At 40.3% G+C, this 461,373-nt stretch carries 417 protein-coding genes, 6 tRNA genes, 2 other RNA genes, 77 pseudogenes and 1 CRISPR repeat array (2 of these 503 only partly in view); of the genes and pseudogenes, 207 read left to right on the plus strand and 295 right to left on the minus strand.

Translation table 11 applies throughout. The features are described 5' to 3' along the window. From PN838_RS05910 to PN838_RS05950, 9 genes are all read left to right on the plus strand, one after another. Positions 1 to 656: the 3' portion of an ATP-grasp domain-containing protein gene (locus PN838_RS05910; RefSeq protein ID WP_272180009.1), read on the plus strand. Its footprint begins 220 nt before the window's first position; only the last 656 of its 876 coding nucleotides appear in the window; its start codon lies off the left edge, out of view; the stop codon is at positions 654 to 656. Continuing rightward, a complete protein-coding gene (locus PN838_RS05915) occupies positions 601 to 954 on the plus strand; it encodes a hypothetical protein (RefSeq protein WP_272180010.1) in 354 nt (117 codons plus the stop codon). Before PN838_RS05910 ends, PN838_RS05915 begins: the two co-directional genes overlap by 56 nt. Positions 955 to 1,259: 305 nt before the next feature. Further along, positions 1,260 to 1,871: a carbonic anhydrase gene (locus tag PN838_RS05920; protein WP_272180011.1), complete on the plus strand. Its 612-nt coding sequence runs from the start codon at positions 1,260 to 1,262 to the stop codon at positions 1,869 to 1,871. 37 nt (positions 1,872 to 1,908) lie between these two features. After that, positions 1,909 to 2,856: a 23S rRNA (adenine(1618)-N(6))-methyltransferase RlmF gene (gene rlmF / locus PN838_RS05925; protein ID WP_272180012.1), complete on the plus strand. Its 948-nt coding sequence runs from the start codon at positions 1,909 to 1,911 to the stop codon at positions 2,854 to 2,856. A gap of 37 nt (positions 2,857 to 2,893) precedes the next feature. After that, complete coding sequence (pulA, locus tag PN838_RS05930; RefSeq protein ID WP_272180013.1) at positions 2,894 to 5,671, plus strand: pullulanase-type alpha-1,6-glucosidase; 2,778 nt, start codon at positions 2,894 to 2,896, stop codon at positions 5,669 to 5,671. Between the two features lie 150 nt (positions 5,672 to 5,821). Beyond that, positions 5,822 to 5,898 (plus strand) — tRNA-Pro (locus PN838_RS05935). A 340-nt stretch (positions 5,899 to 6,238) separates the two neighbouring features. Continuing rightward, on the plus strand, positions 6,239 to 6,553 hold the full coding sequence (locus PN838_RS05940; protein WP_272180014.1) for a hypothetical protein: 315 nt from the start codon (positions 6,239 to 6,241) through the stop codon (positions 6,551 to 6,553). After that, a complete protein-coding gene (locus tag PN838_RS05945; protein ID WP_272180015.1) occupies positions 6,502 to 7,356 on the plus strand; it encodes an HD-GYP domain-containing protein in 855 nt (284 codons plus the stop codon). The genes PN838_RS05940 and PN838_RS05945 overlap by 52 nt, the downstream gene beginning before the upstream one ends. Before the next feature lie 342 nt (positions 7,357 to 7,698). Next, complete coding sequence (locus tag PN838_RS05950) at positions 7,699 to 8,622, plus strand: AEC family transporter (RefSeq protein WP_272180016.1); 924 nt, start codon at positions 7,699 to 7,701, stop codon at positions 8,620 to 8,622. A 28-nt stretch (positions 8,623 to 8,650) separates the two neighbouring features. On the opposite strand, the gene PN838_RS05955 is transcribed toward PN838_RS05950, so the two are convergent. Together PN838_RS05955 and PN838_RS05960 are read right to left on the minus strand one after the other, a co-directional pair. Next, a complete protein-coding gene (locus PN838_RS05955; RefSeq protein WP_215962256.1) occupies positions 8,651 to 9,148 on the minus strand; it encodes a LabA-like NYN domain-containing protein in 498 nt (165 codons plus the stop codon). A gap of 79 nt (positions 9,149 to 9,227) precedes the next feature. Next, complete coding sequence (locus tag PN838_RS05960; RefSeq protein ID WP_272180017.1) at positions 9,228 to 9,512, minus strand: hypothetical protein; 285 nt, start codon at positions 9,510 to 9,512, stop codon at positions 9,228 to 9,230. A 272-nt stretch (positions 9,513 to 9,784) separates the two neighbouring features. On the opposite strand from PN838_RS05960, the gene PN838_RS05965 reads away from it, so the two are divergent. Genes PN838_RS05965 through PN838_RS05990 form a run of 6 tightly spaced genes read left to right on the plus strand, consistent with a single transcriptional unit; the run spans position 9,785 to position 14,988 of the window. Continuing rightward, positions 9,785 to 10,399 carry an MbnP family protein gene (locus PN838_RS05965; RefSeq protein WP_272180018.1) on the plus strand — a complete coding sequence of 205 codons (615 nt, stop codon included), beginning with the start codon at positions 9,785 to 9,787 and terminating at the stop codon, positions 10,397 to 10,399. Beyond that, positions 10,359 to 10,757 carry a hypothetical protein gene (locus PN838_RS05970; protein WP_272180019.1) on the plus strand — a complete coding sequence of 133 codons (399 nt, stop codon included), beginning with the start codon at positions 10,359 to 10,361 and terminating at the stop codon, positions 10,755 to 10,757. Before PN838_RS05965 ends, PN838_RS05970 begins: the two co-directional genes overlap by 41 nt. Before the next feature lie 39 nt (positions 10,758 to 10,796). Continuing rightward, positions 10,797 to 11,978, plus strand: a complete 1,182-nt coding sequence (locus tag PN838_RS05975; protein ID WP_272180020.1) for an MbnH family di-heme enzyme — start codon at positions 10,797 to 10,799, stop codon at positions 11,976 to 11,978. Further along, complete coding sequence (locus PN838_RS05980; RefSeq protein ID WP_272180021.1) at positions 11,975 to 13,159, plus strand: hypothetical protein; 1,185 nt, start codon at positions 11,975 to 11,977, stop codon at positions 13,157 to 13,159. Before PN838_RS05975 ends, PN838_RS05980 begins: the two co-directional genes overlap by 4 nt. Positions 13,160 to 13,211: 52 nt before the next feature. Next, positions 13,212 to 14,453: an ATP-binding protein gene (locus PN838_RS05985; RefSeq protein ID WP_272180022.1), complete on the plus strand. Its 1,242-nt coding sequence runs from the start codon at positions 13,212 to 13,214 to the stop codon at positions 14,451 to 14,453. Then, a complete protein-coding gene (locus PN838_RS05990; protein WP_272180023.1) occupies positions 14,443 to 14,988 on the plus strand; it encodes a response regulator transcription factor in 546 nt (181 codons plus the stop codon). Before PN838_RS05985 ends, PN838_RS05990 begins: the two co-directional genes overlap by 11 nt. A 72-nt stretch (positions 14,989 to 15,060) precedes the next feature. On the opposite strand, the gene PN838_RS05995 is transcribed toward PN838_RS05990, so the two are convergent. The 15 genes and pseudogenes from PN838_RS05995 to PN838_RS06065 all read right to left on the minus strand — a co-directional run bounded on the left by PN838_RS05995 (position 15,061) and on the right by PN838_RS06065 (position 29,801). Then, complete coding sequence (locus PN838_RS05995) at positions 15,061 to 17,403, minus strand: ATP-binding protein (RefSeq protein WP_272180024.1); 2,343 nt, start codon at positions 17,401 to 17,403, stop codon at positions 15,061 to 15,063. A 1-nt stretch (position 17,404) separates the two neighbouring features. Continuing rightward, positions 17,405 to 17,614 carry a hypothetical protein gene (locus tag PN838_RS06000; RefSeq protein WP_272180025.1) on the minus strand — a complete coding sequence of 70 codons (210 nt, stop codon included), beginning with the start codon at positions 17,612 to 17,614 and terminating at the stop codon, positions 17,405 to 17,407. A gap of 71 nt (positions 17,615 to 17,685) precedes the next feature. Next, positions 17,686 to 18,489, minus strand: coding sequence for an ABC transporter substrate-binding protein (locus PN838_RS06005; protein ID WP_272180026.1), 804 nt, complete (start codon positions 18,487 to 18,489; stop codon positions 17,686 to 17,688). A gap of 282 nt (positions 18,490 to 18,771) precedes the next feature. Continuing rightward, a pseudogene (gene gnd, locus PN838_RS06010) lies at positions 18,772 to 20,227 on the minus strand (decarboxylating NADP(+)-dependent phosphogluconate dehydrogenase). Between the two features lie 352 nt (positions 20,228 to 20,579). Next, complete coding sequence (locus PN838_RS06015) at positions 20,580 to 21,185, minus strand: trimeric intracellular cation channel family protein (RefSeq protein WP_215962265.1); 606 nt, start codon at positions 21,183 to 21,185, stop codon at positions 20,580 to 20,582. 132 nt (positions 21,186 to 21,317) lie between these two features. Further along, positions 21,318 to 21,659 carry an ABC transporter permease family protein gene (locus PN838_RS06020; RefSeq protein ID WP_272180027.1) on the minus strand — a complete coding sequence of 114 codons (342 nt, stop codon included), beginning with the start codon at positions 21,657 to 21,659 and terminating at the stop codon, positions 21,318 to 21,320. A 29-nt stretch (positions 21,660 to 21,688) separates the two neighbouring features. Continuing rightward, positions 21,689 to 22,042 (minus strand): annotated as a pseudogene (locus PN838_RS27065) (ABC transporter permease subunit); the annotation flags it as partial. Between the two features lie 5 nt (positions 22,043 to 22,047). Beyond that, positions 22,048 to 22,485 carry an ABC transporter permease family protein gene (locus PN838_RS06030; protein ID WP_272180029.1) on the minus strand — a complete coding sequence of 146 codons (438 nt, stop codon included), beginning with the start codon at positions 22,483 to 22,485 and terminating at the stop codon, positions 22,048 to 22,050. After that, positions 22,482 to 23,216, minus strand: coding sequence for an ABC transporter ATP-binding protein (locus tag PN838_RS06035; RefSeq protein WP_272180030.1), 735 nt, complete (start codon positions 23,214 to 23,216; stop codon positions 22,482 to 22,484). The genes PN838_RS06030 and PN838_RS06035 overlap by 4 nt, the downstream gene beginning before the upstream one ends. A gap of 9 nt (positions 23,217 to 23,225) precedes the next feature. Beyond that, positions 23,226 to 24,698 (minus strand): alpha/beta fold hydrolase, encoded by a 1,473-nt coding sequence (locus PN838_RS06040; protein ID WP_272180031.1) that lies wholly within the window; start codon positions 24,696 to 24,698, stop codon positions 23,226 to 23,228. 171 nt (positions 24,699 to 24,869) lie between these two features. After that, positions 24,870 to 26,093, minus strand: coding sequence for a response regulator (locus tag PN838_RS06045; RefSeq protein ID WP_272180032.1), 1,224 nt, complete (start codon positions 26,091 to 26,093; stop codon positions 24,870 to 24,872). Positions 26,094 to 26,178: 85 nt separating this feature from the next. Continuing rightward, positions 26,179 to 26,727 (minus strand): sensor histidine kinase, encoded by a 549-nt coding sequence (locus PN838_RS06050; protein WP_272180033.1) that lies wholly within the window; start codon positions 26,725 to 26,727, stop codon positions 26,179 to 26,181. Further along, complete coding sequence (locus tag PN838_RS06055) at positions 26,705 to 27,286, minus strand: nitrogen regulation protein NR(II) (protein ID WP_272180034.1); 582 nt, start codon at positions 27,284 to 27,286, stop codon at positions 26,705 to 26,707. The genes PN838_RS06050 and PN838_RS06055 overlap by 23 nt, the downstream gene beginning before the upstream one ends. Before the next feature lie 108 nt (positions 27,287 to 27,394). Beyond that, positions 27,395 to 28,183, minus strand: coding sequence for a hypothetical protein (locus tag PN838_RS06060; RefSeq protein ID WP_272180035.1), 789 nt, complete (start codon positions 28,181 to 28,183; stop codon positions 27,395 to 27,397). Between the two features lie 568 nt (positions 28,184 to 28,751). Continuing rightward, positions 28,752 to 29,801: a CNNM domain-containing protein gene (locus PN838_RS06065; protein ID WP_272180036.1), complete on the minus strand. Its 1,050-nt coding sequence runs from the start codon at positions 29,799 to 29,801 to the stop codon at positions 28,752 to 28,754. Positions 29,802 to 30,230: 429 nt separating this feature from the next. Between PN838_RS06065 and PN838_RS06070 the strand changes: the two genes are divergently transcribed. From PN838_RS06070 to PN838_RS06080, 3 genes and pseudogenes are all read left to right on the plus strand, one after another. After that, on the plus strand, positions 30,231 to 30,656 hold the full coding sequence (locus tag PN838_RS06070; protein WP_272180037.1) for an efflux RND transporter periplasmic adaptor subunit: 426 nt from the start codon (positions 30,231 to 30,233) through the stop codon (positions 30,654 to 30,656). Then, positions 30,653 to 31,204, plus strand: coding sequence for an efflux RND transporter periplasmic adaptor subunit (locus PN838_RS06075; RefSeq protein ID WP_272180038.1), 552 nt, complete (start codon positions 30,653 to 30,655; stop codon positions 31,202 to 31,204). The genes PN838_RS06070 and PN838_RS06075 overlap by 4 nt, the downstream gene beginning before the upstream one ends. Before the next feature lie 82 nt (positions 31,205 to 31,286). Continuing rightward, positions 31,287 to 34,378: pseudogene (locus PN838_RS06080) on the plus strand (efflux RND transporter permease subunit). Positions 34,379 to 34,501: 123 nt separating this feature from the next. Here PN838_RS06080 and PN838_RS06085 read toward each other — a convergent pair. Together PN838_RS06085 and PN838_RS06090 are read right to left on the minus strand one after the other, a co-directional pair. Continuing rightward, the gene (locus PN838_RS06085; RefSeq protein ID WP_272180039.1) at positions 34,502 to 34,894 is read right to left on the minus strand and encodes a Gfo/Idh/MocA family oxidoreductase; all 393 of its coding nucleotides are present in this window, start codon (positions 34,892 to 34,894) and stop codon (positions 34,502 to 34,504) included. Between the two features lie 59 nt (positions 34,895 to 34,953). Next, positions 34,954 to 35,526, minus strand: a pseudogene (locus PN838_RS06090) (Gfo/Idh/MocA family oxidoreductase); the annotation flags it as partial. A 226-nt stretch (positions 35,527 to 35,752) separates the two neighbouring features. On the opposite strand from PN838_RS06090, the gene PN838_RS06095 reads away from it, so the two are divergent. Further along, positions 35,753 to 36,415: a hypothetical protein gene (locus PN838_RS06095; RefSeq protein WP_272180040.1), complete on the plus strand. Its 663-nt coding sequence runs from the start codon at positions 35,753 to 35,755 to the stop codon at positions 36,413 to 36,415. Continuing rightward, positions 36,385 to 36,720, plus strand: coding sequence for a hypothetical protein (locus PN838_RS06100; RefSeq protein WP_272180041.1), 336 nt, complete (start codon positions 36,385 to 36,387; stop codon positions 36,718 to 36,720). The genes PN838_RS06095 and PN838_RS06100 overlap by 31 nt, the downstream gene beginning before the upstream one ends. Before the next feature lie 169 nt (positions 36,721 to 36,889). On the opposite strand, the gene ffs is transcribed toward PN838_RS06100, so the two are convergent. Next, an RNA gene (gene ffs, locus PN838_RS06105) (signal recognition particle sRNA small type) lies at positions 36,890 to 36,986 on the minus strand. A gap of 176 nt (positions 36,987 to 37,162) precedes the next feature. Between ffs and PN838_RS06110 the strand changes: the two are divergent. Next, positions 37,163 to 38,312 (plus strand): annotated as a pseudogene (locus PN838_RS06110) (patatin-like phospholipase family protein). Between the two features lie 96 nt (positions 38,313 to 38,408). Here PN838_RS06110 and PN838_RS06115 read toward each other — a convergent pair. After that, a pseudogene (locus PN838_RS06115) lies at positions 38,409 to 40,387 on the minus strand (monovalent cation:proton antiporter family protein). 174 nt (positions 40,388 to 40,561) lie between these two features. Here PN838_RS06115 and PN838_RS06120 point away from each other — a divergent pair. Beyond that, a complete protein-coding gene (locus PN838_RS06120; protein WP_272180042.1) occupies positions 40,562 to 40,885 on the plus strand; it encodes a hypothetical protein in 324 nt (107 codons plus the stop codon). Positions 40,886 to 40,896: 11 nt separating this feature from the next. Then, positions 40,897 to 41,442, plus strand: a complete 546-nt coding sequence (locus PN838_RS06125; RefSeq protein WP_272180043.1) for a GGDEF domain-containing protein — start codon at positions 40,897 to 40,899, stop codon at positions 41,440 to 41,442. Positions 41,443 to 41,531: 89 nt separating this feature from the next. Here PN838_RS06125 and PN838_RS26090 read toward each other — a convergent pair whose 3' ends face one another. The 18 genes and pseudogenes from PN838_RS26090 to pyrH all read right to left on the minus strand — a co-directional run bounded on the left by PN838_RS26090 (position 41,532) and on the right by pyrH (position 62,468). Beyond that, positions 41,532 to 42,356: a hypothetical protein gene (locus PN838_RS26090; RefSeq protein WP_334313292.1), complete on the minus strand. Its 825-nt coding sequence runs from the start codon at positions 42,354 to 42,356 to the stop codon at positions 41,532 to 41,534. Positions 42,357 to 42,450: 94 nt separating this feature from the next. Next, positions 42,451 to 43,433 (minus strand): annotated as a pseudogene (locus PN838_RS26100) (glycoside hydrolase family 3 N-terminal domain-containing protein). A 105-nt stretch (positions 43,434 to 43,538) separates the two neighbouring features. Next, on the minus strand, positions 43,539 to 44,861 hold the full coding sequence (tilS, locus tag PN838_RS06135) for a tRNA lysidine(34) synthetase TilS (RefSeq protein WP_272180044.1): 1,323 nt from the start codon (positions 44,859 to 44,861) through the stop codon (positions 43,539 to 43,541). 65 nt (positions 44,862 to 44,926) lie between these two features. Continuing rightward, positions 44,927 to 45,883, minus strand: a pseudogene (gene accA, locus PN838_RS06140) (acetyl-CoA carboxylase carboxyl transferase subunit alpha). Positions 45,884 to 45,932: 49 nt separating this feature from the next. Beyond that, positions 45,933 to 49,419: pseudogene (gene dnaE, locus PN838_RS06145) on the minus strand (DNA polymerase III subunit alpha). Between the two features lie 26 nt (positions 49,420 to 49,445). Continuing rightward, positions 49,446 to 50,035, minus strand: a pseudogene (rnhB, locus tag PN838_RS06150) (ribonuclease HII). Positions 50,036 to 50,063: 28 nt separating this feature from the next. Beyond that, positions 50,064 to 51,224 (minus strand): annotated as a pseudogene (lpxB, locus tag PN838_RS06155) (lipid-A-disaccharide synthase). 14 nt (positions 51,225 to 51,238) lie between these two features. Beyond that, positions 51,239 to 52,000: an acyl-ACP--UDP-N-acetylglucosamine O-acyltransferase gene (gene lpxA / locus PN838_RS06160; protein WP_215962724.1), complete on the minus strand. Its 762-nt coding sequence runs from the start codon at positions 51,998 to 52,000 to the stop codon at positions 51,239 to 51,241. A 219-nt stretch (positions 52,001 to 52,219) separates the two neighbouring features. Next, positions 52,220 to 52,684, minus strand: a complete 465-nt coding sequence (gene fabZ, locus PN838_RS06165; RefSeq protein ID WP_272180045.1) for a 3-hydroxyacyl-ACP dehydratase FabZ — start codon at positions 52,682 to 52,684, stop codon at positions 52,220 to 52,222. A gap of 33 nt (positions 52,685 to 52,717) precedes the next feature. Beyond that, a complete protein-coding gene (gene lpxD, locus PN838_RS06170; protein ID WP_272180046.1) occupies positions 52,718 to 53,761 on the minus strand; it encodes a UDP-3-O-(3-hydroxymyristoyl)glucosamine N-acyltransferase in 1,044 nt (347 codons plus the stop codon). Positions 53,762 to 53,827: 66 nt separating this feature from the next. After that, positions 53,828 to 54,331 (minus strand): OmpH/Skp family outer membrane protein, encoded by a 504-nt coding sequence (locus PN838_RS06175; protein ID WP_215962721.1) that lies wholly within the window; start codon positions 54,329 to 54,331, stop codon positions 53,828 to 53,830. A 33-nt stretch (positions 54,332 to 54,364) separates the two neighbouring features. Beyond that, positions 54,365 to 56,844: pseudogene (gene bamA, locus PN838_RS06180) on the minus strand (outer membrane protein assembly factor BamA). Between the two features lie 43 nt (positions 56,845 to 56,887). Continuing rightward, the gene (gene rseP, locus PN838_RS06185; RefSeq protein ID WP_272180047.1) at positions 56,888 to 58,231 is read right to left on the minus strand and encodes a sigma E protease regulator RseP; all 1,344 of its coding nucleotides are present in this window, start codon (positions 58,229 to 58,231) and stop codon (positions 56,888 to 56,890) included. Then, positions 58,228 to 59,405, minus strand: a pseudogene (gene ispC, locus PN838_RS06190) (1-deoxy-D-xylulose-5-phosphate reductoisomerase). Before ispC ends, rseP begins: the two are co-directional and overlap by 4 nt. 9 nt (positions 59,406 to 59,414) lie before the next feature. Continuing rightward, positions 59,415 to 60,284, minus strand: coding sequence for a phosphatidate cytidylyltransferase (locus tag PN838_RS06195; protein ID WP_215962717.1), 870 nt, complete (start codon positions 60,282 to 60,284; stop codon positions 59,415 to 59,417). Between the two features lie 35 nt (positions 60,285 to 60,319). Further along, positions 60,320 to 61,080 (minus strand): annotated as a pseudogene (uppS, locus tag PN838_RS06200) (polyprenyl diphosphate synthase). A gap of 77 nt (positions 61,081 to 61,157) precedes the next feature. After that, a complete protein-coding gene (gene frr, locus PN838_RS06205; protein WP_215962715.1) occupies positions 61,158 to 61,715 on the minus strand; it encodes a ribosome recycling factor in 558 nt (185 codons plus the stop codon). Between the two features lie 20 nt (positions 61,716 to 61,735). Beyond that, positions 61,736 to 62,468, minus strand: a pseudogene (gene pyrH / locus PN838_RS06210) (UMP kinase). 194 nt (positions 62,469 to 62,662) lie between these two features. On the opposite strand from pyrH, the gene PN838_RS06215 reads away from it, so the two are divergent. The 11 genes and pseudogenes from PN838_RS06215 to PN838_RS06255 all read left to right on the plus strand — a co-directional run bounded on the left by PN838_RS06215 (position 62,663) and on the right by PN838_RS06255 (position 67,809). After that, on the plus strand, positions 62,663 to 63,166 hold the full coding sequence (locus PN838_RS06215; protein ID WP_215962713.1) for a DUF3015 family protein: 504 nt from the start codon (positions 62,663 to 62,665) through the stop codon (positions 63,164 to 63,166). Between the two features lie 81 nt (positions 63,167 to 63,247). Next, on the plus strand, positions 63,248 to 63,727 hold the full coding sequence (locus PN838_RS06220) for a DUF7843 domain-containing protein (protein WP_441295799.1): 480 nt from the start codon (positions 63,248 to 63,250) through the stop codon (positions 63,725 to 63,727). A gap of 54 nt (positions 63,728 to 63,781) precedes the next feature. Next, positions 63,782 to 64,030, plus strand: a pseudogene (locus tag PN838_RS27855) (lipoprotein N-acyltransferase Lnb domain-containing protein); the annotation flags it as partial. 171 nt (positions 64,031 to 64,201) lie between these two features. Continuing rightward, positions 64,202 to 65,110 (plus strand): DUF7840 domain-containing protein, encoded by a 909-nt coding sequence (locus PN838_RS06225; RefSeq protein ID WP_441295811.1) that lies wholly within the window; start codon positions 64,202 to 64,204, stop codon positions 65,108 to 65,110. Positions 65,111 to 65,257: 147 nt separating this feature from the next. Continuing rightward, positions 65,258 to 65,458, plus strand: a complete 201-nt coding sequence (locus tag PN838_RS06230) for a hypothetical protein (protein WP_272180049.1) — start codon at positions 65,258 to 65,260, stop codon at positions 65,456 to 65,458. Positions 65,459 to 65,514: 56 nt separating this feature from the next. Further along, complete coding sequence (locus tag PN838_RS26105; RefSeq protein ID WP_334313484.1) at positions 65,515 to 65,727, plus strand: CsgG/HfaB family protein; 213 nt, start codon at positions 65,515 to 65,517, stop codon at positions 65,725 to 65,727. Continuing rightward, positions 65,727 to 66,032 carry a CsgG/HfaB family protein gene (locus PN838_RS26110; protein WP_334313294.1) on the plus strand — a complete coding sequence of 102 codons (306 nt, stop codon included), beginning with the start codon at positions 65,727 to 65,729 and terminating at the stop codon, positions 66,030 to 66,032. The genes PN838_RS26105 and PN838_RS26110 overlap by 1 nt, the downstream gene beginning before the upstream one ends. Next, positions 65,995 to 66,195, plus strand: coding sequence for a hypothetical protein (locus PN838_RS06240; RefSeq protein WP_272180050.1), 201 nt, complete (start codon positions 65,995 to 65,997; stop codon positions 66,193 to 66,195). Before PN838_RS26110 ends, PN838_RS06240 begins: the two co-directional genes overlap by 38 nt. Before the next feature lie 128 nt (positions 66,196 to 66,323). After that, positions 66,324 to 66,638: a hypothetical protein gene (locus PN838_RS06245; RefSeq protein ID WP_272180051.1), complete on the plus strand. Its 315-nt coding sequence runs from the start codon at positions 66,324 to 66,326 to the stop codon at positions 66,636 to 66,638. Further along, positions 66,635 to 66,982, plus strand: a complete 348-nt coding sequence (locus PN838_RS06250) for a DUF4810 domain-containing protein (protein ID WP_272180052.1) — start codon at positions 66,635 to 66,637, stop codon at positions 66,980 to 66,982. Before PN838_RS06245 ends, PN838_RS06250 begins: the two co-directional genes overlap by 4 nt. Then, positions 66,982 to 67,809, plus strand: coding sequence for a GNA1162 family protein (locus PN838_RS06255; RefSeq protein ID WP_272180053.1), 828 nt, complete (start codon positions 66,982 to 66,984; stop codon positions 67,807 to 67,809). The genes PN838_RS06250 and PN838_RS06255 overlap by 1 nt, the downstream gene beginning before the upstream one ends. 61 nt (positions 67,810 to 67,870) lie before the next feature. Here PN838_RS06255 and tsf read toward each other — a convergent pair. Continuing rightward, positions 67,871 to 68,720 (minus strand): annotated as a pseudogene (gene tsf / locus PN838_RS06260) (translation elongation factor Ts). 129 nt (positions 68,721 to 68,849) lie between these two features. Continuing rightward, positions 68,850 to 69,570, minus strand: a pseudogene (gene rpsB, locus PN838_RS06265) (30S ribosomal protein S2). 287 nt (positions 69,571 to 69,857) lie between these two features. On the opposite strand from rpsB, the gene map (PN838_RS06270) reads away from it, so the two are divergent. The 5 genes and pseudogenes from map (PN838_RS06270) (at position 69,858) to dapD (ending at position 74,206) form a co-directional block, all read left to right on the plus strand. Beyond that, positions 69,858 to 70,649, plus strand: coding sequence for a type I methionyl aminopeptidase (map, locus tag PN838_RS06270; RefSeq protein WP_215962705.1), 792 nt, complete (start codon positions 69,858 to 69,860; stop codon positions 70,647 to 70,649). A 68-nt stretch (positions 70,650 to 70,717) separates the two neighbouring features. Further along, on the plus strand, positions 70,718 to 71,905 hold the full coding sequence (locus PN838_RS06275) for a [protein-PII] uridylyltransferase family protein (protein ID WP_272180054.1): 1,188 nt from the start codon (positions 70,718 to 70,720) through the stop codon (positions 71,903 to 71,905). Further along, positions 71,893 to 72,735, plus strand: a complete 843-nt coding sequence (locus tag PN838_RS06280) for an HD domain-containing protein (RefSeq protein WP_272180055.1) — start codon at positions 71,893 to 71,895, stop codon at positions 72,733 to 72,735. The genes PN838_RS06275 and PN838_RS06280 overlap by 13 nt, the downstream gene beginning before the upstream one ends. 22 nt (positions 72,736 to 72,757) lie before the next feature. Further along, positions 72,758 to 73,330 carry an ACT domain-containing protein gene (locus PN838_RS06285; RefSeq protein WP_272180056.1) on the plus strand — a complete coding sequence of 191 codons (573 nt, stop codon included), beginning with the start codon at positions 72,758 to 72,760 and terminating at the stop codon, positions 73,328 to 73,330. A gap of 31 nt (positions 73,331 to 73,361) precedes the next feature. Next, positions 73,362 to 74,206 (plus strand): annotated as a pseudogene (gene dapD / locus PN838_RS06290) (2,3,4,5-tetrahydropyridine-2,6-dicarboxylate N-succinyltransferase). A 212-nt stretch (positions 74,207 to 74,418) separates the two neighbouring features. Here the strand turns inward: dapD and PN838_RS27070 are convergent. From PN838_RS27070 to PN838_RS06310, 3 genes and pseudogenes are all read right to left on the minus strand, one after another. After that, positions 74,419 to 75,802 (minus strand): annotated as a pseudogene (locus tag PN838_RS27070) (alkaline phosphatase). A 113-nt stretch (positions 75,803 to 75,915) separates the two neighbouring features. Further along, complete coding sequence (locus PN838_RS06305) at positions 75,916 to 79,089, minus strand: TonB-dependent receptor (RefSeq protein ID WP_272180059.1); 3,174 nt, start codon at positions 79,087 to 79,089, stop codon at positions 75,916 to 75,918. A gap of 71 nt (positions 79,090 to 79,160) precedes the next feature. Continuing rightward, positions 79,161 to 80,030, minus strand: a complete 870-nt coding sequence (locus PN838_RS06310) for a S1/P1 nuclease (protein ID WP_272180060.1) — start codon at positions 80,028 to 80,030, stop codon at positions 79,161 to 79,163. Between the two features lie 255 nt (positions 80,031 to 80,285). Here PN838_RS06310 and PN838_RS06315 point away from each other — a divergent pair, with 255 nt between their 5' ends. Genes PN838_RS06315 through PN838_RS06325 form a run of 3 tightly spaced genes read left to right on the plus strand, consistent with a single transcriptional unit; the run spans position 80,286 to position 82,147 of the window. After that, complete coding sequence (locus PN838_RS06315; RefSeq protein WP_272180061.1) at positions 80,286 to 80,645, plus strand: hypothetical protein; 360 nt, start codon at positions 80,286 to 80,288, stop codon at positions 80,643 to 80,645. Beyond that, entirely contained in the window at positions 80,642 to 81,169 is a 528-nt protein-coding gene (locus tag PN838_RS06320; RefSeq protein WP_272180062.1) for a PhnD/SsuA/transferrin family substrate-binding protein, read from the plus strand. The genes PN838_RS06315 and PN838_RS06320 overlap by 4 nt, the downstream gene beginning before the upstream one ends. Positions 81,170 to 81,178: 9 nt before the next feature. Next, positions 81,179 to 82,147, plus strand: coding sequence for a hypothetical protein (locus PN838_RS06325; RefSeq protein WP_215962701.1), 969 nt, complete (start codon positions 81,179 to 81,181; stop codon positions 82,145 to 82,147). A 1,215-nt stretch (positions 82,148 to 83,362) separates the two neighbouring features. Here PN838_RS06325 and map (PN838_RS06330) read toward each other — a convergent pair. Together map (PN838_RS06330) and PN838_RS06335 are read right to left on the minus strand one after the other, a co-directional pair. Continuing rightward, positions 83,363 to 84,138: pseudogene (map, locus tag PN838_RS06330) on the minus strand (type I methionyl aminopeptidase). Beyond that, positions 84,131 to 84,337, minus strand: coding sequence for a ParD-like family protein (locus tag PN838_RS06335; RefSeq protein WP_215962699.1), 207 nt, complete (start codon positions 84,335 to 84,337; stop codon positions 84,131 to 84,133). Before PN838_RS06335 ends, map (PN838_RS06330) begins: the two are co-directional and overlap by 8 nt. A 403-nt stretch (positions 84,338 to 84,740) precedes the next feature. Here PN838_RS06335 and PN838_RS06340 point away from each other — a divergent pair, with 403 nt between their 5' ends. From PN838_RS06340 to PN838_RS06370, 8 genes are all read left to right on the plus strand, one after another. Continuing rightward, the gene (locus tag PN838_RS06340; RefSeq protein WP_334313295.1) at positions 84,741 to 85,541 is read left to right on the plus strand and encodes an AraC family transcriptional regulator; all 801 of its coding nucleotides are present in this window, start codon (positions 84,741 to 84,743) and stop codon (positions 85,539 to 85,541) included. Next, on the plus strand, positions 85,523 to 85,603 hold the full coding sequence (locus PN838_RS26115; RefSeq protein WP_334313485.1) for a hypothetical protein: 81 nt from the start codon (positions 85,523 to 85,525) through the stop codon (positions 85,601 to 85,603). The genes PN838_RS06340 and PN838_RS26115 overlap by 19 nt, the downstream gene beginning before the upstream one ends. Before the next feature lie 53 nt (positions 85,604 to 85,656). Next, entirely contained in the window at positions 85,657 to 87,003 is a 1,347-nt protein-coding gene (locus PN838_RS06345) for an MATE family efflux transporter (RefSeq protein ID WP_272180063.1), read from the plus strand. A gap of 1,715 nt (positions 87,004 to 88,718) precedes the next feature. After that, complete coding sequence (locus PN838_RS06350) at positions 88,719 to 89,591, plus strand: LysR substrate-binding domain-containing protein (protein WP_215962732.1); 873 nt, start codon at positions 88,719 to 88,721, stop codon at positions 89,589 to 89,591. Positions 89,592 to 89,891: 300 nt separating this feature from the next. Then, a complete protein-coding gene (locus tag PN838_RS06355) occupies positions 89,892 to 90,260 on the plus strand; it encodes a hypothetical protein (RefSeq protein ID WP_272180064.1) in 369 nt (122 codons plus the stop codon). A gap of 53 nt (positions 90,261 to 90,313) precedes the next feature. Beyond that, a complete protein-coding gene (locus PN838_RS06360; protein ID WP_272180065.1) occupies positions 90,314 to 90,796 on the plus strand; it encodes a GGDEF domain-containing protein in 483 nt (160 codons plus the stop codon). 43 nt (positions 90,797 to 90,839) lie between these two features. Then, on the plus strand, positions 90,840 to 91,034 hold the full coding sequence (locus PN838_RS06365) for a DUF3820 family protein (protein WP_272182524.1): 195 nt from the start codon (positions 90,840 to 90,842) through the stop codon (positions 91,032 to 91,034). Positions 91,035 to 91,348: 314 nt separating this feature from the next. Further along, positions 91,349 to 91,951: a PEP-CTERM sorting domain-containing protein gene (locus tag PN838_RS06370; protein ID WP_272180066.1), complete on the plus strand. Its 603-nt coding sequence runs from the start codon at positions 91,349 to 91,351 to the stop codon at positions 91,949 to 91,951. Between the two features lie 230 nt (positions 91,952 to 92,181). Here the strand turns inward: PN838_RS06370 and PN838_RS06375 are convergent, their stop codons facing one another. The 4 genes and pseudogenes from PN838_RS06375 to pnp all read right to left on the minus strand — a co-directional run bounded on the left by PN838_RS06375 (position 92,182) and on the right by pnp (position 97,436). Then, a complete protein-coding gene (locus tag PN838_RS06375) occupies positions 92,182 to 92,412 on the minus strand; it encodes a hypothetical protein (protein WP_215962693.1) in 231 nt (76 codons plus the stop codon). Between the two features lie 151 nt (positions 92,413 to 92,563). Continuing rightward, positions 92,564 to 94,213, minus strand: a complete 1,650-nt coding sequence (locus PN838_RS06380; protein WP_272180067.1) for a tetratricopeptide repeat protein — start codon at positions 94,211 to 94,213, stop codon at positions 92,564 to 92,566. Positions 94,214 to 94,273: 60 nt separating this feature from the next. Next, positions 94,274 to 95,194: a lipoprotein NlpI gene (gene nlpI / locus PN838_RS06385; protein ID WP_272180068.1), complete on the minus strand. Its 921-nt coding sequence runs from the start codon at positions 95,192 to 95,194 to the stop codon at positions 94,274 to 94,276. Between the two features lie 135 nt (positions 95,195 to 95,329). Further along, a pseudogene (gene pnp / locus PN838_RS06390) lies at positions 95,330 to 97,436 on the minus strand (polyribonucleotide nucleotidyltransferase). A gap of 276 nt (positions 97,437 to 97,712) precedes the next feature. Here pnp and PN838_RS06395 point away from each other — a divergent pair. Then, a complete protein-coding gene (locus tag PN838_RS06395) occupies positions 97,713 to 98,300 on the plus strand; it encodes a Tll0287-like domain-containing protein (protein WP_272180069.1) in 588 nt (195 codons plus the stop codon). A 53-nt stretch (positions 98,301 to 98,353) separates the two neighbouring features. On the opposite strand, the gene PN838_RS06400 is transcribed toward PN838_RS06395, so the two are convergent. From PN838_RS06400 to PN838_RS06475, 16 genes and pseudogenes are all read right to left on the minus strand, one after another. Further along, entirely contained in the window at positions 98,354 to 99,154 is an 801-nt protein-coding gene (locus tag PN838_RS06400) for a phospholipase A (RefSeq protein WP_272180070.1), read from the minus strand. Then, on the minus strand, positions 99,141 to 99,359 hold the full coding sequence (locus PN838_RS06405; protein WP_272180071.1) for a hypothetical protein: 219 nt from the start codon (positions 99,357 to 99,359) through the stop codon (positions 99,141 to 99,143). The genes PN838_RS06400 and PN838_RS06405 overlap by 14 nt, the downstream gene beginning before the upstream one ends. Positions 99,360 to 99,548: 189 nt before the next feature. Continuing rightward, a pseudogene (rpsO, locus tag PN838_RS06410) lies at positions 99,549 to 99,817 on the minus strand (30S ribosomal protein S15). Between the two features lie 149 nt (positions 99,818 to 99,966). Beyond that, positions 99,967 to 100,089, minus strand: a complete 123-nt coding sequence (locus PN838_RS06415) for a hypothetical protein (RefSeq protein WP_272180072.1) — start codon at positions 100,087 to 100,089, stop codon at positions 99,967 to 99,969. Beyond that, positions 100,086 to 100,940, minus strand: a complete 855-nt coding sequence (locus PN838_RS06420; protein ID WP_272180073.1) for a DUF6635 family protein — start codon at positions 100,938 to 100,940, stop codon at positions 100,086 to 100,088. Before PN838_RS06420 ends, PN838_RS06415 begins: the two co-directional genes overlap by 4 nt. A 100-nt stretch (positions 100,941 to 101,040) precedes the next feature. Beyond that, a complete protein-coding gene (locus tag PN838_RS06425) occupies positions 101,041 to 101,208 on the minus strand; it encodes a hypothetical protein (protein WP_272180074.1) in 168 nt (55 codons plus the stop codon). A 38-nt stretch (positions 101,209 to 101,246) separates the two neighbouring features. Next, positions 101,247 to 101,963: an alpha/beta hydrolase gene (locus PN838_RS06430; protein ID WP_272180075.1), complete on the minus strand. Its 717-nt coding sequence runs from the start codon at positions 101,961 to 101,963 to the stop codon at positions 101,247 to 101,249. 283 nt (positions 101,964 to 102,246) lie between these two features. Next, positions 102,247 to 103,182: a tRNA pseudouridine(55) synthase TruB gene (gene truB, locus PN838_RS06435; RefSeq protein ID WP_215962684.1), complete on the minus strand. Its 936-nt coding sequence runs from the start codon at positions 103,180 to 103,182 to the stop codon at positions 102,247 to 102,249. Then, positions 103,183 to 103,599 (minus strand): 30S ribosome-binding factor RbfA, encoded by a 417-nt coding sequence (rbfA, locus tag PN838_RS06440; RefSeq protein ID WP_215962683.1) that lies wholly within the window; start codon positions 103,597 to 103,599, stop codon positions 103,183 to 103,185. Positions 103,600 to 103,683: 84 nt separating this feature from the next. Then, positions 103,684 to 106,306 (minus strand): annotated as a pseudogene (gene infB, locus PN838_RS06445) (translation initiation factor IF-2). A gap of 24 nt (positions 106,307 to 106,330) precedes the next feature. Beyond that, positions 106,331 to 107,825: pseudogene (gene nusA, locus PN838_RS06450) on the minus strand (transcription termination factor NusA). A gap of 22 nt (positions 107,826 to 107,847) precedes the next feature. Next, positions 107,848 to 108,308 (minus strand): annotated as a pseudogene (gene rimP / locus PN838_RS06455) (ribosome maturation factor RimP). Positions 108,309 to 108,572: 264 nt separating this feature from the next. Then, positions 108,573 to 108,649: transfer RNA gene (locus tag PN838_RS06460), tRNA-Met, on the minus strand. A gap of 75 nt (positions 108,650 to 108,724) precedes the next feature. Beyond that, positions 108,725 to 108,813: transfer RNA gene (locus PN838_RS06465), tRNA-Met, on the minus strand. Positions 108,814 to 108,889: 76 nt separating this feature from the next. Beyond that, a tRNA-Met gene (locus PN838_RS06470) sits at positions 108,890 to 108,980 on the minus strand. A 75-nt stretch (positions 108,981 to 109,055) separates the two neighbouring features. After that, positions 109,056 to 109,155, minus strand: a tRNA-OTHER gene (locus tag PN838_RS06475). Positions 109,156 to 109,657: 502 nt separating this feature from the next. Here PN838_RS06475 and PN838_RS06480 point away from each other — a divergent pair. Genes PN838_RS06480 through PN838_RS06490 form a run of 4 tightly spaced genes read left to right on the plus strand, consistent with a single transcriptional unit; the run spans position 109,658 to position 111,620 of the window. Further along, positions 109,658 to 110,251, plus strand: coding sequence for a hypothetical protein (locus PN838_RS06480; protein WP_272180076.1), 594 nt, complete (start codon positions 109,658 to 109,660; stop codon positions 110,249 to 110,251). A gap of 58 nt (positions 110,252 to 110,309) precedes the next feature. After that, positions 110,310 to 110,501, plus strand: a complete 192-nt coding sequence (locus tag PN838_RS06485; RefSeq protein ID WP_272180077.1) for a hypothetical protein — start codon at positions 110,310 to 110,312, stop codon at positions 110,499 to 110,501. A gap of 41 nt (positions 110,502 to 110,542) precedes the next feature. Next, on the plus strand, positions 110,543 to 110,845 hold the full coding sequence (locus tag PN838_RS26120) for a pyridoxal-phosphate dependent enzyme (protein ID WP_334313296.1): 303 nt from the start codon (positions 110,543 to 110,545) through the stop codon (positions 110,843 to 110,845). 46 nt (positions 110,846 to 110,891) lie between these two features. After that, entirely contained in the window at positions 110,892 to 111,620 is a 729-nt protein-coding gene (locus PN838_RS06490; RefSeq protein WP_334313297.1) for a pyridoxal-phosphate dependent enzyme, read from the plus strand. Here the strand turns inward: PN838_RS06490 and thiI (PN838_RS27075) are convergent. The 4 genes and pseudogenes from thiI (PN838_RS27075) to pomA all read right to left on the minus strand — a co-directional run bounded on the left by thiI (PN838_RS27075) (position 111,617) and on the right by pomA (position 115,038). Further along, complete coding sequence (gene thiI, locus PN838_RS27075) at positions 111,617 to 112,000, minus strand: thiazole biosynthesis protein (protein ID WP_370661093.1); 384 nt, start codon at positions 111,998 to 112,000, stop codon at positions 111,617 to 111,619. The genes PN838_RS06490 and thiI (PN838_RS27075) overlap by 4 nt on opposite strands. Positions 112,001 to 112,021: 21 nt before the next feature. After that, positions 112,022 to 113,073 (minus strand): annotated as a pseudogene (thiI, locus tag PN838_RS06495) (tRNA uracil 4-sulfurtransferase ThiI); the annotation flags it as partial. A gap of 275 nt (positions 113,074 to 113,348) precedes the next feature. Then, positions 113,349 to 114,277 (minus strand): annotated as a pseudogene (locus PN838_RS06500) (flagellar motor protein MotB). Then, positions 114,277 to 115,038, minus strand: coding sequence for a flagellar motor protein PomA (gene pomA, locus PN838_RS06505; RefSeq protein ID WP_215963606.1), 762 nt, complete (start codon positions 115,036 to 115,038; stop codon positions 114,277 to 114,279). The pseudogene PN838_RS06500 and the gene pomA overlap by 1 nt, the downstream one beginning before the upstream one ends. A gap of 190 nt (positions 115,039 to 115,228) precedes the next feature. Here pomA and PN838_RS06510 point away from each other — a divergent pair, with 190 nt between their 5' ends. From PN838_RS06510 to PN838_RS06530, 5 genes and pseudogenes are all read left to right on the plus strand, one after another. Next, a complete protein-coding gene (locus PN838_RS06510) occupies positions 115,229 to 115,477 on the plus strand; it encodes an exodeoxyribonuclease VII small subunit (RefSeq protein ID WP_272180079.1) in 249 nt (82 codons plus the stop codon). A gap of 74 nt (positions 115,478 to 115,551) precedes the next feature. Further along, positions 115,552 to 116,459, plus strand: a pseudogene (ispA, locus tag PN838_RS06515) ((2E,6E)-farnesyl diphosphate synthase). A gap of 8 nt (positions 116,460 to 116,467) precedes the next feature. Continuing rightward, positions 116,468 to 118,361: pseudogene (gene dxs, locus PN838_RS06520) on the plus strand (1-deoxy-D-xylulose-5-phosphate synthase). Positions 118,362 to 118,703: 342 nt separating this feature from the next. Continuing rightward, positions 118,704 to 119,009 (plus strand): hypothetical protein, encoded by a 306-nt coding sequence (locus PN838_RS06525; RefSeq protein ID WP_272180080.1) that lies wholly within the window; start codon positions 118,704 to 118,706, stop codon positions 119,007 to 119,009. Positions 119,010 to 119,342: 333 nt separating this feature from the next. Continuing rightward, positions 119,343 to 120,140 carry a hypothetical protein gene (locus PN838_RS06530; RefSeq protein ID WP_272180081.1) on the plus strand — a complete coding sequence of 266 codons (798 nt, stop codon included), beginning with the start codon at positions 119,343 to 119,345 and terminating at the stop codon, positions 120,138 to 120,140. 116 nt (positions 120,141 to 120,256) lie between these two features. Here the strand turns inward: PN838_RS06530 and PN838_RS06535 are convergent, their stop codons facing one another. From PN838_RS06535 to PN838_RS06645, 21 genes and pseudogenes are all read right to left on the minus strand, one after another. Beyond that, a complete protein-coding gene (locus tag PN838_RS06535; protein WP_272180082.1) occupies positions 120,257 to 120,568 on the minus strand; it encodes a LytR/AlgR family response regulator transcription factor in 312 nt (103 codons plus the stop codon). A 217-nt stretch (positions 120,569 to 120,785) separates the two neighbouring features. Further along, the gene (locus PN838_RS06540; RefSeq protein ID WP_272180083.1) at positions 120,786 to 120,983 is read right to left on the minus strand and encodes a LytR/AlgR family response regulator transcription factor; all 198 of its coding nucleotides are present in this window, start codon (positions 120,981 to 120,983) and stop codon (positions 120,786 to 120,788) included. After that, positions 120,976 to 121,362 (minus strand): sensor histidine kinase, encoded by a 387-nt coding sequence (locus tag PN838_RS06545; protein WP_272180084.1) that lies wholly within the window; start codon positions 121,360 to 121,362, stop codon positions 120,976 to 120,978. The genes PN838_RS06540 and PN838_RS06545 overlap by 8 nt, the downstream gene beginning before the upstream one ends. Before the next feature lie 23 nt (positions 121,363 to 121,385). After that, positions 121,386 to 122,096, minus strand: coding sequence for a histidine kinase (locus PN838_RS06550; protein ID WP_272180085.1), 711 nt, complete (start codon positions 122,094 to 122,096; stop codon positions 121,386 to 121,388). A 232-nt stretch (positions 122,097 to 122,328) separates the two neighbouring features. Then, the gene (locus tag PN838_RS06555) at positions 122,329 to 123,570 is read right to left on the minus strand and encodes an alpha/beta hydrolase family protein (protein ID WP_272180086.1); all 1,242 of its coding nucleotides are present in this window, start codon (positions 123,568 to 123,570) and stop codon (positions 122,329 to 122,331) included. A gap of 323 nt (positions 123,571 to 123,893) precedes the next feature. After that, positions 123,894 to 124,400, minus strand: a pseudogene (locus PN838_RS06560) (YcgN family cysteine cluster protein). Between the two features lie 51 nt (positions 124,401 to 124,451). Next, positions 124,452 to 125,482, minus strand: a pseudogene (locus tag PN838_RS06565) (lytic murein transglycosylase). A 12-nt stretch (positions 125,483 to 125,494) separates the two neighbouring features. Continuing rightward, positions 125,495 to 125,788 carry a YcgL domain-containing protein gene (locus PN838_RS06570; protein ID WP_272180087.1) on the minus strand — a complete coding sequence of 98 codons (294 nt, stop codon included), beginning with the start codon at positions 125,786 to 125,788 and terminating at the stop codon, positions 125,495 to 125,497. A gap of 38 nt (positions 125,789 to 125,826) precedes the next feature. Continuing rightward, entirely contained in the window at positions 125,827 to 126,984 is a 1,158-nt protein-coding gene (gene rnd / locus PN838_RS06575) for a ribonuclease D (protein ID WP_215963616.1), read from the minus strand. Positions 126,985 to 127,071: 87 nt separating this feature from the next. Further along, a pseudogene (gene fadD / locus PN838_RS06580) lies at positions 127,072 to 128,726 on the minus strand (long-chain-fatty-acid--CoA ligase FadD). Between the two features lie 205 nt (positions 128,727 to 128,931). Further along, positions 128,932 to 129,888, minus strand: a complete 957-nt coding sequence (locus PN838_RS06585) for an alpha/beta hydrolase (RefSeq protein ID WP_272180088.1) — start codon at positions 129,886 to 129,888, stop codon at positions 128,932 to 128,934. Continuing rightward, entirely contained in the window at positions 129,875 to 130,168 is a 294-nt protein-coding gene (locus PN838_RS06590; RefSeq protein ID WP_272180089.1) for a class I SAM-dependent methyltransferase, read from the minus strand. Before PN838_RS06590 ends, PN838_RS06585 begins: the two co-directional genes overlap by 14 nt. Beyond that, the gene (locus PN838_RS06595; protein WP_272180090.1) at positions 130,149 to 130,511 is read right to left on the minus strand and encodes a class I SAM-dependent methyltransferase; all 363 of its coding nucleotides are present in this window, start codon (positions 130,509 to 130,511) and stop codon (positions 130,149 to 130,151) included. Before PN838_RS06595 ends, PN838_RS06590 begins: the two co-directional genes overlap by 20 nt. A 25-nt stretch (positions 130,512 to 130,536) precedes the next feature. Beyond that, positions 130,537 to 130,707, minus strand: coding sequence for a class I SAM-dependent methyltransferase (locus tag PN838_RS06600; protein WP_272180091.1), 171 nt, complete (start codon positions 130,705 to 130,707; stop codon positions 130,537 to 130,539). Between the two features lie 55 nt (positions 130,708 to 130,762). After that, positions 130,763 to 131,337, minus strand: a pseudogene (locus tag PN838_RS06605) (Slp family lipoprotein). 24 nt (positions 131,338 to 131,361) lie between these two features. Next, a complete protein-coding gene (locus PN838_RS06610; protein ID WP_215963620.1) occupies positions 131,362 to 131,715 on the minus strand; it encodes a hypothetical protein in 354 nt (117 codons plus the stop codon). A 30-nt stretch (positions 131,716 to 131,745) separates the two neighbouring features. After that, positions 131,746 to 132,342, minus strand: a complete 597-nt coding sequence (locus PN838_RS06615) for a TetR/AcrR family transcriptional regulator (RefSeq protein WP_272180093.1) — start codon at positions 132,340 to 132,342, stop codon at positions 131,746 to 131,748. Between the two features lie 256 nt (positions 132,343 to 132,598). After that, positions 132,599 to 133,300 carry a tRNA (adenosine(37)-N6)-threonylcarbamoyltransferase complex dimerization subunit type 1 TsaB gene (gene tsaB, locus PN838_RS06620; protein WP_215963622.1) on the minus strand — a complete coding sequence of 234 codons (702 nt, stop codon included), beginning with the start codon at positions 133,298 to 133,300 and terminating at the stop codon, positions 132,599 to 132,601. Between the two features lie 143 nt (positions 133,301 to 133,443). After that, a pseudogene (gene yoaA, locus PN838_RS27080) lies at positions 133,444 to 135,367 on the minus strand (DNA repair helicase YoaA). Positions 135,368 to 135,388: 21 nt separating this feature from the next. Continuing rightward, positions 135,389 to 135,958, minus strand: a complete 570-nt coding sequence (locus tag PN838_RS06640) for a DNA-3-methyladenine glycosylase I (RefSeq protein WP_272180097.1) — start codon at positions 135,956 to 135,958, stop codon at positions 135,389 to 135,391. Between the two features lie 166 nt (positions 135,959 to 136,124). Beyond that, positions 136,125 to 136,729 (minus strand): annotated as a pseudogene (locus tag PN838_RS06645) (peroxiredoxin). A 289-nt stretch (positions 136,730 to 137,018) separates the two neighbouring features. On the opposite strand from PN838_RS06645, the gene PN838_RS06650 reads away from it, so the two are divergent. The 4 genes and pseudogenes from PN838_RS06650 (at position 137,019) to PN838_RS06665 (ending at position 140,879) form a co-directional block, all read left to right on the plus strand. Beyond that, the gene (locus PN838_RS06650; protein ID WP_215963624.1) at positions 137,019 to 137,213 is read left to right on the plus strand and encodes a (2Fe-2S)-binding protein; all 195 of its coding nucleotides are present in this window, start codon (positions 137,019 to 137,021) and stop codon (positions 137,211 to 137,213) included. Between the two features lie 136 nt (positions 137,214 to 137,349). Next, positions 137,350 to 137,813: pseudogene (bfr, locus tag PN838_RS06655) on the plus strand (bacterioferritin). A gap of 11 nt (positions 137,814 to 137,824) precedes the next feature. Continuing rightward, complete coding sequence (gene bfr / locus PN838_RS06660) at positions 137,825 to 138,292, plus strand: bacterioferritin (RefSeq protein ID WP_215963626.1); 468 nt, start codon at positions 137,825 to 137,827, stop codon at positions 138,290 to 138,292. 238 nt (positions 138,293 to 138,530) lie between these two features. Continuing rightward, on the plus strand, positions 138,531 to 140,879 hold the full coding sequence (locus tag PN838_RS06665) for a DUF748 domain-containing protein (RefSeq protein WP_272180098.1): 2,349 nt from the start codon (positions 138,531 to 138,533) through the stop codon (positions 140,877 to 140,879). A gap of 1,511 nt (positions 140,880 to 142,390) precedes the next feature. Here the strand turns inward: PN838_RS06665 and PN838_RS06670 are convergent. Next, positions 142,391 to 143,668, minus strand: a complete 1,278-nt coding sequence (locus PN838_RS06670; RefSeq protein WP_215963628.1) for a DEAD/DEAH box helicase — start codon at positions 143,666 to 143,668, stop codon at positions 142,391 to 142,393. Between the two features lie 478 nt (positions 143,669 to 144,146). Here PN838_RS06670 and PN838_RS27085 point away from each other — a divergent pair, with 478 nt between their 5' ends. Beyond that, entirely contained in the window at positions 144,147 to 144,257 is a 111-nt protein-coding gene (locus PN838_RS27085) for a DUF6435 family protein (protein WP_370661008.1), read from the plus strand. Between the two features lie 76 nt (positions 144,258 to 144,333). Here the strand turns inward: PN838_RS27085 and moaE are convergent, their stop codons facing one another. The 6 genes from moaE to modA are packed head-to-tail and all read right to left on the minus strand — an operon-like array spanning position 144,334 to position 147,565. Next, positions 144,334 to 144,792: a molybdopterin synthase catalytic subunit MoaE gene (gene moaE, locus PN838_RS06680; protein ID WP_215963630.1), complete on the minus strand. Its 459-nt coding sequence runs from the start codon at positions 144,790 to 144,792 to the stop codon at positions 144,334 to 144,336. Position 144,793: 1 nt separating this feature from the next. After that, positions 144,794 to 145,042, minus strand: a complete 249-nt coding sequence (gene moaD / locus PN838_RS06685; RefSeq protein WP_215963631.1) for a molybdopterin converting factor subunit 1 — start codon at positions 145,040 to 145,042, stop codon at positions 144,794 to 144,796. A 31-nt stretch (positions 145,043 to 145,073) separates the two neighbouring features. Further along, positions 145,074 to 146,135, minus strand: coding sequence for an ATP-binding cassette domain-containing protein (locus PN838_RS06690; protein WP_272180099.1), 1,062 nt, complete (start codon positions 146,133 to 146,135; stop codon positions 145,074 to 145,076). Beyond that, positions 146,132 to 146,821: a molybdate ABC transporter permease subunit gene (gene modB / locus PN838_RS06695; RefSeq protein WP_215963633.1), complete on the minus strand. Its 690-nt coding sequence runs from the start codon at positions 146,819 to 146,821 to the stop codon at positions 146,132 to 146,134. The genes PN838_RS06690 and modB overlap by 4 nt, the downstream gene beginning before the upstream one ends. After that, on the minus strand, positions 146,814 to 147,092 hold the full coding sequence (locus PN838_RS06700; RefSeq protein WP_272180100.1) for a substrate-binding domain-containing protein: 279 nt from the start codon (positions 147,090 to 147,092) through the stop codon (positions 146,814 to 146,816). The genes modB and PN838_RS06700 overlap by 8 nt, the downstream gene beginning before the upstream one ends. Before the next feature lie 11 nt (positions 147,093 to 147,103). Continuing rightward, positions 147,104 to 147,565: a molybdate ABC transporter substrate-binding protein gene (gene modA / locus PN838_RS06705; protein ID WP_272180101.1), complete on the minus strand. Its 462-nt coding sequence runs from the start codon at positions 147,563 to 147,565 to the stop codon at positions 147,104 to 147,106. 215 nt (positions 147,566 to 147,780) lie between these two features. Here modA and PN838_RS06710 point away from each other — a divergent pair, with 215 nt between their 5' ends. Next, a complete protein-coding gene (locus tag PN838_RS06710) occupies positions 147,781 to 148,197 on the plus strand; it encodes a GAF domain-containing protein (RefSeq protein WP_272180102.1) in 417 nt (138 codons plus the stop codon). A 216-nt stretch (positions 148,198 to 148,413) separates the two neighbouring features. Here PN838_RS06710 and PN838_RS06715 read toward each other — a convergent pair whose 3' ends face one another. From PN838_RS06715 to ylqF, 7 genes and pseudogenes are all read right to left on the minus strand, one after another. After that, positions 148,414 to 148,986: a hypothetical protein gene (locus tag PN838_RS06715; RefSeq protein WP_272180103.1), complete on the minus strand. Its 573-nt coding sequence runs from the start codon at positions 148,984 to 148,986 to the stop codon at positions 148,414 to 148,416. 320 nt (positions 148,987 to 149,306) lie between these two features. Further along, positions 149,307 to 149,903: an acyl carrier protein phosphodiesterase gene (locus PN838_RS06720; RefSeq protein WP_215963637.1), complete on the minus strand. Its 597-nt coding sequence runs from the start codon at positions 149,901 to 149,903 to the stop codon at positions 149,307 to 149,309. Positions 149,904 to 149,941: 38 nt separating this feature from the next. Beyond that, positions 149,942 to 150,247, minus strand: a complete 306-nt coding sequence (locus tag PN838_RS06725) for a 4a-hydroxytetrahydrobiopterin dehydratase (RefSeq protein WP_272180104.1) — start codon at positions 150,245 to 150,247, stop codon at positions 149,942 to 149,944. Positions 150,248 to 150,326: 79 nt separating this feature from the next. Next, entirely contained in the window at positions 150,327 to 150,848 is a 522-nt protein-coding gene (locus PN838_RS06730; RefSeq protein WP_272180105.1) for an aspartate/glutamate racemase family protein, read from the minus strand. Positions 150,849 to 150,888: 40 nt separating this feature from the next. Beyond that, entirely contained in the window at positions 150,889 to 151,194 is a 306-nt protein-coding gene (locus tag PN838_RS06735; protein ID WP_272180106.1) for a glutamate racemase, read from the minus strand. A 9-nt stretch (positions 151,195 to 151,203) separates the two neighbouring features. Next, positions 151,204 to 151,611 carry an acyl-CoA thioesterase gene (locus PN838_RS26125; RefSeq protein WP_334313486.1) on the minus strand — a complete coding sequence of 136 codons (408 nt, stop codon included), beginning with the start codon at positions 151,609 to 151,611 and terminating at the stop codon, positions 151,204 to 151,206. A 27-nt stretch (positions 151,612 to 151,638) separates the two neighbouring features. Then, positions 151,639 to 152,550 (minus strand): annotated as a pseudogene (gene ylqF / locus PN838_RS06740) (ribosome biogenesis GTPase YlqF); the annotation flags it as partial. Positions 152,551 to 152,692: 142 nt separating this feature from the next. Between ylqF and PN838_RS06745 the strand changes: the two are divergent. Continuing rightward, on the plus strand, positions 152,693 to 153,355 hold the full coding sequence (locus PN838_RS06745) for an SDR family oxidoreductase (RefSeq protein ID WP_272180108.1): 663 nt from the start codon (positions 152,693 to 152,695) through the stop codon (positions 153,353 to 153,355). Positions 153,356 to 153,472: 117 nt separating this feature from the next. Here the strand turns inward: PN838_RS06745 and PN838_RS06750 are convergent. The 5 genes and pseudogenes from PN838_RS06750 to ligA all read right to left on the minus strand — a co-directional run bounded on the left by PN838_RS06750 (position 153,473) and on the right by ligA (position 161,533). Continuing rightward, positions 153,473 to 154,823 (minus strand): annotated as a pseudogene (locus tag PN838_RS06750) (sigma-54-dependent transcriptional regulator). Next, positions 154,762 to 156,014: pseudogene (locus PN838_RS06755) on the minus strand (sensor histidine kinase). The pseudogenes PN838_RS06750 and PN838_RS06755 overlap by 62 nt, the downstream one beginning before the upstream one ends. Positions 156,015 to 156,227: 213 nt before the next feature. Further along, a pseudogene (locus tag PN838_RS06760) lies at positions 156,228 to 157,708 on the minus strand (sigma-54 dependent transcriptional regulator). Positions 157,709 to 159,173: 1,465 nt separating this feature from the next. Continuing rightward, positions 159,174 to 159,506, minus strand: coding sequence for a DUF3392 domain-containing protein (locus PN838_RS06765; protein WP_272180109.1), 333 nt, complete (start codon positions 159,504 to 159,506; stop codon positions 159,174 to 159,176). Next, entirely contained in the window at positions 159,506 to 161,533 is a 2,028-nt protein-coding gene (gene ligA, locus PN838_RS06770; RefSeq protein WP_272180110.1) for an NAD-dependent DNA ligase LigA, read from the minus strand. Before ligA ends, PN838_RS06765 begins: the two co-directional genes overlap by 1 nt. Before the next feature lie 113 nt (positions 161,534 to 161,646). Here ligA and PN838_RS06775 point away from each other — a divergent pair, with 113 nt between their 5' ends. The 15 genes from PN838_RS06775 (at position 161,647) to PN838_RS06845 (ending at position 170,468) form a co-directional block, all read left to right on the plus strand. Next, the gene (locus tag PN838_RS06775; protein ID WP_272180111.1) at positions 161,647 to 161,913 is read left to right on the plus strand and encodes a hypothetical protein; all 267 of its coding nucleotides are present in this window, start codon (positions 161,647 to 161,649) and stop codon (positions 161,911 to 161,913) included. Continuing rightward, positions 161,853 to 162,401: a substrate-binding periplasmic protein gene (locus PN838_RS06780; RefSeq protein WP_334313298.1), complete on the plus strand. Its 549-nt coding sequence runs from the start codon at positions 161,853 to 161,855 to the stop codon at positions 162,399 to 162,401. The genes PN838_RS06775 and PN838_RS06780 overlap by 61 nt, the downstream gene beginning before the upstream one ends. A 373-nt stretch (positions 162,402 to 162,774) precedes the next feature. Further along, positions 162,775 to 163,139, plus strand: a transfer-messenger RNA (tmRNA) gene (gene ssrA, locus PN838_RS06785). A 206-nt stretch (positions 163,140 to 163,345) separates the two neighbouring features. After that, positions 163,346 to 163,765, plus strand: coding sequence for an integrase arm-type DNA-binding domain-containing protein (locus tag PN838_RS06790; protein ID WP_272180113.1), 420 nt, complete (start codon positions 163,346 to 163,348; stop codon positions 163,763 to 163,765). Beyond that, positions 163,762 to 164,646 (plus strand): tyrosine-type recombinase/integrase, encoded by an 885-nt coding sequence (locus tag PN838_RS06795; protein WP_272180114.1) that lies wholly within the window; start codon positions 163,762 to 163,764, stop codon positions 164,644 to 164,646. The genes PN838_RS06790 and PN838_RS06795 overlap by 4 nt, the downstream gene beginning before the upstream one ends. A gap of 95 nt (positions 164,647 to 164,741) precedes the next feature. Then, positions 164,742 to 165,431, plus strand: coding sequence for a hypothetical protein (locus tag PN838_RS06800; protein ID WP_272180115.1), 690 nt, complete (start codon positions 164,742 to 164,744; stop codon positions 165,429 to 165,431). A gap of 327 nt (positions 165,432 to 165,758) precedes the next feature. Further along, positions 165,759 to 166,244, plus strand: a complete 486-nt coding sequence (locus tag PN838_RS06805) for a hypothetical protein (RefSeq protein WP_272180116.1) — start codon at positions 165,759 to 165,761, stop codon at positions 166,242 to 166,244. Positions 166,245 to 166,278: 34 nt separating this feature from the next. Further along, positions 166,279 to 166,503: a hypothetical protein gene (locus tag PN838_RS06810; RefSeq protein ID WP_272180117.1), complete on the plus strand. Its 225-nt coding sequence runs from the start codon at positions 166,279 to 166,281 to the stop codon at positions 166,501 to 166,503. A 22-nt stretch (positions 166,504 to 166,525) separates the two neighbouring features. Continuing rightward, positions 166,526 to 167,041, plus strand: coding sequence for a YagK/YfjJ domain-containing protein (locus PN838_RS06815; protein ID WP_502592198.1), 516 nt, complete (start codon positions 166,526 to 166,528; stop codon positions 167,039 to 167,041). 54 nt (positions 167,042 to 167,095) lie between these two features. Further along, a complete protein-coding gene (locus PN838_RS06820) occupies positions 167,096 to 167,377 on the plus strand; it encodes a hypothetical protein (RefSeq protein WP_272180119.1) in 282 nt (93 codons plus the stop codon). Between the two features lie 391 nt (positions 167,378 to 167,768). Beyond that, positions 167,769 to 168,164, plus strand: coding sequence for a hypothetical protein (locus PN838_RS06825; protein ID WP_272180120.1), 396 nt, complete (start codon positions 167,769 to 167,771; stop codon positions 168,162 to 168,164). After that, a complete protein-coding gene (locus tag PN838_RS06830) occupies positions 168,157 to 168,450 on the plus strand; it encodes a hypothetical protein (protein ID WP_272180121.1) in 294 nt (97 codons plus the stop codon). Before PN838_RS06825 ends, PN838_RS06830 begins: the two co-directional genes overlap by 8 nt. A gap of 1,069 nt (positions 168,451 to 169,519) precedes the next feature. Next, positions 169,520 to 169,693: a hypothetical protein gene (locus PN838_RS06835; protein WP_272180122.1), complete on the plus strand. Its 174-nt coding sequence runs from the start codon at positions 169,520 to 169,522 to the stop codon at positions 169,691 to 169,693. Between the two features lie 47 nt (positions 169,694 to 169,740). Beyond that, entirely contained in the window at positions 169,741 to 169,911 is a 171-nt protein-coding gene (locus PN838_RS06840) for a hypothetical protein (protein WP_272180123.1), read from the plus strand. 329 nt (positions 169,912 to 170,240) lie between these two features. Next, positions 170,241 to 170,468, plus strand: a complete 228-nt coding sequence (locus tag PN838_RS06845; protein WP_272180124.1) for a hypothetical protein — start codon at positions 170,241 to 170,243, stop codon at positions 170,466 to 170,468. A gap of 444 nt (positions 170,469 to 170,912) precedes the next feature. Here the strand turns inward: PN838_RS06845 and PN838_RS06850 are convergent, their stop codons facing one another. After that, on the minus strand, positions 170,913 to 171,275 hold the full coding sequence (locus PN838_RS06850; RefSeq protein ID WP_215963696.1) for a DoxX family protein: 363 nt from the start codon (positions 171,273 to 171,275) through the stop codon (positions 170,913 to 170,915). Positions 171,276 to 171,377: 102 nt separating this feature from the next. On the opposite strand from PN838_RS06850, the gene PN838_RS06855 reads away from it, so the two are divergent. Further along, positions 171,378 to 172,277: a LysR family transcriptional regulator gene (locus tag PN838_RS06855; RefSeq protein WP_272180125.1), complete on the plus strand. Its 900-nt coding sequence runs from the start codon at positions 171,378 to 171,380 to the stop codon at positions 172,275 to 172,277. A gap of 208 nt (positions 172,278 to 172,485) precedes the next feature. After that, positions 172,486 to 177,151: a CRISPR direct-repeat array (repeat unit 29 nt; unit sequence CGGTTCAGCCCCGTGAGTACGGGGAACAC). An 83-nt stretch (positions 177,152 to 177,234) separates the two neighbouring features. Here the strand turns inward: PN838_RS06855 and cas2e are convergent. From cas2e to PN838_RS06915, 11 genes and pseudogenes are all read right to left on the minus strand, one after another. Next, entirely contained in the window at positions 177,235 to 177,525 is a 291-nt protein-coding gene (gene cas2e, locus PN838_RS06860; RefSeq protein ID WP_272180126.1) for a type I-E CRISPR-associated endoribonuclease Cas2e, read from the minus strand. Between the two features lie 168 nt (positions 177,526 to 177,693). Next, a complete protein-coding gene (gene cas1e / locus PN838_RS06865; protein ID WP_272180127.1) occupies positions 177,694 to 178,440 on the minus strand; it encodes a type I-E CRISPR-associated endonuclease Cas1e in 747 nt (248 codons plus the stop codon). Between the two features lie 27 nt (positions 178,441 to 178,467). After that, on the minus strand, positions 178,468 to 179,142 hold the full coding sequence (gene cas6e, locus PN838_RS06870) for a type I-E CRISPR-associated protein Cas6/Cse3/CasE (protein ID WP_272180128.1): 675 nt from the start codon (positions 179,140 to 179,142) through the stop codon (positions 178,468 to 178,470). Continuing rightward, positions 179,132 to 179,917 carry a type I-E CRISPR-associated protein Cas5/CasD gene (gene cas5e, locus PN838_RS06875; protein ID WP_272180129.1) on the minus strand — a complete coding sequence of 262 codons (786 nt, stop codon included), beginning with the start codon at positions 179,915 to 179,917 and terminating at the stop codon, positions 179,132 to 179,134. Before cas5e ends, cas6e begins: the two co-directional genes overlap by 11 nt. Before the next feature lie 9 nt (positions 179,918 to 179,926). Continuing rightward, on the minus strand, positions 179,927 to 180,982 hold the full coding sequence (cas7e, locus tag PN838_RS06880) for a type I-E CRISPR-associated protein Cas7/Cse4/CasC (protein ID WP_272180130.1): 1,056 nt from the start codon (positions 180,980 to 180,982) through the stop codon (positions 179,927 to 179,929). Positions 180,983 to 181,007: 25 nt separating this feature from the next. Continuing rightward, positions 181,008 to 181,571 carry a type I-E CRISPR-associated protein Cse2/CasB gene (casB, locus tag PN838_RS06885; RefSeq protein WP_272180131.1) on the minus strand — a complete coding sequence of 188 codons (564 nt, stop codon included), beginning with the start codon at positions 181,569 to 181,571 and terminating at the stop codon, positions 181,008 to 181,010. Then, positions 181,571 to 183,111: pseudogene (gene casA, locus PN838_RS27090) on the minus strand (type I-E CRISPR-associated protein Cse1/CasA). The gene casB and the pseudogene casA overlap by 1 nt, the downstream one beginning before the upstream one ends. Positions 183,112 to 183,230: 119 nt before the next feature. Next, positions 183,231 to 183,512, minus strand: a complete 282-nt coding sequence (locus tag PN838_RS06900; RefSeq protein ID WP_272180134.1) for a CRISPR-associated protein Cas2 — start codon at positions 183,510 to 183,512, stop codon at positions 183,231 to 183,233. 351 nt (positions 183,513 to 183,863) lie between these two features. Further along, positions 183,864 to 185,318 (minus strand): CRISPR-associated helicase Cas3', encoded by a 1,455-nt coding sequence (cas3, locus tag PN838_RS06905; RefSeq protein WP_272182525.1) that lies wholly within the window; start codon positions 185,316 to 185,318, stop codon positions 183,864 to 183,866. Positions 185,319 to 185,338: 20 nt separating this feature from the next. After that, a complete protein-coding gene (locus tag PN838_RS06910; protein ID WP_272180135.1) occupies positions 185,339 to 186,529 on the minus strand; it encodes a CRISPR-associated endonuclease Cas3'' in 1,191 nt (396 codons plus the stop codon). 453 nt (positions 186,530 to 186,982) lie between these two features. Beyond that, complete coding sequence (locus PN838_RS06915) at positions 186,983 to 187,630, minus strand: HEPN domain-containing protein (RefSeq protein WP_272180136.1); 648 nt, start codon at positions 187,628 to 187,630, stop codon at positions 186,983 to 186,985. 803 nt (positions 187,631 to 188,433) lie between these two features. Between PN838_RS06915 and PN838_RS06920 the strand changes: the two genes are divergently transcribed. Genes PN838_RS06920 through PN838_RS06930 form a run of 3 tightly spaced genes read left to right on the plus strand, consistent with a single transcriptional unit; the run spans position 188,434 to position 189,826 of the window. Next, on the plus strand, positions 188,434 to 188,766 hold the full coding sequence (locus PN838_RS06920; protein ID WP_272180137.1) for a transporter substrate-binding domain-containing protein: 333 nt from the start codon (positions 188,434 to 188,436) through the stop codon (positions 188,764 to 188,766). Further along, positions 188,760 to 189,305 (plus strand): type 2 periplasmic-binding domain-containing protein, encoded by a 546-nt coding sequence (locus PN838_RS06925; RefSeq protein WP_272180138.1) that lies wholly within the window; start codon positions 188,760 to 188,762, stop codon positions 189,303 to 189,305. Before PN838_RS06920 ends, PN838_RS06925 begins: the two co-directional genes overlap by 7 nt. Further along, positions 189,302 to 189,826, plus strand: coding sequence for a GGDEF domain-containing protein (locus PN838_RS06930; protein WP_272180139.1), 525 nt, complete (start codon positions 189,302 to 189,304; stop codon positions 189,824 to 189,826). The genes PN838_RS06925 and PN838_RS06930 overlap by 4 nt, the downstream gene beginning before the upstream one ends. Positions 189,827 to 190,012: 186 nt before the next feature. On the opposite strand, the gene PN838_RS06935 is transcribed toward PN838_RS06930, so the two are convergent. Further along, positions 190,013 to 190,180 carry a hypothetical protein gene (locus PN838_RS06935; RefSeq protein ID WP_215963700.1) on the minus strand — a complete coding sequence of 56 codons (168 nt, stop codon included), beginning with the start codon at positions 190,178 to 190,180 and terminating at the stop codon, positions 190,013 to 190,015. A 178-nt stretch (positions 190,181 to 190,358) separates the two neighbouring features. Between PN838_RS06935 and PN838_RS06940 the strand changes: the two genes are divergently transcribed. The 4 genes and pseudogenes from PN838_RS06940 to PN838_RS06955 all read left to right on the plus strand — a co-directional run bounded on the left by PN838_RS06940 (position 190,359) and on the right by PN838_RS06955 (position 193,531). Next, positions 190,359 to 190,556: a hypothetical protein gene (locus tag PN838_RS06940; protein ID WP_272180140.1), complete on the plus strand. Its 198-nt coding sequence runs from the start codon at positions 190,359 to 190,361 to the stop codon at positions 190,554 to 190,556. A gap of 130 nt (positions 190,557 to 190,686) precedes the next feature. Then, a pseudogene (locus tag PN838_RS06945) lies at positions 190,687 to 192,309 on the plus strand (glycoside hydrolase family 2 TIM barrel-domain containing protein); the annotation flags it as partial. Beyond that, entirely contained in the window at positions 192,301 to 192,720 is a 420-nt protein-coding gene (locus PN838_RS06950) for a DUF4981 domain-containing protein (RefSeq protein WP_272182526.1), read from the plus strand. The pseudogene PN838_RS06945 and the gene PN838_RS06950, both read left to right, overlap by 9 nt. After that, positions 192,713 to 193,531 carry a beta-galactosidase small subunit gene (locus PN838_RS06955; protein ID WP_272180141.1) on the plus strand — a complete coding sequence of 273 codons (819 nt, stop codon included), beginning with the start codon at positions 192,713 to 192,715 and terminating at the stop codon, positions 193,529 to 193,531. Before PN838_RS06950 ends, PN838_RS06955 begins: the two co-directional genes overlap by 8 nt. Before the next feature lie 401 nt (positions 193,532 to 193,932). Here the strand turns inward: PN838_RS06955 and tatA are convergent. The 15 genes and pseudogenes from tatA to PN838_RS07025 form a co-directional block, all read right to left on the minus strand. Then, a pseudogene (gene tatA / locus PN838_RS06960) lies at positions 193,933 to 194,061 on the minus strand (twin-arginine translocase TatA/TatE family subunit); the annotation flags it as partial. A 511-nt stretch (positions 194,062 to 194,572) separates the two neighbouring features. Continuing rightward, positions 194,573 to 194,857 (minus strand): annotated as a pseudogene (locus tag PN838_RS06965) (sulfatase-like hydrolase/transferase); the annotation flags it as partial. Positions 194,858 to 194,883: 26 nt separating this feature from the next. Continuing rightward, positions 194,884 to 195,150, minus strand: a complete 267-nt coding sequence (locus PN838_RS06970; protein ID WP_272180142.1) for a sulfatase-like hydrolase/transferase — start codon at positions 195,148 to 195,150, stop codon at positions 194,884 to 194,886. After that, positions 195,122 to 195,724, minus strand: coding sequence for a sulfatase-like hydrolase/transferase (locus tag PN838_RS06975; RefSeq protein ID WP_272180143.1), 603 nt, complete (start codon positions 195,722 to 195,724; stop codon positions 195,122 to 195,124). The genes PN838_RS06970 and PN838_RS06975 overlap by 29 nt, the downstream gene beginning before the upstream one ends. Before the next feature lie 198 nt (positions 195,725 to 195,922). Continuing rightward, the gene (locus tag PN838_RS06980; protein WP_272180144.1) at positions 195,923 to 197,458 is read right to left on the minus strand and encodes a sulfatase; all 1,536 of its coding nucleotides are present in this window, start codon (positions 197,456 to 197,458) and stop codon (positions 195,923 to 195,925) included. Between the two features lie 153 nt (positions 197,459 to 197,611). Next, a complete protein-coding gene (locus PN838_RS27095) occupies positions 197,612 to 197,773 on the minus strand; it encodes a DUF6786 family protein (protein ID WP_370661094.1) in 162 nt (53 codons plus the stop codon). 14 nt (positions 197,774 to 197,787) lie between these two features. Beyond that, on the minus strand, positions 197,788 to 198,753 hold the full coding sequence (locus PN838_RS06985) for a DUF6786 family protein (RefSeq protein WP_272180145.1): 966 nt from the start codon (positions 198,751 to 198,753) through the stop codon (positions 197,788 to 197,790). A 376-nt stretch (positions 198,754 to 199,129) separates the two neighbouring features. Next, positions 199,130 to 199,339: a hypothetical protein gene (locus PN838_RS06990; protein WP_272180146.1), complete on the minus strand. Its 210-nt coding sequence runs from the start codon at positions 199,337 to 199,339 to the stop codon at positions 199,130 to 199,132. Then, a complete protein-coding gene (locus tag PN838_RS06995; RefSeq protein WP_272180147.1) occupies positions 199,293 to 199,631 on the minus strand; it encodes an alkaline phosphatase family protein in 339 nt (112 codons plus the stop codon). Before PN838_RS06995 ends, PN838_RS06990 begins: the two co-directional genes overlap by 47 nt. Next, positions 199,615 to 200,046, minus strand: coding sequence for a sulfatase-like hydrolase/transferase (locus tag PN838_RS07000; RefSeq protein WP_334313299.1), 432 nt, complete (start codon positions 200,044 to 200,046; stop codon positions 199,615 to 199,617). Before PN838_RS07000 ends, PN838_RS06995 begins: the two co-directional genes overlap by 17 nt. A gap of 92 nt (positions 200,047 to 200,138) precedes the next feature. Then, positions 200,139 to 200,750 carry a sulfatase-like hydrolase/transferase gene (locus PN838_RS26130; RefSeq protein WP_334313300.1) on the minus strand — a complete coding sequence of 204 codons (612 nt, stop codon included), beginning with the start codon at positions 200,748 to 200,750 and terminating at the stop codon, positions 200,139 to 200,141. Positions 200,751 to 201,000: 250 nt separating this feature from the next. Then, on the minus strand, positions 201,001 to 201,465 hold the full coding sequence (locus tag PN838_RS07010; RefSeq protein ID WP_215963705.1) for an arsenate reductase ArsC: 465 nt from the start codon (positions 201,463 to 201,465) through the stop codon (positions 201,001 to 201,003). 127 nt (positions 201,466 to 201,592) lie between these two features. Next, the gene (locus PN838_RS07015) at positions 201,593 to 202,060 is read right to left on the minus strand and encodes an alkaline phosphatase family protein (protein ID WP_272180148.1); all 468 of its coding nucleotides are present in this window, start codon (positions 202,058 to 202,060) and stop codon (positions 201,593 to 201,595) included. Positions 202,061 to 202,104: 44 nt separating this feature from the next. Then, positions 202,105 to 202,635, minus strand: coding sequence for a sulfatase-like hydrolase/transferase (locus PN838_RS07020; RefSeq protein ID WP_272180149.1), 531 nt, complete (start codon positions 202,633 to 202,635; stop codon positions 202,105 to 202,107). Beyond that, the gene (locus PN838_RS07025; RefSeq protein WP_272180150.1) at positions 202,596 to 203,069 is read right to left on the minus strand and encodes a sulfatase-like hydrolase/transferase; all 474 of its coding nucleotides are present in this window, start codon (positions 203,067 to 203,069) and stop codon (positions 202,596 to 202,598) included. Before PN838_RS07025 ends, PN838_RS07020 begins: the two co-directional genes overlap by 40 nt. A gap of 410 nt (positions 203,070 to 203,479) precedes the next feature. On the opposite strand from PN838_RS07025, the gene PN838_RS07030 reads away from it, so the two are divergent. The 8 genes from PN838_RS07030 to PN838_RS07065 all read left to right on the plus strand — a co-directional run bounded on the left by PN838_RS07030 (position 203,480) and on the right by PN838_RS07065 (position 207,834). Continuing rightward, positions 203,480 to 204,397: an alpha/beta hydrolase gene (locus PN838_RS07030; protein WP_272180151.1), complete on the plus strand. Its 918-nt coding sequence runs from the start codon at positions 203,480 to 203,482 to the stop codon at positions 204,395 to 204,397. Between the two features lie 51 nt (positions 204,398 to 204,448). Beyond that, entirely contained in the window at positions 204,449 to 204,838 is a 390-nt protein-coding gene (locus PN838_RS07035) for a hypothetical protein (protein WP_272180152.1), read from the plus strand. Next, positions 204,823 to 205,395: a LamG-like jellyroll fold domain-containing protein gene (locus PN838_RS07040; RefSeq protein WP_272180153.1), complete on the plus strand. Its 573-nt coding sequence runs from the start codon at positions 204,823 to 204,825 to the stop codon at positions 205,393 to 205,395. Before PN838_RS07035 ends, PN838_RS07040 begins: the two co-directional genes overlap by 16 nt. A 165-nt stretch (positions 205,396 to 205,560) precedes the next feature. Next, a complete protein-coding gene (locus PN838_RS07045; protein WP_272180154.1) occupies positions 205,561 to 205,830 on the plus strand; it encodes a GH116 family glycosyl-hydrolase in 270 nt (89 codons plus the stop codon). 71 nt (positions 205,831 to 205,901) lie between these two features. Next, on the plus strand, positions 205,902 to 206,297 hold the full coding sequence (locus tag PN838_RS07050) for a hypothetical protein (protein WP_272180155.1): 396 nt from the start codon (positions 205,902 to 205,904) through the stop codon (positions 206,295 to 206,297). A gap of 33 nt (positions 206,298 to 206,330) precedes the next feature. Further along, entirely contained in the window at positions 206,331 to 206,789 is a 459-nt protein-coding gene (locus PN838_RS07055; RefSeq protein ID WP_272180156.1) for a hypothetical protein, read from the plus strand. Further along, entirely contained in the window at positions 206,723 to 207,112 is a 390-nt protein-coding gene (locus PN838_RS07060; RefSeq protein WP_272180157.1) for a GH116 family glycosyl hydrolase, read from the plus strand. The genes PN838_RS07055 and PN838_RS07060 overlap by 67 nt, the downstream gene beginning before the upstream one ends. Then, positions 207,097 to 207,834 (plus strand): hypothetical protein, encoded by a 738-nt coding sequence (locus PN838_RS07065; RefSeq protein WP_272180158.1) that lies wholly within the window; start codon positions 207,097 to 207,099, stop codon positions 207,832 to 207,834. Before PN838_RS07060 ends, PN838_RS07065 begins: the two co-directional genes overlap by 16 nt. 165 nt (positions 207,835 to 207,999) lie before the next feature. Here PN838_RS07065 and PN838_RS07070 read toward each other — a convergent pair whose 3' ends face one another. The 3 genes from PN838_RS07070 to PN838_RS07080 all read right to left on the minus strand — a co-directional run bounded on the left by PN838_RS07070 (position 208,000) and on the right by PN838_RS07080 (position 210,320). Beyond that, a complete protein-coding gene (locus PN838_RS07070; RefSeq protein ID WP_272180159.1) occupies positions 208,000 to 208,251 on the minus strand; it encodes a S8 family serine peptidase in 252 nt (83 codons plus the stop codon). Further along, a complete protein-coding gene (locus PN838_RS07075) occupies positions 208,248 to 209,330 on the minus strand; it encodes a S8 family peptidase (protein WP_272180160.1) in 1,083 nt (360 codons plus the stop codon). Before PN838_RS07075 ends, PN838_RS07070 begins: the two co-directional genes overlap by 4 nt. Positions 209,331 to 209,834: 504 nt before the next feature. Then, on the minus strand, positions 209,835 to 210,320 hold the full coding sequence (locus PN838_RS07080) for a hypothetical protein (protein ID WP_272180161.1): 486 nt from the start codon (positions 210,318 to 210,320) through the stop codon (positions 209,835 to 209,837). Positions 210,321 to 210,509: 189 nt separating this feature from the next. Here PN838_RS07080 and PN838_RS07085 point away from each other — a divergent pair, with 189 nt between their 5' ends. Beyond that, the gene (locus PN838_RS07085) at positions 210,510 to 211,517 is read left to right on the plus strand and encodes a diguanylate cyclase (RefSeq protein WP_272180162.1); all 1,008 of its coding nucleotides are present in this window, start codon (positions 210,510 to 210,512) and stop codon (positions 211,515 to 211,517) included. A 16-nt stretch (positions 211,518 to 211,533) separates the two neighbouring features. Then, entirely contained in the window at positions 211,534 to 211,761 is a 228-nt protein-coding gene (locus PN838_RS07090) for a GGDEF domain-containing protein (protein ID WP_272180163.1), read from the plus strand. 74 nt (positions 211,762 to 211,835) lie between these two features. Here PN838_RS07090 and PN838_RS07095 read toward each other — a convergent pair whose 3' ends face one another. From PN838_RS07095 to sbcD, 6 genes are all read right to left on the minus strand, one after another. Next, positions 211,836 to 214,088 carry an SbcC/MukB-like Walker B domain-containing protein gene (locus PN838_RS07095; protein ID WP_272180164.1) on the minus strand — a complete coding sequence of 751 codons (2,253 nt, stop codon included), beginning with the start codon at positions 214,086 to 214,088 and terminating at the stop codon, positions 211,836 to 211,838. A 329-nt stretch (positions 214,089 to 214,417) separates the two neighbouring features. Beyond that, positions 214,418 to 214,687, minus strand: coding sequence for a hypothetical protein (locus PN838_RS07100; protein ID WP_272180165.1), 270 nt, complete (start codon positions 214,685 to 214,687; stop codon positions 214,418 to 214,420). Between the two features lie 80 nt (positions 214,688 to 214,767). Then, the gene (locus PN838_RS07105; protein WP_272180166.1) at positions 214,768 to 215,517 is read right to left on the minus strand and encodes an AAA family ATPase; all 750 of its coding nucleotides are present in this window, start codon (positions 215,515 to 215,517) and stop codon (positions 214,768 to 214,770) included. Further along, positions 215,514 to 215,816: an exonuclease SbcCD subunit D C-terminal domain-containing protein gene (locus tag PN838_RS07110; RefSeq protein WP_272180167.1), complete on the minus strand. Its 303-nt coding sequence runs from the start codon at positions 215,814 to 215,816 to the stop codon at positions 215,514 to 215,516. Before PN838_RS07110 ends, PN838_RS07105 begins: the two co-directional genes overlap by 4 nt. Positions 215,817 to 215,828: 12 nt before the next feature. Next, positions 215,829 to 216,074 carry a hypothetical protein gene (locus tag PN838_RS07115; RefSeq protein WP_272180168.1) on the minus strand — a complete coding sequence of 82 codons (246 nt, stop codon included), beginning with the start codon at positions 216,072 to 216,074 and terminating at the stop codon, positions 215,829 to 215,831. A 121-nt stretch (positions 216,075 to 216,195) separates the two neighbouring features. Further along, a complete protein-coding gene (gene sbcD / locus PN838_RS07120; protein ID WP_272180169.1) occupies positions 216,196 to 216,768 on the minus strand; it encodes an exonuclease subunit SbcD in 573 nt (190 codons plus the stop codon). An 835-nt stretch (positions 216,769 to 217,603) separates the two neighbouring features. Between sbcD and PN838_RS07125 the strand changes: the two genes are divergently transcribed. Together PN838_RS07125 and PN838_RS07130 are read left to right on the plus strand one after the other, a co-directional pair. Beyond that, positions 217,604 to 218,161, plus strand: coding sequence for a BrxR family helix-turn-helix transcriptional regulator (locus PN838_RS07125; protein WP_272180170.1), 558 nt, complete (start codon positions 217,604 to 217,606; stop codon positions 218,159 to 218,161). Between the two features lie 134 nt (positions 218,162 to 218,295). Continuing rightward, positions 218,296 to 218,472: a BrxR family transcriptional regulator gene (locus PN838_RS07130; RefSeq protein ID WP_502592199.1), complete on the plus strand. Its 177-nt coding sequence runs from the start codon at positions 218,296 to 218,298 to the stop codon at positions 218,470 to 218,472. A gap of 181 nt (positions 218,473 to 218,653) precedes the next feature. Here PN838_RS07130 and PN838_RS26135 read toward each other — a convergent pair whose 3' ends face one another. From PN838_RS26135 to PN838_RS07145, 4 genes and pseudogenes are all read right to left on the minus strand, one after another. Then, positions 218,654 to 218,800 carry a mechanosensitive ion channel family protein gene (locus tag PN838_RS26135; protein ID WP_334313301.1) on the minus strand — a complete coding sequence of 49 codons (147 nt, stop codon included), beginning with the start codon at positions 218,798 to 218,800 and terminating at the stop codon, positions 218,654 to 218,656. A gap of 106 nt (positions 218,801 to 218,906) precedes the next feature. Beyond that, positions 218,907 to 219,514 (minus strand): annotated as a pseudogene (locus PN838_RS26145) (mechanosensitive ion channel family protein). Between the two features lie 7 nt (positions 219,515 to 219,521). Then, complete coding sequence (locus PN838_RS07140; protein WP_272180172.1) at positions 219,522 to 220,310, minus strand: DUF432 domain-containing protein; 789 nt, start codon at positions 220,308 to 220,310, stop codon at positions 219,522 to 219,524. Positions 220,311 to 220,357: 47 nt separating this feature from the next. After that, the gene (locus PN838_RS07145; RefSeq protein WP_272180173.1) at positions 220,358 to 220,837 is read right to left on the minus strand and encodes a hypothetical protein; all 480 of its coding nucleotides are present in this window, start codon (positions 220,835 to 220,837) and stop codon (positions 220,358 to 220,360) included. A 372-nt stretch (positions 220,838 to 221,209) separates the two neighbouring features. Between PN838_RS07145 and PN838_RS07150 the strand changes: the two genes are divergently transcribed. The 8 genes and pseudogenes from PN838_RS07150 to PN838_RS07180 all read left to right on the plus strand — a co-directional run bounded on the left by PN838_RS07150 (position 221,210) and on the right by PN838_RS07180 (position 225,864). Continuing rightward, positions 221,210 to 221,491 (plus strand): hypothetical protein, encoded by a 282-nt coding sequence (locus tag PN838_RS07150; protein ID WP_272180174.1) that lies wholly within the window; start codon positions 221,210 to 221,212, stop codon positions 221,489 to 221,491. Between the two features lie 139 nt (positions 221,492 to 221,630). Beyond that, positions 221,631 to 221,858, plus strand: coding sequence for a helix-turn-helix transcriptional regulator (locus PN838_RS07155; RefSeq protein ID WP_272180175.1), 228 nt, complete (start codon positions 221,631 to 221,633; stop codon positions 221,856 to 221,858). 216 nt (positions 221,859 to 222,074) lie between these two features. Then, positions 222,075 to 222,777, plus strand: a pseudogene (locus PN838_RS07160) (spondin domain-containing protein). A gap of 10 nt (positions 222,778 to 222,787) precedes the next feature. Beyond that, complete coding sequence (locus PN838_RS07165; RefSeq protein WP_334313304.1) at positions 222,788 to 223,345, plus strand: spondin domain-containing protein; 558 nt, start codon at positions 222,788 to 222,790, stop codon at positions 223,343 to 223,345. After that, the gene (locus PN838_RS26150) at positions 223,317 to 223,505 is read left to right on the plus strand and encodes a hypothetical protein (RefSeq protein ID WP_334313305.1); all 189 of its coding nucleotides are present in this window, start codon (positions 223,317 to 223,319) and stop codon (positions 223,503 to 223,505) included. Before PN838_RS07165 ends, PN838_RS26150 begins: the two co-directional genes overlap by 29 nt. A gap of 3 nt (positions 223,506 to 223,508) precedes the next feature. After that, positions 223,509 to 224,306 (plus strand): response regulator transcription factor, encoded by a 798-nt coding sequence (locus PN838_RS07170; RefSeq protein ID WP_272180176.1) that lies wholly within the window; start codon positions 223,509 to 223,511, stop codon positions 224,304 to 224,306. Continuing rightward, the gene (locus PN838_RS07175) at positions 224,306 to 224,503 is read left to right on the plus strand and encodes a hypothetical protein (RefSeq protein WP_272180177.1); all 198 of its coding nucleotides are present in this window, start codon (positions 224,306 to 224,308) and stop codon (positions 224,501 to 224,503) included. Before PN838_RS07170 ends, PN838_RS07175 begins: the two co-directional genes overlap by 1 nt. Before the next feature lie 20 nt (positions 224,504 to 224,523). Further along, a complete protein-coding gene (locus PN838_RS07180; protein ID WP_272180178.1) occupies positions 224,524 to 225,864 on the plus strand; it encodes a sensor histidine kinase in 1,341 nt (446 codons plus the stop codon). 119 nt (positions 225,865 to 225,983) lie between these two features. Here PN838_RS07180 and PN838_RS07185 read toward each other — a convergent pair whose 3' ends face one another. Next, complete coding sequence (locus tag PN838_RS07185; protein ID WP_272180179.1) at positions 225,984 to 227,390, minus strand: ATP-binding cassette domain-containing protein; 1,407 nt, start codon at positions 227,388 to 227,390, stop codon at positions 225,984 to 225,986. 487 nt (positions 227,391 to 227,877) lie between these two features. On the opposite strand from PN838_RS07185, the gene PN838_RS07190 reads away from it, so the two are divergent. Together PN838_RS07190 and PN838_RS07195 are read left to right on the plus strand one after the other, a co-directional pair. Then, on the plus strand, positions 227,878 to 228,210 hold the full coding sequence (locus PN838_RS07190) for a hypothetical protein (RefSeq protein ID WP_272180180.1): 333 nt from the start codon (positions 227,878 to 227,880) through the stop codon (positions 228,208 to 228,210). Positions 228,211 to 228,223: 13 nt separating this feature from the next. Continuing rightward, positions 228,224 to 228,718, plus strand: a complete 495-nt coding sequence (locus PN838_RS07195) for a DHHA1 domain-containing protein (protein ID WP_272180181.1) — start codon at positions 228,224 to 228,226, stop codon at positions 228,716 to 228,718. Between the two features lie 91 nt (positions 228,719 to 228,809). Here the strand turns inward: PN838_RS07195 and PN838_RS07200 are convergent, their stop codons facing one another. From PN838_RS07200 to PN838_RS07230, 7 genes and pseudogenes are all read right to left on the minus strand, one after another. Continuing rightward, positions 228,810 to 230,216, minus strand: a complete 1,407-nt coding sequence (locus PN838_RS07200) for a polysaccharide lyase family 7 protein (protein ID WP_272180182.1) — start codon at positions 230,214 to 230,216, stop codon at positions 228,810 to 228,812. Positions 230,217 to 230,421: 205 nt separating this feature from the next. After that, positions 230,422 to 230,961: a response regulator gene (locus PN838_RS07205; protein WP_272180183.1), complete on the minus strand. Its 540-nt coding sequence runs from the start codon at positions 230,959 to 230,961 to the stop codon at positions 230,422 to 230,424. Continuing rightward, positions 230,895 to 231,770: a hypothetical protein gene (locus PN838_RS07210; protein WP_272180184.1), complete on the minus strand. Its 876-nt coding sequence runs from the start codon at positions 231,768 to 231,770 to the stop codon at positions 230,895 to 230,897. The genes PN838_RS07205 and PN838_RS07210 overlap by 67 nt, the downstream gene beginning before the upstream one ends. Next, positions 231,763 to 232,113 (minus strand): Hpt domain-containing protein, encoded by a 351-nt coding sequence (locus tag PN838_RS07215; protein WP_272180185.1) that lies wholly within the window; start codon positions 232,111 to 232,113, stop codon positions 231,763 to 231,765. The genes PN838_RS07210 and PN838_RS07215 overlap by 8 nt, the downstream gene beginning before the upstream one ends. Next, positions 232,106 to 233,821, minus strand: coding sequence for an ATP-binding protein (locus tag PN838_RS07220; protein WP_272182528.1), 1,716 nt, complete (start codon positions 233,819 to 233,821; stop codon positions 232,106 to 232,108). Before PN838_RS07220 ends, PN838_RS07215 begins: the two co-directional genes overlap by 8 nt. A 54-nt stretch (positions 233,822 to 233,875) precedes the next feature. Beyond that, positions 233,876 to 234,049: pseudogene (locus PN838_RS07225) on the minus strand (PAS domain-containing protein); the annotation flags it as partial. A gap of 327 nt (positions 234,050 to 234,376) precedes the next feature. Further along, complete coding sequence (locus PN838_RS07230) at positions 234,377 to 234,943, minus strand: hypothetical protein (RefSeq protein ID WP_272180186.1); 567 nt, start codon at positions 234,941 to 234,943, stop codon at positions 234,377 to 234,379. Between the two features lie 410 nt (positions 234,944 to 235,353). Between PN838_RS07230 and PN838_RS07235 the strand changes: the two genes are divergently transcribed. The 5 genes and pseudogenes from PN838_RS07235 (at position 235,354) to PN838_RS07255 (ending at position 238,271) form a co-directional block, all read left to right on the plus strand. Continuing rightward, positions 235,354 to 235,605 (plus strand): response regulator, encoded by a 252-nt coding sequence (locus PN838_RS07235; RefSeq protein ID WP_272180187.1) that lies wholly within the window; start codon positions 235,354 to 235,356, stop codon positions 235,603 to 235,605. Positions 235,606 to 235,808: 203 nt separating this feature from the next. Continuing rightward, positions 235,809 to 236,593 (plus strand): annotated as a pseudogene (locus tag PN838_RS07240) (EAL domain-containing protein). 26 nt (positions 236,594 to 236,619) lie between these two features. Next, entirely contained in the window at positions 236,620 to 236,970 is a 351-nt protein-coding gene (locus PN838_RS07245) for an Hpt domain-containing protein (protein WP_272180188.1), read from the plus strand. A 282-nt stretch (positions 236,971 to 237,252) separates the two neighbouring features. Beyond that, positions 237,253 to 237,585 carry a hypothetical protein gene (locus PN838_RS07250; RefSeq protein ID WP_272180189.1) on the plus strand — a complete coding sequence of 111 codons (333 nt, stop codon included), beginning with the start codon at positions 237,253 to 237,255 and terminating at the stop codon, positions 237,583 to 237,585. 23 nt (positions 237,586 to 237,608) lie between these two features. After that, positions 237,609 to 238,271 (plus strand): response regulator, encoded by a 663-nt coding sequence (locus PN838_RS07255; protein WP_272180190.1) that lies wholly within the window; start codon positions 237,609 to 237,611, stop codon positions 238,269 to 238,271. A gap of 83 nt (positions 238,272 to 238,354) precedes the next feature. Here the strand turns inward: PN838_RS07255 and PN838_RS07260 are convergent, their stop codons facing one another. The 8 genes and pseudogenes from PN838_RS07260 to PN838_RS07290 all read right to left on the minus strand — a co-directional run bounded on the left by PN838_RS07260 (position 238,355) and on the right by PN838_RS07290 (position 245,516). Then, on the minus strand, positions 238,355 to 239,248 hold the full coding sequence (locus PN838_RS07260) for a diguanylate cyclase (protein ID WP_272180191.1): 894 nt from the start codon (positions 239,246 to 239,248) through the stop codon (positions 238,355 to 238,357). 165 nt (positions 239,249 to 239,413) lie between these two features. After that, positions 239,414 to 241,047, minus strand: a pseudogene (locus tag PN838_RS07265) (electron transfer flavoprotein-ubiquinone oxidoreductase). A 234-nt stretch (positions 241,048 to 241,281) separates the two neighbouring features. Then, complete coding sequence (locus PN838_RS07270) at positions 241,282 to 241,518, minus strand: hypothetical protein (protein WP_272180192.1); 237 nt, start codon at positions 241,516 to 241,518, stop codon at positions 241,282 to 241,284. 179 nt (positions 241,519 to 241,697) lie between these two features. Beyond that, a complete protein-coding gene (locus PN838_RS27860) occupies positions 241,698 to 241,946 on the minus strand; it encodes a hypothetical protein (RefSeq protein WP_441295800.1) in 249 nt (82 codons plus the stop codon). Between the two features lie 32 nt (positions 241,947 to 241,978). After that, positions 241,979 to 243,085 (minus strand): hypothetical protein, encoded by a 1,107-nt coding sequence (locus PN838_RS07275; RefSeq protein WP_272180193.1) that lies wholly within the window; start codon positions 243,083 to 243,085, stop codon positions 241,979 to 241,981. Next, a complete protein-coding gene (locus PN838_RS07280; protein ID WP_272180194.1) occupies positions 243,073 to 244,029 on the minus strand; it encodes a hypothetical protein in 957 nt (318 codons plus the stop codon). The genes PN838_RS07275 and PN838_RS07280 overlap by 13 nt, the downstream gene beginning before the upstream one ends. Before the next feature lie 169 nt (positions 244,030 to 244,198). Beyond that, positions 244,199 to 244,375, minus strand: coding sequence for a hypothetical protein (locus tag PN838_RS07285; RefSeq protein WP_272180195.1), 177 nt, complete (start codon positions 244,373 to 244,375; stop codon positions 244,199 to 244,201). Between the two features lie 835 nt (positions 244,376 to 245,210). Continuing rightward, entirely contained in the window at positions 245,211 to 245,516 is a 306-nt protein-coding gene (locus PN838_RS07290) for a hypothetical protein (RefSeq protein ID WP_215963747.1), read from the minus strand. Between the two features lie 570 nt (positions 245,517 to 246,086). On the opposite strand from PN838_RS07290, the gene PN838_RS07295 reads away from it, so the two are divergent. After that, positions 246,087 to 246,464, plus strand: a complete 378-nt coding sequence (locus tag PN838_RS07295) for a DUF3718 domain-containing protein (RefSeq protein ID WP_272180196.1) — start codon at positions 246,087 to 246,089, stop codon at positions 246,462 to 246,464. A gap of 123 nt (positions 246,465 to 246,587) precedes the next feature. Here the strand turns inward: PN838_RS07295 and fdx are convergent. From fdx to PN838_RS07365, 14 genes and pseudogenes are all read right to left on the minus strand, one after another. After that, positions 246,588 to 246,925, minus strand: a pseudogene (gene fdx, locus PN838_RS07300) (ISC system 2Fe-2S type ferredoxin). A gap of 28 nt (positions 246,926 to 246,953) precedes the next feature. After that, a pseudogene (gene hscA, locus PN838_RS07305) lies at positions 246,954 to 248,818 on the minus strand (Fe-S protein assembly chaperone HscA). A gap of 29 nt (positions 248,819 to 248,847) precedes the next feature. Continuing rightward, positions 248,848 to 249,366 (minus strand): co-chaperone HscB, encoded by a 519-nt coding sequence (gene hscB / locus PN838_RS07310; protein WP_215963751.1) that lies wholly within the window; start codon positions 249,364 to 249,366, stop codon positions 248,848 to 248,850. Positions 249,367 to 249,484: 118 nt separating this feature from the next. After that, on the minus strand, positions 249,485 to 249,808 hold the full coding sequence (iscA, locus tag PN838_RS07315) for an iron-sulfur cluster assembly protein IscA (RefSeq protein WP_215963752.1): 324 nt from the start codon (positions 249,806 to 249,808) through the stop codon (positions 249,485 to 249,487). 72 nt (positions 249,809 to 249,880) lie between these two features. Then, the gene (gene iscU / locus PN838_RS07320) at positions 249,881 to 250,264 is read right to left on the minus strand and encodes a Fe-S cluster assembly scaffold IscU (RefSeq protein WP_215963753.1); all 384 of its coding nucleotides are present in this window, start codon (positions 250,262 to 250,264) and stop codon (positions 249,881 to 249,883) included. A gap of 68 nt (positions 250,265 to 250,332) precedes the next feature. After that, positions 250,333 to 251,546: pseudogene (locus tag PN838_RS07325) on the minus strand (IscS subfamily cysteine desulfurase). A gap of 50 nt (positions 251,547 to 251,596) precedes the next feature. Beyond that, a pseudogene (gene iscR / locus PN838_RS07330) lies at positions 251,597 to 252,067 on the minus strand (Fe-S cluster assembly transcriptional regulator IscR). A gap of 191 nt (positions 252,068 to 252,258) precedes the next feature. Next, a pseudogene (gene cysE, locus PN838_RS07335) lies at positions 252,259 to 253,008 on the minus strand (serine O-acetyltransferase); the annotation flags it as partial. A 24-nt stretch (positions 253,009 to 253,032) separates the two neighbouring features. After that, positions 253,033 to 253,754: pseudogene (gene trmJ, locus PN838_RS07340) on the minus strand (tRNA (cytosine(32)/uridine(32)-2'-O)-methyltransferase TrmJ). Positions 253,755 to 254,619: 865 nt separating this feature from the next. Beyond that, positions 254,620 to 255,249: a fumarylacetoacetate hydrolase family protein gene (locus PN838_RS07345; protein ID WP_272180198.1), complete on the minus strand. Its 630-nt coding sequence runs from the start codon at positions 255,247 to 255,249 to the stop codon at positions 254,620 to 254,622. Between the two features lie 152 nt (positions 255,250 to 255,401). Then, positions 255,402 to 256,600: pseudogene (tyrS, locus tag PN838_RS07350) on the minus strand (tyrosine--tRNA ligase). Between the two features lie 85 nt (positions 256,601 to 256,685). Then, positions 256,686 to 258,146 carry a dGTPase gene (gene dgt, locus PN838_RS07355; RefSeq protein ID WP_272180199.1) on the minus strand — a complete coding sequence of 487 codons (1,461 nt, stop codon included), beginning with the start codon at positions 258,144 to 258,146 and terminating at the stop codon, positions 256,686 to 256,688. A 148-nt stretch (positions 258,147 to 258,294) separates the two neighbouring features. Continuing rightward, positions 258,295 to 258,510, minus strand: coding sequence for a hypothetical protein (locus PN838_RS07360; protein ID WP_272180200.1), 216 nt, complete (start codon positions 258,508 to 258,510; stop codon positions 258,295 to 258,297). Beyond that, on the minus strand, positions 258,474 to 258,686 hold the full coding sequence (locus PN838_RS07365; RefSeq protein WP_272180201.1) for a hypothetical protein: 213 nt from the start codon (positions 258,684 to 258,686) through the stop codon (positions 258,474 to 258,476). Before PN838_RS07365 ends, PN838_RS07360 begins: the two co-directional genes overlap by 37 nt. A gap of 212 nt (positions 258,687 to 258,898) precedes the next feature. Between PN838_RS07365 and PN838_RS07370 the strand changes: the two genes are divergently transcribed. Continuing rightward, positions 258,899 to 259,459 carry a YigZ family protein gene (locus PN838_RS07370; protein WP_272182529.1) on the plus strand — a complete coding sequence of 187 codons (561 nt, stop codon included), beginning with the start codon at positions 258,899 to 258,901 and terminating at the stop codon, positions 259,457 to 259,459. Positions 259,460 to 259,548: 89 nt separating this feature from the next. On the opposite strand, the gene PN838_RS07375 is transcribed toward PN838_RS07370, so the two are convergent. From PN838_RS07375 to PN838_RS07430, 12 genes are all read right to left on the minus strand, one after another. Then, on the minus strand, positions 259,549 to 259,851 hold the full coding sequence (locus PN838_RS07375) for a hypothetical protein (RefSeq protein ID WP_272180202.1): 303 nt from the start codon (positions 259,849 to 259,851) through the stop codon (positions 259,549 to 259,551). 14 nt (positions 259,852 to 259,865) lie between these two features. Continuing rightward, positions 259,866 to 259,997, minus strand: a complete 132-nt coding sequence (locus PN838_RS07380) for a hypothetical protein (RefSeq protein ID WP_272180203.1) — start codon at positions 259,995 to 259,997, stop codon at positions 259,866 to 259,868. Between the two features lie 11 nt (positions 259,998 to 260,008). Next, positions 260,009 to 260,689 (minus strand): Ig-like domain-containing domain, encoded by a 681-nt coding sequence (locus tag PN838_RS07385; RefSeq protein WP_272180204.1) that lies wholly within the window; start codon positions 260,687 to 260,689, stop codon positions 260,009 to 260,011. A 17-nt stretch (positions 260,690 to 260,706) separates the two neighbouring features. Next, complete coding sequence (locus PN838_RS07390) at positions 260,707 to 263,961, minus strand: Ig-like domain-containing domain (protein WP_272180205.1); 3,255 nt, start codon at positions 263,959 to 263,961, stop codon at positions 260,707 to 260,709. 2 nt (positions 263,962 to 263,963) lie between these two features. Further along, positions 263,964 to 267,059 carry an Ig-like domain-containing domain gene (locus PN838_RS07395; RefSeq protein ID WP_272180206.1) on the minus strand — a complete coding sequence of 1,032 codons (3,096 nt, stop codon included), beginning with the start codon at positions 267,057 to 267,059 and terminating at the stop codon, positions 263,964 to 263,966. A 29-nt stretch (positions 267,060 to 267,088) separates the two neighbouring features. Beyond that, complete coding sequence (locus PN838_RS07400; protein WP_272182530.1) at positions 267,089 to 270,631, minus strand: Ig-like domain-containing protein; 3,543 nt, start codon at positions 270,629 to 270,631, stop codon at positions 267,089 to 267,091. Between the two features lie 49 nt (positions 270,632 to 270,680). Next, positions 270,681 to 271,019 carry a hypothetical protein gene (locus tag PN838_RS07405; RefSeq protein WP_272180207.1) on the minus strand — a complete coding sequence of 113 codons (339 nt, stop codon included), beginning with the start codon at positions 271,017 to 271,019 and terminating at the stop codon, positions 270,681 to 270,683. A 164-nt stretch (positions 271,020 to 271,183) separates the two neighbouring features. Continuing rightward, positions 271,184 to 272,074 carry a FecR family protein gene (locus tag PN838_RS07410; RefSeq protein ID WP_272180208.1) on the minus strand — a complete coding sequence of 297 codons (891 nt, stop codon included), beginning with the start codon at positions 272,072 to 272,074 and terminating at the stop codon, positions 271,184 to 271,186. An 8-nt stretch (positions 272,075 to 272,082) separates the two neighbouring features. Next, complete coding sequence (locus tag PN838_RS07415; RefSeq protein ID WP_272180209.1) at positions 272,083 to 272,460, minus strand: FecR domain-containing protein; 378 nt, start codon at positions 272,458 to 272,460, stop codon at positions 272,083 to 272,085. A gap of 8 nt (positions 272,461 to 272,468) precedes the next feature. Beyond that, positions 272,469 to 273,161, minus strand: coding sequence for a hypothetical protein (locus PN838_RS07420; RefSeq protein WP_272180210.1), 693 nt, complete (start codon positions 273,159 to 273,161; stop codon positions 272,469 to 272,471). Between the two features lie 32 nt (positions 273,162 to 273,193). Further along, positions 273,194 to 273,841 (minus strand): tetratricopeptide repeat protein, encoded by a 648-nt coding sequence (locus tag PN838_RS07425; protein WP_272180211.1) that lies wholly within the window; start codon positions 273,839 to 273,841, stop codon positions 273,194 to 273,196. A 473-nt stretch (positions 273,842 to 274,314) separates the two neighbouring features. Continuing rightward, positions 274,315 to 275,115 carry an ion transporter gene (locus tag PN838_RS07430; protein ID WP_272180212.1) on the minus strand — a complete coding sequence of 267 codons (801 nt, stop codon included), beginning with the start codon at positions 275,113 to 275,115 and terminating at the stop codon, positions 274,315 to 274,317. A 356-nt stretch (positions 275,116 to 275,471) separates the two neighbouring features. Here PN838_RS07430 and PN838_RS07435 point away from each other — a divergent pair, with 356 nt between their 5' ends. Next, positions 275,472 to 276,863 carry a sugar porter family MFS transporter gene (locus PN838_RS07435; protein WP_272180213.1) on the plus strand — a complete coding sequence of 464 codons (1,392 nt, stop codon included), beginning with the start codon at positions 275,472 to 275,474 and terminating at the stop codon, positions 276,861 to 276,863. A gap of 141 nt (positions 276,864 to 277,004) precedes the next feature. Here the strand turns inward: PN838_RS07435 and PN838_RS07440 are convergent. The 4 genes and pseudogenes from PN838_RS07440 to PN838_RS07460 form a co-directional block, all read right to left on the minus strand. Further along, a pseudogene (locus PN838_RS07440) lies at positions 277,005 to 277,519 on the minus strand (DUF2058 domain-containing protein). Positions 277,520 to 277,582: 63 nt separating this feature from the next. Next, on the minus strand, positions 277,583 to 278,725 hold the full coding sequence (locus PN838_RS07450; protein ID WP_272180215.1) for a hypothetical protein: 1,143 nt from the start codon (positions 278,723 to 278,725) through the stop codon (positions 277,583 to 277,585). 49 nt (positions 278,726 to 278,774) lie between these two features. Further along, positions 278,775 to 280,289 (minus strand): hypothetical protein, encoded by a 1,515-nt coding sequence (locus PN838_RS07455; protein ID WP_272180216.1) that lies wholly within the window; start codon positions 280,287 to 280,289, stop codon positions 278,775 to 278,777. After that, entirely contained in the window at positions 280,268 to 280,531 is a 264-nt protein-coding gene (locus PN838_RS07460; RefSeq protein ID WP_272180217.1) for a hypothetical protein, read from the minus strand. The genes PN838_RS07455 and PN838_RS07460 overlap by 22 nt, the downstream gene beginning before the upstream one ends. Before the next feature lie 148 nt (positions 280,532 to 280,679). Here PN838_RS07460 and PN838_RS07465 point away from each other — a divergent pair, with 148 nt between their 5' ends. Then, the gene (locus tag PN838_RS07465; protein WP_272180218.1) at positions 280,680 to 280,874 is read left to right on the plus strand and encodes a hypothetical protein; all 195 of its coding nucleotides are present in this window, start codon (positions 280,680 to 280,682) and stop codon (positions 280,872 to 280,874) included. 5 nt (positions 280,875 to 280,879) lie between these two features. Next, positions 280,880 to 281,695 (plus strand): hypothetical protein, encoded by an 816-nt coding sequence (locus PN838_RS07470; RefSeq protein WP_272180219.1) that lies wholly within the window; start codon positions 280,880 to 280,882, stop codon positions 281,693 to 281,695. A 312-nt stretch (positions 281,696 to 282,007) separates the two neighbouring features. On the opposite strand, the gene PN838_RS07475 is transcribed toward PN838_RS07470, so the two are convergent. The 3 genes and pseudogenes from PN838_RS07475 to PN838_RS07485 all read right to left on the minus strand — a co-directional run bounded on the left by PN838_RS07475 (position 282,008) and on the right by PN838_RS07485 (position 287,576). Further along, positions 282,008 to 283,081: an efflux RND transporter periplasmic adaptor subunit gene (locus PN838_RS07475; protein ID WP_272180220.1), complete on the minus strand. Its 1,074-nt coding sequence runs from the start codon at positions 283,079 to 283,081 to the stop codon at positions 282,008 to 282,010. Positions 283,082 to 283,196: 115 nt separating this feature from the next. Beyond that, a pseudogene (locus PN838_RS27100) lies at positions 283,197 to 286,305 on the minus strand (efflux RND transporter permease subunit). A 317-nt stretch (positions 286,306 to 286,622) separates the two neighbouring features. Further along, positions 286,623 to 287,576, minus strand: a complete 954-nt coding sequence (locus PN838_RS07485; protein WP_272180221.1) for a transposase — start codon at positions 287,574 to 287,576, stop codon at positions 286,623 to 286,625. A gap of 616 nt (positions 287,577 to 288,192) precedes the next feature. On the opposite strand from PN838_RS07485, the pseudogene PN838_RS07490 reads away from it, so the two are divergent. Beyond that, positions 288,193 to 288,891, plus strand: a pseudogene (locus tag PN838_RS07490) (aspartoacylase); the annotation flags it as partial. Positions 288,892 to 288,995: 104 nt separating this feature from the next. Further along, positions 288,996 to 289,085, plus strand: coding sequence for a succinylglutamate desuccinylase/aspartoacylase domain-containing protein (locus tag PN838_RS27865; protein WP_441295801.1), 90 nt, complete (start codon positions 288,996 to 288,998; stop codon positions 289,083 to 289,085). Between the two features lie 39 nt (positions 289,086 to 289,124). On the opposite strand, the gene PN838_RS07495 is transcribed toward PN838_RS27865, so the two are convergent. Then, positions 289,125 to 289,586: an LPP20 family lipoprotein gene (locus tag PN838_RS07495; protein WP_272180223.1), complete on the minus strand. Its 462-nt coding sequence runs from the start codon at positions 289,584 to 289,586 to the stop codon at positions 289,125 to 289,127. Positions 289,587 to 289,837: 251 nt separating this feature from the next. Here PN838_RS07495 and PN838_RS07500 point away from each other — a divergent pair, with 251 nt between their 5' ends. The 11 genes and pseudogenes from PN838_RS07500 (at position 289,838) to PN838_RS07550 (ending at position 302,365) form a co-directional block, all read left to right on the plus strand. Beyond that, positions 289,838 to 291,019, plus strand: coding sequence for a flagellar assembly protein T N-terminal domain-containing protein (locus PN838_RS07500; protein ID WP_272180224.1), 1,182 nt, complete (start codon positions 289,838 to 289,840; stop codon positions 291,017 to 291,019). A gap of 102 nt (positions 291,020 to 291,121) precedes the next feature. Next, entirely contained in the window at positions 291,122 to 291,475 is a 354-nt protein-coding gene (locus PN838_RS07505; protein ID WP_272180225.1) for an Hpt domain-containing protein, read from the plus strand. A 1,032-nt stretch (positions 291,476 to 292,507) separates the two neighbouring features. After that, positions 292,508 to 295,064, plus strand: a pseudogene (gene nirB / locus PN838_RS07510) (nitrite reductase large subunit NirB). A gap of 11 nt (positions 295,065 to 295,075) precedes the next feature. Then, positions 295,076 to 295,405, plus strand: a complete 330-nt coding sequence (nirD, locus tag PN838_RS07515) for a nitrite reductase small subunit NirD (RefSeq protein ID WP_215963780.1) — start codon at positions 295,076 to 295,078, stop codon at positions 295,403 to 295,405. Positions 295,406 to 295,850: 445 nt separating this feature from the next. Further along, complete coding sequence (locus PN838_RS07520) at positions 295,851 to 296,117, plus strand: hypothetical protein (protein WP_272180226.1); 267 nt, start codon at positions 295,851 to 295,853, stop codon at positions 296,115 to 296,117. Between the two features lie 133 nt (positions 296,118 to 296,250). After that, entirely contained in the window at positions 296,251 to 296,469 is a 219-nt protein-coding gene (locus tag PN838_RS07525; protein WP_272180227.1) for a helix-turn-helix domain-containing protein, read from the plus strand. Further along, entirely contained in the window at positions 296,466 to 296,783 is a 318-nt protein-coding gene (locus PN838_RS07530) for a helix-turn-helix domain-containing protein (RefSeq protein WP_272180228.1), read from the plus strand. Before PN838_RS07525 ends, PN838_RS07530 begins: the two co-directional genes overlap by 4 nt. A gap of 1,101 nt (positions 296,784 to 297,884) precedes the next feature. Further along, positions 297,885 to 299,203: pseudogene (locus PN838_RS07535) on the plus strand (CmpA/NrtA family ABC transporter substrate-binding protein). A 129-nt stretch (positions 299,204 to 299,332) separates the two neighbouring features. Beyond that, a pseudogene (locus PN838_RS07540) lies at positions 299,333 to 300,269 on the plus strand (ABC transporter permease). Positions 300,270 to 300,291: 22 nt separating this feature from the next. Beyond that, positions 300,292 to 301,110, plus strand: a pseudogene (locus tag PN838_RS07545) (ABC transporter ATP-binding protein). 94 nt (positions 301,111 to 301,204) lie between these two features. Further along, positions 301,205 to 302,365 carry an alginate export family protein gene (locus PN838_RS07550; RefSeq protein ID WP_272180229.1) on the plus strand — a complete coding sequence of 387 codons (1,161 nt, stop codon included), beginning with the start codon at positions 301,205 to 301,207 and terminating at the stop codon, positions 302,363 to 302,365. Between the two features lie 963 nt (positions 302,366 to 303,328). Here the strand turns inward: PN838_RS07550 and PN838_RS07555 are convergent. From PN838_RS07555 to PN838_RS07580, 10 genes and pseudogenes are all read right to left on the minus strand, one after another. After that, positions 303,329 to 304,312 carry a glycosyl transferase family protein gene (locus tag PN838_RS07555; protein WP_272180230.1) on the minus strand — a complete coding sequence of 328 codons (984 nt, stop codon included), beginning with the start codon at positions 304,310 to 304,312 and terminating at the stop codon, positions 303,329 to 303,331. 5 nt (positions 304,313 to 304,317) lie between these two features. Further along, positions 304,318 to 305,208 carry a uroporphyrinogen-III C-methyltransferase gene (cobA, locus tag PN838_RS07560; protein ID WP_272180231.1) on the minus strand — a complete coding sequence of 297 codons (891 nt, stop codon included), beginning with the start codon at positions 305,206 to 305,208 and terminating at the stop codon, positions 304,318 to 304,320. An 11-nt stretch (positions 305,209 to 305,219) separates the two neighbouring features. After that, positions 305,220 to 305,345 carry a (2Fe-2S)-binding protein gene (locus PN838_RS26180; protein ID WP_334313311.1) on the minus strand — a complete coding sequence of 42 codons (126 nt, stop codon included), beginning with the start codon at positions 305,343 to 305,345 and terminating at the stop codon, positions 305,220 to 305,222. Positions 305,346 to 305,348: 3 nt separating this feature from the next. After that, a pseudogene (locus PN838_RS26185) lies at positions 305,349 to 305,402 on the minus strand (hypothetical protein); the annotation flags it as partial. Continuing rightward, on the minus strand, positions 305,387 to 306,481 hold the full coding sequence (locus PN838_RS26190; RefSeq protein WP_334313312.1) for a molybdopterin oxidoreductase family protein: 1,095 nt from the start codon (positions 306,479 to 306,481) through the stop codon (positions 305,387 to 305,389). The pseudogene PN838_RS26185 and the gene PN838_RS26190, both read right to left, overlap by 16 nt. A gap of 47 nt (positions 306,482 to 306,528) precedes the next feature. After that, a complete protein-coding gene (locus tag PN838_RS26195) occupies positions 306,529 to 307,035 on the minus strand; it encodes a molybdopterin-dependent oxidoreductase (protein WP_334313313.1) in 507 nt (168 codons plus the stop codon). A 38-nt stretch (positions 307,036 to 307,073) separates the two neighbouring features. Then, complete coding sequence (locus PN838_RS26200; protein WP_334313314.1) at positions 307,074 to 307,946, minus strand: molybdopterin-dependent oxidoreductase; 873 nt, start codon at positions 307,944 to 307,946, stop codon at positions 307,074 to 307,076. A 318-nt stretch (positions 307,947 to 308,264) separates the two neighbouring features. Then, positions 308,265 to 308,396 (minus strand): hypothetical protein, encoded by a 132-nt coding sequence (locus PN838_RS07570; RefSeq protein ID WP_272180232.1) that lies wholly within the window; start codon positions 308,394 to 308,396, stop codon positions 308,265 to 308,267. 52 nt (positions 308,397 to 308,448) lie between these two features. Continuing rightward, a complete protein-coding gene (locus PN838_RS07575) occupies positions 308,449 to 309,336 on the minus strand; it encodes a CmpA/NrtA family ABC transporter substrate-binding protein (RefSeq protein WP_272180233.1) in 888 nt (295 codons plus the stop codon). A gap of 1 nt (position 309,337) precedes the next feature. Next, positions 309,338 to 309,949 carry an ANTAR domain-containing response regulator gene (locus tag PN838_RS07580; protein WP_272180234.1) on the minus strand — a complete coding sequence of 204 codons (612 nt, stop codon included), beginning with the start codon at positions 309,947 to 309,949 and terminating at the stop codon, positions 309,338 to 309,340. Positions 309,950 to 310,506: 557 nt separating this feature from the next. Here PN838_RS07580 and moaA point away from each other — a divergent pair. Next, positions 310,507 to 311,481, plus strand: coding sequence for a GTP 3',8-cyclase MoaA (gene moaA / locus PN838_RS07585; RefSeq protein ID WP_272180235.1), 975 nt, complete (start codon positions 310,507 to 310,509; stop codon positions 311,479 to 311,481). Between the two features lie 135 nt (positions 311,482 to 311,616). Further along, positions 311,617 to 312,201 (plus strand): molybdenum cofactor guanylyltransferase, encoded by a 585-nt coding sequence (gene mobA, locus PN838_RS07590; RefSeq protein ID WP_272180236.1) that lies wholly within the window; start codon positions 311,617 to 311,619, stop codon positions 312,199 to 312,201. A gap of 115 nt (positions 312,202 to 312,316) precedes the next feature. On the opposite strand, the pseudogene PN838_RS07595 reads toward mobA, so the two are convergent. The 7 genes and pseudogenes from PN838_RS07595 to PN838_RS07625 form a co-directional block, all read right to left on the minus strand. Next, positions 312,317 to 313,125 (minus strand): annotated as a pseudogene (locus PN838_RS07595) (LytR/AlgR family response regulator transcription factor). 14 nt (positions 313,126 to 313,139) lie between these two features. Next, positions 313,140 to 314,249 (minus strand): sensor histidine kinase, encoded by a 1,110-nt coding sequence (locus tag PN838_RS07600; protein WP_215963794.1) that lies wholly within the window; start codon positions 314,247 to 314,249, stop codon positions 313,140 to 313,142. 271 nt (positions 314,250 to 314,520) lie between these two features. Further along, positions 314,521 to 314,964, minus strand: coding sequence for a hypothetical protein (locus PN838_RS07605; RefSeq protein ID WP_272180237.1), 444 nt, complete (start codon positions 314,962 to 314,964; stop codon positions 314,521 to 314,523). A 158-nt stretch (positions 314,965 to 315,122) separates the two neighbouring features. Further along, positions 315,123 to 318,067 (minus strand): annotated as a pseudogene (locus PN838_RS07610) (TonB-dependent receptor). A gap of 127 nt (positions 318,068 to 318,194) precedes the next feature. Beyond that, positions 318,195 to 318,392: a hypothetical protein gene (locus tag PN838_RS07615; protein ID WP_272180238.1), complete on the minus strand. Its 198-nt coding sequence runs from the start codon at positions 318,390 to 318,392 to the stop codon at positions 318,195 to 318,197. Between the two features lie 28 nt (positions 318,393 to 318,420). Further along, entirely contained in the window at positions 318,421 to 320,100 is a 1,680-nt protein-coding gene (locus tag PN838_RS07620) for a carbohydrate binding domain-containing protein (RefSeq protein ID WP_272180239.1), read from the minus strand. A 50-nt stretch (positions 320,101 to 320,150) separates the two neighbouring features. Next, the gene (locus tag PN838_RS07625) at positions 320,151 to 322,292 is read right to left on the minus strand and encodes a glycoside hydrolase family 16 protein (protein ID WP_272180240.1); all 2,142 of its coding nucleotides are present in this window, start codon (positions 322,290 to 322,292) and stop codon (positions 320,151 to 320,153) included. A gap of 445 nt (positions 322,293 to 322,737) precedes the next feature. Here PN838_RS07625 and PN838_RS07630 point away from each other — a divergent pair, with 445 nt between their 5' ends. The 3 genes from PN838_RS07630 (at position 322,738) to PN838_RS07640 (ending at position 326,524) form a co-directional block, all read left to right on the plus strand. Next, a complete protein-coding gene (locus tag PN838_RS07630; protein ID WP_272180241.1) occupies positions 322,738 to 323,526 on the plus strand; it encodes a putative Ig domain-containing protein in 789 nt (262 codons plus the stop codon). A 116-nt stretch (positions 323,527 to 323,642) separates the two neighbouring features. After that, positions 323,643 to 325,424 (plus strand): CIA30 family protein, encoded by a 1,782-nt coding sequence (locus PN838_RS07635; RefSeq protein WP_272180242.1) that lies wholly within the window; start codon positions 323,643 to 323,645, stop codon positions 325,422 to 325,424. A 404-nt stretch (positions 325,425 to 325,828) separates the two neighbouring features. Beyond that, complete coding sequence (locus PN838_RS07640; protein WP_272180243.1) at positions 325,829 to 326,524, plus strand: dihydrofolate reductase family protein; 696 nt, start codon at positions 325,829 to 325,831, stop codon at positions 326,522 to 326,524. Between the two features lie 129 nt (positions 326,525 to 326,653). Here the strand turns inward: PN838_RS07640 and PN838_RS07645 are convergent, their stop codons facing one another. From PN838_RS07645 to PN838_RS07655, 3 genes are read right to left on the minus strand one after another with little or no spacing between them, the layout of a single operon-like run. Further along, positions 326,654 to 327,733, minus strand: coding sequence for a di-heme oxidoredictase family protein (locus PN838_RS07645; RefSeq protein WP_272180244.1), 1,080 nt, complete (start codon positions 327,731 to 327,733; stop codon positions 326,654 to 326,656). Continuing rightward, positions 327,702 to 327,950, minus strand: a complete 249-nt coding sequence (locus PN838_RS07650; RefSeq protein ID WP_272180245.1) for a di-heme oxidoredictase family protein — start codon at positions 327,948 to 327,950, stop codon at positions 327,702 to 327,704. The genes PN838_RS07645 and PN838_RS07650 overlap by 32 nt, the downstream gene beginning before the upstream one ends. Then, positions 327,928 to 329,826, minus strand: coding sequence for a carbohydrate-binding protein (locus tag PN838_RS07655; protein WP_272180246.1), 1,899 nt, complete (start codon positions 329,824 to 329,826; stop codon positions 327,928 to 327,930). Before PN838_RS07655 ends, PN838_RS07650 begins: the two co-directional genes overlap by 23 nt. Positions 329,827 to 329,867: 41 nt before the next feature. On the opposite strand from PN838_RS07655, the gene PN838_RS07660 reads away from it, so the two are divergent. Together PN838_RS07660 and PN838_RS07665 are read left to right on the plus strand one after the other, a co-directional pair. Further along, positions 329,868 to 330,017, plus strand: a complete 150-nt coding sequence (locus tag PN838_RS07660) for a hypothetical protein (protein WP_272180247.1) — start codon at positions 329,868 to 329,870, stop codon at positions 330,015 to 330,017. Between the two features lie 444 nt (positions 330,018 to 330,461). Beyond that, a complete protein-coding gene (locus PN838_RS07665; RefSeq protein WP_272180248.1) occupies positions 330,462 to 332,306 on the plus strand; it encodes a glycoside hydrolase family 3 protein in 1,845 nt (614 codons plus the stop codon). An 18-nt stretch (positions 332,307 to 332,324) separates the two neighbouring features. Here PN838_RS07665 and PN838_RS07670 read toward each other — a convergent pair whose 3' ends face one another. The 9 genes and pseudogenes from PN838_RS07670 to PN838_RS07710 form a co-directional block, all read right to left on the minus strand. After that, on the minus strand, positions 332,325 to 332,720 hold the full coding sequence (locus PN838_RS07670; protein WP_272180249.1) for a YgjV family protein: 396 nt from the start codon (positions 332,718 to 332,720) through the stop codon (positions 332,325 to 332,327). A gap of 238 nt (positions 332,721 to 332,958) precedes the next feature. Continuing rightward, on the minus strand, positions 332,959 to 333,915 hold the full coding sequence (locus PN838_RS07675; protein WP_272180250.1) for a hypothetical protein: 957 nt from the start codon (positions 333,913 to 333,915) through the stop codon (positions 332,959 to 332,961). Further along, the gene (locus PN838_RS07680) at positions 333,900 to 334,145 is read right to left on the minus strand and encodes a hypothetical protein (RefSeq protein WP_272180251.1); all 246 of its coding nucleotides are present in this window, start codon (positions 334,143 to 334,145) and stop codon (positions 333,900 to 333,902) included. Before PN838_RS07680 ends, PN838_RS07675 begins: the two co-directional genes overlap by 16 nt. Positions 334,146 to 334,398: 253 nt before the next feature. After that, positions 334,399 to 335,634 (minus strand): annotated as a pseudogene (locus PN838_RS26205) (YHYH protein). After that, entirely contained in the window at positions 335,610 to 335,936 is a 327-nt protein-coding gene (locus PN838_RS07690; protein WP_272180252.1) for a sulfatase-like hydrolase/transferase, read from the minus strand. Before PN838_RS07690 ends, PN838_RS26205 begins: the two are co-directional and overlap by 25 nt. Continuing rightward, a complete protein-coding gene (locus PN838_RS07695; RefSeq protein WP_272182532.1) occupies positions 335,893 to 336,351 on the minus strand; it encodes a sulfatase-like hydrolase/transferase in 459 nt (152 codons plus the stop codon). Before PN838_RS07695 ends, PN838_RS07690 begins: the two co-directional genes overlap by 44 nt. A gap of 20 nt (positions 336,352 to 336,371) precedes the next feature. Next, a complete protein-coding gene (locus tag PN838_RS07700; RefSeq protein WP_272180253.1) occupies positions 336,372 to 336,929 on the minus strand; it encodes a hypothetical protein in 558 nt (185 codons plus the stop codon). A gap of 178 nt (positions 336,930 to 337,107) precedes the next feature. Then, positions 337,108 to 337,602 (minus strand): peptidase dimerization domain-containing protein, encoded by a 495-nt coding sequence (locus PN838_RS07705; RefSeq protein WP_272180254.1) that lies wholly within the window; start codon positions 337,600 to 337,602, stop codon positions 337,108 to 337,110. Further along, complete coding sequence (locus PN838_RS07710) at positions 337,565 to 338,212, minus strand: M20/M25/M40 family metallo-hydrolase (protein WP_272180255.1); 648 nt, start codon at positions 338,210 to 338,212, stop codon at positions 337,565 to 337,567. The genes PN838_RS07705 and PN838_RS07710 overlap by 38 nt, the downstream gene beginning before the upstream one ends. A 246-nt stretch (positions 338,213 to 338,458) precedes the next feature. On the opposite strand from PN838_RS07710, the gene PN838_RS07715 reads away from it, so the two are divergent. The 7 genes and pseudogenes from PN838_RS07715 to PN838_RS07745 all read left to right on the plus strand — a co-directional run bounded on the left by PN838_RS07715 (position 338,459) and on the right by PN838_RS07745 (position 343,400). Continuing rightward, a complete protein-coding gene (locus tag PN838_RS07715) occupies positions 338,459 to 338,725 on the plus strand; it encodes a hypothetical protein (RefSeq protein WP_272180256.1) in 267 nt (88 codons plus the stop codon). Then, positions 338,704 to 339,342: an ATP-grasp domain-containing protein gene (locus PN838_RS07720; RefSeq protein ID WP_272180257.1), complete on the plus strand. Its 639-nt coding sequence runs from the start codon at positions 338,704 to 338,706 to the stop codon at positions 339,340 to 339,342. The genes PN838_RS07715 and PN838_RS07720 overlap by 22 nt, the downstream gene beginning before the upstream one ends. A 257-nt stretch (positions 339,343 to 339,599) precedes the next feature. After that, on the plus strand, positions 339,600 to 339,959 hold the full coding sequence (locus tag PN838_RS07725; protein ID WP_272180258.1) for a hypothetical protein: 360 nt from the start codon (positions 339,600 to 339,602) through the stop codon (positions 339,957 to 339,959). Further along, positions 339,956 to 340,666, plus strand: a complete 711-nt coding sequence (locus tag PN838_RS07730; RefSeq protein ID WP_272180259.1) for an ATP-grasp domain-containing protein — start codon at positions 339,956 to 339,958, stop codon at positions 340,664 to 340,666. Before PN838_RS07725 ends, PN838_RS07730 begins: the two co-directional genes overlap by 4 nt. A gap of 106 nt (positions 340,667 to 340,772) precedes the next feature. Next, a pseudogene (locus tag PN838_RS07735) lies at positions 340,773 to 342,040 on the plus strand (M14 family zinc carboxypeptidase). A gap of 41 nt (positions 342,041 to 342,081) precedes the next feature. Next, positions 342,082 to 343,092, plus strand: coding sequence for a hypothetical protein (locus tag PN838_RS07740; protein WP_272180260.1), 1,011 nt, complete (start codon positions 342,082 to 342,084; stop codon positions 343,090 to 343,092). A 41-nt stretch (positions 343,093 to 343,133) separates the two neighbouring features. Next, on the plus strand, positions 343,134 to 343,400 hold the full coding sequence (locus tag PN838_RS07745; RefSeq protein ID WP_272180261.1) for a hypothetical protein: 267 nt from the start codon (positions 343,134 to 343,136) through the stop codon (positions 343,398 to 343,400). A 156-nt stretch (positions 343,401 to 343,556) separates the two neighbouring features. On the opposite strand, the gene PN838_RS07750 is transcribed toward PN838_RS07745, so the two are convergent. Both PN838_RS07750 and PN838_RS07755 read right to left on the minus strand, forming a co-directional pair. Continuing rightward, a complete protein-coding gene (locus tag PN838_RS07750; RefSeq protein WP_272180262.1) occupies positions 343,557 to 343,976 on the minus strand; it encodes a VF530 family protein in 420 nt (139 codons plus the stop codon). Between the two features lie 140 nt (positions 343,977 to 344,116). Further along, positions 344,117 to 345,713 (minus strand): annotated as a pseudogene (locus PN838_RS07755) (ABC-F family ATPase). Positions 345,714 to 346,199: 486 nt separating this feature from the next. Between PN838_RS07755 and PN838_RS07760 the strand changes: the two are divergent. From PN838_RS07760 to PN838_RS07765, 3 genes are read left to right on the plus strand one after another with little or no spacing between them, the layout of a single operon-like run. Next, complete coding sequence (locus tag PN838_RS07760) at positions 346,200 to 346,487, plus strand: hypothetical protein (protein WP_272180263.1); 288 nt, start codon at positions 346,200 to 346,202, stop codon at positions 346,485 to 346,487. After that, positions 346,468 to 346,584 (plus strand): hypothetical protein, encoded by a 117-nt coding sequence (locus PN838_RS27105; protein ID WP_370661095.1) that lies wholly within the window; start codon positions 346,468 to 346,470, stop codon positions 346,582 to 346,584. Before PN838_RS07760 ends, PN838_RS27105 begins: the two co-directional genes overlap by 20 nt. Before the next feature lie 5 nt (positions 346,585 to 346,589). Beyond that, a complete protein-coding gene (locus PN838_RS07765) occupies positions 346,590 to 347,375 on the plus strand; it encodes an SGNH/GDSL hydrolase family protein (protein ID WP_272180264.1) in 786 nt (261 codons plus the stop codon). 144 nt (positions 347,376 to 347,519) lie between these two features. On the opposite strand, the gene PN838_RS07770 is transcribed toward PN838_RS07765, so the two are convergent. The 4 genes from PN838_RS07770 to PN838_RS07785 all read right to left on the minus strand — a co-directional run bounded on the left by PN838_RS07770 (position 347,520) and on the right by PN838_RS07785 (position 349,296). Continuing rightward, a complete protein-coding gene (locus PN838_RS07770) occupies positions 347,520 to 348,080 on the minus strand; it encodes a hypothetical protein (protein WP_272180265.1) in 561 nt (186 codons plus the stop codon). Between the two features lie 2 nt (positions 348,081 to 348,082). Further along, positions 348,083 to 348,571, minus strand: a complete 489-nt coding sequence (locus PN838_RS07775; RefSeq protein ID WP_272180266.1) for an RNA polymerase sigma factor — start codon at positions 348,569 to 348,571, stop codon at positions 348,083 to 348,085. Next, the gene (locus PN838_RS07780; RefSeq protein WP_272180267.1) at positions 348,571 to 348,768 is read right to left on the minus strand and encodes a hypothetical protein; all 198 of its coding nucleotides are present in this window, start codon (positions 348,766 to 348,768) and stop codon (positions 348,571 to 348,573) included. The genes PN838_RS07775 and PN838_RS07780 overlap by 1 nt, the downstream gene beginning before the upstream one ends. A 123-nt stretch (positions 348,769 to 348,891) precedes the next feature. Then, complete coding sequence (locus tag PN838_RS07785) at positions 348,892 to 349,296, minus strand: hypothetical protein (RefSeq protein WP_272180268.1); 405 nt, start codon at positions 349,294 to 349,296, stop codon at positions 348,892 to 348,894. A gap of 344 nt (positions 349,297 to 349,640) precedes the next feature. Between PN838_RS07785 and PN838_RS07790 the strand changes: the two genes are divergently transcribed. Continuing rightward, positions 349,641 to 349,811 (plus strand): hypothetical protein, encoded by a 171-nt coding sequence (locus tag PN838_RS07790; RefSeq protein ID WP_215963812.1) that lies wholly within the window; start codon positions 349,641 to 349,643, stop codon positions 349,809 to 349,811. A gap of 60 nt (positions 349,812 to 349,871) precedes the next feature. On the opposite strand, the gene PN838_RS07795 is transcribed toward PN838_RS07790, so the two are convergent. The 13 genes from PN838_RS07795 to PN838_RS07855 all read right to left on the minus strand — a co-directional run bounded on the left by PN838_RS07795 (position 349,872) and on the right by PN838_RS07855 (position 364,920). Next, on the minus strand, positions 349,872 to 351,935 hold the full coding sequence (locus PN838_RS07795; RefSeq protein ID WP_272180269.1) for a BspA family leucine-rich repeat surface protein: 2,064 nt from the start codon (positions 351,933 to 351,935) through the stop codon (positions 349,872 to 349,874). A 110-nt stretch (positions 351,936 to 352,045) separates the two neighbouring features. After that, complete coding sequence (locus PN838_RS07800; protein ID WP_272180270.1) at positions 352,046 to 355,261, minus strand: LamG domain-containing protein; 3,216 nt, start codon at positions 355,259 to 355,261, stop codon at positions 352,046 to 352,048. After that, the gene (locus tag PN838_RS07805; RefSeq protein WP_272180271.1) at positions 355,249 to 355,605 is read right to left on the minus strand and encodes a hypothetical protein; all 357 of its coding nucleotides are present in this window, start codon (positions 355,603 to 355,605) and stop codon (positions 355,249 to 355,251) included. The genes PN838_RS07800 and PN838_RS07805 overlap by 13 nt, the downstream gene beginning before the upstream one ends. Positions 355,606 to 355,643: 38 nt before the next feature. Continuing rightward, positions 355,644 to 356,579 carry a fibronectin type III domain-containing protein gene (locus PN838_RS07810; protein WP_272180272.1) on the minus strand — a complete coding sequence of 312 codons (936 nt, stop codon included), beginning with the start codon at positions 356,577 to 356,579 and terminating at the stop codon, positions 355,644 to 355,646. Between the two features lie 32 nt (positions 356,580 to 356,611). Beyond that, on the minus strand, positions 356,612 to 357,031 hold the full coding sequence (locus PN838_RS07815; RefSeq protein ID WP_272180273.1) for a PKD domain-containing protein: 420 nt from the start codon (positions 357,029 to 357,031) through the stop codon (positions 356,612 to 356,614). A 329-nt stretch (positions 357,032 to 357,360) separates the two neighbouring features. After that, entirely contained in the window at positions 357,361 to 357,762 is a 402-nt protein-coding gene (locus tag PN838_RS07820) for a hypothetical protein (RefSeq protein WP_272180274.1), read from the minus strand. 13 nt (positions 357,763 to 357,775) lie between these two features. Further along, positions 357,776 to 358,141, minus strand: a complete 366-nt coding sequence (locus PN838_RS07825) for a hypothetical protein (protein ID WP_272180275.1) — start codon at positions 358,139 to 358,141, stop codon at positions 357,776 to 357,778. Beyond that, positions 358,111 to 358,722, minus strand: a complete 612-nt coding sequence (locus PN838_RS07830) for a penicillin-binding transpeptidase domain-containing protein (protein WP_272180276.1) — start codon at positions 358,720 to 358,722, stop codon at positions 358,111 to 358,113. Before PN838_RS07830 ends, PN838_RS07825 begins: the two co-directional genes overlap by 31 nt. Beyond that, complete coding sequence (locus tag PN838_RS07835; protein ID WP_272180277.1) at positions 358,641 to 359,114, minus strand: penicillin-binding transpeptidase domain-containing protein; 474 nt, start codon at positions 359,112 to 359,114, stop codon at positions 358,641 to 358,643. Before PN838_RS07835 ends, PN838_RS07830 begins: the two co-directional genes overlap by 82 nt. Positions 359,115 to 359,231: 117 nt before the next feature. Next, positions 359,232 to 359,555 carry a transglycosylase domain-containing protein gene (locus PN838_RS07840; RefSeq protein WP_334313487.1) on the minus strand — a complete coding sequence of 108 codons (324 nt, stop codon included), beginning with the start codon at positions 359,553 to 359,555 and terminating at the stop codon, positions 359,232 to 359,234. Further along, positions 359,551 to 359,964, minus strand: a complete 414-nt coding sequence (locus PN838_RS07845) for a hypothetical protein (protein WP_272180278.1) — start codon at positions 359,962 to 359,964, stop codon at positions 359,551 to 359,553. The genes PN838_RS07840 and PN838_RS07845 overlap by 5 nt, the downstream gene beginning before the upstream one ends. Then, positions 359,951 to 362,191, minus strand: a complete 2,241-nt coding sequence (locus tag PN838_RS07850; protein ID WP_272180279.1) for an alpha-2-macroglobulin family protein — start codon at positions 362,189 to 362,191, stop codon at positions 359,951 to 359,953. The genes PN838_RS07845 and PN838_RS07850 overlap by 14 nt, the downstream gene beginning before the upstream one ends. A 5-nt stretch (positions 362,192 to 362,196) precedes the next feature. Next, complete coding sequence (locus PN838_RS07855) at positions 362,197 to 364,920, minus strand: MG2 domain-containing protein (RefSeq protein WP_272180280.1); 2,724 nt, start codon at positions 364,918 to 364,920, stop codon at positions 362,197 to 362,199. Positions 364,921 to 365,334: 414 nt separating this feature from the next. Between PN838_RS07855 and PN838_RS07860 the strand changes: the two genes are divergently transcribed. From PN838_RS07860 to PN838_RS07880, 5 genes and pseudogenes are all read left to right on the plus strand, one after another. Continuing rightward, the gene (locus PN838_RS07860; protein WP_334313316.1) at positions 365,335 to 365,832 is read left to right on the plus strand and encodes a class I SAM-dependent methyltransferase; all 498 of its coding nucleotides are present in this window, start codon (positions 365,335 to 365,337) and stop codon (positions 365,830 to 365,832) included. A gap of 59 nt (positions 365,833 to 365,891) precedes the next feature. Beyond that, positions 365,892 to 367,373, plus strand: a complete 1,482-nt coding sequence (locus tag PN838_RS07865; protein ID WP_272180281.1) for a DEAD/DEAH box helicase — start codon at positions 365,892 to 365,894, stop codon at positions 367,371 to 367,373. Positions 367,374 to 367,432: 59 nt separating this feature from the next. Continuing rightward, positions 367,433 to 368,152: a DEAD/DEAH box helicase gene (locus tag PN838_RS07870; protein WP_502592182.1), complete on the plus strand. Its 720-nt coding sequence runs from the start codon at positions 367,433 to 367,435 to the stop codon at positions 368,150 to 368,152. 38 nt (positions 368,153 to 368,190) lie between these two features. Next, the gene (locus tag PN838_RS07875) at positions 368,191 to 368,538 is read left to right on the plus strand and encodes a hypothetical protein (protein WP_272180282.1); all 348 of its coding nucleotides are present in this window, start codon (positions 368,191 to 368,193) and stop codon (positions 368,536 to 368,538) included. A 197-nt stretch (positions 368,539 to 368,735) separates the two neighbouring features. Continuing rightward, positions 368,736 to 369,532, plus strand: a pseudogene (locus tag PN838_RS07880) (hypothetical protein). Positions 369,533 to 369,558: 26 nt separating this feature from the next. On the opposite strand, the gene PN838_RS07885 reads toward PN838_RS07880, so the two are convergent. After that, positions 369,559 to 370,770: a DNA cytosine methyltransferase gene (locus tag PN838_RS07885; protein ID WP_272180283.1), complete on the minus strand. Its 1,212-nt coding sequence runs from the start codon at positions 370,768 to 370,770 to the stop codon at positions 369,559 to 369,561. Then, entirely contained in the window at positions 370,725 to 371,135 is a 411-nt protein-coding gene (locus tag PN838_RS07890; RefSeq protein WP_272180284.1) for a DNA cytosine methyltransferase, read from the minus strand. Before PN838_RS07890 ends, PN838_RS07885 begins: the two co-directional genes overlap by 46 nt. A gap of 364 nt (positions 371,136 to 371,499) precedes the next feature. Here PN838_RS07890 and PN838_RS07895 point away from each other — a divergent pair, with 364 nt between their 5' ends. The 20 genes and pseudogenes from PN838_RS07895 to PN838_RS07980 all read left to right on the plus strand — a co-directional run bounded on the left by PN838_RS07895 (position 371,500) and on the right by PN838_RS07980 (position 388,073). Then, positions 371,500 to 372,636, plus strand: coding sequence for an MvaI/BcnI family restriction endonuclease (locus PN838_RS07895; RefSeq protein WP_272180285.1), 1,137 nt, complete (start codon positions 371,500 to 371,502; stop codon positions 372,634 to 372,636). After that, positions 372,626 to 372,913: an MvaI/BcnI family restriction endonuclease gene (locus PN838_RS07900; RefSeq protein ID WP_272180286.1), complete on the plus strand. Its 288-nt coding sequence runs from the start codon at positions 372,626 to 372,628 to the stop codon at positions 372,911 to 372,913. Before PN838_RS07895 ends, PN838_RS07900 begins: the two co-directional genes overlap by 11 nt. A 161-nt stretch (positions 372,914 to 373,074) precedes the next feature. Further along, on the plus strand, positions 373,075 to 373,539 hold the full coding sequence (locus PN838_RS26210; protein WP_334313317.1) for a hypothetical protein: 465 nt from the start codon (positions 373,075 to 373,077) through the stop codon (positions 373,537 to 373,539). After that, positions 373,536 to 374,594 (plus strand): glutamate synthase-related protein, encoded by a 1,059-nt coding sequence (locus PN838_RS26215; protein ID WP_334313318.1) that lies wholly within the window; start codon positions 373,536 to 373,538, stop codon positions 374,592 to 374,594. Before PN838_RS26210 ends, PN838_RS26215 begins: the two co-directional genes overlap by 4 nt. Positions 374,595 to 375,202: 608 nt before the next feature. Further along, positions 375,203 to 376,399, plus strand: a pseudogene (locus tag PN838_RS07910) (IS3 family transposase). 331 nt (positions 376,400 to 376,730) lie between these two features. Next, on the plus strand, positions 376,731 to 376,937 hold the full coding sequence (locus PN838_RS27110; RefSeq protein WP_370661009.1) for a transposase: 207 nt from the start codon (positions 376,731 to 376,733) through the stop codon (positions 376,935 to 376,937). A gap of 546 nt (positions 376,938 to 377,483) precedes the next feature. Continuing rightward, positions 377,484 to 379,961, plus strand: a complete 2,478-nt coding sequence (locus tag PN838_RS07915) for a hypothetical protein (RefSeq protein ID WP_272180287.1) — start codon at positions 377,484 to 377,486, stop codon at positions 379,959 to 379,961. Then, the gene (locus PN838_RS07920; protein WP_272180288.1) at positions 379,925 to 380,236 is read left to right on the plus strand and encodes a hypothetical protein; all 312 of its coding nucleotides are present in this window, start codon (positions 379,925 to 379,927) and stop codon (positions 380,234 to 380,236) included. The genes PN838_RS07915 and PN838_RS07920 overlap by 37 nt, the downstream gene beginning before the upstream one ends. A 156-nt stretch (positions 380,237 to 380,392) precedes the next feature. Next, positions 380,393 to 381,094 (plus strand): DEAD/DEAH box helicase, encoded by a 702-nt coding sequence (locus PN838_RS07925; protein WP_272180289.1) that lies wholly within the window; start codon positions 380,393 to 380,395, stop codon positions 381,092 to 381,094. A gap of 56 nt (positions 381,095 to 381,150) precedes the next feature. After that, positions 381,151 to 381,807 carry a DEAD/DEAH box helicase family protein gene (locus PN838_RS07930; RefSeq protein WP_272180290.1) on the plus strand — a complete coding sequence of 219 codons (657 nt, stop codon included), beginning with the start codon at positions 381,151 to 381,153 and terminating at the stop codon, positions 381,805 to 381,807. Then, a complete protein-coding gene (locus tag PN838_RS07935; RefSeq protein WP_272180291.1) occupies positions 381,789 to 382,592 on the plus strand; it encodes a hypothetical protein in 804 nt (267 codons plus the stop codon). The genes PN838_RS07930 and PN838_RS07935 overlap by 19 nt, the downstream gene beginning before the upstream one ends. A 5-nt stretch (positions 382,593 to 382,597) precedes the next feature. Then, positions 382,598 to 383,209, plus strand: coding sequence for a hypothetical protein (locus tag PN838_RS07940; RefSeq protein WP_272180292.1), 612 nt, complete (start codon positions 382,598 to 382,600; stop codon positions 383,207 to 383,209). Next, a complete protein-coding gene (locus tag PN838_RS07945) occupies positions 383,206 to 383,919 on the plus strand; it encodes a hypothetical protein (protein WP_272180293.1) in 714 nt (237 codons plus the stop codon). Before PN838_RS07940 ends, PN838_RS07945 begins: the two co-directional genes overlap by 4 nt. 8 nt (positions 383,920 to 383,927) lie before the next feature. Continuing rightward, positions 383,928 to 384,848 (plus strand): helicase-related protein, encoded by a 921-nt coding sequence (locus PN838_RS07950; protein WP_272180294.1) that lies wholly within the window; start codon positions 383,928 to 383,930, stop codon positions 384,846 to 384,848. A gap of 89 nt (positions 384,849 to 384,937) precedes the next feature. After that, positions 384,938 to 385,390, plus strand: coding sequence for a hypothetical protein (locus PN838_RS07955; protein WP_272180295.1), 453 nt, complete (start codon positions 384,938 to 384,940; stop codon positions 385,388 to 385,390). After that, complete coding sequence (locus PN838_RS07960; RefSeq protein ID WP_272180296.1) at positions 385,309 to 386,157, plus strand: hypothetical protein; 849 nt, start codon at positions 385,309 to 385,311, stop codon at positions 386,155 to 386,157. The genes PN838_RS07955 and PN838_RS07960 overlap by 82 nt, the downstream gene beginning before the upstream one ends. A gap of 56 nt (positions 386,158 to 386,213) precedes the next feature. Beyond that, positions 386,214 to 386,396 carry a hypothetical protein gene (locus tag PN838_RS07965; protein WP_272180297.1) on the plus strand — a complete coding sequence of 61 codons (183 nt, stop codon included), beginning with the start codon at positions 386,214 to 386,216 and terminating at the stop codon, positions 386,394 to 386,396. Between the two features lie 21 nt (positions 386,397 to 386,417). After that, positions 386,418 to 386,810 (plus strand): nuclease-related domain-containing protein, encoded by a 393-nt coding sequence (locus PN838_RS07970; protein WP_272180298.1) that lies wholly within the window; start codon positions 386,418 to 386,420, stop codon positions 386,808 to 386,810. Further along, positions 386,810 to 387,220: a hypothetical protein gene (locus tag PN838_RS07975; RefSeq protein WP_272180299.1), complete on the plus strand. Its 411-nt coding sequence runs from the start codon at positions 386,810 to 386,812 to the stop codon at positions 387,218 to 387,220. Before PN838_RS07970 ends, PN838_RS07975 begins: the two co-directional genes overlap by 1 nt. A gap of 7 nt (positions 387,221 to 387,227) precedes the next feature. Beyond that, complete coding sequence (locus PN838_RS07980) at positions 387,228 to 388,073, plus strand: ATP-binding domain-containing protein (RefSeq protein ID WP_272180300.1); 846 nt, start codon at positions 387,228 to 387,230, stop codon at positions 388,071 to 388,073. A 372-nt stretch (positions 388,074 to 388,445) separates the two neighbouring features. On the opposite strand, the pseudogene PN838_RS27115 reads toward PN838_RS07980, so the two are convergent. From PN838_RS27115 to PN838_RS08020, 6 genes and pseudogenes are all read right to left on the minus strand, one after another. After that, positions 388,446 to 390,471 (minus strand): annotated as a pseudogene (locus PN838_RS27115) (DNA topoisomerase III). Positions 390,472 to 390,762: 291 nt separating this feature from the next. Then, positions 390,763 to 392,634, minus strand: a complete 1,872-nt coding sequence (locus PN838_RS08000; RefSeq protein WP_272180302.1) for a hypothetical protein — start codon at positions 392,632 to 392,634, stop codon at positions 390,763 to 390,765. Then, positions 392,588 to 394,978 (minus strand): choice-of-anchor X domain-containing protein, encoded by a 2,391-nt coding sequence (locus PN838_RS08005; RefSeq protein WP_272180303.1) that lies wholly within the window; start codon positions 394,976 to 394,978, stop codon positions 392,588 to 392,590. Before PN838_RS08005 ends, PN838_RS08000 begins: the two co-directional genes overlap by 47 nt. A gap of 222 nt (positions 394,979 to 395,200) precedes the next feature. Next, the gene (locus PN838_RS08010; protein ID WP_272180304.1) at positions 395,201 to 399,850 is read right to left on the minus strand and encodes a carboxypeptidase regulatory-like domain-containing protein; all 4,650 of its coding nucleotides are present in this window, start codon (positions 399,848 to 399,850) and stop codon (positions 395,201 to 395,203) included. A gap of 31 nt (positions 399,851 to 399,881) precedes the next feature. Then, positions 399,882 to 400,346: a hypothetical protein gene (locus tag PN838_RS08015; protein ID WP_272180305.1), complete on the minus strand. Its 465-nt coding sequence runs from the start codon at positions 400,344 to 400,346 to the stop codon at positions 399,882 to 399,884. After that, positions 400,343 to 400,987 carry a DUF7151 family protein gene (locus PN838_RS08020; protein WP_272180306.1) on the minus strand — a complete coding sequence of 215 codons (645 nt, stop codon included), beginning with the start codon at positions 400,985 to 400,987 and terminating at the stop codon, positions 400,343 to 400,345. Before PN838_RS08020 ends, PN838_RS08015 begins: the two co-directional genes overlap by 4 nt. Positions 400,988 to 401,480: 493 nt before the next feature. Here PN838_RS08020 and PN838_RS27120 point away from each other — a divergent pair, with 493 nt between their 5' ends. Further along, positions 401,481 to 401,819: a transposase family protein gene (locus tag PN838_RS27120; protein ID WP_370661010.1), complete on the plus strand. Its 339-nt coding sequence runs from the start codon at positions 401,481 to 401,483 to the stop codon at positions 401,817 to 401,819. On the opposite strand, the pseudogene PN838_RS08025 reads toward PN838_RS27120, so the two are convergent. Beyond that, positions 401,800 to 402,021, minus strand: a pseudogene (locus PN838_RS08025) (DNA topoisomerase III); the annotation flags it as partial. The gene PN838_RS27120 and the pseudogene PN838_RS08025 sit on opposite strands and share 20 nt — an antisense overlap. Positions 402,022 to 402,414: 393 nt before the next feature. Here PN838_RS08025 and PN838_RS08030 point away from each other — a divergent pair. The 4 genes from PN838_RS08030 to PN838_RS08040 are packed head-to-tail and all read left to right on the plus strand — an operon-like array spanning position 402,415 to position 404,408. Beyond that, positions 402,415 to 402,657, plus strand: a complete 243-nt coding sequence (locus tag PN838_RS08030; RefSeq protein ID WP_272180307.1) for a hypothetical protein — start codon at positions 402,415 to 402,417, stop codon at positions 402,655 to 402,657. Positions 402,658 to 402,715: 58 nt separating this feature from the next. Then, a complete protein-coding gene (locus PN838_RS27125) occupies positions 402,716 to 402,961 on the plus strand; it encodes a cache domain-containing protein (RefSeq protein ID WP_370661096.1) in 246 nt (81 codons plus the stop codon). Then, on the plus strand, positions 402,913 to 404,070 hold the full coding sequence (locus PN838_RS08035; protein WP_272180308.1) for a methyl-accepting chemotaxis protein: 1,158 nt from the start codon (positions 402,913 to 402,915) through the stop codon (positions 404,068 to 404,070). The genes PN838_RS27125 and PN838_RS08035 overlap by 49 nt, the downstream gene beginning before the upstream one ends. A 35-nt stretch (positions 404,071 to 404,105) precedes the next feature. Beyond that, positions 404,106 to 404,408 carry a hypothetical protein gene (locus PN838_RS08040; protein ID WP_272180309.1) on the plus strand — a complete coding sequence of 101 codons (303 nt, stop codon included), beginning with the start codon at positions 404,106 to 404,108 and terminating at the stop codon, positions 404,406 to 404,408. A gap of 558 nt (positions 404,409 to 404,966) precedes the next feature. On the opposite strand, the gene PN838_RS08045 is transcribed toward PN838_RS08040, so the two are convergent. From PN838_RS08045 to rlmE, 7 genes and pseudogenes are all read right to left on the minus strand, one after another. Continuing rightward, positions 404,967 to 405,053: transfer RNA gene (locus tag PN838_RS08045), tRNA-Leu, on the minus strand. Between the two features lie 10 nt (positions 405,054 to 405,063). Next, positions 405,064 to 405,432, minus strand: coding sequence for a preprotein translocase subunit SecG (gene secG, locus PN838_RS08050; RefSeq protein ID WP_215964065.1), 369 nt, complete (start codon positions 405,430 to 405,432; stop codon positions 405,064 to 405,066). Between the two features lie 9 nt (positions 405,433 to 405,441). Next, positions 405,442 to 406,178, minus strand: a pseudogene (gene tpiA, locus PN838_RS08055) (triose-phosphate isomerase). A 70-nt stretch (positions 406,179 to 406,248) separates the two neighbouring features. Then, a pseudogene (gene glmM / locus PN838_RS08060) lies at positions 406,249 to 407,582 on the minus strand (phosphoglucosamine mutase). After that, positions 407,575 to 408,405 (minus strand): dihydropteroate synthase, encoded by an 831-nt coding sequence (gene folP / locus PN838_RS08065; RefSeq protein ID WP_370661011.1) that lies wholly within the window; start codon positions 408,403 to 408,405, stop codon positions 407,575 to 407,577. The pseudogene glmM and the gene folP overlap by 8 nt, the downstream one beginning before the upstream one ends. Before the next feature lie 33 nt (positions 408,406 to 408,438). Continuing rightward, entirely contained in the window at positions 408,439 to 410,346 is a 1,908-nt protein-coding gene (ftsH, locus tag PN838_RS08070) for an ATP-dependent zinc metalloprotease FtsH (protein WP_272180310.1), read from the minus strand. A 39-nt stretch (positions 410,347 to 410,385) separates the two neighbouring features. Beyond that, positions 410,386 to 411,016: pseudogene (gene rlmE, locus PN838_RS08075) on the minus strand (23S rRNA (uridine(2552)-2'-O)-methyltransferase RlmE). A gap of 89 nt (positions 411,017 to 411,105) precedes the next feature. On the opposite strand from rlmE, the gene yhbY reads away from it, so the two are divergent. Further along, positions 411,106 to 411,393, plus strand: coding sequence for a ribosome assembly RNA-binding protein YhbY (yhbY, locus tag PN838_RS08080; protein WP_272182538.1), 288 nt, complete (start codon positions 411,106 to 411,108; stop codon positions 411,391 to 411,393). Between the two features lie 300 nt (positions 411,394 to 411,693). On the opposite strand, the gene PN838_RS08085 is transcribed toward yhbY, so the two are convergent. The 15 genes from PN838_RS08085 to PN838_RS08155 all read right to left on the minus strand — a co-directional run bounded on the left by PN838_RS08085 (position 411,694) and on the right by PN838_RS08155 (position 434,950). After that, positions 411,694 to 414,180 carry a thrombospondin type 3 repeat-containing protein gene (locus tag PN838_RS08085; protein WP_272180311.1) on the minus strand — a complete coding sequence of 829 codons (2,487 nt, stop codon included), beginning with the start codon at positions 414,178 to 414,180 and terminating at the stop codon, positions 411,694 to 411,696. A gap of 35 nt (positions 414,181 to 414,215) precedes the next feature. Then, a complete protein-coding gene (locus PN838_RS08090) occupies positions 414,216 to 419,765 on the minus strand; it encodes a hypothetical protein (RefSeq protein WP_272180312.1) in 5,550 nt (1,849 codons plus the stop codon). A 158-nt stretch (positions 419,766 to 419,923) separates the two neighbouring features. After that, positions 419,924 to 420,607 carry a hypothetical protein gene (locus PN838_RS26220; protein WP_334313319.1) on the minus strand — a complete coding sequence of 228 codons (684 nt, stop codon included), beginning with the start codon at positions 420,605 to 420,607 and terminating at the stop codon, positions 419,924 to 419,926. A 98-nt stretch (positions 420,608 to 420,705) separates the two neighbouring features. Further along, entirely contained in the window at positions 420,706 to 421,779 is a 1,074-nt protein-coding gene (locus tag PN838_RS08100) for a hypothetical protein (protein ID WP_272180313.1), read from the minus strand. A 331-nt stretch (positions 421,780 to 422,110) separates the two neighbouring features. Then, positions 422,111 to 422,476 (minus strand): DUF4915 domain-containing protein, encoded by a 366-nt coding sequence (locus PN838_RS08105; RefSeq protein ID WP_272180314.1) that lies wholly within the window; start codon positions 422,474 to 422,476, stop codon positions 422,111 to 422,113. Beyond that, on the minus strand, positions 422,397 to 423,275 hold the full coding sequence (locus tag PN838_RS08110; protein ID WP_272182539.1) for a TIGR03032 family protein: 879 nt from the start codon (positions 423,273 to 423,275) through the stop codon (positions 422,397 to 422,399). The genes PN838_RS08105 and PN838_RS08110 overlap by 80 nt, the downstream gene beginning before the upstream one ends. Then, entirely contained in the window at positions 423,250 to 423,372 is a 123-nt protein-coding gene (locus tag PN838_RS08115; RefSeq protein ID WP_272180315.1) for a hypothetical protein, read from the minus strand. Before PN838_RS08115 ends, PN838_RS08110 begins: the two co-directional genes overlap by 26 nt. 150 nt (positions 423,373 to 423,522) lie before the next feature. Continuing rightward, on the minus strand, positions 423,523 to 424,164 hold the full coding sequence (locus PN838_RS08120; protein ID WP_272180316.1) for an energy transducer TonB: 642 nt from the start codon (positions 424,162 to 424,164) through the stop codon (positions 423,523 to 423,525). Continuing rightward, complete coding sequence (locus PN838_RS08125; RefSeq protein ID WP_272180317.1) at positions 424,161 to 425,255, minus strand: alpha/beta hydrolase family protein; 1,095 nt, start codon at positions 425,253 to 425,255, stop codon at positions 424,161 to 424,163. Before PN838_RS08125 ends, PN838_RS08120 begins: the two co-directional genes overlap by 4 nt. 133 nt (positions 425,256 to 425,388) lie before the next feature. Further along, positions 425,389 to 426,198: a hypothetical protein gene (locus PN838_RS08130; RefSeq protein WP_272180318.1), complete on the minus strand. Its 810-nt coding sequence runs from the start codon at positions 426,196 to 426,198 to the stop codon at positions 425,389 to 425,391. 192 nt (positions 426,199 to 426,390) lie between these two features. Beyond that, entirely contained in the window at positions 426,391 to 427,011 is a 621-nt protein-coding gene (locus PN838_RS08135) for a hypothetical protein (RefSeq protein ID WP_272180319.1), read from the minus strand. 77 nt (positions 427,012 to 427,088) lie between these two features. Further along, on the minus strand, positions 427,089 to 427,607 hold the full coding sequence (locus tag PN838_RS08140) for a TonB-dependent receptor domain-containing protein (RefSeq protein WP_272182540.1): 519 nt from the start codon (positions 427,605 to 427,607) through the stop codon (positions 427,089 to 427,091). Next, a complete protein-coding gene (locus PN838_RS08145) occupies positions 427,571 to 428,800 on the minus strand; it encodes a TonB-dependent receptor (RefSeq protein WP_272180320.1) in 1,230 nt (409 codons plus the stop codon). Before PN838_RS08145 ends, PN838_RS08140 begins: the two co-directional genes overlap by 37 nt. Continuing rightward, positions 428,797 to 429,138 carry a hypothetical protein gene (locus PN838_RS08150; protein WP_272180321.1) on the minus strand — a complete coding sequence of 114 codons (342 nt, stop codon included), beginning with the start codon at positions 429,136 to 429,138 and terminating at the stop codon, positions 428,797 to 428,799. The genes PN838_RS08145 and PN838_RS08150 overlap by 4 nt, the downstream gene beginning before the upstream one ends. After that, positions 429,098 to 434,950, minus strand: a complete 5,853-nt coding sequence (locus PN838_RS08155) for an autotransporter outer membrane beta-barrel domain-containing protein (protein ID WP_272180322.1) — start codon at positions 434,948 to 434,950, stop codon at positions 429,098 to 429,100. The genes PN838_RS08150 and PN838_RS08155 overlap by 41 nt, the downstream gene beginning before the upstream one ends. 194 nt (positions 434,951 to 435,144) lie before the next feature. Here PN838_RS08155 and PN838_RS08160 point away from each other — a divergent pair, with 194 nt between their 5' ends. From PN838_RS08160 to PN838_RS26225, 7 genes are all read left to right on the plus strand, one after another. Then, positions 435,145 to 435,747 carry a hypothetical protein gene (locus PN838_RS08160; protein WP_272180323.1) on the plus strand — a complete coding sequence of 201 codons (603 nt, stop codon included), beginning with the start codon at positions 435,145 to 435,147 and terminating at the stop codon, positions 435,745 to 435,747. Positions 435,748 to 435,785: 38 nt separating this feature from the next. After that, complete coding sequence (locus tag PN838_RS08165) at positions 435,786 to 436,148, plus strand: MipA/OmpV family protein (protein WP_272182541.1); 363 nt, start codon at positions 435,786 to 435,788, stop codon at positions 436,146 to 436,148. 1 nt (position 436,149) lies between these two features. Then, positions 436,150 to 436,533 carry a DUF3019 domain-containing protein gene (locus PN838_RS08170; RefSeq protein WP_272180324.1) on the plus strand — a complete coding sequence of 128 codons (384 nt, stop codon included), beginning with the start codon at positions 436,150 to 436,152 and terminating at the stop codon, positions 436,531 to 436,533. Then, positions 436,530 to 437,192, plus strand: coding sequence for a response regulator transcription factor (locus tag PN838_RS08175; RefSeq protein WP_272180325.1), 663 nt, complete (start codon positions 436,530 to 436,532; stop codon positions 437,190 to 437,192). Before PN838_RS08170 ends, PN838_RS08175 begins: the two co-directional genes overlap by 4 nt. A gap of 176 nt (positions 437,193 to 437,368) precedes the next feature. Next, entirely contained in the window at positions 437,369 to 437,524 is a 156-nt protein-coding gene (locus PN838_RS08180; protein WP_272180326.1) for a hypothetical protein, read from the plus strand. Positions 437,525 to 437,538: 14 nt separating this feature from the next. Beyond that, a complete protein-coding gene (locus PN838_RS08185; protein ID WP_272180327.1) occupies positions 437,539 to 438,132 on the plus strand; it encodes a histidine kinase dimerization/phospho-acceptor domain-containing protein in 594 nt (197 codons plus the stop codon). Further along, positions 438,108 to 438,290: an ATP-binding protein gene (locus tag PN838_RS26225; protein ID WP_334313491.1), complete on the plus strand. Its 183-nt coding sequence runs from the start codon at positions 438,108 to 438,110 to the stop codon at positions 438,288 to 438,290. The genes PN838_RS08185 and PN838_RS26225 overlap by 25 nt, the downstream gene beginning before the upstream one ends. 167 nt (positions 438,291 to 438,457) lie before the next feature. Here PN838_RS26225 and PN838_RS08190 read toward each other — a convergent pair whose 3' ends face one another. From PN838_RS08190 to PN838_RS08210, 6 genes are all read right to left on the minus strand, one after another. Next, the gene (locus PN838_RS08190) at positions 438,458 to 440,593 is read right to left on the minus strand and encodes a GumC family protein (RefSeq protein ID WP_272180328.1); all 2,136 of its coding nucleotides are present in this window, start codon (positions 440,591 to 440,593) and stop codon (positions 438,458 to 438,460) included. Between the two features lie 198 nt (positions 440,594 to 440,791). Beyond that, entirely contained in the window at positions 440,792 to 441,118 is a 327-nt protein-coding gene (locus PN838_RS08195) for a polysaccharide biosynthesis/export family protein (RefSeq protein ID WP_272180329.1), read from the minus strand. Continuing rightward, a complete protein-coding gene (locus PN838_RS08200) occupies positions 441,115 to 442,248 on the minus strand; it encodes a hypothetical protein (RefSeq protein WP_272180330.1) in 1,134 nt (377 codons plus the stop codon). The genes PN838_RS08195 and PN838_RS08200 overlap by 4 nt, the downstream gene beginning before the upstream one ends. A 419-nt stretch (positions 442,249 to 442,667) precedes the next feature. Next, on the minus strand, positions 442,668 to 442,886 hold the full coding sequence (locus tag PN838_RS26230; protein WP_334313320.1) for a glycoside hydrolase family 95-like protein: 219 nt from the start codon (positions 442,884 to 442,886) through the stop codon (positions 442,668 to 442,670). 41 nt (positions 442,887 to 442,927) lie between these two features. Next, positions 442,928 to 443,521 carry a glycosyl hydrolase family 95 catalytic domain-containing protein gene (locus PN838_RS08205; protein WP_272180331.1) on the minus strand — a complete coding sequence of 198 codons (594 nt, stop codon included), beginning with the start codon at positions 443,519 to 443,521 and terminating at the stop codon, positions 442,928 to 442,930. 53 nt (positions 443,522 to 443,574) lie between these two features. Next, the gene (locus tag PN838_RS08210; RefSeq protein WP_272180332.1) at positions 443,575 to 445,215 is read right to left on the minus strand and encodes a glycoside hydrolase family 95 protein; all 1,641 of its coding nucleotides are present in this window, start codon (positions 445,213 to 445,215) and stop codon (positions 443,575 to 443,577) included. Positions 445,216 to 445,546: 331 nt separating this feature from the next. Here PN838_RS08210 and PN838_RS08215 point away from each other — a divergent pair, with 331 nt between their 5' ends. Genes PN838_RS08215 through PN838_RS08230 form a run of 4 tightly spaced genes read left to right on the plus strand, consistent with a single transcriptional unit; the run spans position 445,547 to position 447,605 of the window. Next, the gene (locus PN838_RS08215) at positions 445,547 to 446,137 is read left to right on the plus strand and encodes a hypothetical protein (protein ID WP_272180333.1); all 591 of its coding nucleotides are present in this window, start codon (positions 445,547 to 445,549) and stop codon (positions 446,135 to 446,137) included. A gap of 42 nt (positions 446,138 to 446,179) precedes the next feature. Further along, positions 446,180 to 446,587, plus strand: coding sequence for a hypothetical protein (locus PN838_RS08220; protein ID WP_272180334.1), 408 nt, complete (start codon positions 446,180 to 446,182; stop codon positions 446,585 to 446,587). Then, positions 446,548 to 447,135, plus strand: a complete 588-nt coding sequence (locus PN838_RS08225) for a Sip1-related alpha-galactosidase (protein ID WP_272180335.1) — start codon at positions 446,548 to 446,550, stop codon at positions 447,133 to 447,135. Before PN838_RS08220 ends, PN838_RS08225 begins: the two co-directional genes overlap by 40 nt. After that, positions 447,111 to 447,605: a hypothetical protein gene (locus tag PN838_RS08230; RefSeq protein WP_272180336.1), complete on the plus strand. Its 495-nt coding sequence runs from the start codon at positions 447,111 to 447,113 to the stop codon at positions 447,603 to 447,605. The genes PN838_RS08225 and PN838_RS08230 overlap by 25 nt, the downstream gene beginning before the upstream one ends. Before the next feature lie 115 nt (positions 447,606 to 447,720). On the opposite strand, the gene PN838_RS08235 is transcribed toward PN838_RS08230, so the two are convergent. From PN838_RS08235 to PN838_RS26235, 9 genes are all read right to left on the minus strand, one after another. Further along, entirely contained in the window at positions 447,721 to 448,032 is a 312-nt protein-coding gene (locus PN838_RS08235; RefSeq protein WP_272180337.1) for a hypothetical protein, read from the minus strand. 93 nt (positions 448,033 to 448,125) lie between these two features. Continuing rightward, the gene (locus PN838_RS08240; protein ID WP_272180338.1) at positions 448,126 to 448,374 is read right to left on the minus strand and encodes a sulfatase-like hydrolase/transferase; all 249 of its coding nucleotides are present in this window, start codon (positions 448,372 to 448,374) and stop codon (positions 448,126 to 448,128) included. Continuing rightward, positions 448,359 to 448,487: a hypothetical protein gene (locus PN838_RS08245; RefSeq protein ID WP_272180339.1), complete on the minus strand. Its 129-nt coding sequence runs from the start codon at positions 448,485 to 448,487 to the stop codon at positions 448,359 to 448,361. Before PN838_RS08245 ends, PN838_RS08240 begins: the two co-directional genes overlap by 16 nt. 127 nt (positions 448,488 to 448,614) lie before the next feature. Continuing rightward, entirely contained in the window at positions 448,615 to 449,019 is a 405-nt protein-coding gene (locus PN838_RS08250; RefSeq protein ID WP_272180340.1) for a sulfatase-like hydrolase/transferase, read from the minus strand. Then, positions 448,983 to 449,222 carry a hypothetical protein gene (locus PN838_RS08255; RefSeq protein WP_272180341.1) on the minus strand — a complete coding sequence of 80 codons (240 nt, stop codon included), beginning with the start codon at positions 449,220 to 449,222 and terminating at the stop codon, positions 448,983 to 448,985. Before PN838_RS08255 ends, PN838_RS08250 begins: the two co-directional genes overlap by 37 nt. 169 nt (positions 449,223 to 449,391) lie before the next feature. Then, a complete protein-coding gene (locus tag PN838_RS08260) occupies positions 449,392 to 449,925 on the minus strand; it encodes a hypothetical protein (RefSeq protein WP_272180342.1) in 534 nt (177 codons plus the stop codon). Positions 449,926 to 449,933: 8 nt separating this feature from the next. Further along, the gene (locus tag PN838_RS08265) at positions 449,934 to 452,114 is read right to left on the minus strand and encodes a GH116 family glycosyl-hydrolase (RefSeq protein WP_272180343.1); all 2,181 of its coding nucleotides are present in this window, start codon (positions 452,112 to 452,114) and stop codon (positions 449,934 to 449,936) included. A gap of 245 nt (positions 452,115 to 452,359) precedes the next feature. Continuing rightward, positions 452,360 to 453,703 (minus strand): arylsulfatase, encoded by a 1,344-nt coding sequence (locus PN838_RS08270; RefSeq protein WP_334313321.1) that lies wholly within the window; start codon positions 453,701 to 453,703, stop codon positions 452,360 to 452,362. Next, complete coding sequence (locus PN838_RS26235; protein ID WP_334313322.1) at positions 453,685 to 453,912, minus strand: hypothetical protein; 228 nt, start codon at positions 453,910 to 453,912, stop codon at positions 453,685 to 453,687. Before PN838_RS26235 ends, PN838_RS08270 begins: the two co-directional genes overlap by 19 nt. A gap of 386 nt (positions 453,913 to 454,298) precedes the next feature. Between PN838_RS26235 and PN838_RS08275 the strand changes: the two genes are divergently transcribed. The 12 genes from PN838_RS08275 to PN838_RS08320 form a co-directional block, all read left to right on the plus strand. Beyond that, positions 454,299 to 454,700 (plus strand): hypothetical protein, encoded by a 402-nt coding sequence (locus PN838_RS08275; RefSeq protein ID WP_272180344.1) that lies wholly within the window; start codon positions 454,299 to 454,301, stop codon positions 454,698 to 454,700. A 39-nt stretch (positions 454,701 to 454,739) separates the two neighbouring features. After that, on the plus strand, positions 454,740 to 455,912 hold the full coding sequence (locus PN838_RS08280) for an alpha-L-arabinofuranosidase family protein (protein ID WP_272180345.1): 1,173 nt from the start codon (positions 454,740 to 454,742) through the stop codon (positions 455,910 to 455,912). A 38-nt stretch (positions 455,913 to 455,950) separates the two neighbouring features. Further along, a complete protein-coding gene (locus PN838_RS08285; RefSeq protein ID WP_272180346.1) occupies positions 455,951 to 456,214 on the plus strand; it encodes a hypothetical protein in 264 nt (87 codons plus the stop codon). A 242-nt stretch (positions 456,215 to 456,456) separates the two neighbouring features. Further along, positions 456,457 to 456,777, plus strand: a complete 321-nt coding sequence (locus PN838_RS08290; RefSeq protein WP_272180347.1) for a sulfatase-like hydrolase/transferase — start codon at positions 456,457 to 456,459, stop codon at positions 456,775 to 456,777. A 23-nt stretch (positions 456,778 to 456,800) separates the two neighbouring features. Further along, a complete protein-coding gene (locus tag PN838_RS08295; RefSeq protein ID WP_272180348.1) occupies positions 456,801 to 457,124 on the plus strand; it encodes a sulfatase-like hydrolase/transferase in 324 nt (107 codons plus the stop codon). Then, entirely contained in the window at positions 457,037 to 457,702 is a 666-nt protein-coding gene (locus PN838_RS08300; RefSeq protein WP_272180349.1) for a sulfatase-like hydrolase/transferase, read from the plus strand. Before PN838_RS08295 ends, PN838_RS08300 begins: the two co-directional genes overlap by 88 nt. A 190-nt stretch (positions 457,703 to 457,892) precedes the next feature. Further along, the gene (locus tag PN838_RS26240; RefSeq protein ID WP_334313323.1) at positions 457,893 to 458,345 is read left to right on the plus strand and encodes a sulfatase-like hydrolase/transferase; all 453 of its coding nucleotides are present in this window, start codon (positions 457,893 to 457,895) and stop codon (positions 458,343 to 458,345) included. A gap of 184 nt (positions 458,346 to 458,529) precedes the next feature. Continuing rightward, positions 458,530 to 459,057 (plus strand): sulfatase-like hydrolase/transferase, encoded by a 528-nt coding sequence (locus PN838_RS26245; RefSeq protein ID WP_334313324.1) that lies wholly within the window; start codon positions 458,530 to 458,532, stop codon positions 459,055 to 459,057. 15 nt (positions 459,058 to 459,072) lie between these two features. Next, positions 459,073 to 459,459 (plus strand): alkaline phosphatase family protein, encoded by a 387-nt coding sequence (locus tag PN838_RS26250; RefSeq protein ID WP_334313325.1) that lies wholly within the window; start codon positions 459,073 to 459,075, stop codon positions 459,457 to 459,459. Between the two features lie 59 nt (positions 459,460 to 459,518). Then, complete coding sequence (locus PN838_RS08310) at positions 459,519 to 460,316, plus strand: sulfatase-like hydrolase/transferase (RefSeq protein ID WP_272180350.1); 798 nt, start codon at positions 459,519 to 459,521, stop codon at positions 460,314 to 460,316. After that, a complete protein-coding gene (locus tag PN838_RS08315; protein ID WP_272180351.1) occupies positions 460,289 to 460,936 on the plus strand; it encodes a sulfatase/phosphatase domain-containing protein in 648 nt (215 codons plus the stop codon). The genes PN838_RS08310 and PN838_RS08315 overlap by 28 nt, the downstream gene beginning before the upstream one ends. 62 nt (positions 460,937 to 460,998) lie before the next feature. Further along, positions 460,999 to 461,373, plus strand: the 5' portion of a protein-coding gene (locus PN838_RS08320) for a glycoside hydrolase family protein (RefSeq protein WP_272180352.1). Its footprint extends 324 nt past the window's final position; the window shows 375 of its 699 coding nt (coding positions 1-375); the start codon lies at positions 460,999 to 461,001; its stop codon lies off the right edge, out of view.

The following is a 461,373-nucleotide window of genomic DNA, read 5'->3' on the forward strand; positions in this document are numbered from 1 at the left end:
CAATCACGTCAGAATTTGAACACCTACCTAAAGAATTGTTGGCGACTGCGCAGGCAACCGGAAAATTACGTCCAGGGGCAAATTCTATTGCTGCCGGTGCTGATAGAATTGTCGAGAAGCAACTATTAAGCTCACTTTCGATACCAAACTGCACACACCGTATTATCCACTCGGTAGATGATTTAACTGAAGCCTATAAAACATTAGGTCCAAAAGTCATCTTAAAAACGAGCCGTGACGGTTATGATGGATATGGTCAATGGCGTATATTTTCAGAACGTGATTTTGCATCGATAAGCAACGAGCTGAGCACTTTTGATTTTGGCCACATGCCACTTATCGCAGAGCAATGCATTGAATTTGAAAGAGAAATCTCATTACTAGGTATTACCGACATCAAAGGTAAACATCACTATTATCCTTTGACCGAGAATCATCACGGTGATGGTCAACTTGTTTTGTCATTAGCGCCTGCGCCAAATAACAGTGACGAATTGCAAAACAAAGCTCAACAAATTCATCAAAGCATCGCCAATGAATTAAATTATGTTGGCGTGCTAGCCATCGAGTTATTCCAAGTTGGTGATACATTATTGGTAAATGAAATTGCCCCAAGAGTGCATAATTCAGGTCACTGGACACAACAAGGTTGCTAAGGTAAGCCAGTTTGAAAACCACATTCGAGCGGTTGCAGGTTTAACTGTGACAGGCACAACAACCGACAAACAGGTGGCTATGGTCAATTATGTTGGTGAAGCAAAACCAAGTAAAACGCTACAGGCCATCGAAAACACCCACTTACATTGGTACGACAAATCAGTTCGTGCAAAACGTAAAATGGGTCACATCAATGTTGTGGCTAATACAGTTACTGAGTTACAAACAACTTTGAAACAGGTAAAAAGCCAATTGCCTGAATCTCTCGCTAAAAATTTAGCAAAGGTTGTCGACTAAAAAGCAAATTGGGTGAACAGATCGCGGTTTGTTCGCCCGTTTTTAATGACTGTCATAATCCATCCATTTTTAATAATACATACTGATTAATATCAGTTTTTATACCCCTTATTTGCAGCACAGTTACCATTTACCTCTTCTTTAATTAAGTGAATAAAATCAAAGAATTCAAATCAACAGCTAAGACCACTTTAACAAATTTCCAAACTTTGTTTATTAGCCATCGATTTCCCTATATCCTTAGCGCTCGCAGAATCACAACAAAAATAACCTGTGAATAGAGACTGAAAATAGGAACTAAATAAATGCCGAAGTTTATTGATGGGCTCAAACGATTCCAACAAGAAGTATACCCAATGCATAAAGCGCGTTTTGAGAAACTTGCTGATTACCAAAACCCAGAAGTATTGTTTATTACCTGTTCGGACTCAAGGATTGATCCTAACTTAATTACTCAAAGTAACCCCGGAGAACTGTTTATCTGCCGAAACGCAGGTAACATAGTACCGCCACATTCAAATGAAACGGGTGGAATGACCGCTTCAATTGAATATGCAGTGTCAGTATTAGGTGTAAAACATATTGTGATCTGTGGTCACAGTAATTGTGGAGCAATGACAGCTGCGATGCAGCCCGAAACCGTTAAAAATTTACCCCATGTAAAAATTTGGTTAGATCATTGCCGAGCGGCTAAAGAAGCAGTTGAACATCAACATAATGATTGTTTAGGGGATCACCATTTAGACGAAGTCACTAAACAAAACGTTGTCTTGCAACTGCGTCACTTATCTACCCACCCTGCGGTCTTTACTAAGTTATACAGTAACGAATTACAACTACATGGTTGGGTATATGACATAAAGTCAGGTAAAATCGAAGTTTATAATAGAGACAGTAAAGAGTTTTCTGAACTTTAACTATCATTAGTTAACCCAACTAAAATTAAGTGATACCTTGCAAAAATCAAAGCTTCATCCTAGAAATCGACACACATCTGAAAATGGTGTCGGTTACGATTTCACTGAGCTGTGTAAGGTAAACCCAACCTTAACATCGTATTTAAAGACAAACCCTAAAGGGATTGCTACGATCAATTTTGCTGACGATATCGCAGTAAAAGAGCTTAATAAGTCCCTTTTATTATCGATGTACGGTTTAGTTGCTTGGGATTTACCAGAACAATTTTTATGCCCGCCTATCCTAGGGCGTGCAGATTACATTCATTATTTGGCGGACCTAATTCAAACGTCCACCAAAATTAAAAAAATCGTTAATCGCAAAATCAAAGGCTTAGACATAGGTACTGGGGCGAATCTCGTATATCCCATTATTGGTAACCACGAATACCAATGGCAGTTTGTCGGTACTGACATCGACCCTGATTCTATCAATTGGGCAAAACAATTATCACAATTTAACCCAAAGCTTAAATCAGCATTAAAATTACGTATGCAAACGAATTCATTGCATGTTTTAGACGGTATTATTAAACAAAATGATAGGTTTACGTTTAGCATGTGTAATCCGCCTTTTCATTCATCTCAAGAAGAAGCGGAACAAGGTTCAAAACGAAAAATACAAAATCTGAACAAAGGTAAAAACACTAGTTCAAAAGATTTGAAGCTCAACTTCGGCGGCCGCAGTAATGAACTATGGTGTGAAGGCGGTGAGATTAGTTTTGTCCAAAATATGGTAAGGGAAAGTCAACAATTTGGATCACAAGTACTGTGGTTTACATCGCTGATTTCAAAAAAACAAAACCTTCCTGCCATATACACAGCATTAAATCAGGTAAAAGCAGTCCAGGTAAAAACAGTCGACATGGCGCAAGGCAATAAAGTAAGCCGATTTGTCGCGTGGAGTTTTTTGACGTCGGAGCAACATAAACATTGGTTCGACTAATTAAGCCGCTGCCTCACCTTTAACAGGGAACAAACGCATGTTTAATTTATTAACCAAAGTAATTGTTGTTTTAACCGTTATAACAACAACCTATTCTATTTCTGGCTGTACACAAAAAGAGTCAAATTCAAGCTCTATTGATTCAGCCAAATTTGCCAATGACGCCCATTGGCTCGAAGCAAATATCATTGCTTTAGACTCTCCTACTAACGTAAAACAAGTCACATTACATTCTACGTTAATTGACGGCATGGAAGTAATGACAATTTTCAGAGCTGTCAAATTTCCTGCGCGACTTAGTGAAAAGTTTCCGCATCTAAGTCACCTCAATGCTTTTGAATCAAAGGAACTTCCTGACGTTAAACGCCTTCTAAAAAGTAAAAATCGAGTCATCTATACGCCACAAGGCAGCTCGCAGCAAACCACCAAGTTGCAGCAATACGGCGCGATTGACCACCTTTATACCGCGTCTTTTGATGATGCCGACGAGATAAACGATTTTGGCGCATCAGTACTCCCTAAAGAGGTTCAATTTAAGCTTTGGGCACCAACAGCTGTGTCTGTTAATGTATTGCTTTTTGATAAAAACAAACAGCCACTAACTCCTGCAAAACTGGCGATGGTCGAAGATAACAAAACAGGCACTTGGGCAATAAAAGGTCCCGCTTCTTTGATATCACAGTATTATCAATACCAGCTGACTTTATTTCATCCGGCCACCGACCAATTTGAAACCGTTACCGTAACTGACCCTTACAGCTTAAGTTTGTCACGAAATAGTAAGTACAGCCAAATTGTCGATTTAACTTCTGTTGCAACTAAGCCCCTTGGTTGGGATTCACACTCCATTCCAACAGTGGAAGCACCAGAAGATCTTATTTTGTATGAAACCCATATTAAAGATTTTAGCGCCTCAGATACGGCACTAAGCAACAACTTGTTTAAAGGTAAATATAAGGCATTTTCAGAAACCGATAGCTTTGGGATGATACATTTAGCCATGCTTAAAGAAGCCGGGTTAAATACCATTCACCTCTTACCCACGTATGACTTATCAACAATTAATGAAGACCCAAGCATTGCTATTAGCCTAGACGACTCTATGACTAAGGTGTGCCAACAATTTCCTGAGTTGAGTGCTTGTTTAAACTTGGAGACAAATGAGACTCTGCGCCAGAAGTTACAAAGTTACGATCCAAGAACCGGTGACGCACAAGCGCTCGTTGAGAAAATTCGTGGAAATGACGACTACAACTGGGGTTATGACCCATTCCACTATACTGTACCAGAGGGAAGTTACGCGGTGGATCCTGAGGGTATTAATCGAATTGTTGAATTTAGAGAAATGGTGCAAAGCCTTCACTCTAAAGGTTTTAGAGTCATCATGGACGTTGTATACAATCACACATTTGCATCTGGATTAGCTGAAAAATCGGTTCTAGATAAAGTTGTGCCGGGTTACTACCATCGCCTCAATATCAAAACAGGCGCAATTGAACAATCGACCTGTTGTGACAATAGTGCAACTGAACATGCCATGATGGCTAAACTAATGAAAGATTCATTGGTGGTTTGGGCAAGAGATTACAAAATTGACGGCTTCCGTTTTGATTTGATGGGACACCAACCAAAATCAGCGATGTTGGAAAGCCGCAAAGCCGTTCAACAAGTTGACTCTGATACTTACTTTTATGGTGAAGGCTGGAATTTTGGTGAAGTTGGCAACAACGCCCAATTTGTTCAAGCAAGTCAGCAAGAACTCAGTGGCACAGAAATTGGCACATTTACCGACCGTCTGCGAGATGCAATACGTGGCGGTAATTTTCAAACGAACGCAGAGAAACTCCGCTTTGATCAGGGAATTGGTAATGGCTTGTATGTTGTACCAAACGAAATGCAAAGAGGAAACAATCAACAAGCTCATTATAATAACTCGATGGACATCGTTCGTTTAGGGCTAGCTGCGAATTTAAAGACGTTTAGCTTCAATGACATTAACGGGCAACTTATTGCTGGCACTAACGTTCTATACGGCGGTAATCCTGCGGGTTATGCGTCAGACCCTGCTGATACGATTAATTATGTTTCAAAACATGATAATCAAACATTGTGGGACAATCATCAATATAGACTGCCGTTTAATATGACAAGTGATGATAGGGTAAGGATTCAATCTCAGTCGTTGTCATACGCTCTGTTAGCGCAAGGTATACCGTTTTTACATATGGGATCTGAATTGCTCCGCTCTAAAGCTTTTTTGCGCGACAGCTACGATTACGGCGATTGGTTTAATAAAGTTGATTTTAGTTACCAAACAAACAACTACGATGTGGGATTACCGCCTGCGGAAAAAGACCAAGATAACTGGCCAATTATTTCGAAAATCTTAGATAAAAACGGCAACAATGACGATGTAAGCCCCGCTCAAATTGAACGTAGTGCTAACATATTTGCGGACTTTATCAGGATCAGAACCAGTTCTGCGCTATTCCGATTGAGAACAGCGGAGCAAATAAATCAAAATGTGCAATTTATGAATACTGGCCCACAACATGTTGCTGGTTTAATTGTCATGAAAATAAACGACGTAAATTTGGGTGACACAACAAAAGGTCAACTAGACCCTAACTATGACTCCATTGTTGTGATTTTTAACAATAACGCGACGAGCCAAAAAATATCGATTCCTCAGGCAAATAAGTACAAGTTACATCCGGTACAACGCAATGGCTTTGACGATATTGTCAAACAAACACACATTGCCGATACAACAGTAACAATACCCGCCTATACAACTGCCGTACTTGTCAGATAATCGCCAAAAAGAATAACAGCTAAGTCCAGAGTTGGGCTTGGCTTTTATTGCTTCGCCAATCGACCATTAATTAGCCGAACAAAACATTAGTATAATTAACAGGTTGCAATTCAGCCGCAGTTTTATATTATCCCCTGCGTACACTAGTGTCGGACTGTAGCGCAGCTTGGTAGCGCACTGTCATGGGGTGTCAGGGGTCGCCAGTTCGAATCTGGCCAGTCCGACCAATTTTAAAGGCTTTCAGAGCATCTCTGAATTTGCCGCCCACTCATTCAGTTATTCTTTTATCCGTTATAAATTAAAATTGGTGAAGCGGATCCATTTTATCTTATAGAAAATATGGATCAATTGAGTTGATTTGTTTTAGTCTTAGCTTCAACTCTACCTTCACTCTAATTATTGCCTATTAATTAAACACTCCTTGACGTAAATCTAAAAAGTGTCGACTATTTTTCCTTTCTATTTGATGTATATCAACAAAAACAACGTCTTTTAAATCTACTGCCATTAATCAACTATACTTAGCTCTACTCACGGATTTATCATTGATTTACTGGCAAGGGAACTATGGAAAACCGACTCAATACGTTTTTATCTCAAACATTTTTAACCAAGAATGAAGCTGCCCATGAATTTTTGGAAATCTTTATTGGGGTTACAAACAGTATCTATGGTTACATTCACTTTATTGATGAAAATGTCGATAACTTTAGCTTAACGGTTTGGTCAAAATCAGTTATTTCAAAAATGGAAAATGGGTATAAAAAGTTCAGCTATTTACCCAATGTTGGCCCTTGGTCAGAGTCCATTAAAGTCAAAAAGTATTACGAATGCCGAATAAGGACCAAAAATATTATCAGTCATTTTTTCCACACCCCTTAGACGAAATTGCTGAATATATATGTTTCCCTCTCATTATTGAAAGCAAAGTCATTGCCGTAATTGGCGCCGCAAGCGACAATCATTATAACTCTGAAACAGTCGCCAACATTTCAAAGATATTTAGAAAAAACGTTCGCAAACTTCGTCGTAAATTTGAGACTGCAGAAGATCATTATCTCGACCTTAAAGCAAATTTCCAGTCACTTTCCAACGATACAATTTTAGTTGAAATGTTAATGGCCATTTCAAATGCCCTTGAACTCAGAGACGCTTATACAACCCACCATCAGAAAAATGTTGCCCATATAAGTGAGCAAATTGCGATAGAGCTTGGATTAAAGGCCGATCGAGTTTTTGGCCTTAGAATTGGCGCGTTAATTCATGACTTAGGTAAAATCGTAATTCCATCACAATTACTGAACAAAAGTGGCAGAATAGAACAAGCGGAATTTGAATATTTAAAATTGCATGCAGAAAAAGGTGCATTTATTTTGAAAGATGCCCATTTCCCATGGCCCATTCAAAAAATGGTAGGCCAGCATCATGAGCGATTAGATGGTTCAGGTTATCCGTTAGGACTAAAAGAAAACGAAATCATTTTAGAAGCAAAAATAATTGCAGTAGCAGATACATACGATGCAATGGCAAATGATCGACCTTATCGAGAACGCCCCGGCATTGCAAAAGCAATTGCAACACTCCAAGCCGGGCGAATGACAAAGTATGACCCTTATGTTTTGGATGCTTTTATTTCCTGCTTTGAACGAGACCCAACATTCGGTGGTCGTTATAAATTAGATTAACACGTGGCAATTGCGTACTTTATCGCATTTTGCCAAGCTCCTAGTTCATTTTATTCAAATGGAGCTTTTTAAACTAACACGGTTTAAACCTCATGACAGATCCCCACAATAACGAAAATCGAAAGTCGTATTTTGCGTGTCAACCAATCGGCGCCAATCATCCTTGATTTAAAAGATCAACTATCCAAAAAAGCTAAGTAAAAACTACTTTTAGAAGCTGTTGAAAAGCCTATAATGAATTGCTTTGCAAATCGTTATCGCCAAACGCCATTGTCTCAATTGGTATAATAGACGGTCAAAGCGTAAGAGACATTATTTGGATAACTCAACCTTAGGAATTTCATGAATTTAGAATTGGTCATTGGTGCTTTTGAAATCACACTTCCTATTTTGTTTATTTTACTGTTAGGTGGTTGGTTTAAACATAAAACATGGATCAGTGATGGCTTTGTCTCTTCTGGTAATACCCTCGTTTTCAACATCAGTTTGCCTTGTTTACTTTATTTAAATGTTTCTCAAAATTCGATTTCGACAAACCTCAATTTACCGCTCATCGGATTTGCCATCGTAGCGACAATTGTGACTGTGGTCGTCGTTTGGCTATTTTACCGTAAGCAACCCGACTCCGGCCAACGTGGCGTACTAGCGCAATGTGCATACCGAGGAAATATGGCTATCATAGGCTTGGCGTTGTGTGAGCGTGCTTTAGGACAAGATATTTTAGGGAAGGCTGCAATTTACCTCGCCTTTCTAACCATTTTATATAATCTGATCGCTGTTGTTTTATTGACGACATTTAATCGAAAAATTTTATTTACCATCGCTAAAAATCCATTAATTATTTCAATTGTTCTCGGCCTTATCAGCTCGTCTAGTGAAATACATCCACCGCAGGTGGTCATCACGTCAATGGCGTACTTAGGTAAACTTACATTGCCCCTCGCTTTATTGTGTTTAGGAGCGAGTTTACAGTGGCAAAGCTTTAAGCAAAATCATAGAGATGCGATTGCTATTACGTTTCTTAAACTGATATTAATTCCGCTCTTAACGATGTGGGCCGCGATTCCTTTTGGCTTTGATAAAACGGATACGACATTACTGTTTTTTATGGTCTCTGCACCCACTGCAGTTGCAGCTTACGTCATGGCCAATAAAATGACATCCCATGGGGCACTCTCTGCCGAGATCGTCGCGCTTTCAACGTTAGTGAGTCCATTTACAATAGCGATTGGTTACTACTTATTAAAAGTATTTGGCATGGCCTAAATCGAATCCTTGTATGCCAGCTTAATATTCAACATAAGTGTGTGGGTAATATAGGGGTGTACTTATCAACACTTCTTATTAGTAAATTTGCCGTTAAGGCTTCTACACCATAAACTTGCGTGTGAACCTTATAACGCCCCTTAATCGTGGTCATGAGGAGTTCAAAGTCTCCGTCACCAGATAATAAAATAACGGTATCAACTTGTGGTGCGGCATCCATGACATCTATTGTGATCCCTACATCCCAATCCCCTTTCGCGCTGCCGTCTTTTCGTTGGATATAAGGCTTTAGTTTCACGTCAAAGCCTATATGCCTCAGGGCATCTTGAAACTTCTTTTGGCCATCATTTTCACTCGCAATGGCATACGCATATGCATTTTTGATTTCGCCTTGGTACGACAGTGTCTGCCAAAACTTACGGTAATCAAACGATTTTCCAAAGGCTTGTTTGGTCGTGTAATAGATGTTTTGTACATCAACAAATATTGCAATTTTTCCTAAATTTTCCTGACCCGTTTTTGCCATGATGTTATAAATGCCCTATTTTAATGTTGTGATGTTTGCTGTTTAGAATAATGCTAAGAAAGATCTAATAATTTGATGTTTATCGGTCTTCGGTATCTTTATTTTTCTGACTACGACTTTTTCTTAAAATTGCAGGTTCGTCAAAATAGCTCACATTATTTTGAAGCACAGCGTTACGGCGCTTTTCTAATCTATTTTTTCGACACAAAATTGTCTCTCCAAAGACATCGATATGAGCTTGTTCTAAAAGAATTTTTCCTTCGTCATTTGAAATAAGGTTCATAAATTCCCCAGCCGCAATAAACCCTTCAACTCGATGTTTCTGTTTCTCAATTTCATTACCCGCTTTGGACGATTGATACAATTCGAATAGTCGTTGATAAACTTCCTTTTAAAAACATCAGAACTAACTATCACGTTCATATTTTTACCCCAAATCACAGTTCCGTATCTGTTAGAAATGCTATCAATATAACAAAACTACATAAACTAAACAGCTGCACAAAAGCAACATTAATAAAGGTGCGACAATTTGTCACATTGAGTGGCCTTATAAAAAAATTATAGTAACAACATAAGCTTGAGTTCGACATTTTAATGTACTCACCTAGTGTAATTTCAAAGGAAAAGATGAAAATGCGTCATAAATTTAAATCGACTTTATTCACCATAGCCACGATGGCGTTGTTATCAGGTTGCAGCAGCGACAGTGGTACCGAAGACGAATTAACCATGACCCCATTTACAATTAATTTCTCTGCAATGAGCGGCGACCAAAACGTAGATTGCGACTCTATGGTATCGGGTTTTGGCAATGAGGGACATTATTCAATTGGTGTTAGTGACCTCCGTTTTTATGTAAGTAATATTGAGCTATTTGACCAATATGGTGAAAAGATAGAAGCATCTTTTGATAGCAATGAATTTCAACTCAATCATGACTTAGGATTTGTAGGCCTTGTTGACCTCACTAGTAATAGTTCGGGTAAGTGCACATCTGACGCGATTCCTAATAGTGAAGGTACCGCACGGACCAATAATGTTATGACAGGTAAAATGATTGATACTGGCGTTAACAAAATCACCTTTGATATTGGTGTTCCTCAAGCCATCATGAAAGAAGTTATCGCAACACAAAGTGCAGAAGACGCCCCATCACCATTAAACGAGATGTACTGGTCCATGGGCTTCGGGCTATCGTCACTTTGTAATGAACTTTGCTATAGAGAGCATGATGGGAAATACCGGTGAAGGTTATATACACATTGGCAGTAGGGGTTGTGGCGACGACAGTTTACTTGCTTTAGAAAACAAAGAAAAATGCGACTTTGTTAACACTCCTAAAGTTGAGATCACAGATTTTGAACCTAATATGGACACTGTTGTCATTCGTATCGATAAATTACTAGACCAACTAAGCTTTGCCCCAGCAATGAGCAGTCATGGCGACCATACCGCCGACACTGAAATGATGGATAGCCCTTCAGTTACTTGCCACTCTGCAAGTCCCGAAATGCAACCAGACTGTGCGGCAATTTTTCAAAACCTTGGACTATCTACCGATGATGGTAGCAGTTCGAGCGACACTAACCAAGTTGTCCAACACTAGTTTTCCTCCGGGGCATACGCCCCTTTTTTTAAGGTTTTTATGATCCGTTTTTTCACATTAGTCTGTGGCTTAGCCTTACTTTCAGGGTGTGAATTTGATTCAAACTCAACATTTACCAATACAGATGATGCTCAATCTTTGCGCAGTTTATTAGATCTACCCGATCACATGCCCTTACCTGCTATTCCAGATTACAACCCACTGACCCAAGAAAAAATCACCTTAGGTCGGTTTCTATTTTACGATACTAAGTTATCTGCTAATCAAACCCAATCTTGTGCGTCGTGCCATGAACAAGGAAGCGCATTTGCTGATGGATTGACTGCCCCCTTAGGCTCTAGTGGCCACCAACTCGTTCGCAACAGTCAAGGTCTTGGTAACGTGGTTTATCATTCGACATTGACCATGGAGCAACAATGGTTTTTTGAACTTGAAGAGCAGCTCAATGTGCCTATTCGTGCTGATAACCCAATTGAACTAGGCGTTACCGACGCCGTATTGCCAGACGTGTTAACGCGTTTTCAACAAGACCCAGATTATCAAACGATGTTCAATCTCGCCTTTCCGGATACATCGCGTGACAAAAGTAACATTACAATGAACAAGATCATCTTTGCCCTTGCTAGCTTTGTTCGGACGATGATAAGCGCATCCAGTCCTTATGATAAGTACTTATTAGGTGATAAATCAGCACTGACACAGCAACAAATCAGAGGGTTTCAACTTTTTAATGGCGAGAAGTTTGAGTGTTTTCACTGTCATTCAGGTGTCAACTTTTCATCATCTTATCGTGATGCAAATACGGCTTTAGATGCCCTACAATTTCCTTTCTTTAATAACGGTCTATACAACGTCGGCGGCGATGGAAGTTACCCAGATGAAGATCAGGGATTATATGACCTAACATTAAACCCTACTCATAAAGGGCTATTTCGGCCACAAAGTCTGCGTAATATTGCATTAACCGGTCCTTATATGCACGATGGCAGCATTGCTAGTTTACGAGGCGTGATTGAACATTATGCCCGAGGCGGCAGTGTTACGTTAACAGGCAAAAATGCCGGAGATGGCAGAGTAAGCCCTTTAAAGTCTGGATTAATACAAGGTTTTGATGCAACAGAAGAAGAAATTGATGCCGTCATTGCTTTTTTAGAATCACTGACTGACGACAAATTTATTTCCAACCCACGATTTTCAAATCCATTTACCGAGCAAAGATGAAACAACTTAATCTTACCACGCTATTCACGCTACCATTGATGGCATTTTGTAGCTATGCACATGAATCAGGTGTCGACGAAACCCCAACTCACTTAACGCTAAAAACGGCAATGAGCTTTCAAAACAAGGCAACGACCGATGAAGTGTGGATGATCCTAGGCCTACTGATGGGAGGTGAATCAACCCCTAGACTAAAAGGTGCTGCAATTGATGATACCCAATTAACGGGTAAATTAGTTTTAGAAGATCAAGTCAGCGTCCATGGCAAAATTGGATTCCATCAGCATGCTGGCGAGGGAGAGCTATCGCTAGAGGAGCTTTGGTTTAATAAAATTTTTCAATTGAACCATAGTCGATTGGATGTCGAAATTGGCTTAATGGCAACCGACATCACATCAACGGCAAACCATCATGCTTCACAAAGTCAATTTAATACTAAACCACTTTTGGCTCAGACATTTTTTGGCGGACATCATAAAGACACCGGCGTAAAGTCAAAATATTACTGGCACAAATTTCAATTTGGATTAGAAGTTTGGAATGGCGACAGTTGGCCCTATACAAGCTCAGAAGGCAGCAAAGCACTTTACCTAACCTACCAAGACACAATTATATCTATCGACGCTCAATCCGGTTTGTGGTATTCACAGGGGTCGGCACTTTCACGACAAGACTTGAGATATAGCTCAGATCATAATCACTCAAATTCGACAACGTTAAATACACCTGAGAACTATTTTACCGGTGATATCGAAATGCTTGGTGGTTTTTTAAAATTCACAAAATCATATTCAAACGCCCTACTTTTAATGACTGAATTTGAAATAATCGAAAGTCGGCAAAGCGGCGTATTTTCAGACACCTCGCAAAGTGCAAAGGTAAAATTACAACAAACTGGATATCGTGGTTTATTTGGTCTTCAATGGCAAAATCACAGCTTAGTGGCACAACATGAAATGTTAGTGGTAAATAATCAGTTTAAAAATACAACGACCGCATTTATTGAACAACAGGGGTTGTATAATAAGAACTTTGAACCTAAACAGACAACAATAACGTACAACTGGCAGTGGCAAAACAAGGTTACGTTTAGGCTTGAGACGAGTTATGACCAGACAATGATAAACTCTACACAGCAAGTTTGGTCTGTCGGTTTCACTTGGCAACATAACCTGCTATAAAAGTGTTCACATTTATCTCCTTTAAAACCGAGTTAATTCAACCGTTGGCAATATGCAAATAATAAAAAACAATCAACAAGTTAAACCTCTAATACATGCCAAGTTTGTTTTTATTGCGCTCCAACTTTTGGCCATTATTGTATCTCAACAATGGCTCGATTATGATTTTCCATACTCCGTTCTTTACAGCATTATTCTGGCCGAGCTGATCGTAAATATTGGGTTTTACGTCAAATTTCAGCAAACACCTTCGATACGTACAACGGCTTATTTTTCGTTTGTCGCCGTAGACATTATTTTCCTCAGTGTCTTATTGTATTTTACCGGAGGCGCTGCAAATCCATTTGTATCCTTATTGCTGTTGCCAATCGCAATAGCCTCAGTGTCATTAACACAACGTTGGCTTTTGATAGTGACCTTTTTATCAATGTCTGCTTATTCAACTTTGCTATTTAGTATTGATCCGCATGCACTACATAATATGGATTTAGCGCAACATCTATTTGGTATGTGGCTTAACTTCTTATTATCTGCACTCGTTGTCGTTATCATTGTTGTGGCGTTAATCAAAGCGATAAGTCGCCAAGACAAGATAATTAGCCAGCACCGTGAAGAACAATTACGACAGGAGCAACTTGTCTCTCTTGGCGCTGCAGCCGCGCAATTTGCCCATCGATTAGCAACGCCATTAGGAACTGCTCATTTGTTAGCTGAAGAGCTTCAGGAACACTCAAAAATAGAAGATCCTACTATAATATTATTGGACGAACAGCTTGCCACTTGTCGACGTCATTTAGTTAATTTTAGAGATATTGCAGAGAAAGTAAGAAACAATATTAAATCGCCAGTCAGCGTATTTTCATTAATTGAAGAGCTAAAACAAGAAGTTCAAATTAGCTTTCCACTTGCCAAAGTAACTTGGAATTTTGAAAAACAAACCACATCTAGAATTGTCTCCGAACCAGTATTACTGCCCGCACTATTAAACTTAATTCAAAATGCAGTTAATGCCAGTGGTGAAAATCACAGTTATAAAGTCATCGTCAATATTACAACCATAGACAATTTCATTTGTTTATCTGTTCGAGATTTTGGCCCTAGCATTAAGCAAGAAACACTATTGCAGTTAGGCGTGGAATTAGTCGATAGTAAACATGGCTTAGGAATGGGGGTATTCTTATCCCATGTCACCCTGGAAAAACTTGGTGGTAAGTTAAAGTTATTTAATCATCCAGAAATAGGGGCTGTTGCCGAAGTATTTCTGCCGATAAGGGACGCACTTGATGAGCAGTGAACTAACAAAGTCGACATTAGGCCGTTTGTTAATTATCGAAGATGATGTGAATTTTGCTGCGGTTTTAGCACGCCGGCTTACCCGTTATCATTACGACGTTCTTGTCGAGAATAACTTAGATGACGCCTTAAACACAGCCCAACAACAATTGCCAAACTTTGTTCTGCTCGACATGAAAGTTGGCGACCAAAACGGAATTCATATTCTTCCTGCACTGCGGCAAGCGCTACCGAGTAGTAAAATCATCTTACTCACTGGCTATGCTAGTATTGCCACCGCCGTTGAAGCGATAAAATCAGGTGCGGATGACTATTTATCAAAACCGATTGATGCTGCTAGTTTGTTAGTTGCTCTGGACGGTACAGCAAATAATTCGGTCCACGCAGAAACAAAAATGACGACTGCTAGATTAGAATGGGAACATATTCAACAGGCACTAAAAACCAATAACGGCAATATCTCTGCGACGGCGCGCCAACTGGGTTTACATAGACGAACCTTACAACGGAAGCTTGCTAAAAAGCCACAAATTTAGATCTAAAAACGCTCACCATAACCGCAAATTATCAGATAAAATCCCGTATCGCCTTATATAATTCTTTTATATTTATCGGCTTAGCGAGATGAGAGTCAAAGCCATTATCCATATACTTTTTACATCGTCATTCATTACATTTGCGGTCAATGCGATAATTGGAATATGCGGAAACTGTGCTTTAATTTTTGCACAGGCTTCTACACCATCCATATTAGGCATTTGAATATCCATAAAAATCATTTCAGGAAGTCGTGTGTTTACAGCAATAACCGCTTCAACACCATCATTTGCAACGTCAATAATCGCGTTTGTAGGTTTTACTATCGAACAAAAAATTGTTTGATTAATTTTATTATCCTCCGCAAGTAATATTACTTTCCCAGTAATATCAGGCGCTTTATCAAGTTCTTTTTCCGCTCTTTTAACTTTTTCCAGAGTCGACTTTTTAGCTGGTATTCGAAGCGTAAAACAAGAGCCTCTATTTTCTTCACTTATTGCCTCAATATCACCGCCCATTATTTCGGCTAACTTTTTAGAGATTGCCAATCCAAGTCCCGTGCCACCATACTTGCGCGTTGTTGATGAGTCGGCCTGCTCAAATCGATTAAATAACTTGCCTAATTGTTCGTTCGACAAACCAATCCCGGTGTCTGTTACTGAGATAACAAGGCATTCATTCTGCTCGTTTAGACTAATTTTAACTGATCCGTTTCCGGTAAACTTGACCGCGTTTGAACAAAGATTTGTAATAATCTGTTTAATTCTAACGGGATCGACAATCCACATTTTGTGCATATTTGGGTCAGCCGAAAAATTCAAATCGAGTTTCTTTTGCGATGCAGCCAATGCAAATTCAGACTTAACAGTTTGCATTAATTCAACAACATCGGTTGGTAACATTTCCAAACTTACGTTATTCGATTCAATCTTAGACAAATCCAAAATGTCATTAATTATTGCCAACAATGACTGTGATGAAATAATTCCCGTATCGACCAATTGATGTGCCGCCTCAGGTAGTTCCATACGTTGCAATACTTGTAATGAGCCTAAAACACCATTCATTGGCGTTCGTATTTCATGACTCATATTCGCTAAAAATTCTGTTTTTGCTTTACTCGCAGATTTAGCCATTTTTAACGCGTTTTCTAACTCGAGTTGTTGGCGTCTCAATTCGTCAATATCCGACAATGATCCTGCCATACGAATAGCTCTACCCGCTTCATTACGTTGGACAATTCCTCGCACCCGAAAATAGCGATATGGTTTTACGCCATTGCCCATTCGAACGTCAAAATCATAAGGCACGTTGGTTTCCAAATGTCTTTTAAGTGCATTTCGGTTGTTTTCTTTATCATCAGCATGAACAAAATCATTAAAAATTTGAGCCATCGAATAGCGTATCGTTGGTGTATTTTCATCATATGCGATTTCCAACATATCTAAGAAACGCGGCGATAAATACAAGCTATCATCATTAAAATCCCAATCCCAAATACCGTCATTACTGCCTTGTATTGCTAATTGATAACGCTCTTCACTATGTTTGAGTCGCTTTTGAGAATGTGCCAATTTTTGTAACGGACTGATTAATATAGAACGAATGAGCATGACCAAAATAACGAAGCAGATTGACATACCAATAATCAAACTTGTCCCAATACGATTAATGTATTCAGATTTTTCTTGTAATTCACCTTCGCGGGATATGTAAAATTGGACAACTAAGCTTTTGTCTAAAAGCTCGGCATTTGATATTGAACGATATTTTTTAAGGTCATTGGTTGCAAATACATGTCCTTGAAGATCTTTAATCAACACTTCGTAGATATGATTCTCAATTGTATTTTTTATAAGTGATTCAATTGAATGACTTCGGATATCAAGCACTATCGCCCCTTCAGTTAAACCATTATATTTAATTGGTACGGCAATTTGAAAAAAGTGTTCCTGCCGCCGTTTGGCAATATTTAAAATAAAATCGGTTTCAACATGGTCAATTGTGCTAGTCCAATCTGCTAACTTTTGCCCTTTCTGAGGCAAGGGATAAATAATATCACCATTAAAATTAGCGACCGTAATGGCTTCTTTTTCTCCTAAAATTGTTAGGTTTGTTAAGTGATCAGCTAGGTTTGCGCCAGTAACATCCAGCCCCATAACACTTGACACAACAATCGGTGAAATCGCGATTTCATTTAAGATTTTTATCCGATTATCAACAAACTGTTCAACAACATTAAAAGTGGCTTCAGCTTGCAACTGAGTATGTTGGTCTAGTAACTTAGTTACTGAAATAGATGCGCGTTCTGATACAAAATTGGTGATGACTAATGTTGTTAATACAAAACCAAAAAACAAAACCAGATAAGAGCTTCCCGATTTAGTCTGGAACCAGTTTAAAAATGTTTTCATATTAGTTTGGCAACACCATTATTCGATTAAATTGATCAAACTCTGCCATGCAGAAGTTTTCTAACTTTAATGCTTCATGTGCATCGGTTTTGGTTTGACGCCACTGCGTAAACGGTTTGTTATACTCTTTAATGAGCCCACGAATTGGACGTTCAATACTTTCCAGTGCCGACTTAAACTTATCCCTATTACTAGGCATGTCATCCGTCATTGTAATTTGTTGCAAAGCCTGAGTTACGATTCTTCCTAGGTCATATGCATGAACAAATCCTGCTTGGGCTTTTACTTCGTCTTTTTTCCTATTGCGTCGGGAAACATTTTTTTAACCCGAGCATGTACATCTAAACTGAAAGGTGTTTGCCACGCTCCACTAAAACCAAAACAACTTTGAATAAATGAAAGCGTAACGTTTTCTTTAATTTGCTTTGTCATCAACTCCTCAGCATCACCTCCAGTTAATCCCCAATGGCTGACAATTGGCACTCTATCCGCTTTAGGCAATAAAGCCATAGCCTTCAGAAAATGTTTTGACTCGGTATAATTACTCACCAAAATGATACAATCACTGCCGCCTACAACGGCGTTTCTAATTTCAATATTTGCAGTGTTTTGTTTGGTATTCCAGCCAAACCAGCTAATGCCATATGTGACTTTGCCATCTAAATATTCCGATATTGTTTTGTAATTAGATTTTCCCCATTGGGTATCTTCTAAAAATAGGTGAGGCTTTTTGCACTGTAGTTGACCAATGGCATATTCGCCTATCCTTTGACCTGCTATTGAATCATCAATTGATAACCTAAAAACCCAATTATTATCACTGGGATAACGAGTGATAGGCCCACCAGCAGCCCAAGGGATCAATAAAGGTATCCGACTTTGATTGATATATTCACGGTGTTGAATATAAGGTGGGGAATGCACTCCTCCCAAAACAAACAGAGCATCATCGTCTTTTTCAAACTGCTTAAAATGGCTAAAGCTACGGTTTGCATTACCTCTATGGTTTTTTTCGACGATTTCTAAACGATAACCCAAAGGTTCTGAATCAAATTCCGACAAAGCCGTCAACAAGCCAATTTTCATCGCCAACGCAGCGTCACGATTTATCGAATAATCTGCATCATGATAAATTTTATAGGTCTTAATCGGTGACGCGACGCTAAGGCTTGAAAAAAACCAGCATAAATAGGTAAGTAGATAATTTCATTAGTCTAATTTATAAAAATGAAAACTACATTGATAGTAGTTCAAAGGGCAATAATTAGCGAATATCCAAGGGAATAAATATAGATTTTACATTTTTGTTGGATAACAAAATATAAGCTCGTAGAACCAAAAAGCGCGGTGTTAACCGCGCTTATTTAATTAAATTGAATACGTTGTAGAAGCCGTGTCACCGCCTCGACCTGTCCAATTTGTATGGAAAAACTCACCGCGAGGTTTATCATTTCGTTCATACGTATGAGCACCAAAATAATCTCTTTGGGCCTGCAGTAAATTAGCCGGTAAGTTTGCTGTTCTGTAACCGTCAAAATAGCTTAATGCAGATGACATGCATGGCAATGAAACGCCACTCATTGCCGCGGTTGCAACAACCTTTCTCCACCCTTTTTGAGCGTCTTTAACAACTTGATTAAAATAATCGTCAACTAATAAGTTTTCAATATTTTCATCCTTGTCGTAGGCCGCTTTAATATTGTCCAAGAAAACTGAGCGGATTATACAACCACCACGCCACATCAAAGCGATTGCGCCATAGTTCAATTGATAGTTGTATTCTGTTGATGCTTGTTTCATCAATGCAAAACCTTGAGCATAAGATACAATTTTAGACGCCAATAATGCATCTTTTAGTGCATCTATGATTTCTTGTTTATCGCCATCAAATTCTTCAGTGATCCCTTCAATTAGACCTGACGCGGCAACACGCTCTGGTTTAATTGCAGATAAGCAACGAGCAAATACCGCTTCACCGATTAGAGTTAACGGCGTACCTAAATGAAGTGCTGTAACGCCAGTCCATTTACCAGTCCCTTTTTGGCCTGCTGTATCTAAAATTTTGTCGATAAGCGGCGAACCATCAGCTTCTTTATAAGCCAATATATCCGCAGTAATTTCAATTAAGTAACTGCTAAGTTCTGTTTCATTCCACTGCACAAAAACACGTTGTATTTCATCAGCAGACATTTTAAGTAAGTCGCGCATAATTAAATAGGCTTCACAAATTAACTGCATGTCACCATATTCAATGCCATTGTGAACCATTTTAACAAAGTGCCCTGCACCGCCATTACCCACCCAATCACAGCAAGGTACATCGCCTTCAACTTTCGCACTAATACCTTGGAAGATAGGTTTTAATGTTGGCCACGCCTCTGGTGCACCACCTTAGCATAATAGATGGACCTAACAAGGCACCTTCTTCACCACCTGAAACACCTGAACCTACATAAAGAATGCCGCGGGCTTTAAGTTCAGATGTACGACGATCTGAATCTTCAAACTGGGTATTCCCACCATCAATAATAATATCACCCGCTTCTAACAATGGGGCAATTTGCTCAATCATAGCGTCAACAACTTGGCCTGCCTTAACCATTAACATTACTTTTCTTGGTGACTCTAACGAATCAACAAGTTCTTGCAACGAAAATGCGCCACGAATGGATTTACCTTCCGCACGACCGTTTATAAAGCTTTCGACTTTGTCTGTCGAACGGTTATACGCCGTTACTGTAAAGCCTTTACTTGCCATATTCAGGATCAGATTTTCGCCCATTACCGCTAAACCGACGACTCCGATATCAGATTTTGATTTCATGGTTTTATTTTTCCTGTTTGTAGAATATTGCCAATCGTGCGTTTGTAATTAGCTTCGATAAATTTATCCACTAAAAATAGCAATCCTTTGTATTAAAACGAGTTTAAGACCGGAAAACGATGACAATATGCAAAATTTTATATAACTAAAATATTAACTAATCCGAGCTTTATATAACGCTTTTAGAATTTCAGCAAATAAAGAAATGGAATAGAACAGTCACCGACAAGCATAACTTAGTCTAATTATTCATCTTTACCCTAATAAAACAGCAAAAATTCGCTCTTTGCCCCATAAACGAGCCAAATTAATTTACCAATATTCAAATATACAAATTAACTAAACCAAATCATTAATTCTTATAACGAAATACATGGATCTGCCAATGCCATTTTATGGCAGCTAGACGAAGAATAAAGACCGTAGAAAAACCTAATGCAACCGCAATCCCCGGAATAAAATGCAGCGCTAGGACATAAATTGACGCTCCAATAATGCAGCACATTGCATACAATTCCTTTTGTAAGATCATCGGAACTCGGTTCGCCAGCACATCGCGTAACATTCCACCAAAACATCCTGTCATCATCCCCATGATAATTGCAGTGATATCTGAGACGCCATACGACAACGCTTTTTCAGTGCCCATTACGACAAAAAGCGCTAAGCCAAGAGCATCGGCAAATTCAAGAGACTTTGCGGGAAGTTTCTGCGTTTGATTGATCCAAATAACGGCCCCAAAACTCGCGACAAAAATCACATAAAAATAGTTTGCATCTGTTAGCCAAAACACTGGAGCATCCAGTAATAAATCTCTAATTGTGCCACCGCCTATGGCGGTTACTGCTGCAAGCACAAGCACTCCTACTCCATCCATTTTGCGTTTAAATGCCAATATCGCCCCTGAAATGGCAAACACACCGCAACCGATTAAATCAAATGTATAGAGCCAATCCATTTAACCTTCCTCTTCCTACAAATTTAAAATTTACCAAACCATGATATCAAACATAAAAAACCAACATATCTAATGTTGGTTTTTGCAGACAAATCCGTACTTACGCTGACTTACTAATAAGTCATATCGTTTTTATAATCCAAGTACGACTTTTTCCGATTTTAATGATCGTGCGATAAACAATACAATCAATACCGTCGCAATAACAGTTACAATTGAGCCGCCAATAAACGGCAAATAGCTCTCAAGTTCACCACGGATCATTTGGCTAATTGCTTGTTGCTGCGCCACAATTGGCACATAGCTTAATGCCATGTGTTTATAGTTGCTAAACTCCAGGGCCATTGGAACAACAACCGGAATGATAATGGTATATTGAATATAAGACTGTGCTTCTTTAAACGACTTCGCATGAAATGCGGTAAGCAATTGAAAAGCTGCCGCAAAAACGCTAATGGTAATAATAACAACCAAATAGTAAACGCAAGTCCGGCATCAAAGTGAAATGCCATTCCCAGCTTATGGAGCGGTATAAATGGTATGACCAATGCCGTTAAGCCAACACTCAATGTGCCGCCGGCAACGCCAAATAAACCTGTATTAAGTGTTTTAGCCGCAACTACCTGCAATGTCGTCACCGGTTGCATCAATAATAATTCCAACGAATTACGCTCGCGCTCACCTGCGCTGCTGTCAATCGCCGTATTAGTTGATGAAACAAATACTGCAACTAAAATCATAATGCCTAACATGCCTAACAGAAGTGCAGATTTAGAACTTGGCGAACTTGTATCATTTTCTTCAACATGTATCGCATTTAATATATCTGGCGATATGCCTCGGGACATTAACTTCATCCCGACTAACTGACTTTGGTAGCCTTGGATAACTCTTTGAATACGTCTGACTCGGTCATTCGTTTCTTTTTAGAGTAATCTGCCGTTAATTTAATCTCCGCCGTTTTACCTAGCTCTAAACGTGTGGCAAAGTCTTCATCAAATTCGATGGTAATTTTTGAATGTTCGACAGACTCTCCATCCAATTCAAAAGTTTTACCTTGTTCTGGGGTAACGGCATGGAAAATTTGCCGCTGATTTAACAACTCAACGATATGTGGTGCCTGCGCTTCATTTACGATCTCTACATACAAATCGTCCACACTGCGAGCTTTATCAAGCATAAACGTCATCATGCCGGCAAAAAATATCGGGCTAAACAAGGCTCCGGCCATTGCGGCAAATACCGCACGTTTATCTCTGACTGAATCTTTAAACTCTTTTTTAAATAATGAAAAAATCATGCTGCAATTCCCTCATCGCTACCAATTAGACTCACAAACGCTTCCTCTAATGTTGACTCACCCGTCATCTCACAGAGCTCCTGTGGTGTACCAACGGCCGCAACCTGACCGTTCGCAACAACAATAACTTTGTCACATAGTGCTGCAACTTCTTGCATGACATGGGATGAAAACAAAATGCACTTACCTTGCTTTTTAAGGTCTAACAATACATCTCTTAAAATACGTGTACTCATAACATCCAAACCACGAGTCGGTTCATCTAAAATGAGATTTTTAGGCTGATGTACTAAGGCTTGCGCGAGCACGACTTTCATCCGTTGACCCTGCGAAAACCCAGCACATTTACGGTCGGCAATATCTTCAATACCTAGTTGGGTAATGATGCTACTCAATGCATCTTCCAATTTTTGACCTTTAAGGCCGTGTAACTCTGCAAAATAACTGATCTGTTCTCTTGCGGTTAAACGTTCGTATAATCCAAACTTGTCTGGAAAAATACCGATTTGACGACGTGCGCTGATTGGGTCCACTTGGCTGTCGATTGAATTAATCAACCCTTGGCCTTCTTCAGCTTTTAACAACCCATATAACACGCGAAGAGCGGTCGTTTTACCCGCGCCATTTGGTCCCAAAATACCGGTAATCTGACCATCTTCTGCTGAAAAACTCATGTTGTTTAAAGCGTTTATATCACCAAAATGTTTTACTAAATCTTTAACTTCTAACATCCCTATCTCCTAGTGCAGTTGATTCATGTCAGTAAAAAACATCATAGGTACTGATTTATCAGCACAGCTATAATCCAAGTCATCAAATTTTCCAACGCTAATAAACGCAGAGATAAGAGATGTACATTGCCTAATGGAAGCAACATGAGCGCCGTTTTTGATTTCGACATGTTTTGCATTTGGTAAATTTTTCAATGCCATTTCGCCATAGGCCGGCGGCGTTACGGGGTCATAACTACCAGAAAACAGTAAGACGGGTACATCGGCTGTTACAGGTTCAGCAAAATCGACCGGTGCTGGCCATTTCGGCCAATATTGACAAACATCGGTAAAATTAGAATGCCCTAATTTACCATTAAAGTAGTTGTCTGCATCTGCATCAAAGGCTTCTGTCTTCCCTCTTGGAATATCTTCATTACACAAAATATTCATTGTTAAACCTGGATACATCCCACCAGCGGAACGCTCTGAGTCGACAGTACGACCAATAAAGGCTGTAAGAAAACGTAGGTCGCCATTAGCCGCTCGATTTATCATGTAAGGCAACATCTGTCTTGAACCTAAGTCATACAAAGTGCTACGCATTGCTTCAGTAACTTTGTTTTTAGATAAAATGGCTTCAACAGGCTTCCCCGTTGCCGGATGAAACGTTTTATGCTTAATAGGTCCTTTGTCTAACTGTGCAACTAAGGATAGATAGTCTTGTTTTAAATTTGGGAACGCTGTTTGGCATTTTTCATTCGTTGAGCAATCAGCTAACAACATGTCAAATGCGCGTTCAGAGGTTTTACCAAACATCCCAATGACAAGTTCCATTGGCGCATTACTGTCCAATATTGCTGTCTCTATTGATTGTGGGAATAATTTTAGATAGGCAAACCCCGCTCGTGTGCCGTATGACCCGCCAAGTAAATGAACTTTGTCAAATCCTAGCGCCTCACGCACTGCTTCAAAATCTTTTATCGAATCATATGTGTTGTAACTTGGCAGATGTCGTGGTGGCATTTCTTTCAGACATTTTTCGACGTCTTTTTGAATACTAATGGCACTGTCATCTAAAGCCAATGCGTCTATTAAATCGTCGTCACAACTTAATGGATTCGACTTCCCTGTGCCACGTTGATCAATAAACAATATGTCATGTTGTTGACGGGTATCACTCAAGAAACGATCGATTGCCGGGGCTAACTCAGTAGCTGCTTGTCCAGGGCCACCAGCAAGAAACATAAGAGGATACTCTTTACTTTCCTCTTTGAACTTAGGCAATAAAACAATGTTAAGCACAACTTTATTTGTTTCAGACATCGGCTTACTGCGGTCTTCTGCCACATCTAAGGTGCCACATTTAGCTTTGCTTTTAATTTTAGGGACAAAACAATCAACTAACGTTAATGTTGCATCGGATGGCGCTGCATATGTTTTGGTGTTAACTCCAAGCGCAGTGCAAACTAAGATTAACCAACCAAAATTGGTGATTTTCATTTTTTGACTCCATGTTCTCTATATATTTGAACGATTTATAACTGGACACTTTAACTAGGTTAGTCGACTTTACAAAGAAAAAGTTAAGTTTGCTTGCCACTTAATTGGCAACAAGATGTTACGGCCAATTTAAATAACGACCTATATATTTATTTTTCACATTCAAAAAAATTATTTAAGTTCGTGTTCAATTGTTGACTTAAATGCAACATATTCATCGTTTAACTCTTGCATCAACTCTAGGCAATTTGAAATATCAGTTGACCCAGATGCCAGTTCCAGTTTAAAGCAAATTGCATTTAATTTATTAGCGCCAATATTACTCGCCGCACCTTTTAATGCGTGGCAAACATGGCTTATTTGAATAAAGTCTTTTTGCTCCAATAATTCAAACAAACCTTCAATATCGAGACGAGTTTGCTCAATAAACAAAGCCAATAACTCTTTAAGCAATGTTTCTTCACCCATCACCCGTGCCAACGCACTTTCTTTATCAAAACGTTTAGTGTCTTGGTTTTCAATGTCATTATCTTCAATAGTTTTTAGAGTCGGCTTACTTGGTACAGTTGAATTACGTAGCACCTCAGACAAGGTTGAAAATAATTTCTTGGCTACAATAGGTTTGGTCAAATATTCGTTCATGCCGACATCAATACATTTTGTTCGCTCACCCGACATTGCGTTCGCGGTTAAGGCAACAATTGGGACTTCAGCGAATTCGAGTCCTGCTTCACCAGAACGGATCCGACTTGTTGATTCATAACCATCCATTTCTGGCATCTGGCAATCCATAAGAATTAGATCAATCTTCAGTCCTTCACTACGCAACCTATTGAGGACATTAATCGCATCGAGTCCGTTGACTGCCGTTTGGACCTTCGCTTTCACTATTTTCAAAAGGTGACTCGCAATTTCGACATTGATATTATTATCGTCAACAACTAAAACGTGTTTCCCTGCTAAAACTGGAAAGTCTAAAGTGTTTTCGTGAGTCGCTTTCTCAGGGGAATGGAATATATCTCGAAATTTGTGGTCAGTATCAAATAGCTCAATAAACGAAATCAATTTAGTTGGTCGTCCGAGATAACCAAATACCCCATCTATTTGTGTATTTGGTTCTGAATGTTTGGATAAAACAATACACTTCGCAAGCTTGCTTGGTGCTTTAATCACCTCGGCATACTTAGAGTGTTGTTTATCCACAATATAGTAGTCAGGATCCTGACTTTCAGTTGAGCTCGGTTCTCCGTTTGCCCTGTTGTCAACATTAATACGACTATCTAGCTCATCAGTCATGTCGCTTAAAACGGAACCGCCTAACATAGTGACAATGTTACGCCATTTGTTAGTAAAAAATTGATGACTTAAATCAACTCTAAATGATTTGCCCGACAAAAGTGCAATATCCGGTAATTTATGACTACTAGCGACAGCCGATGAAATATAAAAACGGAATGTACTGCCTTTGTCTTTTGTCGATTCAAACGTTACTTCCCCCCAATAATTGGCAAAGTCGATGACTAATTGAAAGACCTAATCCCGTCCCACCTATATGGTTTGACTTCACATGCTCAGATTGCATAAATGCTTGGAACAATTGTGACTGTGCTTCTTCATCAATCCCAATTCCAGTGTCGGTGATATCTACAATCAATCTAATTTCATTATTAATTTCTTCCGTTTTCGCAGTTATATAGACGCCACCGTTAACAGTAAATTTCACCGCATTATCGAGTAGATTATTAAATATCTGCGTAAATCGACTTTCATCACAATACAATTCGTTATACTTAACGCCAGTAACGTCGACGCCTAATTCGAGTTCCTTTTTATGAGCCTGCGGTGAAAACGCATTTACAACTTCTTCAATAGTTTGAATCGGATTAAAGCTATCCATTTTTAGCTCAAGTTTTCGCGCTTCGATTTTTGATAAATCCAAAACGTCGCTGATCAAATTGGATAAGGATTTTGCACTGGTTTCCATCATCGTCAGTAAAATTTTAACTTTACTGGTGTGTTTTTCCCTCATCACCAAATTTAACGCGCCCAATATACCGTTTAGGGGTTCGCATTTCGTGACTGATGTTTGATACAAAGGCACTTTTTATTGACGATGCATCTACTGCTTTCTTTCGTTCATTTTCTAGTTCCTGTGTGCGCGCTTGTATTTGTTCTTCTAACGAGGCATTGATCTTTTTAACTTCAACTTCAAATGTTTTCTGAGCCGAAATATCTTGAATAAACAACGCTCGACCAAGCAAGTTTTTACCTTCAGTTAAGATAGGCGACGTAGCTATGCGCAGCGTTACTCCTTCAACCTCAATGACAGTATGGGAAACTCCGTTGTTAATTTTGGTCACCAATTGCAATTCATTGATCATGTCTGAATTAACATCTTTAAGATCGGTGAGCTTCAACTCACCGCTAACATGCCTTAAGTCTTTAAAAAAGTATGTTGCCGCGTAGTTGAAACTAATAATATTAAGTTTGGTATCTATCGCAATAATGCCATCTGACGCTCCTTGGAAAATAGCTTCAAATTCGGTACGCGTTTTTTCAAAGCGGCAACGTTGCGAAGATAAAACCAAAAATCAAACTTGTGATAACAAATACCAACAAAACAACAACTAAATACAACAATTGAGACTGTCTATTGGTCGTCAGGGTATGACTATATGATGTCTCACTCAGATAGTTTACAAAAGTAAATTGAGTTGCCCCACCGTAGACCTTAGGAGAAATATGCACCTCTGTCGCGGCACCGTAATATAAACGATTCGATGATAACTCTCTGTAAGAGTAAAAACGAGGATCTGCCATGGGCTTATTTCATAACGGTTTTGCCAGTTTAGAGTAGGATTTAAATCTTTAGAAAATGCATATTCTTGTTGGACATGTGTAACGATATTCCCGACTTCATCTAACAATGAAAATTGCGCACCTTTGTTTTGACTTATTGCGTGTAATTCAGAAAAAAGTTCAACGGGTGAAACGTTAATTACTAATATGGCAAATTTGCTATTTTTTTCATCATAGAGCGGCGTAGAAAATCGAATTGTTGGTCTAATTGGGAATTCAATAGCCCCATTTTCTCGATTCAAATTAATTTCTGAAATATAAATTCCACGTTCTGCCAGTTTATTTGTTTCAACAAAATAATCAGTCTCGCGCTTGTTTTGTAATTTAGCGCCTTTAACCTCAATAATTTTATTATTATATTTGTCAACTCTGACGAGTTCATCACCACTATGTGCGTCAATCATTCTGACTTGAAAAACATTTGAATAATTATTTATCAAAGATGTAAATATTTTACCGAGATGAGACTTGAAAATATTGACGTCGTTACCGCTATCAGGGTCGACTCCGTTGTTTTCTATGGCCCGATGAATACCTAAAACTGGCGGCATATCTGCTAAAAACTGTAAGTGTTTATTATTGGTATCAATAAATCGGGTCAAGGTATTTCGTTGTTCTTTAACCACTTCTTGTAATGACGAAGCAAGGTTGTCATTTGTTAATCGAATTTGCTTCTCGTCTTGAGCATCAATGACAAATAATACAACACCTAAAAAATGACAAATACGAAAGGCAATTGCATATTTTTTAAGAATGACATTTGACTAAAAATCATGATTTCCCTTTCAAGCGACTGCGCTTTGCTTGTGCATTAAATAAACATTGCCAAATATTGACGTTAAATTAGTGCTATTTGTCGCATTAAGCCATCAACAAGTACGTTATTACAAGTTATATGAAACGAATATATTTTCAATTATTTTTTAGATATAGCGGGCTATTCGACTTACCACAATCGGTAGATGTAAATTAAATTATGTTTACAGATCTAGTTGGTTATATTAACTGTAGAGTTTTACTATTCTGTGTCATTAATCCAATTTCTAGTCGTAATTTAGCGTTTAATGACAACAATTTTTACCGGTAAATGGTCAAACTAAAGAACAGATAAAACAGTTTGTTTTACCTGTTCAACGAAATTGGTATTAACATTGATTTACAAGGCGTAATGAGAACTCGTTTAGTGAATTGAGATCAACTCTCTTTAGGGGTTGTAGTAGGGATTTCTGGTTCTTTCTCAGTTACCGTGGTTTCAGCTTCTGCAGCGGTTGTTGATTCAACATCGCGCTCATCAAGTATGGATACCTGTAACAATGCTTCAATAACATCTTCCAATGTAACAATCCCTTGCACCTCACCGTATTCGTCCACAACCAAAGAAATATGCGCTCTTTGTGTCAGCAATTTGTTGAATAGCAAAGGCAAACTTAGAGTTTGTGAAACCGTTAAAATTGACGTTACCAGTTTTGATATTCGGTAGTCAGGTTTTACTCGGCTATTTGCTAACATAACATCGGTTTTTAAAACGTAACCAATAATGTCATCTGGGTCTTTATCAAACACAAGGATTCTGGAGTAAGGAACTGAGCCGTGTAATTTGCAATATTCTTCTACTGTTGTGTCTTTGTGTAATTTAAATAACAGAGATCTTGGTGTCATGACTTTTCTTATTGTTAAATCTCTAAAATTTAACAAACTTTGAATTATGTCGGACTCTCCTTTATGCAGTGCCCCAGCTTGCAAACCAAGCTTGGCCATCGCTTCAATTTCAGAACGCATATAAAGACTCTCGTCATTATCCTGTTTAAATAACTTGGTAACAAGTTCTGACATCCAAACAAAGGGTTTGAGTAACCAAACTAAATTAACTAAAACTAAACTCACCGTCGGTGCCAATTGTCGCCAATAATTTGCCCCAACAGTTTTAGGAATAATTTCAGAAAAGACCAAAACAAATAGGGTCATAATTGCGGATGCGATACCAATCGCAGAGTCGCCATATAAATGAGATGCTTGGGCCCCGACCCCTGCTGCGCCTGCGGTGTGGGCAATAGTGTTTAAGGTTAAAATTGCAGATAGAGGTTTATCTACATGCTGATTTAGATTATTCATTCGCTTTGCAATTTTAGGATTTTGGAAAGACGCAATATAAGCTGGTGTAATACTAAGTAAAACAGCTTCCATAATCGAACAAATAAACGAGACCACAATTGCAATCGTTGCAAACAACAATAACAAAAACATTAAACACTCCTTTGTACAGGTTAATAAGGGCGAATTTTATTCCCCAACGATATTCACAATTGATCTTCACTACTACATCTTCACTACTACATATATAGGTCAAGTTTTTCAAGTTTCAATTGCTGCGTCGTTGATTAATTGCGAAACCTAATAAAAGGGATTGGATTTGTCAGCAAGTCAAAATTGGCCAATGCAAATACCCAAGTAAAACTATGGTTTTTTATTCTAAATAAACTAATACTTACCCAATTATTTCTTAAATATGTACCAATCGGTATTTAAATACAAAAAGAAAGGTAAAATAAGCGTTAAATCGCAACTTTAACGTGCTTAACTACATATTTAGATCATCTAAGTATTGCTATTATAATTCCAAATAGCGGATTGTATTTCCACTTTAATGTTGAATATAAATTTATAGGTAAAAAAATGTTTAAAACTCCGGTTACTTGGATTGTACTGTTATTAGTTGGCATGCTGGCATATGTGTATTGGCCGGCAACAGCTTTATCCAACAGCAATAACGGAAGTGGTCAAGCGGCGGTCGTTGAAACGGCGCTCGTCTCCAAAACATTGCTAAAAGATGAAATCATCGCATTAGGCACAACACAGGCCAATGAATCCATTATTTTAACATCGCAAAGCACCGACCGAGTAAAAGCGGTGCATTTTGAAGACGGTGATACTGTTGTTAAAGGTCAACTTATAACGACCTTAGAACATGGTGAAGAACTTGCAAACTTAAAAGAGTTAGAAATTAAGCTAGCAGAACAAACTCGCCAATTGCAGCGTTTATTAGACATCGAAAAAAGCAGTGCACCGGCAGAAAGTGCAATAGACAGCCAAAAAGCATGATGGAAACAACCTCTGCGCAATTGTCTGTTGCTGAAATCAAGTTATCTGAGAAATTTATCTACGCGCCATTTGACGGCAAATTAGGCTTACGCGAAATTAGCCCAGGGCAATTATTAACAACCGATACTGAAATCACAACATTGGACGACCTAACGCAAATTAAGGTTGAGTTTCAGTTACCTGAACGTTTTTTAAATCGTGTCGCAGTTGGACAACCCGTATTTGCCACAAATATAGCTTATGGAAAGCCTTTCAACGGCAAAATTTCAAGTATTGCCTCACGTTTAGACAAAGCAACACGTTCGTTTAAAGTCCGAGCGTTATTTCCAAATAAAGAAGAAAAACTTCGTGCAGGTATGTTATTGCAACTATCAGTTGAAACAAAATCGATAGAATCGATAACCGTTCCTGAATCGTCAATTATTCCAATAAACGAAGCCCACTACGTATACAAAGTTATTGATAATGTTGTACATCGCACATTAGTTGAAACCGGCCGCAGAAAACTAAGGCGTTGTAGAAATTTTGTCTGGATTAGAAGTGGGTGAAACTGTTATTTCTAAAGGCGTGATAAAAGTTCGAGACGGTGCACAGGTAACCACTATAAAACCGGCAGTTAAGGGGTAAGTTATGTTGCTATCCGATATTTCAGTTAAGCGCCCCGTCTTTGCGACGGTTGTTAATATGCTGCTGGTGACCTTTGGTATTGTTGCTTTTTTATGCTGTCGTTACGTCAATATCCAGATATCGATCCGCCAATTGTTTCGGTGAGTACATCTTATCCTTAGCGCATCGTCTGAAATAATTGAAAGTAAAATAACACAAATACTGGAAAGCCGTATTTCTGGGATTGAAGGGATTAAAAATATCAATTCAACATCTCGTAATGGTCGCTCTCAGATCACTATAGAATTTAAAACAACACGTAATATTGACTCAGCGGCGAATGACGTTCGTGAACGTGTTTCCCGAGCACTTAACAACCTCCCTGACCAAGCGTTACCGCCGGAAGTATTTAAAGCTAACGACGACGAAGACGTAATTGCCTTAGTTTGTTATGAATTCAACCACTATGAACAACTTAGAATTAACTGACTACGCCAAACGATACGTGGTTGACCGTATCGCAATTGTTGATGGCGTTGCGCGGGTTCGCTTAGGTGGAGGCCGTGATTATTCGATGAAAGTTTGGTTAGACCGAGACGCAATGGCAGCGCGAAATGTCACCGTTGCAGATATTGAGAACACACTTCGAAAAGAAAACGTAGAACTGCCTGCCGGCGAAGTTAAATCCACAGACCGAACCTTTAATGTTCGAATCGAGCGCTCTTATAAAACACCAGAGCAGTATAAGACCTTAGTGGTTGGTCGCGGCGATGATGGTTATCTTATTCGATTAGGTGATGTCACTGAGGTTGAACTGACCGCAGAAGATGACGAAAATGCTTTCCGTGGTAATGGCAAAGACATGGTTGGTTTAGGCATAATCAAACAATCTAAAGCAAATACCTTAGATGTAGTGCGTGACGCCCGAGCAGCATTAAAACAGTTACAGGAAACATTACCGGAAGGCACACAAATTTCCGACTCCTACGACTCTTCCGTTTTTATCGCCAAATCTATCGAAGAAGTATACAGCACGCTCGCAATAGCCATTGCTCTAGTTGTTCTGGTTATCTATTTGTTTTTGGGGGATGTGCGAGCCACATTTATCCCAGCGATAACCGTTCCAGTCGCCTTAGTTGCCACATTTACCGTGTTGTTAATGCTAGACTTTTCAATCAATTTATTAACGCTGTTGGCATTGGTCTTGGCTATTGGACTGGTTGTTGATGACTCTATTGTTGTCCTAGAAAATATCTATCGCCGAATTGAATCCGGAGAGTCCCCTCTACTCGCAGCCTATAACGGCGCAAGAGAAGTCGGTTTTGCCGTAATAGCAACAACCTTAGTATTGGTTTCAGTATTTATTCCATTGGTCTTTTTGGAGGGGATATTGGCCGGCTTTTTGTCGAATTTGCCATTACCGTCGCCGCTGCGGTGATATTCTCCAGTATCGCAGCACTCACCCTATCGCCGATGTTATGTTCGAAAATACTGCGACGTAAAAAGCGTGCGTCTAAGTTTGGCCGTTGGCTCGACAATGGTTTTTCTAAATTAGAGAACCGCTACGAAAACCAACTCAACTCGACTGTGAGCAACAAGTTTGGGTTGTTAGTGATCATGTCGTTAGCAATTGCAATTATGGTTGGCTTATTCCAAACGATCCCTCAAGAGCTGGCACCAAAAGAAGACAGAGGCAACTTTTTTGTCATGGTTCGTGGAGCTGAAGGCGCAAGTTACGAAAACAACCTAAAAAATACGGAATTAGTTGAAGAACGCTTACTGGCCTATTACGACCGTGGCGACTTAAATCGAGTAATCGTCAGAACCCCGGGTTTTGGTGGCAGTGCAGGTATCGCAATTATCGGCATGCCTGATTGGGAAGAGCGCACTAAATCGACCAGCCAAGTCATGAACGAAATTTCTCAGGAATTACAAGGTTTAACCGATATTAGAGCCTTTGCTATGATGCGAAGCGGCTTAGGTGGGCGCGGTTTAGGCAGTCCTGTTCAGTTTGTTATTCAAGGCGATACCTACGATGAACTCGCTAAATGGCGCGACATCATCTTAGCGGAAGCACGTAAAACCCAAATTTACTGCGTCTTGACAGTGACTATAAAGAGACCTTGCCGCAGTTGTTGATCAACATAAACACTGAACGTGCATCAGACTTAGGGGTTTCAGTATCTGACATCGGTAGTACCTTAGAAGCAATGTTAGGTCAGCGCAGAGCAACAACCTACATTGAACGCGGCGAAGAGTATAATGTACTGCTTGAAGGACGTGACGAAGCCTTTAATAGCCCGTCAGACCTTGACGGCTTATATGTACGTTCTGCAACAACACAGCAACTGATCCCACTATCGAATTTAGTTGAAGTAAATGAAGAAGCAACCGCGAGTCAGTTAAACCGATATAACCGTATGCGCTCAATAACAATTGAGGCCAATTTGGCTGACGGTTATACCCTTGGCCAAGCGCTCGACTTCTTAAATAAAGTGGTTAAAGACAATATCACGGGTAGCGTAAATATCGATTACAAAGGGCAGTCGTCGTTGTTTAAAGAATCTGGCAGCTCTATCGCTTTTGTTATGTTAATGGCGATGGTAGTCACTTATTTAATATTAGCCGCGCAATTTGAAAGCTTTATTCACCCATTAGTTATTATGTTGGCGGTTCCATTGGCCGCACTGGGTGCAATGTTGGGGCTCAAATTCACCGGAATGACACTTAACATATACAGTCAAATAGGTCTCGTAATGTTGATAGGGTTAGCCGCCAAAAATGGAATTTTGATAGTTGAGTTTACCAACCAACTGCGAGACAAAGGTGGTGTATTTAAAGAGTCTCTTATCCAAGCATCAAAACAACGTCTTAGACCTATTATCATGACGTCTTTTTCAACAATTATGAGTGCGGTACCACTAATGGTCGCCTCAGGAGCGGGTGCTGAGAGCCGTTCTGTTATTGGTGTGGTGATATTCTTTGGCGTTGCATTTTCAACCATCTTGACATTATACGTAATCCCGATGGCCTATTATTGGATTGCGAAAAATACCGGTTCACCATTGGCAATTAGTAACGAAATAAAACGACAAGAAGAGTTAAAAAAGTCCTAATACTCTCTAATAAAAAATTAAAAAGGAGCTGAATTCAGCTCCTTTTTGTATCTACGTCTCGCCTATTATTTGGAGGTTAAAATTTAGCGGTTAAAATTTGTTAATTGTGTTGCGTCGTTTTATTTATTCTAACTTTAGCGTTTTGCCAATTAGACTGCTTTTCTCCGCTAACTCAAGTATTTTGAGCACATTGACCACGCCTTCTGGATGAACAGGGTTGTCGCCACCGACTCTAATCGCGTTTGCAATGCCTGTATAATATCGTTGGTAACAGCCCACTTTCGTTGAGATGACTTCGGTTGATTCTTCAGTATAAACACATCCAAACTGTTCTGGAGACTCAACCCCATAGTTGCTGTCTGTTGGTCTAAGACCATTTTTTAATTGCGCTTCTTGTGGATCAAAACCAGATTTAACAAAGCTCCCTTTGGTACCTTCAACACGAAAACGCTGATTTGGCGCAGCCGAAAACGAGCTACCATGTAATACGACTTCAAGGTTTTTATAGTGCAACAAAACGTGGAAGTAGTCCGTCGTTTTAGCCCCTCTCTAAGGCACAAACAACGAGCTGTCAGCGCGTTCGGTAATCCAAAAAGGCTGATTGCTTGATCAACTAAATGAGCGCCTAAATCAAACCATATGCCCGCTCCCGGCCCCGGCTGTTCTCGCCATCGTTGTCGCACCGTTGGTCGAAAACGGTCATAGCGAGATTCAAACAAACGAACATCTCCAACCTGCTCATTCGCAAGCAAGCTTTTAACGGTTAGAAAGTCGCCATCCCAACGTCTATTGTGAAAAACAGACAATAGTAAAGAACGAGATTTGGCGAGTTCAACAAGCGCTTCTGCTGCAATACTTGTGGTCACCATTGGTTTTTCAACAACAACATGAATTCCATTTTCCAAACAACACTTAGCCAATGCATAATGCACATCATTTGGTGCCGTTATTATGGCTAGTTCAATGTCACCATGAGTTATCAAGTCATAGGCCGACTCAAAAACGGTAACACCGGGAAAGGTCTGTTCAATCAAACTTTTCTGCGAGCTACTAATAACTGAAAATTCAAATAGATCGGAGGATTGGATCAGCGGAATGTGAAAGGTCTTAGCGGAATATCCATAACCAACAACACCAACTTTAATCATCTATAATTCACCTGTACATAATTATTCATAAATAAACCAACACAAATACAAGGTTAACATGCATGGCTTTTGAATTTTTATTAAAACATTACTCACTAGGAAAATAAGCTTAAAACTCTCCGCGTAAAAAACATGTGTTGTTATCGCAATTTATCGTCGCTTTTGTTATTTAATAAGATGAACAAAGGAATTAATATAATTGCTTAATCTACGTAAAAGGAAATTGATGGCACACTTTAAACCAAAACATATAGGCATAATCCTAGGTACATTTTATGGCATCCTTTTTAGAGTTGTTTTAGAATTTGACGCGCTTCAAAAATTCGGTGGTTTAGTCTCTTTATCCTTTTTATTTCTCGTGCCTTTTATTATTGGATTTATAAGAGTTCATTTTGAGTTAAATCAAAATAAGAATATTCGTTATCAGCAAATGGCCACTATTGCTTGGCAACCAATATTTATATGCCTTTTAGTCAGTGTCATCACATTATTGGAAGGCAGTATCTGTGTATTAATAGCGACACCTGCATTTATGTTTAGTGCGAGTTTAGGCGGTATGGCGGCGGGTTTTGTGCGACAAAAATTTCATCACCATAACAACACACTATCCTGCGTTGTTGTACTCCCGTTATTCATCGCCCCACTTGAAAATAATTACCTTAGTATGACCTCAACGTACGAAGTATCCAATTCGATAATTATAGATGCGTTCCCCAGTAAAATTTGGGCGAAATTAGGAAATGTAAACCACATTTTTCCAGACGAATTACCGTTTTCATTTACTGCTTTAATAGGAGTTCCATCGCCAATTTCTGCCGACATGTCCGGTCAAACCGTCGGCAGTGTAAGAACAAGCACTTGGGAAAAAACGTCGTTTTCAAAGAAGTGATCACTGAATGGACTGAAAATAAAAAAATGGCCTATCGGTTTGAAATAGATCCAGACTTGATCCCAAATGATGCGTTAGACAAACATGTCAAGATAGGTGGCGAATACTTTGCCCCGCTTACAGGTTTCTACCAGATTACGCCTTTACCCAATGGAAAAAGTCAATTAACACTATCGACAACCATAAGAGACAATACCAACTTCGGTATTTATTCAAGAATTTGGGGTGAATTTATATTTGGGGATTTTCACTCATCTTTATTAGAACTTATGAAAAGCCGCTCAGAAAAAGCACAGGTTAATTGATTTTAGAGTATTGATAACAGAAGTAATAAATTCGCTTTTGGCATTGCCAAAAAGGATATGTCGAATTCTATGGAGATACGATTGAATCTAAACGAATTAAACTTAATAGTCGAAGATGAAAAACAGAAAATAAGGAGGATGTCTTGAATAAAATAGGATTGGGTGGCAACTCCACCAGCCACATCCCGGCACACGAGTCACTAGCCTTGGCTGCTCCCTTCCGGGCCTGACCAAGTAAACCAGTTATCGTTGCGAGAGAACCAATGGAGTTACCATAACAACTTGCCTATCCAATTGTTAACATTGGTAAGCGGCGCGCATTATTACGTAATCCTGTGGAGGAATCAAGGGTAAGTTTATTAACTTATTCCTAAAACTTGGTTTGTCGTTTAACATATTAATTTCTATACTAAAAACAAATGGTTTGAAGGCTTAACTGTAAATGTTGTTTAAAGCGACGAAAAAACCCAAAACGTGTGCATTATTATTGACTGGCGGCGGTGCTCGTGCGGCCTATCAGGTCGGTGTGCTAAAAGCGATTTCATCGAAACTGCCCCGTAATCAAAAGTCGCCGTTTAAGGTAATATCCGGTACGTCTGCAGGTGCAATCAATGCAGTTTCAATGGCGTGTTATGCTTCGTGTTTTCACCTTGGGGTGAAAAAACTGAATGGGTATGGAAAAATTTTAGAACTGAACAAGTATATGCAAGCACATGGCGCGGGGTATTTGGGCATCTAGCATTAAATTACTTATCCAAATTTAGTAAAAAGGAAAACAACGAGCAACGAGTTTATTTGACAATCGCCCCTTACGAAACCTTTTACAAGAAGTCATTGACTATAAACGCATCGATCGAAATATTTTATCGGACCATTTAGATGCGGTATCTGTTGCTGCTTCGAGTTATAACAACGGCGACAGTATTGCGTTTTTTCAGTCAAGCTCGGCACAAGATTGGAGCCGCGCGAAACGTAAAGGTGTTAAAACTATGTTGTCGACTCGCCACTTAATGGCGTCGGCGGCCATTCCTTTGGTTTTTCCAAGTGTAAAAATAGACGAACATTATTATGGCGACGGTTCTATACATCAACTGTCGCCATTGAGTCCTTCAATTCATCTTGGCGCAGACAAAATTCTCATTATAGGTGTCGAGCATCCCGAAAAGGACGATGTTTTAGGCGACCCTGAGTTTTTTCCAAATTCGGCCACCATCACCGGGCACTTACTTGACACTGTTTTTACAGACTCTCTTAATTCAGATTTAGAGCGACTAAACAGAATTAACAGCACATTAGAACATGTTCCAGAAAGCAAAACAGACTTAAAGCCGGTCCATACGTTACTTATTAACCCATCTCGAAATTTTAGCCACATTGCGTCAAATTATTACGATCAAATCCCAAGTGCTATTCGCTTTTTACTTAAACTGATAGGCGTCAATCGAAATAGTGAATCGACATTAATGAGTTACATACTGTTCGAAAAGCCATTTACCAAAAAGTTGATTGAAATTGGCTATGAAGATGGTTTAGCAAGACTAGATGAAATCATGGCGTTTTTAGAACTTGAAGAAACGACACAAACAGATTAAGCGACCTGTGGGTCAGAGTCGCTGATTTGGATCGTAGATCCTACCGTTCATATGAATAATTCGAGTTAAATCCTTAACTAAATATTGCCGGAGTAATTACCCCGTCATCAAATAACGTTCTACTCGTTCTACTCTGCGAGGTTTACCTTTAATTACAATGATGTCCATTGCCTGAATAACGGTTTCAAGCGCTGGGCTTGATAATTCCTTGCCACCGCGTCTTAAACCAACAACTTCAACTCGTCGCTCTTCAATTTTTAACTCCGCCAATGATTTGTGCACGGCATACGCCTCGACAGGTATCGCAACGGCATGAATAAACTCCAATAAATCACGTCGATCTGCGCTTACTTCAGTGGTGTCACCTGGATAAAAACCATGTAATTCACCATATCGATTTTCGCGCTCTTTTCGTATACGGCGCAAGACTCTCGACATCGGTACACCGGATTCGAATAACACTTGCGACACCAACATCAAACTACCTTCGAGCGCTTCTGGTACGACTTGGTCCGCGCCATCATCAAGTATTGCTTTTAGATGTTCATCGGTTTTGGTCCTCACCATGATACGAGCGGTACTGCCCGACTCTTTTACATTTTGAATGACCATATGTGTTTTTGTAATATCACCAAACGTAACAACAACCAACTTAGCATTTTTGACACAGGCGGCTTCCAAAATGGCTTTATCCCTTGCGTGACCGAATTGTACGTTTTCTCCGGCCGCCTAGGCTTCTGCAACACGCACAGGGTCGACATCTAACGCAATGTATGGCACAGCTTCAGATCTTAAAAATCGGCTTACGGTCTGCCCCACACGGCCAAAACCACATATCACTACATGGTTTGCCATGTTTGTTTCAAATTGAACAAATGACTCTTCGACGTCATCTACTTCATGTTTACCAAGCACCCGGTCCACTTTATTAACAATGCTTTGGTGACGATTAATAATTGAAGGTGTTACCGCCATACTTAATACACCGATGGCAATCAAAGCCGATGATAAATCTGGTGTAAATAATTCAACTTGTTGCGCTAATGCGACAAGAACAAATCCAAACTCGCCCATTTGAAACAACATTAAGCCGGCCGACCAGCCATCTTTACGAGTTTCTCCGGCGAGTATAGCAAGTTGTTTGATGACCAGAGTTTTGACGATCAATAAGGTAAACAGTCCCGCTAAAATCCAAGGCCAGTGGCGTAAAATTACGGTAACGTCTAGCTCCATCCCAACGCTGATAAAAAACAGACCCATTAAGATATCTCGAAACGGGCGAATATCCGCTTCTAACTGATGTTTGTATTGGCTTTCACTTAACATCATGCCAGCTAAAAATGCACCCAAGGCCATCGATAGCCCAAAAAGCTGGTAAGTGTACCAGCCATTACAGTGACTAATATGGCAGTTAATACAAAGAGCTCGTCGGTTCTGACTTGAGCAACTTCGTTAAATACTTTTGGCAGAACCCATTTACCTACCGATAGCAAAATTGCGACAACAACAGCGCCTTTTGCTAACGCCAATAAAATGACCGTCGCCATATTTTCACTGCCGTCACCTGCCAATAACGGAATTGCGATTAAAAATGGTACTACGGCAATGTCTTGGAATAACAAAATACTAATGGCCACTTGGCCGCGTTTTGTCTGAGTAAGCCCTGTTTCATTTAGTGATTTAACGACAACTGCAGTTGATGACAAAGCAAAAATACTGCCGATGACAAAAGCGATACTCCATGAATGCGTATAAAAATACGAAGGCAACATGACTAACAAAAGAGTAATAATGACTTGCGCGCTGCCCACACCAAATACCAAATGGCGCATCGCGATGAGTTTAGGGACTGAGAATTCTAAGCCAAGTGAAAATAGCAAAAACATTATGCCTAGTTCTGCAACCAAGGCGACATCATGGGGATTTTCAAAAAGAGCAAAGATTTGAGGTCCGGCTACGACGCCCGCTACTAAATACGCCAATATTGGCGGCAATTTTATTCGTTTAAATAACCAAACCGTGAAAACGGAGATAAAAAGCAAAAAGACTAATTCGAGAAAAATCCCGTGGGCCATAACGTTTTAGTTCCTTAGTTGGCAAAAGCTTGCCGACAATATTTTGTCAGTTTAGCAGAGTAATATTACGTTTTTTTATTTTTCTTTACTTTTCATGTTATTACAAGCTTGGCATGAACTTCGCTTATTCCAATTAAGTTTATTTAATTCCGACATTAATCCAAAGGGGTCGCAGTGGACTATATAAGCCATCTGGATGTTTTAAACCCTGAAGCAAACGCTTCAATTATGGCTAGTTGGACAAATTTTTCCAAGGAGCGGGATAACAATACGTCGCTAATTGAGCAGTTGCAAACGACGTTGGATATTGAACAGTTATTAGCAATTTACTTAAACGCACTAGCCGGCGTCTATAAAGTAAATGCGATTCGATTAGAAACGTTCCAAAATACGTTCACAGCTGGAACGCCAAAAGTTGATTCACAAAAGTTAACATTGCCTATTCGTATCGACAATAAGCTAATGGGCAAAATAAGCTATTTCACCGACAAAAAGTGACCGACATCCTAATGTCGTCTCTTACAGGCTTTCAAAAGTCGTTAGTGTTTCCACTTAGAAACGCTTTGGCTTTCTGGCAGCTTCAACAAATGGCATTAAAAGATACATTAACAGGTGTTGGCAATCGCGCAATGTACAATGACGCAATTGCGCGCGCAATTCAATACGGAACTCGTTATAAAGAAGACTTCGTATTGATGATACTTGACTTGGACAACTTTAAAAATGTGAATGACAGTTATGGGCATCAAACCGGTGATGATATTTTGACGGGTTTCACCCAAGTTGTTTCCGAATGCCTTAGAGCTGAAGACCAAATGTTCCGCTTCGGTGGCGATGAGTTTGCCATTATTTTGGATAAACAGGGCCTTGATGCGGCAAAAATTGTTGCTTCACGTATCCACTTTGCCGTTTCGCAACAATCACAATTTATCAAGTATGGTGTAAGTACAAGTATAGGTTGTGCGTGTTTTAACGTTAACGATACGACTTTAACCCTTTTGCACGTGCAGATAAAGCATTGTACGCCGCAAAATATGCAGGTAAAAACTGCATGAAAACAGCTTAACAACGACTACCCCTAGGAGTTGCCCTTCGGGGCGCTCCGCCTAATACTTTTATTTAGCTAATAAAAATCCACTTAATGTTATTTAATCGTAACCGGTGACACGCCGGTTGCTTCAAGTTGACCCAATAATAACTTAGCTAAAGAAAGATAAGCTGGACCTGTTATTTCTCCCGTTACCGCGTCGGCATACTGATTATAGGAATAAGTGGTAATAACCGAGTCGGCATATTGACGATAATTTGAGGTTTCATACGGCATGCGTAAACTGACAAAAGAAATGTGCTTTTTATTCGATTGGGCGAAACTTAGCAGTCGTTGTAACTTTTCGTCCTGGATTCGCTTATTTTTAGTTAAATTGCCCAATAATTTTTTCAAACGAAGATAGTCATCCATCCCTCCCATTTCAGCTAAACTTTGTTGCGGCGTAACACTAGTAGCAACAATTGCATCGGCTAGCATAATTTTAGATTCGATTTGTTGTTGGTTTAACTCGTAATAAGGAGAACAGTCGACTTTAATCGTGTGACTTAATTTTCTAAACGCCGACAGCATGGCCGCACACTTATCATCGTCTGGCATAAATATCTGAAGCGTTTTAATTGACTTAGGCAATTCACCACTGCCCTGCAATAGCGTGATTGATGCGTCGGATAACACTTGTTCGTTATCTCTATGTTGCTGCCTACCAACGACCTTTTCAGCGGCATTAATTTTAGCACTTAAGGTTTTAGCACTCTCATTACGAGACGTCGTCAACATTTTTGACTTTAGTCTAGCAATTCGAGCATAGGAGTTTGAAATTTCTTGCTTATCCAAAACACCTGTTTCAACAGCGTTTGACAATTTATCCAACAAGTCATTTAGTTTTGATATTTCGTCTCGATTTCGTATTTTAATCGGCATTAACGCGATATCGGCCCCTGCCTTAAACGTTTCTATGACAGCCTCAGATTCCGTAAAAAGTCACTAATGCCTTTCATGTCCAAAGCATCCGTGATCACGACACCGTCAAAACCCATTTTTTTCTGAGTAAGTCAGTCAAGATAGCTTTCGACATTGTCGCAGGTTTCATCATCGTATTGCCGCTCTTACTGATAAAGGTGCTGCTGTCTAAAGCGGGGAATTGAATATGCGCCGTCATGATCATAGAGACCGCGTTTTTATCGATGGCATATTGAAACGGTGCCAAATCGATATTTTTAATCTGTTCTAACGAATGTCCAACAACAGGCAGTCCGGTGTGGCTATCGACATTGGTATCACCATGCCCAGGAAATGTTTTAGAGTTGCGATAACATTATGCTTTTGCATCGCCGTTAATTGCGCATAAGCCAACTTTGCCACTAATTCTGGTTGTTCGCCAAACGATCTAACATTAATTACAGGGTTGTCTGCATTAACATTTACATCAACGGTTGGTGCATGATTTACGTTAAAGCCAGTTGCAGCGAGTTCTTTACCGATAATATCACCAGTAATTTTTGCAAATTTATCATTAAATTTTGCGTAGGTGGCTCCAATGGCCATATTACCGTTGAACGCTGTCGATATCGAACGAGGCAATCGAGCTACCCGACCTCCTTCTTGGTCGATAGAAATAAACAAAGGTAACTGGCTCGGACTTGATTTTGTCGCTTGTTGAAGTTGATGATTTAGGCTGACAATTTGCGGCAGAGTTTGCAAGTTTTCACTAAAAAGTATGACACCGCCAAGATTGTAGTCACTAATCATCTTTGCAAGTTCTGGCGTGAGTGTCGTTAGCGGTTTCCGGCATTTTTCTGGTTGTCCTTCATCATCACAGTAATAACGAAGATCAAGCATGATCTTTTGCCCAATTAAGTTTTTAACATCCAATTCTGTTGTTGCCATTACTGCATTCTCACCATTGTAACTGCACCCTATTATCCCAATAAAACTGACTAAAATTGATAATGTTAACCATCGAACTTTAAACAAACTGAATCTTGAAAAACCAATCATTCTAGACCTTATTTTATTCACAATAACCTTACTAAATCGACTAAACAGTTATCGGTGAATTTATTCACACTTTGTCCCATGCACTGAGTTTTTAACTGCCATTTATCATAACCCTAATGTAACTTTGAGCTTGTTTTGAAATCGCTCGTGAACATAGCGTCCGCCTATGGCTACAAGTTCACCCTGATAATAGACCAAAGGAATTTTGCATCTCAACCAAGGTGGGCAAGCCATATCTTTAAATGCCTGCTTGACCGATTTAGAACCGAGTCCGTTTGCCATTGGTAACTTATCTGAGTTATTGCCATATTTGATCTCGAATAAATCGTCGAATTTTGACACTATCTTAATTGTCGAATAGCAGTTTTGGGCATCTAATTGACATTCTATATTTGATTTAACCTTAGTTGTCTCGGGCTCTATACCGGTTCCAGCTTGAGCAATAAGGTAAATATGATCCCTATGTCGTTTAAAGTAAAAATCGCCAAATAAAATTTCAGGTTGATGGTCTTGCTGCGCCGTAATGAGCGAAGTGATCACTTGCATTAAAATATTGGTAGACGGATAACTTCCAGTAATTTCAAAACAAAACATACGCAGAACAGCTTTCAATTTAGCCTGCTCAAATTCATTGAGCTTAGCAATATTGAGTGTGACTTCGTTTAAAAAACCTAACCCGATACTCGCCTTATAATCGGATTTGACATAGTCGAGTAATAAATCGGCTTCTTCTTGTAATAATGCAGTTGATTGCGCTATCGCTTGATGATATTGCGGCCAACGTTGCGCCAAAACCGGCAATAACGACGTTCGCACATAGTTACGGTCAAATGAGAGTACGTTGTTTGATTCGTCTTCAACCCACTTTGTATTATAGGCCGTGACATAACTCACCAAGTCTTCTTTAGTTAAATCGAGAAACGGTCGAGCAAGTTGCAGTGACTTTTGACGTCCCAATTTATCAGGAAATGGCGCCAATGACCGCATAGCACCTAACCCAGTTAAGCCTGAGCGGCGCATTAATCTTAATAAAAACGTTTCAGCTTGGTCAGCTAAATGATGGCCTGTTAATAATACAGTGTGCTCACTTAACTGTTCTGCGATGACACCATAACGAGCTACACGTGCCAGTTGCTCTAATGATTGCCGAGAGGACTTTTCAATTGTCACAACAGAGGCGCTAAAAGGTACCTGATGATATACGCACAATTGTTCGCAGAATGCCTGCCATTGCGTTGCGTTTTGACTCAGTCCATGATTGACATGCACCGCGCTGATTTCAAGTGTCGGAATTTTCTTTTTAGCTTCGACAGCCGCAAGCAATAAAGCTACCGAATCAACACCGCCGCTTAATGCAACGGCCAATGGTTTATCTGTTATATTTAATCGTCGTAAATAATCACAAAGATGTTGCGATAACATCAGCATATTTGTTTCCAGTCAGACATAAAAAAGCCATCAAAAGATGGCTTAATTCTAACGGTTATTGACGATTATAGATATCCAAAAGACATCAATCGTTTATAACGTGTATCTAATAATTCTTCTTTTGACATCGTATTTAAATCAGCTAAGTCTTGCTTAATACGTTGTTTTAATGTCGCAGCCATCTTATCCATATCACGGTGTGCGCCGCCTAATGGTTCATCAACGATATTGTCGATTAAACCGTTTTCTTTAATTTTAACGGCTGTGATCCCCATGGCTTCAGCTGCTTCTTCAGCTTTAGTTGCACTCTTCCATAAAATAGAGGCACATCCTTCAGGAGAAATTACAGAATATGTGCTGTACTGCAACATATTTACTCGGTCACCAACACCAATCGCTAATGCACCACCTGAACCGCCTTCACCAATTACGGTACAGATAACAGGCACTTTAAGTCCCGCCATCACTTTTAGGTTACGAGCTATGGCTTCACTTTGACCACGTTCTTCCGCACCAATACCTGGGTAAGCCACATAGGGTGTCGATAAACGTTATGATTGGCATGTTAAATCGCTCAGCCATTTCCATCAAACGTAATGCTTTACGGTAACCTTCTGGCTTAGGCATACCAAAGTTACGTTTTATTTTTTCAGCAGTGTCTCGACCCTTTTGCTGGCCGATGATCATTACTGGTTCATCGTCTAAACGTGCGATACCACCGACAATTGCCAAATCGTTTGCATAGGTTCTATCCCCTGCTAATTCGTCAAATTCAGTAAAGATACGTTTAATGTAATCGTGAGTATATGGGCGAAGAGGATGGCGAGCGATTTGCGCTACTTGCCATGCGCCTAAATTTGAAAAGATTTTTTCGTCAATTCACGATTTTTTTCTTTTAAGTTTGTGATCTCTTGCTCTAGACCCAAATCCAACTCACCACCACGATTTACTTTCTGTAGTTCGTTGATTTTTGCTTCTAATTCCGCAATCGGTTTTTCAAACTCAAGGTAATTGAAACTCATTAATACCACCAAAAATTATTATTATTGCCAACGCTAGTGCACTGACATTCTAGAATTCAATTTTAGGCTCCAACGCCAACTCGTCATTTATGTCGAACATTAATTGTTCATCTGGGCTGACGCGCCACGCGGTTCCTAGCTCAATAACTGCCGAAGCCATTGCATTTTCGTACTCAATTCGAACAGGCGTTTGCCCATCTTTATATGGCAACAAAAGTTTTTTCAACGATTGTTGCAACTTAGCTGCAGCTTCTTCGCTTTTAACGACTAATTTAATGCAGTTAGCGAATTTTTCTCTTGCTGTAGTCATCGACATTACATCTCGACCGGTCATTGTATTGCCGTCACTAAAATTATCAAAGCTGACCTGTCCACTAATTACAATAATTTTCCCGTTTTGAAGAAGATCTAGGTACATATCGTATTGTTCAGGGAAGAAACGCACAGCGAGTCTGCCCGATTTATCGTCAATTGTCACTAAAGCCCATTTACGGCCTTTTTTATTAATCAGAACACGTACATCTATAACGAGCCCAGCTACCGTGATCATTTGGTCTCGGCGAGTTGGTTCCACGTCACTTAATTTTATTTTAGCGTAATGTCGCAATTCACGCCTAAACGCATTAATTGGATGTCCTGTTAAAAATAATCCTAACGTATCTTTTTCACCTTGTAACCAAATAGAGTCAGGCCATGGGTTCGCTACGTTAAACTGTTGTTTAAGCTCAGCAGGCGCTGAATCCAACAATCCAAATAAGTCAGATTGTCCTACATCTGCCGCTTTCGCTTTTTGAGTCGCCGCTTTTAGTGCGTCCTGCAACGTCGCCATAATAATAGCGCGGTTTTCTTGCGTGTGCGGTTCTGGTCCAAGTTGATCGAGTGCACCGGCTAAAACCAGTTTCTCTAATACGCGTTTGTTAATACGTTTTACATCGACACGCGCACAAAAATCAAATAAATCACTAAACGGACCGCCTGCGTCTCGAGCTTCTAAAATCGCTTCGACCGGGCCTTCGCCCACGCCCTTAATCGCGCCGATGCCATAAATAATATGGCCTTCATCGTTGACGGTAAATTTATATGAGCCTGAATTAACACTAGGTGGCTCAATAACGAGTTTCATTCGATCACATTCATCAACTAAGGTAACAATTTTGTCTGTGTTATCCATATCAGCTGACATTACCGCAGCCATAAACTCTGATGGATAATGGCATTTCATCCAAAGTGTTTGGTATGAAACTAATGCATACGCTGCTGAATGAGATTTGTTAAAGCCATAGCCCGCGAATTTTTCAACGAGGTCAAATATTTTCATCGCCAAGTCAGGGTCTATATTGTTATTTTTAGCCCCTTCAGCGAAAGTACTTCGTTGCTTCGCCATTTCTTCGGGTTTCTTTTTACCCATAGCTCGACGTAATAAGTCAGCGCCGCCTAGCGAATAACCAGCCATTTCCTGAGCAATCTGCATGACCTGCTCTTGGTATAAAATAATACCGTAGGTAGGTTCAAGTATTTCTCTTAGGCATTCATGTTGATATTCATGATCTGGGTAGGCAACTTCTTCACGCCCGTGTTTACGTTCGATGAAGTTATCAACCATGCCCGAGTCCAAAGGACCTATGGTCTAAATAGTGCTACGAGTGCAATGATATCTTCGAAGGTATCTGGTTGCAGTTTTTTAATAAGGCTTTTCATGCCCGATGATTCGAGCTGGAATACCGCTGTGGTTTCAGAATTAAGCAACAATCTAAAGCTGGCTTTATCGTCTACCGGAATTTGCGTAATATCGACGTAGTCTTTCTCGTCTTCGATACGGCTATTTGCCATATCAACAGCCCACTGTAAAATCGTAAGCGTTCGTAGGCCTAAAAAGTCGAATTTAACTAAACCGGCCGTCTCAACGTCATTTTTATCAAATTGAGTAACAGGGTTAGAGCCATCATCATCACAGTAAAGTGGCGCAAAATCGGTGATCTTGGTCGGTGCGATTACAACCCCACCGGCGTGTTTACCGGCACCACGGGTAATACCTTCCAACTTACGCGCCATGTCAATAAGCTCTTTCACTTCGCCGTCGGCGTCGTAAGCTTCTTGAAGTTGTGGCTCAACGTTAAATGCTTTTTCTAACGTCATCCCCGGATCACTAGGGATCATTTTTGAAATTCGATCAACAAAACCAAACGGTAAACTCATCACTCGGCCAACAGACTGAATTACCGCTTTAGCTGCTAATGTACCAAATGTAATGATCTGTGATACTGCTTCACGGCCATATAATTCTGCAACGTGATCGATGACTTCATCACGGCGGTCCATACAAAAGTCGACGTCAAAGTCTGGCATCGATACCCGTTCTGGATTCAAAAATCGTTCGAATAACAGGGCAAATTCAAGTGGGTCTAAATCAGTAATTTTTAGAGCATATGCCACCAATGAACCAGCACCTGACCCCCGACTAAGGTCCAACAGGAATGTTATTGTCTTTGCTCCATTGAATAAATTCAGAAACGATCAAGAAATAACTATAAATCCCATTTGGTTGATAACGGTAAGTTCAATATCAAGGCGCTCATCATATTCTTTGCGCTTAATGGCCCTTTCATCTGGATCTGGGAATAAAATAAGTAAACGTTCTTCGAGGCCCTTTTCAGATTCTTTAACTAAAAAGTCCGCCTCTGTCATTCCGTCCGTGGGACATTCAGGTAAGAAATAAGTACCTAATTGAACGGTAACATTACATCGTTTTGCAATTTCAACAGTGTTTTGCAAGGCTTGCGGTATGTCAGAAAACAACTCGCACATCTCATCTTCTGTTCTGAGATATTGCTCTTTGCTGTATTCTTTTGGACGATTTTTATCATCCATTGTTCTTTTTTGATTAATGCAAACACGAACTTCGTGCGGCTCAAAGTCTTCGGTATCTAAGAACATTACTTGGTTTGTTGCAACAACAGGCAATCCCTGTTCTTCTGCAAACTCTAAAACTTGTTCGTTATACAAATCTTCTGGCTTTCGGCCTGTTCGAGTAATTTCGATAAAATAATGCCCATCAAAATAGGCTTTGTACGGTGCAACAATTTCTTCCAGCAGTTTGTCGTTATTTTTGCCAAGCCAAAGGCTAAGTCACCGTCGTAACCACCAGAGAGTAAAATAATGCCCTCTCGATGTTCAATTAACCACTCTTTATCCACCGCCATTTTGTCTTTCACTAACCCACGTGAATAAGCCATAGATATTAGATTGGTGATATTTTTATAACCGTCATTATTTTTCGCAATTAGGGTCATGCGGTAAAACGGTTCGTCGTCTGCACGTCGAAGCCAAATATCGGTGCCAATAATAGGTTTGATGCCAGCGCTATGTGCACCTTCGTAAAACTTAACGAGGCCGCACAAATTCATTTGATCAGTTAATGCAATTGCTGGCATATCAAGCTTGCTCGCTCGCGCTAACAATTTCTTAACCTTCGGCAAACCATCCATCATTGAATAGTCGCTATGCACTCTTAGGTGAACAAATTTTGGTTCTGACATAATTGGGGTATTTTATTTCCGATTTATTATTCTAAACCCAATGCTTTTCGCACGGGTTTGAAGCTTTGTCTATGGTGCGGTGTCGGACCATATTTAGCAAGCATTTCGAAGTGTAATTTTGTGGGGTAACCTTTGTGTTTAGCAAAGCCAAATTCAGGGTGAATTTTGTCTAATTCGACCATTTCAGTATCTCGAGTGACCTTAGCTATTATTGACGCAGCGCTGATCTCAGCGACTAGGCTATCGCCTTTAATAACTGCTTCGCAGGGGACAGGTAAATCAGGGCATCGATTGCCGTCGATAAACACAAAATTAGGCTGAATCTCAAGGCGCGCAACGGCCCTTTTCATCGCCAACATAGTGGCGTGTAAAATATTAAGTTCATCTATTTCACTCGGGTCCGCGCGGCCAATACTCCAGGCCAATGCTTTTTCTTTATTTCTTCAGCAAGCAACGCTCGTTTCTTTTCAGTCAACTTTTTTGAATCATTGAGCCCGTCAATTGGTTGATTAGGATCTAAAATAACCGCTGCGGTCACCACATCGCCAACTAGGGGTCCACGGCCTACTTCATCAACCCCGGCAATTAAATCTATGTTTGGACGGGTAAAAGTAATCGATTGAGTCATTCAATTTACCTTGTTTTTAAATTGCTTTAGCGCGTTTAATCAGAGGCCAAATGGCATTTGCCGCGCGAAGACTGGCATTACGTTGGATATTCTGATGAATGTCAAAAAACTGCTGCTTAAGTTCGTTTTGTGGTTTGGTTAACATTGGCAAAAGCGCTTCAACCATATTTTCTACCGTCATTTCGTGCTGAATAAGTTCAGGAACTAACTCTTCGTTTGCTAGCAAATTAGGTAAAGTAAAATACGGGGTTTTAATCATCCGACTGAATACTTGATAACTTAACCAGCCAACCTGGTAACCGGCGACCATTGGCGTTTTCATCAGCATTGTCTCTAGTGTTGCTGTTCCCGAAGCTAATAAAACCGCGTTAGAAGCCCCCATGACGTCGCGGGCATTGCCAATGCTAAGCTTGATGTTCAAATCAGAAAACGCTTCGTCAATGACACTCTGAATTGCTTTAGCTCGATAGTCATTGACCGCAGGGATCATTATTAGCAAATTGGGTATTTGCATCGTCAGTTGTCGAGCCGTAATCAAAAATGGTCGTAACAAAAATTTAATTTCTGAACCTCGACTGCCTTAGCAATACACCTAAAATTGTTTGATTTAAAGGCAACTGCAATCGTTCTCTGATGGTATTTTGCTGATCTTCTAACGGGATTTGATCCGCCATAGTATGACCAACAAACTCACAGGGCATATCATGTTGTTGATAAAATGCTTGTTCAAATGGCAATAACGCTAAGACAAGGTCGCAGGCCTTTTTAATGGTCTTAATCCGAGATTGACGCCAAGCCCAAACTGACGGACTAACATAATGAACTGTGGTGATCCCCCGCTCTTTTAACATAAGCTCAAGACCCAAATTAAATTCAGGTGCATCAATACCAATTAGCACATCTGGCTGCCACTCAATTAAATCGGCTGCAAGTTGCTTACGTTTTTGAGCAACCTTGGTAGGCGTTTTAATATTTCAACTAAGCCCATGACTGACAATTCGTCCATATCAAACATGGATTCTGCACCGAGTGCCTGCATTTTTGGTCCTGCTACACCTTTGAATGAAATCGAAAACGATTTTTCAGCGGCAAGATCACAAAGCGCTGACATTAAGTCAGCGCCTAAAATATCACCGGAGTGCTCTCCGGCAACGATTGCAATTTTTAGTTCGGTCATATCAATTCCGCAGTTTACCGAATGATCCCACGGCTTGAGTTCTCTATAAATGCCTTAAACGGTGCAATAGCAATATCTTCACCATCAAGTTGTTCAAGTGCTTCAGCAATAGAATTGCCTTTTCGGTAAACTTCCTTATAAGCACGTTTTATCGACGATATTTGTTCCGCGGTGAAACCACGACGTTTTAACCCTTCAGAATTAATGCCTTTCGGTTCAGCGGTATTGCCCGACGCCAACACATAAGGAGGCACGTCTTTTACTACGATTGAATCTAGTCCAATAAAACTATGGGCACCTATATGCACAAATTGATGAACACCAACCATGCCACCTAAAATGGCCCAATCTCCGACATGCACATGACCTGCAACACTTGCATTATTAGCGAAGATGACATTCGAGCCGATAACACAGTCATGAGCGACGTGTGTATAAGCCATAAACAAATTATTACTGCCAATTTTCGTTAAACTTTGATCTTGAATAGTGCCACGATGAATCGTCACATTTTCACGAATAATATTGTTGTCGCCGATTTCTAAATAGGTTTTTTCGCCCGCAAATTTTTTATCTTGGCAATCTTCTCCAACCGACGAAAATTGAAAGATCACATTGTTCTGACCAATCTTGCTCGGCCCTTTGATCACTACATGTGAGTGGATGACAGTTCCGTCACCAATTTCAACATTGTCCCCAATGTAAGTCCAAGGACCTACTGAAACATTGTTACCGAGCTTAGCTGTCGGCGAAATAATTGCAGTTTCATGTATCAAAATAAATTCTCTTTCTCAGCTTATACATAGTTTAATAGTGCAAACTAGACAAAATTCAAGCCCTTGTGGCCGTGCTAGTCGTATAAGTCCATTTCTTATATGTAAAATTTAACAGGTATTCGAGCAGGTGAAAACGTTCTGAGTGGTAAATGTTGTTTATTTAGGCATAAATACAAAAAAGCCGGATATACCGACTTTTTACGTAAGATTTTGGTCATTCTATAATACGCGACGAGCACACATTATTTCTGCGCATGCCACCATTTTACCGTCAACATGAGCTTCACCTGTGAATTTCCAAATACCACGACGTTCTTTAACAAACGTTACGTGGAAGTGAATTTGATCACCCGGTACAACTGGGTTTTTAAAACGAGCGTTATCTATTGCTGCAAACAAATACAATTCGTCAGGGTCAACAGCGCCTTTTTCAGCTTCGATAGTTTTAAAACCAAGTAGGCCAGTTGCTTGTGCCATAGCTTCTAAAATAAGAACTCCAGGAACACAGGACGACCATGGAAAATGGCCAGTGAAAATTGGCTCGTTGATCGTTACATTTTTTATCGCGTGTAGCGTTTCACCAACTTTGTAATCAATAACTCGATCTATCAGCAACATAGGATATCTATGTGGTAAATACGACATGATTTTTTCGATTTCAAATGAGTTTAATTGCTCAGACAAAGTGTGTCTCCTTTCAATACAAAATTATTTATCCTAGTCACTCGATTTCTCAAGCTTTTTAACCCGGTCAAATAGCTCCGTTAGTTTTCTATAACGTGCCGTATTATTACGCCACTCTTTATTTGTTGTTGCTGGCATTCCAGACGAATACACGCTAGGTTCATTTATGTCCTTCATTATGAAGGCCCTGCCAGTAATAAATGTTCTATCACATATTGTTAAGTGGCCACTAATAGCGCAAACCCCACCAATGGTGACATTTTTACCAATTTTAGTACTGCCCGCTATCATAGTGCCGGCAGCAATAGCCGTAAAATCACCAATCTCAACGTTATGTCCAATCTGTATTTGATTATCAATAATGACATGACAACCAATTATTGTATCTTCTATTGCACCGCGATCGATGGTTGTAGATGCGCCAATTTCGGTATGATCACCGATGACAACACGACCGACCTGAGGAATTTTCAACCAGTGTTGATTACCTTCAACATTTAGTGGTGCATAGCCAAACCCATCCGCACCGAGCACGGTTCCTGCGTGTACAGTGCAATCTGAGCCTATCTTCACCGTATGGTAAACCGTAACATTTGGCATCAGTTGAGTTCGACAGCCGAGCATTGTACCCTGCCCGACATAACAACCTGCTCCGATCACTACATCATCGCCTAAAACAACGTGTGCTGCGATCACGGCATTTGCACCGATCTTAACATTTAGGCCAAGCTTAGCGGTTGGGTCGACGGTTGCCGTTTGATGAATTCCGTCGCTTTGCAGTGGCGTAGAATCTAAAACTTGTGCGGTTATCGCAAAACCTGCATAGGGGTTATCCATCACAATGCGGTTACCAGCAAAATCATCTCGCTGTGCTTTAGATAATATCACTGCACCCGCTTGCGTTTCCGCTAAATATTTTTTGTATTTGGCATTGGCAAGAAATGAAATTTGCAGTTTTGTCGCATTCTGTAACGTTGCGATACTAGTAACTGCATAGTTTGAGTCACCGATCACTTCTGTTTCTAAGCCAGTTTGATTGGTTATCTCGGCCGCTAATTGCTTTAACGTAATTGCCATTTTAAATCCTCCCAATAAAAAACCCACTTAGAGTGGGCTTTTTCAATTATAACGCGTAAACCTAAATTAGTTTAATTTGCTGATCCGCGCTGTAACTTTGTCTGAAATGTCTTTTTCAGGAGTCACGAATACAATTGATTGTGCTTGCAACACGATATCGATTTTCTCTTCTGCTGCAACAGCATCAACGGCTTCTTTAACAAGCGCTAAGATCTTGTTGCGCTCTTCAGTTTGACGTTGTTTAAGTTGTTGGTCTAGCGGCTGTGCACGACTTTGAAACTCTTTTTGCATTCCTTCGATTTTAACTTTAAGTGCTTCTTGCTCTTCTTGACTCATTGTCATTGATTCGCGTTGAAACTTTTCAATACTAAATTTTATGTCACTTTGTAATTTAGTCAGTTCTTCTCTCGGGCCAGCAAATTCTTCATTTAGGGTTTGCATCATTGCTTGAGTCTGAGGCAATTGAGCGACAATTTTTTGTACGTCAATTACAGCAATTGATTCTGCAAAAACCGATACTGAAAATAAAATACCAGCTGTTGCACCTAAAATCTTTTTCACTAAAGTCATTGTTTTACTCCAAAATTATTATAAATCTTTCAATTAGAATGTTGTACCGACATTGAAGCTAAATACTTCATGCTCGTCTTCTTCGTATTCTTTTAACGGCTTAGACCAAGGTAAATACCATAGGTCCCATAGGTGAAAGCCACTGAATTGACACACCGGTAGACGCACGATAGCGACTAGGGTCTGAATAATCAACTAACTTTGCACGTTCATTTGCCGATAAATCGTCATAGTAACCAAGATCAAACTCGGTATCCCATACATTACCAACATCAACAAATATTGATGTACGAACCGAATTTACGTATTCATCAGATAAAAATGGTGTTGGTGTAATTAGCTCAATTCCACCAAATACAGATGCGTTACCACCAGTTGCACGGTACGTTGTCGACAAGACATCTTTTTCCGAACCCGCAATTACACTTGTTGTGCCACCAAGTTGATTTGGTATTCCACCAGAAATTGTTTGAGGGCTTCTAACAATTCCTTTTGGTCCAATCGTATTACTTTCAAAACCACGTAAGTCGTTTGAACGTTGTTGCATATTTTCCCAAAATGGCAATGTCTGTTGATTACCATCAAGCGTTCCGTAACCATTACCGTAGTTCATTTCTAATCGAGTTAAGAACGTCCACTTATGATCACGTGACAATGGGAAATAGAATTTCGAGTCAAAGTTAAACTTAAAGTACTCTACGTCAGAACCCGGAACCGTCACCTTAAAACCGTAATATTGACTTGAACCATTACTTGGGAATACGCCGCGGTTTAGTGTGCTACGACTCCAGCCAATTGACGCTTCGACCGATTCAAATTTGAACTTGGCATCTGGGTTGTCAGGGTCAATGAACGAGCTCGCAAATCGACGGATCTGATCGTATGGCTGCAACGCTGATATCTCAATATCTTTATACGCCATACCGACACTAACACGGTTATTTTCCATAACCGGCCAACTTAATGTTGGACCGACGGTGATTGTTTTACGCGAATACGTTACTAGATTAACTTTTGACGCATCATAATTACTGTAAGAGATTTGGCCACCAAGACTTACGCCATCATCCGTAAAGTAATTATCGGTATAGTTTAGAGCAATTGTTTGCTGCGCTTTCCAAGTGTTAAGTGAAATACCAACCGAGTTACCTGTACCTAAAAAGTTTTCTTGCTGTACCGACGCATTAAATGCAAGCCCAGTATAATCACCATAAGAAACACCTGCTTGGAATGAACCTGACGGTTGTTCTTTAATGGTAAATTGAACGTTTACCGCATCGTCACGGCTCTAGGATTTCTTTGACTTCGAACTCAACCGTTTCAATGTATTTTAAACGTTGAATAAGGTTTTTAGATAATTCCAATAACTCATTAGATAATGTTGCACCTTCAAACTGGCGTATCTCACGGCGCAAAACTTCATCTGACGTATTAAAGTTACCTATGAACGAAACACGCTGAACATAAACACGTTTACCTGGGTCAACCGAGATAGTTAAAGCAACTTCGTTTTTCTCTTCATCAAGCTGAGGAATCGTCTTAACCTGTGCATTTGCATAACCAAAGCGAGCGAGGTATTTAGTGATCATTTCTTCAGTGTAAGTAACAACTTCACCGTTATAATGCTCATTGATTCTAATTGGTACGAGTCTCTTAAGAAACTCTTCTTGTCCCAACAAGTCGCCGATAAATTCAAAACCAGTCACCGTAAACGGTTCACCTTCAGTCACGTTAAGTGTGATGTAAACCGATTCTTTATCTGGTGCGACTGAAACTTGAGTCGATTCAATATTAAACTTTAAATAACCAAATTCTAAATAGTAGTCACGTATTGTTTCAATATCGCCCTGCAGTGCTTGCTTTTGATAACGGTCATTATCTAAAAACTGCCACCAAGCCAGGTTTTGCTTTGATTCAATCTTAAGTAACAATTCCTCGTCTTCAAAAACCTCATTACCAACAATGTTAATTTGACGAATTTCAGCTGCGTCGCCTTCTTCGAACTCAAACTTTAGCTTTACGCGATTTCGAGGTAAGTAAGTGACACTCGCATTTACCGTAGCATTGTATTTACCAACACTATGATAGAAGTCGGTAAGTGCCGACTCAATGTTCGTTAAGATAGTTTTATCGAGGGATTCGCCAACTCGTATATTAGAGTCGTCTAAACTGCCTTGTAACTGCTCGTCTTTAATATCACTGTTACCATCAAATTCAATAACGCTGATGGTAGGTCTTTCCGTCACCTTATAAATTATTGTGTTGCCATCACGGTACACTTCAATATTTGCAAAATGGCCAGACGCGTATAAGCGTTTAATCGATTGCGCTACATAAAACTCAGTTATTTCGTCACCTGCGGAAAACGGCACATGCGTCAGTGCGGCACCAAGTGCGACACGTTGCAAACCATTAACTTGAATGTCTTCAATAACAAATCGTTGTTCGTCTGCAATAGAAAAGCAACTAAGAGAAATTAAGAGAATACTAACTACGATATGTTTCATTATTATTTTTGTTCCAATACAACTACTACAGGCAAGATATAATCAGCCACTACAATCTGCCGAAATCATTCATAATGGCGATACCCATTATCATTAATAATGCAAAAGCACCGATCCTAAAACCGATTTCTTGCACCCTTTCAGAGACAGGTTTACCTCTAATTAGTTCAATTAAAAAATACATTAAGTGCCCGCCATCCAATATTGGCAGTGGTAATAGATTGACTACACCAAGATTGACACTTATCAAAGCTAAAAAACTGACAAAGTAAACAATTCCGCTCTGAGCACTGATACCAGCGCCCTGTGCGATTGAAATAGGACCACTTAGGTTATCTAATCCAATAACGCCTGTTATTAACTTGCCGATTGTCTGGAAACTCATGGTGATTAATTCATAAGTTTTAACAACTGCTTTTTGTACGGCGGGCAAAATACCATATTGATGATTAAATACATAGTCTTTTGGCCAATTCTCAAACTTAGGTGCGATGCCAAGGTAGCCATTGCTGAAACCCTCTGCGGTCGGTTTGTTAGTTGGCCGGATAGTCAAGGTTATACGTTCTTCACCTCGTTGCACCAAAAGCACTAATTCCTTTTCTGCGGATTCACTTATGATCCCGGTGGCCTGTTTCCAAGTGGTTAATGGAACATTATCCAAAACCAACATAGTATCGCCAACTTTAAGCCCGCCTAAGTCGGCCGCAGATTCAGCAACAACATGACCTAACTCAAGCGTTGGTTCTGGCCGAAATGGCTCGATACCAAGCCCACTGAGCAACTGCCCGTCCGAAACGGTCCAGCCTATCGTATTTAGTGTTGCTGTTGTTTCAAAGTTGCCACGACTTACTGTGAGGTTCACCGTGTCGTTACCAATATGATTGATTAATGCATAGCTCGCCGCTTCCCAATCTCCAACTGACTGATCTTCAACTTTGATGATTAAATCATTGGCATATAAACCCGCATGTTGCGCGGGTGAGTCCGCGATAACGTTACCTATGACAGGTTTTACCGCCGGTACCCCCATTAAAAACATGACAAATAACGCAAATATCGCGAATATAAAATTCATCATTGGGCCTGCAGCAACGATTGCAATTCTTTGTTTGACGGATTTTTGATCAAAGCTAAATGGTTTGTCTGCCTCTGCAACGTCGTCAACACGACCGTCTAACATTCTTACATAGCCACCTAATGGGATTAGACCGATAACATATTCAGTACCGGTTTTCCCGTGCCAACTGTAAATTGGTTTACCAAAACCCACCGCAAAACGAATAACTTTTACCTTGTTTTTTCTGGCAACCCAAAAGTGGCCATATTCATGTACAAATACTAAAATACCTAGGGCGACTACAAAGCTCAGTAGGTTCCAAATAAAATCAATCATAACAATGGCTCCAACACTGCTGTGGCAGCATATTTTCGACTCATTGTATCTAGCGCTAATATATCGTCTAAACTCGCTACAGACTCACCAGCAAGCTTATTTAGTACACCTTCATTTATTGTTGCGATTTGATTAAATCCTATTTGACGAGATAAAAACGCGGCGACAGAAACTTCATTGGCAGCATTCAGTATCGTTGTTGCTGCTTGTCCACATTTAGATGCTTCTAATGCTAATGCTAAATTTGGAAAACGGTTTAAGTCAGGCGCTTGGAACGAAAAATCTGCAAGTTGGGTAAAGTCGAGTGGTGTTACCCCGGAGTCAATTCGATTTGGAAAAGCCAACGTATGAGCAATCGGTGTGCGCATATCAGGTTGTCCCATTTGCGCAATTACCGAGCCGTCATTGTAACTCACCATCGAATGAATAATAGATTGAGGATGGATAATGACATCAATTTGTTCAAAACTAGCATTAAACAGCAAACGTGCCTCGATAAACTCAAGACCTTTGTTCATCATTGTGGCGGAGTCCACAGAGATTTTAGCGCCCATATCCCAATTAGGATGGGCCACTGCCATTTCTGGGGTAATCGCTTCAAATTCATTTAGTGGTTTAGTTAAAAAGGTCCACCAGACCCCGTCAATAAAATTTTGTGAACACCGGAGTCTGTTAACTTCCCGCCTTTTTGAACTGCGGCAGGTAACGCTTGAAAAATGGCATTATGTTCACTGTCGACCGGCAATAAAGTTGCGCCACTTTTACGAACTTCATCTAAGAATAATTCGCCGCTCATGACTAAGGCTTCTTTATTTGCCAACAATATTCGTTTGCCCGACTTAGCGGCGGCCATTGTAGGCTCTAAACCTGCGCCACCAACAATAGCGGCCATAACAGTATCAACGTCAGTACAAGCTGCAATTTCTACTAAGGCTTCTTTACCACTGAGCACTTTTACCGAGCTTGGTACTAATGCTTTAAGCGCGCAAGCCGCAGCTTCTTCTACCATTACTGCAATTTGAGGTTTGTGTTCTAAACAAATCTTAGCCATTGCTTTAACATTGGTATTGCCGCTAACAGCATATAGGTTAAATTTATCTGGATGACGACATATAACATCGAGTGTCGAAAGCCCTATTGAGCCGGTTGCTCCAAGGATTGTTAGATTCTGCATTGTCGCCAATTAATTAAGATAAAAATGACTGAAAAATACCAAAAACACAGGCATTGCAGCGGTTAACGAATCGATACGGTCCAATAATCCACCGTGTCCGGGAAGAATATTGCCACTGTCTTTCATGCCAGCGTCACGCTTCAACATGCTTTCACTCAAGTCGCCAAATGCAGAAATGACACCAATGGCTACGCAGGATAAGATCAGTACAAACCAGCTATCCATCGAAGTTTCTGAATTCCACAATACGTAAACGGTTAGTAAAACAACAGCAGCCATTCCACCCAAAAAGCCTTCAATCGTTTTTCCAGGACTTACCCGTGGCATAAGTTTGTGACTGCCAAAACGACGTCCCGCAAAATAAGCGCCTATATCTGCGGCCCATACAATACCAAAAACAAATAAAGCGAGCCAAGCGCCTTTATCGACATCTAACTCATAATGCCATTGACGTATGGTTAATAATGCAAGCCAAGCCGGTATAACGGTTAAATAACCAAATACGGCCTTAACAATAGGTTGATGTTGCCAAACGCGATTCCCACGTGGGTAAATCAAAACTAATACTGAGCTGACAAACCACCAGCAACAGGCGCATAACATAAGTAAGTAGTTTTGTTCGGTCAGTTGACCTGTAATGGTCCACAGGTCTTGCTCTAGGTAACCTAAATAGAGTGCCAGTCCAAGAGCGACTGATCCGCCAGCATAAAGCAATTGATTAACAGCGGATTTTATCTCGGCTAATTTACTCCATTCGTAGGCTGCATAACCAAATACCCCTAAAGATAACCAAGTAAACCAGTCTGATGGCAGATTAAATAACGCTAACAGTAATAACGCACCCAGTATCAAGGCTGTAATAATTCGTTGTTTTAACAAACTTAAATCCTATTTTTATTATAATTTTAAGTGCACTAGCGTTTAACTTGCTCGCCGGTCAACCCAAATCGTCGTTCTGTTCCGGCAAAAGCTTCAACAGCTTGAGCAAATGCTAATGCGTTAAATGCTGGCCAATAAAGTGGCGTAAAATGCAATTCTGCGTAGGCTACTTGCCATAGTAAAAAGTTACTGATCCGAGTCTCTCCCCCGTTCTGATCAATAAATCTAAATCAGGTTGTTCAGCAAATTGCGTATGTGAGTCAAATAATGCTTCATCAATGTCAGCACTTTCCAACTCGCCACGTTTAACTTTATCCGCAAGTGACTTTGCTGCTTCAACAATGTCCCAACGGCCGCCGTAATTCGCAGCAACATTTAAGGTTAACCCTGTATTGTTACCCGTTAGTTCGTGAGCCGAGGCCACTTTCTTTTGAATTCCTGCACTAAATGCCGTGATATCGCCTACGATTTTTAACTTCACGTTATTTTTGTGTAAATTCTTTATTTCTTTTGTGAGTACCAACATAAATAGGTCCATTAACCCAGAAACTTCTTCCTCTGGTCGTTTCCAGTTCTCACTTGAAAACGCAAATAATGTAAGTGACTTGATCCCAACCTGACGCGCAAACTTCACCGCAGCACGAACCGAGTCAACACCTTTCTTATGGCCGTATACTCTTGGCATTCCTTTTTGTTGCGCCCATCGACCATTGCCGTCCATTATAATCCCAACATGCTGTGGAATAGAATCGGCGTAATGCTCTAATACGTCAGCGACAACGTCTACTTTTGCCATTATTTTCACCTAAAAATAATAAAACGCCGAGTGGTAAAACTACACGGCGTTTATAACTAATCACCACCAATGAGCGATTAAATTTCCATCAATTCTTTTTCTTTTTTGTCAAACATCGCATCGATAATTTTCATCTTAGCGTCTGTTAACTTTTGAATTTCGTCTTCAGCTTGGCGAGCTTCGTCTTCAGATATTTCTTTATCTTTTAACAACGATTTAAAATCACCATTTGCATCACGGCGAATATTTCGCACTGCAATTCGACCACTTTCAACTTCGCCTTTTACCACTTTAACTAAGTCACGACGACGCTCTTCGGTTAATGCTGGTAATGGAATACGGATAACCGTACCTGCTGACATTGGATTTAAACCAAGGTCTGACATCATAATTGCTTTTTCAACAGCTTGTGTCAGTGACTTATCAAATACAGTCAATGCTAACGTACGTGAATCTTCAATCGAAACGTTGGCTAATTGGTTAAGTGGGGTATCCGCACCGTAATAAGACACTTGAATGCCATCTAAAAGGCTCGGATGAGCACGTCCAGTACGAATTTTATTTAATTGAGTTTGAAGAGCATCGATGCTCTTGTCCATACGCACAGCTGCGTCTTTTTGAATTTCATTTAACACGTTAAAATTCCTTTAAAAATTTATAAACTTTCAATCTTGTTATTAGATACGATTGTACCTTCTTGCTCACCTGTCACAACACGTTTTAAAGCGCCAGTGCTTATTCATATTAAATACACAGATAGGCATATTATGGTCACGGGCCAACGTAAATGCAGCTAGATCCATAACTTTTAATTCTTTTTCAATAACTTCTTGATAATCCAATGCAGGGTACAATACCGCATCTGGGTTTTTCATTGGGTCGTCAGAGTATACACCATCAACTTTAGTTGCTTTTAACACAACGTCGGCTTCTATTTCAATTCCGCGTAAACATGCGGCTGAGTCGGTTGTAAAAAATGGATTGCCAGTACCTGCAGAGAATATAACAACGCGACCGCTTTTTAATAAGCTAATGCCCTCAGCCCAAGAATAATCGTCACAAACACCTTTAAGTGGAATCGCCGACATTAAACGTGCGTTTACATGTGCTCTATGCAAGGCATCACGCATTGCTAAACCATTCATCACAGTAGCAAGCATCCCCATGTGATCACCGACAACGCGATTCATTCCAGCTTCTGCAAGTGGTGCACCACGGAAAATATTACCTCCGCCTAAAACCACACCAACTTGGACATCCTTTTCTACTAACTCTTTTATTTCCTGCGCCATACGGTCCAAGACTTTAGGGTCAATTCCAAACCCTTCTTCGCCCATAAGGGCCTCACCGCTTAATTTTAAAAGAATGCGTCGATAAACTGGCTTCATGTTTTGAAGGCTCCCGTAGATTGAAATTATGAGGTGCAAATTGCCGCGTATTCTAGGGGATTTTTACGGTTATAGCAAAGCAAAAGTGATTGTTAGAAACAAAGTTTTAGTCACAAAAATGGCGAAAAATATATTTGCCGTCAAAAAAATAATGCTAATGTGAATTTGAATATTTATATAAAGGAAGACTATCAATGAAGTTAAAACAATACGTGCTTGCTATTTCTACAACCGTGGCTTTGTCTTTTTCTGCTTCTACACTAGCTGATGATACTGTTGATCAGGCTGCCAAAGCAGTAAAAAATGCATGGACAGACTGTGGGATCGGAGCCTTAATTTTTAAAGACATGCCTGTAGCGGCCGCTGTTTCTAACATTATTTGGGATTTAGGTACGACTGCCCTTATCTCTATGGCTGCGTCACCAGAGCAATGTAAAGGCATTAATGTTGCGTCTGCTGTATTCATTAATGAGTCGATTGAGCAAATCGAAACAGACATCAGTAAAGGTGAAGGCCGTCATGCAACAGCCATGTTGTCACTTATGGGTTGCGATGTTGCAAACCATGCTAAAGTAACCGCGGCTATTCGCAACGATATTGCGACTGATGAATCATTTGCTGAATTAGCGTCTACAGCTAAAGCTCAAGCAATGTATTTAAAAACAAGTCAACATGTAGCAGCGTGTACTGTTAGCTAATTTTTTCTTTTATGCGAGATAAAGCCTGCCTGTGCAGGCTTTTTAATTTATGAGATTTATTCTATTTTTATTCTTTTTTCTTTGTATTCAAGCTTTTGCTTCCCTATCCCCAAATCAAATACGGAAATAAGTGCTAGGCCAAGCGAGGAAATACAATCGCTTGCTAATGATCCGTTTTGGATCGGTTTACTACGATACAAAAATAACGATGGCCTATTTCAAAGTGAAGTGACTTCTGATTCCTATTTTTTGAGTGACAATGGAAAAACTGACAGCAGTGCTGAATTACTCGCTAACATTAAACTGCTATTTTCCACTCCTACAGACAACAATCATCCCAGTTGTCGCTTTCCGGCTCGCTTTAGTTGGCTCTCCAAGCAACTTAATTTAAACACTACTCAATATAACTTAAACCACTGTGAAGACTTTAATCAATGGGCTAAATTGCCTAGTCTTAAATCCGCTAGCCTAGTATATGCTTCTGGGTACTTGGGTAACCCGGCATCTTTTTGGGCACTTATTACTAAAATTCAACTATCAATCAAACTCAACTGGCAGTAACTTATTACTTGACCACAGTGTTAATTTTGGTGCTGCAATCCCCCTGAAGACGGTGCACTGACGTACGTATTTAAAGGTTTTTTCGGTGGTTATTTTGCCGCATTTAAAGAAGATAGCTTTTTCCGTCATCATAAAATGTATGCCGAACAAGAATCCAGAGACCTCTGGGACTATCAGTTGGCGCTTTCTAATACTCAACTTCAAATGTTGATCATGCACGTATGGGAACTTCGTAGACAAAAATTTGATTATTACTATTTGAACGACAATTGCGCGTCTCGTATTGCAGAATTAATTAGCATAATTACCGATAGAAAATTAATCGATGACGAGTTTTATTGGGCCCAACCAATAAATGTTTTTAAAGCGATTGCAACACCAAGTAACAACTTAATTGCTTCAATCGATAAACATCAATCCAAATTCTCTAGTTTTCTGTCGAACTATCAACACCTAACTGCCACTGAAAAGGAAGTGGTTGTTAAATTAAATAGCCAATGGCGTACCAACTCACTTTTAAATAACACAGACAATAGTCATAACGCTTACACAAGTTTGAGCCTTGCTGAAAAGGTTAATGTTATTAATACATTAATTGAGTTTTTAAATTATCAACATCAGCTCGGGAAAACCGATAATTCCTTTAGAAAGAAATTGTTAAAAGAGCGGCTCTTATTGCCTACCGGTGGCAACTTCAAGCCTACAAAAATTGAAACCGCTCCGCATTTAGGCCAACAACCTAGCATGACGCAAATCACCGTTCGTCATTCATCTAGCGGCCAATTAGCAACTAAAATTAGGATGCGAGCGACCTATTATGACTTACTCTCTAATGATATTGGACGTCTAGCCAACTCCTCATTGCAAATGGGTGACTTAGAATTTTTGGTGTCTGATGAAGGGGTTCGACTAGAGCGTTTTGACATAACCAATATACTCACGTTACAACCGGCACAAACAGATCTAAACGAGACATCTAATCTAGCGTGGAAAATTCGGCTTGGGTTTGAATCCAATCAACAAAAATGCTTTGAATGTATTAATGTGACGACAGAGCTTGGGCTAGGTAAAGCCTATGCTTTTGGAGGTGGGACGGTCTACGGGATGCCTGAGTTAAAACTGCAAACGTCAACTTCTTACCTTCGCCCTATTTCTGCAAGTTTAACGCTAGGTTACCTTTGGGACTTTAATTCGTATTGGAAAAGTCATATTGAATTAAATCAGCCCATAATTGGACTTGCTGATACCTCTTATGACAACGTCCCTACACTTAAGTGGCAAAACAGATTTGGTTTAGGGATTGATTATGACGTGCGACTCAGCATTGAACGCCGCCCCTTCGAAAATTCAATAGACTTAAGCTATTCATATTATTGGCAATAATATTAAGAAATTTATTTTATTCGGTAGAAAACAAATTAATGAACCTTTTAATTTTACGTCTGTCATAAAGTAAGAAATCACACGGACTGGTACTTCTTAACATTTTTTACTGACCATTTCGTGCCACAATGTCAAAGGATTACATTTATGCAAAGACACTTATTACCCTCATTATTTATGGTTTTGACAATTTCTGCCTGCACCAGTGCGACCAAGGAGCAAATTAACAAACCCATTTCGGTTCCCGACCAAATTGCTAAAACCAAGTTAAGTTCAGAGCAAGGCCTCAAACGAATTGTTGCTATAGGTCGTTTTTCTGACGAATCAAAACGCCAGTCTGGTTTTTAGTTGATGGTAATAACAACCGTTTAGGTAAACAAGCCAGTGATATTCTAAATGCTAGGCTGACTCAAAGCGGAAAGTTTATCTTGTTAGAACGAAGTGATTTACAGCTATTGAAGAATGAAACTAACAATAAATTTGATGCCAGTTTAATTGGAGCTGAATATTTATTGCTAGGTTCTGTTTCCGAATTTGGCAGGGAAACGGTCAGTGAAGTGGGTATTTTTCAAGAAATAAAATCCAAAAAGCCCGTGCAACTGTCAATGTTCGGCTAGTGAATGTCGCTACATCTGAAATTATCTATTCCGAAGAAGCAACAGGCGAAGCCACGTCGGAGGCAAATCAAGTATTTGGCGTTGGTGAAGTTGCTGCATTTAATACCTCACTAGACGACAAAGCCGTTTCCGCGGCGATATCTAAACTTGTTGCAAACATAATGAACAACCTACTAGACAAACCTTGGAAGAGTTACGTGCTGGGCGTTCAGGACCAACAACTGATCATTGCAGGTGGCTTAAATCAAGGTCTAACACTCTGGAACAATGTTATCAATCTACCAACCTGGAAAGTCGGTAACTAATCCTCAGACAGGTCAATCAATCGAATTACCTGGACGTTTTATCGCGACAGTTAAAGTCGCAACTAATGCGGGAGAAGGTGAAAGTCAGATCAGCTTTGTGGATTTGGTCGATGGCAAAATTGACGAGGCGCTTCTAAGTCAATACCAAGTTAGAGAACGTTAATTTAACAAAGACTAGTTTAGGTTAACGCAGGTGATTACAGGCTTAAACACCACTGGGTTAGTCACCAAAAAACGTTTTCAAAGCAAAGCCATTACATATCGACTCATTTGGTTATAAGGATAGTTTTTATGAAGAAATTAATACTCGTTACTTTTATGTTTATCATTTCAGCCTGCACCAGCGTGCAATACACAAATCAGCCTGTTGACCAAGCTTATGTTCAGCTTGAAGGTAACTTTATTGGTGCCACTATTATTTTAGGGCAAACCATTACCAACATTAATGCAAAAACTAAAACGTTTGAACTCAATGGAAAGACTGTCGCTAAGTTTCCAATAGCCATAGGCAGTCACGAGCTTAAAGTACTGCGTAATGGCAAACTCGTAATAAACAAGAATATTTTTGTCACACAAGGTCAAACAGTGGATGTGATTATACCGTGAAAATAGCCTATTTATGCTTGTTGGTCTGTGTAACAACCCTAACCGGTTGCACCGCCAAAACGATGTATTACTGGGGAAACTACCAAAATACCCTTTATGACTACCGCAAAAATGATGACAGTCATGCGTTTAATCGCCACAAAACAGAGCTAGAAGGTATAATCAATAAAGCACCTAGCAAAAATAAGCCGGTGCCGCCGGGTGTGCGATTTGAGTTGGCTATAATGGAGCAATCACTTGGTAATAAAAGTCGAGCCATCGAATTGTTGACTCTAGAAAAACAATATTTTCCAGAAGCTCAATATTATGTTGATAAGATTTTATTAACTATCGAGGTTGAATAATGGCGAACAAAATAACTATTAACAATGTGAAAGGTTCAATATGTCATCAGGCCATTAACCAAACCGTATATCTGCAAATGGCAAAAAAGTTTATATCAGCCGCTTCCATAATTGCATGTTTACTTGTATTGCAAGCTTGCCAAACTACTTCGGGTTATAGCAAATTGCAGGCGTACCCAAATATGTATCAGGAAAAAATAAAGTCCATATTGGTGTTGCCTGCTCGCAATACAACAACCGCCGCAGACGCAGCACAACTCTACTCAGCAACTTTAGCGTTGCCACTCGCCGAAGCGGGTTACTATGTGTTGTCAGTGCCGTACGTCGAATCTGTGTTCGCTAATGAAGGTATTATTGACGGCGCACAGCTTTCAGCAATTCCACTTTATAAATATCAGCAGCTGTTTGGCGCCGATGCGGTATTGTTTGTGGATATTAGTCATTGGAATACGTCTTATTATATTGCTGGAGGAAATGTCGCTGTTGGTGCCAAATTCCAACTTGTTTCAACTAACTCAGGTGAAACACTCTGGCAGCAAAATGATGTTGTTGTTGAAAATACCAGTGGGGATTCTGACAGCTTTTTATTCAATCTAATTATTACTGCGATAAATACAAGTACAACAGACTATCTGCCATTAGCCAATAAGGTCAATTCAAGGGTATTTAATACCATACCCAAAGGCAGTTACCACCCGCTATATGGACAAGATCAGGAACAGTCTGCCCTTATCCCTGCGCAAACCAATGAACACGAGCATAACTCGACTTCAAGTGGTAGTGAGAAACGAGCGAGTAAAGTAACCTCGCACATTGAAATTAATTAATCTCAAATTTCAGACATAAAAAACCGCGGACAACCGCGGTTTTTTCTAAGATAAAGTAGAATTAAGCTTTTTTAGCAGCTTCAATTTGCGCAGCAACTTCTGATGCGAAATCTTCTTCTTTCTTCTCAATGCCTTCACCAACTTCTAAACGAACGAATGAAGAAACAGTAGCGCCTTTCTCTTTAAGAATATCGCCAACAGTTTTCTTAGGTTCCATGATGAATGCTTGGCCAGTAAGAGAAACCTCACCAGTAAACTTCTTCATGCGGCCTAAAACCATCTTTTCAGCGATTTCAGCAGGCTTGCCTTCATTCATTGCGATTTCAATTTGGATCGCTTTTTCTTTCTCAACAACTTCAGCAGGTACGTCAGATGGATTAACAAACTCAGGCTTGCTTGCAGCGACGTGCATAGCAATGTGCTTAAGAGTTTCTGCGTCTGCTTCACCAGCGACAACAACACCAATCTTCTCACCGTGACGGTATTCTGCTAATGCAGCACCTTGGATGTATTGAAGACGACGTACATTGATGTTTTCACCAATTTTAGTCACTAGCGTTACACGAGCTTCTTCAAATTTAGCTTTTAACTCGTCGATAGTCATTGTAGAAGCGATTGCAGCTTCAGCAACTTCGTTAGCAAATGCTAAGAAGCCAGTGTCTTTTGCAACGAAATCTGTTTGACAGTTAACTTCAACAAGAACAGCTGTGCCGTTTGCTTGTTTAATGACAATTGTACCTTCAGCAGCAATGTTACCCGCTTTTTAGCCGCTTTCGCTTGGCCATTTTTGCGCATATTTTCAATTGCTAGTTCAATATCACCGTTAGTTTCAGTTAACGCTTTTTACAATCCATCATGCCCGCTGCTGTGCGGTCACGAAGTTCTTTAACTAATGCAGCAGTTACTGCCATGATTCTGTCCTCATGTATTAGTCATCGCTTTTGCGAGCAATGACATCATTTAATCTGGTATCGGGGCCATAGAAACTATGACCCCTTACTATTGTCGTAAATAAAATCGTTAAAAACGATTTATGACAATTATTCAGCTTCTACGAAATCTTCAGCTTGAACTTCTAAGTTGTTTGAGCGACCTTCTTTGATGGCGCCAGCAACTGCTGAAGTGTATAACTGAATTGCACGGATAGCGTCGTCGTTACCTGAACAACAAAATCGATGTTGTCTGGGTTAGAGTTAGTATCAACTACTGCAACAACAGGAATACCTAGGTTATTTGCTTCAGCGATAGCAATGTGCTCGTTGTCTGCGTCGATGATGAAGATCACATCTGGCAAACCGCCCATGTTTTTAATTCCGCCTAAGCTTTTTCTAGCTTTTCCATTTCGCGTGTACGCATCAAAGCTTCTTTTTTAGTAAGCTTTTCAAACGTTCCGTCTTCAGATTGCGCTTCCAAGTCTTTTAAACGCTTGATAGATTGACGAACTGTTTTCCAGTTAGTCAACATACCACCTAACCAACGGTGGTTAACGTAGTATTGGTCGCTAAGAGTAGCCGCTTCCTTGATAGCTTCGCTCGCTGCACGCTTTGTACCAACAAACAAGATCTTACCTTTACGAGCAGAAACAGACTTGATGAAGTCTAATGCATCGTTGAACATAGGAACTGTGTTTTCTAAGTTGATGATATGAACTTTGTTACGAGCGCCAAAAATGAAAGGTTTCATTTTCGGGTTCCAGTAACGAGTTTGGTGACCGAAGTGTACGCCAGCTTGTAGCATGTCACGCATTGATACGTTTGCCATTTTAATTTTCCTCTGTATGGGGTTAGGCCTCCATATATCCCATTCCAATCCGACCTCACCGTTTTTCAACGTTTTGGCACCCCGGAGAATGTGTCGATATATGTGTGTTATTTAAAATTAATGTTAGTTTTACTTACTTATCCAAAAATGATTTAAGTAAATACTCAAAAAACCTTTGTAAAAATAAGGCGCGCTTTATACCATACCCGAGTAATCAAACACAACAATTACCGTTAAATATTGTATATTTTTTAACATCTAGGTTGTGAAAATAATAAGAGGAATTTATGGCTGCAATAATTAAAACACCTGAACTAATAGAGAAAATGCGAGTTGCAGGCCGTTTAGCTGCCGAAGTATTGGAAATGATCGGTGAACATGTAAAAGTCGGCGTTACAACGGATGAGCTCAATACCATTTGCCACAATTATATTGTTGACGTGCAAGGTTGTATCCCTGCACCATTAAATTATGGTCACCCTCCGTTCCCTAAAAGTATCTGTACATCAATAAACCATGTTATTTGTCATGGCATACCGGATGACAAGCCACTAAAAGATGGCGACAGTGTCAATATTGACGTAACTGTAATTAAGGATGGTGTGCATGGCGATACGTCAAAAATGTTTTTTGTCGGAAAAGAAAACATCATGGCGAAACGATTAGCGATTGTTACCCAAGAATGCCTTTATAAAGCCATTGAGTTAGTTAAACCAGGTTGTCGTTTAGGCGATATCGGTGAGGTCATTCAAAACCATGCAGAGAAACATTCATATTCGGTAGTCCGCGATTTTTGTGGTCACGGCATTGGCGAAGGATTCCATGAAGAGCCTCAAGTAGTGCACTACGGCCGGGCTGGAACAGGCGAAGAACTTAAGGCTGGCATGTGTTTTACTATAGAGCCAATGATTAATGCCGGAACACACAAGTTAAAAGTGCTTAAAGATCAATGGACGGCAGTCACAAAAGATAGAAAATTATCGGCACAATGGGAACATACATTACTTGTGACTGAAAATGGCGTTGAAGTTCTCACATTGAGAAATGATGAAGACTTCCCTCGGATCATTACACACTAAGTAGTTTTACCATGACTAGACTATAACCCCGGCGGCGCAAGCCGCTTTCGATCCTAAAAGGCGAAAACGTGAATATACAGATCCCGAATGAATTACTGTCACCATTACCAGTGCCGTTTCAACTGCTTGAGTATAAAACTCGCCTGAAGGAGTTCGGTGATTGGAGTCGTGAGAATTTTGGGTTAATGACGGTTCGTAGATTAGTTAACGCACGTTCTGACTTTGTTGATTTTATCCTACTTAATGTGTGGCAACTTAGTGACCTTCATATCGAGGAAGACATCAGTTTACTTGCTGTTGGTGGTTATGGTCGTGGTGAGTTACACCCAGAGTCAGATATAGATTTATTATTATTAAGCAAAAAAGCAATCAAGCCCGCTGTACAAGAAAAAATAAGTTTATTTTTAACGACACTTTGGGACCTAAAATTTGATGTTGGTCATGCGGTAAGAACCATAAAAGAAGCAATAGATATTGGCAAAGACGATATAACAATTGCAACCAACTTAATGGAACGTCGTTTAATTTGCGGCAACAACCATAACTTCGAGGAACTTGAAGTTGAATTAAATAAATCAAAATTTCTATCTAGCCAAGACTTTTATATTAAAAAACGTGATGAACAAGAAGAGCGTCATGCACGCTATCACTCAACGTCGTACAACCTTGAACCGAATCTAAAAGCCAATCCTAGTTGTTTGCGAGACCTGCAAACTATCTCTTGGGTTGCAAAAAAGCACTACAATACTCAAAGTGTCGCCGAACTTGTCGGTCATGACTATTTGTTACAAGACGAATATCAAGAAATGCAGGAGTGCCAAGACTACTTGTGGCAAATGCGCTTTGCTCTGCATATCGTTGCTAAACGCAGTGAAAATCGACTCTTGTTTGATTATCAACCGCAAGTTGCTGAGTTAATGGGTTTTGGTGACGATGGCAAACCATCCGTCGAACGCATGATGAAACGCTTCTTTCGTGTTGCGCGCCGCGTAACTGAGTTAAATTCAATGTTGTTACAACGATTCAACTCTTCAATTTTAGGTGTTACTAGAGATGTCATTGTCCTTGATGATGACTTTGCGATTCATGGACGTTCCTTGTTAGTACGCCACGAAGACGTATTTTTCTATCGAGCTAACATTTTTAAGATGTTTATTCATATCGCAGAAAACCCACAGGTAGAAAAACTGCACTCAGCCACAATTCGCTTGTTCCGACGCGTTCGCCGGCGTTTGATGGGGATTTGCAAGACTTAGAAAAATGCCGAAATGCGTTTATGGAGTTTTTACGACACCCTAACTCTATGGGTCATGCATTTACGTTAATGCTCAAACACAGCGTATTAGCTTACTATATGCCTAATTGGCGACATATTGTTGGCCAAATGCAATTCGATTTATTCCACGCTTATACCGTTGATGAACATACACATAGATTAGTCAAAAACCTGTATCGTTTTTCACAGCCGCAATATAACAATGAGTTTCCGTTGTGTAGTGCAATCTTCAAACGATTAGATAAGCCAGAATTACTATATATCGCCGGTATTTTCCACGACATTGGTAAAGGCCGCGGCGGTGATCATAGTGAGCTAGGAGCTATCGACGCGACCCACTTTGGTGACCTACACAAATTGCCAAAATCAGACACAAGACTAGTTTCATGGTTAGTGGACAATCACTTACTGATGTCGGTAACCGCCCAAAAAAATGACATCTATGACCCAGACGTCATTTCCGATTTTGCAAAAAAAGTAAAAGACGAAACCCGTTTAAATCACCTATATTGTTTAACTGTAGCCGACGTACGCGCTACGAATACAAACTTGTGGAATGACTGGAAAAACTCACTGTTATCCGATCTTTATTTGTCAACTCAACGGGCGCTACGTCAAGGTTTAGAAAACGCTAAAGACATGCGTGAAACAGCCAAAGATCATAAAGAACAAGCGTTAACCCTATTGGCCGACAAAGGCATTATCGAAGAGCAAGTCCATCATATTTGGAAGCAATTTCGAACTTTGTATTTCTCTCGACATGCCCCTAGAAATATAGCCTTAGCATACCGAGCATCTTTTAAATCATAAAAATCGCAGTAAACAGCCTTTAGTGCTAGTAAGCGAAGGGCCCATAAGAGGCGGAACTCAGGTTTTTGTCTATGCTAAAGACCGTGCCGGTGTTTTCAGTAATATCGTAAGTGCGTTTGATACTAAAAACGTCAACATCGCCGATGCGCACGTTATGAATACAAAAGATGGGTATTTGCTAGATACGTTTATCGTTTTAGATCAAGACGATGCAGTTATTGATTCTGAATTTCGTCGCGATGAAATAAAACACTTATTGATTAAAATCATCAGTGGCGAAGTTTGTGCAACAACAATCAATAAGCGTGTCCCACGACAAATTAAGCAATTTCAGATTAAAGTCGGTGTTCGTTTTATGGATGCTAAAAGTAACTATCGCGATATGTTGGAAATTACGGCTTTGGATACGCCGGGATTACTTGCAAAAATTGCAACTGTATTTAAAGACAATCAAATTATGGTGTATTCAGCAAAGATCAGCACAATCGGTGAACGCGCTGAAGACATCTTTAAAATTTCAACTGCAGACAATAAGAAGTTGAATGAAGAACAACAATTAGCGCTATCAGAAGCGTTAAAAGACGCATTATCTTAATAAATTAACGTTCTAGAAAAGTAGGAATAACATGACTGAACAAACCAACATTGCCCAATTACAAACGTTGATCGAAGAGGCATTCGAAAATCGCGACAATATCACGCCAACTTCTGTTACAGCAGAAGTTAAGTCGGCAGTGGAAGAAGCGATTGAATTATTGGACAAAGGTGCAGCCCGAGTTGCAGAAAAAATCTCCGGTGAATGGGTTGTACATCAGTGGCTTAAAAAGCCGTTTTGTTGTCATTCCGCATTTGCGATAATGAAGTTATGGATGGTGGCGAGACGCTATTTTACGATAAAGTTGACAGTAAATTTGCCTCTTATACAGAAGAGCAATTTAAACAAGGTGGTATGCGTGTCGTTCCTCCTGCAGCAGCCCGTAAAGGTGCCTTTATTGGTAAAAATGTTGTATTGATGCCTTCATTCACAAATATTGGTGCGTTTGTCGATGATGGTACTATGGTCGATACATGGGCAACTGTGGGGTCTTGTGCTCAAATTGGTAAGAACGTTCATCTTTCAGGTGGCGTTGGCATTGGTGGCGTTTTAGAACCACTTCAAGCTAATCCTACAATTATCGAAGACAATTGTTTTATCGGTGCACGTTCAGAAGTCGTTGAAGGCGTTGTAATTGAAGAAGGCGCAGTGCTATCAATGGGTGTTTATATTAGCCAATCAACTCGTATATATGACCGCGAAACAGGCGAAATTACATACGGCAGAGTCCCTGCTGGTTCTGTTGTGGTCCCGGGCTCATTACCGTCAAAAGACGGCACACACTCTTTATACGCAGCTATCATAGTTAAAAAGGTAGATGCTCAAACACGTGCAAAAGTAGGCGTTAACGCCCTTTTACGCAGTATTGACGAATAATCCAAGGGCCTAGTTGCATTGCTAAAATGAGAATCGACTCAATAATCTCGATAGGTTCAATGCATTAGGAACATGGTGAGAATATAGAAACACATCGTTTCTTTATTGTCTTACAAATAAAAATCCAGCGCAGTGCGCTGGATTTTTTTATTGCCTATTAAGGCTCAATGAAAGCCAAGCAAACAAACTACGAATAAGCTAGATGCGAGCTATTATTTTTTCGGTAATAGACTAAAGAGCTTTTTGGCGATGTCGGTGTTGTCTTGAAATCCGACAAACATGTCTTTATGAGGTCCAAACGCAAAAACCTGAACATCTTCTCCAGTATGGCCGCCGGTTGTCCAACCTGTGCCAGTCTTTTTAGCTGTCAGTTTAGAAATAGCATTTGAAAGTGCGTATTGTTTTTCAGACTCAGACGCTTTAACAAGTTTCGCCAACTCGTCTTTTTCTAACGGTAAATCGATGTATTTTTCCCAAACATCTTTAACACTTTGCCCTTCTTTTACCAAACTAGCAAAGTGACCCGATGAAATTTTAATTTTGTGAACAAGCTCGGCTTGCCAAACATACTTTCCGTCTCGACCCAATGTAAGTCCACCTGTTGAGTGATCTGCAGTTACAACGACCGTGGTATTTCCGTTTTGTTTAGCAAAATCCACCGCAAGTTTTAACGTGGCTTCAAAGTCGGTCATCTCTGCCATCGCACAGGCAATGTCATTCCCATGAGAACACCAGTCGACCTGACTACCTTCTAACATTAAGAAAAAGCCCTTAGGCGCATTCTCTACTAATCTAAGTGCCGCTTTTGACATTGCAGTTAGGCGATTTGGCTGCTCTGAATCAATCGCGAATGGCATACCTTCTTCAGAAAAAGACCAAGTACCGGTAATTTTTTCAAAGAATCTAAATCCGACATTGAATCAATATACTGAAAGCCTTGTTGCTTAAACTCTTTTACAAGTTTACGACTTTCACGGTCAAAATATTTAGTACCGCCGCCTAACATGACGTCGGTAACTATCGTGTCATTTAGTACGCTGTTTGAAGTTGAACTAATGTATTGATCAGCGATTTCATCGTATTTTTTCTGTGATCGATATGAGCGATAAAGCTGGCTGGCGTCGCGTGGTTTATCTGTGCAGTGGCGACAACACCGGTTGCCATTCCTAATTGCTTGGCGCGCTCTAATAACGTTAATTGTGACTGCTGATCTGGAGTGACTCCTATCGCACCGTTATAAGATTTAAAACCCGTTGCAAGAGCTGTAGCACCTGCTGCCGAGTCTGTAACAAGTGTATCATCAGCTGGGTATGTGCTCGCCATACCAACTAAGTGCTTGTCAAATTCTGTGCTTGGTATTTTACTCTTATCACCGCGAACTTTGCCCTGCGCATTTGCTTTGTAATATCGATACGCCGTTGTATGCGGGCTACCCATACCGTCACCAATTAAATAAATAATATTGTGCGGTTTATCCGCCGACGTTACTGGCGTATTTGCTGCGTTAACGCTTGTTGAATTCGCTAATAATATACATAAAAAACCTCCAATCCGTGCGTAAACATTTTTATTATTACGTAAACCAAAATACAACATGGTAAAAATTCCTTTAAGATTAATACAGAAAAGCGGCTCTACTATGAGCCGCTTTAATTACTAAGTTTCTAATTTATGAATTGCTGATGCAAATCATATTGTCACTAAACTAATTAGAAACGATATTTAATACCGACTTTAACTAACCATGCAGAATCTTCAACAACGATTTGGTCAAAATTGTCAGTTTCTCTACCATAGAAAGGTTCATCGTAAACATAACGACCTTGGTCATCCAAATCATAATCAACGATGCCCTGATTTTGGTATTGTTTATTCAATACTAAACCACTGTCTTCGTCGAATAAGTTAAGTAAGTTCTTAACATCGAAGTAGATTGAACCTTTATGACCTTTCATGAAGTCAGGAACTTCCTGTTCAACATGTAAGTCCATTCGAGTTCTCCAAGGTGTACGGCCAACGTTCTTAGGAACGTAACCGCCGGCGTAACCTGAAAGTCCACTTTTTTCGACAAGTTCAGCAAAGTCTTCGTAGCTTATACCGTCAAAAATAACGTTAGGATCATCAGCACCTGTTGGAATATAAGGTAAGTAATAACCATCACTGTAGAATGAGCTTTGGTCACCTAAGTCACCATCTCTAAATGCACCCATTGTGTACGAGTATGGTGAGCCTGATTTACGTTCAAAGAACAAGTTGAACTTAGTATCGTAGCCTGCAAAAAACTCAGTTGTATAACCTAAGTTTAAGACAAAACGATGTTCAATTTCATAATCAGAAGTTGCAATATGCGGTACGTTTCTGCTTACAGCTGGAACATAACGGAAGTTAGATTTAGCAGTAGAGCTAGCGCCTGCATTACCTTCAGTGATGTCTTGATTAGTGTAAGACATGTTTAACGTTACACCGTTATCCCATGCTTTAAATAGGCTAGTAGTGAAAATGTCACTAGTACCATTTTTATCTGCATTAGTTAACATTAAGTCATAACGGTTAGTACGTTCGCCAGTCAAATAATCAATTGGTTCATAAATGATACGGCCGCCATCAGCAGTTGTGCCAATTTCTTTACGAGTTAAATCTACCCAATGAACGTCATTTTCTTTTTCAACATGGATAAACTCAGCACTTGCAACAAAACCTTCGCCAACAGCAGGTATATCAAACGTGTGTTCAATTGAGATGCTAGTACGCAAATCAGAAGGCATTTCAAAGTCTGGGTCAGTTACGTTCACGTTACCGTCACCAGCAACTAAACTGTTTTGGACATCTGTAGGTACTTGTTTAATATCTACATTAGATAAGAAAAGTGAATCATCGATGCTACCGTCGTTGAACGTAGTGTATGTTACACCGTCATTACTATAGGCATTTGAAATCCAAACATTTGGACGACCACCCGAGAAACGACCGATACCACCACGTACAACAGTATCGAAATCAACATCCCAAACAAATGAGATACGAGGTAATATGATACTTAAACCGTCTAGACTTACGTCATTACGGATACCCATTGAGCTATAACGGTTATCAAAGTTTTCATTATAAGCAGGCTTATCGTCGTTATGAATAGTTTCATAACGTAGACCAGCTGTAACTTCAAAGTCTGACGTAATCGCCCAAGCATCTTCTATAAATAAAGAGGTGCTACCGAAATTGAATTTTGCAGCAGCGTCTTCAGAGTCGTTACTGTACGCATTTGAATAGAAAAATTCAGCGGCTTCTTTGTTACGGAAATCCTCAATACTGTCGAATTCCCAACGACCTAATGAATCTGGAGCAAACAAGTTGCGAACGTCAATTGATTCATGTTCGATACCGAAACCAATAACGTGATCACCCATTAAATATTCACCAGCAAAACGCAAACTTAACGTTTGGTTATCTAGTTCATTACCGTGTCTATATTGGTCTGAACCAAAGGCAATATTCCCTGCTGGACGGCCGCGACTATCTAGTCCCGTAGCAACAGTGATATCACCAAATGCCTTACTTGATGAAGCTTGAATTGTTTCTACGTTCTTGAACGCAATTTTAAATTCAGTTGATAGGTCCATTGTCCAGTCTGAATATAAATGTACGCTTAAGTTATCCAGTGTTTCTTCTTTATTGTACCAATGTGAGCTTAAACGTAACTCACTGCCACTTGAAGATTGGTTACGAATACTGTTACCCGTAGTGTGTTGGTAAGTTGCAGAAACACGATGATCTTCGTTGATATTCCAATCTAATTTTAAAAGGAACTTTTCATCTTCTTCTGTAGGAGCAACTTCCCAGTTTCCGGCATCTACGCCATATACATCTTTTGCAATTTGCACAACTTCGTTATAACTCGCAACAGTTGCATCTGTTGAATTAGGCGCTGAAGAACCGTCTGGTCCGTATTCGATTGGTGCCGTTGCGTCGTACTTCTCATACGAGGTAAAGAAGAACAATTTGTCTTTGATGATTGGTCCACCAACAGTGAAACCCCAAACGTCTTCGCTAAATTCAGGCGTGATATCACGTTCTTCATCAGAAAACGGGTCTTTAACATCACCTGCTAACGCATCACTTTTCTTTTCAATAAAAATTGAACCGTGAAATTCATTTGTACCAGACTTAGTTACTGCATTGACCTGACCACCAGAGAAACCAGAGTTTGTCACTGAGAAAGGCGTAACATTTACAGAAACTTGCTCAACCGCATCGATAGAGATCGGAGAACGTTGAGTTGGGTAACCGTTACCATTAAGGCCAAAGTCATCATTTTGACGAACGCCATCAACACTAAAGCTATTATACTTAGGGTTTGAACCAGCAATTGACATTTGCGACTCAGAACCAGCACCAATATTAACTAATGGGTTCAAACGTAAAACTTCTTTTAAATCACGGTCAACAGAAGGTGTTGATTCAATTTCACGCAACCCAAAACTTGCACCACCACCGCGGTTATCACTCACAATACGAGCGCCTGTAACCGTAATAGTTTCCATTTCTTCTAGATTCAAAACAGGGCTTAAACGTAACGTTTTGCCAACTTGCAAATAAACATCGCTAATTTCAGAATCTTTGTATTCATCAGAATCAATAACGATTTTGTATGGACCACCAACGCGTAAACCTTTGGCATTAAAGTTACCTGCTTCGTTTACTTTTAACGTAGTAACACGACCGGTAGGTTCATGTAGGATCGTAATAACTGCGTCAGTTACGAGACTACCATTGTTACCTGTTACCACACCACGTATAGCAGACGACGTTTCGTCAGCCATAACTGGTGCAACATTTAGGGCCGCTGCGACGGCCAGTCCAAGAGCACTGCGTTTAATCAGCTTCATTTTTCAGTTCCTAGTAAGTGTTGTTTAACTTCAAAGTTGTGATTATTGGATTTTTGTTACTGCATTTTTGCTTAAGGCTCTGAGGCCGGGTCAAAGATTAGGTTCAGCATGCCAGCCAAACGAATACCCGCTTTTAACAATTGCGTTTTAACAATTGGCATATTTTGATATTGGTATTCATAACCAAAGTCGCCATCGCCAATGTTGTAAACAATTTGACTAAATTCATATGATTCCGTGATCCAGTCTTGTACGCCAGAGTTTAAATACTTGCTGATGACTGCTTGATCATTTGTTTCTATAAAGTCCGCAAACTCTCTATAAGAGAGATTTTGTGATTCAACTAATGCCGTATCCCACAAAGAGTGTAAATTAGTTTCCTTACCAAAATATTTCACTTTTATACGATTGCCACCGCGGTCTTCGCTACGACCAACATGCAAAGGCATATGCAGATCACCGATTAAGTGAGTCAAAAAGCGAAGGTTAAATTCTTTGTCGGCTTGAGAAGAGGATTTGTCTTTTAATACTGTGATATTTTTAAGGATTGCGGAGTAGATATCTTTTGGTGTTTCTTGGAATGGGAAGTTGTATTTTTCAGGTGTAAAGTCGGTAAGCTTGTTAATACTGATATAGTGCCATTTTGAAGATTGATACTTCCAAAAATCGTCTGGGTTCGATCGCATCTCATCTGCCCAAGTTGTGACTTCTGGTAATCGGTCACCTGACAATAAGGCGAGAACCTTCTCTAGTGCAACCGGCGTCAAATGATTCAAAGCAATTTGACCAACGATACGATGACCATTTTGCCCCCATGCATTCACCTTTGGTATATAAGTCGTCATAACTAATACCAATGCAATAAAGACTGCAGTGCCTAAACTTACTTTCGTTTTATTCAAAAGCTGTATTGGCAAAGTTGATTTTAAATTAGCAAACACAATAATTCCTTAATTGGCCTAAATTTTTAAACATTTTGGCAACATTAGTAAATACAACAACTTACCAACACCAAAAATTCATGCCGTCACTTTACCGTTACAGGATTAAGTAAAAAGGCGTTAACACAATTCATAATCCCCTTGTAATAAAACTTTAAAATCATAATGTTACAGTGCTAAAATAAACTTACTTATTACTAAAAGTAATTTTACCGGTCGATAAATAAACATGTATTTACCAATGAAAAAATTATTATGAACAAATCACAGCATAGAGCTCAAACCAGTTGGTATGTGACAGTTTTGTGTCTATTTTCGATGTTCACTTGGTGGATATCTGGCAAAACTAATGGCAATTTACCCACGTCAATACCTAATTTAATTGTTGAAACAAAAAAATGTCTGACGTCAAGCACACATAATAAAGAACAGTTTTTTATTTTTAGTGGCGGCAAAGAAGCTGCGAGCATGCTAAATGATGTTGCATGCAACAACAAAGTCATCAACAAACAGTTTGGCAGCGTTAAATCTTTTTGGCATATCAATGATAGCCATACGTTGCAAATCATTGGGAAAGGGATTGCCGATCTTGCCTTAGTAAAGAAAACATCATGAGTGCCCTCAAGTCTGAAGAAACTCATGGGTATACAAAAATTGCAAGTTATCCTAAATATCAAGCCTATCTAATCGCCCGAAAAGAACGTCCAGTTTTGACCAAAAACTACTTCTTAGACAAACGAATTGCCCTTCTGAATTACCCAACCAGCCGCAGTGGCCATATCATTCCAGTTCAAATATTTACCGAACTTGGTTTATCACTCGAAAAGTTAGACATCGTATATGCCCGCAGCCATAAAGAAATGCGAACTTTGTTATATTCTGGTGATGTAGATATTATTTCGTCGTATTGGCAAGCTGAAGATGAAGCTTTATTTTCAACAAATTACCGAGTACCAATATCCAGCCCAGTTAGTGGTTCTTCTTGGTACATCAAACTGACAAATCGAAATGATGACTTATTATGTGCTAGCCAATCTATGCTATTGCAATTATCCACTGGCCAGTCTCAAAACTATTATAAAAGTCTCAATCTAATCCCTTTTGCCCACTGTAATGTGGAAAAAACGATTCGGAGTTAAATCAATAACATGGCGAATATTTCCAGATTCACCTTAGATTTTGGTGCGATAAAACACATATTTTTAACTCGACGCTTTTATTTATGGTTCATACCAACGCTATTTGTGCTTCAAGGTGCTTACACAATAGGTTACGTTCAATCTGAGCAAGTCGATGTTATAAATGCTGAAAACCAAATAAAGCAACGTATCGCAATGGATTTAACTCATAACTTTGATGTATTGCCTATATATATAGAAGATGGCACTGAAGGGGGCCGATACTTAGCCAAATTAAATAAGATCCTAATCGACAAACACTATCCTATTAGAGTTGTTGGGGTTGAGGTTTCAGCCACGGCTGCGGATCCCGAACTAAGACAATACAATCTTGTTTTAACTGGCATTAATAACGACACCTATATAATAGTAGTGCATCCTCCGATAAGTTTATTTTCTTTTATCAGTTTATGGCCATTTTTTATTGCCATATTTATTGCCTCTATCTACATATTTTATAGTGAAAAAACACTTAAAAATGTTGCCGAAGAACGTTTCATAGACATCGATCCCTGCAGGTTAAAAATAGACTTACATCAAAAAGTGCTAGTAAATCCGGTAACAGGTGTACAAGTTGCCTTAGCTAATAAGCCACTCTGTTTTTACGCGTCGCTTGTCGAATACTGTTTAAAGTATCCGGAGAAATCACTAAACCCAAACAAAGATCTCCCGGATGAATTTAGCCAGCTGTGTCGTAAATATTTTTCTCGTCTTATCGAGCTGGGCCACACAATTCGAAAACGCCCAAATTTTGCCTCAAATCTTGAAAAAACACTGAGTGAAATACGCGCAGCACTCGACGAGTTATATGGCGATGACATTAAAACAAAGGACTATGTTTACCCTAAAAAAGCCGTCGGTGAGGGTTCACGTTCGAAAGCACATAACTTTGCATTAACTGAAATTAATCAAGAAGTCGTTAAAGTACTTGGTAGTTAGTCATACCAAAAGTAGAAACCGAATAACTGCACGTTATATAAAGACAACAATATAATGTGTAACCACTAATCTACATTTAACTACTATGACAATTTCTGTCCTAAATCTTATCTGCAACTTATAAACAGGGGTATGAGATTTTCTATTGTTCCCCTTTTAAATGAATCAATGAGACAAGAAGAAGATAACAATAATTAGATTGCTAGACACACCAAATTAAATAACCCATTAGATGAAATAAATACGCCGGCTATACCCTTTCCCCAATACGGTGTTTATTCTGACAAAAATAATTAAAATCGAGATTTTGCGCGCAAACTTGTTTTATGGTTAATTAACTGATTTGACAAACACGTGGGTCGTGTGGAAATGAACAAGAAGTCATTAAATGCAGATATCACTATGCCGCTAGAATGACTACACAATAATGTTATATTTGAGATTTAGCGCTGACTAACGTATTCACATTTCTTTTTATTAGAGCAAATACCTTGTATTTGTAACTGAATAGTTAGTAAACCGATGGATTGCTTTAATTGCTAATAATGTATTCAAATATGATTGTCTGGCTTAGATTGCGATAGGGACCTGTTATTTTTAGTCAACAAGTGAAATAAATTAACTTAATACGTTAGTTTATAACGCTAGTGAATAGAGCAAAGAGTCTATACTCTATTTATAAGTTCTTAACCCTCCTCAGGTTTAGTTCTTACCCTGTTGATTGTAGTTCGCCAAATTTGGTAACTAATTTTAAGGCCACTTTATTTGAAGTGGCCTCTTTTTACCCAAATAAATGAATATAATTCACCTATCGAATTAAATTAACGCGTTCGACAATAGAGTTTAGACTCTATATTCTAATCACAAGTTCTTAACCCTCCTCAGGTTTAGATCTTACCCTGTTGATTGTAGTTCGCCGAATTTGGTAACTAATTTTAAGGCCACTTTATTTGAAGTGGCCTCTTTTTTATCCCTTCATTCTAATAATTAACTAAACACTTCATAGCTAGCATCCAATTAGTAGTATCTAAGCACGAAACCAATTTGCTATTGATATAAGTCTACACATTAACAATGTTTATCAAATTGGACTGTGACAAGCATAGCTGTTTGTGATTTGTGATTTGAACAAAGATATTGAGTCAACCACCGAAGTTCATACCTTTAAGCAATAAGCAGCATTAGATTTGAGCAGCTAACGGCATAGGTTATCCATTATAATAGTATTTCATCTTCACGAAGGGTTAGCACTTCATAACCAGTTTGTGTAACTAAAATCGTATGCTCCCACTGAGCAGAAAGTTTTTTATCACGCGTGACTACTGTCCAACCGTCTTTTTTAGTTTTTATTTTCTTTGAACCTTGATTGATCATTGGCTCTATAGTGAAAGTCATTCCTGCTTCTAAAACAAAACCTGAATGAGGTTTGCCATAATGGAGAACTTGCGGCTCTTCGTGCATCTCTTTACCAATGCCATGGCCGCAATATTCTCTTACAATACTGTAACCCGCAGATTCTGCATGCTTTTGAATGGCATGACCAATATCACCCAGCGTAGCTTTAGGTTTTACGACCTTAATACCTTCCCACATTGCTTCGTAAGTGGTTTTAACTAATCGTTTCGCTTCAGCGCTTGTTGCACTGAAAGTATACATTTTGCTTGAATCGCTGATATAACCATTTTTTCTAAGGTGATATCAATATTTAAAATATCTTTGGCTTTTAAAATATGCCTATCATTAGGTACGCCATGGCATACCACATCATTTAACGAAGAGTTGAGTGAATACTGATAACCATATTGCCCTTTACTTGCAGGCCGGGCCTTTAATTCATTAACAATGTAACTTTCAACTTTGGAGTCAATATCTAACGTTGTTATACCTTCACAAATAAAGTCGTCGAGCATTGCAAATACTTTAGATAGAAGCCTACCAGACTCTCTCATAAAGTTAATTTCAGTTTCCGTTTTTATCACTGTTTTATTCATGCAATAACCCTTCAATAGCAAGGTTTTCTTTAAGCAATTGACTTTTAATGATTTCATGAAAGGTAAGTGTTGGATTTAGCTCTGCAAGCATACCCATTTTTATCCAAAATTCAGCTTGTGAGTTGATTGATCTAGACATGACGTTGCTAGACTTTCTAATTTCATCATGTAACTGATCAGATATTTTAACTATTCCCATTATACGTTCCGTATACAAATTGTATTCGAATCATATACTCCATGAAAATAAGTGTCAATTTACTTGTTTCATATTTGATTCGTTAAGACAACTATTGAAAATAATGTCAATTTGGCTGATAGGTTCGGCATCTATAACAATCAGTTACTTACGCCTTCATCTGACTAAAAGACATGGTCATTTGGCTCACCTAGGTCACTGGGAAAACTATTAATTAGGGGAAAAACCAAAAACGGATTAACGGCTTACCCACCTTAGTTAATTATTTTGTTTTACTGATTAGCAATCTCAGTCAATATTTTTTTACGGCAACATGTAAAATCTGCTTAAGATTAATAAAACTGTACAACGCATAAAATTCAATACTGAAAAATGAGTAAAACACTGGGATAAGTTTAGTCAAATGAATAACTATGAACAAAACCTCTTTAGAGTATGTGATTACATTAATCAGAATCTAGATGATGACTTAACATTAGACAGGTTAAGCACGGTTTCGGGGTTTTCTAAATTTCACTTTCATCGTGTTTTTTCGGCATATACCGGGCTTAGTGTAATTAAGTTTATTCAGATGTCACGATTAAAGCGAGCGTCTTTTAGGTTGGTATTTAAAGCTGACATTAAAATTATCGATATTGCTTTTGAGGCTGGATTTGAAAGTGCCGAAGCGTTTTCAAGAGCCTTTAAACGTGAGTTTGGACAAAGTCCGTCTGAGTTTAGAAAGTCCCCAAAGTGGCTCAACTGGCACGATAAAACGGATACATTGACCCTACAGTTAATTGATAAAACGGAACATAAAATGGATGTGAAAGTCGTTTATTTTGAAGAGCAAAAAATAGCTGCATTGGCGCATTATGGTGACCCTAAACTCCACTATCAAACATCAATGAAGTTTATTGCTTGGCGCAAAGCAAGCAAGTTATCACCAATTAAAACCAGTAATACTTACGGCATTCCTTACTCTGATCCTAATGTAGTAAAAGCAGAAGATTTTCATTTTGATCTCTGCGGCTCAGTAAAAGCAGACATTCCAGAAAACGAATACGGTGTAGTAAATAAAATTATTCCAGCAGGACGTTGCGCCGTTGTTCGTGATATTGGGCATCGCGATGACTTAAAAAAGGGGTTTATTATTTATATCAACAATGGTTACCAACGAGTGGTGAACAATGCAGAGATTTTCCCGTGTTTTTCCATTATGTAAATTTTGTCCACGACGTGCCCGAACATGAAGTGATCACTGATATTTATCTACCAATTAAATAGTTTTTACTTACGAGCCTTTTTCTTACGAGACTTATACTATTAGGACTTAAATAATGCCCCATTCTAAAAACATGTTTCTTGTCGGTTCGTTACCGTCTGTATTTATGAAAACCGCCGCACCTATAATTTTAATGATGTTGGTCAATGGTTCGTTCTCATTAGTTGATGCTTACTTTCTAGGTGAATATGTTGGAGCACATGCACTTGCAGCCGTTACCTCAGTATTTCCTGCTTTTATGTTACTGGTGGCTTTATCAAGCTGGGTGTCTGCGGGCTTTTCAAGTGTGATGGCAAGGCTGTTGGGCGCCAATAAAACGGACCAAGCTATATCGGCCTATAGCCAAGCAATGACACTATCAATGTTTGTTAGCATGGTGCTGATTTTACTGTTTTTAGGCGGCGGTGAACAATTGGTGTTGTTTGTTAATAATGGTTCAGCGAGCTTATCTAGCATGAGTTACAATTATTTATCTTTAATGATATTTTTCTCACCATTGCTATTTATTCTCACTATCAATAGCGACAGCTTACGTTGTGAAGGACAAATGTCTTTTATGGCAGTTGTGCCTTTGTTATCGGTATTCTTTAATATTATATTTAACTACATTTTTATTGCGATGCTTGGCTGGGGCGTAGTTGGTTCTGTTTACGGTACTTTGTTAGCGCAAACCTTATCACTGTTTGCTGTGTACTTATTTCGCCGTTACAGTAAAACCGCGTTAAAGGTGTCTATTGTGCGCTTTACTGCGAACCGTAAGTTATGGGCCGACTTTTTGGCGTTAGGCGCGCCAACGAGTTTGTCTTATGTTGGTGTCGCGCTTTCTTCTGCCTTTATTTTATATAACTTACAAATTTGGAGTAATGAAAACTACAGCATGGTTGTGGCAGCTTATGGCATTATCACCCGAATTATGACGTTTATTTTTCTGCCATTGTTAGGCTTGAGCATGGCGTTTCAAACCATTTTAGGCAATAACATAGGGGCAAAAGAATGGCTAAGATCAAACAGTGCAATTAAAATCGCCATCTTCATCGCTTTTATTTATTGTGCATTTTGCCAATTATTTGTATGGCTACTTAAAAACCAGTTAGGTGGCGTGTTTGTTAGCGATATAAGTGTAACTGCAGAAGTCGCACGTATTATACCTATTATGTCATCAGCCTTGTTTTTATTAGGTCCGTTGATGATGATTGGAGTTGTGTTCCAAGCGATGGGAGATGCAAAAAGAGCAGCTATTTTACGCCTTAGCAAAAGTATACGTTTTTACCCTGCCGTTGATTTTTATTCTGCCACTCTTGTTTGCCGAAAAAGGCATTTGGTTAGCTGGCCCAAGTGCGGAATTCTTGGCATTGTTGCTGACGGTAACCGTTTTATATCAACGTCGCCAAAAATCAGGTAATCCGTTTGGTTTGTTTTTTAAGGAATAATAAAAGTGCTACTCGATTGGCCCGTTGATTTTGAGTTAAAAATATAAACAGCTAATTTTCTGAGGTGCAATAGCGATGTAAAATGACTTATTTTAAAAGTTCAATTTGCAAACGCTACCTCTGCAAGCACTATTAGGATAGATTGCTAGGGCATCGTGAATACAATTATTAGTTGTTGCTAAGCATAAGAGTGGTTCTGCTTATCGTTATTTTAAACGCTTTGACAAACACTAACTGACTCCCAATGGTATTGCCTGATGGGCACTCAAACTAATGTTAAACATTTGGTAAATGTTGCGTAGTTCAATTTTAACCAAAAATTGATGACGTTTGCTTTGGTACAAAAACACCTTAATTTCAAGAGTTAGATTCTAAATCTCATAGATAATAATTATTTAAGTATCGAGTTAAATTAACGCGTTCGACACTAAAGTTAAGACTCTATAGTCTAACCACAAGTTCTTAACCCTCCTCAGGTTCTGATCTTACTCTGTTGATTGTAGTTCGCCATATTTGGTAACTAATTTTAAGGCCACTCTTTTGAAGTGGCCTCTTTTTTAATATCACACATGAAAAACATTAACCATCTGGTTAAATTAACGCGTTCGACACTAGAGTTAAGACTCTATATTCTAATCACAAGTTCTTAACCCTCCTCAGGTTTAGATCTTACCCTGTTGATTGTAGTTCGCCATATTTGGTAACTAATTTTAAGGCCGCTCTTTTGAAGTGGCCTCTTTTTAATATCACACATGAAAAAACATTAACCATCAGGTTAAATTAACGCGTTCGACACTAGAGTTAAGACTCTATACTCTAATCATAAGTTCTTAACCCTCCTCAGGTTTAGATCTTACCCTGTTGATTGTAGTTCGCCATATTTGGTAACTAATTTTAAGGCTACTCTTTTGAAGTGGCCTCTTTTTTAATTTTACACATGAAAAAATATAAACCATTAGATTAAATTAATGCGTTCGACACTAGAGTTAAGACTCTATACTCTAATCACAAGTTCTTAACCCTCCTCAGGTTTAGATCTTACCCTGTTGATTGTAGTTCGCCATATTTGGTAACTAATTTTAAGGCCACTCTTTTGAAGTGGCCTCTTTTTTGCCTTCCCTGCTTACTTATTCCCTTATTTCATGTTGCCCGCGGGCGCTATTCGTTAATTCCAAAGCATCTACCAATTAAAATAAAGATAAAATTGTCGAAAATATCGTTGTTTTGTTATTTATTTACACTTTTGTAGAAATATTTCAAAATACCGCTTTACAATTAGAGTAAAGAGTCTATACTCTAATACATAAGTTCATGCCTCCTCGGGTTTGTTCTTACCCTGTTGATTGTAGTTAACCTTATTTGGTAACTAATTTTAAGGCTCCTTTTTTAGGGAGCCTATTTTTTTGCCAAAAATTTACCAAATCAAAGATCCTATATCCTCACTCTCAGCAATTCCCTTTGCTACTAATCACAACTCTCTCATTAAGATTGTCTGGCAGTGCATCCCTCTTTTGGACATATACATAACTTAAATTAATTTAATACTCACCAAACTGGTGCAAATATCACGTCCGATGATTACCTATAATATATTTCCCTTTAAATTCAAACACCTAAAGTTTGGCCTAGGCCTTGCTATCTTATAACTAAAGTATACTTGAAAATTATTTAAGGACGTCCTATGTCTATTCAAACCCCAATTCGTGGTTTGCGCTCGTTCTGTATTGCAGCCCGATGTTTAAGTTTTAAACATGCAGCAAAGCAATTGCACATAACACCTTCAGCGGTCAGTCATCAAATCCGATTGTTAGAAGAGCAGTTGTCTAAACAGCTTTTTAAACGACAAACTCGAGCAATTGAATTGACTCGTGATGGTATAAATTTTTATCAAGCTATTGCACCTGTTATAGAGCAGCTTGAAAGTACAATTGAAAAATTTAGTGAAGAAACAGAAAACTCGGTAATTAGTATTTCATTACCCGAATTTTTTGCGAACGAACTATTTGTTCCAAAATTAAGTCATTGGTCAGATCAAAATCCAAATATTAATTTGCAACTTGAAACGGTAAAGTCTCGTTCTGAAAACAAAAAAGAAACGGACCTATCCATAGTACTTGCGGCATCAAAACCAACAGACGCACTTACATATGAGCTATTTCCCGTAAGTTATATGCCTGCATGTAGCCCAGCGCTTTACCAAAAATTAAAGCCATTAGGCAAACAAGCGTTATACGAAGCGCCACTAATATTACATCAATCTCGCCCTTGGTCGTGGCATCAATGGGCCAGTGAAAACGACGTTGATGATTTCGATCCTAAACGAATTGTCCAAGTTGACAGTATGTTTTCAGTAGCACGTGCAGCTCAACAGGGCCTAGGCATAGCATTAGTACCGTTACCGATTAGCCAAAGTTGGTTTGATGAAGGGGTCATTATGCCTCTTTTTGAAAAGCAACTTCATACTCGAGACCGCTATTACTTAATCCAACATGATTGGCATGCGTCAAGAGATGAGCTCGATGTATTTGTTCAATGGATGCTAACGTCTTTTGCAAAATAAGTAGAAAAGACAACAAACATAATCATTGCCAACCGAATATGCGGCCTTAGCAATGATTATATGTTATTCCTCCCACCTCCCACTTAAACTAGACTCAAAACTGATCCAAAGCTCATTTCAAAGACGCATATCAACACCTTCCTCAAACAGTAAATTTAAATAGACCAACCGCTTTATCGCTGGAAAAAGGCTCAAATGTCTTTATGTTTGATAAACACGACTTTGGAACTGTATTTTTAATATAGACATATCGCTATACGCCCACTAGACTAAAGTTTACGTCCACCAACCTGTTTTATAATGGATAAAAAGAACTCAACCGTTTCCGAATTAATGTCACAAGCGCTGCATAACAGTAAAGACATTGTTGCGCTATCGGATAGTAAAAATAGATACATCTATTGCAACGCAGCTTTTGCTGGCTTTGTTGATGCGCCAATTGAAGATATAATCGGACAAACTTTTTCTACTATAGTACGTAGTTGTTTTACTAGAGAAAGAGGGATACTAATCGAAACCGACAATATCGATGAATGGTTAGCGGCGGCAGAATCCAAGCAAAGGTCAGATAACTTTAGAACGTTTGAAGTTGATTTGTATGATGGCCGATGGATTAAGGTGTCTGAATTTATTGTTGAGGACTGTCTTTTTTACATGGGACCGACATAACTTCGAACAAATCGCTGCAATTTGAGTTAGAACATACCCAGGAACAGCTCCGTATGGCTGCTTCGACAGATTTTCTAACCGGTATTTACAATCGTCGGCAATTCAGCGAATTGGCTGAGACTGAAATAGACAGAAGTACAAGGTACGGTACACCACTGACACTGTTAATTTTTGACCTAGATTTGTTCAAAGAAATAAACGACAAGTACGGGCATGCAGCTGGTGATGAAGTACTAAAAGAATTTGTTGAAAGGATCAAAACGTGTTTACGCCCCTATGATGTATTTGCCAGAATAGGCGGGGAAGAGTTTGCCTTGTTGTTACCAAACACCGACGCTACCAACGCAAAAGGGGTTGCCAATCGTTGTTTGAAAGTAATCAACGGGCAAGTTCTGAGCTGTAACGGGCACAATATCAATTTAACGACCTCTATCGGGGTTTCTAAAACAATTCATGAAACGAGTACTTTAGATTCATTGTTGGTGAGTGCTGACCAAAACCTATATAAGGCAAAAAAATGGGCCGAAATCAAGTAGTGGCGCCTTAACAAGTGGACAATATGTTAGACAAAAAGCCCTCATAGAGGCGATTAATACAGAAATGCCTTTTGGTAAATATGCGGGTCGAAAGCTGATCCATCTACCTGAACCCTATTTAGTTTGGTTTCATAAACAAGGCTTCCCAAACTCTAATTTAGGGAAACAACTTGCCCTATTGTATGAAATTAAACTGAATGGACTAGAGGGCATGTTAAAACCCCTAATTAGAGGATAATTGTTGAAGTACATTAAAATATGACTGACTTTTCCGTTGCATCAGGGGCCCTTTAATCATATTAAAATGAATGATAAAAAGCGGAAACTGTATTGCCGAGTAAAATAAACTCAGTCAAATTTCCCGTAATCTTTAAAGTAATCACGCCATGTTCACCTGTCCATATCTTTTACAACATTGATATTATACCCATTTGAAAAAAACCTATAACATTGATACGTATACAGTTTCCATCTATGGAACATTCTTTGCTCTGTTAACTTAAATTGATAAAACTAGCCAAATGGTTCGTTATTATAAAGGTGGATCTAAAGATGAAAATTAATAAAATTGGTCACTTATTTAGAATTTTTGCACTTGTATCTGGACTGGGTTTTATGCACAACGCCTATGCTGGCTTAATAATACCGGATAGTGCAACTGTCGAATCTGGCACTGCTTGGAATACCGGTGGTGGTGTTGGACAGCTTGTTGATGGCTATACAACGGCAGGTTCACGCTGGTTTGGCTTTCGTCCCCTATCTGGAAATCAAGATGACAGAGTACGTTTGACGCTAGATGACAACTACGACCTTAGCTCAGTAAGTATCTGGAATAATGGTGGTGGTATTGATGGAGATAGTGAAGGTCTTAAAGATTTTCAACTCACCTTCTTGGATGAAAACCTATTTAGTCTCAATAGCTATTCTGGCAGTTTGTTAGACTTACAAAGCATTCAAACGCAGGCAATAAGTGCGACAAATGTTTCCTTTATAGACCTTACGTTTAAAACGAGTCATGGTGCAAACTACGCTATAATAGCAGAAATTCAATTTGAAGGCGTTACCACAGCCGACGTACCAGAACCTTCCACACTGGCGATTTTTGCATTAGGCTTGATAGGATTAGCGTCACGTAAACTAAGAAAGTCACAATAAAAACTTACTTGCACTGGAAAACATCAATATGAAAGATTGATGTTTTCCAGTTTAAATTTATAAATTAGTGAAGCAAAATTTAGGTATTTTGTTGCGTTAACCAAACCGACAAAATTTTATTGAACACAAAAACTGCGGTTAGTTTAGAACTCTTTCACTTCCATTCATGCAGCAAACGAAGCGCTCTGTTTCTACAAATTCTACAAACAAAAATTTAAACCCTATAATTTTCAGACTAAATTTAGCGATTCCAACTCTTTATTGAGTTTTTCCATTCGGCGCTTGATCCCACTTTGTTTAAGCGCTTTGGTACGTTTATCAATACGCTCCGCCGTTTTTAGCCAGTCGAATATCTGTTTTCTTGAGACACCAAATTCGTCTGATACATCGCCAATTAATCTGTTCTCATAACGAACTGCGCTCATTATCTTAATTCGGATCTCTTCATTAAATAGACTCATTTCATCCACCTATTCCTATTGGACACAGTGAAATAATGGAATAAACGTACCAAAAATTAACCCATTGAATTCAATACAAAAACAACTTCAACATTGTCAAATACTAAGTTACATTCACCAATATTGAACACGCCCTGCACTGAAACTGACTTTACTCCAACAGATGTCCTAGCCTTTTTAGTGCGAGTGCGCTGCCGAGCTTGGCAGCTCGTTCGTAATATTCAAATGCTTTATCAATGTCCTGTATACAACCCCAGCCATTTTCCAAACACTTGCCGTAAAAGTACAACCCGTACGTATCATCCTGAATCGCCGCCTGTTTATACCAATGTGCAGAGCTTGTAAGATCCTGAGGTAGCCAAGTGGATTCGATATAATAATGACCTAATAGAACCTGTGACGTTGGATCGCCCCCGTGAGCAGCATCGCTTAGCAAATCTAGGCCTGAAGGGAAGTCACCGTTTTTAAAATAATACTGGGCCAACATTCTTTTTGCCGGGAGAAAGTTTAAATTCGATGCCTGCGTTAGCCAATAGACTTGTTCATTAAGTCGCAACTGCTTTGTTTTCTTATCAAGTAGCGCCGTATCGTCGGTTCTGTAGGCTAAAGCAAAATTCATCGCGGCGGGCGTCAAAGCCAGATCAGAATTGGTCGTCATCAACTCCCAATATTGACTCGAAATAGGTAAATCTAAATATTCCATAAACGACGGCGCTGAATAAAACTTATACGCTTTATAACTGGTATTTTTACAGGTGTTCGCTGGGAACAACTCTCTGTGATAGATCGCTTCAAGCTCTGTGATGCTAAATTCTTCAGTCGCTACGACTAAGTTTTTCCCTAACGTTTTGTGATTATACGTTTGGCATAATAAAACTTGCTGAGACGGGTGGATTTGATATTCGTCATATAGTTGTAGCCAATGGGCAATTTCATGTCTTAATACTGCTACGTTATCTTGACTGTCGATAAACATGAGACCACCACGTGTATTAGCGTCCCCTTTATCAACAACGACTAATAAGTGGCTGGAGAAGAGCTTAGCGTTATCCTTAGTGGACAACGTCTTATACACTAATGACAATTTTGGTAAATCACAATCAATTCGCCCAACTTCATCTTCTTCACAAAAGCTCGATATTGAATGAGCGACATACACATTTGGAAAACAAACAGATTGGCGCGCCCTATTCTCTTGCTGATATTCCGCGAGCAATTCTTGGGTCGAAGCCAAAAGTGACTTATTTGCAACTAGCACGTCAGCGGAAATCTCACATTGAGAAACCGTATTGTATCTACGCCCATTATCAATATTGCTCAATATTGGTACTGATACATCAACTTTAGAATTAAGTAAGTCATTGTCGGTAGAAAGGGCAAATTCGGTTTGAACCTGCATTTGATTAACCTGTTTCAATTTAACTGCTGTTAGTTTTGGCCAGTCAGCGAGATGTTGTTTGTAATATTTGTCAGCTTGTTGCCAATTTTTTTCCAATATATGCAATTTCAGCAGTTCGAATCGAGCATCTATGCTGCCCAATACACTTGCATGATTTAGCCAAAGTAGTGACTCAGAGATATTATTTTGTTTGTGGGCGAGTTCGAACAACTGAAATGCAGCGCGAGCTACGCCAAAATTTGCAGCTCGTTTTAAATACTGAATGTCACGATTGTTTTGAAATACCGTGTAGTTTGCCTGAGGGTGTCCAAATTCAGCGGCAACATACGGATACGATTGAGATTCATCAAAATGGGACCAGACTATAACTGGAGTAAAAATGATCCCATCACTTTTTGACAAAAAGGTAAGTAACAAACACCAAACATTTTAATAACGGTTGCATGATTGTTACTTAATTCACTAATTTTTTACAGGTAACTGATTTGCTGGATTGTATCGTTGCTTAGCTTTTTCATACAGTTTAGCCAATTCAAGTTTTGCGTATTTGTGCTCAACAAATTCAAATACGTTGGTAGATAACGCAAGTCGAAAATAGTTTTTTGCGGTTTCTTCATCACCTTGCTGTAATTTGAGTTTCGCCAAATAGAAATAGCCTTCGCATAGGCGATCAACCAGTTCTCGAGGACTTTGCAGTGATCTGCTCATATTTTCAATAAATTGCTTTTCGTCGATGTCACCAAGGAAAAGGTCGATCAATTGATAAGACCACTTATTTTTATCAATCATTGAGGCGTTATAAATAAGTCTCAAACGTGCATCTTCAGGATTGATTTCATATTCTGCGAGATACAACCACATAGCTCGGTAAGGGTCATTTGGTTGACGCATTAAAAAGGTTTCTAGGTCATCAACTGCCAGTTCATTTTTACCAAAGTAATATAAAGCGATACCTCGGTTTAAATAGACATAACTATGTTCTGGTTCAATTTCGAGAACATTATCGAAAATCTCAAATGCTTGAGAGAACTGACCAATTAATGTCATGTGAATACCAATAAAATTATAGGCATCGGCAAACGCAGGTTTGTACTCAAGAGCACGACGGAAATCGAGTTGAGCTAATGTTCTAAGGCCCATACTGTCAAAAATAACCCCACGGTCATATAACATCTGGGCCATCTTGTCGTTGTCTAACTTAACGTGGTTAATTAGCTGTGACAATTTTGCTACAGCAAGTTCGCTTTGATAGTCAATTTCGAGAGGTTCGGTAATGACCGCATTATTGACAAAATGAGGTCGAGAATTTTGTTCAACCGACTTGGTGGCACAACCACTTAATAAACTCGCTGAAATAACAACTAGCGAAAACAATAGCTTCATACTGACTCCTAGATTAGTAGGCGTATTAATAACATAAATTTGAACCGATGATAAACAGCGTTTTACATTGCAGAGCGCTAAATACAAAAAGAGAGCCGAAGCTCTCTTTTTCTAAGATAAAAGCGTTGCTAAATATTATTCAGCTGCTGCTTCAGTCTTTTCGCCCGCTTCTTTCATGCTCAAACGAACACGACCTTGACGGTCAATTTCGAGAACTTTAACGGCAACTTCTTGGCCTTCTGATAATACGTCAGATACATTTTCAACACGATCTTGAGAGATTTGTGAAATGTGGACCAATCCATCTTTACTAGGTAGAACGTTAACAAACGCACCGAAGTCTACGATACGTGCAACTTTACCTTGATAAACACGGCCAACTTCTAGGTCAGTCGTTAGTTGCTTAACACGGTCGATAGCGGCTTGAGCGCTTACGCCGTCTGTTGCAGCAATTCTAACGGTTCCATCGTCGTCGATTTCAATTGTTGTACCCGTTTCTTCAGTAAGCGCACGGATAGTTGCACCACCTTTACCGATAACATCAGCGATTTTCTTAACTGGAACTTTAACAGTGTAGATACGAGGCGCAAACTCAGACATCTCTTCACGGTGTCCGCCGATTGCTTCGTCCATAACACCTAGAATATGGATACGTGCTGCTTTAGCTTGAACTAACGCTTTATCCATGATCTCACGAGTAATCCCTTCGATCTTGATGTCCATTTGTAGTGCTGTTATACCTTCAGTAGTACCAGCAACTTTAAAGTCCATGTCACCTAAGTGATCTTCATCACCAAGGATGTCAGACAATACAACAAAGTTGTTATCGTCTTTAACTAGACCCATCGCGATACCAGCAACAGACGCCTTAATTGGAACACCAGCATCCATAAGTGCTAAAGAAGAACCACATACAGAAGCCATTGAAGACGAGCCGTTAGATTCTGTAATTTCAGACACTAGACGAACTGTGTATGGGAATTCTGCTTGAGAAGGCATTACCGCTAAAACACCACGTTTCGCAAGACGGCCATGGCCAATTTCGCGACGCTTAGGAGAACCGATGAAACCAGTCTCACCAACACAATATGGAGGGAAGTTATAATGAAGCATGAACGGGTCACGTTTTTCGCCAAGTAACGAATCAATGATTTGTGAATCACGTTCAGTACCTAAAGTACACGTAACGATAGCTTGAGTTTCACCACGAGTGAACAAAGAAGAACCGTGTGTACGCGGTAAGATGCCAGTTTTAACATCTAGTGCACGGATCATATCTGGTTCACGACCGTCGATACGTTTTTCACCAGCTAAAATACGTGAACGAACAACGTCTTTCTCTAAGTCATGTACAAGTTCAGACACTTCTTTTTCGTTAACGCCTTCTTCACCAGCTTCTTCAACTAGTGTCGCAATTGTTGCTTTTTTCACTTCGCCAACGGCAGCGTAACGCTCCATTTTGTCAGCGATAGCGTATGCAGCTGTAATACCTTCAGATGCTAGTGCAGCAACTTTTTCTTTTAATTCTGTGTTTTCTGCTGGAGCAGACCAATCCCACGCAGGATTGCCAACTTCTGCAGCAAATTCGTTGATTGCAGAAACAACCACTTGCATTTGTTCATGACCATAAACAACTGCACCAAGCATGACTTCTTCAGATAAAACAGCTGCTTCAGATTCAACCATAAGTACTGCATTTTCAGTACCAGCAACAACTAAATCTAAGTCACTTACTTTTAGTTCAGTTTGAGAAGGGTTTAAAACATACTGGCCATCAATTACACCAACACGTGCAGCACCGATAGGGCCATTAAATGGGATACCAGAAATTGAGATTGCTGCAGACGCACCGATTAATGCAACGATGTCCGGGGCAATTTCAGGATTAACAGACATTACAGTACAAATGACTTGTACTTCATTTTTGAATGAAGCTGGGAACAATGGACGTAATGGACGGTCAATTAGGCGAGCAATTAACGTTTCTTCTTCTGCAGGACGACCTTCACGTTTGAAGAACCCACCAGGATTTTACCGCCAGCATAAGCTTTTTCTTGATAGTTAATTGTTAGTGGGAAAAAGTCTTGTCCAGGACTAGCTTCTTTTTACCAACAACTGAAATAAGTACAGCCGTATCACCGATGCTTGCCATAACAGCAGCACTTGCTTGACGTGCAATAACGCCCGTCTCAAGAGTGACCTCGTGTTGACCATACTGGAATTTCTTAATAATTGGAGTCACGTTTTTTTCCTTTCATTTTCATTTTTATTCAGCGTTTATCTTAGGGCGTCTTTATGACCACGATGTTGCACTATTACAAAAAGTGTATCCCCATACTGAATCATGTTTTCATTTAAATTCGCGCATATTATACGCCCGTATTTTAAGCTTGTCAGTAAATGAAATTAAATAATCTGTCTGAGCTTTTAACCCAAAATAACCGCAACAAAAATTGCTAATCAAACGAATTCATTATAGTTTTATAGTGCTGGGCGTTTTTCTAGATAGGGTATAAAAATGACTAAACGAATATTTATTTTGGGTGTTTCATCACTTGTTGCAATTTCGGCATATGCCGCGCAAGTTGAAACATCAAAATTAAAGCAATTGGCTGACATAAAAATCACCGCATACAACCATCAATTGCGCACTACACTGCAGTCAACTATCGACTTAGGAACATTAAAACGCAGCGTCAAAGGGTGTGAGTCAATTGCTCAAAATATGCTAGTTCAAAATGGCACCGGTGGTTGGGACTTGGAACGAACCAGTTTAAAGTTCCGTAATCCAGACAATAAACCGGACGCTTGGGAAGCTAATCAATTAAAGCAATTTCAAAAAGCATATGATAACGGCAAACCTATATCTCAGCTAAGTGTTGAACGCCTAACCAGCGTTGGACCAAAAAAAGTTGTTTATAAATATATGAAAGCTATTGAAGCAGAACCCGTTTGTCTAAATTGCCATGGCAGTAATATGTTAGATACGGTAAATGAAAATTTAGCACTCAATTATCCGAATGACAAAGCGATAGGCTATAAAGCGGGAGATTTAATGGGCGCCTTTGTACTTAAAAAGTCGTCAGCTCTAGATAATTTTATTTAGAAAAAACCAACCCGAAATTAAATTCGGGTTGAATACCTATCTATTTCCCTACATTAGAAGATTTCAGTTAGTGCGATACCAAAACCAATCTTTTGTTGCTTGTGATTGTAATCAATCAAGCTCTCACCATAGCCGCTAAAATATTGAACTAAACCGATCATCCGGCCAAATATTGGTTTCGTGAAGTTTATTTCAATAGCGCCATTCCCTGTTCGCCAATTTTTACGGATCATTACAGCAATTTTACGCGTGTCAGAAAACGCATAAGCCGCGTCAATCGTATAGTGCCCCATGTAATCTTCAATATCAGGGTTATCATCCCCAATGGGCGATAAAGGATCTTCTTTGTCCCCTTCCGGCAACCTGTACCAAGGTCTAAATGCAACAAAATGGTCGCCACGTTCATATAAAATACCAAATTTTATTCGATTCCAACTTCGCGACAACAACTGAGACTGACCGTTAGACTGATGTTCAATACCTAATTCAAATCCCATATTCCCACCAAATGGCTTAAATGGCAGTGGCGCTTGATAAAATATTTCTGGTTGATAGTTCGTTTCTCTAAACGGTCTTGATAGTTTTTCAGAATACAATTGCCACCAAGCTTGAATTGTCATACCAAAATAAAGCGAATCCCTAGGGACAAAAATATCAGAGGTAAATAATGGAACTTTTAAGCTGATTTGGTACTTAGCTTCATAGTTTTTCATATGATCTATATTAGTTCCGACTTCACTATAGGCTTCGGAATTAAAATTGTCTGAATAACTGACTGGCATTATGTAGCTATGTTTATGAGGTGTTATTACAAACGGGTTAAACTCTGTCGCTTTTTCATTAATGATCCGCATTGCGTATCGGCTCTAGGTTGTATACCTCTGCCCACGCTTTTGAACGGCAATAACGTTTCAATAATTTGGGCTCGATATAAGTCAAACCTGTATTTTCTATCGTGTCGATACACAATTTGGTTTTTGCTAAAACCTCTTTATCTCGTTCGGTGTATGTATCCGGTAATATATCAACCGCAACTTCAGCGACGATAGTCTGTGACATAAATATCAAAACTGAGTAAAAAAATATTCTAAACATTGAGACCTTTAATTTATGAGTAATGCCAGCAGTAAGATTAGTTTATTCCTACTGAAAAGTAGAAACTTATAGGCAATCAATAAACTTATACCTAAAAAACAGATACAAAAAAGGAGCATATATGCTCCTTTTCTAATCCAATGACTACTTCGCTTAGCGACGTAGGCCTAAACGTTGGATTAAGTCGTTGTAACGATCAAGCTTGCTACCTTTAAGGTAATCAAGAAGCTTACGACGTTGACTTACTTTACGTAAAAGTCCACGGCGTGAGTGATTGTCTTTTTGTGTGCTTTAAAGTGGTCTTGTAACTTGTTGATGTCAGCAGTTAACAATGCAACTTGAACTTCAACAGAACCAGAATCGTTTTCGCAAGTACCGAAATCCGCAAGGATTGCTGCTTTTTCTTCTACACTTAGTGACATAGTATTCTCCAAATTTTAATGATTGCCAGCCGATCACTAACTCAGCCAACAGGAACGCCCCTATAAAGAGGAGGCGCGAATTCTACTTGTTTTAGATATAAGGTCAAGAAAAAGACCAACAAATAAGCATATTTATCGCCAACAAAACACTATTTAACTGTGACAGCTAACATTAAGTCCGCTAAATCGAGGATCCGTGCAACAAAACCGTCTTTAAATTGCATAGCGCTTTTATCCCCAGCAACAAATTGTTGCTCCAATTTATCTATCACCTTGTGTAGTTTTTTTGGTGCATGCCAAAGTGTTTTTGCAAAGGATCTGTAACAAATCCTGTATATGAAGCGATAACCCCAAGTGCCACTGCAACTCCACCAGTACTCAACGCAATCATAGTTTTGGACGCACTTGCAGTGAATACCGAATAATAAAGTCCCCCTAGGGTATTACCTAAAACAAAACTAGAAACAGCCACATTATGAGCAATACCGGCTGCCAAAACACTGCCCAACCCCATCGCGCCAAAGTTAACCGATTTATTTGCTGCGTAACCAGCGGCTAGAGCAACAAAAGCCGATGACAACTCTGCCGCGGCTTTTCTACTGTCGACATAAACTAATAACTTTTCAGCTAAGGCTCTTTGCCCTGATTCGTTACCAACAAGATCAGCGAGTTGCATTAAACTTTGGTCAAAAAGAGCATTAAGCTTATCGTCCTCTAAGATCATTGCTAACATTCGGTTTTCAGTAAATTTACGAGGACCTTGTTCGTATGGTAATTCCAAAAGTTGAGTTTGAACGCGCCAAGCAACTTCTTGTTCTACATCCGTTTTAATTCCAGCCGGCAACTTAACTAAACGGTCACCGAGCCTATTGTTAGAAACTCTTTTGAGAATGCGACCGGTGCCTGAAAGTAAAAAATGGGGTGGTGTCCATAAAATATTCAGTGGCGTTTTTAACATATCCAAACCAAAAGCTTTTTTATTGAGTTCAAAAGCCGGTTTAATCGAAAAATTATTTTCAACAAATTGGTCGACAAGTTCGCGGCGCGATGAAAAATAACGTGACAGTCCTCTTTCAACAACGTCACTAACTAATTTGTTATTTTCGGCAGTTCTTACGTCCAATCTTTAAACCTATTGTATTTTGAATGACCCCATAATAAGAACTTCAAATACACCAATGCAATACAAAGTTTGTAACAAAATGGTACTTTTAGACATCCACTTAGTGTCCAAACATAAACGCCAGAGGCACATGTAGTCGAGATTGCCAAGAACGTTCTGTGTGGTCATGGCCGTCAAACAACAAGCTTTGCCATTGTTCTTTAGGGAATTGACGGGTTGTGAAAAGAGCGTCTATTTGTTGTTGATACTTGGGATATTTTACATCCAAGGTTTGATTTCCGTAATCAAAATACAATTTGTGGTCTTTTAGCTTAGATAGGTTTGAAGCAATATAGTTATAGAACTGTTTAAACGCGACGCCATTATCACTTTTAATCCAACCCAATGCGTCGACATACAAATAGCCCCTGCAAATTCGTCAGGGTATTGCATCAATCCGTACCAAGAGATCAAAGCTCCCATACTCGAACCAGCTAAATATCTATGTTTACCGCCGCGATTAACCGAAAATGTTGACTCAACATAAGGTATGACTTTGGTGACTAGAAATGCAAGGTACTCATCTGACGTAACGATAAAGGGCTTATTCTCAGGTAACGGTAGTCCCTTTATTAGCTCTGTTTTTTGCAGATTGTTCATCTGATTTAATGGTACTTTAGGAAAATATTCCGCTGCTCGTTGCAGTCCACCATTAGGTATTCCAACAACAATAAATGGCCTAACACGATGTTCAGCAATCAACTTACTAACCACTTCGTCTACTTGCCACTCTTGGTTATTCCAAGTCGCAGTCGCATCAAATAGCATATCGCCATCGTGCATATATAACACATCGTACGTTTTGTTAATGTCGTAGCCATCAGGGAGCCAAACATTGATAGTCCTTGGTGCGATTGCATCAAATGACATCACCTTATCTTGAATTAAAGTCCCACTACTGACGGTCATGGGTTTAGCGAATAAGCAACTGCTTAACAACAAAAGCATTAACGCTGAAAACCAAATAAATAAATTACGTTTCATAGTTTTTACTTATCCTTACTCAAACTTAAACGCGCCTGACAGCGGCATTAACAAACTTTACATTGTGAAGTTGCATAGTAATTTTTACGACACAACCACGTTTAAATCTACCGTAGATTAATATTTAAAACTATTGATTGGCCTACCGATATCATCAATAAAAGGCTGCTTTAACAGTGAATACGTATGTCTTGTATTAAATGCCGCGTATAAAAAAGCCACCTAAGTGACTTTTTAACATTACATTTGAGTAGACTCAGAGGTAAAAACGAAATATTTGAATTTACTGAGGTGCAACAACTAGTCGTTTCACTTTTACGACACCAGACTTGATGCTAACTACGCCATGGAATACGTTTGTGTCTTTTTCAAATATTTTTGTTTCTGCAACATCAGGCATATCAACCGCAACAGTTTGACCATATCGCAAAACTTCAATCTGGCGAGCAGTTAACATTGTTTCTGGTAATCCAATTAAAGCAGTTTCAAGGGGTAATAAATGACTATCAAGCGCAGTTGTATCAACAACACCTTCCTCGTCCATATTGTCATCCTTTAGCGCTTGAATTTGATCAACCGTTAACATTTTATCAGCTGGATAATTTGCCACTTTAATCCGACGCAGAGCTTTAACGTGGGCGCCACAACCTAACAGCTGCCCTAAGTCGTCAATCAAGGTTCGAATATAAGTGCCTTTTGAACAATGAACTTCAAAATCAGCTTCATCGCCGTCAAAACGCAATAATTCGAACTTAAATATAGTAATTGGGCGAGCTTCGCGTTCAACCGTTATTCCCTGTCGAGCGAGCTTGTACAGAGGCTGACCATTGTGCTTAAGCGCAGAAAACATGGTTGGGACTTGCTTGATGTCACCAGTTAAGGTTGCTTTGTGCTCAAGAATTTGTGATTCAGTAATGTTCACGTCAAACGTTTCAACCACCTCGCCTTCCGCATCACTGGTATCAGTACGCTCGCCAAATTTTGCAGTAACGATGTAGGCTTTGTCTGATTCCAGAAGATACTGAGAATACTTAGTTGCTTCACCAAGACAAACAGGCAACATACCCGTTGCTAACGGATCTAACGCGCCTGTATGACCTGCTTTTTCCGCACCATAAATTGCACGAACTCTTTGTAAAATATGGTTAGAAGACGACCCTTGGCTTTTATCAACTAAAACGATGCCATTGACCGGCCGTCCTTTTTTACGTCTTGCCATTTAGTCCTCGACTTGACTATCAGCAGGATTATCGCCACTTTTTGCGCGAAGAGTTTGGTCTTTAGATATTGCTTCAGATACCTTTTTAGACATCTCAATACCCGTAACTAAGCTATCGTCATAGATAAACTTGATTTCAGGTACGATACGTAAACGCATACGCTTACCGATTTCATTTCTGAAAAAGCCAGAAGCGTTATTTAAAACAACTTTGGTTTCTTCTATTTTTTCTTGGTTGTCGTCTTGACCTAACAAAGTAAAAAACACTTTTACATAAGCTAAGTCTCGAGTGACTTCAACAGATGAAACTGTTACCCAACCTACACGTGGATCTTTAAAATCACGTTGAAGGATCATTGCGATCTCTTGTTGCACTTGCTGTGCTACACGATCTGTTCTAGAAAAGTTTGTTTGCACTTTCCTCTCCAAATGGCTAAACCAAATAAATTAAAGACAAAAAAGGGGCATATAAGCCCCTTTATAAACAACATTTGACGGGGATTACAGCGTACGCTGAATCTCTACAACTTCGAATACTTCGATTTGGTCGCCAACTTTAACGTCGTTATAGTTCTTAACACCGATACCACATTCCATGCCGTTGCGAACTTCAGCCACGTCGTCTTTAAAGCGACGTAATGATTCTAGCTCACCTTCGTAAATTACGACATTTTCACGTAATACGCGGATTGGGTTGTTACGTTTAACGTTACCTTCAGTAACCATACAACCAGCAATAGCGCCAATTTTTGGTGACTTAAATACGTCACGAACTTCAGCAAGACCAATTATCTCTTGTCTGAATTCCGGCGCCAACATGCCAGACATCGCTTGTTTAACTTCGTCAATCAAATCATAGATTACGCTGTAATAACGTAAGTCAATGTTCTCTTGTTCCATTAAGCGACGTGCAGTTGCATCAGCACGAACGTTAAAACCAACAACAATTGCGTTTGAAGCTTGTGCTAAAGATGCATCAGTTTCAGTAAGACCACCAACACCAGACCCAACAATGTTCACTTTAACTTCATCGGTAGACAATTTAGCAAGAGACTCGCTAATTGCTTGCAATGAACCTTGAACGTCGGTTTTAAGTACGATGTTAAGTTCAGAAACGTCGCCTTCTTCCATGTTAGCAAACATGTTTTCAAGCTTAGCTTTCTGTTGTCTAGCTAATTTCACTTCACGATGTTTACCGTGACGAGAGTTAGCAACTTCACGAGCTTTACGCTCATCTTTAACAACAGTCGCTTCATCACCGGCTTCAGGAACACCTGAAAGACCTAAAATTTCAACTGGGATAGACGGACCGGCAACATTAATTTCTTTACCGTTTTCATCTTTCATCGCTTTTACGCGGCCATATTCAAAGCCACATAATACAATGTCACCGCGTTTCAATTCACCTTCTTGAACAAGTACGGTAGCAACAGGGCCACGACCTTTATCAAGACGAGATTCGATTACAACACCGTGAGCAGCACCATGATCAACCGCAGTTAATTCTAATACTTCAGCGATTAAGCTAATTGCTTCAAGAAGCTCATCAACGCCTTCACCTGTTTTAGCCGAAACGTGGATAAACTGAGTATCACCGCCCCATGCTTCAGGGATAACGTCTAGTGCAGCAAGTTCGTTTTTAACACGATCTGGGTCCGCAGCTTCTTTATCGATTTTGTTTACCGCAATAATCAGTGGTACACCTGCCGCTTTAGCATGTTGTACCGCTTCTTTAGTTTGTGGCATAACTCCATCATCTGCAGCTACTGCAATGATAACAATGTCCGTTGCCTTCGCACCACGAGCACGCATTGACGTAAATGCCGCGTGACCAGGAGTATCAAGGAACGTAATCATACCGTTTGGCGTATCAACGTGGTACGCACCAATGTGCTGAGTAATACCACCCGCTTCGCCGTCAGCAATATTTGCTTTACGGATATAATCTAGAAGAGACGTTTTACCGTGGTCAACGTGGCCCATTACAGTAACAACCGGAGCACGACTTGTTGCATCGCCTTCACCTGTATTACGGTCAGTTAATACGCTTTCTTCTAGTTCATTTTCTTTAACTAGAACGTATTTGTGGCCCATTTCTTCAACAACTAATGTTGCAGTTTCTTGGTCCAACACCTTAGTTAATGGTAACCATTTCGCCCATTTTCATCATAGTCTTAACGACTTCAGCGCCTTTAGCCGACATACGTGAAGCAAGTTCTGCTACCGTAATGGTTTCACTAAGTTTAACAACTTGTTCAACCGGTGCTGCAGGTTTTTGGAAAGCATGCTGATTTTCAGACGCTTTCTTACGACGACGGCCAGTTAATTGCTGCGCGTCATCTTTACCACTGCGTTTAGATTTACGACGTGCTTTTTCTCTTCGTTTTTATCTTGGTCATCTTCTGCAAGCTGAGCGTAAATAGATGAGTGAACGTGAAGATCTTCTTCAGATTCATGCTCTAACTTATATTTACGTTTCTCTTCTTCTTCTGCCCAAGTTTTTTCGTTCTTTTCAGCAAGTTTACGTGCTTCTTCAGTTAGCTTTTCAGCTTCTGCTTCTGCTTTTTTATTGCTTCTTGTTCTAATGCTTCACGTATACGTTTCGCTTCTGCTGATTCGTTAGGATCAACTGGCTTAGCCGCTTTTGCCGCTTGTGCTTCCGCTTTACGTTTTGCTTCTAATTCACGCTTTGCTTTTGCTTCAGCATCTTTAAGCGCTTTATGTTCTGCGTCTTTAAGTGCTTTTTGTTCAGCTTCTACGCGTGCTTTTTCTGCTGCTTCAGCACGTGACTTCTCTTCCGCTTCTGCAATTGCCGCAAGTTCTGTTTCGCTGCGTTTAACAAACGTACGTTTCTTGCGAACTTCAACTGTTACGTCTTTAGCTTTTCCAGAGCCACTGTTTACACTCAACGTACTTTTTGTCTTACGTTGCAATGTCATTTTTTAGGTTCAGCACCTTCGCCACCATGAGACTTGCTCAAGTGGTCAAGTAACCGTTTCTTTTCATCTTCGGTAATCATATCACCGGTATTTTTGCTGATGCCTGCATCTGCAAATTGCGTTACCAGCTTGTCAACCGGAGTTCCCACGTCTTGGGCTAGTTTTTCTAAACTAACATCTGTCATATTTAATTTAACCTCCGTTGAACCTTAAACTTCGTCACTGAACCATTGAATATTACGGGCAGCCATGATTAATTCACCGGCTTTTTCCTCGGTCAATTCTTCCACGTCTGCAAGGTCATCAACACCTTGTTCAGCAAGATCTTCAAGGTTACAAATACCTTTACTCGCTAATACATATGCTAAATGACGATCGACACCTTCAAGATTTAATAACTCTTCAGTGGGTTCTGCGTTTTCTAACGACTCTTCATTTGCTAAAGCCTGTGTCGTCAATGTTGCTTTAGCTCGACTTCGTAGTTCCTCTACAATGTCTTCATCTAATCCGTCAACTTCCAATAATTCAGAAACTGGCACATAAGCTACTTCTTCTAGTGAAGAAAATCCTTCTTCAACTAACATAGTGGCAAAATCTTCATCGATTTCTAACCCAGTCATAAATAACGTGACTGTTTTACTATTTTCAGCCTGATGTTTTTCAGCCATGTCGGCTTCTGACATCACGTTTAATTCCCAACCAGTTAATTGGCTAGCTAATCTAACGTTTTGACCGTTACGGCCAATTGCCATTGCTAAATTGTCAGCAGCAACTGCAATATCCATAGACTTGCTGTCTTCATCTACGATGATAGACGCTACTTCTGCTGGTGCCATCGCATTGATAACAAACTGCGCAGGATTGCCATCGTATAATACGATATCAACACGCTCACCATTTAATTCACCGGATACTGCTTGAACACGAGCACCACGCATACCAACACACGCACCAACTGGGTCAATACGACGGTCATTTGACTTAACAGCGATTTTGGCTCTTGAACTAGGATCACGTGCTGCAGCGATAATGTCTAACATTTCTTCGCCGATTTCCGGAACTTCAATGCGGAATAATTCAATCAGCATTTCAGATTTAGTACGACTCACAAACAATTGTGGCCCACGAACTTCAGGTCTTACAGCATATAAATATGCTCTAACACGGTCGCCCGGACGGAATGTTTCACGTTGGATCATGTCTTCGCGAAACAATACAGCTTCAGCATTGTTACCTAAATCAAGGATAACATTGTCACGATTCATTTTTTAACGATACCAGTGATTAATTCACCAACTTGGCCAATATACGCTTCTGCGATTTGGCCACGTTCCGCTTCACGAACTTTTTGGACGATGACTTGCTTCGCCATTTGAGTCGTAATACGGTCAAATTTAATTGAATCGATTTGATCTTCTACGAAATCACCTAATTGTAACTCAGGTTCGTCGTATTGCGCAGCAGAAAGACTCATTTCTGCACTTGGGTTTTCCATTACATGGTCGTCAGGTACTACTAACCAACGACGATATGTGTCGTACTCACCAGTTTCTTGGTCGATATGTACTCGAACTTCGATATCTAACTCATATTTCTTTTAGTTGCAGCCGCTAGAGCAAACTCCAGTGCCTCAAAGATTTTTTCACGAGGTACCGCTTTTTCGTTCGATACTGCTTCCGCTACTAGTAATAGTTCTTTTGCCATTATTACTTCGCTCCTTTAATTATCAGTCGAACTTCGCGACCAAGTTTGCTTTTGCGACATTATCAATAAATAGGGTAAATATTTGGTTATCGATTTCAATATTAAGCATATCTTCTTCAACGCTAACCAATTTGCCTTTAAAGTTACGACGCCCATCTTGTGGCACATTAAGTCGTACATTTACAGTTTCATCTACAACCAAAGCAAAATGCTCAATGGTAAATAAAGGTCTATCCATGCCTATGGTGATGACACTTCTAAGGCGTATTCAGTTGCAATAGGATCTTCAACATCCAAAATTGCGCCTACCTGATTTGATACATCTGCACAGTTATCAACTGTAATACCATTTTCATGGTCAATATAAATACGCAATGTTGAGTGATTACCCGCTCGAACGAATTCAACACCAAGTAAATCAAAACCCAGCGCAGTTACCGAAGATCTCATCATTTCAGTTAAACGTAATTCTAAACTAGTCAAATCTTTTTCCCATAACATAAGTACAAAAAAGGGCCTAAAGCCCTGTTGCATATGCCCCAGTTACATAATGTGGGCATACAAAACATACTGTAAAAACTAAAATGCCTCGACATTGCGAGGCATCAGCTTCTGAACTCAATCATCTCGTAATAGTTTACTTAATGACCAAGTTACGAAATCAACCTAAGTTAATTTCAAAAACTTGCACTATCAGTGTTGAAAATTTTATTCAAAAATCCAAAACCCAGCGCTATGCATTCGAATTGGTTGCGGGAGCCGGATTTGAACCGACGACCTTCGGGTTATGAGCCCGACGAGCTACCAGGCTGCTCCATCCCGCGTCCGAATGCTTCTCAAAGAGAAGGTGCCTACAATATTTTAATTCGACTGTAACGAATTTCCCAGAACCAATTAATTGGTTGCGGGAGCCACTCTCTATAAAAAGAATGAACCGACGACCTTCGGGTTATGAGCCCGACGAGCTACCAGGCTGCTCCATCCCGCGTCCGAATGCTTCTCAAAAGAGAAGGTGCCTACAATATTTTAATTCGACTGTAACGAATTTCCCAGAACCAATTAATTGGTTGCGGGAGCCACTCTCTATAAATAAAGAATGAACCGACGACCTTCGGGTTATGAGCCCGACGAGCTACCAGGCTGCTCCATCCCGCGTCCGAATGCTTCTCAAAGAGAAGGTGCCTACAATATTTTAATTCGACTGTAACGAATTTCCCAGAACCAATTAATTGGTTGCGGGAGCCACTCTCTATAAAAAGAATGAACCGACGACCTTCGCGCTCTTCATATTAGCTGAGCCCGACGAGCTACCAGGCTGCTCCATCCCGCGTCCGAATGCTTCTCAAAAGAGAAGGTGCCTACAATATTTTAATTCGACTGTAACGAATTTCCCAGAACCAATTAATTGGTTGCGGGAGCCACTCTCTATAAATAACTCTATAAATAAAGAATGCATTAGTTCTATTCAAATGGTGGGGAATTGTTTATTAAACTGAGTCGTTTAATCAATCACTTTACATAAGTGCTAATCTAACTAGCTGAAAGCGAATCGAAATTCTAATCCAACCACGTTGAACGTTTACTAACTAAAACCAAAGACAAGAATTGCCTCGATTTGTTGCGGGAATTATACTTGCTCTACAGCCACATTCAAGTGAAACCTGAGATTTCTTTTGTAGGCTAGCAGTAAACCTAATTTTACGTTATCTTTGAATGTAGCGTATTCATCTGTATCAACTGAATTATGGTAAACAAATCAATGTCTTTATTACGTTCTTTAACTGTGTTCTCGGTATCTTTTTTGTTACTTCTAGGGTGTGCAACCAAAAAGGTTGAGCACGTACCTTAGCTTTGAGATAGTTTATCATGACGCCAACAATTCCAACGCCCAAAACGTCCTTAAACTCGTCTACTTTAATCGATACTCTTCCGATGCTCGCTTCTCAACGAGCGATTGGCAAACAAGTATTAACGAAAATAACACCGGTGATTATTTTTCAGAACAGGCCGGGATCCGTTCATCTGCAATTTCCAAACAATTAAGAACAAACGTTAATTTGGACACTACCCGTCCGTTTGATCAACCAAATATTATAAGTTGGGTAGAAGTCCCCTCATTGGCAGAATATGGTTCTAACAGTTATAGAGAAACAGTTTATGAAAATACAACGGAATACATTCTGTCTTCACTTAATGCCGACATCGAATCAGATTTCGACAGTACAAATGCATCGGCTAGTGTTGAATTTGGTGGACAGCTCTGTGTAGATGTTCAATCGAGATTACACACGAATAAAATTAGAGATGGCGAGTGGATAGGTTCCGGACAAGATGTCACCTGTTTTATCAATTTTAAACATGAGCTTATTCGCCCTGTTTTAAAAGAAGATTGGGTTCCGGCTGGTGTTACAATAAAACTAAGGTAAAACTTACGTTATCGTTAGAACTCGATTAGCTAATTTCGAAGCCTACCTTTATAGTAAAATGCTAACTAACAGTTACACATTTTTTCCGTCTAAACGTACCACCCACAAACGTGGTCGAAGCATCACAACGGGAAAAAGTACACCATTTATGGTTAATAACGAAGACATCTATCTGTTCGTAAAACCTTACGAAAAGCTCGAAGCTAAGATTAAGGCAATCGATTGGGTAACTGGCAATAAACTCCCTTAAGTCGTTATCATAGCAATATTCAATGAATATAAGGCGACACAATGACTATTCTAACTGCTGCAGAATCTCTTGCCGACCTAGTCGGCAACACTGCTCTTTTAAAATTACAATCACTTAGCCAACTGACTCAGTGTGAAATTTTTGTTAAATGTGAATTTCAGAATCCCGGCGGTTCAGTAAAAGACCGCGCCGCATTACAAATGGTATTAGAAGCAGAACAAAGCGGTAAATTAAAGCCTGGAATGACAATAGTTGAAGGTACGGCGGGTAATACCGGTATTGGCCTCGCGGTTGTTGCAAAATCACGTGGCTATAATTTGAAAGTTGTGATGCCAAAAGGCTAAGGCGAAAGAAAAGGAACAATTAATCGAATTACACGGTGCAGAACTCGTGCTCGTCGATGCCGTACCTTTTGCCAACGAAAATCATTTCTACCACACCGCCCGTCGTATTGCTGAACAAAACCCAGATTACTGGTGGGCAGATCAATTCGAAAACACAGCAAATTCCAACGCCCACTTTTTAACGACCGGCCCTGAAATATTTCAACAAACAGATGGGCAACTAGATTGTTTTGTTTCTGTCGCTGGAACAGGCGGGACATTGGGTGGTATTTCTAAATATTTGAAGCAAAAAGATCCTAATACCAAAATAGTCAGTGTTGATCCTGACGGCTCTGGTATTTTAAATTTTCTAATGAATGGCAAGCATCAAGCGACAGCGGGTTCGTCATTCACAGAAGGCATTGGCATCATGCGTTTAGTTAACAACTTTAAGCAAGGTAAAATAGATTACGGTTTAAATTTACCTGACAGCGATATAGTTACTGTTGCGAATTACGTCAGAAAACAGGATGCATTAGTATTAGGCAGTAGCAGTGCATTAAACGTTACAGCAGCATTATATTGCGCAGTTCAAACTGGCCCCTTAAACGGTGGAAAACCACAGAAAATTGTGACAATTGCTTGTGATGCAGGTGAACGTTCAGTGTCTAAACTTTATAATGAAGCGTTTTTGGCAAGTAAAAACATTCAGTCCGATGCCCAATCCATTGAGCATCTAATTGAACGCTATAAAACCGAGATTAATCGATTACAACACGTTGAATTTAATCTTTAATTTTTTCGGTAAACCTTAACATTTGTGTAACCGTGTTCGTGTAATAACAAGGCTTGAAGTCGACTCATTACACCACGGTCACAATAAAGGTAATACGGCTTAGTTTGATCCAAATCCCCAAATTGCGTTGCCAGTTTAAAAAATGGCATCGTAATTGTTTCAATATCATCCAACGCTAACGGCATTTCATCGGTTTCATCTGGGCTGCGGATATCTAACACAATTGCGCCATCGGGTAATTCAGTAACTTGTTCAACTTCCTGAACTTCCTCGGCCGCTTGTTTTTCTATATCACGGATATCAATAACATTGGCTGCTGAAACAACCTTATCAATAAGTGATAAATCAAAATTAGATTCAGCTTCAATTATTTCTGACAAAACGGCACGCGTAGTTGGTTTTTTCGAAATGACACCACAATATTCAGGCATAGCAGCGGCAAAATCGTGGGTACCAATAATACGTGAAGTATCGATAATTTCCGCTTTATCCAAATGAATTAATGGACGCAAGATCAGTGTTTCTGTAACTCGGTCAATAACGCTTAGGTTTGTCAACGTTTGGCTCGACACTTGACCCAATGACTCACCTGTAACCAATGCTTTGATATTGAGTTTGGCGGCGACTTGAGACGCGGCACGCATCATCATTCGTTTTAAAACAACGCCCATTAAACCATTGTCTATTTTCGACAAAATTTCTTCGACTACCGGTTCAAAGTCAACCGCAACAAATTTGGTTTTATGTGAACTGCTATAACGTTTCCAAATTTCGTAAGACACTTGTTTAACGCCAATTTCATGCTCTTTACCGCCAAGATTAAAAAGCAGAAGTGCGTTCTCGCTCCACGACGCATCATATGATAGGTAGCAACACCAGAGTCAAATCCACCAGATATTAATGACAACACATCTTCCTGGGTTGGGAGTGGCATGCCGCCTAAACCTTTATGATTCGCTTTAATGATCTGCAACTTGTCCTGACGCAACTCTAATCGAATTGTAAGTTCTGGCTTTTTAAGCTTGACGCTTGCTGACTCAACAGCTTGGTTTAAACCGCCACCGATGTAACGTTCTAAATCACCAGACGTAAAATCATGTTTGCCTGACCGTTTAACTCGCACGCAAAACTTTTTGTCCTCTAGGAATGGGACCCAGTATTTAGCGACGTCATTGAAGGCGGTATCGAAGTCAACAAAGTCAACTTCAACAATTTGATTATATTGGTCTACACTATGAATTCGTGAAATAGCATCAATAATCTCCGCTTCCATCTCTTCTGAAATACCAATCGCTTCTACAAGAAGGTCACTCCAACGAGCAACAACATGTGCCGACGGATAAATACGTTTTACAATAATACGTAAGTTCGACTCTAATAACTTACTAAACCGTTTACGTACCGAACGACTCTTAATGTTTATTTCTGGGTGGTATTTTACGATTAATCTCATGACACTTAACACACTGGCATTGACGACAAGCGATACTGACACCAAAACAATTGGGTTAGCTCATACTGGTCTTTTAAAATAGCGCGGGATTATATAACGAAGGCCAAAACCATGCCATAGGTTTATTTTTTAGTCATTTATACAAAGCAATAATAAATACTGTACTAGGCTCACAAAAAACCAGACACCATTAATGAAATCTCATTAACCACATCTGGTCTTTTATATTGTTACCATTTTTAACTTAAAGGTAACTCGTAATTTTTAAATAAAGCCTAAAGCTCTGTGACGTTTATCCCTTCAGACTCTTTTGCCTTGCCCTGCGTAATTGCAATCTCAACTCGACGGTTTTTGCGACGATTCGACGTTGAATTATTCGGGACTAAAGGTCGAGTATCTGCATGCCCCATGACCGTAATTCGGTTTTTATCAAAGTATGGCGCATTTATCATTTCGGTCGCAACGGCGACCGCTCGGGTAGAAGATAAATCCCAATTGTTGTTAAACAGCTCGTTGGTCACATTAATATCATCAGTATGACCAGATACCGTTATATCGCCAGGTATGTCGTTAAGTAGTGTCGCAACTTTTTGAATGATAGGCTTAAACTGATCTTGTAAATACGCCGATCCAGATGGAAACGCCCCATTCTCTCTTATCCGAATAATGATCTGCTGACCTAAAGATTCAAGTTCTACTGCTCCATCGATGATTTCTTTTTGCATTTGTTCTGCAATTTTTTTCATCATTTCATTTACTTGTTCTTGCTCGGCCGTGGCGGTTGCTTCAGTTTCCGATTCTGCTTCTGCGGTTGCGGAACTCATGCCACCACGCATTTCTGCGGTTTGTTCCTGCCGGCCACCTGCTGATTCATCTTCGCCTTCTTCAAACTCTAGTACTTGCTGAGTCATCTCTATGGTTTGCTGCTGCAATATTTCAATAGGTGTTGGTTCTGGTCTTCCTAGGCGAAACTCTTGCGCTATCACCGAGGTACCTTTGGGTATATCTTTAACTTCAAGTTTATTTTGCACACCAAATGCAAACTTCATTGAGCCTGCAATTTGCTTAAATTTTAAAACATCCATTTCGGCAAATGACAAAAGCAATACAAAGAAACACATCAGCAACGACATTAAGTCTGCAAAAGTCCCCATCCAAGCGGGAGTCCCTCTGGGGGACATTTTGGACATTCATCCATCGGAATTATTCCTCAGTGTTTACTTCGCGCTTAGAAGCCGCTAGATAGTTACGAAGCACGCCTTCAATTACTTTCGGGTTTTGACCATCTTGAATGCCTAATACCCCATCCATAATCAAACTTTGATTGAGCTTTTCTTCACCCGTTCTTAAATTCAGTTTAAATGACATAGGTAACGCTATAACGTTGGCCAAAAATGCACCGTATAACGTTGTTAATAGGGCAACAGCCATCGCAGGACCGATTGACTTTGGGTCATCCATGTTTGACAACATAGCAACCAAACCAACAAGTGTACCTATCATCCCCATCGCTGGAGCAATATCTCCCAAGGTTTTAAACATACCGGCACCGAGTTCGTGACGTTCTGTGGTAAGTGAAATATCTTTTGATAACGTTGCTCGAACCACTTCACCATCGTGGCCGTCAACTAATAAGTCTACGCCTTTTTGCAAAAATGCGTTGTTTATTTCCGCTTCTTCTAACGCTAAAAAACCGCCTTTACGTGCTGAATCTGCAAGTTCGACAATTTTTTCAATTAATTCTTCTGGCGTTTCAATTTTAAACGAAAACGCCTTACCCGCGATTTTACCCGCCGTGAGGAACTGAGCTAACGTATAATTAGACAACAAGACGAATGTCGACCCACCAAATACAATCGCTATTGACGGTACGTCAATAAACATATGGAGTCCGCCGCCCAAAATCATGGCCAATACGATAAACCCAATCGCACCAATCATGCCTACAATACTAGCTAAATCCACAACTCACTCCCATCTCACAATTTGCTTCTACATTGATAACTATCGACAAATATCCCAACAACTTAAATAGTTTCTAACTAAGTGTCTATTGTTTGTTCGCCCTCGCCTAATAATAAATGATTATAATTGAATATGCAGTGCCAATACGGTAACTTATTTGGCTAATTTTCAATGTGACCCAAAGCTATTTATGACTAAGCCTACTGCCCCTCAATTTGAACAAGCTATCGCTGAACTCGAATCCATCGTTAATCAACTAGAATCTGGCGATTTGGAGCTTGAGCAGTCGTTGAAATTATTTGAACGCGGCATTGAATTGACGCGCATAAGCCAATCAAAATTGCAGGAAGCTGAACAAAAAGTACAGATCCTAATGGAAAAACAAGGCGATCTTCAATTGCAACCTTTCCAAACTGAACCGGCTGGTAACTCTAACTGATGAGCAATTCAGAACAATCAGTCGAAAAACCGAACGTGAAAAATGCTCAACAGGTTTCCGACAACAATGCGGCTATGAACAATGTTGGGTTTGCCGAACAAATAACGGTTTATAAATCTCAAATTGAAAATTATTTAGAGCAACATCTTGCCACTGCAAACATTGATGAGCCAACATTAAAAGCGGCAATGCATTATTCACTATTATTAGGTGGTAAACGTTTAAGACCATTTTTAGTTTATGCCACAGGTGAAATATTTAATGCAGACCCAAATTCATTAAACGTTGTCGCAGCCGCATTAGAGTCAATCCACAGTTACAGTTTAATACATGATGACTTGCCGGCCATGGACGATGATGATCTGCGTCGCGGCCAACTGACTTGCCACAAAAATACAATGACGCGGTCGCTATTTTAGCTGGCGATACCTTACAGACCTTTGCATTTCAAATGTTAAGCGGCCCCGAACTTAGTAGCGTAACGCCAGAACGCCAGCTGCAACTCATCCATCTAATTTCACAAGCCAGTATCGATATGTGTGCAGGCCAATCAATTGATTTGATTGAGACTGATGCAAACACAGATTTGTTACCAGAAATTAAACTGACAAATCTCCAACATATGCATAAGCTAAAAACCGGCGCATTAATAAAAGCATCTGTCTTAGCAGGCGCGTTATGTGGCAAGGTTTCTGAACAAGAACTCAATTATTTAGAACAATATGCCGATGCAATTGGCCTCGCTTTTCAAGTTTGGGATGACGTATTAGATATAGTTTCAGATACCGAAACCTTAGGTAAACCGCAGGGTTCAGACCTAGAAGCAAACAAAAGCACTTACCCTGCGTTGTTAGGTTTAGAGCAAGCAAAATTGAAGGCTAAAAATTTAGTTGACGAAGCAGTTCAAGCTTTACAACAATTGCCGTACAATACGTCGGTTTTACAACAATTAGCCCTTTATATCATTGAGCGAGATCACTAAGTTCTTTTATGACAGTAAATATTGCCGATTTTCCACATTTACAGAAAGCCTTGCTGCCAACTGACCTTCGCAAATTGCCTCAGGAAGCACTTAAATCTGTATCAAAAGAGCTAAGAGAGTACTTACTAAATTCAGTAAGTAAGAGTTCTGGCCACTTCGCATCAGGTCTAGGAACTGTAGAACTTACTGTTGCCTTGCATTATGTGTATAACACACCGTACGACCGTATCATTTGGGATGTTGGCCACCAGGCTTATCCCCATAAAATCATTACCGGTCGAGCGGATCAGATTCATACTATTCGTCAAAAAGATGGATTGCACCCGTTTCCTTGGCGTGAAGAAAGCGAATACGATACGTTAAGTGTTGGTCACTCATCTACATCCATTAGTGCGGCATTGGGAATGGCAATTTCAGCGCAGTCTGCGCACAAAGCCGAACCTGAAAACAAAATTCGTAAAGTATGTGCCGTTATTGGTGATGGCGCGATGACCGCTGGTATGGCGTTTGAAGCGATGAATCATGCCGGTGACATTAAGCCCGATATGTTAGTGGTATTAAACGATAACGACATGTCTATCTCTGAAAATGTCGGAGCCCTAAATACCCACATGGCAAAACTACTGTCGGGTAACTTATATACGACGTTTAGAGAAAGCGGTAAAAAGTTATTAAGTGGTATTCCACCAATTAAAGAACTCGCCAGCCGAGCAGAAGAGCATCTAAAAGGTATGGTCGTTCCAAGTACCATATTTGAAGAACTCGGATTTAACTATATTGGTCCAATTGATGGCCATGATATAGATGCGTTAGTCGATACCTTACGTAATATGCGTGACCTAACTGGCCCGCAGTTTTTACATATTGTCACTAAAAAGGTAAAGGGTATGAACCGGCTGAACAAGATCCAATCAAATACCACGCAGTACCTAAATTTGATCCTAATACCACTTCGCTACCAGCGTCAAAGTAACATCACCTACATACTCTCAAGTATTTGGTGACTGGTTGTGCGACATGGCTGCCGTTGATAACAAATTAATGGCAATCACTCCTGCAATGCGCGAAGGCTCTGGTATGGTGCGTTTTTCAAAAGCATTTCCAGAACAGTATTTTGATGTCGCAATCGCAGAACAACATGCAGTAACGTTGGCGGCGGGCATGGCCTGTGAAGGCTTTAACCCAGTTGTGGCAATTTATTCTAGCTTTTTACAACGTGGTTACGACCAGTTAATCCACGATGTTGCCATAATGGAACTGCCGGTTTTATTTGCCATCGACAGAGCCGGTATAGTTGGTGCCGACGGTCCAACGCACCAAGGCTCATTTGATCTGAGTTTTATGCGTTGTATTCCTAATCTCGTTATTATGTGTCCAAGTTCAGAAAACGAATGTCGACAGATGTTGTATACCGGCCATAAGCTAAATCAACCTGCAGCCGTGCGTTATCCAAGGGGCGGTGGTTCTGGTAACCCAATCGAGTCAATAATGACTGCCATTGAAATTGGTAAAGCGGTAACGGTTTCTGAACTCCACGACGCTAATATCGCAATTTTAAACTTTGGTGTTTTTATTGAAGAAACCAAAATAGCTGCAGAGAATACCAACGCCTCTGTATACGACATGCGTTTTGTGAAACCGCTTGATACCGGGCTGTTAGATAAACTCGCGGCGTCGGGTAAAACCATCATTACCGTTGAAGATAATGCAATTGCTGGCGGCGCAGGGTCTGCCGTTAACGAATATATTCTTAACAACGGATATGCGTGTCGTATTTTAAATATTGGTTTGCCTGATCAATTTATCAAACACGGAACTCAGCAAGAAATCTATCAAGAGTTGCAACTAGATGCTGATGGAATTACCAAACAAATCAACCAATTTATTGCGATCGCAAAATAAATTAGCTGGCCTCAAACACAATTAGATAGCTTAAAGCTGCCCATTTATTAAAATGGGCAGTACATTCCTAAAAACAGAACTGCTACTCAAATTATTTTTTTGTTTCCAGTGAACTAATTCAACTCTCTTCTAAGTATTTGATTATAAATAAATAGGTCTATTACTCTAAAAGTTCAAAAATTTATTTTTTATTTTTTTCGATTTTTGTGAACCAAAGTCACTAAACCCCTCAAACTCTGCGCTTAGTTAAAGCAGACAAAAATCAAATAAACTTAAAATTATCATGTGGTTAGCTTGAGGGTAGCGCGCACCCAAAAGACCCAGATCGAAATAGGACTTATAATGAAATACGAATTTATTTTATCTAAACTTAGACCGTTTAGCCTGATTGTCGCCGCGATGTCGACACTTGCCATTACCGCGTGCAGTAGTGAGGATGAAGACACAGGCAGTGGTTATTTGATGATTTACAACGCCTCAAAAAATGCCCCCGACATCGAACTCGAAATAGAACAAGATGGCACCACCAGCTATTACACAGGTATTGCCTATAGCGAAGTTGCAGGTGCATTTTCATTAGATAGTGGCACTTACAATATTGACCTAAACATCAATACGACAAACAGTTTAGAAGAGCTAATATACTAGGGCGATACATCGATTTCTGATGAAGACGTTAATTTAATCGTTGTTGTTGGTGACATTAGTGCCCCGGAAATCATAAATTATTCGTTTGAATATGAAGACCCAGAAACAGAAGATGAACAATTTACCATTCGATTTTTAAATTTAAATGAAAGCAATGAAGACCTAAATGTATACTTATCGCTAAGTAGCCAAGCGTTCAGTGACGCTGTTCCGGCAAGTGCGCTAAGTTTCACCGAATTAAGCGAAAGCCAATATTTCGATGTAGACAACTACAAACTCTACATTGCAGATATAGATGGAAACCTTGTATTTGAGTCTGATGAAATACCGTTTTTGTACACTAATCAGCAACTCATTGTCATAAAAGAAAACCCCGGTTCGACAAGTTCACCATTTACAATTGACCGAATCACCAGTTCTGGCGGCGTGACAACGTACAACAGCATCAATTCAAGCACTGAATTACGAGTCTTTAATGCAATGGATAACAACGAGTTATTAACCTCGTATAATGGCTCATTAGATTTCCATATTGGTGGCATCACTGATAGCCCATTAATCGCTGACCTAAATCGCAGTGCATACAGTGACGTTAAAACCTTAGATTATGGGGATTATCGTATGGACATCACAGATCCAAATTCAACGGTCAAATTATCAAATAGCCAGATCTTGTCATTACCAACAAACAGTGACAAAACCGTATTCTTTTATTTGACTGAGGTTGAAGAAGCTGACGATGGTGATGACGACACCGTAGAAGAAACAGAGTTATATGTAAACTCTCTAATCGCGAGCAATAACGCCGTCGAAGGGTACTACCATCACGAAATCCAAGTAGTTAACTTTATTGAAGATTTCAGCAGTGTTACTGTTTATTTTGTGCCTAAAAACTCAACTATTTCAACGACAGAACACAAAGCAATTAATACTCGAGCCATTGCAACTAAACAATCGCTTCCAAACGACGAATATGACGTATTTGTCATCGCCAAAGAAGGCGCTAGTGAAGTGTTATTAGCCAATACATCGTTTGAACTCACCTCAGATTCTAAAAATCAGTTTTTGGTAATCGAGCAGGAAGATAAAGACATTGATAACTATATCGTCACTATGTTTAACCAAAACTAATCGATAATTAATAACGTAAACTCATTATATTTGCTGAATAGGATCGCGTTCTATTCAGCAAATATCGCTAAAACTTACCTTTAATACATATGAAATTAAGCAAGGTACTAAACCAACTATAACGCGAGCAGTGATTTAAACACGCTGGTTTGACGGCGAGATACGTCCACTTTTGTTTCGCTATGCATTGTAAGCTCTAATCCCCCAGAACTGCAGAGCTCGACGTTCTTAATTTTAGTTAACTGCACAATATTCTGTCGACTCGCCCTAAAAAATTTATCGTTTGGCAAGCGCGGTTCAATTTGTGCCAATGTGCGATAAATCATAGGCTTTTTATCGTCAAAATACACTCGGGTGTAATTGCCCATCGCCTCAAAACGCTCCACTTGGTCCAATGTTATCAACCAACAACTATTACCATCTTTCACAAAAACTGACTATCTAACGTTAGGGGCGCTTCAAAAGTACGATCCTTAGGCTCCGGTATATTGGCATTAGCAGTTCTAAATTTCGCACAAGCTTGTTCTAACCTTTTTTGTGTATAAGGTTTAAGCAAATAGTCAATCGCATTTTGGTCAAACGCTTGTAGTGCAAACTCTTCAAAAGCCGTTGTAAAAATAACATAGGGAGCGGTGGGTAACTGCGTTAAAAATCAAACCCATTGCCATCAGGCAAATCTACATCAAGAAAAACTAAGTCAGGTTGATGTTTTTCAAACACCTTCAGCGCTTGCTCTATATTTTCAGCTTCGGCGACGCAGGTAATGTAATCAACCTTTTTTAATTGCGATTTAAGTTCCAACTTTACCAGTCTGGAATCTTCAACAATAATCACTTTAAACATTCGAACCTCCCACAGTGGAATTTAAACTTAATGACAGTGGTAGTGTAATAACAGCAATAACGCCTTTTGAAGAAGGTTTTAAACTAAAACTAGCTTTGTCTGCATAAACCAAAAACAAACGCTGTTTAATATTGTTAATACCAACGCCTGTACTTGTGTTACTCGCCGTCGGAAACGTGCCACTATTCTCAACAGTTATTATCCACTGGCAATCATTTAATTTACTCGTAATGACAACGTCTCCGCCCTGCTTTAACTTTCCAATGCCATGTTTTATCGCATTTTCTATCAGCAGTTGCAGGATCATTGGCGGTAACGACAAATTTAACGTGTCCGGTTCTAGGTCAAAATGAACTTGCAGCTTGTCTTCAAACTGCAATTTATTTAACGCGACATATTGTTTTACGACGTCAATTTCATCACAAAAGGGATCAGCCGCTCTTTGTCAATTTGCATGGTATAACGCATCACCTCCGACAAATCCGCCAGCATATCGCGCGCTTTGTCGGCATCTTCTAAGATCAGTGCCCTAATATTATTAATCGCATTAAAAATAAAATGTGGATTAATTTGGCTAAGCAAGACATCTAGCTTTGCGACCTTCAGTGATTGTTCTAAAGAATTTTGCACTATTTGAGCATTTTTTAACTGTTGCTGATTTTTGAATATCACATACAAGGTTGACCAAACTAATATCAAAAACATTACCATGGGAGAACCGAGTAACAATTGTTGCCACAAGTCTTTACTCTGCATTCCCCAAATTGCTTCTTGGTTAGGCAGAATAATTAGGGCAAATAACAACATCGTTAATGCCCCGCCAACAATCGAGCCGCCAACGATATGGATAAAACTACTTGAAAGCTTCTTACCTTCTAACTGACGTCGGTAATACAGCCTTAAAATGCTAGTTATAATAAATAGGCAGATCCCTAAAACGACAGAATTAACCAACTCAGAAAAATGATAGTGGACGAAGTATTGACGTCCAGCTAAATTTATTAGCGTAAACAGCCCCCAACCAACAATTTGAGTGAACCAAAACAATATATGGGCATTTTTATCTACTGATGGGTCAACGCCTTGCATTCTATCGTGTGAAGCTACTGTCATTATTTACCTTATTCTGCTCGATTTCATCTATCGTTTCTTATTTACCAAGTGTGGTAAAAGTCTATTTATATCGGCTTATTAGACTGATGCAAAAAGAAACACTGATAATCAATAGGTTATCTATTGGTTAACAACCATTGAACAATATCACGACTTACCTGCTCCGAAAACGTTATGTCGATATTGCCGTATTCTTCCGGCAACCCCGTTTTTGCTGGTTGAAATAAATGATTTAATCCAGGTAAATTTTAGTGGTTAACAAATCGGGTTTTACAGATTGTTGAATTCCTTCAATATTTTGTTTTGGTAACACTTGTGAATCCAATCCTCCATTTAACGCTAACATCGGGATATCGACTTGTGTAAGGTAAATTTTGGGGTCGGATTTAACAAAGTATTGGAACCAAGGTGATGTTAGTTGTGTTGCCTGAGCATTGGCCTGAGCCTCTGGAATGTCATGTTTTAATAGCAGTGCAATGAGTGCTTCTTTAGAAATACCTGCAACAACAGCATTGATTATTTCTTTTTGAATTTTATCGTCTTTGGTTAACTTATCGTCGTCCATACCCCGTAATTTTTGAATATAATAGGATTGGTCAATGATAATTTGAGCTCCAGTTGTCCCCGGCCCTGCAAGGCTAACAAAAAAGTCGACTTTGGCATTATTTGCAGTCGCTATTGCGCCAATTAACCCACCTTCACTGTGGCCTACAAATCCAATTTTACCGAAGTTACGTTTGCCATATTCTCTAAGAAACTGATATGCCGCATTTGCGTCACTAGCAAAGTCTTCGCTGGTTGCGTTTGCATAATCACCTTCAGACTCCCCTACACCTCTGTCGTCATACCTTAAAACAGCAATGCCTTGTCGTGTTAACTGATCTGCCAGTACCGCAAATATTTTGTGGCCAAAAACGTCGGCATCTCGTGTTGTAGGCCCCGAGCCTGACAATAAAATTGTCGTATATTTAATCGATCCTTTGGGATACGTTAATGTACCAGCAAGCTTGTGTCCGCCGCTGCCATTTACAAACTGAACTTGCTCAACTTGGTAAGGTACGTCGCCTACAACGTCTTGAACTTTACGTTGACGTTCTACAGTCTTAATTGCAGGTACTAGGTTTAATGGTGCCTTAAACGCACCTTGTTCATATGTCCCGATAATTTTTTTATCTTTTAAAGTCCCGTCATAGGTTATTTGAGCCATATCCATCGCTAAGGAAATTTGTCCATTTATATAGCTCATGTTATTAAACGGCAAGCCAAATTGCTGTTGCTCTGGTATATCAATTGTTGCTATATAACCGTCGGATGTTTGCTTAAAATGAAAAATCAAATCCATCGATTTTTCCGGGGTTATAGTCAACGTCCCCTGCCAGCTGCCAGCAACGTCATTACTTTTTGTTGAATTAGCTGAGCTGACATGGGTTAACAACACACATACCAAAATAAAAATTAGAGTTAACGGCTTCATTTCCTTTTCCTTCTGTCATTTACACTTTCAATAACCATCGGGTAGATGACTATTGCTGCTTTTAATCTAAGCATGACTATATCGAATTGAATGACGCTAAATTGAAAAACTATCGCAGTGGTTAATTTTCTATGTAAACGGTATTTTGGAAATAAATAAGCGAACACTGAATATACTTTGAACAATATATTTGAATGGTTAAACACTTTCTATAAGGAATTTGTCGAGTTCTGGTCATAGTTAAAAACAGGACCAATAACACTAGGCATGTTGACTGACGCAACTGTTAAAACTGCAGATATGAATAAAGATAAAGACTAATATTAGTCTTTATCGTTTAACGGCCACAATACAATGTAATCTTCGTATTGGTCTTCATCAACCATATCATCAAACATTACTTTTCCCCGCACCGACATACCGGCTTGGTGCATTTTTGCTTTACGTCCTTTATTTAGCAGCGGATGCCAACTAGGAACGCCTCAGCCTTCGGCGATTCTTCGGTAGGTGCAACTCGACGGCATGTAAAATATCTGATCCAAATTGTCCTGCGTTAGCTGCACACAACTCGGAACCAACACCGTACGTTTTTCATAGACCTTACATTCACATTTTTTGTCATTGAGATAACGACAAGCAACTGACGTAAAGTGCAATTGCTCTTCCTCCGACATGTGCTGAGTGTCAACCATATCATCAGCACTGTCGTCGTCTATCAACTTATGCAAACAACACTTAGCGCAACCATCACAAAGGGATTCCCATTCGCTGCGGCTCATTTGCTCTAGGGTTTTGGTTTCCCAAAAAGGCGTTCTATTTTCTTTTGTCATGTTATAGGTATAACCAATTTGCAACGTCGTGTTTCGAGATCATAACTGTCATTAACTCTTTGGAACTGGACTTGGGTAGCCGATACGATCTGCTAAATACCCTACAGAGGTCACAAAATAATACGACCGGTTCCAGTGCATTAACGACTTATAGTTATCATAGGCTAAATACATACGCCCTTTAGCGTCATCCGGCATGATTAGCGCTGCGGTAACATTAACATCCGGCAATTCGCGACCGTCCATACGAGTAATGCCAAGTTTACGCCATTGTGATAAAGGTTTTTCTGCAGACTTGAAATTCTTTAACCACTGGCCTAAACCTCTGCTGCCTTTAGGCATAATCAACTCTTTGTCAAACCCTTCAGGTAACAATACCTTACGGCCCCACGTTTTATTGTTATCCCAACCTTCTTGTTTTAGATAATTGGCAACCGATGCAAATACGTCTGCTTTGTTCGTCCAGATGTCTTTTTTACCGTCGTTGTCACCATCTGCGGCATACGCCAAAAATGAGGTTGGTATAAATTGGCATTGACCCATTGCGCCAGCCCAAGAGCCCACAAATTTGTCTTTAGGAATGTGACCTTGTTTTAGAATTTCTAATGAAGCAAATAACTGCTTTTTGAAAAAGATTCGCGTCGTCCGTCATAAGCTAAGGTAGTCACCGAATCAATTATTGGCATCTTTCCTTGGATGCGACCAAAATTGGTTTCAAGGGCCCACAGTGAAACGATAAATCGAGGTTGAACACCATACTGTTTAGACACTTTTTCTAGCAGAGGTAAGTTGTCAACATATGCTTCACGTGCTTTTTTAACTTTCCATTCTGGAACACGTTTTGGTAAATACGTATCTAAGGTTTCAATAAACTCCGGCTGATTTTTATCCGCTTTAACTGCACGTTGCAAATACTTAACATTTGCAAAGCTGTCATTAATAAATTCAGCTTCATAACCTTTTTCAACAGCTTCTTGCTTAAGCTTGTTAACGTACTGCTCAAAGGTCGGTTTGTCTGCTGCGTTGAGGGTAAAAACAGGAATCGAAAATAATAGTCCTGTGAAAATTGTTTTTAATCTCATGTTGTTTCCTTGTTAGTTTTTTTCAGGCTCCTGATAACCCATATTTGCCTTATGAGTTTCTAATAGGTTTTCCTGTGGTGGTGGGATCTGCAAGTAAAACCCGTTTTCTTGAATCTCGTTTTTTACTCTTGTTAAATCGGCTTGCCCCAATTTTTGACGTTTATCTAAATCCATCGTCATAACGAGTGTTGGTGGACCCATTATTGCCATTAACGGCTCAGGAACTCTAGAAAAATCGTCAGCTTTCTCAACATATAAAAATGTCTCTGCTTTTTTCGAGCTTTTATATACGGTACATAGTTGCAATGTATTACCTACTCCTGAATCTATTTGTTTAGCGTAAATCAGTCGTTTAAATCAACTTGTGCAAACGACTTATCCCACGTATTTAATGCTTCTGCCAATATTTCACTGCGCCAAGACGCAATAAAGTCTGGGGTTTCCGCGTGAGGCAGTTGCCATTTCCACTTAATCCACTGATTTAGTTGTTTTTTAGTTGCCAACATTTCAATTGGCAACTTATGTTTTTCACCCGCTTTGGTTAGCGCTTGCTTTAATTGTTTATATGCTTGTTTGTAAATAGGATAATCAGTCAAACGTGGCACTTTTTGAGGACACTCTTCCAATGGGATGGCTTTACCGCGCTCAACACATGTCATTATTGCATTACCGTGCAATCTAATTTCGTGCGGATTTATCCCCGGAATTGCTTTTAAGCTGGCTAAGTCACTTGGTCGCTTCTGTGCAATAGCAAATAAACTTGCATCTTTAACAACAAAACCTAGTGCCAAGTTACGTTTCTTCGCCATATCTAATCGCCATGAACATAGCTCTTGTAATATTGCCAATTCACGAGGTTTAAGCTGCCAACAATTTCCAAAATCGAGATACAACAAATCAAGATTTTTAGGTTGGCTTTTGAGCTCAACTTTATAGTTTGCTTCGGCCAAATTAAATTGGTCAATGCCTTGTTGTTGAAGTTTTTCACTAAGCTTATGATACAAAGGTAAGAGGTATTTAACATCATTTGCAGCATATTCAAGTTGTTGTGGCGACAATGGACGCTTAAGCCAGTTTGTGCGGGCTTCACCTTTATCCAATTCAATTCCAACTTCTTGTAAAACAGATGCACCAAAGCCCAGCACTTTACCTTGAAATAAGAACTGGCCAGCAATTTGTGTATCAAATAATGGCTTGGGCATCCGGTTGGAATAAATTTTAAACACTTCCAAATCTTCATGGCAAGAATGCAATACTTTGACAATTTTCTCATTAGTCAAAAGCTGCCAAAAAGGTTCTAAATCTAAATCGACAAGAGGGTCGATTAACACGAGGGACTTGCCGTCAAATGCTTGAATTAAACCAAGGTCCGCATTAAGTGTACGAGTTCGAACAAACTCCGTATCTAGCGCTAACACAGGTGCTTCACTTGCTTGCTCACAAAATTCATTTAACGAATTTTGGTCATCTATATATAAATATTCTTTTTCTTGAGTCGTCAATCTAATAACCGCTTAATAAACGCTTTAAATCACTCACCAATAAAACAAAAAAGCTGGCAATCGCCAGCTTTTTTAAGAGAATTATCGTTAACTCTCTTTTAGTTTTCGGCGAAGTATCTTACCGACATTAGTTTTCGGTAATTCGGTTCTGAATTCTATCAGTTTGGGTACTTTATATCCCGTTAATCTTTCACGGCAATGGGAAATTATCGTCTCTTCGTCTAAGTTAGGGTCTTTCTTAACAACAAAAATTTTAACCAGTTCACCACAAGACTCATTCGGAACGCCTACTGCAGCGCATTCTAATACGCCGTCAAGGGTTGCCACAACGTCTTCAATTTCGTTTGGAAATACATTAAAGCCAGACACTAAGATCATGTCTTTTTTACGGTCAACTATATATAACAACCCTTCTTTATCTATCTTTGCTATATCACCTGTTGCAAACCAGCCTTCATGCATAACTTCATCAGTCGCGTCTTGCCGACCTAAATAACCTTTCATTACTTGCGGGCCTTTGACCCATAGTTCGCCAGCTTCTCCCTGTGCGACATCTTCACCTTCATCGGAAACTAATCTAATATCCGTAGACGGAGCTGGGACACCGATACTGCCCGTATAGCGTCCAATGTTATAAGGCACAAAAGAAACTACCGGTGCACATTCAGTAAGGCCATAACCTTCAAGTAAGTCGCACTTAGTGACATCTAACCAACGCTCGGCCACTGCTCGTTGTACTGCCATACCACCACCAATACTAAGACGTAATGATGAAAAGTCGAGCTCTTTAAAACCGGGCGTGTTTAGCAACCCATTAAACAAAGTATTAACACCGCTTATGGCCGTAAACGGATATTTACCTAATTCTTTTACAAAACCTGACGATATCTCGTGGATTGGTAATAAGCAGGTTGGTGCCACCAAATTTAACAAATAAAAGGCAATTCGCTGTTAACGCAAAGATATGATAAAGCGGCAGTGCTGTAACTATAGTATCTTCGCCTTCAACCAAACACGCTTTCATCAATGCAGAAACTTGTTCTAAATTAGCCACCATATTGCGATGCGTTAACATTGCGCCTTTAGACACGCCTGTCGTACCACCGGTATACTGCAAAAATGCAATATCATCGCCAGTTAATTCGACGTGTTGTAACGTCGATTGAGCACCTTGTGAAAGAACGTCATTAAATTTAATCGCAGCGGGTAACTGAAAAGCCGGGACCATCTTTTTCACACGTTTAACAACAAAGTTAACAACATGCCCTTTAAGGCCTAACATATCGCCCATTTTTGTTAGGATCACATGTTTTACGGGGGTGTTAGCTATAACTTGCTCTAACGTGTTAGCAAAATTATCAACAATAACTATCGCCTTTGCGGCACTGTCGATGAGTTGATGCTCAAGTTCACGTGGGGTATACAATGGATTGACGTTGACGACAATACCACCCGCACGATGCACACCTAACAAAGCGACAGGATACTGTAATAAATTAGGCATCATTAATGCGACAGCATCACCTTTTGGATCCCAAGAGTATTTTGCAAATATGAAGCAAACGAATTGGCCGCGGTATCTAGTTCATCGTAAGTTAGCTCGCCGCCCATATTGATAAAAGCAGTTTTACTTCCAAACTTTTTAATACTTTGAGCAAAAATATCAACCAATGAATCATAATGATTAGGATCAATTTCAGATGGGACATTTTCAGGGTATTTTTAAGCCAAACTTTTTCCAAAAGAGTACTCCAAGTAATTGTTCGCATTTTGACGCCAATACCAAAGGTTATTTCACAAGCTTTGGACCAGCAAATTATTATTATTCGTTCAAAATACGTTTTAAATGAGTCATAACGACAAATTATATATGGCCGTACCTTACTGCAACTCATCCGATGAGACAAATAAATTCATCAATATTGCGACCAATTGTTAAAAAACAGGTTATTTGGACTCTATAAAAGCATGGATAGCACGACTTACCGACGTTACTTCATCCATATGACAGTGATGTGACCCAATGACTTCAATATGGGATGCATCTTGATAATCAGCTTTAAATCGTGCCAAATTTTGTTTTACCTGCTCTAGGCCGTTTTCAGCTAAACAAATTAGTGTAGGAACTGAAATAGCGCTAATGATTTTATGCGCTAGCGGTTCTGACAATCTAATGGGCGAAAATGTTTTAAGCCGCTGATCGATACGCCATTCAAAACCATTTTCAGTTTCTTTAATATTTCGTTCAACAAGCATTGCTGCCGACTCGTAACTAATATCTCCAGAATTTTTCCGGGCCTTTATCGCACTTTCCAAAGACTTATGAATTCGCGATTTATAGCCCAATTGAACCGAGGTGGTAGATGCATTATTTGAATTTGAATCGTCTAGTTTTTTATCAATATAAATCGCTTTTTTACTTAGTTTTTGACGACTATCCAGCGCATTTCTAATATCTTCAACACTATAATCTTCTGGTTCTGTAATAGGTCCTGCAGCGTCAATTAATACAAGTTTCGAAAATACATTTGGGTAAAGCCCAGCAAATACACTTGAAATCATGCCGCCCATCGAATGCCCGACAAGAATAAAATCAGAATTTTGAACATGAGAAAATACGTCACTTGCCAAAATAGCATCTACGATAGCGGTTAAATCTGATATCCAATCAATAAAGTGGTAATACGATCGTGCAGCGCGATGTTCTGAATGACCGTGGCCGGGCAAATCTATCGCTATCCAATTATACTCTTGCGTATGTGATATTAGAGGCAGAAAACTTGCGGCATTATCTAACCAACCGTGCAGTGCTAATACGGTTGGTCGATTATTTAGGTGGGTATTCGTGAGTCCTGTTATACGGCCTGATGACGTTTGTAATGCAAATTCTTCAGTTTTTAGCATGAGTCGGTTTGACGAACTTCAAAGTCATACGGTCACTCTCACCGATTTGTAAATATTTGTCACGCTCTACATTACCCATAGCCAGTGTTGGTGGTAATGTGTAAACACCACGTGGGTAATCTTTTGTGTCATTCGGATTCGCATTTATATTGCTCGACGCTTCTAACTCAAAACCCGCTTGCGTTACAGCATCTATAACATATCGCTCATCCATATAGCCTTCACTAGCACTTGAGGCAATAGACGATATTGAGTTAGATCTATGTTGAACTATGCCCAATATGCCGCCAAGGTTTTAGAACCTCAAATACAGACTTTAAACCTTCCGAAAGAGTCCCCTGTTCATCCCAAATATGGATCGAACGAATTAACAATACGATATCCACCTTTGGTAAATTATTAGGTTTCTCAAATTTTCCATTTTCGAAAACTTCAAGTTGCACATCGCCGTAAATATCTTTTTCCGCAACTTTTTCCATAAATTTTAGGGATATTTTCCCCCAATAAACTTCTCGTTTATCACCAGAATTAAAACGTTCCGGCGAAAAGTTAGCCGCAATATATTGACCACTTCCTTTGACATATGGCGCTACAATTTCTGTGTACCAACCAGATCCTACCAAATATCTAACACAGTGTGATTGGGTTTCAGCCCAAAAACGCTAAGGTTTCCTTCGGGTGACGGTAGATATCTCTTTGCTTATCCTGCTCAAGACGATGATCAGAATCCAAAATGGAGTCGATTGAACGTGGTTCAGAAACCACGCCAAAGGCAGCAATCAGGGGCAACAAAACAAAACTCAAAATATACTTATTCATCTACTTCCCAAAGCTATGCTGAAACGAAAAATTAATGGGTGACCCACCTATAGAGTTAAGTCCGATTTTTGCTTTTCTTTGTGCCATGGTTTGGTGCAGGCTTATCTTTACCAATTATATATATGTGTCTCGCACCACCGTTCCAATAATATCTAGGGTGGCCATAAAAACCATAGTCAAATTGGACCTTTGTTCTAGGCTGTTGCTTCTTCCAAAGATAAATTTTGCTTTGCACTAATGTTGGATACTCGTATTCAAAGTCGCCAATTTTAGCCATTTCTTTTTCGCTATGGTGCCGAGCGCGGTAATAGACTTTCCTTGCTTGTAAATCGCAGGGTCTAAGAACGTATCCGAATAAACTCGAAAACGACCAAGCGGCTCTTCATCCGTTTTTGGTCGACCGTCACCACTTGCAGGGTAATAGAGAATATCTAATTGTGTGGTTTCTTTGTGATTAGTCACTTCTGCAATCACACCACTCCAGCGAGCTAGTTGCTTTATATGAGCACTAGATTCAACAACATCAGTATAAGAAACAAGGTTTGTGCCTTCAGCAACCTGAACATTTTCAGGATAACTAACACAGGCCGATAAGGATAACGACAACAATCCCAATAACAACTTCTTCATAATGTTCCTTTATTGAATACAAACTTAAGCACGAAGATCAACTTTCACTTTATCTGAAAAATCAGCTACGACTTCGTTTGACGCATATTTGCCATATGAATTTATCGCAACTCGTCCTAATCCATTGGCATTTTCTGGATATCGGTTACTAGAAAATTGTTGCAACTGTTTAACGGTATCTGAGGAAGGTGCGATGACTTTTTCTGGTTTATCGTCGAAACGACTTTGTGTTTGAGCGACATCCTCACGTGCACGCGTATCCTGCAGCGTTTCTGCAAACACCTGTTTTTCTTGAGATACACGAGTTATCCCACTATTTGTTTTTGTATAATCAACATACTTAGGTACGTTGCTATACGAACTAGCGATGCTGTTCACTTAATCCTCCACAACTAAAATGTGAATTTTTTATTTACAAAAACTACGAATATAATCAGCCAAGGCGCCGTTTAGTTGTCTAAACATATTACGGTCTAGGCAACTTTTTACAATTTGTGGCATGCCGTTAAGGCTACTTAATATTAATAATGACACTCTTTCACTATCTACGCTAGCATCCACTTGATTTGCTTTTTTAGCCATTTCAATTGCTTCGTGAATAATGTTGAACAAATTTCTAAAAATAGTATCTACACGTTGTCTAAGACCATCATTAATTGCCGACAACTCTCCGGCTAAATTATAAATTGGACAACCGACACACATAGCTTCATTTGTGTCATTTTTACCATTATTTTCAACAACTTCTGCCATTGCATTCATTGGTGATTCAGTATTTAACACTTTACGCCAAGGCGATAAGAATTGCTCTTGATAAACTTCTTCAACAATCGCAAACAACAAATCTTCTTTGTTGCTAAAGTGGTGATACAAAGCACCTTTCGACATTTCAGAAGCATGTAAAATGTCCGACAGACTCGTACAATTATAGCCTTTTTGATGAAAAATATGCGCTGCTACCGTTAAAATTCGGTTTCGAGTTTTATCTGGATCTCTCAGTGCCATGTTTCATTTCTTCTATTATTCCGACTGCGCTAGTCGCAGTCCATCCAAGCTTTTTTACAGTATGCAATGACACTATCTTATTGCAAAACCGTCAATACGCTAAGTACAAAATCTAACTTAATTTAAGTTACGACACCAAACGGTACAAAAAGTTCCGATTTGTATATGATATTTGTAACCGTTAACATTTCAACTGTTATTTGTGCCTTTATTAAACGTTTAAATTTAACGCGCTAATAATCGCTTTCTGTAACACTTATCGGCCCGGTAACTTTTTCCATGAGACTTCATCTCGAACATAATTTGGCTGGGCACGTTCAGCAGATACAATATGACCCGCTTTATATTGAGCCACAGCAAGAGGCAACATAAATTCTGCACTCGGTAAATGTACTTCTGTCGAATTTACTAAGTATTTTTCCGTTAATATTTGTTGATAGGTTTGCCATCCTGTACCTGCACTGAACAAGTCAGGTAATGCATCCAACGCTAAATCCTGTGGCGCACACACCCCTTCCGTGTTTACCAGTTGGGCCAAACCTTCAACATTTTGGTATAAGCCAAAGTACACTTCTGACATGCGCGCATCAATTGCAACTAACACATGAGCCACTTGCTCGAAGTTATCGCCCGTTGCTTTGTGCTGAGCCATAACCTGCTGGGCCATAGCAGCCATACTTGAGATACCAATTACAGGCAAATCGGCCGCAAATGCCAAACCCTGAGTAATCGCAACACCAATTCTTACCCCAGTAAAACTACCCGGCCCTTGCCCATAGGCAATTGCGTCTAATTGGTTAAGCGCAATACCTGCATCAGCTAATATTTGATCAACCATTGGCAACAGCATTTGTGAGTGTTGCTGCGGAGCCAACTCAAATTTCGATGTCACTTCACCATCAAGGTAAAGTGCAACTGAACAAGCTTCAGTTGCGGCGTCTATTGCTAGTATTTTCATAATTTGTAATCTAAATTTGTTGTTAATTTCAAATTGCTTTGGCAATAGTCACCGTTATAAAGCAATTATCTGTTTACGTCATTCTCAATTAAGTTTTGAGTTAAACATGTATGTATATTTTTACCGCTTACCTTGAGAAAAATTTAAAGAGACTCTAAAAACTCAACTACATAGTCGGTGTCACTGAGTTCTTCGCATATCTGGCAAACTTCGTAAAAGACTTCACCATAACCGCGCGTAACCAACCTTGGATCGCAGATCACTAATACCCCTCGGTCTGTGACATCTCGTATAAGTCTTCCCACGCCTTGTTTAAGTGTTATTACGGCCTGCGGTATCTGAACTTCGGGAAACGGGTCTAACCCTTTTCGTTTACAATCCTCAATTCGGGCTTGTAATAATGGGTCATCCGGCGAAGCAAATGGTAATTTATCGATCATAACCAAACTTAATGTATCACCACGTACGTCTACCCCTTCCCAGAATGACCCAGTCCCCAATAAAACGGCGTGCTTTAACTTGGTAAACTTGTCTAATAAAAGCCGTTTACTCGTTGTCCCTTGGACTAAAATAGGCAACGGCGTTTTATCTTCGAGTCGTTGTGCAACTAAACTCATTACCCGATGACTCGTAAACAATAAAAATGCTCGACCACGACTTGCGGTGATTAACTCAAGTGCGAGTTCGGTAATCGCCCCTACAGCAGCTTTATCATTCGGTTCAGGAAAATAACGCGGCACACAAAACAAGGCTTGTTTCTGATAATCAAACGGGCTGTCCAATAAAAGCGTTCTAGCGTCTTGAATACCCAACTGATTAGTATAGTGCTCAAACTTATCATCCACCGACACTGTGGCCGAAGTGAATATCCAGCTCGCCGTCGACTCGTCGACATAACCACCAAATTTGTCCGCGATTGAAAGCGGTGTGATGTGTAATGAAAAATGCCTTTTGGTAGTTTCGTACCAATAACTAAACCCGGTATCTTCTATTTGATTAACTTTCTCAAATTTGCCTTTTAACTGCACTAGCCTATCAAAGCAGTTATCAATCGCATCACTTCTTGATATCGCCAGTTTTAGTACATCATAAAGGAATTCAAATGACTTACTTATGTGTTTAATTGCTTGTTGGATTGCATCATTGCGACTTCTATCACGCCAATTTCCTTTTTCAGGATCAATGCCAAACACTAATCGCATATCGAGAATATTTTTTCAAGATTGATTGCGGCTTTGTTAAGTTGTTGCAAATCTCGCAAATTAGCAGCGTATTCAGCTTGTATATCTTTGCACAACTCAAAAACCTGGCGTGATGAAAAGTGTTCACCAAAATATTCAGATGCGATATCAGGAATTTGATGTGCCTCGTCAAAAATGATCACATCAACGTCAGGAATTAATTCGCCAAAACCGGTGTCTTTTAAGGCCATGTCGGCAAAAAACAAATGGTGATTCACCACCACTAAATCCGCTTCTAATGCGTCTTTTCGGGCTGTCATAACATGACATTCACCAATCTTAGGGCAATCTTTGCTTAAACAGTTTTCAACATTACTTGTGACAAACGGAATTGCGCGGCTACCCTCTTCTATTGTTGTTAATTCACCTAAATCACCGCTGTCCGTTTGTGAAGACCATTTACGGACTTCAGACATATCGTGTAAAAATTCTTTGTCGTCAAACGGCGGATGCTGGCCATTTACTTCTAAGCGATATTGGCACAGGTAATTACTTCGACCTTTTAAAAGAGCCGTACGAAAACGAGGTTTTAATGCGTCTTTTACTAATGGTAGATCACGGTGAAACAACTGCTCTTGGAGTGCCTTAGTTCCGGTAGAAACAATGACTTTTTCCCGGCGAGTAAAGCCGGGGCAAGGTAAGCAAAAGTTTTACCGGTACCAGTCCCAGCTTCAACCACCAGTTGCTTTTTATCTTTGATCACACTCGCAACCGCATGGGCCATGTCGAGTTGAGATTGACGTGCCTTAAAGCCTAGGATGGCTTTAGCCAACGCACCTTCTTTGGCGAAACATTGGGAGACAGAATTAGTAGCAGATTGAGCCAACTTGCGGGTTACCTTAGAAAATTATGAACGGATACATTCTTTATGTGCGGGGCATGATACCAAATGATCATTCACTATGCCTACAGCTTGCATAAAAGCATAACATATAGTTGGGCCGACGAAACTGAACCCTAGAGATTTTAATGCTTTTGACATCGCTTCACTTTGTGGTGTTACCGCAGGAACATCAGATTTACTTTGCCATTCATTGACCAAAGGTTTGCCGTCGACAAATTGCCACAAAAATTCACTGAAACTCCCTTTTCCGTGCTCTGCTTCGAATGTGAGAAACGCTTTTGCGTTTTTAATAATCGAATTTATTTTTTGCCGATTGCGAACGATGTCAGGGTTTAACATCAGTTCTTCAACTTTATCTGCGTCAAATTTTGCTATTGCACTTGGCTCAAAGTTAGCGAAAGCTTTTTCATATCCTGCTTGTTTCTTTAGAATGGTAATCCAGCTCAAACCGGCTTGTTGCCCGTCTAAACAAAGTTTCTCAAAAAGATGACGACTATCAAATTGCGGACGCCCCCAAACTTTATCGTGATATTCAACGTAAATAGGGTCTGTGCCACACCAAGTGCATGTCATATTTAAAACCTTAAAATTGGCGAAATCAGAATTCATTCTATTTCTTTAACTAAAAGAAATATAGCAGATACAAAAAAGCCAGTTGCATTGCAACTGGCTTATAATTTGTATCGCCCAATTAAATTAGAGCGAGTCTGTCACTGACAATGTCAGCGACGCAGTCTAATTAAAGACCTTCAGCATTCTCAGCTAGGTAAGATGCAACGCCCGCAGGTGAAGCGTCCATTCCTTTTTTACCTTCTTCCCAACCAGCTGGGCATACTTCACCGTGTGACTGGTGGAAGTTTAATGCGTCAACCATACGTAACATTTCGTCGATGTTACGGCCTAAAGGTAGGTCGTTAACAACTTGATGACGAACAAGTCCGTCTTCGTCAATTAGGAAAGATGCACGGAACGCAACACCAGCTTCAGGATGTTCTACATCATATGCTTGACAGATAGAGTGTTTAACGTCTGCAACTAGTGCATAACCAACTTCACCGATACCGCCATTTTCAACAGCAGTGTTACGCCATGCATTGTGGCTAAATTGTGAATCGATAGAAACACCGATTACTTCAACGCCGCGCTTGTTGAATTCAGCTAAACGCTTGTCGAAAGCGATTAATTCAGAAGGACATACAAAAGTGAAGTCTAGAGGGTAGAAAAAACAACTGCTTTTTTACCTTTAGTTGCTTCTGCAAAGTTATATGAATCTACGATTTCACCGTTACCTAATACAGCTGCTGCCGTGAAATCAGGTGCCTGACGGCCTACTAATACGCCCATGGTATTCTCCATTTTGTTAAAATATTAAAGCAAACATAATGTCTGCGTCTTTGAATTGCACACAGTATATATAGACCAATTTGATTAAACCAAGATGTTATTTCGATTAACTCTATCGGAATATTCGATTTACTCTAAAAAATATAACCTTTTGACCAGTAATTAGATCATTGTTCTAACTTTATTTTTCGAATGACTTTACAACTTAGACGGATTTTCACACAAATAGTAGTTGCTTTTTAACTTAATGAGAATTATTATCACTTGCATTAAGATTTGAGGTGATTTCATGTACGTTTGTTTATGCAAAGGCATTACAGATAAAGATATAAAAGAAGCGGTTCGCGCCCAAGGCGTGGGGTCTCTTCGTGAGCTAAAACAACTCATGCCTTTGGGGTCACAATGTGGCACCTGTACTAAAGTTGCACAAAAAATTATAGACGACACTATCATCGACGACACAATGTTTAAGGATGTTGGTTAACCCCTCTTTTTGTGAATCTAAATGTGAATCTAATTAATAACAATTATCATTATTAACTTGTTGTTTTTATTATAATTTTTTTGACTCCCCGAATAATAGCTATAATACTGAGACTCATTTCATTTGGAGTCTGACTATGAAAGGCAACAGCGCAATTTTATCCGCACTTAACGAAGTGCTAACTACCGAATTAACCTCAATAAACCAGTTTTTTTACATGCTCGTATGTACAAAAATTGGGGCCTGTCAGCGTTAAACGACAAGTGTTATAAAAAATCGATTAAAGATATGAAACAAGCCGATGTTCTAATTGAACGCATTCTCTTTTTAGAAGGCTTGCCAAACTTGCAACGGCTTGGTGCCCTGTCTATCGGTGAAGAAACCCAAGAGATGTTAGGTTGTGACGCCAAGTTTCAAACCGCTCAAATTAGTCAAATGAAACCAATTATCGCTTTGTGCGAGCAAGAAAAAGATTTTGTTACCCGCCAAATATTAGTCGACATCTTAGAATATGAAGAAGAACATTTGGATTGGTTAGAAACTCAAGACTATCAAATCGCCAATATGGGTATTGAAAAATACCTGCAAGCTCAACTTTAGGAGACAACATTATGCAAGGTAATCAAAAAATTATTGACGCGCTAAATGGATTGTTAGCATATGAACTTGCGGCAATGGACCAATACTTTATTCACTCTCGTATGTATCACGACTGGGGATTCACCAAATTATTTGAGCGAATCGATCATGAATTCGACGATGAAAAAGGCCATGCGTCTTTGCTAATTGAACGTATTTTGTTTTTAGAAGGCACGCCTGATATGGTGACCCGCGATGGTCTGCAGATAGGCAATGACGTACCAAGTATGCTTGCCAGTGACTTACGAGTCGAACTTGCTGTAGCTCAAGCATTAAAAGATACAATGGCATTGTGTGAAACTGAAAAAGATTTTGTCACGCGTAACATGTTACAAGTTCTTATCGATGACACGGAAACCGACCATGCGTTCTGGCTTGAACAACAATTGCGTCTTATCAAAACAATCAGTCTACCTAACTATTTACAATCTCAAATGTAATGTACAAATGGGGTTCGCCCCACTTTTCTGCAAAATAAAAATTAATTGTAAATTATTGATTTATTATCCTTTCAAACTCCTGTCATTTACTTAAAATAGACTCCCATACAAAATAATTGGCGAATTAGTATTAACACTGATCCCCACTTTTAATTAATCCATTCATAGGTTGCTTTTAAATGTTGCAAAAGCTGTTATATGCCATTTTCTATTTTTTCTTTTCAGTATTTTTAATCTTTTGGATCACCGCGACTTTTTCTTAACGCCAATCACAAATTTTGCTCTTAAAGATTTTGAATTAGAGGTTAAAGATGGCGGCACAATTATATTTGATCCGGTACAAATTGCGCTCGATATAAGAGATTTCAGTCTTGTCCATAATAAAACCGAGCTGGTTCATTTTAAACACCTGATCGTCGACATTGCCGCGTTCCCATTATTAAAAGGTGATATTGCGTTTCACAAAGTTTATTTAGAAGGTCTTGATTCAAAAGTTAGACTCGAGCAGGAAAACGTCTTTTTAAATGAAGTTGATGTATTGGCACTCTTCGACTCTAAAAAAGCGACACCTGAGCTTGCCGCTGATGACGCCCCTATCGCGAATGTGAAAGACACTGAGCAGACTCAAGAACTGTCTAAAGACGCACAAGCTAAACCACTTAATATTGCAATTAAAAAGCTGCAACTTAAGTCAATCCATGTAGAGTTTTCTCAGCCTGAGTTAGCAACAACTATAGACGTTGAAAACTTTAATTTAAATAGGTTTAGTTTTGACGGTAGCGAGTTATCTGCACAAACAGACCTGCAATCTACTATCCAACTAACAGTAGATAATCCTGACAATCCAATTGACCTGAAAACGGATATTACATTAGATACCAAAGTTCTTTTAACACTAGGCACTGTGCTAGATGTAGATGTCGACGGATTTGACTTTGCACTCTCGAATACAGCTGTCGCCGCTGCGGGATACCAAATTGATAATCAGAACTTTCATATTGACTCAAAAACAATTCAAGTTCAGCTAGAAAATAATGCGCCTAAATCAATCGCTGCGGAATTATCTGTCTCACAACAAAGTTTGGTTATTCGTCCATTAGCGCAATTGGAAACTACACTTTCGTTAGCGTCGTTAGCTCTCAAAGATATTGTACTATCCAATGATAAAACCCAACTAGTATTTACCCCTGAAGTATCGGTTGAGCAACTCGTGATATCGACACTTGTTGCGATGCAAGGCGCAGAACCATCTGATCCCCTATTGTCACTTGATGCAGCAGAGATCAATCGAATCATTGCCAGCCAACAAAACGTGAATGTTGATGAAATACTTATCGGTAAAATTGGCATGAACGCCACAATGTCAAAAGACAAACAACTCACACCGTTATTCTTAGCGCCAGCCAAAGCAGACAGTTACACGACTCCAGTGCCAGAAAGCCCTACTGCTAAAACGTCAACTGCAGCGACATCAAGTGAAGCAGTCGCGAACCCGGAGAAAAATACTGGGACTCAAGAAAGCACAGACAAAACAGAAGTTGCCGCGGCGACCGAAAAACAAACTGAAAGCAAAGTACAACCAAACATACGTGTCGGTAAAGTAACGCTGTTGGAACCAACAGATGCAAAGTTTCGTGATTTCAGTGTTAAGCCTGCATTTAATACGCACCTAAAAGTAAACACATTAAATCTAACCGAAATAAACAGTCTAGCGCCACAGCAAATCACTAAGTTTGAGTTGTCAGCTCAGCTCGACGAATATACTAAAATTGCCGCCAATGCAGACTTGCAACCATTTTTGCCAAAGCCGCAATATAAAGGGAAGGTAACGGTAGATGAATTAAGCCTGCCTGAACTTTCGCCTTATGTCAGTTCAGCGCTTGGTTATAATATTGAAAGTGGTCAGTTAGACTCTAAAGTATCGGTAAAAGTTGATGGAACCGCTTTATCTGGCAAATCGTTAACTCACCTTAAATCTATGGAATTAAATGCCATTGAAGAATCTGGTGAGAAAAATAACTTAAGCGGTGGCGCTATATCGTTTAATGCTGCACTTGGGATGTTAAAAGATGGCGACGATGTAGTTGAGCTCGACATCCCTATCAAAGGTGATTTGAATAAACCATCTGTTGGCCTTTCCGGTATTATGAGTTTAGTAATCAAACAGGCAACAATGTCTGCTGCTAAAGATTATTTAATCACTAGCTTTTTACCATATGCAAAAGTCGTCAAAATTGCGATGTCCGCCAGTGACCATTTACTAAAAATTCGCTTTGAACCTTTGATTTATCGACCTGATGATATCCAAGTCCAAGACGAACAACTTGAATATATCTCCCAACTGGCTGCAGCTTTAAAGCAAAACCCAGATATTAATATCAAGTTATGTCCAGTAGCGACCCCTGCAGAATTAGGATCAGAGTTTAATAAAGATGATCGAATTCAACTCGCCCAAAAACGTGGCGTTGCCCTTAAAACACTGTTGATTAATAACTATGCCATTACGTCTAAACGTTTGTATTCTTGCTCGGCAAAAATAGATGCCGACGACGATGCAAAACCAAGAATTGACATCGACCAATTATAAACCTTCATAGAGTCAACTCTCCCACTGAGTTGACTCTTAATTTCAGAACAAAAAACGTCATCCTGAAAGAGCCTAAGCGATATTCAGGATCTCCAACCAAGTGCAGAGGAAGTGCATAGTTCGCACTATGGAATGCTTGAATGCTTGAATGTTGCTAGTAACGCCAATGTATAGCGCACCAAAATATTTTTACTTTCGGAGTCGTTTGTTGGAGATTCCAAATATCGCTGGGGCGATTTTGGAATGACGATCTTTTCTAAAAACCTGTGGGGTCAGAGTTGCTGATCGCAAAATGCCCGCTAATCCTAAGCTTTATAAGTCGAGCCACAGCGATATTCAGGATCTCCAACCAAGTGCAGTGGAATTTCATAATTCGCCTTGCAGGCTGAGTCTTTCTTTGCCCTGCGGGCAGCTATTTCGACTGCGTCGACCATACTTTTGCAACAGCCCCAAAAGTAGGCAAAAGGCCGCTTTCGGCTAAATCCCTACTCCTTATTTAAGATTTATATTATCGTCGAAGACGGAATGTACGCACATCCCTATGCACATTCCTTGCAACGGCGTCCCTGCCGTTCACTTCGAGATATAAATCTCAACTAAGGGGATTCAGACGAAGGAAATGTCGCCTGAACTTAAGGTGTAACAACACCTTGTTTTAAAGAAAAACCACCTTCAGAACAAAACAGAAAAAAACGTCATCCCAAAAGAGCCACAGCGATATTAGGGATCTCCAATCAAGTGCAGAGGAAGTGCATAGTTCGCACTATGGAATGCTTGAATGCTTGAATGTTGCTAGTAACGCCAATGTATAGCGCACCAAAATATTTTTACTTTCGGAGTCGTTTGTTGGAGATTCCAAATATCGCTGGGGCGATTTTGGAATGACGATCTGTTCTAAAAACCTGTGGGGTCAGAGTTGCTGATCGCAAAATGCCCGCTAATCCTAAGCTTTATAAGTCGAGCCTAAGCGATATTCAGGATCTCCAACCAAGTGCAGAGGAAGTTCATAATCCACTTTTAATTGGCATACAGTAATCAGAATAAAAAACGTCATCCCAAAAGAGCCACAGCGATATTAGGGATCTCCAACCAAATGCAGAGGAAGTTCATAATCCACTTTTAATTGGCATACAGTAATCAGAACAAAAAACGTCATCCTGCAAGAGCCACAGCGATATTCAGGATCTCCAACCAAGTGCAGAGGAATGTCATAATTCGCACTAAAGAATGCTTGAATGTTGCTAGTAACGCCAATGTATATCGCACCAAAATATTTTTACTTTCGGAGTCGTTTGTTGGAGATTCCAAATATCGCTGGGGCGATTTTGGAATGACGATCTGTTCTAAAAACCTGTGGGGTCAGAGTTGCTGATCGCAAAATGCCCGCTAATCCTAAGCTTTATAAGTCGAGCCCCAGCGATATTCAGAACCTCCAACCAAGTGCAGTGGAAGTTCATAGTTCGCCTAAATATTTTAGGCCCAGAAAATCAGCAAACTCAGCTTCCGCTGTATTATCGCTCAATTCTCCAAGGCGGACGTTCTAATTTAATATCTTTACCAACCGCCTTTGAAATTAATGGCACTAATCGCTCCTGTGATGAACTCACAAGGGAGAAGATGTGTCCTTGAATATCAGTTACCTTAACTGTTGTTTCCATATCGACAGCGGGATTGAAGACCGTCTGGTTTTTAGCAATCACTTCTCGAGACAATGCTTGTTTCTCAATTTTATCAGCGATCACCTTTTTGGTTTCAAGTTTATTGGTTTTTGTCCGTGCGGTTCTACCAGCTCGGTGTATATAATCATTATTGTTAACTGGTAAATCGTAGTTAATCACATAATACAAACCGCTAATATCAATACCACGGGAAACAATGTCAGTAGCAACTAGACATTTAAATTCGCCATCTTTAAAGCCAGCTAATCGTTGCTGTCTTTGTTTTTGCGAGATTTCATTATGGATACCTGTTGTAACAAATCCTTCGTCATTTAAAATCTTGGTTAAAAAATTAACGTCAAATTTAGTACGAGCAAAAATTAATACTCGGTCACAGTTGATCATATTTAACAAACCAAATAAATGTTTGTTTTTATCGTCACCATAACAACGGTACATTGTATGTAAAATTTTATCTAAAGCTGGTTGTATACTGCCGCCTTTAACAATTTTAACTCTGTTTAAATGTTCTTGATTAAACTTGTTTAAGGTTTTTGAATCCGTTGCAGAAAACAGAACCTTTTGTGCTTTTTTCGGCATCGCCGCTAAAATATTTTTCAGCTCGTGATAAATACCCATGCTGACCAATCTGTCAGCTTCGTCCATAACAAAAAATTGAATGTCATTTAATGAAATAGCTTTTATCTTCATTAAGTCAATCAGTCGCTTTGGAGTAGCAACAATAATGTCCGTTCCACGTTTAAAGCGATTGACTTGTGATTGAATACGCACCCCACCAAATATACTGATGGTACGCAATTTTAAACCTTTACCATATTGACCAATTGACTCTTCAACTTGTTGCGCCAGTTCTCGGGTAGGTACTAAGAACAACGCACGGATAGGTCTAACTTGGTCTTCACTGTGATCAGTCTGACTTAGCTCTTGCAATATAGGCAGTAAATAAGCCGCAGTTTTACCGGTTCCTGTCGGGGCAATAGCGTAAGTATCGGTGCCAGAAAGTACTGCACCAATTGATTTTTCTTGTATATAAGTTGGCTTTTTATAGCCCAAACGCTTGATATTAGATTGAAGCGTTGTGTTAATGCCCAGTTTTGCGAAAGTCGTCATTATGATAATTTATTTGCGAAGAATGGCCGCATTATACCTAAACTAATCAAAAAACCTCACTCGATATGTACACCTAGAATAAAACCACCAAATTTATTTAAACTGCAGCCACTAAATATCATGTATTCGGCAATTATAATGGACGATAATGCGAGCAACGAGACAAAGCCGACAATCACTTGAATGTAAAAAGTAGAGCGACTTATGAGACAATGCAGGGAGCAACTAAATTGCTAAATTTAGCTTATTAACACTCTTATGGTCAAAACAATGAACGACCTCGGTACTAATCTAAATAGGTTAAATATAAGCTAAATACATAAAACACAGCTAAATTTACTAAAAACTAAACCAAAACTTAACACTTCGCGTATATAGATAATGACCTAACAGAAAAAGTGACCTAAATGTTCTCAATATTTAAAAAGATCCAATTAAAAAGTTAAATAAAACTTATGAAGCAAAACTAGAGCAAGCGATGTTGGCGCAACGAAACGGGAATATCAGAGCTTACTCAATGATTACCGCTGAAGCTGAAAAAATTGCCGAAGAAATTAAAATATTAGAGGATGCCAAAAGTGCCCAATAATGAGTCTGTCACTTTAGACTAATTAAGCGAACTCAGCGATGCAGGTGCCACCATTTTGTGGCTTATAAAGCGAATTCTACCAGCGTGATAATGCATCTTTGTCTTTATCATTAAATTCAACCCAACGTTCGCCTTCTGTTGTTTGCTCTTTTTTCCAAAATGGCGCGTCGTTCTTGAGGTAATCCATTATAAATTGTGAAGCACTAAACGCGGCTTCACGGTGTTTACTTGTAACGCCCACAAATACAATCTGTTCGCTCAAACCTAATGACCCCACGCGATGAATAATTGTTATTCTCCCTAGTGGCCATTTTTGTTTCGCTTCCAACGCGATTGTCTCAAGCGCTTTTTCCGTCATTCCAGGATAATGTTCTAGGGTTAACCCCAATACTTGATGCCCTTGATTATAATCTCGAACCAAGCCAGTAAATGTAACAACCGCACCGTTTTCTGTGTCGTTTGCCAGTAACTTTTGGTATTCACTACCTAAGTCAAAGTCATCATTTTGAACTAATACCCTAATGCTATTTAACATATTAGCCCCCTGTGACCGGCGGAAATAACGCGACTTCATCATTCGGATGTATCGTATGGTTTTTATCGACCATGGTCTGGTTTACAGCCACTAACAATTTATTATTGGTGAGATAACGTTGCCATTGAGGATATTGCGTCACTAGTATGCCAATTAAGTCTGCGACCGCTGTCGCTTCTTTCAGCTCGACTTGAACTTGTTCACAACCAAGTTGCTCCCGTAATTGGGCAAAAAATAAAATATCGGTCATGGCCAATCCTACTTAAAAATATTTATAAAAATCAAACAACTTTAAATTGAGCATAAACCGTTTGTCCTGCATCTAACGCCATACGTTCCTGCGACATTGCCGAAATTTCGGCTAAGATTGTTTGCCCATTGACAGTTAGTGTTATTAAAACGTAATTTTGCTTTTGTTCGACACTTTGTATTGTTGCCGGAAGTTGATTCACCATACTTGAAGACTGGCTACTTTCTTTATTAATAACCACTTTTGAGCCATCGATAACGAGGTATTCAAGTTCTTCATCGCTATCACTAATATGACTAAACAAAAGTAACTTTTCGGTACCTTCAACTTGCCAGCGTGTTAATTGGTATTGCGCTAACCTTGCATCAAATTTTACACTAAGTTGGCTTAATGTAGGCTGATTATTTGTCGATGAAATTTGCGTGACTAGCTTTTTACTCGGACCTTGGCTGACCACTTCGCCCTGTTCAATCCAGACAATATGATCGCAGCACATGGCCAGTTCTTTTAACGAATGACTCACCATAACAAACTGCATTTTGTAGTCACGTTTCAATTTTCTAAGTAACGAGGCAAATTGATCCCGACTATGCCAATCTATCGCCGAAAATGCTTCATCGAGCAACATCACAGGTTTTCCCGACATTAACGCTCGGGCAAATATGATACGTTGTTTTTCTCCCGACGATAACGCGTTAATCGCTCGCTGCAATAGGTGTTTTATGCCGCACCAATGGATCACATCATCTAGTGTATATGGAATGTTTGACGTTTTTTTCCCGTGTTTAACCACAAAATCAAGGTTTTGTTGAACGTCTAAATGTGGAAACAAATGCGTTTTATCCGACACGATAACAAAGGGGCGATCAACCGCATTTACGTCTTGCCACTGCTGTTGGTTATAATCGATATTCAGTGTTTCAAAAGACGCGGAGTGTATTCCTGCAACAGCCTTTAATAACGTCGATTTGCCACTTCCTGAAGAACCAAATATGCCCACAATATCTGTTTCGACTGGTATCTGACCCTTTAATGAAAGTCCATTTTTATGGGCGCGAAATTTAAAGTGACTCGATGTTATTTCAAAATTCATTGGCCCGCACCTTTAAACGGGCCAAAGCCGCGATTAAATTTGTAAAGCAGCACTAAACTTGTAAACGAAAACGCCACCAAAATAAACGCCAACTGATTCGCGGCCGCATAATTTAAAGTCTCAACATGGTCATACAACGCGATAGACAATACTTGGGTTTCTCCAGGAATATTGCCACCTATCATTAAGACCAGTCCAAATTCACCCAATGTGTGGGCAAAACCTAAGGTCATTGCCGACAAAATAGCAGGCCTTATAAGCGGTAAAACAAGAAACAAAAACCGCTTTACACCGTTCACGCCTAAAGATTTCGCGGTATCGATAAGATCATGATTAATTTGTGAAAACCCAGTTAATAGCGGTTGCAATACAAAAGGCAATGAATAAATAACAGACCCAAATAAGATCCCGGTAAAGCTAAATGCAAGATAACTTCCAGTAAGATCAAACCACAATTGTCCCAGGAAGCTTTGCGGCGCAAACGCCAAAAGAAAATAGAAACCCAAAACGGTCGGCGGCAATACTAAAGGAAGTGCAATAACCGCTTCAAATATTGGCTTTAAACGTCCCTTATAACGTGACAACGCCCATGCTGCAGGTAACCCAAATATCAGCAATAATACTGTGGTTAATAGCGCCAATTTTATCGTTAACCAAAGTGCGGTTAGGTCAGCTAATTCATTCATTGATTTTTGTCTTGTATCCTAACTCTCGTAATCTTTTTTGGGTGTCGGTGGACAACATAAATGTGACAAAGGTTTGCGCGAGTTGCACTTCAGCGGTACGTTTTAAAATGACTAACTGTTGCTCAATCTCTGGATACCAGTCCGCGCGGAGCGTAATGTAATTTAAATACTTAGGGTCAGCAAACCGATTATACCCATTGAAGACTGATGATTTAGCCACCAAACCAGCCTGCACGTTACCACTATCGACATATTGAAAGGCCTGTCCCACGTTCATCCCCTTCACCAACTGCACCGGTTTTTGAGGTTTAGTTGCTTTAATACCGCAATGGCCGCTTGCCCGTAAGGCGCCAATCGTGGGTTAGCGATTGCGAGCTTAGTATTATAGTTTTTAAGAATATCATGCGTCATGTGTTTTGTGTTTGGTTGCCACCAAATTAATTCACCAACGGCATAGGTTTTTAAACTGTTTTTATAAGCGAGGTTATCAGCGATAAGTTTACGCGGGCGTTCTGAGTCTGCTGATAAAAACACGTCGTACGGCGCTCCATTGCTGATTTGACTAAATATAATGCCAGAAGAACCGCTGGATATTTGCAATTTATGGGGCTGATTCTTTTCAAATTCGGTTTTTAACTCAGACATAACATGATAAAAATTAGTCGCAACAGCCACGTTTAACGTAGCAGCATAAGTAGGCAAACTCAAAACAAACCATAATGTGGCAATTATTTTAACTATCATGAGATGTGAAACATTTTTTAATGTGCCCTGTAAGCTATCATAAATTTGAGTATTTGACGTCGCCGATACCTGCTCACATGTTTAAATTAAATAAACTTGAACATACATGTGCGCAAAACGCCTAATTTAGCCTAACCTTTTGTGTAAGCACTGACGGATCCTTTATCAGTGCACTTATTTTTACCCTAAAAATCATTACCAATTGGTCGAGTCATATGCATGAATTTTTAAATGATATTGTTGCTTTGCGGATGAAGTTAGGCTTTGAAACTGCGATTATTTCAAAAGTATTGGACAGAAATTATTATATTGAAGTCTGCCAATCTGATCATATATCCATCAACAAGGGTGATATTTTTAATTTAGAAGATACCTATTGCCAGAAAGTCATCTCCGCAAAACAAATCGTTACTTATAACAGTGTGGAAAAAAACCAGCATCGGACCTTACACCCCGCCTATAAATTGGTGCAATTGCTCAGCTATATTGGCTGTCCAATTTACAAAGACGGTGTAATTTGGGGCACATTAAACTTTAGCTCAACTGCGTACCGACACAAGCCACTTGTACTTGAAGAAATAGAATACGTGACTAATCTAGCCGAAAAAATTTCTCTTTACTTAGATACATAAAATAAGATCTTAAGCCCTTGATCTAAATTTCCAGATGTCGAATAAGTAGAAGAAAATTCCCACCACGTTTGACGACGCATCTCTTGAAACAAAATATTAAAATGCCCTAATTCCGGCTCCGGCTCTATAACTCTAAATTCACATTTATCAATTTTACAGGTGACGCCGACAAGCTGCACACTGCTTTGAAATTCGTGATTAGCAAAAAGTCACGTATTAATAACTCAGTGTCATAACCCCATTCATGATCTTCCGGCTGGTTAAAAAATCATACACTTCATCACGTTGTTTGCCTCTAAAGCCGAGCAAAAAATTAGAAAACGGCTCTTCGACCAAAGCCGTCATTTGCTCATTTGTGATGTCGCTTTCTGCAAATTGCCCAAGCTCTCGCTGTAATCGTCTGTTTTCACTTTCAAGTTCTGAAATTCTAACCGCAACGTCACCCAATTGCTTTCCGCCGTGATCAACTTCTTCGGCTAATATCATGGAGCTTTGTTTTAGGTCGTCGTTCTCAAGTCGTACTGATTCCAACTCTTGTTGCAGTAATTTAATTTGCTCTTCTAATTGCAACACTTGGTCAATATCTTCAGACGTTCGATTATCTTGCAAAGCCACTATGCCACGGTATCTGTCAGCCTCAGTGGTTTCTACTTGATTAAAATCAGATGTATCCGATTGTTGTTGGTCGTGCGCTGTCGTGGTCTCTGTCCTTTGTTCAACGTAAGAGAATGTCGCCAAACTCCCTACAATTAAGCCAACCACTAAAAAACTGATATGTTTGACGTCCATAATTTAATTCCTTTGTCAGACCTAGCATGTTTATTTAAGTACAACATTCTGCCGACATCAACCTCATTTAACAACGGTTAATTTCATGAGATTTTATATAGTGTTACGTAAATTTTAGGGTCAATAAGAAAAAAATGAAATGAGTGTTTTAAGGATAGGTGGCATTACACCTTACTTTTATCACAGTGGATCTGAACTTAAATGGAGGACATGAGTTTTAAAAATGATGGACGAGCAATCAATGGGGATTGAGTAACGAGCCATACCTTCACTATTCGCTTGGGTCGCCTATAGCGCCAAATTCTGTCGGGCCACAGGATTCAATATCGGTCAGCTAATCTATGTGCTTCACGCTGAGCATAAGCAACCAAGTCGCAATAAAAGTCATCAAAGTTATTAAACTCTATTGCTCCCTCAGACCGAAACCAATCAACCGCATTTTCTAGCGCGACAGGTCGAGTTAACCGAGTGCTGATCCGCATCAATACTCGTTTAATGGTATCAATATCTCCATAGCTAGTTAACCAATCCATTTGTTTCATGTTGCTAATGGTTTGAATAAACCGAGGAGACATAATCTCATTATCAACCGGTAAATTATCGTAGCAGTGGGCAGAAAACTGCTCCAATGCCATGGGATGATATTGGCCAAAATTTTTCGCTAATAAATAATCAAAAAGCACGTCCAATATAATGCCACCATACTTCCGATGTTCAGGTAGCTTTGACTTCAAATCTAAAACGATAGGATGTTGATCAGTAAATGAGTCCACCAGCCTATGTAGCTGAATACCAATTTTAAGGTCGGTGGGTACCGCCATCGTTGCCACATTTCCTTTGACAAAGTCGCCTAGCAAACTGCCCACATAAGAGGTGTCAGTCTGATCAGCAAGATGTAAGTGGGCAAGGTAATTCATTTTTAATTACGAAACAATCAAACTCAAAACAGTTTAAATTAGATCAATTTTTCCATGCGTTTAATCATTTTAAAATCTAACTCAGAAATTCCGCCGGCGTCATGTGTGACAAGATATACATCCACTTTATTCCAAACGTTAGACCACTCAGGATGATGAATTAACTTTTCGGCGTGCATGGCGACTTGAGTCATCCAGCCAAATGCCTGAATAAAGTTTTTAAAGACAAACTGCTTAAACAATTTTCCGTCGACTAATTGCCATTGTGCGTCTTCAGATAATGTTGCATTAATCTCTTTTAATGCGGTTGTTAGTTCTTGTTCGTTTAGTTTTACCGCTGCCATAATTCCCTCAATTTTCAATACTGTCGATGTGTCGTCAATAATGACGAGCTTAAAAATAAAATCAAATTATTGCGTAATATTACGCATGTTCAGATGGCAAATAACCCTGACACATTGACGGTTCTATTACAAAATCGGGCGTCGACCACCAATGACCAAGTTGCTGTTCAAACCTAGATAATTCACCACTGGTAATAAAAGTATCATCAATGCCCTTAGCCTTTTTAACAGCGCCAACAGATAACATTGAGTCACTTGAACCACTAGACTCGGCAGTAACCAAGCGCCCAACCTGTTTAGCCACAGCAACTGACGTATCAATTATTGTGACTGAAGCATGGTGCTTAGCTAACGCGGTGACAATTTCGTTTTTGATCAAACTGTAGTGTGTACAACCGAGTACCAAATAGGCCGTGTTTTGGGCAATAATTTTTGAGACATAGGGGGCCAAAATAGTTGAGTCAAATTTTGAAGCGCTATTAAGAGATTCGACATAGTCGGCCAATCCAATGCAAGGTATATCTTCAATAGTAGAGTACGATTGAAAGCCCGTTTTTACGTTTTGATAATGCTTACTGTTTATCGTTCTTGCTGTCGCCATAACGCTTATTATAGGCGTTGTGGCCGCTTCAACTGCTGGTTTAAGGCCTTAGCTCAACACCAACAAAAGATACTGAAAAGCGTTCTCTTAGTACTTTGATGCAATTGACTGTCGCGGTATTACACGCCACAACGATGAGCTCACAGCCCTTTTCAATTAAAGTGGTAACAACACGAATACAGCGTGTAATCAACTGCGATTCAGGCAACTCACCATATGGGTTGTAAGCGGAGTCTGCAAAATAAACAATAGGCGAATCAGGTAATAGGCGTTTAATTTCACTCGCAATTGAGAGCCCACCGATTCCTGAATCAAAGACGCCTATTGTTATAGTTTCTGAGGACATCGTTCGAATTTAGTCTATTAGATGTTGATTAAATCGTTCTCGCAAGTCATCTTCAATTGGGATCGCTTTACCCGTTTTTTGGTCCAAAACAACAAACGTTATATCTGCATCAGCTACAACAGTTTCAGTTCCTTTAACCGTAATCACCTGATTAAACACTGCGCTTTTGTTGCCTACTTTAGATAATTTGGTTTCAATCGCAAGTACTTGTCCCATATACGCACCTGTACGATATGAAATATTAATATTTACGATGACCCACGCTAAACCTAAACTTTGAAAATATTCAATATCGCCGGTTTCTTCTAGGTACTGCCAACGCGCATCTTCTAAAAATTCCAGGTATCGCGCATTATTTACGTGTTGGTAAACATCAAGGTGATAACCACGAACGGTCACAAAACTAATTTGACTCATAGGGATCCTTTTAACGTCTACGACGTTTTTTCTTTTAAGCTCTTCTTCTTTTTCTTTGTTAGCTTCGCGCTCAGCTTCTTTCTCTTCCATGATAACTTTTGCCGCTAAGCCAAGCTCTACAGTTTCAAGGGTTATTGGCCCAAAAACACCACCGCGATATTCATTAATAACTATCTCAGATACTTTATACAAATCAGCAATACCGCCTTTACGCATACATGCACGGTTTTTCGCAATAAGATCCATCACATCAATAGGTTGCTGTGGCATCTCATCAAACTGAAAACGGTCCATTAGCAACTGAGGGTAATATTCCATCAAATATTCGATGAGATAGTACGCAATATCTTCTTTTTCAGTCACTGTGTCTTTAATGCCGCCCGTAATCGCTAAGCGATAACCACAATCCTGAGGCTCTAATTTAGGCCACAAAAACCCTAGAGTATCATGCAATACAATATTGTTGTCTAAACGAATACGTTGCTGTGCTTTAGTAACCCCCGCCTCATTGCCTGTTTTAGCGATAATACGGTCAGCTAAAATATTAATTGTTGTCGATTTTCCAACATTTGGAATTCCGCATATCAAGGCTCTAAGTTGTTTATCTTGGCTTACGCGATGCGGCACCATATCAGAGATCACATTAAGTAGATCTTTAATGCCTTTTGGATCATGCTGCGTTATCGCTATTGCAGTTATGCCACGTTCTTGCTCTAAATGTTCAAGCCATCTAGCGGTTTGAATGGGATCGGCTAAATCACTTTTGTTTAATACTTTTAAAACCGGCGTATCGCCGCGGAGTTTTGGTACTAAAGGGTTTTCACTAGAAAAAGGGATCCGTGCGTCCAGAATTTCTATGATCACGTCCACCTGCGGCATAATCTCAGCGATTTCTTTTCGCGCCTTGTGCATGTGGCCGGGAAACCAGTTTATTGCCATTTTATTCTCCAGATAACGTTAATGGGCGAATTTTACCTGTTTTAGCGCCAGTCACAACGTTAAACTTTATAAACCACTAACATTGAAAAATTGATAATTACCCACCACTATAAAAACACGTCGATATTTTAGGATTTTTAAAATGAGTACAGCAGTCATCACTGGAGCAAATCGCGGCATTGGTTTAGCCCTAAGCCAACAATTAGCAGCGAAAGGTTGGGACATTATTGCCATTTGTCGCAGCGACTCAGAGGAAATTGAGCAAATAGCCGATATGGTCATCAGTGGCATCGACATTACCCAACCAGACCATATCCAGCAGGTAAAAAAGGTTTTAGGCGATACGCAAATCGACCTCTTAATCAACAATGCAGGGCTACTGCAAAACGAGACTTTAGGTGAAATTGATTACGATTCCATTCGTCAACAATTTGAAATCAATACGTTAGCGCCGCTGCAGGTAACAGAAGCCTTGATTGACAATATGATTGAAGGCAGCAAAATTGCCAATATTACAAGTCGTATGGGGTCGATTGCAGACAACGATTCAGGAGGCCGATACGGTTACCGCGCGTCTAAAGCTGCATTTAATGCCATTGGTAAGTCGTTAGCCGAAGATCTAAAAGTACGTGGCATTGCTGTTGCACAATTGCATCCAGGTTGGGTTCAAACACGTATGGTTGACTTTAGTGGTTTACTTACCGCCGAAGAATCTGCCGCTGGACTTATTGAACGTATTGAAGAATTAACCCTTGGTAATACGGGTGGCTTTTGGCACTCGAATGGCGACGTCTTGCCTTGGTAGCACTTCTTTAAGAAGTGAATTAAAAACATAAAAAACGCGGATAATATTATCCGCGTTTTGTTTTTAGCGCTCAGAATAACCAACAACATGTGCTAAACGCTAACGTAAGTCTATTTTTTAGGCTGGAACTTCAATGCCCTGCTCGCGCATTTTAGCCAACTTATAACGTAACGTACGCGGACTAATGCCAAGTTTTTCAGCAACATCTTTGCGTTTTCCTGACACATTTGCAAAGTATCTAAAATAATACGATTCTCTTGGTCACGAATTTCCATTTTAAAATCTGGTGTTTCTTCCGCGTATTCACTCGCTTGAATTTCCGCAGCGATATGATCAACCGCAAACTCTTCAACTAAAATGTGTTCGCTATCTACATTTGCATCGGTACAAAGGATCAAAGCACGTTGAATAACATTGTCGAGTTCTCGCACATTCCTATAGCCAACTGTGATTTAACAATTTCATTTTTGCTGTTGGGCTGATCTCTGGAATTTCTCTACCCATATCAACGCAATAACGTTTTAGTAAATGCATAGCAATTGGAATAATGTCGTCTTTACGTTTAGATAAACGTAACCAACGAATTGGGAAAACATTCAATCGATAGTACAAATCTTCTCTGAACTTGCCATTACGTACGGCTTCCATTAAATCGCGGTTAGATGTCGCCAAGACTCGAACATCGAGCTTTATTGTTTTGCGACTGCCAAGACGTTCAACTTCACGTTCTTGTAAAACGCGCAATAGTTTTGCCTGAAGGTTTAAATCCATTTCGGTGATTTCATCTAATAAAATCGTACCGTGTTGGGCTTGTTCAAATTTGCTAAGGACACGCCTGAATCGCGCCTGTAAATGCACCTTTTTCATAACCAAACAATGTAGCTTCTAACATATTGTCAGGAATGGCTGCACAGTTAATCGCAACAAAATCGTGCTCGGCGCGATTAGACTGGTCATGAATGTAACGCGCCATAACTTCTTTACCTGCACCACTTGGCCCTGTGATCATCACAGAGGCTTCAGATACGGCCACTTTTGCAGCAAGTTTTAATAATTCAATACTTTTGATATCTGCGACAACAGGACTGTGTTTTTCAACCTGTTTCACTGGCGCATAACGGCCGACCATATTGAGTAAGACTTCTGGCGCAAAAGGCTTGGCCATGTAGTCAATAGCCCCGTATTTCATCGCTTCTACAGCATGATCGATAGTTGCATAAGCAGTCATCAATAAAAATGGCGTTTGTGGATACAGTTTTTTAACTGACTTTAATAAGTCGAGTCCTGTTAAGCCACCCATTTGAACGTCTGAAACGATAAGGTCAATGACCCGCTGTTTCATTACAACAAGTGCGGCTTCTGCTGAATCAGCTTCAACAACGCTGTATCCAGCCATGGTAAGCGTATCAACTAGCGCTTCTCGTAATCCTGAATCGTCTTCTACGACTAATATTTGAGTCTGACTCATACGACTTCCTCCTGTTGTGTAGACACGTCAATTGGTGCAAGAGCATTAAGCTTAATTGGTAAATACATTTTAAAAATTGCACCGCCACTATAGGTTTATTCTCAACGACAACATGCCCTTGGTGTGCCTGAGCTACGGTTTTTACAACCGATAATCCAAGACCTGTTCCCTGAGAACGTGTGGTGTAAAACGGTTCAAATATTTTTTAATTAAATTTTTCTCAACACCTGGACCATTATCTTCTACTGAAATGATCACTCGATTTGGTTTTATTTTGTCACGTTGCGCTGCAACATGAACGTGTACACCTTGCCCGACGACCTGTACCGCATTGTGGATAAGGTTGGTGATTGCACTGGATAGACTGGTTTTATTGGCAAGCAAACAAATATCTGGTTCTGGCAACTCTACGGTTAGGTCACCTGCTTGGCTCACCAAAGCATCAGAACTTTGATGCACCGACGTTAAAAGCTGTTGCAATGAAACTTGCTCTAAAACTTGGTTTTCACCACTTTTGGCAAACATCAACATGTCGTTAACTTGCTTCTCCAAATCGGATAAACGCGACGATAACTTGTCGACAAAATTAAGTCGTTGATCCACTTTCATGCGGCTATTTTTTAAATTTGCGGCATATAACATCGCTGCAGACAAAGGCGTTCTAATCTGGTGCGCTAAGCTCGCGACCATACGCCCAAGTGCAGAAACCCGTTGAAGGTGACTGATCCGTTCTTGCAAAATTCTTGTTTCAGTTAAATCCGTCATCACAATTAACTGACCCGATTTTAATGGGGTAATTTCAAGTTTAACTCTACGTCCATTACGGAGTGAAACTTCATGGCCGTCATCTTCTCTAGGTTTAAAAGAGCGTCCAATAACGGTTCGCCATTTTTCACCCTCAAGTGGTTCGCCAAGCAAACTAATCGCCACTTTATTAGCTTGAGAAACCATGCCTTTTGCGTCTAATACCACAACGCCGTTTGGCATAATGTCGACTAAATGACTTAACTCAGTATTACGGTCACGTAATTTCTGAAGTTCAGCTTGTCTGATCTCGGATTGATCCTTAGAAGGTGATGTCGATTTATAATCTTCGGAAAAGCTTCTAAACGCAGGCGAAAATGAAGCCAATTTAACCTTGGCTGTTTTACTGCGTTCACTTTGCAATACTGACTGAATATTCACTGACATAATGTTATCTCTATGGATTTAATACACAGAAACTAAAACAACTATTGTGCCAACTTTATTTTATATAAATAACAATGAGTTAGACGTTGATTTTTGAGGATCCTTTAAAACAACAAAATTTTGACGCTGATTAAAAAGGAAAAAAATGGCGTGGGATATTAGCGCTAAAAAATGGTTATTTGAGCCAAGTTAAGACCCAAATAACCCTTTAACTTATTCGTCTTTATTCAAATCGTACTTACGCATTTTTTCAACTAGCGTTGTGCGACGTAAGTTTAGGATTTCAGCAGCACGAGCAACAACATAGTCAGTTGTTTGTAATGCTTGCTCAATTAAGTTTATTTCAAGTTCAGATAAAAACTCTTTAATGTCTAACCCTTCAGGTGGCAACATTACGGTTGTTGGATCTGCCAGCGACGTGGCTGACATAACAAAATCCTCGGAACCGTCGTCATCTTCATCATCGTTCAATGCAAAGATGTCGTTAAGTGCCTGACGCTCTAAAATTTCATCTGGGTATTCAGGAACAAACGGCGCTTCGTCGGTATAACAATATCGAGGTGGTAAGTCATGTACATCAACCACTTGATTTGGAAACATAATTAACAAACGTTCAACTAGGTTCCCTAATTCACGAACATTACCAGTACCACGGATGCTCTTTTAGTGACTCTAACGCGCGGTCCGTTAAATTAAACCGAGCTTTATGCTCACGTTCAAAACGGCTTGTAAACTCTTGGATAAGCAAATGTAAATCATCTGGTCGTTGCTTTAATGAAGGTGATTCAATAGGAAATACGTTTAGACGATAATAAAGATCTTCACGAAACGTCCCTTCTTCAATCATGTCTTCTAAATTACGATGGGTTGCCGCGATAACCCGAACGTCAGCCCGAATTGGCTTACTGCCCCCGACTCGCTCGTAAGTACGTTCTTGCAAGACTCGAAGTAACTTCACTTGCATTTGCAGTGGCATGTCACCTATTTCATCTAAAAATAGCGTGCCGCCCTGAGCTAATTCAAAGCGCCCTTTACGAGATGAAATCGCACCGGTAAACGCGCCTTTTTCGTGACCAAACAATTCGCTTTCTAACAATTCACCGGGTATTGCACCACAGTTAACAGGCACAAATGGGCCCTTAGCGCGTAAGGATAACTGGTGAACATTTCGTGCGATGACCTCTTTACCTGTACCGGATTCCCTAATATAAGTACGTTGGCTTCTTTTTCTGCGACTTGACCTATTAAAAATTTAATTTCATTTAATACTGAAGTTTGGCCAATTAAACCGTCAAACTTATTACCGCTGCTATTTGATCTGAGTTTCGGCAGTAATCGTTTGTATTCTTGGCAGTCTCGAATTTGCTGCGTTACTGCAGGGTAAATGAAAGGTTCCGACAAAACGCCGATAACATTTTTTAGTTCGAATAAAAACTTTAAGGTTTCACCGATGAGTAAAAACGGGATCCTGACTGTGAACGCACTAACGCTTCATGATCGCTGGAGGACAACGCGCCTAATATGCAGGCGTCTACATCATCTTCATTAGTACATCGGGTTTGAAAATCGTTATAGCTAACAACAACACTTGTTTCGCCTATAAAAGTTAAAATACCGTGGAGTAATGATGCTCTGCGTTCATTTTCATCAACAATGATGATCTTGCCCAAACCGAGCTTTTGTTCAGATGACATATACAACCTAATTTTTACTATCGTTATGAAGATAATTGTAACGAGGTCGATCAGAGTTGCAAGTATTAAACGACAAAACTTTGACGAATTTAACTATTTAGCCTAATAATTGACACTATTCACAAATTTTCGCAAGAAACCTGTGGGGTCAGAGTCGCTGATCGCAAAAAGCCCGCTATTCCCAAGCTTTATAAGGCAGCCGCGACGATATTCATAAGCTCCAACTGAGTGCAAAGGAATTTCATTGTTCGCTTTTAACCGGCTCAAACCATCTGAACAAACCATTATCCTAACTAAAAAGAAGAAACCGTCATTCTGAAAGAGCCGCGGCGATATTCAGGATCTCCAACCAAGTGCAGAGGAAGTACATAGTTCGCTTTTAATTGGCTCATAATTCCAGAACAAAAAACGTCATCCTGAAAGAGTCTAAACGATATTCAGGATCTCCAACCAAGTGCAGAGGAAGTGCATACTTCGCACTAAAGAATGCTTGAATATTGCTGGTAATATCAATGTATAGCGCACCAAACTATTTTTACTTTCGGAGTCGCGTGCTGGAGATCCCAAATATCGCTGGGGCGATTTTGGAATGACGATCCTTTCTAAAAACCAGTGGGATAAAAACCTGTGGGGTCAGAGTCGCTGATCGCAAAAAGCCCGCTATTCCCAAGCTTTATAAGTCAGCCGCGGCGATATTTGTAAGCTCCAACCAAGTGCAAAGGAATTTCATTGTTCGCTTTTAATTGGCTCAAACCATCTGAACAAACCATCATCCGAACCAAACAGAAAAAACCGCCATTCTGAAAGAGCCTAAGCGATATTCAGAATCTCCAACCAAGTGCAGAGGAAGTGCATACTTCGCACTAAAGAATGCTTGATTATTACTGGTAATAACAATGTATAGCGCACCAAACTATTTTTACTTTCGGAGTCGCGTGTTGGAGATTCCAAATATCGCTGGGGCGATTTTGGAATGACGATCCTTTCTAAAAACCAGTGGGATAAAAACCTGTGGGGTCAGAGTCGCTGATAAAACCTGTGGGGTCAGAGTCGCTGATCGCAAAAAGCCCGCTATTCCCAAGCTTTATAAGGCAGCCACGGCGATATTCATAAGCTCCAACTGAATGCAAAGGAATTTCATTGTTCGCTTTTAATTGGCTCAAACCATCTGAACAAACCATCATCCTAACTAAAAAGAAGAAACCGTCATTCTGAAAGAGTCTAAGCGATATGCAGAACCTCCAACCAAGTGCAGAGGAAGTTCATACTTCGCACTAAAGAATGCTTGAATATTGCTAGTTATACCAATGTATAGCGCACCAAACTATTTTTACTTTCGGAGTTGCGTGTTGGAGATTCCAAATATCGCTGGGGCGATTTTGGAATGACCATCCTTTCTAAAAACCAGTGGGATCACCCATTGGTTTTGAGCCTACTAGTTTTCAAAAGAGTGTTACACCGACATCTATATTTGTTTTCGTCGTTCGGCCCAAATGCCTAACATAATAAAAATGGCTAAAACAACAATCGCAAACGTAGAGTAAGATAACTGACTTAACTGCACTTTTAATACTTGAGTCAAAACTACAGTTAACGCCCCGTAACCAAATGTACAAACCAAAACAAATACGACAGTTCGAATAATAAAGTGAGCGTTACCAAGTTGGCGTCGCACCATTTTATTGATGTCTGCCCCACAAATCACCAATATTGACGCAACAATCCCAAGGGAAATATCTGCAGAGTAAGGGCGCATAAAACGCCCAAACTCAGACAAAATCGACAAGACCCAATCCATTACAGAGTGATCCCATGTTCGTTTAACAGTGCCACTAGCTGTTCTTCGGTTAATACGTCAACCCCTAAATCCTGGGCTTTAGTGAGTTTCGAACCGGCTTTTTCACCCGCTACCAAATAATGTGTTTTGGCCGATACGCTCCCTGATACTTTTGCCCCTAGTGATTGTAAATGGTTCTTAGCATCACTGCGGCCCAACTGACTTAACGTGCCGGTAATCACGTAAGTTAACCCGGTTAAAGGCTGAGCGCTTTCTTCACGTTTTTCGATCACTGGCCAATGAATGCCCTGTTCTAATAACTGAGATACAACCGTCAAATTGTGTTCTTCGCGGAAAAACGCATACGCATGAGCCGCAACAATTTTACCTACATCACTCACTTCAATCAGAGACTCGATGTCAGCTTCTTTTATTGCATCTAAAGTTTGGTAATAATTTGCTAAATTAAGTGCGGTAGCTTCACCCACTTCACGAATTCCTAATGAATAGATAAACTTAGGCAATGTAGTCAACTTAGCTGCTTCAAGTGCGTTTATTAAGTTCTCCGCCGACTTAGGCCCCATTCTATCTAGCGATGAAATTTGATCGGTTGTTAAAGTAAACAGGTCCGCAGGTGATTGAATTAATTTTTCGTCCACAAGTTGGTCAACAATTTTGTCACCTAGACCGTCGATATCAAACGCCTTACGCGAAGCAAAGTGTTTTATCGCCTGCTTACGTTGCGCTTCGCAGAATAAACCTGCGGTGCAACGAGTCACAGCCTCGCCTTCTGGCTTTTCTGTTTTCGATTGACACACTGGGCATTCAGTTGGAAAAATAATGTCTTTGGCATCTTCCGGTCGACGTTCCTCAACAACCGAAACAATTTGCGGAATAACGTCCCCGGCACGACGAATGATCACAGTATCGCCAATTTTTATGCCTAACCGTTCTATTTCTTCGATGTTATGTAAAGTCGCATTTGACACCGTCACCCCGCCCACAAACACAGGTTCTAATTTAGCAACCGGAGTTATGGCGCCCGTACGACCCACTTGAAACTCAACATCATTTAATACCGTTAGCTCTTCTTGCGCTGGAAATTTATAGGCGATAGCCCAACGTGGAGCGCGCGCCACAAACCCAAGAGCTTCTTGAGTAGCGATATCGTTAAGCTTTAATACTGTGCCGTCAATTTCGTAGCTCAATGTACTACGACGTTCACCTATGTCTTGATAAAACGCCAAGACCTGCTCAATGCCTTTTGCAATTCTGATTTCAGGGCAAACAGGCAATCCCCAATGTCGGATCTGTTGCAATCGGTCGAAATGCGTATCTGGCAGAATATAATCTTCGCTGACAACCCCCATCGAATAGGCATAAAAAGCCAAAGGCCGTGACGCTGATATCTTTGAATCGAGCTGGCGTAAACTGCCTGCAGCGGCATTACGCGGATTGGCAAATGTCTTAGTTCCATTTTCGATAGCAGTTTCGTTTAAACGTTTAAATCCAGCATGCGGCATAAAAACTTCACCACGGACTTCGATGCGTTCAGGGAAATCTGTACCAACTAATGCAAGAGGAATTGACTTAATCGTTTTGACATTTTCAGTAATGTTTTCGCCAACGGCGCCATCGCCTCGAGTTGCAGCCCGAACCAATTTGCCTTTTTCATATAAAATACTAACGGCTAAACCATCCAGTTTAGGCTCGCAACAAAATTCCAAATCCTCGTCAGTTTTGAGTCGGTCATTCACTCGTTTATGAAATGCGACAAACTCTTCTTCTTTCATCGCGTTATCCAATGACAACATAGGCACTTCGTGAACCACTTGGTCAAATTTTGCCAGCGCTTCACCACCCACTTTACGGGTTGGCGAGTCAGCATGAGCCAACTCTGGATGCGCTAGCTCTAAAGCCTGCAACTGTCGGAAAAGGCGGTCGTATTCAGCATCGGGAACAGACGGCTCATCTAATACATAATATTGATAATTTAACGATAGTAGTTGCGAGACAAGCTCATTAATTTCAAGTTCGATAGCTGACATTTGGCACATATAAAAAATTGGAATATAGCTAAAGTTTGAATTGAAATGCACCTAAAGGCAACTGTTGAAAGATCAATTCTGTACGACTGTTCAAAATTTATGTTACCTATCCTATGTTGCTAACACTTAGGCATCGTCTTATCATGCAGCCTGAAGACATTTTAATTTGTTTAGGGTCAATTGGTTTGAATTATTTGGGTAAATCACTTTTTATTTTGCTATTAATACTAATGGCCAGTTTTAAAAGCTATTCATGTACATTAACTCTAGGAATATCAACAGAATCTTCCCCTTACCTTTTTGAGAAAACCGACCAAGGTTGGTCTGGCGTAAGTATCGATTTAGCAAAAACGCTGGCGAAAAAGCGGATTGCGAACTAAACATAATATCCGCACCATGGGGTAGAGCCATAAAATTGCTCGAGTCTGGTAAAATTCACTTTCTTACGAATTTCACCCACAGCAAAACCCGAGCAAAATTTGCCGATTTTATAGGCCCACACTACATAGAAAGTGCCACCTTCGTCGCCAGAAAAACAATCAGTGCTAACGTCAACTCACCAAAAGAGTTACATCAATTCACAGGCACTGTGGGTATTCAACAGGGCGCAAATTTTGGGCATGAATTTGAAAACCTGATATTGAAGAACCCCAACACTATACAAAAACTCGTATACCTTCCAAATGTCGATGAACGATATTCGATGCTTAAATTGGGCAGACTCGACGGTGTCTTTGACGACCAATTGATTGCCCACCATATGTTAGAAACAGGAGAAATATCTAAAGATGAATTTTCTATTCGGTTTTTTCTACACGGCACGCCCACTTATTTTGGGATAAGTAAAAAGGCCGTTTCAAAAAACTAAAAACAAACTTCAAAAAGCCTTAGTTAACGATGCGCGAAGAACATCTTGTCGAAAAAATCTATGAAAAATACGGGTTAACTTTAAACACCAAACAACTGTTTAAAGAAGATAAACTTGGCCACGCCTATAAAATCAGCAAGATGTAGGCGCAACTCCTCCAATCATCAAGACGCAATTTCCGGCAAAACCTCAACAGTTATTCCCAATAAAGACAACCTCTGCACGTTATTTAAGCAATTAACACGCAGTTACAAAACTTTATTACCTTTCCTCCTTATTCTTCTTTGCAATTGCGCCACATTACATTAATATTGCCCTGTTACTTACTTTCGGTTTATTCCGTTGAGAAAGAATTACTTTAGAAAGATTTCTAGGGGCTGATTCAGGATTCGACAGGATTGATGATTCCGGAGGTGCACGTCGAGGGGCGGTTTGCCTCGTAAAAAGCCGCAAAAAATAGTCGCAAACGACGAAAACTACGCACTAGCAGCTTAATACCCTGCTCAGAGCTCTTTTGCCCTAGCTTCCGTCCGTAAGACGGGGAACAACAAAAGATCAAAAACCAAACGGAATAGTGGCGAGACTCCTGCCTGAGAGGCAACCCACGAAATTTAAATCAGGATAGTCGTTGAGTGGCGTGTCTGTTCGCAGCTCCTCGGTGAATTTAAAAACTGACTAAACGTGTAGTACCAAAGGGTGACCTTTTCTGGACGGGGTTCGACTCCCCCAGCTCCACCACTTCAATAAAACAAGACGTCATTTGGCGTCTTTTTTATACCAAAAATTTGACTTAACGCCTTGTAAACAAACCTTCCTGTTAGATTTACCCTATACAACCCCAAACAACTCTGTACAATAATAAACCAACTAAACAGCGGGTAAACATGTGGGTAAAAACGAAAACGTTCATCCCTCGTGTGGGTAAAAAGTTTTAGAGGTAATAAGTGACTGTTACATTAGAAGCGTTAAAGGAAGCAAAATCTACTGCAAAGCAGACAGGTAAACCTGTAAAGCTATCAGTGGGTGAAGGGGTCAGACTTAACATTACCGCCAACAGTGCAGTGTTTCAGTTACGCTACAGGATAAAAAGCCAATCCGGCAACACTAAAGAGCGAACACTTACCCTAAATAAACTCACAGCCAGAACAGCCCCAACACTAAGCAAAGCAATAAGCAAAGCGTTAGAACAAGCAGAAGAAGCTAAGAGTTTAGTTAAGCAAGGTGTTGATCCTACTAAAGAGAAACAAATCACCAAGGCTTTAGAAACAGCTAAACAAGAATTAATACTTAATGACTATTTTGAAAATTGGGTAAAAAGACTTCAACCGCTGCACAATGGAGTCCGAAACATAACCGTGATATGAAATCCAAATATAGAGATCATATTTTCCCTCATATTGGTGAGTTTCCAGTTAGTCGTATAGACCGTGAAAAAATCAATAACCTTTTAGAGCCACTGGAGGCAAAACCAGCAACCTATAAGAAAGTTCGATCATTATTGAATATGATGTTTGAAGATGCTGTAACTACGAGTAAAACAGAATTTAACCCTGTACCTCGCGGTAGAATTAGAGCTATTAGCAATTACAAAGCGAAAAAACTACCAGCTATAACTAATCTTCCAAAGCTACAAAATCTAATAGCTGGAATAAACCGAGTTAACCTCATGCCAGAAGTTAGAACTGCAGCATTATTACAAGCATATACGGCTACACGTTCACAAACGGTTGTAGCGGCACGTTGGCAAGAATTTGACCTTACCAATGGCTTATGGACAATTCCACGGGATAAAGGCCGTATGAAGCTCTCTGATAAAGAAAAATACGGGGAAGCTTTTACCATTCCTTTGTCAAAAGAAGTGGTTCAATTACTGTCTGATTGGAGGCAAACACTCCGCTGGAATAACAGTGATTTATTGTTCCCCAGCACCTCAAAACAAGGTTATATCACAATTGAAGCCTTGACCAAAGTTTATAAATTGAGACTAGGTACAGACGAACACTGTGCCCATGGTTGGCGTTCTAGTTTTTCTACTTTGGCACATGAAGCAATAAGCACAGACGGTAAAGCTATGTTTAGAACCGATGTAATAGAGAGATGTTTAGATCACGTTGTGGGTAATGAAGTAACACAAGCTTATAACAGAGGCGAATTGTTAGAGCTAAGGAAACAGTTGATGTGCTGGTGGTGTGGTGAACTTCGAAGTAGCAAAGTGTCGGAGATAAAAGAAAAACAAACGGTTTAAAAGGATTGTTAAGTCTAGGGTAGCTCCCGAACGGCGGTTAACCAAGCCGCCTGACTTAACATACTATTATTTGGTTCGTTTATTGGTAGCGAAAAATGTTTAAATTAAAAGAAACTTCATTAGTCAATGAAGAAGTAACTATTAATGAGTTCTCCCTTATAGTTTACGGTGTTGTAAGCCTTGAATTATTTCCCTCAATAAAAGGAGATTTTAAACTCATCCAAAAGATTCTAGACGAGGGCTGGGACAACGATTCGAGTAAAGGTAACTTGGTGGCAGCCAATACACTAGCTTATTACTTAGGGAGTTCATTTCGAAATTCAGACTTTCCTAAATCGACTTCTTTTACAGAGATGGACTACTACAAGGGAAATTTAAATAAAGCAAGATTTAGCTTTTCTGCTTTACTCGATTGGTGGAACACTTATAGTGAAATTGATGATAGTTACATTCCCGATTGGATTGCAAAATTACTTTTTGAAGATAATAAAGCTGAACATTTATCTTGTAGCAGGGAAATTGAAAAAGAGTATCCATTATTATTACGTTTATTAATCGAGATTCATAGGAATATGAACTGGGACTCTAAAGAATTTCAAGATGATTTAAAGCTTACTTATTTAACGCAAGCAAGGGAACTCGGATTAGATTTGCCAAAAAATAATAGGCAAGCAAAAAACATTTGGGATCTGGATTACCATGGGGTAAAGGATGGTTTTCTAAGTCAAAACATTCAAGAAGTAGTAATGAAGATAACAAAGCCTAAAAACTTCACCTCAGGCTAAATAATAAAAGTCTTTAAATTTCAATAATCTAGTTGGGTCAGCTAAATAAAACAAGCCTGACCCTATTTGCCTGACCTACGCATACCTAAGTATAAATTACCTCGACAAATCCAAACAAGAGATAATTTGTAATGAAAAATCAACACGTAAATACCGACTTTCTTTTACAAGCAATGGAAGTCGAACAAATCACAAACGCTCATAGAGTAACTTTACTCCGTTGGGCTAAAAGAAAATAGCCCCGCAACCTATAAAAATAGGTGGTCGTTGGTTCTGGCGTAACTCAGATATCCAAGCGTTTATCGCTGGTGAATGGGAGGCATAACCATGAACAAGCAACTACAGCACCACGTCATTTTAGTCACCAAATTAAAAACACTTCTTATTGAAAATAATGTTTTTAATGACTCTAAACTGTCAATTAGGTTTGAAGTCCCACCTAAACGAACAATTTACCATTTAATCATTCATGGTCTAAGTGATAGACCTATATGTATTAAAACCGCATACGCTGATTCTGTATCATCTAATCAAGCGTTGCGTTATCCGGCACAAATGGAGGATATGCCTAAGGATATGGAAGTCTGGTTCATTCGTGATGGACTTGGTTTTAGGCACGAAAGGTATAAACGCTGTATTGCCAAAATCAATAAGATAATTGGCGTTGAACAGGTGATGACAATTGCTGAGTTCAAGCAGCGAATTGTTCAGCTCATAAAAAAGCCCCTAAACGCTAATTTGAAGGACTTTCTTTATCTTGCTAGTGGTTCAGTTTTGCAGACCAGCAGCCACCAGCAGCCACCAGCAAGTTAAAGTTAGCACAGTTTATGAAAATAAAAAATTCAATTTGGAACATGGTTTTGACACCTCAGAACATGCTTTTAACACCGAGGTTTTAGCACCATATAAAGAGTTCAAAGCTATAGATACAAATGGCAGAGTTGATTCTGAAAATGAAGAAAATGAGCGGTTTTTAATAATATCTATAGAAGAAGATATAGATATTATTAAAGAGAAAAACAAGGTAAAAAAAGAAGGTCTTTCAAAACGATTACAAAAAAGACTACTTTGAATTTGAGCAGCGTGAAACACCTATAAACATTAAAAATTCAGGATGTTTTACCCAAATACTAAAAAGACTTTTTGAGCAAACTTACGCAATGATTTACAAATATAAACGAGCACTGTTTATGTCTACTAAATTTCATGTGAAAGCTTACACACCTGACAACTCTATTTTTAGCAATTTTATCAAGAGGCTTAAAAAGAGGTTGGAATTTCACTACGGCTCAACGGACTTTGGTTATGTTTGGGTTAGAGAGTGCTCTAATAACGGCAATATACATTATCATTTGGTTTGGATGATCGATGGTGATTTAGCCAGAACACCTCATTATATTCATACCCAAATGGAAGAAGCTTGGGCTTCAACCAATGGCTACTTTAGCTATTCAAAATATCACTTTATAGATTGCAGGGAGTCTTTAGAAAACGCTTTATACCATGGTTCATATATTACCAAGGCAAGAACAAAAGGAGTTAGGCCAGACCAAACAAAGGACTACGGTTCGAGCAGATTAGCGTTTAAAAGCAAATATGAAAAAGGGTAAAATTAGGCACTATAAAAAAGGGTGTTACTGGTAATCATATAGAGAAAATAGTATATGGATCACATAAGCGGCAGAGCACATAACAAAAATGTAATTGCTATCGTTAAAGAAGAAATCCACAAACCTAGAATCATCTATTTCGAAGGGAGCAGGCATAAATTACCTAGGTTCCATCCACCGAGTTACATGCACATGTGTTGGCTTCTTAAAAACTTGGGAATTAAAACCTCAAGAGGCAATGACTGGACGCCAAAACGTTTGTTTAGAATGTTACAGCGAAACGGCTATTCTGGCCTATGGGGTGTTTTTCATAGCCAACAAGACTATTCCCATTAAGGGTATTTTGATACCACTACGCGTTTAGAGGAAAAACAGAAAATTCAGCTGCTAGTTCAGTTTCCAAATAGGGAACTGAACCGAAGTAAAAATTCTGAAATGGGATTTTAACAAGTTACAGTTAAACTGATAACAAACCGCTAAATTTAGTAGATAAATGAATAATCAATCTCCCAACAAAGTCGAGCAACTAGAACAATTTAAACAAGAATTAGCTTTCTATCTTAGGAGTGTACATTGTTTGATAGAAGATTCAGGAGCTATAAACCCAGATATAACAATGGGTATGTTGCACGTTGAACGAAAGCTAAACAGCTCGTTAGAGTGTATAATTGAGCAATTAATATAAATCCAATAACCTCTAAACCGATATAAAAACGGGAAAATAACGATGAGTAAATTTTCTAGCCTGAACCAACCAGAAAACCGAGGCCGTCCCAAAGGGGCTAGAAATAAGCTCACTATGCTTCTAGAAGACGAAGCTGAGGAAGTCATCAAGGTAGCCATTAAAAAAGCTAAAGAAGGTGATTCACAAGCCATACAGGCCATATTAAGATATGTGTTACCAACTAAAAAGGCTATTACTGAACCGTTGTATATTAATATTGATGAACGGATGACTCTCAAACAAAAGGTAAACTGTGTTTTAGATGCAGTTTGCAATGGTCAAGTTGATCCAACTGTTGCTACTGGATTAGTTAATAGCATGGCTAATGCAATGAGGTTGGCAGAGTTGGAAGAAATTGATAATCGGATATCTAAACTAGAGGCCATAGCAAATGGCTAGCTTTGCCTCATACAAACAGCGGCTTGATAAGATTAACTCTTCACTAAACCAAATACCAACCAGATACGAAATAGTTATTGTTAATGACGTTTGGGTCAACGAAGGTGATAAAAGGCGAGGACGAGCGATTATTCGACCCTCCGAATCTAGGTATCGACAAGTTGATTATTTTCGCTGTGAAATAGATTTAGAACTGGCTGAAACCAAGATTAGAGAAGTATTTTCATTAACATCTGAAATTCCGCTAATTATTAGATTGGTCACACCAAATATAAAAATTTCCTGATTCATCGTAGTCGTGGCTATTGCTAACGTTACCAAAAAACAAATAGCTGGCAGACTCCTTATTTTTGTTTACTTTGCAATTGAAAGCAACTTGAGCCTTTATTAATCCTTTAGAAATACATTCAAAAGTACCGCTTTGTGAGCTAGATGAGAAATATTGCACACTGCAGTTGCTGCCATTTGGACTCTGCCACACTTTCTTTTTAAATATTTATTTTCATTTATTGGAATTGAAACAAAATATTCTGTTTCATCATGATTAGTTTTTAAGACCTGAATCTGATTCGCTGTTACGTTCGCAGAAAACATTATTAAGATAAATGCTCTTACCATTCTTCTTCTTTCCATAGTGTTGCGTAATATGGTGTGAGTGCTAGGGGAGCAAAAATAAATGAGGTGCAAATATTAAAATTAAAATTACGGCTATAACAGAGCCAAAAATAAACCCAAACCAGAGTATAAACCCGCCAATGATTAAGCCTGTAAGTAAAATGTTCCAAAGTAATCTGAACGGAAGGAATAACAGGTTTTCAAAAGTATTCATTTTAAGTCCTTTGCACCATAGTCGTAACGCTCTCAAAAGTAACTTATCTTAGAGCCTATGTTTTTCCATATTTCGTCCGTCTTTTTTCAAGACGCATATATATGCTCGATTATTCCAAGTTGAGTTAATGGAATTTGAATAATTTACAGCAAAATTTCTGCAAGAGCTCAAGCCAACGACAGAACCTATATATTTTTCGTCATTAGGATTTCCGTTCCTTACGTTATGCCAGAAGTAAACATCATAATGAGCTTTATTCTCAACATAATTGCATGAATACTGGGACGCGTACTTGTCACACCCTGATGAGTCTCCCAAAATGTATTGGTAAGCAAAATAGCCAACTACGACAAAAAGAATAAACTTAAACATTTATGTATTTCTTCCCTGATTAAGGTGTAATCCAACATTACAAACTTAAATCAACAAATACAAACAAATATTTGAGAAGTGCAACACATGTGCAACATATATTGAAAAGCAGGGTTTGGTGTTATTAATAAAAGAAGGTAAGTAATTGATTTGATTGGTCGGACTGACTGGATTTGAACCAGCGACCCCTGACACCCCATGTAATTGTCAAGTTGATCCAAGTGTAGCTACTGGATTAGTTGATAGCATGGCTAATGCAATGAAACTGGCAGAGCTAGAAGAAATCGACAACAGAATGTCTAAACTTGAGGCCATAACTAATGGCTAACCTAGCTTCTTTATCACAAAGGCTTGATAAGATAGATAGATAGATCAATGAGTCAAACGCCAGCTAGCTATGAAGTGGTTATTGTTAATGATGTTTGGGTTGAAAAAGATGATGTTAGACGAGGACAAGCCAAAATTGTTCACTCCGAATATCAATACAATAAAGTTGATTTTTCGGGTGTACCTTGTTTAGAACAACCAATTTTTATAGACTTCTAAATATTTTTAATTTAACTTCTATTAAGCTTTATTCAGAGTAGATGGAGAGACGATGAAATATTTTATTATGCTTTTGTTGGTATTCGGTTCTACAAGTTCATTAAGTGATGAAAACACTAAATATGGTGATTGGCAAGTTTCGCCTGTACAAGTTGAAGAAAAATAATTGTTATAGCATCAACGACGAATAGCGATAAACATTTAGCGGGAGCTTTTTGCTTTTCAGAATCTTGCGTACCATTCGTGACTAATGGGTTGACTTGTGAAGATGGTGTCAACTATCCATTTCTACTATCTTTTGACGATGGTCTGGCTGCAATAAATTCAACATGCACGATAATAGAGGGGTATCATTTTTTGAAATTCCCCAAATATACCTAGACTACATGCTAACAAACAACAAATTTGGAGCAGCATATGGCGTGGAGAATGGAAAGTTTAAGGCGTCTTACTTTTCATTGGCAGGTTCAACTAAGGCTATTCTGGCTGCTAAGAAGAAACTCAAAGAATTGATTGGTTCCCCAAAAGAGGACGTTGGCTATTCCGAAAAGCTATAGCGGGTAAATAAGCGGGTAAATCTTATTGATATTCAAACCTAACAGACTCAACGAGTTGAATTAAAATAAAAATACCAATCAATTCGACTCCCCCAGCTCCACCACTTACTAGCCCACAACCTCTTATAAAACAAGGGGTTGTGTACTAGCCTCAAAAATCAAAAAACACCAAAAACTACTACAAAGCCACTACAAAACCACCGTATATATGAAACATTGTCGAAACCGCCAAAGCCAAGGGTTTGACGCCTTCGATTAAATCCTGATTGGCCTAAACGAACTCTGCTACTCAGAGCTAGAGATCGAAAATTTAGTGGTCTGAAATGTAAACCTTAAGTGTTGATTACCAGACGTTTACTAAGGGCCTCTTCCGTGAGAAATATAGTAAATCGGTAATGGCTCAGTTATTCGTCGGTCATATTAAGATTTATAAGAGCTAATTATTTATATTGGATACCAGATAGCATTTCGCTTTCTAGCAATAACTGCGTAAATAGCTAAGGCAATAAATACAATAGAAGGCACTGCTGAAGGCACTTCATATGCGATATGGTAATAAGTCGCACCAATCATTATCGGAATGAGTCCTGTTGCCGCCAATGCAGTCCACTTGCGAATAAACATCGCAAGACCGGCAAGTAACTCTGCTAGGCCAATAAAGTAACCAAACCACTCTGGCAGCCCCATTTTTGCAAAGCTTACATGAAGCTCAGGTACTCCAGCAAGTTTGGCGGCGCCAGCCATTATCATCGATAGTCCTAGTAAGACAAATGGTAACCAAGACAAGGTTATTTTCAATTTATTCATAAATTCCTCAATTCATTGTTAATTTCAATAAGGAAAGTTTAATTAAATGAGTCGATAATATATATTGATAATATTTTATACTCTTGATTAGAGCTATTTATCATGATTACCATTGACCAATTAAAAGTTTTAGAGGCTATTGCAGAAGAAAAGTCGTTAAGGGCCGCTGCAAGTAGACTGCACAAAACCCAACCCGCTTTGAGCCACTCAGTTAAGCAACTTGAAGTGCAATTAGGCTTAGCGCTTTTTACTCGTGATAGTTATAGATTAAGCTTAACTAGCGCTGGAAAATCAATATATCAAATGGCTCAAAAAGCCCTACGAGATGTGTCCCAAATTGAGCAATACGCAAATCATCTAAATCAAGGAAATGAAGCAAACATTGTTATTGCGGTTGAAGCGGCTTTCCCTATTGAGCCGCTATTTTCTGCATTTGAACAAGTTCACAAGAATTTTCCTTCAACGCAACTTTCAATAACACAAGAATATGTGACTGGTGCATTGCAACTTGTCTCAGAAGGAAAAGCGCAAATAGCAATAACGGCTGCCCCTATAGACTACTTAGCCAAGTTTAGTGGGCTTATTGCAATAGAACTATCCAAAGGTGAAATGGTTAATGTCGCTACCCCACAATTGCTTGATAAATATAAACCATTTAATTCAATAGAATCTCTGATAAATGAAAATCAAATCATTGTTAAAGATACAGGCGAAATAACCAAAGACGTAGAATTAAACACACAGTCTGGCCAAAGCTGTTGGTACGTGAATAACTTTGAAGCGAAATTAAAACTAATTTGTCATAACTTAGGATGGGGAATGCTGCCGAGACATTTGGTATCCCAACACATTATTTCTGGAACCTTGCAAGAAATTAAAGTTGCAGATAAAGAAAGCTCAATGACTTTTCCATTTTGCCTAGTGAAAAACAAATCACATCTTCTAGGCCCTGTAGCGACTGAAATTTGGCGCACCCTATCAAAACTTGATTTAGAAGAATAACTATTATGTTGTGTCTGAGGTGAGTCAGTAAATGAGAAAAATAAAGAGGAAGACGCAGAAATGTTGCTCTTTGAGCTATTCACTATTTTTAAGTCTTTTGAAATAACTAAGGTTCAAATAAACACAATAGGGCCTAATGCTATTAATATAAAAAGGCTAGTTTGTATTAGACGTCAATTAATTTTCCAGTCGCCATCAATAGATTTGCTGATTCAGCCCCGTGAGTACGGGGAACACAGTTTTTCTCACTACTTCTGATTCAAATTGCTCGGTTCAGCCCCGTGAGTAGGGGAACACCGGAGAGAACGGGAACCGTAAATTTGATATAGCGGTTCAGCCCCGTGAGTACGGGGAACACGTTTAATTCAGGTATGATAGCCCAGTGTGTTACGGTTCAGCCCCGTGAGTACGGGGAACACATGCAGGTTATGAGGTCTGCTGACTCAATGATCGGTTCAGCCCCGTGAGTACGGGGAACACTTGCCAAATCCGTTGCGTCATTGACAAAGCCGCGGTTCAGCCCCGTGAGTACGGGGAACACCAAAATCACATGCTCACAACTGTTTCATTACCCGGTTCAGCCCCGTGAGTACGGGGAACACAGCCACTTCTGTTGCCTCTTCGCGTATAGCCTCGGTTCAGCCCCGTGAGTACGGGGAACACTTCGATAACAGCGGCAGGTAATGCCACATAAGCGGTTCAGCCCCGTGAGTACGGGGAACACATCTATTTCATAGTCGTACCCAATGCCAAACGCGGTTCAGCCCCGTGAGTACGGGGAACACGCGGTACAACTGCGGCTGACACTACGTTAGGACGGTTCAGCCCCGTGAGTACGGGGAACACACTGGGGCGCTATCGGTTGGGGTTATTAATAGCGGTTCAGCCCCGTGAGTACGGGGAACACGCGGTACAACTGCGGCTGACACTACGTTAGGACGGTTCAGCCCCGTGAGTACGGGGAACACCTGTTTTAATTCTCTTTCAATATCAATCATTTCGGTTCAGCCCCGTGAGTACGGGGAACACACTGGGGCGCTATCGGTTGGGGTTATTAATAGCGGTTCAGCCCCGTGAGTACGGGGAACACGGACTCTTCAACCGTTTCAATGTCGCCATCCGCGGTTCAGCCCCGTGAGTACGGGGAACACGTTGGTTTGATTATCTACTGTTAACGGATCGTCGGTTCAGCCCCGTGAGTACGGGGAACACCCAATCGAAGGCTACCGCAAATACGGCGGTGGCGGTTCAGCCCCGTGAGTACGGGGAACACGCAAAGATAAAGCACGTAAAAAACGATTACGCGGTTCAGCCCCGTGAGTACGGGGAACACCTAACCGTGTTAGTCATATTCTGTAATTCAGCCGGTTCAGCCCCGTGAGTACGGGGAACACTTAACGTCACTATCGTTATGAATTCTCATTTTCGGTTCAGCCCCGTGAGTACGGGGAACACGTTGGTTTGATTATCTACTGTTAACGGATCGTCGGTTCAGCCCCGTGAGTACGGGGAACACATACGCATAAAGCGAACCGGCCAAGGGCAATTCGGTTCAGCCCCGTGAGTACGGGGAACACACAATTCATCGTTAACCCCACCCATCGCGAGACGGTTCAGCCCCGTGAGTACGGGGAACACTAGAGTACCAAACGTAAACATCTCGCGGTCGTCGGTTCAGCCCCGTGAGTACGGGGAACACCTTAGCAATTCATCATCAACACTAACCCATTGACGGTTCAGCCCCGTGAGTACGGGGAACACATTATGGACAACATGTTCCTAGAAACATTCTTCGGTTCAGCCCCGTGAGTACGGGGAACACATACTTGGCATTTAGCACAAGATTTCGACTCACGGTTCAGCCCCGTGAGTACGGGGAACACGCACTTGATTAAGTGCACTTGGTGAAAGGCCCCGGTTCAGCCCCGTGAGTACGGGGAACACTTTGTTGCTAACATTTTTCAAAAAGTCGATAACGGTTCAGCCCCGTGAGTACGGGGAACACATATTCGCGTGTAGTTGGTTTTATCGAGCTTTCGGTTCAGCCCCGTGAGTACGGGGAACACAGTCACGATGAAATAACAAAGGAGCTTATGCGCGGTTCAGCCCCGTGAGTACGGGGAACACAGTTGATTGGTAAAAAGCCTGCAGAAACCATAGGCGGTTCAGCCCCGTGAGTACGGGGAACACGAAAAAGGGAATAACTGACGTAGGACACACAACGGTTCAGCCCCGTGAGTACGGGGAACACACCCCAATCCACCCAATTATGGACAACATGTTCGGTTCAGCCCCGTGAGTACGGGGAACACCAAACGCTCAAACACAAGGTACTAACAACCTGCGGTTCAGCCCCGTGAGTACGGGGAACACAAAGAAGAGCAGAACCAAGGTATTTGAAGATGGCGGTTCAGCCCCGTGAGTACGGGGAACACCGGAGGATTCACGCAAAACGTGAAAGATTCTACGGTTCAGCCCCGTGAGTACGGGGAACACTTCACGATCAGAAAGTGACGCAAACATAGGTACGGTTCAGCCCCGTGAGTACGGGGAACACTTTCTCAGATACCGTTTTCTTTTCAGCAATACCGGTTCAGCCCCGTGAGTACGGGGAACACTGGGAAATGGCATTTAATACAATGTTTAGTTCCGGTTCAGCCCCGTGAGTACGGGGAACACTAGCAACATTGGGATTAGTCGTTGTATACGTGCGGTTCAGCCCCGTGAGTACGGGGAACACAAATACGACAACACGATGCCATTCAGTTTTTTCGGTTCAGCCCCGTGAGTACGGGGAACACGTTTGTAGCCTTTCGCACTCTATAGGTGTTAGCGGTTCAGCCCCGTGAGTACGGGGAACACCTGATTTTATTTTGATGGTTTTACGTAGTGAGCGGTTCAGCCCCGTGAGTACGGGGAACACCGAGTTGGTCTATAACTGGATTTAAATTACTGCGGTTCAGCCCCGTGAGTACGGGGAACACTGAACATCTTTAAATTGGATGTTATTAATAAGCGGTTCAGCCCCGTGAGTACGGGGAACACTCCAATATCGATGTAAACAAAGAGCACCTCAGCGGTTCAGCCCCGTGAGTACGGGGAACACGCAATTATCAACGTTGCAAATATTGGTATTAGCGGTTCAGCCCCGTGAGTACGGGGAACACTGGGCGAGGCATAGACCACGACCCATAGGTTACGGTTCAGCCCCGTGAGTACGGGGAACACCGCTTTGTTGGTCGATTTGCTGGTCGGTTGATCGGTTCAGCCCCGTGAGTACGGGGAACACGTTGCACCATAAAACATAGTGAGCGCTAAATACGGTTCAGCCCCGTGAGTACGGGGAACACTACTTGTTTCCGTTGGTGTTTCTGCTGTTGGGCGGTTCAGCCCCGTGAGTACGGGGAACACGCTGTATGCGTTCATGATGACGGCTCAGGGTACGGTTCAGCCCCGTGAGTACGGGGAACACTTCATGGTATTCAAGTCGATGTGATCTTTGGCCGGTTCAGCCCCGTGAGTACGGGGAACACCCAATCTATTAATTAGCCCTGTTCACGCGGGGCGGTTCAGCCCCGTGAGTACGGGGAACACTTTTATATTTAGTGCTGATGGGTCTAATCTGGCGGTTCAGCCCCGTGAGTACGGGGAACACTCAAGCTCTGCTACTTTTTGTTCATGTCTACGCGGTTCAGCCCCGTGAGTACGGGGAACACCGATTTTCGATTGCCCTGTTTGTGTTTAAACTCGGTTCAGCCCCGTGAGTACGGGGAACACAAATTCAAATATGTTCATTTTGTTTACCTTTGCGGTTCAGCCCCGTGAGTACGGGGAACACCGCGTATTCGCGCATAATTTCACTAATTGCGGCGGTTCAGCCCCGTGAGTACGGGGAACACTTCTTCAAAGCAACCCATTATTTCAAATGGGGCGGTTCAGCCCCGTGAGTACGGGGAACACGACATTGATTCGAGTTTCAATAAGTCCATAAACGGTTCAGCCCCGTGAGTACGGGGAACACCCAAAATCTCCAGAAGGAGTCAAACCAATAGACGGTTCAGCCCCGTGAGTACGGGGAACACCGTTTATGAATATCCGCGAGCAACAACGACAACGGTTCAGCCCCGTGAGTACGGGGAACACTGAAAGGGCTATCATCAAAGATAGACGAAATACGGTTCAGCCCCGTGAGTACGGGGAACACAGTGTAGTTTGCAATACCGATTGCGGATGCGTCGGTTCAGCCCCGTGAGTACGGGGAACACTCAGCAGTAGTTCGCGAACGAAAGTGGCAAGGCGGTTCAGCCCCGTGAGTACGGGGAACACATTGTTATTGCTCATGACCCAAACGCTAAACCCGGTTCAGCCCCGTGAGTACGGGGAACACGATTATGATTCAAACCCTGTTGAATTCACACCCGGTTCAGCCCCGTGAGTACGGGGAACACACCTCCTGGACTATGTAAAGCAAGCTCAAGGGCGGTTCAGCCCCGTGAGTACGGGGAACACGTGTTTGAATTTGTAGAACGTGTATTAGCATCCGGTTCAGCCCCGTGAGTACGGGGAACACTGGTATTAGTTTAAACCCTGCATCAAAGTTGGCGGTTCAGCCCCGTGAGTACGGGGAACACCTTGAAACATTTTTTTCTTCGTTCCAAATCGCGGTTCAGCCCCGTGAGTACGGGGAACACTGCATCGCCTACCGTCCATGTCCCCGCGTCTACGGTTCAGCCCCGTGAGTACGGGGAACACAGATTGTTTGGAAGTTTTTCCTGACCTTGTGGCGGTTCAGCCCCGTGAGTACGGGGAACACACTAACTGTGCTTCTAGGTCACGATAAACCTGCGGTTCAGCCCCGTGAGTACGGGGAACACTCTAAAGCTACATACTTGATATATATGTAATTATTAAAGTCACAAAATTCTACCAAATTTTTAAAGAACAAACACCGATAAGGTTATAAACCTTCGGGAGAATATTTAACTAATCTAAATCCATCAAAATCTATTGGCATTCTCCTATTATCACCATATGTGACAAAATCAAACCCTGATTCAGTATTTGTTGCCCAAGCCATGACTACATTACCATTTTCAGCCAGTTCATTTACTTGATGCCAGACCATTTCTCTTATACGCCGTGAAACATCACCTACATAAACCCCAGCTCTTACTTCTAATAACCACACAGCTAATCGACCACGTAATCTAGGAGGTACAGCTTCGGTTACAACAACAAGCATTGCCATTATTTACTCCGGTGCCCACTATCACCTATTGATTCAGGTTCAGGGATCGCTGGCGGTTGTGCATCATCAGGAGCTTTAGGAGGCATTATTTCTCCCGCAGCGAGTACTTCTTCAATCATAGGAATGAGTTTTTTAAGACTTTATCTGTACGAAATAATTCTCTAAACGCTAGCCGTACATCTTTGTCAGGTGTGAATGTTTTTTAGCCGCTATTTTAAAAGCTAATGGCACCACTGAATCAAACTTTAAAATATCTGCAATATCATATACAAACGAAAGCGGCTTTCCTGAATGAATAAAACCGATTGCTGGTGCATACCCTGCCGCAAGAATAGCGGCTTCAGTCACTCCATATAAACACGATGTAGCCGCACTAATACATCGATTGACAATATCGCCCTTTTCCCAATCTTTAGGATCGTAACGACGGCCATGCCATTCCACATTGTATTGTTTGGCTAAAATCTGATAGGTTTTTCTTACTCGGGCACCTTCAATGCCACGTAATTGTTCTACACTTCTTCGTTCTGGCGCAGGTTCACCAAAACGCATTTCAAACATTTTTCTAACAACTTTAAGCCGCAAGTTTTCATCTAACGAGAGTTTGGCTTGATAAAGTAAACGATCGGATCTAGCGCCGCCAGGCTGCCCAACGGAATACAAACGTACACCAGCTTCACCCACCCAAATAAGTAATGTACCTGTCGTTGCTGCCAATTTAACCGCAGCATGACTTACCCTCGTACCGGGTTCGAGCATAATACAAACAACCGAACCAACGGGTACATGCATACGCTCACCGTTCTTGTCGATAACAACAAAAGCACCATCTTTTACATCTATTTGACCCATACCAATAAAAATCATGGAGTTACGATCTTTAATGGGTATGGGTTTTAGTGGAAGAAAAGCCATACTTAATCCACGAGTCCTTAGTTAATTTTAGATTTTACGGATCATCATCAAACCACAACCCATAGATTTTGAGCGACCAAACCCACGAGCATATTGATTTAAAAAGACAGTAGGATCAGTAATCGTTAGTATTCCTTGAAAATCAACACTTGAAAAACGAACATTATGCCCAGTTCGCTTTTTACTATCATGTTGGGTATATGACTCAATATTGGGTAAAGCATCAAATGACATTCCCCATTGCGCTAATCGTTTGCGATCTGATATCCATTGTATAGCCGCATGCTCCATTGCAATCTTTAAACCAGCACTATCATTTTTCAAATCATGGTTAGCATGCTTTTTTACATGCATAAGTACATCATGACGGCGACTTTTACCTTTATCATCAGTAATGCACACAGTAGGATTGACTGTTAACTTAAATGCGAGTCTGTCTCCCGTATTTAATTTCGGCATAAATGGCTTAGTTTGCACACTAAAAATAGTATCATTCGAGGCAGGCTTAACATGTGATAAAACAAAAAACTCAGGTCGCCCATTTACCCCTTCCTCTTGGCGATAAATAAAACTTCGCTCATTATCTTCAGGAAATAATTGCCAAAGCAACTGATGAGACGCATACACACCATTGCTTGCAAGTCTAGTTAGTTCAGCCGCAGATTGAGTTGTGCTTAACAGTGTCACTTTATTAAGAAACATCTACGCCTCCTTTTAGCTTATCTTCATAATTTTCTTTTAAGGTAACTTGATGCATGATCCTTTGTTTAAATTGCCAACGATCTCGACTTATAGGTTCATCCCAAGGCTGATTAGTTATAACCCCTTGTTCAATAAACTCGCTCTTTTCGCCTTCCCAAAAATAACTCACCCAGCCATTAGCATTTAACCGTATCTGTTCTTCGTTATTAAAAGACTCTTCTTTTTCAGTTGCTAATAATGATGGGAAATTGGTATCAAGAGCCTGCTTTAGCCCTGATGTTTTAACAATTTTTGGCATCATTGGCGCGGCTAATGGGCACGATTTACGCCCTAAGCTTAACAAATAAACTGGGGTTTCAAGTGCTTGTTTTAATTGCTCAAGGGTATAAATCGCATCGGGCGTTAAATAAACTGAAATGATCCACACACCATCACAACGGTAGTCTCTACTTGATAAAATTGTGTTTAACTTATCAGCAGATAATTCACTTTTTCGAGTTCTATACACCACTTTGTTACTATGACTTGGTACCTGAGTTGTATGGTAATCACGTATTAAGCTCGTGGGTACTGTCTGTTTTACTGCTATATTTACGCTCGCTTGTAGTGCTTGTAATTGCTCAGCCTGCTCTCGCTTTATTCCTAAAGCAGCTCCGAGTAAGCCTAAAATAGCTGAGCGTGTAGGTTGCAAGCCTGTAGGTCTATCGCCCCCTACAGCGGCTTGCCCCCAACTAGCTAAAGGCCCATACAAACGAAAGACTAAATATTCTTTCATGTTGCCTCCTTAGCTTGCGACAAATTCTAATAATTCAGCAAGCGAGCCTTCTCCAGCAATAGCATTAAATTGATAACGCGCATCTGCACAATCACCATACACTTTGTCGAAGTTTTCAACTTGCTTTTGCAAAGCATTAATTGCGGCCGTTGCTTGATCTTGCTCATCAATTGGTTTTAAAAAAGCAACTGACAAATTACGTGGCTGTTGTGTTCCCTTTTCTGCCAAAGCAAAGCTAGCATACGCCTGTGAAGCAAAGCTATTTTGTTTACCTTTTGGACTTACAGTAACAGCTGCTTTAACTAAAGCCTGAATTGCTCGATTAGCTAAATCTTTATCGCCATTTAAGTTATCAATCAGTTGGGTTTTATTAATACAAATGTTGCTATAGAACAAAGCAGCTGCAAACCCAGATTCACCAATATGAGCAGATCCCGAGTCTGTTTTACCATCATTTAGATCATCCACGGCAGTAAAATAGTCATCTTCAATAACAACACTATGTACACTTAAAGCGTGAGCAACTTGGCAAGCAGCATCTGTATTAAACTCAGGGCTAGACGCAAGCATTCTACCAAACAATGCAATATCAACCGCTGTACTCTCATTTTTAAGTAATTTTAATTCATCTTCCGTAGGGAGGCGATTTTCTTCCACTAATGTATCAACAAGCGCCAAAGCTGCCGCTTTTTCTGTTGGACTGATATGGGCAAGTTGTTCGATTTCAAACTCTTCAAGCGGATTGTTTTTATTAGCTTTTTTGTTTTTACCAAAAACTCCAGCAATTTTAACTGCTGATTCTTTGGCTTGCTTCTCAGGTACATTGTTAGCAAGTAATTCATTATAAATATCGATCCCAAAACGCTTAGTACGTATTCCAATATTCTCACCCATTGATGATCCAAAAACATCTGACACGCGCCAATTACGCTTTAAACTTTGCGAACTGATACGTAAGCGATCAAAACCACCCATTTTAGCTGTTTTGGGTCGCCCTAAATCATCACGGTTTACGTTAGATGGTGGGTATGATGTTAATAAATGAAGTTGAATAAATTGGCTCATAATTTAGTCCTTAAAATTGTTAATATTATTTACTATTAGTTGCAGCTGCGCGGTAGTAATCCATCGCCCACTGCACAGAAACACGTTTGCTCGGTTGGTTTGGCTGTGTGCCATAATGCTCTGCAAACCAACGTTCAATATCTTCAGCTAATGCAATGACCGACGCTTCACCTTTTACTTGTTGTAAAATTCGACGTAATCGACGGACAAAATCATCTGGCGTTTTAGCATTCTGTAATTGTGAAAAACGTAACTCACTGACGACTGATTTTTCACCTTCGGTCTTTTTGCCAGCGATTGCTGCCAACTTATCTTTATTATTGTTTTTAACTTGTACTAACGCAGCGGCAATAGCAGCAAAACATTCTATTTTTTCTGGTTTGGCTGTGGTAATAAGCGATTCAGGTAAACTTAGCCACAAAGCTCTAAAACCATCACTTAACATGACAGTATCAATGTTTTCACAACGTTTTAATTTTGCTTTATGGGCTGAGGGAGCTGGTATTATCCCTTTCTCTCTTAGTTGCTCGGTTGGCAAAAACATACTTTGCCACCAACGTAATATGGCTATTTCTATTGTGTTATCCATTAAGCGACCTCCTTATTAAATTCAATTTTATGGTTTGCAATAAAGGCTTTAATCTCTTTTCCACCGCGCTCGTAACTACCCAACCAACCGGCTAGTTGCTGTCTTGCTTTTATGCGTTTTGCCATCGATTTTTGATTACCTAACTCCGATAACGCATATTCATCAAACAAATCTAAGCAGGCAGTGCGAAGTGAACTTAACCAGACTTTAGCTTGTTCAGGGGTTAGGGTATAAGTTTGTTGTTCGGTGTTTTCTACTAGCTGTGCCACAGCAGTAAAAAATATTGATTCAGTGCGTTGCCAAAAGGCCAAGTCTATAAATGATGTATCTCCTTTAGCATCTGAAGGCAGCTCAAACCAAGCTGACTTTATTTGCGTGCGACTATGCCATAACGCATTATTACTCAATGTTTGTAATTGCTTAATTTGTCTTAACACATTGTCTTGCTGTTCGGAAGAAACTGGGAAAATAGGAAAATGATTTGAGTACCAACAGCGTGCTTTCATGTTATCCATATCATAAGCAAATACCCATAACTGGGGTATTTGCTTATGTTTTTGTTCAAACATATTGCTAACGGTGTAAAAATGATTTACGACTTTGGCACAACGCTGTCCTTGTTCATCACTCGTATAACTTAACAGTTCCCATGTTTTATACGTAATACCACCCGGTTGGCCTTTGGCAGATAAATGTTCTTCATCTGGCTTTTTAGGATCCCACTTATAAGGAGTAAAAGGATGTGTCCAATTGCCAGAATAATTACCGCCATAATTTTGTGTTCGGTAGGTAGATACTGTTTTTGACGTGAATAATCCAGATATTTTGCAAATCGCTTCTTCATTCTCTACATTTATGCGAATGCGCCTTGGCATAGCCCAAAACATGTGTAATGGATGGACATCCTCTTGATAAATTTCACTGCCTTTTTCTCACTAGTCTGGGTTTTAGCTAACCAAGGGAATACACTACCATCAGTAAAATCAGGTGCTGGGTAACGCCACTGTTCTAAATTAATGACATTTAACCAAAGTTTTTGCCATAAGTTTGTATCAACTGTTGCTGGCATAATTAATGTGGTTAAAGGGCCGCCACCACGCAAACCAACTCTATGGCCTGAACCACCAGATGGCGCATTAATTTGTAACGTAAACAGTGCTAAAGAAGCCATTTCTAACGACATTACCTCGCCAATGCCGCGTTTTATAAAATGATCTGTATTTAATTTAAGACCATTCGCTCCAGGCGCTTCGATTAATAACCCTGCTACTGTTGTTGGCTTTGCAGTTGCGAGCTCATCATAATCTTGCATAAATAATGGGCCATCACCTTCAACATTAAATGCGTGTTCAACTTTATTAAAAGCCGCTTGTAGCTCCTGCTCACTTGGTGGCTGCTCATAACGTTCAATCCATTCAATATCATCTTCTGGCGCAAATACTGTTTGTAACAAGCCAATAGCAAACTGATATGCCGCTCCCTGAAAATCAGCCCTTGGCAAAGCAAAGTCAATTACATCACTTCGGCAAATAGCACTCATTGGCAGGACTTGTTCAGTGCCATCTTTCAATTTAAAAGGCAACCATGATATTTTTAAAATATTCACTTTTATTCCTTATTTTGATTTCATAAAGAAGGCATCCATGCCTTAAATTTCTTTTAACGATTCCAATTCGTTTGAATACAGTTAGAAACTTCGTTTGTTAAATTGTACCAATGTGCTTCATTCTTTACTGAGTCAACAATAATGAGAGAATCATTTCCATCCATATTCGCCCAAACATGCTTAGCAGCTTGCTCTGCGTTGAGCTGGGAATTAACGTACCAAATAGAACTTTGTATATGCGCCCAGTCCCCTAAAGACTTAATAGACCTTATTACTGCATCATAATTCTGACCAGCAACATTTAAATCATACGAAATAATTAAATTACTTAACATTTGAAATACCTTATTGATGAGACATGTAAAAACTGCGACAAACATTGCCTACAGCATCGAAACCACTTATCATCAATTTTCCAGACTGGTGCTTGTGGGGGTGGTTCACTGCCTCTGCTTGCTCCACCCATTCGACAGTTCAAATATTAAACACCACCCATCATAAAGTCAAATAAAATAAAAGCTAACAGATTAAATCTCATATAATATATTCACTATAAAAACAAAAAGTATTATTCACTAAATTGATTAACCTAAATTAAAAATCAAGTATAATTACTAAGTTCTCAAAATTTTTGAGATGAACCGCTAACTGATTAGATCTCATACGAGAAAATCAGCTGTTCCCCGCTATAGCGGGGATGCTCTTTCACTAACCCCTGTGGCTGGGTGATAAGTAAAATCTGGATCAAGCTCAGGTAACCATACCTGCATATATTGTAAATATTTATACTGTTGTTGAAGCTGCTCTAATGCAGGCTGAAATTGCTCTGGAATTGGCATAAGTTTATCGGCATATTTATTTTTTGATAATTTCACTGTACTTAACTGCACTGCAAATTTGTCATCTTTAATCCAAGGTATTAAATTGCCTTTTTCAACTTGTTTGAGTAATAGCACCTCTACCGTTTCAATATCACTGTAGCGCGTACTAATATCCGTTGTATCTTCATGCCATGCGCTTGCACTTTGGTCGCAATAACCAAATTGTTGCCACTGCAATAAATTTGCTTTTGCTTTATGTGCTTTTGCGCGTTCCGCCGCAAATAATTCATTTTCTTGATTAATTAAACACTCTGGAATTTGTGATAGCGCTTCATCACTATAAACAGCTTCAATTAAATCTCGTGCTTGTTCAGGCATTCGAATAGCACCAAATTCAAGTAGTTTGCGCAACCCTAACCATAAACGCCCCGCAGAACGGTAAACATATTGAGTATTAATAAATGATTTGCTTAACCAATCAGCTTTAGGAGTATCGGTGTATTCAGGTGCATGGATAAACAATTTAGGTTGCTCACGGCTATCAATAATGCCTGTTTGATAATTACCTTTTGCATCACGAGTATGGCGATGTAAACGACCTGTACGCTGAATTAAATCATCAATAGGACAAATATCTGAGATCATGACATCGGCATCGGCATCTAAACTCTCTTGGAATACCTGCGTTGCAATAAGTACTTTGCCGCTTCGAATTTCACCTGTACTTGTTTTACCAAAAGTATCCAGCACTTGATTTTCAATATGTTTGCGATCAGCTAATACAAATCGACTATGAAACAAGATGCATTGCTGTGGCTCTGCTAAATAACCTTGTAATTTTTGATATGCTTGCAGGGCATCATCAACCGAGTTTCTCACCCAAACAACACATTGATTTTGTGCAACCGCAGTAAGAATTATCTTTATGCATTCATCAACACAGGTTAGCTGCTCTACTAACACTTCACGGCTAACATCAGAACGACTTTCTAAAGATTGTTCAAGCACAACTTTTTCACTATTTAAATTGACTCTAGTGGCCAAAGGAAAGGCTTGTTCTTGTAAGTCTGTTAAAGGCATACCGGCAGTATTAAGCCAAATGTTTGTAAGTCGTTGTCGTTGTTTGAAAGAAAGCGTAGCCGTTAACAAAATGGCCGAACCACCTTGATGTAAGTGTAAGGCTAATAAACTTTCCAATAACTCAAACATATACTCATCGGCAGCATGTACTTCATCAAAAATAAGCACCTTTCTATTTAGTCCTAAAAGACGTAATGATTGGTGGCGTCTTGGTAAGACAGCAAGTAAAGCTTGATCTATCGTGCCAACGCCAACTGGCGCTAATAGAGCTTTTTACGTGAATCAGCCAACCACTGATTACACTGTGCGGTCGCAGTACTATCAGTATTATCGTAATTTTGATCTTCATATGTTGATGTAAATTTAGCGTCTCTTACCGCATTACTAAACACATTATTCATTTCTCTCGCACCATGGGCGAGTACAATACTAGGTTGTTTATCACTCGTGCTATCAAGCATCTCTAAATAATGTTTGGCAACTCGAGAAAACATCGCATTTGATGTTGCCATGGTCGGTAGACCAAAATAAAACCCATCTGCACTGCCCGTAGCCATTAAACGATGAGTTAATGCAAGTGCAGCTTCTGTTTTACCTGCACCAGTCACGTCTTCTAAAATAAATAATTGCGGGCTATTATCGAGCTCGACTGTTTCAGCCCATTGTTGTAATGGTGTGGCTATGTAGCCAAAATGCTCTTTAATAGAGATAAAAGGTTTAACTAAAGGTGCTTTATCTAAGTCTGTTGAATTTACGGCTTTTATCGCTATTTGTTGGGTTAACTGCCAATATTCATTTAAAGATCCCGGGCTTGATTTGTAAGTGAAAAAATATCGATCAGAACCTATCCAATCAGCTAACACAGCTATGCCTGCGATTTGCCAACTGACTAATTCCAATTTTCTTCGCCATGCTTTTATAGCTAATTTTTCAATAGGAAACTCAAGCTTTAACACTTCAATCAGCTCTTGGTAAAACTCTCTTATAGCTATTAGGTTTTGATCTTCGGTGAAGGCTTTTATTGATTGAGGGTCTTGCTTATTTATTGGCTCACCATGATGCCCAAGCATACAATTCATTAGCACCATTAAATTTTTTGACGTATCAGCGTGAGTACGGCGGTTATATCCATCAATACCTAAAACGACTGTAAAAAAATCTTCTAACAATGAATTCCAAAAATAGAGGCCCATTCGATCGTGACGATAGTTTTTACCATCATAATCAAAACAAGATTCGATCTTTAATAACTCTCCATTAGGTGTGCTATAAAGTTTTTGAAACGCAGATGCAAACTTTCCTAAATCATGTAAGGCCAATAAAAATACTAACAAACTTTGTAATTGCTTTGGAGTTACTTCCAAAAACGCGGCAAGGTCTTTGGTTAATAGTTTATCTTCAGCTAATAGAACCTTACCAACAGCCGCCACATCCATACAATGATAAGGCAATAGGTGATAATCAGCGCCATCTTGTTCTGGCGCTTTTTTCGCTTTCCCCAGTATTTAAAATAACTTTTAGATTCCATAAATTATTCCGTTAATTTCGCTACTAATAAAACTATAAACTAAACTACTAAAGAAAAATCAGCTCTTAACTTTGGTAATTAAGGTCCTAGAAAAACCTACTTTATTTACCACATAGAAGTTTCTTATTCGTAACGTCTATACACTACACTTCCCTAAGACCAACAAACAATCACTGGATACACATACACGTACAAACAATAAACACATCTTTCTCTGATTTTTTCTCGCTACGTCTTTAATCCCTGTATTTCTTTATTGCCGCCAATTATCTGTACTAAATTTGTACACACCCACCAATTTAATTTTTCAAATTACTAGTGGATTTGTGATTAAAAAGCACACGTCATTGCAAAAACGGGCCAATGAAATGCGCCTTTAATCTAACATCGGGTAATGGGCTTCGCCCCACATGGCGCCGGGGTTATCCATCATAATATCGATGAGTATGGGGGACAGTTTTGATAGAAAATTGACTGCGTCTCGGAGTTGCTCGCGGTTTGCCGAGCTATTCCAAGTGGCACCGCCATGAATAATTTGATTTCGAAGGGTGTACAACCTCGCTAAAATCACAGTTAGCAGTGCAGGGCTGTCATTGCGTGATAGTGCTTTATTTGCTTTGGATTTTGCTGCAGAAAATTTGTCCCGCCATTCTTGCTCGGTGATCTTGCCATTATGGTGATCCCAAAACGGTTGGAACACATATTGATTGTCAATTAAGAGTCGAATACTAGAGGTAAACTCACTCCAAAGTAACTGATGGAGTTGTTGGTTTTTATCTAAACCGCAGAGTTTTTTTATAAAGAGTTGGAAGGTTTCTAATTCACTAAATTTTGAGGATTCTAGGCCCTGAGCGTAGGCGGCGTTAAACGATATCCAAAGAAAAACAAACTGTGCATCTTTGTCGTCGTCACATTGCTCGGCTTTATTGAGCCAAGACAAGGCTCGGTGAACGCGCAAACCATGGGCATCTGGAAACCCGTGTCGAAGTATACGCTGTTTATCCTTTAACAATTGATAATTCATAAATTCCCTTTGCTAACAACCAAACTGCTACTTTTGATTAAACGCCTTTTCTTTATTGTAAGCAACACCCCATTGGTATTTTTAATTGCTTTTAAACCTATTTAATATTTATAAAAGGCTTACTAATGAGTAGAGCTTCTTTATTATTTTACGTGTCACTTTAAGCTATTTAAGCGTCTTTTATTCAGAAAACACTGCGCTTAACCGACATATGAGTGTGCTCATCTATTACATCCGTCAAACCACTAATAGGGTTTGTTTACTTATAATGTAGCTTTTAAATCTTTGTTGCTGCACCACGTTAAGCGCGTAAAGCCATAACTGCCGTAAAAATCGTTTTAAATCTCCCAACGCCCTATGTGTTCAAAGAAGCTATCCAGCTCCTGACAGTCCAATCTGGATGTCGCCTATTTTGCTGTTTTAATCCAATGGCAGTCCTCTAATTTCTAACGGTTATCAACAATAGAAAGTTAAACCAATGGGAACGGTGGAGTGGAGTTGTTATTAACTTTGTTCGGTCGCATTTGCCTACTTGAGGTTAGTTCCGACTCTCTTACCCTGTGTATTTCAGGGACAAACGTTAGATCGAATAACAGCAGGTAACGTCAACAAACTGAGGCTTCATCACATTGCGGAAATAAATAAAAAGCAGCCTCAACCCAAAGATGATGTCTATATATATTATACAGAACAATAAATAGCCAAATTTACATTAGCGCGTTATATTTAGGTCTAAGGTGTTGATTTTATGTCCACCAATGTTTAGGGACAAATAAATGTTTTTGCAATCAAGGATTAATAACATGTGTTTTCTTAGAAAATACCAGTGGTTAATTATCTTTTTAGTGCCATTTTATGCACAGGCCATTGATGTTAATTATTGTGTCGACCCAGACTGGATGCCTTACGAAGCAATGGTAAATGGCCAGCATAAGGGTATTTCTAAAGAATATAAGCAGTTGTTTCAGGAAAATAGTACGATTAATTTCAACCGTATTCCTGCGAAGTCTTGGAATGAAGTCACTGAATTTCTAAAAGCAGGAAAATGTGAACTCACTTTGATGTTAAATCGTTCGTCTGAACGAGAGCAATACCTTGATTTTACTATGCCCTACTTTTTGGTCCTAATGTGTTAGTTACAACAAATAATCGCCCTTACGTTCAAAATATTTCAGCCGCTGCAGGAATGAAAATTGGTGTAGTCAAAGGTTACCGATTGGTCAGCTACATGGAGCGATTCCATCCCAACTTGCAGGTAACCCTGCTTGATAGCGAACTCAATGGCTTATTAGCTGTAGCAGATGGTGAAATAGATGTTTACGTTGGTTCCCTCTTATCAATAACCAGTAAATTAAAACAGCATAATATTGCTAACTTAAAAATAAACGGCTGGGTTGCAATTCAAGACGAACTCAGAGTTGGCGTAATCAAATCTCGCTCAGCTGAATTATTGCCAATACTTAATAAAGTCATTGACCAAATTCCAGTGCAGGTCCATAACGACATACTTAATCGGTGGAGTAATACCCTAGTCGTTACCGAAACCGATTATACTTTGGTTAGAATGATCACTCTTGGCGCTGTCTTATTGCTGCTAATTTTAGGATGGCGATTCCAAATATCGAGAAAAGTTACCGCTACCTTAACGAAAAAAACGCGCAGTTACAAAAAATGAGCGCCAAGTTAGAAGAGTCTAACCGACAGCTAGAGTATATTTCTTACCATGACAATTTAACTGGCCTTTATAACCGTCATTACTTCTTAACCACGTTTAATCACCTTTTTAATGACATGCAAAGGCAATCGCATGATGCTTCTTTGATGTTAATTGATATCGACTTTTTCAAACAAATCAATGACAAGTATGGTCATAATGCAGGTGATGAGGCATTAACGCATTTGGGTAAATTATTGAAAAAGGCCATTCGCTCAGGTGATGTCCCTGCCCGCTGGGGTGGTGAAGAATTTGTCGTGCTTATGCCTTCTACGACAGAAAACGACGTCAAACAGGTCGCAGAACGATTAATTCAAAACATTGAAAGTTATCAGTTTCCGATTATTGCAAAACTGACAGTAAGTATAGGTGTGTCGCAGTTCCGAGCCGACGACACCATTAAAACATGGTTAGAACGGACCGACAAAGCGCTTTATCAAGCTAAAGAGCAAGGGCGGAATCGAATTAGATATAGTGCTTAACCCCTTTTTAAACAACATATAATATTAACTAGAACCGTGTTTGTTGACCCAACGCTTACATCTTTTCTAACATTTGCTTTAAAAGCCTCCCAAGTTAGTGTGTACACACTTTTAACACGGAATAATAAAAATAGCCGCTTTAGTAGTCATCAATAACAAAGTGAGCAACTTGCCCTACCTTTCCATTTAACTACCAGTATCCACTAAGCCTAGCTGAGTTTGTAAATACTCCATTTGTAAATACTGCGGTATAAGTACTGCAGAGCGTATGTATTTACTACCGCTAGTTTCTAGCCAAACCATCCGGTTAGTTTCAATTAAGTCGTGCACTTTTACGGTGACGTTTGCGTTCATAACAAAAGTGTAGCGAGGTAACGCAAAAAAATTTAAGGGTTTAGCAAGCCTGTTTGGTTTAATAACTTCAAGCTAATAATAAATGACACTCACCTCGGTGCTTTTTGTCATTTAGCATCTTTCGATTTAGAACGATTATTACGCTACGCGTTTGGTCCATTTTATGAGAAAACTAACAATGAATAAAAATAAAGTTACCCTCGCGGTTGTCACCAGTTTACTGGCGTTAAGTGCGTGTAATAGTAATCAACAGGCTCAAAACACTCCAAACACATCAAAAAAAGCGCCTGTTTATTGGCAGGACTTGAGTGTTTTTAAAGTTAATACCGAAGCGCCACGCGCGACTTTTTGCCCTACGATGCTGAGTCAAAATTAGCAGCGGATGATTACCAAACCTCTCCTTATTACAAACTGTTAAACGGCAATTGGAAATTTAATTGGTCGGCAAACCCTAGTTCAGTTCCCGCTGGTTTTTTGACCCCAGTTTTGATGTCTCAAATTGGGATGAATTACCCGTGCCAAGTAATTGGCAAATGCATGGTTACGATTATCCGATATATACAAATAGACAATATCCGTTCCCTAAAAATCCGCCATTTGTCCCCGAGGATGACAACCCAACAGGTGCTTATCGTACCAATTTCACTGTGCCAACCGATTGGGACGGGCAGCAAGTATTTATCCACTTTGGCGGCGTTAACTCAGGATTTTATCTCTATATAAATGGCCAAGAAGTCGGTTATAGCGAAGGCTCTAAGACGGCCGCTGAGTTTAATATTACGCAATACCTCAAACCTGGTGAAAACGTACTTGCCGCTAAAGTTATACGTCATACCGACGGTAGCTATATGGAAGACCAGGACTTTTGGCGTGTCAGTGGTATCGAACGCGATGTGTATTTACATACCGCACCGAATACCCATGTAAGGGACTTCTTTGCCAAAACAACACTAGTGAACAACTACCGCGATGGTGTGCTTAATCTAACAATCGATGTCGCCAATAAAAATCAATCGGCCCAGTCTGTTGATTTGGTTGTGAAAGTCAAAGATGCGAGTGGCAAGGTGGTCGCCACCGACAAAAATACGGTTATTGTTCTGGCAAATAAACAGCAAACCGTTGAGCACAAAATAGTATTAAACAATATTAAAGCTTGGTCAGCTGAGTCTCCAAACTTATATCAATTATCGATTAGCACTGAATATAACGACGGCACACCAACTCAACACATAGGTGAGCAAATTGGCTTTAAAACGGTTGAGTTAAGCAAAGGTCAGTTTTTGGTTAATGGCCAACCTGTTTTATTTAAAGGCGTAAACCGTCACGAACATGACGAGCGCACAGCACATGTCGTTAGTAAAGAAGCCATGTTGGCTGATGTTAAAATGTTAAAAGAAAACAACATTAACGCGGTTCGAACCTCGCATTATCCTAACGACCCTTACTTTTATCACTTGGCCGATAAATACGGTTTATATATTATCGATGAAGCCAATATCGAAACACATGGATTTGGATATTCGCCAAAAGATACACCTGCTGCAAAACCTGAATTTGAAGGCATGCATTTAGACCGATTAGAACGTATGGTTGAACGAGATAAAAATCACCCTTCTATCACGTTTTGGTCAATGGGCAATGAAGCCGGCGATGGGATCAATTTTGTTAAAGGTTATGACTGGATCAAACAACGCGACAATTCGCGTTTAACCATATACGAACGTGCCGAGCAGCAATCTAAATACACCAAAGAAAAGCACGTACACCAAGACGCTGTTACTTGGATGTATCGGACAGTCAAAAGGCTTAAAAAAGAATATATCAACCAATACCCAGAACGCCCGTTTTTCTGGGTGGAATACTCACATGCGATGGGTAATTCAAATGGTAACTTTAAAGAGTACTGGGACTTTGTTCGCGCAGAACGTCAAATGCAAGGCGGGTTTATCTGGGATTGGATGGATCAAGGTCTGATTAAAAAAGATGAAAACGGTAATGAATTCTGGGGTTATGGCGGAGACTTCGAACCTGAAGGCGTTCACAATGCTGGCAACTTTGTATTAAATGGCCTAATTAACCCAGACAGAACACCACACCTAGGGTTGTTTGAAGTTAAAAAAGTGTATCAAGATCTGCATTTTTCAAAAGTAGGTAAAACAACTTACCAGCTCTATAACGAAAACTTTTTTGTCGACACGTCAAGCTACAACATGACTTGGCGTTTGATTGAAGATGGTGTTGTTATTAAAACTGGGCAAGTTGACACAGTTGCACAACCTCAAAGTAAAGTTCGTTTTGATTTGGCCAAACAACTGCCTAAATTAAAGTCGAATAAAGAATATTTTATAAATTTCTATGCGACAGCTAAAGGCACACACCCGTTACTTGAAAAAGGCCATTTGCTTGCCAGTGATCAGCTTATGTTGCAAAAAGGCAAAACGTCTACATTTGTAACTAAGGGAGCAGCAAACGTAAAAGTCGCTCAAGATCCTAACCAAACGGCTGTCATTGCCGGTGATGCAAAACTGAAATTTGACTAAGGCTGGTTATTTAACGTCTTACCAATACAAAGGTACAGAGATGTTAAAAGAAGCCCTTAAATTTAACTTATGGCGTGCACCTACAGATAACGACTTTGGTGGTACAAACGGTTTAGTTAAACGTGGCAAGCTTTGGAAAACAGCAACCGAGAACCAGAAAAGTCTTGGTTTGAAGGTCGTTTCGTCTGACGCTAACCTGGTTGTTTTAGAACAGGTTGTGGATCTCGCAGACGCCGATTCGTCGGTTACTTACCAGTATACGATTAACGGTCAAGGCGAAATCAAAGTTGATGTCAATTTTGACTTTGCTGGCGATGCCCGTGTGAAGATTGTAAAAACAAAACCAAATGGTAAAACATTCAAGGTTGATAAATACAGTGAGATCCCTCGCATTGGCACAAACTTCCAAATGCCAGTTAACTTCGACCAAGTTACCTACTACGGTAGAGGGCCACACGAAAACTATTGGGATCGTAAAACCTCAGCCTTTGTCGGTATTTACCAAGGTGAAGTTAAAGACATGGCGTTTGATTATATTCGTCCGCAGGAAAATGGAAATCGCAGTGACATTCGCTGGGCAACCTTAACCAATAAAGATGGCGTTGGTCTTAAAATTATTGGGAATTCCGTGTTTGACTTTAGTGCCCATCATCAACCACAAAGCGATTTTGACCCGGGCGATAATAAAGCCCAGCGTCATTACACTGAGATTAAAAAGCGTGACTTAGTTAACGTAAATGTTGACTACAAGCAAACCGGTGTTGGTGGTGATAATAGCTGGGGGCAAAAGCGTGGGAGCAGTATCGATTAAATGCTAAAGACTATAGCTATTCGTTTACATTATCTCCAATTGACTCTGTGGAGCCGTATAAGGCAGAGCAGACGATAAAAATAGGGACACATAACGAACTTTAATCGGACGTTATCAAAACACTTTAGGCCACACATAATGAAAGTTATGTTGTGGCCTTTTTTATTGCACTATTTAATGTAATAACATACCGAATGGCTGGGCGATCTGATGAATGCTCTAGTCGCACTGCATTCGCAATATCCTGCGTTTCCACAAAATTAGTTACAGGCTCAAAACTAAGCGCCCCCTTGCATAAAGCTAAAGGACGTTTGCTGAACATTGAGAAAATATAGTGACTTTTAGGCGCTAAGTTGACCCAAACGACTAATCGTTTTTAACCACTGTATTATCTGATACTTCTTTTTAAACCCTTTTAACGCCGCACCTAAGTCGCTACCAACTGATTTCAAACGTTTTGTACCAAACAATAAAACAACAATAATGGCAACTATCACGAGTTGCCACACACTTATACCTGAAAAACCCATAAAAACTTCCTCTAATTAAATTACGACTTATCGCTGACAAAAGCGATGTTAAACGCTCAAACAGGTATGCCGAGCAGATAACGTATTACCACCTGACTTATGCCGGTGACAATTTTCTTGTAAATTTTCTCTATCAATCACCTCGGAAAAAAACCTAGGTGCTCAGTGAAGATTATTTACCATTTAGTGGTGATGCCGGCGGTAAAGGAACTGAATTTTTGCGCGCCAATCCACTAATTTTGTTAATAACTTCTGTTTTATTTTTAAATGACTTTTGGAAATATCCACTCGCTCTGACGGATCGTTTTCGAGATCAAATAATTCCACTTTGCCACTTAACAAAAATTGAATAAGTTTATACTGGCCTTCTCGAACGGCGGAAACAGGTCCATGTTTATATGCGGTGTTTATATGCCAAAAATTGGTTTTTGTTGATACGGTTGACCAAACATTAATGGCTTAAAGCTACTCCCGTCGAGTTCACCCGCGTAATCTTGCACACCGGCAAGATCTAAAAAGCTAGGAAATAGTCTAAAACCGACACCAGATTTTCATGCCGTGTCGCGGAAATTTTGCTCGGCCAGTTGGCAACCATTGGGACTTTAACGCCTCCTTCATAAATCGAGCCTTTAGCGCCCCTTAAGCGTATGTCTGTTGATTGTATAGAATTAAAGCCATTATCCGACGTAAATATAATTAATGTATTTTCACGTAAACCACTCGATTCTAAAAAGTCGACGAGTCGGCCAACATTCTGATCTAAAGACTCCACTAACGTGCCATATGCCGCAAGTTCGCGTTTTGCCTTTGAGTCTCTTCCAGTTAACTGTTCTTTCTCTTTGTTTTGGTATTTTTTAGTAACTCTTCACTTCTAGGAATACTTGGCCTATGCGGGGCGTAAAAATGCAGATTTATAAAAAATGGGCTGTCAGCGTTTTTCCCCATAAATGCAATAGCTTCGTCTGTTAGACGGTCAGTTAGCCATTGGTCGTCGGGTTTTTCGTTGATAAAGGGATTTTTAAATGGTGCTATGTACCCGCCGCTTTTTGACTTATATCCCTCAGTATAACCACGCGCAGGATCCCCCACCACGACCCGCCAACATTGAGGTCAAACCCCTCGCCTGCGGATAATAAATAGAATATTTATTTTTATGGTCGTTCAACCAACTCAAATCGCCATTTTTGGGCTGACTTAAATTATCATCAAATGGGTAGTTAACTTCTACTGACGGATCAGGGCCCACGATATGCCACTTTCCTAAATGCGCTAATTTGTAACCGGCTTTTTTAAGGGGTTCAGAATATACAGTATGCTCAAGTTGCACCGTGCCACGGGAGAAAATACTGGTCTGGCTATTTCCTTTTTCTAAAACTGGGACACCATAAACTTGAGTTTTAAAAGACTGTTTTCCGGTTAACAATGCCGCCCTTGCTGGGGAGCAGGTAGGATAGGAATATGCATTGTCAAAAACTTGTCCTGAATTAGCTAATGCGTCGATGTTTGGCGTTTCAACCCATTTAGAACCGTTGTAACCTACGTCACCCCAACCGAGGTCGTCGGCCATGATAAATATAATGTTAGGTTTAGCTTCTGCGTGACTTAAGTTCATCGCAAAATAGCCCGCGATAAAAACAACTATCAGACTAGAAAATATTTTCATTACCACTTTCCCATATACGTAATATCGACTCTGAAACGTTTCAAAATATTTATCAGAGGTTGTGCCATATTAAGGTTCTAACCTACGTTTAAACCTCTGCTTTATCGTTTTAATTAGCACGATAAAAGAAAACTCACAGAGACATTGGCGTACCTCTGTGAGTTTAAACCCAGCTGTTTAAAGACTAAAGCTGTCTTGTTATTCGCCTAAAGCCGGTTTCCAAGGGGCACCATATTTTGGAGCCTTAGGGTTTTCTCTTAAAAATTTAGCGTCATTTTGCTGATACCATTGATGCAATGTCTTTTTCATTTCCGCAACTTTTGTTGGATATTCAGCCGCTAAATCAGTCGTCTCAGCCTTATCTTTAGTAATGTTAAACAGCTGAAGTTTGCCATCTTCAAACCGTTCTATGAGTTTCCAATCGCCCAATCGAACCACTGCCCTATGGAAACCGCCTTGATTTGAATAATGTGGATAATGGAAAAACAACGGACGTTCTGCTGAATTTGTTTCGCCATTTATGACAGGTAATAAGCTCTCACCGTCAATTGGGCCAACACGTTTGGCGTCAATACCTATTAAGTCGTAAAGCGTCGCTGAGATGTCCATGCTAATGGCTGGAACCGAGGTTGACTTACCATTTGATTCGGAACCTGGAACACTAATAATGAAAGGTACACGAATACCGCCTTCATATAACCAGCCTTTACCGCCTCTAAGCGGTAAACTTGATGTTGAATGCGCTTCACCTATAGATAAACCACCATTGTCTGATAACAAAATTACTATGGTGTCGTCTCTTAGGTTTTTGGCTTTTAGTGAATCCACAAGTCGGCCAATGTTTTCATCAACCTTTTCGACCATCGCTGCATATGTCGGGTTCGTTTGCACAACACGATTTAATTGTGGTTTATCGGTTGGCCAAATTTGTTCAACTTGAGCAAACTCTGGTGTTTTATCTAGTTGAGAAAAACGTTCACGATACTTATTAACAAGCTTCTTTGGCCCTTGCAATGGCGTATGAACAGAATAGTAAGACATCATTAGGAAAAATGGCGCGTCACTTTTTGCATACCCATCGACCAAATTGATGGCTTCGTTGGTTAAGCGATCCGTAAGGTATTCACCATCTGGGCCACTGGTTAAACGTGGATTTTTATAAGGCGCAAAATAACCCCCACTTGGCGACCCCGCGGCATGGCCGGCAATATTAACGTCAAAACCATAAAACTCTGGCCACATTTGCTCTGTTTGCCCTAAATGCCATTTACCAATAAACGCAGTTTGATAACCCTCACCTTTTAAAACGCTGGCGATAGTGGAACCTTGCTCCGGTAATTTTTCGACAAAGGAAGCGGGTTTAAATTTGCCTTCGCGATATTTATGTCGACGGCTTTTGTTACGGAAGAAGTCTGTCGTGCCAATTGCCGTTGGATGTTTGCCGGTGATCAATGCAGCTCTTGTGGGGCTACAAACCGGACTTGCGGCATAACCATCGGTAAATAACAGACCTTCACTGGCGAGCTTATCCATACTTGGTGTTGAATATAGTGTATCTGGATTATAAGCCGCGACGTCAGCCCAGCCTAAGTCATCAACCAAAATTAACAAAACATTGGGTTTCTTTTTTGTTTCTATTTCTGTTGTCGGTTGCGAAAGACAACCGGCTAATCCAGATACAAAAAGGCCACCTAAAACGAATTTAAATACAGTATTAATAACGCTATCCTCCAAGGCTTCAGACTAAACCCATTACACATTGGTTTTAGGTTTGCGTTAATTGAGGCTGAAACTCACATTGTAATTGATAAATAATTGCTAAATCATTTGAGGGTTTGGTAACAAAACGGTCACCAAACCTCGATAAATATCTAAAGAAAAAACCTTTTATTCTTTAAATGCCGTTTTTACGCTATTTAAGTTAACCCCAAATAATGATTTGGAAATAACATCCAATTGCGCTTCCGGCCCTTGAATATGGTAAGTCGTTTGGATGTGTCTAACCGATTGACCGGGTTTTAGCGCCGCGGCAGGCGATGAGGTTTCCAGCTCATAAAACGGCCCTAATGGCGCAACGCCAGTACTTCAGGCGAACCATCATTGTATGAATTAATGACATCGCCTGCATAAGGCTGATCTTGCAGTTCCCACATCGAATTTACATAGCCATTTGGTGCGGCTTGTTGATTATATGTAACAATATTAAGCACTTGCCCCGCTGCGTCATAACTACCTGCGATGCCTTTAGACCGTTTATCGCTAATACCAATTTTTCCGCGTTTTGTACCATCGCCTTTAAAGAACAATTCACTGTCGGTGACTTTAAGGTAATCCGCTGGCACTTTACCAAAGTAAGCGTCATTCACTTTTGCGCCATATTTTGATTCTGGGCCAGATTCAAACGGGATCACAACCGTTGTCTCAGGTGACGGGTTATACATGCCTAAGATCCAAATAGACACAAGACCGGTTTCTGCAGTCCAGGTATTTTGACCACGATTTGTCACGCGATTGTCCGTCTTATAGGCAACCACTTTTAAACTGTCATCTAGGTTAATGCCAAGTGATTCACTTACCTTACCTTTACTCAGCAATTCAACGGTACGTTCAATTCCAACATCAAATTCAGTGCCGCTGTAGTTAACCAAAGTCGCTTCGTGTGCAAACTTAACTGACTGTTCATTTTTAGTAACGATACTAAATGCTTCGGTATCGATTACCGCAGGTGTCTTCCAATCTGAAAATTCAAATTTGTCACCGGGTTTAAAGAACAGGCCAAACTGTCCGCCTTCAGGACCAAACCAAAAACGCTCTTCACCACCAAAAATGTATATATGATCTTCTAGTTTGCCCTTCTGCTCTTCGGCAGTTAAAAATCCATTGGCGATAACCGGACGGTTGATCCAACCAAAACTTGGACCAGAATGTTGATCGAAAGATGAGGTCATGACTCGACCTTGATACTCAGGCGCAATCGCAACGGCGGCGTCGCCATTAGACAACATAACAATGTTTGTGTGTTCTTTCATAAATGCTACATCGTCGGCAAACGGGCCTTTTGCTCTGTGCATCCGGTTGCAATCGCACAACTGATCAAACCGAGACTCACAGATTTTGTCAAAACAGATAAATTCATATTTTTTTCCATTGTTAAGGCGAATCGAGCGAGCAAAGTAACTCTTCATCGCGCTACCCTATTGGCCAGCGCTGTTGCAAGTTTCCGATCCAACTTTTCGTCAATATTCATTGCTGAAATATTTCAGCTTTCCAAAGGTGACCTTACTAAATTAACCGGCTCATCTATTAGATGCGTGTTAACGTGCCGCTGACTGCAATAGCACAAAGCAAGCAGCAAACACGAGGTTTAGGTCATAGAACCATTTTCAAAATGGCAAATTCATAATGTTATAAACGGTTTGATCTATAACGTTTTAACAATTGCTCCATCTCAGCCACAACTTCTGGGTATTGGTTGTATAGATTTGTCGTTTGATTCACGTCAGCATCGAGATCATACAATTGTGCAGGTGGTGCATCCGCTCTAATCTTGCCATTTACAATGTCACTATTAGGTGTATTTACTAACGTTGTGACAGCCGGTCCCCCTATAAGCATGCTGATGTGGCTTTGAGCCTTTAAAGCCACCGTCATTCTGTGCCCCGATGTACATCCATTTACCTTTGCGTAAACCAACATGAGTTGCTTTTCTAGGAGTTACTATCATTTCAGTGCGCAGAGGCGTTGTCGCTTCACCTAAAATTGCTGGTAGCATATTAATACTGTCATTACTGTTATCTGCGCTTAATGGTTGTCCCGTTAATGCAGCAAATGTCGCAAACATATCCACATTGTTGAGCATTTGGTTTGAAACACTTCCGGCTTTTATTTTGCTAGTACCACCATGCAATAAATGGCACTCGATGCCCACCTTCCCAAATACCAAACTTAGATCCTAAAAGATCACCATTGATTTGATGGCCTTTAGCAGCGGCATTACGTCCACCTAAATTAAACATCCCACCATTGTCGCTGGTGAAGATCACTAAGGTATTATCTGCAACACCAGCTTCTTCTAAACTCGCCATGACTTGGCCGACTATCCAATCTAACTCTTCGACAAAGTCGCCATACAGCCCACTTTCGCTTTTGCCTTGAAAACGTTTAGCTGGGGTAAAAGGGTGATGGACATGGGTTGTGGCTAAATACATAAAAAATGGATTACCATCTCGGGCTTTAATCCAGTCGGTTGCTTTTTCTGTAATTGTGGTGCCAACGCTATAATCGTTGTATAAAGAATGTGCTTCTACGCCACCTTTAAACATATTTGCCGTACGTTGGGCTGCTTCCGCTGGAATGGGTGTAATAGGAGTCGCGTCTTTATGAACTTTATGTTTGGGCGGTCGGCCGAGATAAACTAACGGATCTTCGGGATCCCATCCAATAATCTGATCATTTTCAACATAAACATAAGGCGGTGCGCTGTTGACAACGGGAACGCCAAAATAATAATCAAAACCGAGTTCGAGTGGACCAGGCGCAGCGGTTGTTGCCAGTCGTTTTTCCCCTCACCAAAACCTAAATGCCATTTACCTAATACTGCGGTATCGTAACCTTTGTTTTTAAATATATCCGCGATGGTCGTGGTATCAGGATCGATAAGCAACGGTGATTCTATCGGTGCGGGTCCCCATATTCCTTTGCCATTATTTGCCCTTAATGGGTACTCACCAGTCATTAACCCGTATCGAGAAGCGGTACAAACAGCAGAAGCGGAATGGGCGTCAGTGAACTTAACACCTTGTTTTGCAAGTTTATCAATATTTGGCGTTTCCAACTTTGTTGCACCGTAAGAACTTAAGTCCCCATATCCTAAATCATCAGCAAAAATAAAAACCACGTTTGGTTGTTTACCACCTTGATTTTGGGCTTGTTGAGAACTCAATAGTTCAGTCTTATTTACCGCTTCACAAGCCGTTAATGTCAAAGCGACAGTTGCAACTAAACCTGCTAACCTCATGTACGTCATGTTTTCTCCAAATAATTTGTTACACAGCACCTTGTTAAACAGCACTTTCTTACACAGCACTTACTTACACAAGATCTAGTGTATTTTTATTTATTAAAGCACAGTAGTTTTAGATTTCAAAGCCTTAAAAAGTTATATGTAGGGTTTTGTATATAAATAAAAACACAAAAACAAAATACTGACTTAGTCATAAAAATGTCATTACCGCCAACTGACTTTATAACTGTCATTAAATTTCCTGAGCGACGTCTTATACGACCGACTGCAGCGCTTTGAGTTGCTCAGGTTTAGAAAGTGTCGAGAAATCCAAGGACATTAATTTATGCACTCGCCGCTCAATGCTTTCCATAACTTGATAAAAAGCATGTTTAAATTCACTTTCTGTACCATCAAGTTTTGATGGGTCCGTTAATCCCCAATGCACTTTTAAAGTATCGTCAAACCAATGAGGACAAACTTCCGCCGCGGCACTGTCACATACAGTCACGACGATATCGGGTTTAATATCTTCGAAGTCATCCCAAGACTGACTTTTCAATTTGTCAGTTGCTATGCCCTTTTCTGCTAAGTACTTAATCGACAGTGGATGTACTTCACCAACGGGCTGACTTCCTGCACTAAATGCTCGGTACTTACCTTGAGCTAACTGATTGGTGATCGCTTCGCTCAAAATGCTCCGACACCTATTGTGGGTACAGATATATAAAATATTCATATGTGTTCTCAGTTTGGTACTTAGCCTATTTAATCATTGATATAGCGCTAATGATTAAATGGTTAAGCTATATATAAAGAGCACCTCTAAAGCGCCCTTTGTTCTCTGATCAAATATTGTAAAAATACTATTTCTTTTTCTTAACCCACCAGCGATCAATTTTTTGTGGATTTTCCATTGGTGGCACCCGCTGATCTCGACCTATTTGATGAACATCCCCAAGTTCCTCTCGTGCGTATTGAATATCTGCATCAAAAGACGCCACTATGTCTGGGTGCAAATTGGCCACATCGACTTTTTCACCCCGATCGGTTTTTAGATCAAACAACATGTTTTGAGCAACTTCTGTGTGAACACGGCCACCGGAGGAGTTTTCATGCCAAAATGGTTGGTCGGCAATTGTGCGCGGAAGATGCAGTTTCCAACGACCTTTACGGATAGCTTGAAGATTGGTGCCGTTGTAGTAATAAAGCACGTCATGAGGACTATTTAGGCTCTTACCACGCAGAATATTTAACGTATTGACGCCATCTAACTTTCTATCACTTGGCAACTCTGCCCCAGCAATTTCAGCTAAAATCGGGAATATATCCATGGATGTCATAGTAATGCTAGAATCCTACCTGCCGGAATGACACCTTACCACTTAAATAAGGCCGGAACAATATGCCCGCCTTCCATCGTGGTGTACTTTCGGCCATTTAGTTCACCATTACTCCCCGCAAAATTCGCGCCGTTGTCAGACGTAAATATCACTAGCGTATTGTCTTCTAACCCGTGATCTTTTAACGCTTTAAGAACGCGACCTGTGCTGTAATCCATTTCGTGAATAAAATCACCATATCGGCCTTTTTCGGAGGTGCCTTTAAACTGTTTGCTAGGGCGATGAGGCGAATGCACTATATTGTGAGCAAAATAAACAAAAAATGGACCGTCCTTTTCTCGTTCAATGAAAGAAACAACTTCGTTCGTATAAATTTCTGTGACTTTCTCTAAATCGATATCGACTTCTGAAATTGTTCGCCCACGGTACAAATCATCATTTTCTTTTAAGTAGGGGTATTTCACGCTATTTTTTGGGGCCTTATAAAAATTGCCTTCTAGTCCGACATATTCGTCAAACCCGGCATCTAAAGGGTGAGAACCTTTCTCTTTAAGCCTAAATGCCATTTACCAACCATTAAGCTTTTGTAACCTGCTGGCTTTAACATTTCAGGGATAGTGATTTCGTCAGGATGCAACCCAAAATGACTGTCTATGTGTTTATGACTCATCGGATTTTTAGCGACAGGTATGCCATTTCTCATCGGATAGCGGCCTGTTAATAACGATGCACGAGACGGACTACAAACATTTGCTGGAATGAAAAAATCGCGACTTATAAACCCTTCTTCACCAATTTTGTCAATATTTGGCGTTCTGATCCCTTCTGCACCAAACGACTCGATGTCGCCATAACCTAAGTCATCTGCAAAGATCACCACTATATTTGGCTTTTGTTGCTGCTCAATTACCGATTTAGCATTTGCCGAACGGTCAGGTTGATTTATTAACTCGCACCCTGCACTTAATAATACAAAGCTTACAATTAATGACCTGCTCAATTTATTCCTCACGCCCACTCCTCCGCAATAAAACTTTTCGGCCCGGCAAATATACTTTTAAATATAAGACCACAAAATAACAACAATACTAATATAAAATAAAAACAAGCCAAGACAGATAAAACCGCAAAAATAAGATTGAACCCAATCAAATCTTGCACTAAAGTAGCAATCACAATATATATAAAAACACACAAGGTATGTCATTTTTTAATTAAAAATGCGTATTTCTGCTCGTAAAACTGTTTTTAGTAACGTAGTTAAAACGTTCGTAAATTCTTGGTGTTTATCCAAAAACGAAAATTCAATTGAAGGCTCACTGGAGATAAATGTAATTATGGTACTTAAGTTTACAGCCAGCAAAAACAAGTTGTGGGCAACCGCCAATGAAGCCGCTTTTTTATACAAAAATGTTTTTTGCGACGCTTGTGCTGTTCTCGTTGGTTGCAAGTCCCATAGCTATAGCAACTGTCGCTAAAGACTCAATTAAGGTTGGGAATGTTTGGGTCAACACAAAAGCAAAACCAAGTGAAATTATTAATTACAAAATAATCGGCGCTCGCGAACTAAAATTACATATTTTTCACGGCGTTTCGAGCAATGATAATGAACACAAACCTGCATTAATTATGTTTCATGGTGGTGGCTGGAATTCTGGTAACCCTACGAGTTTATATGACCAGACGGACTATTTCTCTAAAATAGGGATAACCACAATATCGGTGGAATACCGCACTTGGAAAAAAGACCAAACACCGCCTAATGTGTCGTTAATGGACGCAAAATCGGCCTATCGTTGGGTGTTAACAAACGCCAAAACGCTAAATATAGACCCTGCCAAAATAGCTGCCGGAGGCGTTTCAGCCGGTGGCCATTTAGCGGCTTCATTGGCAACGATAAAAGGCTTTAATGCGATAGGAGAAAGGCCATTGCCCATTCAACCAGTCGCACTTGTTCTATTTAATCCAGTTGTCGATACGAGCTCACAAGGACACGGGTATAACAGAGTTAAAGAGTTTTGGCGGGCTATCTCGCCAATTCATAATGTCGCTCAAGGACATCCTCCAACGCTAACCCTTTTAGGCTCAAACGATCGCGTACTCAGCGTTGCAACCGCGAACAAATATAGAGACAACATAGTGTCTGTGGGTTCTTACGCCGTAAACCACATTTATCCAGATAAAGCGCACGGGTTTTTCACCCGCACTCGTTCAGAATTACTTTTTGTCGACACCTTACTTAAAGCTCATGACTTTTTGTTTAAAACAGGAATCGCAGCTGCACCGTCACCGGCAGTTAGACCGACGCGACCAAATATCAATAATTAACTTTACAAACTTTAGACCTAACAGGGTAACTACATTTAGAGAACTAATTTTATGCAAAAAACATCAGAACCACAGTCAAACAAATCGTGTCAATGCGACGCACCAAATCTATCACGTCGCAACTTCCTTTTTGTCGCAGGCGCAACCCCTTTTGCAATGGCGGGGTGTACGTCTTCGGTGTTTAGCAACCTTTCCTACGGAAAAGACTACCATGAAGCGATAAAAGCCCATGACTCCCTAAGAGCCTACTGGCGTTTCGACGACAACGTTATTGATGAACTTAGTGGTTTACCGGCAAAAACAAAACAAGTTAACTCATTTGAAAACGGCGCGGTTACCGGTTCTGGGATCCAACTCTCACCTATAGTAATAGCCTTGAAGTTGATGATACGAAACATTTATACGGTAGATTTGCGACAATCGAATTGTTTTTCAAAGTGAATTCACAACCTCGCGGGGACGATAACCCAGTTATTATTGCTCAGGCAAATGGCGAGAACGTGCGTTACATAATTGGAGTCGAAAACGATTTATCTGCCCTGCTGTACCGTAATGTAAATGGCAAGGTTGTCACCCGAATTGATTTACCTACGGGCAAAGGAATAGAAGTTGGACGTTGGTACCACCTTGCCGTGACAAGTTTTGACGTCGACCTTCGAGCTTACATTGACGGTTTTGAATGTAGCTTATTTGGTGGTGCCTATGAATTTACCCGCAGAGGGCCAAAGACATCGGTGATGACGTTTGGTTCAACAACGGCGAGTGGCTGGAGTTCAGCCGATATCAGCCTAGATGAAGTGGCAACTTACGAGGAAGGTCTGACACCAAGCGACTTCCAAAGACATTTACTTGCCGCCGGATGGGATACTAAACTTGCCGAAACCGGGGCTTTGGTTGCCGCAGTCAAAGCGAAACGTGACCAAGTTCGTCAACAAAAAACTGAAAAAATTAGGCACGACTCCGTCCTTACTGCACCTTGGCACCACCCAAGTTTATGAGAATGAATACTTAGAGGCCATTAACTTTACGGTAGGCGGCATTGGTTCTGGTGCGATTCAGTTTGACGGCAAGGCTAGACCAAAAATTTGGCAAATTGCGTGTAACTTCCCTGAAATCGAGGTGGAAGATACTTTTTAGCGATAAGAGCTCAATCTCCTAGCGCAGTGCCAATAACAAAGGCGTTACAAACAGAAGCGGCTGGTGCATTTAAACCCATGCAGGCATTAAAATTTGAAGGCGAATACCCGTTTGCCAAATACAATTTTGAAGACAAAGAATTACCTGTCGATGTATCACTAAACGTATTTAATCCATTTACACCAATGGATTTAAAAAACTCGTCAATCCCCTGTGCTATCTACCAAGTAACAGTGACAAATAACAATGCCCACTCAGTAACGGTTGATATACTTTCATCGCAAAAAATGCATTAGGTTACGCCAATGATAAAAACGGAAAATATGGCACTAACCAAAACAAATTGATAACTAAAAATGGTGCAACCATGTTGCATATGACACGTGCCAATAATAATAAAGCCGACATGGTATTGATGACACTTTCCGATAGTGCGACTGGCACGGCGCAATGGCAGTCTAATGAAGCTTTAAAACGAGAGTTTACAGAAAAAGGGGCAATTACGGGCCCAATCACTTCCGGTCCGTCATCAGAAGGTAATTCCGTTAATGGTGCGATAATTGCGCCGTTAAAACTTGCACCTATAGTGAAACTCAAACGGTTAGTTTTGTGCTCACGTGGAGCTTTAGCGAAACCTTACATGGCACGATTTTTACAGCCCCTAAGGGAAAACCTTGGAGCAGAACAGGCCAGATGTACAACAACTGGTGGTCAGATGCTTTGGACGTGGCGGCTTATGTACAAACCAACTTTGCCGATCTAACGCGTCGCACCCGTCAATTTCACGATAGTCTTTATGCCTCAACTCTGCCGGTATGGCTTATCGACCGATGTTCTTCACAACTTGCGGTGTTACGCAGCCAAACATGTTGGTGGTCAAAAGATGGGTATTTTGGTGCGTGGGAAGGCTGTAACCCAAATAGTGGTTGTTGCTAAGGCAAACTGTACCCATGTTTGGCATTATGCCCAATCACATGCGAGATTGTTGCCAGAGCTTGGTCGCATTATGCGTGAACAAGACTACGATATGCAGTTTGAAGATGGATTGCTGCCCTATCGCCACAATAATACCAAGCCAGCGGCAGATGGTCATTTTGGGACAATTCTAAATACCTATCGCGAGCACCTATGTAGCAAGGACAACAAATGGTTGGAGGAACAATGGCCACGCGTTAAAAAAGCCATTGAATGGGGATCAAAGAGTGGGATCCTGAGCGAATTGGCTACACGAAAAATGAACAACACAATACATTAGATGGTCAATTAGATGGATGTTCGTCGTGGATTGGTAGCCTATACCTTACGTCGCTTGAAGCCAGTGCCCGTATGGCAGAAATTGTCGGTGAAACTGCACTTGCTGTTGAATATCGTCGTATTCGAACAATGGGTAAACAACTTCAAAATGACCGACTATGGAACGGCGAATATTATATTCAAGAGTCAGAAAACAAACCCATTCAAAACTATCTAGACGGCTGCCACATTGACCAAATTTTAGGTGAGTGGTGGGCCGATCAAATTAACATCGACCGCAACTACCCTAAAAGTCGTTCGAAAAAGCAATGCAGTCGTTGTTAAAATACAACTTTAGAGCCGACTTTTATGGCCAGTCATTAAAACCTCGTCAATATTGCGAAATCGACGATGGTGGAATGAAAATGATCACTTGGCCAAATGGCCCTCAACCGATCCCAGGCATGAAATACGGAGATGAAGTTATGACCGGATTTGAGTACGGTGCGGCGGTCTCCATGATCCAAAATGACATGCTTATTGATGGCCTAATGTTACTCAAAGTCGTTGCCGACAGATATGACGGGCGTTTAAGGACCGAAGGGGTATCTGACGTTAAAAATGGCCCATGGGGTTATTCTGGTAATCCATATGGTGACGATGAGTGCGGAAAATACTATGGACGCTCATTGAGTGTTTGGTCCGCACTAACGGCTTTACAGGGTTTCAAATACGACGGTCCTGCCGCTGTCATTGGATTTAATCCTGTATTTACACCAGAAGCTCATGTCAGTTTCTTTACTGCTGCACTTGGATATGGCTTGTTTAAGCAAACAATCTCAAGCAATACCATCAATTGCGCCATTTCATTGCAAGAGGGAGAAATGAACGTTAAAGAAATTAACCTTGGGAGTAAAAACGCAATTAAGCGTGTTGAAGTTCAGCTAAATTCAAAACAAATAGCAGCGTCGTATGTTTATAAAAACGACGAACTGATTATTAACTTAGCTAAAGAAATAACACTTCAAGAAAAAGATGAAATAACAATTAACGCATCGATGGCGTAAGCCAACTCGCAGGAGAAAATAGTTAATTTATTGGGTTTATTAGCACGCTATACTCTTGATATTAAAACGCCACTTAATCGACATTAAGTGGCGTTTTTACTCACTCTAATAGCTTAAATTGGCTACTTAGGGCCTTGCACTTTACCATGACCAAAAATGTCATCTTTACCTGTGTTTACCCATATCTAGGGCCAAACTACGCATTTTGGCTTCAACTTGAGATGGCTTCATTTTACCGCCGTTAGCACTAATAATTAATGCCGCAACACCAGCTGCATGAGGTGAAGACATAGATGTACCCACTGACCAGTACCAGCCTCCGTTCCCAGTGCTAAAGACAAAGTCAAACGCATAACAAACGTTCGTTACACCAGCGACCGTACAAAGATCTGTACCACCGTCCATATAAGCACTCATGTAATCGCCGCTATAGGTGCACCAAAGTCAATTTCAGATTGACCATAGTTAGAGTAAATAGCCAAATGATCGGTATATGTATTTGGATCATTTGCCCACAGTCTAGGGCCTAATGCCGAAATTGACATAACCGCAGGTAAACCAGCTGGTAATTTCACTAGGCTGTCTGTTTTGTCCATATCTGTACTTTCGTTACCTGCAGAAGCAATTAACAACACGCCGTTTTGACGCGCGTACGTTGCCGCTTTTGCATAAGTATTGATAAATTGAGCAATACCGTCTTTACCACCTACGGTAAACTTAATGTCGTCTGATGTGTCATAAGGCGTACCTTCAACATCAAAGTAACCATTGTGACGGACATCCATACCTAAACTCATATTAACAACATCTGCACCAATATTCGCGGCATAAACTATAGCGGCCATTGTCGCGTATGAAGAGCCACTGCCGGTATAAGCAGAGAGCGATTTAAGAATGACAAGTTCCGCTTCTGGAGCTACACCTATCGTACCAAAACCGTTATCTGCTGCGGCAATTGTTCCTGCCGTGTGGCTACCATGATTGCTCACATCAGGTCCCGCATCATACCAAGCTTCACCGTCAACAAACGACATACTTAGGTCAAAATTAATGTTTGGTGCGAGATCTGGATGACCGCCGTCGGCACCAGAGTCAATTACTGCAACCCGCACGCCCGCGCCGCGGTGACCAGCATTCCACGAATCTACAGCGCCAACTGCGTTATGGCCCCATTGTAAATCAAAGAAGAAGTCATCGTCGCCACTGGCCGGCGGTTGACCATAATCACTCTCGGATACCGTTAAGTTTGCCACTTCCGGCATTCCCTGTACTTTAGGGATAAATACAGACGCATCTGGCACTATGGTCAAACCAGAATTTTGTGCACTATCTACAGAATCAAAAGCGACTTGGCATACGCCAATTTCAGGAATACAACTTTTAAGTGTACCGCCCGCTTTAGACACCTGTTTTTCCGCTTTAGATTGACTAAATTTACCACTAACGTCGTAAATAAAATTAACTGGTTTAGCATGAGTTAAAGTACTGACTGTCATCGCCAATACGCTCAGTAGGAATGTTTTTTCATTATTATATCCTTGGTTATTTCAGCTCAAATATTGAGCAAAAATAAACCTGTAACAGATAAATACAATTCTCTACCGTTTGATTATTTATACGTCGAATTTTTTCTATTTTCTTGTAAAAATATGTTTACTGACTTTAAGCAAAGTGGCGCTTTTTTACCTACAAAAAGTTCGAAAAGAAATCATTGAAACAGCCCTAAACCCATCTCATTTAATGTATTTCGGAACAAACTTAATAACTAAAACACTGAATTAAACTTATCAAATACAACTTTTAAATCTCATCGCTGCAATAGCTATATTACTAGCCGTTCATGTTGTCTATAGCAGTTTAACGTCTTCTAATATTTTTAAATTCACCATTTTCGTCAAATTCAAGGATTATGTATTCATATTGCAAATGTTGTTCATCAAACTTGTCTAACCAATTATTTTGTTCAAATATTTTTTTGAGCTCAGTGTATTGCCGCCCTTTTAGAAAAAACTCAATAGAGCATAATCTAAGTTACCCTCCCTAATAATTTTTTCACCGCTAAATATTGCATAGAATCTTTTATCAACTTTTACCGATGCCAGCTGCCGGTCCGTTGTTAGCTCTAATCTATATTCTATATCTTCAACAGCGTTTCTTTGGGCTATATAGTCTTTTATTTGCTGCAGGCTTAATGGTGTAATAAAGTGTTTTATTAACGGATATTTGATCTGACCAACTCCCATTGCGCTGCGATCAAAAAAATCAGAGAAGTAAACTGTCTTGTCTGAAAACTCATAAGAAATATAATATCTTGTTTGATTCTCCAACCTGAAGCCTTTGTTAACTTTACCGTTTACAACGACAGTTTTATTTAGCTTTGAATCGTCATTACCACTAAAAATTGTCTTTAAATTACCGGACAGTTGAAAATAAAAAGTGAGTAAAATCAAAAATACAAAAATGGCATAGGTTATGTAAATTTTCATGGTTTGAGGTCTTCAATAGGTGACGATAATAAGCGGAAGTAGACCGAACATAATCAATTCATGTCATGATTACAATACACCATTATTTAATTTAGAATTAGGGCTGCACAAAATATTACCCTATTGACTTACAAGTCTTTTTGTAGAAGAGTAAGTCTCATTTAACGTCGAAACTAACATGGATGTCGTTTGTCATATTTCACCAACCTTCTCAACACCAGTAAATTATCCGCAACATTACTTTTTCGAATTTTATTATTTAGCGGAATATTCACCTTATCTATAGCTTCTCTACAACTTTATACTGACTATCAAAAAAGAATAAAAGAAGTCGAATTAAATGCGGCTATTCTTATTCAACAATTTTCAGAACCACTAACAAGGGCTATATGGGAATTAAATACGCCACTAGTAATGGCGGCTTTGGACAATATTAATTTGGCTGATTATTTTTCAGAGATAAAAATCAGAGATGATACTCAGAGAATCATATACGTGGATATTTGGAACGACAATACTTCATCGCCAGTACGGACTGTCCCTTTAACATTTGATTTTCTCGGCAAAATAACGCATGTAGGCCAAGTCGACTATAGGGTAGACTCAAACAAAATTAAATTGCAAATTTTTGATAGTGCTATATTTATTATTCTTTCTCAATTCATTAAAACGTTTTTTGTTGCTGTATTTATTTTGTCTATGCTTAACCGTCTTGTGATTAGACATTTAGCAGATATTTCAAACTGGCTAAACGGATTTAACCCACAGACTTCTTTTTCACCATTGGCTTTAGAAACAGAAAAAAACATTGATAATGAAATGATAAAGCTCAAATCAGCAATAAGTGAGATGGGCAAAAACGTTCATAACCATACCATTGCGTTAGAAGACATCGTGAAAGAACGAACTGCTGAATTGTCAAAGCTTGCATACACAGACAGCTTAACTGGAATCGCGAACCGTACTGCCTTTTTCTTAAAATCAGAAGAAGAACTTAGACGCTCAAGACGCTTATCCTATGATGTTGGCGTCATGATGCTAGATTTAGATCATTTTAAATCTATCAATGACAACTATGGCCATGATGCGGGCGATAAAGTGTTGAAATTAATCGCTGAAACAATGAATGACATCATTCGTGAAGAAGACACTGTTGGCCGCATTGGCGGCGAAGAATTTGCGGTAATTGTACCTTAGCGCGGATAAACTTGGTATGTTTAAACTTGCAAAAAGGCTTCAGAAGTCAATCGCTTTATTAGATGTCTCTTTCCTTGAGGAAAATAAAAATATCACAGTGAGTATAGGCTATACAAAAGTATCTCAAAATGAACAGTTTAAATCCGCACTAAAAAGGGCCGATGAGCATTTATACTCAGCTAAAAATGGCGGCCGGAATTGCTATGTTACAGACAAAGAATTTATCCCATCAATTGTCGGTTAAATGAGCCAATTAGCAACAAAGCACAGTTCATGAATTACAAACAAAAAACTGTACACATGCACTGTGCCATTGCTTTATGCCCCCTCCACCGCATATTCGCTCTCGAGTTTGCTGTACCCGATGCCAGCCGCTTTGATGACTTTAATTTGGGTTGGTATACGCTCTTTAAGCGCAGCGACGTGGGATATAACACCTACCATGCGGCCACCAGCTTGTAGGTTATCAAGCGCATTTAGGGCAACATCTAATGTATCTGGGTCGAGTGTGCCAAAACCTTCGTCCAAGAACAGAGATTCAATGCTGGTTTTGTCACTGACTAAGTCTGATAAGCCAAGGGCCAAAGCGAGACTGACCAAGAAGCTCTCGCCACCTGACAGTGTTCTGATATCTCGCTCTTCGTCCGCTTGCCAAGAGTCTACAATTGTCAAACCTAAGTTGTCTTTTTCGTGACGCTTGAGCAAGTACCGTCCGTCGAGTGACGACAGATGGTGATTTGCCAAATGCACTAAATGCCCTAACGTTAAACCCTGCGCAAACTTTTTAAATTTAGCACCATCAGACGATCCAATTAAACTGTTGAGTTGATCCCAATGACTTAGTTCTTTGGCCTTTATTTCAATTTCTTCAATCACGAGTTGGTGACGTTCACGTTGTTTTTTATCAGTTTCTAACTTTTGTTCTATAGAGCCAGTTGCTCTTTGTTTTTCTTCAAGTTCGGCTGATAACGTGGTAATTAATACGTCTAATTCACTAACCGTCAATTGCGTTTTATCAAGAGCGGTTAACGTACTCAGTTTATTTTTGGCATTGCTAAGTGCTTCAGTGATTTGCGTTTGCTGAGTTGTTAAACGTTCCTTTAAGGCAAGTAACTGTTCAAATTCATCTATGGTCACTCGGCAAACGAGATAGTCATCAATGGTTGAATATGGGCTTTGTTCGATAGCTTGGTTTAATAACACATTTGCGTCATTAAGCTCACTTTCAGTATATTTAATCGTACTGGTTTTTGATTCAATTTCACCAGAAATTCCAGACACTTGCTCTTTTATTTTTGATAAAAACTGCTCAGTGTTTCGTTGAATTTCTAACAACTCAAACAGGGTCGTATTTGATTGTTGACGCTCAAGATTAACTTGTTTGTCGGCAAATAACTCAGCGCGTTTATCCAGTTCAGTTTGCAGTTCTTCAAGTCTTTGTTTAATCCGCTTTTCTAATTGCGATTTTGAACTGTGGTGTTTGGCAATTTGGTTTTTGTCGCTCAGTAGTTTTTCCGTTTTTAGTTCAACGTTTTGAGCCAATTGACCAAGCTCGCGGTCAAATGCCATAAACCGCTCATTTGCCTTTTCCAACTCAGCCATAAAGGTCGTATACGCCGTTGTTGCTGGCATATGTCGACCGATACTTGTTAACTGCGTCGTTAACGCTAGTTCTGCTTTTTGTCGGTTTGCAGAGATAGTCTCAAGAAGTTGGTGACCTTCATTGATCCGTAACTCAATATGAGCAATATCTTGATTAAGTTTGGCAAGCTGTTGATTGTTTAATTCTATTGCTTTATTGCTTGTTAAAAGCGCTTCTTTCTCGACCATCAATTGCCTTTTAATTTCGGCAATATTCTCTGACTTTAATTTAAGATTTTGCTTCTCTGCTTTAATAGAGGCTAACCATTGATCAACATGGCTTTTATCGGTAATCGATAAATCCTGAGCAATATGTTTATTGCTCTCAGCCCAACGGCTTTCAATCACCAAAAGCTCAGTATTAATCGCCGTAACGGTTTTATTATTTTGTTCAATAATGGTCGTATCGGCAACGATTTTGCTCGTTAAAACAGCTTCGTCTTTGCGATAATCCTCAAGTACAATTTCAGCGCCGTGGATTTCTATTTCAAGCTGACTGCTTTTGGTGTCGATGTTTTGTGTTGCAAACGGGTGTTCTTCAGCGCCGCAAAGTGGGCAAGGCTCGCCTTCAATTAATCGAGTCCGAACCTCATCTAAGCTTTCAATATCAGCCACCAGTAATTGCCGTTTATTGAGTTGCGACAATATGAGTTTTTGGTTTTCTTGTTTGGTTAAACACTGTGCTTTTAACTCGTTTAACCCAGCGATAGACTCCTGCAATTGCTTACTTTGTAATTCTAAAGTTTCACGTTTTTGGCTCAAGTTATCGTGCTGCTGCGCATCATTTTCTATGGAAACCGCCACAGTGGCCTGCTCATTTACTTTTTCATAAACAAGTGCCCATTGCTGCTCAGACTGCCCGTTTAAGGCGGTATCTAATTTAGCACTAGTATCACTAATTTGACGTTCTTGTTTGGCAATTTCATCCAACTCAATTTTTTGAGCCTGTTTGGCATGGCTTAATTGTTGTTGTAATTGCTCTTGCTGGAATTGTAAATCAGCAACTTTTGTATCGGTGGATTTTGCGCTTTCGAGTATTTGGCCGTAATTTAAAAACTGGGTTTTTAAATCTGGAATGACCGACGACAGCGCTCTATCCTGGGCATTTTCTTGTAAAAACGCGCTTAATTCTTTAACTTTTCTGTTAGCAAGTTCAATATCCTGTTCGGTGGCTTCAATGTCTTTTTCAATTATCGTAATTGACGCCTCTATATCCGCTAATTGATTTTGCTCATTGGTGATATTGGTTTGTTTCTCCGCTATCTTTTTATCGAGCGGAATGACCTTTTGGTCAATGAGTTCTTCGAGTTGTTTATGCTGGTTGAATTGAGTTTCATAATCTTTTTCGCCGTAACGTTATGATTTTCAGCCACCTCTAACTGTTCAACTAGTTGTTGTTTTTTAACACTCAAGTTGGCGAGTTGTGTATTTTGTTCATCAAGCTCTAACTGCGCTTTACGACAACTTTCATAAAGCGGGGTTATCTTTTGCGCAGGTGCTGCTTTTGCCAGTTGTTCTAACTCAGGCAACGCCTTGGTTTTTTCGACTTCAAACTCAGTCTGCCTTGCCTCTGCGGTTTTGATCTCAACCTGACAATCTGATATTTGGGTTAACCACTGTTGCTCTTCATTATGGTTTTTAGTTGCGTCTTTAAACGCTGAACCTGTTCGTTTTGCGTTTTTAACGCATCGACTAAACGCTGTTTTTCTTCTTCCTCGATAAAATCAATCACCTCAAGTTTGTCAGTTAACGACTTAACCACTGCCTTGTGCTCTTTTTGATGTTCATAAACAGTTTGCGAGATCTGTTGATAAACCTCCGTTCCCGTTAACTGCTCTAATAATGTTGCACGTTCATTTTCCTTCGCCGATAAAAAGGCGTCAAATCCGCCTTGAGCAAGCATCATGGAACGAGTAAAACGGGCAAAATCGAGGCGTGTGATATCTTCAATACTCTTTCTGACCTTAGATAAATGTGTCTCTACGACCTTTTCGCCCTTATCATCGATAAGAGCAAGTTCAGCCTTTGGCCCTTGTAATTTGCCACCTGGGCTATGTTTTGCGCGTCGTTGTGACCAATTAGCTCGATAACGATTGTTATTCACATAAAACTCAACTTCGGCAAAACATTCCGCTGTACCTCGAGTCATCAAGTCATTGTCACTTTGTGACGGTTTTATACGCGGGGTTTCATGATATAACGCCAGACATATTGCGTCGTAAATTGTTGATTTTCCGGCACCTGTCGACCCCGTAATGGCAAACAACCCATTGTTCACAAATTGTGGTGTGGTTAAATCGATAAACCATTGGCCTTTAAGGGAATTTATATTCTGTAGTCGGATCGATAGAATTTTCATTTCGCCACTCCATTTGAATTACCCACATCTGTTTTTTCACCGGCTAGAACTTCTGCCACAACGGAGTCAAATGTGCTGGTCAGTGACTCAATGTCCGCCGGTTCTAGTTGTTCTTGCTCTAAACGCTTTTGGAATACGTCTTTTGGTGTTAACTCACTTAACGATTGTTTGGGCTTTTCACTTTTAAGTTGCGGAGTCGTGGCCTTTTTACGTTTTACTTTGATGATTTCAATTGGTGCGTCGCTGCACATATCCAGTATTTTTTGTTGTAGATCAGAAAGGTAGTCGTCCGTGCTCACTTCAACTTCAACCTAGGCTGTGTTGTCGGTTAATGACAACTCTACAGCAATGTTCTGTAACTGATGTTCTATTGAGGTCAGCGAGCCTTCGATTCGATACATGGCTTGGCTTCTCGGGATATAAAGCGGTTCTATGTGTTTTACATTTGCGCCTTCAAACTCAACCATAATAACTTGTTTTTTATGGTTGAGTTCGTCGAAACTTAGCGGTATTGGTGAACCACAATAACGAATATGTTCCTTGCCACTTACCGACATTGGCTTATGAATATGGCCTAGCGCAATATAATCCGCAGGGGTAACTTATCGGATGGGAACGACTCTAATGTGCCTACGTAAATTTCTCTTACCGACTCAGTCCGAGAACTGGCTAAAGTTGTTAAATGACCCGTGCTAATAATGGGTAGCTCACCACCGAGTTGTTTTCGTTGTTGCTCGGCGATATCGAAAATCGCCATAAAATGACCCGCCATCGCTTGAATAAGCGCTTTTTGCTTTTCGCTGCCCGTTTGCCCAGCAACTGAATCCAAAACATCTTTTGGCCTGATAAAAGGGATCCCACATAAAATAGCCCCGGCTGTTTTGTATGATCGTTTAGTAGGATCACCTGATCATTAAGATCGGCTTTTACGCCACCAATGACATAAGTGCCGAGGCAACTTAATAACGATTCAGTTTCGTTTAACGTTGCAACTGAGTCATGGTTTCCGCCCAGCACAACCAACTGGCAACCTATTTTGTGCATGCTCACGATAAACTCGTTATAAAGTGTTCTGGCATAACTCGGCGGAGTGCCAGTATCAAAGATGTCCCCCGCGACAATCACTGCGTCTATTTGCTTTTCAGTGACTTGATTTAACAACCAATTTAAAAAGGCTTTATGCTCAGCTTCTCTACTTTTGCCGATAAACCCTTGGCCTAAATGCCAGTCAGAAGTATGAATGATTTTCATATTGGTTGCCCTTTTGTCGATTGTGGTTTTGTTGCTTTCGGTTTATTGATTGCTTTCGGCTTTATTGGAAACGTTGATTTAACTTTGTTTTAGCTGTCTTTAACGTGCATTCAGCTGTGTACCTTTGGTTTTCTTTGGTTTTCTCAGCGACGTTGTAGCCTTGATATCGTGCTATTTTAACCCACAAATTTACAAAACCCAGCTTGGTTTGCATGATGATAACGAGCTTCGCTTCCAATGGAAACCGTTATTACTAGGCACTGTTTTAGAAGGCACGGTTATTAGTAGACACAGTTTATATATTAAAAAAGTGAACATCCCTGTCCCTGTCATCCAAGACTTTCATCATTTCCATATTATCCTTTTAATTAGATTTCCATGTCCATTTTTAGTCCGTGTCATATCCATTTTGAATCCTTGCAATAATTCAACATCCTTTCCTATGTCCATGTCTTCTCCATATGCTTCTCCATGTACTTAACTAAAAGCCTTTTGATGCATTTTCCCTATGCCATCGTCCCTGTTGTCTTTTGACGATATAGACTGTACATGTCGCCGATGGCGACAAGCAATAACTGGGAATATATACACGTACAAAAATCAATCATATTGATTACGACCTAAAGCAACACATGCAGAACGCAGAACAAACGCCTTAGCTGAACTAATGCATTACAAAATCGCCGAATAAAAATAGCGTGTGACGACTTTGCACGGGAAACCTGTACTAATTTTGTACATGTACGCAACTAATTAGTTTCAGGGATGTACTTCCTCCTCCATTTATTATTAATATGGCGTTACGAAATAACGGATAACAAATTAACGGATTAATATGCAAGACTCTAATTGGCCATACCGCTACGACCTATTATTACGACTCAGACTTATCGAAGTTGTCGCTATGTGGGAGGGGCGAGTTAACACCAATCATCTGATAAAATATTTCGGCATTAAGCGCCAACAAGCGTCAAACGACATAAAAAAGTATCGTGAAGACATTGCGCCTAACAATTTAACCTACGACAAATCGGCAAAAGCGTACACCCCAAGCGCGTCATTTACAGCAGTATTAACAACAGGTAGCGCAGACGAGTACTTGCATTTATTAGAGCGAAACTCCGATCTTAACTTAAGATTTGAACGCCTCGAATTAGGCTTTGGACACATCCATCAACTGCCTATGCCAAATCGAGCAATTAGCCCGGAAATCCTAAGGCCAATTGTTAAAGCATGTCAGCAAAACTTAAGGATTGAAGTTGATTATCGCTCGATAAATGATCCGCAACCGGATGGCCGCGTTATCGCGCCCCATTCCATTATCTATGCCGCGAATCGCTGGCACGTTCGAGCGTTTTGTGAAAAAACCAAGGATATCGCGATTTTGTATTAACTCGATTTTTTAACACGCCAGAATTTGAAAGCGGAACAAGTGAACACACCGAAGCATTTGACACCGACTGGAACACAAAGTTAGACGTAAGCCTAGTTCCGGACCCAAGACTTACTCCAAATCAAAAACAGGTAATTGAGCACGATTACGGCATGGAGGAAGGTAAGTTAACTCTTACGGTACGTGCTAGTTTACTTGCATATTTGTTAAAAGCCCTACGAATTGAGGCACACACTGTTCATGCCGATCCAAAAGCACAGCAAATCGTCGTTGAAAACTTTGATAAAATTAAAAATAGGGTGTTTGTTTAATCACTGAACATAACGTTAATGGAAATTTGGCGCTATTTTTAACCTGCGCCAGGTTTTCCCTCCGTCAGGTTTTTAATCTCATTTTCGCCCAGAAACATTCAAACGTTAAAACGATTAGTTTATATCAATCCTTATAAATAACTCAGGCGATAAATAGTGAGATTGATTTAACGTATGCCCCTTATTTATTCTCTTGAGAAGAGCTTGGATGTGTTGATTTAACATCAACATCAAACGGCTTGGTTTCACTTCCGGCGTATAGACTTAAGTGAGGGAATGGAATTTCAATTCCTTGCTCGTCAAAGGTCTTCTTAATCTCTTGATACATTGTGTTTTTAAGGGCTAAAAAGTTTTCCTTTTTGCCCAAACTGAAAACTGAATATCAACTGAAGAACTGCCAAATCCAGTTAATATAAACAGAGGTGCTGGCTCTTCTAGGCAAATGACATTTTTTCAGCAAGCCCAAATAATACGTCACGAACCGTTTCAATGTCTTCTTTATAAGCGATACCAATCTTTAAATCCGCACGCCTAATAGGAAATTTAGTCAGGGTCGTAACTGGGCTTTTAATCATATTTTCATTTGGAATTCGGACAAATAGATTGTCAAAGGTTCGAATTTTCACTGACAGTAAATCAATTGAAATGACTTCCCGGTTACATCGCCTACCTTAATAATATCCGCTATTGAGAATGAACGCTCAATCATCAGGAATAATCCGCTGATAAGGTTGGATGCCGAGGTCTGTGACGCAAAACCAATCGCAACGGTCAAGATACCAGCTGCGCCAATCAATAAACTTAAATCTATGCCTATATGTTTTAATGCCGAAACAGCAAACAGCGCCAAAAGCGTATAAAAAACAACTCGCTTTAACAGAAAAAGTGCGTGTTTGGTGATCCTAGCTTCCACAAAAGTTGTAACCGCAGAACTGATCGCTCGGGAAATAAAATAGCCGACGATCAACAACAATAAAGCTTGAACCAACGTATAGAAATAAGAAGACTTTAGCTGTTCAACAAACTCAATAAAAACATCCATAAAATTGTTATCCAAAAAGGTTACTGATACGACGAATTAGCTTGCCTTGATCTGAGGCTTTTCGCGGGTCGCTAATTTGTATATGCTCGCTCGATTCGTTCAAATCACTACTCTCGATGTGCACTTCCACATGAGCAGAGTCATGATTTCTTTCAATCGAAATACCTGACGTCCATAGATTATGTTCCATGTCGCTGTATAAACTTAAGAAGTTCACTGGCACGTTAAGTCGATTAATTGTAAATGCTTTATTGTGGTTATTTTTCACCGTAATTGGTGTCGTCGCTCGATGAGAACGCATGACTAAATCCTCTAACCGAGTTCTTGCCGATGTGTATTTTGCGTAGCAAATGTCACCGTCTATTGTCGACGCACCAAACCAAGTATCTGATGGACGCCAAAATGGCACGTCAATTAAACATTCTTTCTGTAATAGCGCGGTAACGCTAAACCAAATAGGTGTCGTAACAAAAAGTTTAACCTTTTCACCAGCAAGGATGGTGACAGGTGATGCAGGCCTTGTCACAACAGACTTATCAGCAAGCCGAGGGGCTACCCTCAAAGTAGTTGCAGTTTGTTTTTCTAAATATCTGCCTGCGACTTTATCGCCATCCAAATCGATATGTTGGCCGTCAGACAGTACAATTTCAGTATCTAGCTCGGTTTGGGTTTCAATATTCCAAATTTTCCACTCGTCTACCAAGCGTTGGATCACAAACGACCGTTCGCCAATACTCCAGCTTCTTAGCTCAAGTTCATTAAATGAAAAATCACCCCACCATTGCTCTCGACTCATTGGCCACTCTTAATCTGTAAATAGTAAATTAAATTGCCGCTAGCTTTTTAAAATATATAAGGCAGCAACAAAAACCTGAAAAGTAAATCACCAAAACCCCAAATAAAAGTTCCGGCCATTAATAACGAGACCTCTAAAATACCGAGTTGAAAACGAACATGGTCTTTTAAATAATCCAGTTTATCTTCAAATTCATCTTCGATACTTAAGATCTCTTTGTCTATGTATTCTTTCGGCGCGTTGTATTTTCTCAATTTTAATTTTGCTTTAGACAACGCCAATCGATGTTGAATATTCAATCGGCTGACAAGTAATCGTTCTTGAATTACGCCACCGATGCTTGACCAAACGCCCAGCAGGGTTACCAAGCAACCACTGCGAGTTACCCATTCGATATCGACAAAATTTATCTTTGTTAGATAAATCCCGATACCGAGTAATATTACCGCTAATGCCCAGGTCATAATGGGTTGTCTATTTTTAATATTGGCAATGTCTTCGTTGTATAAAACTTTTGGATCATTCAAGGTAATAAGATTCTTTAATTTAATGTTTAAAACTATGCAAACGGTGTTTTAACCATAGCGTATGAGCGAACTTATGTCTTATACCCTACTTTTATTCACAACGGTAGAACAGACAAACATTCGGTAAATAAAAGTTATTATTCATTTAATTCAAGCCCACTTTTTTGCCTCAATCTTCGATAAGTCGCCGTATTTATTATATTAAAAACCTAGGTATACCAGTTCAGTTTAACCCTAACTCATTATTAAAATGACAAAACAGTTATGAGGTTGTGTTAAATATTATTAACATTTAATGTTAAAAATGTTTGACATCAAAAAGAGAATACCTTACCTTTCATGTCAAATATATTTAACATAAAGGAAACTCAAATGTCTTTTCACGAAAAATCCTCTTGGATAATGGCGTTATCTTTATTAGTAAGTTCAGCGCTTTATTTTTTTATCATGGTGTCAATGTCTGGAACAGAAGATTTAGCCGCACCAAACCTTCCTGTACTGATTGTTTTCACTATTGTTTTAACCGTTTTAGCGACAATTGGTCATATTATAATTGCCGCGCTAAAGCCCTCAGAAGCAATCGACACGGTTGATGAACGTGAGCAACAGTTTTTTGCAAAAGCAAAAGCATTGCCTCAAATGTGCTGGCAATAGGTATCTTTATTTCACTCTTTTTGTTTATCTTTTCAACGAGTGGCAACTTGCTATTTTATATGGTGCTTGGCAGTTTAATTGTGAGTCAGCTCACTGAAGAAATTATGAAAATTGTATTCTACCGAAAGGCACTTTATTAATGGCTGCAAAACAGTTGCCAGTGGCAAACCATGTAAAAGAGTTAAGAGAGTCTAAACGCTCAATGACGCAGTCAGAACTTGGCGAAGCCGTTGGAGTCACTCGACAAACCGTTGCCGCGATAGAACAGCGACGGTATGCCCCAAGTTTGGAAACGGCATTTAGGATCGCTCGTGTATTTAATGTTGGCATCGAACAAGTCTTTGAATGGGACGAAACCTTTGAATAACCCATGTACGATTGGTGATGAGTGAAAAACTTGTCACCAATCAACCGTATTGAACTTAATACCTTAAAAGACGTAACCAATACTTCACAACATAATAAATATTGAGTTGTGACCAAAAAACACCATCTTCTTTATCAAATTGTGATTTTGTCGTGATACTTTTGGGATAAATTCGATTCATGATTGTTAGGGTCAAAACTAACAAGAGAAAAGAACATGAAAAAACTACAACGAATTTTACTTCCTTCACTCGCCGTCTTATTTTCACAAAACGCACTGTCGGCCGAACTCGACATTAAAGTCACTAATCTAACTCACGGTTTACACTTTACCCCGTTGCTTGTTACAGCACATGGTGCCGATGCGTACTTATATAAAACAGGTATGGCGGCAAGTGAAGATCTGCAAAAAATGGCTGAAGGCGGCGACATTTCAGGTCTGTCTTCAATGTTAATGGGCATCAATGCCGATGTTGTTGAAAATCCAGCGGCGGGTCTATTAGCCCCAGAGCACCTCAACTATGACCATGTTATCTACAGCCGCCACTAACACCCATTTATCTTTGGTTACTATGTTATTGCCAACAAACGATGGTTTTGTTGGGCTCGATAGTTGGGAAATTCCAACGACGGCTGGCACATATACAGTTTATCTAAATGGCTATGACGCTGGCACCGAAGCCAATAATGAAATTATCAATGGCGGCGGCATGCCAGGTGTTTTAGGTATTCCCGCAGATCCTTCTGGAAACAATGGCACAGGTGGCACGGGCGTGACAGATATGGAAGAGACTCAAGTCGTCCATATACACCGAGGAAATTTAGGTGATGACGACGCTGCTGGTGGCATGTCAGATGTGAACAACAAAGTTCATCGTTGGTTAAACCCGGTAGCTAAAGTGACAATTACGGTTAAATAAGGAGTACCTCATGAAACCTAATTTATTAAAATCAATAAGCATGGCGGCAGTCGTATCAAGCGCCTTGCTGATATCTGCCTGTAGCAGTGACGATGACGACGATATGATGGTTGTCGAAATGCCAGTTCCTGTTGACGTTTCGTATTCAATTACAGTTACCAACCTAACTTATAGTCAGCCTTTTTCACCTATCTCGATTGTATTACATGACGATGGGCAACTATGGCAGATTGGTGAAAGTGCATCGGTTGCTTTAGAAAAACTTGCTGAGTCTGGTGATAACTCAGAGCTATTTACCCAAAGTGTCGTAACGGCTTCTATGGCGGGTGCAGGTATCTTAATGCCCGGTCAATCGGAAACAGTTTCGATCACCATTGAGGACAACACAACGTCTCTTTTGTCACTTGCAACAATGCTTGTGAATACAAATGACGCGTTTACCGGTCTTAATAGTATACCGCTGGCAGATCTCGGTGTTGGTGACAGTTGGTCCAAAATGGTTGGGGCCTATGATGCCGGGACAGAAGCCAATAGCGAAAGTGCAGGCACTATGCTCTGGACCTGCTGATGGCGGCGCAGGCTTCGATACGCAACGTGATGATACTGACATAGTCACTATGCATCCCGGTGTTGTGTCAATGCATGACGGGTTGTCTACCTCAGTATTGACTCAAGCCCATAAGTTTGACCAACCGACAGCAAAAATAACGATTACAAGAACGGAGTAAACTATGACAGATTCAGTGCTTATTGTGGAAGATGATTTTGACATCGCTGACCTAATTCGCGTCAACTTGTTAGAATTAGGTATTCATACAGAGCACGAGTCTGACGGTTCTAAAGCATTAGCAAAGGCTCTTAACGAGCCTTTTAGTCTTTTACTTTTGGATGTCATGTTGCCTTCATTGTCTGGCTTAGATATTTGCAAGCAGGTCAGACACGAAAAGCCCGAACAAGCTATCATCATGTTAACGGCCAAAAATTCCGAAATGGATCGTGTCCTTGGACTCGAACTAGGCGCCGATGACTACATGACCAAACCCTTTAGCGTGCGTGAGCTGCAAGCCCGCGTCAGATCACAATTACGTAAAGTTAATATCCTTAACCAGCGATATGGCATGTCGCCTTTAACATCTGACGTTGCTGATTCCTATCAAGTCGGAAGTTTACTAATTAATGGTCAATTGCACCGGGCCACTATAGACCAAACCGTGTTAGAACTAACCGCTACTGAATTTGATTTATTAAAACATTTTGCCAAACATCCAGATCAAGTATTTAGCCGTGCGCAATTGCTAGAAGCCGTTTGGGGATATGGTCACAGTGGCTACGAACATACGGTGAATTCACATATTAATCGCCTGCGGGCCAAACTTGAACAAAACCCAACAAACGCGGAAATCATCCAAACCGTTTGGGGCGTAGGTTATAAGCTCAACGCCCAAAATACCAAATCGTCTATGTTCGATAGCAATAACAATAACGACGCTACCCAATCCACGAATTCTAAACTGAAGGGAACTCACTAATGTCTTTGTATAAACGACTCGTTTTATCGCTCTCTTTGGTTTTTGCCGCAATCATTTATTTGGTTGTTTGGTGGAGTGGAGAGCTAAAAGAAAATACCCAACTAGAATCGGAGCAGCGACTCCATCTTGGATTAGCCGAACATTTAGTGACAGACAACCCGTTATTGGCGCAGGGGTTTATGATTACGATGCATTAAAAGGCCTATTTCATACCCTTATGATGCTAGGCCCAAGCTTTGAGTTTTATTATGTCGATACACAGGGCAAAATCATCACTTACTCTGCCGACCCTAGTAAAGTAAAACGCACTCATATTGATACGTCACCCATTAAATCGGTAATTAGCAATCGTATTAATGCTGCGACGTTATCTCCTCAAAATGCGGCCTCAGATACAAGTGTTGATACAAGCGTAGACAACAATTTAATCACCTCATTGCCAATTTTGGGCGACGACCCAAGGCAACTTAATCATCAAAAAATATTTTCAGCAGCTCCTGTATTGCGAGACGGTGAATTACAAGGCTACTTGTATATCATTATCCGTGGCGAGAACTACGACTCGATAATGCAAGCTGTCAAAGCCAACAATCAATTTGGCGAGTCTTCAATAATTGCCGCGATTTCACTGGCAGTTATGCTGCTATTGCTTTTAGGGTTATTTCGTTATTTCACCTTGCCTTTGTGCAAAATTTCTAACGCGATAAAAGGACTTAGCAATGAAAATTGGGAAACGCAAAAACTTAATCTCAATTTAACCATGTCACAGGACAACGAACTGCAACTTGTAGTTACCACGATCAATACCATGTTAGGCCAAATTCAGAAGCAATTTAGTCAATTGCAAAATATCGACGAACAACGCCGTGTATTACTTGCAGATCTATCGCATGACCTACGTACACCATTGGCGAGCCTACAAGGTTACATCGAAACGTTACATATACACGGTGAGAAGTTATCAGCAGTGGAGCGCAGTAAATTCATCGATATTTCAATGAAAAATTCCAAAAACTTAAAGCTATTAATAGACCAGATATTCGAATTAGCGTACCTCGAAGGTGGCCAAGTTACGCTGCAAAATGAGTCTGTCGCTCTTGGTGAACTCATCTACGACGTGGCAGCTAAGTTTGAACTAAAAGCCGCTGCAAAACGCATTAATATCACCGTCGACCCGGCTGAATGTAACTATCAAATATTTGCCGATATTGGCAAGCTAGAGCGGGTACTGTCCAATCTTATCGACAATGCAATAAGGCATACGCCAGAGGATGGGGAAATTACCCTTTCGGTTGCTGAACACAGTAAAGATGGCAAAAAACTGGAAATTGCAGTTAAAGACACAGGAATTGGCATCAATCAAAATGAGCTTACCCACATTTTTAATGCAAGATATCGCGCCAGCAACAGCCAAGAAGATAAACAATCCCACGCAGGTTTAGGATTAGCCATCAGCCAGAAGTTGGTACAGCTATTTAATTCTGAATTATCCGTTGAAAGCCAACTTGGCAAAGGCACCCGTTTTAGTTTTGAAGTCGTCAAAACACAGTTAGTGTAAACCCACGTTTATAACGACAATAACGAGTTTGTTTAAACCAAGCGCATCAAAGGAAAGTGGCGTCTTGGTTCGGTTTATAAGGCTTTGACTTAGTTAGAGATTTGTCCGCGTTAGGTTTTCTACATGGCCAAATGTTGTTTAAACATAGGAATAAACTCATCTTCTCGATGACTTACAAATAATACGGTACTGTGTTGTTGTTGGTCTAACGTTTGTAAAAACTTCAGAACTCGATGACGGTTCACTTCGTCTAATCCCTGCGTAGGCTCATCCATAACCAATAAATACGGAGATTTAACCAACGCTCGAACAATCAATACCAGACGTTGCTCACCAAAGCTTAAATCAGATAAGAGTTTAGCGCTGTACTGCAACATACCTATTTTAGCTAACCATTGTTTGGCAATGTCGGTGTGCTTTGACTCAACTTGCTGATAGACCCCAATCGAATCAAAAAATCCTGAGACTACTGTGGCCAAAACGGTACAAGATACCCGATACTGGCGATGAATTTCAGGGCTAACAATACCCATTTGTTTTTTAATCTGCCATATGCTTTCGCCTTGCCCACGAGCAAAGCCCAACACGCTCAACTTGTTGTTGTAACACTGCGGGTGGTCACCTGTGACGAGTTGTAACAAGGTCGATTTACCGCAACCATTTGCGCCAGTAACTAAGGTATGTTGCAATGGCTTAATTGCAAAATCGAGTTCACTAAAAATAATATCCGATTGATAACTGACCTTGCCATTTTGTAATTCAACAAGATAATCGTGGGGATATGGCGCGGGTTCTTCTAGATGTTCTGGCCAAGCGACATCCGCTAACTCGTCGGTCATTAACGACTCTAATTGGCGTTGAATTTGTTGTTCATCAATACCGGATAAATCGATTAATTTTCCTTCGTCGATAATGGCAATTTGCTCACACCAAGCAGGAATATCATCGCGGTTACTTAAACACAACAACACAGTGATGCCATAATCACTCAAAGTATTAAGCAAGTCTGATAACTCATTAACCGATTTTAAATCTAAACTGTCAAACGGGTTGTCGCATATTAACAGCTGCAAATGCGGAGACTCTATATGGTCTAATAGCGCTTTTAATATAAGTAGCTTTCGGCTTTCACCGGTGCTTAATAAGCGATACCCTTTATCCATAACATGCGACAGTGAAAACTGTGCGACAAGCGGATTTTGATGTTGATTAACGGGCAAAAAATCACGTGCCGGCGTGCCATCATCGATACAATCAGTGATATCTGTTTCATCAATTTTGAGTTCGTTTTCATACACCTCTTGAAGCGTCTCAAACGAAACCACCTTAACTTGTTCAGGGCTAGGGACGACAAAACGCTCGAATGACTCTAAGGTAACGTCATCAATCAACATTTTATCTAGGTATTGTTTTCCAGAACCATTACGCCCGACAACGCAAGCTTTTTGACCGGCGTTAATTTGCCAATGTGCTATGGATAACTTGTCGTGGATTAGATTTTTAATGTCGACTATCGGTGAATGCATTTATGGACTACTTTATGGCAATTGAATGAAAACAAACGAACTAATTATAATAATTTGAATTGTTTTTAACACAACAACTAACTCGTTATTAATAATCACCTTTTCGTATCAACAGCGCTCAGACAACTTGCACCAATATGCAAATGAAATCTTGTCACTTTACAATTTGAACAATAAAACGAAGCCAGTTAGGAAATGTATTGAGTTAACAACCTTTAAGTCTATTTTGTCTTAAGCCCTTACCCATGCTTATTCCACTATTTCAGAGCCATTAGATGCCATTTAATCTTGCCGTAAGGTAAGCCATCAATGGGCCAAATTTAAGTAATTTACTGGGAATAACAAACTGCGGAACCCGAAATGTTATACACTTACCTATATTCTAATTTTTCTTAGACTTGATGAAACGTTATTTTGCCTTTTTGGCCTTAATTATATGTTGATACTTTTCGGAAAAAACACGTTTACTGACTAGCATGGAGTCACAATGCACCACTTTGTTATTTACCATAAATCTTGCCCCGACGGATTTGGCGCAGCGCTCGCATTAAAGGTATTTTTAGATAGAGAGCACCCTAATGACGTTACCGAATTTCACGCAGCAAACCATGGTGAGCCAGTTCCAGACATTGACGGTAAAACCGTTTACATTGTTGATTTTGCCTATAATCGCGAAACAACCATAGATATTAACAACCGCGCAGAATCGCTGATCGTACTGGACCACCATAAATCGGCGGAAGGTGCATTGGCAAACCTAGATTATTGTACGTTTGACATGTCACGTAGTGGCGCCATGATCGCCTTAGCAGCATTTTAATCCAAAACTGCCAGTGCCATTGCTTATTAAATATATTCAAGACAAAGACTTATGGACTTGGGCGCTGCCACAAAGTAAAGAATTTTCAGCTGGTTTGTCGCTATTTGCATTACACTTTGATATTTGGATGCCGTTACTTGACGACACTAAAATTAGCGACGTCATTGAAGGCGGAAAAACGATTTTGGCTTATGAACAAAAGTTGGTAAAACGCGCTATAGGCCGTGGAATAAGAATGGTAACGGTTGCTGGCTATCAAGTGCCTATGTTAAATACCACCATCTTGGCCAGTGAAATTGGCAACGAACTTGCCATTGGACATCCTTTTGCTGTTACCTATTTTGATACCGCCGACAAACGTATATTTTCGTTGCGTTCGGCTAAAGACGGGGTCGATGTTTCTGAGATTGCGAAACGTTTTACTGGCGGCGGTGGCCATTTTCACGCATCTGGTTTTGCCATTGCGCTTGATCAGTTACCCACCGGTGATCTTCTTAACCCAAGCTAGTACTGGTTAAGTCAAAAAAAGCGTTGAACTTAGTAATAAGCTCAACGCTTTTTATTTGTAATATTTTTACGTTTACGCAGTCTACATTCGATTAGTTATGGGTATTTACCAAGTCATAAATGGTCACTTGCGCATAATCGTGACTATCACCCGAGTTATTTTGATTATAAACCCCAGCTTTGAAATACATATACTGATTACCAGATCCGTAACGACTGCCAGACATATCAAATCGTTCGAACGCTAACTGTGTTTCATTTTGAGAAATGGTCACGTCAAGTTGATCCCCAACAACCTTAATCTCATAAGTAAAGGTTTCACCAAGTTCAATTCCATCACTAGGATTGCTGGCATTATCCGAACGTGAACCAAGCATTTCACGGTACACATCATCGCCGCCCAACACTTCGTGTGCAAAGTAAATACTGCCCTTGGAATTATTAGGGAGCTTGCGATAATAAAGTCGAATAGGTTCGTCGTCATTTGCATGGATTTGGCCAATGATCACTCGTCCAATTTGATAATCTTCACCGGTTGATGTGACATGGTCAACTTTAAGTGTGGTACGTAATACACCATCAACCCCGCCCGCTTTTGCTTGTTCCGTAGCCGATGCACTTGAAAACACCCAGTTATTTTTATTGATCCCTTGAGTCGATATGCTCTTATTTCCCCGGCGTAACATTTCACGTAATTCGGTTCGAATATATTTAGTGTTTTCCGAAGTTTTAAAGCCTCGGACATTTGTTCTAAAAACTAATCCGGCATCAATCGATTGATAAAAGAATCGTGGGTCGAAGTACCCGCCAGCCAAATCGTTTTCATAAATGCTGTCGGATTTTCCGTTATTGTCAACATCAGTTGGCACACTTAGATACCAATCAATAAGTTCGATATTTTGGGTTACCGTTCTATCACAGCCAAAAACTTGAATTTCTATAATGTCGGAAATATCGTTTAGCTCGTTACCCAGAGAAGTAAATTTAACAAACCGGCCAGTTATCGCTCCGGTTCCATCTTCGTCAAAATTAATTCGAGTTGCAATCAAGCTATCGGGGTCTGACGAACCACTAACGACAACTTCTTGCCAGTCGACAAGATTGTCAGAAACATGTATTTCATAATAATGACTGATATTAGGATTTAGCCAACTTACTAGAACGTCTGAAATCAATGCCCCTTTGGTCAGTTTTATAATTGCGCTCGTCCCGTTTGATTGACTCTTCCAAACAAGGTTATCTTTGTATTTTTTATCAATGAGGTAATTAACGGAAAAACCAACTGCGTCGGTTTGTTCAGTAGATACAGATTCAATACCTAACTCAAAAATTGAGCTGCAACTAATAGGTTCTAAGTCGGGGTAAGTTTCCGGTTCGGTTGTTCCAGAGTTGTCATCAACGACAGTGTCATTTTGTGGTTTTGACTCTCCCATTGACGGATCAGCAGTACACCCAGCGAGCAATAGCATCAAAGCTATAGCAGATAATATTATTTTCATATTAACAACTTCATATTTTGGCATTACCAAGTACTATTACCAAAAATACAACCAAATGCAATTAGTATTGATTAAAAGATAACTAAATTGGTAATAACAAATTACTAACCTCAATTACTAACTTTAAGGTGGCACACCTTAACTTCACATTTGCTGATGACCAACGCCCCCTCCGTCGGGCAACTAGCTGGCCTTAGATGTCTCCCTATGTGGCATCGGGCGTAACGCATTTTTCAACTTGTTCCAATATTTCCGCTTTAGATGACGGCTTTATGATGTAACCTTTAATGCCCATAGAAGCCCACTTTTTAAATAAGTCTTTTCGCTTGTTGCCCGTAAGTGCGATGACAGGAACAGGGTTATCACCGCCGGTCTTATTAATATGTTTGGTCGTATTTAAACCATCCAGTTTTGGCATAAATAAATCCATAATGATGCAATCATAACGCTTGGTCTTTATCAGCTTTAATGCCGCTAAACCATCGTCGGCTTGAGATACTATATAATTGGCATCACCCAGTACTTTGACTAACATTTCGCGATAAAGATCATTGTCTTCTACAACCAAAATGGATTTTTGTTTCGTAATTGAATTGGGTTCAGACGCTTCTCCAGCGAACTCTTCTTGCTCTGGCTGAGGTTTATCTATTGCAGCTGGCTCATTACCATCACTTAAATTTATTGCGCTACTTTCCTCTTTGTTGGCTTCGATTTTGGCCTCTTCTTTAGATCCCTCGGTGAGCATATGTTGTTCGTCACGTTTTTTCTTTTTCGCCACGGTTTTTTGCAGTTGTTTATTGCGTTCATTTGCTTGGTATTGATTATGGACTCGGGTTTCCGTAGCCAATGTTTTTTCTCGACCATAGTCGCAACCATGTCGTCGAGGCTAATTTGCAGCTCTTTTTCCAGACTTTCTAACATTGGTGCTAAGTGATTTTTAGCGATATTTTCCAATACTTTTTGGGGATCTTCGTTCGTCAATTCTTCTGACGATTCACTAACGACTTGGCCTAGCTTATTTTTACAATCTTGAATACTGCCCGACAATGCGCTTTTACACTCAACCCCTTTATCAATGAGCTCAGCAAGCTCTTCATCGATTATGTCAAACTGTTCATCCGTAATGCCTTCATATTTTTTAACGGTATGTTTTATTAATGCGTTATGCACAATAATTTTTAATCTAAATTTTTCATATAACGGCTGGTAAACAAAATAATTGTCGAACAACCCCTTTATACACGCTCGAAATGCAATATTGGACTCTTTGTTTTTACACAACAAAATTGCATCGTGATTATGTGAAACCAGCTTTTCCTCAACTAGTTTAGAATACAATTCAATGCTTTCCATGACAGTATTAAGCGCAAATAGAATGACGGGTGGTTGAAATTTCTCGACTACCTTTCCAATGTTATTGGCATTTGGGATCGCACGAAACTCACTGACTTGCTCAGCGATAATTGCCGCTGCGCCCAATATATCTTCGTTATTGTCGTTTATTAAAATGACCTGAGGGTGTTTACTCGCCATTTTATTATTTGCTTCAGCCACGTTTAATTTCCTCATAAACCGATTTGATGGCCTTACCTATTTTGACAATTAATACTTTGCATTCGTTGCGTTTTGTCTCCGTGCTATTATGTTCAAGCGTCTGTAGATAATATGAAAGTTGCTCTGCACCAATTGCCTTTGACGACGTTTTTAAAAAGTGAGAACGGTCTTTAATTTTCGAAAAATCACCTTCTTTGTAGGATGAAACCAATTGATTATAAATAGTCTGGGCCTGTTGAATAAAGTCCAATTCACACTTTTTGATATATTCCATATCATCACCAACTAACTCTTTCATAATGTCGCGATTCAACACGGACAATGTACTTAATACCTCATCCATACCATTTCTCCATTATTGTTTTCAGGTCGGCTAATTTCACCGGTTTGCTAATAAAATCATTCATCCCAACAGATAAGCAATGCTCTTTGTCACCTGACATCGCCGCCCCCGTAATTGCTACGATGGGAATTGTTGTCATCATATCTTTAAGTTCCAATTTCCGGATATTTAGCGTCAATTCATAACCATCCATTTCCGGCATATGGCAATCAGTTAAAATTAACTTATAGTTTCTTTCTTGCCACATTTTAAAGGCTTCTACGCCATCGCCAGCAGTGTCGACAACGTAGCCTAATCTCACCATTTGCTTGTTGATTAAATCTTGATTAAATGGATTATCTTCAACAATAAGAATATCGGCGATTTTTGTTGCCTCCACATCGTCTTGTTTAGAAGTGAGTTCGGTCGCATTAGCGTCCGTAGAGAACAAATCAAGCTCAGCGAGCTCATCAAATAAATCGAAGTCGTCTGCTTCTGCTTCTGCCTCCGCTTGTGCTTTTGATCTTTTGTCTGAGTCGTAAAAATGAATAATGTTGGACAATAACTGATTTCGCGTAGTTGGTTTTATCGGGATAGGTCTAAATTTTGGATTGTTATTAACAAACGTATCAAGCTCCGAACGGTCTATTGCGACAGCAATGTCATGTGCGGGAATATAATGTGCGAGCTGTTCCAAATTATTCTTCACAAACTCGTTTTCGCCAATCAAGGCAAAAGTAATATCGATGTCGTCAGCATTGAGCGTTTTAATCGCTTCGGCCGTAAATTCGTGGGGGATAAAAGTAACGTTTGCACCTTCCGACTCTAAATACGCTTTATATCGTCGAGACACTTTAACTAAGTACTGGTTAAAATTAATTATTGTGATTCTTTTGTCGAGTAATTTAGATGCCTCCAAGTTATCTTCACTTGCTCGCCACACAGGCAGATGAAGTGAAAAAGTAGAGCCGACATGCAACTCACTTTCTAACGCGATATGACCGCCCATCATGTCAGCTAACTTACCGCAAATTGCAAGGCCTAAACCAGTGCCACCGTACTTCCGGGTCGTCGACTTTTCTGCCTGCACAAAAGGTGAAAATAGAGAGTTTTGGACATCTTTGGCGATACCAATACCGTTATCTCGAATCGAAAAGACCATACTCGTGAGCGCCCCTGTCGTTTTAGCCACATAAACATCAACGACAATTTTGCCTACTTTATCGCTATTGGAACTGGTAAATTTAATTGCATTACCAAGTAGGTTAAAGAGTATTTGCCTCAGTCGAACATCGTCCCCCATAACTAATTTGGGGATGTCGGGGGCTTCCCTTACGTCGAGGATCAGGTTCTTTTTGGAGGCAACAGGAAGAAATATTTTACAAATATTGTCTATAACCTCAGAAATGGAAAAAGGTTCATCTTCCAATTCCAGTTTACCCGCTTCGATTTTATTCAAATCCAAAATATCATTCAAAATAGAAACTAAGTTATCTGCCGCCGTTTTTGAAATTTCAATTAAAGATCGAGTTTCCTGCTTTAGGTCGTCGTCAAATGCCAGCTCTAAGTTGCCAATAATAGCGTTCATCGGTGTCCGTAGCTCATGACTCATCATCGCTAAGAAATCACTTTTTGCTTTATTAGCTAACTCTGCACGCTTAGACGCTTGTGCCAATGCTTCGGTTCGTTGTGCCACCCGTTGCTCTAATTCAACATTGAGCTTACGCATTTGTTCACGGTGCACAATGGTCTCAGTTTGGTCGATACAAACACCATACAATTGTCGTGAAAGCTCGTCAGTATTGCGTTTGATTACGCCCTTGGCATGAATGTGCTTAACAGCTTTATCGGGAATACACACCCTAAAGTCGACTTCAAATGATTGCTCGGTTAACACCACTTTATTTAATGTCGTCATTAACTCGTTTATATCGTCATGGTGCACTCGGTCCCGCCACTTTCCTTTTTTAAACCGACTTTATCTTCCAATTCAAAGATATCAGCAGTGACATGATCCCAATCCCAAAACCATCGACCATTGAGCCCTTCTACACCTGTCCAAGTGCCGATTAACCCCGCTTCTAATGCGAGTTTTTTGATTCATTTGCATTACTTAGTTCAACTAAAACTTCTTTTTCTGCTGTGCAATCTTGTAATGAACCGACAACACTCGTCACGCCATAATTATTTTTATATGCATCTCCCCGTAACGAAAACCATTTTAACTCGCCATAAACAACTACCCGAAATTCAAACTGCAGTGGAATTGATAACTCAATGTGATTTAAGAAAAAACATCGAATATGGGCTGATCTGCCTCTAAAACTAGCTTTTTGAAGTGTTGCCAATCCAAAAGTTCTGATTTTTTCACACCTAGTAATGCTTTCATATGTGCCGAAAAGTACGCTTTATTTACACTGGGAATATATTCCCAAGTGCCAATCCCTGCACTTTCAGTGGCAGTTAATATTTTGTCTAAACTAAGAGCATAACTTTGTTCGTCAGCAATCACTTCAGTTGATATTTTAAATGTGCAAATGACAAAAATATCAGTATTCGTGTGGATCCGTTTTGCTGAAACATTAATTTTTCGATGGACATTTCCCCTATCATTTACGACCAGTTCAAATTGCTTATCACCCGCAACAAGTTGCTTTAAAAATGCCGCAAATGTTGTTGCACCGCTGCGCCATTTAGGGTCAAAACTTTCGCCAACTTTTATTGGAAGGTAAGGAGAAATTTCATTTTCAAAACCAGATGACAAACGACTAGCATTGCCTTTTTCATCAAAAATAGCTGCGGCGATGTTTGCAAAATCAAAATAGTCGATTAACTCTTGATTACTTGTCATTTATGCTCCGGAGATTTTAATTTTGTAGGTCGATTTAGCCATCTATTAGATTTTGATTTGAATAAACAAGTAAAGTAAAACGACTTTTCAACTCTATATCGTGCGTTTGTGGCGGGAACGTAATGTTTATCTAGCGTATTTAAGAACAATATATTTTGACGTAAATTACAAATATCTTAAAAACAAAACAGTTTAGACCGCTTTTCAGAAGCTAAATACTTCAGCTTTGTTAACGAATAGCTTAGTTCACTTTGCACAGAAAGCCAGTTAGCCATTGCAGAGCTACAACGTATCCATTCGGACAAATTTATTAAACGAGTGTAAAAAATTAAAATCTAATCTAAATCAACACGGCAATTACTTTTAGTTGGTCTATATTTGATCCATTGGTATTTATTAAAAAGAATTACATGATTGATAAATTCATACTCGTTGTAGACGATGATCCATTGTTGAGGAAAATACTTGCTCGGATGCTAAAAGATCTGGGTCAACATAAGGTGCTTATTGCTATTGATGGCTTTGCCGCGATGGATTTAGTGACAAAACACGGCAATGATATTGGCTTTATTCTCAGTGATTTAAAAATGCTAGGAATGGATGGCGTTGAATTTTTTAGACATTTAGCGGAGTTAGAAACTCAAATTCCCTCGCGATTATGACAGGAACAGACTCTAGGCTTGTTGAATCTATCGTAGAATTAACCATTCGACGTGGGCTAAATTACAAAGGGACGTTAACTAAACCTGTCAGCCAGTATGCCCTCGCATCCTTACTTCAAACACAAATAATGGTGACGACAGTCAGCGAAAAAGCGACTGTCACTAATATCTCACGAACTGCTGTTTCAGAAATTACCGTTGCCATGCTTGGCAAGGCAATCATTAGAGATGAAATTGAATGTTATTTGCAACCTCAAATTGACGCAAAAACATTGGATGTTATTGGTTTTGAAGCACTCGCAAGATGGCACCATCCGGAACTGGGTCTTATCATGCCAGACAGGTTTATCACTGTTGCCGAAAATAACTTTTTAATTGACGAACTCACGTTTCAAATTTTTAGAAAAGGATTAGAAAGCTTTAGAAAAATAAAATCCAAATTGGATTATGCGACGATTAGTTTTAACCTTTCTTCAAACTCATTAAATAATACTGAATTGCCCGAAATTTTGAGTGACCTGTTGTATGAAAATAAAATACAGTTTTCTGAAGTCGTGATAGAAATAACAGAGTCCAAGCTTTCATTGGATTTTGTAAATTCCCTAGATGTGATGACCCGACTGAGCTTAAAAGGGTTTAATTTGTCGATTGATGATTTTGGTACCGGATTCAGCTCACTTGAACAATTGCAAAAATTCCCTTTACCGAACTAAAAATCGATCGCGTTTTTACTCAAAACCTTGATATCAGCCCAACGTCACAACTTTTGGTTGAGTCAAGTGTCAGACTCGCTCAAAAAATGGGTCTCAAAGTCGTAGCGGAGGGTGTTGAAACAAAACAACAAATCAGTCAATTGCGGTCTATGGGGTGTGATATTTTACAAGGATTTTATTTTAGTAAAGCATTAGATAGTAAGCAGATAGAAATCTGGCTTAATAACCGGAAAAACACGACTTCGTTAGACATTTCACAAACGTTGTCGACTTAATTTTTCAACAAATATGAGTTTTTCCAATGGCAGAAAGTAATTTTATTAATACCGATGAAATTGACAAGATATTTGGTCGTATAGACCGTGATGAAAAAATTCAGACAATTGTTGATCTAGCTAAAGATTTTGTAAAAAAGCGCAGTGAGTTGTTACGCTTAAAAAATGAAATGGACCTAGATAATTTTAAATTGATTTCCCATTCACTTAAGTCAAACTGTAGATACATTGGGGCTACCGCGCTAAGCCAATGCTCGCTTACTTTAGAAAAGACAGAGTCATTTAATGAAGATGGGTTCGACAATCATTGGCAACTATTTTTATCAACTTATAACAATACAATGAACGACATTAAGTTATCTTTACAGGAATTATAAACGGCGTGGCTAAGTCAATCAGTACCAGAGATAAGTTAAATCATATAATAATCTTTAGGGAGGATAATGAGCTTGATGCCTTAGCCGTGTCGAAGATCTTAGATTACTTTCAACATGTTTTAGTAATAACAGACATCAATAAATTAATTGAACAAATGAAAGACTTAACGCCTAAAGTCATATTTTTTCGTTTGAACACATCGAAACCACACTCCAACGCTACTATTCTTTAATAGATGACCTTAAAACAACCCCATGCTGTGAGCATAAGCTTGTGGTTCTTTGCAAAAAAATGAGGAAGGAACTGCGTTTGCTGCCTACAACACACAGGTAATTGACGAATACCTTATCAGTCGTCCGCTTTATGAAAAAACACGGCCTATTCTATTAGCCAAACAACTACTACGCGAGCTCGGCGTTCATTTTACGACAAATGGCAGAATCCAATATCAACTTACTAATCTAGAGCTTAAAAACGAACTTGTCGAAATAATTGAAGGGGCTTTGGATCGCAAACAGGCGTTTAAAACCGAATTAGAAAACAGCATAATAAAACTCGACTCAGCGATAACTGCTGCTCAGGAACGTTTTGAAAAAATCAAAAAGCAGAGCTAAATTTAGACGATATAAAAAACTTGTTGAGTCAAATAAAGTCCAATGAGATCCGCCCTGAATTAATAGAATTGCAAAACAAAGCCCTGTCTTTGCTCAATGGTTTTGTAAAATCTACAACTTCTCTTGTCACAAAAATGGATCCGAATAATGCATCAATAGATGAGGTTGAACGGGTCGAAAATACTGGCGAAACCAGTCTAGAGCAAAACGAATTAAAACAAAGTACAGCACACCATAAAGTTACAACCCCACCACTAAATGGCGAGCAAACAATCGATTTTGAGAAACGGCTTAGAGAGCTTCAAAGTCCGCAGAAAATAAGAGTCCTTTTAGTTGAAGATGACGAAATGTCACTAAATTTAAGTGCTAAATTATTTAAGAAATCGACCTTTAAATTTGATTATGCTGTAAGTGGCCGAGATGCCTTAAATAAACTAGATAACAATGAATACGATATTGTTTTTCTAGACATTAACCTTCCGGACTCTGATGGGTTATCTATCGCAGCGCAGCTAACAAATAGTAAATCAATAAACGCTGACACATCTATAGTTGTACTTACCGGTAGCCACAGTAAATTGACAATTAGACGCGCAGGTCAAGTTGGCGCAAAAGCCTACTTAATAAAACCCCTTCGTGAATCGACGCTACGCGTGGCACTAGATAAATGCGGCTATGAATATTGACCATAGGGAAATTGTCTAAACCACACAAAATAAAAACGCCTATTCTTCTATAACCCCGATTGCACGATTTTGTAATTGTGCCCCTAGCAGCTTAAAAATGCCTTTTCGATTATCTCGACTGATGTATCGCAGTTATTACTGTTTATTGCTAAACCCATGCTACAGTCCACTACCACATTAACTGTTTCACCATTTTGGTCTGTGATCATGTAATTATCGTCAATCGTTTTCAGCTGGCTTCTGGCCGCAGAAATAGCACCTTGAATTGTCTTCGAATTAGGAAACATAGTCACAAATTCATTGCCATCGTAGCGCGCAATAAAGTCCGACGCTCGGCTAAATAGTCGTAACCTGTTGGCGATGAGAGACAAAATGTCATCTCCAGCCTGATGTCCATATTTTTCATTTATTTGGGGAATATTATTAATTTTCAAATAACAAACACTAAATTTTGTGTTGTAACGTACACCGCAATTTATCATCACATCTAGTTTTTCAATTAATGCTTCACGGTTATATAACTTGGTCAGAAAATCATGTTTGGCAGAACGCTGTAAACTTTTACTGGTTTTAACTCTTAAAATAGAAAATCGAATAACACGTAACAGCAACGACGCGGTTAGCTCTGATTTAGGAATAAAGTCTTGAGCTCCGTAATTAATAAATTCTTCACCAGTGGAGTCGGCCTCAGCACCCGAAACAACAACTATGGGAATTGCGTCAATTAATGAGCTTATTTTAATGATAGTGTCGAGCCCTCTAGAATCGGGGACATTTAAGTCGACAAGTACAATCTCAGGGGTAAAGTTAACAAGCCCGGTCAACAACGCTTCCAAAGAATCAAACACAACTAAAGTATGACTTTGAAAAACATCCGTATTGAGTGCTTTTCTAATTACCGTTGCGGAAAACGCATCATCTTCTAAAAGGTAAATTAAAAAGCCTTGAGTCGTCTCTGCGGTTAACTTCTTTTCCATTACCAACCCTTCCTTTGTTGTAATGTTTTACCAGTTTGAATGACCAACCATAACACCTAACGGATCTTTTTAAGTAATACTTTGACGGAATGAAGGGGTTAATCTTCATTCCTAACAACCTTTATTTAATTTTCACCTGTTAAGCGTTAATGGAATTTGGTGTTACTACATATTTGGATAATTTGGACCACCGCCACCTTCTGGTGTCACCCAAATTATATTTTGTGAGGGATCTTTAATGTCACAAGTCTTACAATGGACACAGTTTTGGCTGTTGATTTGTAGACGTTTTTCGTTTGACTCTTCAACGATCTCATAGACACCTGCAGGGCAATAGCGCTGCGCTGGTTCATCGAACACGTTTAAATTGACTTTAATCGGTATATCTTTGTCAATAAGTTGTAAATGAACAGGTTGCCCTTCTTCATGATTCGTATTTGACAAAAATACCGAAGACAATTTGTCAAAACTCAACTTTCCGTCAGGTTTAGGATAGTGAATTGGATCACATTTGGCTGCCGGTTTCATTGTCGCATAATCAGGCGTTTCATCTTTAAAGGTAAACGGCATTTTGCCGCCGAATAGATTTTGATCTAACGTGTTATACGCTCCGCCAAAAATGGTACCTAATTTGTGCAGCGCGCCACCAAAGTTTTTAGCGCTTTCCAGTTCTTGATATAACCAACTCTGTTCAAATGATGTTTGATACTGAACTAAGTCAGATTGGCCTTCATCGCCTGCTAACAAAGCGTCTACAATAGTATCTGCTGCAATCATTGCAGACTTCATAGCGGCATGATTGCCTTTGATCTTCGCAAAATTTAATGTCCCTGCATTGCAGCCGACCAAGAAGCCGCCCGGCATCGTCATTTTAGGCAAGGAATAAAGTCCGCCTTTGGCGATAGCGCGCGCACCGTATGAGATCCGTTTACCATTTGCTAAATATTTAGCATATACCGGATGATGTTTCATTCTTTGGAATTCATCAAATGGACTCATATGCGGATTTGAATAGTTCAAATCAACAATTAATCCACAGACAACTTGGTTATTATCGGCATGGTAAAGATAGCCACCACCATTCGACTCACTCGATAATGGCCAACCAGCGGTATGTATCACTAAACCTTCTTGATGAACCTCTGGAGAGACTTCCCAGAGCTCTTTGAAGCCTAATCCGAAGTGTTGAGGCGATGAATCACGGTCGAGTTCAAATTTAGAAATTAATTCTTTGCCTAAATGACCTCTAGCACCTTCGGCAAAAATAGTATATTTTGCTTTCAGTTCCATACCATAAGCATAAATGAATCTTTTTGTTGCCCTTCTTCATTTAGCCCCATATCTCCGGTTTGAATACCAACGACTGCACCGTCTTTATATAAAACACGCGATGCGGCAAACCCTGAGAATATTTCAACACCTAATTGTTCCGCTTGTTCTGCCAACCAACGGCATACATTGCCCATAGAGACAATATAATTACCATCGTTGTGCATAGTTTTTGGGAAAGCAAAGCTAGGAACCGTGTTTGAGCCGGTTTCATTACGTAAAAAGTAGACTTCATCGTGGCTCACTTTAGTTGTAAGCGGTGCGTCTTTTTCAGACCAATCAGGGATAAGTTCGTTAAGTGCTTTAGGTTCAAAAACGGCACCAGATAACACATGAGCGCCAACTTCAGAGCCTTTTTCAACAACACAAACCAATAATTCTTGCTCATTTTCCTGAGCCTTTTGCATTATTCGAATAGCCGCAGATAAACCCGCTGGTCCAGCGCCAACAATGACTACATCAAAATCCATAGATTCGCGTTCGATTTCAGACAAAATACTCTCCCGTTATTTTTATAATTTTTTCGGTGCCATGTATCAGTTTATTTATAGTAGGGATTTGCTTAGTTTTAAAGCTGAACAGGCTATTTAAATCGATTCTACCTTACCTTTACGTAAACTGCATTTACTAGACTTATTTTTGAAATTGAGTAAAAAATAATTCGGAATGAATTTTTGACAAAATTGCCTATCGAATATGTTTGCTCACTTATCGCGCGCGAATATCGCTTTAGCCAAATATGCGTACCGCCGCAACATGATAAGTAGCACCAACCACAAGTAGTCATCAAGCGCGCCAGATGATTTTTCAGTGCTTTTATCTTTATTGCTATTAGAAGTTTCAACGTTACCAATCGGTTCATCCGTTGAAATGGAGTACGTTTTTTGCCAACCTTCCTTAAAATGAAAAGTACCCTCGAATCGAATTATTTTGCCAAGCATGCTTTCGTCGACATTTAAAACTGAAGCGCCGCTCGCAACTACTACATCATCTGCATACCAAGTGTAATCATCGAAATTATACGTTTCGTTATATTGTCGAAGCCGGTCAAATGTATTTATAACGCCGTTAATGCTGATAATTGAGCCCGCAATAACTTCAAAGTCATCGCTATGATAGTTTAAAACCTGTAGCCTAGTATTATGAAAAATCGGATCTTCCTGGGAACTATTTCAACAGATATTAGATACTGATAAACCAAACTCTCTGTTTTAACTTCTACAGAAAAATTATCTTCTCCGAAAAAATTTGGTTTTGGTCGATAAGTAATTTCCCAGTTGCCATTATTATTGTCATACATCGCAACACCTGACATAGGAGAATTAATGATAAGGAGTTCACTGGAATTGGCACTTACCTGAGGCAACAAAAAGGACGAATTTCCGCTATCTTCGGTAACAGTCAGGTTGAAATTTTCTTTTTAAATTCGATCGGTTGACTAAAGTCAACACTGTGCAATGTGACGCCATGCAACGAACTCGTCATTATTTCGACTTTGTTATTATCTATCTTATTAAATTGGTTTCCACTCGAATCACTAAAGTAATTATATGCCGATCTTTTATCTGGGATCATATCTTCTGACATGTTTAACATAAAACTATCTGCATCAACCAAATCACTAGTGGCATTACCGTTTATGTCAAATGATTTGAGCTGAAATGTCGGGCGCCCCAGTATTCCGCCATCAATAATGACATAAAATTGGTGCTGATCTATCATCCATATCGACTTGGGCAATACATCGTTTTCTAACAAACGTATACCTTCCTCAGCAAAATCAAATTGTACCTGACCTTTTTCATTCAGTTTAGCGATGAACCCTGTCGAATTGACTTCATATTTGCCATATTCGTCAAATACACCTGTTATATAAATATTATTAGCACTATCAGGAGTGAAAGAAAGCCCTGTAACACTTGTATCGTGCTTAAATTCAGCCACCCCATTGTTGCCAAACTCAGTAATGAAATTACCGTTGGCATCTAGCTTAAATAAAGTTAAAAAACTGGGAACAGCGGGCGATTCAACCGTCACCATTATTAGAGTTTCATTTTTTTCAGTTCGCAAAACCTTTAAATTGCTAGTGTCATATCCAATATTTCCGAAATTATCATCCCAAGTAAAAATGACTAGTCCATTCTGACCAAAATTGACGTCAAGCGAACCGTTTTCATCTAGCCGTAAAATAATAACGTCTTGCTGACCCCGATAAGCTGCAGTTTTGTCTATTAGGAATACATCAACTCCACCGTCAATATTTGGTTCTATCCAGCTAATTTTTAAAACAGAGTACCCTTCGACTTTAAGGTAATTATTTTTACCCTCAAGAAAATTTGTATCCAGCTTTCCAAATTGGTTATAGCGATAAATAGCAGAATTGCGATACGTCCAAATATTATTATTACCATCAATTACATAGGGTTTATTTAACGGTAAATCGGACTTTGTGCTTAAGTCACTTCCTTGGGAAAATGCGTTATCTAACTGACCATTTATATCGAGCATAAAAAAACGTTGATTATCGGTATAAACGAGTCTTCTTCCATCACTAAATGATTCAAAGGATACAGGATTACCTTGACCGTATAAATTATCAATATAGTATAAGTTTGTATTAAACGAAGCGGGTTGGGTAGGAGATGTTTGTACTCCAGCTGGCGACAAATAGCGGAAGTATGTGTTTCTTGGATTTTCCCCTTGTAAGTAAATAAAAGACCACCGTCTTTTGCATATTCAGCATTTCCACCAAAGAAATAATTTACGTCACCTTTTATCCAAAACACACCTTTTGTACCAAATGTTAAGTCGATGGCCTTATCTTTAAGTTTAAATATCATTAAGGATTTGTCATATTCTACATTTTTGCGTTTAACTTCGGCAATTACAAACTGCTCGCCGTTAACAATGTCTGTTGCAAATTCAGTTCTAAAATGAAACTTATCTTCTTCAAATTCACTAAATACATCTGCACTGTAATTTTTTAAATCAATGTCGCCTAACAGATCACCATCAATATTTATATACCACACACCTTGGACGCTGTTTATTGCATGATAAGTCTTACCTGCGTCTGTTTTTAACGCGCTCGTTCTTACCCCGATGTGGTTTTGTTTTGAACCTGATAATTTATCGCCGTCAGAAATATAAAAATTACTAGCAAACGACTTCATGCCGTCATCAGCAAAAGTCCTATCAATAGAGCCATCTTGGTTTATACGTATAAATGTTGTATCACCAAATCCCAAACTGACACCGAGCAAGACTTGATTATTAGTAGAACCAGTAATAAATGTTTTAACAAAGTAGCCCAAGCTGTATCTGTGAGTATAAAACAACCTCATAGACCAACCTGTTTTACCAAAATATTTGTCTGCTGTGCCGTCACTAGAAAATTTAAATAAGTGAACTTGCCGTTTTTCAACATCATAGCCTTCTAAACCAGTCAACAATGAAATATATATATCCCCTCCCTCATCAACAAAGATACTGCCTAATTGATTCCCCAACGGTTGGAAAAAGCACTGTCTACAAATTCAATCGAAGCTTCGCCATTAACCCCGAAGGACTTATTTTGCGCTCCTGAATGGCTAAACTTTCTTATTTCTAATTTATTATCATCTAAAAAGCCAACAGGAAACCATCAGAAATTTTTATTCTGAGGTCAGAATCAGTGTCGTTACGGACGATAGGCGATGAAAGCTGAGCATTAAACTCAACTTTTGTCGTTGGAACTGCTGCGTGGGATAAGTTAGTAAAATCTAAAATAAGCAGTAAAAATATCAACGTCCGTGTCATAAAAATAGAACCTAATTGTAAAAATAGAATACGCAAACTACTTAATTATATTAAGGTCGTCAATAGCATAGAGGGTTTTAACTAATATCGAAAAATCTCTAAAACAATTACAGTTAATCGCTACCTAAACACATAACCGAAGGCCCAAATTCGGTGGATGTCTGGTTTAATTTGGGTGAATGTCTGGTTAAATTTGGGTGGGTGTCTGGTTAAATTTGTGTGGGTGTCTGTTTAAACTCAGGCTTCAACTCACATGGGTGGCTACTTAAAAATGCATGGGTGCCTTAGTTAAATTTGTGTGGGTGTCTACTTAAACTTATCTGCTTTAACTTGTGTTTAATTTGGGTGGGTGTCTGGTTAATTTTGTGTGGGAGCCTGCTTATACTCGTGCTTAATTTTGTGTGGGTGTATGGTTAATTTTGAATGGCTGTCTGGTTAAATTGGTGTGGGTGTCTGCTTATACTCGTGCTTAATATTGTGTGGGTGTCTGGTTAAACTTAAACTTATGCTTAATTTGGTGGAGGGGCAGCTTATTTTAGGCCGTTTAAATTTTTGCAAAAAATTTATGACTGTCGTGCAAATGCGTCTCCAACTACGATACCTGACATATCGTTATACTAAGGTATTTCCAAAGTTGCAGACCGTTCATTTGTGCTAACAATAATTTGATTTAAGGAATTTACTTTAAAAAACGTGTCTTTTTGAACTCGTTATTAAATGACACAATGATGCGGTAGTTTGAGAAAGCACTATAACTATAGGAGGCGAAATTGCTTCACCCCTATTCAGTCAGACAACGGCTAAATAATCAGCCGATTAACTAATTGTGGTAATTCTAGTTACCACCACCAACTGGACCTTTAAGGGCGCCAACTTGGTTTTGCAATACTTCATCTAAAACGGTTTTAGTGCGTGAACGTGCTTGACGTTGTTTCTTCGTTGTACATTTCATTTTAGAGATACGTGAACCGGTAGGTGCTTCACTACGACACTTTATATCAGCTTTAGCTTGCTTTAATTTTTCTTCTTGTGTCATATTTTGAGCAACTTCTTTGCTCGTAGTCGCTTTATCAGCCGTCGATTTACAACCAACTGCAGTTACTACCATAAGCGAAATAAAAACTAATTTTAATGTTTTCATAATTGTTCCTTTTAAATTGTGTCCATAAACTTGGATTAACGTTGTATTAGTTAGCAATTCTAAAACATTAAGATGCAGTAGTACATTTGCCGAACTTGCCTTGTTATAACAAACTTAATGACCATGTTACAAGAATTTAGCGTCGATTCTAAAGTCATCGTTTTTTAGACACAAGCTCTTTTTTACCGTCTAATTCACGTTAATTCACCCGATACAAATTTAGAGTTTACCGGTATAAAAAACAATAAACAGCTAGAGTAGCTAACCCGCCTAGCGTTAACGTATTTTTATATGTTAATAAACACCAAGAAGTACTTTACAAAACATCTAAATATGTCAGCCGAAAACATTTTGTAAAACCGCTATATGGAAACTATTCATTACAGCATCAAAAAATAAGTTCAAATGAATTTTTTTAACTAATCGCGTAAATGTAGTGTGTTATTCCAATTACGTGCGTTAACTTAGCTATACACTTTAGCAAAAAATTACAAACACCTATATTGAGCAAAATTTGCACTTAATTTTAAAACATTTATGATGCGCAAAATTTTTTTAGAGGATACAAAATTGAAAAGTGTTTTAACAATTGTTTTACTTGCAACTATGCTTGCGCCGACCTATGTAAAAGCTAATGACGGTTTAGCTGAAACAATTTGTAGCTATATCGAAGTTGATAATAAATCACGTTTACGTAAAGTTTTGAAAGCAAACAACATACGGATCAGAAACATCTATGACTCTGTTTTGTGTGACGGTCAAACAATGTTGCGTTTTGCAATTACGAGCGAAGCGAATTCTGTTGGTGGGTTTATCGTTTCAAAATTACCTGTTGTTGCGTTAAACACTCCAGAATCAAATGGCAAAACACTTGTTCAATGGGCTGACGAATTTGGTCACAGTGCTTCTCCAGTCGTTGCAATTGCTCGAGACAGAATGGGCGAATAATTGCTTATATTTCAAAGAGCAGATTTTTCGTTAACTTTTAGGGTTAACCAAATCGCTCTTTTATAAAGCAAAAAATGGCGTTACACTTAAGTGTTAACGCCATTTTTTGTTTCTGACAAAAAACTAATTATTTTCTTTTGCGTGGTTTAGACTGTACTTAGGAATTTCAACAACCAAATCTTCATCTTGAATAATGGCTTGGCAGCCTAAACGTGATTCCATTTCCAAACCCCATGCTTTATCTAGCATATCGTCTTCCAGCTCATCGCTCTCAGACAGTGAATCAAAACCTTCACGAACAATAATATGACATGTTGTACAGGCACATACCTTTTCACAAGCATGTTCAACATCTATATCATTCGCTAATGCAACGTCCAGTACCGACTGTCCTTTTTTGCTTCCAATACTGCGCCATCGGGGCAAAGCTCTGGGTGAGGTAATACAATTATTTGAGGCATGTTTAATCTCTACATTCTGTAATTTGTTTTATACGTCTTCAACCGCTTGACCGGTTAAAGCTTGTTTAATACTGTCTTCCATTCGACGAGCTGCAAACGGCTGACTAATATCATCAAGCTGCTTGATCTTGTCTTTAATTATTGAGCCATCTTCGCCCTTAGCAACTCTCTTGTAACAACTGAATGGCCTTATCTATTGCTGCTCGTTCAGTATCGTCGGCAATTAGATGACCTGATTGAGAAATTGCCAATTCCAACGACTCAATCATACGCTTTGCATCAACTTGCTGTTCACGAAGCATTCTTGCTTGCATGTCTTCTTTTGCATTTCTCATAGACGATGTAAGCATATTCGCTATTTCGTCTTCTTCAAGTCCATATGAAGGTTTTACTTGAATTGATGCCTCAACCCCTGTCGATTTTTCCATTGCGGTTACACTTAATAAGCCGTCCGCATCAATATTAAACGTAACTCGAATAACCGCAATACCAGCGGTTAGCGGCGGTATACCTTTTAATACAAACCGAGCCAATGAACGACAATCGTCAACTAATTCACGTTCACCCTGTAATACATGAATAGCCATCATCGTTTGGCCATCTTTGTATGTGGTAAATTCTTGTGCTCTCGCGACTGGGATTGTGGTGTTTCTTGGAATGACTTTCTCTACCAAGCCCCCATTGTTTCTAACCCTAAAGATAATGGCGTCACATCCAGTAGCAACATATTAGAGTCGGGCTTGTTACCAACTAATAAGTCAGCTTGAATTGAAGCACCAATTGCAACAACTTGGTCCGGATCAATTGTGGTTAAAGGGGTACGTTTGAAAAAACCTTCCACTTTTTCTCGGACTAGAGGTACACGAGTAGAACCCCCACCATGACCACTTCTAAGATATCTTCGGCTTCTATTTCAGCATCTTTTAACGCTCGTCGGCAGCTTTTCAGGGTTTTCTTAACTAATTCGGCAATACCATCTTCAAACAATTGTTTGGTGAAAGTCCCGCTAACCTCACCTTCTTGAATAGAAAGTTGGTACTCGACAGAATCATCTAACGTTAATTGCTCTTTTACTTTACGTCCTAAGTCGTAAAGCTTTCTTAAGCTTTTCGCTGTTAGCCCACTTTTTGGTAGTGCATGCAATTCAATCAGTTTTGAAACGATTGTACGGTCGAAGTCATCACCTCCAAGCGCCGAATCGCCGCCCGTTGATAACACTTCAAAAACGCCCTTATTTAAACGTAAAATTGAAATATCAAAAGTACCACCACCAAGGTCATAAACCGCAATAATGCCTTCCTGTCCAGAGTCTAAACCATACGCAATCGCCGCAGCTGTTGGCTCATTAATCAGACGTAATACTTTTATTCCAGCAAGTTCGGCAGCGTCTTTTGTACCGTGGCGTTGAGCGTCATCAAAGTATGCAGGAACGGTAATTACGGCACCTTGCAAGTCGCCGCCAAGTGAACTTTCAGCACGTTGGCGGAGGTTATATAAAATCTCCGCTGATACTTCAATTGGGTTTTTCTCCCCTGTGCTGTTTGAATATTGACGGTATGCTCTTTTTCAACAAACTGGTACGGCAAATCGCCATATAACGCATTGATGTCGGATAATCCACGGCCTAAAAAGCGTTTAACCGATACTATGGTATTTTCAGGATCATCTGCTGCGCTGTTTTTTGCGTCGTCACCTATCATTACCGCCTTCGGCAAATAGCGAACAACAGATGGCAGTGAAAACCGCCCTTCTTCGTCGGGTAAAACACCTTAGTTTACCACTACGTACCGCTGCGACTAACGAGTTAGTTGTGCCTAAGTCAATCCCTACTGCAAGCTTATGTTCGTGAGGGTTGGTACTTTGTCCAGGCTCAGCAATTTGTAATAAAGCCATCTAAATACATTTCCAGTTGATATTCATTTTTAATCGTCTAATAACTTGTCTTCTAGCTGTTGCGCTTCGGACTTCAATTTGTAAACAAACCGAAGTTTACGTACAGCAACCGCAGCTGAGTCGTAATCTTGCGAATTAAACAGTGATTCAAATTGATTGGTGTATTGCACTACGAGTTGTTTCACGTCATCGTAAAAGTCATCAAACGCTGACTCTTTGTCCGATGCTGTTTCAATATCTTCAAGCTCTTCACGCAACTCCATTTGCTGCATCAAAAACATGCCATCTTTAATGGTAGTTTGCTCATGCTTTACATCAAAACCGTGTTCCATCACCATGTATTCAGCGCGTGACAATGGGTGTTTTAACGTTTCAAAGGCGTCATTGATTTCTGAGGATGTTTGTACCGCAAGGAGTCGCTCACGGTCTGAGCCGCTAGCAAAATTGTCAGGGTGGACTTTCTTTTGAATATCACGATATCGTTGAGTTAATAAGTTGGTATCAACTTGGAAATCAACGGGTAAATCAAACAACGAGAAATAACGCATAAAAACCTTTAATACAATTTAACTAAAATAATTACGAAACTTGTAATGCAAGATTTTAAAACAGTTAAGGCCATTACCTTTGGGGTAAATGGCCTTATTAATACAAATCTAAAACAGACTATATGGTGAAGCTTTCACCACAACCACATTCGTCTTTTTGATTCGGGTTCACAAATTCGAACCCTTCATTCAACCCATTTTTCACAAAATCTAATTTTGTTCCATCTAGATAAACTAAGCTTTTTGCATCGACAATGACTTTAACGTCTTTGTCTTCAAAAACTTCATCGCCGTCTTCGATATCGTCAACAAATTCCAACACGTAAGCCAATCCTGAGCATCCTGTTGTTTTCACGCCTAAGCGCAGGCCTAAGCCTTTACCACGGTTGTGTAAAAACGATTTTACTCTATCTGCTGCCGAATCGGTTAAACTGATGGCCATTTACTGCTGCCTCTATCTAAATAAGTTGAAAGTAAAACTAAGCTATTACGCTGTGAAAACACAGCTTAATACCTAATTGTTCTTTTTAGCTTTGTAATCTTCAATTGCTGCTTTGATCGCGTCTTCAGCAAGAATTGAACAGTGAATTTTCACTGGTGGTAGCGCAAGTTCTTCAGCAATTTCAGTGTTACTAAGTTGCTGAGCTTCATCGATTGACTTGCCCTTAACCCACTCTGTTACAAGTGAAGAAGAAGCGATCGCAGAACCACAACCATATGTCTTAAACTTTGCGTCTTCGATAATACCGTTTTCGCCAATCTTAAGTTGTAGCTTCATTACATCGCCACAAGCCGGTGCGCCAACCATACCCGTTGCAATAGTTGGATCATTTTTGTCAAAAGAACCAACGTTACGAGGGTTTTCGTAGTGGTCTATTACTTTTTCGCTATAAGCCATTTTAAGCTCCTTAATCGAAAACTCGATTAATAATTAATTTGAAAATTCGTTACCGCTACTAGATAAACCTAGTGTGCAGCCCATTGCACGCTATTTAAATCAACACCATCTTTGAACATTTCCCAAAGCGGCGACATTTCACGTAATTTGTCGATTGCGTTGTTAACTTGTCCGATAACATGGTCGATGTCAGCTTCTGTCGTAAAACGACCAATACTGAATCGAATCGAGCTATGTGCTAACTCGTCTGTCAAACCTAATGCTCTCAATACATATGAAGGCTCTAAAGAAGCAGACGTACAGGCTGAACCTGAAGATACCGCCATGTCTTTTAGTGCCATAATTAAACTTTCGCCTTCAACAAAGTTAAAGCTTACATTGAAGATACCTTAACGCGGCTCTCTAAGTCACCATTGATGTAGGTTTCTTCGATATGTTTAACACCGTTCCAAAGTTTTTCACGTAATTCGATAATGTGTTTTGTGTCTTTTTCCATATCTTGCTTAGCAATACGGAATGCTTCACCCATACCCACAATCTGATGTACAGGTAGTGTACCAGAACGGAAACCACGCTCATGGCCGCCACCGTGCATTTGCGCTTCTAAGCGAATACGAGGTTTACGACTAACATATAATGCGCCAATACCCTTAGGGCCGTATATTTTATGCGCTGAAAATGACATTAGATCCACTTTCAATTCTGACAAATCCACTGGGATTTTACCGGCACTTTGTGCGCCATCAACATGGAATACAATTTTACGTTCACGACACATTTCGCCAATTTTAGCGATATCTTGAATAACACCAATTTCATTGTTTACATGCATGATGCTTACAACAACAGTGTCGTCACGCATTGTTTTTGCAAGTACGTCTAAGTCAACAAGGCCGTTTGGTAATACGTCTAAATACGTTACTTCAAAACCTTGGCGTTCTAATTCACGACAGGTATCTAAAACGGCTTTATGTTCAGTTTTAGCCGTAATAATGTGCTTACCCTTTTTGCTATAAAAATGAGCTGCACCTTTAATCGCTAAGTTATTAGACTCTGTTGCACCCGATGTAAAAACAATTTCGCGTGGGTCAGCATTTACTAATTCAGCAATATTATTTCTGGCGATATCAACTAATTCTTCTGCTTGCCAGCCATATTTGTGTGACCGCGACGCTGGGTTACCAAATGTGCCATCCATTGTTAACGACTTCATCATTTCTTCTGCTACACGAGGGTCAACTGGTGTGGTAGCTGCGTAATCTAGATAGATTGGTAACTTCATTAAATTCTCCACGAACGAATTAAAAACCTGCGTTTATACAGGTAGAACAATTATAAATTTTGCGCTGCTAAACGAATAGTCGTATGTTCAGCATCTTGCCGCTCTGCTACGGCTTTTACGTCTTTTTGTTGAACCAATTCACCAATCGAAATATCACTTAAAAAGTTTTCTATTCGATCGCTCAGATTCGACCATAATTTATGAGTAAGACAGCGAGTGCCACTCAAACAATCGCCTTTTCCGCCACACTTAGTTGCATCTACACTTTCATCTACAGCAGCGATAACTTCGCTAATGGAGATTTCTAATGCATTGCGTCCAAGAAAATAACCACCACCTGGGCCTCTTACACTGTTTACCAACTCGCTTTTACGAAGTTTGGCGAACAACTGCTCTAAATAAGAAAGCGAAATTCCTTAGCGTTCTGATATATCGGTTAACGGTACGGGTCCATTTGACGTATGTAATGCAACATCTAGCATTGCTGTAACGGCATAACGACCTTTAGATGTAAGCTTCATTTCTCACCTTTCACGTTAAAAATGTGGACCCTTTCGATGGGGTCGCATTTTACAAACCTGAGTAAATTAGTCAAGTACTTATACCTGACTAATTTACTCGGGTTTAAATAAAACGCAAGGACTTTATATTGTCGGATCGAAGGCGTGCATACCTGCGACGCGCTGTTCAGCAGCTTTTGGCCTTCTTCCACAAACTCTTTTGAGTCGACGTCGATGACCGGTAATTCTTTATTGCAGACAGTACCACCCATTTTTGTGACTTCTGAGCACACTGAAGCTAGCTTCTCGTCCATAATAGTAATGTGGTCTAACATTGCGCCAATTGCTTTGGCGACAGGATCTGGGTTATCTGGTGACACCGCATAAGCGTCAAAACCATATTTTTGCGCCATCTGCGTACGCTTTTTATCATCTGTTGCAGCTGAAGTCGGCGCGTTTACTATTCGCCCTGGAATACCGACAACAGTGGCGTTCTCAGGAACTTCTTTAACAACAACAGAGTTAGAACCAACACGGGCATTTTTGCCAACTAAAATCGGACCTAAAATTTTCGCCCCGGCCCCTACGACAACACCATCTAACAATGTTGGATGCCTTTTCCCAGCATTCCAACTTGTCCCACCTAAGGTTACACCGTGATAAAGCGTTACATCGTCACCAATTTCTGCCGTTTCGCCGATTACGACGCCCATGCCGTGGTCGATGAAAAATCGACGGCCAATAGTAGCACCGGGGTGAATTTCAACCCCTGTCAACCAGCGTGCGATAGTTGAAATGTAACGTGCCAACCATTTCCAGTTTGCGCGCCACAGACTATGTGATATTCGTTGAAACCAGATCGCATGAAGTCCAGGATAGTTAAACAATATTTCCCAATTGCTGCGCGCAGCTGGGTCACGATTGTAAACACTTGCTATATCTTCTTTAATGCGATCAAACATTGGGAACGTTACTCTTTAATTAGTTTAGTTTTTAATTAACTTAGTTATAGAAGTGAGGACACCTCTTAATATATTCAACTCGTGGGACTCAGGTCGTGCCCGATTAAATACACGACGAAGCTTTGACATAACTTGCCCAGGATGTTGTTTAATAATAAATCCGGTATGAACCAAGGTTTCTTCCAAATGCTGATAAAAACCTTCTAGTTGACCGCTATTAGGATAGTCGGCTTCAAACGGCTCATATTGCTCACCTTCTTTTTCTAAAAAGTTCATGCGAACTTCGTAGGAAAGTGTTTGAACCGCCATTGCCAGATTTAAAGAACTGTATTCTGGATTTGCCGGAATATGAACATGGAACTGGCACTGCTGTAATTCTTCGTTGGTGAGGCCCGAGTTTTCTCGCCCAAATACCAAAGCAACTTTATGTTTTTCGCCTTCTTCAACTACTTTTTACCACACTCTCGAGGACCGACCATTGGCCAAGATAACGTGCGTGAACGAGCACTTGCTGCAATTGATAATCCACAGTCTGCGATGGCTTCTTGCAAAGTATCTACAATTTTGAGATTGCCCAAGATATCGGTCGCTCCAGCGGCTAAAGCAGAAGTATGACTATCTGGAGGCTGCACAGGATCGACAAGTACTAAGTCTTTAATTCCCATCGTTTTCATTGCGCGCGCAGCAGACCCGATATTTCCGGTATGTGAGGTATTTACCAATACAATTCTTACGTTATCTAACATTCACTCAGTCATTCTAGTAGTTAAGCCGGCCGCAGTTTAACACAATAGCGGTGTAGGAATTAAGCCAAAATACGCTGTCGTTAACTCATTTTTTATTAGATATTATCTGAATACCACTAATGCCCAGATTTTGTACGGACATTTAGCCCCATGAAGATCAGTGAAAGGAAATGCACGGAGTAATAATAACGCAGACACCCACCGTTGTATTAACCGCCTAACGCAAAAAATAAAAAACAACGTAGACACCCATCGTTGTTTTAACCGCCTAACGCAAAAAACAACGCAGACACCCACCTTTGTTTTAACCACATAACGCAAAAAACAACGCAGACACCCACCTTTGTTTTAACCACATAACGCAAAAAATAACGCAGACACCCACCGTTGTTTTAACCACATAACGCAAAAAACAACGCAGACACCCACCTTTGTTTTAACCACATAACGCAAAAAACAACGCAGACACCCACCGTTGTTTTAACCGCCTAACGCAAAAAACAACGCAGACACCCACCGTTGTTTTAACCGCCTAACGCAAAAAACAACGCAGACACCCACCGTTGTTTTAACCACATAACGCAAAAAACAACGCAGACACCCACCGTTGTTTTAACCCTCTAACGCAAAAAACAACGCAGACACCCACCGTTGTTTTAACCACATAACGCAAAAAAACAACGCAGACACCCACCGTTGTTTTAACCGCCTAACGTAAAAAATAACGCAGACACCCACCGTTGTTTTAACCGCCTACCGCTAAAAATAACGCAGACACCCACCGTTGTTTTAACCGCCTAACGCAAAAAACAACGCAGACACCCACCGTTGTATTAACCACATGACGTGAGGTAAATTCTATTATTTATGCTTGCCACTCTTGGCTCATAAGCTTTATTTCGTCTGCAAACAGCTCCGCAACAAAAACATCACCTTGATTTATTTTCCCAACACCTTTTGGTGTGCCGGTCATAATGACATCGCCATCATCTAACGAAAACACCGTTTCGACTTCCGATAATATCGCGGTTGGAGAGTGGATCATGTGTTCTACACCGCCAGCTTGTTGTAGCTTGCCATTTATCCAGAGTTTCAAATGAAGCTTTTCTAAATCGAAATCCAACTTAACAAAGGGAGATAACACAGCGGCACCTTTAAAACTTTTAGCTCGCTCCCACGGAAGCCCATTCTGCTTCAACTTAGTTTGAATTTCTCGTTTTGTTAAATCTAAGCCAACCCCGACCGCATCTAAAAACCCGTTTTTTACGACAAAACATATTTCTGTCTCAAAATGAATTTCATCGCCGCTTTGAGCGCTCCCAAGCTTAAAAACAAAACTGTCAGATATTGCAGAATTGGGTTTTATAAACAACACCATCTCGTCAGGAACCACATTATTCAACTCCTTAATATGATCTACAAAGTTACGCCCAACACAAACAACTTTATTAGGTATGATCTTAGTTCCAGCGACAGTGATTCTATTTAGTGACATACAAATATTCCTTTGCTCGGATTAAGTGGATACGCTTAAGAAGTGTAAGTTTAACTAAAACAGATGGTAATCAAACACGTTTCCAGTTGAAAATTAACAAAAAACCCCAGGCGACTGGGGTTAATTTTAATATAGGAAGAGCTATTAGAAGATTAGCTAACTGTTACTTTGGCAAACTTTCTTTTACCGACCTGATAAATTTCACTGCTGCCAACTTCAATAATCAACTTAGTATCACTGATTTTGTCTTTGCCGTTTAACTTAACAGCCCCCTGCTTGATCATGCGCATCGCTTCAGAGGTACTTGCCACTAAACCAGCTTCTTTAAGTAAATTACTGATAGCAATTGGTTCACCTGATGTCACCGTAACTTCTGGAATTTCGTCAGGCAACGCATTTTTTGGAATCGCTTAATGAAATCGGCATAAGCATCATCCGCAGCTTGTTCACTGTGGAAACGTGCAATTAGTTCTTTTGCTAATTCAATTTTGACATCACGAGGGTTGCTGCCCGCTTCAATATTTGCTTTAAATTGCTCAATTTCAGCAATTGGGCGGAAACTAAGTAAGTCATAGTAACGCCACATTAGCTCGTCAGAAATAGACATTACTTTACCAAACATATCCTGCGGCGCGTCTGTAATGCCGATGTAATTGTTCAAAGACTTAGACATCTTTTGAACACCATCTAATCCTTCTAACAAAGGCATCATCAAAACAGATTGTGGACGCTGACCTTCGTCTTTTTGCAACTCACGGCCCATTAATAGGTTAAATCGTTGGTCTGTACCACCTAATTCAACGTCAGCTTTAAGTGCAACTGAATCCCAACCTTGTACAAGTGGGTATAAAAATTCATGAATTGCGATTGACTGACCACCCGCGTAGCGTCTTTTTAAAGTCGTCTCGTTCCAACATACGTGCAACGGTTTGACGAGCAGCTAGCTTAATCATGTCTGACGCACCAAACTCGTTAAACCATGTCGAGTTAAAAGCGACGGTGGTTTTAGCTGGATCTAAAATTTTGAAAACCTGTTCTTTATAGGTTTCTGCATTTCTTAGCACGTCTTCTTTAGTTAACGGCTTACGCGTAACATTTTTCCCGTTGGGTCGCCAATGAGTCCAGTAAAGTCACCAATTAAAAAGATAACTTCATGGCCTAGGTCTTGAAATGTTTTTAGTTTATTAATTAGAACAGTATGACCTAAATGAAGATCAGGAGCTGTAGGATCAAAACCGGCCTTGATGCGAAGAGGTTTGCCCTCTTCTAGTTTTTTGATCAGATCGTCTTCTGGCAAAATTTCATCTGTGCCACGTTTGATCTCAGCTATAGCGTTTTGGATGTCGGTCATGTTATCGCCTGTAAATTACTACTCGAAGAGTCAGGTTAAAAATAGAATCGCCGGAGTTTACGACAATTTGTCCCTTTTTTGAATGTTAAGCTAGGTACAAATTGCGATATTCTTCAAATGCGTACTGATCTGTCATGCCGCTAACGTGATCTTGGATCAATCGACAACGGTAATAAAACTCCAGTAATACAAAGTCGGGCTGGTTAATCAAAGGTTCAATTGCCACTCGATAGGCTTTTAAATGTTTGTTTGCAAGGCGTTTATAAAGCCTAGCTTCTAAAAGCCTACCACGTTTTCGGTCCCATACCATGTCTTGAAACTTGTCTGTTTTGCATAATAACAAAGGTTCAAAAGCTTGCAGTAGCCCCGATATAATTTGATAACCCTGTAGTTCTTTTGTCTCAACTTCATGTGTTGAGAAAATGTATTTAATCGCGACATCTTTAAATGTCGAAATAACGTTATGAAAAATACTGTCGTCTTCGAGTAAGGCACGATTAAAATCGCCTTCGTAGACGCTTTCAATATTATCGATAAATTGCACAGCAGCATGATCGACCAGAGGATGAATGAGCTGCACCCGCAACCAAACAAAAAATTCATGAGTCTTGTTTATCGGCTCTTTTTCACTTCGGCCAAGTGCATATTCTACGGCCTCTTCAAATGTCTTGTTTTTCGTGATCCTTTGAGTACTTGTTTCACCAGCGTACCGATTAAACGTCTCGATTAAATGAGCAGACAACTGTTGGCAATCTAGTAGTCCTTTTTCAACACCATCTTCAATGTCTGCTAAACAGTAACTTATGTCATCTGCCGCTTCCATTAAATAGGCTAAAGGATACCTGTGACCGGGCTTTATTTCTAAATGGGTCGACATCGACTTGATGTCTTCCATTTCAGAATAATAAAACCCGACTTTCTTCTTCAAATAAGACAGTGGTTTGCTTTTGTCAGGTCTTTGTTCAAGCCCCGAACGCGTATATTTTAGTATGCTGGCCGCTTGCGAGTACGTTAGGTTTAAACGTAACAAATTAAAGATGATCCGAAATGCTTGAGCGTTTCCTTCGAAATTTTTAAGTTCGTGTTTAAGTTGCAACGCCAACATTTTGTTCGACGACTGCGCAAACAAAACATGTTTATCAAGGTGTTTTTCAAACCAATGGTTAATCGCCGCTTCACCAAAATGACCAAAAGGCGGATTACCTATGTCGTGCATCAAGCACGCCATTTCTACTAATGTTTCAACTTCTCTTTCGAATGGCAGTAAACCGATATCTAACGGATTTTGGTTTAATTTCTTGAAAATTGTTCGAACAATATGTCGACCCGTCTGCTGTACTTCTAACGAATGCGTTAAACGGCTGCGTACTGCAGAGTTATTTTCTAATGGAAAAACTTGTGTTTTTTGTTGAAGACGACGGATCGCAGCTGACTGAATAATTCGGCCTCTGTCACTTTCAAACTGCTCAGCTAAATAACTAATATCGGTAGGAGGGGTTGCTCGCCCATATGAACGCAACGCAGTGATTTTCTTCTTGAAATCCATAAAACTAGAAACTCTCGGCAAAGGATGAAAACACCCTAGTGGCGGATATTCCAGCCAACTAATAAGTGAGTACGATTGTTAAAGGTAAGGTCGGCTTCTTTAAATTTTTCGGTTTGGCAAATCGGAGCCATTTTATATTTATAAAAAGTTAATGAAGACTCACGACTAACTTCTTTTTTTCAGATTCTGGCAACACGTTCCACGACAAATACACTTGTTTTTTGGTCATGCCCCGTACAATTCGACATTCTAATATCGCTTTCTTGATCTTTTTTGACAACTTAGGATAACCAGCGATATAACTTTCAGCTCGAGCTTGCCGCTCATCTAGTTGTTTTTGTTGCTTCTTTTTTGTTTCGCCCAATAAGTTTCAATGGATTCAGCTCTGCTAACGTCATAAAACGTCATCTTCGACTCGTCTCCACAAGGCAATGCCGAAAACTTCGTTACACCATCTTCGATACACCGGTATACCTCTGCATTAATGTTTGCAGACATAAACAGACCAAAGACTAATAGTAGAAAACCAGCCGCTCGCATTAACCTACATTTTCCTTTCTGTTAAACTTAAATTCAGACCATGTTGAAATGTAAAATCACTGATATTCTCAGTTTTTTTCAAATTTCCACACAAATAAGTCGTAATAGTGCGGTAAAATCAACGATAAACCTAGCATTCCACATAAAACGATGTACATCAAGGCAAAAATACCAATGACACAATTTGCAATCATCAATGAAGTACATAAAACATTAGAAATAAAAAAAGCCAATTCATTTGCTGGCTCAAAACAGTGGATTCTCGTGAAGATGCCATGGCGTTTCTTGCTATCGCCAAGCAAACTTACCCTGACGCGCGACACCATTGTTGGGCGTATGTCATGGGCGCCAACGCACAATCTCAAACCGCCGCGATGTCCGATGATGAAGAACCTTCTGGTACCGCTGGAAAGCCCATTCTCAATGTTTTACAACATAAACCTGTCAATAATATTATGGCAATTGTCATTCGTTATTTTGGTGGTATTAAACTTGGGGCCGGAGGGCTTGTAAGAGCATATTCGCAATCTGTTGAACAAGCGTTTAGTGAGGCGGAATTGGCGCCTATTGTCCCTGTAGATAGTTTTACGGCGAAGTTTGATTTTGCTCAAGAACAATGGGTTCGCCACCAACTTGATTTATTGAATGGCACTATTTTAGATGTTGAATATGCTGAGTCTGTAACAATGACAGGGCTTATTCCAAGTGAAGGCTTGCAACAATTACAAAATGCCATTGCGTCAAAAAGCATTGATTTAGTCATTGAGGAATAAAAGGTTAATACAAATATATTAGAAACGTCTTACCCAATTCTATGTGAGTTAATTAATGTCTTTAGCAAACCGCGGCACAGCAACTGTCGTTAGCCCGAATTTGATGTCTGAGACATCTTTGATATTGCCAATGGTAATATCAATTGATTATATTCATTCATTAAGTTTTGGATCTGCAGTTTAATTAACTTCCGTTCATCTTCATCTAACGATTCATCATTGTAATCAAGCGTTGCTTGCTCAATTTCAATACGTTTATTCGTTGCCAGTTCCTCTAAATTTGCTTTATCTGAAACGGTCAAGGTCACATCTTGTGATTGCTCGGCTTGACGAACCTGAGCTACTTTCGCCATCGCTCTTGCTTGGCTCTGCGCTAATTTCACTTGTTGCAAGCTCGTCGGCTTCGTTAATTGAGTTGTTTTTTAAGTTCCGCTTCTGGTGAAACATTTTGCTCCAGATGATGACTAAAAATGACAAATATCGCGACACAGAATGCAACAATAAACGCGCCAATTAACACAATTTTATTCTTTTTCATTGTCAATGACCTTAGTTTGAACCCGTTGAGAAAGTATGTGTACCTAAATTCTTGGTATTGCCCGCCATATCCCTAACGCTTGATAAAATGCTAATTCGATACGTTGTTGATCCTAACAGTGCCGAATTTGGGGTAAATATTATTGTGTCACCTAGTACCTCATATTCACCTTCTATAACATCGGAACCTTGCTTGATTTCAGGTAGCGAGCGACCATCAATGACCTCGTCAAAAACGATGGTTATTGTTGTGTTAACATCAACATCTGTTGCATTACTTGCTGGGTCAAGACTGACCAGAGATGGACCCGTTGTATCGTTTGACTCAGAAAGCGATGTCGTAAATGTTAGTACATTGCTTGCTGCGTACTGGTTACCAGCATAGTCACAAAACGCATTAACCGAAACATAATAAGTTGTATCAGCAGATAAGTTTTCCTGACCTTCAATCGTCACGATTTTTCTGTCCGACGACAATGAGACATAGATATCGACTGAACTATCATCGGTACTTAAAGTCACACCTGTTTCAATAGGACAAGAATCGCTCAGGGCAACGTCAAATTCTAAAACGACCTTACCATTTAAGGGCATATCTGTATATCCATCAGGTAAATTTGTCGCCACTAAAATAGGAGCTGTCGCATCTAAAGCATCAGCTGTAGTGAACACACGTCGTTGCGACTGAGCCAAAATATTCCCTGCGTTATCTAATAGATAGGAGAGTAACCAACATAAAAGTCATAGCGAGAATTTGCTACCAATACCGAATCAGGCAATAACGTTAATGTCTGCCCGTTATTGCTTAACTCCCACGTAGAAGCAACTTTTTCCTGTGCGCTAAAGTCTAATAGATAAAACGTATCCGTATCTATTGTTGTAACATCAACAGGTTCGTCAAACGTCACTTGCAACAATGGATTTAGTGGTATGTCAACACTGTAATTAATAGGAATACTCCATGCGCTAACTTCCGATTTGGCAGTATCGACTTTATTACCTGTTGTAAAGGTTACTGTCATTGACTCCTGCATAGCATTACGACTTAAATCATAGAGCCCAGAGATCGTAAATGTATATGTTTCGTCCGGATCTAAAAGCCGTTTTGGTGTGAAGGTTATCAGTGTTCGCTCACGAGTTAGGTTCATAGCTAATGGAATATTCAGGCCCTCACTATCCATCAAATTTGCGATATTTGAGTCAAAACTTGAAATTGCTTCGTCGATTCGAACTCGCAGTTTAAGGTTCAATGGCAGACCTGTTTGCTCATTATCTACATTAATTGAGAGCAACGTTGGGGATGTCACATCGATATCGCTATTTGTCGTAAAGTATCGATATTCGTGCCCTGCTGGATTGCCACTCAAATCACGCAAGCCAGTTGCATAAGTATAATGCAACGTATCGGCGACTAACGCAGACGCAGGTGTAACTGTAAGTATGGTGCCATCTGACGACAACTCCCATGTAGAGGCAATCCTCAAGTCACTTGAATTCCAATAATAAATGCCTTCATTAGATAAACTTGTTGGATCAATCGGCTCAGAAAAATGCCATTGAGTTACCGCATTAATCGGTATATTAATTTGATTATTTGATATTGAGACATCTACAACCGTCGGTGCCGTAACATCTGCGCTATCGCCAGTATTAAATACTGTTTGGGCGGATACAGCCACATTACCTGCACCGTCAGTGACACCACTAACCACTTCCGTAATTTCGCTGCTTGTCGCAAGGCTTTGTTGGTGGCGATAAGTAATGACTTTGTCTTCTTCATCAAACATTACATTTGTTGCCGATGGGTTATTCGCAACAAATGATATTGGATTGATGCTTTCGTCATATCTAACCGAAAATAGCGCGTTCACCCCTATATTCTCAGCGCCATTTGGCGGATTCATTGCAACTACGGCAGGGCCAACATCATCCACAATCGACAAATCATCCGTTGTAAATGAAATGTAATGATTACCATATTTTATGTCTCCGTCGGTATCAATAATGTCCGATGTAAACTGCACATAGTAACTATTATTGACCTCGAGAGGCTCATCAGGATTGACAGAAATAATTGTGCCAGTAGGATCAAGTTGCACTGTCGCGGGATGAAGTACTGCTTCAAGGTTGTTTGTATACAATTTGACGTTTTCAGATGTCACTGTAGATTCATCCAATGGCTCTGAAAATTGCGCCATAATGGTCAAATTCAAAGGCAAATGAGTGCCACCCTGTGGATAAGTCGATGTAAATGCAGGAGCGATACCTATTTGCTCAGAAATTTCAGCCATTTCAAAATTACTGTCGTAGGAATAAATCCGATTACCAACTAGATCGGTTAGGCCATCCACATAGACCTCAATACGTGCACTAGGAGTAAGTCCACCAGCTTTCGTCAATGTCAGTGTAGAGCCAGATGAAGATAAACTGACGTCAACTTCCACTAACTCACCATCTTCCAATACAGTTACGCCATCCGCTAAATTTGCCGCAGATATTGGTTTCGACAAATAAAGAGTTATCGTGTCAATATCATACGAAGTATCATCGTTATAACTCGGTACTTGTTGCAAAACTCTGGGACGAACATTACCTGTTGGATCAAGTCCTGTTGTAAAAGAACTCACAAACGGCACTAATGCGTTACCTGATAAATCCACGATCTTGTCATTAGCGACAACAGAAATTAGGCTGTTTTCAGGTAGATTTGCACTAATCGTGACAAACTGCCCGTCCACTGAGCGACTTATTGACGTCGTGAGCGTTTCTGAACCACTAAATACCGCGATATTAGATGAAGTTAATTGCGAGGCATCCATAGGTTCGCTAAATGTTAGAACAATGTCTGTATCTGAATTTGTATCAATACTGAGATCCGCTGGCGAAATTGCCACTATGGTCGGTGACGTATTTTCAACCGATTCCGCAGTGACAAATTGTCGAGTACCAAGGCTCCGTGTATTCCCGGCTAAATCAGCAACCGTACTATACAAATAAATGGTATACGTTGTATTTCCGACTAAATTAACCGAAGGCGTAAAGACGACTGTATTACCAGTTACCTGATACGATCCTGGGACGGTAATTCCGGCACCACGCACTTCGGGTGCGGTGCGTTGGTCAATATCCTCATCAAATTCCATTGTTATAGTAGAGAGCGACGTTGTGATTTCCGTGGCCTGATGGTCAGGTGAAATTGATACTAGCCCCGGTGCGTCATTGTCTACTTCCGTGTTACTAAGCGTTGAAAATTCAAGTTGATAAGAGTCATTTGTATTACCTGCGTAGTCACAAATATCTGACATTGTCAGGACATAACTTGTCGCTGTAGAAAAGTTTTCGACAGGTGTGATACTAAGTGTTTTATCATCTGAACTTAACGCCAAATCGATATCAATCGCAATACCATTTGCTTCAACTTTAATGCCTTCGTCGAGTAGACAACCACGGTTTAGTCTTTCGTCAAACGTAAGCTCTACGGCACCGTTAATAGGCATATTTGTTGCGTTTGTGGTGATATTTGTCGATAACACATTTGGCGCAACATCATCCGTTTCATAGGCGGTAGTAAAGTAGCGATAATTGCTATTGCTTACCCTATTTCCGGCTAAATCTTTTATATAAGGCGAATACCCAAGGTAGAAGTAATGACGAACACCAGCCCTTAATGCCTCACTAGGAATAAAAGTAATGGTTTTTTTATCATTAGATATTTGCCAATCACCCTCGACATCAATACCCGTGGTATTGTCGTACAAATAGAAAGTTTCTTCATCGACAGTTGCAGGGTCGATAGGTTCATCAAACGTCACAGATAGTTTGGGATTTCTAGGTGCGTTTTCTGCTCCATGGGTCGGTGCACCCCATATTGCAATACTGCCGCCTTCGATGTCCGTTAACGCACTTGTAGTAAAATGTGTCGTCATCGGTGTGCTTAAAGTACCGCCACTGCTATTTTCAACCAAACCTATTGACCATAGGTGTACTGGCTATTCGATTTGAGTAACATTTTTGGGGTCAACGTAAGTAATCTACGTTCTCTGCTCAGTTCAAGTTCAAAATCGACAGGGTTACCTTGATCATCTTGCAAGCTAATATGCTGTTCATAATCTGTTGTGATTGATTGATTAAAACGAGCATTTAATTTTACATTTCTCGGTACCGAAGTCGCGTTATCTTCTACTGTCGTTGCGGTAATCGCCAGCGGTTGTTCTGTGACATTCCGGTCGGTATCGACTCGATAGTAAGTATAACTAAACACGTTATGACTTAGGTCGCGCACGCCATAAATATAGAAATATAATCGACGATAAACGGGCAATAAGGCCGTTGGAATTAATGTAATTTTTCGGCCATCAGCGGAGAGTTCAACGCTCGCTGCAATATTTTTGCCTGTGGAGCCATCATACAAATAGACCGAACCTGAATGCACACTTAACGGATCGATTGGTTCATTAAATGTAACCGACAATATTGCATCGCGTTGGACGACGTCATAATCAAAAAACGTAGAATCCACTATTGTTGGTGCCGCAATGTCAGGTCCACCGGCTGTGGTAAACGTCGTCGACGCACTAACGACTTTGTTACCGACTAGATCGTAAACTTCCGATATTGTCTCTGTATGTTCTGTCAAAGCAGGTAATGGCTGGTAGTAACTATATCGTAATTGCTTATTGTCTGCATCAAACTGAATATTCGCCTGACCCAAGCGATTAAACCTCAAACTATTAATGTATTCGTCAAATTCAACAGTAAACGTTGCATTTGTACCTATGCCAACCGTGCCTTCTGCTGGGCTAAATGCCGTAATCATTGGTTGTCTATCATCAACTATAGAGTCACTGTCGGTATAGATGTAATTAGAAAAACTGAAATTTAATGAGTCGCCATCCGTGTCTAAAACACTAGATTCGATAGATAAATAATATGATCTACCGACCTCAAGTAACGCTGACGGAATAATGGTTAAGAGCTTGCCTGTTTCGTCCCAATCAAGATGATAGCTTATTGATTCCCAATCTGAGCTAAATTCACCACCAACGGCTTGCAAGTTAACGGTTTGCTCATTAAAGGTGGATTGATCCATTGGCTCATTAAACTTGACCATAAAGGAGCTATTCAATGGCACGCCTTCGTAACTGCTCTGCGGTGTATAACCTATTACATAAGGGCTATAACCAACTCGACCGTCTAAATACGCTAACGTAAAATAAGCACTGGCTGAGTAAATTCGATTACCAGAAAGATCTCTTATCGAATCATCTAAGAAGCTGGTTATTTCAGCGCCATAGGCAAACCCGTCTGCATAATAAACATGAATTGTTTTACCATCATTTAAAAGAGACACCTCAACATCAATTGGTTGGCCATTCTCAACAACTTTAACACCTTCAGCTAGGGTACTAGGGTCAAGCGGCTGATTAAAATGGAAATAAATGTTATTTCGTTCCGTCACTTCAGAAACACCATTTTCTGGACTCTCTTGAATTAGTGAAGGTCGAGAGTAATTATTGCTTTCGGCACCTGTCGTGAACGAACTGACGAAGTGATTTAATGGATTGCCACTGAGATCAACCACGTTACTAGATACAATTATGCTGACAATGGAATCGGCTGGTAAGCTTGCTATTAATGTAACTTCTTTACCATTTACGCCACGATATACGCTTGGTGATACAATTTCGCCTGCTGCATACAAGACAATGTTGCTGCTATTTAAGGTATTTTGAGTGATCGGCTCGCTGAACGATAAAACAATCTCTGTACTATCTGGTGAGACCCCTATTGCACCATTTTCAGGAGAAACTAATGTCACCTCCGGAGGGGTCGTATCTATTTCAGACACTGTATTGAAATATTGCGTTCCACCATACGTTGTATTGCCAGCAAGGTCTGGAACATTATTATAGATTTCTATTCGGTATCTATTTGACCCCAACAGTGGCTCACTAGGTGTAAAAGTAATTACATTACCAACAATTTCATAGCTCCCCGCCACTTCTAGATCAGTTCCTGATATTTCGAGCTCTATTTTAGGCCTTGCCATCAAAGAAACGTCTTCATCAAACTCTAAAACAATTGAAGTATCTTTTGGAACATCTACCGCTTGATGTAAAGGTGAGATGCTAACCAAACTAGGACCCGTTGTATCCGGACTTGAGTTACTCGACGTGGTAAAGCTAATTGTTTGTTTCTCTAATACGTTACCGGCGTAGTCGCATATTTGGTTTAGTTCCAACTGGTAACTTGTACTTGGTAAGAGCTGTTCATCACTTTCTATGGTGATCTGGTCCCCATTACCGCCTAAAGTAACTGAAATCGCTACCGTTTCTTGCCCAGTTGTTAACGTCGCAGCTTGATCTAACGCACACGTTTCAGAGATTTTTCGGTCAAATTCAAATATAAATTGTGGATTGATTGGCATCGTTAAAGAGCCATTAACAACATTTGTTGTCATTAATTGAGGGGTTGTCGCAAGTTCATCTAAGCCTGTTGAAAAGTTCCGCGTTGCACTATTTACAACTGTATTTCCTGCAATATCAGTAATAGGAGTGACCCGGCCGACATTGATTGTATAAGAGTGTTCTGGCGTCAATAAACTGCTTGGCTCGAGACGAATTGTTGTTAAGTCATCGCTAATAGATTGGCTGGTACCAACAAGTTCACTTACATTGTTGTCATACAAATAAAATCCTGCAGAAACCACAGTTGTTGGGTCAACAGGCTTTGATAGTGTCACTTCAATGACAGGATTAAGTGGCAAATCCGTAGCATAGTTATTCGGGATACTCCAATTAACGATGCTACCAAATTCCGTATCGAGTAATTGCCCAGTTGTGAAATTTAACGAAAGTGCTTCGGTTAACGTATTTCCAGCTAAATCACTCACGCCAGCGATCATAAATTGATAATCTGAACCCGGGTCTAATTCGGCAGTTGGTTGCAAAATTATTCGAGAACGGTCCGCCTCAACACTAACTGTTGCATCTACTTTTTGACCGTCGACATCAAATAACTCTAAACCACTGAGCTGCAAGGCGTCGATAGGCGAATCAAACAATACGGCAAAATGGCTATTGATTGGTAAGTCTACATCCCCTCTGCTGAGCTTGTTCTTTGAACCACTGGCGGCACTAAGTCCTCTGAAAAGTTCGTTTTAAAATCAAATTGATAGCCATACAACTGATTGCCGTATATATCGGTAATTCCAGCAGATATATAAACGTTATACTCGCGGCTAGCTTTAAACAGCTGGTCCGCGACAAAACGGATAATCGTATTATCATCAGATAAACTTAATTGACCGGATATGTCTTCCCCAGTTAGCCGGTCTTGTACCACAAAGTTGTTAGAGGTCAGTGTTGTTGGGTCTATAGTTTCATTTATAGCGACAGCGATTTGGGTATTTCGAGGAATATTCACCGAGTTGTCCCATGGACTTACTTTTAAGACTTCCGGTTTGTCAGATTCAACACATGTCCCTGTTGAAAATGTCGAACTAAACGAACCTGACATTGTGTTCCCAGCGCTGTCTTTTACACCCGAAATCGTAATTGTAAAATTGCTGTCTGTTGCTAACGAATCGGTTGCTCGGAAAAATACCTCGGCGCTATTTAGCACGGCGGTTACCGTGCCGGTAATGGCTCCGACATTTTCCTGCAGTAGACTTAGACTCGAGTCATTTACACTTGATGCACGAATAGGCTCATTAAAACGAATCGTAATGCCCTGATTGGTACAAACATTTGTCTGTAGATCGGTGGGGGTTACGTTGATAACAATTGGTCTTGTTGTGTCTGAGTTTAAAGGGTCTGTATCAGCTGCAACTTCGTCGCCATCTAGTATTAAATCGTCGTCACTATCTTCATCTAATGGATCGGTCCCCATCTCAACTTCGAGTCCATCTATTAATCCATCATCGTCCGAATCTGGGTTATTTATATCTGTCCCCAATATCGCTTCCTGATCGTCTGTCAGGCCATCTTCGTCGGTATCAAGATCGTCAACAACATCCAATATATTTACCGTCACCGTTAGGTTTGTCGACAGATTCGTCGGCGAGCCATTGGTTTCTGTTGCCCGAATAACAATGTCGTACATTTCTGTCGTTTCAAAATCCAGTGCAGTATTATTCTCTACAAAAAGTACCCCTGTTGCATTGTCGATGGTAAATATTTGAAGTTCGTCTTCGCTAATTGTCCATTGGACTGCATTCCCTTCTGGGTCAGCTAAAATGGTTGCGGTGTAACCTGCCTCGCTTTGATTTGGGGTATTTTCGTTTAGACTAAATTGACTGGCGGAACTAAACACTGGCGGTTCATTTACGTTAAGAACCCGAACATCGATAACATATGTTTGCGACAAATTCCCGTCTGATAAAACAAGTTCAAGCTCAATATTCGGTGTAGTCTCAAAATCAAGTACTGCGTCCGTACCCACACGGACCTCACCATCGGCATTGATATACAATCCGTTGCTAGAACTATTTAACGAATACAAGACTGTTTGGGCTTCAGGGTCAATGCCTGTCGCTTGATAAACTAATGTCCCCTCTGTGGTGTTTTCCAATAGCTCAAAATCAGTTGCAGAGGTCAGCATGGGGGCTTCATCAACATTTGATAAATTTATTGTAAATGGTAGCGTCGCAACCGCATCAAAAACATCAAATACCGAAATCGTAAATTCAAATTTATCAACCGTCTCAAAATCTATTAAAGCGTTGTTTTTAACGGAAATGACACCTGTAAGTTCGTCAATTTCAAACGAATTGGTGACATCATCTATAACGAACGTTAATGGATCTTGCTCAGAATCAGTTGCCGTGACCGTGAATATTTCTGAACCTTCGTCTAGATTTTCCGCAATGACTACCGACGCGGCCGATGTGATTATTGGACCTGTATTGTTCGTCGTTATCAATACCACTAGCTGATAGTTATTCACTTCCGAGTCGACCAATATTTCCAATGTGATAATTGAAATACCGCCTTGCCCTATCGCAGGTGTAAACGTGATTTCGCCATCGCTAAGTACGACATTACCGACGGAAGCTGATGCAGATGATATTTCAACATTGGATGGTAAATCTCCGAGGATCTGCTCGAGATCAACTACAATTGGCGTTAAGTCGTCCGTTGTTGCGTGGGCCGCAACAACGTTTAACTGGACCGTTGCAATACTGCTAACCAAATTCCCATCTGTTACTCGGTAACTGAATGAATCAACACCAATAAATCCGGCCTGTGGTGTATAGACAAAACTACCGTTAGCATTGACTACCACCGTGCCCGAACCGGCCGTTGTCACGCTTGCAACATCGATAATAACTGTATCACCATCGATATCAGTGTCATTAGTCAAAATCCCTAGAGCGCTTGGAATTGTTGCTACTGCCGCATTTGACACCACATAAACATCGTTATTCGCCACTGGAGGATCGTTTTTAGGTTGCACGTTTATTTGTGCGACCGCCACCGTTTGATTGCCTTCCGGGTCGGTTAATTGATAACTAAAACTGTCTAACCCAGTGAAATTATCGATTGGTTGATAAGAAAATGAACCATCTGTGGCCAATACTAATTCGCCGTGCATTGTCGTTGTTACTACCGATAAAATAAGTTCAGACAGGTCATTATCATTATCCGAATCATTCGCTAATACCCCGTTTGCAGTTGTTATCGTTAGTAGCGCGTCCTCATCGACTTGATAGGAATCTGCAATCGCAAATGGGGGATAACCATTAAAGTCTGGTGATTGAATAGTAACAAGTGTTTCAGCACTTAAGTCGTTGCCATCAGACGCTTGGTAAGAAAAATTGATCAAACGTCGTAAAGCTGCCATTGGGGGTATATAAAAACCACCATCTGTATTTACAGAAATTGTCCCAAACAAAGGTGCAGTAACAAGCGGTAAATTAACGGCTAGGTCGTCACTTTCTACATCAAAATCATTTTCGAGCAGTCCGGGACTGGCAACCGTTAAAGTGTCTCCAGTAATAACGAAACCGTCAACATTTGAAACAGGAAGGTCATTAATACCAGTCACATTAATCTGCACTAATCCGATTGCAGTTAGGCTATTAGAACTTGTAATTTGATAACTAAATTGGTCTGTACCAAAAAAGTCAACATTAGGAATATAATCAAACGTGCCGTTAGCATGTATGTCAAGTTGACCATTGGCGGCTTCTGATATTGGAGTCGTTACTATAGAAATGGTATTGGTGCCAGTGGCCGTGTCATTAGCAATTAAGTTACCGCTTAGTGTCCCATCTTCTACAACTGTAAACTCATCGTTATTGGCCGTTGGCGGAGTGAAATCCAAACCGTCTACTAAAATAATTTCCGAACTAAAAGCACTCTCGCCGGTACCATCTACCCCTGATACAACCAAATAATAATCTTGCTCAATGGATTTTTGTGACAAGCTTACTGAATTTTCTCTGATCCCTAACTCTGATATTCCGCCATTTAATGAGGCTATATTACTGCCTGTAATACCGGGCTCATTTGCTACATAAACGTTATACCAAAGAAATTCGTCTGAAGTGGACCATGAAATATTTAGCTCCGAGCTCGACTCTGAAATTTCAGCAACCACATTAGTAATCGTTTTCGGTTGCCAAAATAACACCAAGGTTGCGACTCTTTGTTGTTCTTCATTGCCATCTACAACCCATAGTTCAAGCGTATTTTGTCCTAAGCAACCAGCCTAAAACGGTTGGATTAATACCACTGATAGTTGCTTTGAATTCTGCACCACAGTTAAGATCACAGACTGCCATGGCAAGTTCAGTATGGTTATTTCCAAGAAATATAGCGCTAATACCTTGGGCATCAGAAACATCAATTGCTAAGGTTAAATTGCCGTCAAATTGACTATTTGGTTGCGGATAAACAAAGCCACCAACAGCATTAAGTTGGCCAACTTCAATAATTTGCGAACTAGATAGCGATGCCCCTTGAACTTTAGGGCTATATGAAAACGGAACGAGCTTTATATCACGGGCTTGCAATTGCACTTCATCTTGCGACCCTATTGCAATTGTTCTTGCGCATCAAGTGGTGCTTTTTTGCCGCACTTTCGTCCGATCCACCACAACCGAACAGCACTAGGCTGACAGCTAAGCTACAAGCGATCTTTATTTTTGTCATTGCGCTAATCATTACTGCCACCACATATCCGTTACTTAATAATAAAACTACCCGTTGTATTGATGTTAGGGCGTAAAACTTCTTCTAACTCAAAATTACCAATTATTGAGTCTAAACCGTCATAAAATGCGGTATCTATTTCACCATCAGCCAAGTTGTTACCATGGGAAGCATGACTTATATCTAAAGCAATTTGACCAGACGTAGAAATGTTTCCAGAGAACGTTGCTCGCCATTCTCCTTCGTTATCATCTAAAGTTAAATTACCCGCGGTAACGCCTAGCGTGTCAAAATCAATGTCCATCGACATCTGGAAGTTTTTTAAGCCGCCCGCCGTTGAGTTGCCATCTAAAAGCTCAGCGTTGTTATAGGTTAATTTTCCACTTCGGTCAGGCAATAGCTGCTCTGCGGTTTTTGGTTGAGCAGTATTAAATTCATCGGTTGCGAGATATGAGCCATCTTCGGCTAAATCCACCGCAATTTCAGTAAATTGTCCATCACCTGCTGTCATTTCTGTATCTTGGCCAATGTCGTTAGCTTCGGGTACCGCTGCATCTGAGCTTTGACTATTGCTTGTTTGCGCAACTTCAGTGGTCTCTTCTTCACTATTATCTGACGGTTCATCGTTACTAGTGACTTCTTCCGAGTTTTCAGCCTCTTCAGAACTTTCTTCTGCTGTACCTGCCGTTGTTGACATACCTGAATTAAAATTCTTTGGGGGTTCAAGTAACATAGTCACTTTACCCGTACTGCTTATTGAGGCATAAGAGAATGCCTCTCCTGCGCCAAATGAAACTTGTCGACCAGGCTCATCACCAACACCGATTGAAACGTCTACAGCCCCATCCCATACAGCGATAAACATTTCTTTTGCGACAAGTTCTACTTCGTAATGAGTACCACGGATCCCAATACTGCCCACGGGAGTTTTTAATCGATAATCGCCATTTTGCGCCTTAATATTTCCCGTAACCGAGCGCAGGCCCCTTTAACCAATTCCATGACGACAGAACCTTTACCTGACTCGTCAGAATACTGGTAATCGGCTATTTTTAATTCACTATTCGCTTTTAACGCTATAAGTCCACCATCAGACATTCGTAATTGAGCTTTTGCTTTATCGCCCGTCGTGATGAGGTCCTGTCCGAAAACAGCTGTGCGACGTTTTAATTTACGCTTTACATTGGTTTTAATGTCGCTGGCGTTTACGGAACCAACCACCAACATAGTCTTACCCGCGATATCCGCTGCATGCGCCACACCGCATCCCATAAATAATGCAATTACTGTCAGTTTCCTAATTAACATATCGGCTCCTAAAACACATATTGCCAACCCATTACGGTCTCGACACGGTTAAAATTAAATAGCTCTACATTGCTGTCTTTTTGTTGAATATTTAACTGCAATTTAAATTGTTGATGCTCAGAATATTGGTAATTTAGCTGTGATGACGCAGCAATAATAGATTCGCTACGAACCGCTTTGAAGATTGGATGTTGTAAATCGTAACTATGAGACTCATACATGATATAGCTGCTGCTCATGACTTTATCCATAACGGGCAATGCAATTTGATAAATAAGACCAATTGTGGACTTGTCATTGTAGCCATAATCGCTGTCGGAGGCGCTGTCATTGGTATAATGCAGGTTTAATGTGTGCAACATTTTACTTTTATATTGAACACCGGCTGCCAGCTTAATTCGAGAAAAATCGAGTTCCGGGCTAATTTGATTAGCCACAAATGACACATTTGCGCCAAATCTGTAATTAACTTGTTTATTTACTTTTTGTTTGAATCCAATACCCGCCCCTGTTTCAACTCGATACAAACTCACTTCGCGTTTAGGTTCCGACGTTAAATCATCTATTGTGTCTGTTTTAACATCCTGTTCTAACCATAGTGGTCGTGTATACCCAGAGTAAGATACTTGGCCAAATGACCAGTCCTGAACTAATGCGATATTTAATGCTAATTGTTGACGCTGAAACTGATTGTTTTCCACAAAGCCATAATGGCTCGCAGCAACATCGATTTTTATAGCCTGATTTTGATCAATTGGATGCTGATACCCCCCATGTATGACAGGTTATAGCCTGTATCTGAGGTCGCTTTTGCAGATTCAAATAATACGATTTCACCTAAGTCTGGAATCAAAATACTATCTTGGTCAGTACCGCTATTGATATTACTGTCTAACGATAAATTCGCACCGACAATGTGGTACCACACGGTTTTTCGACTTAAAGCGTTGCGATTAATGGTTGAGGATAAACTTGAAATTTTGTTTTGTTGTTCTGCAGTTAATGTCAATTTTTTTAGCTTTTCTAGCTCCGCTAGAGCGGCGGCGTAATTTCCCAGTTTATTGTAACTTTGAGCTAAGAAAAAGCGTCCTATAAACACCTTGGGCCTTAAAACCGATACACGTTCAAAAGCAAATACCGCTTCTTGAAAACGCTGACTGCCATACGCTGCAAACCCAAGTAACAGATCAAAATCAGCTTCGCCACCATAATCAAATGCGAAGAGCTCGGCCGTTTGATAGGCTGATTCGTAATCTTTGTTGGTCAGTAGATAATTTAACTCATCCAAAACATCTGGGTAAGGCAAAATTTCGCTACGAGCTTGACTCGCGAGAGGCAACAAGAAAATAACAAAAACAACTACTAGGCGTCTAATCAGCATAAACCACCTTCGCTAGTTTCAATTTGAGAATTGTCCACGATACAGTTTTACCTTTAAAGTTAACCTTGATAGTTGCGTTTCGATTAAAACATTCTTACTAAACCGTTTAGATAATACACACACCGTAGCCTGTTTAACAATCCAACCACGTTGTATTAAAAGGGATAAATCAAGCGTGCTGTCTTGCTACAAAGTGTATATTGTCCACCAAATTACTGGCCAAGCCATCTATGGCGGCATTAGAACCTCGGTTAAAAAGCTAAAGCCCCATGACCTTAAAATAGTGTAATAAAGCACAGTGATGCAAATATGACAGCTAGACTATTTTCACAAAAAAGAAATCTAAATGGTGATTATTTTGAGTGTAGTATAAATAATCAAAATATTGCCGAAAAAATTAATATTTTCTAAACAAATCATGGGCAACTCATTCAAACCAATAAAATACGTTGGCCGACAGCCAACATATTCAATTACAACTTATTTTGATTAGTGACAAGTTGATTAACCAAAGCTTTGAGCTCTTTGATCTCGGTTTGCAATTCAGTCATAGAAGGCTCATTGCTAACATACAATAGCGCTTGCTCCTTTTCCATGACGCTCACCACGATGCCAATAACCATATTTAAAAATGCAAAGGCGGTAAAAAAGATAAAAGTTAGGTAAAAGATCCAGGACATTGGGTACACTTCCATCGTCTCATACTGGATGTCAGTCCAATCTTCAAAGGTCATGATCCGGAACAGAGTTAACATCGAAATAGCAATGTCTCCCCAAAGCTTTGGATTTATGGAATTAAAAACAAAACTACCAATTGCTGCGTAAATATAAAAAATGATAAACATCAGCAAGACAACATAGCCCAACTGCGGCAATGCTTTGATTAACGAGTTAATTAATACGCGAAGTTCGGGGACAACTGAAACCATTCTAAGTACCCGAAACACTCGGACCAGACGAGCTAAGAGTGCCATTTCAGAGTCATCAATTGGGATCAGACTTATTGCAACAACCAAAGAATCAAATATATTCCAGCCCTTCTTGAAGAACTGCTTTTTATCATCATCTGCGATAAATCGAATGGTTAATTCAACTAAGAAAAAGACGGTAATAAAAGTATCTAGAATGTAAGTAATTGAAATGGCACTTTCTGGCAATTGAAAGGTCTTTGCGCCTATTTCGAGTGCCGAAAGGATAATAACTGCGACAACAACAAGCTCAAAAATTTTATTATTTTTTAATGCGTTAAACTTAGATTTTATAACCTGATACATGTTTTTTAGCTAAAATATGGGTGGTAAAAAGTGATGTGAATTATATCGGACATTGCCCCAAATGTAGAACTGAATTTTTAGACTAATATCATTAGTTCAATTGGAGTCTATTATTAAGGTTCATGCATAAAACGCTTCAGCCTCACACATTATCAACATTAAAGACGTTAGGGTTGCCGCCAACTTATGTCTGCTCTCATCCAAAATACGAAGCGCGACAATAGGCCAACTTTCATACACCTATTTGTGCCTCGTTGATAACGCTAATAAATTTAGTAAAGCTAAAGCAAAAATACTGCATTGCATAAACATAAAATAACGCTTAGAAAAGAGGCAAAAATCAAACGGGAAAATAAATGAATAATAACAATAATATCTTTATCGCCTTTATCAGTGTCGTTGCCACGATAGGCGGTTTTTTATTTGGATTCGACAGTGGCGTAATTAATGGCACAGTTGACGGTCTTCAGCAGGCCTTTAATTCACAAAGTATTGGCACAGGTTTTAACGTATCGAGTATGCTGTTAGGTTGTGCTATCGGTGCATTTTTTGCTGGCAGATTAGCTGACAAATTTGGTCGTCGTGCTCTACTACTCGTCGCAGCTGTGTTTTTCATCATTAGCGCCTGGGGTTCTGGTATTGCAACTAGCTCTGTCGAGTTTATTGTCTATCGCATCCTCGGAGGTCTCGCTGTTGGCGCCGCATCGGTAATGGCTCCAGCGTATATTAGTGAAATTGCGCCAGCGGAATACCGCGGCAGACTCACCACCATTCAACAAGTTGCAATAATACTAGGCCTGTTCATGGCATTTGTAAGTAACTACTTACTTGCTCAACAAGCTGGTTTATCTACCGAGATTCTATGGCTAGGCTTTGAAGCATGGCGTTGGATGTTCTGGATTGAACTGATCCCTGCGGTCCTATTTTTCGTTATGTTGTTCTTTATCCCTGAAAGCCCTCGATTTTTAGTGGCTAATGGACAAACGGATCTGGCAAAACAGGTATTGTGTAAACTTTATGGCGTTGACGTCGGCACCAAAAAACTATCAGAAATTGAAGCCTCTTTAGATGCTGATCACAAACCTCAACTCTCTGATCTTCTTGATAAGAAAACCCAAAAAATTCGTAAAATTGTTTGGATTGGGATCGGCTTAGCTGTATTCCAACAAATGGTAGGCATTAACGTGGTATTTTATTATGGTGCGGTATTATGGCAGGCCGCAGGATTTGCGGAGTCCGAGGCGTTATTAATTAATATTATTAGCGGTGCAGTTAGTGTCACAGCTTTAGTAATTACTATTTCAGTTATCGACAGAATCGGCCGTAAACCGCTACTCAAGTGGGGTTCAATTGGAATGTCTGTCACCTTAGGTATGTTAGTTGTTGCATTTACAAATGCCGATACAGCTTCAAATGGTGACTTAATTCTGGGCGACTGGGGTACATTAGCGCTTGTTTCAGCAAATGCTTATGTTTTCTTCTTTAATATGTCTTGGGGACCGGTGATGTGGGTCATGTTAGGGGAAATGTTCCCGAATCAAATCCGCGGTTCTGGTTTAGCGGTAAGTGGCGTTGCACAATGGGGCTCTAACTTTATTATTACTATGACATTTACTATGTTACTAGGTTCTATCGGACTTGCGGGCGCTTATGGCTTCTATACGATTTGCGCAATCCTGTCAGTATTTTTTGTTATTTACTATGTGTATGAAACAAAAGGGCTTGAGCTCGAAGACATGGCTGGTTAATCGCTAAGACCGTCCATATTGTATGTAAGGTTGTATGGGCGGTTGTATGGACGGTTATTTAAAAATAAGCAAACACAAAAAAGCCTAGATTCATTCTAGGCTTTTTATTACGTATTTATCTGAGCAATATAACTCAAACGCTTACCACATTAAGTCATCTGGGATCACATAGTCTTTGTAAGGATCATCTTCATCAACTTCTTCAACGGTATTTTGTGATACAAGTATCGAGTCATCTCGTTGAGCAATCTTTTCAGCTACCACAGAAGGCACAACAGCATAGTCGTCTGCTAATCGAACAATTGACAGCAGACCGTTGGCTAATTGACGTTGAACTTTGTCATCAACATTAAGTTTGCGAACTGCGCTGCCGTCTGTAAAGTTATAAGCTAAACTGCCACCGTGCAAGTTTAATTGATTCATTTCAATTAGCTGTACAATTTGGGCCTGAATCGCTTTCTTTTTAGCTTCTTCTTGGATCTGCTTGTTTAGCTGTTTATCACGCTCTAACTGTTCAGTTCTCTTAGAATCAGTTGCTGCTTTAATGTCACGTTTAAGATCACGATTCTTTTTACTGGCTTTTTCGCCTTCTTCGCTTTCTTTTCGTTCGTTAAACCCGCTTTTAATAGCTGTTCTTGCAGTGACATCTGAGCCATAACTCTACTTACTTCTCCAATTTTTAATAATGCGCATTATCGTTTTTTCTCGCTAAATTTCAACTAGTACTGATACCTTAATCCAAACCACCCTTGTACCGAATATTCGTCTTCGGGTGAGATCAATGTTGCTAAACCATAGTCAAAAACCAAGTCACTCAGGCCTGTTCCATACATATTGATTTTTTCTTTGCTTCTTAATCCGACAATTTCCATTATGACATAGCTATCGACTACTAGTTCTGAGTAATAAAATTGAGTTCCGCCGGTACGGCTAGACAACGCAAATGTTATCCGCTCGAATTTGTCACCAGAGTCATAACCAAATGGCAACTCTGGTGCAAACTGCCAATGGCTAAACATGTCTTCTGCAATTAGCGTCGATGGCATACCACCGATGGACAACAAATCATAACTACTATCTTTTCGCTCTGCGCTTAAATAGTCAGTGGTAAACAAGATACCTTGATAGTGAGCACCAAGCGACAATTGTAAATCTGTGCCTGTCCAGTCATCTACGCCGGCCACTAAATCTCGTTCAGTTTCACCACTTAGCCAATTTATACTAGACGACTGCACAACGCCCCATGATTGTCGGTCAAACCAGAACTGCTGTTTATGACCAAACGACATTGACTTATCAGAGACCACAGCATAACCATCTGGCTCATACTCATTGTGATCGTAACTCGCATTAAATTCACCACTATAAGTTTCAAATAAACGATAAGGATAATCTGCGCTAAATCCGACACCTGCAAACGTCGTTTTGTCGCCTCTGACACTATGGCCTTGTTCGTTAAAGTCTAAATTAAAATAATGAAAATCTGCCGTCAGATTTATCGGATATTTTCGAAAATTAAGGTAACCACTTACTCCCGCAGCAGTATTACTTAAGGAATCTAAACTCGCATTAAGTTGCCAGTTCAAAATTTGTAACAAGTCACCGCCTTTAACGCCAATTTCCAACAAATTAGTGGAGGCACTATTAAATTGCCCGCCTACCGTAAGTGTTTTATCTTGACGCCATAGGCCTTCCGAAGAATTGTAATCTAAATGTTCTCCTATTGAATCGTCCTGATTAAAGGAGGCTGCAGGCATTTTAATTGGGTATGGGCTAATAGATTCTAGGTATTCCCAATTTTGTTGGTCTGAAATCCCAAATACGCGATGCCAATTTCCTTTAGACGTCTGAAACGAATACAAATTTGGACCTGTTGAACGATATGAAGAAAATAAAATTGTAGTGCCTAGCTTATTTGGTAACTCCATCGGCTAAGGCAACCGGGACATGGCCCTGTGTTAATGCAAATAATTTTTGATCTTCAAACTCGTAACGATACATTTTTAATGCTTCGCCCTTACCTGCAACATAATAAAGCGCCTTACCATCTCGAGACCAATTTAAAAACGATAAGAACTGGTATTCGTGTGGCAACGCTACATAACTTGTTTCTTGGGTCGTCAAATTTCTTATTTTAATTCGCCATGGTTGATTTACATTATGTTCAAGGTAGGCCAGCTGGCTATTGTTTGTCGGGTTCACTCGTGGGAAGTCATACCCGTATTGTAATGACGCGGTTTCAATTTCATTAGCCTGAACCGTGCCACTTAAATTGGTAATATTAAACTGCACCAACGAAGAATAGCCGAACTTATTTAATTCGGCATAAACACGACCACTAGCAATGTCGACATCAAATCGTCTGACATTTAGTCCATCAGTCAGTTGCGTTACATTGCCGGTGGATAATTTCCACTTAAATAAATCTTGGTGTTTAAAATTATTACTGTCCGTTGTACTGGAAACAAACAGCAACGCATCGTCTCCCATCCAACGTGGGTGGCGAATACCATTAAAATTACGCTGCGCAAGGTTAAATTTTTTCTTACGTTTAAAAATAACTGGCGGCGTATCAGCAATGTCTATTGGATCGGCTTCAATTAAATCTTTTTGTGCTTTTTCAAACTTTTCTTTCGCTTTGATATTTTCTTTGGTTTCATAAACCACTAGATTGACTTTAGCGTTTGGTCCCTTTGACTTCTCGACAACAGCTAAAAGTTCACTATTTGGGCTTAATGTTGGTTCTGCTAATTCAAAATCACCATCTAACCAAAGACTGTATTTATCCATGATGTCTTTGTTTTCAAGATTCATCACTTTTTGCGTAAATTCGGCAACAAAACGTTGATATAGAAGCTGAGCGGGTTGATTAAAAACGCCGACAAAGGCTTTTTCAAAGTTTCGTTTTTTGGCGCCTTTCATCCGTGTCCAAACAGCGTCTAATTTTTTCTCACTGTAGTTGGCTTCAATCCAAGCTAAAAATCTACCACCGACTAAGTAAGCCATATTACCGATCCGATATCGACCGCTTGTACTGCTAAGTTCATTATAAGTCGGCCAGCCACCTTCACGTGCAAATTGCTGTAACATCATTTCAACTTGCACATCGTACAATCGGCCACGGCCTGTAAGTTTTGACTCCAGCAGGGTCGCATAACCTTCCGCGACCCATCGTTCGGTAATTCCGTTTGTTACATCATAAATATCATAAATAGACGCCACAAAGTTGGTCCATGTGTTACGACTCGGTTGAGCGAGGTGCAACAAATGTGCATATTCATGAAGTGATAAAAGTTGTGGCCAACTTGAAGAATTAGAAATCTGAGAGTCAGATTGTGGTGCTGTTGCAAATAACGCCATAAAAGGCTTATTACTATATGGAATTGCAAAGCCATTCGAGTCATTTAAAGGGTCAAAAACAACCACATTGACGACTTCTGGTAGGGATCTTTTTGCTGCTGTAATAATACGGTTCGCGACGCTTCCATTTCATGTGCAGCTGCTATAGACCACTCCTCATATTCGGCAGTGTAATGAATCCGAAAATGTTCAGTTTTAAATATTTTCCAGTCCAATTTAGACATAGGGTCTGCAATACCCTGCCCACTCGCTACAATAAACATCAACAATAAAAAGTTAATTAACAATATAATTCGGTTTTTGAACATTTAAAATCCTTGTCGCCTTAACCTCAAATTTAATGATGACATTAAGCCTGCTTTTTTCTTTAATACTGACAATATACTAAATTATAACAAAATGTTTTAGGTGGCGACCAAAACATTGTTATGCTGTAAAAAAGTTAGGAATTTAAACATGATGGAAGTATTCGACTCCTTAAAAGCAAAGTTTTTTGACAATTTGAGTCAACCTCAAAAAATCTATCTATTTGCATTTCTCCTGCAACTTTTGTTTTTTGCAACTGATGATCTCATTGCATTTTCAACTATTGGCTTTATCGCAATTATCGGTATAGCAATGGAGGTATGGCCTAAATTTGTTGCCGTCTGAACAATTTGTTAGGCCGATTCATTATCATTATCAGTTATGCAATCGTTGCAAATTTTGCGGTGGCATTTGCTGCACAAAAAGTGAATGAAGTGATTGGTATTGATCCTTCCCCGTTGTTTTATTCTATTGGATTTGCAACCCTACTTATGGCGCCAATATGGATGTTGACGCTAAGTGCAACGATTATGGTCCTTTATGTGATTTTTTTGCAATCACTTATTTTATTAAGAATATTTCTCAAAATAATTAGGCTTGATAAGTTGTTTCAATCTAAGGCCCCAAAAAGTAGTTTGTCATTAGCTTTACTTAAATTATTTCTAATTCCAGCCATGCTTACGACTTTAACTTCAGCCATTGAATTTTACAGCGGTGAATTTAACTCCGCAAACATGCAACAAACTGTAAAAGATATCGGCAAAAGTTCGCCTTATAATAACAGAGCCGATGACAATAATGTTGCTGGTGATAGCAGTACAGAGGCTGTTTTATCCAAAAGTAAGGAACAGGAAATAGCGGAAGAAATCCTAGCGGCGACACTCGTCGAAGATAATATTACTGTTATTACAGATGGAAAAGCGACAAATGAGACAGATAAAGAGGTCGACGATGACGAAGAGCTTGATTATGATTTCACCTTTAATCACCTCATCGCCATATTTGTACACAATGTCGAACTATTTAAATTTTCACAGTGCATCAAAACAGATAAAGAACGCGTTTTATCAATAGGCGAATTTGATATTTTAGTCAGTACGCCTGATAAAAATGCGCAATACGGACACAAGTTTACTGTTAGAAATTGCCAATTAAAATCTTTTTAAACGGCTTAATGATAGGGTTTACCTTGTCCACTACACTGTCTTCATAATGACCTAGAGAGCGTATTTACCAATATAAATGCGCTTTTTATAACGCAGACACCCACCGTTGTTTTACGCTTCACACGCTCCTGCGCCAAATTATAACGTAGACACCCACCGTTGTTTTAAGCTTCAAACGCTCCTGCGCCAGATTATAACGCAGACACCCACCGTTGTTTTAAACCTCAAAAATTATAACGCAGACACCCACCGTTGTTTTAAGCTTCAAACGCTCCTGCGCCAGTTTATAACGTAGACACCCACCAGGAGGGATTAATGCTGAACATCTACCTCTTGCCCATCGGTGAGTCGCTCAGCGCCGCGAATTGCTATTTTGTCGCCTTCGTTTAGTTCATGATCTGAAAGTTTAGGGTAAATTTCAATATATTCATCGTGCCCACTTCCCGTATCGACAGGAATAGTAACGGCTTTATTATTTTCATCAATTTTTACAATATGTATTCCGTTTTTTCTAATAATGAGTGCATCACGATTTATCAACTTCACTAAAGTTGAATCTTGGAATTCAACTCTAACATCAACTAATTCTCCTGAAGCCCATTTAGCAGCATCTGCTCCAAGCAACAACGCTCTAATTTCAAATGTTTGAGAGCGAGTATCTGTTTGTGGAATAATCGATGTTACTTTACCAGTGGTGGCTTTATTAGCTCCGAGAGTTTCACCAATCAAAAATACGTTTTGGTCAATAGCGGCGTGGTTTAAGTATTTTATTGGCAAAAATAATCTCACTTCCTGCTTAGTCAGATCTAAAAGGTGAACAAGTTTATCTGCACGGTTTATTTCACTACCTGGTTTTTCAAATCGTATGCCGACGACGCCTGTAAACGGTGCATAAATTGTCGCACGTTCAATTTGGTTTTCTATTTGTTCTAATTTATTACGAGCAAGATCAATATTAGACTTTGCAAGATCGAGTTTATTTTTAGTTAGGTCAATTTGATATTGTGCTGTGGCATCGGTATTAGCCAATGATTGATAGCGTGCCAGTTCAATTTTTTGAAAATCAACATTTACCTGTGCGCGATCAATAATCAACAATTGCTCTGAACGACTTAACTTTAAAGGTTTCAAGTCAAATTTCGCAACTATATCGCCTTTATGCAATAACATTCCAGGTTCTGCGACATACTCTAATCTACCAGAAATACCAGACGTTAATGTTACATCGCGTTTACCTACTATAGTACCGTGAACATCCACGGTTGCTTGAAAGCTTTTTTCCTGGATATGGTCAACTTTCACTGGCACAGATGCACTCGTTGAAGTAAATGAAGTGGCCATAAAGGCGATGAATAACATGGCATTATAAAAACTTAACTTATTCATTAACTTACCTATTTCCCAATTTTTTGTCATATGTTTGTAAGGTTTGGTTAGCATGCAATTTCGCTTTATAAATTGCTCCAGAAAACACGACTGGATTAACATCAAGACTAACCATTTACGATTGAATAATCGCTATATCACCGCCTTGTTTTGTCGCTACCAGACTTCCGCGTGGCGTAAGCAACAATAAGCTTGGCATAAGTATTAATGTAAATGCTGCACTAATAGCCATCCCACCTACAATAACGGTAGCTAATCCTCTATATATTTCAGAGCCTACTCAAGGCATTAACATAAGTGGTAACATTCCGAACAAGCTTGTCAACGTGCTCAAATAGACTGGCCTGGAGCGAATTAACACCGCCTTTTTAACAGCATCTCTTATTGGTAACCCTTCCTTCTCTGCAACTCGGGTCTGATCAACCAGTAAAATGGCGTTATTAACCACTAGTCCTAGCAAAATAATAAAGCCAACCATAGTTAATAAATCCAATGACTGAACCGTAAAAATATTTAATATTGCCATTGCAATAATGCCACCAGCGATTGCCATCGGCATAACTAGCAACACTAGCAAACTATCCCCAGCAGACTTAAACAAAGCAGTCATCAGCAAGAACAAAATAAACAACGCCAACGCAAAGTTAATTGCCATGTCTTGAATTGCAGAATTCATTTTTTGCGCATTCCCTCCCAGAATGACACTAGCGTCTCCTTCCAATGTGCTACTAAGTTTTTCGATAACTTGATGAGTCAAGATAACTTGAGCTTCCTGTAAGGACATATCTTCTGGTGGCGTAACTTGAATCGAAACTGTTCGTTTCCCATTGATTCGTCTTAACTGAGAAGGACCAACGGTTCGAGTAATTGTTGCTAATTCACCTATTGTTTGGACACCTGCGTCAGGCGTGAAGATAGGCAAAGTAGCTAGCTCTTCCGGCGAGGACCACGTGTTTGATCTCAGAATAACATTTAGCCTCTCGTTACCATTGAAGTATTCATTAACAAACATCCCACTTGTAAATGCTTGAATCGCCTGCGCTACATCTCGTCTGCTCAACCCTGCCTGTGTGATCCTGCGATCATTAGGTTCAATCCGAAGTTCTGGCTCTGACATATCTAGCGCGGGAAATGGCTGAGCAGTTGCACCAGAGCATCGTATCAGAAATCAAAGAAATCCCTGTTTTAGCCACATCAAATAAGTGCTCCAAATCAGAACCGGTTAAGTCAATGCTAATCATCCTTCCGTTACCACCATTTGCAACTTGGATCATTGAGCCTCTAAATAGAAATACTTGTGTATCTGGTAAATCTGCAAATATTTCTTTTCTTGCCACATCCATCAACTCAACAACTTTTGTAGGGTCATCTGAATAAACAAAACCACCGGCATTTGCCCCAAACACATAAAAGTTAAAATCCTTAATCCTTGGCTGTTTTTCACCTAAATAGTAAGGCATTAATCTTTTTTGACCCTACTAGCAATCTCTTCTTCCATAAATTCAATATTGCCACCATAGGTGGGGTAATTAGACTATAAAAGAATCCATCTGTAGGTGCTCGAGGCATGAAGTCGGTTTTTGGCAATAACAAAAAACAACAACGACAGACCCTACTAATATGCTAGACACCCACCCTATTTGTTTTAATTTTGTATTAGTTAATTTATCTATTAAATTAGCCAATTTCGTCCAGTAAAGAACAAACCTATCCTTTTCAGAAAAACCGGAAAATAAATATTGATTAGCTATAGGTATTATTGTTAAAGCACTAATTAGTGATGCAACAACTGCGATTGAAAGCGTGAGAGCCAAATCAGAAAAAAGTTGCCCTTCTATTCCAGCCATAAATAGTATCGGTAAAAAGATTGCAACACTTGTTGATGTTGACGCAAATAACGCCCCAGAAACCTGTGTCGCCCCACGAATTACGGCTTTTTTATTAGAAAGCCCTTCAGACTTTAGCCTAGAAATATTTTCCTGAACGATTATGGCTGCATCTAAAACCAAACCAACTGAAAACGCTAAACCAGCTAGTGATATTACATTTATTGTTCTATCAAATGCGCCCAATGCTAAAAAGGCCATCATCAATGAAACAGGAATTGTCGAAGCAATTACCAAGGTCGGTTTTATCCCTCTAAAAAACAAATACAGGATGCCCAAAGCTAACAAGACACCCAAACCTAAATTGCTCTTGACTAAGTCCAATGCATTTCGAATGTGAACAGAAGCGTCGTAACTTAGCTCTATACTAAGTCCCTCCTTCCCCAAAGCCCCATTATTAAGCTCATCAATTGCTTGGTTTATTCCATCTAAAACCGCGACCGTGTTAGATTCATTAGTACGAGATATCGTAATATAGTAGGCTGGTTTGCCATTACGTAACGTTAATGACTGCCTATCTGTATAGGTTTCACGAACCGTGGCAACGTCTCGCAGGTAAATAGGTCGATTATCACTATATCCAATGCGCATATCGGTCAGATTATCTGGAGAGTATTTTCCAGTGAAACGAACTGTAAATTGTCGGCGCCCTACATTTGCCACTCCGCCTGATACGTCAGTGGCACTAGAAACAGTACTTGCCACCTGTTGGATTGGAATTCCATACGAAGCAAGTTTATGGGGATTAAACTCAATTCGGAGTTCTTTTGGCCGCTGACTTTGCATATTTACCGCAGATACGCCTGGTATTCGAGTTAACCTAGGTTCTACAATGTCATCCAGTACTTTCTGATATTCCGCCATATCATGGCTTACATCACCTGACTGCGGAACAACGAGTAATGACGCTGCCGCGGCCCTCCACCGCCAGCTCCATTTCCACCGCCGCCAGCAACAACTATAGGCTCCATAGCATCTATCGGCAGAGGTGGGGCTTGATTCAGGCTAGTCAATACATCCAACAATGCTTGTTGCATATCAGCGCCAACTTCAAATGTTAAATTAATTGATCCCCCACCTCTAGATATTTGAGTCGTAACTTCCAACGCTCCATAGGTGTGTTTTTACTGCATTTTCAATAGGCTCGATAATTACGGACTCTATTTCCTCAGGTGCAGCTTGCCTCCAACCTGCAAAAATAGATATTTGTGGTTGCTCTATGGTGGGTGTCAACTGTATTGGAAGCTTGAAAATGGTAATTGCACCAAAAAGCATTATTAAAACAATGATGACCATTACACTGGCCGGATTAGATAGAGAAGTCCGCGTTAAATTCATCTTTGCCCACAAAAGTTACTAAATAATTACTTAATCTTAATCTTAATCTTAAAATTTGAATTACTAAATAGTGAATTAATTTCAATTCACCGTATTGAGTTGAATGCGTGTTTATGCGCGTTGATATACAAAATATTAATATTTTGTAACAAATACCCTGAATATTGGCTCAAGATTTACACCAAATTCATAATATTCTTAGTAGCAGATGTAGATGTAGATGTAGATGTAGATGTAGATAATAAAACAGGCGTAGCGTTCAGGCTATATTAAGATGGGCGTCTAGAGGTTTTTGTTCATTCATAAAGTATTTTGCCTTAGGTTAAATTAGGTCTCCGTTTATGGTTTTGAAGTTTTGCATATTTTGTAATTGAACTTTCACAGCCAACAGGGCCTCTGAAAAATTCTTCAAATGAATTTGTCAGCTCCAACCATTTAGTATTTTCAAATCCCAATTGCCCTAAAAGTGAATTTTCATGAATAGCTCTTGCTGTTTTATCATTCAATTTATCAATAAAACAATCAGCTGTATTTTGCACTAAATCTATATAAGCTATGGTGTCCAAAGTAAAATCTGAGCTATCGTTTTTACTAAATTTTTTCAATTTACTAAAAGTTTTCCCGGTCGATGCCGCATTCAGTTTGTGAAAAATACTTGTATATTTTGAATCACCTAACGTTTTACATACACCAGCGCGCAGAGGGTTCAAATCTATATAAACCATGCAAGCCAAAATAGCAGAATTATCTAAAAGCGCTTGAGATTTAAACCTGCCTTCCCAAAAACGTCCTGTGCAATTATCTTCTCTATTCGCTTTTCTCGCGATCCCCTCATTTAACACACGCATAAACCAACTAATACAGGATAGGCGCCCGCGGTAAACTTCTGCTGTGGCTATTACAGCTTCCTGCTCGGTTTTCGTTAAACTTTGAGCTCCGTCCTTTGCATATTTTCGGGTCAACACAGTTCCTTTGAAAATTTGATGCCACCGCCATAATACCTCCAGTGTAGTCCAACTTTCAGCCTGATCAGTCTTAACATGCAGTAAGCTATGGGTATGGTTGTGCATAACTGCGTACGCACAAACTTCGATTGCAAATATTTTTGGAAGTTCTAATAACCGTTTTTCAACCCAAATACGCCTATGCTCATAATTAACCCCAGTAGTTTTATCGACACCACATAAATACGCTCGTCGAACACAGCGTGAAATACAGTGATAGTAAGGAGTAGCGATAATTGAAACCTGTTTATGTCGAGCAAGTGCCATTGAGTTCCTTACAGTTTAGATGTGGATGCTCATCCTTGAGCATATTGCTTCCTGCTGTAACAAAGTTGTTCGCCTTGTTATTGTTGCTTCCTGCAAAATTAAATAAGTAAATATTTAACCGATTTGCTTCCTGCGATAACAGAATGATGCATTTTATTACCTGTGTCACCTGTACCTAGGTACAGTTTTTTAAAAAATATTAGACTGCAACTCGATTTCGTTAACTTGGAGTTGGTTACCTAATGAAACATTAGTTGGGTGTCTGCTAAGTTTTTTACCTGTGTCACCTGTACCTAGGTACAGTTTTTTAAAAAATATTAGACTGCAACTCGATTTCGTTACCTTGGAGTTGGTTACCTAATGAAACATTAGTTGGGTGCCTGCTAAGTTTTGTTTTTGTTTGAGTGGGTGTCTGCTAAGTTTTATCTGCTAAGTTTTATCTGCTAAGTTTTGAGTGAAGTCGTCGAAAAATAGCAATAAAATCGGTCCAAGGGTAAGTTTATAAACTTGATGATTTAACCTATTCCTAAACTGCCTAAACAGATACAAATTCTTATTGTTATCCTTTTATTCAAACTGGTAATCTAAACCCATATAGATTTGAAGAAGTATAAAAATGGAAAATAACAAAATAGGCAAAGTTGCTATTGTTGGTGGCACACACGGCAATGAACTTGCTGGGGTATATCTAGTTAACGAATGGTTAAATAATAAGGACTGTGAGAGGAACTCGTTTGATACTAAATTATTACTGGCAAATACCAATGCAATTTCAGCAAACCGCCGATACCAAGACGCAGATTTAAACAGGCAGTTTTCAGCAGAATCACTATCCGATTTTAGTTTAACAAATTATGAACAATCCCGAGCTAAGGCGATAAACTTACAAATTGGACCAAAACGCGATCCAAAGTCAGATTTAGTCATTGATTTACACAACACAACGTCAAATATGGGTCCAACGTTATTGGTACCGCAAAAAGGTCGATTTTACGATCTTTTGTCGCTGTATTTAAAAAGTGTTATGCCCGAAGTTATTATTTTTCTCGACGAAGATCACAAAGAAAATGATGAACACCATTTGTTATGTACTGTTGGACGTTATGGTGTAATTGTCGAGGTAGGTCCTGTGCCACAGGGCGTTTTAAAACACGAAGTTAACGACCAAATGGCCAGAATGACTCAACATATTTTAGATTTTGTCGAGCATTATAATAATGACAGCTTACCAACGTTACCGGCAAGTATTGAAGCATTTCGCTATTTAAAAAGTATTAAGTTACCGCTAAATTCAAAAGGTGAAAGAATCGGAATGGTACATAAACATGTTGAGGGCGGGGATTTTAAGGAATTAAAGCCTGGAGATCCCTATTTGTCTTATTTGACGGTTCCGTCAAATATTTTGATGAATCCGTATCGATGTATCCGACGTTCATCAACGAAGCTGCTTATTATGACAATAATTTGGCGATGAGTTTATGTGAAAAAGTAGAGATTACAAATTCATAAAATTTAGTGATAAAGCTTCAATATAGCTATTGAAGCTTTCTAATAATATTCGACCTTCTTAATTTTTCGCGGTCGGGTTTCAATTCGATATAAGTCATAAACCAGTGACATATCTAACTCTAATTCAGTTGCATAAGTATCGCCAACTGCATAGGCTTTAATCACTTTAGCACCTCTAATAACACCTTCAACTCTTGAACGCGCTTTATCATCAGACGATATTAAATTTTTCATACTTGTTTGCCCTTGAACTTGATGACCATATACCTGTTCTGCTAGTTCACGATAGGCATCAAGCTTTGACGCTCTCATAGCCATAATGTTTTTGATCTGTTCATTATCACCCGGTTGAGCACTTATCGGAGCGTAGCCTATAGATCGTAAAACAGGAAAATGATCTGGTTTTTCGTACTCCCAAACAACATGTTTGTCTAAAAAGCTCGAACAGGACGCAATAAAACACACCGTTAAACTCATTAACATTGCTCGTATAAACTTCATTATTCGACTCCTACTGAAATATAAAGGCAGTTCCAATATAAACTGATGGCTCTCAATTTCTTAAACTTCTCATTTAGTGTCCTTACCATATACAATATTTAAGCCAAAAATGTAGCCATTATAGTGTGAAGGCAATTTATTTTGAGCAAGTGGTCTAGTTATTGCTAATTTAAACCCTAAACGCAGACATCTATTGAATAAAATCGATTAAGTGACATTTTTTTGTCACTTGAAATAACCTAGTACTTTTTATGAAGCTATTTACTCGTCTAGTATTACTGATGTTTACACTACCATTTTTTGCCCATGCTGAATGGTATGAGGCCACTGGACAGGCAAAAGTGCGCCATGGCGACGTACGAAGCGCAAAAAACCGAGCTGTTCAAGACGCTTTAAAGCAAGCTATGTTATTTTCAGGCGCTAATGTTTCAAGTATTCAAAAAATGTCTCACGGCCTATTAATAGATGATCAAGTTAGCATTAATTCTGTCGGCGCTGTCAATTCTGTTGAAATTGTAGAAGAACGGCAAAGAGGTTCATTTATAAGCGTCACTATTCGCGCCGACATATTTCCTTCCGACCGCGAATGTTATGCATCAGAATTTGGCAAAAAAATCGCTATTACGCAATTTCCAATTCAACACTGGCAAGATGCAAAAGTTGGCGAAATTTATGGATTAGAAAAAGAAGTTCCTAGGCAACTAATGAAAATGTTTCAAGCCGGTGCGAATACCATTTACCCAATTGCTTGGTTTGATAAAAAGCTAAATATAAATGCCGAATTTGAACAGCAAGGTAAGGTGAGATATCAGCTAATCGATGCTGTAGCACAAAACGCAAATGCACAATTTGTGATGTTCGGTCGCATTAGTGACATTTCCTTTGGCGATAAAACCAATTCGTTTAGTTTTTGGGAAGACGATCAGTTTGAACGATACTTTACGATGGAGTTGATCATTGCTAACGCACTTACGCACGAAATTTTATACCAAAACAGATTCCATACGGCTGCCGACTGGACATTCGATCATAAAATGTCTGTAAACATTAGTAGCACTCAATTTTGGAACTCAGAATACGGTCACGCCATTAAAAGACTCTTAACTGAAATAAGAGATGATATCCATAGCAATTTAAATTGCCAAAAACTGCAAAGCAAAATATCTGGAATCAAGGATGGTGAGCAAATACAGATCAACATCGGTGCAGGTCAAGGTGTTGCTATAGGTCAAGAATATCGAGTCTCTTATCGTTCTGACACGATAGATGATTTGGGTAATCTATTAACCAATATCGTCATTAGCCCTTATAAAGTAAGAATTGTAAAAGTATACGAAAATTCAGCAATTGCTGAGTCTACAGACACCGACTTTATGAGTAATGTACAAATAAACGACATTATTGAATTGCAATCTTGGGATACAGACTGGTAAACGCTTAAATTAATTACTTTTTCATTAAAATTGTTTGTTTTATCAGAAATTACGATTAAGGTTATAATGAGTTAGGATGATAAATTGAGTTTGGAGCGTTTAATGGCTATAGATGGTATTTCCCAAATTGATGGATTTGATACTGGACTGGGAATCAAAAATTGCATGGATGATGAGTCGCTATATTTGTCTATTGTGGGAATGTACGTGACTCAATTGAAACAAAATGTAATTGACCTTCAAGCACAATTCGATCTTTCAGACTGGGAAAGTTATGGAAAAACGTGCCATTCTATAAAAGGAGCCTCTGCCAGTGTAGGTGCTGTGAAAATTCAGCAAGAATCGTCGGTTTTAGAAGCAGCAGGAAAAAACTCAGACGAATTAACAATTTCAGATCTACATAACGAATTTTTACAAATATTATCAACCACATACGAAGCACTCGAATCTTTGTAAAACGTTTAGTTACTCTCAGGGGACTGACTAGAAATACATTCCCCTTTAACTGAGCAATTTCAGCCCCTTCAATTTTTTTGTTCAAAATAAATTCCCTATAAAATTTCACACCTGAGCAAATAACAAAATATGTTTTAGATTGGATATTAATCACTTAATTGCGGTGGGTGTCTTTGTAATTGGATGTCTGCCGTTTGAAGTTGCAAAATATCAGTGGGTGTCAACGTTAAAAGGTCAACTTCACAATCACTTAATATCGGTGGGGTCTTTGTTATTACTTCCATGTCGTTGGATGTCTGCCGTTTGAAATTGCAAAATATCAGTGGGTGTCAACGTTAAAAGGTCAACTTCACAATCACTTAATATCGGTGGGTGTCTTTGTTATTATCTTTGTTATTGGATGTCTGCCGTTTGAAATTGCAAGATATCAGTGGGTGTCAACGTTAAAAGGCCAACTTCACAATCGCTTATTATCGGTGGGTGTCTTTGTTATGTTTATCGGTGGGTGTCTTTGTTATGTTTCGCTTCACAATCGCTTATTATCGGTGGGTGTCTTTGTTATGGGATGTCAATTTAACATTTAATAAACACCCTTCGCTAGGCATGTAAACTTAACTATTTACCTGTCAACAACGCAAGTTCCATTACCCGATCCATACCTTTTAATCAAAATACACGAACAAACATGAGATGGCAGTATGCATGGTAATAGTGAGAAAAATTCAAAATTTGCACAAACTCAGTGCGTGCAAGCACAAGCTTATTTTACATTCAAAATCCCCACAAAAACAAATGACGATACAAAACAGTAACTTACAAACAAAAAGCCCATGAATTTCCCTTAATTTTGTGTTGGTATTCTACTTGCAGTACCCAAGTCATCAAAACATAAAGGCTCATGCCTGCTTCGCTAGAAGCCAGAAGAAATTCTGATACCAATGAAGGTGGTCAAATCTGACCGGTAGTTTCAACGACGAAATTACAACGCTCTGTCTAGCTTTACTAAATTCTAAAATTAATAAAGGTTTCATTATGGGACAGCAAAAACTGATCGTCGTCGGCAATGGTATGGTGGGTCACAAATTCATTGAATCACTCATCGAACATCCAGACTATAAAAACTTCCACATCACAACATTTTCAGAAGAACCGCGTTTAGCTTATGACCGTGTGCAATTATCTTCATATTTTGAAGGTAAAACCGCAGACGATTTGATGTTAACGTCAGAAGATTATTACGATGAACACGGCGTTCAATTTATCATAAAAGACAAAATTGTCAGTATCGATAAAGCAGCCAAAACCGTTGTTACTGAAAGTGGTCGCAGCGAGTCTTATGACAAACTGATCCTAGCAACCGGCTCTTTTCCGTTTGTCCCCCTATTCCTGGAGGCGACGGCGAACACTGTCTTGTATACCGAACAATTGAAGACTTAGAGGCAATTACAGCTTCAGCTGGCCAGAGTAAATCTGCTGTCGTTATTGGTGGCGGTCTATTGGGTCTTGAATGTGCTAAAGCACTTGTTAACTTAAACTTAGAATCTCATGTTGTTGAATTTGCGCCTCGCTTAATGGCAGTTCAATTAGATGAAGGTGGCGGTACTCTACTTCGTTCTAAAATTGAAGCTATGGGGGTTCATGTCCACACGGAAAAGAATACAAAAGAAATCGTTCCCGGTGAAACAAGTCGCTACCGTATGAACTTTGCTGATGGGACTCATGTTGAAACCGACATGATTGTTTTCTCTGCTGGTATTCGTCCTCAGGATGAACTTGCTCGAAGTTCAGACATTGAAGTTGGTGAACGCGGTGGTATTGTCATCAACGACCAATGTTTAACGTCTAACAAAGATATCTACGCAATAGGCGAATGTGCGTTATGGAGCGGACGTATTTTTGGTCTTGTGGCGTCTGACTATACAATGGCAAAAGCAGCTGTTTCTCATTTAACCGGTGGAGACGTTACTTTTACCGGCGCTGATATGAGTACAAAATTAAAATTAATGGGTGTTGATGTTGCCAGTATTGGTGACGCGCATGCTCGAACTGAAGGCGCTCAAACTTACACTTACATTAACGACGCTGAAGGCATTTATAAACGCCTTATTGTATCAAACGATAAATCCACACTATTAGGGGCTGTTTTAGTTGGCGACACTGAGGCGTACGGTACGTTGTTGCCAATGATGCTGGAAAAAATGCAACTCCCTGAAGCACCCGAGGTTTTCATATTACCTGCCATTGATGGTGAAGCAGGCAGTGCACTTGGCGTTAATGCCCTACCTGATTCCGCACAAATTTGCTCATGTCATGACGTTTCAAAAGGCGATTTAATTGAAGCAATACAAGCAGGAGCAACAGATTTACCAAGCTTAAAAAGCTGTACTAAAGCGGGGACTGGTTGTGGCGGTTGTACAGCAATGGTTGGTAAGGTTTTAAATGCCGAACTTGAAAAAATGGGCGTTGAGGTTAATAACAACCTTTGTGAACATTTTGAATATTCTCGACAAGAATTGTTCGACATTATTCGTGCTAAAAGCATCAAAACGTTTGACCAGCTAATTGAAGAAGTAGGTTCAGGCTCTGGCTGTATGACGTGTAAACCTGCGGTAGGCTCTATGTTAGCGACTCATTGGAATGAATATATCCTTTCCGATGACAATATCCAATTACAAGATACCAACGATATATTCTTAGCCAACATGCAAAAAGACGGCACATATTCCGTTGTTCCAAGAATTGCAGCGGGTGAAATTACCCCACAAGGCCTAATGAAGTTAGGTGAAATTGGCGTTAAATACGACCTTTATACTAAAATTACCGGCGGACAAAGAATTGACTTTTTGGCGCACAACTACACGAACTCCCATTAATTTGGGATGAATTGGTTGAAGCCGGATTTGAAACCGGTCATGCCTATGGCAAATCTTTACGTACTGTTAAATCTTGTGTCGGAAGTACTTGGTGTCGTTTCGGTATGATGGATTCTGTTTCCATGGCTGTTAACTTGGAAATGCGATACAAGGGTTTACGTTCTCCACATAAACTAAAAATGGGCGTTTCAGGCTGTACGAGAGAATGTGCTGAAGCGCAAAGCAAAGACATTGGGATCATCGCAACAGATAAAGGTTGGAACCTATATGTATGTGGTAACGGCGGTATGAAACCTAGACACGCCGATTTATTCGCATCCGATTTAGATGATGCAACGCTAATAAAATATGTTGACCGAATTCTAATGTTCTATTGTCAGACAGCTGACCGCTTACAACGTACATCAGTCTGGATGGATAATATGGAAGGTGGTTTAGCGTATCTGAAATCAGTAGTCGTAGACGACAAACTCAATATTTGTGCTGATCTAGAAGCAAGCATGGAGCGTATTGTCGACACCTACGAATGTGAGTGGAAGAAAACACTCAACAACCCCGAACGTCTAAAACGATTTGCTCATTTTATTAACTCTGAAGCGACCGATGACCGTTTAGTTTATGAAGCTGACCGTGGTCAAAATAAGGCTCGCATCGCCTCTCCTGAACGAATTGCTAAAGCAAAAGGCAATGAAATTTCAGCGTTAGAAGTAGAATAAGGAACACAATAATGACGGAAGTAATTTGGGAAACAATTTGCAATGTCTCAGACATAAACAAAAACACTGGTGTGTGTGCACTCCATAATGGTGAACAAATAGCAATTTTTAAAGTCGGTAAATACGACGATCTTTTTGCAATTCAAAATTACGACCCAATTGGCAAGGCTAATGTTTTGTCTAGAGGAATTGTTGGTGATATTGAAGGTAAAATTGTAATTGCATCACCTTTGTATAAGCAACAATATTGTCTAATGACAGGTCGATGTATAGAAGAAGAATTAGAACTAAAAACCTACCAAGTTCGCAGTCACGATGGACAAGTTCAACTCCGTGTTTAAACGATAACATCTAACGAAAGCATAAGGCCAACGCGACGTTGGCCTTTTTTATAGAAAAAATGCATCATTCTTCTTGATAAAACCACATTGAAAGTCCTTGTAAAAAAATAATGATACTGGGTAGACAAATAATTGGAACAACAACAAGATACCCAATTAGTGGAAGCTCAATAAAAAAGTTAATCCAAAATGATGCAAATAATCCAGCTACACCAATCAGTACATTAATCATTCTTGTTTTTTCATATCAAATCCCTCTTTATTTTCAGTCTACCCACTTTAACTTTTTGACTTTCGCAGATTAAGTGTCATTATTGACTTAAAACAGGCTAATAGTGACAATCCAATTATTGTTAAATTAGGCGGAGGATATTGTGAAAAATATTGTATTATTTGCGGCAGATGGCGCGATGGCTTCTCAACTAACTGGCATCATTGATTTTTTATGATCTGCAATCGATTTTGGCAAGTCACAAACAATCAAGATACCGATCTATTTACGGTCAACGTAATATCACCAAATGGAAATAATATTACTTGTGATGGCGGAATAGTCATTAACGCCACTTCGCTAAAAAATGTCGCTCTACCTTCAGCAGCTGTTATTGTTGGCGGTGTTTCTTATGACGATAAAACACTTACTAAATACTTAACAAAAATTTTCCCACTAAAACAAGATATTCTAAAGTGTGAAAAAATGCAGTTCCAATAGCAACGTTTTGCAGTTCCACCTTTATTGCAGCTGAATTTGGCTTACTCAATGGAAAAAGGCAACGACAGTTTGGTGGCTAGTCAAAATATTTACTCAAAAATATCCACAAGTTACTCTCCAGTTAGATGAATTAGTGGTTAGAGATAAAGCAATTTTTACTGCTGGGGCAACAACATCTTATTTAAGTTTGTGTTTAAAGCTAGTGGAGGAGTTATTTGATGGTCAACTTGCTGATCAAATATCTCGTCTTATGTTAATTGACCCAAACCGTTGTTCACAGCGCCCGTTTATGTTGCTAGATTTACCTGAGCGTCATCATGATGATCTAATCAAAAAATCCAACAATGGATGATCCAAAACCTTTCTCAACCAATTAGCCTTGATTTACTTGCAGACAAATTTGCCACAACGAAGCGAACTCTAATAAGACGATTCAAAAAGGTACTAAATGATACCCCTATGAATTATTTACAAAAAATTAGAGTCGAGAGTGCAAAACGTTTATTGGAATGCAGTGGATTATCATTGGAACAAATCGTTTTAAAAGTCGGATATGAAGATGTTAGTTCTTTTAGAAAACTTTTTGTGGAATTAGTTGAATTAACACCAAGGGAATACAGAGAACGTTTTCAACAAAGTATAAATGCAAATATTATTGAGGGTTAATCTAGATAATAAACTGGGCCAGATCCTCGATAAGCTTATTCGATATAACGCAGACACCCACAGAAAAAATAAAGCAGACACCCACTGCAATTGTGCCTGCCACCTCCAGAATAAAATAACGTAGACACCCACCGCAATTTTACCTGCCACCTTCAGAAAAAATAACGCTGACACCCACCGTAATTTTACTTGCCAACTCCAGAACAAAATAACGTAGACACCCACTGCAATTGTGCCTGTCAACTCCAGAATAAAATAACGTAGACACCCATCGCTATTTTCCCTGCCAACTCCAGAACAAAATAACGCAGACACCCACCGCTATTTTCCCTGCCAACTCCAGAACAAAATAACGTAGACACCCACTGCAATTGTTCCTGCCAACTCCAGAAAAAATAACGTAGACACCCACCGCTATTTTACCTTCCACCTCCAGAAAAAATAACGAAGACACCCACCGTAATTTTACCTGCCACCTCCAGAAAAAATAACGTAGACACCCACCGTAATTTTACCTGCCACCTCCAGAAATAACGCGGACACCCATCGCTATTTTACCTTCCACCCCCAGAATAAAATAACGAAAGTACACACCCACCGCTGTTTTATCTTCAGAGTTCTAAAAACTCTAAACCGCATCGCAGTAACGTGGTCAAACCGCGCTTCAGAATATACATCACAATCATTCACGCATTAAGTTAATTTAACTAACGCATTGATTTGAATGACTATTTCCGTGCGTTAATGATTCATATTTGTGCAACCCAGTCTATTTCTATAGGGATAACAACTAAAGCATTAAGATAACATGCTGTATTAAAAGGATTAATAATAATTGGCACTTATAATGCAATATTTAGAGAAATAAATCGCTTTCAGTGCTGGAAGTGAATACAGGCAAAGCAGCCACCGCTACGTTTAGATCTAACGAATCTAAATGTGCGGTGGTTTTTTTGCCTTTAAAAAAGTTTTCAAACAACTCAATAACTAAACAAATCGCTCTGAAAGACCAATAAAACCAGAACAACTGTGGGATAAAAAATGACAACTAAAATCAAAAAAATAATAACGGCTGTTTATGGCACTGCAACTTTAGTCGCAATGTCATTAAGCTTTTCTGCCAATGCAGAATTAGGCTATCCAGAAAAAGAAGAACTTAAATTTGGTTTCATCAAACTAACCGACATGGCGCCAATCGCTGTTGCCTATGAAAACGGGTATTTTGAAGACGAAGGGCTTTACGTAACTATTGAAGCCCAAGCAAACTGGAAAGTATTACTAGATGGTGTAATCGACGGTCGATTAGACGGCGCACATATGTTAGCTGGTCAACCAATTGCGGCAACTATTGGATATGGAACAAAAGCTGAAATTATCACGCCTTTTTCGATGGACCTAAATGGTAACGCCATTACAGTCTCAAACGAAATTTGGGAACAAATGAAGCCAAATATTCCCAAAATGGCCGATGGTCGCCCTGTCCACCCGATAAAAGCAGATGCATTAAAACCTGTCATTGAGAAATATGCTGATGAAGGCAAACCTTTCAATATGGGCATGGTTTTCCCTGTTTCTACTCATAACTATGAATTACGTTATTGGCTCGCAGCAGGCGGTATACATCCAGGTATTACGCCCCACATAAAGGAGATACTTCAGGAAAAATTGATGCACAAGCCTTGCTATCAGTAACTCCACCGCCTCAAATGCCAGCGACGTTAGAAGCAGGCACGATCTATGGTTACTGTGTTGGTGAACCTTGGAATCAACAAGCTGTATTTAAAGGCATTGGTGTACCTGTCGTAACAGATTATGAGATTTGGAAAGATAATCCTGAGAAGGTATTTGGTATTACAAAACAGTTCTCAGAAAAATATCCAAATACCACGATAAGACTAACTCGTGCACTAATTCGAGCTGCTATGTGGCTAGATGAAAACAATAATTCAAACCGACCTGCAGCGGTCAAAATTCTCTCTCAATCCAACTATGTTGGTGCTGACTACGACGTAATCGCAAATAGCATGACAGGAACGTTTGAATATGAAAAAGGAGACAAGCGTGCGGTTCCCGACTTCAATGTTTTCTTCCGCTATAACGCTACCTATCCGTATTTCTCAGATGCGATTTGGTATTTAACTCAAATGCGTCGCTGGGGTCAAATTAGCGATACAAAACCTGATAGCTGGTATTTCGATGTGGCGAAAAAAGTTTACCGCCCAGACATATATATGAAAGCCGTTAATTCCCTAATTGAAGAAAAGTTGGTTGACGCCAAAGAGTTTGAATCTTTAAAAGGTGAAGATGGATTTAGAGACCCTCAAACGCACTTTATCGATGGCATTGTTTATAACGGTAAACAACCAAATGACTACTTAACTAAGTTCGCTATTGGTTTAAAAGCAAACGATAAAATTTAGCCTATTAGGCAGCGGCTCCCAACGCTGCCTAACTAAAATTTTAATACTATTAATAAAAATGAGACCGCTATGTCCAGTTTAATTAGCCAATTTATAACAAAGAAAAACGAAACAGTGATCAAAGCACAAATGCCCGCATACTTGGTCCACTTTCTACATGCCGTCACACTACCTATCGTTGGAATTTTGGTATTTTTGCTAATTTGGTCAGCAGCGGCGAACAACATTAATACTTCGTTAGGTAAGTTTCTAGCCCGGTTGCAGTAAGTGAACAAATAGTAAATCTCTATAACGAACACAATGAATCAAGAAAAAAGAAATCGCATTTTATGAACGTCAAGATAAAAGAAATGCTGCACGAATAGCGAAAGACCCAACTTATAATCCAAAAACACGAGCCTTTACTGGTAAAGAAACTTTTGTTGATCAAATTGGAACCAGTCTAATCACAGTGTTAAGTGGCTTTGTTTTGGCAGCAATCATTGCCATACCACTTGGTATAGCCATTGGTTTAAGTAAATCTCTCAATACGGCAATAAACCCCGTGATCCAAATCTTTAAGCCGGTATCCCCATTAGCTTGGTTACCCCTGGTAACTATGGTGGTTAGCGCACTTTATGTTTCCCCAGATCCTATGGTTGCTAAATCCTTTTTAGTCTCGATGATCACCGTAACCCTTTGCTGTATTTGGCCGATGGTCATAAATACGTCCGTTGGCGTTGCATCTTTAGATAGTGACTGGATAAATGTCAGCCGAGTTCTAAGACTGCCTGCGTTAAAACATATTCAGAAAATCGTAATTCCAGCATCAATTCCCGCCATCTTTACCGGCATGCGCATGTCGCTAGGCATCGCTTGGATGGTATTAATTGCAGCGGAAATGCTGGCTCAGAACCCTGGTTTAGGAAAGTTTGTTTGGGACGAATTTCAAAACGGCAGTTCTGATTCACTGAGTCGAATTATGACTGCGGTTATAGTCATTGGACTTATCGGATTTATGCTCGACCGCACAATGATGCAGCTACAACGCATGTTGTCTTGGGATAAAACAAGCGAAGTTCGTTAGAACATAATTTGGAGAAAATATTATGAGTACATTGTTAGATATAAGTAAAATCGACATGGTTTTTCCAACACCAAAAGGCGACTTCACTGCTCTTAAAGACGTAGATTTAAAGATCAAAAAAGGTGAGTTTATTTCCCTTATTGGTCACTCTGGATGCGGTAAGTCTACGGTTCTAAATGTTGTTGCTGGTTTATATCAAGCTACATCTGGTGGCGTTATATTGAATGGTCGAGAAGTCAGTGAACCTAGCCCAGAACGGGCTGTTGTATTTCAAAACCATTCGTTGTTGCCTTGGCTTACTGCTTATCAAAATGTCGAGATTAGCTGTGGACCAAGTCTTTGCAAAAAGTAAATCAGCGGCAGAGAAAAAGACTGGATTGAGCATAACCTTCGATTAGTTCACATGGAACACGCAATGCATAAACGTCCCGATGAAATTTCAGGAGGAATGAAACAGCGGATAGGTATTGCTCGAGCCTTATCAATGCAACCAGAAGTTTTATTAATGGATGAACCATTTGGTGCACTAGACGCCTTAACCCGCGCTCATATGCAAGACTCTTTGATGGAAATACAGGATGAGCTCAACAACACCGTCATCATGATCACACACGATGTTGATGAAGCAGTTTTACTTTCAGATCGCATAGTGATGATGACAAACGGCCCTGCTGCAACTATTGGCGAAATACTTAATATTGACCTTGAACGCCCACGAGACCGTTTAGCACTTGCTAAAGACCCCAAATATAACGAATACCGCTCAGAAGTTTTAACGTTTCTATACGAGAAACAACGCAAAGTTGAAACTATTTCAACAAAACGTGACACAAAAAAATAGCCAAAATTGAGCAGTCGACTAAATCAGCTACAGCTTAGTTTCTAAAAAATAAAAATTAAAATATATAACACTTTGATAATTTTAGGGAAAACAAATGAACAAAAAGATAATAGCAATATCTGTTATTGCGGCGGTTAGTACTGGTACTGCAACTGCCGCAATTGAAACGGATTTAGGCACAGCATCTGTCGATTTTAGACTACGTTATGAAGGTGTTAGTCAAGACAATACACTTGAAGATGCATCGGCTTTAACGCTTCGTACTAAAGCAAACTTTAAAACTATCAGTAAACAAGGATTTTACGGATTTGTAGAGTTAGAAAATTCATTTGCGTTATTGGATGATTATAATGATACAAACGGAAATGGTGGCGAATTTTCAGTTGTTGCCGACCCAGAAACAACTGAAATAGATCAAGCATTTATTGGTTTCAAAACAGATAAATTGGACATAAAACTTGGCCGTCAAGTTATTACAATGGATAGCCACCGTTTTGTTGGCCATGTTGGTTGGAGACAAGATAAACAGACATTCGACGCAGTTTCAGCCTCGTTTAATGCCTCTGAAAAACTAAAACTGTCCTACGCTTATATCAGTAAACGTAACCGTATTTTCGCAGAAGAAAAAGACTTAGATTCTAGCGATCATTTGCTTAACGCGAGTTATAAAACAGAGTTTGGACAATTAACTGGATATGGGTATTTATTAGAGGTAGATAATGATACGAACAATGCGCTGAATACATTTGGTGCTCGATTCGAAGGAAAAGCTTCAGAAGTGTCTTATACCGTAGAGTTGGCTACCCAAACTGCGGAAGCTGGTGAATTAGAATACGACACGACATATATGTTAATTGAAGGCGGCACCAAATTAGGTTCGGTTAATGTAAAAGCTGGTTTTGAATCATTGGGTTCTGATGACGGCAATATGGGATTTTCGACGCCACTTGCAACCCTTCACAAATTTAACGGTTGGTCGGATCAATTTCTAGGCACTCCTTCAGTTGGCTTAAACGATATATATGCAACTGTTTCTGGAAGTGCCTCCTCGGGTAAGTGGGCAATTACTTTACATTCATATTCAGCAGCAGAAGCAAGTGATTCTATTGACGACCTTGGTTCTGAAATTAATGCCATTTATACGACAAAAATTGCCAATAAATTCCCAATAGGTATTAAGTATGCCAGCTATTCTGCTGGTGATATTAAAGTTGACACAAGTAAATTGTGGGTTTGGACTGGCTACACATTCTAAAACGAGTTTTACCGGAAGTGAGGGTGTTTCCTACTCACTTCCACTTTGATTATGGTGTTCATAATAACCCCATTCATTTTGATGTTTGGGGTTCTTTTTACGCTTCTCGCCAAACCTACCCGCTCATTCCTTCTTATTTATGTAAAAACACCGAATATTGCATGGAAAATTGCTTGGACACCCACTCCAGTTTTACTTCTCAGAGCCAAACAAAATAACGTAGACACCCACACCAGCTTTACCTCTCATAGCCAGATAAATAACTCAGACACAAACCGATAAGTTGCATGGACACCCACTGATAAGTTACATAGATAAATTGCGCAGACACCCACCGAAAAAATAACGTAGACACCCACTCCAGCTTTACCTCTCATAGCCAGATAAATAACTCGGACGCAAACCGATAAGTTGCATGGACACCCACTGATAAGTTACATGGATAAATTGCGCAGACACCCACCGAAAAAATAACGTAGACACCCACTCCAGCTTTACCTCTCATAGCCAGATAAATAACTCAGACGCAAACCGATAAATTGCATGGACACCCACTCCAGTTTTACTTCTCAGAGCCAAACAAAATAACGCAGACACCCACTCCAGCTTTACCTCTCATAGCCAAACAAAATAACGCAGACACCCACTCTAGCTTTGCCTCTCAGAGCCAAACAAAATAACGCAGACACCCACTCCAGCTTTACTTCTCAGAGCCAGATAAATAACTCAGACATAAACCGATAAGTTACAGGGACACCCACTGAATCCAAAGAAGTTCTTAGTTCTTAGTTCTTAGTTCTTAGTTCTTAGTTCTTAGTTCTTAGTTCTTAGTTCTTAGTTCTTAGTTCTTAGTTCTTAGTTCTTAGGAAGATTTTTCCGTCCAAAAACGACAAAACAGAGCCTAGGCTCTGTTTTTGGATAACTTTTCAAATGATTTTTAACTTAATATGTCTTTTTTGAGTTTCAACTAAAAAACCGCGATTTATCGCGACGCTCCCACAGTTGATTAGCCCTAAGATGTGCTTCTTCAACACTGACTTGCTCTATCAAAACCAAATAACTTGTTAGTGTGCCTAACACGGCTTGTTTACCGTATTCAGAATCGAGTTTGCCCTGCCACATTTGTTTGAGTTCAATTGGGTTTAGCTCTTTTGGCTTAATTTGCCAATTCTCTAGGTACGCCGGGTATTCAACTTGTTTTTGTTCGCCATCAACAAACATAAATTGTACAAAAGGACGCTCTGGGTTTACCTCAACTTCACCGCCCTCTCCTCGAATACATGACATTTGTTTATCACCTAGAATTTCCGCAACCTTTGCGTGTCGCTCATCAAAGTGGCGATGAAAAACCCCATGATAACTGCTTTTTCCTTGACTAGGATTGAGGATCCTTGCCAATGTATTGGCAGGCGATCGCAAGCTAAATAACTTACGCATTTGGATGAGTCTATCTAATGCCGGATTTACAACATCCAAATCCATGTAAGCAAAGCCATTTTCATCTAACATTTTGTTTGCTTGTATGGGATCTTTTGCAACAACTAAGCCTAAAGTTTCAAGTACTTCAGACAAATACAGCCTGTTTGACTCAGGTTCTTTAGTCCCATGCAGAAATACACGTTTGCCATTTTGAGCCAAACACATTACCGCCAATAAAAACCAAGGTAAATGGCGTCTTTTGCCGGCGTAACACCCTAAATCTAGGTCGACATCTAAATTGTTTAACCCCGCAAGGTTATACTCTCGACAGGCTTTAACAAATCCGGCTAACTCTTCGGCTGATTCTTCCCGCACCCGCAACAACATTAAAAACGCACCAGCTTGTTCTGGCTCTATCTCGTTCGCTAGAAATAGTTTGAATGCTTGATATGACTCATCAACAGACAAGTAACGTCCTGCGCGTTTGCCTCGACCAATAATTTTTATGTACTGACTAAATTCGTTCACTAAATTTAAGCTACTTGTTGTTGTTTCGACTGCGTTAGCAAATCGACATTGACGTTAGCCCTATAATTTATCGCGTCACCCACGACAATTAAAGCAGGACCGACAATATTTTCAGAATTTAATACATTACCGATACTTTTTAGATCAGAAACGTAGGTTTTATGTTCAGACGTTGTCCCTTGGTCGATAATGGCCATTGGCGTTTCGCTCGACTTACCGTGTGAAATAAGTTGCTGTGCGATGTGCTCAACCTTGTTTAACCCCATATAGAAGACGAGTGTATCGCTTGAGTCAGCGTAATTCTGCCAATCAGATTCTATATCTTCACTTTTAAAATGCGCGGTAATAAATCGTACCGAATGGGCGCATTCGCGATGCGTTAAAGGTATGCCAGACCATGCACCACATCCTGACGCAGCTGTAATACCTGGAACAATAGCAAAGTCGATATTTAGCTTTTGCAGATGCTCAACTTCTTCGGCCGCTCGACCAAATATGGACGGGTCGCCGCCTTTGAGTCGCACGACATTTTTGCCTTGTAGGGCAAATTCAGACATACGTTCACATATTTCCTGCTGCGTCATACTGTGGCGGCCACATTTTTTACCAACAAAAACGCGTTCCACATGTTTTGGGATCATATTGACAATTTCGGGACTAACCAACCAATCATATAAAACAACATCGGTTTCTTGAATTAAGCGGTATGCTTTAAGAGTCAATAATTCCGCATCACCTGGACCTGAGCCAACTAAATATACGTCGCCAATAGGCTTACGAGCAGAGTTGTGTGCCGCTTTCTGTTTTGTTGTCCATTTTCCAGCATTCATTCTATTAAATGGAAAATTAAGTAAACGAAGCATAAAAGGTAAGTTAAATAGTTTAGTTGTTGTCATAAATACTCCGTTTATATCTCTAATACAGGAATGGCTTCAGATTCAAATCGACTCTGAGTTAATTGTGGCTGTCCATGTTGTTTGATCAGGGTTTTGAGTTCACTTTTACATGAACCGCAATTGGTGCCGCACTTCAAACGTTCGCCTAATTTTTCAACTGAGTTATCACCTTCACTTACTATCGCGTCGACAATTTGATTTTCGCCGACTTTATAACAGCTACATATCGTTTTGCCGTTGATAAAATCAGCGCTACAGGCACTGCACGTAGCACTCGATTTATTTGTTCAGCTGACACTTCTTCTTGTTGAAAAAGACTATCAACCCAGTCGCTGTTTATTTCCGTTTTGTATTGCGCGAAAAACCCAACAAAAACCAAACGGTTATCTTTAATACATAAAGCAGTTGCAATACCGCTTTGGCTATTTTCAAAATAACTCCAATTGCCTTCAATAGCCGTTAAATCTCGACTCCAGAACATTGGGCCTTCTATTTTATTAGCTGTCGCGCAGGCATATTCAAAGCCAGACTGAATGGTGTTTTTTGCCCAATAATCAGACTCAATGAGCATCTCTTCCAAACAAAACAATTGCATGAATTGACCCACCGGTGCTTTTTCAATATTCGCTACGGTGAACTTACTTTCAGGTTGCCCTGAGATCGGATCTACAAACGAACCGTATAGTTTGGCGATATTTGCAGTTGGCGCACTCAGCTTATTCCAATGAATTGGCGTAAAGAGTTGCCCGACTTTGAGGCCATCATCAACTTTCACTGGCACTAAAACCTCACCAAACTCGCTCGTCACCTTCACTAAGTTGCCGTCGGTTAAACCTTCCTTTGTTAAGTCTGTGCTGTGCATTGCGATAAATGGCTCTTTTGTGTGTTTAGCCAAAGAAGCTGATTTCCCTGTACGTGTCATCGTATGCCAATGGTCTCGAACTCTTCCTGAATTCACGCCATAGGGGTATAACGCACTCGCTTTTTGTTGTGGCAATTTGGCTTCAACAGCGACAAAATTGGCTTTGCCACTTGGTGTATAAAATGTATTGTCGGCAAATATATGCTGACAACCATTTGGATATCTTGTGTTAACTGGCCATTGAACGGGCTGTAATGCGTCATACTCAGCTTCACTTAAAGACGCTAATCCGGAAATATCAAAGTCGCGGACAGCGTAACTTTCAGACCCATTTTTGTAGCCAGATAAGCCTGCATGTTCGACAAATATTTCAGCTGGGTGTTGATAAGTAAATGCGTCTTCAAAACCCATTTTTACCGCAATATCTGAAATGATCTGCCAATCGTGACGAGTTTCACCTATGGGGCTGCTAAAATGCCTCGTTGACGTGAAATACGTCGTTCTGAATTAGTGACAGTACCATCTTTCTCGCCCCACGTTGTCGCTGGTAATTTAACATCTGCAAATTCCATAGTATCTGTATCTGCCATGCAATCAGATACAACGACTAATTCGCAGGTTTTAAGTGCAGTTTCAATTTCGTTTCGATTTGGCAGACTCACCATGGGATTGGTGGCCATAATCCAGACGGCTTTAATTTCACCTTTAGCCATTTTATCAAACATTTCCACCGCTTTAGGGCCATATTCGTTACATATAGTAGGTGAGTCCCAATAACTTTGTACTAAATCACGATGACTTTCATCTTCGATATTCATATGAGCGGCTAACATATTTGCTAATCCACCAACTTCTCTGCCGCCCATTGCATTAGGTTGTCCAGTAATTGAAAATGGACCGGAGCCCAAATGTCCCAACTTACCAGTCGCCAAATGACAATTAATAATGGCATTACATTTATCCACCCCTTGGCTTGATTGATTAACACCTTGTGAATAAAACGTTACCGCTGTTGGCGTTTTGCAAAAGGCATTAAAAAAAGTAGGAGATCACTTTCTTGAAGCTCACAGAAGGTAGCTGTTTTTGCCACTGTCCACGACGAAACAGACTCAGATGTAAGGTCAAAACCTTCACAATAGCGCTCTACATAATCCCTATTCACCCCACCATTATTAATGATGTAATTAAGCATCCCCATAAACAATGCGACATCTGTACCCGGTTTAACCGGTAAAAACAGATCAGCTAATTCAGCCGTCGCACTGCGTCTTGGGTCAATAACCACTACTTTCATATTTGGGTTGTCTTTTTTGGCCTGTTCCATTCGCTGAAATAAAATGGGGTGAGTCCATGCAGCGTTTGATCCGACCAAAATAAGTAAGTCTGTTGCGGATAAGTCTTCATAGCTGCATGGCACCGTATCTGAACCAAATGCACGTTTATAGCCTGCAACGGCAGATGACATACATAATCGAGAGTTTGTATCGATATTTGCTGAGCCGATATAACCTTTCATTAGCTTATTTGCGACGTAATAGTCTTCCGTTAAAATTTGACCAGATACATAGAAAGCAACGGCTTGTGGACCGTGTTCAGCAATAATTTGCTTAAATTTGTTAGCAACAACGTCTGTGGCATGGTCCCAGGTGGTACGTTCTCCATTTACTTCTGGGTACAATAACCGACCTTCCAAATCCGTAGTTTCAGCTAAATTAGACCCTTTTACACAAAGCTTGCCGAAGTTCGCCTGATGCTGTTTGCTGCCACTTACTGCAGTTAACTGACCGTTAACAATAGTTGCATCCACACCACAACCAACCCCGCAGTATGGGCAAGTAGTTTGGCAAACTTTCTGTTCAAATTGTTGTACTGACATTTTTTACTCACAAAAAGGCGCGACGGTTTTCACCGTAGCGCCTTTGCTTAATTTTATTAGCTTCTCAACACTGAGAAGTCGAGGTCGAAGTGTTGTTTTCGACGTCTTGAAAATTATTTTATATTCTATGTACTCAAAATTTATACATTTATATAAACAAGTTACGTGCCAGCATCTGCTTTATTCTTTATTCTCTACAAGCCACTGTAAATACTGGAGTTTAGGGCACTATAGGTAAAGGTGACTTTGTTCAAGACAGAAAAAACGCACTACTTGGGTGCGTTTTTTATCATCACTTATTAGCTTCACCTAAATGGTTCAACTGTTCCGTAAGGCCAACATCGATTCATATAAGTCATTTCGATAAACATTATTAACAACTTCATTAAGTTGGGTATCTGTCCAATCGCCTAACTGCCCTGCACCTTTCATTTTCTCTATCAAGAACATGCCTTGCTCAACAATCGGTTGATTGGTATTACTCCGAAAAAACTGATTGTAGCTAAGGTATATCTCTTGGTGGTGCTCCTTTCGCGGTAATACAACTGCCAATCAAACTTGGCGCGATTACATCAACGGGCGCATCTAAATATTGTTGCAGGATAATGGCTGTTTCAAATCGATTTGCAACTGACTCTAACCATTCGCAAGCTTGTTGTACTGCAGCGAGTAATGCCAAATAGGTATTGGGGTTAGTCTCTTGCCATTCCTTAGTTACGGCCAACACTTTTTCCGGGGCTTCCTGCCATATATCACTCGAAGTCGTGACTGTTTCGCCAATACCACCTCGAACCGCTTGGGCGTTCCACGGAGTACCGACACAAAAACCATCGATGTCATTATTTTGCAATGCTGTGGTCATACTTGTCGGTGGAATAATGATCAATTCAACATCTTTGTTCGGTGTAATATCACCTGATATCAACCAATCTCTTAGTTGATAAAAATGACAAGAGTAAGGGTAAACAGACGCTATTTTTAATACCTCACCCGACTGGTCTATGATCCTTTTAAGCCACTTTGCTTCAAGCGGCAGTGGTGGTGTTATTCCGTTATTTAACTCCCTAACTTTATCCATCAAAGCTGTCGATAACGTTACACCGTTACCATTCATGCTCAAGTTAAAGGCATTAATGACGTCACATTTTGGTCCATTTAAACCTAACGAACTAGCAATTGGCATCGGTGCTAAGACCTGCGCCGCGTCTAATAAACCAGCGTTTAACCTATCTCTTACCGTCGCCCAAGAATACTGAACATGCAATGAAACATCTAATCCCCATTGTTCAAAATAACCTAGATGTTTCGCCATCACTAAGGGGGCACAATCGGTTAATGCCACGATTCCAATATCAAGTTGGGTTTGTTCTAAATGCGTTTGTGAACTCATGTTATTTACCTCCGCCTATCAACTGCATCATGGAGATTAGGTTCTTTGCTACGTCTTCCATCTTCTGTCCATTATCCATCGCCATTTTTCGAATCGCTGAATAAGCCTGTTGCTCGCTCATACCTTGCTTTTCAATTAATAGTGCTTTGGCTTGATCAACCCACTTTCTCGACTGCAATTTCCGTTTGGCATCTGTTAATTCGGCCTTTAGCCCCTGAAACTCATTAAAACGAGCGACCGCGACATCGAGAATAAATTTGGCTCTATCGGGATTTGTTTCACCTGAAACATAAGCACTAACACCAGCTTTAATGCTGTCTCGCATTAAGTCCGGTTGGTCTTGTTCAGAAAACATAACAATGGGCTTTGGGTTAAATTCAGATATCGTACTCAAACTTTCAATTGTGTCGCGATTAGGTGATTCAATATCAATTAGAATGATGTCAGGCTCGGTATTTTCAACTTCCCTTAAAAGTGAGGCACTCGTGTGAGCTAAGTGTTTCACGACATAAGGAGAACCTGCCAGCGCTGCCCGGAAACTTTCCGCGCGTTCCATGTCATCGTCAATGACTAACACGGTTAACGTGTTTGTTGTTTTATTTTTAGTAGCCATAGTGAGATGTGTTACTTTGTTAATTGTGATCGCGAGTAATGCTTCAATATTTGCACCAGATAGGCAGGTTTCTTTGAGATCTGCTGTAACCTGCTATTTTATTGATGTTGGCATGTTATGAGTCGTTTTTATCAAACGCATGCAAAACACTTGCACCACAACGGATGCACCACAATAGGAATACGTCCCCAATTTGACGCAACGTTTGCTTTTGTATTAGTTTGGTTATTTTTCTATCCCTTACACACCCTAGGTTTAGTCAATTACATCTTCTGGTATGGAAGTTGAAGGCACCAACTGATTAACGTTTACGCGCCATGGTTGTTATAAGTAATTGTAAAAAGACCGGAAATGAATTCCGTTAAAAATTCGTTTTCTGCGATAATAAAATCTAGGCTATCTCATTCGCGAAGAAATACAGTAGTACTGGTATTACAAAGGCAGTGCTATTAGAGTAGAAATACAGAAGCAGCGAATTAACAAAGCCCTGTGGTCCCAAAGTTACGACAAACAAAATTTGAAAAAGAAGTGAAAATGAAACGGTTAAATTCCCCAGTATGTTGATAGATAGTTACCAAAGACAGTTCCATTATTTGCGACTATCGATAACCGACGTCTGTAATTTCAAATGCGACTACTGTTTACCGGATGGATACGATTGCAGTAATCCGCGGGAATTTTTAACAATAGACGAAATAAAAAGGTTAGTAACGGCCTTTGCGGAGCTGGGTGTCAGTAAGGTAAGGATCACCGGTGGCGAGCCTTACTTGCGAAAAGATCTTGCTGAGATCATTCGCGTTGTAAAAAACGTCGACGGTGTTGATACCGTAGCGTTGACCACAAACGGCTACAATCTCGAAACCCAAATAGAAAAATGGGTCGATGCTGGATTAGATTCTCTAAACGTCAGTATTGATAGTTTAAAGTCAGACACCTTTAGACTCATAACAGGCAGTAATAAACACCAGTCCATTCTAAAAGGTATCGACAAAGCAATCTCGTTGGGCGTTAAAAATGTAAAAGTTAATGCCGTATTGCTTAAACAGTTTAATGAAAACGAATTAACCGACTTTTTGCAGTGGATAAAATTTAAACCCCTGAGCTTAAGATTAATTGAGCTGATGGAAACCGGTGACAATAAAACGTATTTTGCCAAGCAGCATGTCAATGGCGAGCAACTTAAGAACAAAATTGAAAATGATGGATGGTTACCAATTGTTAAATCTAAAGTTGCTGGCCCCGCGTTAGAATATTGTCATCCTGATTTTCAGGGTAAAATTGGTTTTATATTGCCATACAGCAAAGACTTTTGCGCAAGTTGCAATCGTCTTCGAGTTTCTTCGGTAGGTAATTTACATAAATGCTTATTTGCCGAAGAAGGCCTTAATTTTAGACATCTGTTGCAATCAAGCAGTCAATTGTCACAACTTAAAGTTTGGTTACAAACACAATTAGACGACAAAAAAGAAACGCATTTTTTACAAGACAATAAAACCGGTGCTACAAAACACCTCGCAATGTTAGGTGGCTAAGTCGCTCTTAAACCTCACTTTATTCGACTGAGCGTTGGCATTAATTTGCTGTTTTTATAGTGCTAACGTGCCGTTGAGTATGTATTGTCTTAATGCATATAAATCATTTGGTAAAATCAATATTGGAACCGTTTAATGTCTCATTCAGAATTTATTGGTGTTGTCATGTCAGGAGGCAAGTCTCAACGGATGGGGACCAATAAAGCCTTATTAGAGCGTCATGGTAAAACCATGGCGGACTTTACCGCAGAGTGTCTTACCACAGCTGGAGCTCGGCAGGTTTTGTATTCTGTCCCATTTGGCTTTGAAACAGTTGCCTCTAATCAAATCGCCGACATTACGTCATCGTTAGGCCCACTTGGTGGCATATTGTCGATCTTAGACTATGCAATCAATCAAGATATCAAAACCAACTTCCTATTTGTTCCTGTCGACTTACCTTTGCTCAAACCACAAACATTAACTCAATTGGCCCAGTACTCATTAATAAATGAAAATGCAGTGACATTTCATCGACAACCACTACCCGTTTTGATCCGGCCATCTTTAGACATACTTAAAACGTTAATTGAAATAACCGATACTCAGAAAAATTTATCTATGTTTCACTTTTTAGACAAAATAAATGCAGAAGCAATAAAATTAGAAGATGTTGACGTATTGTATAATTCCAACAGACCTGAAGAGTGGCAAGCGGCATTAGCAAAGTTAAAAAGCTAACCACGATTGTAACGTATATTTTAATACAAATTTTTAATACAAATTTTTAATACAAGGATTGCACAATTTACCTATTAGAGCGGTCTATCGTCACAAAGAAGAGCTTCTCGACAATCTACATATCAACCAAAAATTGCTTAATAACATCTTTGTAATTACGGCTTACTTTTACCTGATCATATTCTCCTAACTGCAGAAAAAACTCACCTTTAGTATGCGGTGTTACTTTTTAATATACGTTAAGTTTACTATAGTAGAGCGGTGTACTCGTTTAAATATTGTCGGATCTAATTCCTCTAGTAATTGTTTTAACGTACTGCGTTTTATGTGTGTAACACCACCAGCATGAAGACATACATAATCCCCGGCGGCGTCGACCCACTCTATCTCCGACTGTTTTAACAGGGTGATATCGCCTCGGTCTTTGATCAGGACTTTACGCTCTAGGTTAGGGTTATTTTTAGCGGCACGAGCTAAATCTTCTTCTGTCATCGAATCATCATCACGAAATGAATCAATAGCACTTATAATCCGATTTTTACCGTCTTTTTCTTCACTTAATATTCGTTCTTGCACTCGCATTACTGCCAGCTGTAAACGTTCTAAATCTAGCGGTTTTAATATGTAGTCAACGGCATGGACGTCGAAAGCATCAATAGCATATTGTTCGTAAGCGGTTGTGAATACAATAAGTGGCATAACGTCTGTTTGTAATTTTTTAATAACACCAAAACCATCTATTCCCGGCATCTGAATATCGAGAAAAACCAAATCTGGACTTTTTTCCATTATCACTTCGATGGCTTGGCGCCCATTTGAGCACTCGCCTATTATGTCGATATTGTCGATTTTGCTTAGCTTCGAACGCAGGATCTGCAGGGCTAACGGCTCGTCATCAACAATCAATGTAGTGATTTTTTTCATATGCTCTGTTCCATCTATGCCATTGGTTCATAGGGTATGGTTATTATTGTTGTAAGCCCACCAGACGATTTGGATTCGAGCTCAAATTTGTAGTTATTGTCGTAAATAACTTTTAATCGTTCGTCGATATTTCTTAATCCAACACCTCGGCTTTGCTTGAAGTCCACTTTACTCTTAGACGCCTGACGACCGACTTCTGGTCCAGCCCCAGTATCGCTCATTTCGAGGATCAGTTTATCGTTTTGAATGTAAGATTTTAAACTTATCGTACCGCCTTCTTCATTCTGAGCAATAACGTGTTTCATCGAATTTTCAATAATGGGCTGAATTAATAGGCTAGGTACCAAAGCCAATTTTGAGTTTTCACTCACATTGAAGTCGAGTTTTAAGCGCTCGCCAAAGCGTGTTTTTTCAATTTCCAAATACAATTTTAGCGCATTAAGCTCTTTGTCTAAAGGCAGTTTAGTGTCTGGGTTGTTATCTAATGAATAACGTAAGAACTTACTTAATTGCACCGTCATTTTTTGTGCTTGTTCTGATGCTTCAACTTCGATTAGGGAGTTTATTGCATTGAGCGTATTACATAAAAAGTGAGGGTTTAACTGATATCGCAACATCTTAATTTTGGCGTCTCGTGCAACACTTTGTGCGGTTAAACGCTTTAATTGCTCTTCACGAGCTTCGGCCTCTGCCCGTAACATAATTCGATGTTCTTCTTCGAGTAATTGATAATAACGCAATCCATGAAAAATACTTACCCAACATAAAAAGATAAAAATACTGCCAAAATACCAACCGCCAAAATCTCGCCAAACGCCACCTTCGTTCGTCATAAACATGTAGGTTTCAATTCGAATTGCGGTCCAAATGGCAGCCACGAGCATGATCCAAATAAAACCAACCGTTAACCTAATAGAGGCGGGTTTATTCCACACACTCATAAACACTTTGTACAAGGGAATCGAAACAATAAACCCAACAATACCTTGCAGCAAAGTATGGCCAACATAAATTAAATTGAGTTGTGCATACCAAAGCGTTAGCGTGAACAGACTGATAATACAAAGAAAAGCCCAAAAGCCTACCTGCATTACCCAAAATTGCGACATTCTTGTTTTTATCATAGCGCCATTACGTTTTAAAACAGTCGGTTAAACCTAGCACACCATGCATTACTTGCCTATGTTAACCCGTTTATTCACGGTCAATAGTTGTAAATTTTAGAACCACCAAAGAAACGACATTAACCTCAATAAATAGCATTACAATTAAAATCAGACAAAGTGGACATTTTTAACGGCCAGTGCGACCGCGATAACTTATTGAAGACAATGGTCATTTAACCCAAATTCAGCGGTCCAAAAACAACACAGACACCCACCTCAGTTTTCCCTGTCAAAGCCTGAAAAAAACAACGCAGAAAACAACGTAGACACCCACCTCAGTTTCACCTGCCCAAGCCTGAAAACAACGCAGACCCCCCGTTTTCCCTGTCAAAGCCTGATAAACAACGCAGACACCCACCCTAGTTTTCCCTGTCAAAGCCTGAAAAACAACGTAGACACCCACCTCAGTTTCACCTGCCCAAGCCTGAAAAACAACGCAGACACCCACCTCAGTTTCACCTGCCCAAGCCTGAAAAACAACGTAGACACCCACCTCAGTTTCACCTGCCCAAGCCTGGAAAACAACGAAGACACCCACCCCTGTTTTCCCTGTCAAAGCCTGAAAAACAACGCAGACACCCACCCTAGTTTCACCTGCCCAAGCCTGAAAAACAACGTAGACACCCACCTCAGTTTCACCTGCCCAAGCCTGAGAAACAACGCAGACACCCACCCTAGTTTTCCCTGTCAAAGCCTAAAGAAAAACAACGTAGACACCCCCCCAGTTTTCCCCTGTCAAAGCCAGAAAAGTAATGTCATTTACTTAGAACAAAACGTAAAAAGGCCGCTACAACAACTGCAGCGGCCTTTAGCGTTACAACTTAGACAACATTAAAAGCTGTATCTAGCACCAACTACGTAACGTGTACCGTATTGTCGAGCGTATAAAAATTGCTCTTCGTATCGGCCAAAACCTTGTTCGGTTTCATTGTTCAAGTTTACGCCATCAAAGAATACCGTAAACTGCTCAGTTACGTCATAATTCACGCTGATATCCCATTGGCCAAATTCTTTTGCAAATTGTGGTGGAACATCTGACGAACCTTGAGATTGGCCTTGACCAATCAAGTACTCATCGCGCCATGAATATGTAGTTTTAACCGACAAACCGTCTTTTTCATAAAACAGTTGGAAGTTAGCTGAGTTACTTAATCCTAGTAACACGGCTTGGATTTCAAGTAATTCAGGATCATATTCAACGTCACCGTCAACAAATGTCGAGTTGAACGCAAAACCATAGCCTGATTCACCAAATACGTGCTGTACCGCAAATTCCAAACCATATACAGAACGTTCGTCCACGTTTTCAGGTGAACTGATTGTCCACGTTACTAATGGATCGGTTGCTGGATCTGGTTCGATTACGCCATCTAGGTTGCCATTGTTATTGGCTAACATCTGCTGAAATATTGCACTGTCAGTCGCTTGTTCGCCACGTGCTTCTATTTGGCCTACCGCGGCATTCCAGCGGTCACCTAAATAGATGTCGTGAATACCATCAATCGTGATCTCGACTTGTGAGTTATCAATCCATTTATCCACTTCTTTAGCAAATAGGCCAAGAGACAAATAATTTGCTTCGTCGTAATAATATTCGAATGACACATCTACGTTGGTTGATTGGTATGGTTCTAAGTTAGGGTTACCTCTGCCACCGGTGCGCGCACCAATTTTAGGAGCTACCCGAGACCGAAAACGAACCTAATAAATTGCCTAAACCAGGGCGTGTAATGGTTTTACCCATCGACATACGACCGACCAACTCATCAGTTAAATCAACTTTGATGTCTAACATAGGTAAAATAAGGTCATATTCACCGGTGTAGGTAACTTCTTCTAATTCTGGTTTAAAGTCAGTTATCCACTCAGACGCCGCAACCCAATTTACCTGCAATGGAATTTGGCTTTCTGAAGGACTAACCACTTCGGTTTTTCATAACGAATACCAGCATTTAGTTGGACAGGGAAATCTCCAACTTCAAGATCCCATTCTGTCTGCAAATAAAAGCTTGTTGTTGTTTCTTCAACTAACGATTGTGGAACAGATCCACTGTAATAGGCATCTGGTACATAAGCATTCGCCCCTAACACATCTTCAGTCAACACCGCGGTTTGTCTCGCAACAGCTTCGTCGAAGTCATATGTGTAATAATATCCTGGATTTAAATCACTACCACCACCATCAAACTGATCTAGGAAATCGCCTGTGTCGTGTCTCACAAACATATCGTCTGGTAACATTTCAACAAAACTAGGATCAAACCCTGATCCACCGCGCAGTCCACTCCAAGCAGACGAACCGCTCATGGTTTGTGTGGTGCTTGAAACGCCTGCTTTAACATACGCTAGAGATGAGTTATATGGGTTAGCCTCAGGTTGAGTGCAATTGAAATTGCTGCACAGTAGACTCACTCTGGATTATGTAAAAATTGACTAAAGTTAGAGTCAATTTCACTCGGCAATATTTCATTTGTACCGTTTTTCCACAGTATATTTACGCTTGGGATTTCACCTTCACGATAATCATAAATTTTAGATGCTAATTGGTCCGAACCCAAAATAACCTGACCCGAGTTACCACTGCCTTTATCTGCACCATTATCTATTTCGGTGATTGAGTCGTGGTAATCAATCTCGATATGCAAATCGTCTGTTAGTTGCCAATCAAAGTTAATGCCTAATGAACTCGACTTTACTTCGGTGGTATCTTTGCTCGCGCTAAATGAACCGTCGTCACCGCTAATATCAGCGTAAATCGCCGTCCCGTTGCTATCAAGCTCATAACTGTTGATATTGGCACCAAAGTTGTTCCAAATACCCCAACCAATAGATTCGGTCGCGGTTACAGCATTGGTTGCTGTGTAGTCGGTTGTAATGACTAAGTCGTCATTGACTGCATATTGCAGCGTAAGTTGACCATTCGTGCGGGCGCGACGAACGTCGGCAATGCCGTAGTTCATGTCTTTGGCAAAATAGTGATTACCAATCCGATTACCTTCACTGTCCATAGGACGAGGGTCAATAACCTTGTCATCGTCTAGCGTTGGAAGTCCAACGTTGGCCTGCCAACCTTGAATGTTGGCTTCTTGTTTTTGAAAGTCACGTCGATGGTGCGAAACAGACAAGGAAACACCAAAGGTTTCGTCTAAAAACGTATTGCTGTAGATGCCACCAAATTCTGGCGTAATATCATCTCCAGCCACGTTTGAAGAGTCGTAAATACCTTTACCCATCAAGCTAAATTTCTCGCCTGGTGATTGTAAAGGTTTAACCGTAACAATATTAACGGTTGCCCCTAAACCACCGGTAGGCACTTCTGCCCGAGCCGTTTTTTGAACTTCTAGTGCACTAACACCTTCTGACGACAAGTTTTCAAAGCTAAACGAACGGGTAAAACCGGTACCCGGCATTTGTCTGCCATTAAGCGTGATTAAGTTAAACTCAGGGCCAAAACCACGAACCGTGATCTGACTTCCTTCGCCATTTGACCGACTAATAGATACGCCAGTAATACGGCCTAAGGATTCAGCTAGGTTCGTATCCGGAAATTTACCCATTTCTTCGGCAGAAATTGCATCAACAACCCCTGAACTGTCTCGCTTTAGATCCATTGATCGAATTAAGCTACCTCGGATCCCTTTGACCTGAATGACTTCAATTTCGTCGTCGGCTATTTTGTCATCTTCGGCTGCAAAACTTGGAAGCACAACAGCTGTACCAAGGATAATGGCCAATGACGACGCCAATTTGTTCTTTTTAAAGTTAAGTGATTTCATAACTTCTCTTCTAATAATTTGTTTACTGAACAACTAAAACTCATTTGGTTGAAAACATTGATAAATAGTTTTAGTTCACTTTTATTAAGGGCAAGCTCACTCACCCTTATTTCCATGTAAATCCCAGCTATTGCTGAACCATGACGCTGACATTATCCAACTGCACTTGGCCAACGGCCGCGCCCATGTCGAAAAATACGCGACTGGTATCATCACCAAAGCCGGTCGTAGTAATCGTATACGTGTAAGTTGTCCAGTCTGGCGTTAGCGTTAACGTTTCAACGACATTAGTCCAAGGTTCATGATCCAAACCAAGCCCTGCCATTATTTCTCTGGAGTCGTCTGATCGCGCGTCAAATTTCAATAAATACGTCGTACCTTAGCACCAAGGTCATGGACTGCTTTAAGCTAACGTCCCAAGGGTTACCAGCTGCGGCGATATCAGCACTGAAGATGCCACCACCAACACTTGCCGCCATACCATCTGTTCCGCCCCAACCCGTTGCTGAGTCAAAACCACCATTTATTAATAATTCGCCACCTGCAGTACCACCGGCGCCGCCACCGCTTCCTGTGCCACTACCGTCATCAACAATTTTCACGCTAATGTTGTCCAATTGAACCTCGCCCGTCGCGGCGCCTAAGTCAAAGAACACTCGGCTTGCATCATCGCCAAAACCGGTCGTGGTTATCGTCAACGTGTACGTTGTCCAATCTGGCGTTAGGGTCAACGTTTCAACAACATTGGTCCAAGGATCATGGTCTAAACCAAGTCCAGCCATTATTTCTCTAGAATCAGCAGAACGTGCATCAAAGGTCAATGTGTAAGTGGTATCCGGAACCAAGGTCATGTTTTGCTTTAAGCTCACATCCCATGGGTTTCCAGCCGCGGCGATATTGGCACTGAATATTCCATTACTAATGCTTGCTGCCATTCCGTCAGTCCCGCCCCAACTTGCTGCAGAGTCAAAACCACCATTGGCGACGATCTCTTCGCCTGGAGTTGTTACGACAGTACCGCCACCATTTCCTGAGCCCTCACCGACAAGTTGAACACTGACGTTATCAAGTTGAACTTCTCCTACGGCTGCCCCAAGGTCAAACAACACGCGACTATTGTCATCACCAAATCCAACGGTTGTGATAGTGACCATATAAGTTGTCCACTCATTAGTCAGCGTCACTGTTTCGACAACATTGGTCCAAGGATCATGGTCAAGACCAAGTCCGGCGATAATGTCGCGAGCATCGTCTGACCGTGCATCAAACTTCAAGACATAAGTGCGGTCGGCAATTAAAGTCATATTTTGCTTTAAACTCACGTCCCATGGATTTCCAGCGACTGCAACATCCGCAGTAAATATACCGTTAGATATGCTGTCCACCATTCCGTCGGTACCGCCCCAATTTGCAGAACTGTCGAACATGCCATTGAGGATAAGCTCCTCTCCATTGCCTTTTTGCTCTGAAATATCATTTGAAATGTCATCATCAGACGGGATACCAAAATAAATATTGTCTATTCGGTAAACTGCGCCGGTACCATTACCCCAACTTGGGAAGATCATAACAATATCAATCGCGGTCAAATCTAAACCGGCAGACGCTAATTCTATTAGTGGAAAAGTATATGCTTGCCATTCACCAAGTACTGGTGTTTCGCCTTGTTTGCTTGTTGTCAGCTCAACTTCTGCAGCAGTGTTCCCACCGGCACTTTCTAACTTTAATAACCAGCTTGTTTCGCCATTGTCTGGCATAGTGACCACTTTCATGTCGAAACGTAAAACACCTTCGTTGATATAATCATCAACATCTGCGACGCCTCCGGTATCTCGACCAAAAAATCCTACGACAGTGCCACCATCACTACCTTCACCTATGGTAAATTCAACAACACTGCCATGCTCAGCATCATCTTCGGCTTCAACTTGAGGTAAAAATGCACAGCAGTCCCATAATCTCCAAGCACTGTTTACTGCGTCTTGGTAAAGAGTATATGCACGGTCATAAACGGTATTATCTGGTCCTTTCACGTCACCTGTGCCGCCATCAACCGGGCCAGAACTATGTATCTTAAAGTTATCTAAACGAAATATTGCGCCATCGCCTTGTCCCCATAAGCAGGAAAAACCAACACAACGTCAATTGCAGAGACATCAAATCCATCTTCAACAAGTGGACCTAGAGGAAGTTTGTAGTGAACCCATTCATTTAGAATGGGACTATCTGTTAAACGAATTTCGTCGGCTGTACCGCCTAATGCCGTTCCGCCATTTGATTCAATTTTTAAGTACCAAGGCGCGTTAGGATTTGATGGTGGGGACATTAACTTTAAATCAAACTCGATTACGCCAGATTGTGAAAGTGAACTGCCGTCAAAAGGATAACCAGAACCACCTTGATCAGACCGTACATTAAATCCAACAACAGCTGCTCCCGTTATGTGAAACTCAGCGACATTGCCATGTTCATCATCATCTTGCACCACCATTGGTACAGCGTCACTCTCACCATCAGCAACCCTAGAATCCCACATTGGCCAGTTTTGATTTACGTCGTCTTCAAATAACGTTAATTTTGCGCCTTCAAACGCCGCACCTATGCTCACGTTATCGATTTGAAATTCACCAAGAGCGTTTAAAAATTTTATCGCAGTAATTGCTGACGTATCTAACCCTAAAGCTCGAAATGAACCAATATCGAACATAACATGTTGCCACTCACCCGAGACGAGCGATACACCATCAATATTAGACGATAAAAGCACTTCACCAGCAGTAACCGTTGTTTCCTGTGTAGTGCCGTCGGTTTTAGTCGATTCTATTTTAATTGTCCAATCGAGAGATGCGTCCTGCGGGACACTTACCACCTTGACATCAAATTCGATTTTTGCGTCATCTGGTAACAAAGTGCCGTCATATGCGATACCCGAAAAACCAAACTCGGTTGTTAATGATGCATTGCTAAATAACGCAACTTCGCCATAGTTTTCATCATTTGAATCGACTATCGACGCAGAATCACCCACTAAATTCCAACTTGAATCACTGTCTTCAAACAAGTCTACGCCAACCGGTACAGGCAAAATTGGCGGAATAGGTACAGGAGCGGCACCACGAATAAAGGTATTATTGTAATAATCTGAATTGATTGTCGCACAGCCTTTACCCGTAACCGGATCTTTGGAACATTGATAAACCCGCACATAATCCACCAGCAACGCATTGCCATTTGCAAACGCAGAATGAGACACACCATTAGCTAACGTGCCTTTGTCATCGCCAACCTGATAGTCGAACGCTTGATTGACATTGCCAGCCCAATCACCACCGACGGCATTGTTTAAAATGATGAAGAAGTTTTGGTCAAATGGTGCTGGACCATACATGATGTCTTTATCTACAGAGTTTTGATCTACGGTATACCAACCTTTAGTACTTAACCCGTTCGCCTCATTATCTATCGCACGGTAAGTCACCTCAGAATCACGTTGATAGCCAAATAAAACATCGTCCACATACCAGCGAATTTCGCCTTCTTCCCACTCAACGGCATAGGTATAAAATTGGCTTTCAGGACCTTGGTTAGTTGGCAAAGCATATTCATTACCCGAATAGTCATGGTTGCCAGAAAGAGGGCCGTAATGCAGTGTGCCATGCACATGAGAATCAATTTCTCCATCTGCGCGCAGTTCACCTATATTGACCCATTCAATAATGTCTATTTCGCCAGAATGTGGCCAACCGCCATAAACACTGTCGGTAGGCATCATCCAACCTGCAGCAAACGTCCCTTGCCCTTCAGGTGATTTAGCTCTTATCTCAATACGGCCATATTTAAAGTCGCCCTTTCCCTTGGTGACGATTCTTGAAGAAGTATACGGTTTCGTTAAACCCGACCCCGGTGTTGTAGGCTTGGCAACGATGTTTAGAATACCCTCTTGTAAAAATAAATTTTCAGGAGAGTCGGTATAACATTGCGCTTCATTGTTACCGCCGCCACTACAATTGATCTCAAACGACCACTTTGACATGTCTAAGCTAGCGCCATCAAACTCGTCGCTCCATACCAACTCCCAGTCAGAACTCGGCGTTCTTAAGTCCGGTGGGGTGAAATCAGATTCTGTTTTAATGGTATCTCCGCAGCCGACTATGGCTCCAGATAAGGCAAGTCCGACTGTAAGCAAACGCCATCTTGCATATTGTGTAACCCTGTTGAGTTTCATTACTTATCTCCAATGTGAATTTATTGGGTACTCGAATTATTATTATTGTTTTTACTCCCGAGCTGAGAGTTAAAACGTATCGTTACCAAATGTATATTTCGCTAGGGTAATTTTTAACACAGCAGTTTGATGCGCTATTAAAATAATCGCCAAGACGGGACGTTAGAAAGATAAAGCGGACAAATCACCGTTTTTGCCCTTTGGCCGTAAAGTCATTCCTGCTAAATCCTCTCCTATTTTAAGTCAGAGAACATAAAGAAGAGCAGGCGTTTATGCTCACCTATTTATAGTTTCAAATTTATCGGTATTCCACCTAGTCGCAAAATTTGCACCGCCCTGTCGCGTTTCGATTGTCGTAATGGATTAAATAACCAACAGTGGATTCAGCCGAATTGGCAAATAATAAAAAAGAACGACTATTTGGTCGTACGATAATGGGGTTAACATGAATTCAAATTACACTAAATTTAATAAATCGCTGGTTTTTGGCGCAATGGTTATGGCACTGAGTGCTTGTAGTTCTGATGATGACGAAGAAGTTGTCGTAACAGACCCAGTCAATGCTGCACCGGCGATTTCAAGTACAGCTCAAACGTCAGGTTCAGCCGGCGATGCATACACTTACACCGTTACTGCAACAGATGCCGACGGCGACACGTTAACGTATGCCGCAACAACATTACCAAGCTGGCTAAGTTTTGATACAGCAACCGCGACACTCAGCGGTACACCTACGGCAACCGACAATGGTGATCACGACGTTACTATTACGGTTAGCGACGGCACAGATACAACAACATCTTCATTTACGATTTCAGTTACAGTTCCAAATACTGCCCCTATGGTCACAAGTACCTCAATGACAGCAGCAACTGAAAATACCGCTTATAGCTACACATTAACCGGTTCTGACGCCGATGGTGATACATTAACCCTTAGTGCCACGACTATTCCTAGTTGGCTATCATTTGACGCAGATAGCGGCGTATTAAGTGGCACACCTGCTCAAGCAGACGTTGGTGATCATAGTGTAGTCTTAACTATATCTGACGGTACCGACGCTATTACTGACACCTTTACGATATCCGTAGCTGCGGCGAGCGTAGTCGACCTCACACCGACAACTGGCGCCTTAAGTATTTTTGATGAAAGTACGCAAACGGGTTGGTTCGCTTGGGACGACTCTGGTACATACCCACCAGTAGTAAGTGCCGATGACGCTGATCACGGCTAAGTGCCATTGAATTTAAAATTACAGGTAGCACGGTAGTAGGCTTCACAACGAGAGAAGCTCACGGTGCGACAAATGGCGTAATCCACAACGCAAGTAGCATTACAGATGACGGTACCTTGTCTTTTGACCTTAAAATGACGCAGGCACCTACCGCAGGAACCGTTTCTTGGTTTGTTAAACTAGAAACATCAGATCCAAGCACAGCTGTAGAAGTTAATATTTCCACTAGCCAAGAAGGTCACGTAACACCGGTATTAGATGTTTGGCAGACGTATACGTTTAATCTTAAAAGTTTAGCTGACAACGGACTCGACATGTCAAAAGTTGATATCGTATTGGTATTCCCACAATGGGGCCAAGGCGATGGCGCAATGTTCAAGTTAGATAACGTGGCATTTAATGCAGACGGCGCGATTTCAAACAGCAATGGCAATGGCGCAACCACAACGACTGCATTAGGTATCGACTTTGAAGGCTCACAACTGACTTGGGAATCGTTTGACACAGCCAATATCATGTTTGAAAGCAATCCAAACACAACGGGGATCAATGCCTCTGCCACTGCTGGTCTGTTTAACGTTGCTCAAGGCGATGGCGAGTGGATCGGAGCGCGAACTGAGGGCATCGATAATTTTGCGCTAAGTGATTCAAACTGTTTGGTAACTATGGATGTTTACAAAGATACCTTAAGTCCAGTTGACGTTAAATTTGAAAAATTCAATGGTGATGGTTGGGGTTCTCATGGCTCAGTTTCGGCTACCAATACCGTTGTTAATCAGTGGGAAAAACTCTCGTTTAATTTCTGCAGTATGATTGGTTTACCTGAAAATAATGATATCGGTGCGTTTGTCGTGTTCCCAGACAGAACCGGTAGTCGGGCTCAAGCGACCGTAAACTACGTCGATAATATTACATTCAGTTCAGGCTCAGGCACAGTAATAACAACGGGTCCTACTGCGGGCGCACCGGTGCCAATGGCATCAGCATCTGACGTAATTTCAATATTTAGTGATTCATACACCAACGTTGACGGTGTCAATGTAAATCCAGATTGGGGTCAAGCGACTGCCACAAGTATTGTTGATGTCGACGGTAATAATACCGTCAAAATGGAAAACCTAAACTACCAAGGTATTGAGTTCTCGAACCAAGATGTATCTTCTAAAATGAGTCTACATATTGACTACTGGACAGCTGATGCGGACGCATTTGAGTTATTCTTAATTAGCCTAGGCGCAGAAGTAAATTATACTGTAACGACAACTAAAGACGGTTGGCAAAGTCTAGACATTCCGCTGAGTACCTACTCTTCTGTTGTCGACTTAACAAATGCATTCCAATTTAAGTTTGACGCACAAAATACCGGTGGCGGTACAATTTATGTCGACAACTTGTACTTCTCATCTGCCGATGGTTCTGTTACCCCTCCGGTTGCAACCGGTCCAACTGAAGCGGCACCAACACCAACAGCACTTGATGCCGATGTAATCTCAATATTTAGCGATGCATTTACCAATATCGATGGCGTAAATGTAAACCCAGATTGGGGCCAATCAACGGCTACCTCAATTGTAAGTATTGAGGGTAACAATACGGTTAAAATGGATGGTTTAACGTACCAAGGAATTGAATTTCCTAATAAAGATGTTTCAGGTAAAACGACCTTACACATCGATTATTGGACTGCCGATGCAACAGCATTCGAATTGTTCCTAATCAGCCCTAGGGCAGAAACGAATCACACCATCACCACGACTCAAGGCGGTTGGCAGAGTGTTGAGATCCCACTTAGTGATTTCTCTTCAGTCGTTGACTTAACAAATGCATTTCAATTTAAGTTTGATGCGCAAAACACTGGCAATGGTACGATCTTCATTGACAACCTGTACTTTTATTAAGTACATAAATTGTCCTTAGTGTAACCCTTAAAAAACGCCTTTAAACTTCGGTTTAAGGGCGTTTTCATTTGTCCCGATCTGGCCTTCAACACGCGACTCTAAATCTAAAATCAATTTCCCTTATTATTTCTATTGCCATAACTTCATTCCGATAGTAGATAAGTCAGTTGGCTGACACTACTTCACTGGTCAGCCCAAAAGTACGGTACAATTCATCTGTTAATTTCCGCCTTTGATCATTCAATTTTGGTCGACTAACCTTATGGCTTACTGTAGCTTAGTTCAAACCGTTGAAGCTCACGCTTTAGTCTGCAATATCAACAAATAACGGGAACGATGAGCAACACTTCACTTTCAATGTTTTACATAATACGTTTATTTTAAAATCAAATTTCAGGGCAATCATGAGAAAACTAAAGCTACAAATGCAAATGACCTTAGATGGCTTTGTTGCCGGCACCAACGGTGAAATGGATTGGATGGTATGGGACTGGGATGACGAGCTAAAACAAGCGGTTGCAGACTTAACAGCGTCGGTAGATACTATTTTGCTCGGTAAAAATTTGGCTCAGGGATTTATCCCTCACTGGACTAAAGTGGCGGATGATAAAAACCACCCTGAACATTCCGCAGGTCAAAAGTTTGTTAATACCCATAAAATTGTTGTAAGTAAAACATTAACGAAGTCTGACTGGCCGAACACTACACTCGCCAATGGCGATTTGGTTCAAGAAATAAACAAATTAAAACAACAAGAAGGTCAGGATATTATTGTTTATGGCGGCGGAGCGTTTGTAGCGTCATTAATTACCAATGAACTTATCGACGAGTTTAATCTTTTTATTAACCCCGCAATCAATGGCAAAGGTATTGCCATTTTTAGTGAATGTCAGCAGCCGCAAAACTCAAACTCGAACACTCAAAAGCATACCCGTGCGGCATTGTCGCGGTTCGATATACCTTGGACAGATCAGTGCCTGACACAAGTTCAGAATAAAGTTAAAGTTAGACCTAGACCAAATTTAAAGCGCCGCACACATAATCGAGATGTCCGTACACGGGCTTATTTATTGTCTGTTTTAGAAGGCTTTAACAAGTAAGTGCTTCAGTGGTATTTCAAATAAAAAACCAACCTAACTAGGTTGGTTTTTGGAATCTAAGCACTACCCGTTACCCCCAACTTTCAATTAATGTGATGGAGATACCGCTTGCAAATGGTTAAACAAATATCAAAGGCTCTTTAAAAATGCCAGCACGGCAGACTTTTCGTCTTCGGATAGTTGCTCATACTGTTCTTTAGAGGCCTCACTTTCACCACCATGCCACAAAATGGCTTCTTCTAATGTACGAGCTCTGCCATCGTGCAAATAACTGTGTACCGGCGTACAGACTTCATTTCCTTGACCACCAATAAGATTAACAACTCCGCCGGTGACACAGGCAGATAATCCTATTCCCCAAAGTGGGGTTGTACGCCACTCCGCACCAGACGCGAGTCCTTCGCCCAAATTGTCCGCAAGTCCGGGTCCCATATCATGCAACAGCATGTCGCTATAAGGGTGGATTGTTTGGCCAGCCAACTCAACCAGTGGGTGATATTCTACAGTGGTGAAAGTCGGAGTATGGCAATCGGCACACCCGATTTGACTAAACAAAGCCTTACCATTAATCACATTTGTTTGGTCGATATCGCGCTGCGCTCGAACCCCTAATAACGAAATATATTTTACAAGGTTGTCTAGGTGTTCATCGTCTAAAGTCGCAGAACCTTTATCACATTGATGTTTAGCGTTTTGTTCTGAACCACAGTCGAGCACAGGTAATACCGTGGTTTTTACCCCTATGTCGGTATTTAGTGCGGCCGCAACTTGATGCTTAACACTCGATGTCGCAGCCTTCCAACCAAATCGACCTAATCGCGTGTCGCCAGTTATCGGATCTATTACTTTTTGCGCTCTACCTGATATCCCAAACGGTGCAACTTTGTCGTCAACATCTTCAAGTGCAATGATGGCTTGCTCTCCAATTGCTTCTAATAAACCGAGTCCAATCAAAGGTGGGGCAATACGAGCAGAAAATTTATCCGGGCGAACGCCAGTAAACTGGTATTGCGGTTGACGAAGACCGTCTTCTTCTAACCAATTGGCGATAACCACTTGTCCTTCTGAATCAAAGTCAGCCAAAGTATCTGGTTGTAAAACATTGCCTAATGTCGGGTGCGTTTCGCCATCGGCAGTCGCCACTTTAAAAACCCACTTCGTCAACGACTCGCCAATTTCAGCTGGTGCTGCACTGGCCATTTCGTTCATGACAGCTTGCGCAACTATGATTCACCATCCTTGTATTTGATAAGTCTTTAAGCGCATTGAACGTGCCATTGGCAGGGTCTTCATCATGGGAACCGTCAACAAATGAGGTGTGGTGCACTCGACGCCCTAAGACAAATGGTTGGCCATTAACCGATGACAAATTTGTTGCCATCTGCATATAGTGATCGTTCGGTTCATTGGTATATTGATACGGCAACGTGGTTTTGCCCCCAACCAAGCTGCCTATAGTCGATTGGATGGGAATTTTCGCGCTCAGAGCTTTTATCATCAAAGTCCCCGACCGTTTTCCACGGCACCATGCCGCCCGTTCCAACTTGATATAAATAGGTCGTGCCATAATAGTTTGTTCGTCCTTCAGGTACGCCATCTAAAAACTGACTCACCTCAATCTCCATATATTGGCCAACGGCTAATGACTCACGACTACCATGTAAATTACGATATTCATTAATTTCTAAAGAATATTTATATTGGTCGCCCTCATCACTTATTTTTTCCATTTCGTTGTCATAAGTGCCTTTACCGTGTTCAACAACATCTGGTTCATAATTGCCATGATATTGCGCAACGGTATTCATACCCGAGTACCAAGCGCGAAATTCGAGTGCCTGTAACTTCCACTCTGATACCCATTCCACTAAGATTTTATTACCGCCTGAGGCAACATTATCGGTAAATTTAAAACGCGCGGTACGGTGTGTCCAATAATGCGATAAATAGTGGTCGTATTGCTGGAACTGATCTTCTTTGGCGTGTCTGTCACGTCCACGGTCTGCTAATTTAGTAATAACTTTGTCTTCAAAAACGTAATGGATTGCGGGTTCTTGCACTGTTCCCACATTGTATAACGCTGTTAGGTCGCCCACTTGCCCGACGGAAACACTATGCCAGCCTAGGACATCGTCTCCTTTCTTATCTGATTCAGCTTGGTCGCCAATGTAAAAATACAAAGGTTTGCCTTCAAATGTCACTTGCTGTGTTGCGTCGTTACGTGTGATCAATCCTAGTCCAGCTACCCCATTTGCTGCATTATCTTCAGCCAATAATGGCGGCCAATTAACCGCACATTGGTCGTTACACTGACTTGTTGATTGACCAATGTCTGCATCAAACACATAAAGAGTGTAATTCGGTTTACTTGAGTCCTGACCACCCACTAACAATAAACTGGCTTCAGCGACTTCGAGTAATGGTGAAACTAGCTCGCACCCGTGGTAGTCCACTTGGGTATCGGCTTCTGTATCAGCACACTGGTCATAATTATCAAATATGCCATCGGCATCACTATCAGGACACCCATCTTTATTGACACTCATATTCGCTGGAGTTGTCGGACATAGGTCGCCACTGTCTTTAATGCCATCGGCATCGGTATCAATAATCGAGTCCACTTTTAGCCAATTAAGGTTGAAATTTGCCCCCGTCACCGTTAATACAAGACTAAATTCACCGCCTTCTGCAATTTGAAACCCACCAACAATATGATCTTCAAATGTTTGCCAACCGCCGGTTGGGCTAACTTGGTCAGTCCCTATGAGTTGATTATTGATGGTGACGGAAAAGGCACCACCACCGACTTCTGATGCCACTCGGCTTTGCAGTTCATAATCGCCCTTTGGTAATGAAATGGAATACGACAACGTTTCGCCAACTTGGGTCCAGCCAATGTTGTAACCCCCTCCGGAATCATTTGTGGCTTCAATATCGACACCGTCTGTATTTAAAGCACCGCCTTCATTTATCGAGTCAGAATCGGTAAACGCAACATAATCTTCTGCTTCGATGGTATAAGGTAGCTCAATCTCAATTTGTCCTTCCTCATCGCCAGAGTCGTCGTCCGTTTTATCGTCATCTTCATTCGTTTCACCGCCGTCGGTTTCGCCTTCATCCGTTTCACCGTCAGTAGAATTGCCATCATCCGTTGAATTGTCATCCTCGATAGGATTTTCAATATCGGTGGGCTTGTCTGACTCGGTTTCACTGCATCCTAGTAATATTGATAAAGTTGAAAGTAATACAAACCAAACGAGCGCGTTTGCTGATCGATTATTTATTTTTATTATTTTTGACATGAAAATATCCATTTAAAAAAGCGCATCTACCGGGAAAATAGATGCGCTTAGTTGTGGGAACTCTATTAATGCTCGCAACTGATGTTGAAACTAATGATGTTGAAATCAATGATGTTCAAACCAACATTGTGATGCGATTACATGTTTCCACAGTACTGCTTGAATTTTCATCGACAAGTGAAAAGCGATGAAAAGGGCATAGGGCTACGACCAAGTGGTCTGGCAAAAGAACAGCCACCATCTGCCACTTCACCATGGAAAAACAGCTGTTCCAGTATGAAGCACACACAAATTCCACATCAACTTGCCATGAGTCCGCTTTAACTTGTTTGGCTAGTACAATTATCGGTTCAACCTAATATTATTTATTCCGATGCATCCGGCCGTATAGAAATCAGTTAAAGCTCATCACTGACGGCATATCGGAATATTGAATTCTCAGTGGCTTACTGTTTGTTGTTATAACTATTTAATTTCGATTAATTTCAATAACCATGCAATTTTTGCAGTTATTCTTTTGTAATTAAATAGTAAGTACAGTGAGTCAAACCAATTGCCTCACTAATATTAATGCCTCGTTCAGGGCTTTATTAATGTTTTGGTTCATTATTTTCATTGTGGCGGAGTAAGTGTAAATGCCTTCAACATTTTTAAACGACAATATCCTTCAACGTGCAAATTCGTTGCTGGCTAGTATGTCTCTTGCCCAGAAAATAGGTCAAATGACCCAAGTTGAACGAAGTACCTGTGGTGTTGATGATGTCAAAAAATACCATATTGGATCAGTTTTAAGTGCTGCGGGTTCTTACCCCGGTGACAATTCCCAACAAGCTTGGCTCGATATGGTAGACGAATATTGGCGCGCCTCTATTTCGCAGCAGCCAAATAACTCGGGGATCCCGATTTTATACGGTGTTGACGCAATCCATGGCCACGGAAACTTTAAAGGCGCTACCATTTTTCCACATCAAATTGGCCTTGGTGCAACACAATCGCCAGAACTTATCGCTCAAATTTGCCGCGCAACCGCGTTAGAACTTAAAGCAACTGGTGTAAATTGGGTGTTTGGCCCTAATCTCGCTATAGCAAAAGATACGCGCTGGGGCCGAACTTACGAAAGTTTTTCAGACCAAACACAATACGTAACAAGTCTAACCGAGTCCTTGGTGATTGGTTATCAAACACAAAACATCGACCAACCTGAAGCTGTAATTGCCTGTGCAAAACACTTTGTCGGTGATGGTGGTACTATGTTTGGGGTTGACCAAGGTGACACTCGGTTAACCGAATATGAATTACATGAGCAACACATTGCGCCTTATTATGCCGCTGTGGACGCCAACGTTTTAACGATTATGGCGTCGTTTAGCAGTTGGAATGGCGTGAAGTGCCACGCAAATCACGAATTACTAACGCGTTTATTAAAGCTTAAAATGGGCTTTGATGGTTTTATTTTATCCGATATGGAGGGCATCGACTTTTTAAGTGAAGACTTTTATCAAGCCGTTGCACAGGGCGTGAACTCTGGCATAGATATGTTTATGATGCCTCAAAACTGGTCACTGTTTATTGAATATATGCACCACCACATTGAGTTTGGATCCATTTCAATGACTCGAATAGACGATGCTGTACGGCGCATTCTTTCGGTTAAAATTGCAGCGGGTCTATTTGACGCGCCAATGCCGTCAGATAATCGTTTGGTAAAACAAAATGTTATAGGTTGCAAACAGCACCGGGACTTAGCAAGACGTGCCGTACAACAATCTCTGATAAAAATAAAAGGGGAAGACGATGTTCTGCCCATCAACCCTGCATCACGTATTTTAGTAGCCGGCAAAAATGCGCATAACATTGGACATCAATGTGGCGGATTTACCATAAACTGGCAAGGGTTTAGCGGAAACAAAGAGTTAGACAATGCCACCAGTATTTGGCAAGGGATCCAAGCGATTTCACCAAATGCGCAGATCACGTTTGAGCCCCTTGCCGACGCTGCCGATCCGTTAGAACACGACTTAGCCATTGTGGTTATTGGCGAAAAACCCTACGCCGAAGGACTTGGCGACATTAGAGACGAGCAGCATGCTGTTGGTGATTATGTATCTAATATTGAGGGTAAATTTAACGTCATAAAACCTTATGGCGAAACGATCACATTGGCCGAACTGCACCCTGAAGATATTGCTGTTATCAAAGCGATAAAAGCCAAAGGGATCCCGGTTATTACCATTTTAATTTCGGGACGCCCTCTCAATGTGGATCAAGAACTCGCATTATCAGACGGCTTTATCGTTGGGTGGCTGCCGGGTTCAGAGGGCCAAGGGGTTGCAGATGTCATCTTTGGTAAAGTGCCATTTAGCGGTGTACTTAATTTTAGCTGGCCGACTCAACTCAATGATAGTTGGCCCTGTCCCGAGCTACATATCAGTGCCGCCCAGAACGCCAGTGGCACAAGCAAACAACAATTGCGAGTTTAGTCGTTCGTAAAATTAAAACTAAGGGGCCACGGGCAATTTGGTCGCAAATTTGAGTCTTATTATCGTAATTAAATTAGTGATCAGAACCATAGACTCCAACATAACCCCGCCAATACTGCCTACGATAACATTATTGACAATCCAGCATACAGCGCCTGTCATAAAGGCCAAACGCATTTTTATTCCCTGCAAAAAGAAGATAGCAAACGTACCACAACAAGCCGCAATTATTGGCAAAACATCCACTGCGCTTTCAACCATTGGCACACCCCACAGAATATTAAGCGCTAGAAAAATCCACCCCAAATATTTGCCATGAAACTTAATGGAAATAACCGTTCGAATAAAACTGATGCCATTAGCAATAGCGCCGTTTGTCGAGCCTAATAAATAAAAATGTAAGGTCTGACACAAAAACAAACAGCCCAAACTGAACTTTAATTTTTGGTCGTTTTTTGCGAGAAAGTATAGGTCCCAATGACAAAGCTCAATAAGCCGAAGAGCTGAGCGATATCAATAATATCTGCACCAAACATGTGGGATCCAACAAAGAATAGAAAGGCGTAATGGTAACGTAAGAGGAATATAAGGTCACCCGCTGTTCAGGCATATGCTATGGCATAACGAACAACGACGTGACCCTTAAAGGAGACTAGCCAAATATAGCGCGGAAAAGTTTAATAGCTTGGTCTACAGACTTTCCGTTTTTCACTTCATGAACTAACGAATCTCGTTTGCCGTGAAGGTACTCAGGAATGTCGTCTTCAGCCAAACGTCTGTCAACTAATGACTCAGCACTTTCTTTACTGCGACGACGAGGTGCGCCCCCGGCAGCCACTTTACTCATGCGAGCTTCAATTTTAAGTTTTAACTTAACGTAGTTTGATTGCTCTGCGATATTATCGTCAGCAAACAAATACATATCTGTTAATACAGCACGGGCGTTCCAAATTTGTTTTTCAAGTTCATCTTCTGGCTCTGCTTGACGCCACCATGAAGCATTGTGAACCGTCTCTACAAGATCTTGCCAGTAGCCATCAAAGTCAAAACCATTAAATTTAGAAACAGCCAAACCTTGGCAATATACGTCAATCTTAGGTGCGGTTAACACAACAAATTGATCTGGACGACGCATACCTAGCAAACGAGTTGCTGGAACCAATGGCGCTTTTTCGCCATTGGCTTTATCTTCAGTGTACGAATGAAAAATTGCACTGTAGCTTGCCACAAACTTGTCGAAATCAGCTTTTGTTACAGGTCCTTCAAGTGGAATAAATTCCAATGCTTGATCAAATTTTTCAGTTTGCTCACTTAACAACAACTGGAATGTTTTAGCGCCTTTAGTCGCGCCAAACCATTCAACGTCAAATTGATAAACACTAGGATCGTGATCCTGTGTATGTTTACCAAGAATGGTTAATAAGTCTAAGCTAGTTAATTCACCAAGGGGCTTTCCAGCCAATGGTTTTACAAAATCAAGTAAACGCAGTTTTTCGGCTAATACGTCTGCATTTTGCTTTTTAATAAATTCAGCAAATACAGGCCATGACGCGATTCGTAACATCTTGATGCGACCGATGCTAATGCCTTTAATTAACAAGTCCTGCATTTTTTAAGGGGAACAAGTTGTGCAGGCTCCATCAAATCGTAGTTGATGCCATCACGACATAAACGATACAATTCTTCGCACCACGCCAAAAAGTTTTCAGGTCGATCTTCAACTTTAACTGCCATTAGGTTGAGGCTAAGCTCAGCGGCATATTTTAATATGTTTTGATATAGAGTGTTTTCGGCTTCCGAAAGACCCATTTGGACTGGAGATGAGAGCAATTTTCGCATTAAATACTTCGCGCCTATGTAACGATAATTTGAACAAATGACCCAGTATCATACGCAAAAACCGACTAATTTGACAGTGATAAAAATGAACCTACCAACGGGCCCATGTTTCTATTACTGCGAAAACGATGAAATTGAATGGTAATTTTCAATATTTAGCTGCTAATTTACGTCAAATAACGTCACTTGTTATACGGCCCTTCACCTTTACGTGAACGTTAACGACAGCCAAAGACTGCCGATAACGTTAATTTTATTTATAAAATGAAGGATCAGGCGTGCCTTTAAAACAGCTCATGACATAGGGATAACCATCGGTAACAAAATAACCGTAAACTCCGTCGACTGTCATCCCATTACATTCGTCTAAATCCCCTGCCCCGCTGTATATTCATAATCATCACGATAAGTACCATCATAGGTGCCACTAAGAGCTACTGGCATCGCTTGGACGACTGCCCGCTTTGAGTTTAAAGCTCGACTGCGCTTTACGAATAACGCCGTTGTCGTCAAAGTAGCTCCCGAATATTGGATATCCATCGGCTGCAAACCCAATCACCGGCGATACCACAGTGTCGTCGCCATCCCAGAATAAGGCATTAGGGTTACCATGATAATGGTAGCTGCCGTCCGGCTGAGTATGCGCGTTATGACTGTCGACGCGGAATCCGTTGGGGATATATACCGGGTCAAAACGCCATGGGGTCGACATGTCATTACAACCAATTTTTTCGTTACCAACGTTGTAGCAAGCTGCGGCAATTAAGTCGACCTTAACGCCGTTTAACATTAACGCATTATCCATCATCAGCGTTAGGTCGGTTATCGTAGCCGCGTGGCTCGGCGATGTTGTTATCTCAAACGTTTCGTCCTGAGCACTGACCTGATTTGGAAAAGCATTGACGCCATCGTTAAAGTCGTGATTTGGGATCATGTTAGTGGCAAACAGGCACTTGTCCCCTACAACTGATATCTCTAAATCGCCATTAAAAACAGTTGAGTTATTTACGTCTAAAACAGTCGATTCGTAACTTTCAACATAGTCGACGCAGTTGCCACTGCGGGAGATGAGGATCATATCAGTAATGTCGATGGGACCTGCAGATTGTTCTCCCCGTATTACAGCCGCGTATTGTGCCAATTCAGTAACTATCGACGCATATTGGCTATCGTTTATTAGATCATTGTTCTCATCTAAGTCGTTAACAACATGAAATAAAGATTGCGTTCCATCGGCTAATTCAACCAGTTTGTATTCATCATTTCTAACCGCCCAACCAGTCACATTATCGCTTTCATACTCGGTATAATTGTAGCTGCGAAGACCTGCGTCCTCCGAGGTAAACAACTCTGATACGCTATAGCTATTTTGATACTGAATCACATCGCCTTTAACAACACTGCTTATGGTTGCAAACAGATCGGTTGAGTTGACTAAAGCTGCTTCGCGGACATTTTGTCTTGTCACGCCTTTACCAGAAGCCACCATAGGGACACGAACGCCCCTTCACCTAGCGACCCTTTATTGTTCGAGCGACTAAATACCGAATTGTCGAGTACTTTGGCACTTGTGCCATTATCACCAATGAAAATCACCAATGTATTGTCTAAATCAGCTTGCGACATTGAGTTGAGCAATCGGCCAATTTCACTGTCCATTGCTTCAATTGCGGCTAAAAAATATTCCCGTGGTTTTGCATTAATATCATTATCGGTGCCGGTTAATGTTGTACGTTGATGTAAATCGCTAGGCGGTAAATGCAGCGGCGTATGGGGTGCTGAATACGCCAACTAAGGTAAACCAAGGCGTATTATTGCCATTTTGCTGGGCAATCCAATCAATCGCTAGGTCGGTAATTTGCGTCGTATGGTATAGCGACGATTGCGTAGTTTCGCCATTTTCGGTTAAAGACCAATTATAATAATCGGTTAAATTACTAATATTGCCCGCAAAATGATCTACACCACTGTCATTCGGATGAGTTTCATCTGGGTTACCACCACCTAAATGCCACTTACCAAAAACCGCAGTTTGATACACTGAGCCGCCGGAAAGCGTCTTAATATACGACTGTAATGTTGTAGAACTGGAGTCCAATTTTGCCGGTACGTATGTTATGCCACTGTTAACACCATGTTGCCCGGTGATAATTGAGCCGCGAGTGGTCGTGCAAGCCGGTGTTGCCCAAACATTTTCAAAAACGATCCCAGATTGCGCAAGCGAGTTTAATGTTGGTGTAACGGGGCATCATTTGAATACGGGTATTGCGCAGAGGCGTCGATGCCCTGATCGTCAGAAATTATCAATAGAATATTGGGCTTGTCATTGGACGCTTGGGGATCATTAAATAGGCGACCTGCACTTGTCGCTGTTTCATTAAATCCATCCCCATCAACAAATGTGATGACCACAGATAAGGTAAACCCTACATCTTCTTGAACTAAGGTATAGGTCGAATTGGTTGCACCAATAATGTCATTGCCGTTGCGCATCCATTGATAGCTAAAATCCCCCAAACCATTGCCATCGGTCAAGGTCTGTGTGATTGATAACGCCTCACCAACGTCTAAGCTACCATGAATTGTGACAGTTCCAGTTACCGCGCTATTTGTAACTTCAATAGGCACTTCAATGTCAGGTTCTGAAGAGTCGCTACCACAGCCAAACAACAATAAACTAAGGCAAACCAAACCCAAAAACTTGGACAATGCCGCTGATTTAAGCCTTGGTAATGTACTAAATAATTCTGCGCAACATGGCGTTTTTAAATTTAATATCAACATCTTATGACCATAATTAATAACTATGATCAAAATTCTAACGTACAAATGTGCAAAAAGTGAGGATCAAAATAAAAAACACGATAAATTATCGAGAATTAAGGTAACCAAAATTTTCGTTTAATTTAGAATTCCTTTTCCTTTTTCTTTTTCTTTTTCTTGCCTTACTCGCTTTTCACTATCACGTTTTGCCAAAGCAGTTATAAGCGAGCAATATTTTAGAAACTTCGTCTATTCGTCTTTCAAAACTTAGTTTGCTTGCCCGTTCGTGTATCGTATGGTCACCATCGCCAAATGGCCCAAACCCGTCTAGAGTCGCAACTCCTGCTGCAGAAACAATATTTGCGTCACTAACACCACCACGTTTTTCTGTTTTTAATGGGTAACCCAAAAGCGCTTCAATATGCTGGAGTAAATCAGCCTGTTTTGCCGACGGTTGCATTACATCTCGCTGGATACCGCCCTCAAGTTCGGCACTTACCCCTTCAACAAAAGTTGTAGCAACAATGTCATTTAGGCCTTTTAATAATCGATCACGTTCAAGTGTTTGAGTATATCTCAGTTCAACTACAATTGAGGCTTTAGGTGAAATAGTATTGGCACCAATTCCACCTGATATTTTACCTGCATTAACTGTGCTACCAGCTTCGAGCCCTAGTAAGCGCGGTAAGTGCAATCACCATATGCGCCGCTGCAAGATTAGCATTACATCCCGTTGCATAGTGATTACCTGCGTGTGCCGCTTTACCCACCAATGAAATCGTAAATGTGCCAACACCTTTGCGGCCAACAACAACTTCGTGATCTTTCCCTGCCGCTTCAAACACCAAACAAATATCGTAATTTTTGGCTAATTCAGAACTCAAGTGTTTACTATCATCACTGCCACTTTCTTCGTCGCTAACTAACAACATGTCAATATTAGACAAGCCGCCTTGTGTGCGCTCCAATCGCTTGAGGGATTCTAATGCGACTATATTGCCGCCCTTCATATCACACACGCCTGACCCGTAAACCCAATCCGCATCTTCCTTAAATCCTTCGAACGTATTCGGCGGAAAAACCGTATCTAAATGACCTAACAACAGGACCCTAGGAAAACTAGAATTATGTAAACTGCAAAATAATAAATGATCCCCTATTTCTTCTCGTTGAAAAGTTTCAGTATGGAATCCCAATTGCTCCATCCAAGTGCGAAATATTGCACCATTTTGATCTACACCCTGCTTATTTTTGGTGTACGAATTTAAATTAATAATCGATTTTAATTCAGCAAAGTTAATCATATTTTTTCATCCCAAACTTAATCTAATTCCGTGAAAGTCTTCGTTGACGCTATGTAGAATGCCTTTGGGCAGTTTATTGACTCACCAACACAAAGAATTTATCTACACTGTTGAACAGGCCATTTACTGAACTCTGCAATTACTGAACCAGTGAAATCATATGGCATTAATATTGCTGTTTTATAACTGACGTAGGGTATGAATTTAACGTTCTATACATCATATTTGAGAGCTTTAGAGGTCTATATGGGTAACAAGTTAATTGCAAAAAATGGCCCTACTATAGGGATGTGGATGTACCAAAATAGTGGCGGGGATGAGATCCAAAACCGGCTTATTATGCAACTCGCTAAACGCGGGATAAATGTGATAACAGGCTTGGATTTAGCACGCGCTTCCGCTCAAAACGGAGAGATTATTTGTAACGGCGTAACGATGGAGGAGCTGGATTTATTTTTTCTTACAACGCTGGCGCACAAACTCCTTATCAATTGTATTTATACCAAGCGATAAATAAACTCGTCCCAACAATCAACAACTTCGAATCGTTTTCATTAAGTGAAGACAAGTTTCTTACCACCTACGCACTCAACCAAGCCAACATTCGTTGTCCAGAATATCGAGTATTTAACCGCGAAGATATTTCAGGACTACGAGATACCGTTAGAGAATGGAATGGCAGAGTGGTTTATAAACCTACCGACGGTTGGGGTGGAACAGGCATAGTTAAAATTGAAGATGAACGTTCCTTAGACGTACTCGTTCCTTTTCTAAACCGCTTAGATGTGCCTCACTTCTATCTTGAAAAATACATCAATTACGACAAATCTGACTATCGAGTAGATATTGTCGATGGCAAATACATCGGTTGTTACGGCAGAAAAGCCCCTACAGACAGCTGGAAAACAAATGTCACAAGTGGCGGCAGTGTCATCACTCGACAACCGTCCGACGAGGTTATTGAACTTGCAATACAAGCTGCAAAAGTCACTGGCCTAGAAATCGCCGGCGTTGACCTGCTCTACGATTTAGATGCAGAAGAATATGTTGTTCTAGAAGTTAATGGCATTCCAGCCTTCGCAACACCTGAACAAGAAAAACTAGGGATTGATTTTAATACGAAAAAATAGATACCATTGCAGAACTCATCGAGCGCACCGTATTTATTCAACCGCAACCCCTCCCATTACTCGAACGAATAGAAGACAGTATTTATGAGCAAAAACACACTGCCTAAACTCGGCCTACTTTATCTTGATCACGTTATGCGTTTTTTTGACAAATCCAACTTTAAAGGTTGGCCTGATAAAATCGAAACTGTGGTTTACCATTGGGGCAACGATAAAAGCCGATTGATTGATGAAATTAAACGAAAAAAATTGAAATCTTGGTTGGTAATATTCCTGCCACAGCTTATGAAACTTTCCGGGAGATCTCTCGGGCTCTACCAAATGTCCGGTTTTTGCCGTCACTCGACACTCAATTCAGCAATAAGTCGAAGGAAAATGTAACGCATTTTTGCGAAAAGTATCAAATCCCTATCCCACCAACCAATATATTTTACGAATTGGCTGATGCTGACACATTTTTAAAAACAACGACGTACCCAAAAATAATTAAAAAATCCTATGGTCCATCTAATTACGGCGGTTATTTTGTTCACAAAGCGGATAGCTATAAAGAAGCTAAAGATCTTTTAGCCCAGAAAAATACTACCCTGTTTATGTCCAAGACTTTGTGCCTATGAGTGCCGACATCCGCGTGATGTTAATTGGACACAAGCCAGTTTGTGCGTTTTGGCGTAGACCGCCTGAAGGCGACTGGCTTACAAATACCAGCCAAGGCGGTAGCATGGACTACCAAGATGTTCCAACCGAAGTATTAGATTTAGCTGTTAAGGTGTCTAAAGCCGCAAATGCGGAATATTGGGCATGCGATATTGCCGTCGGTATAGACGGAAAATTGAGAATATTAGAATGCGCAACGGCATTTGCAGCATTCCCATACATTCGCGATTGGATTGGCCAATACATCATGTGGAATATTTCAGAAGGTCAATTTAGACTTCCTCACATCCCGTTATATAACTGGGAAGAACTGGGTAAAATTAGCCCATCGTTACTGCGAACAATGCGATATATTACTTTTGGCAAACACGTTTTTCCAAGTTGTGATAGCGGTGAAACATTTTCTAAGATCAGTGAAGATAATTACCCTATCGTGGCACTTGATGAAGACATGTCTAACGAAGAGTGGCCAAGCGAAAAATGGAACCGACAGGACAATTATGTTCGTCGCCAAAATAGTGATAAATCTGCGGCTAATGTGCCTCACTCAGCACCTAAAGCAAAAGACATTACGGAAGCACCTGCAGATATAGCTATAGACAAAGCGGCAGCAAGTGACGGTGAGATACCAGCGTCCGATGAAACAAACGAGTCACCTTTAAATTAAATAGAAAAAGGTAAACACAACAAGCCTAAATTTGATAATTTAGGCTTTTTAAATACCGGACAATAGGCCACTGATGAAAAAACAATACACTTCTTATAAAGAAACTATGGCGTTTCTTGAGCAGGTTAAGAGTGAACATCCCAACCTTATCCGAATAGAAAGCATCGGCGAAACGTGGGAAGGAAGACCGATAGTATTGGCAACTATTTCTTTAGACTTAGAAAATGCCGATAGCAAACCGGCTCTATTGTACACAGGAACTATTCATGCTCGAGAATGGATTGGCATCGAACTCGCCAATAGCTTTGTGCAATATATCGTAGACAATCACCAATTTAATCCAAAACTGAAACAGGCGTTAAGCAACAATACCCTGTATATCGTGCCTTGTTTAAACCCAGACGGTTTTGAGTTTTCGCGTACACACTTTTCTTTCTGGCGTAAAAATAGAAGAAACAATGGCGACGGCACCTATGGTGTAGACTTAAACCGCAACTTTGGAAGCCGATTTAAAAACGAAACGATACCAATGCCACAACTTACGGCGGACCAGAAGCCTTTTCAGAGCCTGAAACACGTGCCATAAGGGATTTTGTAGATAACCATAAAAACATTACTATCTCTCTTGATTACCATTCTCAGGGCAATGTATTTTTCCCAGCACATAAGTTTAATCACGAAGCTGAAATAGATACCACCGACCTTAATACTTTATGTGCCAACATGGCCCACGAAATTCAAAAAGTATCAGGTACAAAATATGGTATTCATCGAGGTAAACCACCAACAAACTTAATTAATGGCAGTGGTCGCGAATATTATTACGACAAAGGCATTATTGCGACCGTAGTCGAAGTTGGCACCAGAAATATTCCTGACTACATGGAGAATATGTCGCAAAGTGTTAACGAAAATATTCCGGCATTAGTCCATGCGCTCAATTCAGCAATTTGTTATTCCTCAATAGCACCTGCTCGAGTCAGTAATTTTACGATTAAAGACGTTGCTGCAACAGAGGCAACGTTAGAATGGGAATACTCGGGCAATGAAGCGGTCTACTTTGAAATATACCGCAATGAACAACACAAAAGTCCCTGTACTGAAGATAACTTAGTTGGCTTAACCAAAGCCACGACCTTTACAGATGTGCAGCTTCAAAGTGGCAGCTATTATTACTACAAAATAAGAGCCGTTTTTGCTGATCAAAAAATTGCAGGGCCATATGCGCCAGAAGTAAAACTAAAAACAAGTCTAGCAACACACCATTTTAGTCGAACCTTATTCCCACTAAAAAATGACATCGGTTATGTTGGCGAATATACGCTAGAAAAAACCGTGAGCACTTTGGTCAAAACTCCTTATTTATTGGGGTAAATAAATCCCGCGGCGTATGTTATGGCGTCATCGAGTTTAAATTGGATAAAGTTCCAGACGACGCGCAAATAGAAGCCGCATCATTTTCGCTCTATCCACTTAATCGAGTGGGGGCAAAAATAGAAAATTACGGTGAGTGGGGAATTTCAATTCTTGACCCAACGAGCGTGCCAGATATCCGTAATTTTGACGCCATTCAAAATGCGACTGTACTGCATACCGGTCAGGCAATTGAGTCGGACAAGCTAACACAAGGTGTATGGAGTAATTGGTCGTTTAATGGCAGTGAACGAAAATTACTGGAACATTTTATCGCTCAAGGCAGTTTATTGATCCGCATAGAAGGCCCAACAACATTGCCACGCGGACATGAGTCACAAATGATGCAGTTTGACATTGGTTTTGGTCGTTTTGGGGCGGGTATTCATTACCGACCAAGTATTGAACTCACCTACTCACGAAAACCGAAAATTGCCGAACTTTACCCGACAGCTGTTAACAGTATTTATCAAACTCATACTGAAACCGGGATACTTTCAGCTGGCTTCGACGCTGATGGCGAAAAAGTTTATGGGCAACTTGCCTTTGCGATGCAGGGTATGCCCGATCCTAATTTTACTGTGATCACCGATGCCTATTTAGTCATACAAAACACCAACGCATTAGGCGCTAAAAAAGATATTCGTTTTTCGGTCGAACTAGCCGAGGTCGACAACTTGTCTTATAACTCAGTAAAAATGCGCGATAGTATTCAATATATTGGGTATGAAGTTAGCCACAGTGAACTGCGCGACAAAAAACCACATTATTTCAACTTTGACAGTTTTGCTCGAACAGAACTTGAGCGTTTATATAGTGAACAAACGCCTATTTGCTTTTTAATTCGTGCAACTTCGCCTAATAGAAAAGGTCAAAATGAATTAATTAACTGGCTAAACAAACCCAGTTATCAGCAACCGAAATTGGTAATTGAGTATATCGAACGTTCAAAAGTGCCTTTACCTGCACCAACCAACTTCACCGTGACTCTGGAAAAAACCTCGCAAAATTAACGTGGACAAATCCAAAAGACAAAAACTTTGTTGGGGCATTTGTGGTCCGTAATCGATTCCATCCGCCTAAATCGCCGCAGGACGGCGTTAAAATTTATGGTGGTCAAGATGAATATACAATCGATGATTTTGGCAACCCGAATATTCCAAAATACTACTCGGTATTTTCCTACGACGGAGTACCGCTTTATTCGTCACCAGCTTGTATTTACTTTAGTGCGAATCAAGCAGTACCTGTCATCGAGCTAGACCCTGACGATTGGGAGCCACAACACGATGAGTATTTTCAAAGTTTAGACAATACATAAAGACAAACGTTGTTGGACTTTAAAGCGTTTGTTTGGGCAACTTTATTGCTCGTTTATCAAACTCATTAACAGTAGTACTTTACACTTCCCCATAAAAAACGGTCAATGAATTTTTCATTGACCGTTTAATGGAAACTCGAAAATAAAATTTTTAAACTACACACCCCAAGGGTTTGACGGCGTTGAACGGCTTTGGCGACTTGCACGTTGTATATTGGCTTTTTGCTTTAACGCTTTTACTCGTTCTGCGTCTTTAATACTTAGTTCTTTAGGTTCACGAGGCTTATCAGTCAAAGGGACAATGCGGTCACGCGGTGGTAAGTCGTATTGTGTATTGTCCGGTTTAGGTAAGTTTTTAAGCTTATAAAGATAAAACGCTTCGACCTTCTCTCTAGCCCATTGCGTTTTTTTCAAAAATTTACAGCTCGACTCAATACTTGGATTTATCTTAAAGCAACTAACATTCATATAGGCATGTAATATTTCCCAGCCATAATGCGCCACAAGTTCTTCAACAACTTGCTCTAAGCTCGTTCCGTGTAATGGATTGTTTTTGTAAATTTCTTCTGTACTCATAATCTTCTCTGCTGACTTTCGTCAAATACTATTTAGATAACGTCTAATCAAATTAGGCGACTGAAACATCTACTGAAAAAATAAGTTAACCCTCGTTTTTCAAGTTGATGAACTCATCGCCTATTTTAGTGTAGCTTATGCTACTTTTTTGCCGTCAATTGGTTCGACAAGTATTCGTCTAACGTGCCGTCAAAGTTTACTATGCCTTTATCTTTGATATCAATAATGCGGTTTGCCAACGATGATACAAATTCACGGTCGTGGCTGACAAATATCAATGTTCCTTCGAACCCTTTAAGCGCATTGTTTAACGCGTCAATGGCTTCGATATCCATGTGGTTAGTCGGTTCGTCCATGATTAAGACATTAATGTCCTGCATCATCAACATGCCAAATAACAAGCGGTTTTTCTCTCCACCTGAACAGTTGCGGGCTTTTTTATTGGCGTCGTCTTCAGTAAATAACAAGCGACCTAACATGCCACGAACCATAAGGTCGTTGTGGCAGCTACGACGCCACTGTGACATCCAATCCATAAGGGTCAAATCGTTATCGAAATAGCTGCCACTGTCCTGTGGGCAATAGCCAACAGACGCATTTTCAGACCACTTAACCACGCCTTCAAGATGCGCAAGTTCGCCCATCAAACAACGAAGGAAGGTTGTTTTACCCACACCATTTTCGCCAATAATGGCAAGTTTAGCACCGGCTTCTAATAACAAGTCACCGTTTTGGAATAACATTTCGCCGTCAAAACCATGACCTAAATTATCAAGTTCTAACGCTTGGCGATGCATTTTTTACCCGGTGCAAAGTTAATATGCGGTGTAATACGGCTTGACGATTTCACATCATCAAGTTTAATTTTATCCATCTTTTTGGCACGAGAGCTGGCTTGTTTTGCCTTTGAGGCATTGGCACCAAAACGATTTACGAAGTCTTGCAATTCTTCTATTTCAGCGGCTTTTTCGCATTACCAGACAATAGCTGTTCACGAATTAACGCAGACTGCTCTAAGAAATATTCATAGTTACCTGGATAAATACGAAGCTCGCCGTAGTCAATGTCAGCCATGTGTGTACATACAGAATTTAGGAAATGTCTGTCATGGGAAATAATAATCATGGTGCATTTACGTTTGTTCAATTCGGCTTCTAACCAACTGATCGTATGAATGTCCAAGTTATTGGTTGGTTCGTCGAGCAATAAAATATCCGGATTAGCAAACAAGGCCTGAGCAAGTAAAACACGTAGTTTCCAACCCGGTGCCACTTGTTCCATCAAACCAAAATGAAACGACTCTTCAATACCCGCTTCGAGTAAAATTTCACCGGCGCGACTTTCTGCACTATAACCGTCCATTTCAGCAAACTGGCTTTCTAAGTCACCAACGCGCATGCCGTCAGCTTCCGTCATTTCAGGGTTGGCATAAATTGCATCACGCTCTTGTTTAACTTCCCAAAGCGCAACGTCACCCATGATCACAGTATCGATAACACTGTATTGTTCAAATGCGAACTGGTCTTGGCTTAATGTACCGACTTTTTGGCCCGGCGTAATTGAAACATTACCTGAACTTGGGACTAGTTCGCCCGTCAGTATTTTCATAAACGTAGACTTGCCACAACCATTCGCACCGATTAAACCATAACGGTTACCATTGCCAAATTTAGCTGAGATATTTTCAAACAAAGGCTCTGCGCCAAATTGCATTGTAATGTTAGACGTAGTGATCAAAAGAGATATTTCCTAGTACATATGTGTATTGAATGGCTTAGTTCTAAATTACAAAAAAGCGCAAAGTTTTAAGGCCGCGCATTGTACAGGAATTAGCGTCTACAACCTATTAAACATTGGCTTTTTTTGATTGTTTTTTCAACAACACAAAAGATAAGGCAATTATTGACGTCGCCTTTAGCTCTAACGGATTGATTTGTATGACTCTGAAAGTAGTGCAAAGGCTCAACTCTTTTGTTTAATAACAAAGAGATTGATACGTAAAGGCCCATCTCTAATCACTGACGAATTAATGACTACTTAATTTGCGGGCCAATCCTAAATTACAAAATATGATAAATAGATAACTTGTAGTCATAAACTGCTTTTTGGTTGGTTATTCGGTAATGTGGCTATTTATTGCGATAAGACGTCATTGGCATTTACCAACTGCAACATGTCGTAGACTCGTAAACCCAATCAATCTTACCTCTCACGGAGTCATTCATGCGTTTATTTTCGGTTTCTCTATCCGTTAATTCATTACCCCCTCTGACGACAGTAAAGTCGTCATGCTTAACGCTTGTTGCATTACTGCTGATAACATCTAGCCTTTTTTCTCATGCTGACCAAGCGACTGTTGAGTTCACAAAAAGCCAACTGCAAATCGCTGATAACTTTTCATATTCGGGACGCATTGACTTTAATCAAGTTCCGGGCCCTTATTTAACGTGGCTAAGGCACCAGCGTAAAGTTTCGATTTACCGGCAATCAACTGCGCCTAAAACTAAATGACGATAATGGCAAAAACCTATTTAACGTGATTTTTAATGGCCAGAACCAAACCCCATATGTGCTGGCGGCTAAAAAGGACTTCACGAATACAACCTAAGCCATATGATAAATACCGAAATAACCACAGTAGAGATATTTAAACGTACCGAGGGGGATGAAGGCGGCACACACTTAGTTGCGGTCAAGCTAGGGCAAAACGCAAAACTGCTCACCGCCCCTGTTAGCCCGACTCGAAAAATAGTATTTTACGGCGACTCGATAACCGCTGGCATGGGTAACGAAGCCCCGCACAATACGGGAGATAGCAACCCTGTCGATAAAAATCACTATCTGTCTTATGCCGCAATAACCGCTCGGAACTTAAATGCAGAATTTCAAAGTATCGCCAAAAGCGGTATTGGTTTTATGATCAGTTGGTTCGACTTCATCATGCCACAATACTACGACCAACTTACGGGCGAGAATGATAATCAGAGCCAATGGGACTTTAACCGTTGGCAACCTGATGTGGTAGTGGTTAATTTAGGGCAAAATGACAGTTGGTTGATAGACGATCAGAAACGCCTTACAGCAACGCCTGAACAAATCGTGAGGGCGTATACCAATTTCATTCAAACCCTTCAGGAAAAACACCCTAACGCCTATTTTATCTGCGCATTGGGCAGCATGGACGCCACCGATTTTAATAACCGCGATAACCATTGGCCAGAATACATAACTACAGCCGTTCACAATATAAAACAACTGGATAAAGCAAATGGCCAAGCCACAAATATAGATACCTTAATGTTTAGATTTACCGGCTACGGCGCTCACCCTAGAGTTAATCAACATGTGGACAACGCAGATAAGTTAACCGCGTTTATAAAACAAAAACTAAGTTGGTAATTGTCGTTATTCCCAATCAAAATTGGGTTGTCAATTAAAGCGGCGCATAAACAGCTATGCGCCGTGGGTTTATTCAAACAAGGCCGCTAGACAGTTACCGTCTGATAGCTAGCACCTAATATCTATCACCATTGTCAGATTCCTCTATGCCTTTCCCATGTCATCTATTTCTTTAAGCTTTTGTGGCAAATGTTGCTCTAAATAACGGTAGCGCAGTATGACAGCCGATAATATGGCGCCGTTGATGCCAAGCTGCACTAGCCAAACAAAAACCGTGTCATACAAAAGGTAATTAACACAGGCGATGATTGCTAAAGCCACGTACAGAATTATGCAAACCCGTGTGCTTATCCGCCAGTACTTTAATCGCATAACCAACTCGTCACGTTTAAAAGCCAATAAAGCGCTAATGTCTAACGTTTGCTGTTGCCAGAGGCGCGAATGTTGACCAAATGACCACGCACTGAAGGCGATAGGTATTGAGGCCAATACAGCAAAAAGTATGGTTTGTGCCATGCTACTCGCAATCCAAATTGCTACGTACAAACTATACGCACTTACAGCAACGCCAACTAACATATCGGTATACGCTTTTAATTGTTGTCTGAATTTACTGGCTTTAACCTGAGACAGTAATTTATCAACATCTATTTTTGGCGTCGCTTGTTTAAACGCGTTCTGCCAACTTTCAAATTGTGGATCCATATTCATCTCCGATTCAAAATCTGCTCTAGTTGTGCCCGCCCGCGCCGAGCACGTTGCGCCACATTTGCTTCCGTAAGTCCTAGGGCGATGCCAATTTCAGCTTGATTAAATCCCTCTAGTTGCAGCGCTATCACTTGTCGGTAACCTATAGCTAACTTACGCAATGCCGTCATCAAATCTATTTCAATATCTTGTTTATTAGAGGTCACTGAACTGCTTATGCTCTCTAATGGCTCATCGAGGTTATGCCGGTCGTGGCGTCGAGTTTCTTTTAATACGTGATCTACCGCTCGGTTGTGGGCAATACGGGCAATAAAGGTTTTAATATTGGCCTCGCCTCTAAAGCTTTCGAGTGCGCGCCAAACGGCAAGGGACATGTCTTGGATCAAATCTTCCCGCAAACTTTCATCCGCTTCGTAAGTTGTCGCAACACGCGCCATTAGCGGCGCGTGTTCCTTAAGTAAGGTTGCGATATCAAGCTTGTCGCTCACTACATTTCCTTGATAATTTGAGTGGTGTTTGAGTCGTTGTCAAACAACTCACAATAGGCTTGATAAGTAACACATGCTAACCATGGACCCGTTAATAATGCACTTAGTACAAAGGTAAACGGAACCAATAAAAGCAAAACTGCATTTACCATCATAATAACTAACATTGGACGCCACGCACGGATGACCGCTTGCACACTGGCCCGGATTGCGGCAGAGATACTATCATCAGCAAGTAATACCCTTGCCGATGCAAAGCTTAAAAGAGCATCACTGGTGTGGCTGACGCAAAAATAATTCCAAGCTGTAATTGTGTTACCTCAACCATAGTCCCGTATATTAATAGCGCTAAACCATCGGCGCCTAGTAATGCATTTGCCGTCCATAATTGCATAACTGAAGGCAATATCAAGACAATGGCGAGTCCGAGCATTTTTCCCCAACCACTGCAAAAAATGGCTTTGAGTGAAAAACGTTGATGCTTGGCTAAATGTTGTAACAATGGCTAAGGTTGACGCGGCCATTAATGCCATTGCCCACTTGGACACTACAACGCTATAAGGTGCTGGCAACATTTGGATCACGCCTTCGATGATCAAAAACGAAAATAAAAACAAGAATAATTTAAAAGGCGCTTGCTTCATTAATTGCCAGCCTTGTTTGAACCAAACAAGGCTGCGTGATGTTGGTATAGTGTCATTGTATGTTTGCGTAATTGTTGTCATGTTTTAGCTTCCTTTATAAGTGATTTACCTAACAGTCGATAAACAACGACAAAACCTGACAAATATTTTTCACTTTTTTACGACACCAGGTTTTAAAACTCCGAAAACTAACAGTAAACAATTGAAATTAAACAATTAAAATAACATTCGCAAACAATAAAAATAATTATTTAAAAAACAAACAAGCGGGTATCTAAAGTTAAAAGCTATTTAATTTAACTAATAAAACAAAACCCAAACACTAAAATGTAAAGACTAAAAACAAGTAAGACAGTTTCAAATCTATAGCAACTGCCAACAACTCCCTATATCATCAAAGCAGATCAGAAACCTTAGGATCCCCCATGACAGAAAAAACCGTTAAATTCGAATTTGAAAAACAAAACAAAAACAGCATTCGCTACAAAGAAGTGCCAGAAGACGGCATGCCACCGGTGATCGGCAGTATTTATGTGCAAAAGTGGTTTGCAGGTACAAGCAAAAATATTGAAGTTGTGATCAGTAAAAAAGATTAAAATAAAAGGCAACCAAACCTGATGGTTGCCTTTTAATTCAGTTATTTAATCTAACAAAGGTTAAGGCCAAACTGGGCTAACTATATTTGCTCTATACGAAAAGCTGGTATGTTCCGTAACATTGCTCACATCCCATTCACTTAAGTCAGCAGTCATAGAAGTGGCACTATGGAACATATAGGACATTTGAGTCACTGAACTCACGTCCCAACCAGACAAGTCACTGTTAAAACGACCTGCTCCATAAAACATTGTTCTCATATTAGTTACAGAACTTACGTCCCACGCTGAAAGGTCACTATTAAATAAAACAGCGTAACTAAACATGGTCGACATATTTTTAACTGAACTCACATCCCAACTTGAAATGTCGCCATTAAATCTGCGCGCACCAGAAAACATGCCTGTCATATTCTGTACAGAAGAGACATCCCAATTCGTTAAATCTTGATTAAAAACGCCAGCACTCATAAACATATAACTCATGTCAGTGACATTACTTACATCCCAAGTTGATATATCTCCTTGCATATTAGATGAAGCAAATAAACTACGCATATTAGTCACATTACCCACATTCCAATGTGTGAGATCGGAAGTAAAACTTCGCGCTTCGTCAAACATCGAGGCCATATTAGTAACAGCACTTACATTCCATTGAGACAAATCAGAATTAAACAGCGGTGTTCTTTGGAACATACTAACCATAGAAGTGACAGAACTCACATCCCAAGCAGACAAATCATTATTATAATTAGCGCCGTAAAACATACTATTCATTGAAGTTACATTGCTCACATCCCAATTATTGAGGTTGCCGTTAAATGTTAAATTTCTGAAAAACATGCCACTCATGTCTACTACGGAACTCACGTCCCAATTTGAGATATCAGAATTGAATGCATTCGCTTCCTTAAACATATAACTCATTCTGGTTACACGGCTAACGTCCCATTTTGAGATGTCATTGTTAAATGCAGTGGCGTTATCAAATAACTGTTGCATGGACGTAACCGCACTCACATTCCAAGAGGATATATCGCCATTAAATGCGCTTGCCTCATTAAACATGTTGTCCATATTCTCCAACGAACTGACATCCCAAGTTGCTAAATCTTGATTAAATTTGGTATTTTGACTAAACATGTTCGACATAGTCGTAACCTTACTGACATCCCAGCTTGATAGATCACGATTGTATGTGCTGCCGCTGGAAAACATGCTGTTCATATTAGTAACAGAGCTTACGTTCCAATCAGCTAAGTCCTGATCAAATACCGGATTAGCCATAAACAAGCTATCCATGTTTTCTACACGACTTACATCCCAATGGCTTAACGGGCTATTAAACTTCTCAGTAAATGCAAACATATACCCCATATCTTTAACTAAACTCAGATCTGGCGCTCCAGTCGCACTAAAATTAACCTCACGACATCCTTGGAACATCCTAACCATTGATTGCCACTGTTGAGTTCCCCATTGAGTCACATCTTTCAGGGTTGCTTCTGTTCCCCATGGGCACAACTCGATATGAGGAACCGAACCTGTAATTTGAACTGTATATTCACCATCAACGGCATAGGTATGTGTTGCATTACCGTTTTCTTGTGTTGGTTCAGAGCCATCTCCCCAATCCACCATATAGTCGTAAGTTTGGTTGTAACTGGTTTTAAGGGTTATTGACTTGCCAGCGTCAACTGACCATAACGTCGCAAAAGCAGCGGGGTCTGAAACCGCACCATCCTCAACTGGGATTGGCATGACATGACTTAAAAAGTTCGTAAATGAGATCCCGTAAACTTCACGGTAACTGACTAACGCTTGATAGTTACCTATCGTAAATATCTGTGTTGTCCCGTCATAAAACTCAATACTACTGTCGTTAAGTACATAGGAAACGGTTTCTTTAGTCGGACTACCGTCTTGGTAAAATTCAGCTATTCCATTGTGTTTTAAATCAATAATAGAGTTTAGTGGAGCTCGCATGAAGATAAGACGATGTCCTAGCAAGTCACTGAACTCAACCACATTAGCTTTATAAATTGCCGAGACATATGCACCGTCACCGATTACAGCACTTAAGCTTTCACCTAAGTTGATTTCACCATCTTCAAATGGCAATACAGACTCATTATTTCCAATTGAAATTGTTAAATTATTATCGGTTAATTGCCACGCTGAATCATAACCTTGCCACTCAAACTCTCCGTCACTCGCTTTTGATTTTTTCCCTAAATAAGTAAAAAGTAATTATCCATTGGCCAATCATGAGTGAACTTGAGCACCCATACCCAATCATCAGATTCGTCACTGCCACGAATTTCTACTATGGTCCCTTCAAGCTCAGATAATGAAACAGACTCTAATAATGTATTGGCGGCTGGGGTTTCAGAGGTTTCACTTTGTTGGGCAAACAAAGTTTCAATCTCGCTTGTGTTTATCGCTCGGTCATATAACCGCACCTCATCTATAGAGCCTTTAAAATGCGAATACCAACCAGACTCAGGCGCACCTAATTCAACCGGTATATACTTTGCTCCAATACCCATAGGCCAAGTGCCGCCCGGCATTTCTTCAGAGTAATCCACTCGATTAACTTCTACGCCATTTAAGTAAATGACAACCTGCACACCATTATAAACAACGACAATGTGCGACCATTCTCCCTGTGGCACAGGTACACCGGTATCAACTTTATTTGAGACCCGCGAGTTATCCGTCAAGGAATATAAAATTGTATTGTTAATGCTATTTAACGACAGCTCATAAATTGGTGAATTGATAACAACGCCACCGCCGGTGTATTCATCATTTGTTTGTTCTTTAGGGTTGACCCAAGCAGAAATTGTCAATTGATTTGTTGCTCTTGGTGCTTCTGAAATGGCTATCAAACTTGAACTGCCATCTAAATCAACCCCCTCTTCCACTGCACCAGTAACATAAACGACAGTGCCAACTTCATTTATCGAGGCTGATATCCCAGTTAACTCCGCAAGGTCACCGTCTAAAGGCAAATAAGCAATAAGACCGCTTTCTATATCAGTCGATTGAGGCGAGACCAAAACATTAACCGTAGCTGTAGAAGGTTCACCTTTATTATCCGTTACACTAAGCTCAAAACTTAATGTTGTATCTTCAGTGACCGTCGGTGCAACAAAGTTAACAATAACCTCATTTGGATTAGAAATATCTACGCTAAAGCCCGAGTTGTCGGTTTGTTGCCAAGTATAAAACAAGGCATCGTTATCAAAATCTTCAGATCCCGCCCCTGAAATAATGACCACCTGCCCAGATTCTGCAACTTGGTCGTCGCCCGCATCGGCAATCGGGCTACTATTTTCAGGACCATCAATTTGTATTTTTAAACTAGATGTCGAACTCGCTCCGTCAGAATCCGTAACCGTCAATACAAACTCCAATTCGGTGTCTTCCTCTACAATTGGGAAATCAAACCAAGTATTGACCGAGGTTGGATCATTAATAACGACATTTGGCCCAGCCAATTGCTCCCACAAGTAGCTTAATGGCAAGCCTGCTTCATCATCCTCTAAATCGGAGCTTTTTGCCCCGTCGATCAAAACTTCGAGATCAACAATTTTAGCTTCAATAACCGCGACTGGCGGTTGGTTTACCGGCTCGATATAAGGCACAACAACTTCAAAATACTCGGTGGTTGTTACATATAAGTTGTCTTCGACAGTGACACTAAAACGCAGAACCGTATCTTGTTGAACAATGGGCAAATAGATAGTGGTTTGTGAGCTGGTTGGCGACTCTATCGTGGCGACGCTCGTACCTTCTTCTCGCCATTTATAGCTGATGATTTGGCCATCAGGGTCGCTCGCTTCAACGCCTAAGACTAAGGTTGAAGCTTCTACATTATATTGCAAATTAATAATTTTGGCGGTCGGCGCTTCATTGGCGACATTTGGGTTGCCGCCCTCTTGTACCTCAACTAAATTAGGAATGCCGTCGTTGTCGGCGTCGTCTGACGCGTCGTTAACAAGTGGGTTAAGATTATATTTAATCTCGTCGCCGTCTAACATTTCATCGCCGTCAGAGTCACGATTGTTAGGCACAGTGCAGTTTTCAAATTCTTCGATATTGGTTAAACCATCGTTGTCGTCATCAGCAAGTGCTTGGCTTAAACCGTAACGATTTGCCCAATAGGTTGGTAATGAACTTGAATCGTCAGGGCTAAAATCGATAGATAAATCTTGGTATTGCCGCGCCCAACTTCCCAACCTGCTGTGTCCACCAAAACGTAAGTCGTAATCGGTTTTTGAGGTTAGTGTTGCCTGCGCGTAAAACTCGTTATCGCCATTGCTTGTGGTTGCCCAAATCGTATCGTTTGCAGCAAGTGGAAAACCTGCCCAGCCTATAGAGTCCGACTGCCACGCAATAGACGGTTCCGTACTAGAGAAGGGTTTATAAATTGGCGTAACCGTGGCTTTTAGCTCTATCAAACAGCTGTTTACGTTTAGTGGGTTAGTGATATCTTCTATGGCAATTGACGGAATTCCAATCACAGGGGTTTTGGCCATCAAGGTAATCGTTTTGTATTCGTCTTTATCTCGGCTCGGCCAGCCAATAATGGTTTTATCAAAAATCTCTAACGCGGCTCTAAGCTTTAACTCGGCACCAATGCCAGCAGCCATTTCAGTAAAACGATAATCTAATTGAGTATCTACACCGGTTTCTAAACTGGCTTCTGAACGATAATGCCCTTCAACTCCCGCCTCGGCATATAGATAGGGTTCAACAATGATCTTGCCGGTTGCCGCTTCATAAAAAAACAATTCAAGCGATGGGATCAGTCGTACGTCGCCATAAACTTTCGCCTTGGCTTCCCCTTCAATTCGATATTTTAAGGTGGGATCAAAATGCGTTCTCGGATCCCAATTGCCGTTATCGTAGGCAAAACCCGTTGTGATGTTTAACGTCGATTCGAGAATATGACTGAGCTTAACGCTGCCCTCGGCTTTACCATTAATTTCTGCGTCGAGTTTAAATTTTCCTCGCACAATAATTGGCACGCCTCCGGGCGCAATGACCTTTACAAAAGACCGGCTGATTAAATTTTTAGAGCCGTGTAAGTCTTTAGAACCATCACTTTCGATGGATAACGTGGCATCAAATTTAGTGAGACCTTTTACAAATGCATGGGCTTTAACAAGCTTGCCGCTTTCGATATCAACTTTAATGTCGATGGTTGGCTCAAAGCTAAAATTAGTATCAGCGGTGAGTTTAACTAACGCGTCATTGCCGTCGCCATTAATCGACTCATTTGATTTTGTTTCAAGTTCGTAGCCAACATAAACGTCCACTTCTATTTTTAAAACATCATTGCCGTCTAACAAACCAACTTTATCTATTTTGGCTTCAAAAATAGCGGTATACGGTTCGTAGTTTTCAGTATCTATATGGTCTTTGCTTAAGGCACCCAACTAAACAGTAAATCGACTTTATCGCTGCCGTCACCCGCTTGAACTTCTGTGACATTCGCTCCGTGATCATGGCTAGAACCAAATCTAGGATGGGTAAATTTAACAAGCTTAAAATACTCTAAATCAAATTTGTCTTCGGTATCAAGAATAACCTGAGCGCTGACCTCAAATTGCGTTAATTTACTTAGCACGAACAACTTTTGTTTTGGCCCTTGCAGTCGCAAATTGTCTTCATCTAATTCTTGATATTCATCAGTTGTACTAGAGGCAATTGCCGCTTTAGCGTTTGCACTTTTTTGACCCGCAGCAGCCACTGACTTTAATACTGGCACAACCGGGGTCACGACCGCCGCTTTTTCATCAACGATTGTCAGGCCTGATCTTACTCAGGTCGCTGACGAGACTTTTTACCGCCAGAGGTGACTTGCTTTGATCTTACGCCGCGCTGGGCCAAACGGTTTTGACCCGCTACAAGGTTGTCGTTTGACACATCGATCAGTTTTATATTGGTTGAAATATCGAGCTGTTCATAAACTTCATTTACTGCAGCGGCTTCCGTTTGCAATGTTACGGTATCGCCATCAACAACAACTTCAGTCACCTTACGTAACATGCCATCATTATCGGTACTTACCACAATGTCGCCGGTTGCAGGCGCGACTTCTTCGTTGGTTAATTGATAAGAAACTTCACTACTGGAAAAGCCTGCAGGGGCTACATTACTGACTTTTTGTGCCGTGTTTACAACGGTTTGTTTGGCCAATGTCGACACCGCAACTTGCTTAGAAAACGCGCTGTTACCTGAATTATCAACCACCTCAATGATCACGTAATATTGCGTATCACTTACTAAGTCATCAACCGTAGTCGTAAATTGCTCAGCAATGGAACTATGTAATGTCGTCGCCGATGGCACAAAACCATTTTGGTCGCTCAGATGCACGTTATACGATAATTGCGATGCGTTACTGACATTATCCACCGCTTCCAACCAATCTAAGGTGATGGCTGTAATTGACTCTGCCGAAGCCGATACGATTTGAATTCCCGTCGGCGCGTCAGCGTCGTTTAATACATTGATTGAAACCGCTTTGGTGGTTGTTGCCCCATCATCATCGGTAACACTTAACGCTAACTCAATTGCAACATTACCGGCAACATCGCCAATAGTGCCGTTTAAAACAGAGGAACTTGGATCATTAATGACAAAGCCCGTGCCGTTGTCATTAGTCACCTCCCACAAAAACGTTAATTCGTCATCATCCGCGTCTGTGGCCACTGACGCTAACGTAAACGCAGATAATTCACCGACCGACATGGTTTCATCTAAAGTGATAATCGGTGCATTATTTACTTTTTAATTGTAAAACTAGACGACGCTTGCGCTGATGCGCCCTTAACATCGGACACTGTTACGGTAACGTCAAAAACACTGTCTTCTTTTACATCTGGGGCAACAAACTCAAGTTTGTTGGTATTTACATTCCCCAAATCCAAACTCAAATCGGAAGTAACGTTCCATTCATAAGAAAGAGATTGCCCTTCGGGATCGTTTGCGGTGGCATGTATTACAATGAGGTTGGGATTGCCTTCAACAACTTCTAATATGTCAGAACCGACGGCACTGGAAGAGTCTAAAGCGATTGAAACTGTTGGACTGAGATTTTTAACATCTTGTTGTTGTTTATCGTCTGACTTCCCACATCCAAAAACCGAAACTAGCAAAACCGATACAACAAATACTCGGAACAACTTACTACTTAAACCCATGGAAAATCCTTTTACAGATGTTAACAATTATAGAGAATTTATAAATGTAATTAGAAAATGGCGTGTACAAAACATCGATGTTGTCTGGGTTACAGCGTTATTTCATTTAACCAGAAAACAGAATGCTCAAATAAACAGCGCATCACTTTAACAATAAATAAACTGCTTTAATACTAATAAGTTAAGGTAATTTTTGAAAAAATGGACTGCTCGTGAATTTTTATTTACATGTAAAAGGTGGATGATGATCAAACAAAAATAGTACAAAAACTCGCTGGTGCACTGCAAGGTAAAAGAAGGCTGGAGCTAGAGAACGAGAAGACGAAAAACTACTGAACAAAAAGCACCACAACGTCGGTATTACCTAGCTCATCCTGCACCACAATTTGCTGTTTGCCGGTGCCAGTGAATACATGTTCCACCGAGGTATTTGGTCCAGTTTTATATTTGTATTTGCCGTTGATGTACCACACTCTATTGCCTGAGCCGCCAAGGCTTTTGAGCCAAACACTGGGGTGTTTTCCGTTTTGACCTGCTTTGCGAAACACACTGTTGTTGTCAATACCGGTAATTTTTAAGCTGGCGCTGGCGGTTATTTCGCTATTAATACACTGTGGATCGAGCCTTGGTATAACAGCCGCACGACGATATTTAGCGTTTAACCAAGGTTCAACCACCTTTGGCCAAACAGCCACTTGCTCCACCTGCTTATTACTTACGTTACAGTCCATTGTCACGCGTTGCTCAGTTACGGGATTTACCCAATAAGTAAACAATCCACTTTGCTAAGGTATCTGCATCAGCAACATGCCAGGTTGGCGGTACAACGTTGTTTATCACCCACGCTTTATATTGTTGATGACAAAAATCTGCGTTCTTGTCGTCTTTTGCTACGCCTAACGGCCAACAAATGGTTTGTTGTGTCACCGTTTCAGGTTGGCTTAGTATATCGTCTGTAACACTGTTTGAATTAGGATCTGCACTGCCCTTAGCACTTATACTAGAACCGCCACTAGCACTTCCGCCACTTAAATACGGCTGCTGACTCTCGCTATCAAAGGCAATAGCAGTATTAACCCCTAAGCCACCAGCCAATTGATCTGCAGCCATAAACAACAAAGGCCCAGCGGTTTTACGGCCAAAGTGCCCATGAGCATTGGCGTACCATCGGGGCGGCCAATCCAAACCCCAATGGTATAGTCGTTATTTACGCCAATGGCCCAGGAGTCGCGAAACCCATAACTGGTTCCGGTCTTCCACGCTAATGGGGAGTTTTCAATAATACTGGCGGTCGACTGAATGCTGTCTGGGCGGTCAATATCCGACAACGTATTTTGAATGATCCACGCACTCGATGGCGATAACATCTGTTTTGTCACTTTAGGTTGCGTTAGCTCATCGGTGAGATAACGCAGCTCACTGACATTACCTTGATTCGCCAGCGCGGTATAACTTTCAACAAGTTGCTCAAGCGACGAACCAACGCCACCTAAAATCATCGACAAGTTTGGCTTATTATTGGGGATAACTAACGCTAAACCGGCGTTTTCGAGACGGGCGGCAAATCGATTGACACCAAGGCGTTCAAGCAAATCTACTGCGGGCATGTTTAACGAACGTTGCAATGCTTCTTCAGCGGTAACTGGGCCATTAAACGTACCGTTAAAATTGCCCGGGCGGTAATTCCCCAATTGCGCGGTACGTCCGCTAATAATGAATGGGAGTGAATAAGCCCTTCATCCATAGCCATGCCGTACAAAAATGGCTTTAACGTCGAGCCCGGAGAACGTGTTGCCTGCACCATGTCGACATAACCAAAGTTATCTTCATTCGCAAAATCTACGGTGCCAATATACGCCTTAACCGCAGACGTTTTATTGTCGACCACTAAAATGGCGGCCGAACTTTGTTTTGGCATGTCACTCATATACGAGCTAATTGCGTCCTGCAAACTCTGTTGTAGGTCACTGTTAATGGTGCTTTTTACTACCGACTGACCATCTGAAAAAGCCAACAACCGCCGCGCCAGTAAAGGCGCAAGTTGTTTGGGTTTAAAGTTAAAACTATAGACCTGCTCTAACATCGCATCGTCGACCTCGTCTTGGGACCAAACACCAAATTTAACAAGCCGCTTTAGTACTTTGTCTCTTGCCCGCTGGGCGGCGTCATTATGAATATCGGGACGAAACCGAGTTGGGGCTCAGGGCAGTACCGCTAACAATGCAGCTTCTGAGTGCGTAAGATCATTCGCGGATTTATTAAGATAGGTGTAACTCGCGGCTTCAACGCCTTCAATTGTGCCGCCAAATGGCGCGGTATTTAGGTAAATTTGCAAAATTTGGTTTTTACTTAAATGCCATTCGAGTTGCAAGGTTCTTAATACTTGCTGCAACTTGCCGGTGAAGCTTCGATTGTGAGGATGCAAAATTCTGGCAACTTGCATTGAAATTGTTGAACCACCTGAGACAATTCGGCCATTGGTCAGGTTTTGATATGTCGCCCGTAAAACTGCAAAGGGATTAATGCTTCAGGTGAAGCCAAAACCAACGATCTTCATAGGTGAGTAATGCCTCAATATACAGCGGAGATACGTCAGATAACTCTATTGGATATCGCCAGATCCCGTTTGGATCGGCAAAGGTGCGCAGGGGACGATTGTTTTCATCTACGACGACTCGCGCAAAAAGGTTGTTGTTTTTAGGCAGGTTTAATGGATAAAGTTGATCTAACATTCCGACAAACATTAGACCCAAAACAAATACCGTTAATAGACGGAACCGCCCAATATACCGAGCAAAACGGCGCACGATTAACAATAAAAACGGCAGACCCGATATGTAAAGGTTTTGACCGCTTTTACCGTCTTGACTGTTTTGACCGTTAACGGGGGCAGTTGTTAACCTGCCCTTTGAATGTAAGTTACTTTTGGACAATCGTAATGGCCGAACTGGATTTGCCAATACCACGGATTTCCGGGCGATACATGTCTTCTACCAAAGGCGAAGGCACGTTATATGTTCCCGGCGTAACCGCACGAACCAGATAGAACAAATTCACCGTTTGGCGCTTGCGCACTTGCGCTGCGGCAACAAATCGGTCATCTCGGTATTCTTGATATTTGGTTGGATTGCGGTTAAGCCACTGTGCTATGGATTTACCATCTACTTTTATTTCATCGAGTTTAATTGCGTGTTCAAGGTTTTGATTTTCAAGTTCAAATCCCGCAGGTAGTAAGTCGATAATTAACGCATCTGGTGTTCTTTGCTCAGCATTCACTTCTAATTGCACCAAAAACAATTCGCCTACTTCGGCTTGTTTAAGGTCGATTTCTTGGCCTTTAAGGTTCAACCAATGACGCTGAATAGAAAGGCCATTGGCGCTTTCCTCAGGCGGTGTTTTACCATAACCGCTAATATTAACATTGGCTAACAACGGATGGGCAAACGCCGACTCAATGGATACCGAGTTTTTAATGTCATCGGCCCCAAGTCGGGTTTGGAATCCGGAAGTCATGCTAAGTTTTGTGGTCGCCGAACCAATGATCAGATCAGCATTCCAGCTTTCACCGTCAAATTCTTTCAGGGCGATGCCCGCCAAAAACAGCGCATTGCGTTCCTGCGTACTGAGATACTGACGATTGATTAGCTGCTCGGCCAGCGTAAAGCTCAACGATATTGCCTTAGATTCGGCTATTTTATGGGTCAGCATTAGGTGGATCATCAAAGCCAAATCTCGAGTTTGGCTACCGTAATCGCCTAAGTATTGTTGTCGTTGTTTTGGCAAATTAGCTAGTGCATCTTCCATTAGTTGTTCGCCACGTCTTTTATCACCCATTTTTATCAGTGCAATTGCTAAATGCGTTTGTGATAAACCGGTTCGCGCGTAACGACTATTGTTGGTCGCCAAACTCCGTAATGTGCCCAACGGCACTTGATTTACTCGCGCCAATACGTAAGCTGCGTAAGCTTTGTAGGCAAAATGATAGTGGCTAGGATCGTTACTCCAACGTTCGTTATAAAAACGGCCACTACGCGCTAAATATTGCTGTAAACGCGTTAACGTATTTTTCAGCATGTCCTCTGGGACAGCAAACCCCATTGCCCGAGCACTTAACAAAAAGTCGGCAACATACGCAGTTAACCAATGTTCTTCATCTGAGGTATTACGCCATAAACCAAAGCCGCCGCTGCTAAGTTGCAGTGATGCGAGTCGCTCAAACCCTTTGTTGATCATATCAACCCGTTTGCTTTCATCTATGGCGTTGATGCCAAACGCTTGTTGCACATCTGGGGTGGCAAATAATAATGGATAGGCGCGACTACTGGTCTGCTCCAAACAGCCATATGGGTATTGTAAAAGCTGATCTAACTGGTTATTTAAGTCGATATTCGCAGACGGTGAAATGGCCACCGACGCGACAACGGTACTGTCGATAAGTGACTCAATTGCAGTTTCATCAATCGTGAAGCGTTCTCCATTGTTAAGAACTTTTTGCATATTGGTAAACGTTGCTGGGTAAGCCGGACGTGCGCCTAGTGTCCATTGGCGCTGAATTGCTTCGGCAAGTTGGTCGCCGCTAACATTAAGCTCAAACGTTGCAACTCCCGTGTGGTTTGTTACTTCTATGTCGTAATGCAATGTGCGTTTTGCGCCATTGTCCAACACAATAGTCTGTGTGGTATCAAAAGCCTTAACTGGCGAATGTCTTGTTGTGCTTAGCTCTGCTTTTAGTTCTGTCTTTGGCTCAACGCTTGGCTCGGCTTTTGCTCCAGCTTCTTCACCATCTTCCAAGGCTGTTGCAAATGTCACCTGCAATTCTTGACGTTCTCCACTTAGGTTAGTTACATCAAGTGCAATGCGTGTTTTGTCACCTTTGGCTAAAAATCGCGGCATTGCAATTTGGGTTACAACCGGCGCGGCCACTGTGACTTCTTGTTCGCCATGACCAAATGCATCTGCTGAAAACGCCAAGGCCATGAGTTTAATTCGACCATTAAAGTCAGGTAGATTTACCGGGATCTGCGCTTCTAAATTTTCATCGAGTTTGACCAAGCCACTAAACAGAGAAACGATTTGAACGTCTGACTGTGGCGCATCGCCTCCGCGGGTTAAGTCGTCGTCACCACCAAATTTCATTTTGGCTTTTGTCGACTGGCTCATTTCAATCACTTTGCTGTATACGTCTCTCGAATCAACACTGTAACGGCGTTGACCAAAAACGCGTCAAACGGGTCCGGTGACTCAAAATTACTGACACTCAATACGCCCACGTCAACCGCTGCTAATGTCATAAATACCGATTGTTCGCCAACTGCGGTTAAGTCGGTTAAGCCCGTTAAACGGGGATCGGTGACTTTGACATTGACCGGCATAACTTTATTTGGCAATACCTTCTCTGCGACGTCAAACTCTACCGCTAATTGTCGCGACGCTCTGGCCAATGGCAGATGCACTAAACCAAAGCTTCGTTTTGGGGTAAGGGCTTTTAGTTTGTCGCCAGACTGCAATACCACAGCACTAATATAGATATTATGCTCCTGCCAATCATTCGCCACAGGAATAGTCACCGTCGCACCTTCGGCAGGAATAAATAAGCGGGTCGACCACAATGGTGTATCGCCTTCAACAATAACAATCGCTTCACCGGCCTCAGGTGGAATAATATTCACTTCAACGTTGTCGCCTACCTCATAGGCTCCTTTATCCAATGCCATCGTGATCTTATCTGGACGCGCCGCACCACTGCCCGAACGACTGTTCTGCCAATCTTCATACCAATTCCAACCAGCGTAAAACTGTTTGCTGGTTAATAGGTTATCCGCAGGGTCTCGCACTTCAATACGGTAACGACCGTAAGACACAGGGAATTCCACAGTCCCTAAACCGTTTTTGGCAATATCAACCGACCTTGTCAGCTCGGTAAACTCGTTGTCGTTCCATTTGTAATGCCAACCTTGTTGGTCGGAATAAACCCAAAAATAACGGCGGTCTTCTTTAATTAATTTTACGTCGAGATTTTTTGCTGGGTATTTGTCGCCATTAATTGAGGCTTTGACTAAGTCAAATCGAACTTTAGAATTGGCCTCTGGATTGTTGTCGCCAAAGTCAGCTCGAATTCCGATCATTTTATCACTTGGCCACACCAAGGTTGAATACGAACGCGATACCGGACGCCCGCCGGTTTCAAATAAACTGCTGATAAACTTAACATTTAGCGGACTGTGTAACTGCGACCAGTCGCCTTTATAATAAAGCTCACCAATGCCTTGTTCATTAAGTTGAATGTCGTCAAGTGACTCACGACTCGCGAGACCAGATTGTTTGATATCGCCAAATTCAAAGTCTGGCAAACGCTCTACCGGCTTACGCCACAGTGACACACTGACATCGGTAGACAGGCGATTATTAGACGCCGGTGCGCCAAACAGATATTCGCCTAACACAGGCACTTTGATTTGTTGCCATTTGTCGACAACTTGCGTGGTATGTACGTCTTCTGGATTAAACGTCAGCTTTAAACGTTCGGGTAAAAATTCTTCTACTTTAAAGTCGTAAACAAACAACTGTTTGGTGATGCTTTCTACTTCAAAACGCCAATTGCCCACTTGTGCGCTGCTTGGAATTTGCCATTGGTAATGAAAATACCCCATATCATTGCCGTGCCATTTAAAGGATTTTATTTTAGCCCCCGTCGGGCTTTTAATCGACACGCTTAACATATCGGTTGCCACCAATTTTCCGTCGGCGTCCCGTAAAAGGCCATTGAAGTCAACAAACTCACCCGGACGATATAAGTCTCGTGGCGCATAGATAAAGAGTTCCTGAGCCCGATTGGCACGCATACCTAAGTCAAAGTCGGATAAATCCAATGCCGGTTTATTAATTTCAACCACAGAAAAATGTTGCTTGTTTTGCGCGACGATAAGCGACGCGGATTTAAGATCGGTGGTAAAGGACGCTTCACCTGATGGGGAAGTTAAAACTTGTTGCAGTATTTCGCCCTTGTCGTTTACTAGCTGGATTTGCGCTTGTTCAATCGGTTTTCCGGTAAGCAAAGAAGAGGCATAAACATCAAGTTGTTGTTCGTAAAATCGCGCATGCAAACCAATATCGGTAACTGAGAACCACATCATCTGTTGACCGCTGTACGTTCCGGCCTTTGCCATAATCGCGAGATAAATCCCCGGCGGTTTTAGCTGTTGAATGCCTTCGATATCGATACTGCTTTTGGTGCGCGTATTTGGCTCGCCGTCAAACTCAAACCGACCTGAATAAACTAAGTCGGCAAACTGAGTAACACGCTCTATCCCCCAGTAATATTGACGGTGAGACATTTCTTCTAAAAAGCGCTGTTGGTCTTTTTCTCGCACTTGGTAAAAATTAATGTCGACGTCATTTACATTAACTGTAACCACAGGCAAGCCATTGCCTAACCCTTGGGTTAAAAACGCGCCACTGGTATCAAAATTAAAACTTGGCGTTACGCGGCTTGTGACCACATCGGCATGTTGGGTTCGGAGCAAACTTCGGTTATTAATCGCTTTAAGCCCTTGGTAAATGGTGACCTTGTATTTAACCTCTGGATCTACGTACGGAAACCAAATGGTTTTACCCGACTTAGCAATCACCCACGCGCCGTCGACGGCCTTGCCATTTTGCTGGCTAATGCCAAAGTACTTTTGTAGATCTTTAGAAGGGTCGACCGGCACCGACAAGGTAATCGCAATTGAATTACGACCGTCTTTACTCCGTTCCGATACATCGAGAATTTTTAACGGCGCGTCTTTGTAATCAATTAACGCCTGAGCCATATCCAGCGCGGCTTCTTCCTCGCCAATACCCGAAGAAGCAATGCCTTTATCGCCCTCAGAAACCGACGTTTCATCCACGCCCCCGCCGACGCAGCATTGTCATCATTAGAACAGCCCACCAAAACCAACTGAGACACAAACAACGCAGAGACAAAACACAACAAAGACCAAACATTAACTTTCATAACATTCCTTCGACAATAGGGAAAAATCCATAAACAAGCGGTAGCATATTAGAACTTACTGGAAGTAGGAAGTTCAATTGTTATCGTGTCAATTATGCGTAAATTGACTTTTTAATGCACGTTAAATTCGCTAACAAAAATCTTGGTAATAAGAGCCAGCTAAACACAAAGTAGGCGAACAAAGTTTTGCGCCGATTCAACAAAAATGGCAAAGTACAGGTCGGTAAGCCGAACAAGGACGACAAGTGACTTTAGACTACTACAATCAACATGCTGAGGCTTTTTTGACGCAACAGTTAATGTTGATATGAATAATATCTACCAGAAATTTTTGCCCTTTCTAAAACCTAATGCCCAAATTGTTGATGCAGGCTGTGGAAGTGGTCGTGACGCCCTTTATTTCAAGAGCCAAGGCTTTAAGGTTACCGCATTTGATGCCTCCATTGAACTCGCTCATAAAGCCCAACGCTTGCTAGGACAACAGGTGGCAATTACAACCTTCGAGCGGTTTTCTATACAGGAAAAAGTTGACGGCATTTGGTGTTGTGCTTCATTGCTACATTTATCTAAATCTGAGTTATTACCTTCTCTGAAAAACTTGAACAACCACTTAAACAATGGCGGCGTTATGTACATTAGCTTTAAATACGGTGACGCTGAACGCATAGAGAACGGCAGACAATTCATCGATATGAACGAGTCCACTTTGACTACGTTAATTAACAATCTGCCAGAGTTAACAATTAGTGAAACATGGATAACAGGCGACAACCGACCTATGGTCGTGAAAACGAAAAGTGGTTAAATGCTATTTTGCTTAAAGACAATAATTAACTGCGTTTTAACATTGGGACTAAAGGATAAATGACCTATCAAATAAAGGATATATCGGGCAAATATTTAGAAAATGTAACACCTAACTCTTTACTGAATAAAACAATTAGCGATATTTTATTTGATTTTGACTACGTATTTGTTGATCAACATGAGTCAGGATTACTTTTTGCTAAACAAAACTTTCCTGCTATTTTTGTCGATACCTTACTGTTTTCATTGGATCCTAAAGCTTACCTTTACGTCAATTATACAAGTCACCAAAATCAATTAATGCATGACTTTCAAGGCTTATATCGGTTTGTATGGTCAGATAAAAAATCATTTATTGAAGATATAAACATTTTTATCACAGAAGTCTTAGATGATGATCTCAACCTAGCAATGTACGGTTCAAACCGTTCGTTACAACATGTTGACCCAACGCCACCTGAATTTAATTTTTCGGTCTTTTTTGAACAAACCTTTGGGACAAAATCCATTCACGCCCTTCAACCAGAAGTTAATTACACTGACAAAGAAGGACACCGCCGTTTTATTGATTTTGTATTAGACACACAAAATATGCAATTTGCTGTGGAGCTAAATGGTGAACGTTACCATCACCCATTACTCATTTCAGTAGAGAAATACCGTTCGCAATTATTTAAACAAAATTCCTTAGTTTATGACGGATATTTGGTTTATCGCTGGTCTGATAGAGGCATGGCTGATACAACAAAATTAGCGGACCAGATGCGTTTATTTTTTGGTGATAAATCCGACTTTAAGTCAACACCGCATTATCGCGCAGACAGAAAGCTAACCTTTGAAAGATACCAACATCAAACCGACGCGATTGTTAAAATTAACCAACAACGCCTCAACGGAAATAATACCTTTTTGGTAGTACTCCCAACAGGAACTGGCAAAACGGAAGTATTTATTGAGGATGTGCGCCATCAGCTTACAATTAATTCAACATTTAAAGTTTTAGCCATTGTTCCTAGCAGAGAATTGAGAAAACAACTCGTTAGTCGTTTGCACCAGCAATTAGATGACATTAACATTTATGATTCCTTGCAACCGCAAGCTAGCAGTGAGCAAGCCATTTTTGTCGTGACTTCAGCGTATATACTGCGCCACTATCACTCATTTAACAGAAAGCACTTTAATTATATTGTTGTAGATGAAGCACACCGAGCAGCAGCTTCTGGACTACGCAATGCGCTTGCCTATTTTACACCAGACTCTTTATTAGGTTTAACGGCGACGCCAGATCGAACAGACCAACAACAGCTTGAAACTATATTTGGGCAATACGATGTTGATCTAACATTGCAACAAGCTATAGAACAAGGGTTAGTACCACCAGTTCGTGCCTTTAGGTTAGAAAGTAATATCGACTTTTCGAAAGTACGATTTAACGGTAAGGAATTTGTAAAACAAGACTTAAATAAAACTGTTTTAATTCCATCCAGAAACCAACTTATTGTTGATGTGGTAAAAAATATTTTGCTAAACCACTTATAGCTGACCAAAGTCCTAAACAGGGAGTCATCTTTTGTGTAGACGTTAAACACACAAAAGCTATGGCAAAGTTATTAATCGAAAATGGCATATCATCAGTATCCGTAGATGGAAAAAACAGGGACGGTATTGAACAGTATAGAAACGGTGAAGTGCAGTTCATCTGTGCCTGCGACTTGCTAAATGAAGGTTGGGATGTACCAAATACTTCTGTTGTAATTATGGCGAGGCCAACAATGAGCAAAGTGCTTTATACCCAGCAACTTGGGCGTGGAACGAGAAAATGTGAAGGTAAAGAAGCATTATATGTGATTGATGTTGTTGACGCATACGGCCCTGCACTGTCTCCGTGGAGCTTACACAGCTTGTTTGGATTAGAAAAATATACGCCATTTGAAAATGTCATTAAGAGCAACGAAACAAGACATACTGAAATTATTACACTTGATGGTTTATACGAGGGTGAACGTAGAATTGAGCCTATCAATATCTTTAATTTTGAAAAAGAGTTCGGGGATTTACTTAATGAAGAGCAGTTTGCCAGAGAATTATTTATAACAACAGGAACACTTAAAAGTTGGATCCGAAAAGGTGAAATACTGGCGACTAAACAATTGCCGTTTGGCACTAAAACATTAAACTATTTTTCTGAGGACTTGCTCCCAGTTGTCAGAACCCAAAAAACCTCAAGCTGCACACCGAACAAACTCGCCGAGATGACTTCTTTGAATTTTTGGCACAACGAGATTATTCCTTCAGCTATAAAATCATCTTTATGTTGATCATCCTAAATCATTGTAATCAGCGTGGAGAAATAAACTTGGAAGTTATGATTGCGAAGTATCAAGCGTTCTATTTAAAGCAGCTCGAAATAAACGGCAAAGCCGACAGAGACAATAGCCCTTATAACAACCTTGAATTTTTAAACGACACAAAAAAACTGCAAAGTAATTTGCTAGCGAATCCATTTGAAAAATTCGAACGCAAACGTTTTATTTATCAAAGCAAAGACCTAAATATTATTTCATTCGATGAAGTCCTCTGGCAAAAACTAACAACGTCCGATATTACAAAGGCTATTAAGCAATTTGAACAAGACGGTAAAGATTACTTTGAAAAGTTAGGTATGAGTTTTGACCCAAGCGGTTTAACAAACCAAATCAATTAGACCTTTAACGCTCCGGTCGCTAGAATGACAAAAAGATAGTCGTTATACAGCTCAGAGCAGCCGGTCAGTTAGTCCGCTATCTTAAGTGAAGTGAAGTTAAGTTAAGCTAGGCCCAAAAGTGGCAGGCATAAAAACCGCAATTAAAAATGGAAATACAATTAAATATGAAAATCATCTTAGTGCTTACGACCATTTTTATGCTCGGTGCATGTGTTACCACTATGCCTACATCTAATTGGATCTTGGTTGATGACTTTGAGCAGCCCGAGCTCACCGATTGGCAAATCGTGGATACACAAAATGACACCAAGCCGTTTGTTGCTAACCCGCAAGTCACCGTGATTAAAACAGCAAATAATAATCGCTATTTACTTAAAAAGCCCGCCGCCAGAAGGCGTTGTGGGCAATAGAAAAGCCCTGACATTTAAAGCCTTACCAGAAGCGGTTGCGGTAGGTGACACCTATACATTTTATACTCGTATTTTGGTTGAGAGCTTTCCCAACAATCATGCGTTTGGTATTAGTAATTTAACGCCGGATGAGATCATCAAACAAGCCTATAACGCCTTTGAACCAACTTTACGAGTCACCGATAAAGCCGAGTCCAATGGCTTTAAAAACGACGGTACTTTGATGGTTAAAATAGACAGCGACGATAAATATCGTCAATACAGTAATGTTCAAAACTATGATTTAAATCGCTCTGCAACCCCACTGCAAACTGGCGTTTGGTATCAAATTTGGTATGTGGTTAATAATGCGCCGGTGGCGGCCGGTGGGCAAACTTACGATGTGTATCTACAAGGTGGTGAATTTGCCAAGCAGACCCTAGTATTTAAAAACGCGGCTTTTAGAATGAAACGAGAACAGCCATTAATCTACTTTTTGCTAACTCTAATACCGGACCACATAAAAACCCTACGGCAATGGTGGGCTCGCCTATGACGACATCTATATGAGCCGCGGCCTCGAACTTTCGACGCCTTCATATTAGTAAAATTGTCTACTAACTTAAATTTTTCAACTTTTAGTTAGTAGATTTTTAATTGTATTTCCTAATGCTAATCCCAGTAAAGGTGGGACAGCGTTGCCGACTTGAGTATATTGAGGAACCTCAAATTTTCGCATTTGACCACCTGTTGTTATCTTTGAACGAAAAACAAAACTATCTGGGAATGATTGAATTCGCGCCATTTCACGAACAGTCAACACGCGAAGTTCATTTTCGTCGTAATGACAGGCATCATCAGGTATAGATAAAGCAGCTGGCGCTGGAGAGTCAACAACAAGTGCTTTTTGAGTTTGCTTTTTAGTTGGATGTGCTAATAGATAGTTCTGAAATTCAGTTTTTGAATCAAATTTATCTAATTCGCCATTTTCATGCAAAAATTCATAACATTTCAAAGCTGCCCAAACATCATCCTCAAGTTTCGTTGTATTACCTTTTAGAACCTCAAAAACAGCCTTGTTAATATGGCGATGACCTATTAACTGTAGTACTTGGTATAATCTAAAACGTCGTTTTACTAACGGGCTATTTCTCCTAAGTTCATGATTTTTAATTTCCGTCTTCGTTTTCAAGTTATCAAAAGTACTATTTAATTTAGTTACATATTTTGAAGGTTTTGCTTTATTAAAGAACTTAAGGTCATTTAGGGCTTCTTTAACCGAAACTTCTGTATTTCCAACTAAATTATGCAGAAAAGAATTTTCAAACTTTGATAAATCTTTACTTTTTGTAGCATCAAAATAACCTAACTTACCGAAAGGAAGTTCTGCACCATATTTTTTAACTAAATTATAAAACTCCAAAGACGGCGCAAATAGTTGAACATCAGCTTCATTGAAGTTAGGTTCTATAATTTTAAAATGATCATTTCTAACACCAATCATAATGAATCGAGGACGGTTTTGCGGTACGCCTGCCATTCTAGCATTAACATGTAAGCAAAGCGGGATATAACCAATCGACGCAAACACTTTAGCCACTTCATACCATGCATGAAAACTTTTTCCCTCGGCGTCTTTAAATGCTCTCAAAATTCCGGTCACATTTTCAAGTAACACCAGTTTTGGTTGCACATGCCCAACGAATTTAGCGAACTCCCAAGGCAATGCATTTTTATCACTATTTTGCTCACGTTTTCCCGCCATACTAAAACTTTGACAAGGTGGACCACCTGAAACTAAATCCAGCCCCCATCTCTTCCAAATGCATCTTTTAATTGCCAAGCCAACTTAGGGCTGTCTTCAATAAGTCGATTTAGCTCGATTATACTTCCAACTATTAACTTTCCATTTAGTTCGTCGAAATTAGCTGGTAAATCACTATGGCCAGTTTCCTTAAACTTAGGAGATGAAAACGGGTTTTCTCTAAGTCTACTTTTTAGGTCAGCAAACTGGCTATTTATCCAAACCGCATTTTCCGGTTGCAGGTTTTCATTTGATTTATCTTCAAGGTCTTCATTGAAAAAGTTGTATGCAAAAGACTCTGCTGCCATTGGAGACAACTCATTAGCCAAAACTAATTCAAAACCGGCTTTATCAAGGCCTAAACACAGACCGCCACAACCTGAAAATAACTCTATATGATTCAATTGAAAAACTCATTAGACAAACTTAGGCGACATAATAATTCCATTTCACCTAAATGTCCATGGCTATAACTCCAATTAGTTGACACAAATGGCATTGGCGGCTTAGCATTATGTCTGGTTGTTTGAGAGCAGCCGTTGAATAACCCCTCAAAGGTCCACGTGATCCTCTCTGTAGATACCAATACATTTAAGTATTGGCGGTTTACGGTGAGAAATTTTCCTTCTGTAACTATCTACACATTTTGAACATATCTATCACGAACTTATTCCAAGTTATGTGGTTTAGACATGTCCAAGGGCTTGTGGACTAAATGCCCTCTTAATTCGTAAAGCGTGTCCGCGCATGTCCTATTGAAATCTAATTATGCCACTAGAGCTTATAAATAAGGGACTAAAAGAAGTGAATGATCGCAAATACCCTACAGAAAAAACCTTAAAAAAGCAGATTAAAGAGTTAAAAGCAAAGTACAACTTAAAGACTCATGAGGCCTACGAACATTTTAGCAAGAACACTGACAATTCTACCTGGAGAACTCTCAAGCCAAAATTAGAAGCTTACTGGAAATCTATTGATGCGACGGTACTTATCGACGTTGCCAAACCAGAAACGAATGGCAAACAGCTTAATTTAGTGAAGTTAAATAAAATTCAACTGACTCAAATGGGTGTTGAATTTTCAACATTCGAACCGACAATAACCGGCCTTAAAAAATCAATTTTGGATGCCACACAGCAAGTAAGAACTCACTTTGAATTGGAAAACTTTCACTTTTATTATTCTCAGACGCAGGGAAATGAGAATAAAATTATAAAAACAGCTCATCTATTAACGACAGGTGGTGCTATCAAATCGAAAGTTAGCCTTTATAGACCGAATACTAAAAATGGGGATCCTCGGATGTGGTTCAGAAAACTTGGTGAACTTGCAGTTGCTGGTGATCAAGTCGCAATTATTATTTTTCGAAATGAACCCTATTTAATTAATTTATCTAAGACAAAGCTATCCGATGTCCTCTTGAATAAAGAACATCCTATTTCGGAATTGTTGAACCAGTATATTGAAGCAAATACTTCTGTATCAAAAGAATTAATGCTAAAACTTAAGGAGCTTGCGAAAAGCCCGTTTAAGGCACTTCGTAAGGGAGATACAGCAATTGGCTATACTCTTGAAACGCTATTAGGTATTGAAGCAAACTCAAGTAAGTTACCTGATTATAAAGGAATAGAACTAAAAGCAGGGCGAAGCAATAAAACAAGAACAAACTTATTTGCTCAGGTGGCAGATTGGAATATTAGCCCTTGTAAAAGAAGTGCGGATATTTTGGAGAAGTTTGGCTACGAACGTGGTGATGATTTTAAATTGTACTGCACTATTTCAACTATTAATGAAAATTCTCAAGGATTATCTTTTAAATATGATAAAAATAATGACCAATTAGTGGAGTTGTTTAAAAAGAAAGAAGTTGTCGCAATTTGGCTAAGGTCAACTATTGAGAAATAGACTTAGAGAGAAGCATGCAGAAACCTTCTGGATTGAAGCCGAAAGTACTATTGTTGACGGCGTAGAACACTTCCAACTGAAAAACGTTATCCATACTAAAAAACCATTGGCTAGCCAGTTAATGGAGCTATTAGAAAGTGGCATTGTTACAATGGACCATTTAATTAAACGTAATGGGAAAAATAATCGTGTAAGTGAAAAAGGTCCACTTTTTAAAATTGATAAAAAGAACCTAAATTTACTTTTTCCAGACCCAGTTAAATATAGCTTACTTTAACGTTGAGTTATTCTAACGTATAGCCCGCAACTATCGATTTCCATATTTTTAATTTCGTATATTCTTAAAGTTATCAGTTAAAGGCGTTTTATGATGATAAGGCGCTGAAGATAACGACTTTTAGATGGATATGATTTGATGACAACTGCACAACGAGTTTTATGGATAATCGCGACCTTTGGCAACGCCCTTGCCATTTTTTGTTACTTAATTTTGTAAATGGCTGGACCGTGAGTCTAATGGTCTTCACGTCTGTTTATACCCTTGTTGGCCTACATGACATCACCAGTAGCCGTCATACACTAAATAGGCTTTATCCTGTGTTAGCGTATTTTAGGTACTTTTTTGAATCCATTAGAATTGAGATCCAGCAGTATTTTATCGCCAGTGACATTGAAGAAATGCCGTTTAACCGCGAACAGCGCAACCTTGTTTATCGCCGTGCAAAAGGCGTGAGTGATACCATTCCGTTTGGTACGCAGCGCGATTTAATGCAGACCAATTACCAAAGTATTTGGCATTCAATGGCACCTAAGGTTTTAAAGGAAGAAAGCAAACGCATTCGTGTTGGCAGCTCACAATGTAAAAACCTAATCTGGCCTCGCGACTTAATATTTCCGCAATGAGCTACGGCGCACTTAGCGCTGAGGCAATTCAAGCGATGAACTTAGGCGCAAAACAAGGTGACTTTTACCACAATACGGGAGAAGGCGGCATCAGCTCGCATCACTTAAAACATGGTGGTGACTTGGTTTGGCAAATAGGCACAGGGTTATTTGGCTGCCGCGACGATAATGGTCGATTTAGCGCCGACGACTTTGCAAAGCTCGCCAACCTAGAGCAAGTTAAAATGATTGAAATTAAGTTATCTCAAGGGGCTAAACCCGGTCATGGCGGGGTTTTGCCTAAAGCTAAGATCACTGATGAAATTGCGGTAATACGCGGAATAAGCAAAGAACACGACTGCGTCTCGCCGCCAATGAACCCTGAATTTTCAACACCTTTAGAATTGCTTAGCTTTGTTTCAAAACTTAGAGAACTCAGCGGTGGTAAACCCATTGGCATAAAACTGTGTATAGGCAATCCTGCGGAGTTTTTGTGTTTAGGTAAGGCCATGATAGAAACGGGCGTGTTTGTCGACTTCATCACCGTTGACGGCGCCGAGGGAGGCACTGGCGCTGCTCCGGTTGAGTTTAGTAATCGCCTTGGTTTAATGTGCCTTGAGGGTGTCTATTTTGTAAATAACGTTTTAGTCGGTTTAGGTATTCGTTCAGAGATCAAAGTCATCGCGTCGGGTAAAACCGCGTCTGGCTTCGACATAGTGAACAAAGTTGCATTTGGTGCCGACATGGTTAATGCGGCGCGCACCTTTATGATGTCGGTGGGTTGTATTCAGTCCAAACAATGCGATACCAACAAATGCCCTACCGGCATTGCAACGCAGGACAAAAATCGCAGCAAAGCTATTGACGTTGAGCGCAAAGCAAAACGAGTCGCTTCGTTCCAACACCATACATTACACAGCTTTTATGAATTACTAGGCGCTATGGGTTTAGATGAAGTGTATAAACTCACTTACAATATGGTCAAACGCAGAACCCCAAACGGCATGCTTGAGTCTAACACCCATACAGTACCTGAATTGAAAACCAAACAGCTACTGAACGACGCACTGCCTTAGGCATGTGGCAAATTTGGTGGAGCAAAGCCCGCAGTGACAGCTTTTATATTGAAGACACCGCACCTGTTCATCCACCAGAATTAGATGTACGAAATATTTCGTAGTGCGATTGCTGATATAGGCTCGTAGTCATGAGCCTATATTTTGAGTTGCTTAGCTAGATAACTATCTAAGCCTTTAATCCATTTTAAGTCAAATCCCACCAGACCTTGGATTCATAGTCATGGACGTGCTGAGTAATTATTAAAAAATATATTCCTGAAAAAGCCCAACTAAGCATTTATTGTAATAAGTCCGAGGATAAAACAATAAGCCACGAATATCTAAGATATTCTATTGTTATTAACGATACTCGATACTAGCAATTGAAATATCGAGGGCTTTCTATTTAAGTGTATGATTTATAAGAAATTGAGAAAGCATTCCGTATAAACTCCATTTGATTCGAACCAAATTTTACTCAATTCCAAATCCAGCTCACGAGTCATTTAATTGAACTTTTCCACTTACTATATACTTGTAAATCATCTATTTGTAGTGGCATAGTGATTTTGGCCACCTAATTAGAGGATGTTATGATTGAATCATAGCAGTATTAGGTGAAGATAATGGCTAAGAAGTCACGTAAAAATTTCAGCCCAGAATTTAGATTAGAAACGGCACAATTGGTACTCGATCATGGTTATACCCATGAAGAAGCAGCCAAGGCCATGAATGTGGGTTATTCGACGATTGGTAAATGGGTTAAACAGTTAAAAGAAGAACGGCAAGGTAAAGCGCCTAAAGCAACCCCCATGACTCCCGAGCAGCTTAGGATAAGAGAGCTTGAAAAGAAAATTGAACGCATTGAATTAGAAAAGGAAATTCTAAAAAAGGCTACGGCTCTGTTGATGTCGGACTCACTGAACAATTCGAATTAATCGAAAAACTCAATCAGAGCCATAAAGCTAAGGTATCCAATAAAAATATTGTGTGATGTCTTCGGTGTTAATCGTAGCAGCTTTAAATATTGGCTGAAACGAGATAATTCGCCGTCAGTCGAGCATCAAGTATTACTAAAGAAGGTTGAGAATGCTCATGAGTTAAGCGGTGGCTCCGCAGGTGCCAGAACAATCAGTGAAATCATTACACAAGATGAAAGTGACGTAACGTTGAGTCGATACCGGGCTACTAAGTTAATGAAAAAGCTTAATTTAGTGAGTTGTCAGATACCACAACATGCTTATAAGAAAGGCTCAAAGGAGCATGTGGCAATACCTAATTTGCTTGGTCGTCAGTTTGATGTAACTGCGCCCAATCAAGTCTGGTGCGGCGATGTGACGTACATATGGACAGGAAATCGTTGGGCCTATTTAGCGGTCGTGATTGATTTGTTCGCTCGAAAACCTGTTGGGTGGGCAATGTCACACTCACCTGATAGCGATTTAACAGTCAAAGCACTAACAATGGCTTACGAGCTACGTGGCAGACCTGAAAACGTGATGTTTCACAGTGACCAAGGCAGTCATTACACAAGCCGTAAATTCAGACAGAGGCTGTGGCGTTACCAGATAACACAAAGCATGAGCCGACGCGGAAATTGCTGGGACAACGCACCGATGGAGCGATTTTTCAGAAGTTTAAAGACAGAATGGATACCGACGGTAGGTTATCGTAGTTTTAATGAAGCTAAGATAGATATCACGAAATATATTATTGGCTATTACAGCCAAGTTAGGCCGCATCAGCATAATGGCGGTTTGGCACCAAATGAGTCAGAGAAAAGATACTGGCTAAACTATAAAACCGTGGCCAAAAACAGTTGACCACTACAATTAAGATCTAGACAACTAGATAGCGTCAGACTGTGGGAGCCAGAAGAAGTAGCAATTAGAGAGTTAAAAGCTATGTCTCGCCGTCTATCTGCACTTTAGAAGGATTCTAGGCGCGAAATCAGTCGTCTAGAAGCAATTCAGACTATCGGAATATCTGATCGTGTCATTAAATCAATTAGCGATATTATCACCGTACTAGAAGCCGAAATTTCAACATTGAAAAACGATATCGATCACCAAGTAGATTCAAATTCCACGCTGAGAAAGAACAATAAATTACTAAAAACTAATAGCGGTATTGGTGACGTGATGGCAAGAGAACTTGTATTTTTATTTTTCGGCTAAAAAATCCACAACAGCCAAACAAGTAGCTGCTTACGTCGGTTTAATACCTAGACTAAATGAATCACGAACTTTCAAGGGTAGAACAACTTTAAGTAAAACAGGACCATCGCGAATTAGAGCAAAACTATATTTAGCAGCTGTAACGGCAGGCAAGCACAATCCAGATATTAGGCGTCAAAAATAACGATTGTTAAAAGCAGTCAAGTCCAAATTGAAGGCGCTTAGTGCAGCAATAAGAAAACTCATATAAATCTGTTTTGGTGTAATCAAGAACCAAACCGAATATAATCGCAAATTATCTAATTGTCGCCTAACAGTGCACTTGTGCCCTATTTTGAGAGATGGTATCTACAGTATTTTCTAAAATTATTATTGGTTATAAGTTTCAATGTGACAATCTAATTAAGTTATGTAATTGTAGAAGTTGTAAATTATAAAATCCAATATGGAAATTGTATGTCTTTATTTGCGGAATGGAATTCAATATTGCTCCAAGAATACTTTTCAGAGTTCAATACTGGCTAGGATGTTTGGGTTTCAACGAATAGGCTTGAACTTGAAGGGATAGGAGTTCACGTAGGTGGGGCAAATGGTTTAATTGAAGCGGTTAAAGAGGGGCCAAGCTGGATACTTGGTAATGATAATATTGCTATAAAAGCAAATAAATTAGCCAAGCAACGCCGTTGGCCTAGTAAAAGGCCTATAGGATATAAAGACCTTAAGCAATGAATTGTGTATTTACAAAAATAGAAATGCCCCAACCTACCTACCATATATTGCATTATGGGTACTTGCGAGCTCCGAAGAAGTAACAACTGGTTTCTATTCAACTGTCTGCGAATTAATATCTGAACCTTTTCCAAATAATGTAAGAGAGTTAATGGGAAATACGTGGTCTGACTTAGAACACTGGTCTAAATACCAACAAAAAGGTTCTTTCGGATATTTTAGCCTTAATGTACTTGGGGCACATAAATTTGTAGGTTTGGCAAATGCCCAAGCAATAGTCACAGTTAGGGATCTCGAAGGCATAAAAAGGTTGTTTGGTAGTTGCAGATTGCATCCCGGACAAAGCCTGAATGATACCCAGCTAACGCAGCTCCTTGAGCATGGAGAACATTCACATTATATAAGTAATAGACTTAAGGCGGCAATGCGTTCTAAGGATTATAGAGTTCATCTAAAGCGATTATTAAGTTCTTATCTCGAGTTTTGGGATGGACGCGTGCCAAAAAGCACAAATTCTTATAGTAGCCATAAAAATGCTCAAACTGTGTTTCATCAAGGAGAGAATGACGAACTATCAATCATCCTGAAATTGAATGACGAAGATGATACCACTTGTTGGGATTTAGGTTGGCGTCTTCCAGCTACTGTAACGGGTCTCAATTATGCAATAAAAGTGGGTGATAATGATGAGCTAGAGGCCAAGCTGGAGTTATCTGGCACCCATATCAATAGTATTTCTTCTACTAAACAGACAAAAGCAAAAATTGCGCTAAACCAGTCAGCAGAAAAACAAATTGACTCAATATTGTCTTATACGGAAAGTGATGGTGAGCGCATAGTAAGAAAAATTTACTTAAGACAAGATAAGGTGCGAGTATTGATATGGGATAGTCCTGATCCCTCTTTGCATGACTCACTTCTTGAACGTGAAATGCCTTTGGAAGGTCTAGTATTTCTTCTCTATTCCCGCAGTGAATATTCAAATCTAGAGCGATATCTAACAAATGAGAAAATAGAACATACATCTGAAGATATAGGTGATTTATCGGATCATTGGGGGTTAATTTGTATCAAAGATACAGCGAAACTCACTCCTGAACAGCGAGCTGAAATAGTTGATGAAGATATCTCTGCACCAGCAAAAGCTCGCATCAGGTTTGTTGGAGGGAGGTCTATTATTGGTGCTGGTAGTAAGAAATATGCATATTACGATTTGCCTATTATTGAGTTGGAAGCGCCCACCAAAGCTGAGTTGACTTCTTCAGGTTTGACTTTTGAAGAGTTAGATGAAGGTAAACATGTATCGATTAAGCGTTATAAGTTCTCCCTAAACGAAGGAAGTGGCTCAGTCTTCAAGATTAAAGCTAGGTTAGGCGATGAAGATCTGTGTGTTGCGGGTCTGCAGATTTTAGCTACTGGTGGATTAGCAACGGCACAGAGCACTTCTTTCTCTATTGATAAATATGGAAGAATATTAACCGACGATAGTGGTCTTCGCGGAGCGGATATTGGTGAAGCACTTTCAAGCGGTCTAGATATAAATTCTTTTCAAGTTGATGAGAACAATCTGACCAATGGGGCTGCTTTACAAGTTTTTGAATGTATGGAGTCTAATGTTTCTTCTCTTTTCATAGACTCAATTGCAACTACTAATAAAGGCTCTATGAACTATGGAGTGGCACGTGATCAAATCAGGCGTCTTGCCAATAATTTTGGCATTGATGATATAGAGCCAGCTCTATTGATACGTGAACTTAGGCGCAGAGGGCATGTTGAAGTTGAAACAAATGTAAAAGGGCATATGGTTCGTGTTTGTTCTGTGCCACCAACCCTTTATAGCCTTCCCATCAAAGATAGTAAGCAACATCAGTTGTATGGAGTTTGCGGCAGTCTACGACTCCAGCAATGGAAACAACTCGAACAAGTTGCCAATTGCCGAGTTTTTATTGATAAAACCACATCAAATAAATTACCTGCTATTCGTATTTCTTCTGATGGATTCTTAGCAATAACTGAGATCGCACAATTGTGTAATTTTCAGGTGGTTGATTTACCCGCTCAGAAATTATCTCAATGGTTGGGTTCTATTCAAGAAACAAAAGAAAATCTATCGTGGTATCCAGAACAAGGTTTCTGTCCTAATTACTTAGAGAGATTGAATCCATCTCGAGGTGTATTTAATGAAACAGAAAATATATTGGTTGATAAAAGTCGTAAATTTGAGCTGTTTAAGTATGAAGATCCTAAAATACAAGGCATGCGTGTATATAAACTAGGTGAAAATCTTGGAGATGGTGTTTCAAAATATAGTTTTATTCATGATTCAAGGTGGGGAGTTTGGATAGCTATGGGTGCATTTGCCGAGTTTATTAAAAATCCTCCTTACAGCATACTTGATGCTAGCCCTTGGCCAATTCCTTATGACAAGGTAACGGGATGTTTATGGCTGCCGGCAAGAATGGAACCCCTTTTGTTATAGAGCGTGCTTTAGCATTGTCTGCTGGAGACGGACCTATTGTAATGCAAATTACAAGTAAGAAGGATGGTGAATCTTACTTGCTTTTTGACACAAATCAACGAGTGATTGGCAAAGTAAGCTGTGTGTTCAGCGAAATGGCTAATGGTAAATGGCTCTATTATCGCTGGGTACCAGAAGTAGTCGCGAGAAATATAGCAAGTTTACTTGGTGGTGAACTTAGGGAAATGCGATGTAATACAATATCGAGAAGGATAGAGGATAAAAATGTTAGTTAGTATAGATAAAGACCCCATTGGTTCTTGGGAAAACCTTCAAGATCATTTAAAAAAATATGTTAAGTCCGCATTTGGTACAAACTCCAAGTCATTTGAGGAAGATCGTCAGAGTTTGTTAGATTCTCCGGGGTTTTTTTCCAAGAACCTTATGTTGAAGTGTTACCTGTTTATAAATCCGGAAAAAAATTAGAAGAGTTAAATACAAAAGATTTACCAGCTTTATCACAAGAGACTATTAGTTCTTTTGTTCAGGTCGCTAGTGCATCACTTATACCGAAAAATATAAATTTATATCAACATCAACAAGTAATGTTACAAAAAGCATTGGCTCAAGAACGAAAACATTGCGTGGTTGTTACTGGAACGGGCTCAGGTAAAACTGAAGCTTTTCTGCTGCCAGTATTGGCATCCATTATTAAAGAAGCCAAAGGAAACTGGAAACCTCCACAAGCTCCAAATAAAACTTGGGGAAATAGCATTAAATGGGATAGTAGTAGGAAGTTGCTACGAAAAGAGACACGAACCCCAGCAGTTCGTGCGTTATTGCTCTATCCAATGAATGCTTTAGTTGAAGATCAAATTTCAAGACTGAGATCAGCTTTGGATGCTAAAGAGTCACTTAGTGCTATGGATGATGCTTTAGAGGGGAACCGAATTCGATTTGGGCGGTACAACGGCTCGACCCCAGTATCAGGGCACCCTTTCAAAAGTGATGGAAAAGCAAACACAGCTAAGAGATCGGAACTCACTAAAAAGATCATGCGGGCACATAGTGAATATGAAGAATACAAAGAGCAGTTAAAGAATGCTAATAGTGAGCTTAAAGAGGCTAATCGAGAAGGAAATAAGAAAAAATAAAAATAAAGGAAAAAGAGCTCGTTGTTCTACAAGATCAACAAGATTTTATTCCTAGAATGGAAGTAGACTCCTGTGAAATGTTCCATCGTTGGGAAATGCAAGATACACCACCTGATTTACTCATTACCAATGTAAGTATGTTATCTATCATGCTAATGCGTCATGAAGATAAAGCTTTCGTTAATGATAGAGCCGACTCCCAAATCTTTGAGGCGACTAAGAAGTGGTTGGAAGAGGATAGGGAAAATCATGTTTTCCAACTAGTTGTGGATGAATTACATTTATATCGTGGTTCATCGGGCACAGAAGTTGGTTATCTACTCAGATTATTGATGGATAGGCTTGGCTTGTCTGCAGATAGCAAACAACTCCAAATTTTAGCGTCTAGTGCTTCCTTAGGAGAAGATGAAGAGTCATATGATTTCCTAGGTGGAATGTTTGGATTGACGCCAGTAGAGGCAAAACAACGCTTTCATATTGAAAGTGGTGAGTCTATGTATCCAGCAGATGGACAAGCACATGACTTTTCAGAAAATATTGATACGACTTCAATAGAGTTAGGAGAAGCAATTGCTAGTGGAAATGAAGTTGAAAGTGAACATATACAAGAGCTTGTAAATGAGCTTGTCACGGCTAAAAATATGGAAGCTATTGCTTATAGTTTTTTAGTAGTGAGAGTAATAGGTTCACTTCTATGTCTCTGGAAAAGCTAAAGGCTGTTTGCTTCCCTAACATCTCGCCTAAAGAGCAAGACGTTGCAATAAGGGGACTATTTTATGGATTAGGACAGGCCACGGCACTTCAAAATAAAGGTCAGGATTTTACAAGCTATATTTTACCTAGACTGCGCTTTCATTGGATGACTAAGAACATTGATGGACTTTGGGCTACCGCTGATATTAAAGACAGAAAAGATAGCAAACGTAGAGTTGGTAAGCTATTACCCGAATCAAGATTAGTTTTTGAAGGTAAACGAGTATTAGAAGTTCTTTATTGCGAATGCTGTGGCACTCAGTTATTAGCTGGTTACAAAATGCATGCTGGCGGGGTGCAGGGGACTAAATATGAACTTGCAACTCTACCCTCAGCCATTGAAAGCATACCAGAGGCTGCTCCGCAAGGCCGCACGGATGCACAAAATTATAAAAACTTAGGTGTTGTTTATTTAGTGCCAGATGAATATCCCAATGAAGATGGATTAATTTGGGAACAGGGCTCAGTTGAACGAGTGGGTTTAGAGGGGCGTGTTGGTAATCCAGCTAAAACAGCGAGCGCAGGATGGAAGAAAGGTTCAATTGACCCTGTAACAGGAGTCGTTGAAATAGGAGTCCATAACCCGAAACAAACTAAGTGCCTATGGTTTAGTGTTGATGATAATGATTGGGGGATGAATTTCAATTACCTGCAATGCCGCAGATGTGCCCGTCTTGCTATACAAGCTATTCTGAAAGGAAGGGTGGTAAGCCATCTCCTATTAGGGCATTTGCTACAGGTTTAGATCAAATGTCTTTATTACTTGCAAAACATTTGATGTCTGTACTCCCTAATGATTTTAGAAAGCTCGTTGCATTTTCAGATAGTCGTCAAGCCGCCGCTAAATTAGCTAATGGAATTGAATCTGGTCAATGGGATAGCTTGTTACAGTATTTCATTCTTGATGAAATACGTCATCGCTCCGTTGGCTTTGTAGAAGAAATCAAGAAAGAAATTTTAGACTGCGTTAAAGAAGATAAAGAAGAGGAAATTGACCGACTTCTTGAAAAAAACATTCAGATTAAAGATGAGTTGCTCTCCTTTTTAAGTGATGCTGAATTAGTCATTAATAGACCTAGCCGCGCTACATCAGATGCTAAATCTAATGTAGAAATAATCCTTAATTATAAATCTGGTTATGTTCGGTTGGATTCATTCTTGCACCCGGTAAGTCAGGACAAGCTAGATGTTCCTATAATTTGGCAAAGAATGCTCGAACTTGGCGTTAATCCTGCAGGTTCAGGTGTTGATGTAAAGTACCTCCAATCAAGGAATGGACAGTCTTTTGGTTGGGTGGATCTTATTGATTTCGATAAGGCTTTGCTAGCAAATAATTTAACCGAGGAAAAAAGAATTTCTTGATTAATAAAATGGATTCCACACTAAGGAAAAAGGCTTGGAAGGCGATCTCTGGTCGCCTGCTTTATAACTTAGAGTCTAAAGGTTTCGGTCACCTTGCTCTTTCATCCAATTTCAATAAAGCTGGCCCCGCAGGTATACCATCAAATATTTTCAGAAATATTGCTGAGAGTGTTTTACGTATTCTAACGGAAGAGTACTTTACGGTTCCATATGAGCATGACCAAAATGGACCTAGAACTGAATGGAAAATGGATCAACCGAATGATAAGTCACGACAGATTGTCCAAAAGCGAGTCAAAAGGTACTTAGAGATATGCGCACAACATAATCGTACAGACTATGAGTCGTTGAGGGTTGCTGTGTGTGATGCTCATACCAGCGAAGGCCATCATTGGGGAATTGTTAGACTCGACCAGTTATGGGTGCGCAATGTAGAGCCAAATGATAAACCGTGGATTTGTGATAACTGTACTCAGATTCATTGGCACTCATCCGGTGGTGTTTGCTCCAGATGTTCAGCAATTCTAACCACAGAACCCAATGGTTTTAAAACTGCTGAAAAAATAGAAATAGGGCATTATCATGCAAATTTATCTGTAAATTCTTCATCTGCGTTTCGAATCCATTCGGAGGAATTAACAGGTCAAACTGATAATCAAGCGCAAAGGCAACGACACTTCAGAGATATCTTTTTAAAGATGAGCAGCTAGATGATGTAGTGCCCCGTAATATAAACCGTAAAGTCGACAGTATTGATTTATTATCGGTAACTACTACGATGGAAGTCGGTGTTGATATAGGATCTTTACTATCTGTTTTTCAGGCTAATATGCCGCCCGAACGTTTCAATTATCAGCAGCGAGCGGGTCGTGCAGGTCGAAAGAAGCAAGCATTTTCTGCTGCGTTGACCTATTGCCGAGGTCAAACTCATGATCGTATCCACTTTGAACACCCAGAGGAAATGACCAGTGGTATTCCCCCACAACCGAGTATTTCGGTCAGCGAAGACCAAAATATTTTAGCGGAAAGACTAATTAATAAGGAAGTTTTACGTCGTGCATTTCAAGCCGTGGGCTTAACTTGGACTGCTTTTAATTCTCAACCAGATACCCATGGTGAAATGGGGATTGTACAAGACTATATTGATAATGTAGATGATAGACGAAGTAATGTAGCTGCATGGTTAGACAATAATAAGAAAACTATCTTACAGATTGCTGAGGTTGTCACTCGTGGAACGTTTATAAAAGCAGAACTGCTAGCTAAAAATATTGCAATGATTAATCGGTTAGATTCAGTAGTCAAAAGTGAGCAAGATAAATCTCGTGGTTTGGCTAATGCCTTAGCTGATGCGGGTGTACTGCCCATGTATGGTATGCCTACGATGGTTAGAAATTTGCACTTTGGATTACCAAGCGGAGAAGAGCGGTCTAAAGAAGCTAAAACATTGGATCGCTCTATTGAGCAGGCCATTACAGACTATGCTCCTAGCTCAGAGCGAGTATGGGATAAGCGTCTCTTAACGCCTATAGGACTTGTTGGGCCAATTAAGCATAAAAAACAAATCAATGGACATCGTATGCCGAGCCTGTTGGTGAAACTACTTGGCAAGTTTTTTGCCGTGAATGTAGAAACCTGAGTGTTGTTCCAGTTAACCTTGAAGATGTTCAAGGTAGAGAGTCTTTCCAACAATGCTCGAGTTGTGATTCAGATAATGCGAGTGCTTATTTGGCGGTTGTTCCTAATGGCTTCATGACAGATTTTAATCTCAGTAAACCTGCAGGTTCAGGCCAATCAAATGGTGGCTCAGGATCTGTATCTTTTGTCGCTTCACAAGCGATAGAAGATAGTCTATCAGAGCCTAATGGAGGTGCATTTTTAGCCTTCGCTAATCAACAAAAGGTATACAGAATTACTCAAAGCGCAAATTTATCACCTTTTTCTTTTGAAAAACTGGATACTTTTCCAACTCCCAATGGCCAGTGGCTTAATGCTTCAATGTGGATTAAAAATGATAAAAGTAATGATGTACATGCGTCACTTGCTGCATCTAAGACAACAGACCTTTTGAGTATAAGGTTACTTGATCGTCCTGGGCTATGTTTTTTGATAAACCTAAAGAGGTTGCTTGTCGAAAAGCGGCATGGTTTTCTACGGCCACTATTCTACAAAGAGCTATAGCTCTGGAACTCGATGTTGATTCACTCGATATAGAAATCGCATCTGTTCATAAATATAAGCATGATATCAATGAAGGTGCTGAGCTCTATCTATCTGATGAGCATCCCAATGGATCGGGCCTAGTAAATTGGGCCAATAAGCATTGGTCTGAGTTAATCGCGGGTTGTATTGATCCTATTAATCACGATAAATTTTCTAAACTGGGTCGCTTTTTACGTGATGAATGTAAACGTGCTCAAACATTTGGGCAAGAATGGAGAAGCCCTGATTTACTCCTGAAGGGGTTCCGTAATCGTCATTTACATCCCTTAATAGATTGGCGACTTGGTTTAGAGTTATTATCGGTAATACGTGACGCTAATTATATACCAGGTGTAACACCATACTTTGAAGACTGGGGTCTTGGCTTGAAAAGTTCGCAGGAAGAATTTGCTGAAATCGCTAAAAATTATTGTTCGGCTTTTGGTGATGGAAACATTATTCCAATCACCGATGGTTCTTATCTTCACGGCTGGATTTCTGAAGATGGGAAAACTTTGGATATAGTTGCCCACCCACTCTGGCAACTTGATCATCAGATGAGAGATGAAGTTTCGAAATCTATTATTACCTTTGCTAGAAAGCAAGCTTTTGTCAAAAATGTAAGACTTTTGGATTCATTTAATCTTTCACGAAGAATGTCATGGGTCAGAAATAACCCATCTTTTTTCCCAGAATATGAGATTAGTTTTTTAGTGAGGGTATCTGTGGTAATCAGAATCAATTAATACCTGAAATAGAGATAGGAAGCCTTTTTGACTATGAAGGAGAGACTTGGAAAAGAATGCTAGAGCAAGATGTATGGTCTATTAAGAAAGGAACTTACATAGTTGCAAAAGATGGTATAGACCCTTTTATCGTTAAGGTGCAGGTTCTTCCTAGCAATACAAGAGTGAAACCAATAGGTAAAAATCCATTGATTAAAAATCAATGGTCGAGTTTAAAAGTGTTGGCTGTGGCCAATTAAAAATCATAGGAGTAGTTATCTATGCCACGATTAATTGGACCTGTTCCATCAGATAAGTGGGAAAGGGAAGTCCGTAGGCAATTGTCTAAGCAGTTACCTGATAGTTGGATTGTGATCTGCAGTGTTGCTTGGGCATTGAAAGATGGCTTTGGTCCGGTTAAAGATGGAGAAGCTGATTTTGTGATTTTAGCGCCAGATTTAGGCCTAGCTGTTGTTGAGGTTAAGGGGTCAAAATCAGTATTTGTTGGAGAAGATGGAACATGGTATCGGCGTGACTTTAGTGGTCGTGAAATAAAACTAAAAGAATCTCCTCCTGAACAAGCAAATCGAAATTTACATACGCTTACTAAGGTAGTAAAAGATGAACTATCTTTAGGTGGAAGTAATGCATTTATGGTTTACATGCATGGATAGTGGTTTACCCAAATGGAGAAGTTGAAGGTAAAATAGACCTATATGATGATTCCACTCTTATAACTAAAAATCGAATGCATCAATTAGGTGGAGCAATTAGGGAAGCATTATTATCAAAAGGAAGCGAGAATACAGGTAAAAAATTCAGCCGAGAATTAGCTAGTGATGCGGCTAAAATTCTAACTAATCAACGTTTTCGTGTGGTTAAAGTTGATACGGAGTTAGATGCTAATGAAGATGAAGATGATATTGAAGAGCTTACTCGTCAACAGTTTGCCGCATTGCGCGGGGCATTTGAATTACCACGAGTTGCAATTATTGGACCTGCAGGCTCAGGTAAAACATTACTTGCGTTTTGGAAGTTGTCAGCTCTGCTAGAAGAAGAAAAAAGCAATCTTCGTATGTTTTAATAAGAAGTTGGCAGAGAGCTTAAGACTTAAACATCCCGATATGGCGAGTGCTATTTTTAGCGTCGATTCATTATTTTGGAATCTAGTTGATGACCATTCTGGGAGCGGTGCATCAGGTTTCTATTCTACTGTATTACCTGAAAGAGTAATGGATTCTTTTCATAATGAAGATGATAAATATGATGCCATTATTATTGATGAAGGACAGGATTTTGGTGATGAAAGAATTTTTGCTTTATATGAATTACTTAAAGACTATGATACCTCCCAATGGCTTTACTTTGGAGATAATAAGCAAGATTTATACGGGCAAGGTACCAACGAGACATTAGGTGCTGAAGTGACGTTCCGCCTTTACCACAACTGTAGGAACACTGAACGAATTAACGCTGCCACTAATAAAGTTTGTAGCGGTGTGGTTAAGCCTATGCCCGGTGTACCTAAAGGTGAAGTACCCCATGTTAGTATTTGCAAAGTTGATTCCATGGCACAGAAGGCTTGGGATCTAGTAAATGAATTGAGTGCCAATGGTGGTGCGGTGATTCTTTCTCCGTACAAGTTAGAAAATTCATGTATGAATTCTTCTAGAAAGGCCTATAGCCTTAACTTAACAGAAGATATTAGCAAGCTTGGTGAGCCGGGTTTTGTGTTTTATTCGACGATTAAGTCATTCAAAGGTTTGGAGGCTCGACATGTAATTTTTGTACATGCTGACAAGCTAGGGATGAATCCCGCATTGGCAGAAGAAGACTTGTATGTAGCATTCACTCGTGCAACAGCAAGGCTGGATATTATTACAACAGATCTGGAAACTGGCTCTTGGCTGTTGAACTTGCTTAAGGTTTTTGAGTGAATAATATAAACAAAGTTAATTCATGTTTATTGACCTATTCGTAATTTAATAGTTAAAAATATATTTTGTGGTTGTCTAACTACTTAACTTATATTTAGCTAAGATACGCCTGAGCGTTCTTATCTGCTCCAAATCTAAAATTATAAAACACTCAATAAGGCGAATCTCTGTGGCTATTCATGCCTGTTTGAATTGATTCCTTTGCTAACCTATGTTTAGGATTTGTATAAGACCCTATTTACTCTGAATGAAAATCAATATTGTTAGCCGTTACTGTAATTCTGTTAATATTATCAATAATCAAAAAACAGATTTACGCCACCCGAAATTTTAGTTATACCCGCTTTAAAAAACTCTAAAAGCACTTAATACTCAGTCATACAGCACTAAATTAAGTGACTGCTTTGGGCTAGGCTGGCTTAGTGCTGCGTTTCTTTTTAACTGTTTTTTAGCCGTTGACCGAGGTCGTCGGGGTTTATATGCGCCTCGATTCGCTGGGCTTTGTGGCAGTGATTCAAACTTGACCGTTTTAACGTCTTCGATAAGTTGCGCAAGGTTTTGTTCTATTTGGGTTATAAACTGTTTGTAGCCCATAGATTGTTGGCTAATGGACTCAAGTTGCGACTCCCACAATGCGGTCATGTCAGGCTGTGATACAACGTCGGGCAATGCTTGAATTAATTGTCGCCCTATCGGTGTTGCGATTATGTTTTTTCCGGTACGAGTCAAAAATTGGCGTTTAAATAGCAGTTCAATGATGCCTGCCCGAGTTGCTTCAGTGCCTAGTCCATCGGTATCCCGCAGCAGTTTTTTATCGCAGGATCGGTAACAAAACGCGCTACGCCGGTTAAGGCACTCAACAAGCTTGCATCGTTAAAGGGTTTAGGTGGGCTGGTCATCTTTTCAACTAACTCGCCACGTTGGCAATGCACCTGCTGACCTACCGTAACTTGAGGCAATTCAGATGTTGCCCATTCTTGGTCATCGGTATCGACATTCGTTTTTGCATTCGTTTTGGCATTGCTATTTGCACTGCTTGATTCAAATAGACTTTTCCAGCCTTTTTGAGTGATCTCTTTTTGTTTGCTAACAAAACATCCCCCTTCGACAATCGTATCAATTTGTTTTTCTTTGTATTCAAACTTAGGGTAAAACTGGGCGATGTATTGACGGCCGATCATGCCATATAATTTTTGTTCATTGGATGTCAAATTGCCAACAGCCCTCGCATTTGCCGTGGGGATTATGGCATGGTGGGCCGATACCTTTTTATCATTCAGAGCTCGTCCTTTTTGAGATAAATTGGCTTTTTCTAACAGTTTTTTAATGTGTCAGAACATTGGGCCATGGCCTGTGCGACCTTAGGGACATCGGCAAAGTGTTCTTCTGGTAAATATTGGCAGTCCGAACGCGGATAGGTAATCAGTTTGTGTTTCTCATAAAGCGATTGGCACGTATCTAATACTTGCTTTGCGCTTAACCCAAAGGCTTTGGCCGCAGCAATTTGCAGACCAGACAAACTAAACGGCAGCGGCGCAACCTGTTGCTTTTTATCTGTTTTAACTTTGTCTATGACGGCGGGTTTGTCGGTGATCCGCTGTACCACATTTTCAGCCAATGGCTTTGATAACACCCGAGATGCTTCATCCATATAAGGTTCGCAGGCATCGCTTGGTTGCCATTTCCCTTGGTAAAACTCGCCATTTTGTGTTTGAAAATGGCCTATCACTTCATAAAACGGTTTAGCGGTAAATTGTTCAATTTCAAGGTCACGTTTTACCACTAATCCTAAAATTGGGGTTTGTACACGCCCAATAGACAGCACACCTTGATACCCAGACTTCTGCCCCTGCAATGTGCAAAGGCGTGTCATATTGAGACCATATAACCAGTCTGCTCTTGCTCGGGCCAAAGCACTCACCGCTAATGGCACAAACTGTTTATTAGACTGCAGATTATGCAAGGATTTAGACACGGCAGCTGTATTAAGGTCGCTAATCAAACAACGTTGCGCTTGGTCAATTTTTCGCTTTGAAGCACCACAATAGCTGATCACTTCATCAACCAATATTTGCCCTTCTCTATCGGCGTCGCCAGCATTAACTATAGTGGTTGCTTTACCAATTAACTTTTTGATCACCGTTAATTGCTTGCGCGTTTTTGGCTTGGGTTTTAATTGCCATTGGGTTGGAATAATCGGCAGGTGTTCAACTTGCCACTTTTTAAATTTGCTGTCGTAATCCTCTGGCGGTGCTTGCTCTAACAAATGACCGATACACCAAGTCACTACTGTGCCGTCGCTGGCTTCGATAAAGCCATCTTGTTTTTTATGCGGTTTAGGCAACGCGTCAACAATCGCTCGACCTAGACTGGGTTTCTCCGCAATAAATAACTTCATGAATAATGACCAACGGACTGAATAAGGATAGACCGCCAATTTTACCGACTAATTACCCTAAGGTCGATGGCAATTAGGTACAGATTATTTTTGGGCGTTTGAGAGCGAGCTATGACTGGGAGCTATGTGATCCCTCTGTACGCTACCCGTCATATCAAAATCGCGAAGCGACTTCTATCTTCAAAACGACCTCTACAGAGGTCGCTTTTACTTCTAGAAGTTAACTGTGTAATACCCATTGTAATATTTTAAATAACGCCAATAGATAACGTTATTCTTTCTCATCTACTCTTAAGGAGCGCTTTCTGGGAATAAACTAGGGTCGCTTTTATCCCACCAAGCACCGACATTTTCAGGGTTCCAAATCCCTTCTATTACATCAGAGGCTATTGCACCTGCTGCATCAGGGAAGTTTGGTGTTGAACGTGGGTTGTTAATGCCATCAACGATATAAGTAGAACCATTTAACTCAAACAACGTTTCCGCTACGCCATCGCCTATTTGGTCAATAGGTGTGCCAAAACCATCGTAATACACACTGCCAGATGCGTTCTGCATAAAGACATTATCAAAGAACATCGCCGAGGTATTGTTATAATAGAATTTTATGTCTGAGTTTTTAATGGTTGAGTTGGCAGAGTAGCTATATAAACCTTCAACAATCGAATTAGAAATCACACCGTTTTCAGACTGCCTAATTGAGCTATTGTTCGAAAGTGAATCGGAGCTGTAACTGCTTTCGAAAAGTCCGTAATTCGATAGCGAACTCGTGAGCTCCACATAACTCGATTTGATAACACCATTACTTAGATTACTAACATTTTCACCCGTTAAATAACTTTGTGTTATTTCTCCGTAGTTACTCCAATACGTCGAGTTTGAAACAAAACTGTTTTGGATAAGGCCATGGCTATAGCCATAACCATTATTCATACTCAAATCTGAATAAACCACTTCCGATGTTTCATTAATATACCAATCAAGGGCTAACTTAATATTGGCAAAACTAACTTGGCTATTGTAAAGGTTAAAGCTACCGTTACCTGCACCACTGCTGCGAATCGTCACAACATTTTCTGAGGTTCCGGCAATGACTGAGTCATAAAAAGAAACGGGCGTGTCTTTTTCTATCATTAACTGCGTACCCGCTGAAACCGTTACTCCCGTTAAGTTAATACGTTGAATTGAAGAGTCATTCATCATGTCATCTTGCTGTTCAAAACCAACAATGTACACCACACCATCTGTATTACTATTGCTGTTATCAATGACTTGACCAGATATAGAACCCATTAGTGGGAAATTGTTTTTATCTAATGGGTTGTACTTATAACTAATTTCATCTCCATCGTTAACGCTGTCGCCATCTGAGTCAGCTAAGAATGGGTCTGTACCGTAGGTATTTTCATCTACATCTGATACGCCATCGTTATCATCATCAACATCATCTTCATCGGCAATGCCGTCCATGTCATTGTCGTTATTAACATCAGGAAAACTCGTGTCATCTAACGGATTAAATATGGCACCATACACAGGGTCCGACTCCCAATCTTCCTGAAGATCACTGTACCCATCGTTGTCGTTGTCATGGTCAATATAATCAGGTATACCGTCATTATCCCAATCTCCAGAATATAGGTCGTACGACGTTAAGATTGGATATAAATGAGTATTCTGATCTTTATCTGGGCTGTAACCCGTTTGCACTGCAATGGTTTCAAGGTTAGTGCTGCCCCAGTAATTGTGTGATATATCCAACAGTTCCGCCGATACGCTTGAATCAGTATCTAACTTGTTATACCGCATGGTTAAACGGCGACTATCACCGGATATAAGTAGATCTGTATCGGATAATACATTATTGATCAGACGAATATTGTTGGTCCCGTATATATCGCTTTCAGTAAACGTACTGCTGGTTATGGTCGTTGCCAATGACAAATTAGAACTTATAAAGTTTGAATCACTAACTGTGCCATTATTAAGACTAAGACTTACACTTTGGACTGTTGAGTTACTTAAGGTGTTTGCTTCTAAATGAGAGTTTTCATTTGAGTAACAATCCGTACAACTAGATTGAACATCCCCTATAATTGATGTATTTACTAAAGTCTCAATATTCGCAGTATAGTTCAGAATAGGTTGTGTAACCAGAAACATTAATAACAGAGTCCACAGCTGATTTAATATAGAAGTCCGGACGATAACCAGCATAGAAATTGATTTCTGAGTCAATTAACGACAACGGCGCTACATAATCCCGACGAGAGTATTCACTCTCATAATCTTTAAAGACCTTCACATAATTGAGCTGGGTATAAGATAATACTGAGTTTTGATTTGCATCGGTAGGGTATATCAACGCACTCTGGTTAGTTTTGTTTGTATAATGCGCTGTATCAGATGAAATGGTAACCATCTCACTTTCACTGCCGTAGGCCATGATTTTCCCATCAACATAGATGTGACGGTTTTCACCATTAAACTGCACCTCCACACCCGGCATCAAGAATAAAGTTTTGTCTTCTTTGACCAACATATTGCCGGCAATAATGTAAGGCGACATTGATTTTAACCATACTGTGTTGCTGGCAATAACACCACCAGTTAACTCAGTAGGCCCCGTATTTTCAATAGATGCTTTGGCAGAGGTTGACTCGGATTGGTCTGACTCTTCACCACTATCATTTAACCAAGTTACTCGATAATAGTACTGGATATCGTTAGCTACTGTGTTATCAACATAATAAGGTGTGCCAGAAGTTGTGGTTGCGACTAGCGTAAACTGGTTAGAGTCTTCTGAACGGTACACATTGTAATTGGCTGCAGAAGCTTGTTCTCCCCACACGATACCAATTTCACCATTACCACCATCACTGTTGGTACCTGTTAATGCATTATTATTCAATTGTGCGCGACTGTTAATACTAGTGTTCGTGGTAACACCGTCGCTGGTGATGATTTCAAAGAATATGGTCTCACTGTCGACCACATCTAATGTCACGATATGAACAAATTGACCATCAGCATTGATAGTAAGTGTCTGGTCTAAATCACCTTCTGTAGTACCAAAGTTAATAGTGCTATTGGTTAATTCATTTGTTTCAAAACTAATCACTAATTGACCATTAACCGACTGCGTTAATAGATTAGTAATGGTGGGAGAGGTCGCTATATTGAGGTTGGTATCACTTGTAATTGTTGCCTCATTACTGGCTTTATCAACAAACATAGCGATAGCCGTTGCATTAATTTCTTGGGCGGTTTCAATTATGTAACTGCCGCTGTATATGCCATCGCCTGCAACAACGTCACCGTCAATTCCATCATCATTAAGCTCTAGATTATTGAACAAACTCGGAATTGTGACAGTTGCTTGTCCATTCACCTCGTTTGCTTGTAAAGTAATTAACAGCGTATCACCTAACCCAGAAACATCAGACATGGTTAAACTGGATAAGTTAACTTGGGTGTCTAATAAAATAGTGGAAGTGGCTGGTGTTAATTCAACGCCACTGCCATCATAAAATGCAACCTCAATTACCTTATCACCATCTCCATCCGTTAATGTATAACTGCGCTCTGAAACAAAACTTTCACTCGGTAATGCACTGCCATTTTCAGAAATAACCATAGTTACCGCTTCTGCATTGGTTAAGCTCAATGTGACAGCCGTACTGTTGGTATACAATGCACCATCATCAATATTAACAAAGCTGTTACGTACACGTGTCACGGGTAACGTATACTCTGTTTGACCGGAAACTAATGTTAGTGGAATGTTTACCGTTTCCCAGCTGCCGTTTGGATACGTGATTGAAAATTGATATTCACCTAGCGGTAAAGCATCAAAAACAAACGTACCGCTAGCATTTGGATTAATTATGGTTTGTTGACCTTGACGGTCTGCAGTAATAATAGTTTGAGTAAAATCGGCAGCATCATCAATGCTGACTTGCCCGCTGACTTTTGCCGTTTGCTGTATAAGAGTTACGCTTGTTACCTCCGTGGCCTCTTGGCCATTGACGGTATAGGTACGTGTTTTAGTTTGCGTCTCAAAATGAGGTTTGTTGAATTTGATGCCTTTCGTGTAATCACGAGCTGTTAAGCTTATTGACCAATTACCTTGCACATCCGTCATTGTGTTTAATGAAGTGCCTACAACTTCGACTAAAACGCCAGAATTGTTATCAAAGCCGTCCAATATAACTTGTCCTGCTAACGTACCCATGTTAGCTCTTGGGTCAACATCAGGGAATTGATCTGGATTATTTAAATCCCACCAAGCTCCAACATTTTTGGGCGACCATATATTGTTAATCTCTTCATATGGTTGTGGCCTGTCAACATTCGGGAAATTTGGTGTTGAACGAGGATTATTAATGCCATCAACGATATAAGTAGCACCATTTAATTCAAACAACGTTTCCGCTACGCCATCGCCTATTTGGTCAATAGGTGTGCCAAAACCATCGTAATACACACTGCCAGATGCGTTCTGCATAAAAACATTATCAAAGAACATCGCCCAAGGTATTGCCACTATAGAATTTTATGTCTGAGCTTTTAATGGATGAGTTGTTGGAGTTTTCAGAGTTACCACCCAAGCTTTCAACAATCGAATTAGAAATTACACCATTATCAGACTGCCTAATTGAGATATAGTTCGAAATATAGTTCGAAAGTGAATCGGAGCTGTAACTACTTTCGAAAAGTCCGTAATTCTCTAGCGCCCCCTGAGCTCCACATAACTTGATTTGATAACGCCATTACTTAGATTACTAACATTTTCACCTGTTAAATAACTTTGTGCTATTTCGCCGTTATTACTCCAATAACCTGAGTTTGAAACATAACTACCTTGAATAAGGCCATTGTTATTGCCTGAATTATTCATACTCAAGTCTGAATTGATTATTTGAGAGTTGCTATCGATATACCACTCCATAGCTAACTTTATATTGGCGAAACTGACTTGGCTATTGTAAAGGTTAAAGCTGCCGTAACCTGCACCACTTCTGCGAATCGTCACAACATTTTCTGAGGTTCCGGCAATGATTGAGTCATAAAAATATACAGGCGTGTCTTTTCCAATCATTAACTGCGTGCCCGCTGAAACGGTTACTCCAGTTAAGCCAACGCTTTGAATTGAAGAGTAATTCATCATTTCATCGTGCTGTTCAAAACCAACAATGTACACCACACCATCTGAATTACTATTGCTGTTATCAATGACTTGACCAGATATAGAACCCATTAATGGGAAATTGTTTTTATCTAATGGGTTGTACTTATAATTAATTTCATCTCCATCGTTAACGCTGTCTCCATCTGAGTCAGCTAGGTAGGGGTTGGTTAAACGCACTAATTCATCGGTATCTAATAAACCGTCGTTGTCATCATCTAAGTCAGCATCATCTAATATGCCATCCATGTCATTATCTCGTTCTGTTTCAGGATGAGAGTTTGCATCTAATGGGTTATAAATACTGCCAAAGTTTGGATCGGACTGCCAATCTTCTTGCAAGTCACTGTAACCGTCGTTGTCGTTGTCATAATCTAAATAATCTTTTATACCGTCTTGGTCAAAGTCACCTTCGTACAAATTGATAGACGTAAGTATTGGATATAAATGAGTATTTTCATCTTTATTTGGGCTATAGCCAGTTTGAGCAGCAATATTGGTCAAATCTGTACTACCCCAATAATTGTTTGATATATCTAGCAGTTTTGCGCTGACGGTGGAGCCACTGTCTAACGTATTATAATGCATGGTCAAGCGGCTATTATCACCTGATAACATTACTGAACTGTTGGTGAAAGTATTGTTGGTTAATCGGCTATTGGACGAATCAATTAATAAACTATTAACTAATACACTGTTGGTCATGGTTGTAACATTGGATGCTGTGACGTTGGTTAAAATTGAACCTTCTATTGTCCCGTTATTAAACTGAAATTTTGCACCGTTGAATTCCGAGTTTAAAACCGAACCTATATTTAGCATATACGACGAAGTAATTTCTTCTTCACCTTGGTCATTGAGCTGAACAAACTTAGAGCTAGTGGCTGATTTAATTCGAGGTGCCTCATAACTTGAGTACCAACTATTTCCATAATTCTGATATAAAGATGAATGAATAGATTGAACGTAAAAACCGCCAAAATTACTATTATTTTTCTGTTTTATTGTTGAATTGATTAACGTGACCGGAGAGTAATAATTACGTCTGTCCCATGAATTCGAATAATCCTGATAGGTGCTTAAGAAATTCCAAACAGTATGACTAAACTGACTTATTTCTTGGTCACTGTTTAGCTCCTGTACCTTTTTAAATATTACATTACCAGAATAGGATTCAACATAATTAGACTCTTCACCTTCAGCGCCAATCGCTTTAACACCAAAGGCATTTAATAATACTTTATTATCTTCTGTACCGATTGCGGTTATTTTCCCATCCACATATACACTAACGTTTTCTTGAGATAACTGGACTTGGCTACCCGCTAATAATAATAATTCTACGTTGTCTTTAATTTTTAAATTAGCGCTAATGTTATAAGGTGAGCGAGAGCTTAACCACACGGTGTTCACATCAATTACACCACCTGCAATTTCGGTAGGGCCTGCGAGTTCCAAAGTGGGGGTCACACTAACGGCGTTTGATGCAATACTTTCATTGCCGTCTATATCAACAGCCGTAACCTTATATTGATACTCCGTGTTATTACTCACTAAGTTGTCTACATAGGCGTAGTCTTTGATTAGTTGTTCGTTATTAACTAAAATAAAGCTCGTGCCGGAATCACTCGAACGATAAATTCTGTAACCCGCTATTTCTGAATCTTGCACCGTATTCCAGATCACGCCTACTTCATTGTCACCAGCGTAAGCAGCAATACCTTCAACAATAGCAGGTGCTAATTTGCCCTGCCCATATTTAGAGCTACTATTACCAGCAGCATCTGTAACGGTCACTTTAAAATAAGTGATTATATCTTTAGGCAGATTCGAGAGGGTTATGTTATGGCTATTTGATAAGGTGTTTGCGACGTTATTATCTTGTTCTAGTTCAGCTGGGTTTTGACCATATTCAATAGTAGACGTAGCTACTTCATTGGTGGTGAAGTTAATGGTCATTAAACCTGTTGCTACATTTGACGTTACGGTGATATCAGAAATACTTGGCGCGGTATTTATTGTAATTAATTCACTGGTTGCAACTGCTACATTTGTTGCTATGTCTGTCACGTTTACAGTTGCCATTGAATTAACATCAACTGTTGAATTAATTAACAATGACCGTTGGTAAATACCATCATTCGCAACGTCATCGCCATTAAAACCATTATCAAGTATTGGTAAATTTTGAACCAAACCAGGTACGCTGACTAACACCTCGGCATTCATTTCACCATTTAAGTCAACCGCTATTAAAAGGTTATCACCTTTTGTCGTGGCACCACTTGCCGAAAATGAGTTGATAACTAATGTTGTATCTAAATTAATGGTATCTGTAACTGTAGCTAAGGCAGTACCGTTGATATCTTTAAATTCAACAGTAATCGTTTTAACACCATCACCGGAAGACATAACAAACGACTGATCACTGGCATAATCCACCCAAGCTGTTGAGTTTATACCATCCGACACTTTCATTTGAGTTGCTGCATCATTACCTATCGATAGAACAACACGAGTGTTGTTGGTAAAAATTGAACCGCTGTTAACCGTTACATAACTTTGTCTTAATTTAATTTCATCCAATTTCACTTGCGGTTGACCAGCACTGAGATCAATAGTGAGTGGGACGGTTTCCCAACCACTTACAGAACATGAAACGGTTGCTTGATAAATGTCAAGTTCCAACGTTTGAGAAAATATTGATTCAGTGGAAAGATCTACGGTGAAATTAGCATCAAAATTAACCCCATTTGAAATCTGAACGATTACAGAAGGACAATTACCAAATGCAGCTAAATCAAATGATAATTCAGCGGTGTGTTGTTTTAACATCTTACTTTGCGCAGTATAAGCTCCTTGTTCGGTGACTGTTACTGTAGATAAATCTATATTACTAACAAAATGTTCTTTTGAATATTCAAGTCCCTTTGCGTAATTTCCTACTGGGACTTGCAGTGTCCAATTACCTAACGCATCAGAGTAGGTTTCAAAGTTCGTTCCCGCGAGAGTTACTTGGATGCCACTAAATTCTATTTGAGATTCTAATGTAACTGAACCTTTTATTACGCCAACTTGGACTGCAAGATCAACAATATAAGGTAAGACATAGTCCGCTTGTTCTGGGATCTGAATGCTTAACGATTTTGTTTGGTAACCCGATTTTACTAAGGTTACTTGGTAGTTACCCGGTGATGCACCTTGGAAACTGAAAAGTCCATCTTCGTTTGTAAATACAGTTAGGTTACTACTACCCACTAAACTCACTTGTATATTACTATGGTCTTCAACCTCATCGCCTAAACTAATTGTACCGCGGAACGAGTACGACGCTAATTCAATATTATCCGTTAATATCTTATTTTGTCCTTGTTCAACGGTAACTAGCAAATTTGTCGTTATTGACCCTTCTTGGCTAATCTTTAATTGATGTTCGCCTATAATGAGATCTGTAAGAGTAAACTCACCTTGGTCGTTAGTAATCGTAGATACACCACTTTGCTCATCAGTGATAATTACACCTACAATTGGGAAACCAGCATTGTTAATAACTACGCCAGATACACTACCAGTTAACCCTTGTAAAATTTGAATATCTAGATTGGTGGTTGTAGCAGTTCCCACTTTAACGTTTTGAAGTGTCACTGCCTGATGATTACTATCTGTAAAGTTTAAGTTGTAATAGCCTGTTTCGATATTATTAAAGATATATGAACCATCTCTAGAAGTAATCGCTTCTTTATCACTCCCTTCAATACTGACTATTATGCCAGCGTGTTGGTTTAATACCGTTTTATATTCGCTGAATTTAGCCGCCCCTGTAATTGAACCTGTTGTTATATTCTCAACAATCACACTTTTAGATAATGTGATGAGATTAATACTTGAGGTTTCTCCTTGGAGAATATCGACATTATCTTGTTTACTTGAATTAAAGTCATTGGCTTGTGCAATGAAGCTATACCCTTTACCTACTGGTAAGGCATTAAAACGATAATGACCATTAGTACCGGTTAACGTTGTATAAATAGACCCATCGGCACCACGGGCATAAACAACGATATTCGCTAAGCTATCTAGGTTATTTGCCTCAATAGAGCCAACAGCATTCCCTTTTTCGTTATTTAGCTCAACAATACCAATATCCACCGTTTGGCCTGAAACGACGGTAAACGGCACGTTTTTACTCACATAGCCATCAACTTCAATTAAGACTCTATAATCACCAAGGTGCTAGGCTTTCTAGTGTAGCTTTACCTTCGTCATTACTCGTCATGTCTATACCACCACTGAGTAGCATTACACGTGCGTTAGCAAGAACATTACCTGTGATTAAACTTTGCGTTGTTAACGTGATATGACCGACAGGTTGCAATTCATCTTCTGTAATGATGACTTCCGTTACGGTTTCTGGCTCAACTGCGATTTCGTCAATTTTAACGCCTTTTGTGGCATCTTCAGTTACTAGGATTAATTCATAATCAGTACCCGCCGGCACTTCAACTTCATAAGTACCATCTTCTGCCACGTTAATTTCTATTGGCTCCACTATTGGCGCGTCGACTTCTACTGAGTTTCCATCATCCTCGGTGATATCATCAGCTTGTGAAGTAACGTTCTGGTCTGCTTGAATCACAGCAATAACGTCACTTGCAACTAACCACAACGTACCGGTCTGCTCCGTCAAGACTTTCTTGTTTTTTCTAGCGAAGTACTCCTTGATAAAGTGGACACTCGATTACTAGACAGTGCTTTTAATGCCGAAGTCGGCACTTTACCTTTAATAGAACCTTTTCCTGACAAGGCTACAGCTTCGCCTGAATTATTACTAGCCCCATCGTCAGCGTAACAAAGCGTAGTCGTTGAATCTATTTCACTGGTGTCTAGGCTTTGGTTATTATTTGTGTCAGTTCCAGCTTCAATTCTGACCGCCTTAGCGGGACAACTCTCATCCGAGTCCAAATTAATTACATTGATCAGTGCATTCGCACCATCCGTACCATCTTCACCATCTATGCCATCTTCACCATCTATGCCATCTGTACCATCTATGCCATCTGTACCATCTGTACCATCTATCCCATCTGTACCATCTATGCCATCTATGCCATCTATGCCATCTGTACCATCTATGCCATCTGTACCATCTATGCCATCTGTACCATCTATGCCATCTGTACCATTCGTACCGTGACAAACAGTCTCTGTTGAGGTGACTTCAATGCTATCCAAAACACCATTAGCGTTTTCATCGACACCTAAATCAATCTTAACTCCGCCATTAGGGCATTCTGCATTTGACTCAAACAGTGCCCCATTTACTGCCATTATCGTTTTAGTCGGAGTAACTATTTCGGGGGATCAGTCACAACTTCAGGGTCATTTCCTGAGCTTTCGCTGCAAGCTGAAAGCGTTAATGAAAGTATCGTTAAAAGGAGTAGACGGTGCGTCATTGGAATATCCCTATTCTTAATAATGTTTATTTTTGCCTGAGTTATAATTTACTCGGGTATTAATTTGTTCTGTTATTTCCAGCTAATACGGATTTCTGCAAACGGGCCGCTAAAGTTTGTTTCAAAGTCGTCAAGTGATTCATTTGCAATTAAAAATGGAGATAATAAAAGTGGGGCAGGCATAATCGTTTGAAAATTTTCATATATTAGGTCCATCTATATTGATTCAATTTTAATATAAATTATTTATTACCACCTGTAAATTTTTTTATACAAAAATGACTCCGTTCTAGGTAAAGACTAAGATCATTATAAACTGAACTTTTTCGTATTCCCATGACCAGACCAGACCATGAAACTAATTCTAAGTGTTCCCATTTACAAATAACTTTATTACTCACTTTTCAGTTATCGAAGAGCCGCTATTAGAGTGTTGTATAAAGTATGAACTAATCACCATATTGTATCTTTTCGTGTGTGTTGTACTTACAGGAGTCGAAGTCTGGGAAATATTTAAGACTTCGGTCGTCGAAATGAGATTGGCTAAAAAATATTTTCCATTCAAAAATAGCATCCTCAAACACAACACGATTACACGCGTATTAAGCCGTTTAAATGCAGCAAGTATTCAAATTTATTTCATTTCATGGGCGAAAGAAATAGCGACAGGTATGAGTGCTGATATTATTTCCATTGGGTTGGAATAATCGGCAGGTGTTCAACTTGCCACTTTTTAAATTTGCTGTCGTAATCCTCAGGCGGTGCTTGCTCCAACAAATGACCGATACACCAAGTCACTACTGTGCCGTCGCTGGCTTCGATAAAGCCATCTTGTTTTTTATGCGGTTTAGGCAACGCGTCAACAATCGCTCGACCTAGACTGGGTTTCTCCGCAATAAATAACTTCATGAATAATGACCAACGGACTGAATAAGGATAGACCGCCAATTTTACCGACTAATTACCCTAAGGTCGATGGCAATTAGGTACAGATTATTTTTGGGGCAAAAGACTATGCGTAAACAACGACGATGCAGGACAGCTGAACTTGCATTATGTGACAAGTAAACTAACTTTTGGTTAAAGCACTCCAAACACTTTTGTTATGCCTGCCAAAGTAAAAATATTGTTGTCTGTGGCTTAGTAACTAGCGATGCCAGTCTTTGGGTTGATTTTCATTCTAATGTTGCAAACACGACCGTTACTGATTAGAACTCTAGAATACATAAATGACTTAAATAATTTAAAGATTGACGAGGTTTATCCGATAAAAAGGATAGTTATGACGATAGGTAGATCCCCATGGCAAATAGATCAATTAAATTTAAAGTATTAACAATCGCATTATTCCCCCTAGCACTTACCGCACTGGCAATTACGTTGTTGGCGACCTCTCAATCTGAGCAAATAAGCTTACAAAGCCAAGACCAATTACGCACTTCGCTGACGGCCGAGAAAAAGAGCAACTCGACTCATTTATCGAACTTGCTATCACCTCAATTGCTACCGCTAAAACTGACGACGCGAAAAAACAATCTTACGTAATTTAAGATACCAGCAAGGCAATAATTACTTTTTTGTTTATGACACCTAGGGCAATCAAATTGTTAGTGCGGATAATCCAGAACGTGAAGGAAAAAATTATTTAGACTCTAAAAGCCAGCAGGGTCGATATCTGGTTAAAGAATATATAGAAAAAGCGCTAACCGGTGGCGGTTATGTTGAATATACATGGCCCAAACAAAACTCAACAATACCGTCACCCAAGCTCGCCAAGGCCGTAATGATCCCTGATACCAATTGGGTTATCGCGACTGGATTTTACGTCGACGAATTAGAAAAACCCTAGGCGTTCTTAAACAACATAACCAAGAAATGTTGTCGGACAGTATCTTTAAAATCATTAGCTTAGCGATTGTTTTGTTATTAGTAATGTCTGCTATTTCCATCAAATTAGTACAAACCATTACCAAACCAATAAATCATGCCGTGAGTGCCTTAGATGAAATAGCCAATGGCGATGGTGATTTGACACAACGTTTGGATGAATCAAAAGGCCATGAATTAGGTGCGCTCTCCGCGGCGTTCAATTTATTTGCGTCAAAAATTGCAGATATGGTTAAGCAAATTAATGGGTCGACGCAAATATTATCGACCTCAAGTGTGAACCTTACGCAACTGATGGCTCAAGCCGAATCAGGTGTGCAACGTCAACATTTAGAAAGTGACCAAGTTGCTACCGCTATGAACGAAATGTCAGCAACAGCTTTGGATGTGGCGAAAAGCGCTAGCAATGCCGCAAAAGCCGCCCATGACGCGGAAGACCAAGTCACTGACGCTTCGAAAATACTAGATGGTGCAATAGAGATCATTAATGGGTTAGGTGACCAAGTTAATATTGGCGTCGACGTTATTGGTAATTTAGGTGAAGAATCTAAAAATATCGGTGGTGTAATCGAAGTTATTCGAGGCATTGCAGAACAAACAAACTTACTCGCATTAAACGCCGCGATAGAAGCAGCAAGAGCCGGTGAACAAGGTAGAGGTTTCTCTGTGGTAGCCGATGAAGTTAGAACCCTAGCGGCAAGAACGGCGAGCAGCACGGATGAAATTCAACGCATGATCATTAAATTGCAGGGTGGAACTAACGAAGCGGTTCTTGCGATAACTGAAATAAATGAAAAATGCATGCACACAGTGACAGAAGCAGAAAGAGTCGACACAGCGCTAAAAGCAATACGTCATTCAGTCACGACGATCAACGACATGAACAGTCAAATTGCAACTGCCGCTGAAGAGCAAACTATGGTATCTGAGACCATAAACCAAAACGTGCACCAGATTGTTGAAGTCGCAGAAGAAACCGCAAACGGTACCGCCGAAGCATCCATGATAAGTAAGCAGCTTAATGATCTCGCGTTAGATATGTCGAAATTAGTCGGTCAGTATAAAACGTAATTTCAGCCCTCGTTTGAGCCAATTGAAAGAAACCTGTGGGGTCAGAGTTGCTGATTTTTGTTATTTCCTCTGCACTTGGTTGGAGATCCCTAATATCGCTTAGACTCTTTTGGGATGACGTTTTATGTTCTGGTTACTTTGAGCCAATTGAAGGTGAATTATGTGATTCCTCTGCGCTCGGTTGGAGATCCCTAATATCGCTTAGGCTCTTTTGGGATGACGGTTTATGTTCTGGTAACTTTGAGCCAATTGAAGGTGAATTATGTGATTCCTCTGCACTTGGTTGGAGATCCCTAATATCGCTTAGGCTCTTTTGGGATGACGTTTTTTCTGTTTGATTAGGATAACGGTTTTTTCTGTTTGGTTAGAATGACGGTTTTTGTTCTTAAACTATGAGCCAATTGAAGGTGGATTATGAACTTCCTCTGCACTTGGTTGGAGCTCCCTAATATCGCTTAGACTCTTTTGGGATGACGGTTTTTCTGGGTATTGGGAATGATGTTTTTCTGTTTGGTTGTCGCTTACTAATGACGTTTTATGTTCTGGTTACTTTGAGCCAATTGAAGGTGAATTATGTGATTCCTCTGCGCTCGGTTGGAGATCCCTAATATCGCTTAGACTCTTTTGGGATGACGGTTTTTTCTGGGTATAGGGAATGATCTTTTTCTGTTTGGTTGTCGCTTACTAATGACGGTTTTTTTCTGGGGATTTGGGATGATGGTTTTACTGGTATTTATCTAGTACACCATTTGGGAAAGTGAATCTGTACTACATAATGTACTACTTAAATTGCTAGTTGTCATTGTTCGTTATTAATCGACAATAACCCATAAAAAACCCGGAAAGCTTTTTAATTAGCTTTCCGGGTCTTTGTTGGTTCTTAAAGAACCTAATAATGGTGCGGTTGGAGGGACTTGAACCCTCACGTCCTTTCGAACACAGCGACCTCAACGCTGCCTGTCTACCAATTTCAGCACAACCGCGAAAGTGTTTCTAGTTTGCAGGTACGTCTTTTACTGGTGCGTCTGTTGTTTCGTTAGAAACTGGAACGTCCGTATCTGCTGGAGCGACTTTTTTAACTTCTTCAACAACTGGTGCTGAGATGTCATTCCACTCGTTTTCTTCTTTAACTGAATTCGCTGTCAAGCTTCCTAGGAATATGCTGATAACAAAAAACAGGGTTGCCAGAATCGTGGTTGTTTTGGTTAAAAAGTTACCAGAACCACTAGAACCGAACAATGTAGCTGATGCGCCAGCACCAAACGACGCGCCCATATCGGCACCCTTACCTTGTTGGATCAAGATTAATCCAACTAAAGCTAATGCGACTACTAAATAAACTACTATCAAAATTTCGTACATGCTATTACCTTAAGCTACCGCATTTTTGCAAATGGTTGTAAATGACTCTACATCTAAACTCGCGCCTCCAATTAGGCCTCCGTCGATGTTGTCACTTGAAAATAATTCTTTACTGTTATCAGGCTTAACACTTCCACCGTATAAAATACGAGTCTCTTGCGCTAACTCCTGATTATAACTCGCCAAAACCTTTCTGATTTCAGCGTGTACTTCTTCCGCTTGTTCCGTCGTGGCCGTTTTTCCTGTGCCTATCGCCCAAATGGGTTCGTAGGCAAAAACTAAGCTGTCTGAATACGACGGCAAATCATCCAATACGGCTCTGATCTGTTTTGAAATAACCGCTATGGTTTCTTCATCTTCGCGTTGCTGTTCACTTTCACCAACACAAATAATTGGGACTAATCCAGCGTGCAATGTTGCCAATACTTTTTAGCAACAACAGCGTCTGTTTCACCATACATGGCGCGTCTTTCAGAATGTCCTATTATGACAAACTGACAACCCACGTCACGTAACATTCTGCCAGAGACTTCACCGGTAAATGCACCAGATTCGACTTCTGCAATATTTTGAGCGCCCTTTTTAACACCATTTGTGTTTTCATTCAAATAAACAAATGGTGGGCATACAACGGTTTCAACTTCTTTAGATTCAAATGCTTGTAACGCATCAATCATTTCCGCCAATAACACTTTATCGCCGTTCAACTTCCAGTTGGCAACTACTAAAGGTAGACGTTCAGCCATTGCTTTACTCCTAATTTTTCGCGGGCGTGATAGTAACTAACAACTTGCAAAGTTACAAGCAAAGCTTTAATTAATCGGCGTATGCGGCTACTTTTTCAGCAACTCGTTTCGCTACGGCATTAATTAGCTCTGCGTCTTTGCCTTCAGTCATAACTCGAATAAGAGGTTCAGTACCCGATTTACGAATTAATATACGACCTTCATCGCCAAGTTCTTTTTCTGCATCTGCTATCGCTAACTTAACTTCATCCACTTCAAGTGGATATTTATTTTAGCCAACGCGCACATTTATTAACTCTTGTGGGTATTTTTCCATACCAGATTTAAGTTCTGATAATTTTAACCCTGACTCAACCATGGCGGTTAATACTTGGATTGCCGACACAATACCATCGCCTGTTGGCATATGTTCTAGGTTTATAACATGACCTGAACTTTCGCCGCCAATAGTCCAATTGTTTTCTTTTAATAGTTCCATTACATAACGATCGCCGACTTTAGCGCGTAAAAATGGAATACCTAACTTTTTAAGGGCAACTTCTAGACCAAGGTTTGACATCAATGTGCCAACAACGCCCCTTTAAGGTTGCCTTGTTTTAATGCGTGACGCGCAATAATGAATACCAGTTCATCACCGTCAACTTCAACACCTTTATGGTCAACCATAATAATGCGGTCGCCGTCGCCGTCTAGCGCCAAACCGACATGAGCTTCGTTGGCTAATACCGCTTCACGTAGTGCTTCGGTATGCGTCGCGCCACATTTTTCGTTGATGTTCAGTCCATCCGGTTTTGCGAAGATAGACACCACTTCTGCACCTAGCTCTTGGAATACATTTGGACCGATGTGATACGTTGCACCATTGGCACTGTCGACTACGATTTTCATGCCGCGCAATGATTCAGGCGCAAAACGACTTTTACAAAATTCGATATATCGGCCAGCCGCGTCATTTATGCGTGTTGCTTTACCGAGTTTTTCAGATTCTACGCATGTGATCTCTTGATCTAACATGGCTTCAATTTCATGTTCTATTGAGTCTGGAAGCTTAGTACCGGCCGCAGAGAAGAACTTAATGCCGTTGTCGTAATATGGGTTGTGCGAGGCACTGATGACAATACCGGCGTCGGCGCGAAATGTACGAGTAAGATATGAAATAGCAGGCGTTGGCATTGGTCCCAACAAGCCTACATCAACACCAGCAGCGATAAGGCCAGACTCTAAAGCGGTTTCAAGCATATAACCCGAAATGCGAGTGTCTTTTCCGATTAACACTTTTCGGTTGCCGTTTTTCGCAAAAACTTTACCTGCAGCGTAACCTAACTTTAGTGCAAATTCAGGAGTAATAGGCGAACGCCCAACTAATCCGCGAATACCATCTGTTCCAAAATATTTTTTACTCATGATTTACTCCGTAATAAGTCGCTTTAAACAGATCTAATGCCTGTTTCGTTTCTGCAACATCATGCACTCTTAAGATTTTTGCCCCTTTGGTCAATGCCAAAGTTGCACATATAACACTTGCTAATGCTCGTTTATCGGGGGCTAACCCTAGCAAGTTTCCAATCATCGATTTTCTCGATAGTCCCGCAAGGAGCGGCAATCCTAACGATTCAAATTCGTCTAATCGATTTAGTAATTGGTAATTCTGACTTAATGTCTTACCGAAGCCAAATCCTAGGTCGATACAAATTCGAGATTTGTCGATTCCGGCTTCTAAACAGGTATTTATTCGTTCAGCCAAAAATGCACTTACATCGGTAACTACATCGCTATATTCTGGCTCTGACTGCATTGTACGCGGTGTGCCTTGCATATGCATCAAACAAACCGGTACATTTGAATTAGCAACAACCTCAACAGCGTTACCTACCGTTAACGCACATACGTCATTGATAAGGTCTACGCCGCTATTAATGCCTTCTCGCATGACTTCAGGTTTGCTGGTATCCAGCGAAATTAAACACCCAAATTCACTTTTTAATTTTTCGATCACAGGTAATACCCGTGATAATTCTTCATCCAAACTCACTTCTGGCGCGCCTGGACGAGTGGACTCGCCACCAAGGTCAATAATATCCGCACCTTGAGACAACATCAATTCTGCATGTTTAATAGACGCATCAAGCTGAGTAAATTTACCGCCGTCTGAGAAAGAGTCGGGAGTTACATTTAAGATCGCCATTATGATAGGCGTTTCGAGTTTTGTTAAATTAAACATTGTCATAAAAATGAGGCCCCTTATAAAGGGGCCTTAATATTAACTGGCAGGATTAGGAACGTCAGTTTCAGGTTTGGTGTTGTCTGTAGAGTCGTCGTCATTTTTAGACTCAGGCTTTGCAGACCAACCCGCAGGTTCACGAACTGGAACACGATTCATTAGATCATCAATTTGTTTTGCGTCTATTGTTTCGTATTTCATTAGCGCATCTTTCATTGCATGTAAGATGTCTAAATTCGCTTTAATAATTTCAACTGAGCGTTCGTAGTTACGGTTAATAAATACTTTAATTTCAGCATCAATGGCCTGTGCAGTTTCATCAGACATATGAAGCGATTTAGATGACGTACGTCCTAAGAACACTTCGCCTTCTTCTTCTGCATATAACATAGGTCCCATTTTTTCAGAAAGGCCCCATTGAGTAACCATTTTACGAGCAATATCAGTTGCACGTTCAATATCATTTGAAGCGCCCGTTGATACTTTATCTGCACCATAAATAACTTCCTCGGCAATACGACCACCGTATAAAGAAGATATTTGGCTTTCCAAGAACTGTTTGCTGTGTGAGAAACGATCTTGTTCAGGCAAGTACATAGTGACACCAAGTGCACGTCCACGAGGAATAATACTGACTTTATAAACTGGGTCATGGTCAGGAACCATACGGCCAACAATTGCATGGCCAGCTTCGTGGTAGGCTGTCATTTCACGTTCGCTTTCGCCCATAACCATAGACTTACGCTCGGCGCCCATCATGATCTTGTCTTTGGCTTTTTCGAAATCTTGCATGTCGACTAGACGTTTATTAAAGCGAGCAGCAAATAACGCAGCTTCGTTTACTAGATTTGCTAAGTCGGCACCAGAGAAACCTGGCGTACCACGTGCGATTAACGCTGGTTCTACGTCGTTTGCTACTGGTACTTTACGCATATGCACATTAATAATTTGCTCACGACCACGAACGTCTGGCAAACCAACCACAACTTGACGGTCAAAACGGCCCGGTCTTAATAATGCAGGGTCTAGTACGTCAGGACGGTTAGTCGCGGCGATTACGATAATGCCTTCGTTGCCTTCAAAACCATCCATCTCTACTAACATTTGGTTAAGCGTTTGTTCACGTTCGTCGTGCCCACCACCTAAACCTGCGCCACGTTGACGACCGACAGCATCGATTTCATCGATGAAGATAATACAAGGAGCTGATTTTTTAGCTTGGTCAAACATGTCACGAACACGTGATGCACCAACACCAACAAACATTTCAACAAAGTCTGAACCAGAAATTGCGAAGAATGGGACTTTTGCTTCACCGGCAACGGCTTTCGCAAGTAAGGTTTTACCCGTACCAGACTGACCGACCATTAATACGCCTTTTGGAATTTTTCCGCCAAGCTTTTGGAATTTTGCAGGTTCTCTTAGGTAATCAACAAGCTCTTGAACTTCTTCTTTAGCTTCGTCACAACCGGCTACGTCTTTAAACGTTGTTTTAATTTGGTCTTCGCCCATTAAACGCGCTTTAGATTTACCAAATGACATAGCGCCTTTACCGCCGCCGCCTTGCATTTGACGCATGAAGAATATCCACACACCAATCAATAGCAACATAGGGAACCATGAAATTAGAATAGACGCCAAAATTGACGGCTCTTCAGGAGGTACGCCAACAATGCGTACGTTATTTTCGATTAAATCGTTTAATAAATCTTTGTCGTAAGCTGTTGGGATATAAGTTTCAAACTTTTCACCACTACGCTTCAGGCCGACAATTTGGCGATCGTTAATTTTAACTTCACGAACTTCGCCCATACGAACTTCTTTAACAAACTGGGTATAGTTTGTACTACTGCTCGTACTATCATTTGGCGTGATCGTATTAAATACAGACATCAGTGCCACTGCTACCATCAACCAAATAATTAGATTTTTAGCCATATCGCTCAAAGGGATAACCTCAACAAATAAACATTAAAATGAAGACTACTATAATTTAAATCCTGTCGCTACCAGATACACTTCTCTCGAACGTGCTCTAGACGATTCAGGTTTTCTCACTTTTACTACTTTGAATACATTACGTACATCTTTTACAAACTGATCAAAACCTTCACCTTGGAATACTTTGACAGCAAATTTACCTTCTTTATTTAACACTTGTTGGCACATATCGAGAGCCAACTCAACCAAGTACATAGAACCTGCTTGGTCAATTGAGTCGTTTCCGCTCAAATTTGGCGCCATGTCAGACATGACTAAATCGACCTTATTGTCGCCGATTTTATCTAACAATGCATTTAATACATCTTCTTCTCTAAAATCACCTTGGAGAAAGTCGACACCTGCAATTGGATCCATAGGTAAAATGTCACACGCGATTACCGTGCCTTTACCATCTAACAACTCTACAGCGTACTGAGACCAACCACTTATGGCGCGGCCCCGAGGTCGACAACAATACTGCCCGGTCGCATTAGTTTATCTTTTTCTGCAACTCTTCAATTTTGAAATAGGCTCTAGAACGTAACCCACGTTTGTTGGCTTCTTTCACATATGGGTCGTTTACATGTTCTTCTAACCAGCGTTTACTGCTACCGGAACGTTTATCTTTTGCCATAACTTAGTATATGAATTGGTAATAGTCTAAAGGTGGGGTAGAATATCATTAATTCAAGTAATTACTGTAAAATTAAACCTAATGAGTCTATCAAAAAACAAATCCAGTTCTTAAAGGGCGAAGCCCATTCACTAAAACCTGTCGTGCAACTTGGCTCGAATGGCTTTACTGAAGGCGTTTTAGCCGAAATCGAAAACGCCCTAGCGGTTCACGAATTAATTAAGGTTAAAGTACCTTCTGAAGATCGTGAAGAATTAAAGCTCTATGTTGAAGCGATAGTTCGCGAAAGCAAAGCCGAAAAAATTCAGCTAATTGGTAAAACACTTGTGTTATTTAAGCAAAGTGACGATAAAAAAATCGAACTACCTAAAAAGTAGTCGCAGATTAATCAAAAAAACCGACTGATGTCGGTTTTTTTATGTCTAAATTTTAATGTAATAAAATGTGAATTGGTGATTTGAAATACTTATTATGAAAAACGCCTCATTTCCTTCTGTATTTCTTAAATAAATGTCACTCTCATTTGGTCCACAACACTATGATACAGGTTTAGTTAGATTGTATGGCGTTTAGCCAAACTAATTTTTAAGCTGGATTTTTATTCCCTAATTAAATAACCCGCAATAAAAAAGGAGCTCGAAAGCTCCTTTTAGTTAATTAACTAAAACAGTTAATTGTTATTTTTTGATGCGTCTGCGGAATGCCACAAAACCACCAAGTAAGGTTGCTAACGTGTAGCTAAATGATAGACCTAATAATCCTTCATCTTTTTCTTCCTTAGCTGCTTTAACCAATACACTGACGTTTGCAGTAGCGGTCATTTCACCATCACTAACCAATACTTCAAAGTTGATTGTCGTATCTTCAGTAACCGTTGGCGCATTAAAGCTTGCAGTCGCTGTATCGGCATTAGCTAATACCACATTGCTAGTCGCTGTAGACCAACTGTAAGTAAGATCGTCGTTTTCAGTATCTAATCCCAATGCGGATAGTGTTACTAAACCACCGATCTCTGTTTCAGAGACAGAACTTGACGCTGTCACAGTTGGTGCTGTATTTGAGTTTGCCACCACAACCGTAATTGATTTAGTGGTTACTCGAACACCGTCTGTCACTTGCAGAGTAAACTTCAACTCTTCGCCTTCAGATGTTGAAGGTGTTACAAATGATATCGTATCGCCTGTTGTATATAGCAATTCAACTGCACTACCTTCAACCTGCGTCCAAGAATACGCTAACAAAGCACTATCTAGGTCTGTTGCTGACGCAACAATTTCTACATAAGTATTTTCATTAGCCTGTATTTCTCTAGCCAACTCAACTACTGGTGCATTATTTACCGCCACTATTACCGCAGGGTCAACAACCACGCCATTAGCAACGCCATCATCGTCATTTACGCCACCATCGGTTATGCGTAACTTAATGCAATTGCTGCCTTGTACTAAACCTCGGCTCCACGCTTCGGTGTCATCGGCTGCTGGGCATTCACCTGATAAGGTTTTAACCGCAGACCAAATAGAATCACCATCTCGTTGTTGAGTGTCAGTTACTTCAAAGGAAACAAATGAACCATCTGATTTAAGTTTGCGATATTGCGCATTAACTGGCAGTTTTTCATTAAGTGGTATTATCATTGTAATAATTGAACCAACGTCGGCACCGCGTACTTCGAAGTCAATTATTGGGGTAACGTATTTAATTACATCTGAGTCATCAATTTCTACATTCAATGCAGCTTCAATTTCCGCAACGGTTGTTGCAGCGTCCGCAGAATGTCCATTGTCTACAGCTTTCACCGTTTGACCAATCGAAATTGTTAGGCCTTCCTCTACAGAAATTATGGTATCGCCGACTTTTTGTTGATTAGCTAACAAGTTCGCATTATCTAAATAGTCTGCAATGCCATCACCATCAGAGTCTGACATACCTTCATCTGCATCTGAGATCCCATCGTTATCTGAGTCTGCCATCGTACTTAATTCTGGTAACGCTTCCGTTATAAAGAATCGAGAAGTTTGGCTTGCTTCAAATAAGTCAGTTGTATCCGTTTCAACGACTTTGGCCACAACGGTGTGTGAGCCAACCCCTAATTGCTCAGGATTTATTTCAATGACTTCATGCATAGACGCTGAACCATTGAACACTTCTTCACCATCAATAGTAATTATTACATTATGAGATGAATCCATATCAGCATCGAAGATATCAAACGCAAGAAACGCTGAACTTACGCTTGATTCAACCACTGTGACTTTCTTGTCGTTAAACATCAAGCCAGTGGAAATTGAAGGTCGAGTATTTTCCTGAACGGTTAGGTTTACTTCATGTTTACCATTCGCAAAAACAGCTAAACCATTTTCATCTTCAATAGTAATAGCGTAATTCCCATCAACAACGCCATCAAATTCTAGTGCTTTTGATAAGCCTTCATCAATTGATAACGTCCCCTCAACTAACACCGTATTGATTTGAACTAATTGATAAGAGAACGTCACCGGATAATCTACTGGCGCACCGGTTAAGTTCACATCAATCGCAAAATCTTCGCCGGTTTTGCTAAATGCGGTAGTCGCGGTCGTGGCTAATGGATTAATCGCTAGCGGCAAAAACAATGTTTGCTCAGAGCCAACTAAGTTAGTTAATACAATGCCTACATCCTGCAAACCAGATTGTTTTAACTCGCCATCAACTACAGATTTAAAACTAACAGTGGTCGGTATATTAGCAACATTGATTAACGTCGCTAACTTGTCAGTCACCTTAGTATCAATGCCCGTCGCATTCATTGAAATATTACCACCAGAATTTTCCACGGTGGCTTCAATTGCCGCTTTCGCTAACAATAAGTCGACATAGTCATCTTCACTATCGTCAACACCATCACGGTCAAGGTCATTTTCTCTGGTAACTGCAACTAATGGATTTGCGTCAACCGCATTTAATACACCATCTCCGTCAATGTCGGAATCAGTATTGTCACCAATTCCATCCATGTCAGTATCTGTGGATTCGGTAACATCATTAACAAACGCATCTACGGTTAAGTCAGTATCAATACCTGCAACTAATACATCTGGATAACCATCGCCATCCGTATCAATTGATGCTGCGGCGTCAAGTGGGAAGGCATCTGAGTTATCACCGACACCATCGAGGTCCACATCACTCCATTCCGCACTATTACCTAAGAATTGGTCTAATTCTTTACCACCTTGCGCAATTTCGTGGTCGTATCCGTCATGATAACTATCAGGATAGCCATCGCCATCGGCATCAACTGACGCACCAGAATATGCCGGGAATGCATCGGTATTATCACCAACACCATCACCGTCTGAATCTGTCCAGTTGACCCCGCCATCTGCAGGAATTGATCTAATACTAACCCAGTTGTTGAATCCGCAGCTGTCGCCCCCTCATTCCATGCATCAGGGTAACCGTCACCGTCGTCCATAGATGCTGCTGCATCTAGTGGGAACGCATCAACAACTAAAGTTGTTTCTACACCCTCTACTAATACGTCTGGATAACCATCACCGTCTGTATCTGCTGATGCGGCTGCATCATTCGGGAAAGCATCGTATACATCTGCTACAGAATCACTATCAGAGTCCATAACGTCGCCAGATAACTTAAACAACTCATTACCTGTGCTGCCGTTATTGGCGTACATTAATAACTCATTGTTCACTGACGCGATAAACGAAGGTGAAGCTGAAGCCCCTACGCGTAAATTCGTTACAATTCGCGGCGCATTGACACCATCATAAACAAACAGCTCGTTGTAATAACCAAACGTTGGATCATCATGCTCTTTGTATTCAGCACCGTCATACCCTTGGAAATACAGCTTGTCGCCATGAACCGTTAAGTATTTTGGATTTAAATTACTAGGATTTGTCTCGTAGTTGTATTTTACGATTGGCTCAATTACATCACTGCCGCCCACGTATTTAACTAACGTAACGCCTTGTTCTGTGTCACCGACAAAGTATAAGTCGCCTTTAAACGTGATAAAGTCACTTGGGTCGATTTCTAACAACGCTCCTGTTGCTGAGGCACCAACTTCCAAATCATGTACCACGACCTCACCCGTTGCTGGGTCGTATATGGCTAACTCTTGGCCCGTCACATCGTCTTCGCCGCTGCTTAGCGCCGTTGTCGCATTCATGAAGATCTTGCCGTCATGGGCATACACAGATTCGACACTTTGCACCCCTTCAACAACTTCGACACCTGAACTATCCAATTTGAATAAAGACACCACAGGCACTGCTACTTTAAACCAAGCGTCTGCACGTGAATTGTAAATCTCTTGTATTTCGACTTTGCTATTGCCGCTGAAGTATAAAACCCCATCAAGCTCAGTAAAGTTCTCTGGCTCAATGCCGTCTTCATTATCCGCGACAACTTCTAAGGTGATCTCACCGGTTATCGTATCAAATGAATACAACTCTTCATCGGTTGCCACATTTTCAGAATATTCTGCATCCGCTAACGAATACGTCGAAATGTCTTTCGTGTCACCTGAACGTTTACCTGCAAAATAAATTTTGCTGCCCATAACGTATAGGTTTTTAATCGTACTAAACGCGGTAACTGACTCATCAATTTCTGCTGTTTCTGTGTCATCTGCGGTTGTTGCAAATGCCGCCACTTTAACTGGCACGGCACCATCAACATCACTTAGTGACCAAAGCGCCTTATCAGTACCGTCGCTGGCCACAAAGTACATCGTATCGCCAGTTGCATTGACAACCAACTCAACAGGGCTACTTGAGCTTGTGCCTGTGCGGATATCAAATACTAACTCCGTTGACGTACCGTCATAAACATACAACTCTATACCGTTAGTGCCACCATTTGCTTGGAAGTACGTCTTACCATTAAATTCGGTAAAGTATTTTGGCGTGCTTGAACTTGACCCCGCACGAATATCTGAGGCCAATTCAATTTTTTGATAAGGGACTGAACTTGCAACAATTGGATCTGAGCCAAATTCCAGCTCCAGTTCATCACTGTAACCGTCACCGTCGTCGTCATTGTCTTCTTTGTCGTACGTACCATCCATATCGGTATCAACAATATCCGCTGGGAATTCGTCAATAACAAGACCGGTTGTTGTATCTGCTTCGGTTTTACCTGCATTCCATGAATCAGGGAAACCATCGCTATCTTCATCAGCTGATGCGGCTACATCTAATGGGAACGCATCGGCATTATTACCAACCCCATCGCCGTCAGTATCTGCAAATTCAGTTGCATCATTCGGGAACGCGTCAACAACTAAAGACGTTTCGACACCCTCTACTAATGCGTCTGGATAACCATCACCGTCTGTATCTGCTGATGCGGCTGCATCATTCGGGAAGACATCAACAACATCCATTACGCCATCTGAGTCACCGTCGACATCAAAGCTTGCCGTTTCTGTTGCTAACTTAAACAACTCATTACCTGTGCTGCCGTTATTGGCGTACATTAATAACTCATTGTTCACTGACGCTATAAACGAAGGTGAAGCTGAAGCCCCTACGCGTAAATTCGTTACAATTCGCGGCGCATTGACACCATCATAAACAAACAGCTCGTTGTAATAACCAAACGTTGGATCATCATGCTCTTTGTATTCAGCACCGTCATACCCTTGGAAATACAGCTTGTCGCCATGAACCGTTAAGTATTTTGGATTTAAATTACTAGGATTTGTCTCGTAGTTGTATTTTACGATTGGCTCAATTACATCACTGCCGCCCACGTATTTAACTAACGTAACGCCTTGTTCTGTGTCACCGACAAAGTATAAGTCGCCTTTAAACGTGATAAAGTCACTTGGGTCGATTTCTAACAACGCTCCTGTTGCTGAGGCACCAACTTCCAAATCATGTACCACGACCTCACCCGTTGCTGGGTCGTATATGGCTAACTCTTGGCCCGTCACATCGTCTTCGCCGCTGCTTAGCGCCGTTGTCGCATTCATGAAGATCTTGCCGTCATGGGCATACACAGATTCGACACTTTGCACCCCTTCAACAACTTCGACACCTGAACTATCCAATTTGAATAAAGACACCACAGGCACTGCTACTGTAAACCAAGCGTCTGCACGTGAATTGTAAATCTCTTGTATTTCGACTTTGCTATTGCCGCTGAAGTATAAAACCCCATCAAGCTCAGTAAAGTTCTCTGGCTCAATGCCGTCTTCATTATCCGCGACAACTTCTAAGGTGATCTCTCCGGTTATCGTATCAAATGAATATAACTCTTCATCGGTTGCCACATTTTCAGAATATTCTGCATCCGCTAACGAATACGTCGAAATGTCTTTCGTGTCACCTGAGCGTTTACCTGCAAAATAAATTTTGCTGCCCATAACGTATAGGTTTTTAATCGTACTAAACGCGGTCACTGACTCGTCAATTTCTGCTGTCTCAGTGTCATCTGCGGTTGTTGCAAATGCCGCCACTTTAACTGGCACGGCACCATCAACATCACTTAGTGACCAAAGCGCCTTATCAGTACCGTCGCTGGCCACAAAGTACATCGTATCGCCAGTTGCATTGACAACCAACTCAACAGGGCTACTTGAGCTTGTGCCAGTTCGGATATCAAATACTAACTCCGTTGACGTACCGTCATAGACATAAAGCTCAATGCCGTTTGTGCCACCGTTGGCTTGGAAATACGTCTTACCATTAAATTCGGTAAAGTATTTAGGCGTGCTTGAACTTGACCCTGCACGAATATCTGAGGCCAATTCAATTTTTTGATAAGGGATTGAACTTGCAACAATTGGATCTGAGCCAAATTCCAGCTCCAGTTCATCACTGTAACCGTCACCGTCGTCGTCATTGTCTTCTTGGTCGAACGTACCATCCATATCGGTATCAACAATATCCGCTGGGAATTCGTCAATAACAAGACCGGTTGTTGTATCTGCTTCGGTTTTACCTGCATTCCATGAATCAGGGAAACCATCGCTATCTTCATCAACAGATGCGGCTGCATCTAATGGGAACGCATCTGCATTATTACCAACCCCATCGCCGTCAGTATCTGCAAATTCAGTTGCATCATTCGGGAACGCGTCAACAACTAAAGACGTTTCGACACCCTCTACTAATGCGTCTGGATAACCATCACCGTCTGTATCTGCTGATGCGGCTGCATCATTCGGGAAGGCATCAACCACATCCATTACGCCATCTGAGTCACCGTCGACATCAAAGCTTGCCGTTTCTGTTGCTAACTTAAACAACTCATTACCTGTGCTGCCGTTATTAGCGTACATTAATAATTCATTGTTCACTGACGCGATAAACGAAGGTGAAGCTGAAGCCCCTACGCGTAAATTCGTTACAATTCGCGGCGCATTGACACCATCATAAACAAACAGCTCGTTGTAATAACCAAACGTTGGATCATCATGCTCTTTGTATTCAGCACCGTCATACCCTTGGAAATACAGCTTGTCGCCATGAACCGTTAAGTATTTTGGATTTAAATTACTAGGATTTGTCTCATAGTTGTATTTTACGATTGGCTCAATTACATCACTGCCGCCCACGTATTTAACTAACGTAACGCCTTGTTCTGTGTCACCGACAAAGTATAAGTCGCCTTTAAACGTGATAAAGTCACTTGGGTCGATTTCTAACAACGCTCCTGTTGCTGAGGCACCAACTTCCAAATCATGTACCACGACCTCACCCGTTGCTGGGTCGTATATGGCTAACTCTTGGCCCGTCACATCGTCTTCGCCGCTGCTTAGCGCCGTTGTCGCATTCATGAAGATCTTGCCGTCATGGGCATACACAGATTCGACACTTTGCACCCCTTCAACAACTTCGACACCAGAACTATCCAACTTAAATAAAGACACCACTGGGACTGCTACATTAAACCAAGTGTCTGCACGTGGATTGTAAATCTCTTGTATTTCGACTTTGCTATTGCCGCTGAAGTATAAAACCCCATCAAGCTCAGTAAAGTTTGCTGGCTCAATGCCGTCTTCATTATCCGCGACAACTTCTAAGGTGATCTCACCGGTTATCGTATCAAATGAATACAACTCTTCATCGGTTGCCACGTTTTCAGAATATTCTGCATCCGCTAACGAATACGTCGAAATGTCTTTGGTGTCACCTGAGCGTTTACCTGCAAAATAAATTTTGCTGCCCATAACGTATAGGTTTTTAATCGTACTAAACGCGGTAACCGACTCATCAATTTCTGCTGTCTCTGTGTCATCTGCGGTTGTTGCAAATGCCGCCACTTTAACTGGCACGGCACCATCAACATCGCTTAGTGACCAAAGCGCCTTATCAGTACCGTCGCTGGCCACAAAGTACATCGTATCGCCAGTTGCATTGACAACCAACTCAACAGGGCTACTTGAGCTTGTGCCAGTTCGGATATCAAATACTAACTCCGTTGACGTACCGTCATAGACATACAACTCAATGCCGCTGGTGCCATCGTTGGCTTGGAAATACGTCTTACCATTAAATTCGGTAAAGTATTTAGGCGTGCTTGAACTTGACCCTGCACGAATATCAGAGGCCAATTCAATTTTTTGATAAGGGACTGAACTTGCAACAATTGGATCTGAGCCAAATTCCAGCTCTAGTTCATCACTGTAACCGTCGCCGTCTTGATCTGTATCTACTGAATCTTCGATCCCATCACGATCTAAGTCTGCTGATTTAGTATTATCTGTGGGGAAGCCATCCGCATTATCACCCACTCCATCTTGGTCAGTATCGACAAATTCAGTTGCATCATCTGGAAATGAATCAACGACTAAATCAGTTGCTATATCTGCAACTATCGAATCTGGATAACCATCTCCATCGGTATCTATTGAGGCTGCTTTATCGTTCGGAAATTTATCTGCATTGTCACCTACACCGTCACCATCCGAGTCGACTGACTCATTTTCATCTGTAGGAAAGCATCTAAAGAGTCAGCTACACCATCATTGTCAGCATCAGCATGGTACATAGCGTCTTGAGGGAATTTGTCCGTATTATCACCAATACCGTCGCCATCACTATCCATGGTTTCAGTTGGGTCTAAAGGAAATGCGTCTACCACATCTAATACACCATCGCCGTCTGAATCAAACGAATCGGCACTTTCTGGGAATGGATCGGCATTATCACCAATACCATCTCCATCGGTATCTACCGTTTCAGTTTTGTCGAACGGGAAGGCATCAGCGTTGTTACCAACACCATCTCCATCACTATCTTTCGATTCAGAAGCATCATTCGGAGCCCAATCTAGATGGTCAAGAACACCGTCCCCGTCGCTATCTAAAAAGCTACCACCCTCTCCTTCATCAAACTGTGAACGAGTTGGGTCATTTGGATAAGCATCTAGTTCATCACGAACTAAGTCACCATCGCTATCTAAGAACTCGTCAATGATATATAGCTCTTGCCCTTGTCCTGCATTTGCAGAGAAATATAAGCGGCCATTGGCAACTGTTAGCGCCGACACTTGCTCACTAACTAAATTATCATTTTCATCAATATTAACCGGGTTAAAGTCAGTCACTAACGTTGGCGATGAAATTCCATCCATTACCCATAACGAATCTTTAAAGTTGCCTTGATTGCCTTCAAAATATAAACGGTCGTGGTAAACCGTAAAGTGATTTGCGTCTTCAACTTGAGTTGCACCTATGGTATCTTATTTGACAATAATTCAGGTGCACTGGCTAAAGAATTATAAAGCCAGATTTTGGAACCAGAATTTGGCTCTGTTCCTGCAGTAAAAATTAGGTTACCGGCATAAACTGTCAACTTCGACGGTTCTTCGGTTTGCCCATCACTCGTCACATTACTTAATAGAGTGGGCTCACCTTCACCATTATAGTAATAAATCTCTTTGCCTGTGGTTTGTTCCAAAATCGCGGTGAAGTATAAAACGTTGTTATATACAACTAAATCTCCTGGAGAGCTCGATTCAGGATTGCCACTTGTATCTTCACCTGGTAAATCAAATACAACTGAAGGGTTTATGCCGGCTTCAACAGGCTGAGTATCATCATAAACCATTAACTCAACACCTTGACTAGCTGTACGGCCTTGAAAATACAATTTACCTTTGTAAGCTGTGAAGTAATTAGGATTTGAAGGTTCTTCACCTAAATTAATGTCGGCTAATCTAACTGGCGCCGCATCACCATCTTTTACCCAAAGTTCATAATCACCGGTAACGGATGTTGTGGACGGAACTGGGCGAGTTTCCCCTGACTGAGCAGAAAAATAGAGCTTGCCATTATAGACATATGGGTTTTTGAAAGAGTCACTATAACTAACCGACTCATCAGGATTAAGATCTAAATCTGTAATCGTATTTGTTACTGGATCATACTCAAACATGGCGTTTTTAGTAGAGATCCCTGAACTCGCAATTATTCCTTGGTAATAAATTTTACCGTTATAACTAATTAAGTTATCAGGGCGAATCGACACATCATCAGAGATGTTTGTTGATAATTTTTCCGGGGAAGAACCATCGTAGTTAGCTCGCCAAAAGGCGTACCCATCTTCTGCATGAATACCTCTAAAATAGATTTTGTCACCCAAAGTAACGATATTACTAATTGCACTGCCATTGGCGTTTTCAGGATTTATTGTTGGAACCATTACTGGCTCTGGTGCTGTTGCCGCATTAGCGCCTGTAGATAAAACTGTAGCCAAACTTGCTGCTACAACAGATCGCTTAAAGTTGTTGTCTATACCTTGCATTACGTGCTCCGTATTCATGTGAATTACCCAGTATCTTTCCGTACTGGTTTGTTGTTAATAGGGCTAAATATCGCTTTCTATCGCTTAAAACCGTTAATTCATCAAAACTTTAAAAATTGATAAATATTTAGCCATACTAGTGTTTTATATAAGTTAACAAGCAGAGTCCAAACGTGTTGTGTAGCATTTTGTACAATAAGAAATTTTGGAAAAAGCAGGTGTTCTAAATGACGCTGAATAGTGGATTAGGCATTTTTGAGTAGGTATAAATAAAAAGCCGGGTAGTTATGCCTACCCGGCGACGCTCTTCTGTTTAGGCTGGGATTAGTCTTTAAACGGAAGTCTTTAATGTCTCGTGTTCAAATGTAACCATTGATAGGTTTTCTTGATTTTGCTGTCCAATTGCCATCGGACACCGAACATTTGGGAGCAATGTTAAGTCAAATAATTCAGAAATTGGACCGTCTAGTCGGATCCATTCTTCTACAGACCCTGAGGTTAAGTTAATGATTTGCAATCCACACCATGCTGTTGAATCTTTATCAGCTAAGGCTTTATCCAAATCTAATCCTTCAAAACGTTCGTATCTAGGTTTAGACAAACCCACCACGGCAAAATTACCATGAAGCCCTAAGCCGCGAGCGAAACCAAGGTACAAAGGTATGAGGAACAAATTTCTTTTGCTCAAAGTCAACATAACCTAAATAACCTGTGCCAGAATTAAGCACCCATAACTTGCCTTCATGCCAACGAGGGGAATGCGGCATTGATAACCCTTCACAAACAATTTCATTGGTTTCTATATCAATAATAATGCCACCATCGTGACGGCGTTCACGCCAACCATCGATTGTGTCCGACTTACATACCGCTGTTACGTATTTAGGTTTGCTATCTACCATTGCCAAACCATTTAAATGGCAACGATCTTCTGGTACCAATTTAGAAATAAACTCTGGTTTCCAAATCGCTTTAAAGCTATGTGTTATTGAAGGAACGGCTAAACAATTATATTTTGTATTCACAAATACAATCGTACCGTCTTTTTGGATCCCTAATTCATGAATGTCTATTTCACCGGTAAATTGGGCGTTACGTGGGACGTAACATTTATCAAACATTTTGTTGGCAACTTGACCTGCCTGTAATACATTTTCAAAACGCCAAACTTGATAAAGACCGCCCATATAGATGCGTTGTTCGTTACCAACAATACCCATTGCTCGTTGGAAAACGCGTTCATGGAATGACACCCTACCTTCTGGATCTGCACCTACAAAGTAGACTCGCCCCGATTGATAAGAGGTAAATGCCAAAGACATGTTGTTGCGAACAATCCATTTCGATAAACCTTTAGAGCACGACTTTGTAACCGGCTCCTGCGCTGGTTGTTCAGTATTCTGATTTTCATCCGACGCTGGTAAATCAACAACTTGTTCGGTTTTATCATTTGCTGTAGCGGTCGCTTTTTTAGTCGATGCTACTTTTTTGTAGATGCTTGTTTTGCTGACGCTCTTTTTGCCGTCGCTTTTGATGCTGCCTTTTTAACGGGCTTCGTTGTTGGTTCTGCTTCTTTATTTTTTGCTCAGGCATTGATAATCTCCAGGCCTTTATTGGCCTTTAAGCACTCACACAATTTTAGTGTCAACGATTCTATATCAAGCAACGTAGTGATTAAATAGCATACAGCCGTCGAAACCGTCATTTTAAGTAGCAATTTGTACAATCGTTTTGTTGCCCGACTTATCTGTTTAACCCTTTCCAATACCAATGCCCGGATAATAAGAAGATCACTCCAAGCTTATTGGTCAAAAACACAAAACCCAGCATGTGCTGGGTTTTGATGATTTTCACTATGTTAATCGGAGTAACATTCCTTTTTTCTACTCCTTCTTTTGGCTTATCCTTGCAAGCCTCCTCCTCAAAGAACAACTCGGTGCGCCATGTCACGCCCTCAACTTTGTTGTCCAAAGGAACAAATGTCCATTGTGTTATCGCATTCACTAACGTCTCGCCATAGACTTTAGCTTCTTCCGACGATACCGCAGTGACTTTTACATTTGATGTTGTGCCATCTTTCTCGACATCAAACGCAATAGTCAACATCCCCGATACTTCATCTTTCAACGCTTTTTGACTGTCGCCTTCATAGCTAGGACGTTCATAATACCAAAATGATAACCCTTGAGATTTCATTTCTTGCTGACGCATTCGACGATATTCAGTTTTAACCGCATTTCTGCATCGTTTGTATGACGTATAAGAACTGCAATCAGGTGCTTGCCATTCAACAATGACCGCCTCTGAGTGCACCTGTTCTGACGCCTGAGCTGCAAACCCAAATAACGCGATGGCGAATAAACCAAGGAAACGTATATTCATCATTTGTATGCTCCTTTTCCTGCGAAGTACTCAAACGGTAAAGGATCTACGCCCTCTACATCACAATCTGTGCTTGGCGCTCTCATTGGATCCGGTTTTTCACCAATGTGGCGGTCAAAAAAGTCTAACATTCTGCAAAATATTTGCTTACGTGATGATTGGTCTCTTGCACCATGCCCTGCGCGCGGGATTAACAAAGTCTCAAAACGATGATCTTGTTCTAATAAAGCATCACGCATGACCACATAGTTTTCGAAGTGAGCACGATAATCCAACATGCCATGCATCAAAAAGACCGGTGAATTAATTTTCTCCGCATTTGGCGCTGGAGACTGTGCTCTACGTTTTTCTTCGGTATCGCCCAATGCCCAATTCAAGTAGCTTTTACCTGCTTTTCGCATTGCTACGTCACCGGTGTACATCATGACGTTTAAGTCATAAACACCAACATAACCAATACCACATTTATATAGGTCAGGTTCCTTAACCAATCCCATTAATGTGGCATAACCACCGTAAGAAGCACCGTAAATACACACGCGATCAACATTTGCAATTCCGCTGTTTATTGCCCAGTAAGTTGCATCTGTTAAGTCATCCTGCATCTCTAATCCCCAATGACCATACCAGTCGTATTGGAAATTTCGACCAAAGCCGCCCGAACCTCGATAATTCACAGCTAATACCGCATAACCAGCATTTGCTAAAATATTGCGCTCACTATTCCATCCCCATACATCTCTTGGCCCGTGTGGTCCACCGTGAGGTAAAATAATCAGCGGTAAATTTTTGGCGCTTTTACCATTTGGAACCGTCAGATACCCACCTATTTCTAATCCGTCTCGTGCATTAAAACGGATAGCGTGTGTCGTTGGCATTTCTTTCGGGTCGATCCAATCGGCACGATTAACAACAAACTTCAATGAGCCGTCAAACTGATTAAATATGTAATACTTACCTGGATGTTTATCACTCGACACATGAATTAACCATTCAGTGCTGTCAGCCGTTTTAGATGCAATCTGAATCGCTTGATTTGGAAACGCTGCTTCCATTTTCAATTGAACTTGAGCGTAATAGTTGTCTTCATCCAATATCACTACTTTTGGATAGTCATAATTTATTACAGCCCCCAGAAGTCACCATTGTCATCTTGAAACATTTGGCTTACATCAACTTTTGGATGACGATAAATGATTGTTTCTTCGCCGGTTTTGACATTTACTTTCACAACGGCTGAGGTTGGTGCACTAATCGTGTCACGAACATATAACCATTTACCATCTGAGCTATAACCTCTAGGAATACGCATTCCTTCATTTTCTTCGTAGCGAATTTCTTCCCAGCTACCATCTTCTTTTTTGTTAATACAACTGTTGAAGAAAAGCTATCTGCCGCTTTACCTACCCAATGGGTAACTTCCCATTCGCCAGTTTCCTTATTTTTCTTACGTATTGGCGATGCCGCTCTAATTGGCGAACGATATAACTTAGTCGCTTCACCGGTATACATGTTTAATTTATAGATATAGGTATATGGGAATTTACTCATACCACTGCCCGATGGATAAACCGAGATTAGGTAATTCTCTGCATCCAATGGACCAATCAATCTCATTCCTTCATTACCGCCGTAATCCGAAGTTTGACCTGACCACAAAATATCTTTACGCGAGCCATCAATGTCCATCCCGAGTAATTGACCAATGCCGCCAAAACCTTCGCTCATCTCTGACGCAAAGCCTAAACCTACAATGACACGCTTATCGTTTAACCATTTTACTGAGCTCACACCTAGCTTTCCGGCGAATTTCATTTCAGAAACCATTTCATTGGTTTTACGGTTTATGATAAACGCATGCATTTCTCCATTTGGTAATACTTTACCAGCAGCTAAAAACTTACCATTTGGTGATAAGCGCATATTGGCGTAAGACACACCGTTAAAAAACGTATCAATAGGCACCTGAGCTTTAATATTTAGGCTTAATAAGCCTAATAGCACTGCTGCCGCTTTTACTAAATTTGTAAATTTCATTTCTTTCTCCTGCCATTTGCAGGCTTTTTACAGCCTGCAAAGCATCCTTCTAGAATAATGGGTAACTAAATGACAATGCCACTGAACGCCCTAATGGCGATTGTAAATGTGACCAGTAGTAAGGCCAGCGAGGACTTGTTTCATCAGTAACAGGCATCTCATTTGTTAAGTTATTCACGACAAATTGTAAATTTAAGTGATTATCAAATGAGTAACTAACGCTTGCATTAGCTGTGTAATATGGCGGTAATTTTTAGTACCAATGAAGTTGTTAACCGCTGACTGGCGACGAATAAATAAGCTCGAATTAATACGTCTGAAACCCGTAAGGCTATTTGAATAAGTTAAATACAAGTTTGTTACCGAATTCGGCGTTGATAACCCCAACTGTCCATCAACTAAACTAACGACTTCATCACCAGCAAAACGCAACCAATCATGTTTTAATGTTGCTGAATGACTAATACCAGCACCAAAACGACCTAACGCGGCTGATTCCCAATTCCCGTTTACACGAATATCAAGCCCTTCTTTTTCCACAAATTCTTGGTTTTGCGGTTGAATGGTCACACCGATTAATTCATTTGTTACCGAATCACGCTGAATTCTTGAATTTACATCTTCACAGTATTGGCTATCTGAATTACGTTCACCATTTTCACACTGCCATTCGCCTACAAATAGGTCGAAAGCACTTTCACTGGTTACCATGTCGTTCAGGCGAATTGACCACCAGTCAATCGATACACCAAAATTTAAGTTTGGTGAATATGCAAAACCGATGCTTTTTTCTGAACCTTTCTCTTCTTCCAATTTATCTGAACCACTGCGTGTTGAACGAATAATCGATGAGCTACAGTTCCCAACAAATGCTTCGCCGTCATAACAACCTATGGTGATAATAAATCAGTCGCCCCAGTGAATCCCTTTGATTCACCATAGATATTAAACATATCTGGTGCTCGGAAACTTTGTGACATACCACCACGCATTTTTATCGCTTCCGTTAACAGATAAACAAATTTCGCTTGGGAGGTTTGGCGTCCGCCGATTGAGCTGTCGTCGTTATATTCGTCATAACGAGTCGCTAACGTTACCTCTAACTTTTGAGTTAACGGTAAACGAAACTCAACACCTGCGGCATAACGTTCACGGGTACCTTTGGCGTAAACTGAACCGATATTCATCCAGCTCAATCCGTCTTCTCCTAATGCACGTGCATCTGGCACTACTTCGGTAGTTGAACGGTTGTAATCCAACACCAATGCCATTTGCATTGGGTTATATAACAATCCAAAATCCGATATCGAACCTGCTAATTTAGCTTGGAAAGACGACGCGGTTGAACTGGCTTCAGTATTAGTTTGGCCTACTAATAAATCTCGATCCGCAGAAGCGTCTCTAAAAATATTACTGACAAAGGCATCATCAAAAAAGTCATTGTCGACTTCATAAGTTGTTTCAGCGACTTCTGAATAATATTCACTACCTTCAAACAACCACGCTTCAACAGCTTCTTTTTCAATGCATCACTGGTTTGAGTTTGGTCATAGCGTGAGTTAGAAATTGATACATCCCATAACCAATCTTCGTTGAACATTTCAAAAATACCTTCAACCCCAACGACACCTGTTACAACATCCATATTGTATTCAGATTCTGAATAACCTAAATCTGGCGCAAATGAACGACGTGAGACATACAAACGGTCTGAACGTAAACCGCGCTCACCATAGACATAACCGTTCCAGTTTAACGAAGGATTTGAACTTTTTGCCTGAGCCGATGACACTAACAACGTTGCAAAACCGGTTACGTCATTTGTAAAGTCGTAACGGCCATCTAAGAAAAATGACACTTTGTCGTAATCTGAATTCATGGCAATGCCTTCAGAACCATCATACGTACAGGCTTGTTTTCCAACATCGCCGGTGCTTTCTGATGCCGTCATATTTCCTTGCATGTCTTCACAAGCCATATCAGGAGACACGTAAGGGTTATCTTGTGGGATTTGACCAGAACGATATTCGGCAGCCGATATTGCTGTCGTTGTATAACGGCGGTCTTGTAAATATGGAACTTCATCCGCGCTTGTCGATTTTGAAGTAAAAGCTTCGATCCCGTACGTTAACGAGCCCTTACTCCAGGCGTTTCCGCTAATGAAAGAAATGTTACCTGTACCACCATAACCTTCTTCATAGCCACCGATGTAGCCTGAAATCGACGTTTGCTCCATGTCTCGTTTGGTGATGAAGTTAAGTACCCCACCAACGGCGTCTGAACCATAGATGGCCGATGCACCAGAACTTAAATATTCAACCCGAGCAATAGCTCCTCTTGGGATTGAACCTAAATCCACCCCGTTTTGTTCTCCACCAAATGGCAATGGGTAATCTGCAACTCGACGACCATTGATTAGTACCAATGTTCGTCCGGTGCCTAATCCTCTAAAATTAGCTTCCTGTGCGCCGACGGTAAAGCCCGATAACAAGTTACCTGAATCACCTTCTGAATAACCTGAGTTCTCTGATAATGACTCGATTACATCGGCAATTGTCAACAACCCCTTTGCTTTCATCTCTTCTTCATCGATGATGGTCATTGGCTCTGCACCGTCGTAACCTTCACGTGGTATAAATGAACCAGTAATGACGATGCGCTCAACAGTTTTATCTTCTTTTTCTCTTTCGACGCTACTTTTTTATCGCTTGTTTTTTCAACTTGCGTTAAATCAGCCGAACTTTTATTTTCTTTTTCTGGAGCTGCTAGGGCAACTGAACTCAAAGAGCCCAATAACAATAAAGATACTGCACTGGCTAGCTTCTTTTTATTAAATATCATGATATATCCTAATAACTTAAATACTTTTTCCGTAGAGGGGCTAAGCCCCTCCAACCTCTTACCAGCGGTAGCCTGCTGAGAAACCAATTGAGAAACCATTTTTGTTTGCTTCGCCATCGTAAATGCCGATCAAACTCTTAATGCTCCACTCTTTAAATACTGCATTCACACCTGCATCAAATTGGTAGCCAGTACCACTGATGTCACTTAGGAATGACACATCATTAGAAATAACTTGATTTTCGGCTGCTGTACTTACCACATTCAATGTTGCATATGGTGTGACTGAACCTGTTGATAATTCATAGTATTTGTCTAAGTGAACCCCTGCTTTTATTTGCTGGCTTACATCATTGTCAAAGGCATAGTTATAGGCCGTTGTCGAATCTGTAAATCCGTCAGAGCTGACTTCACTTGTTAACAATTGAACATGTGGTATGACGTTATATCCGAATAACTCGAGCTTATAACCTGCCTCTATTGAGCCACCTAGCACCTCACCTTTTGTGCGAGCTGATGAGTCATATGCTGTTAGTTTCCCTTCAAATTTAGTTTGGTTTAATACCGCGTCTAAATAAACCTCACCTAGCGTGTAACCTACTGAGATAGCTACAGAAGTCATATCTAAGCTGGCGGTGGATTGTTGTTCACTTTGAGAGGAATCCGCATTACCTTGACCAACGCTAAAACCGAAGGTTAAGTCAGATACTTTGTATTGTGCTGAGACATTTAAGCCACTCATTCGTTGAGCAAACGTTAAGTCTTGTGCTGCAACGTCACCTGCCACGGCCATGTCAGAATCAGTATGAAATGAATCAACTGTTGCGCTAAAGCCATCAGAACTATCACTTCTGCGTGTGAAGTGATTTCCAATACTCTGTGCCCAGTAACTTGACGCCATATGAGAGATACTACTAGCCGTTGCCCCTAATGAAGACAAACCAAACGATACTTTAAGCACTTGCTGTCCGTTCTCTTCGACTTCTTCAGTATCAACAATTGTTCCTGAAAACGAGCCAGTTCCGCCTGCAAATGAAATGTCTTTAAGTGTTTGTTCACCAGTTGCCGTTACTAATGCGCCATCTGCTTCGTCATTTGAAAGTAATATATAACTCGCTTCACCCTTCAATTGGCCTGCCGGAGCAATTGCCACATTTAAGCTACGTGCATAAAACTCTCCATCTGGTTGCTCAGTACCAACTTTTAAATCTCCTTCGATGATAAATTGGTCATTACCGTCCATGCCAACTTCTAACATCACTAAACCTGCATTTGTGCCAGTAGTTAAGAAGTTCATGTCGCCTATAACTCGTAATTCATCAGACGAGCTACCGTTTATCGAAGTAATAGAAACATAACTGTCTGTCGCTGAGTAATGGTTCATTTCGCCAAACTCACCAAGGTTAATGACGTTATTACCAGCAAATGAAATATCACCGAACGTGTTATTGAAAACGTTAGTACCAGCACCAAAATCAAATGTATTATTTTCTAATACGACTTGACCAGCAGCCGTTCTTGCCGCGTTCAAATTGTTATCGAATACATCATCCCCAGCTGTTGTAGTTATATCTCCTGTAATCGAGCCAGTATTAACAATAGTTGTATTAACATCACCCGTAATAACAACGGCGTCTTCTGTCGCTAGCATTTGGCCGTAGTTGGCAATAAACAATGTTCCATTACCAACTTCTGCACCATCAACATGCGCTTGAACACCCACTCTAGAATTCATAACCCCTTCATTAATAACTTGAGCAACTGCACTGACCGCTTCTACCGTTACAGTGTCCCATTCTTGTACCATGATTTGGTCACCAAATTGGTCTTGCATCAGGAAACCATTTTCATCACGCAGTTCAATCATGTCAGCCTCAAGCTGAACCCTTGAAACTAACTCACCATTTTCGTCTTCGACAATGACGTATGATTCTTTTCCGTCAATCATTACAGGGCTAAAAGATAAAGCAGATTCTTCAGTTTCATTGATGGCGTTTACCGAAATTTCAAAGCCAATATCTGCATTGATTTCGTTGCGGTTAACCAGTAATGCTTGATTTAAATTCTCTACGACTATGCCTGATTCAACTGCGTTGATCACACCATCGTTATACGCGGTCCCCAAAGTCGCTTTATCAGCAAAAGTTAATTCGACACCTGTAGTGGAGAACCCTGTACTTAGGCGTTTATTATCACCAGATATAGAGATACCGTTGGTAGCGTCAATTGTGCCGCTGTTATTGATATTTTGTTGAGACAAAGAACCGATTCGAACTTGAGATTGATTTACCGAGCGAATGACATACGCTTGCTCAAGTCCATCATTGGTTAAGATTGCATTGCCATCTTCATCTACTATTTTTTGTGTTGAGTATTTTTCACCTGATTCATCAGAGTAAGTAAAAATGCCGTCACTATCTGCAATCAAAACTAATGGGTTGCCATCCTCACCATTAATTCTCGAATAAATTTCAACAGAGACCGTTTCATTATTTTCATTCACCATCGTTCTAGTTAACTCAGTAGAAAATTCTGTATTTGCTACCGCTATAGACTCAACGTTTATTCCAATTGAATTTGAACCGCCAGTTAGAGTGCCGCTATTATAAGTAGTGCCCGATAAACCTAAGGTATGCATGCCAGAGCTTTGATTGCCAAATTGCAATTCGCCAACGTTAATGGCATTTGATGCATAAGATTCAGCTCTCATGCCGTCGGATTCATTACCTACATTAATCACACCCGCATTTACGGTATACGCTTGATAAAGACCTACCGTGCTCATTCCAAATGAGTCGTCACCAGTTTCAATAATTCCTTGACCGAAGTTAATCGTGCCGGCAAATACAGCACGGTTCTCCATTCCAGAAACGTATTCGCCACCAGTTATAGAACCTTTATTGATTAACGCACTTTGAATTCCACCGTTTTGATCACTCCAAGCATTGCCTAAAGCGCGCATTCCGGCGCCGCGATCGAAAATATCCAAGTTATTGTCATTCGGGCCATTACTACCAATGGTAATGTCACCTTCATTTAGCCCGTAAGCATACAAGCCAAAAATAACCATGCCATTGGCATTATCACCTGTTGTTACAGTACCGAAATTTTTAGCAGAGGCTGTGTAATCGTATTCAACGTTTTCAAAATTGTCTTTTGTTGTACTTACGTTGGAAACAAAAATACCGTGAGCCATCTCACCGGTCACTATTTCGCCATTATTAATGGCCACTGAATACGCATCCAAGCCACCAGCAACAGCAGATGTCATCGCTATTGAATGGCGGTGGTTATAACTGTCTCGCCCACCTTCAGCAGGCCCAACCGTGTGACCGTTACCAACCTTAATATACCCGTCGTTTTTGACATAAGACGCACCATGCCAGCTTTGAGAAAAGATGCCTTGACCTAAATCACCAGTAATAATAACCCCAGTTTCAGAGTTAATAATGCGATGACTTGCAAAACCTTCGACTGTAGAATTACTTGCGCGAATTCCATGAGAATAGACCCAAAATGCATTGTATGTTTCTGGTGCGTTGTGATGAAAACCCTTGCCTACTTCAATTGTAGCGTTATTGGTAATTTCGACTTCACCAAACCTTTGTTTGACAGATATCGCATTTGATTTATCGCCTAATTTAATATCGCCATCATTGATAATGGTAGATTTAGAGAATACGACACTACTTGCACCAAGTACTTCATCGTCACCTCGGCCATAATGCGCTGCTACAGTTGCAGTACTTGAGACATTAGCTCCCATAGCCGTGAGCTGAATACCGGTTGTAGTAAATGGCACTTCAGCTAGAGCAATCTTTTCACCGAGGTCGTTATAGACATATTTGGTAAATTCCGCGGTGGTATTGTCTTGCGTCAATTCAATGTCACCACTATTTATAATAGTGGCATCGCCTTCGCCTTGACCGGCAAATTGAGTAATGACATCAGCATTAACACCTACAGCACCAACTTCTACATTACTTGAACTGTATGTTGCAACATGGTTTACATTAATCGCAACTGAACCTGATTCAGTAAGGTTTATGTCGCCATTACTGCCAACGTAGGTTTCACCTAGTCCCGCGGCCATAATACCAACAGAGTCCTTACTGATTATTAGATCACCATTATTAACAATATTTGTAGAGCCATTACCAGCGGTATAAATTCCAACGGCTTGAGTTGCTGCAGCTAGATCGATATCACCGTCATTAGTGATTTCTATATCACCTCTATCACCTACATACTCGCGTACGTTGTGGTAATACTTGTAGGTAACTTCTGAATAAAGCATTACTTCTTCGTTATCTACAAATTTAGATCCAATTACGACAGCGCCTTCAGCAACAACTGTTTTGTTTTTATCTTCGTCGATTTCATTGTAATAAGATTGAGCAAGATTTACGGTTGAAGCTACAATAGCGCCGCCACCAATCCCCTCAGTTAAGGTAACATCACCGGTATTGGTAATACTCACCGAATCACCCGAAGGATTATGACCGAATACACCGTTACTTCCAGCACCAACGGTTAAAGCACCACTGTTTTCAATAGTTACTTCAGTGTCGCTGCTATCGACATTGTAAAATGTAATGTCGTTATAAATGTGCTCACGAGTAATCTTCTGGTCATTACCATCAACTTTAACCGTTTCAGTTTCAGACCATGTATGATCGTATTGAAATACATTTTTAACTACCGAGCCTGTCCCCACAGATATAGCTTGTGCGTTATATCCAGTAGCTAAATCACCGGTATTATCAATTTCTACATCACCACTTTGAGTAGTGACACTAATACCTTTAGCTCTGTCTCCAATTGTTAATGCGCCGTCATTCTCAATTTCAATATCACCCGATACTGATTCAACTTGAATCGCAGTTGCACTAACCGTTAATGTGTGAGCACCGGTTGCCGAGTGAATCCGTCTTCCATACGCCATAATTGCCGTATCATCTAAGTCATCGGCGTCTTTATCAAAAGTATCTATTTGTGAAAAGCCAGTTTTAATTTCAACTGTACCGTCAATTAAATAGGTAACAGAGTCACCAGAGCCTACAGCGATATCGCCGGAGTTCTCAATAAGTATATTTCCGCTATCTGAACTCGCTGATATTCCGATAGAATCCTTTGTCGTCAACGCTCCCTCTGGTGCAACAACAATTGTGATGTCCTCACGATTGTCGTAAAAATCCATACGAGCTATAACATCGGCTTTCTCTTCATCGGTTAATTCAAACCCAGCTTTTTCCAACTCAGCAATTACGTCATCTGGTGTGACATTCGGTCCAAAAGTAACAGCTAAATGTTCATCAACATTATCCCAAGCGGGTTCAGCTAAAAGCGCTGCGACTTGTTCAGATTTTTCTTCATCTGTAAGGCTATCATCCGCATTGATAGCTTCTATTTGTAAATCTCTTTGTACTGGGTTTACTAATGAGACTTGAGTGCCATCTTCACGAGTATTCATCGTACCGATAATCACAAACTGTGCTGTATTCACACCTAACTGAGTTGCCAAAGATTCTGTAAAACCGACATCTGTGTAAGTCTTTTCGTATTGATCTGCACCAACAACTTCCGCATTCCCAGCTTCAATATCACCTGAATTTCCGATGTATACTTCTTCAGTGCCACTTTCGTGGACATCGATTGGATCTATTAAACCGTCGTATGCCGCAACTTTAGTTAAATCTGCGACTTCAAAGTCTACTGTTTCATCAGCAACGGTTTTGCTAGTTGCCGCATTCACTTCACCCACAGTTGTTGCAGGAGGCGTAATATTTTGAGCTAACGCTGCAGGGGCAAATGCCAACGAGCTTGAAACCGCGACAGAAGTAAATAACGCATGCCGAATGGCATTAGTTAACTTCCTATGAACGGAAGGAATACTTTGTGTTTGAGACATACTTAAAATCCTTACTAGATTTGGTTTTACTAGTTATATGAATTAATGAATAACAATTATTCGATTGCAGGATTAAACAAGAGCGTGCGCAAAATATCCAAAGCATTTATGTACCGAATTGTACGGGGGCTTGTCCTCTTCTATAAAATAGGGGTAGACTCAGGTCATCATTTTAAGAACTTTATTTATTAACTATGAAAGTTTCATCGACTAATAGATGTTTTCTATTGGCTTGTTTCGGTTTTATATTTTCAACCACTGTACTTGCTACAAATACAAACCAACCAGAACCAAAACAGGCGCCAAATCAGCCCATTATTCCTGAGTCTGAGCCAAAACCGGTTGATATCGCTGAAGTGGAACTTGCCTTAAATGGCGGTTATGCGGCCTTCGATAGCGCCCTAACTAAAATCGACGATACAGGCCCCTACTCCATTGTTACCAATGAATTCAACTTTCAAATTTCTGCTGGTTATGGCGTTGTAGAAAACCCACTTGCCGAAAGAAATGACTTACAAGTTTATGTTTTACCGGAGTTCAGTTATTACGGTGAAAAGTTCTATCTTGAAAATTTTGTGATGGGTTACTCTTTATTAGAAACCGACAACTTTATCATCGATGTATTTAGCTACTTCAATGATGATGGCTACTTTTTTGAACTAGATGGTCTTGAAAAATTAACCATTTCAAGCATTTTAGATTTTTCGGTCAACCGACCACTTGGTGGGCGAGGAAATTTTCCACAGGAAAGAGTTTTTGACGAAATTGATCGCGATTTAAGCTACATGGGGGAATAGTAACCTCATATCGTTTTCAAAATTGGGATGCCAAATTTATTGTAAGTACGGATATAAGTGGTGTACATGACGGGCAGGAAGCCAGTTTTAAGGTCCGTCATATGAAAGTATGGGACAAAGTGACAACCGCGGTAAGTGCCAGCGTTATTTATAAGACTCATGATTTAATTGATTACTATTATAAACTGCATCCCGGTGAGTATTTTGTTGGTGCGGACCCTTCTTTAGGCAATGCGATTAATAAATCGGCAGAGCTTTATCTAAGCTACCCATTTAACAAACATTTTTCTATGAAGTTTTTACTTAGGCATAGCTGGCTCGATAGTAATTTAACTACCTCCCCTCTTGTTGAAAAAGACAATTTCACTTCAACATTTGTCGGCTTTAGTTATAGGTATTAACGTGAATAGATTTGCACTAATTGTATTTTTGACAAGTTTTGTAGTTAACGCCTATGGGGTTGAAAAACCGAATGTTTTGGTGATTTCACCGGAAATGTGTGTCACACATATTGGTAAAGAGCATTGCCAATTAGAGTTTAATATCAAAGTCGAATTCCAAGACGTAACCGACTTTTGTATTGTAATCGACGACCCCCATTTTGTTGACTGCTTTATTCAAACCGATAAATTATTAAAACGATATTCTTTGCCGTTAACTGAAAGTACATATTTGCAGATTAAAGACAAAAATGACGAATTGTTAGCAGCTCAATTGTTAAGTGTTGCCAAAATTAAAGCTAAAAAAACTCGCCCTAGGCGAAATTTAGGATGGGTACTATTTTGAACGAGACAAAATTTAACTTATTACTTATCGAAGATGACCAGCCACTTGCTGAGCTGACCAAAGAGTATTTAGATGACTTTGAGTTTGTAACGACGTGGGTTGAGACAGGTGAAGAAGCGAGAGCCGCTCTAAACGCCAATTCATTTGACTTAATTATTTGTGATGTGAATCTGCCTGACATTCAAGGCTTTGAATTAATAGAGCAATTGGCATTACCAGTTCAGTTACCCGTCTTGTTTTTAACTGCCTTGTCCGACAATGACTCGCAAATAACCGGGTTAAACTCTGGTGCATGTGATTATATCGTAAAGCCAGTTGAACCCGTCTTACTATTAGCACGTATTAGAGCTCATTTGAGACATTCTCATCCCGCGGCGGCTGGTGATATTATTCACATTGGTGATCTAAAACTTGATAACTTACACAAACAAATGGATTACAACGATGTAAATATCAAATTGACGAACCAAGAGTTTGAGTTAATCTGGTTTTTTGTCGCGCATGGAGACAATGTGATAAGCAGAGAAGTTATCTTCTTAGACTTGATAGGTCGGGCTTATGATGGCGTTGACCGTTCTGCTGATTTAAGAGTGAGTCGCTTTAGAAAAAAATGGAATCCATTGGTAAAAAGAATTGTCTATCGAATCTATTCGCAATAAAGGTTATATCTTTAACTACTGGGCTCATATCCGGTGAAACAAAATAACTTCCTACGTTTTTACGTATTATTTTTTGTTGTCGCCTGCTTATTTATTATAAGTTTTACTCAATTATATAAAGTCTACTTTGCCCCCCGCTCTACCATACAGTTAATGTAGACGACATATTTACAGGCTTGCAAAATAACACTTCTGCCGAATTTAAAATCATTGAAAAAGCGAATATCCAATTACCATTAGAATTACAAGATTCTTTAGAACAAAACGAAATCATTGCCTATTCGGTAGGTGTAAACAGTTATTATGTTAAGGCGTTGAATCAAAAGAAGTAATTCAATGGGGACCCGTGCCTGCAGAGGAATGGGAAGAACCTAAAGATTCTTTGAGCATATTTATTTTTTACTGCACCTTAGCCTTAGTCTTTTTAATGTTATTAAGACCATTATTTAGAGATGTGGCTTATTTACAAAAATGCGCAATTGAGTTTGGTATTAAGCCCAGCTCACAACCCTTAAACACATCGCCTAAATCAAGCGTATTTCCATTGGCTCAAGCATTACATAAAATGAGCCACCAATTATTAGATCAAATACGATTACACAAAGATCTTTCTAATATCATTGCTCACGAGGTAAGAACTCCACTCGCTCGGATGAAATTCATCTTACAAAGTATTTCGGCTGACATTCCTGAAAAACAATTAGCTCGATTTAAACGCGATATTAACGCATTAGAAACGCTGGCCCATGAATATTTAGAATTTGGCCGTAGTCAAATCACCGATGAAAACTATATGGAAGAGATTGATCTGTATCGCTTTAGTGAAGAGATGGAAGATAAATACATTGAAACCGGAAAGCAAGTAAGTTTTATCCCCCAAGTTCAAACTATACATTTAAAGCAAATAGCTTGCAGTTGGATCTCGCGTTATCCAATCTAATTAATAACGCTCTGCGTTACGCAAAAAGCAAAATTGAAGTGTCTATACTGGTAACAGAGTCTAATATTGATTTTATCGTTGTAGACGATGGGCCTAGGTTTTCACAGACTCAAAAATCCAGTGCCAATGGCGAGAACCATCATGGCTTTGGTACTTAGGGCTTTATATTGTCAAACAAGTCGCCCTTAGGCATAACGGCAAGTTTACGATTGACGCGAGCACCGAGGGTGGTGCAAAAATGACAATACAACTTCCAATAAATTAAGATAACGTTCAATTAAGTATTAAGTGCTCTTTTACTTACCACAAAACCGACAAAAAATGACTACGCGAACTTTATGCCAGTAAAGTCTGAGCGGCTTGAGCGATAATAATTGTGACCATAATAGCCTTGTGAACGTCTCGCTTTGTTCATGATGACACCACCGACTTCAACTTTCGCTTGTTTTAGCTCTTCTAATACATTGGTTAAATCAGCTTTATTAGTTTTCTCAGCATCAACAACCAAATAGATACTGTCGACATGTTTAGAAATAACATAAGCGTCACTCACCGACATAATTGGTGGGCATTCGATAACAACGCGTTCGTATCGAGTCTTAAAGAACTCGATAACCTTGCTTAATCGCGGTTGTGATAAATACAACAATGGGTTTTTAGCAACAAAACCTGCAGGTAATACATCAAAGCCGTAGCCCTGTTCGCGGAAGATACAATCAGATAATTTACTCTTTTTAGCGATTAGATTGGTAAGTCCTGGTCGGTTTACGTCTTGGCATAGAGTATTGCCAATAGAAGGAAAACGCAGGTCGCCGTCGATAAGTATAACTTTCTCTAATTCCGAAAAACTCGCCGCTAATTGTATCGATAAGGTCGACTTTCCGTCGTTTGGTGTAATTGACGTAACTGCAATCACTTTTTGAGCTGCAAGTTTGTTGTCGAGTAAAATGTTTGTTCTGGTGGTTCTGAGCGCTTCAAAAAACTGCTCGTGTTTGTTCATATCCAACGCATAAAGCGGTTTGTCTTTATTTTTAGTCACTTTAATTTTTGGAATAATGCCAACAAGTTTTGTATCAAATTGACGCACTACCTTTCTGAACTGGATAATTTTGTTGGCTAAAAACGCCTGAATAAGGACAAACGTCATGGCGATAAAACCACTTAATAAAATACACAGCGCCATAATTAACGGTTTCTTTTTATTATCCGCTTTAGTCGCCACTTCTGCTTTTTCGACCAAAAGTACATTTGACGCATTTGCCAAATCCTGCATCATGTTTGATTCTTTAAGCTTTTTAACTAGGTTTTCATAAAGTTGTAAATTGGCGTCGAACTCTCTGCGAAGCTTTTGGTAATCAAACTCAATAGCGCCGAGACGTTTTAATCGTTGATTAGATATATGCAATTGTTTGTCGACCGAAAGCAACTTTGACTGCCAAAGGCTGAATTTTTTATCGAGCATATTAACGTGATCTTTAAAGTCTAAAACCACTTTCACTTTTGCATCTTCTAACGATTGTTTGGCTTTTTTAAATGCGGGATGTTTTGTGCCGTAGCGCAACTTAACTTGCGCAAATTCGAGTTGCCTATTGTTAAACTCATTCTTAGAAGCCATTATCGTCGCCGACGTACTAAACCTGAGTAAATTGGCCAATTCTTCTGGGGATTTTTCGTATCGAGTGACCTGCTCTTTTAGTAATTCTAGTTCATTTATATTGCTCGATAACGTTAATTTTTCTTTTGTCATCTGCGCCATCTTAGATTTTTCTATGGCAATAGCACTGTTGATATCTACAAAGTCATTTTCGTTTTGATGCTCAACTATCTTGGCTTCTGCATCTTCCAAACTAATTTTCACACCGAGTAATTTAGTAGATAACCAAGCTGATCTATCTTGGTTTTTGCCTTCCAATAGTTCTTGCTTAAAGTTAATAAACGTTTTGGCAATATCATTAGCGACGGTGGCGGCATGAGTTGCAGATAAAGAAACATAACTGACTCTAACTAAGTTGGTGCCAGATGTTTTATCTATCTTCATATTTTTACTGAGCACATCAATCGCATGGCTTCTGCGGATCGACGTATCATTATACGTATTAGAAAACTTGTCGTTGTTCAGAATATATTCAGGGTGTTTAGTCAGGTGCAAATTGTCGACGATTTGGCCAGCAAAGCGTCGACTTTTAAGTAACTCTAATTCAGTTTCAGTATCGTCTGCGGCAGATAGGCCTCCGCTCATAATGCTCGCCATTGCGTCGTTATTTGAGTTTGACTCTTTGAACATAATGAGGATAGACGAGGTAAAACGATCTGGGATAAGCGTCAAATACTTATACGTTCCGGCAGCACACATAATAACAAACAAAACGATAAACCATTTACGTTGCCACAAGATCGTAAATAGTTCGCCAAGATCTATTTCTTCCTCGTGGTTAATTAATTGGTTTTCGATTTGCGACATTAAAAGAAGCTCTTTTCTATTTTAATGACGTCGCTAAGGCATGATGACCGTTTGTTTTTCGGCGGCAAAGGACTGTTGAGGATAGCCTCTTAGAATGATCCACTTGGAGCTAGACGCTCTGTCTTTTAAACCGCCCGACAATGCTATTGCTTGCTCTACTGTAAGTTCGGCTTGGTATTTATAACTGCCTTGGATTTTTCACTTCGCCGTGTATAAAAACGGACGATATTGACGAACAATTATGGTGATATTTGGATTAACCAAATAACCATCGCGATACATGTCTTCAATTTTGGATTTAGCTTGTTTTGCGGTTAGGCCCTCAAGTGGAACTTGACCTACGAGTGGTAAGGAGATATTGCCGGCTTGGCTGATCTGTGCCTTTGTAGTGAGCTCTGACTCTTGAAAAACATATATTTCAACTTCGTCATCTGGCCCCAGCTGATATTCAGCTGCTCCGAGTAAACTTGAAACCAATAACACACATTTTATTATTGTTATTTTTATTGTTGTTATTATTCTCATAACAAACGCCAAAGCACCCCTATACTCCACTGGTAACCATCTAGTTCGTAACGATCGCGCGAATCGTCATTACTATACCAATGGATTGCTGTCTGTAAGTTTAACTGCTCAAGAACCCGATATGCGATTGAAAACTGGGCGAGTTCTTGCTTACTTTTTATTGTATCGCCATATTGACGAGTTTTAGCACTAAGTTCAACTGTCATATTCACGTTATCGGTTAATAAATACCTTAAATCGGTAGCTATTTCGACTGTTTTCGCCGAAATGAAGCTTTCGTCGTTAGAATCCTGTGTATCTTCGCTAATACTGACGTTCCAAATCAAGTAATCAGAAAGGTTCAGATTGTTGGTCATTTTCCAAGAAAACGTGTCGTCGCTTTTATCTTTAGAAGAGTCTTTTGAGTTGCTATTCCCCACTAAAAATTCGATTCGGCTATTGGACAAATAGGAGGTTTTAAAGCCCACTAACAACTGATTTAAATTAAGCGTCGACTCAGATGAGCTTGCAAATGACTTTTCAAATTGACTAAATTTATACTCAGCGACCAAAAATGTATCTTCTGTTATGCGATTTTGAAAACGCGTATTCAAGTTTTGCCTTGTATCTTGCCCATAATTGATAAACTTCTCAGTTAACGCTAACTCATCATTCATATGTTCGTAAGTCAACATAAGAGCGCGTTTAGCTTGGTCTGAGCCAAAGTTAAATCGACTTGTATAGGCTTGGGTATTCGTTAAATTAAATGGTGACTGAACATCTCGATAAACCGCGGCCATAGGGTCTTCACCCGTTAACTGTTCAGAAGTCACAGCAGATAAGTCCCAATTTACGTTTGGACTTAAAAATATACGACTACCTAGGGATAAGTTGTAATTCGTATGGGCAGCAAATGTTTCTGAATCAGGTTGCAATTGGCTTATATTTCCGCCAACTTTAATACCAACACCTTGGATCAATTTAGTTAAATGAGATTGAATAAATACGGAAGAACTTGCGCCACTTTCATCAGCGCTGTGAGTTTGGTGTTCGGCACCAATTTCAGCTTGAAAAGTTTGTTCTTCCCAGCCATTGGAAAAGCTTAAATTGGACAAAAATAAGGTAATTAATACTAATACTGTACGTAACATTCTCTAAAACGCCTATTCACTCCCTGTTTATTTATAATTATTTTCCTGCGCAGTAATTTACCCAATTAGTGCGCAATTTGACACTACTTTCTCACATTTTTTGTATGGGTATTATTTAGAACCGCTCAATTCGACTAAAATAAACGCATTATTGTGTGGAATATATCCTCAAAAATGAAGAGATTGGATGATAAACTTACATCGCTACCGTTAGTGACAAGTTACGTTAAATGGCGTTGTTTGGGCTTTTTTAGATAACGTTTGTGGATTTTTGCGAAGACTCTGCGGTTTTACAATACCTTTCCATACCACTACCGCAGCGGAGTGCTTAACGTGTAAAACATCAATTTTTGAATGTTCCGCCAACTTAACCAATCTATTGAATTAGATAAGTCGACGAACTGAATTTGAGCTGTGCTTTATGAATCCTTACAAAATATAGGTCCCATTTTTTCTAAGGTTATCTCTTTAGTCAATTTACCATTGGCAAAAATCCGAAAGGTTCCCCCATGTTTTGCATATATCGTTGCATTTGTTAACAGGCCTTTGTCCCAACTGATATCAACTGTAAAACCTCCACGGGCCTTTAGCCCCCGAATACTGCCTTGTTGCCATTTTTTCGGTAAGGCGGGAAGCAAATCGAGAATATAAGGTGCGTTGATTAACGTTCGAGGAGGCGTTACCGCGATAAACTGCCCTGTTTTTTAGGATCTTCTTGATAGGCAACAAACGCTGCTTCTTCTATGTTTTGTGCGTTGGGGTTAATGCTACGAAGATGGCTTTGTAACAACATTTCAGCCACTGCAGCCCCAGCTCCTAGATTTCCATCTATTTGCCACGGTTTACCATTAAACATATTGTCAGCTTTTTGGGTTAATACTAAGTCGTCTAAATAACTTAACGCTTCTTCGCCGTTTCTTAATCGAGCCCACAAGGCCGAGCGCCATGCCGCAGCCCATTCTCCGCGCTTAATACGAGCCATCATCACTTTTTCACTCGCCGCGCTGAGTTTAGGGGTTGTCAGCGGTGAAAAGTCGCGACCTGGATGCAATGCAATTAGGTGTGACAAATGGCGGTGCGTATTTTTAGGATCGTCTAAGTCTGCAGGCCATTCTTGGATCATGCCATGGGCATTAATTTTTTGTGGCGTTAACTCCGGGATAAGCTTTTGTAATGCTTCTCGGAATTTAACATCTCGGTTTAATACCGTAGAGGCTTCGATGCAATCAGTGAACAGATTAACAAGCAACTGCTGATCATAACTTGCCCCCACGCTTGTTTGTTATATTTGCCAAATTCATCCAATAAAAAGTAGTTTTCAGGTGACTAAGGTTGGGTAAACGAGTTTTGTGCCGTCTTGCCACGGCGCAACATGACCTGCAAAAATTCACATGCACCTTTTTGCACTGGATAAATGTCTTCTAAATACGCGACGTCTTTATTAAAGGCATAGTGCTCGAACAAATGTTGAGTCACCCAATGCCCACCCTGTTGCATACGACGACCATGTACGTTTTGGGCAGTAAAGCCATATACATTGCTGTTAAGTCCAACAGACCACCCCTTGTTAACACCAAACGTTTCCATTGCGGTATGTTGCCCAGACCTCGCAACCACTTTGGTCCAATTAACGAAGGGTTCAAATGTTTCTGATAAATTGGTTGTTTCGGCTAACCAATAGTTCATTTGGATATTTATATCCGTATGGTAATCAGAATTCCAAGGTGGTTTTTCTAATGTATTCCACAGGCCCTGTAAATTGGATGGTACTGACGCATTGCGTGAAGAACTGATATGTAGATAGCGGGCATAATTAAAGTATAAAGGGTAAAGCTCAAGTGGCTTTCCTTGGGTAATTAATTTGTCTGTTGGTAAATCAGATAGCTCAGCGTTTAGCTTAAACTCGACCCGCTGCATCAATGCATTAACGTCAGCTACGTGATCAGTTTTAATCTTGGAGTAGCCTTTGGCTATGGCTCTATTAAGCGTTTGCTTAGTATCAGAAAGAAAGTCACGACCTTTAAAGTTGGGGTAGTTTGGTAAATAGTCGGTATAACCCGTCACATAAATGACCACTTCTGACGCGCCCGTGACATGCAATTCGTTGGCATATGAAGCGACTTTACCACCCGAGTTCACTTCCACTTTTGCGGTTTGCAAAAATTCAATATCGTCACCCTGCGCCATTGGAGAATACCCATGTAGGCGGAGTTCATTACCGTTTGTAGAAATCACTTTTTTGTCGTGGGCTGATGCTGCAGTCAGCCTGAGATCCATAACACCGCCGTCAGATTGCATTCTGATCATACAAAGATCATCTGGAAAACTGCAAAAATATTCTCGGGTATATTTAACGCCATCTATTTCATATCGTACAGTCCCCACGCCGTTAGCAATGTCTAATTCTCGGCGGTAGGCAGAAACAGATTGTCGCTGCTGGCCCGTTTCTATCCTCAGATCGGCAAATGGTGCGTAATGACCTAATGGTGTTTTTGTTGCGAGATACTTAGTTCCTAATGACTCAACCGAGTCGCTATCTTTACCAAACTTACTGTCCCGAGCCGCTTTTCTGACGGTTTCTAAGTGTTGATGTGCACCTAGTCGCGTGCCCGATTGTTCAACGTTGCTAAGGCCACGGACGGCATTTGCCCAAAGACTAATTTCGTTAAATACAAGATATTCACTTTCAATACCACCAGCAAACATAGCACCAAATCGACCGTTGCCAAGAGGTAAGGCTTCGCTCATAAACAAACGGCCACGGTTTTTAGTGTCGTTTTTATCGCTAGCATTAATATCAACCGTTGCCGGTTTTGTGAAATATAGTGTGCTCAAACTAGTGACTTGCGCCCGCTCCCCGGCCGATCTTATTCCGGTTAAATCAGATATCGCACATGCATTGATGAGGATAAGTGAAGTGACGATCCCTGCTGTTTTAAAGAGTTTGAACTTATAGACAAACGCCATGATTGCTTCTCTTTTTATTATCGTTATTGTTTTGGATCTGTTTATGTAAGTGTATTTACATCAAAAAAATCAAAATAACTTTTATATACTGTAAATACAAAGAGTAAGCCAAAAATATAAAAAACAAACAAAAACTGTATTTTTATAATTAATAAAATTGAAACACCTATCTAAAACTGTTTAAATAAAAAGCTTCATTTTTTTAAAGAGCACTTATTGCAGTTCCCTCCATAAACGTCTGAGTGACTTTCAATTATATGAAACTCTGGAGAATTTGAATTGGCTCAAACTGAGCTGCATGGTTATCAAATAAAAAGTTAAGGAAATTTCCATGAAAGTCACATTGATGATGAGCTTAATTCTATTGTCGTTTACCAGTGCAACTCTTGCTAGCAAACCGATTTCTATTTCGACCAAAGCGAGTCAATTGGTCGAAACGCAACTGCATAAGATTAAGCCTGATAACGATGGAATGGTGCTAACTCGAGTTATCGACTTGCCTAAGTTTAAACAAGGTGTTTACTACCGGCCATTCACCGCTTTTGGCCGAGGCGTTGTGGCTAGAGGTAATCGGGTAGAGGCAATTGCATTTACTTCCTTAAGTGAACTGCAAGATTACCAACCTTCAAAAACCCGAAAAGACCACATCAATATTCAACAGGGTCAATATATTTTACTTGAACTGTATGACGGAAGATATTTGGCTTTATTGCCAATGGCTTCAGAAAAAGTTTACGGCCAATTTTTTGTCGCACAAGAACAACTATTATTAAAAACCGGTAATTTCGGTACGGCAACGGTATCGGGCAAAATCCCCCTTCTGATTTGGGCCTATGGCGACTCGCCATATTCAGCAACTCAAAATGCCTTAGCAACAGGTATTTCAGTCTGGTTACGTTGCTGCCCAGCCCCGCGCATTTAAAAATTATCCTGAGCAGCCCTATGGTTATTTAGGTTGGTGTTCGTGGGAGCATTACAAAAGAATATTTCTGAAGACATTATTTCAGATGCGTTTCATACCCTAGATCAAAGTACGGCACCGTTTCGTTGGGTGATGGTCGACGATGGCTACTTGGATGCTAAAAATAGCAAACTACTGAGTTTTGGTGTTAACAAGAAAAAGTTTGCCAATGGTTGGAAGCCCATCATGGAGCTTAAAAACGAAGAGAAAATAAAGTGGGTTGGCATTTGGCGTAATTTTGGTGGGTATATGGGTGGTGTATCTAATGATCATACTATGTCAGATCTTAAACCTTATCTTAGTCCTACCGTAAAAAAGGAAGCCTCCTGCCAAATGGCACTAAACAAGCCTCAAAAGCGTTTTATGACAAAATGGTTAGTGATACCAAAGATAACGGTTTTGACTTCATAAAAGTCGACTTTCATACTCGAACATTTGATTTATACAAAGGTACAACGGATCCAGTTGGCGCAATGCGTCATAACAATGAGGCTTTAGAAAATGCCACCCATGATATGAATTTACCGTTGTTGAACTGCATCGCCCAACCAAATATCAATTCTCTGCAAACCAAATACAGCGCCCTAACCCGTTCAAGCCCGGATTATAACCAAGCGGATAAGGACAAAAATAAATCGAATACCTACCAAAGTTTTGCGAATCATTTGTGGATGGGCCAAACCGTGTGGGGCGACCTTGATATGTTTCATACCCATGATGCGCGTGACGTGAAACCAATGACAATTGCTCGCGCCATTGCCGGCGGTCCCGTTTATATTTCTGACGAGCCGTCAAAGATAAAGCCTGAAGTGCTTTTGCCATTTGCCTATGAAGATGGCAAGTTGTTGCGAACTTCGGCTCCCGCAACGCTGTTGCCGGAAAGTTTTTTATTCACCCATTTAGAGATGAACAGGTTTTTCGCGTTATTGCGCCGATGCAAGATGGCGTCGCCGCGATAGCCTTATTTAACTTTACCGAAAGCGGTAAAGCGCTCACTGGCAATATAAACACAAAAGACTATCCATTTGCCGGTGAACTGCTGCAGCCAAACAATGGTCCATGGGACTTGCCTAAAGATGGTCTGTTGTTATTTGACCCAGCAACACAATCGGTTCATAACTTGACTCAGTCATTTACCACAAACGTCGCCAATTTCGACGCTAAAATGGTGTTTTTATACCCTAAAGTTAACGGTTGGGCCGTTATCGGTCGTCAGGATAAATACCTGCCTGCAGCGGCGGTTACGCTCACTTCTGTAACAAACTCCCAGATTAGCTTTACGCTGGAGGAATCTGGGCCGCTACTCATATGGAGTCAAAATGGCGCGCCAAAAATGGCAGAACACTCATTTAAATCTTTAGGGAATGGCCTGTATTTAGCCAATATACCGGTAGCAATAGGTAGAACACAGCTGACAGTTACCCGCTAATAGTGTCGTCCTAGATTATTTGGTTTAAAGGGAATAGAAAACAAAAACCGACGTTCACTGCGTCGGTTTTTGTTATTTAGCTAAACGATTTACTAAGGTCATTTATCTATGATGTTTACCTAATATATTTGGGGTCTTCAATTTCAGCTGCCGGTCGACAATTAGCACAGGCACCGGTTTTATCTATACCGAGTTCAGCTTCGAAGTCGATTATATGTGCCAATAATTGCTCGGCTTTGTTTGGAAATTGTTTTGTTAGGTCGTGTGTTTCAGCTGGGTCTTTAACCAAATTGTATAGCCCCGGCCGTACCCCTTTTATTGATAATTTCCAATCACCACTTCGTACCGCTTCTAACGTATTTTCTCGGTAATAGAAAAACGCATCATATGGTGATTTGGCATCTTTTTCCCGGTTAAAATTGGCCAAATATTTTTACCATCGATAACTCTATCTGCCGGTACTTTTGCCCCCGCGATTGCTGCCAACGTCGGTAGTATATCCATACTCGTGGTAACTTCCTTAGATATTGTATTTGCGGCTATCATTCCCGGTGCCTAGGCTGATGGTTGGTACGCGCATACCACCTTCCAACGTTAATGTTTTACGGCCAGACAAATAGCGTTTGCTACCGTCAGAATTGAGTTTACCTGCGGGTCCATTGTCTGAGGTGTAAATGACTATCGTATTGGCGTCTAATTCCAATTCTTTAAGTGTATCTAAAACTCGTCCAACGGCAGAGTCTAGTTCACCAATCACCAAGGGATACATTGCTTTTTCAGCCCACGCTTGATATCTTGGTCGGAAATACCTAACCGCTTTTTGGTGTTGTCATCAACAGTCGCTAAGTATTCTTTTGACACATGTAATGGGGCATGTGGCATAGGTTGTGGCAGATACAAAAAAACGATTCATCTTTATGTCGTTTGATAAAGTCCACCGCCTTATCAGTAATTCTCCTCGTCAGATTTGCGGGGTCTGGGTTAAGTTCAATAACCGTTTCACCGGACATTAAAGGGAGGTCTGGAAATTTAAATCGTGCTTGTTTTTTATGTGTTGGCGAAATGTCATGGCTATAGGGCAAACCAAAAACTCGTCAAAACCTTGTCGAGTGGGGAGTACTTCTGGTTGATCCCCTAAATGCCATTTACCAAACATACCGGTGATATAACCTGCTTCTTTTAAAGTTTCAGCTATGGTGATTTCACTTGGGTTCAAGCCTTTGCTGTCCCCTGCCAGTAACACAGGAAAGTTTGACCCCGTTGCCATGTTAATACGTCGTGGGTAACTTCCTGTCATTAACGCCGCTCGAGAGGGCGAACATAACGGAGACGCCACATAAAAGTCGGTAAGGACAAGTCCTTCTGCGGCCATCTGGTCTAAATTAGGTGTGGCAACATGATCACCACCAAACACACCAACATCTTCGTACCCTTGATCGTCAGTAAAGATGACAATGAAGTTGGGCTTACTTGTTTGTTTCTCGCTTTTTTAACCTTAATAGTTGCTTCCTGTTTTGCTTCCTCTGTTGTTAAACAACCCGTTAACATTAGGGCTGATAATACCATCGAGGTAAGCAAGCAGACTCGAGTAAACTTTAATTTTGTGTAAAATTGCATTTTTGTATCCTTTGAACAAAATCGCTTAATGTAGAGCCTCGACATAACACTGCTAATAACACTGCTAATCACACTGCTAATAACACTGTAAATAACACAGGCTAGGCGAAATCCAATCATTGAATGGGACGCACCTTGCCATCATTTGTGGGCTCAATCTAGTAAACCGCTAGCTAAGCTCCACGGTTAACATTTGATGTTCTTTTAGCGTCAGTCCCTGTTCAAAAGTAACCACTAAACTTCCCTCATTATTATTTAACTTAGCATCAACACTGCGCCCATCAATAGTTACTTCAACTTGATTTGCTTGAACACCATCGAGTTTTGCCAATTTAAGCGTATTCAATGCCAAGTGACCGTAACGAAGATCTAAAGATACGATTTGACGACGACCATTTTTAAGTTGGATGAAACTGCCCCAACCTTCTGCAGCAGTAAATGCCGCACGAAAATCTTCAGGCTGCAATTTGGGTGCGAATGCCAAGAACCCGTCTGGGCCGTCATATTGGTAACCACACATCGCGGTATAAGCCCCATAACTTGCCATTGCCCGCGAATAATGATCGCTGCATTCTATTTCATTATAGGGATTACGGAGTTCTGGCTGATACCTGTCGTTGATTGCTTTGCCAATAGCGAGTCCTTTTTCAACCATCCCTTCCCAAATCATGTGGGCAGCTACTTGCCACTCAAATCCAGTCATGCATTCGTTTAGATAACCGGCGTAACTTTTTTACCGCTTTTAGGTTCAATTTTACCGAAAGGGAATGAACTCATTACCAAGCCTGCGTCACCCTCTCCTGCATACCAACGACCTTCGGTGATCTTAGCTCTGAAGGCGCCGACGTCCGGCGTGAAATTGTATTTCCAAAGTGACTCTAAGCTTTGTTTAATTTTGTTTTTTGGCAAAATGTTATCAATGCCAACATTCAGTAACCACGAATCGCCAAGGATTTGGTCAATGTGACAGCCATTAGTAGAACCATGTTTTTCTTTTTCACCGGGTCCTGATTTATGAATAAAATAACCAAAATCTTCTCGCCACAATAACTCCACCATGGCAGGTACGCCTTTTGCGACAATGGACTCGTAACGCTCAGCGAGTTTTGGCTCGTTCATCTTGCGCGCCATAACGGCACTAACTTTTAGCGATGCATGGTAAAGATTGATCAACCAATGAACCTGTCCATACCAAGGTTCATCCAATGTATTGTGTTGCGGCCCTTCCAACATTCCATCTTCATTTGCATCCCATTTTTCAATAACATGTTCCATAGACAACTTAGTCCGTGGCCATATACTTTTTAAAAAACGATAGTCGGTTGTCATTTGATGTTCACGATAAACGCGAATAATGGTGCCGCAATTACCATCGATGGCATCACCAAATTTCGTATTTGAATATCGGTGATGCATAACGCCAGTCTGCTCGTCAAACCCTAAGCCATACTCAATCTTGTCTCGACACTCTCTTTCGATTGACGGAAATATCCGAGCTAGTCCTTGAGCATAATGAAAAACGTGAGTGCAGTTGCCGGGACAGCATCGAACACCTTCATAAAAATTGTAATGTTCAGGCGTTGTGTCTGTTTGAGCAACGCGTTGCCCCATTTCAGTTTGAACACAATTAACAGTTAAAAACGTGCGCTCTAAAAACCAATATGGCAAAGTTGAGTCGTACCATGTGTCCGTCCACTTTTGCGTATTAGCGTGAAGTTGTTGTTCTCTTTTTGCTAACTTATTTGCCGCATCAGAAGCCGATGTTGACAGTGTCGCATAATGATTGGGCGCAAATACTTTGTTGCTCTTTTTACGACCAAACGCAATATCATAATTTGTCATCGGTATATGCCAAGATAAAACAAATGACACTGTCTTTGATTCACCGGGTTCAAGCCTTACGTTATGGCCAAGTGCGCCACATTGTTTATCAGATAATTGATGGCTGACAACATCGCCATTTTTGGTCTTTTTCCCGGTGGGCCAGAACACGGAATCGGGTCTCGCAGCTTCAGCGGATAAGTTAATCAGGCTCGGGCTCTTTTGATTTAATAGACCAATTGCCATAGCACCAAATTCGTCATTACGAGTCGAGTCGACTAACGCATAACTCTCGACTGTCGCTATTGAATCCAACTCACTATATACAAACGCTTTAGACACTGAACGTTTATCTTCTTTCTCGACTTCAATAACATCAGGTATCCAACCAGCAATAGTGGTGTCTTTTACCACTGATGAACGATTAGTTAAGGTATATTTCATAACGATAACTGGCTGACTCGAATCGTCACGATTTAGAGGAATAAAAGGTGTGTATGCCTGCAGTGCGACATCTATTGGACAGTTGCTGTCTTTAAAATCTACGTTCGCCATAGGATATTGGTTTGTGAAAACAACATCCTCAAAGCCTTTTGAATCCAATGTCCTCACGTTTCCATCGACTTTAATTGCAAACCCTTGGTTGAGTGGTGACTCAGCAACATCTGGGTCTAAGTATCGTTCGCCTCTCGGGTTTTCTTTTTTAACGTTTCGTTTACCGGTAATATTCCAACGCCATAAAGTTCCGTCACCACCCAAATAGACCTGCCCAGTGCAGATACCATTAATTGGCATTCCAATGTATTTTAAATTATCCCCTGTTGCTGTCATGGCTTTACCACGTTCATACAAACTGGCTATCCATTGCTTACTTAATTTTTTATCGGCTGGGATAATTTCATTGTAGTCTTTCATATTAAATGGGCCGGCCATAACGTTGCGACTGCCAGCCATTAACATTAATGCCGTTAATCCGCTTCCTTTTACAAACTGTCGACGGCTTTTAGACTCGGGTTCGCTGTGATTCGATGTATTACAGCATGATTGTTTTTTGTCGATTGAATTATCCATGTTCCCCTCACTACGCTGTTTTTTAACAACCAAATTATGTGGTTCTTTTTATTATTGATTTCTACTTTATGGGAACGCCGTAACCTTCGATTTCATTATTAACGCCGTTCTTGTTTTTCTTGTTAACTATGTTTTTTAACTTATGCTTTTTTACCAAATGGCAAATTCAGCAGTAGGTAAAAAAGGGTGCCAAAAGGCACCCCAAAACACACACAACTAAAAAAATAGTTTTACTCAGAGATAAGTTACTTCTTACCTTTGTAATAATCGAAGTTCCAAGTATCGATAAATGAACGAGTACGTGAATTGTCCATTAACTCTAATGCCTGTGATGCAATCTCAGGGTGTTTAGCCACAAGGTTTGTTGATTCACTTGGATCATTAGTTAGGTCAAACAATTCAACTTTAGGTTGCTTACCTTTCTTGCCGTTGAAATAACGGATCGCTTTCCAGTCAGAACCTTTAACACCATTTATACGCACGGCCTGTGAATGAGTGCCATTCCAGTGATGGAATTCCCAGTATAAATTGTCGTGTTCCTGCTGTTGACCTTCGCCAGTAAGTGCTGGTAAAAATGAAATACCGTCTGTTTCTTTAGGTGCTTCAGTTCCAACGATGTCGGCTAATGTCGGCATAACATCCCAGAATGCTGAAATATGTTCGTTACGCACGCCTTGTTTTATTTTTTCAGGCCAGCGAGCAACCATAGGCATGCGGATACCGCCTTCATAAAGGTCACGTTTGATGCCTCGAAGTTCACCTGTAGACTCGAAGAACTCAAGATCTGCACCACCTTCAGGGCTTGGACCGTTGTCACTCGTAAAGATAACCAATGTATTATCGTCAAGACCTAACTTTTTAAGTTTTGCCATCAATTGACCAATACCTTCGTCAATATGCGAAATCATTGCTGCACGAGTCGCTCTTGGTTTAAACGATGGTAAATAACCGCCGTCTGTTGAACCGTCATATGGCGTTTCTTCAAAGTCATACTTTGCAATTTCTTCATCTGGTGCTTGTAAAGCCGCATGTGGTGCAGCGTAAGCTAGGTATAAGAAAAACGGCTTGTCTTTATTTTGTTCAACATACTCTAGTGCTTCGTTGGTTAAACGTTGCTGAGCAAAGTCTGGACGTTTCCACTGTTCGTAAACAGACGGATCATTTTTATCTGCACCTTTAGGGAATGGTGCATGTGGATGAACCCACTCGTTGTCCAATTTGAACCACTCTTCGTTTTTCCACAAATGTGTTGGGTAATGGTTATGCGCTTGTTTTTGGTCTAAGTAACCAAAGAAGTAATCAAAACCTTGTTTGGTTGGTAAACCATAAGAACCAGGTCCACCTAAGCCCCATTTACCGATAAGCGCAGTTTCATAACCCGCTTTCTGCATTAATTTACCAATAGTTGGTGAATTTGGAACCAAAGGCATTTGACCAAACTCTTCGGCGTCTTCATATCCGCCAAGTTCATAGTTACCACGAATTTGACCATGACCAGAGTGTTGACCTGTGATCAAAGCTGCACGAGAAGGAGCACAAACGGTGTTACCTGCATAATGTTGCGTAAAGGTCATGCCTTCATTTGCCATTTTTTGCAGATTTGGCGTTTTAATTTTTCCTGACCAAAGGGTTCAATGTCGCCATAACCTAAGTCATCTACCAAAATATAGATAACATTAGGTTTATCATGTTTTACGTTAGCTACTGTGTCACTTTCACTCTTAGAAGCACCAGAACAACCAGCCAGACTCAAACATGCCGCTAAGCTTGTTAATGCAAATAAATTGCTCAAATTCATAAAATTTACCCTAACTCTCGATACATAGTAATTTAGACACTGAGGTATCGATCTATCATGTGCCTATATATTAACAATTAATGTATTAGCTCTTAAATTTGCTACTTAAAGTTGTCGCTCATTACCAGCGCTAATAGCCAGCTCTGAATTACAAACCTTGTAAGGAAACTAAACCCGTAAAAAAGTTGAATTTTGTTAAATAAAGTTGAGATTATCCCTAATAAATTCTTTTATATAAACAATTTAGTACGCCGACAAATTGCCTAGAGTCTGTGTCATTATATGCAGAACAAAGAGCGTAATAGCGAGCGTTAAACTCTATTGATAATTTACGGGTTTTTCTAAAATGACTGTTACTATTAAAAAATAACAATAAGTAACCCATTATGTCTTCCAATAAACAAATGTTGTCAGTTAAGACCTGTATAGCAGGCTTATTAATTTCTACTGTTTCCATGTTCAGCTTCGCCGACCAAACGGTTAAAGTTGAAATCAACGTTAGCGATGTTATAGGACAACAAAATCCCCTCTATTATGGTGGCAATAACATCTACCCAAAAGGTGGTCAGGGCATTTTAAAAGCCAATGGCGAATTTGATCCTGTTGAAATGAATGCAGCTAAAAAACTGGGCTTACAGTCATATCGTTTCCTAGGGGTTCTGAAGCTAACTTATATAAATGGAAACGAGCAATTGGTCCTGTTTCTCAACGTATTGATAATGTCAGTGGTAACAATCAAAGTAATCGGTCAAACGAATTTGGCCCTGATGAATTTGGACGCTTGTTAGAAACCACCAGCTTTACTCACGGCGTGATCATGGTTGCTTATGGGATATGAAACGCCTGAAGACGCCGCCGATTGGGTGGAATACATGAATGCGAAAGTCGGGGAAAACCCTAATGGTGGCAAAGACTGGGCCGCAGAACGTGCCAAAAATGGCCATGTTGAACCTTACGGTATTAAATATTGGGAAATTGGCAACGAAGTCTTTGGTAACTGGGAATTAAACTGGGGCTCCTATCCTACGGAACTCGATGGCAAACGTGGTAATGCAAATGTCGAAAAAGACGATGCTAAAGGAACCAATGGCATGTTGGCGTTTGGCGATGCCGATAGATATGTTTTTGGTGGCTACAAATACTTCAAAAGTCAAAAAGCTGCAGCACAAACAAGTTGGAAAGACAGCCATATAAAAACCACAACAGCGGCAAATCAAAAACTCTATGTGAAGTTTGCACCGGTGAGTTTGCACGACCCTAAACAACCTTTTAACCTTCGAATTGATGGAACCTTATGGCAAAGAGTCTCAAGTTTTGAGCAATCCGGCGCTAAAGATAAACATTACGTTTTAGACACTAAAATCGGTGAAATTACATTTGGCGATGGCGTCAACGGCATGATCCCACCGAGTAATGAGTTTGTTAAATTGGATTACCTCACAGGTAAACAACTAGGATTTATCGACTATTACCATAAAATGAAAGCGGTAGATCCGTCGATTCAAATCATTTCTAGTTTCGAGAAAAAGTCATTCTTTAAACATATGGCCAAAGCGAAACAACCTTTTGACGGTATTGCCAAGCATTATTACCCTGGAGACCTTAAACAAGCCCATAAAAACTATACGCAAGCAATATATGCAGGTTTGGGCATCGGCCACAAAATTGAAGAAATCAAAGAATGGAATGCCAACTACGATAACCCATCGTTAACCGGTAAAGAGCAAATTTGGTTAACCGAATATGGCTTAAAAAATCACATAAACCAATTGGCAATTATGCATACCGTAATTAACGAGTACAGTGATGACGTTGCCGCGTTAATGGGTCATTCCTTATTTCTCAATAACAATACCCCTATGGTTAACGATGACGGCGTAATACGCTCACGTGCGTTCCCTATTGAAATATTTGCCAAACATATGCAACAGCAGTTTGTTAAAGTTGAAGTCAGTGGCGCTCAAAACAAATTTAGAAGGAAAAAATACCTGCAATCTTAGCGACCGCTAGTGTCAGCCCTGATCAAAAACACGTTGGGGTGGTATTAACGAATACCTCTGACAGAAAGCGAACGGTTGCTAAAATTACGATGGATGGATTTAAAACAGAAACGCCAATGAAGGCAGAAGTATGGGCATTGATGTCGACGGTTGGCAATCCACTTATCGATAATTCAAAGTCAAATCCTAACGCTATTACACTTGAACCATTAGGTGCTATGAAGCGAGCAAATACAGATTTTGATATAACTGTAGAACCGGGTGCAACCTTTATAATTAAGTGGTCACCGCAGACAGAGTAACGTCAATTCAATGCGCTAAGGCTTGCCTATACCGCAAGCTGGCGCATTTTATAAAATCACCAATTTAGTAAACTTTCCTAACTTTCCTAACTTTATTTCAAACCAATCGTCGAAACATCTTTAACTGATTTTTGATTTAATACAGGTTTAATCCTAAACAACCGTTTATGTTGGCAACAAATTTACGGGTTCAGCCCGCTTTTTTGTTATTAACCAATATAATCAAAAAATTACACACATCAATGCGAACGCTCTCTATTGTAAGTTTCTTCCTATCGATTTGTTGCTTTAATGCTTATTCAGCACAGACGCCAAATGTGGTCATGATCGTAGTTGACGACTTAGGCTGGGCTGATGTTGGCTATAACGACCACTCTGGTGTTTTTCAAACCCCGAACATTGATGCCCTTTCAACTAAAGGACTTACCTTTACCGATGCTTATGCCGGTGCTGCGAACTGTGCTCCCAGTCGAGCGGTTTTGATGAGTGGCCAATATTCGCCGCGTCACGGTGTTTATACCGTATCGCCTTCAACTCGTGGCAATGAAAAACACGTAAGCTGATCCCAGAGCCCAATACGAATGATTTGGAAGACGATGTCATTACCATGGCTGAAATGTTTCAGAAACAAGGTTATACCACGGGCAATTTTGGTAAATGGCATTTGGGTCTAGATCCTAAAACACAGGGCTTTGATCACAATGTGGCGGGGTATCAAAAGGGACATCCAAAAACCTATTTTAGTCCCTATAACCTACCATTCATCACCGATGGCCCTGACGGAGAATATCTGCCTGACCGCCTTACTAGCGAAGTTATCGATTGGATATCGGCGGTCAAAGAGCAGCCATTTTTTGCTTACATTCCTTTTACACGGTTCATACCCCTCTTGAAGCAACCGAGTCGGTAAAACAAAAGTATTTAAATCACCCGCTTATTCGCAATGAACGACACGCCACGTTTGCTGCAATGGTAGAACTAATGGACATCAACGTTGGCAGAATAATGCGTTCGTTAGAGCAGCAAAAACTACTCGACAATACCCTTGTTATCTTTACTTCAGACAACGGTGGGATCCGTTCTATTTCATACCAAGACCCACTAAGAGGCGGCAAAGGCAGTTATTATGAAGGTGGAACACGTGTGCCACTTGTTGTTTCTTTTCCAAGTCGTATTGCACCAAGAACCGATGCAACCCCAGTCATAAATGCTGATTTTTACCCTACGTTAGCTAGCGTTATCAATGCAGATGTGAGTAAACAAACGTTAGACGGAAGCGATTTATCACCACTTTGGTTTGACAACAAAACACTCGAAAACAGAAACCTATACTGGCATTTCCCTATCTATTTACAGGCTTACAATGCAAGCGCCGATCAAAGTCGCGACCCGCTATTTCGAACTCGGCTAAGGCTCGACTATGCGCCAAGGAAAATGGAAGCTACACCATTATTCTCGAAGATAACGTATTTGAGTTATATGACTTAGAAAATGATTTAGGTGAACATGTAAATTTAGCGCCTTATCTACCTAAAATAGTTAATAGCTTAAGCAAAGACCTTAATGCTTGGCGCACTGCCATAAATGCGCCAATTCCAACAGAGCTAAACCCCAAATTTGATCCAGAATTCACTCTAAATCATACTAATAAAAAACTACTTCAAGATAAGGGAAGGTAATGAAAGCGCAACTAAAAATATTGTTTGCGATGACGCTAGCGGCGCTGGCGTCAGGCTGTGGGCAATCATCTCAAAACGCAACTAGCACTATGAATGATAATGTGATGCCCGAGGGCTCAAAACATAAGGTTACGCCAAATGTTGTTATCTTTTATGTTGACGACTTAGGTTATGGCGACATAGGCAGTTACGGCGCAAAAGGCGTTGAAACCCCGGAGCTTGATCGTATTGCAGCAAACGGCATTCGTTTTACCGACGGCCATTCTTCTGCGGCTACCTGCACTCCGTCACGTTACTCTTTATTAACCGGGGAACATGGATTTAGAAATAATGCGCAAATTTTAAAAGGCGATGCTCCTGCATTAATTCAGCCGGGCAAACCCACTATGGCATCCATGTTTAAAAAGCGGGTTATACAACCGCGGTTATTGGTAAATGGCACCTTGGTTTAGGCGATGGCAATCTAGATTGGAATAAAGCCATAAAACCGGGCCCGCTCGAAATAGGGTTTGATTATAGCTTTTTGATTCCTGCTACAGGCGACCGAGTACCAACGGTTTATGTTGAAGATCACAATGTCGTTAACTTGCAAAAAGACGATCCGCTATTAGTTAATTACAAGAAAAAATTGGCGATATGCCAACTGGTTATGAAAATCCAGAACTGCTTCGTTATAAAGCGGATGGCCAACATAACAAAACCATCGTAAATGGTGTAAGTCGCATAGGTCACATGGATGGCGGTACAGCGGCTCATTGGGTAGACGAAGATTTTGCAGAAGTATTTACCGAAAAATCCATTGATTTTATTAGAAAAAATAAAGCAAAACCATTCTTCTTATTTAAATCATTTCACGACATTCACGTACCGAGAATGCCTCATCCTCGTTTTAAAGGTAAAAGCACAATGGGGCCACGTGGTGACGCTATTGCTCAAATGGACTGGATCACAGGCCGTATAATAAAAGAAATTGAATACTTAGGACTAGCTGAAAATACCTTGATCATCTTTACCAGTGACAATGGCCCAGTTTTGTTTGACGGATATTTTGATGATGCCGCGAATATGCTTGGCGACCATAAACCTGGGGGACCATTTAGCGGTGGCAAATACAGTCGTTTAGAAGCTGGAACACGTGTACCAACGCTCGTTTACTGGCTATGAACCATTCAGCCACAAGTGAACGATGCGTTAGTTTCACAAATGGATATTTACCGCTCATTGGCGAAACTGGTTGGCGTCAAATTAGCCGATGATGAGGCTGTCGACAGTTTAGATCAGCTTTCTGTTTGGTTAGGCAAATCAGAAAATGGCCGAGTTGATTTGATTGAAGAGTCATTGGGGAATTCGGCGTTGCGCCATAACCAGTTTAAATTCATACCTAAATCGAACAAAAAGCCGAATTTTATAAAATCCAAAAAAATTAAAGGCGGCTACGTAAACGAGGATCAACTTTATGATCTATCAACCGATCCTGATGAGTTGAACAACCTTGCTGCAGAAAATCCAGAGTTAGCGTCAAAGCTTCAAAGACGTCTTGATGAAATCATCCAAGGCCGTTATTAGCGTTAAGAAACAACATCCCCTTAGTTAACACTAAGGGGATACCATATAGGACATGTAAAATGAAACAGCCCTTAATCAGTTTACTGTTGTTTTATAGCTGTATTAGTTTTATGTCGAGTGCGATTGCGCAAACCGAAACGAGTAAACAGCCTAATATTCTGATGATCCTAGTTGATGATCTTGGCTGGCGAGACTTATCGAGTTATGGCAGTGACTTTTATCAGACACCAAACATAGACCAACTTGCCAACAGCGGCATCAAGTTTTCCCAAGCCTATTCCGCCGCACATATTTGTTCACCAACACGTATGAGCATATTAACCGGCCAGCACCCTGCCCGATTGCACGTCACCGACTGGATCCTAGGATGGCAATATCCAAACGAAAAATACTCAGTTCCTGCATGGAATTTAGATGGCATTAAGGCAAAGGATCTGACGGTAGGCGAAGTCCTGCAAGATAACGGCTATAAAACCGCATGGTTTGGTAAATGGCATATAAAGGGTCTTAAAGAGTTTGTCGATAGACCATTAACAAAACAAGACAGCGAAAAAAATATCGCAGCGCAATACCATGGTTTCGACGCCGGACATCAAGATTTTAGTCTCAATGGCGTGCATAACAAACAAGATCCAAAAGGTGTGCATCAACTGACCAATGAAGCAATAGACTATATTTCGCAAATATCGAACCAAAACAAACCTTGGTTTGTCACGATTTCTCACTATAGCGTTCATACCAAAGTGCATTTTAATGATGACATCAAAGCCCTTTATGACGAACGAAAAAATTGGTTAAATCGAACCAAAATAATAGCCAATACGCCGCGATGCTGCATTCTCTCGACGATAGCGTAGCGACTGTGATGAATTACTTAAATGGCAATAATTTAGCCGAAGATACCCTTGTCATCCTGTTGTCCGATAACGGTGGTTTAGATAAAAATGATACGGGACGACCAACGGATAATGCGCCACTTCGAAATGGTAAAGCGACGCTTTATGAAGGCGGAATTCGCATTCCATTTATTGCCAGTTGGCCCGGACAGATCAAACCGAATCAAACATCAGATACATTAATTAGTACGGTGGATTTGCTGCCCACATTTGCCCAAATTAGCGGAGCAAAAACGCCAACATCAACATTAGATGGCGTTGACATTTCTCACTTATTTTTTGAACCGACAGCAACATTACATCGCAATGCCTTGTATTGGCACTACCCACATTATCACCGTCAAGGTCAGCCTTCTGGCGCGATCCGCGATGGCGACTTTAAACTTATTGAATTTTTTAATGACCAAAAAATTGAGGTTTATAATTTGAAAAATGATATTGGCGAACAGCACAACATCGCGCATTTACAGCCCGAATTAACCGCTTCGTTGTTATCAAAATTACGCCAGTGGCGACTAGAAGTCGGCGCCCAAACTATGCCTCTTAATAAAAACTACGACCCTAATAAAGCGAGCTGGTAGATAGTCGCTGTTTATTATTAAAAACAAATTAAATACAGATTTTTTAAATTGGAGTTTCACAAATGCAGTATAAAGTTATGTTAATCTTGTGTATCTCAGTGATATTAAGCGCAATGCCTTCACCGAGTATCGCCAAACCGAGTAAGTTAGAATATGAATACCTTGGCGTCGCGCTAGAAGCCAAAGGCAAACACATATGGGGCACATCGCCGATTATAGGACCTGATGGCAAGGTTCACTTATATGTTGCGCAGTGGTCTCTAGATGGACAAAAAGACTTCAGTGGTTGGTTTAAAGAAAGTGAAATCGGTCACTATGTTGGGGATACACCTCAAGGCCCGTTTAAATTTGTTGGTATCGCTGTGGCCGACAAAGGTGGCAAATTTAATGCTCCGCATAATCCAACGATCAAAAAGATTGATGGCCGCTATGTCCTG

This window comes from Psychrosphaera algicola (assembly GCF_028401425.1).
GTDB classification, from domain to species: domain Bacteria; phylum Pseudomonadota; class Gammaproteobacteria; order Enterobacterales; family Alteromonadaceae; genus Psychrosphaera; species Psychrosphaera algicola.

Excerpts from the sequence above, each read along its gene's own strand:
- PN838_RS05915 (WP_272180010.1), top strand. The coding sequence starts at position 601 with ATGAAATTGCCCCAAGAGTGCATAATTCAGGTCACTGGACACAACAAG.
- PN838_RS05920 (WP_272180011.1), top strand. The coding sequence starts at position 1,260 with ATGCCGAAGTTTATTGATGGGCTCAAACGATTCCAACAAGAAGTATAC.
- pulA (WP_272180013.1), top strand. The coding sequence starts at position 2,894 with ATGTTTAATTTATTAACCAAAGTAATTGTTGTTTTAACCGTTATAACA.
- PN838_RS05940 (WP_272180014.1), top strand. The coding sequence starts at position 6,239 with ATGGAAAACCGACTCAATACGTTTTTATCTCAAACATTTTTAACCAAG.
- PN838_RS05945 (WP_272180015.1), top strand. The coding sequence starts at position 6,502 with ATGCCGAATAAGGACCAAAAATATTATCAGTCATTTTTTCCACACCCC.
- PN838_RS05950 (WP_272180016.1), top strand. The coding sequence starts at position 7,699 with ATGAATTTAGAATTGGTCATTGGTGCTTTTGAAATCACACTTCCTATT.
- PN838_RS05955 (WP_215962256.1), bottom strand. The coding sequence starts at position 9,148 with ATGGCAAAAACGGGTCAGGAAAATTTAGGAAAAATTGCAATATTTGTT.
- PN838_RS05965 (WP_272180018.1), top strand. The coding sequence starts at position 9,785 with ATGCGTCATAAATTTAAATCGACTTTATTCACCATAGCCACGATGGCG.
- PN838_RS05970 (WP_272180019.1), top strand. The coding sequence starts at position 10,359 with ATGAACTTTGCTATAGAGAGCATGATGGGAAATACCGGTGAAGGTTAT.
- PN838_RS05975 (WP_272180020.1), top strand. The coding sequence starts at position 10,797 with ATGATCCGTTTTTTCACATTAGTCTGTGGCTTAGCCTTACTTTCAGGG.
- PN838_RS05980 (WP_272180021.1), top strand. The coding sequence starts at position 11,975 with ATGAAACAACTTAATCTTACCACGCTATTCACGCTACCATTGATGGCA.
- PN838_RS05985 (WP_272180022.1), top strand. The coding sequence starts at position 13,212 with ATGCAAATAATAAAAAACAATCAACAAGTTAAACCTCTAATACATGCC.
- PN838_RS05990 (WP_272180023.1), top strand. The coding sequence starts at position 14,443 with ATGAGCAGTGAACTAACAAAGTCGACATTAGGCCGTTTGTTAATTATC.
- PN838_RS05995 (WP_272180024.1), bottom strand. The coding sequence starts at position 17,403 with ATGAAAACATTTTTAAACTGGTTCCAGACTAAATCGGGAAGCTCTTAT.
- PN838_RS06000 (WP_272180025.1), bottom strand. The coding sequence starts at position 17,614 with ATGACGGATGACATGCCTAGTAATAGGGATAAGTTTAAGTCGGCACTG.
- PN838_RS06005 (WP_272180026.1), bottom strand. The coding sequence starts at position 18,489 with ATGAAAATTGGCTTGTTGACGGCTTTGTCGGAATTTGATTCAGAACCT.
- PN838_RS06015 (WP_215962265.1), bottom strand. The coding sequence starts at position 21,185 with ATGGATTGGCTCTATACATTTGATTTAATCGGTTGCGGTGTGTTTGCC.
- PN838_RS06030 (WP_272180029.1), bottom strand. The coding sequence starts at position 22,485 with ATGATTTTTTCATTATTTAAAAAAGAGTTTAAAGATTCAGTCAGAGAT.
- PN838_RS06035 (WP_272180030.1), bottom strand. The coding sequence starts at position 23,216 with ATGTTAGAAGTTAAAGATTTAGTAAAACATTTTGGTGATATAAACGCT.
- PN838_RS06040 (WP_272180031.1), bottom strand. The coding sequence starts at position 24,698 with ATGAAAATCACCAATTTTGGTTGGTTAATCTTAGTTTGCACTGCGCTT.
- PN838_RS06050 (WP_272180033.1), bottom strand. The coding sequence starts at position 26,727 with ATGAGGGAAAAACACACCAGTAAAGTTAAAATTTTACTGACGATGATG.
- PN838_RS06065 (WP_272180036.1), bottom strand. The coding sequence starts at position 29,801 with ATGTTTTTGTTATTGTTGTTTGCAACGATTGCAATTGTGGTCTCGTTT.
- PN838_RS06070 (WP_272180037.1), top strand. The coding sequence starts at position 30,231 with ATGTTTAAAACTCCGGTTACTTGGATTGTACTGTTATTAGTTGGCATG.
- PN838_RS06075 (WP_272180038.1), top strand. The coding sequence starts at position 30,653 with ATGATGGAAACAACCTCTGCGCAATTGTCTGTTGCTGAAATCAAGTTA.
- PN838_RS06095 (WP_272180040.1), top strand. The coding sequence starts at position 35,753 with ATGGCACACTTTAAACCAAAACATATAGGCATAATCCTAGGTACATTT.
- PN838_RS06125 (WP_272180043.1), top strand. The coding sequence starts at position 40,897 with ATGTCGTCTCTTACAGGCTTTCAAAAGTCGTTAGTGTTTCCACTTAGA.
- PN838_RS26090 (WP_334313292.1), bottom strand. The coding sequence starts at position 42,356 with ATGCCGATTAAAATACGAAATCGAGACGAAATATCAAAACTAAATGAC.
- tilS (WP_272180044.1), bottom strand. The coding sequence starts at position 44,861 with ATGCTGATGTTATCGCAACATCTTTGTGATTATTTACGACGATTAAAT.
- lpxD (WP_272180046.1), bottom strand. The coding sequence starts at position 53,761 with ATGGCAATTACGTTAAAGCAATTAGCGGCCGAGATAACCAATCAAACT.
- PN838_RS06175 (WP_215962721.1), bottom strand. The coding sequence starts at position 54,331 with ATGACTTTAGTGAAAAAGATTTTAGGTGCAACAGCTGGTATTTTATTT.
- rseP (WP_272180047.1), bottom strand. The coding sequence starts at position 58,231 with ATGATTGATTTTATTTGGAACCTACTGAGCTTTGTAGTCGCCCTAGGT.
- PN838_RS06215 (WP_215962713.1), top strand. The coding sequence starts at position 62,663 with ATGAAGTTAAAACAATACGTGCTTGCTATTTCTACAACCGTGGCTTTG.
- PN838_RS06230 (WP_272180049.1), top strand. The coding sequence starts at position 65,258 with ATGCAAAGACACTTATTACCCTCATTATTTATGGTTTTGACAATTTCT.
- PN838_RS06240 (WP_272180050.1), top strand. The coding sequence starts at position 65,995 with ATGTTATCAATCTACCAACCTGGAAAGTCGGTAACTAATCCTCAGACA.
- PN838_RS06245 (WP_272180051.1), top strand. The coding sequence starts at position 66,324 with ATGAAGAAATTAATACTCGTTACTTTTATGTTTATCATTTCAGCCTGC.
- PN838_RS06255 (WP_272180053.1), top strand. The coding sequence starts at position 66,982 with ATGGCGAACAAAATAACTATTAACAATGTGAAAGGTTCAATATGTCAT.
- map (WP_215962705.1), top strand. The coding sequence starts at position 69,858 with ATGGCTGCAATAATTAAAACACCTGAACTAATAGAGAAAATGCGAGTT.
- PN838_RS06305 (WP_272180059.1), bottom strand. The coding sequence starts at position 79,089 with ATGAAGCTGATTAAACGCAGTGCTCTTGGACTGGCCGTCGCAGCGGCC.
- PN838_RS06315 (WP_272180061.1), top strand. The coding sequence starts at position 80,286 with ATGAACAAATCACAGCATAGAGCTCAAACCAGTTGGTATGTGACAGTT.
- PN838_RS06320 (WP_272180062.1), top strand. The coding sequence starts at position 80,642 with ATGAGTGCCCTCAAGTCTGAAGAAACTCATGGGTATACAAAAATTGCA.
- PN838_RS06325 (WP_215962701.1), top strand. The coding sequence starts at position 81,179 with ATGGCGAATATTTCCAGATTCACCTTAGATTTTGGTGCGATAAAACAC.
- PN838_RS06335 (WP_215962699.1), bottom strand. The coding sequence starts at position 84,337 with ATGGGAATAGTTAAAATATCTGATCAGTTACATGATGAAATTAGAAAG.
- PN838_RS06340 (WP_334313295.1), top strand. The coding sequence starts at position 84,741 with ATGAATAACTATGAACAAAACCTCTTTAGAGTATGTGATTACATTAAT.
- PN838_RS06345 (WP_272180063.1), top strand. The coding sequence starts at position 85,657 with ATGCCCCATTCTAAAAACATGTTTCTTGTCGGTTCGTTACCGTCTGTA.
- PN838_RS06355 (WP_272180064.1), top strand. The coding sequence starts at position 89,892 with ATGGATAAAAAGAACTCAACCGTTTCCGAATTAATGTCACAAGCGCTG.
- PN838_RS06360 (WP_272180065.1), top strand. The coding sequence starts at position 90,314 with ATGGCTGCTTCGACAGATTTTCTAACCGGTATTTACAATCGTCGGCAA.
- PN838_RS06370 (WP_272180066.1), top strand. The coding sequence starts at position 91,349 with ATGAAAATTAATAAAATTGGTCACTTATTTAGAATTTTTGCACTTGTA.
- PN838_RS06375 (WP_215962693.1), bottom strand. The coding sequence starts at position 92,412 with ATGAGTCTATTTAATGAAGAGATCCGAATTAAGATAATGAGCGCAGTT.
- nlpI (WP_272180068.1), bottom strand. The coding sequence starts at position 95,194 with ATGAAGCTATTGTTTTCGCTAGTTGTTATTTCAGCGAGTTTATTAAGT.
- PN838_RS06395 (WP_272180069.1), top strand. The coding sequence starts at position 97,713 with ATGACTAAACGAATATTTATTTTGGGTGTTTCATCACTTGTTGCAATT.
- PN838_RS06400 (WP_272180070.1), bottom strand. The coding sequence starts at position 99,154 with ATGCGGATCATTAATGAAAAAGCGACAGAGTTTAACCCGTTTGTAATA.
- PN838_RS06405 (WP_272180071.1), bottom strand. The coding sequence starts at position 99,359 with ATGTCACAGACTATCGTCGCTGAAGTTGCGGTTGATATATTACCGGAT.
- PN838_RS06430 (WP_272180075.1), bottom strand. The coding sequence starts at position 101,963 with ATGAAACGTAATTTATTTATTTGGTTTTCAGCGTTAATGCTTTTGTTG.
- truB (WP_215962684.1), bottom strand. The coding sequence starts at position 103,182 with ATGGCAAGACGTAAAAAAGGACGGCCGGTCAATGGCATCGTTTTAGTT.
- PN838_RS06485 (WP_272180077.1), top strand. The coding sequence starts at position 110,310 with ATGCTAACTAACAGTTACACATTTTTTCCGTCTAAACGTACCACCCAC.
- PN838_RS26120 (WP_334313296.1), top strand. The coding sequence starts at position 110,543 with ATGACTATTCTAACTGCTGCAGAATCTCTTGCCGACCTAGTCGGCAAC.
- PN838_RS06510 (WP_272180079.1), top strand. The coding sequence starts at position 115,229 with ATGACTAAGCCTACTGCCCCTCAATTTGAACAAGCTATCGCTGAACTC.
- PN838_RS06525 (WP_272180080.1), top strand. The coding sequence starts at position 118,704 with ATGAAATACGAATTTATTTTATCTAAACTTAGACCGTTTAGCCTGATT.
- PN838_RS06540 (WP_272180083.1), bottom strand. The coding sequence starts at position 120,983 with ATGTTTAAAGTGATTATTGTTGAAGATTCCAGACTGGTAAAGTTGGAA.
- PN838_RS06550 (WP_272180085.1), bottom strand. The coding sequence starts at position 122,096 with ATGACAGTAGCTTCACACGATAGAATGCAAGGCGTTGACCCATCAGTA.
- PN838_RS06555 (WP_272180086.1), bottom strand. The coding sequence starts at position 123,570 with ATGAAGCCGTTAACTCTAATTTTTATTTTGGTATGTGTGTTGTTAACC.
- PN838_RS06585 (WP_272180088.1), bottom strand. The coding sequence starts at position 129,888 with ATGCTAAAAACTGAAGAATTTGCATTACAAACGTCATCAGGCCGTATA.
- PN838_RS06600 (WP_272180091.1), bottom strand. The coding sequence starts at position 130,707 with ATGAATAAGTATATTTTGAGTTTTGTTTTGTTGCCCCTGATTGCTGCC.
- PN838_RS06615 (WP_272180093.1), bottom strand. The coding sequence starts at position 132,342 with ATGGCACTGAGAGATCCAGATAAAACTCGAAACCGAATTTTAACGGTA.
- tsaB (WP_215963622.1), bottom strand. The coding sequence starts at position 133,300 with ATGAAAATACTAGCAATAGACGCCGCAACTGAAGCTTGTTCAGTTGCA.
- PN838_RS06640 (WP_272180097.1), bottom strand. The coding sequence starts at position 135,958 with ATGACATGCACTTGGTGTGGCACAGACCCTATTTACGTTGAATATCAC.
- PN838_RS06650 (WP_215963624.1), top strand. The coding sequence starts at position 137,019 with ATGTACGTTTGTTTATGCAAAGGCATTACAGATAAAGATATAAAAGAA.
- bfr (WP_215963626.1), top strand. The coding sequence starts at position 137,825 with ATGCAAGGTAATCAAAAAATTATTGACGCGCTAAATGGATTGTTAGCA.
- PN838_RS06670 (WP_215963628.1), bottom strand. The coding sequence starts at position 143,668 with ATGACGACTTTCGCAAAACTGGGCATTAACACAACGCTTCAATCTAAT.
- PN838_RS27085 (WP_370661008.1), top strand. The coding sequence starts at position 144,147 with ATGTTGGCGCAACGAAACGGGAATATCAGAGCTTACTCAATGATTACC.
- moaE (WP_215963630.1), bottom strand. The coding sequence starts at position 144,792 with ATGTTAAATAGCATTAGGGTATTAGTTCAAAATGATGACTTTGACTTA.
- moaD (WP_215963631.1), bottom strand. The coding sequence starts at position 145,042 with ATGACCGATATTTTATTTTTTGCCCAATTACGGGAGCAACTTGGTTGT.
- PN838_RS06690 (WP_272180099.1), bottom strand. The coding sequence starts at position 146,135 with ATGAATTTTGAAATAACATCGAGTCACTTTAAATTTCGCGCCCATAAA.
- modB (WP_215963633.1), bottom strand. The coding sequence starts at position 146,821 with ATGAATGAATTAGCTGACCTAACCGCACTTTGGTTAACGATAAAATTG.
- modA (WP_272180101.1), bottom strand. The coding sequence starts at position 147,565 with ATGATAGTTAAAATAATTGCCACATTATGGTTTGTTTTGAGTTTGCCT.
- PN838_RS06710 (WP_272180102.1), top strand. The coding sequence starts at position 147,781 with ATGCATGAATTTTTAAATGATATTGTTGCTTTGCGGATGAAGTTAGGC.
- PN838_RS06715 (WP_272180103.1), bottom strand. The coding sequence starts at position 148,986 with ATGGACGTCAAACATATCAGTTTTTTAGTGGTTGGCTTAATTGTAGGG.
- PN838_RS06720 (WP_215963637.1), bottom strand. The coding sequence starts at position 149,903 with ATGAATTACCTTGCCCACTTACATCTTGCTGATCAGACTGACACCTCT.
- PN838_RS06725 (WP_272180104.1), bottom strand. The coding sequence starts at position 150,247 with ATGGCAGCGGTAAAACTAAACGAACAAGAACTAACAACCGCATTAAAA.
- PN838_RS06730 (WP_272180105.1), bottom strand. The coding sequence starts at position 150,848 with ATGGCGACAGCAAGAACGATAAACAGTAAGCATTATCAAAACGTAAAA.
- PN838_RS06735 (WP_272180106.1), bottom strand. The coding sequence starts at position 151,194 with ATGTCCTCAGAAACTATAACAATAGGCGTCTTTGATTCAGGAATCGGT.
- PN838_RS26125 (WP_334313486.1), bottom strand. The coding sequence starts at position 151,611 with ATGAGTCAAATTAGTTTTGTGACCGTTCGTGGTTATCACCTTGATGTT.
- PN838_RS06745 (WP_272180108.1), top strand. The coding sequence starts at position 152,693 with ATGAGTACAGCAGTCATCACTGGAGCAAATCGCGGCATTGGTTTAGCC.
- PN838_RS06765 (WP_272180109.1), bottom strand. The coding sequence starts at position 159,506 with ATGGATTGGGTCTTGTCGATTTTGTCTGAGTTTGGGCGTTTTATGCGC.
- ligA (WP_272180110.1), bottom strand. The coding sequence starts at position 161,533 with ATGTCAGCTATCGAACTTGAAATTAATGAGCTTGTCTCGCAACTACTA.
- PN838_RS06775 (WP_272180111.1), top strand. The coding sequence starts at position 161,647 with ATGTTGCTAACACTTAGGCATCGTCTTATCATGCAGCCTGAAGACATT.
- PN838_RS06795 (WP_272180114.1), top strand. The coding sequence starts at position 163,762 with ATGAAATCCAAATATAGAGATCATATTTTCCCTCATATTGGTGAGTTT.
- PN838_RS06800 (WP_272180115.1), top strand. The coding sequence starts at position 164,742 with ATGTTTAAATTAAAAGAAACTTCATTAGTCAATGAAGAAGTAACTATT.
- PN838_RS06805 (WP_272180116.1), top strand. The coding sequence starts at position 165,759 with ATGAACAAGCAACTACAGCACCACGTCATTTTAGTCACCAAATTAAAA.
- PN838_RS06820 (WP_272180119.1), top strand. The coding sequence starts at position 167,096 with ATGGATCACATAAGCGGCAGAGCACATAACAAAAATGTAATTGCTATC.
- PN838_RS06825 (WP_272180120.1), top strand. The coding sequence starts at position 167,769 with ATGAGTAAATTTTCTAGCCTGAACCAACCAGAAAACCGAGGCCGTCCC.
- PN838_RS06830 (WP_272180121.1), top strand. The coding sequence starts at position 168,157 with ATGGCTAGCTTTGCCTCATACAAACAGCGGCTTGATAAGATTAACTCT.
- PN838_RS06840 (WP_272180123.1), top strand. The coding sequence starts at position 169,741 with ATGAGTCAAACGCCAGCTAGCTATGAAGTGGTTATTGTTAATGATGTT.
- PN838_RS06845 (WP_272180124.1), top strand. The coding sequence starts at position 170,241 with ATGCACGATAATAGAGGGGTATCATTTTTTGAAATTCCCCAAATATAC.
- PN838_RS06850 (WP_215963696.1), bottom strand. The coding sequence starts at position 171,275 with ATGAATAAATTGAAAATAACCTTGTCTTGGTTACCATTTGTCTTACTA.
- PN838_RS06855 (WP_272180125.1), top strand. The coding sequence starts at position 171,378 with ATGATTACCATTGACCAATTAAAAGTTTTAGAGGCTATTGCAGAAGAA.
- cas2e (WP_272180126.1), bottom strand. The coding sequence starts at position 177,525 with ATGGCAATGCTTGTTGTTGTAACCGAAGCTGTACCTCCTAGATTACGT.
- cas1e (WP_272180127.1), bottom strand. The coding sequence starts at position 178,440 with ATGGCTTTTCTTCCACTAAAACCCATACCCATTAAAGATCGTAACTCC.
- cas6e (WP_272180128.1), bottom strand. The coding sequence starts at position 179,142 with ATGTTTCTTAATAAAGTGACACTGTTAAGCACAACTCAATCTGCGGCT.
- cas5e (WP_272180129.1), bottom strand. The coding sequence starts at position 179,917 with ATGAAAGAATATTTAGTCTTTCGTTTGTATGGGCCTTTAGCTAGTTGG.
- cas7e (WP_272180130.1), bottom strand. The coding sequence starts at position 180,982 with ATGAGCCAATTTATTCAACTTCATTTATTAACATCATACCCACCATCT.
- casB (WP_272180131.1), bottom strand. The coding sequence starts at position 181,571 with ATGGATAACACAATAGAAATAGCCATATTACGTTGGTGGCAAAGTATG.
- PN838_RS06900 (WP_272180134.1), bottom strand. The coding sequence starts at position 183,512 with ATGTTAAGTAATTTAATTATTTCGTATGATTTAAATGTTGCTGGTCAG.
- PN838_RS06915 (WP_272180136.1), bottom strand. The coding sequence starts at position 187,630 with ATGAATTATCAATTGTTAAAGGATAAACAGCGTATACTTCGACACGGG.
- PN838_RS06920 (WP_272180137.1), top strand. The coding sequence starts at position 188,434 with ATGTGTTTTCTTAGAAAATACCAGTGGTTAATTATCTTTTTAGTGCCA.
- PN838_RS06930 (WP_272180139.1), top strand. The coding sequence starts at position 189,302 with ATGAGCGCCAAGTTAGAAGAGTCTAACCGACAGCTAGAGTATATTTCT.
- PN838_RS06935 (WP_215963700.1), bottom strand. The coding sequence starts at position 190,180 with ATGAACGCAAACGTCACCGTAAAAGTGCACGACTTAATTGAAACTAAC.
- PN838_RS06940 (WP_272180140.1), top strand. The coding sequence starts at position 190,359 with ATGAATAAAAATAAAGTTACCCTCGCGGTTGTCACCAGTTTACTGGCG.
- PN838_RS06975 (WP_272180143.1), bottom strand. The coding sequence starts at position 195,724 with ATGAAAATATTTTCTAGTCTGATAGTTGTTTTTATCGCGGGCTATTTT.
- PN838_RS06985 (WP_272180145.1), bottom strand. The coding sequence starts at position 198,753 with ATGAAAGAACACACAAACATTGTTATGTTGTCTAATGGCGACGCCGCC.
- PN838_RS06990 (WP_272180146.1), bottom strand. The coding sequence starts at position 199,339 with ATGCTTATAGGGGGACCGGCTGTCACAACGTTAGTAAATACACCTAAT.
- PN838_RS07000 (WP_334313299.1), bottom strand. The coding sequence starts at position 200,046 with ATGTTTAAAGGTGGCGTAGAAGCACATTCTTTATACAACGATTATAGC.
- PN838_RS26130 (WP_334313300.1), bottom strand. The coding sequence starts at position 200,750 with ATGACGTACATGAGGTTAGCAGGTTTAGTTGCAACTGTCGCTTTGACA.
- PN838_RS07010 (WP_215963705.1), bottom strand. The coding sequence starts at position 201,465 with ATGAATATTTTATATATCTGTACCCACAATAGGTGTCGGAGCATTTTG.
- PN838_RS07015 (WP_272180148.1), bottom strand. The coding sequence starts at position 202,060 with ATGGATATATTCCCGATTTTAGCTGAAATTGCTGGGGCAGAGTTGCCA.
- PN838_RS07020 (WP_272180149.1), bottom strand. The coding sequence starts at position 202,635 with ATGGCATTTAGGCTTAAAGAGAAAGGTTCTCACCCTTTAGATGCCGGG.
- PN838_RS07030 (WP_272180151.1), top strand. The coding sequence starts at position 203,480 with ATGTTTTTTGCGACGCTTGTGCTGTTCTCGTTGGTTGCAAGTCCCATA.
- PN838_RS07035 (WP_272180152.1), top strand. The coding sequence starts at position 204,449 with ATGCAAAAAACATCAGAACCACAGTCAAACAAATCGTGTCAATGCGAC.
- PN838_RS07050 (WP_272180155.1), top strand. The coding sequence starts at position 205,902 with ATGTTGCATATGACACGTGCCAATAATAATAAAGCCGACATGGTATTG.
- PN838_RS07055 (WP_272180156.1), top strand. The coding sequence starts at position 206,331 with ATGCCTCAACTCTGCCGGTATGGCTTATCGACCGATGTTCTTCACAAC.
- PN838_RS07060 (WP_272180157.1), top strand. The coding sequence starts at position 206,723 with ATGGGGATCAAAGAGTGGGATCCTGAGCGAATTGGCTACACGAAAAAT.
- PN838_RS07065 (WP_272180158.1), top strand. The coding sequence starts at position 207,097 with ATGCAGTCGTTGTTAAAATACAACTTTAGAGCCGACTTTTATGGCCAG.
- PN838_RS07070 (WP_272180159.1), bottom strand. The coding sequence starts at position 208,251 with ATGAGTGCTTATATGGACGGTGGTACAGATCTTTGTACGGTCGCTGGT.
- PN838_RS07075 (WP_272180160.1), bottom strand. The coding sequence starts at position 209,330 with ATGACAGTCAGTACTTTAACTCATGCTAAACCAGTTAATTTTATTTAC.
- PN838_RS07080 (WP_272180161.1), bottom strand. The coding sequence starts at position 210,320 with ATGAAAATTTACATAACCTATGCCATTTTTGTATTTTTGATTTTACTC.
- PN838_RS07090 (WP_272180163.1), top strand. The coding sequence starts at position 211,534 with ATGTTTAAACTTGCAAAAAGGCTTCAGAAGTCAATCGCTTTATTAGAT.
- PN838_RS07105 (WP_272180166.1), bottom strand. The coding sequence starts at position 215,517 with ATGAAAATTCTATCGATCCGACTACAGAATATAAATTCCCTTAAAGGC.
- PN838_RS07115 (WP_272180168.1), bottom strand. The coding sequence starts at position 216,074 with ATGTCGGTAAGTGGCAAGGAACATATTCGTTATTGTGGTTCACCAATA.
- sbcD (WP_272180169.1), bottom strand. The coding sequence starts at position 216,768 with ATGAAAATCATTCATACTTCTGACTGGCATTTAGGCCAAGGGTTTATC.
- PN838_RS07125 (WP_272180170.1), top strand. The coding sequence starts at position 217,604 with ATGCAAGACTCTAATTGGCCATACCGCTACGACCTATTATTACGACTC.
- PN838_RS26135 (WP_334313301.1), bottom strand. The coding sequence starts at position 218,800 with ATGTATCAAGAGATTAAGAAGACCTTTGACGAGCAAGGAATTGAAATT.
- PN838_RS07140 (WP_272180172.1), bottom strand. The coding sequence starts at position 220,310 with ATGAGTCGAGAGCAATGGTGGGGTGATTTTTCATTTAATGAACTTGAG.
- PN838_RS07150 (WP_272180174.1), top strand. The coding sequence starts at position 221,210 with ATGTCTTTTCACGAAAAATCCTCTTGGATAATGGCGTTATCTTTATTA.
- PN838_RS07155 (WP_272180175.1), top strand. The coding sequence starts at position 221,631 with ATGGCTGCAAAACAGTTGCCAGTGGCAAACCATGTAAAAGAGTTAAGA.
- PN838_RS07165 (WP_334313304.1), top strand. The coding sequence starts at position 222,788 with ATGAAACCTAATTTATTAAAATCAATAAGCATGGCGGCAGTCGTATCA.
- PN838_RS07170 (WP_272180176.1), top strand. The coding sequence starts at position 223,509 with ATGACAGATTCAGTGCTTATTGTGGAAGATGATTTTGACATCGCTGAC.
- PN838_RS07175 (WP_272180177.1), top strand. The coding sequence starts at position 224,306 with ATGTCTTTGTATAAACGACTCGTTTTATCGCTCTCTTTGGTTTTTGCC.
- PN838_RS07180 (WP_272180178.1), top strand. The coding sequence starts at position 224,524 with ATGATGCTAGGCCCAAGCTTTGAGTTTTATTATGTCGATACACAGGGC.
- PN838_RS07185 (WP_272180179.1), bottom strand. The coding sequence starts at position 227,390 with ATGCATTCACCGATAGTCGACATTAAAAATCTAATCCACGACAAGTTA.
- PN838_RS07190 (WP_272180180.1), top strand. The coding sequence starts at position 227,878 with ATGCACCACTTTGTTATTTACCATAAATCTTGCCCCGACGGATTTGGC.
- PN838_RS07200 (WP_272180182.1), bottom strand. The coding sequence starts at position 230,216 with ATGAAAATAATATTATCTGCTATAGCTTTGATGCTATTGCTCGCTGGG.
- PN838_RS07205 (WP_272180183.1), bottom strand. The coding sequence starts at position 230,961 with ATGCTCACCGAGGGATCTAAAGAAGAGGCCAAAATCGAAGCCAACAAA.
- PN838_RS07215 (WP_272180185.1), bottom strand. The coding sequence starts at position 232,113 with ATGGATGAGGTATTAAGTACATTGTCCGTGTTGAATCGCGACATTATG.
- PN838_RS07220 (WP_272182528.1), bottom strand. The coding sequence starts at position 233,821 with ATGCGTAAGCTCAATGTTGAATTAGAGCAACGGGTGGCACAACGAACC.
- PN838_RS07230 (WP_272180186.1), bottom strand. The coding sequence starts at position 234,943 with ATGACAAGTAATCAAGAGTTAATCGACTATTTTGATTTTGCAAACATC.
- PN838_RS07235 (WP_272180187.1), top strand. The coding sequence starts at position 235,354 with ATGATTGATAAATTCATACTCGTTGTAGACGATGATCCATTGTTGAGG.
- PN838_RS07245 (WP_272180188.1), top strand. The coding sequence starts at position 236,620 with ATGGCAGAAAGTAATTTTATTAATACCGATGAAATTGACAAGATATTT.
- PN838_RS07260 (WP_272180191.1), bottom strand. The coding sequence starts at position 239,248 with ATGGAAAAGAAGTTAACCGCAGAGACGACTCAAGGCTTTTTAATTTAC.
- PN838_RS07270 (WP_272180192.1), bottom strand. The coding sequence starts at position 241,518 with ATGCTTGGCAAAATAATTCGATTCGAGGGTACTTTTCATTTTAAGGAA.
- PN838_RS07275 (WP_272180193.1), bottom strand. The coding sequence starts at position 243,085 with ATGCTCGATATAAATGGTCAGTTAGATAACGCATTTTCCCAAGGAAGT.
- PN838_RS07285 (WP_272180195.1), bottom strand. The coding sequence starts at position 244,375 with ATGACACGGACGTTGATATTTTTACTGCTTATTTTAGATTTTACTAAC.
- PN838_RS07290 (WP_215963747.1), bottom strand. The coding sequence starts at position 245,516 with ATGAAAACATTAAAATTAGTTTTTATTTCGCTTATGGTAGTAACTGCA.
- hscB (WP_215963751.1), bottom strand. The coding sequence starts at position 249,366 with ATGCGTTATTTCTCGTTGTTTGATTTACCCGTTGATTTCCAAGTTGAT.
- iscA (WP_215963752.1), bottom strand. The coding sequence starts at position 249,808 with ATGGCCATCAGTTTAACCGATTCGGCAGCAGATAGAGTAAAATCGTTT.
- iscU (WP_215963753.1), bottom strand. The coding sequence starts at position 250,264 with ATGGCTTATAGCGAAAAAGTAATAGACCACTACGAAAACCCTCGTAAC.
- PN838_RS07345 (WP_272180198.1), bottom strand. The coding sequence starts at position 255,249 with ATGTCACTAAATAGAATCACTGTCGCTGGAACTAAGATCATACCTAAT.
- dgt (WP_272180199.1), bottom strand. The coding sequence starts at position 258,146 with ATGGATTTCAAGAAGAAAATCACTGCGTTGCGTTCATATGGGCGAGCA.
- PN838_RS07365 (WP_272180201.1), bottom strand. The coding sequence starts at position 258,686 with ATGCGAGCGGCTGGTTTTCTACTATTAGTCTTTGGTCTGTTTATGTCT.
- PN838_RS07380 (WP_272180203.1), bottom strand. The coding sequence starts at position 259,997 with ATGAAAAAGAATAAAATTGTGTTAATTGGCGCGTTTATTGTTGCATTC.
- PN838_RS07415 (WP_272180209.1), bottom strand. The coding sequence starts at position 272,460 with ATGTTAATTAGGAAACTGACAGTAATTGCATTATTTATGGGATGCGGT.
- PN838_RS07425 (WP_272180211.1), bottom strand. The coding sequence starts at position 273,841 with ATGCTGATTAGACGCCTAGTAGTTGTTTTTGTTATTTTCTTGTTGCCT.
- PN838_RS07430 (WP_272180212.1), bottom strand. The coding sequence starts at position 275,115 with ATGTATCAGGTTATAAAATCTAAGTTTAACGCATTAAAAAATAATAAA.
- PN838_RS07435 (WP_272180213.1), top strand. The coding sequence starts at position 275,472 with ATGAATAATAACAATAATATCTTTATCGCCTTTATCAGTGTCGTTGCC.
- PN838_RS07460 (WP_272180217.1), bottom strand. The coding sequence starts at position 280,531 with ATGTTCAAAAACCGAATTATATTGTTAATTAACTTTTTATTGTTGATG.
- PN838_RS07465 (WP_272180218.1), top strand. The coding sequence starts at position 280,680 with ATGATGGAAGTATTCGACTCCTTAAAAGCAAAGTTTTTTGACAATTTG.
- PN838_RS07475 (WP_272180220.1), bottom strand. The coding sequence starts at position 283,081 with ATGAATAAGTTAAGTTTTTATAATGCCATGTTATTCATCGCCTTTATG.
- PN838_RS07485 (WP_272180221.1), bottom strand. The coding sequence starts at position 287,576 with ATGGCACTTGCTCGACATAAACAGGTTTCAATTATCGCTACTCCTTAC.
- PN838_RS27865 (WP_441295801.1), top strand. The coding sequence starts at position 288,996 with ATGTATCCGACGTTCATCAACGAAGCTGCTTATTATGACAATAATTTG.
- PN838_RS07495 (WP_272180223.1), bottom strand. The coding sequence starts at position 289,586 with ATGAAGTTTATACGAGCAATGTTAATGAGTTTAACGGTGTGTTTTATT.
- PN838_RS07500 (WP_272180224.1), top strand. The coding sequence starts at position 289,838 with ATGAAGCTATTTACTCGTCTAGTATTACTGATGTTTACACTACCATTT.
- PN838_RS07505 (WP_272180225.1), top strand. The coding sequence starts at position 291,122 with ATGGCTATAGATGGTATTTCCCAAATTGATGGATTTGATACTGGACTG.
- nirD (WP_215963780.1), top strand. The coding sequence starts at position 295,076 with ATGACGGAAGTAATTTGGGAAACAATTTGCAATGTCTCAGACATAAAC.
- PN838_RS07520 (WP_272180226.1), top strand. The coding sequence starts at position 295,851 with ATGATCTGCAATCGATTTTGGCAAGTCACAAACAATCAAGATACCGAT.
- PN838_RS07530 (WP_272180228.1), top strand. The coding sequence starts at position 296,466 with ATGATCCAAAACCTTTCTCAACCAATTAGCCTTGATTTACTTGCAGAC.
- PN838_RS07550 (WP_272180229.1), top strand. The coding sequence starts at position 301,205 with ATGAACAAAAAGATAATAGCAATATCTGTTATTGCGGCGGTTAGTACT.
- cobA (WP_272180231.1), bottom strand. The coding sequence starts at position 305,208 with ATGACAACAACTAAACTATTTAACTTACCTTTTATGCTTCGTTTACTT.
- PN838_RS26190 (WP_334313312.1), bottom strand. The coding sequence starts at position 306,481 with ATGGGTTTTGAAGACGCATTTACTTATCAACACCCAGCTGAAATATTT.
- PN838_RS26200 (WP_334313314.1), bottom strand. The coding sequence starts at position 307,946 with ATGTCAGTACAACAATTTGAACAGAAAGTTTGCCAAACTACTTGCCCA.
- PN838_RS07570 (WP_272180232.1), bottom strand. The coding sequence starts at position 308,396 with ATGTTCTTGATAGAGAAAATGAAAGGTGCAGGGCAGTTAGGCGATTGG.
- PN838_RS07575 (WP_272180233.1), bottom strand. The coding sequence starts at position 309,336 with ATGAGTTCACAAACGCATTTAGAACAAACCCAACTTGATATTGGAATC.
- PN838_RS07580 (WP_272180234.1), bottom strand. The coding sequence starts at position 309,949 with ATGGCTACTAAAAATAAAACAACAAACACGTTAACCGTGTTAGTCATT.
- moaA (WP_272180235.1), top strand. The coding sequence starts at position 310,507 with ATGTTGATAGATAGTTACCAAAGACAGTTCCATTATTTGCGACTATCG.
- mobA (WP_272180236.1), top strand. The coding sequence starts at position 311,617 with ATGTCTCATTCAGAATTTATTGGTGTTGTCATGTCAGGAGGCAAGTCT.
- PN838_RS07600 (WP_215963794.1), bottom strand. The coding sequence starts at position 314,249 with ATGATAAAAACAAGAATGTCGCAATTTTGGGTAATGCAGGTAGGCTTT.
- PN838_RS07615 (WP_272180238.1), bottom strand. The coding sequence starts at position 318,392 with ATGGCAGGGCTTGGTTTGGATCATGAACCTTGGACTAATGTCGTTGAA.
- PN838_RS07625 (WP_272180240.1), bottom strand. The coding sequence starts at position 322,292 with ATGAAACTCAACAGGGTTACACAATATGCAAGATGGCGTTTGCTTACA.
- PN838_RS07630 (WP_272180241.1), top strand. The coding sequence starts at position 322,738 with ATGAATTCAAATTACACTAAATTTAATAAATCGCTGGTTTTTGGCGCA.
- PN838_RS07640 (WP_272180243.1), top strand. The coding sequence starts at position 325,829 with ATGAGAAAACTAAAGCTACAAATGCAAATGACCTTAGATGGCTTTGTT.
- PN838_RS07645 (WP_272180244.1), bottom strand. The coding sequence starts at position 327,733 with ATGAACGAAATGGCCAGTGCAGCACCAGCTGAAATTGGCGAGTCGTTG.
- PN838_RS07655 (WP_272180246.1), bottom strand. The coding sequence starts at position 329,826 with ATGTCAAAAATAATAAAAATAAATAATCGATCAGCAAACGCGCTCGTT.
- PN838_RS07660 (WP_272180247.1), top strand. The coding sequence starts at position 329,868 with ATGCGCTTAGTTGTGGGAACTCTATTAATGCTCGCAACTGATGTTGAA.
- PN838_RS07665 (WP_272180248.1), top strand. The coding sequence starts at position 330,462 with ATGCCTTCAACATTTTTAAACGACAATATCCTTCAACGTGCAAATTCG.
- PN838_RS07675 (WP_272180250.1), bottom strand. The coding sequence starts at position 333,915 with ATGCAGGACTTGTTAATTAAAGGCATTAGCATCGGTCGCATCAAGATG.
- PN838_RS07680 (WP_272180251.1), bottom strand. The coding sequence starts at position 334,145 with ATGCGAAAATTGCTCTCATCTCCAGTCCAAATGGGTCTTTCGGAAGCC.
- PN838_RS07700 (WP_272180253.1), bottom strand. The coding sequence starts at position 336,929 with ATGTTGATATTAAATTTAAAAACGCCATGTTGCGCAGAATTATTTAGT.
- PN838_RS07710 (WP_272180255.1), bottom strand. The coding sequence starts at position 338,212 with ATGATTAACTTTGCTGAATTAAAATCGATTATTAATTTAAATTCGTAC.
- PN838_RS07715 (WP_272180256.1), top strand. The coding sequence starts at position 338,459 with ATGGGTAACAAGTTAATTGCAAAAAATGGCCCTACTATAGGGATGTGG.
- PN838_RS07730 (WP_272180259.1), top strand. The coding sequence starts at position 339,956 with ATGAGTGCCGACATCCGCGTGATGTTAATTGGACACAAGCCAGTTTGT.
- PN838_RS07750 (WP_272180262.1), bottom strand. The coding sequence starts at position 343,976 with ATGAGTACAGAAGAAATTTACAAAAACAATCCATTACACGGAACGAGC.
- PN838_RS07760 (WP_272180263.1), top strand. The coding sequence starts at position 346,200 with ATGCGTTTATTTTCGGTTTCTCTATCCGTTAATTCATTACCCCCTCTG.
- PN838_RS07765 (WP_272180264.1), top strand. The coding sequence starts at position 346,590 with ATGATAAATACCGAAATAACCACAGTAGAGATATTTAAACGTACCGAG.
- PN838_RS07770 (WP_272180265.1), bottom strand. The coding sequence starts at position 348,080 with ATGGATCCACAATTTGAAAGTTGGCAGAACGCGTTTAAACAAGCGACG.
- PN838_RS07785 (WP_272180268.1), bottom strand. The coding sequence starts at position 349,296 with ATGACAACAATTACGCAAACATACAATGACACTATACCAACATCACGC.
- PN838_RS07790 (WP_215963812.1), top strand. The coding sequence starts at position 349,641 with ATGACAGAAAAAACCGTTAAATTCGAATTTGAAAAACAAAACAAAAAC.
- PN838_RS07810 (WP_272180272.1), bottom strand. The coding sequence starts at position 356,579 with ATGTCGGTCGGTGAATTATCTGCGTTTACGTTAGCGTCAGTGGCCACA.
- PN838_RS07815 (WP_272180273.1), bottom strand. The coding sequence starts at position 357,031 with ATGGGTTTAAGTAGTAAGTTGTTCCGAGTATTTGTTGTATCGGTTTTG.
- PN838_RS07820 (WP_272180274.1), bottom strand. The coding sequence starts at position 357,762 with ATGGACTGTAACGTAAGTAATAAGCAGGTGGAGCAAGTGGCTGTTTGG.
- PN838_RS07825 (WP_272180275.1), bottom strand. The coding sequence starts at position 358,141 with ATGGCTGCAGATCAATTGGCTGGTGGCTTAGGGGTTAATACTGCTATT.
- PN838_RS07835 (WP_272180277.1), bottom strand. The coding sequence starts at position 359,114 with ATGTTAGAGCAGGTCTATAGTTTTAACTTTAAACCCAAACAACTTGCG.
- PN838_RS07850 (WP_272180279.1), bottom strand. The coding sequence starts at position 362,191 with ATGAGCCAGTCGACAAAAGCCAAAATGAAATTTGGTGGTGACGACGAC.
- PN838_RS07860 (WP_334313316.1), top strand. The coding sequence starts at position 365,335 with ATGAATAATATCTACCAGAAATTTTTGCCCTTTCTAAAACCTAATGCC.
- PN838_RS07865 (WP_272180281.1), top strand. The coding sequence starts at position 365,892 with ATGACCTATCAAATAAAGGATATATCGGGCAAATATTTAGAAAATGTA.
- PN838_RS07870 (WP_502592182.1), top strand. The coding sequence starts at position 367,433 with ATGGCAAAGTTATTAATCGAAAATGGCATATCATCAGTATCCGTAGAT.
- PN838_RS07895 (WP_272180285.1), top strand. The coding sequence starts at position 371,500 with ATGCCACTAGAGCTTATAAATAAGGGACTAAAAGAAGTGAATGATCGC.
- PN838_RS26210 (WP_334313317.1), top strand. The coding sequence starts at position 373,075 with ATGGATAATCGCGACCTTTGGCAACGCCCTTGCCATTTTTTGTTACTT.
- PN838_RS26215 (WP_334313318.1), top strand. The coding sequence starts at position 373,536 with ATGAGCTACGGCGCACTTAGCGCTGAGGCAATTCAAGCGATGAACTTA.
- PN838_RS07920 (WP_272180288.1), top strand. The coding sequence starts at position 379,925 with ATGGCTGCCGGCAAGAATGGAACCCCTTTTGTTATAGAGCGTGCTTTA.
- PN838_RS07930 (WP_272180290.1), top strand. The coding sequence starts at position 381,151 with ATGGAAGTAGACTCCTGTGAAATGTTCCATCGTTGGGAAATGCAAGAT.
- PN838_RS07935 (WP_272180291.1), top strand. The coding sequence starts at position 381,789 with ATGTCTCTGGAAAAGCTAAAGGCTGTTTGCTTCCCTAACATCTCGCCT.
- PN838_RS07940 (WP_272180292.1), top strand. The coding sequence starts at position 382,598 with ATGTCTTTATTACTTGCAAAACATTTGATGTCTGTACTCCCTAATGAT.
- PN838_RS07960 (WP_272180296.1), top strand. The coding sequence starts at position 385,309 with ATGTTTTTTGATAAACCTAAAGAGGTTGCTTGTCGAAAAGCGGCATGG.
- PN838_RS07965 (WP_272180297.1), top strand. The coding sequence starts at position 386,214 with ATGCTAGAGCAAGATGTATGGTCTATTAAGAAAGGAACTTACATAGTT.
- PN838_RS07970 (WP_272180298.1), top strand. The coding sequence starts at position 386,418 with ATGCCACGATTAATTGGACCTGTTCCATCAGATAAGTGGGAAAGGGAA.
- PN838_RS08000 (WP_272180302.1), bottom strand. The coding sequence starts at position 392,634 with ATGTTTCTGGTTACACAACCTATTCTGAACTATACTGCGAATATTGAG.
- PN838_RS08005 (WP_272180303.1), bottom strand. The coding sequence starts at position 394,978 with ATGCAGAACGCATCTGGCAGTGTGTATTACGATGGTTTTGGCACACCT.
- PN838_RS08020 (WP_272180306.1), bottom strand. The coding sequence starts at position 400,987 with ATGGCAGTAAATGGGGCACTGTTTGAGTCAAATGCAGAATGCCCTAAT.
- PN838_RS08030 (WP_272180307.1), top strand. The coding sequence starts at position 402,415 with ATGGCAAATAGATCAATTAAATTTAAAGTATTAACAATCGCATTATTC.
- secG (WP_215964065.1), bottom strand. The coding sequence starts at position 405,432 with ATGTACGAAATTTTGATAGTAGTTTATTTAGTAGTCGCATTAGCTTTA.
- folP (WP_370661011.1), bottom strand. The coding sequence starts at position 408,405 with ATGACAATGTTTAATTTAACAAAACTCGAAACGCCTATCATAATGGCG.
- PN838_RS26220 (WP_334313319.1), bottom strand. The coding sequence starts at position 420,607 with ATGGATGGAATTTCATCGCCAACGTTAGTGACTGACTTTAACCCGGTT.
- PN838_RS08100 (WP_272180313.1), bottom strand. The coding sequence starts at position 421,779 with ATGCAAGGTATAGACAACAACTTTAAGCGATCTGTTGTAGCAGCAAGT.
- PN838_RS08105 (WP_272180314.1), bottom strand. The coding sequence starts at position 422,476 with ATGTTGACTTTGAGCAAAAGAAATTTGTTCCTCATACCTTTGTACCTT.
- PN838_RS08115 (WP_272180315.1), bottom strand. The coding sequence starts at position 423,372 with ATGCCTGAGCAAAAAATAAAGAAGCAGAACCAACAACGAAGCCCGTTA.
- PN838_RS08120 (WP_272180316.1), bottom strand. The coding sequence starts at position 424,164 with ATGATGAATATACGTTTCCTTGGTTTATTCGCCATCGCGTTATTTGGG.
- PN838_RS08130 (WP_272180318.1), bottom strand. The coding sequence starts at position 426,198 with ATGAAATTTACAAATTTAGTAAAAGCGGCAGCAGTGCTATTAGGCTTA.
- PN838_RS08145 (WP_272180320.1), bottom strand. The coding sequence starts at position 428,800 with ATGACCATCATCGATGAAGAAGAGATGAAAGCAAAGGGGTTGTTGACA.
- PN838_RS08150 (WP_272180321.1), bottom strand. The coding sequence starts at position 429,138 with ATGGTTTCTCAATTGGTTTCTCAGCAGGCTACCGCTGGTAAGAGGTTG.
- PN838_RS08155 (WP_272180322.1), bottom strand. The coding sequence starts at position 434,950 with ATGTCTCAAACACAAAGTATTCCTTCCGTTCATAGGAAGTTAACTAAT.
- PN838_RS08160 (WP_272180323.1), top strand. The coding sequence starts at position 435,145 with ATGAAAGTTTCATCGACTAATAGATGTTTTCTATTGGCTTGTTTCGGT.
- PN838_RS08190 (WP_272180328.1), bottom strand. The coding sequence starts at position 440,593 with ATGTCGCAAATCGAAAACCAATTAATTAACCACGAGGAAGAAATAGAT.
- PN838_RS08195 (WP_272180329.1), bottom strand. The coding sequence starts at position 441,118 with ATGAGAATAATAACAACAATAAAAATAACAATAATAAAATGTGTGTTA.
- PN838_RS08200 (WP_272180330.1), bottom strand. The coding sequence starts at position 442,248 with ATGTTACGTACAGTATTAGTATTAATTACCTTATTTTTGTCCAATTTA.
- PN838_RS08210 (WP_272180332.1), bottom strand. The coding sequence starts at position 445,215 with ATGGCGTTTGTCTATAAGTTCAAACTCTTTAAAACAGCAGGGATCGTC.
- PN838_RS08215 (WP_272180333.1), top strand. The coding sequence starts at position 445,547 with ATGAAAGTCACATTGATGATGAGCTTAATTCTATTGTCGTTTACCAGT.
- PN838_RS08225 (WP_272180335.1), top strand. The coding sequence starts at position 446,548 with ATGGTTAGTGATACCAAAGATAACGGTTTTGACTTCATAAAAGTCGAC.
- PN838_RS08230 (WP_272180336.1), top strand. The coding sequence starts at position 447,111 with ATGCAAGATGGCGTCGCCGCGATAGCCTTATTTAACTTTACCGAAAGC.
- PN838_RS08240 (WP_272180338.1), bottom strand. The coding sequence starts at position 448,374 with ATGTATCCCTTGGTGATTGGTGAACTAGACTCTGCCGTTGGACGAGTT.
- PN838_RS08245 (WP_272180339.1), bottom strand. The coding sequence starts at position 448,487 with ATGCCACATGCCCCATTACATGTGTCAAAAGAATACTTAGCGACTGTT.
- PN838_RS08255 (WP_272180341.1), bottom strand. The coding sequence starts at position 449,222 with ATGCAATTTTACACAAAATTAAAGTTTACTCGAGTCTGCTTGCTTACC.
- PN838_RS08260 (WP_272180342.1), bottom strand. The coding sequence starts at position 449,925 with ATGACTGGATTTGAGTGGCAAGTAGCTGCCCACATGATTTGGGAAGGG.
- PN838_RS08265 (WP_272180343.1), bottom strand. The coding sequence starts at position 452,114 with ATGGATAATTCAATCGACAAAAAACAATCATGCTGTAATACATCGAAT.
- PN838_RS08270 (WP_334313321.1), bottom strand. The coding sequence starts at position 453,703 with ATGGCAAATGAAGGCATGACCTTTACGCAACATTATGCAGGTAACACC.
- PN838_RS26235 (WP_334313322.1), bottom strand. The coding sequence starts at position 453,912 with ATGAATTTGAGCAATTTATTTGCATTAACAAGCTTAGCGGCATGTTTG.
- PN838_RS08275 (WP_272180344.1), top strand. The coding sequence starts at position 454,299 with ATGTCTTCCAATAAACAAATGTTGTCAGTTAAGACCTGTATAGCAGGC.
- PN838_RS08280 (WP_272180345.1), top strand. The coding sequence starts at position 454,740 with ATGGGATATGAAACGCCTGAAGACGCCGCCGATTGGGTGGAATACATG.
- PN838_RS08290 (WP_272180347.1), top strand. The coding sequence starts at position 456,457 with ATGCGAACGCTCTCTATTGTAAGTTTCTTCCTATCGATTTGTTGCTTT.
- PN838_RS26240 (WP_334313323.1), top strand. The coding sequence starts at position 457,893 with ATGAAAGCGCAACTAAAAATATTGTTTGCGATGACGCTAGCGGCGCTG.
- PN838_RS26245 (WP_334313324.1), top strand. The coding sequence starts at position 458,530 with ATGCCAACTGGTTATGAAAATCCAGAACTGCTTCGTTATAAAGCGGAT.
- PN838_RS08310 (WP_272180350.1), top strand. The coding sequence starts at position 459,519 with ATGAAACAGCCCTTAATCAGTTTACTGTTGTTTTATAGCTGTATTAGT.
- PN838_RS08315 (WP_272180351.1), top strand. The coding sequence starts at position 460,289 with ATGCTGCATTCTCTCGACGATAGCGTAGCGACTGTGATGAATTACTTA.